Annotated in this window: 436 protein-coding genes, 2 tRNA genes, 1 pseudogene and 1 riboswitch (2 of these 440 running past the window's edge); of the genes and pseudogenes, 240 read left to right on the plus strand and 199 right to left on the minus strand. The window is 59.1% G+C overall.

Annotation, left to right across the window (positions count from 1 at the left end; genetic code table 11):
- From ACYJRZ_RS00565 to ACYJRZ_RS00575, 3 genes are all read right to left on the minus strand, one after another.
- Positions 1-814 carry the 5' portion of an ABC transporter permease gene (locus ACYJRZ_RS00565; RefSeq protein WP_459455096.1) on the minus strand. 80 nt of this gene lie to the left of the window's left edge, so 814 of the gene's 894 nt are visible here — the first part of the coding sequence; it begins with the start codon at positions 812-814; its stop codon lies beyond the left edge, outside the window.
- A complete protein-coding gene (locus ACYJRZ_RS00570) occupies positions 807-1,814 on the minus strand; it encodes an ABC transporter permease (RefSeq protein ID WP_459455097.1) in 1,008 nt (335 codons plus the stop codon). Before ACYJRZ_RS00570 ends, ACYJRZ_RS00565 begins: the two co-directional genes overlap by 8 nt.
- A gap of 208 nt (positions 1,815-2,022) precedes the next feature.
- Positions 2,023-3,558 (minus strand): ABC transporter substrate-binding protein, encoded by a 1,536-nt coding sequence (locus ACYJRZ_RS00575; RefSeq protein WP_459455098.1) that lies wholly within the window; start codon positions 3,556-3,558, stop codon positions 2,023-2,025.
- 357 nt (positions 3,559-3,915) lie between these two features.
- Between ACYJRZ_RS00575 and ACYJRZ_RS00580 the strand changes: the two genes are divergently transcribed.
- The 3 genes from ACYJRZ_RS00580 to ACYJRZ_RS00590 all read left to right on the plus strand — a co-directional run bounded on the left by ACYJRZ_RS00580 (position 3,916) and on the right by ACYJRZ_RS00590 (position 9,012).
- A complete protein-coding gene (locus ACYJRZ_RS00580; protein WP_459455099.1) occupies positions 3,916-6,069 on the plus strand; it encodes a thiamine pyrophosphate-dependent enzyme in 2,154 nt (717 codons plus the stop codon).
- Positions 6,070-6,078: 9 nt separating this feature from the next.
- Complete coding sequence (locus ACYJRZ_RS00585; RefSeq protein WP_459455100.1) at positions 6,079-7,638, plus strand: indolepyruvate oxidoreductase subunit beta family protein; 1,560 nt, start codon at positions 6,079-6,081, stop codon at positions 7,636-7,638.
- A 63-nt stretch (positions 7,639-7,701) separates the two neighbouring features.
- Positions 7,702-9,012 carry an MFS transporter gene (locus ACYJRZ_RS00590; RefSeq protein WP_459455101.1) on the plus strand — a complete coding sequence of 437 codons (1,311 nt, stop codon included), beginning with the start codon at positions 7,702-7,704 and terminating at the stop codon, positions 9,010-9,012.
- 30 nt (positions 9,013-9,042) lie between these two features.
- Here the strand turns inward: ACYJRZ_RS00590 and ACYJRZ_RS00595 are convergent, their stop codons facing one another.
- From ACYJRZ_RS00595 to ACYJRZ_RS00605, 3 genes are all read right to left on the minus strand, one after another.
- Complete coding sequence (locus ACYJRZ_RS00595) at positions 9,043-9,549, minus strand: MarR family winged helix-turn-helix transcriptional regulator (RefSeq protein ID WP_459455102.1); 507 nt, start codon at positions 9,547-9,549, stop codon at positions 9,043-9,045.
- 24 nt (positions 9,550-9,573) lie between these two features.
- Positions 9,574-11,163, minus strand: coding sequence for a phytoene desaturase family protein (locus ACYJRZ_RS00600; protein WP_459455103.1), 1,590 nt, complete (start codon positions 11,161-11,163; stop codon positions 9,574-9,576).
- Between the two features lie 71 nt (positions 11,164-11,234).
- Positions 11,235-12,017 carry a cyclase family protein gene (locus ACYJRZ_RS00605; RefSeq protein WP_459455104.1) on the minus strand — a complete coding sequence of 261 codons (783 nt, stop codon included), beginning with the start codon at positions 12,015-12,017 and terminating at the stop codon, positions 11,235-11,237.
- A 392-nt stretch (positions 12,018-12,409) separates the two neighbouring features.
- Here ACYJRZ_RS00605 and ACYJRZ_RS00610 point away from each other — a divergent pair, with 392 nt between their 5' ends.
- Positions 12,410-13,981: a phytoene desaturase family protein gene (locus tag ACYJRZ_RS00610; protein WP_459455105.1), complete on the plus strand. Its 1,572-nt coding sequence runs from the start codon at positions 12,410-12,412 to the stop codon at positions 13,979-13,981.
- A 97-nt stretch (positions 13,982-14,078) separates the two neighbouring features.
- Positions 14,079-14,594, plus strand: a complete 516-nt coding sequence (locus tag ACYJRZ_RS00615; protein ID WP_459455106.1) for a MarR family winged helix-turn-helix transcriptional regulator — start codon at positions 14,079-14,081, stop codon at positions 14,592-14,594.
- Here the strand turns inward: ACYJRZ_RS00615 and ACYJRZ_RS00620 are convergent.
- The 7 genes from ACYJRZ_RS00620 to ACYJRZ_RS00650 all read right to left on the minus strand — a co-directional run bounded on the left by ACYJRZ_RS00620 (position 14,591) and on the right by ACYJRZ_RS00650 (position 21,710).
- Complete coding sequence (locus ACYJRZ_RS00620; RefSeq protein WP_459455107.1) at positions 14,591-15,265, minus strand: amino acid ABC transporter permease; 675 nt, start codon at positions 15,263-15,265, stop codon at positions 14,591-14,593. The genes ACYJRZ_RS00615 and ACYJRZ_RS00620 overlap by 4 nt on opposite strands.
- A gap of 93 nt (positions 15,266-15,358) precedes the next feature.
- The gene (locus ACYJRZ_RS00625; protein WP_459455108.1) at positions 15,359-16,156 is read right to left on the minus strand and encodes an ABC transporter substrate-binding protein; all 798 of its coding nucleotides are present in this window, start codon (positions 16,154-16,156) and stop codon (positions 15,359-15,361) included.
- 80 nt (positions 16,157-16,236) lie between these two features.
- Positions 16,237-17,445, minus strand: coding sequence for a pyridoxal phosphate-dependent aminotransferase (locus ACYJRZ_RS00630; RefSeq protein WP_459455109.1), 1,209 nt, complete (start codon positions 17,443-17,445; stop codon positions 16,237-16,239).
- 193 nt (positions 17,446-17,638) lie between these two features.
- A complete protein-coding gene (locus ACYJRZ_RS00635) occupies positions 17,639-18,415 on the minus strand; it encodes an HpcH/HpaI aldolase family protein (RefSeq protein ID WP_459456886.1) in 777 nt (258 codons plus the stop codon).
- Positions 18,416-18,577: 162 nt separating this feature from the next.
- A complete protein-coding gene (locus ACYJRZ_RS00640) occupies positions 18,578-19,858 on the minus strand; it encodes a cysteine desulfurase-like protein (RefSeq protein WP_459455110.1) in 1,281 nt (426 codons plus the stop codon).
- Between the two features lie 100 nt (positions 19,859-19,958).
- On the minus strand, positions 19,959-20,681 hold the full coding sequence (locus tag ACYJRZ_RS00645; protein WP_459455111.1) for a GntR family transcriptional regulator: 723 nt from the start codon (positions 20,679-20,681) through the stop codon (positions 19,959-19,961).
- 81 nt (positions 20,682-20,762) lie between these two features.
- Positions 20,763-21,710 carry a DMT family transporter gene (locus tag ACYJRZ_RS00650; RefSeq protein ID WP_459455112.1) on the minus strand — a complete coding sequence of 316 codons (948 nt, stop codon included), beginning with the start codon at positions 21,708-21,710 and terminating at the stop codon, positions 20,763-20,765.
- Between the two features lie 139 nt (positions 21,711-21,849).
- On the opposite strand from ACYJRZ_RS00650, the gene ACYJRZ_RS00655 reads away from it, so the two are divergent.
- On the plus strand, positions 21,850-22,611 hold the full coding sequence (locus ACYJRZ_RS00655) for an AraC family transcriptional regulator (protein ID WP_459455113.1): 762 nt from the start codon (positions 21,850-21,852) through the stop codon (positions 22,609-22,611).
- Between the two features lie 2 nt (positions 22,612-22,613).
- Here the strand turns inward: ACYJRZ_RS00655 and ACYJRZ_RS00660 are convergent, their stop codons facing one another.
- Complete coding sequence (locus ACYJRZ_RS00660) at positions 22,614-23,498, minus strand: sigma-70 family RNA polymerase sigma factor (protein WP_459455114.1); 885 nt, start codon at positions 23,496-23,498, stop codon at positions 22,614-22,616.
- A 133-nt stretch (positions 23,499-23,631) separates the two neighbouring features.
- Here ACYJRZ_RS00660 and ACYJRZ_RS00665 point away from each other — a divergent pair, with 133 nt between their 5' ends.
- A complete protein-coding gene (locus ACYJRZ_RS00665) occupies positions 23,632-24,090 on the plus strand; it encodes a carboxymuconolactone decarboxylase family protein (protein ID WP_459455115.1) in 459 nt (152 codons plus the stop codon).
- Between the two features lie 55 nt (positions 24,091-24,145).
- On the opposite strand, the gene ACYJRZ_RS00670 is transcribed toward ACYJRZ_RS00665, so the two are convergent.
- Positions 24,146-25,057 (minus strand): LysR family transcriptional regulator, encoded by a 912-nt coding sequence (locus ACYJRZ_RS00670; protein ID WP_069611754.1) that lies wholly within the window; start codon positions 25,055-25,057, stop codon positions 24,146-24,148.
- Positions 25,058-25,291: 234 nt separating this feature from the next.
- On the opposite strand from ACYJRZ_RS00670, the gene ACYJRZ_RS00675 reads away from it, so the two are divergent.
- The 6 genes from ACYJRZ_RS00675 (at position 25,292) to ACYJRZ_RS00700 (ending at position 35,700) form a co-directional block, all read left to right on the plus strand.
- Positions 25,292-26,104, plus strand: coding sequence for an alpha/beta hydrolase fold domain-containing protein (locus ACYJRZ_RS00675; protein ID WP_106998673.1), 813 nt, complete (start codon positions 25,292-25,294; stop codon positions 26,102-26,104).
- Between the two features lie 170 nt (positions 26,105-26,274).
- Complete coding sequence (locus tag ACYJRZ_RS00680; protein ID WP_459455116.1) at positions 26,275-27,465, plus strand: efflux RND transporter periplasmic adaptor subunit; 1,191 nt, start codon at positions 26,275-26,277, stop codon at positions 27,463-27,465.
- A gap of 120 nt (positions 27,466-27,585) precedes the next feature.
- Entirely contained in the window at positions 27,586-30,783 is a 3,198-nt protein-coding gene (locus tag ACYJRZ_RS00685) for an efflux RND transporter permease subunit (RefSeq protein ID WP_459455117.1), read from the plus strand.
- 326 nt (positions 30,784-31,109) lie between these two features.
- The gene (locus tag ACYJRZ_RS00690; RefSeq protein ID WP_459455118.1) at positions 31,110-31,994 is read left to right on the plus strand and encodes an NAD(P)-dependent oxidoreductase; all 885 of its coding nucleotides are present in this window, start codon (positions 31,110-31,112) and stop codon (positions 31,992-31,994) included.
- 7 nt (positions 31,995-32,001) lie between these two features.
- Complete coding sequence (locus ACYJRZ_RS00695) at positions 32,002-33,786, plus strand: IlvD/Edd family dehydratase (protein WP_459456888.1); 1,785 nt, start codon at positions 32,002-32,004, stop codon at positions 33,784-33,786.
- Positions 33,787-33,930: 144 nt separating this feature from the next.
- Entirely contained in the window at positions 33,931-35,700 is a 1,770-nt protein-coding gene (locus tag ACYJRZ_RS00700) for a bifunctional diguanylate cyclase/phosphodiesterase (RefSeq protein ID WP_459455119.1), read from the plus strand.
- Between the two features lie 26 nt (positions 35,701-35,726).
- Here the strand turns inward: ACYJRZ_RS00700 and ACYJRZ_RS00705 are convergent, their stop codons facing one another.
- Entirely contained in the window at positions 35,727-36,749 is a 1,023-nt protein-coding gene (locus ACYJRZ_RS00705) for a YeiH family protein (RefSeq protein ID WP_459455120.1), read from the minus strand.
- A gap of 116 nt (positions 36,750-36,865) precedes the next feature.
- Between ACYJRZ_RS00705 and ACYJRZ_RS00710 the strand changes: the two genes are divergently transcribed.
- Entirely contained in the window at positions 36,866-37,747 is an 882-nt protein-coding gene (locus ACYJRZ_RS00710; protein WP_459455121.1) for a LysR substrate-binding domain-containing protein, read from the plus strand.
- A 15-nt stretch (positions 37,748-37,762) separates the two neighbouring features.
- On the opposite strand, the gene ACYJRZ_RS00715 is transcribed toward ACYJRZ_RS00710, so the two are convergent.
- Positions 37,763-38,572, minus strand: coding sequence for a DeoR/GlpR family DNA-binding transcription regulator (locus tag ACYJRZ_RS00715; RefSeq protein WP_459455122.1), 810 nt, complete (start codon positions 38,570-38,572; stop codon positions 37,763-37,765).
- A 311-nt stretch (positions 38,573-38,883) separates the two neighbouring features.
- On the opposite strand from ACYJRZ_RS00715, the gene ACYJRZ_RS00720 reads away from it, so the two are divergent.
- Both ACYJRZ_RS00720 and ACYJRZ_RS00725 read left to right on the plus strand, forming a co-directional pair.
- Positions 38,884-39,762 carry a phosphotransferase gene (locus tag ACYJRZ_RS00720; RefSeq protein WP_459455123.1) on the plus strand — a complete coding sequence of 293 codons (879 nt, stop codon included), beginning with the start codon at positions 38,884-38,886 and terminating at the stop codon, positions 39,760-39,762.
- Positions 39,763-39,768: 6 nt separating this feature from the next.
- Complete coding sequence (locus tag ACYJRZ_RS00725; RefSeq protein ID WP_459455125.1) at positions 39,769-42,219, plus strand: GcvT family protein; 2,451 nt, start codon at positions 39,769-39,771, stop codon at positions 42,217-42,219.
- A gap of 130 nt (positions 42,220-42,349) precedes the next feature.
- Here ACYJRZ_RS00725 and ACYJRZ_RS00730 read toward each other — a convergent pair whose 3' ends face one another.
- Both ACYJRZ_RS00730 and ACYJRZ_RS00735 read right to left on the minus strand, forming a co-directional pair.
- Positions 42,350-42,703, minus strand: coding sequence for a hypothetical protein (locus tag ACYJRZ_RS00730; protein ID WP_459455127.1), 354 nt, complete (start codon positions 42,701-42,703; stop codon positions 42,350-42,352).
- Positions 42,704-42,833: 130 nt separating this feature from the next.
- Positions 42,834-43,373, minus strand: coding sequence for a P-loop NTPase family protein (locus ACYJRZ_RS00735; protein WP_459455129.1), 540 nt, complete (start codon positions 43,371-43,373; stop codon positions 42,834-42,836).
- 228 nt (positions 43,374-43,601) lie between these two features.
- On the opposite strand from ACYJRZ_RS00735, the gene ung reads away from it, so the two are divergent.
- From ung to ACYJRZ_RS00750, 3 genes are all read left to right on the plus strand, one after another.
- Positions 43,602-44,303, plus strand: coding sequence for a uracil-DNA glycosylase (gene ung / locus ACYJRZ_RS00740; RefSeq protein WP_459455131.1), 702 nt, complete (start codon positions 43,602-43,604; stop codon positions 44,301-44,303).
- A gap of 163 nt (positions 44,304-44,466) precedes the next feature.
- Entirely contained in the window at positions 44,467-45,399 is a 933-nt protein-coding gene (locus ACYJRZ_RS00745; protein ID WP_459455133.1) for a VOC family protein, read from the plus strand.
- Between the two features lie 15 nt (positions 45,400-45,414).
- Entirely contained in the window at positions 45,415-46,026 is a 612-nt protein-coding gene (locus tag ACYJRZ_RS00750; protein ID WP_459455135.1) for an alpha/beta hydrolase, read from the plus strand.
- 50 nt (positions 46,027-46,076) lie between these two features.
- On the opposite strand, the gene ACYJRZ_RS00755 is transcribed toward ACYJRZ_RS00750, so the two are convergent.
- Positions 46,077-46,559, minus strand: a complete 483-nt coding sequence (locus ACYJRZ_RS00755; protein WP_459455137.1) for a hypothetical protein — start codon at positions 46,557-46,559, stop codon at positions 46,077-46,079.
- Between the two features lie 188 nt (positions 46,560-46,747).
- On the opposite strand from ACYJRZ_RS00755, the gene ACYJRZ_RS00760 reads away from it, so the two are divergent.
- The 5 genes from ACYJRZ_RS00760 to ACYJRZ_RS00780 all read left to right on the plus strand — a co-directional run bounded on the left by ACYJRZ_RS00760 (position 46,748) and on the right by ACYJRZ_RS00780 (position 50,178).
- Positions 46,748-47,644, plus strand: a complete 897-nt coding sequence (locus tag ACYJRZ_RS00760; protein WP_459455139.1) for a DMT family transporter — start codon at positions 46,748-46,750, stop codon at positions 47,642-47,644.
- Positions 47,645-47,705: 61 nt separating this feature from the next.
- A complete protein-coding gene (locus tag ACYJRZ_RS00765; protein ID WP_459455141.1) occupies positions 47,706-48,095 on the plus strand; it encodes a RidA family protein in 390 nt (129 codons plus the stop codon).
- Positions 48,095-48,601 (plus strand): VOC family protein, encoded by a 507-nt coding sequence (locus ACYJRZ_RS00770; protein ID WP_459455143.1) that lies wholly within the window; start codon positions 48,095-48,097, stop codon positions 48,599-48,601. Before ACYJRZ_RS00765 ends, ACYJRZ_RS00770 begins: the two co-directional genes overlap by 1 nt.
- A gap of 127 nt (positions 48,602-48,728) precedes the next feature.
- Positions 48,729-49,457, plus strand: coding sequence for a class I SAM-dependent methyltransferase (locus tag ACYJRZ_RS00775; protein WP_459455145.1), 729 nt, complete (start codon positions 48,729-48,731; stop codon positions 49,455-49,457).
- A gap of 181 nt (positions 49,458-49,638) precedes the next feature.
- Positions 49,639-50,178 (plus strand): flavin reductase, encoded by a 540-nt coding sequence (locus ACYJRZ_RS00780; RefSeq protein ID WP_459455147.1) that lies wholly within the window; start codon positions 49,639-49,641, stop codon positions 50,176-50,178.
- A 14-nt stretch (positions 50,179-50,192) separates the two neighbouring features.
- Here the strand turns inward: ACYJRZ_RS00780 and ACYJRZ_RS00785 are convergent, their stop codons facing one another.
- The 3 genes from ACYJRZ_RS00785 to ACYJRZ_RS00795 form a co-directional block, all read right to left on the minus strand.
- Positions 50,193-50,966 (minus strand): alpha/beta fold hydrolase, encoded by a 774-nt coding sequence (locus tag ACYJRZ_RS00785; protein ID WP_459455149.1) that lies wholly within the window; start codon positions 50,964-50,966, stop codon positions 50,193-50,195.
- Positions 50,967-50,971: 5 nt separating this feature from the next.
- Entirely contained in the window at positions 50,972-51,976 is a 1,005-nt protein-coding gene (locus ACYJRZ_RS00790) for an NAD-dependent epimerase (protein ID WP_459455151.1), read from the minus strand.
- Between the two features lie 71 nt (positions 51,977-52,047).
- Positions 52,048-53,370: a UDP-glucose dehydrogenase family protein gene (locus ACYJRZ_RS00795; RefSeq protein WP_459455153.1), complete on the minus strand. Its 1,323-nt coding sequence runs from the start codon at positions 53,368-53,370 to the stop codon at positions 52,048-52,050.
- A 321-nt stretch (positions 53,371-53,691) separates the two neighbouring features.
- Here ACYJRZ_RS00795 and ACYJRZ_RS00800 point away from each other — a divergent pair, with 321 nt between their 5' ends.
- The 3 genes from ACYJRZ_RS00800 (at position 53,692) to ACYJRZ_RS00810 (ending at position 58,558) form a co-directional block, all read left to right on the plus strand.
- Entirely contained in the window at positions 53,692-54,549 is an 858-nt protein-coding gene (locus ACYJRZ_RS00800; protein ID WP_459455155.1) for a GNAT family N-acetyltransferase, read from the plus strand.
- Positions 54,550-54,819: 270 nt separating this feature from the next.
- Positions 54,820-56,115: an adenylosuccinate synthase gene (locus ACYJRZ_RS00805; RefSeq protein ID WP_459455157.1), complete on the plus strand. Its 1,296-nt coding sequence runs from the start codon at positions 54,820-54,822 to the stop codon at positions 56,113-56,115.
- Between the two features lie 61 nt (positions 56,116-56,176).
- On the plus strand, positions 56,177-58,558 hold the full coding sequence (locus tag ACYJRZ_RS00810) for a hypothetical protein (RefSeq protein ID WP_459455159.1): 2,382 nt from the start codon (positions 56,177-56,179) through the stop codon (positions 58,556-58,558).
- A gap of 83 nt (positions 58,559-58,641) precedes the next feature.
- Here the strand turns inward: ACYJRZ_RS00810 and rpoH are convergent, their stop codons facing one another.
- Both rpoH and ACYJRZ_RS00820 read right to left on the minus strand, forming a co-directional pair.
- Positions 58,642-59,550 (minus strand): RNA polymerase sigma factor RpoH, encoded by a 909-nt coding sequence (rpoH, locus tag ACYJRZ_RS00815; RefSeq protein ID WP_459455161.1) that lies wholly within the window; start codon positions 59,548-59,550, stop codon positions 58,642-58,644.
- 366 nt (positions 59,551-59,916) lie between these two features.
- Complete coding sequence (locus ACYJRZ_RS00820; RefSeq protein ID WP_459455163.1) at positions 59,917-60,942, minus strand: RluA family pseudouridine synthase; 1,026 nt, start codon at positions 60,940-60,942, stop codon at positions 59,917-59,919.
- A 49-nt stretch (positions 60,943-60,991) separates the two neighbouring features.
- Here ACYJRZ_RS00820 and ACYJRZ_RS00825 point away from each other — a divergent pair, with 49 nt between their 5' ends.
- Together ACYJRZ_RS00825 and ACYJRZ_RS00830 are read left to right on the plus strand one after the other, a co-directional pair.
- Entirely contained in the window at positions 60,992-61,369 is a 378-nt protein-coding gene (locus ACYJRZ_RS00825; protein ID WP_113330260.1) for a hypothetical protein, read from the plus strand.
- Between the two features lie 10 nt (positions 61,370-61,379).
- Positions 61,380-62,204, plus strand: a complete 825-nt coding sequence (locus ACYJRZ_RS00830; protein ID WP_459455165.1) for a TrmH family RNA methyltransferase — start codon at positions 61,380-61,382, stop codon at positions 62,202-62,204.
- Positions 62,205-62,222: 18 nt separating this feature from the next.
- On the opposite strand, the gene ACYJRZ_RS00835 is transcribed toward ACYJRZ_RS00830, so the two are convergent.
- Positions 62,223-63,434: a hypothetical protein gene (locus ACYJRZ_RS00835; RefSeq protein ID WP_459455167.1), complete on the minus strand. Its 1,212-nt coding sequence runs from the start codon at positions 63,432-63,434 to the stop codon at positions 62,223-62,225.
- A 186-nt stretch (positions 63,435-63,620) separates the two neighbouring features.
- On the minus strand, positions 63,621-64,232 hold the full coding sequence (locus ACYJRZ_RS00840) for a DUF1134 domain-containing protein (protein ID WP_459455169.1): 612 nt from the start codon (positions 64,230-64,232) through the stop codon (positions 63,621-63,623).
- 300 nt (positions 64,233-64,532) lie between these two features.
- Here ACYJRZ_RS00840 and chpT point away from each other — a divergent pair, with 300 nt between their 5' ends.
- Together chpT and ACYJRZ_RS00850 are read left to right on the plus strand one after the other, a co-directional pair.
- Complete coding sequence (gene chpT / locus ACYJRZ_RS00845) at positions 64,533-65,189, plus strand: histidine phosphotransferase ChpT (protein WP_459455171.1); 657 nt, start codon at positions 64,533-64,535, stop codon at positions 65,187-65,189.
- 201 nt (positions 65,190-65,390) lie between these two features.
- On the plus strand, positions 65,391-65,753 hold the full coding sequence (locus ACYJRZ_RS00850) for a response regulator (RefSeq protein ID WP_459455173.1): 363 nt from the start codon (positions 65,391-65,393) through the stop codon (positions 65,751-65,753).
- 136 nt (positions 65,754-65,889) lie between these two features.
- Here ACYJRZ_RS00850 and ctrA read toward each other — a convergent pair whose 3' ends face one another.
- Positions 65,890-66,591: a response regulator transcription factor CtrA gene (gene ctrA, locus ACYJRZ_RS00855; protein WP_069611718.1), complete on the minus strand. Its 702-nt coding sequence runs from the start codon at positions 66,589-66,591 to the stop codon at positions 65,890-65,892.
- Positions 66,592-67,032: 441 nt separating this feature from the next.
- Between ctrA and ACYJRZ_RS00860 the strand changes: the two genes are divergently transcribed.
- Positions 67,033-67,389 (plus strand): flagellar export protein FliJ, encoded by a 357-nt coding sequence (locus tag ACYJRZ_RS00860; RefSeq protein WP_075851407.1) that lies wholly within the window; start codon positions 67,033-67,035, stop codon positions 67,387-67,389.
- A 185-nt stretch (positions 67,390-67,574) separates the two neighbouring features.
- Here ACYJRZ_RS00860 and ACYJRZ_RS00865 read toward each other — a convergent pair whose 3' ends face one another.
- The 3 genes from ACYJRZ_RS00865 to cysQ all read right to left on the minus strand — a co-directional run bounded on the left by ACYJRZ_RS00865 (position 67,575) and on the right by cysQ (position 69,532).
- Positions 67,575-67,856 (minus strand): GNAT family N-acetyltransferase, encoded by a 282-nt coding sequence (locus ACYJRZ_RS00865; protein WP_459455176.1) that lies wholly within the window; start codon positions 67,854-67,856, stop codon positions 67,575-67,577.
- 305 nt (positions 67,857-68,161) lie between these two features.
- The gene (gene sciP / locus ACYJRZ_RS00870) at positions 68,162-68,437 is read right to left on the minus strand and encodes a CtrA inhibitor SciP (protein WP_004107124.1); all 276 of its coding nucleotides are present in this window, start codon (positions 68,435-68,437) and stop codon (positions 68,162-68,164) included.
- Positions 68,438-68,737: 300 nt separating this feature from the next.
- A complete protein-coding gene (gene cysQ / locus ACYJRZ_RS00875; protein ID WP_459456890.1) occupies positions 68,738-69,532 on the minus strand; it encodes a 3'(2'),5'-bisphosphate nucleotidase CysQ in 795 nt (264 codons plus the stop codon).
- 328 nt (positions 69,533-69,860) lie between these two features.
- On the opposite strand from cysQ, the gene ACYJRZ_RS00880 reads away from it, so the two are divergent.
- The 23 genes from ACYJRZ_RS00880 to ureG all read left to right on the plus strand — a co-directional run bounded on the left by ACYJRZ_RS00880 (position 69,861) and on the right by ureG (position 92,493).
- Positions 69,861-71,111 (plus strand): sarcosine oxidase subunit beta family protein, encoded by a 1,251-nt coding sequence (locus tag ACYJRZ_RS00880; protein WP_459455179.1) that lies wholly within the window; start codon positions 69,861-69,863, stop codon positions 71,109-71,111.
- Positions 71,112-71,124: 13 nt separating this feature from the next.
- On the plus strand, positions 71,125-71,400 hold the full coding sequence (locus tag ACYJRZ_RS00885) for a sarcosine oxidase subunit delta (protein ID WP_459455181.1): 276 nt from the start codon (positions 71,125-71,127) through the stop codon (positions 71,398-71,400).
- Positions 71,397-74,354: a sarcosine oxidase subunit alpha family protein gene (locus tag ACYJRZ_RS00890; RefSeq protein WP_459455183.1), complete on the plus strand. Its 2,958-nt coding sequence runs from the start codon at positions 71,397-71,399 to the stop codon at positions 74,352-74,354. Before ACYJRZ_RS00885 ends, ACYJRZ_RS00890 begins: the two co-directional genes overlap by 4 nt.
- 7 nt (positions 74,355-74,361) lie before the next feature.
- A complete protein-coding gene (locus ACYJRZ_RS00895; RefSeq protein ID WP_459455185.1) occupies positions 74,362-74,916 on the plus strand; it encodes a sarcosine oxidase subunit gamma in 555 nt (184 codons plus the stop codon).
- Positions 74,917-75,133: 217 nt separating this feature from the next.
- Complete coding sequence (locus ACYJRZ_RS00900) at positions 75,134-77,560, plus strand: GcvT family protein (RefSeq protein ID WP_459455187.1); 2,427 nt, start codon at positions 75,134-75,136, stop codon at positions 77,558-77,560.
- Between the two features lie 305 nt (positions 77,561-77,865).
- The gene (locus ACYJRZ_RS00905) at positions 77,866-78,768 is read left to right on the plus strand and encodes a branched-chain amino acid ABC transporter permease (RefSeq protein ID WP_132717348.1); all 903 of its coding nucleotides are present in this window, start codon (positions 77,866-77,868) and stop codon (positions 78,766-78,768) included.
- Positions 78,769-78,772: 4 nt separating this feature from the next.
- Positions 78,773-80,197, plus strand: a complete 1,425-nt coding sequence (livM, locus tag ACYJRZ_RS00910; RefSeq protein ID WP_459455189.1) for a high-affinity branched-chain amino acid ABC transporter permease LivM — start codon at positions 78,773-78,775, stop codon at positions 80,195-80,197.
- The gene (locus tag ACYJRZ_RS00915) at positions 80,197-81,069 is read left to right on the plus strand and encodes an ABC transporter ATP-binding protein (protein ID WP_459455191.1); all 873 of its coding nucleotides are present in this window, start codon (positions 80,197-80,199) and stop codon (positions 81,067-81,069) included. The genes livM and ACYJRZ_RS00915 overlap by 1 nt, the downstream gene beginning before the upstream one ends.
- Complete coding sequence (locus ACYJRZ_RS00920) at positions 81,069-81,797, plus strand: ABC transporter ATP-binding protein (RefSeq protein WP_459455193.1); 729 nt, start codon at positions 81,069-81,071, stop codon at positions 81,795-81,797. Before ACYJRZ_RS00915 ends, ACYJRZ_RS00920 begins: the two co-directional genes overlap by 1 nt.
- 24 nt (positions 81,798-81,821) lie before the next feature.
- Complete coding sequence (locus ACYJRZ_RS00925) at positions 81,822-82,175, plus strand: DUF6867 family protein (protein WP_459455195.1); 354 nt, start codon at positions 81,822-81,824, stop codon at positions 82,173-82,175.
- Between the two features lie 184 nt (positions 82,176-82,359).
- Positions 82,360-83,481, plus strand: coding sequence for a branched-chain amino acid ABC transporter substrate-binding protein (locus ACYJRZ_RS00930; protein WP_459455197.1), 1,122 nt, complete (start codon positions 82,360-82,362; stop codon positions 83,479-83,481).
- A gap of 145 nt (positions 83,482-83,626) precedes the next feature.
- Positions 83,627-84,595 carry a 2-hydroxyacid dehydrogenase gene (locus tag ACYJRZ_RS00935; protein ID WP_459455198.1) on the plus strand — a complete coding sequence of 323 codons (969 nt, stop codon included), beginning with the start codon at positions 83,627-83,629 and terminating at the stop codon, positions 84,593-84,595.
- A gap of 218 nt (positions 84,596-84,813) precedes the next feature.
- Positions 84,814-85,635 carry an urease accessory protein UreD gene (locus tag ACYJRZ_RS00940; RefSeq protein WP_459455200.1) on the plus strand — a complete coding sequence of 274 codons (822 nt, stop codon included), beginning with the start codon at positions 84,814-84,816 and terminating at the stop codon, positions 85,633-85,635.
- 31 nt (positions 85,636-85,666) lie between these two features.
- Complete coding sequence (locus ACYJRZ_RS00945) at positions 85,667-85,969, plus strand: urease subunit gamma (RefSeq protein ID WP_015340839.1); 303 nt, start codon at positions 85,667-85,669, stop codon at positions 85,967-85,969.
- Between the two features lie 7 nt (positions 85,970-85,976).
- A complete protein-coding gene (locus ACYJRZ_RS00950) occupies positions 85,977-86,231 on the plus strand; it encodes a DUF1272 domain-containing protein (RefSeq protein WP_459455202.1) in 255 nt (84 codons plus the stop codon).
- Between the two features lie 10 nt (positions 86,232-86,241).
- Positions 86,242-86,547, plus strand: a complete 306-nt coding sequence (locus ACYJRZ_RS00955; RefSeq protein WP_459455204.1) for an urease subunit beta — start codon at positions 86,242-86,244, stop codon at positions 86,545-86,547.
- A 15-nt stretch (positions 86,548-86,562) separates the two neighbouring features.
- Positions 86,563-86,997: a lysozyme inhibitor LprI family protein gene (locus tag ACYJRZ_RS00960; protein WP_459455206.1), complete on the plus strand. Its 435-nt coding sequence runs from the start codon at positions 86,563-86,565 to the stop codon at positions 86,995-86,997.
- A 17-nt stretch (positions 86,998-87,014) separates the two neighbouring features.
- A complete protein-coding gene (locus tag ACYJRZ_RS00965; protein ID WP_459456892.1) occupies positions 87,015-87,638 on the plus strand; it encodes a Urease operon accessory protein in 624 nt (207 codons plus the stop codon).
- 3 nt (positions 87,639-87,641) lie between these two features.
- Positions 87,642-89,354, plus strand: a complete 1,713-nt coding sequence (gene ureC / locus ACYJRZ_RS00970; RefSeq protein WP_459455208.1) for an urease subunit alpha — start codon at positions 87,642-87,644, stop codon at positions 89,352-89,354.
- Positions 89,355-89,627: 273 nt separating this feature from the next.
- Positions 89,628-90,488 (plus strand): GGDEF domain-containing protein, encoded by an 861-nt coding sequence (locus tag ACYJRZ_RS00975; RefSeq protein WP_459455209.1) that lies wholly within the window; start codon positions 89,628-89,630, stop codon positions 90,486-90,488.
- A gap of 78 nt (positions 90,489-90,566) precedes the next feature.
- Complete coding sequence (ureE, locus tag ACYJRZ_RS00980; protein ID WP_459455211.1) at positions 90,567-91,082, plus strand: urease accessory protein UreE; 516 nt, start codon at positions 90,567-90,569, stop codon at positions 91,080-91,082.
- Positions 91,083-91,088: 6 nt separating this feature from the next.
- Positions 91,089-91,775 (plus strand): urease accessory protein UreF, encoded by a 687-nt coding sequence (locus tag ACYJRZ_RS00985; protein ID WP_459455213.1) that lies wholly within the window; start codon positions 91,089-91,091, stop codon positions 91,773-91,775.
- Between the two features lie 106 nt (positions 91,776-91,881).
- Positions 91,882-92,493 (plus strand): urease accessory protein UreG, encoded by a 612-nt coding sequence (gene ureG, locus ACYJRZ_RS00990; protein WP_459455215.1) that lies wholly within the window; start codon positions 91,882-91,884, stop codon positions 92,491-92,493.
- Positions 92,494-92,532: 39 nt separating this feature from the next.
- Here the strand turns inward: ureG and ACYJRZ_RS00995 are convergent, their stop codons facing one another.
- The 7 genes from ACYJRZ_RS00995 to ACYJRZ_RS01025 all read right to left on the minus strand — a co-directional run bounded on the left by ACYJRZ_RS00995 (position 92,533) and on the right by ACYJRZ_RS01025 (position 101,645).
- Positions 92,533-95,868, minus strand: coding sequence for an efflux RND transporter permease subunit (locus ACYJRZ_RS00995; protein ID WP_459455217.1), 3,336 nt, complete (start codon positions 95,866-95,868; stop codon positions 92,533-92,535).
- A 14-nt stretch (positions 95,869-95,882) separates the two neighbouring features.
- Entirely contained in the window at positions 95,883-97,073 is a 1,191-nt protein-coding gene (locus ACYJRZ_RS01000) for an efflux RND transporter periplasmic adaptor subunit (protein ID WP_459455219.1), read from the minus strand.
- A gap of 391 nt (positions 97,074-97,464) precedes the next feature.
- Positions 97,465-98,433 (minus strand): ABC transporter substrate-binding protein, encoded by a 969-nt coding sequence (locus ACYJRZ_RS01005; RefSeq protein ID WP_459455221.1) that lies wholly within the window; start codon positions 98,431-98,433, stop codon positions 97,465-97,467.
- Positions 98,434-98,488: 55 nt separating this feature from the next.
- Complete coding sequence (locus ACYJRZ_RS01010) at positions 98,489-99,622, minus strand: ABC transporter permease (RefSeq protein ID WP_459455223.1); 1,134 nt, start codon at positions 99,620-99,622, stop codon at positions 98,489-98,491.
- Positions 99,619-100,506 (minus strand): ABC transporter permease, encoded by an 888-nt coding sequence (locus ACYJRZ_RS01015; protein WP_459455225.1) that lies wholly within the window; start codon positions 100,504-100,506, stop codon positions 99,619-99,621. The genes ACYJRZ_RS01010 and ACYJRZ_RS01015 overlap by 4 nt, the downstream gene beginning before the upstream one ends.
- Before the next feature lie 2 nt (positions 100,507-100,508).
- Positions 100,509-100,844: a hypothetical protein gene (locus ACYJRZ_RS01020; RefSeq protein WP_459455227.1), complete on the minus strand. Its 336-nt coding sequence runs from the start codon at positions 100,842-100,844 to the stop codon at positions 100,509-100,511.
- Positions 100,845-100,853: 9 nt separating this feature from the next.
- Positions 100,854-101,645, minus strand: a complete 792-nt coding sequence (locus ACYJRZ_RS01025; RefSeq protein WP_459455229.1) for an ABC transporter ATP-binding protein — start codon at positions 101,643-101,645, stop codon at positions 100,854-100,856.
- Positions 101,646-101,769: 124 nt separating this feature from the next.
- Here ACYJRZ_RS01025 and ACYJRZ_RS01030 point away from each other — a divergent pair, with 124 nt between their 5' ends.
- Complete coding sequence (locus tag ACYJRZ_RS01030; RefSeq protein ID WP_459455231.1) at positions 101,770-102,183, plus strand: cupin domain-containing protein; 414 nt, start codon at positions 101,770-101,772, stop codon at positions 102,181-102,183.
- 135 nt (positions 102,184-102,318) lie between these two features.
- Here ACYJRZ_RS01030 and hydA read toward each other — a convergent pair whose 3' ends face one another.
- Both hydA and ACYJRZ_RS01040 read right to left on the minus strand, forming a co-directional pair.
- Positions 102,319-103,773, minus strand: coding sequence for a dihydropyrimidinase (hydA, locus tag ACYJRZ_RS01035; RefSeq protein WP_459455233.1), 1,455 nt, complete (start codon positions 103,771-103,773; stop codon positions 102,319-102,321).
- Positions 103,774-103,821: 48 nt separating this feature from the next.
- Complete coding sequence (locus ACYJRZ_RS01040; RefSeq protein WP_459455235.1) at positions 103,822-105,075, minus strand: Zn-dependent hydrolase; 1,254 nt, start codon at positions 105,073-105,075, stop codon at positions 103,822-103,824.
- 309 nt (positions 105,076-105,384) lie between these two features.
- Here ACYJRZ_RS01040 and ACYJRZ_RS01045 point away from each other — a divergent pair, with 309 nt between their 5' ends.
- A complete protein-coding gene (locus tag ACYJRZ_RS01045; protein ID WP_459455237.1) occupies positions 105,385-106,029 on the plus strand; it encodes a TetR family transcriptional regulator C-terminal domain-containing protein in 645 nt (214 codons plus the stop codon).
- Positions 106,030-106,121: 92 nt separating this feature from the next.
- Here the strand turns inward: ACYJRZ_RS01045 and preA are convergent, their stop codons facing one another.
- The 4 genes from preA to ACYJRZ_RS01065 all read right to left on the minus strand — a co-directional run bounded on the left by preA (position 106,122) and on the right by ACYJRZ_RS01065 (position 111,262).
- Complete coding sequence (gene preA / locus ACYJRZ_RS01050) at positions 106,122-107,435, minus strand: NAD-dependent dihydropyrimidine dehydrogenase subunit PreA (RefSeq protein ID WP_459455239.1); 1,314 nt, start codon at positions 107,433-107,435, stop codon at positions 106,122-106,124.
- A gap of 13 nt (positions 107,436-107,448) precedes the next feature.
- Complete coding sequence (locus ACYJRZ_RS01055) at positions 107,449-108,807, minus strand: NAD(P)-dependent oxidoreductase (RefSeq protein WP_459455241.1); 1,359 nt, start codon at positions 108,805-108,807, stop codon at positions 107,449-107,451.
- 481 nt (positions 108,808-109,288) lie between these two features.
- The gene (locus ACYJRZ_RS01060) at positions 109,289-110,239 is read right to left on the minus strand and encodes a sensor histidine kinase (RefSeq protein WP_459456894.1); all 951 of its coding nucleotides are present in this window, start codon (positions 110,237-110,239) and stop codon (positions 109,289-109,291) included.
- 228 nt (positions 110,240-110,467) lie between these two features.
- Positions 110,468-111,262 carry a response regulator gene (locus tag ACYJRZ_RS01065; RefSeq protein ID WP_459455243.1) on the minus strand — a complete coding sequence of 265 codons (795 nt, stop codon included), beginning with the start codon at positions 111,260-111,262 and terminating at the stop codon, positions 110,468-110,470.
- A 259-nt stretch (positions 111,263-111,521) separates the two neighbouring features.
- On the opposite strand from ACYJRZ_RS01065, the gene ACYJRZ_RS01070 reads away from it, so the two are divergent.
- Positions 111,522-111,728 carry a NepR family anti-sigma factor gene (locus ACYJRZ_RS01070; protein ID WP_459455245.1) on the plus strand — a complete coding sequence of 69 codons (207 nt, stop codon included), beginning with the start codon at positions 111,522-111,524 and terminating at the stop codon, positions 111,726-111,728.
- A 12-nt stretch (positions 111,729-111,740) separates the two neighbouring features.
- Complete coding sequence (locus ACYJRZ_RS01075; protein WP_004107036.1) at positions 111,741-112,292, plus strand: RNA polymerase sigma factor; 552 nt, start codon at positions 111,741-111,743, stop codon at positions 112,290-112,292.
- 139 nt (positions 112,293-112,431) lie between these two features.
- Here ACYJRZ_RS01075 and ACYJRZ_RS01080 read toward each other — a convergent pair whose 3' ends face one another.
- The 7 genes from ACYJRZ_RS01080 to hemP form a co-directional block, all read right to left on the minus strand.
- Positions 112,432-112,836, minus strand: a complete 405-nt coding sequence (locus tag ACYJRZ_RS01080; RefSeq protein ID WP_459455248.1) for a hypothetical protein — start codon at positions 112,834-112,836, stop codon at positions 112,432-112,434.
- 9 nt (positions 112,837-112,845) lie between these two features.
- Positions 112,846-113,196: a glycine zipper domain-containing protein gene (locus ACYJRZ_RS01085; protein ID WP_459455250.1), complete on the minus strand. Its 351-nt coding sequence runs from the start codon at positions 113,194-113,196 to the stop codon at positions 112,846-112,848.
- A 170-nt stretch (positions 113,197-113,366) separates the two neighbouring features.
- Positions 113,367-114,158, minus strand: a complete 792-nt coding sequence (locus tag ACYJRZ_RS01090; protein ID WP_459455252.1) for a heme ABC transporter ATP-binding protein — start codon at positions 114,156-114,158, stop codon at positions 113,367-113,369.
- Between the two features lie 7 nt (positions 114,159-114,165).
- Positions 114,166-115,257, minus strand: coding sequence for a FecCD family ABC transporter permease (locus tag ACYJRZ_RS01095; protein ID WP_459456896.1), 1,092 nt, complete (start codon positions 115,255-115,257; stop codon positions 114,166-114,168).
- A 19-nt stretch (positions 115,258-115,276) separates the two neighbouring features.
- The gene (locus tag ACYJRZ_RS01100; RefSeq protein WP_459455254.1) at positions 115,277-116,212 is read right to left on the minus strand and encodes a heme/hemin ABC transporter substrate-binding protein; all 936 of its coding nucleotides are present in this window, start codon (positions 116,210-116,212) and stop codon (positions 115,277-115,279) included.
- 10 nt (positions 116,213-116,222) lie between these two features.
- A complete protein-coding gene (locus tag ACYJRZ_RS01105; RefSeq protein ID WP_459455256.1) occupies positions 116,223-117,278 on the minus strand; it encodes a hemin-degrading factor in 1,056 nt (351 codons plus the stop codon).
- A gap of 9 nt (positions 117,279-117,287) precedes the next feature.
- Positions 117,288-117,461 carry a hemin uptake protein HemP gene (gene hemP, locus ACYJRZ_RS01110; RefSeq protein ID WP_459456898.1) on the minus strand — a complete coding sequence of 58 codons (174 nt, stop codon included), beginning with the start codon at positions 117,459-117,461 and terminating at the stop codon, positions 117,288-117,290.
- A gap of 193 nt (positions 117,462-117,654) precedes the next feature.
- Between hemP and ACYJRZ_RS01115 the strand changes: the two genes are divergently transcribed.
- From ACYJRZ_RS01115 to ACYJRZ_RS01135, 5 genes are all read left to right on the plus strand, one after another.
- Positions 117,655-118,107: a hypothetical protein gene (locus ACYJRZ_RS01115; protein WP_459455258.1), complete on the plus strand. Its 453-nt coding sequence runs from the start codon at positions 117,655-117,657 to the stop codon at positions 118,105-118,107.
- 4 nt (positions 118,108-118,111) lie between these two features.
- Positions 118,112-119,365: a cell envelope integrity TolA family protein gene (locus ACYJRZ_RS01120; protein ID WP_459455260.1), complete on the plus strand. Its 1,254-nt coding sequence runs from the start codon at positions 118,112-118,114 to the stop codon at positions 119,363-119,365.
- A gap of 133 nt (positions 119,366-119,498) precedes the next feature.
- The gene (locus tag ACYJRZ_RS01125) at positions 119,499-119,897 is read left to right on the plus strand and encodes a DUF2325 domain-containing protein (RefSeq protein ID WP_459455262.1); all 399 of its coding nucleotides are present in this window, start codon (positions 119,499-119,501) and stop codon (positions 119,895-119,897) included.
- Positions 119,894-120,172 (plus strand): hypothetical protein, encoded by a 279-nt coding sequence (locus ACYJRZ_RS01130; RefSeq protein WP_459455264.1) that lies wholly within the window; start codon positions 119,894-119,896, stop codon positions 120,170-120,172. Before ACYJRZ_RS01125 ends, ACYJRZ_RS01130 begins: the two co-directional genes overlap by 4 nt.
- A gap of 18 nt (positions 120,173-120,190) precedes the next feature.
- Positions 120,191-120,505 carry an antibiotic biosynthesis monooxygenase family protein gene (locus ACYJRZ_RS01135; protein WP_459455266.1) on the plus strand — a complete coding sequence of 105 codons (315 nt, stop codon included), beginning with the start codon at positions 120,191-120,193 and terminating at the stop codon, positions 120,503-120,505.
- 35 nt (positions 120,506-120,540) lie between these two features.
- Here ACYJRZ_RS01135 and ACYJRZ_RS01140 read toward each other — a convergent pair whose 3' ends face one another.
- The 3 genes from ACYJRZ_RS01140 to ACYJRZ_RS01150 all read right to left on the minus strand — a co-directional run bounded on the left by ACYJRZ_RS01140 (position 120,541) and on the right by ACYJRZ_RS01150 (position 122,448).
- Positions 120,541-120,918 carry a DUF423 domain-containing protein gene (locus ACYJRZ_RS01140; protein WP_459455268.1) on the minus strand — a complete coding sequence of 126 codons (378 nt, stop codon included), beginning with the start codon at positions 120,916-120,918 and terminating at the stop codon, positions 120,541-120,543.
- Between the two features lie 7 nt (positions 120,919-120,925).
- Positions 120,926-121,315 carry a group II truncated hemoglobin gene (locus ACYJRZ_RS01145; RefSeq protein WP_459455270.1) on the minus strand — a complete coding sequence of 130 codons (390 nt, stop codon included), beginning with the start codon at positions 121,313-121,315 and terminating at the stop codon, positions 120,926-120,928.
- 89 nt (positions 121,316-121,404) lie between these two features.
- Positions 121,405-122,448 carry a substrate-binding domain-containing protein gene (locus tag ACYJRZ_RS01150; protein WP_459455273.1) on the minus strand — a complete coding sequence of 348 codons (1,044 nt, stop codon included), beginning with the start codon at positions 122,446-122,448 and terminating at the stop codon, positions 121,405-121,407.
- Between the two features lie 135 nt (positions 122,449-122,583).
- Between ACYJRZ_RS01150 and ACYJRZ_RS01155 the strand changes: the two genes are divergently transcribed.
- The 13 genes from ACYJRZ_RS01155 (at position 122,584) to olsC (ending at position 135,895) form a co-directional block, all read left to right on the plus strand.
- On the plus strand, positions 122,584-123,624 hold the full coding sequence (locus tag ACYJRZ_RS01155; RefSeq protein ID WP_459455275.1) for a Gfo/Idh/MocA family protein: 1,041 nt from the start codon (positions 122,584-122,586) through the stop codon (positions 123,622-123,624).
- A 7-nt stretch (positions 123,625-123,631) separates the two neighbouring features.
- Positions 123,632-124,525: a sugar phosphate isomerase/epimerase family protein gene (locus ACYJRZ_RS01160; protein ID WP_112334879.1), complete on the plus strand. Its 894-nt coding sequence runs from the start codon at positions 123,632-123,634 to the stop codon at positions 124,523-124,525.
- A gap of 237 nt (positions 124,526-124,762) precedes the next feature.
- Positions 124,763-126,031 carry an ABC transporter substrate-binding protein gene (locus tag ACYJRZ_RS01165; protein WP_459455277.1) on the plus strand — a complete coding sequence of 423 codons (1,269 nt, stop codon included), beginning with the start codon at positions 124,763-124,765 and terminating at the stop codon, positions 126,029-126,031.
- A 71-nt stretch (positions 126,032-126,102) separates the two neighbouring features.
- On the plus strand, positions 126,103-127,008 hold the full coding sequence (locus ACYJRZ_RS01170) for a carbohydrate ABC transporter permease (RefSeq protein WP_459455279.1): 906 nt from the start codon (positions 126,103-126,105) through the stop codon (positions 127,006-127,008).
- Between the two features lies 1 nt (position 127,009).
- Positions 127,010-127,885 carry a carbohydrate ABC transporter permease gene (locus tag ACYJRZ_RS01175; protein WP_459455281.1) on the plus strand — a complete coding sequence of 292 codons (876 nt, stop codon included), beginning with the start codon at positions 127,010-127,012 and terminating at the stop codon, positions 127,883-127,885.
- A gap of 91 nt (positions 127,886-127,976) precedes the next feature.
- Positions 127,977-129,065 carry an ABC transporter ATP-binding protein gene (locus ACYJRZ_RS01180; protein ID WP_459455283.1) on the plus strand — a complete coding sequence of 363 codons (1,089 nt, stop codon included), beginning with the start codon at positions 127,977-127,979 and terminating at the stop codon, positions 129,063-129,065.
- Between the two features lie 96 nt (positions 129,066-129,161).
- A complete protein-coding gene (locus tag ACYJRZ_RS01185) occupies positions 129,162-129,725 on the plus strand; it encodes a TetR/AcrR family transcriptional regulator (RefSeq protein ID WP_459455285.1) in 564 nt (187 codons plus the stop codon).
- 19 nt (positions 129,726-129,744) lie between these two features.
- Positions 129,745-130,086, plus strand: coding sequence for a DMT family transporter (locus ACYJRZ_RS01190; protein WP_285173182.1), 342 nt, complete (start codon positions 129,745-129,747; stop codon positions 130,084-130,086).
- A gap of 164 nt (positions 130,087-130,250) precedes the next feature.
- Positions 130,251-131,036 (plus strand): ThuA domain-containing protein, encoded by a 786-nt coding sequence (locus tag ACYJRZ_RS01195; protein WP_459455287.1) that lies wholly within the window; start codon positions 130,251-130,253, stop codon positions 131,034-131,036.
- Between the two features lie 8 nt (positions 131,037-131,044).
- Positions 131,045-132,088: a Gfo/Idh/MocA family protein gene (locus ACYJRZ_RS01200; protein WP_459455289.1), complete on the plus strand. Its 1,044-nt coding sequence runs from the start codon at positions 131,045-131,047 to the stop codon at positions 132,086-132,088.
- A 62-nt stretch (positions 132,089-132,150) separates the two neighbouring features.
- Positions 132,151-132,981: a class I SAM-dependent methyltransferase gene (locus ACYJRZ_RS01205; RefSeq protein ID WP_459455291.1), complete on the plus strand. Its 831-nt coding sequence runs from the start codon at positions 132,151-132,153 to the stop codon at positions 132,979-132,981.
- A 43-nt stretch (positions 132,982-133,024) separates the two neighbouring features.
- Positions 133,025-133,113: riboswitch (Fluoride riboswitch) on the plus strand.
- A 115-nt stretch (positions 133,114-133,228) separates the two neighbouring features.
- A complete protein-coding gene (locus ACYJRZ_RS01210) occupies positions 133,229-134,599 on the plus strand; it encodes a voltage-gated chloride channel family protein (RefSeq protein ID WP_459455293.1) in 1,371 nt (456 codons plus the stop codon).
- A 450-nt stretch (positions 134,600-135,049) separates the two neighbouring features.
- On the plus strand, positions 135,050-135,895 hold the full coding sequence (olsC, locus tag ACYJRZ_RS01215; RefSeq protein ID WP_459455295.1) for an ornithine lipid ester-linked acyl 2-hydroxylase OlsC: 846 nt from the start codon (positions 135,050-135,052) through the stop codon (positions 135,893-135,895).
- A 128-nt stretch (positions 135,896-136,023) separates the two neighbouring features.
- On the opposite strand, the gene ACYJRZ_RS01220 is transcribed toward olsC, so the two are convergent.
- Positions 136,024-139,347 carry a thiamine pyrophosphate-dependent enzyme gene (locus ACYJRZ_RS01220; RefSeq protein WP_459455297.1) on the minus strand — a complete coding sequence of 1,108 codons (3,324 nt, stop codon included), beginning with the start codon at positions 139,345-139,347 and terminating at the stop codon, positions 136,024-136,026.
- A gap of 223 nt (positions 139,348-139,570) precedes the next feature.
- On the minus strand, positions 139,571-140,566 hold the full coding sequence (olsE, locus tag ACYJRZ_RS01225; protein WP_459455299.1) for an ornithine lipid hydroxylase OlsE: 996 nt from the start codon (positions 140,564-140,566) through the stop codon (positions 139,571-139,573).
- Between the two features lie 131 nt (positions 140,567-140,697).
- Here olsE and aac(6') point away from each other — a divergent pair, with 131 nt between their 5' ends.
- On the plus strand, positions 140,698-141,138 hold the full coding sequence (aac(6'), locus tag ACYJRZ_RS01230) for an aminoglycoside 6'-N-acetyltransferase (RefSeq protein ID WP_459455301.1): 441 nt from the start codon (positions 140,698-140,700) through the stop codon (positions 141,136-141,138).
- 21 nt (positions 141,139-141,159) lie between these two features.
- On the opposite strand, the gene ACYJRZ_RS01235 is transcribed toward aac(6'), so the two are convergent.
- Complete coding sequence (locus ACYJRZ_RS01235; protein WP_459455303.1) at positions 141,160-141,822, minus strand: GNAT family N-acetyltransferase; 663 nt, start codon at positions 141,820-141,822, stop codon at positions 141,160-141,162.
- Between the two features lie 29 nt (positions 141,823-141,851).
- Positions 141,852-142,535 (minus strand): pyridoxamine 5'-phosphate oxidase family protein, encoded by a 684-nt coding sequence (locus ACYJRZ_RS01240; RefSeq protein WP_459455305.1) that lies wholly within the window; start codon positions 142,533-142,535, stop codon positions 141,852-141,854.
- 95 nt (positions 142,536-142,630) lie between these two features.
- Here ACYJRZ_RS01240 and pdxR point away from each other — a divergent pair, with 95 nt between their 5' ends.
- Positions 142,631-144,055, plus strand: coding sequence for a MocR-like pyridoxine biosynthesis transcription factor PdxR (pdxR, locus tag ACYJRZ_RS01245; RefSeq protein ID WP_459455307.1), 1,425 nt, complete (start codon positions 142,631-142,633; stop codon positions 144,053-144,055).
- Here pdxR and ACYJRZ_RS01250 read toward each other — a convergent pair.
- Positions 144,045-144,908, minus strand: a complete 864-nt coding sequence (locus ACYJRZ_RS01250) for a helix-turn-helix domain-containing protein (protein ID WP_459455309.1) — start codon at positions 144,906-144,908, stop codon at positions 144,045-144,047. The genes pdxR and ACYJRZ_RS01250 overlap by 11 nt on opposite strands.
- 132 nt (positions 144,909-145,040) lie before the next feature.
- Between ACYJRZ_RS01250 and ACYJRZ_RS01255 the strand changes: the two genes are divergently transcribed.
- A complete protein-coding gene (locus ACYJRZ_RS01255) occupies positions 145,041-145,976 on the plus strand; it encodes a phytanoyl-CoA dioxygenase family protein (protein WP_459455311.1) in 936 nt (311 codons plus the stop codon).
- A gap of 89 nt (positions 145,977-146,065) precedes the next feature.
- Here ACYJRZ_RS01255 and ACYJRZ_RS01260 read toward each other — a convergent pair whose 3' ends face one another.
- From ACYJRZ_RS01260 to ACYJRZ_RS01280, 5 genes are all read right to left on the minus strand, one after another.
- Positions 146,066-146,647 (minus strand): histidine phosphatase family protein, encoded by a 582-nt coding sequence (locus tag ACYJRZ_RS01260; RefSeq protein WP_459455313.1) that lies wholly within the window; start codon positions 146,645-146,647, stop codon positions 146,066-146,068.
- Positions 146,648-146,778: 131 nt separating this feature from the next.
- Entirely contained in the window at positions 146,779-146,985 is a 207-nt protein-coding gene (locus ACYJRZ_RS01265) for a hypothetical protein (RefSeq protein WP_459455315.1), read from the minus strand.
- The gene (locus tag ACYJRZ_RS01270) at positions 146,982-147,728 is read right to left on the minus strand and encodes a COG4280 domain-containing protein (protein ID WP_459455317.1); all 747 of its coding nucleotides are present in this window, start codon (positions 147,726-147,728) and stop codon (positions 146,982-146,984) included. Before ACYJRZ_RS01270 ends, ACYJRZ_RS01265 begins: the two co-directional genes overlap by 4 nt.
- Before the next feature lie 132 nt (positions 147,729-147,860).
- Positions 147,861-148,757 (minus strand): MurR/RpiR family transcriptional regulator, encoded by an 897-nt coding sequence (locus ACYJRZ_RS01275; protein WP_459455319.1) that lies wholly within the window; start codon positions 148,755-148,757, stop codon positions 147,861-147,863.
- Positions 148,758-148,908: 151 nt separating this feature from the next.
- A complete protein-coding gene (locus ACYJRZ_RS01280; RefSeq protein ID WP_459455320.1) occupies positions 148,909-149,946 on the minus strand; it encodes an LLM class flavin-dependent oxidoreductase in 1,038 nt (345 codons plus the stop codon).
- Positions 149,947-150,166: 220 nt separating this feature from the next.
- Here ACYJRZ_RS01280 and ACYJRZ_RS01285 point away from each other — a divergent pair, with 220 nt between their 5' ends.
- Positions 150,167-150,526 carry a cupin domain-containing protein gene (locus ACYJRZ_RS01285; protein WP_459455322.1) on the plus strand — a complete coding sequence of 120 codons (360 nt, stop codon included), beginning with the start codon at positions 150,167-150,169 and terminating at the stop codon, positions 150,524-150,526.
- Positions 150,527-150,584: 58 nt separating this feature from the next.
- Here ACYJRZ_RS01285 and ACYJRZ_RS01290 read toward each other — a convergent pair whose 3' ends face one another.
- Positions 150,585-152,246, minus strand: coding sequence for a phosphoethanolamine transferase (locus ACYJRZ_RS01290; protein WP_459455324.1), 1,662 nt, complete (start codon positions 152,244-152,246; stop codon positions 150,585-150,587).
- Positions 152,247-152,490: 244 nt separating this feature from the next.
- On the opposite strand from ACYJRZ_RS01290, the gene ACYJRZ_RS01295 reads away from it, so the two are divergent.
- Positions 152,491-152,877 (plus strand): response regulator, encoded by a 387-nt coding sequence (locus ACYJRZ_RS01295; RefSeq protein ID WP_459455326.1) that lies wholly within the window; start codon positions 152,491-152,493, stop codon positions 152,875-152,877.
- Positions 152,878-152,895: 18 nt separating this feature from the next.
- On the opposite strand, the gene ACYJRZ_RS01300 is transcribed toward ACYJRZ_RS01295, so the two are convergent.
- Positions 152,896-153,597 carry a phosphatase PAP2 family protein gene (locus ACYJRZ_RS01300; RefSeq protein ID WP_459455328.1) on the minus strand — a complete coding sequence of 234 codons (702 nt, stop codon included), beginning with the start codon at positions 153,595-153,597 and terminating at the stop codon, positions 152,896-152,898.
- Positions 153,598-153,872: 275 nt separating this feature from the next.
- Positions 153,873-154,250 carry a VOC family protein gene (locus ACYJRZ_RS01305; protein WP_015340769.1) on the minus strand — a complete coding sequence of 126 codons (378 nt, stop codon included), beginning with the start codon at positions 154,248-154,250 and terminating at the stop codon, positions 153,873-153,875.
- A gap of 355 nt (positions 154,251-154,605) precedes the next feature.
- On the opposite strand from ACYJRZ_RS01305, the gene ACYJRZ_RS01310 reads away from it, so the two are divergent.
- Together ACYJRZ_RS01310 and ACYJRZ_RS01315 are read left to right on the plus strand one after the other, a co-directional pair.
- A complete protein-coding gene (locus ACYJRZ_RS01310; protein ID WP_459455330.1) occupies positions 154,606-154,998 on the plus strand; it encodes a YciI family protein in 393 nt (130 codons plus the stop codon).
- 31 nt (positions 154,999-155,029) lie between these two features.
- The gene (locus ACYJRZ_RS01315) at positions 155,030-156,301 is read left to right on the plus strand and encodes an RNA polymerase sigma factor (RefSeq protein ID WP_459455332.1); all 1,272 of its coding nucleotides are present in this window, start codon (positions 155,030-155,032) and stop codon (positions 156,299-156,301) included.
- 32 nt (positions 156,302-156,333) lie between these two features.
- Here the strand turns inward: ACYJRZ_RS01315 and ACYJRZ_RS01320 are convergent, their stop codons facing one another.
- Positions 156,334-157,734, minus strand: coding sequence for an MFS transporter (locus ACYJRZ_RS01320; RefSeq protein WP_459455334.1), 1,401 nt, complete (start codon positions 157,732-157,734; stop codon positions 156,334-156,336).
- Between the two features lie 120 nt (positions 157,735-157,854).
- Here ACYJRZ_RS01320 and ACYJRZ_RS01325 point away from each other — a divergent pair, with 120 nt between their 5' ends.
- Positions 157,855-158,850, plus strand: a complete 996-nt coding sequence (locus ACYJRZ_RS01325) for a LysR family transcriptional regulator (protein ID WP_459455336.1) — start codon at positions 157,855-157,857, stop codon at positions 158,848-158,850.
- 19 nt (positions 158,851-158,869) lie between these two features.
- Positions 158,870-159,388 carry a GNAT family N-acetyltransferase gene (locus tag ACYJRZ_RS01330; RefSeq protein ID WP_459455338.1) on the plus strand — a complete coding sequence of 173 codons (519 nt, stop codon included), beginning with the start codon at positions 158,870-158,872 and terminating at the stop codon, positions 159,386-159,388.
- On the opposite strand, the gene ACYJRZ_RS01335 is transcribed toward ACYJRZ_RS01330, so the two are convergent.
- The gene (locus ACYJRZ_RS01335; RefSeq protein ID WP_459455340.1) at positions 159,385-159,846 is read right to left on the minus strand and encodes a cupin domain-containing protein; all 462 of its coding nucleotides are present in this window, start codon (positions 159,844-159,846) and stop codon (positions 159,385-159,387) included. The two genes, ACYJRZ_RS01330 and ACYJRZ_RS01335, sit on opposite strands and share 4 nt — an antisense overlap.
- Before the next feature lie 373 nt (positions 159,847-160,219).
- Here ACYJRZ_RS01335 and ACYJRZ_RS01340 point away from each other — a divergent pair, with 373 nt between their 5' ends.
- The 5 genes from ACYJRZ_RS01340 (at position 160,220) to ACYJRZ_RS01360 (ending at position 165,931) form a co-directional block, all read left to right on the plus strand.
- Complete coding sequence (locus tag ACYJRZ_RS01340) at positions 160,220-161,320, plus strand: porin (RefSeq protein ID WP_459455342.1); 1,101 nt, start codon at positions 160,220-160,222, stop codon at positions 161,318-161,320.
- 291 nt (positions 161,321-161,611) lie between these two features.
- Positions 161,612-161,923, plus strand: coding sequence for a hypothetical protein (locus ACYJRZ_RS01345; RefSeq protein ID WP_459455344.1), 312 nt, complete (start codon positions 161,612-161,614; stop codon positions 161,921-161,923).
- A gap of 618 nt (positions 161,924-162,541) precedes the next feature.
- A complete protein-coding gene (locus ACYJRZ_RS01350; RefSeq protein WP_459455346.1) occupies positions 162,542-163,777 on the plus strand; it encodes a tyrosine-type recombinase/integrase in 1,236 nt (411 codons plus the stop codon).
- Positions 163,778-163,968: 191 nt separating this feature from the next.
- Positions 163,969-164,973, plus strand: a complete 1,005-nt coding sequence (locus tag ACYJRZ_RS01355) for a DGQHR domain-containing protein (protein ID WP_459455348.1) — start codon at positions 163,969-163,971, stop codon at positions 164,971-164,973.
- 4 nt (positions 164,974-164,977) lie between these two features.
- Positions 164,978-165,931, plus strand: coding sequence for a hypothetical protein (locus tag ACYJRZ_RS01360; RefSeq protein WP_459455350.1), 954 nt, complete (start codon positions 164,978-164,980; stop codon positions 165,929-165,931).
- Between the two features lie 88 nt (positions 165,932-166,019).
- Here the strand turns inward: ACYJRZ_RS01360 and ACYJRZ_RS01365 are convergent, their stop codons facing one another.
- The 5 genes from ACYJRZ_RS01365 to ACYJRZ_RS01385 form a co-directional block, all read right to left on the minus strand.
- Entirely contained in the window at positions 166,020-166,280 is a 261-nt protein-coding gene (locus ACYJRZ_RS01365; RefSeq protein WP_459455352.1) for a hypothetical protein, read from the minus strand.
- Position 166,281: 1 nt separating this feature from the next.
- Positions 166,282-166,461, minus strand: coding sequence for a hypothetical protein (locus tag ACYJRZ_RS01370; protein WP_459455354.1), 180 nt, complete (start codon positions 166,459-166,461; stop codon positions 166,282-166,284).
- A gap of 6 nt (positions 166,462-166,467) precedes the next feature.
- Positions 166,468-166,806: a hypothetical protein gene (locus ACYJRZ_RS01375; protein ID WP_459455356.1), complete on the minus strand. Its 339-nt coding sequence runs from the start codon at positions 166,804-166,806 to the stop codon at positions 166,468-166,470.
- Positions 166,807-166,818: 12 nt separating this feature from the next.
- On the minus strand, positions 166,819-166,959 hold the full coding sequence (locus ACYJRZ_RS01380; protein ID WP_459455358.1) for a hypothetical protein: 141 nt from the start codon (positions 166,957-166,959) through the stop codon (positions 166,819-166,821).
- Between the two features lie 66 nt (positions 166,960-167,025).
- Positions 167,026-167,190, minus strand: coding sequence for a hypothetical protein (locus ACYJRZ_RS01385; protein ID WP_162718388.1), 165 nt, complete (start codon positions 167,188-167,190; stop codon positions 167,026-167,028).
- A gap of 299 nt (positions 167,191-167,489) precedes the next feature.
- Between ACYJRZ_RS01385 and ACYJRZ_RS01390 the strand changes: the two genes are divergently transcribed.
- The gene (locus ACYJRZ_RS01390) at positions 167,490-167,756 is read left to right on the plus strand and encodes a hypothetical protein (RefSeq protein ID WP_459455359.1); all 267 of its coding nucleotides are present in this window, start codon (positions 167,490-167,492) and stop codon (positions 167,754-167,756) included.
- Here ACYJRZ_RS01390 and ACYJRZ_RS01395 read toward each other — a convergent pair.
- Positions 167,741-168,481: a S24 family peptidase gene (locus ACYJRZ_RS01395; RefSeq protein ID WP_459455361.1), complete on the minus strand. Its 741-nt coding sequence runs from the start codon at positions 168,479-168,481 to the stop codon at positions 167,741-167,743. The genes ACYJRZ_RS01390 and ACYJRZ_RS01395 overlap by 16 nt on opposite strands.
- Between ACYJRZ_RS01395 and ACYJRZ_RS01400 the strand changes: the two genes are divergently transcribed.
- From ACYJRZ_RS01400 to ACYJRZ_RS01465, 14 genes are all read left to right on the plus strand, one after another.
- Positions 168,467-168,817 (plus strand): hypothetical protein, encoded by a 351-nt coding sequence (locus ACYJRZ_RS01400; protein ID WP_459455363.1) that lies wholly within the window; start codon positions 168,467-168,469, stop codon positions 168,815-168,817. The genes ACYJRZ_RS01395 and ACYJRZ_RS01400 overlap by 15 nt on opposite strands.
- A gap of 209 nt (positions 168,818-169,026) precedes the next feature.
- A complete protein-coding gene (locus ACYJRZ_RS01405) occupies positions 169,027-169,524 on the plus strand; it encodes a hypothetical protein (RefSeq protein ID WP_459455365.1) in 498 nt (165 codons plus the stop codon).
- Positions 169,521-169,769, plus strand: a complete 249-nt coding sequence (locus ACYJRZ_RS01410) for a hypothetical protein (RefSeq protein ID WP_459455367.1) — start codon at positions 169,521-169,523, stop codon at positions 169,767-169,769. The genes ACYJRZ_RS01405 and ACYJRZ_RS01410 overlap by 4 nt, the downstream gene beginning before the upstream one ends.
- Entirely contained in the window at positions 169,769-171,166 is a 1,398-nt protein-coding gene (locus tag ACYJRZ_RS01415; RefSeq protein WP_459455369.1) for an SAM-dependent methyltransferase, read from the plus strand. The genes ACYJRZ_RS01410 and ACYJRZ_RS01415 overlap by 1 nt, the downstream gene beginning before the upstream one ends.
- Before the next feature lie 50 nt (positions 171,167-171,216).
- The gene (locus ACYJRZ_RS01420; protein ID WP_459455371.1) at positions 171,217-171,711 is read left to right on the plus strand and encodes a hypothetical protein; all 495 of its coding nucleotides are present in this window, start codon (positions 171,217-171,219) and stop codon (positions 171,709-171,711) included.
- Entirely contained in the window at positions 171,708-172,001 is a 294-nt protein-coding gene (locus ACYJRZ_RS01425; RefSeq protein WP_459455372.1) for a hypothetical protein, read from the plus strand. Before ACYJRZ_RS01420 ends, ACYJRZ_RS01425 begins: the two co-directional genes overlap by 4 nt.
- Entirely contained in the window at positions 171,998-173,212 is a 1,215-nt protein-coding gene (locus tag ACYJRZ_RS01430; RefSeq protein WP_459455374.1) for a helix-turn-helix domain-containing protein, read from the plus strand. Before ACYJRZ_RS01425 ends, ACYJRZ_RS01430 begins: the two co-directional genes overlap by 4 nt.
- Positions 173,202-173,879 carry a transcription termination/antitermination protein NusG gene (gene nusG, locus ACYJRZ_RS01435; RefSeq protein WP_459455376.1) on the plus strand — a complete coding sequence of 226 codons (678 nt, stop codon included), beginning with the start codon at positions 173,202-173,204 and terminating at the stop codon, positions 173,877-173,879. The genes ACYJRZ_RS01430 and nusG overlap by 11 nt, the downstream gene beginning before the upstream one ends.
- A 227-nt stretch (positions 173,880-174,106) precedes the next feature.
- Positions 174,107-174,676: a hypothetical protein gene (locus ACYJRZ_RS01440; protein ID WP_459455378.1), complete on the plus strand. Its 570-nt coding sequence runs from the start codon at positions 174,107-174,109 to the stop codon at positions 174,674-174,676.
- A gap of 195 nt (positions 174,677-174,871) precedes the next feature.
- A complete protein-coding gene (locus tag ACYJRZ_RS01445; protein WP_459455380.1) occupies positions 174,872-175,576 on the plus strand; it encodes a MerR family transcriptional regulator in 705 nt (234 codons plus the stop codon).
- Complete coding sequence (locus ACYJRZ_RS01450) at positions 175,491-177,269, plus strand: phage terminase large subunit family protein (protein WP_459455381.1); 1,779 nt, start codon at positions 175,491-175,493, stop codon at positions 177,267-177,269. Before ACYJRZ_RS01445 ends, ACYJRZ_RS01450 begins: the two co-directional genes overlap by 86 nt.
- A 2-nt stretch (positions 177,270-177,271) precedes the next feature.
- Positions 177,272-177,466, plus strand: a complete 195-nt coding sequence (locus tag ACYJRZ_RS01455; protein WP_459455383.1) for a phage head-tail joining protein — start codon at positions 177,272-177,274, stop codon at positions 177,464-177,466.
- Entirely contained in the window at positions 177,466-179,004 is a 1,539-nt protein-coding gene (locus ACYJRZ_RS01460) for a phage portal protein (protein WP_459455385.1), read from the plus strand. Before ACYJRZ_RS01455 ends, ACYJRZ_RS01460 begins: the two co-directional genes overlap by 1 nt.
- Positions 178,991-179,641 carry an HK97 family phage prohead protease gene (locus ACYJRZ_RS01465; protein WP_459455387.1) on the plus strand — a complete coding sequence of 217 codons (651 nt, stop codon included), beginning with the start codon at positions 178,991-178,993 and terminating at the stop codon, positions 179,639-179,641. The genes ACYJRZ_RS01460 and ACYJRZ_RS01465 overlap by 14 nt, the downstream gene beginning before the upstream one ends.
- Positions 179,642-179,654: 13 nt before the next feature.
- Here ACYJRZ_RS01465 and ACYJRZ_RS01470 read toward each other — a convergent pair whose 3' ends face one another.
- On the minus strand, positions 179,655-180,086 hold the full coding sequence (locus ACYJRZ_RS01470) for a cupin domain-containing protein (protein WP_459455389.1): 432 nt from the start codon (positions 180,084-180,086) through the stop codon (positions 179,655-179,657).
- A gap of 224 nt (positions 180,087-180,310) precedes the next feature.
- Here ACYJRZ_RS01470 and ACYJRZ_RS01475 point away from each other — a divergent pair, with 224 nt between their 5' ends.
- The 5 genes from ACYJRZ_RS01475 (at position 180,311) to ACYJRZ_RS01495 (ending at position 184,045) form a co-directional block, all read left to right on the plus strand.
- Positions 180,311-181,963: a phage major capsid protein gene (locus ACYJRZ_RS01475; protein ID WP_459455390.1), complete on the plus strand. Its 1,653-nt coding sequence runs from the start codon at positions 180,311-180,313 to the stop codon at positions 181,961-181,963.
- 72 nt (positions 181,964-182,035) lie between these two features.
- Positions 182,036-182,356, plus strand: a complete 321-nt coding sequence (locus tag ACYJRZ_RS01480; RefSeq protein ID WP_459455392.1) for a DUF2190 family protein — start codon at positions 182,036-182,038, stop codon at positions 182,354-182,356.
- Position 182,357: 1 nt separating this feature from the next.
- Positions 182,358-182,735 carry a hypothetical protein gene (locus ACYJRZ_RS01485; protein WP_459455394.1) on the plus strand — a complete coding sequence of 126 codons (378 nt, stop codon included), beginning with the start codon at positions 182,358-182,360 and terminating at the stop codon, positions 182,733-182,735.
- Positions 182,736-182,744: 9 nt separating this feature from the next.
- A complete protein-coding gene (locus tag ACYJRZ_RS01490; protein ID WP_459455396.1) occupies positions 182,745-183,497 on the plus strand; it encodes a hypothetical protein in 753 nt (250 codons plus the stop codon).
- Positions 183,494-184,045, plus strand: coding sequence for a phage baseplate assembly protein V (locus ACYJRZ_RS01495; protein WP_459455398.1), 552 nt, complete (start codon positions 183,494-183,496; stop codon positions 184,043-184,045). Before ACYJRZ_RS01490 ends, ACYJRZ_RS01495 begins: the two co-directional genes overlap by 4 nt.
- 14 nt (positions 184,046-184,059) lie before the next feature.
- Here the strand turns inward: ACYJRZ_RS01495 and ACYJRZ_RS01500 are convergent, their stop codons facing one another.
- Positions 184,060-184,428, minus strand: a complete 369-nt coding sequence (locus ACYJRZ_RS01500) for a hypothetical protein (protein ID WP_459455400.1) — start codon at positions 184,426-184,428, stop codon at positions 184,060-184,062.
- A gap of 469 nt (positions 184,429-184,897) precedes the next feature.
- On the opposite strand from ACYJRZ_RS01500, the gene ACYJRZ_RS01505 reads away from it, so the two are divergent.
- From ACYJRZ_RS01505 to ACYJRZ_RS01555, 11 genes are all read left to right on the plus strand, one after another.
- Positions 184,898-185,275: a GPW/gp25 family protein gene (locus ACYJRZ_RS01505; RefSeq protein WP_459455402.1), complete on the plus strand. Its 378-nt coding sequence runs from the start codon at positions 184,898-184,900 to the stop codon at positions 185,273-185,275.
- 2 nt (positions 185,276-185,277) lie between these two features.
- Positions 185,278-186,168 carry a baseplate J/gp47 family protein gene (locus tag ACYJRZ_RS01510; protein WP_459455404.1) on the plus strand — a complete coding sequence of 297 codons (891 nt, stop codon included), beginning with the start codon at positions 185,278-185,280 and terminating at the stop codon, positions 186,166-186,168.
- A complete protein-coding gene (locus ACYJRZ_RS01515; RefSeq protein ID WP_459455406.1) occupies positions 186,165-187,379 on the plus strand; it encodes a phage tail protein I in 1,215 nt (404 codons plus the stop codon). The genes ACYJRZ_RS01510 and ACYJRZ_RS01515 overlap by 4 nt, the downstream gene beginning before the upstream one ends.
- A gap of 2 nt (positions 187,380-187,381) precedes the next feature.
- Positions 187,382-189,673, plus strand: coding sequence for a hypothetical protein (locus ACYJRZ_RS01520; protein WP_459455408.1), 2,292 nt, complete (start codon positions 187,382-187,384; stop codon positions 189,671-189,673).
- Positions 189,674-189,691: 18 nt separating this feature from the next.
- Positions 189,692-189,877, plus strand: coding sequence for a hypothetical protein (locus ACYJRZ_RS01525; protein WP_459455410.1), 186 nt, complete (start codon positions 189,692-189,694; stop codon positions 189,875-189,877).
- Between the two features lie 6 nt (positions 189,878-189,883).
- On the plus strand, positions 189,884-192,649 hold the full coding sequence (locus ACYJRZ_RS01530) for a phage tail fiber repeat family protein (protein ID WP_459455412.1): 2,766 nt from the start codon (positions 189,884-189,886) through the stop codon (positions 192,647-192,649).
- Between the two features lie 8 nt (positions 192,650-192,657).
- Positions 192,658-193,254, plus strand: a complete 597-nt coding sequence (locus ACYJRZ_RS01535) for a hypothetical protein (protein WP_459455414.1) — start codon at positions 192,658-192,660, stop codon at positions 193,252-193,254.
- A gap of 149 nt (positions 193,255-193,403) precedes the next feature.
- Positions 193,404-194,870, plus strand: coding sequence for a phage tail sheath protein (locus tag ACYJRZ_RS01540; protein WP_459455416.1), 1,467 nt, complete (start codon positions 193,404-193,406; stop codon positions 194,868-194,870).
- Positions 194,871-194,886: 16 nt separating this feature from the next.
- Positions 194,887-195,399: a phage major tail tube protein gene (locus tag ACYJRZ_RS01545; protein WP_459455418.1), complete on the plus strand. Its 513-nt coding sequence runs from the start codon at positions 194,887-194,889 to the stop codon at positions 195,397-195,399.
- A gap of 79 nt (positions 195,400-195,478) precedes the next feature.
- Positions 195,479-195,751: a phage tail assembly protein gene (locus ACYJRZ_RS01550; protein ID WP_459455420.1), complete on the plus strand. Its 273-nt coding sequence runs from the start codon at positions 195,479-195,481 to the stop codon at positions 195,749-195,751.
- 124 nt (positions 195,752-195,875) lie between these two features.
- A complete protein-coding gene (locus ACYJRZ_RS01555) occupies positions 195,876-198,044 on the plus strand; it encodes a phage tail tape measure protein (protein WP_459455422.1) in 2,169 nt (722 codons plus the stop codon).
- Between the two features lie 49 nt (positions 198,045-198,093).
- Here ACYJRZ_RS01555 and ACYJRZ_RS01560 read toward each other — a convergent pair whose 3' ends face one another.
- A complete protein-coding gene (locus tag ACYJRZ_RS01560) occupies positions 198,094-199,350 on the minus strand; it encodes an MFS transporter (RefSeq protein ID WP_459455424.1) in 1,257 nt (418 codons plus the stop codon).
- A gap of 72 nt (positions 199,351-199,422) precedes the next feature.
- Positions 199,423-199,806 (minus strand): hypothetical protein, encoded by a 384-nt coding sequence (locus ACYJRZ_RS01565; RefSeq protein WP_459455426.1) that lies wholly within the window; start codon positions 199,804-199,806, stop codon positions 199,423-199,425.
- Between the two features lie 33 nt (positions 199,807-199,839).
- Here ACYJRZ_RS01565 and ACYJRZ_RS01570 point away from each other — a divergent pair, with 33 nt between their 5' ends.
- From ACYJRZ_RS01570 to ACYJRZ_RS01580, 3 genes are read left to right on the plus strand one after another with little or no spacing between them, the layout of a single operon-like run.
- Positions 199,840-200,304 (plus strand): phage tail protein, encoded by a 465-nt coding sequence (locus ACYJRZ_RS01570; protein WP_459455428.1) that lies wholly within the window; start codon positions 199,840-199,842, stop codon positions 200,302-200,304.
- Between the two features lie 4 nt (positions 200,305-200,308).
- Positions 200,309-200,521 (plus strand): tail protein X, encoded by a 213-nt coding sequence (locus ACYJRZ_RS01575; RefSeq protein WP_459455429.1) that lies wholly within the window; start codon positions 200,309-200,311, stop codon positions 200,519-200,521.
- 2 nt (positions 200,522-200,523) lie between these two features.
- Entirely contained in the window at positions 200,524-201,690 is a 1,167-nt protein-coding gene (locus tag ACYJRZ_RS01580) for a phage late control D family protein (RefSeq protein ID WP_459455431.1), read from the plus strand.
- A 49-nt stretch (positions 201,691-201,739) separates the two neighbouring features.
- On the opposite strand, the gene ACYJRZ_RS01585 is transcribed toward ACYJRZ_RS01580, so the two are convergent.
- The 3 genes from ACYJRZ_RS01585 to ACYJRZ_RS01595 all read right to left on the minus strand — a co-directional run bounded on the left by ACYJRZ_RS01585 (position 201,740) and on the right by ACYJRZ_RS01595 (position 203,561).
- A complete protein-coding gene (locus ACYJRZ_RS01585) occupies positions 201,740-202,702 on the minus strand; it encodes a hypothetical protein (protein ID WP_459455433.1) in 963 nt (320 codons plus the stop codon).
- A 121-nt stretch (positions 202,703-202,823) separates the two neighbouring features.
- Positions 202,824-203,303, minus strand: coding sequence for a helix-turn-helix domain-containing protein (locus tag ACYJRZ_RS01590; RefSeq protein WP_459455435.1), 480 nt, complete (start codon positions 203,301-203,303; stop codon positions 202,824-202,826).
- A 15-nt stretch (positions 203,304-203,318) separates the two neighbouring features.
- Positions 203,319-203,561: a DUF4160 domain-containing protein gene (locus ACYJRZ_RS01595; protein ID WP_015340497.1), complete on the minus strand. Its 243-nt coding sequence runs from the start codon at positions 203,559-203,561 to the stop codon at positions 203,319-203,321.
- A gap of 94 nt (positions 203,562-203,655) precedes the next feature.
- Between ACYJRZ_RS01595 and ACYJRZ_RS01600 the strand changes: the two genes are divergently transcribed.
- The 3 genes from ACYJRZ_RS01600 to ACYJRZ_RS01610 are packed head-to-tail and all read left to right on the plus strand — an operon-like array spanning position 203,656 to position 204,937.
- Positions 203,656-204,288, plus strand: a complete 633-nt coding sequence (locus tag ACYJRZ_RS01600) for a hypothetical protein (RefSeq protein WP_459455438.1) — start codon at positions 203,656-203,658, stop codon at positions 204,286-204,288.
- A 60-nt stretch (positions 204,289-204,348) separates the two neighbouring features.
- Positions 204,349-204,600: a hypothetical protein gene (locus ACYJRZ_RS01605; RefSeq protein WP_459455440.1), complete on the plus strand. Its 252-nt coding sequence runs from the start codon at positions 204,349-204,351 to the stop codon at positions 204,598-204,600.
- Between the two features lie 13 nt (positions 204,601-204,613).
- On the plus strand, positions 204,614-204,937 hold the full coding sequence (locus tag ACYJRZ_RS01610) for a phage holin family protein (protein ID WP_459455442.1): 324 nt from the start codon (positions 204,614-204,616) through the stop codon (positions 204,935-204,937).
- Positions 204,938-205,005: 68 nt separating this feature from the next.
- On the opposite strand, the gene ACYJRZ_RS01615 is transcribed toward ACYJRZ_RS01610, so the two are convergent.
- Positions 205,006-205,485 carry a YfbU family protein gene (locus ACYJRZ_RS01615; protein WP_459455444.1) on the minus strand — a complete coding sequence of 160 codons (480 nt, stop codon included), beginning with the start codon at positions 205,483-205,485 and terminating at the stop codon, positions 205,006-205,008.
- Positions 205,486-205,706: 221 nt separating this feature from the next.
- On the opposite strand from ACYJRZ_RS01615, the gene ACYJRZ_RS01620 reads away from it, so the two are divergent.
- Positions 205,707-207,077, plus strand: coding sequence for a PIN-like domain-containing protein (locus tag ACYJRZ_RS01620; RefSeq protein WP_459455446.1), 1,371 nt, complete (start codon positions 205,707-205,709; stop codon positions 207,075-207,077).
- Between the two features lie 162 nt (positions 207,078-207,239).
- Here the strand turns inward: ACYJRZ_RS01620 and ACYJRZ_RS01625 are convergent.
- From ACYJRZ_RS01625 to xylF, 4 genes are all read right to left on the minus strand, one after another.
- A tRNA-Arg gene (locus ACYJRZ_RS01625) sits at positions 207,240-207,316 on the minus strand.
- A gap of 161 nt (positions 207,317-207,477) precedes the next feature.
- The gene (locus ACYJRZ_RS01630; RefSeq protein WP_459455448.1) at positions 207,478-208,260 is read right to left on the minus strand and encodes an ATP-binding cassette domain-containing protein; all 783 of its coding nucleotides are present in this window, start codon (positions 208,258-208,260) and stop codon (positions 207,478-207,480) included.
- 15 nt (positions 208,261-208,275) lie between these two features.
- Positions 208,276-209,589, minus strand: coding sequence for a sugar ABC transporter permease (locus ACYJRZ_RS01635; RefSeq protein ID WP_459455450.1), 1,314 nt, complete (start codon positions 209,587-209,589; stop codon positions 208,276-208,278).
- Between the two features lie 291 nt (positions 209,590-209,880).
- Positions 209,881-210,921 (minus strand): D-xylose ABC transporter substrate-binding protein, encoded by a 1,041-nt coding sequence (gene xylF / locus ACYJRZ_RS01640; RefSeq protein WP_459455452.1) that lies wholly within the window; start codon positions 210,919-210,921, stop codon positions 209,881-209,883.
- A 223-nt stretch (positions 210,922-211,144) separates the two neighbouring features.
- Here xylF and ACYJRZ_RS01645 point away from each other — a divergent pair, with 223 nt between their 5' ends.
- A complete protein-coding gene (locus ACYJRZ_RS01645) occupies positions 211,145-212,386 on the plus strand; it encodes an ROK family protein (protein ID WP_459455454.1) in 1,242 nt (413 codons plus the stop codon).
- Positions 212,387-212,443: 57 nt separating this feature from the next.
- On the opposite strand, the gene ACYJRZ_RS01650 is transcribed toward ACYJRZ_RS01645, so the two are convergent.
- The 4 genes from ACYJRZ_RS01650 to iolG all read right to left on the minus strand — a co-directional run bounded on the left by ACYJRZ_RS01650 (position 212,444) and on the right by iolG (position 214,926).
- The gene (locus ACYJRZ_RS01650; protein WP_459455456.1) at positions 212,444-213,067 is read right to left on the minus strand and encodes an ATP-dependent Clp protease proteolytic subunit; all 624 of its coding nucleotides are present in this window, start codon (positions 213,065-213,067) and stop codon (positions 212,444-212,446) included.
- Positions 213,068-213,112: 45 nt separating this feature from the next.
- Positions 213,113-213,472, minus strand: coding sequence for an SRPBCC family protein (locus ACYJRZ_RS01655; RefSeq protein WP_459455458.1), 360 nt, complete (start codon positions 213,470-213,472; stop codon positions 213,113-213,115).
- Entirely contained in the window at positions 213,469-213,783 is a 315-nt protein-coding gene (locus ACYJRZ_RS01660) for an ArsR/SmtB family transcription factor (RefSeq protein ID WP_113230052.1), read from the minus strand. Before ACYJRZ_RS01660 ends, ACYJRZ_RS01655 begins: the two co-directional genes overlap by 4 nt.
- Positions 213,784-213,933: 150 nt before the next feature.
- The gene (gene iolG, locus ACYJRZ_RS01665; RefSeq protein ID WP_459455460.1) at positions 213,934-214,926 is read right to left on the minus strand and encodes an inositol 2-dehydrogenase; all 993 of its coding nucleotides are present in this window, start codon (positions 214,924-214,926) and stop codon (positions 213,934-213,936) included.
- Positions 214,927-215,157: 231 nt separating this feature from the next.
- Here iolG and ACYJRZ_RS01670 point away from each other — a divergent pair, with 231 nt between their 5' ends.
- A complete protein-coding gene (locus ACYJRZ_RS01670; protein ID WP_459455462.1) occupies positions 215,158-215,424 on the plus strand; it encodes a hypothetical protein in 267 nt (88 codons plus the stop codon).
- Here ACYJRZ_RS01670 and ACYJRZ_RS01675 read toward each other — a convergent pair whose 3' ends face one another.
- Together ACYJRZ_RS01675 and ACYJRZ_RS01680 are read right to left on the minus strand one after the other, a co-directional pair.
- A complete protein-coding gene (locus ACYJRZ_RS01675; RefSeq protein WP_459455464.1) occupies positions 215,425-215,892 on the minus strand; it encodes a hypothetical protein in 468 nt (155 codons plus the stop codon).
- A gap of 71 nt (positions 215,893-215,963) precedes the next feature.
- The gene (locus ACYJRZ_RS01680) at positions 215,964-216,971 is read right to left on the minus strand and encodes a LysR family transcriptional regulator (RefSeq protein WP_459455466.1); all 1,008 of its coding nucleotides are present in this window, start codon (positions 216,969-216,971) and stop codon (positions 215,964-215,966) included.
- 275 nt (positions 216,972-217,246) lie between these two features.
- Here ACYJRZ_RS01680 and chvE point away from each other — a divergent pair, with 275 nt between their 5' ends.
- The 8 genes from chvE (at position 217,247) to ACYJRZ_RS01720 (ending at position 226,366) form a co-directional block, all read left to right on the plus strand.
- Positions 217,247-218,311 carry a multiple monosaccharide ABC transporter substrate-binding protein gene (gene chvE / locus ACYJRZ_RS01685; protein WP_069612777.1) on the plus strand — a complete coding sequence of 355 codons (1,065 nt, stop codon included), beginning with the start codon at positions 217,247-217,249 and terminating at the stop codon, positions 218,309-218,311.
- A gap of 104 nt (positions 218,312-218,415) precedes the next feature.
- Complete coding sequence (mmsA, locus tag ACYJRZ_RS01690) at positions 218,416-219,954, plus strand: multiple monosaccharide ABC transporter ATP-binding protein (RefSeq protein WP_459455468.1); 1,539 nt, start codon at positions 218,416-218,418, stop codon at positions 219,952-219,954.
- Entirely contained in the window at positions 219,951-221,159 is a 1,209-nt protein-coding gene (gene mmsB, locus ACYJRZ_RS01695; RefSeq protein WP_459455470.1) for a multiple monosaccharide ABC transporter permease, read from the plus strand. The genes mmsA and mmsB overlap by 4 nt, the downstream gene beginning before the upstream one ends.
- Before the next feature lie 116 nt (positions 221,160-221,275).
- A complete protein-coding gene (araD1, locus tag ACYJRZ_RS01700) occupies positions 221,276-222,274 on the plus strand; it encodes an AraD1 family protein (RefSeq protein ID WP_459456900.1) in 999 nt (332 codons plus the stop codon).
- Between the two features lie 66 nt (positions 222,275-222,340).
- Entirely contained in the window at positions 222,341-223,774 is a 1,434-nt protein-coding gene (locus ACYJRZ_RS01705) for an aldehyde dehydrogenase family protein (protein WP_459455472.1), read from the plus strand.
- 62 nt (positions 223,775-223,836) lie between these two features.
- Entirely contained in the window at positions 223,837-225,582 is a 1,746-nt protein-coding gene (gene araD, locus ACYJRZ_RS01710; protein WP_112340591.1) for an L-arabinonate dehydratase, read from the plus strand.
- Between the two features lie 131 nt (positions 225,583-225,713).
- Positions 225,714-225,959 carry a type II toxin-antitoxin system Phd/YefM family antitoxin gene (locus ACYJRZ_RS01715; RefSeq protein ID WP_459455474.1) on the plus strand — a complete coding sequence of 82 codons (246 nt, stop codon included), beginning with the start codon at positions 225,714-225,716 and terminating at the stop codon, positions 225,957-225,959.
- Complete coding sequence (locus ACYJRZ_RS01720; protein ID WP_459455478.1) at positions 225,956-226,366, plus strand: type II toxin-antitoxin system VapC family toxin; 411 nt, start codon at positions 225,956-225,958, stop codon at positions 226,364-226,366. Before ACYJRZ_RS01715 ends, ACYJRZ_RS01720 begins: the two co-directional genes overlap by 4 nt.
- A 10-nt stretch (positions 226,367-226,376) precedes the next feature.
- Here the strand turns inward: ACYJRZ_RS01720 and ACYJRZ_RS01725 are convergent, their stop codons facing one another.
- Genes ACYJRZ_RS01725 through ACYJRZ_RS01735 form a run of 3 tightly spaced genes read right to left on the minus strand, consistent with a single transcriptional unit; the run spans position 226,377 to position 229,565 of the window.
- Positions 226,377-227,195 (minus strand): transglutaminase family protein, encoded by an 819-nt coding sequence (locus tag ACYJRZ_RS01725; protein WP_459455480.1) that lies wholly within the window; start codon positions 227,193-227,195, stop codon positions 226,377-226,379.
- 12 nt (positions 227,196-227,207) lie between these two features.
- A complete protein-coding gene (locus tag ACYJRZ_RS01730; protein ID WP_459455482.1) occupies positions 227,208-228,149 on the minus strand; it encodes an alpha-E domain-containing protein in 942 nt (313 codons plus the stop codon).
- A 6-nt stretch (positions 228,150-228,155) separates the two neighbouring features.
- A complete protein-coding gene (locus ACYJRZ_RS01735) occupies positions 228,156-229,565 on the minus strand; it encodes a circularly permuted type 2 ATP-grasp protein (RefSeq protein ID WP_459455484.1) in 1,410 nt (469 codons plus the stop codon).
- Positions 229,566-229,963: 398 nt separating this feature from the next.
- Here ACYJRZ_RS01735 and ACYJRZ_RS01740 point away from each other — a divergent pair, with 398 nt between their 5' ends.
- A complete protein-coding gene (locus ACYJRZ_RS01740) occupies positions 229,964-230,857 on the plus strand; it encodes a DMT family transporter (RefSeq protein ID WP_459455486.1) in 894 nt (297 codons plus the stop codon).
- A 3-nt stretch (positions 230,858-230,860) separates the two neighbouring features.
- Here the strand turns inward: ACYJRZ_RS01740 and ACYJRZ_RS01745 are convergent, their stop codons facing one another.
- The 4 genes from ACYJRZ_RS01745 to ACYJRZ_RS01760 all read right to left on the minus strand — a co-directional run bounded on the left by ACYJRZ_RS01745 (position 230,861) and on the right by ACYJRZ_RS01760 (position 236,087).
- The gene (locus ACYJRZ_RS01745; RefSeq protein WP_459456902.1) at positions 230,861-231,769 is read right to left on the minus strand and encodes a DMT family transporter; all 909 of its coding nucleotides are present in this window, start codon (positions 231,767-231,769) and stop codon (positions 230,861-230,863) included.
- A 234-nt stretch (positions 231,770-232,003) separates the two neighbouring features.
- A complete protein-coding gene (locus ACYJRZ_RS01750; protein ID WP_459455488.1) occupies positions 232,004-233,656 on the minus strand; it encodes a DEAD/DEAH box helicase in 1,653 nt (550 codons plus the stop codon).
- A gap of 375 nt (positions 233,657-234,031) precedes the next feature.
- Complete coding sequence (locus tag ACYJRZ_RS01755) at positions 234,032-234,355, minus strand: hypothetical protein (RefSeq protein ID WP_459455490.1); 324 nt, start codon at positions 234,353-234,355, stop codon at positions 234,032-234,034.
- A 145-nt stretch (positions 234,356-234,500) separates the two neighbouring features.
- The gene (locus tag ACYJRZ_RS01760) at positions 234,501-236,087 is read right to left on the minus strand and encodes a trimethylamine methyltransferase family protein (protein ID WP_459455492.1); all 1,587 of its coding nucleotides are present in this window, start codon (positions 236,085-236,087) and stop codon (positions 234,501-234,503) included.
- Between the two features lie 216 nt (positions 236,088-236,303).
- On the opposite strand from ACYJRZ_RS01760, the gene ACYJRZ_RS01765 reads away from it, so the two are divergent.
- Complete coding sequence (locus tag ACYJRZ_RS01765; protein ID WP_459455494.1) at positions 236,304-239,117, plus strand: response regulator; 2,814 nt, start codon at positions 236,304-236,306, stop codon at positions 239,115-239,117.
- Positions 239,118-239,182: 65 nt separating this feature from the next.
- Here the strand turns inward: ACYJRZ_RS01765 and ACYJRZ_RS01770 are convergent, their stop codons facing one another.
- Positions 239,183-240,010, minus strand: coding sequence for an oxidoreductase (locus ACYJRZ_RS01770; protein WP_459455496.1), 828 nt, complete (start codon positions 240,008-240,010; stop codon positions 239,183-239,185).
- A 77-nt stretch (positions 240,011-240,087) separates the two neighbouring features.
- Here ACYJRZ_RS01770 and ACYJRZ_RS01775 point away from each other — a divergent pair, with 77 nt between their 5' ends.
- Positions 240,088-241,023, plus strand: coding sequence for an AraC family transcriptional regulator (locus tag ACYJRZ_RS01775; protein WP_459455498.1), 936 nt, complete (start codon positions 240,088-240,090; stop codon positions 241,021-241,023).
- Between the two features lie 43 nt (positions 241,024-241,066).
- Here the strand turns inward: ACYJRZ_RS01775 and mnmD are convergent, their stop codons facing one another.
- The gene (gene mnmD / locus ACYJRZ_RS01780) at positions 241,067-241,801 is read right to left on the minus strand and encodes a tRNA (5-methylaminomethyl-2-thiouridine)(34)-methyltransferase MnmD (RefSeq protein ID WP_459455500.1); all 735 of its coding nucleotides are present in this window, start codon (positions 241,799-241,801) and stop codon (positions 241,067-241,069) included.
- Here mnmD and ACYJRZ_RS01785 point away from each other — a divergent pair.
- From ACYJRZ_RS01785 to ACYJRZ_RS01820, 8 genes are all read left to right on the plus strand, one after another.
- Entirely contained in the window at positions 241,800-242,984 is a 1,185-nt protein-coding gene (locus ACYJRZ_RS01785; RefSeq protein WP_459455502.1) for an NAD(P)/FAD-dependent oxidoreductase, read from the plus strand. The two genes, mnmD and ACYJRZ_RS01785, sit on opposite strands and share 2 nt — an antisense overlap.
- Positions 242,985-243,087: 103 nt before the next feature.
- Positions 243,088-243,795: a DUF1045 domain-containing protein gene (locus tag ACYJRZ_RS01790; protein WP_459455504.1), complete on the plus strand. Its 708-nt coding sequence runs from the start codon at positions 243,088-243,090 to the stop codon at positions 243,793-243,795.
- A gap of 117 nt (positions 243,796-243,912) precedes the next feature.
- Entirely contained in the window at positions 243,913-244,836 is a 924-nt protein-coding gene (gene puuE / locus ACYJRZ_RS01795) for an allantoinase PuuE (RefSeq protein WP_459455506.1), read from the plus strand.
- 1 nt (position 244,837) lies between these two features.
- Positions 244,838-245,335: a 2-oxo-4-hydroxy-4-carboxy-5-ureidoimidazoline decarboxylase gene (uraD, locus tag ACYJRZ_RS01800; protein ID WP_459455508.1), complete on the plus strand. Its 498-nt coding sequence runs from the start codon at positions 244,838-244,840 to the stop codon at positions 245,333-245,335.
- 229 nt (positions 245,336-245,564) lie between these two features.
- Entirely contained in the window at positions 245,565-245,927 is a 363-nt protein-coding gene (locus tag ACYJRZ_RS01805; protein ID WP_459455510.1) for a HepT-like ribonuclease domain-containing protein, read from the plus strand.
- A gap of 7 nt (positions 245,928-245,934) precedes the next feature.
- Positions 245,935-246,435 (plus strand): ureidoglycolate lyase, encoded by a 501-nt coding sequence (locus ACYJRZ_RS01810; protein WP_459455512.1) that lies wholly within the window; start codon positions 245,935-245,937, stop codon positions 246,433-246,435.
- The gene (uraH, locus tag ACYJRZ_RS01815) at positions 246,432-246,788 is read left to right on the plus strand and encodes a hydroxyisourate hydrolase (protein WP_459455514.1); all 357 of its coding nucleotides are present in this window, start codon (positions 246,432-246,434) and stop codon (positions 246,786-246,788) included. The genes ACYJRZ_RS01810 and uraH overlap by 4 nt, the downstream gene beginning before the upstream one ends.
- A 3-nt stretch (positions 246,789-246,791) precedes the next feature.
- Positions 246,792-247,532: a metallophosphoesterase family protein gene (locus ACYJRZ_RS01820; protein WP_459455516.1), complete on the plus strand. Its 741-nt coding sequence runs from the start codon at positions 246,792-246,794 to the stop codon at positions 247,530-247,532.
- Here ACYJRZ_RS01820 and ACYJRZ_RS01825 read toward each other — a convergent pair.
- The 3 genes from ACYJRZ_RS01825 to puuD are packed head-to-tail and all read right to left on the minus strand — an operon-like array spanning position 247,529 to position 251,258.
- A complete protein-coding gene (locus tag ACYJRZ_RS01825) occupies positions 247,529-248,668 on the minus strand; it encodes an alpha-hydroxy acid oxidase (RefSeq protein ID WP_459455518.1) in 1,140 nt (379 codons plus the stop codon). The two genes, ACYJRZ_RS01820 and ACYJRZ_RS01825, sit on opposite strands and share 4 nt — an antisense overlap.
- A 47-nt stretch (positions 248,669-248,715) precedes the next feature.
- The gene (guaD, locus tag ACYJRZ_RS01830; RefSeq protein ID WP_459455520.1) at positions 248,716-250,023 is read right to left on the minus strand and encodes a guanine deaminase; all 1,308 of its coding nucleotides are present in this window, start codon (positions 250,021-250,023) and stop codon (positions 248,716-248,718) included.
- Positions 250,020-251,258 carry a urate hydroxylase PuuD gene (gene puuD / locus ACYJRZ_RS01835; RefSeq protein WP_459455522.1) on the minus strand — a complete coding sequence of 413 codons (1,239 nt, stop codon included), beginning with the start codon at positions 251,256-251,258 and terminating at the stop codon, positions 250,020-250,022. The genes guaD and puuD overlap by 4 nt, the downstream gene beginning before the upstream one ends.
- A 215-nt stretch (positions 251,259-251,473) precedes the next feature.
- Between puuD and ACYJRZ_RS01840 the strand changes: the two genes are divergently transcribed.
- Complete coding sequence (locus ACYJRZ_RS01840; RefSeq protein ID WP_459455524.1) at positions 251,474-251,809, plus strand: hypothetical protein; 336 nt, start codon at positions 251,474-251,476, stop codon at positions 251,807-251,809.
- 3 nt (positions 251,810-251,812) lie between these two features.
- On the opposite strand, the gene ACYJRZ_RS01845 is transcribed toward ACYJRZ_RS01840, so the two are convergent.
- The 4 genes from ACYJRZ_RS01845 to ACYJRZ_RS01860 form a co-directional block, all read right to left on the minus strand.
- A complete protein-coding gene (locus ACYJRZ_RS01845; RefSeq protein WP_459455526.1) occupies positions 251,813-252,709 on the minus strand; it encodes a LysR substrate-binding domain-containing protein in 897 nt (298 codons plus the stop codon).
- 338 nt (positions 252,710-253,047) lie between these two features.
- Entirely contained in the window at positions 253,048-255,387 is a 2,340-nt protein-coding gene (gene xdhB, locus ACYJRZ_RS01850; protein ID WP_459455528.1) for a xanthine dehydrogenase molybdopterin binding subunit, read from the minus strand.
- 3 nt (positions 255,388-255,390) lie between these two features.
- On the minus strand, positions 255,391-256,860 hold the full coding sequence (xdhA, locus tag ACYJRZ_RS01855; RefSeq protein ID WP_459455530.1) for a xanthine dehydrogenase small subunit: 1,470 nt from the start codon (positions 256,858-256,860) through the stop codon (positions 255,391-255,393).
- A gap of 65 nt (positions 256,861-256,925) precedes the next feature.
- Positions 256,926-257,702 carry a 3-hydroxybutyrate dehydrogenase gene (locus tag ACYJRZ_RS01860; protein WP_112334243.1) on the minus strand — a complete coding sequence of 259 codons (777 nt, stop codon included), beginning with the start codon at positions 257,700-257,702 and terminating at the stop codon, positions 256,926-256,928.
- Positions 257,703-257,924: 222 nt separating this feature from the next.
- Here ACYJRZ_RS01860 and glpK point away from each other — a divergent pair, with 222 nt between their 5' ends.
- The 10 genes from glpK to map all read left to right on the plus strand — a co-directional run bounded on the left by glpK (position 257,925) and on the right by map (position 265,623).
- A complete protein-coding gene (gene glpK, locus ACYJRZ_RS01865; RefSeq protein WP_459455533.1) occupies positions 257,925-259,427 on the plus strand; it encodes a glycerol kinase GlpK in 1,503 nt (500 codons plus the stop codon).
- 177 nt (positions 259,428-259,604) lie between these two features.
- On the plus strand, positions 259,605-260,408 hold the full coding sequence (locus tag ACYJRZ_RS01870) for a membrane-anchored protein (protein ID WP_459455535.1): 804 nt from the start codon (positions 259,605-259,607) through the stop codon (positions 260,406-260,408).
- Between the two features lie 98 nt (positions 260,409-260,506).
- A complete protein-coding gene (locus tag ACYJRZ_RS01875; protein WP_459455536.1) occupies positions 260,507-261,265 on the plus strand; it encodes a S66 peptidase family protein in 759 nt (252 codons plus the stop codon).
- Positions 261,262-261,423, plus strand: a complete 162-nt coding sequence (locus tag ACYJRZ_RS01880; RefSeq protein WP_459455538.1) for a hypothetical protein — start codon at positions 261,262-261,264, stop codon at positions 261,421-261,423. Before ACYJRZ_RS01875 ends, ACYJRZ_RS01880 begins: the two co-directional genes overlap by 4 nt.
- A gap of 79 nt (positions 261,424-261,502) precedes the next feature.
- On the plus strand, positions 261,503-261,877 hold the full coding sequence (locus ACYJRZ_RS01885) for a YciI family protein (protein WP_015340707.1): 375 nt from the start codon (positions 261,503-261,505) through the stop codon (positions 261,875-261,877).
- Complete coding sequence (locus ACYJRZ_RS01890; RefSeq protein WP_459455541.1) at positions 261,874-263,130, plus strand: RNA polymerase sigma factor; 1,257 nt, start codon at positions 261,874-261,876, stop codon at positions 263,128-263,130. Before ACYJRZ_RS01885 ends, ACYJRZ_RS01890 begins: the two co-directional genes overlap by 4 nt.
- 98 nt (positions 263,131-263,228) lie before the next feature.
- On the plus strand, positions 263,229-263,699 hold the full coding sequence (locus ACYJRZ_RS01895) for an SRPBCC family protein (RefSeq protein WP_459455543.1): 471 nt from the start codon (positions 263,229-263,231) through the stop codon (positions 263,697-263,699).
- Positions 263,700-263,728: 29 nt separating this feature from the next.
- The gene (locus tag ACYJRZ_RS01900; protein WP_459455545.1) at positions 263,729-264,157 is read left to right on the plus strand and encodes a DoxX family protein; all 429 of its coding nucleotides are present in this window, start codon (positions 263,729-263,731) and stop codon (positions 264,155-264,157) included.
- A gap of 51 nt (positions 264,158-264,208) precedes the next feature.
- On the plus strand, positions 264,209-264,721 hold the full coding sequence (locus tag ACYJRZ_RS01905) for a GNAT family N-acetyltransferase (protein ID WP_459455547.1): 513 nt from the start codon (positions 264,209-264,211) through the stop codon (positions 264,719-264,721).
- Between the two features lie 149 nt (positions 264,722-264,870).
- On the plus strand, positions 264,871-265,623 hold the full coding sequence (map, locus tag ACYJRZ_RS01910) for a type I methionyl aminopeptidase (protein WP_459455549.1): 753 nt from the start codon (positions 264,871-264,873) through the stop codon (positions 265,621-265,623).
- Positions 265,624-265,632: 9 nt separating this feature from the next.
- On the opposite strand, the gene ACYJRZ_RS01915 is transcribed toward map, so the two are convergent.
- The gene (locus ACYJRZ_RS01915; protein WP_459455551.1) at positions 265,633-266,217 is read right to left on the minus strand and encodes a PadR family transcriptional regulator; all 585 of its coding nucleotides are present in this window, start codon (positions 266,215-266,217) and stop codon (positions 265,633-265,635) included.
- A 425-nt stretch (positions 266,218-266,642) separates the two neighbouring features.
- Between ACYJRZ_RS01915 and sbmA the strand changes: the two genes are divergently transcribed.
- Positions 266,643-267,908, plus strand: coding sequence for a peptide antibiotic transporter SbmA (gene sbmA / locus ACYJRZ_RS01920; RefSeq protein WP_459455553.1), 1,266 nt, complete (start codon positions 266,643-266,645; stop codon positions 267,906-267,908).
- 194 nt (positions 267,909-268,102) lie between these two features.
- Here the strand turns inward: sbmA and ACYJRZ_RS01925 are convergent, their stop codons facing one another.
- Positions 268,103-269,083 carry a polysaccharide deacetylase family protein gene (locus ACYJRZ_RS01925; protein ID WP_459456904.1) on the minus strand — a complete coding sequence of 327 codons (981 nt, stop codon included), beginning with the start codon at positions 269,081-269,083 and terminating at the stop codon, positions 268,103-268,105.
- Positions 269,084-269,261: 178 nt separating this feature from the next.
- Between ACYJRZ_RS01925 and ACYJRZ_RS01930 the strand changes: the two genes are divergently transcribed.
- The 3 genes from ACYJRZ_RS01930 to der all read left to right on the plus strand — a co-directional run bounded on the left by ACYJRZ_RS01930 (position 269,262) and on the right by der (position 272,070).
- Positions 269,262-269,843 (plus strand): NnrU family protein, encoded by a 582-nt coding sequence (locus ACYJRZ_RS01930; protein WP_459455555.1) that lies wholly within the window; start codon positions 269,262-269,264, stop codon positions 269,841-269,843.
- A 101-nt stretch (positions 269,844-269,944) separates the two neighbouring features.
- On the plus strand, positions 269,945-270,628 hold the full coding sequence (locus ACYJRZ_RS01935; RefSeq protein WP_183812829.1) for a tetratricopeptide repeat protein: 684 nt from the start codon (positions 269,945-269,947) through the stop codon (positions 270,626-270,628).
- A gap of 11 nt (positions 270,629-270,639) precedes the next feature.
- Positions 270,640-272,070, plus strand: coding sequence for a ribosome biogenesis GTPase Der (gene der, locus ACYJRZ_RS01940; protein ID WP_459455558.1), 1,431 nt, complete (start codon positions 270,640-270,642; stop codon positions 272,068-272,070).
- Positions 272,071-272,110: 40 nt separating this feature from the next.
- Here der and ACYJRZ_RS01945 read toward each other — a convergent pair whose 3' ends face one another.
- The 8 genes from ACYJRZ_RS01945 to ACYJRZ_RS01980 all read right to left on the minus strand — a co-directional run bounded on the left by ACYJRZ_RS01945 (position 272,111) and on the right by ACYJRZ_RS01980 (position 280,494).
- Positions 272,111-272,551 (minus strand): MarR family winged helix-turn-helix transcriptional regulator, encoded by a 441-nt coding sequence (locus ACYJRZ_RS01945; protein WP_459455560.1) that lies wholly within the window; start codon positions 272,549-272,551, stop codon positions 272,111-272,113.
- 258 nt (positions 272,552-272,809) lie between these two features.
- Positions 272,810-273,910 (minus strand): glycosyltransferase family 4 protein, encoded by a 1,101-nt coding sequence (locus ACYJRZ_RS01950; protein WP_459455562.1) that lies wholly within the window; start codon positions 273,908-273,910, stop codon positions 272,810-272,812.
- A gap of 123 nt (positions 273,911-274,033) precedes the next feature.
- A complete protein-coding gene (locus tag ACYJRZ_RS01955) occupies positions 274,034-274,951 on the minus strand; it encodes a sugar kinase (protein ID WP_459455564.1) in 918 nt (305 codons plus the stop codon).
- Between the two features lie 99 nt (positions 274,952-275,050).
- The gene (locus ACYJRZ_RS01960; protein WP_459455566.1) at positions 275,051-276,037 is read right to left on the minus strand and encodes an ABC transporter ATP-binding protein; all 987 of its coding nucleotides are present in this window, start codon (positions 276,035-276,037) and stop codon (positions 275,051-275,053) included.
- Positions 276,030-277,025, minus strand: coding sequence for an ABC transporter ATP-binding protein (locus ACYJRZ_RS01965; RefSeq protein WP_459455568.1), 996 nt, complete (start codon positions 277,023-277,025; stop codon positions 276,030-276,032). Before ACYJRZ_RS01965 ends, ACYJRZ_RS01960 begins: the two co-directional genes overlap by 8 nt.
- Before the next feature lies 1 nt (position 277,026).
- Positions 277,027-277,944: an ABC transporter permease gene (locus ACYJRZ_RS01970; protein ID WP_459455570.1), complete on the minus strand. Its 918-nt coding sequence runs from the start codon at positions 277,942-277,944 to the stop codon at positions 277,027-277,029.
- Positions 277,941-278,864 carry an ABC transporter permease subunit gene (locus tag ACYJRZ_RS01975; protein WP_459455572.1) on the minus strand — a complete coding sequence of 308 codons (924 nt, stop codon included), beginning with the start codon at positions 278,862-278,864 and terminating at the stop codon, positions 277,941-277,943. The genes ACYJRZ_RS01970 and ACYJRZ_RS01975 overlap by 4 nt, the downstream gene beginning before the upstream one ends.
- Before the next feature lie 49 nt (positions 278,865-278,913).
- Entirely contained in the window at positions 278,914-280,494 is a 1,581-nt protein-coding gene (locus tag ACYJRZ_RS01980) for a peptide ABC transporter substrate-binding protein (RefSeq protein ID WP_459455574.1), read from the minus strand.
- A 291-nt stretch (positions 280,495-280,785) separates the two neighbouring features.
- Between ACYJRZ_RS01980 and bglA the strand changes: the two genes are divergently transcribed.
- Positions 280,786-282,432 (plus strand): beta-galactosidase BglA, encoded by a 1,647-nt coding sequence (bglA, locus tag ACYJRZ_RS01985; RefSeq protein ID WP_459455576.1) that lies wholly within the window; start codon positions 280,786-280,788, stop codon positions 282,430-282,432.
- Here the strand turns inward: bglA and ade are convergent, their stop codons facing one another.
- The 7 genes and pseudogenes from ade to ACYJRZ_RS02020 form a co-directional block, all read right to left on the minus strand.
- Positions 282,433-284,130: an adenine deaminase gene (gene ade, locus ACYJRZ_RS01990; protein ID WP_459455578.1), complete on the minus strand. Its 1,698-nt coding sequence runs from the start codon at positions 284,128-284,130 to the stop codon at positions 282,433-282,435. It lies immediately after the preceding gene.
- A 91-nt stretch (positions 284,131-284,221) separates the two neighbouring features.
- Positions 284,222-285,550: an omega-aminotransferase AptA gene (aptA, locus tag ACYJRZ_RS01995; RefSeq protein ID WP_459455580.1), complete on the minus strand. Its 1,329-nt coding sequence runs from the start codon at positions 285,548-285,550 to the stop codon at positions 284,222-284,224.
- 331 nt (positions 285,551-285,881) lie between these two features.
- Positions 285,882-286,199 (minus strand): ArsR/SmtB family transcription factor, encoded by a 318-nt coding sequence (locus ACYJRZ_RS02000; RefSeq protein WP_015340680.1) that lies wholly within the window; start codon positions 286,197-286,199, stop codon positions 285,882-285,884.
- Positions 286,200-286,571: 372 nt separating this feature from the next.
- Positions 286,572-287,057: pseudogene (locus tag ACYJRZ_RS02005) on the minus strand (HugZ family pyridoxamine 5'-phosphate oxidase); the annotation flags it as partial.
- A 36-nt stretch (positions 287,058-287,093) separates the two neighbouring features.
- Positions 287,094-288,143, minus strand: a complete 1,050-nt coding sequence (choV, locus tag ACYJRZ_RS02010) for a choline ABC transporter ATP-binding protein (RefSeq protein WP_459455583.1) — start codon at positions 288,141-288,143, stop codon at positions 287,094-287,096.
- The gene (choW, locus tag ACYJRZ_RS02015; RefSeq protein ID WP_459455585.1) at positions 288,140-288,985 is read right to left on the minus strand and encodes a choline ABC transporter permease subunit; all 846 of its coding nucleotides are present in this window, start codon (positions 288,983-288,985) and stop codon (positions 288,140-288,142) included. Before choW ends, choV begins: the two co-directional genes overlap by 4 nt.
- A 184-nt stretch (positions 288,986-289,169) precedes the next feature.
- Positions 289,170-290,129, minus strand: coding sequence for a choline ABC transporter substrate-binding protein (locus tag ACYJRZ_RS02020; RefSeq protein WP_459455587.1), 960 nt, complete (start codon positions 290,127-290,129; stop codon positions 289,170-289,172).
- Positions 290,130-290,363: 234 nt separating this feature from the next.
- Here ACYJRZ_RS02020 and ACYJRZ_RS02025 point away from each other — a divergent pair, with 234 nt between their 5' ends.
- The 4 genes from ACYJRZ_RS02025 to ACYJRZ_RS02040 all read left to right on the plus strand — a co-directional run bounded on the left by ACYJRZ_RS02025 (position 290,364) and on the right by ACYJRZ_RS02040 (position 293,844).
- On the plus strand, positions 290,364-290,945 hold the full coding sequence (locus ACYJRZ_RS02025; RefSeq protein WP_459455589.1) for a thymidine kinase: 582 nt from the start codon (positions 290,364-290,366) through the stop codon (positions 290,943-290,945).
- Between the two features lie 83 nt (positions 290,946-291,028).
- Positions 291,029-291,415, plus strand: coding sequence for a c-type cytochrome (locus tag ACYJRZ_RS02030; protein WP_459455591.1), 387 nt, complete (start codon positions 291,029-291,031; stop codon positions 291,413-291,415).
- Positions 291,416-291,484: 69 nt separating this feature from the next.
- The gene (locus tag ACYJRZ_RS02035; RefSeq protein WP_459455593.1) at positions 291,485-292,507 is read left to right on the plus strand and encodes a hypothetical protein; all 1,023 of its coding nucleotides are present in this window, start codon (positions 291,485-291,487) and stop codon (positions 292,505-292,507) included.
- 197 nt (positions 292,508-292,704) lie between these two features.
- Positions 292,705-293,844, plus strand: coding sequence for a DUF2333 family protein (locus tag ACYJRZ_RS02040; protein ID WP_459455595.1), 1,140 nt, complete (start codon positions 292,705-292,707; stop codon positions 293,842-293,844).
- A gap of 51 nt (positions 293,845-293,895) precedes the next feature.
- On the opposite strand, the gene ACYJRZ_RS02045 is transcribed toward ACYJRZ_RS02040, so the two are convergent.
- Positions 293,896-294,627 (minus strand): helix-turn-helix transcriptional regulator, encoded by a 732-nt coding sequence (locus ACYJRZ_RS02045; RefSeq protein ID WP_459455597.1) that lies wholly within the window; start codon positions 294,625-294,627, stop codon positions 293,896-293,898.
- Between the two features lie 471 nt (positions 294,628-295,098).
- On the opposite strand from ACYJRZ_RS02045, the gene ACYJRZ_RS02050 reads away from it, so the two are divergent.
- A complete protein-coding gene (locus ACYJRZ_RS02050) occupies positions 295,099-296,064 on the plus strand; it encodes a COG3904 family protein (RefSeq protein WP_459455599.1) in 966 nt (321 codons plus the stop codon).
- Between the two features lie 13 nt (positions 296,065-296,077).
- On the opposite strand, the gene ACYJRZ_RS02055 is transcribed toward ACYJRZ_RS02050, so the two are convergent.
- On the minus strand, positions 296,078-296,587 hold the full coding sequence (locus tag ACYJRZ_RS02055; protein WP_459455601.1) for a TIGR00645 family protein: 510 nt from the start codon (positions 296,585-296,587) through the stop codon (positions 296,078-296,080).
- Between the two features lie 166 nt (positions 296,588-296,753).
- Between ACYJRZ_RS02055 and ACYJRZ_RS02060 the strand changes: the two genes are divergently transcribed.
- Together ACYJRZ_RS02060 and ACYJRZ_RS02065 are read left to right on the plus strand one after the other, a co-directional pair.
- Positions 296,754-298,436 (plus strand): formate--tetrahydrofolate ligase, encoded by a 1,683-nt coding sequence (locus tag ACYJRZ_RS02060; protein ID WP_459455603.1) that lies wholly within the window; start codon positions 296,754-296,756, stop codon positions 298,434-298,436.
- A gap of 159 nt (positions 298,437-298,595) precedes the next feature.
- On the plus strand, positions 298,596-299,441 hold the full coding sequence (locus ACYJRZ_RS02065; RefSeq protein ID WP_459455605.1) for a protein-L-isoaspartate O-methyltransferase family protein: 846 nt from the start codon (positions 298,596-298,598) through the stop codon (positions 299,439-299,441).
- Positions 299,442-299,484: 43 nt separating this feature from the next.
- On the opposite strand, the gene ACYJRZ_RS02070 is transcribed toward ACYJRZ_RS02065, so the two are convergent.
- Positions 299,485-300,282: an extensin family protein gene (locus tag ACYJRZ_RS02070; protein WP_459455607.1), complete on the minus strand. Its 798-nt coding sequence runs from the start codon at positions 300,280-300,282 to the stop codon at positions 299,485-299,487.
- 317 nt (positions 300,283-300,599) lie between these two features.
- Here ACYJRZ_RS02070 and ACYJRZ_RS02075 point away from each other — a divergent pair, with 317 nt between their 5' ends.
- The gene (locus tag ACYJRZ_RS02075) at positions 300,600-302,855 is read left to right on the plus strand and encodes a TonB-dependent hemoglobin/transferrin/lactoferrin family receptor (RefSeq protein ID WP_459455609.1); all 2,256 of its coding nucleotides are present in this window, start codon (positions 300,600-300,602) and stop codon (positions 302,853-302,855) included.
- 433 nt (positions 302,856-303,288) lie between these two features.
- On the plus strand, positions 303,289-304,812 hold the full coding sequence (locus tag ACYJRZ_RS02080) for an ABC-F family ATP-binding cassette domain-containing protein (protein ID WP_459455611.1): 1,524 nt from the start codon (positions 303,289-303,291) through the stop codon (positions 304,810-304,812).
- 15 nt (positions 304,813-304,827) lie between these two features.
- On the opposite strand, the gene ACYJRZ_RS02085 is transcribed toward ACYJRZ_RS02080, so the two are convergent.
- Positions 304,828-305,727, minus strand: a complete 900-nt coding sequence (locus ACYJRZ_RS02085; protein ID WP_459455613.1) for a LysR family transcriptional regulator — start codon at positions 305,725-305,727, stop codon at positions 304,828-304,830.
- A gap of 123 nt (positions 305,728-305,850) precedes the next feature.
- On the opposite strand from ACYJRZ_RS02085, the gene ACYJRZ_RS02090 reads away from it, so the two are divergent.
- The 4 genes from ACYJRZ_RS02090 to ACYJRZ_RS02105 all read left to right on the plus strand — a co-directional run bounded on the left by ACYJRZ_RS02090 (position 305,851) and on the right by ACYJRZ_RS02105 (position 310,267).
- Complete coding sequence (locus tag ACYJRZ_RS02090; protein ID WP_459455615.1) at positions 305,851-306,216, plus strand: antibiotic biosynthesis monooxygenase; 366 nt, start codon at positions 305,851-305,853, stop codon at positions 306,214-306,216.
- A 266-nt stretch (positions 306,217-306,482) separates the two neighbouring features.
- Positions 306,483-308,672, plus strand: a complete 2,190-nt coding sequence (locus ACYJRZ_RS02095; protein WP_459455617.1) for an anthranilate synthase — start codon at positions 306,483-306,485, stop codon at positions 308,670-308,672.
- A 130-nt stretch (positions 308,673-308,802) separates the two neighbouring features.
- Positions 308,803-309,513 carry a TIGR02117 family protein gene (locus ACYJRZ_RS02100; RefSeq protein WP_459455619.1) on the plus strand — a complete coding sequence of 237 codons (711 nt, stop codon included), beginning with the start codon at positions 308,803-308,805 and terminating at the stop codon, positions 309,511-309,513.
- 118 nt (positions 309,514-309,631) lie between these two features.
- The gene (locus ACYJRZ_RS02105; RefSeq protein ID WP_459455621.1) at positions 309,632-310,267 is read left to right on the plus strand and encodes a glyoxalase superfamily protein; all 636 of its coding nucleotides are present in this window, start codon (positions 309,632-309,634) and stop codon (positions 310,265-310,267) included.
- Positions 310,268-310,305: 38 nt separating this feature from the next.
- Here the strand turns inward: ACYJRZ_RS02105 and bluB are convergent, their stop codons facing one another.
- Complete coding sequence (gene bluB / locus ACYJRZ_RS02110; protein WP_459455623.1) at positions 310,306-311,052, minus strand: 5,6-dimethylbenzimidazole synthase; 747 nt, start codon at positions 311,050-311,052, stop codon at positions 310,306-310,308.
- 404 nt (positions 311,053-311,456) lie between these two features.
- On the opposite strand from bluB, the gene ACYJRZ_RS02115 reads away from it, so the two are divergent.
- Positions 311,457-312,371, plus strand: a complete 915-nt coding sequence (locus tag ACYJRZ_RS02115; RefSeq protein ID WP_459455625.1) for a cation diffusion facilitator family transporter — start codon at positions 311,457-311,459, stop codon at positions 312,369-312,371.
- Between the two features lies 1 nt (position 312,372).
- Positions 312,373-312,837 (plus strand): preQ(1) synthase, encoded by a 465-nt coding sequence (gene queF, locus ACYJRZ_RS02120; protein ID WP_015340658.1) that lies wholly within the window; start codon positions 312,373-312,375, stop codon positions 312,835-312,837.
- A gap of 59 nt (positions 312,838-312,896) precedes the next feature.
- Here queF and ACYJRZ_RS02125 read toward each other — a convergent pair whose 3' ends face one another.
- Entirely contained in the window at positions 312,897-313,709 is an 813-nt protein-coding gene (locus ACYJRZ_RS02125; protein ID WP_459455628.1) for a DUF2076 domain-containing protein, read from the minus strand.
- Positions 313,710-313,940: 231 nt separating this feature from the next.
- Here ACYJRZ_RS02125 and ACYJRZ_RS02130 point away from each other — a divergent pair, with 231 nt between their 5' ends.
- The gene (locus tag ACYJRZ_RS02130; RefSeq protein WP_112340662.1) at positions 313,941-314,528 is read left to right on the plus strand and encodes an ATP-dependent Clp protease proteolytic subunit; all 588 of its coding nucleotides are present in this window, start codon (positions 313,941-313,943) and stop codon (positions 314,526-314,528) included.
- 222 nt (positions 314,529-314,750) lie between these two features.
- Here the strand turns inward: ACYJRZ_RS02130 and ACYJRZ_RS02135 are convergent, their stop codons facing one another.
- From ACYJRZ_RS02135 to ACYJRZ_RS02145, 3 genes are read right to left on the minus strand one after another with little or no spacing between them, the layout of a single operon-like run.
- A complete protein-coding gene (locus tag ACYJRZ_RS02135; protein ID WP_459455630.1) occupies positions 314,751-315,134 on the minus strand; it encodes a VOC family protein in 384 nt (127 codons plus the stop codon).
- Positions 315,100-316,284, minus strand: coding sequence for an MFS transporter (locus ACYJRZ_RS02140; protein ID WP_459455632.1), 1,185 nt, complete (start codon positions 316,282-316,284; stop codon positions 315,100-315,102). Before ACYJRZ_RS02140 ends, ACYJRZ_RS02135 begins: the two co-directional genes overlap by 35 nt.
- Before the next feature lie 22 nt (positions 316,285-316,306).
- A complete protein-coding gene (locus ACYJRZ_RS02145) occupies positions 316,307-317,092 on the minus strand; it encodes a DeoR/GlpR family DNA-binding transcription regulator (RefSeq protein WP_459455634.1) in 786 nt (261 codons plus the stop codon).
- 199 nt (positions 317,093-317,291) lie between these two features.
- On the opposite strand from ACYJRZ_RS02145, the gene ACYJRZ_RS02150 reads away from it, so the two are divergent.
- A complete protein-coding gene (locus ACYJRZ_RS02150; protein ID WP_459455636.1) occupies positions 317,292-318,476 on the plus strand; it encodes a benzoate/H(+) symporter BenE family transporter in 1,185 nt (394 codons plus the stop codon).
- Between the two features lie 328 nt (positions 318,477-318,804).
- Positions 318,805-320,511 carry a 2-isopropylmalate synthase gene (gene leuA / locus ACYJRZ_RS02155; RefSeq protein WP_459455638.1) on the plus strand — a complete coding sequence of 569 codons (1,707 nt, stop codon included), beginning with the start codon at positions 318,805-318,807 and terminating at the stop codon, positions 320,509-320,511.
- A 67-nt stretch (positions 320,512-320,578) separates the two neighbouring features.
- Here the strand turns inward: leuA and ACYJRZ_RS02160 are convergent, their stop codons facing one another.
- From ACYJRZ_RS02160 to ACYJRZ_RS02180, 5 genes are all read right to left on the minus strand, one after another.
- The gene (locus ACYJRZ_RS02160) at positions 320,579-322,423 is read right to left on the minus strand and encodes an ABC transporter ATP-binding protein (RefSeq protein ID WP_459455640.1); all 1,845 of its coding nucleotides are present in this window, start codon (positions 322,421-322,423) and stop codon (positions 320,579-320,581) included.
- Positions 322,424-322,660: 237 nt separating this feature from the next.
- Positions 322,661-322,864: a hypothetical protein gene (locus ACYJRZ_RS02165; protein ID WP_459455642.1), complete on the minus strand. Its 204-nt coding sequence runs from the start codon at positions 322,862-322,864 to the stop codon at positions 322,661-322,663.
- Positions 322,865-322,963: 99 nt separating this feature from the next.
- A complete protein-coding gene (locus ACYJRZ_RS02170; protein ID WP_459455644.1) occupies positions 322,964-323,803 on the minus strand; it encodes an anti-sigma factor in 840 nt (279 codons plus the stop codon).
- 3 nt (positions 323,804-323,806) lie between these two features.
- Entirely contained in the window at positions 323,807-324,319 is a 513-nt protein-coding gene (locus tag ACYJRZ_RS02175; protein ID WP_459455646.1) for an RNA polymerase sigma factor, read from the minus strand.
- 389 nt (positions 324,320-324,708) lie between these two features.
- Positions 324,709-325,647, minus strand: a complete 939-nt coding sequence (locus ACYJRZ_RS02180) for a metallophosphoesterase family protein (protein WP_459455648.1) — start codon at positions 325,645-325,647, stop codon at positions 324,709-324,711.
- A 50-nt stretch (positions 325,648-325,697) separates the two neighbouring features.
- Between ACYJRZ_RS02180 and ACYJRZ_RS02185 the strand changes: the two genes are divergently transcribed.
- Positions 325,698-326,189 carry an NUDIX domain-containing protein gene (locus ACYJRZ_RS02185; protein WP_459455650.1) on the plus strand — a complete coding sequence of 164 codons (492 nt, stop codon included), beginning with the start codon at positions 325,698-325,700 and terminating at the stop codon, positions 326,187-326,189.
- Positions 326,190-326,204: 15 nt separating this feature from the next.
- Here the strand turns inward: ACYJRZ_RS02185 and ACYJRZ_RS02190 are convergent, their stop codons facing one another.
- Positions 326,205-327,194, minus strand: coding sequence for a glutathione S-transferase family protein (locus ACYJRZ_RS02190; RefSeq protein WP_459455652.1), 990 nt, complete (start codon positions 327,192-327,194; stop codon positions 326,205-326,207).
- A gap of 348 nt (positions 327,195-327,542) precedes the next feature.
- On the opposite strand from ACYJRZ_RS02190, the gene ACYJRZ_RS02195 reads away from it, so the two are divergent.
- On the plus strand, positions 327,543-328,118 hold the full coding sequence (locus ACYJRZ_RS02195) for a GNAT family N-acetyltransferase (RefSeq protein WP_459455654.1): 576 nt from the start codon (positions 327,543-327,545) through the stop codon (positions 328,116-328,118).
- 33 nt (positions 328,119-328,151) lie between these two features.
- Here the strand turns inward: ACYJRZ_RS02195 and ACYJRZ_RS02200 are convergent, their stop codons facing one another.
- Genes ACYJRZ_RS02200 through ACYJRZ_RS02220 form a run of 5 tightly spaced genes read right to left on the minus strand, consistent with a single transcriptional unit; the run spans position 328,152 to position 335,433 of the window.
- The gene (locus ACYJRZ_RS02200) at positions 328,152-328,574 is read right to left on the minus strand and encodes a GNAT family N-acetyltransferase (protein WP_459455656.1); all 423 of its coding nucleotides are present in this window, start codon (positions 328,572-328,574) and stop codon (positions 328,152-328,154) included.
- A 2-nt stretch (positions 328,575-328,576) separates the two neighbouring features.
- On the minus strand, positions 328,577-330,649 hold the full coding sequence (locus tag ACYJRZ_RS02205) for a hypothetical protein (protein WP_459455657.1): 2,073 nt from the start codon (positions 330,647-330,649) through the stop codon (positions 328,577-328,579).
- A gap of 1 nt (position 330,650) precedes the next feature.
- Complete coding sequence (locus ACYJRZ_RS02210) at positions 330,651-333,476, minus strand: DUF4159 domain-containing protein (protein ID WP_459455658.1); 2,826 nt, start codon at positions 333,474-333,476, stop codon at positions 330,651-330,653.
- Complete coding sequence (locus ACYJRZ_RS02215) at positions 333,473-334,393, minus strand: DUF58 domain-containing protein (protein WP_459455659.1); 921 nt, start codon at positions 334,391-334,393, stop codon at positions 333,473-333,475. The genes ACYJRZ_RS02210 and ACYJRZ_RS02215 overlap by 4 nt, the downstream gene beginning before the upstream one ends.
- A gap of 26 nt (positions 334,394-334,419) precedes the next feature.
- On the minus strand, positions 334,420-335,433 hold the full coding sequence (locus ACYJRZ_RS02220; RefSeq protein WP_459455660.1) for an AAA family ATPase: 1,014 nt from the start codon (positions 335,431-335,433) through the stop codon (positions 334,420-334,422).
- 167 nt (positions 335,434-335,600) lie between these two features.
- Here ACYJRZ_RS02220 and ACYJRZ_RS02225 point away from each other — a divergent pair, with 167 nt between their 5' ends.
- The 3 genes from ACYJRZ_RS02225 to ACYJRZ_RS02235 are packed head-to-tail and all read left to right on the plus strand — an operon-like array spanning position 335,601 to position 338,109.
- Entirely contained in the window at positions 335,601-336,224 is a 624-nt protein-coding gene (locus ACYJRZ_RS02225) for a DUF1285 domain-containing protein (RefSeq protein ID WP_459455662.1), read from the plus strand.
- Entirely contained in the window at positions 336,221-336,856 is a 636-nt protein-coding gene (locus tag ACYJRZ_RS02230; RefSeq protein ID WP_459455664.1) for a CoA pyrophosphatase, read from the plus strand. Before ACYJRZ_RS02225 ends, ACYJRZ_RS02230 begins: the two co-directional genes overlap by 4 nt.
- Positions 336,853-338,109, plus strand: coding sequence for a CCA tRNA nucleotidyltransferase (locus ACYJRZ_RS02235; RefSeq protein ID WP_459455666.1), 1,257 nt, complete (start codon positions 336,853-336,855; stop codon positions 338,107-338,109). The genes ACYJRZ_RS02230 and ACYJRZ_RS02235 overlap by 4 nt, the downstream gene beginning before the upstream one ends.
- 42 nt (positions 338,110-338,151) lie before the next feature.
- Here ACYJRZ_RS02235 and ACYJRZ_RS02240 read toward each other — a convergent pair whose 3' ends face one another.
- From ACYJRZ_RS02240 to hemF, 3 genes are all read right to left on the minus strand, one after another.
- Positions 338,152-338,337: a DUF1059 domain-containing protein gene (locus ACYJRZ_RS02240; RefSeq protein ID WP_075851104.1), complete on the minus strand. Its 186-nt coding sequence runs from the start codon at positions 338,335-338,337 to the stop codon at positions 338,152-338,154.
- A gap of 123 nt (positions 338,338-338,460) precedes the next feature.
- Positions 338,461-338,739 (minus strand): hypothetical protein, encoded by a 279-nt coding sequence (locus tag ACYJRZ_RS02245; protein ID WP_459455669.1) that lies wholly within the window; start codon positions 338,737-338,739, stop codon positions 338,461-338,463.
- Between the two features lie 185 nt (positions 338,740-338,924).
- Positions 338,925-339,836, minus strand: coding sequence for an oxygen-dependent coproporphyrinogen oxidase (hemF, locus tag ACYJRZ_RS02250; RefSeq protein WP_459455671.1), 912 nt, complete (start codon positions 339,834-339,836; stop codon positions 338,925-338,927).
- 171 nt (positions 339,837-340,007) lie between these two features.
- On the opposite strand from hemF, the gene ACYJRZ_RS02255 reads away from it, so the two are divergent.
- Positions 340,008-340,268: a hypothetical protein gene (locus ACYJRZ_RS02255; RefSeq protein ID WP_459456906.1), complete on the plus strand. Its 261-nt coding sequence runs from the start codon at positions 340,008-340,010 to the stop codon at positions 340,266-340,268.
- Positions 340,269-340,321: 53 nt separating this feature from the next.
- On the opposite strand, the gene ACYJRZ_RS02260 is transcribed toward ACYJRZ_RS02255, so the two are convergent.
- Together ACYJRZ_RS02260 and ACYJRZ_RS02265 are read right to left on the minus strand one after the other, a co-directional pair.
- Entirely contained in the window at positions 340,322-341,476 is a 1,155-nt protein-coding gene (locus tag ACYJRZ_RS02260; RefSeq protein ID WP_459455673.1) for a hypothetical protein, read from the minus strand.
- 77 nt (positions 341,477-341,553) lie between these two features.
- The gene (locus ACYJRZ_RS02265) at positions 341,554-342,042 is read right to left on the minus strand and encodes a tRNA (cytidine(34)-2'-O)-methyltransferase (RefSeq protein WP_459455675.1); all 489 of its coding nucleotides are present in this window, start codon (positions 342,040-342,042) and stop codon (positions 341,554-341,556) included.
- Between the two features lie 394 nt (positions 342,043-342,436).
- On the opposite strand from ACYJRZ_RS02265, the gene ACYJRZ_RS02270 reads away from it, so the two are divergent.
- On the plus strand, positions 342,437-344,290 hold the full coding sequence (locus ACYJRZ_RS02270) for an ABC transporter ATP-binding protein (protein WP_459455677.1): 1,854 nt from the start codon (positions 342,437-342,439) through the stop codon (positions 344,288-344,290).
- Positions 344,291-344,395: 105 nt separating this feature from the next.
- Here the strand turns inward: ACYJRZ_RS02270 and ACYJRZ_RS02275 are convergent, their stop codons facing one another.
- Entirely contained in the window at positions 344,396-345,007 is a 612-nt protein-coding gene (locus ACYJRZ_RS02275) for a LysE family translocator (RefSeq protein ID WP_459455679.1), read from the minus strand.
- Between the two features lie 835 nt (positions 345,008-345,842).
- Between ACYJRZ_RS02275 and petA the strand changes: the two genes are divergently transcribed.
- From petA to ACYJRZ_RS02295, 4 genes are all read left to right on the plus strand, one after another.
- A complete protein-coding gene (gene petA, locus ACYJRZ_RS02280; protein WP_459455681.1) occupies positions 345,843-346,421 on the plus strand; it encodes a ubiquinol-cytochrome c reductase iron-sulfur subunit in 579 nt (192 codons plus the stop codon).
- 14 nt (positions 346,422-346,435) lie between these two features.
- Positions 346,436-347,716 carry a cytochrome b gene (locus ACYJRZ_RS02285; RefSeq protein WP_015340625.1) on the plus strand — a complete coding sequence of 427 codons (1,281 nt, stop codon included), beginning with the start codon at positions 346,436-346,438 and terminating at the stop codon, positions 347,714-347,716.
- Between the two features lie 21 nt (positions 347,717-347,737).
- Positions 347,738-348,604 (plus strand): cytochrome c1, encoded by an 867-nt coding sequence (locus ACYJRZ_RS02290; protein ID WP_459455684.1) that lies wholly within the window; start codon positions 347,738-347,740, stop codon positions 348,602-348,604.
- Between the two features lie 116 nt (positions 348,605-348,720).
- A complete protein-coding gene (locus ACYJRZ_RS02295; protein WP_459455686.1) occupies positions 348,721-349,263 on the plus strand; it encodes an adenine phosphoribosyltransferase in 543 nt (180 codons plus the stop codon).
- 47 nt (positions 349,264-349,310) lie between these two features.
- Here ACYJRZ_RS02295 and ACYJRZ_RS02300 read toward each other — a convergent pair whose 3' ends face one another.
- Both ACYJRZ_RS02300 and ACYJRZ_RS02305 read right to left on the minus strand, forming a co-directional pair.
- Entirely contained in the window at positions 349,311-349,778 is a 468-nt protein-coding gene (locus ACYJRZ_RS02300) for a MaoC family dehydratase (protein ID WP_459455688.1), read from the minus strand.
- Positions 349,775-350,239 carry a MaoC family dehydratase gene (locus ACYJRZ_RS02305; RefSeq protein ID WP_459455689.1) on the minus strand — a complete coding sequence of 155 codons (465 nt, stop codon included), beginning with the start codon at positions 350,237-350,239 and terminating at the stop codon, positions 349,775-349,777. The genes ACYJRZ_RS02300 and ACYJRZ_RS02305 overlap by 4 nt, the downstream gene beginning before the upstream one ends.
- A 185-nt stretch (positions 350,240-350,424) precedes the next feature.
- Here ACYJRZ_RS02305 and ACYJRZ_RS02310 point away from each other — a divergent pair, with 185 nt between their 5' ends.
- The gene (locus ACYJRZ_RS02310; protein WP_459455691.1) at positions 350,425-351,549 is read left to right on the plus strand and encodes a hypothetical protein; all 1,125 of its coding nucleotides are present in this window, start codon (positions 350,425-350,427) and stop codon (positions 351,547-351,549) included.
- 122 nt (positions 351,550-351,671) lie between these two features.
- On the opposite strand, the gene ychF is transcribed toward ACYJRZ_RS02310, so the two are convergent.
- From ychF to ACYJRZ_RS02325, 3 genes are all read right to left on the minus strand, one after another.
- Positions 351,672-352,775: a redox-regulated ATPase YchF gene (ychF, locus tag ACYJRZ_RS02315; RefSeq protein WP_459455693.1), complete on the minus strand. Its 1,104-nt coding sequence runs from the start codon at positions 352,773-352,775 to the stop codon at positions 351,672-351,674.
- A gap of 156 nt (positions 352,776-352,931) precedes the next feature.
- Positions 352,932-353,549, minus strand: coding sequence for a peptide chain release factor H (prfH, locus tag ACYJRZ_RS02320; RefSeq protein WP_459455695.1), 618 nt, complete (start codon positions 353,547-353,549; stop codon positions 352,932-352,934).
- The gene (locus ACYJRZ_RS02325; protein ID WP_459455697.1) at positions 353,542-354,762 is read right to left on the minus strand and encodes an RNA ligase RtcB family protein; all 1,221 of its coding nucleotides are present in this window, start codon (positions 354,760-354,762) and stop codon (positions 353,542-353,544) included. The genes prfH and ACYJRZ_RS02325 overlap by 8 nt, the downstream gene beginning before the upstream one ends.
- Before the next feature lie 317 nt (positions 354,763-355,079).
- Here ACYJRZ_RS02325 and clpS point away from each other — a divergent pair, with 317 nt between their 5' ends.
- Complete coding sequence (gene clpS / locus ACYJRZ_RS02330) at positions 355,080-355,391, plus strand: ATP-dependent Clp protease adapter ClpS (protein WP_459455699.1); 312 nt, start codon at positions 355,080-355,082, stop codon at positions 355,389-355,391.
- A gap of 15 nt (positions 355,392-355,406) precedes the next feature.
- Here clpS and ACYJRZ_RS02335 read toward each other — a convergent pair whose 3' ends face one another.
- From ACYJRZ_RS02335 to ACYJRZ_RS02355, 5 genes are all read right to left on the minus strand, one after another.
- Complete coding sequence (locus ACYJRZ_RS02335) at positions 355,407-355,868, minus strand: GNAT family N-acetyltransferase (protein ID WP_459455701.1); 462 nt, start codon at positions 355,866-355,868, stop codon at positions 355,407-355,409.
- 1 nt (position 355,869) lies between these two features.
- Positions 355,870-356,589, minus strand: a complete 720-nt coding sequence (pth, locus tag ACYJRZ_RS02340) for an aminoacyl-tRNA hydrolase (protein WP_459455703.1) — start codon at positions 356,587-356,589, stop codon at positions 355,870-355,872.
- Positions 356,590-356,662: 73 nt separating this feature from the next.
- Positions 356,663-357,394 carry a substrate-binding periplasmic protein gene (locus ACYJRZ_RS02345; protein ID WP_459455705.1) on the minus strand — a complete coding sequence of 244 codons (732 nt, stop codon included), beginning with the start codon at positions 357,392-357,394 and terminating at the stop codon, positions 356,663-356,665.
- Positions 357,395-357,408: 14 nt separating this feature from the next.
- Positions 357,409-359,775, minus strand: a complete 2,367-nt coding sequence (locus ACYJRZ_RS02350; RefSeq protein ID WP_459455707.1) for an EAL domain-containing protein — start codon at positions 359,773-359,775, stop codon at positions 357,409-357,411.
- A 243-nt stretch (positions 359,776-360,018) separates the two neighbouring features.
- Positions 360,019-360,636, minus strand: coding sequence for a 50S ribosomal protein L25/general stress protein Ctc (locus ACYJRZ_RS02355; protein ID WP_459455709.1), 618 nt, complete (start codon positions 360,634-360,636; stop codon positions 360,019-360,021).
- Positions 360,637-360,934: 298 nt separating this feature from the next.
- Between ACYJRZ_RS02355 and ACYJRZ_RS02360 the strand changes: the two genes are divergently transcribed.
- From ACYJRZ_RS02360 to ACYJRZ_RS02370, 3 genes are all read left to right on the plus strand, one after another.
- Positions 360,935-362,377, plus strand: coding sequence for a hypothetical protein (locus tag ACYJRZ_RS02360; protein ID WP_459455711.1), 1,443 nt, complete (start codon positions 360,935-360,937; stop codon positions 362,375-362,377).
- 110 nt (positions 362,378-362,487) lie between these two features.
- Positions 362,488-363,948 carry a hypothetical protein gene (locus ACYJRZ_RS02365; protein WP_459455713.1) on the plus strand — a complete coding sequence of 487 codons (1,461 nt, stop codon included), beginning with the start codon at positions 362,488-362,490 and terminating at the stop codon, positions 363,946-363,948.
- 25 nt (positions 363,949-363,973) lie between these two features.
- Positions 363,974-365,209, plus strand: a complete 1,236-nt coding sequence (locus ACYJRZ_RS02370; RefSeq protein ID WP_459455715.1) for an MFS transporter — start codon at positions 363,974-363,976, stop codon at positions 365,207-365,209.
- 14 nt (positions 365,210-365,223) lie between these two features.
- Here ACYJRZ_RS02370 and ACYJRZ_RS02375 read toward each other — a convergent pair whose 3' ends face one another.
- The 6 genes from ACYJRZ_RS02375 to lgt all read right to left on the minus strand — a co-directional run bounded on the left by ACYJRZ_RS02375 (position 365,224) and on the right by lgt (position 371,329).
- The gene (locus tag ACYJRZ_RS02375) at positions 365,224-366,156 is read right to left on the minus strand and encodes a ribose-phosphate pyrophosphokinase (protein ID WP_459455717.1); all 933 of its coding nucleotides are present in this window, start codon (positions 366,154-366,156) and stop codon (positions 365,224-365,226) included.
- Between the two features lie 104 nt (positions 366,157-366,260).
- Positions 366,261-367,142 (minus strand): hypothetical protein, encoded by an 882-nt coding sequence (locus tag ACYJRZ_RS02380; RefSeq protein WP_459455719.1) that lies wholly within the window; start codon positions 367,140-367,142, stop codon positions 366,261-366,263.
- Positions 367,143-367,197: 55 nt separating this feature from the next.
- Complete coding sequence (locus tag ACYJRZ_RS02385) at positions 367,198-368,349, minus strand: M24 family metallopeptidase (protein WP_459455721.1); 1,152 nt, start codon at positions 368,347-368,349, stop codon at positions 367,198-367,200.
- Between the two features lies 1 nt (position 368,350).
- A complete protein-coding gene (gene pgeF / locus ACYJRZ_RS02390; protein ID WP_459455723.1) occupies positions 368,351-369,178 on the minus strand; it encodes a peptidoglycan editing factor PgeF in 828 nt (275 codons plus the stop codon).
- 88 nt (positions 369,179-369,266) lie between these two features.
- Positions 369,267-370,364 carry a class I SAM-dependent methyltransferase gene (locus tag ACYJRZ_RS02395; RefSeq protein ID WP_459455725.1) on the minus strand — a complete coding sequence of 366 codons (1,098 nt, stop codon included), beginning with the start codon at positions 370,362-370,364 and terminating at the stop codon, positions 369,267-369,269.
- A 77-nt stretch (positions 370,365-370,441) separates the two neighbouring features.
- On the minus strand, positions 370,442-371,329 hold the full coding sequence (lgt, locus tag ACYJRZ_RS02400; protein WP_459456908.1) for a prolipoprotein diacylglyceryl transferase: 888 nt from the start codon (positions 371,327-371,329) through the stop codon (positions 370,442-370,444).
- Positions 371,330-371,585: 256 nt separating this feature from the next.
- On the opposite strand from lgt, the gene ACYJRZ_RS02405 reads away from it, so the two are divergent.
- From ACYJRZ_RS02405 to ACYJRZ_RS02420, 4 genes are all read left to right on the plus strand, one after another.
- A complete protein-coding gene (locus ACYJRZ_RS02405) occupies positions 371,586-371,846 on the plus strand; it encodes an accessory factor UbiK family protein (RefSeq protein ID WP_459455727.1) in 261 nt (86 codons plus the stop codon).
- Positions 371,847-372,234: 388 nt separating this feature from the next.
- Complete coding sequence (locus tag ACYJRZ_RS02410; RefSeq protein WP_041677603.1) at positions 372,235-372,735, plus strand: type III secretion system chaperone family protein; 501 nt, start codon at positions 372,235-372,237, stop codon at positions 372,733-372,735.
- Between the two features lies 1 nt (position 372,736).
- Positions 372,737-373,576 (plus strand): pyrroline-5-carboxylate reductase, encoded by an 840-nt coding sequence (gene proC / locus ACYJRZ_RS02415; protein WP_459455730.1) that lies wholly within the window; start codon positions 372,737-372,739, stop codon positions 373,574-373,576.
- A 15-nt stretch (positions 373,577-373,591) separates the two neighbouring features.
- Positions 373,592-373,933: a tRNA-binding protein gene (locus ACYJRZ_RS02420; protein ID WP_459455732.1), complete on the plus strand. Its 342-nt coding sequence runs from the start codon at positions 373,592-373,594 to the stop codon at positions 373,931-373,933.
- A gap of 36 nt (positions 373,934-373,969) precedes the next feature.
- Here ACYJRZ_RS02420 and ACYJRZ_RS02425 read toward each other — a convergent pair whose 3' ends face one another.
- The 6 genes from ACYJRZ_RS02425 to ACYJRZ_RS02450 form a co-directional block, all read right to left on the minus strand.
- A complete protein-coding gene (locus ACYJRZ_RS02425; protein ID WP_459455734.1) occupies positions 373,970-374,551 on the minus strand; it encodes a DUF1349 domain-containing protein in 582 nt (193 codons plus the stop codon).
- A gap of 12 nt (positions 374,552-374,563) precedes the next feature.
- Positions 374,564-375,946 carry an ATP-binding protein gene (locus ACYJRZ_RS02430; RefSeq protein ID WP_459455736.1) on the minus strand — a complete coding sequence of 461 codons (1,383 nt, stop codon included), beginning with the start codon at positions 375,944-375,946 and terminating at the stop codon, positions 374,564-374,566.
- Between the two features lie 22 nt (positions 375,947-375,968).
- Positions 375,969-376,670 carry a response regulator gene (locus ACYJRZ_RS02435; RefSeq protein WP_459455738.1) on the minus strand — a complete coding sequence of 234 codons (702 nt, stop codon included), beginning with the start codon at positions 376,668-376,670 and terminating at the stop codon, positions 375,969-375,971.
- A 76-nt stretch (positions 376,671-376,746) separates the two neighbouring features.
- On the minus strand, positions 376,747-377,217 hold the full coding sequence (locus ACYJRZ_RS02440) for a MarR family winged helix-turn-helix transcriptional regulator (protein WP_459455740.1): 471 nt from the start codon (positions 377,215-377,217) through the stop codon (positions 376,747-376,749).
- A 456-nt stretch (positions 377,218-377,673) separates the two neighbouring features.
- Positions 377,674-377,937: a hypothetical protein gene (locus tag ACYJRZ_RS02445; RefSeq protein ID WP_015340595.1), complete on the minus strand. Its 264-nt coding sequence runs from the start codon at positions 377,935-377,937 to the stop codon at positions 377,674-377,676.
- Positions 377,938-378,182: 245 nt separating this feature from the next.
- Entirely contained in the window at positions 378,183-378,821 is a 639-nt protein-coding gene (locus ACYJRZ_RS02450) for a DUF1236 domain-containing protein (RefSeq protein WP_459455742.1), read from the minus strand.
- Positions 378,822-379,068: 247 nt separating this feature from the next.
- On the opposite strand from ACYJRZ_RS02450, the gene ACYJRZ_RS02455 reads away from it, so the two are divergent.
- Entirely contained in the window at positions 379,069-379,713 is a 645-nt protein-coding gene (locus tag ACYJRZ_RS02455) for an MBL fold metallo-hydrolase (RefSeq protein WP_459456910.1), read from the plus strand.
- An 11-nt stretch (positions 379,714-379,724) separates the two neighbouring features.
- Here ACYJRZ_RS02455 and ACYJRZ_RS02460 read toward each other — a convergent pair whose 3' ends face one another.
- The 5 genes from ACYJRZ_RS02460 to ACYJRZ_RS02480 form a co-directional block, all read right to left on the minus strand.
- Positions 379,725-380,270 carry a DEAD/DEAH box helicase family protein gene (locus ACYJRZ_RS02460; protein ID WP_459455744.1) on the minus strand — a complete coding sequence of 182 codons (546 nt, stop codon included), beginning with the start codon at positions 380,268-380,270 and terminating at the stop codon, positions 379,725-379,727.
- 239 nt (positions 380,271-380,509) lie between these two features.
- The gene (locus ACYJRZ_RS02465) at positions 380,510-380,947 is read right to left on the minus strand and encodes a BA14K family protein (protein WP_459455746.1); all 438 of its coding nucleotides are present in this window, start codon (positions 380,945-380,947) and stop codon (positions 380,510-380,512) included.
- A 145-nt stretch (positions 380,948-381,092) separates the two neighbouring features.
- The gene (locus tag ACYJRZ_RS02470; protein ID WP_004116423.1) at positions 381,093-381,308 is read right to left on the minus strand and encodes a cold-shock protein; all 216 of its coding nucleotides are present in this window, start codon (positions 381,306-381,308) and stop codon (positions 381,093-381,095) included.
- 498 nt (positions 381,309-381,806) lie between these two features.
- Positions 381,807-382,697 (minus strand): DMT family transporter, encoded by an 891-nt coding sequence (locus tag ACYJRZ_RS02475; RefSeq protein ID WP_459455750.1) that lies wholly within the window; start codon positions 382,695-382,697, stop codon positions 381,807-381,809.
- 96 nt (positions 382,698-382,793) lie between these two features.
- Positions 382,794-383,951 (minus strand): PQQ-dependent sugar dehydrogenase, encoded by a 1,158-nt coding sequence (locus tag ACYJRZ_RS02480; RefSeq protein ID WP_459455752.1) that lies wholly within the window; start codon positions 383,949-383,951, stop codon positions 382,794-382,796.
- A gap of 515 nt (positions 383,952-384,466) precedes the next feature.
- Here ACYJRZ_RS02480 and ACYJRZ_RS02485 point away from each other — a divergent pair.
- Positions 384,467-385,669 carry a pyridoxal phosphate-dependent aminotransferase gene (locus ACYJRZ_RS02485; protein WP_459455754.1) on the plus strand — a complete coding sequence of 401 codons (1,203 nt, stop codon included), beginning with the start codon at positions 384,467-384,469 and terminating at the stop codon, positions 385,667-385,669.
- A gap of 142 nt (positions 385,670-385,811) precedes the next feature.
- Here ACYJRZ_RS02485 and ACYJRZ_RS02490 read toward each other — a convergent pair whose 3' ends face one another.
- Positions 385,812-386,915, minus strand: coding sequence for a calcium:cation antiporter (locus ACYJRZ_RS02490; protein ID WP_459455756.1), 1,104 nt, complete (start codon positions 386,913-386,915; stop codon positions 385,812-385,814).
- Between the two features lie 228 nt (positions 386,916-387,143).
- On the opposite strand from ACYJRZ_RS02490, the gene ACYJRZ_RS02495 reads away from it, so the two are divergent.
- Positions 387,144-387,425: a DUF2188 domain-containing protein gene (locus ACYJRZ_RS02495; RefSeq protein WP_069612638.1), complete on the plus strand. Its 282-nt coding sequence runs from the start codon at positions 387,144-387,146 to the stop codon at positions 387,423-387,425.
- A 74-nt stretch (positions 387,426-387,499) separates the two neighbouring features.
- Here the strand turns inward: ACYJRZ_RS02495 and ACYJRZ_RS02500 are convergent, their stop codons facing one another.
- Entirely contained in the window at positions 387,500-388,450 is a 951-nt protein-coding gene (locus ACYJRZ_RS02500) for a LysR family transcriptional regulator (RefSeq protein WP_459455759.1), read from the minus strand.
- A gap of 80 nt (positions 388,451-388,530) precedes the next feature.
- Between ACYJRZ_RS02500 and ACYJRZ_RS02505 the strand changes: the two genes are divergently transcribed.
- Entirely contained in the window at positions 388,531-389,520 is a 990-nt protein-coding gene (locus ACYJRZ_RS02505; RefSeq protein ID WP_459455761.1) for an SDR family oxidoreductase, read from the plus strand.
- Positions 389,521-389,661: 141 nt separating this feature from the next.
- On the opposite strand, the gene ACYJRZ_RS02510 is transcribed toward ACYJRZ_RS02505, so the two are convergent.
- The 4 genes from ACYJRZ_RS02510 to trxB all read right to left on the minus strand — a co-directional run bounded on the left by ACYJRZ_RS02510 (position 389,662) and on the right by trxB (position 393,677).
- Positions 389,662-390,774 (minus strand): alkene reductase, encoded by a 1,113-nt coding sequence (locus ACYJRZ_RS02510; protein WP_459455763.1) that lies wholly within the window; start codon positions 390,772-390,774, stop codon positions 389,662-389,664.
- A 150-nt stretch (positions 390,775-390,924) separates the two neighbouring features.
- Complete coding sequence (locus tag ACYJRZ_RS02515) at positions 390,925-391,218, minus strand: ArsR/SmtB family transcription factor (protein ID WP_459455765.1); 294 nt, start codon at positions 391,216-391,218, stop codon at positions 390,925-390,927.
- Positions 391,219-391,782: 564 nt separating this feature from the next.
- Positions 391,783-392,679, minus strand: a complete 897-nt coding sequence (locus ACYJRZ_RS02520) for a LysR family transcriptional regulator VtlR (RefSeq protein WP_113230315.1) — start codon at positions 392,677-392,679, stop codon at positions 391,783-391,785.
- A gap of 23 nt (positions 392,680-392,702) precedes the next feature.
- Positions 392,703-393,677: a thioredoxin-disulfide reductase gene (gene trxB / locus ACYJRZ_RS02525; protein WP_459455768.1), complete on the minus strand. Its 975-nt coding sequence runs from the start codon at positions 393,675-393,677 to the stop codon at positions 392,703-392,705.
- A gap of 237 nt (positions 393,678-393,914) precedes the next feature.
- Here trxB and ACYJRZ_RS02530 point away from each other — a divergent pair, with 237 nt between their 5' ends.
- The 3 genes from ACYJRZ_RS02530 to ACYJRZ_RS02540 are packed head-to-tail and all read left to right on the plus strand — an operon-like array spanning position 393,915 to position 396,265.
- On the plus strand, positions 393,915-394,382 hold the full coding sequence (locus ACYJRZ_RS02530) for an Lrp/AsnC family transcriptional regulator (protein ID WP_459455770.1): 468 nt from the start codon (positions 393,915-393,917) through the stop codon (positions 394,380-394,382).
- A gap of 4 nt (positions 394,383-394,386) precedes the next feature.
- Positions 394,387-395,295 carry a glycosyl transferase gene (locus ACYJRZ_RS02535; protein ID WP_459455772.1) on the plus strand — a complete coding sequence of 303 codons (909 nt, stop codon included), beginning with the start codon at positions 394,387-394,389 and terminating at the stop codon, positions 395,293-395,295.
- 55 nt (positions 395,296-395,350) lie between these two features.
- Positions 395,351-396,265 (plus strand): glycosyltransferase family 92 protein, encoded by a 915-nt coding sequence (locus ACYJRZ_RS02540; RefSeq protein ID WP_459456912.1) that lies wholly within the window; start codon positions 395,351-395,353, stop codon positions 396,263-396,265.
- Between the two features lie 9 nt (positions 396,266-396,274).
- Here ACYJRZ_RS02540 and ACYJRZ_RS02545 read toward each other — a convergent pair whose 3' ends face one another.
- The 6 genes from ACYJRZ_RS02545 to ACYJRZ_RS02570 all read right to left on the minus strand — a co-directional run bounded on the left by ACYJRZ_RS02545 (position 396,275) and on the right by ACYJRZ_RS02570 (position 404,710).
- Positions 396,275-397,354, minus strand: a complete 1,080-nt coding sequence (locus tag ACYJRZ_RS02545; RefSeq protein WP_459455774.1) for a glycosyltransferase family 4 protein — start codon at positions 397,352-397,354, stop codon at positions 396,275-396,277.
- Positions 397,355-397,360: 6 nt separating this feature from the next.
- Complete coding sequence (gene greA / locus ACYJRZ_RS02550) at positions 397,361-397,837, minus strand: transcription elongation factor GreA (protein WP_069612629.1); 477 nt, start codon at positions 397,835-397,837, stop codon at positions 397,361-397,363.
- A gap of 254 nt (positions 397,838-398,091) precedes the next feature.
- Positions 398,092-401,577: a carbamoyl-phosphate synthase large subunit gene (carB, locus tag ACYJRZ_RS02555; RefSeq protein ID WP_459455776.1), complete on the minus strand. Its 3,486-nt coding sequence runs from the start codon at positions 401,575-401,577 to the stop codon at positions 398,092-398,094.
- A 221-nt stretch (positions 401,578-401,798) separates the two neighbouring features.
- The gene (locus tag ACYJRZ_RS02560) at positions 401,799-402,968 is read right to left on the minus strand and encodes a glutathionylspermidine synthase family protein (protein WP_459455778.1); all 1,170 of its coding nucleotides are present in this window, start codon (positions 402,966-402,968) and stop codon (positions 401,799-401,801) included.
- Positions 402,969-402,979: 11 nt separating this feature from the next.
- Positions 402,980-403,792 carry a DUF1190 domain-containing protein gene (locus tag ACYJRZ_RS02565; protein WP_459455780.1) on the minus strand — a complete coding sequence of 271 codons (813 nt, stop codon included), beginning with the start codon at positions 403,790-403,792 and terminating at the stop codon, positions 402,980-402,982.
- Between the two features lie 96 nt (positions 403,793-403,888).
- Entirely contained in the window at positions 403,889-404,710 is an 822-nt protein-coding gene (locus ACYJRZ_RS02570) for a LytTR family DNA-binding domain-containing protein (RefSeq protein ID WP_459455782.1), read from the minus strand.
- A gap of 86 nt (positions 404,711-404,796) precedes the next feature.
- Here ACYJRZ_RS02570 and ACYJRZ_RS02575 point away from each other — a divergent pair, with 86 nt between their 5' ends.
- Positions 404,797-405,288: a DUF2306 domain-containing protein gene (locus tag ACYJRZ_RS02575; protein ID WP_459455784.1), complete on the plus strand. Its 492-nt coding sequence runs from the start codon at positions 404,797-404,799 to the stop codon at positions 405,286-405,288.
- Positions 405,289-405,381: 93 nt separating this feature from the next.
- The gene (ypfJ, locus tag ACYJRZ_RS02580) at positions 405,382-406,302 is read left to right on the plus strand and encodes a KPN_02809 family neutral zinc metallopeptidase (protein WP_459455786.1); all 921 of its coding nucleotides are present in this window, start codon (positions 405,382-405,384) and stop codon (positions 406,300-406,302) included.
- Positions 406,303-406,352: 50 nt separating this feature from the next.
- On the opposite strand, the gene ACYJRZ_RS02585 is transcribed toward ypfJ, so the two are convergent.
- Positions 406,353-407,345, minus strand: a complete 993-nt coding sequence (locus ACYJRZ_RS02585) for an aldo/keto reductase (RefSeq protein ID WP_459455788.1) — start codon at positions 407,343-407,345, stop codon at positions 406,353-406,355.
- Between the two features lie 121 nt (positions 407,346-407,466).
- Between ACYJRZ_RS02585 and ACYJRZ_RS02590 the strand changes: the two genes are divergently transcribed.
- From ACYJRZ_RS02590 to ACYJRZ_RS02605, 4 genes are all read left to right on the plus strand, one after another.
- Complete coding sequence (locus ACYJRZ_RS02590; RefSeq protein WP_459455790.1) at positions 407,467-408,378, plus strand: LysR family transcriptional regulator; 912 nt, start codon at positions 407,467-407,469, stop codon at positions 408,376-408,378.
- A 160-nt stretch (positions 408,379-408,538) separates the two neighbouring features.
- Entirely contained in the window at positions 408,539-409,795 is a 1,257-nt protein-coding gene (locus ACYJRZ_RS02595; RefSeq protein WP_459455792.1) for a TCR/Tet family MFS transporter, read from the plus strand.
- Positions 409,796-409,943: 148 nt separating this feature from the next.
- Positions 409,944-411,341 carry an MATE family efflux transporter gene (locus tag ACYJRZ_RS02600; RefSeq protein ID WP_459455794.1) on the plus strand — a complete coding sequence of 466 codons (1,398 nt, stop codon included), beginning with the start codon at positions 409,944-409,946 and terminating at the stop codon, positions 411,339-411,341.
- A gap of 93 nt (positions 411,342-411,434) precedes the next feature.
- Positions 411,435-412,007 carry an EVE domain-containing protein gene (locus ACYJRZ_RS02605; protein WP_459455796.1) on the plus strand — a complete coding sequence of 191 codons (573 nt, stop codon included), beginning with the start codon at positions 411,435-411,437 and terminating at the stop codon, positions 412,005-412,007.
- Positions 412,008-412,124: 117 nt separating this feature from the next.
- On the opposite strand, the gene carA is transcribed toward ACYJRZ_RS02605, so the two are convergent.
- Entirely contained in the window at positions 412,125-413,333 is a 1,209-nt protein-coding gene (gene carA, locus ACYJRZ_RS02610) for a glutamine-hydrolyzing carbamoyl-phosphate synthase small subunit (RefSeq protein WP_459456914.1), read from the minus strand.
- A 297-nt stretch (positions 413,334-413,630) separates the two neighbouring features.
- On the opposite strand from carA, the gene ACYJRZ_RS02615 reads away from it, so the two are divergent.
- Entirely contained in the window at positions 413,631-414,083 is a 453-nt protein-coding gene (locus ACYJRZ_RS02615) for a GatB/YqeY domain-containing protein (RefSeq protein ID WP_459455798.1), read from the plus strand.
- On the opposite strand, the gene ACYJRZ_RS02620 is transcribed toward ACYJRZ_RS02615, so the two are convergent.
- The gene (locus tag ACYJRZ_RS02620; protein ID WP_459455800.1) at positions 414,058-414,966 is read right to left on the minus strand and encodes a hypothetical protein; all 909 of its coding nucleotides are present in this window, start codon (positions 414,964-414,966) and stop codon (positions 414,058-414,060) included. The two genes, ACYJRZ_RS02615 and ACYJRZ_RS02620, sit on opposite strands and share 26 nt — an antisense overlap.
- A 349-nt stretch (positions 414,967-415,315) precedes the next feature.
- Positions 415,316-415,549 carry a hypothetical protein gene (locus ACYJRZ_RS02625; RefSeq protein WP_459455802.1) on the minus strand — a complete coding sequence of 78 codons (234 nt, stop codon included), beginning with the start codon at positions 415,547-415,549 and terminating at the stop codon, positions 415,316-415,318.
- A 558-nt stretch (positions 415,550-416,107) separates the two neighbouring features.
- Here ACYJRZ_RS02625 and dnaG point away from each other — a divergent pair.
- Together dnaG and recQ are read left to right on the plus strand one after the other, a co-directional pair.
- The gene (gene dnaG / locus ACYJRZ_RS02630) at positions 416,108-418,093 is read left to right on the plus strand and encodes a DNA primase (protein WP_459455804.1); all 1,986 of its coding nucleotides are present in this window, start codon (positions 416,108-416,110) and stop codon (positions 418,091-418,093) included.
- 7 nt (positions 418,094-418,100) lie between these two features.
- Complete coding sequence (gene recQ, locus ACYJRZ_RS02635) at positions 418,101-419,981, plus strand: DNA helicase RecQ (protein WP_459455806.1); 1,881 nt, start codon at positions 418,101-418,103, stop codon at positions 419,979-419,981.
- Between the two features lie 39 nt (positions 419,982-420,020).
- Here recQ and ACYJRZ_RS02640 read toward each other — a convergent pair whose 3' ends face one another.
- Positions 420,021-420,791 carry an SDR family oxidoreductase gene (locus ACYJRZ_RS02640; RefSeq protein WP_459455808.1) on the minus strand — a complete coding sequence of 257 codons (771 nt, stop codon included), beginning with the start codon at positions 420,789-420,791 and terminating at the stop codon, positions 420,021-420,023.
- Between the two features lie 262 nt (positions 420,792-421,053).
- On the opposite strand from ACYJRZ_RS02640, the gene ACYJRZ_RS02645 reads away from it, so the two are divergent.
- From ACYJRZ_RS02645 to ACYJRZ_RS02690, 10 genes are all read left to right on the plus strand, one after another.
- Positions 421,054-422,241: a glycine C-acetyltransferase gene (locus ACYJRZ_RS02645; protein ID WP_459455810.1), complete on the plus strand. Its 1,188-nt coding sequence runs from the start codon at positions 421,054-421,056 to the stop codon at positions 422,239-422,241.
- Between the two features lie 21 nt (positions 422,242-422,262).
- Positions 422,263-423,300 carry an L-threonine 3-dehydrogenase gene (gene tdh / locus ACYJRZ_RS02650; RefSeq protein ID WP_459455812.1) on the plus strand — a complete coding sequence of 346 codons (1,038 nt, stop codon included), beginning with the start codon at positions 422,263-422,265 and terminating at the stop codon, positions 423,298-423,300.
- A gap of 449 nt (positions 423,301-423,749) precedes the next feature.
- Positions 423,750-425,810 carry an RNA polymerase sigma factor RpoD gene (rpoD, locus tag ACYJRZ_RS02655; RefSeq protein WP_095435359.1) on the plus strand — a complete coding sequence of 687 codons (2,061 nt, stop codon included), beginning with the start codon at positions 423,750-423,752 and terminating at the stop codon, positions 425,808-425,810.
- 101 nt (positions 425,811-425,911) lie between these two features.
- A complete protein-coding gene (locus ACYJRZ_RS02660; RefSeq protein WP_459455815.1) occupies positions 425,912-426,712 on the plus strand; it encodes an APH(3')-II family aminoglycoside O-phosphotransferase in 801 nt (266 codons plus the stop codon).
- Between the two features lie 234 nt (positions 426,713-426,946).
- Entirely contained in the window at positions 426,947-428,371 is a 1,425-nt protein-coding gene (locus ACYJRZ_RS02665) for a DUF930 domain-containing protein (RefSeq protein WP_459455817.1), read from the plus strand.
- Positions 428,372-428,517: 146 nt separating this feature from the next.
- A complete protein-coding gene (locus ACYJRZ_RS02670) occupies positions 428,518-429,498 on the plus strand; it encodes a DMT family transporter (RefSeq protein ID WP_459455819.1) in 981 nt (326 codons plus the stop codon).
- Between the two features lie 89 nt (positions 429,499-429,587).
- Positions 429,588-430,394 carry an AraC family transcriptional regulator gene (locus ACYJRZ_RS02675; RefSeq protein ID WP_459455821.1) on the plus strand — a complete coding sequence of 269 codons (807 nt, stop codon included), beginning with the start codon at positions 429,588-429,590 and terminating at the stop codon, positions 430,392-430,394.
- A gap of 81 nt (positions 430,395-430,475) precedes the next feature.
- Positions 430,476-431,192, plus strand: coding sequence for a B3/B4 domain-containing protein (locus tag ACYJRZ_RS02680; protein WP_459455823.1), 717 nt, complete (start codon positions 430,476-430,478; stop codon positions 431,190-431,192).
- Positions 431,193-431,302: 110 nt separating this feature from the next.
- Complete coding sequence (locus tag ACYJRZ_RS02685) at positions 431,303-432,532, plus strand: MFS transporter (protein ID WP_459455825.1); 1,230 nt, start codon at positions 431,303-431,305, stop codon at positions 432,530-432,532.
- Between the two features lie 288 nt (positions 432,533-432,820).
- The gene (locus tag ACYJRZ_RS02690; RefSeq protein ID WP_459455827.1) at positions 432,821-433,747 is read left to right on the plus strand and encodes a LysR substrate-binding domain-containing protein; all 927 of its coding nucleotides are present in this window, start codon (positions 432,821-432,823) and stop codon (positions 433,745-433,747) included.
- Between the two features lie 13 nt (positions 433,748-433,760).
- On the opposite strand, the gene ACYJRZ_RS02695 is transcribed toward ACYJRZ_RS02690, so the two are convergent.
- Positions 433,761-434,153, minus strand: coding sequence for a GNAT family N-acetyltransferase (locus ACYJRZ_RS02695; protein ID WP_459455829.1), 393 nt, complete (start codon positions 434,151-434,153; stop codon positions 433,761-433,763).
- 137 nt (positions 434,154-434,290) lie between these two features.
- Between ACYJRZ_RS02695 and ACYJRZ_RS02700 the strand changes: the two genes are divergently transcribed.
- The 4 genes from ACYJRZ_RS02700 to ACYJRZ_RS02715 all read left to right on the plus strand — a co-directional run bounded on the left by ACYJRZ_RS02700 (position 434,291) and on the right by ACYJRZ_RS02715 (position 436,219).
- A complete protein-coding gene (locus ACYJRZ_RS02700; protein WP_459455831.1) occupies positions 434,291-434,644 on the plus strand; it encodes a DUF1428 domain-containing protein in 354 nt (117 codons plus the stop codon).
- Positions 434,645-434,724: 80 nt separating this feature from the next.
- Positions 434,725-435,150 (plus strand): secondary thiamine-phosphate synthase enzyme YjbQ, encoded by a 426-nt coding sequence (locus ACYJRZ_RS02705; protein WP_459455833.1) that lies wholly within the window; start codon positions 434,725-434,727, stop codon positions 435,148-435,150.
- Positions 435,151-435,328: 178 nt separating this feature from the next.
- Positions 435,329-435,634, plus strand: coding sequence for a hypothetical protein (locus tag ACYJRZ_RS02710; RefSeq protein ID WP_459455835.1), 306 nt, complete (start codon positions 435,329-435,331; stop codon positions 435,632-435,634).
- Between the two features lie 246 nt (positions 435,635-435,880).
- Positions 435,881-436,219 (plus strand): hypothetical protein, encoded by a 339-nt coding sequence (locus ACYJRZ_RS02715; protein WP_459455837.1) that lies wholly within the window; start codon positions 435,881-435,883, stop codon positions 436,217-436,219.
- A 124-nt stretch (positions 436,220-436,343) separates the two neighbouring features.
- Here the strand turns inward: ACYJRZ_RS02715 and ACYJRZ_RS02720 are convergent, their stop codons facing one another.
- Complete coding sequence (locus tag ACYJRZ_RS02720; protein WP_459455839.1) at positions 436,344-437,087, minus strand: SIMPL domain-containing protein; 744 nt, start codon at positions 437,085-437,087, stop codon at positions 436,344-436,346.
- 163 nt (positions 437,088-437,250) lie between these two features.
- Between ACYJRZ_RS02720 and ACYJRZ_RS02725 the strand changes: the two genes are divergently transcribed.
- Positions 437,251-437,326, plus strand: a tRNA-Ile gene (locus ACYJRZ_RS02725).
- Positions 437,327-437,374: 48 nt separating this feature from the next.
- Here ACYJRZ_RS02725 and ACYJRZ_RS02730 read toward each other — a convergent pair.
- Entirely contained in the window at positions 437,375-439,156 is a 1,782-nt protein-coding gene (locus ACYJRZ_RS02730) for a hypothetical protein (protein WP_459455841.1), read from the minus strand.
- Positions 439,157-439,927: 771 nt separating this feature from the next.
- On the opposite strand from ACYJRZ_RS02730, the gene ACYJRZ_RS02735 reads away from it, so the two are divergent.
- The 5 genes from ACYJRZ_RS02735 to ACYJRZ_RS02755 all read left to right on the plus strand — a co-directional run.
- On the plus strand, positions 439,928-440,158 hold the full coding sequence (locus ACYJRZ_RS02735; RefSeq protein WP_459455843.1) for a hypothetical protein: 231 nt from the start codon (positions 439,928-439,930) through the stop codon (positions 440,156-440,158).
- Positions 440,159-440,249: 91 nt separating this feature from the next.
- The gene (locus ACYJRZ_RS02740; RefSeq protein WP_459455845.1) at positions 440,250-442,010 is read left to right on the plus strand and encodes an ABC transporter permease; all 1,761 of its coding nucleotides are present in this window, start codon (positions 440,250-440,252) and stop codon (positions 442,008-442,010) included.
- A gap of 21 nt (positions 442,011-442,031) precedes the next feature.
- The gene (locus ACYJRZ_RS02745; protein WP_459455847.1) at positions 442,032-443,363 is read left to right on the plus strand and encodes an ABC transporter ATP-binding protein; all 1,332 of its coding nucleotides are present in this window, start codon (positions 442,032-442,034) and stop codon (positions 443,361-443,363) included.
- A 513-nt stretch (positions 443,364-443,876) separates the two neighbouring features.
- Positions 443,877-444,581 carry an MgtC/SapB family protein gene (locus ACYJRZ_RS02750; protein ID WP_459456916.1) on the plus strand — a complete coding sequence of 235 codons (705 nt, stop codon included), beginning with the start codon at positions 443,877-443,879 and terminating at the stop codon, positions 444,579-444,581.
- Between the two features lie 118 nt (positions 444,582-444,699).
- Positions 444,700-445,378 carry the 5' portion of a sensor histidine kinase gene (locus tag ACYJRZ_RS02755; RefSeq protein ID WP_459455849.1) on the plus strand. It continues 386 nt past the right edge of the window, so only the first 679 of its 1,065 coding nucleotides appear in the window; the start codon lies at positions 444,700-444,702; the stop codon falls past the right edge of the window.

Here is a 445,378-nt window from a genome sequence, read left to right on the forward strand (position 1 = left end):
CGATCAGGGGCACCACGAGCACCCACCAGCCTTGGTAGATCATTTGCCGCCCTTCGGCGATCATGCCGCCCCAGGTCGGCGTGTCGGAGGCAACAGACAGGCCAACGAAGGACAGAATGGCTTCGACGATGACAGCAATGCCCATTTCGAGGCTGACAAGGGCGATCAGCACCGGTGTCACATTGGGCACGATTTCGCTGAAGAGGATTCTCACGCGTGAAAAGCCGATGGTGTGAGCTGCCGTCACATAATCCATCCGCGCCTGCGCTTGCGTTTCCGAGCGCACGACGCGACAGAAGCGCGTCCAGTCGATGATGACGATGGCCGCGATGACCGAGTGCACGCCGGAGCCGAAGACGGCGACGAGCAGGATCGACAGAAGGACTGGCGGGAAGGCCATCCAGATATCGACGAGACGCGAGATCACCTTGTCGATCCAGCCGCCATACCAGCCGGCGAGAAGGCCGAGCAATGTGCCGATGAGTGCCGCCAATCCTGCCGCGACGAAGGCGACCGTCAGCGCGATGCGCGTGCCGAAGATGGCGCGGGACAGCACGTCGCGGCCGAGATCGTCCGTGCCCAGCAGGAAGCCTGGATCGGATCCTTCGATCCATGCTGGCGGCAGGGTGCCGGACATCAGATCCTGCTCCAGCGGATCCTTCGGCGCGATGTAAGGCGCGAAGATCGCAAGGATGATGAGGATAAGAATGAAGCCACCGCCGAAGATCACCTTTGGTTCGGCGAGCAATGCGCGCAGGCGTTTCGCCATTCTGGAAGGCGAGCGCGACATGGCGGGCGAGGTGACGTCAGCCATGGGCGAGCCTCGGATTGAAGGCCGCGACCAGGAGATCGACTGCCAGATTGACGAGAATGAAGAGAGCGCCGAAAACCAGCACCAATCCTTGAATCAGCGGCAGGTCGCGATTGATGACGGCATCGATCGCCATATTGCCGATGCCGGGATAGGCGAAGATGCGCTCGACGATGACGGTGCCGCCGATTAGGAAGGTGAATTGCACGCCGGTCAGCGCGATCGTCGGGCCGACAGCATTGCGTAGCGCCTCCTGCAGCACCAGCCGCAACTCGGACATGCCTTTCAGCTTGGCGAGCAGAATATAGTCCTGCACCATGGCCTCGGAGAGTGTGGCTTTCAGCACGCGGGCGATGATGGCGGCGAGCGGCAGGCCGAGCGCCAGGACCGGCATGATTATGTGGGCGCAAATGTCTGTGAAGATCGCGAAGCGGAACGTTACGAGACTTTCGAGGAGATAGAAGGGGGTGGCGAACTGTACGTCCGTCCTTGGATCGATGCGGCCGGAAAGCGGGAAAAGCGGGAAGAGAACGCCGAGCACAAGAACCAGCGCGAGAGCCCACACGAAATCCGGCACTGCCAGGAAAAGGCCGTTCAGGCTGTCAATGACTGGTTCGAAAATCGTGCGGCGGGCGAGCGTGCCGACGATGGCGACCGTGCCACCGAGAAGAGCGGCCTGCACCAGCGCGGCGAAAGCGAGTTCTAGCGTTGCGGGGAGGCGTTCGCCGAGCAGGGAGAGTACATCGCGCTTCAGGGAGATCGATGTCCCGAAATCGCCCGTCAGAACCGCTTTGAGCCAGAGCCAGAATTGCGTGGTCAGGCTCGCATCGAGGCCGTAATGGGCGCGCAGCGCTGCGATATCGGCAGGGCTTGCGCCCGGCGAGATCATCATGGCGATCGGATCGCCCGGCACGACGCGTAGCAGGACGAAGACGATCACCGCCACCCCGAAGAGGGTGATCGCGGCCATGATCAGCCGGTTGAGAATGGAGACTGCTATCATGCGTTATGAGTTCCGATGGCACGGCTATGGCGGTCCTAAGCCCCTCATCCGCCCTGTAGGGGCCTCTCTCCCTGCTGTGGCGGGGAGAGAGGGAAAGAGGCACCGGCAACCTACCCCTAACAACCTGTTCCCGCGAGGATACAAAGGTTGTTCCCTCTCCCCGCTTGCCAGGAGAGGGCTAGGGTGGGGCAAGGCTACAAGAGCGAGATCAAGCCTTCGACATCAGCGTCGGCTGCAGGGCGCCGGAGACGTTCGGCGTGACCTTCAGGCTCGCTTTGTAGACGATCGGCTGGGCATATTGCAGCAGCGGGATTACATAGCCCTGCTCGGCTATGTATTTGATCGCCGCTTTCCAGCCGGCAATACGCTTTGCCTCGTCCTTTTCCACCCAGAGCGGCCCCAGCATGTCGTCGACATCCTTGGTCTTCCAGGCGGAGTGCGGCGAAGGCCCGAACATGGCGAAGCCGGTTGAGGTCGTCGGATCGCCGATGGCGTTGCCCCAGTTGTAGAAGGCGGCCGGTCCGAGCTGATGGGCTGCGCGCAGCTCATAATGTTTGGCGATTTCATAGACTTCGATGTCAGCCTCGATGCCGACCTTACGCCACATGCCGACGATCGCCTGGATCATCTCGTAATCCTTCGGCTTGAAGCCGCGGGTCGTCTTGATGGTAAATTTCACAGGCTTTTCCGGCGAATAGCCGCTGGCCGCCAGAAGTTTCTTCGCCTGTTCCGGATCGTAAGGAGTTTTGACTGACGCGTCGTAGGCCTCATATTCCGGCGCTTCGAGCGTCGACAGAGGCTTGCCGTAGCCGCGCAGCAGCCGCTTGATGATCGCTTCCTTGTCGATCGCCATATTGGCAGCGAGGCGAACGTTCTTGTCGAGCATCGGATCGACATTGCTGATGAAGATCATGCCGATGTCGGAGATCGGGGTGGCGACGCCAGCAAGACCGGACTTCTTCTTCAGCCGGTCGAAATCCTCATAGGGGATTTCCAGCGTCACGTCGGAAGAGCCGGATTCGATTTCGGCCACGCGGCTGGTCGTATCAGGCACGAACTTGAAGATAACGGTATCGAAGGCCGGCTTGCCGCCGAAATAGTTCGGGTTCGCCTTCAGGCGCAGATAGGAATTGCCCTCGTAGGCATCGACCATATAGGGGCCGGTGCCGATCGGCTTCTTTTCGAAGCCCTGCGCGCCCACCTTGGTATAATAATCTTTCGGCAGGACATAGCCTGTCAGGAAGGCCATCCATTTGAAATAGGTCGGCTCGAAACGGACGACATCGCCGGTGATGCGGTTGCCTTCCACCTTGTAATTGTTGGCGGTCGACCAGATGAACTGTATCGGATTGCCGGTGTCCTGCTTGGCGGCGCGCTCCAGCGACCAGACGATATCGTCAGGCGTCAACTTGGAGCCGTCGTGCCAGGTCACGCCTTCGCGCACGTCCATCCAGACCTTGGTCTTGTCGTCGTTCCAGCCCCAGGCCGTCAGAAGTCCCGGTTGAAACTTTAAGTCCGGTCCTTGGCCAATATACTGGTCGAAGATCGACCGATAGATCGCCTGGATCGTCGGGTTGACGGCGGACGGGCCGGTCGTCGGATCGAAAGAGGGCAAATTGACGTTGAAGGCGATGGCCAGCGTGCCGGCTTCGGCTGCTTCTACAGGCGTTCTGCCGGCTAAAATCCCAGTCAAAAATGCGGCTGCGCCGAGGCTCAGGGCCTCGCGCCGAGTAAGCGTTGTCATGGTCACTCCGTTCCCCTGTTAAGCGGCAGAAAAGCATGACGCCCAACTGCCGCTGGCGATTTATTGTCGGAATGTTTTAATCTTAAAATACGTATTTCGGAGCGGCAAGCGCTTTCTCTGGTGCCTTCAAAGAATCCCGCATCTATTTTGCGCCTAAATTCTATGCATGCGCATATATCTATGCTGCTGGCTGTCGTTCGAAACTTTTGATCTTGGAAAATGGATGCGCTGGCATCATTGTGTATCGGCGATCCATTCAGCTGCATCTCATATTTGTTCGTTGACAGCTCAAGGAAGTTCAAAATATGATTTTGCAAATGATTTAAAACAAGCCCGCATGGGCAAAGGGGTAACGTCATGGCCGAGCGATCGTTTGCGCGCGAGGTCGAGGATCTGAAGCTCGGGGAAGGCGATATCTTCCGCGGCGAAGGTATTCTCGCGATCACTAAGGCACTTCTGCAATCCGGTGTTTCCTATGTCGGCGGCTATCAGGGATCGCCGATTTCCCATCTCATGGACGTTCTGGCCGACGCCAAGGATGTGATGCAGGATCTGGGCGTTCATTTCGAGACATCAGCCTCGGAAGCGGCCGCCGCCGCCATGCTATCTGCCTCCGTCATGTATCCGGTGCGCGGCGCCGTCACCTGGAAATCGACGGCCGGCACCAACGTCGCCTCCGATGCGCTTTCCAACCTGTCCTCCGGCGGGGTCACTGGCGGCGCGCTGATCATCATCGGTGAAGATTACGGCGAAGGTTCCTCCATCATGCAGGAGCGCAGCCATGCCTATGCGATGAAATCGCAGATGTGGTTGCTCAACCCCCGTCCGAACCTGCCGTCGATCGTGCAGGCGGTGGAAGAGGGCTTCGAGCTTTCGGAAGTGTCGAACACGCCTGTCATGCTGCAGGTCGGCATCCGAAGCTGTCATGTCCACGGCCAGTTCGTCGCCAAGGATAACAAGCGGCCGGCCTATACGCTGAAGCAGGCGCTGGAAAATCCGGTTCGCGACGTCAACCGTATCGTGCTGCCGCCGGCCTCCTTCCTACATGAGAAGGAGAAGCTGGAGAAGCGCTGGCCAGCCGCTGTCGATTTTATCAAGAAACGCCAGCTCAACGAGTATTTCGGACCCTCTGAAGGCGATGTCGGCATCATCCTGCTTGGCGGTATGTATAATGGCGTGATGCGTGCGCTGCAGCAGCTCGGACTTGCCGATGTCTACGGCAATTCCGCCGTGCCGCTCTATGTCTTGAATGTCGCCTACCCGCTTGTCGATGACCAGATCGCTGAGTTCTGCGCTAGCAAGAAGGCAGTGCTAATGGTCGAGGAGGGGACGCCCGAATATATCGAGCAATCCCTGAATACGATCCTGCGCCGCCGCGATATCCAGACCAAGGTCGCAGGCAAGGATGTCCTTCCCATGGGTGGCGAATATACCGCGCCCGTATTGATGAAGGGCATCAAGAACTTTCTGGAAGTTCACCAGCGTGTGCTGCTCGGCAACCAGCCACCGCTGCCGGATCCAACGCCTGTTCTCAACGATCCAAAGATCAAGGCGCTAGCCGAAGTCGTGCCGCCGCGGCCGCCCGGTTTCTGCATCGGCTGTCCGGAGCGGCCGATCTTCGCCGCGATGAAGATGGTCGAGAGCGAACTCGGCCAGCATCACATATCAGGCGATATCGGCTGCCACCTCTTCTCGATCCTGCCGCCCTTCAATATCGGCAGTACGACCATGGGCTACGGGCTGGGACCGGCCGCGGCCTCGGCCTTCAATGTCGAAGCCGACAAGCGCGTGATCTCCGTTATGGGCGATGGCGGCTTCTGGCACAACGGGCTTGCGACGTCGGTCGGCAACGCCGTCTTCAACAAACAGGATGGCGTCATCCTCGTCGTCGACAACTATTACTCGGCGGCGACCGGCGGGCAGGACATACCGTCCTCGCGTGCCCTCAATCCGCGCCGCAAGACTAACAATTCCATTGTCAATGCTGTCAAGGGCATCGGCGCGACCTGGGTGCGCCAGATCGACCGGACCTACGATGTCGCCAAGATGCGCGACACGCTGCGCGAGGCTTTGACCTCGAAGGAGCCGGGGCCGAAGATCATCGTTGCCTCCTCGGAATGCATGCTCAACAAGCAGCGCCGCGTGAAGCCGCAATTCGCCAAGGCTGTCAAGGACGGCAAGCGCATGGTCAAGGAGCGCTTCGGCGTGGACGAGGATGTCTGCACCGGCGATCACGCCTGCATCCGTCTTTCCGGCTGTCCCTCGCTGTCGGTCAAGCACACCGACGATCCGCTGAAGGACGATCCGGTGGCGGCGATAGACAATAATTGCGTGGGATGCGGCAATTGCGGTGAAGTTTCGGAGGCGGCGGTGCTCTGTCCCTCCTTCTATCGGGCCGATATCATCCACAATCCAACGAGTTGGGATCGTTTCGTCGCCCGTATGCGCTCCAGCATAATCGGCTGGCTGCAGGCGCGTCGTCGCGCCAGACGCATCGTCTTCGCAGATTGAGAGGGCGATATGAACGAGCATGTGAGCATGGATGATCTCGGCGCTGCCAGGCTTTCGACGGATAAGCCGCTGTCGCTTGCCATCCTCGCCATGGGCGGGCAGGGCGGCGGTGTCCTGGCCGACTGGATCGTCGGCCTTGCCGAAGCCGAAGGCTGGATGGCGCAGACGACGTCCGTGCCGGGCGTTGCCCAGCGGACGGGCGCGACGATCTACTATATCGAGATGCTACCGGCCCGCGACGGGCACGAGCCGATCTTCTCGCTGATGCCGACGCCGGGCGATGTCGATGTCGTCATGGCGGCGGAGCTGATGGAAGCCGGCCGCTCCGTGCTGCGCGGCTTGGTCACGCCAGACAAGACGCTGCTGATCGCCTCGACGCACCGCTCCTTTGCAGTTGCGGAAAAGGAGAAGCCGGGCGATGGCATCGGCAATGCCGAGGTGGTGGTGGATGCCACGGATTTCGCCGCCAAGCGCACCATCGCCTTCGACATGGAAACGATGGCCGTTAGGAACGGCAGCGTGATTTCGGCCTCCATGTTCGGCGCTTTGGCGGGTTCGGGGGCGCTACCGTTCGGCAAGCAGGCTTTCGAAACGATGATCCGCGCGGGCGGCAAGGGCATCGAGCCTAGCCTGAAGGCCTTCAATGCCGCTTTCGATCGTGTCAAGGAGAAGCCGCGCGATGCGGTTTCAGCAACGCCGCCGAAGCACTTCGACGCGCTGCCGGAGACGGCCGGCCACCTGGCACTGGACCGTCTGGTCAATCGCATCCGCGCCGAATTTCCGGAAATTGCCTGGCCGTTGCTGTTTGCCGGCGTCAAGAAGCTGACTGATTATCAGGACCCGGCCTATGCCGATGAATATCTGAGCCGTGTCGCGGCGCTTCATGCGCTGGATCGCAAGGCCGGCGGCGCAAGCAAGGATTTCGCCTTCACCGTGCAGGCGGCGAAATATGTCGCAATCGCCATGACATATGACGATGTTATCCGCGTTGCCGATCTGAAGGTGCGTGGCTCGCGCTTCGAGCGCGTGCGCAAGGAAGTCGGCGCCAAGGACGATCAGATCGTCTATATGACCGAATATATGCATCCGCGCATGGAGGAGGTCTGTGGCACTATGCCGAAGGCAATGGGTCTCTGGATCGAAGGCCGGCCGCGCCTGTTTGCCCGGCTCGACCGCTTCATCAACAAGGGACGCCGCGTTCAGACCGGCACGCTGTTCTGGTTCCTCGGCCTTTACATGGTCTCGGCGCTGCGCCGTATCCGCCGGGGAACGCTGCGGCATGCCCGCGAGGTGGAGCATCGCGAGGCCTGGCTCGCGGCAGCATCCAATCTGCTGGCCGAGAATTACGATCTCGCCGTCGAGGTGCTCGGTAACCGCCGCCTGGTCAAAGGTTATTCCGATACGCATGCGCGCGGTCTTTCCAAGTTCGATCGCGTCATGTCGGCGCTGCCGCTCCTGCGCGAGCGCGAGGATGGAGCCGCCTGGATGCGGCGGCTGCGACAGGCCGCGCTTCTGGACGAAAAGGGTACGGCGCTCGACGGAGCGCTCAAAACGGTCGGGACACTCTGACACGACCACGCCGGGCGCAAATAATATCGACCAAGACCGACAATTCCAAAAGGAAACAGTCGCATGGACACTCTTCGAAATGGCGCTGCGAAGGACCTTTCAAGTCCTCGCGGCGGTGAGATCTCGCATGCCAGAAGCCTCGTCGTCGTGCTCATTTGCTGGCTGGCGATCTTTGCGGAGGGCTACGATGTCGGCGTCCTCGGCGCCATTCTGCCGGCGCTGTCCACCGACAATGTCTGGCACCTCACGCCACTCCAGCTTGGGGCGATGGGCAGCTATACCGTCTTCGGCATGCTTATTGGTGGCATTGTCGTCGGCACGCTCAGCGATCTCTATGGCCGCAAGCCGATGTTTCTCGCCTGCCTCTTGCTATTCGCCTTCTGCACGGCTGTCACCGCCTGGTCTCCGACCCCGACATGGTTCGGCGCCAGCCGTTTTGCCGCCGGTCTTGGCCTCGGCGGCATCATTCCTCTGGCGGCCGCGCTGACCATCGAATATTCGCCGACCGCGAAGAAGAATCTCAATTATGGCATCATGTATTCCGGCTATTCGCTGGGCCTGTTTGCCGCTGCGCTTGTCGGTAGATGGCTGTTGCCGGATTATGGATGGCGGCCGGTCGTTCTTGTCGGCGCGCTGCCGATATTGTTCGTGCCCATTATGGCATGGTTGCTGCCCGAGTCGCTTGATTTCCTGGTTGCGAAGGGGCGAGGTGAGAACGCGAGGCGGCTTGCTGCCCGACTTGGCGTTCCCGTCCCTGCGGGAAGCGCGCCCAGGGAAACCGGCCTCGGCTGGCGCGCAGTGTTGGGCGAGATCTTTTCGCCGAGAAACGCCTTCGCCACCGCCTGCTTCTGGATCGCACTGTTCATGGGGTTGCTACTCGTCTACGGGCTGGCCCAGTGGCTGCCGCAGATCATGCGCAAGAGCGGCTATGATCTGGGTGACAGCCTGCTGTTTCTGGCCGTCTTCAGCTTCACGTCAGCAATTGGCGGCATCGTGCTTGGTCAATGGGCGGATCGCTTCGGTGTACGGCTAACCGTGACGCTATCCTATCTGCTTGGAGCCGTCGGTATAGCGCTTCTCGCCATCAAGGGATCCATCTGGCTGAACTACACGGTCGTCGCCATTGCCGGTTTCGGCACGGTTTCGGCATCGCTGATCCTCACCGGCTATCTTGCTGCTTACCTGCAGCCTTTCGTTCGGGCGGCCGGCACCGGCTGGGCCCTGAGCTTTTCGCGCATCGGCGCGCTTTCCGGCCCCTTGATGGGCGGATACATCGGCAGTCTGAATGTCGGCCCGGAATGGAATTTCTATATTTTCGCCATTGTTGCCGCCATCGCGGCATTGGCAACGGCGCTGATACCGAACAGGCGGTGATGCAATCTCGAGCGGTCCGGCGTCGGCCGCTCAGATCTCGTGCTTACGGATATTATGCAGCACCTTGTGCAGGGTCGAGATGAAGGTGCGATATTCGGCTTCGTCGACGCCGTCGAACATCTGCAGGAACAGGTCGTACATGGTCGGCCAGACCTTTTCGAAGGCGGCGCGGCCCTCCTCGGTGATGGAGACATCGCGGATGCGCATGTCTTCGGCGCGGGGCTGACGGCGGATGTAGCCCTGCTGTTCAAGCGAATCCAGGGTGCGGCTCATCGTCGATTGCTCGGTCACGGCGAAGACGGAGAGCTCGTTGATCGTGAGGCTGGAAGAGACGCTAAGAACGGCGAGCGTCCGCATCTTCGCAGTCGTCATATCGTATTCGCGCAGCTCTTCCAGCAGGTTGGCGTTCCAGCGCGCCATCAGCCGGTTCATCAGATAGGGCGCGAAGTGATTGAGGCCGATTTCGCCCATGGTCGGGCGTTTTGCGTTCTCATCCCGATTGCGCCGCAAAACGGTGCCTGAAAACCGCTCCTCCATCGACGATGTTCCTCCGGAAACTTGTTATTTCAGCGATGATGCGAGCAGGAAGCCGGAGCCCCCACCAAGGCCTGGACCGGGATGCGCGGAAGCGCCGATGTGGTATAGGCCTGATACGTGGGTGCGGTGGTTAACAGATGACTTGAAGGGACGCCAGATGAAAAACTGGTCGAGGCCGCAATAGCCTCCATAGGGGTCGCCGCCGACGAGGTTCCTGTTCATCGCTTCCAGATCAGCCGGAGAATAGGCGCGGCGTGCGAGCTTAATGCTTGCAAAATCCTCGATATGGCTCGCAAGCACAGCTTCGATGCGGTCGGCGTAGCGCTCGCGCACCTCATCTGTCCAGCGGCCGTCCTCAGGCGCTTCGATTTTGCCCGCGGCATCGCCCTTGATGCGACGCGGCGCTTCGGGAAGCTGCAGCCAGAGGATCGATTTGCCCTCTGGCGCGCGGCTGGGGTCGAGTGCGACGGGCTGGCCAACGCAGACGGTGGGTTCGGCGGGCAGAAGTCCGCGTTCGCATTCGTTGGCTGCGCGCGAGACGCCGTCGAGGCCCGGCGTCAGGTGCAGCAGCGCCACCTTACCGAGCTCGGCACCGGCTTTCCAGCGCGGCGGCTCGGACAGAGCATAGTGGATCTGCATGTCGCCCTTGCCGTAGCGGTAGCTGGCAACGCCCGTTTTGACCTCAGGCGGCAGCGGATCCGGCCAATCCTTCATCAGCCGCTCATAGAGCTGGTTCGGCGTCACCGAGCAGATTACGCCGGCCTTCGCCTTCAACGTTTCGCCATTTGCAAGACGTACGCCATCAGCGCTGCGATTGTGGTCCGGAATGATGGCGGCGACGTCGGCGCTCACACGAATTTCACCGCCATGATCAGTGATCAACCGTTCGAAGGCCGTGAGCAGCTTTTCAGCGCCGCCCTTGACGATCGGTGCGCCGCCGAGTTCCAGCGCGAAACCGATTACCTTCAACATCTCGGCGGAATAGGCGCTTTCGGGGCCGAGGCCGCAGTGAAGTACCCAAGGCGCCCAGAGCGCATGGATATCCTCGGACCTGTAACTTGTTTCGAGATAGCCGCGCGCCGGGGTCAGGGCCTCACCAAACCAAGCCGCCAGCTTCCGCAATCCGCGGCTCCAACCTTGCTTTGCGACGGTCTTCAGGGTCGATCCTGACCATAGCGCGCCGCCAAGCAGGGAAAACAGGAATGGCGCGTCGGCGGCAAGGGCCTCCATCTCGCGGGAGAAGGTCTGCCCGTCGCCGGGCGACAGTTTGTCGAAAGCGGCGATATTGCGCTGCCTATCCTTTGAGAAGATGACATGCGAGCCATCGGGACGGAGCACACCTGTGGGAAGGTCGGCATGGGCAAATTCCAGGCCTCGCGCTTCAAGATCCCTGCCGATGGCGCCATAGGCCGGCGAGGTGAGGAAAAGCACCATGGTCGTTGCCATGACATCGTGGATGAAGCCGGGCTCGGTGATCTCCTCGGTGCGCAGGCAACCCCCGATGCGGTCATTGCGCTCGAGGATAAGTACCTTGTAGCCCTTTTTGCCGAGCATTGCGGCTGCGACAAGCGCGTTTATGCCGCTGCCGACAATGATGTAATCATGATCGCCCATTGCCACCGCCCCTTATTGACAAGATGAACGGAAGGAGGAGCCTGCCCTCAAGGCTCCTCTTTTCCAGCCAATCATGCAATCAATGCCAATGCGCGAACCGGCGAGCCGGTGCCCTTGACGAACTTCAGCGGGGCAGCGATCAGCACGGCGCCCTTGGCTGGCAGCTGATCGAGGTTCGAGAGGCTGGCGAGGCCATAGCGGTTGGCCTTGTGCATGAGGTTGTGCGCCGGGAAGGGCGGGTTCATACCGCCGGCGGAGCCGGCATCGGTGCCGATCGTTTCCGAACCCCAGCCGATGATACCTTTGGTGAGCAGATATTCGATCGCCTCGGCCGTCGGGCCGGGAGAATGCGGGCCGTTTTCATCGGCATTCAGGAAGGTTTCCGTCGAGCCGTTGCGCTTGTACCAGTCAGTGCGAAGCAGCACCCAGCTGCCGGCCTCGATCGCGCCATGCTGGGCTTCCCATTCCTTGATGCTCTCGACCGTGAGCAGGTAATCCGGATCGGCGGCGGCTTCCTTGGAGCGGTCGATGACATTGACCGGCGCCACGAAGTTCTGCGGCGGAATGGTGTCTGTCGTGTTGTTCGGGTTATCCTTGCCGGTGATCCAATGGCAGGGTGCATCGAAATGCGTGCCGGTATGTTCGCCGAGCTCCAGCCAGTTCCATGCCCAGAACGGGCCGTCCTGATTGTATTCGGAGATCGTGTGAACCTTGACCTTGGGCGTGTTCTTGCCGAACTGTGGCGGCAGGTAGAGCACCGGTGTATCCGGGCCGAGCGGTGCGGTAAGATCGACGACCTTGATGGAGCCCGAAAGCAGGGCCGAGGCTAGGCTGGCAAGTGTGGTGGCTGTCATATTTTGCGTTCCCCTTGTTGTTGCGTGATCCATGCAAAGAGCCTTTTTGTGGGTCTTTTGTTCAGGATCAGGCATGAAATAGGTATCGCCAGGCGCGGGGTGCCTTTCCTCCTGGCACCGTGTCCGCGGGCGGCGGAATAGCGGGAGCCTATGTCACAATATATGATATTGCAAGCATTCCGCTGGGGTTCACGGAGCCAATTTTGACCTAAAATCGGCAGCGGTCATGAGTTTGTAAGCTGCTGAAGTAAAACAGCATTCGTCGAGTTAATTCGATGAAATGCTATCAATGGTTGCTTTTGCTTCCTGCGGTTCGCGCCGACAGATACTTGAAGCTTAAAACTCAAAATGTATGCATGTGATAATAATAATCACAAACCAAAAAGGGGCAGATGATGAGCTATGATGCGATCATAGTCGGGGCCGGTCACAATGGCTTGGCGGCGGCGGTGCATTTGGCCGCCAAAGGCTGGAAGGTCGCCGTCATCGAGGGAAATGCGGAGCCCGGCGGTGCGGTCAAGACGCGCGAGGTGACACTGCCCGGCTTCCGGCATGACCTCTGTGCCATGAATCTCTCCATGTTCGCCGGCTCGGCCTTTTTTGCGCAGTACAAGAACGAGCTGTTGGCCGAAGGTCTGGGCTTCGTGCCTGCCTCGGATTGCTTCGCAAGCGTCTTCCGCGACCATACCTATCTCGGCGTCAGCACCGATCTTGAGAAGACCGCAGGCGCCATCGCTGACATCTCGCCGCAGGATGCCGCCGCCTGGCGCAATATGCTCTCTGAGTTCGGGACGGATGCCCCGCATATTTTCGGTCTGCTCGGCTCGCCCATGCCATCCATGGCCGCGGCCAAGGTCGTCTGGAAGGCTTGGCGCGAAAAGGGAATGGGCTGGATTTATGACACCGCGCGCATGCTCGTCGCGTCGCCGCGGGATTTTCTTGATGCCCGTTTCCAGAATACCAAGCTCAAGGCGATGATGGCCGCCTGGGGTCTGCATCTCGACTTTGCGCCCGATGTCGCCGGCGGCGCGCTGTTTCCCTATCTCGAATCCATGGCCAATCAGGCATTCGGCATGGTGATCGGCAAGGGCGGTGCGGATACGATCATCAAGGCGATGGCGGCCGTGCTGAAGGGCAAGGGCGGCGAGCTGATGCTCGGCACGCGCGTGGACAAGATCACGACCTCTGGCGGCAAAGCGACGGGTGTCGTTCTTGCCGATGGACGTCGTTATGAGGCGAAGCGCGCCGTCATCGCCAATGTCCATCCGCAGATCCTGTTCGGCAAGCTTCTGGATCAGGATCCGTCACGGCAGGAATTCGACAGCAAGGTCAAGCGCTTCCGCGCCGGACCGGGCACGATGATGATCCATCTGGCGCTGTCTGGCCTTCCGGATTGGATGGCGGGCAAGGCGCTTCAGAATTTTGCCTATGTGCACATCGCGCCGGATCTCGAAATGATGTCCCGTGTCTATGCCGAGGCCATGGGTGGACTGCTGCCGGCTGAACCTGCCCTGGTGGTCGGACAGCCGACGGCCATCGATCCGTCGCGCGCGCCCGATGGGCAGCATGTGCTTTGGATACAGGTGCGTGTCCTGCCAGCGGAATTCCATGGTGATGCCGCCGGTCAAATCAGCGGCGCGGGCTGGGATGAGATCAAGGATAGTTATACCGAGCGCGTGCTCGATATAGTCGAACGTTATGCGCCCGGCTTGCGCGGCAAGATATTGGGGCGCTCGGTCTTTTCACCCGTCGACCTGGAGCGCGAGAACCCGAATCTCATCGGCGGCGATAATCTCTCCGGCAGCCATCATCTCGACCAGAATTTCCTGTTTCGCCCCGTTGCCGGCTATTCGCGATACAAGACGCCCGTGGCATCGCTCTACATGTGCGGGGCCTCGACATGGCCTGGTGCGGGAACGGGTGCAGGTTCCGGTTTCATGCTGGGGAAAATGCTCGCCAAGTGAAGGCCTTATGACTTGACGTTGAAACCTTTGACATTTCAAATATCGTCCCCTAGATCGCTTGGATTGGTGATGCGGAACGATAGGCCGAGGCGACGTTATGACAGAGTCCGAGAGTGCAAGCGTTGATCTGGAGATCATCGTTCAGGGCGCGCAGGAAGGCAAGAAGCTCGAACTGCGGCTCTGGCTGCGCATGCTGTCGACGACCAAGCTGATTTCGCAGGAAATCCGCCGACGGCTGCGTAACGAGTTCGGCGCGACGTTGCCGCAATTCGACCTGATGGCGCAGCTTTATCGCGAGCGGGAAGGTTTGCGGCTCGGGGAGCTTTCGAAGCGCACCATGGTCACCAACGGCAATGTCACCGGTCTTGTCGAGCGGTTGGAGGCGGATGGCCTTGTGCAGCGCGTGACGCCCGATGGCGACCGGCGCGTGACGGTCGCCAAGCTCACGGCGAAGGGCGAGACCCAATTCAGCGCCATGGCTGCCGCTCATGAAGGCTGGCTGCGCGACATGATGGCAGATGTGGAGCCCGCAATCGTTAGCGAGCTGTGGCGGGATATCGGTGCGGTGAAGTCATCCGTCAGCAATCATCTTTCGGGTGCCGACTTCGATTAACGGGCCCGCTCGTCCTTGAACTTCTTCTCAAGCACGCTAACGAGGCGGACCATCGGCCAGAGCAGGATGATATAGATCAGCGCGGCCATGATCAGCGGCGATGGGTTGGCGTAGAAGCCTTGGGCGTTCTGCCCTTCTTTCAGAAGTTCCGGCAAAGCCACGGTCGAAGCAAGCGACGTATCCTTGAACATCGAGACGCAATTGCTCGTGGTCGGCGGGATGACGATGCGGACGGCCTGCGGCAGCACGACCTTGTAGAGCGTGATCAGGAAGGGGATGCCGAGGGCGGCAGCCGCCTCGAACTGGCCGCGTGGCACGCTTTCGATGCCTGAGCGGAAGACTTCGGCCGAATAGGCGGCAAGCACGATCGAGAAGCCGAGGATCGCAGACCACCAGGCAGAAAAGCTGATGCCGACGAAGGGTAACGCGTAGTAAATCAGGATCAGTACGACCAGCATGGGCATGGCGCGCATGATGTCGATATAGGCGATCGTCAGGAGCTGCAAAGGCTTGGGGGCATAGAGGCGGATCAGGCTGACGACGAGACCGCCGGTTACGCCGATGAGGATGCTGACCACGCCGAGCGCGACGGTCATCCAAAGCCCGCGCAACAGCTGCGGGAAAGCCGAGATCATGACGTCGGAATTGAAGAAAGTATCGACGAAAGACATTGGTACTCCCGCGTGCGAAACGAAGACGAGGTTTCCTGCATCCGCGCCGGTCGTTGCGACCGGCGCAGTTTCATTTCAATAATGATCTTTTGATCACGCCTTGGGGATAGGCAATTCGGTTACGGTGGAGGAGCCTGCAGGCGCCTTGCTGCCGAACCACTTCTCGTGGATCTTTTCCAGCGTGCCATCCTTCTTCATCGCCGTGATCGCATCGTTGATCTTGGCGACGAGCGGCGAATCCTTGGTCATCATCAGGCCGTATTGTTCGCCGGTCTTAATGCGATCCTTGATGGCGAAGCCCTTGGTCTTGACGAAGAGATACTGCATGCCGGGAATGTCGCTGACGACAGCATCGATGCGGCCGGCGCCGAGATCAAGGAACATGTCCTGCTGCGAATTGTAGCCCTTGACGTCGGCAAAGCCCTGCGCGGCCTTGTTGTCGTTGGCCCATTTTTCACCCGTCGAACCCGAAAGCACGCCGATAGTTTTGCCCGTGAGATCGGCAAGCGCCTTGATCGCGCTGCCGTCCTTGGCGGCGACGCCCATATCGGAGTCGTAGTAGGGCTGGGTGAAAGACTGCGATTTCAGGCGTTCCGGCGTAATCGTGATGGACGAGATTGCCACGTCGATGCGCTTGGAGCTGGTTGCCGCAAAAAGGGCCTGAAAGCCATAGTCTGCGATATTGGTCGTCATGCCCGCGCGCTTGGCCGCTTCGTTGACGATATCGACCTCGAAGCCTTCGAAGCCGCCATTTGCGGTCTTATATTCGAAGGGCGGGTTGTTGGGATAGGAGCCGACGTTCAGCACATCGGCGGCATAGGCAAAATGACTTCCGCCGGCCAAGCCGACGGCGGTCGCGAGGACCAGCAGACTGCGACGAGTCATGGACATTCTTTAGTCTCCCTCTGGTTATGGCCGCGGGCTTTTCCTCTCACCCGCGGTATTCCCCGTCCGCCCGATCGGCGGCCGTCTTATGTCATCGCGTTGACCATGCGGTCGAGCGCGATACGCATCTGTTCGGTTTCGCGGAACGTGCACATGCGCAGGAATGCGCGTGATGCCTCGCCGAAGTGATATCCAGGCGCCAGGCCGACGCGGGCCGTTTCAAGAATGCGCTCGCACAGCGCCGTTGCGTCAGGCTCGCCCTGCAGCGCAAAGAAGGCATACATGCCGCCACGCGGCTTTTCAGGCAGGATAATGCCGGGTATTTTCGGCAGCTTCTCATAGGCCAGATCGAGGCCCGCCTTGATGCGTCCGCGGATTTCTGAAACCAGCGGCTCGCCTTCGCGCAGAGCGGCTGCCGCACCGGCCTGAACCATGGCCGAGGTGCCGCTATTGATATACTGCGTCATGGCGCCAAGCTGGTCGGCCACGGCCGATGGGTGCGTCAGCCAGCCGACGCGCCAGCCGGTCATCGCCCAGGCTTTCGAGAAGCTGTTGATCGCGATGACGCGATCACCGTCCTCGGCTACCTGCAGGATCGAAGGTGCTATGTCACCATCGAAATAGAGGCGGGCATAGACCTCGTCGGAAATGATCCAAATGCCGGTGCGGCGGCTGAAATCCAATAGCGCCTGCATTTCCTCGCGCGACGCTGTCCAGCCGGTCGGGTTGGAGGGCGTCGACAGGAAGATGGCGCGGGTACGGGCATCGCAGCGGGCGAAAAGCTTTTCGAGATCGAGGCGCCAGTCGGTGTCGAAATCGAGCGACACGGCGCGCGGTTCGCCGCCGATCAGATGGATGGCGTTATGGATGTTCGGCCATTGCGGGGCGACATAGACGACATTGGTGCCGACATCGACAAGCAGTTCGAGCGCCATGTAGAGTGCCTGCATGCCCCCGGGAGCGACCGTCGTGCGTTCGATCGGGATCGGACGGCCATGCCACTGCGTCTGATAGTCCGACAGGGCTTCGTTCAGTGTCGCCAACCCGCGCATGTTCGGAACATAGAAGGTTGCGCCATCATCAAGCGCTTTCTTCGCAGCATCCCGGATGAACTCCGGCGTCACGATATCGCCTTCGCCGAACCAGAGCGGAATGACGCCACCGAGTTCGCGTGCGCGCTTGGCGAGCACGGCGATATTGTCGGTGCGCATGTCGCGGATCTGGGCGCGAATGCCTTCCAGGGCATCGCGGCCCATCATCACGTTCGGCAGGTTATGCTGCGGTAGAAGAGACAAGAAATTTCCCCTGGGAATTCTGCATTGGAGGGTTCAAACGGCTGCGGGAACTTTCGCTTTTGCAGCCCCTCAATGTCGAATGGTTATCCAAAAACAACTGCATTTCAAGGACAAATTTTAAGCTTAAAAAGTCTGCCTTCCTGCTCCGTTTCATATTGCTTTCCATGCAGTAACTATCTGATAGACATCAGCTTTATTTCTTATCGGCGGCGTTCTTTCCCGCTCGCGCGGCATCGACGCCCGCAGCCAGGCCGGCACCCAGAAACATCGTGTCGCCCGCGAGAATGAAGAAGCTGATACCGGCCTCCGACCATGCGCCGATATCATCGGGCGAGGGGCGGAAGATGCCGACCGCGCGGCTGGTGGACAGAGCGGTTTCGGTGATGGTTCTGATCGCCGCCTCGAGCTTGTCCTTGCCGGCTAGTCCCATCGCATCAATCGAAACGGAGAGATCGCCGGGGCCGATGAAGATGAGATCGACGCCATCAACGGCGGCGATCTCTGTGATATTGGCAAGCCCCTCGGCCGTTTCCACCTGGATCGCAAGCAGCAGTTCTTCATTGGCTTTCGCGAGATAGTCCGGAATGCGGTAGCCATAGGCGGCTGCCCGACCCGGGCCGACACCTCGCGCGCCGAGCGGGGGATAGCGGGTGGCCTGCACGGCAGCGCGAGCCTGCTCCGCTGTCGAAACACGCGGCACGAGAACGCCTGCGGCACCAGCATCCAGCACAGCTGCAATATCCTCCGCCGCATGGCCGGGCACGCGAACCATGGCAGGAACGCGATGGACATCGGCGGAGCGGATCAGGTCTTCGATACGCTCGCGGCTGATCTGCGAATGCTCCCAGTCGATGCAGAGGAAATCGATGCCTGAGGCCGCCGTGACTTCGATGGCGACTGGGTGTGGAATCGCCGCAAACGTACCAATCAGCAGCTTCTGCTCGATACAGTTTCGGCGGAAATCGCTCATCATCATCCTCATTTAGCGGTCCCTTAGGGTGAGACCGAAAGATACAATTGCGAAACGGCAATCTGCTCTGCGTTCAAAACAGTTTCCTGTGCCATCAAGCGCGGCATGGGGGCATTGCGGTGGCGGAGTTGTTCGGGCGCCGCCACCGCTCACAGGCGCGGCTTACTTGCGCCGCGCCATGATCTCGGTCAGGACCGCGTCGAACCGCGCGATCTCTTCGACCTTGTTATAATGCACCAGCGACACGCGGATGGCACCCGTTTCCATGGATAAGCCAAGGCGTTTCATCAGGCGTGGTGCGAACATGTGGCCGTCACGCAGGCCGATGCGCTGCTTGCCCATCTCGTCTGCGAACTCCTGTGGAGTGATGCCTGGTATGTTGAAGCAGATCGTGGGAACGCGTTGCTCCAGGCGGTTCTCGTCGGAGATGCCGTAGATGGTGGCGCCGTGGCGCTTCAGAACAGCGATCATCTCGCGCGAAAGCATCAGTTCGTATTGGCGGATTGCGCCCATGGCGGCGGCAAGCGCCTCGCGGCGGCTATGGTCACCGGTCGGCAGGAAACGGCGGCCAAGGCCTTCGAGATATTTGACCGCGGCATTCATGCCGGCGACGTTCTCATAAGTGAAGGTGCCGACTTCGATCTTGTAGGGCGGCACGTCCGGAATGAAGTCTTCCTTGAATGTCGGCAACTTGATCAGCGCGTCGTAACGGCCCCAGAGGAAGCCCATATGCGGCGAGAAATTCTTGTAACCGGAGCAGACGAGGTAGTCGCAGCCCCAGGCCTGCACGTCGATCAGGCCATGCGGGCCGTAATGGACGCAATCGAGGAAGGTTTCGGCGCCGGCAGCTTGCGCCAGTTTGCAGACGCTGGCGACATCGACGATCGTGCCGATGGAATGCGCGGTGACGGTGCAGGCGACGAGGCGCGTCTTGTCGTTCAGCAGGGGCTTCAGATCTTCCACATGCAGTGTGCCGTCTTCGCGCATGCGCCACCAGACGATCTTTGCTCCGTCTGCCTCCAGCGCCATCCAGGTCGCGATGTTTGCATCATGATCCATGTCGGTGACGACGATCTCGTTGCGCTCTCCGAGCAGCTTTGCAATGCCGAGGCTCACAAGCCGGATGAAAGAGGTGGCGTTCTGGCCGAAGGAGATTTCCTCCGGGCGATAGGCGTTGACCAGCATGGCGACGCTTTCGCGGGCTTCTTCCAGATTGCGGTCGACGCCTTGGCTGTGCTGGTATTTCGCCATGCGCTGGACGTTGAAATCGATGAGATGATTGGCAACCGCATCGACGACCGTCTGCGGTACCTGTGCACCGCCCGCATTGTCGAGGAAGACGAAATCGCCGGCCTTCCGGATGGCGGGGAACATGGCGCGGATCTCGTCGACCGGGAAACTGTTATGGCCGGCAAATTGCGATGCGGAAGGGGCGGAGCTCATGGGGATCTCGCTCTGAATATGGGTCAAAATCTGAGTTCTGATCATTTGATCACAAAATACTTTAAGGTTCAACCAAATTCCTTGGTCTCTTTCTGAAGAACTAGCGGCGGCCGGAGCTCGAGCCCTTGCGGGGCTCGTCCTGCGTGGCCGGGCAATAATCCCGCAGGATTTCGTGGGTGCGCCTGATATCCGCGACGACGCCGTCGCGAGCTGCGGCGAAGTCTCCCGCCTTCAACGCCCTGACGATGGCGACATGTTCGCCGGCGGGATCGAGTTCGCCGCTGCGCATCAAAGGCTCTACCGATGCGGAGAGCATGCGCATATAAGGGCCGAAACGCAGCCACAGCGTCTCAATGAGCTGGAGCAGCACCTCGGAGCCGGAGGCGCGATAGATGGTAAAATGGAATTGCTGGTTCTTGGCCATCAGGTCGTAAACATTGGCTGCGCGGCCGATGACATGCTGCTCCCCGGCGATGCGATCGAGTGCTTCAATGTCTGTGGAGGTGAGGTTGGGCATGCCGAGCTCCGCGGCCAAACCCTCTACGGCGATGCGGGCGCGGCATAGATCGTCCAAGCGGGCGAGCGTGACGATCGGGATGCGGGCCGAGCCGTTGGCTGCGACCTCAAGCGCATTTTCGGCCGCCAGACGGCGCAGCGCCTCGCGCACGGGCATATTGCTGGTTCCGAAGGTTTCTGCGAGCGAGGCAATGGTCAGCGTCTGGCCGGGATCGAAATTGCCGGCCATAAGCGCATTTCGCAGCTGCTGATAGACGCTCTCCTGGATCGTCGTTCTGGAGGACACCGGTTCCAGGGCTATGCGCACGCTTGTTTCCTCTCCGCTTCTCGAGACTCGTTCATGGTAGAACGAAGGGCGGGAGAAAGGAAAGGGCTCTCGGAGCGGCCGTCAGGCTTCCTCGGTTTCCCAGCGTTCATCATCGGCCAGATCATTCTTCGCTCGAGGCTTGTGTAAGCCGAGCCCAACACCGATGAGGGCGAGGGCGCCGCCGATGGCGTGGTAGGAATGCAGCTGTTCTCCAAGCAACGCCCAGGCCAGTGCTGCAACGATGATCGGCAGGAGATTGATCAGCAAGGACGTCCGGCCAGCTCCGAGCCTCTGAATGCCGATCATCCAGCAGAGCGGCGCGAGGAGAGAGGTCGGGATCGCGGCATAGAGGATCAGCGGCAGGTTGGCTGTTGTGATCGGCGAGATATTGTCCATCAGGAAAATCGGGATCAGCAACAGGGTCGAAAAGCCGATCTGCCAGAAAAGCTGCTGCCACATGGGAATCGGCATCGCCCAGCGTCTCAGCATGACCCCATAGAGCGCATTTGAGAGAACGGCGATGATCATCAGCCCATCGCCGATATGAAAGCCACCATTCACAAGGCGCATCGGATCACCCTGCGATGTCAAATAGACGAGCCCGATCAATGAAAGGACGCCGCCCATAAGGCTTGTCGCAGTCAGCTTTTCAGAGGCCAGGAGGCTTGCGAAAAACGTCGACAGCAACGGCATCAGCGCAACAATGACGCCCATGTTGATGGCGGAGGTGGTCTTGGCTGCCTCATAGGCGAGGCTCTGGTAGATCACCATGCCAAGAGCTCCGAGAATAGCGAGTTTCAGCCAGTGCTGCCGTAGTAGGGAACGATTGTGCCATGCCGCGCGGCCGACAAAGGGCAGAAGCACGAGAAAGGCCAACAGCCAGCGGTAGAAGGAAATCGAGCCTGGCGAAATCACGCCTGCGGATGCCTTGGTGACGACGGTGTTGCCGGACCAGATCAGCACCGTCAGCAAGGGCGCAAGGCCGGCCGCGCTGACGATGGATGCGGAAGCGTTCGGCTGGGTGCTCATGTGAATAGTCTCTCGTCGTCTAGTGGTTTGGGGCGAAACGAAGGAGGGCGGATTGGGTTCGCCATCCCGAAGCTTGTCTACCGCTTGTCCGAATTTTGGTATATAACGAGATTAAGACAAGCGGTAGTGAAATGAGGACATGTCCAGCAGGCCTCCACGCATAGAAGGCGATCCGCCGAACCCGGTTTCCTTTCGAACCGAGAATTATAGGGCGGGTACAGTTTTCCCCAAAAAGAGCCAGCCCTGGGGTGAGCTCAATTATGCGATTACCGGCGTTTGCGAGTTCGATATCGAAGGCATGCGCTATCTCTCGCCGCCACATTACGCCATCTGGCTGCCGCCGCAGACGATGCACGGCGCCGCGATCCAGCACGATCTACGCTATGTGACCGTCTATATCGAACGCGCCCTTTGCGCTGAGCTACCCGACACGCCGTCGACGCTAAGCATCAGTCCGCTGCTTAAGGCAATCCTGGCGGATTTCGCTGCGCGGGACGTTACGGTGCCGGAAACGGCTTCGGACTTACGGCTTGCACAGGTTCTTGTCGATCAGATTCGCCTGGCACCACGCTGCGAGAGTTATCTGCCGCTTTCCGACGATCCACTGCTCGGTCCAGTCCTGAGCGCATTACAAGCCGACCCCGGCGACCGGCATTCCCTAGCGGAATGGGCGCGCCGGATGGGGACGACCGAGCGTACGCTGTCGCGCCGGTGCCAGGAGGATCTAGGCCTCTCCTTCAAGGAGTGGCGGCAGCGATTGAAGCTCGTCGCGGCGCTTTCGCTGATCGAAGCCGGCGAGCCTGTGCAGCGCATTGCAACGCAGTTGGGTTACAGCAATGCATCGGCCTTCATCGCCATGTTCCGCAGGCTGACTGGCACAAGCCCGAGCCAGATGCGCTAATTTCAGGTTTCAATTAAAACGATCTCCAGCTTGCGCAGCTCTTCCGGATCGGCCATCGCGTCGATGACGTTAATCTTGCCATCCGCATTGAAGGCGCAACGAAGGGCGATGTGCAGCTGTCCGTCGATGACGACGATGGCACCGACCGCGCCGTTGATGACCGCGAGCCGAGCTCCCCGCGCACGGCCTTGGAAGGTCTTCGCGACATCCACGCGTCCGTGGATTTCGCCTGTCGTGCCCATGCGGGCGGCAACGGCATCCGGCCGGAAGATGGCTTGGGGATCGAGGACGGCGAGCAGCGCCTGCAGGTCGCCGTCACGCGAAGCGGCGAAGAAGGCGTCGATCACATGGCGCTGACGGGTGAGATCGGCCTCCGTCGTTGACGGCGTATCCTGCACGCGGCGGCGGGCACGGCTCGCAAGCTGGCGTGTCGCGACCGTCGTGCGTCCCAGAATCGGGGCGATATCGTCGAAAGAGACGTCGAACATATCGTGCAGGACGAAGGCAAGCCGTTCGGCCGGGTTCAGTTTTTCCAATACGACCAGAAGAGCGAGGCCGACGGAGTCCGCCAGCAAGGCATCTTGTTCCGGGTCGGTGCCGTTGCCAGCCTCATGCACCACCATCGGTTCGGGAATGTGAATGGTCAGCGGCTCCTCGCGCCGGGATTTGCGTGACCGCAGCAGATCGAGACAGATGCGTGCTGTCACCGTCGTCAGCCAGCCGCTGAGATTTTCAATCTCCGAGGTATCGCTGCGGATAAGGCGCAGCCATGTCTCCTGCATTGCATCTTCGGCCTCCGTACGCGAGCCGAGCATGCGGTAGGCGACGGCGCGCAGATGCGGCCGGTTCGCTTCGAATTTCTCCGCCTGCCACTTTTTTTCGTCCATCGGTCACATCTCCTCGTCCTCATCCGTCAAACCCATGACGAACGAAATCCGGCCGGTGTGACATCGGATCGGCGGGAAAGTGCATCGTCGGAAGATGAGCCGCAACAGGCTCTGACAAATAGAGGAAAGAATTATGCAAGCTCGTATGAAGAACCCTGTCCTCGTCCTGCCCGAAACGCTGCAGGCGCTTCTGGCCGTCAGCAATTCGATTAAGGATCGTGGCCTTTCGGAAAACACCATGGATCTCGTGCATCTGCGTGTCAGCCAGATCAACGGCTGCAGCGTCTGCACCGACATGGGCTTTCGCAAGCTGGAGAAGGCGGGCGAGGCGATGGCGCGCATTGTCGGCGTCTCTGCCTGGCGGGAAATGCCTTACTTTTCCGATGCCGAGCGCGCCGCTTTGGCACTTGGGGAAGCCGTCACCCGCCTTGCTGACCGCCCGGATGCTGTCACCGACGAGATCTGGAACGAAGCAGCAAAACACTACGATGAAAAGGCACTCTCTGCCCTCATCGTTGCGATTGCGATCGACAATGTCTGGAATCGCTTGAACTCGACAGTCCGCCAGCAGGCGGGAGCCTCCTGGAATTGATTGTTCGCAATCGGCACCACCTTCCTCCCACATGGAGAAGAAGGTGGTTTGTTTCTCAAGCTTCGCCGACCCGTGAGCTTGTCAGCAGCTTCGCCAGCCAATCGACGAAAACGCGCACCTTGTTGCTCAGGTGCCGGTTTGGCGGATAGACGATGTGCATGGGTAGCGTCGGCCTTGTCCAATTGGAAAGGACAGGCACAAGCTCACCTTTGGCAAGAGCATCACGCGCCATGAAGCTCGGCACCTGCGCAATGCCTAGGCCCATAAGTGCCGCCTGAACGTAGCTGCGACTGTCGTTCACCGAAAGGATATAGCGCGGGCTGATTTCCAGCGACTCATTGCCTCGTTCGAACATGAAAGGAATCGTCCGGCCGGTTTGCGCGCGGAAATAGCTGACCGCATAGTGGCTGGTCTCCAGATCTTCCGGCCGTTCCGGCATCCCATGCTTCTCGATATAAAGAGGGGCCGCACAGGTGATGAGGTGGATCTCGCCGACGCGGCGGGCGATCAGCGATTGGTCGCTCGGCATGCCGGCGCGCAGTGCGCAATCGACGTTTTCGGCGAGATAGTCGACCAGCCGATCGCCGACGCCGAGATCGATGTGGATGTCGGGATAGCGCTGATGGAAATCGCAAAGCGCCGGCATGACGATCTTCTCGGCGAAGGCGCCTGCCATTTCCACGCGCAGGCGGCCGCTCGGCAGGCTCTGCGAATTGCTGATGCTGCCATCCAGCTCCTCAATTTCGGAGAGGATCTGAATGGCGCGCTCGTAGTACAATGCGCCATCGGTCGTCACCATGACGCGCCGTGTCGTGCGATTCAGAAGTTTTGCGTGCAGATGTGCCTCAAGCGACTGGATGAGCGTCGTCACCGTCGCCTTCGGCATGGAGAGGGCTGCTGCGGCGCGGGTAAAGTTACCCGTCTCCACCACGCGCGCGAATGCCCGCATTGCTGACAACTGGTCCATTTCATGATGCCCTTCGGCCGTAAAAGAAAGAGGCCGATTGTTTGTTATCCTGAATAGTCTTATCGAATGTAGGCTACTTATTCTAAGAGCGGAATAACAATATGTTGTTTCGTAAGTTGTTGCAATGCGGCATGGGGGCGCCAAAGACCGCATTTCGAGAATATGGTCGCAAAGCGTAGTAAACCGCTTTTTGGATTGGGACATATTCGCTCGAGCAGACAGGGATTTGGGTCGATGAGTGCGCCGTGGAAAGATGTTGTGCTGGAAAACGTGCCTACGGGGCCGGTGGCAGCTCGGATCTACAACGGTGATGGTTTGAAGAAAGCGGCGCCGCTGGTGCTTTATCTGCACGGGGGAGCCTTTCTCGATACCGACCACGCGACCAACAGACCGGTGGCGGCAAGCCTTGCCGAGGCCGGCGCCATCGTGGTTGCAGCGGATTATACCAGCTGCAATCAAAATGCTTTTCCGAAGGTGCTGGAATGCGCCTACGGGCTTCTCGCCTATCTCAGCAACAAGCGGAACATGCTTGCGCTGGGCGGGGCGAAAAAATCGCTGCTATTTGTCGCCGGAGAGGAATCGGGTGGCAATGTTGCAGCGGGTGTCGCTTTAAAGGCGCGCGATCAGATACCCGGTTCGTTGGACGGACAGGTGCTGATATCGCCTTTGCTTGATCCCTTCATGGGGTCGAAATCTTTCCTCCAGGCGGAGGAAAGCGGCATGCGCGAGCGCTGGACGGAGGGTTGGAACCGGTACCTGGGTTTCCTGGGCGGTGTCTGCCACCCCTATGCAGCGCCTCGATACTGTTCGCGGCTTTCGGGCCTCGCGCCGGCATTGGTGCTCACGGCCGAGGACGACCCGCTCCGCGACGAGAGCATGGAATACGGCAGTCGGCTGAAAGCGGCTGGCGTCCGTGTTCGCCAGCAAGTCCTCCCCGCCGGGACAGGCTGGCCCACCCTCTATGGCGGGCAGTCGAAGGACAGGCCTTCATGGCAGCAGGATATCTGTTGTTGTTTCAAGGGGTTTGTCGAAGACGTGCAGGCTTGATCGACTAGGAGATCCCGTCCGCGAGGGATGAGCGCGGATTGGATTAATGTCGAAGGCATGAGACCGGAGCGATGGTCACGCGGATGCGCGGTGCTTCGGCCCCTGATTTTATTGAGACGATAGGAATTTGCGGTCCCGTATCCCAAGACGGGGCCAAAGGAGAGACTGACATGAAGTCCAACGATAAGCGCTGGGCCCTGTGGGGCGCCGGCATGGGTGTTGCTGCGGCTGTTGCGGGTGCGGCCTTCTATCTGGAGCTGCCGCGCGGTGCCCAGGCGACCGAGGCCGCAAGCCAGGCTGCGAAGCCGGCGATCCCCGTTACGGTTGCCGCTGTCGAGCAGCGCGACGTAACCTCCTGGCAGGAATTTTCCGGCCGGCTCGAAGCCATCGACCGGGTTGAAATCCGGCCGCGTGTTGCCGGTGCAATCCAGTCCGTGCATTTCCGCGAAGGCGCCTTGGTCAAGCAGGGCGACCTGCTTGTCACGATCGATCCCGCACCCTATGAGGCGGCCGTCGCCCAGGCTCAGGCTCAGGTCGGAGCGGCAAAAGCCAAGCTCGATCTCGCCAAGGTCGAAGTCGATCGCGGCCGGAAGCTCTTCGACAATAAGACGATTTCGCAGAGCGACATGGATACCCGCACCAGCAACGCTGCCGAGGCAGAGGCCAATTTGAAGGCGGCGCAAGCGGCCCTTCAGACCGCGCAGCTGAACCTCGACTATACGCAGGTTCGCGCTCCCATCGCCGGCCGCGTCGGCAAGATTGCCGTCACCGTCGGCAATCTCGTGGCCGCCGGTTCTTCTTCGCCGGCACTCACGACGCTCGTTTCGGTCGATCCGATCTATGCGAGCTTTAGCGCCAACGAACAGACCGTCACCCAGGCTCTGGCCGAACTGCCTACCAACAATGGCGTATCTCCGCCGGTCGAGCAGATCCCGGTTCAGATTGGCACGGCAGGCGACAACGGCACACCGATCAAGGGCAAATTGCAGCTGATCGACAACGAAGTCGATGCGGCGAGTGGCACCGTCAGCGTTCGCGCCGTATTCGATAATCCGGGCGGTCGTCTCATCCCAGGCCAGTTCGTGCGGGTCCGCATGGGGCAGCCGAAGGCCGAGAACAAGGTCGTCATCGACGACCGGGCAGTCGGCACCGACCAGGACAAGAAGTTCGTCTTCGTCGTGGATGGCGAGAACAAGGTCAATTACCGGCAGGTCCAGCTCGGGTCGCTGTCCGACGGCCAGCGAGTGATCGAGGGCGGCCTGAAAGCCGGCGAAAAGATCGTCGTCAACGGGCTGCAGCGTATCCGTCCCGGTGCAGTCGTCGCACCGCAGTTGGCGGAGAAGGTCGCGACCGCTCAGTAAGACTTCGCCTTCTGCCCGTGGGCAGAAGGCCGACATTCCGAAATCACATGATCCGCCGGCGGCTCTCAAATCGTCGGATAGGAATTTTGCATCCGTTCTTACCCCAGAGGGGGCTTTGATATGAACATCTCAAGATTCTTTGTCGACCGTCCGGTCTTTGCCGGTGTTCTTTCGGTCCTCATCGTGGTCGCCGGCCTGATCGGTCTTAGAGCGCTGCCGATCTCCGAATATCCGGAGGTCGTGCCTCCCTCGATTGTCGTGCACGCCACCTATCCCGGCGCCAACCCGACCGTCATCGCCGAAACGGTGGCGACGCCGCTCGAAGAGCAGATCAATGGCGTCGAGGGCATGCTCTACATGTCCAGCCAGGCGACATCAGACGGCGCTCTCAACGTGACGGTCACCTTCAAGCTCGGCACTGATCCGGACAAGGCGCAGCAGCTCGTGCAGAACCGCGTTTCGCAGGCCGAGCCGCGCCTGCCCGCGGAAGTCCGTGCCCTCGGCATTACGACCATCAAGAGCTCGCCCAACTTCATCGTGGTCGTAAATCTCGTCTCGGACGGAGCCGACCACGACATCACTTATCTGCGAAACTATGCGACCCTGAATATCAAGGATCGACTTGCTCGGATCGAAGGCGTGGGGCAGGTGCAGGTCTTCGGCGCCGGCGACTATTCCATGCGCGTATGGATCGATCCGCAGAAGGCCGCCGAGCATAATCTTGCGGCCAGCGACATCAGCAATGCAATCAGCTCCCAGAACGTCCAGGCTGCGGCTGGCATCATCGGTGCCTCACCCAGCCGGCCGGGCGTGGATCTGCAGCTTAACGTCAATGCCCAGGGCCGCCTGCGCACACCTGAGGAGTTCGGCAACATCATCGTCAAGACGGGCGCCAATGGCGAAATCACCCGCCTTCGCGACGTCGCCCGCGTCGAGCTCGGCGCGGAAGACTATACGCTGCGTTCGCTGCTCGACGGCAAGCCGGCCGTCGCGGTCGCCGTTCTCCAGGCGCCTGGTTCGAACGCCATCGAGATCGCGAACAACGTGCGCTCGACCATGGACGTGCTGCAGCAGGCCATGCCTGCGGGCGTTAAGTACGAGATCGTCTACGACACGACAAAATTCGTCCGCGCCTCGATCGAAAAGGTGATCGACACACTGCTCGAAGCCATCGCACTCGTCGTCCTCGTCGTCATCCTGTTCCTGCAGACATGGCGTGCCTCGATCATCCCGCTGATTGCCGTTCCCGTGTCGATCATCGGCACCTTTGCGGTGATGTATGTCTTCGGCTTCTCGATCAACGCGCTTAGTCTGTTCGGCCTGGTGCTGGCGATCGGTATCGTCGTGGACGACGCGATCGTGGTGGTCGAGAACGTCGAACGCAATATCGAGAACGGGCTCAATCCGCGAGACGCCACCTACAAGGCCATGAAGGAAGTCTCCGGTCCGATCATCGCGATCGCGCTGGTCCTCGTCGCGGTCTTTGTGCCTCTCGCCTTCATCTCCGGCCTGTCCGGCCAGTTCTACCGCCAGTTCGCGCTGACGATCGCCATCTCGACCGTCATCTCGGCCTTCAACTCGCTCACCCTGTCTCCGGCACTGGCATCCCTGCTCCTGAAGGGTCATCATGCGCCGAAGGATGGATTGACGCGGATCATGGACGCGGTCTTCGGCTGGTTCTTCCGCGGCTTCAACCGGGCGTTCGGAGCCGGTTCGAAATACTACGGCAAGGGTGTCGGCGGCCTGCTGTCGCGCAAGAGCATCGTCATGGTGGTCTATCTCGCACTGGTGGGAGCGACCTATAGCCTGTTTACAACTGTTCCCGGCGGTTTCGTGCCATCGCAGGACAAGCAGTATCTGATCGGCTTCGCACAGTTGCCGGATGCCGCAAGCCTCGACCGTACGGAAGACGTGATTAAGCGCATGACGGACATTGCGCTGAAGCAGCCGGGCGTCGCCAATGCGATCGCCTTCCCGGGCCTGTCGATCAACGGCTTCACCAATTCCTCGAATGCCGGTATCGTTTTCGTGACGCTGAAGGACTTCGACGAGCGCAAGACGCCGGATCTTTCGGGCGGGGCGATCGCCATGGCACTGAACCAGAAGTTCGGCGCCATCCAGGATGCCTTCATCGCCATGTTCCCGCCGCCGCCGGTCAACGGTCTCGGTACGACAGGCGGCTTCAAGCTGCAGATCGAAGATCGCGCCGGTCTTGGCAACCATGCGCTCGACCAGGCGGCCAAGGCGGTGATCGGCAAAGCCTACCAGACACCAGAACTCACCGGCATCTTCTCGAGCTTCCAGATCAACGTGCCGCAGCTCTTTGCCGATCTCGACCGCGCCAAGGCCGAGCAGCTCGGAGTCTCCGTTACCGATGTCTTTCAGACGCTGCAGATCTATCTCGGTTCGCTCTATGTGAACGACTTCAACGCCTTCGGCCGCACCTACAGCGTCCGCGTGCAGGCTGATGCCAAGTTCCGCGCTCAGCCGGAAGATATCGGCCAGTTGAAGGTTCGTTCGGCATCGGGCCAGATGATCCCGCTTTCAGCCCTGCTGAAGGTGGATGCCACGACCGGTCCGGAGCGCACGAACCGTTATAACGGCTTCCTGGCAGCTGACATCAATGGTGGCCCAGCGCCCGGTTTCTCGTCGGGCCAGGCGCAGGCGGCGATCGAGAAGATCCTGCACGAGACGTTGCCCCCAGGCATCGACTTCGAATGGACTGATTTGACCTATCAGCAGATCCTGGCCGGCAATTCCAGCGTCGTCGTCTTCCCGCTGGCGCTGCTCCTGGTCTTCCTCGTGCTGGCCGCCCAATACGAGAGCCTGACCTTGCCGCTCGCCATTGTCATGATCGTGCCGATGGGCGTCTTGGCGGCGCTGACCGGCGTCTGGCTCACGGGTGGAGACAACAACATCTTCACCCAGATCGGCCTGGTGGTGCTTGTCGGTCTATCGGCAAAGAACGCGATCCTGATCGTGGAATTCGCCCGCGAGCTGGAATTCGAGGGCCGCACGCCGGTTCAGGCTGCGATCGAGGCCAGCCGCCTGCGTTTGCGTCCGATCCTGATGACCTCCATGGCCTTCATCATGGGTGTCGTGCCGCTGGTCACCTCGACCGGTGCCGGTTCCGAAATGCGTGCGGCCATGGGTATCGCGGTGTTCTCGGGCATGATTGGCGTCACCTTCTTCGGCATCTTCATGACGCCGGTCTTCTACGTGCTGATCCGCAGGCTGACGGGCAACCGTCCGCTCAAGCAGCATCACCACAACGACAACGAACATTCGGCGGAGGTACTCCCGATCGCCGCCGAATAGGGGCCGTGCCGAGACTAAACTCCAGTACTCGACATGCCGGGCGGGGCCGAAAGGTCCCGCTTTTTCTATATTTATATTTTCGTCCTAGCTAATTTACCCTTATTTCGAAGAATTTGCTGCGTAGTCCGCTGATTTCCTTTGCATGATGGCACCAGAGGTTTATCAAGCTTTTGGAAGAGTTGATTGACGTACATCGGGCGTGGAGGCGCTCGTGGAATTTGGGAGCTGAGGCACCGCAGCCGGAAGACTGTCGCCGCATTCGCACGACGAAAAGGCTCCGTTATTCTGTTTCGGTGTCCGATGCGTACCAATTCGGAGGATAGTTTATGCAAGGCAGGAAGATCGCTTTTCTCGGAACGGGATTGATGGGCGCGCCGATGGCGCGCCGGCTGCTTGCCGCCGGTTTTGCCGTAACCGTCTGGAATCGCGACCGGAGCAAGGCCGAGCCTCTGGCTGCCGATGGCGCGACTGTCGCCGATACTGCAGTCGAGGCTGCGAGGGGAGTGTCCATTCTTTTCACAATGCTGACGAATGGTGGCGCCGTTGGCGAAGTCCTGTTCGGCAGTGGTGTCGCCGATGTGCTGGAGGTTGGGACGATCGTAATCGACAACAGCTCGATATCGCCAGCCGTTGCCCGCGAACACGCCTTCAAACTCGCCGAACGCGGCATCAGGCATATCGATGCGCCGGTCTCCGGTGGTGTGGTCGGGGCGGCTGCGGGAACGCTGGCGATCATGGCCGGCGGCGATGCCGCGGTCATCGATAGTGTTCGTGATGTCATGGCGCCGCTGGGACGCGTGACCCGTGTCGGCCCCAGCGGGACGGGACAGCTTGCAAAGCTCGGAAATCAACAGATCGTTGCCGTGACCATCGGTGCCGTCGCGGAAGCGATGCTGCTTGTGGAGGCCGGCGGCGGTTCGCGCGAGGCGTTTCGGGATGCCATTCGCGGCGGCTTTGCCGAAAGCCGGATTCTGGAACTGCACGGCCAGCGTATGGTCGAGCGCAACTTCGAGCCGGGCGGCACCGCCCGCAATCAATTGAAGGATCTCGATACGGCGCTGGCGGCTGCGCAGAATCTGTCGCTTCACCTGCCGCTGACCGAGGCCGTCCGTGCCGAGTTTGCTGAATTCGTCGAGAATGGCGGCGGCGAGCAGGATCACAGTGGTTTGCTGCAGCATCTGGAAGACAAGAATGCCCGAGGAAAGGCTTGAGGAAGAGATGAGTGATAAGGGTGCATCCAAGCGTCGTCTGCGTTCGCAGGACTGGTTCGACAATCCCGATCATATCGACATGACGGCGCTCTATCTCGAGCGTTTCATGAATTACGGCATCACGCCGGAGGAGTTGCGCTCCGGCAAGCCGATCATCGGCATTGCCCAGAGCGGCAGCGATCTTACGCCCTGCAATCGTCATCACCTCGATCTTGCCAAGCGTGTCCGCGATGGTATTCGCGATGCAGGCGGCATTCCGATCGAGTTTCCGACACATCCGATCTTCGAGAACTGCAAGCGCCCGACGGCAGCGCTCGACCGTAATCTCGCCTATCTCGGTCTCGTCGAAGTGCTCTATGGTTATCCGCTTGATGGCGTCGTGCTGACGACCGGTTGCGACAAGACTACGCCGTCGGCGCTGATGGCGGCTTCGACCGTCAATATTCCGGCGATCGTTCTTTCCGGTGGCCCGATGCTCGATGGCTGGCATGAGGGCGAGCTTGCCGGCTCCGGCACGGTGATCTGGCGCTCCCGCCGCAAGCTAGCGGCGGGCGAGATCGACGAGGAAGAGTTTATGGAGGCATCGCTCGCCTCTGCGCCCTCGATCGGTCATTGCAACACCATGGGAACAGCCTCGACCATGAATGCCATGGCGGAAGCGCTCGGCATGTCGCTGACGGGCTGTGCCGCCATTCCCGGCGCCTATCGCGAGCGCGGCCAGATGGCCTATCGCACCGGTCGGCGGGCGGTGGAGCTGGTGCTGGAGGATATCAAGCCTTCGGACGTGCTAACGCGCGAGGCCTTCCTCAATGCCATCCGCGTCAATTCCGCCATTGGCGGCTCGACCAATGCACAGCCGCATCTTGCCGCCATGGCCAAGCATGCCGGTGTCGAGCTTTATCCTGACGACTGGCAGGTGCATGGTTTCGACATTCCACTGCTCGCCAATGTGCAGCCGGCAGGAGCCTATCTCGGCGAGCGCTTCCATCGCGCCGGCGGTGTTCCGGCTGTCATGTGGGAGTTGTTGCAGGCCGGCAAGCTCGATGGCAGCTGTCCGACGGTTACGGGCCGAACGATGGCTGAGAATCTGAAGGGCCGCGAGGCGAGCGATCGTGATGTCATCCGTCCTTTCGCCGAGCCGCTGAAGGAGCGCGCCGGCTTCCTGGTCCTCAAGGGCAATCTCTTCGACTTCGCCATCATGAAGATGAGCGTCGTGTCGGAAGAGTTCCGCAGTCGCTACCTGCGGGAGCCGGGCCATGAGGGCGTATTCGCGGGGCGGGCCGTCGTCTTCGACGGATCGGAGGATTATCACAAGCGCATCAACGATCCTGATCTCGGTATCGACGAAAAGACCATTCTCGTCATTCGCGGTGCCGGGCCGATCGGCTGGCCCGGATCGGCCGAAGTCGTCAACATGCAGCCGCCCGATGCGCTCTTGAAGCGGGGTATCCGCAGCCTGCCGACGATCGGCGACGGACGTCAATCGGGTACCGCCGACAGCCCTTCGATTCTCAACGCTTCGCCGGAAAGTGCGGCCGGCGGCGGTCTCGCCTGGCTCAGGACCGGCGACATCGTCCGCATCGATTTCAATCAAGGGCGCTGCGACATGCTGGTGGATGAGGCGGAGATTGCGCGCCGCAAGGGCGATGGCATTCCGCCGGTGCCGCCGGATGCGACGCCGTGGCAGCGCATCTATCGTCGTTCGGTCACGCAGCTTTCCGATGGAGCGGTGCTCGAAGGGGCCGCCGATTTCCGCGACATCGCCGCCAATCCGCCGCGGCATAATCATTGACGGGGTATGGCGGCGGTAGGGATTGAAGCGCTGCTGTTAATTTGGGTAGCTTGCGCAGCCATTAAAGTTCGCGAAAGGGAGTAGTGCGACTATCATTGGCTGCGGTTGGCTAGTCTCTTCAGTTTCCGAAGGGGGTGGAGCTCTTTGGCAGAGACGACATCAGGGCGAAGCGAAGAAGAGTTCCAGGACCTTTTGAGAAGGCTGGAGCTGGCGCTGGAGGCGTCTCAAATCGGCGTTTGGCAGCATAATGTCAACGAGCAGGAACTGCTCTGGGACCAGCAGATGCACAGGCTCTACGGGACCGGGCTCCAAGAGCGCAGGGTTTCCTCCGAGGTCTGGATGAACGCGTTGCATCCGGAGGATGTCGAAAGGGCCATCCAAGACTTCGATGCAGCGTTGGCGACGAAGGGTTTCTACAATTCCCAGTTCCGGATCATCCTGCCGGGGGGCGAGGTACGCTATCTGCGTTCGCGCGCGCATTACTATGAGGATGCCGAGGGGGCGCCTTCCTTCATCGGCGCGGAATGGGACGTCACTGCCGACGTGCTGCTCAATCGTGAATTGTCGGATCAAAAGGCTATTGCCGAAGCGCGCGCCGTCGCGTTGGAGCACAGTCGCGCGCGAATAGAGCATGCCGCCGATCACGATTATCTCACGGGTCTTCCGAACCGCCGCTATTTCGACCGGCGTCTGGCCGAGCTGCGCAAAGATACCTCGATCGAAACCTTGGCGATACTTCATATCGATCTCGATGGGTTCAAGGAGATCAATGACAAATGGGGCCATGCGGCCGGTGATGCTACGCTGCAAAGCGCTGCAGCCCGCATTTCCGGTGCGATCACCGCCAATGACATCGTTGCCCGCATCGGGGGTGACGAGTTCGTTGCCGTGCTGGTCAATATCGGCAGTATTGAACGGATCCAGGCGATTGCCGACGATATTTTATCGCGCTTACGTCGGGAAGTTCGTTTCGGCAACGAGATGCTGCGGATTGGCGCATCCATCGGCGTGGCGGTCGGTCAGACGAGCGGCACCGGCAATCTTCTTGCTGCATCCGATGTTGCCCTCTTTCAGGCCAAGAAACTCGGCCGAAACCGGGTGGAGTTTTTCACGCCGCAACTCCAGTCCGATCTGCATGCGGAACGCCGTCTGGCCGACGAGCTGCGATTGGCGCCGATGCTGCGGCAGATCGAGCCCTTCTATCAGATTCAAGTGAATGCGCAGACCCGCCGCATCGTCGGACTGGAGGCACTGGCGCGCTGGCGCCACCCGGTAAGGGGATTGCTTATGCCAGTCGCCTTCCTCAAGGTCGCCGACGAATATGGGGTCACGGCGGAGATCGACGCGGCCGTGTTGAAGCGGGCGCTGGCGGATCGGGACGCCTGGGTTTCTCGGGGGCTTTCGCCGCCTCGCATTGCCGTCAATATCTCCGGCCGTCGCCTTGCCGATCCAGACCTGATCGATGGATTGCGTGCGCTCAGAATACCGCGCGGCACTATCGCCTTCGAGCTGGTGGAGACCATCTTTCTGGACGAGCCGGACGAGGTGGTGCTTGCCAATATCTCTGCTATCAAGGCGATGGGGATCGATATCGAGATCGATGATTTCGGCTCGGGTCATGCTTCATTGATCGGGCTCGTCAAGCTGAAGCCGAAGCGGTTGAAGATAGATCGGCAACTGGTGACCGCCGTAACGGTATCCGAAGAGCAGCGGCGCCTTGTCGGCTCGATCGTTGAAATCGCACGCGCTTTGAATGTCGAGGTGGTCGCCGAAGGGGTCGAGACCGAGGATCACGCGCGCGTTCTGGCTGAGGTCGGCTGCGACGAACTTCAGGGCTATGCCATCGGCTATCCTTCTTGTGAAAGCGAGACTGCGGCTTTGCTGAAATCAGCCGAAGCATCGAGGCCGAGCTGATGCTTGGCCGGTGGTTGCATCCTGTGCTACTGAATCTGCAGGGCCGCGATCAGACCGTAGCTAATTGCGCCAAGTGTCAAAAGCGATAGCGTCGCCGCAGAGATCACTCGGCCGCCGGCATGGGTGACCGCGCGGATGTTTACCGACAGGCCAAGAGCTGCCATGGCGATGACGGTCAGGACGCCGGAAACTGTTTGCATCGGTGTCACCAGCGCATCCGGAATAAGTCCGAACGAACGAAGCGCCGTCAGTCCAAGAAAGCCCCAGATGAACCAGGGAACAAGCGAATGGTGCTGGCCGCTGCCTCCGTCAGTTCCTGTGGCTTCGGCCTTGGTGATGATGCCGAGCAGAAAGATGACCGGGCCAAGCATCAGGACACGGACGAGCTTGACGAGTGTGCCGGTTTGCACGGCAAGCAGGCCGACAGGGGTGGTCGCCGCCAGCACCTGCGGTACAGCATAGACGGTCAGACCGGCGAGGGTTCCGTATTGCGGCACGCTCATGCCGAAGCGGAAATAGAAAAGCGGCAGCAGGAAGACGGCGGTAATGCCGAGCACGGCGGTGAAGGCCAGTGCGGCGGCGATCTCCTCGGAGTCAGCCTCGATCACTGGCGCCACTGCGACAATGGCGGAATTGCCGCAGATCGAGTTGCCGCAGGCGATCAAGGTCGCTAGCTTCGGCGGCAGGCCGAGCGCCCGGCCAATGAGATAGGTGGCGGCGATCGACAGCACAACGACGATGGCGATGCCGGCGATCAGCCAGACGCCGGCGCCGCGGATCGCCGAAAGGCTGATGGACCCGCCGAGAAGGACGATGGCGATTTCCAGAAGGAACTTGGCGCTGAAATCGATGCCGGGTTTCATGACCGGCTTCAACGGCTTGATGGTGCAGACGGCGATGCCGAGGGCAATGGCAAGCACTAGGCTTTCGATCCATCGGACGCCGAGGAGGCCCACCTCAAAATGCTCCGCAGCATAGGCCAGAAGGGCGACGGCGGCAGTGAGTGCGAGGCCGGGAAGGATGGTGCTTGCGCGTTGAGCAATGGACATGGCGTGCCGTCATTCGTTTGTTATGCTTTGGTGACGGCTAGAAAGTCTCATCTGTCGATGTCGACATCCATCGAATATTATCCTATATATCGTTCGATAAATTAGAATGATTTCCCATGACTTTCGAACAGCTCGCAATCTTCGTCGCCGTCGCCGAGCGAGAGCATCTGACTCATGCCGCAGAAGCCATCAACCTGACGCCTTCCGCCGTCAGCTCTGCGATCAAGAACCTTGAGGTCTATTACGGCGTGGAGCTGTTTCATCGCGTCGGTCGCCGGATCGAGCTGACGGAGACGGGACGATCCTTCCTCGGCGAAGCCAAGGCGACGCTCGCACGCGTACATTCGGCGGAACTGATGCTGTCCGAACTTGGCGGGTTGCAGCGCGGCAGGCTCAGTCTCTGCGCAAGCCAGACCATCGCTAGCTATTGGCTGCCGCCCTTGCTGATGCGGTTTCGTCGCGAATATCCCGGCATCGAGCTGGACCTTACGATCGGCAATACCCGTACCGTCACCGAGGCGGTTATCGACGGTGCGGCTGAACTGGGTTTTATTGAAGGTGAAGTGGATGCACCCGCGCTGTCGATGAAGATCGTTGCGCAGGATGCGCTTGTGATCGTCGTGCCGCCACACCATCCCTGGGCGGATGGGCGGCAGCTCACCGCCGCCGACTTCGTAAGCGGCACGTCCTGGGTGATGCGCGAGGAAGGATCGGGCACGCGTTCCGAATTCGAGAATGCGGTTGCTAGTCTCGGCGCTTCGCCGCGCGATCTCGACGTGACGCTGGTGCTGCCCTCGAATGAGGCAGTGCTCTCCGCAGTCTGCGCGGGGCAAAGCGCTGCCGCCATTTCGAGTGCTGCGGCCAAAGCCTATCTCGGGCAGGGATTGCTGGTTCAGGCGACGTTCGACCTCCCCGCCCGCAGCTTTCGGTTGCTGCGCCATAAGGAGCGCCATGCGAGCAAAGCTGCACAGATGCTGGAGGCAATGTGCAAGGGTTGAATACCCGCGAAACCGCTATCGCCGCTCATCCCGTTGCCGGTTGGCGATGACGAGTTCGATCTCGTTGCGCTCCAGCATGGCGCGAATGTCCGCTGGCGGTGGTTCGTCCGTGACCAGAACATCGAAGGCGGCCGGTTCGCTCAGAACGATCGGCGCGCTGCGGCCGAACTTGGCGCTGTCGGCGACGACGATGCGGTTTTCGGCGCGGCTGGCCGCCTCTTGTGAATATTCCGCTTCTTCAAGATCGTGCAGCATGAAGCCCGAGGCGGCATTGATAGCGCCGACGGAAAGGATGGCGTGGCGCACATTGAAACGGCGCAGGAAATTGGCCGCTTCCATACCGAAGGTGCCCCCGTCGTGACCGCGCAGTTCTCCCCCTGCAAAGAAGACGCGGTTGCCGTTGCGGGTGGCAAGCGCATGGGCAACCGCGACGGCATTGGTGACGACGAAGAGATTCTGATGTTTCTGCAGTGCGGCGGCGATGAAGGCGGTAGTCGAACCGACATCGAGGAAGAGCGCATCGCCATCCTCGATCATGGCGGCGACCGAGGCCGCGATCATGCGTTTGGCTTCGGCATTCTCGTTCATCCGCAGATGCAGTGGAGGCTCGATCATCGAGTCCTTGATATGGACTCCGCCATGCACCTTGGTCACAAGGCCGTTGGCTTCCAGGCTGCGGATATTGCGTCGGATGGTTTCTTCGGAAACGCCGAGCCGTTCGGCCAGGAACTGGATGCGGCTCGCGCCGCCGGCCAAGCGCAGCTCCTCCAGAATCTCGCGCTCGCGATGGTTGGAGTGCAGCGGTGGCTGGGATGTGCCCGGCATGGTTCCTGATCCTATTGAGGGTATTGATCCCAAACTTACTTGGCTTTCAACTGGCTTGTTCCGTTGCTGCCGGAGGCCTTAATGCTCGCAGCCTTTATCCGGTCGCTTCGTGCCTGAGTTTTTAAGACAAATCTCACCTACGGTGAAGCGTAGTCTTTAGGATATCCATAGCTCATCCGATTGAAGATGGCGTTCAAATTCCACAAAAAGCCAAATATTCGTTTCATTTTGTGGGTCGCTTCTTGACAGTCTTGGTTTTGTGAGGAACTTTTCAGATCGGAAAGATGCTCAGCAGCAGGACCGGAGGGGGAATGACTGCGACGGCGGAAGACAGGATACATTCTCTCAGCATTTGGCGCGGGCCGATCGACATCGAACCGCTTGTCGGCGGCATTACCAATCGCAACTATCTGGTCGGCAATGATGGTCGCCGCTTCGTCGTGCGGCTTGGATCGGACATTCCCGTTCATCACATCAGCCGCGCAAATGAGGTGGCGGCGAGTAGGGCTGCCCATGCCGCCGGTCTTTCGCCTGCTGTGATCCACCATGAGCCCGGCATACTGGTGCTGGACTATATCGACGCAAGGCCACTATCGGCCGATGATATAAGAAATCCTGCTATAATGAGCCGAGTCGTGCCGCTTGTCCGGTCCTGTCATCGGGATGTCGCCAGGTATTTTCGCGGACCGGCGGCGATCTTCTGGGTCTTTCATGTGGTCAGAGACTATGCAGCCGTTCTGGAGACGGGCGGCAGTCGCTACAAGCCGCGGCTGCATTCCTTTCTGGAGATCGCCGAGCGGCTCGAGCGCGAAGCCGGTCCTTTCGAGATTGCCTTCGGTCACAACGATCTGCTGGCGGCAAATTTCCTTGATGACGGCAGGCGGCTCTGGCTGATCGATTGGGATTATGCCGGTTTCAACACGCCGCTGTTCGATCTCGGCGGCCTTGCCTCCAACAATGAATTCTCCGAGGCGCAGGAGGAGGCGATGCTGGAGGCCTATTTCGAGGCTCCCGTCAGCGGCGATCTGCGCCAGCGTTATCAGGCGATGAAATGCGCCTCACTCCTGCGCGAGACGATGTGGAGCATGGTTTCGGAAATCCATTCCGACATCGAATTCGATTATTCTTCCTATACAGCTGAAAATCTCAGGCGCTTCGAGAGCGCCTGGCAGGATTTTCGCAATTCTTGAGGTGACATGATGAAGGAACTGCCGGCTACAGCAAAGACCGTCGTCATCGGCGGCGGCATCATCGGCTGCTCGACGGCCTATCATCTCGGCAAGCTCGGCTTCACCGATACCGTGCTGCTGGAGCGCAAGAAGCTGACCTCGGGCACGACGTTCCATGCTGCCGGTCTTGTCGGCCAGCTACGCACAAGCGCCAACATCACGCAGATGCTCGGCTATTCCGTCGATCTCTACAAGAAGCTCGAGGCGGAGACGGGGCTTGCCACCGGCTGGAAGATGAATGGCGGGTTGCGCCTTGCCTGCAACGAGGAGCGCTGGACGGAGGTGAAGCGGCAGGCGACGACGGCACAGTCCTTCGGGCTGCAGATGCACCTGCTGACGCCGCAGGAGGCGCGCGATCTCTGGCCGCTGATGGATGTCGATGATCTCGTCGGCGCCGCCTTCCTGCCGACCGACGGACAGGCCAATCCCTCCGACATCACCCAGGCGCTGGCGAAGGGTGCTCGCATGAGCGGTGTGTCGATTTTCGAGGATACCGAAGTTCTCGATCTGGAGATCGACAATGGCCGGATTCGCGCCGTCGTCACCGAGAAAGGCCGCATCGAATGCGAGCGCGTCGTCGTCTGTGCCGGGCAGTGGACGCGGACTTTTGCCGCCCGCTTCAGCGTCAACGTGCCTCTCGTCTCGGTCGAGCACCAATATCTCATTACCGAATCCTTCGGCGTGCCGTCCAACTTGCCGACGCTGCGCGATCCGGATCGGCTGACCTACTATAAGGAAGAAGTCGGCGGGCTTGTCATGGGCGGCTATGAGCCCAATCCCATTCCCTGGGCACTCGACGGCATTCCGAAGGATTTCCATTACACACTGCTCGACAGCAATTTCGATCATTTCGAGCAGATCATGGAGCAGGCGCTGGTGCGTGTGCCAGCGCTGCAGACGGCCGGCGTCAAACAGCTGCTGTGCGGGCCGGAGAGCTTTACCCCGGACGGCAATTTCATTCTCGGCGAGGCGCCGGAGCTGAGGAATTTCTTCGTCGGCGCCGGCTTCAATGCCTTCGGCATCGCATCCGCCGGCGGGGCGGGCATGGCGCTTGCCGAATGGGTCGCCAAGGGCGAGCCGCCTTACGATCTCTGGCCTGTCGACATCAGGCGCTTCGGCCGCCCGCATTTCGACACCGACTGGGTGCGCACCCGCACGCTGGAGGCCTACGGCAAGCACTACACCATGGCCTGGCCCTTCGAGGAGCATTCCAGCGGCCGGCCCTGCCGCAAGTCGCCGCTTTACGACCGGCTGAAGGCGCAGGGCGCCTGTTTCGGCGAAAAGCTCGGATGGGAGCGGCCGAACTGGTTTGCCGATCTATTTGCGGGCGAGGAGCCGAAGGACGAGTACACGTATGGACGGCAGAACTGGTTCGATGCCGTCGGCCGCGAACATAAGGCTGTACGCGAGGCGGCCGTGATCTTCGATCAGACCTCCTTTGCGAAATTTGTGCTGAAGGGCAGGGATGCCGAGGCGGCAATCTCATGGATCGCTTCCAACGACGTCGCCAAGCCTGTCGGCGCCCTGACCTATACCCAGATGCTCAATGACCGCGGCGGCATCGAATGCGATGTCACCGTTGCCCGCATCGCCGAGAATGAATTCTACATCACGACGGGAACCGGCTTTGCCACCCATGACTTCGATTGGGTCGCCCGCAACATTCCGGCGGAGATGCATGCGGAGCTGGTGGACGTTACCTCCGCCTATTCCGTACTGTCGCTGATGGGGCCGAGGTCGCGCGCGATATTGCAGGCGGTGACCTCGGCCGACGTTTCGAACACCGCATTCCCCTTCGGCAGGGTGAAGACCGTCGGTATCGCCGGCTGCCCGGTACGGGCACTGCGCATCACCTATGTCGGCGAACTCGGCTATGAGCTGCATGTCCCGGTGGAATATGCCACTGCCGTCTATGACGTGCTGATGGCCGCCGGCCGTGAATACGGGCTTATCAACGCCGGCTATCGCGCTATCGAGAGCTGCCGATTGGAGAAGGGCTATCGCGCCTGGGGCTCCGACATCGGGCCGGATCATACGCCGATCGAAGCCGGGCTTGCCTGGGCGGTGAAGACGAAGAAGGACGTGGCATTTCGCGGCAGAGAGGCGATCGAGCGGCAGCTGGAATCGGGAGTAAAGAAGATGCTCGCCTGCTTCGTGCCCGACGATCCAGAGATCGTGCTTCTCGGCCGCGAGACGATCTATCGCAACGGCCAGCGCGTCGGCTGGCTGTCGAGCGGCGGCTACGGCTACACGATCGGCAAGGCGATCGGCTACGGCTATGTCCGCGATCCCGGCGGCGTGACCGAGGATTTCGTGCTTTCCGGACGCTATGAGCTCGATGTCGCGCAGCAACGCGTCCCATGCCAGGTGTCGCTGAAGCCGCTTTACGATCCGCAGATGGCGCGGATCAAGGGGTGATTGTGGAAGTCGGGGTTGTATTCCTGACAGGATAAGGAGCCCGATGCGGGAATATCGCGCGCTCGGAATGCGCCGATTTCGGCTGGGCCGACCCACATCTCATGGTTTTCATCGAGACCACACTTCGCGATCAGTTCGGAGAATGGCCCGTGTTTTGGCCGTCATCCTTGTTGACCCAGTAATGGTCAGATATCCTCTGATTGTTATCGATGATCCTTGCGGCGATATCAGGATTCCCGCCCATGAACGCTTCAGGATCGGCGCCACATAGAAGAAGGAAAAGCTTCTGGTGGGCAACAGCCGCAAAGTATTCGTATGCCGGTGGTTGCTCCTGTGATCCAACCGATTTCAGCTCGTTGGCTGCCTGTCTGCTGGCATGCTCGAGCGCTTGATAGATTGTTGCAAGCATGGCCTGTTCGGCCCGCCTCTGAATATCTCCGTACTGTTTCTGATCCGGCGTCGGAATAGGGCAGCTCCCGCTCATTGCATGTATCTCCTGGCTGAATGTTTCATTTGTAAAGATCGGCAATTGCCACCAGATCGCGCCTGCTTTGGCCGGCGGAGAAAAGTTTTGCCGAGCCGGGTTGTCAGGTGCTGATCTCCGCAATCATCCCCTATCGCCGAGCAGGTAAATCCCAAACCCGATAAAGATCGTTGAGCGCCTCGGCTGTACGGCATTCCACTATCGGCAAGTTGGCTTCTTGCAGGATTTTTGCGTATTTGGCGCCGCTGTTACGGGTCCTCACGAGTATCCAGTGAATCATCTCCCATTTAACGCTGTCCTTGGCGCCTTCGAGATGCCCCGCTCGATCTGAGCGGTTGATCAGGGTCCGCTTGAGATAGCGGGAAAAGCGCAGCCAATGATTGGAGGTGATGAGGATGGCGCCGGTCGCGCGGGCCAAACGTTGCGGCATCAGACGCGTATAATTGCCTTCCATGATCCATTGTTCGCCTAGAATGGCCGCGTCGTGAAGAGCGGCGAATTCCGCTTCAGGGCGTTGTTGCCAATCGGTATGGGGCAGGTGATGAAGCTGATCGAGATGTACAGCCGGAAACCCCAACTTTTTGGAAAGGGCGACCGCCAGGGTTGATTTGCCGGCATTGGAGGGGCCGAGCACGACGATGCGCTCGCCAAGGGAATGCAAGGGAAGCATGAGACACCGGTCGGAAAATTGGGATGGCTTCCAATGACCGAAGCGAAGGGCGTTGTCAACGTTTGCGTGTCCTGCTTCTATTATACGTCATTTACGAGATAAGCCCGGAGGCAGGCTGCGCTATCTCCAAAACCTGTGATCTCCCCATCCCATCCCCAGCCATTTTCTTGACACGTCGGCTCTTTCATCCTCAATCGACATGCTGACAACAGATGGAGGCCAGAGACGATGGCTGAGGCGAACATCAAGCTTGAGGAGAGCTGGAAAGAGGCGCTGTTGCAGGAGTTCGAAAGCCCCTATATGCAGCAGCTCAAATCTTTCCTTGTCGAGGAAAAGCAGCGCGGCAAGGTGATCTTTCCCCGTGGCAGCGAGTATTTCCGGGCGCTGGATCTGACCCCGCTTGACGAGGTGCAGGTGGTCATTCTCGGGCAGGATCCGTATCACGGCTTCGGTCAGGCGCATGGGCTCTGCTTCAGCGTCCGCCCCGGCGTGCGCATTCCGCCGTCGCTGGTCAATATCTACAAGGAACTGGAAACCGATCTTGGCATTCCGCCGGCCCGCCATGGCTTTCTGGAAAGCTGGGCGAAGCAGGGTGTGCTCCTGCTCAACAGCGTGCTGACGGTGGAGGAATCCCAGGCCGCCTCGCATCAGGGCAAGGGCTGGGAGCGCTTTACGGATGCGGTGATCCGCAGGGTCAACGACGAATGCGATGGCGTCGTCTTCATGCTCTGGGGCTCCTATGCGCAGAAGAAGGCGGCCTTCGTCGATACCGAGCGCCACCTGGTGCTGAAGGCGGCACATCCGTCGCCGCTCTCGGCCCATAACGGCTTCCTCGGCTGCCGGCATTTCTCCAAGGCCAATGCCTATCTGGTCGCGCATGGCCGGGATCCGATCGACTGGGCGCTGCCGAGCAATCCGGATGCTCAGTAAGGCGCTGCTTTCTGGACCGCTACATCAGTGAACGATCCGAATTTATCGTTCACTCATTGAAGACAATCCGTTTGGCTATTCGGGGCTATCGAAACGCGGCCGACAAGACCATCTTCTGCCCATGAGAAACGCCTGCCGGTGCAGGCGAGCAAAGGGGTTAGAGATGCTCAACCAGATCAAAGGTCTTCACCACGTTACCTCGATGGCGGAAGACGCCCGGACTAACAACAAGTTCTTCACTGATACGCTCGGCCTTCGCCGCGTCAAGAAGACCGTGAATTTCGACGCTCCCGATGTCTATCACCTCTACTATGGTGACGAGATCGGCACGCCCGGCACGATCATGACCTACTTCCCGTTCCCGAAGATGGCGCGTGGTCGCCCGGGTACCGGTGAAGTCGGTAATACTGTATATTCTGTTCCCGAAGGTTCCATCGGCTACTGGACCGAACGGCTTGGCCAGAGCGGTGTCGAGGGCCTGAAGACTGACGAATCCTTCGGCCAGAAGCGCCTGCATTTTGCCGGACCAGATGGCGATGGCTTCGCGCTTGTCGAAGTCAAGGACGACAAGCGTCAGCCCTGGACTCATGGCGGCGTCGATGCCGAGCATGCCATTCGAGGTTTCCACTCCGTCGCCATGCGGCTCAGGGACGACGGTGCCACGGCCGAGTTGTTGAAGTACATGGGTTACGAGGTGGTCGATACGCATGACGGCATCAAGCGGCTTGCCATTCCCGGCGGCAACGGTGCCGATTATGTCGACCTCGAAACTATGCCGAACATCAACCGGGCGCTGCCGGGCGCCGGCTCCGTCCACCATGTCGCCTTCGCGGTCGAAAACCGTGCAAAGCAGCTCGAAGTGCGCAAGGCGCTGATGGATACGGGTTATCAGGTGACGCCGGTTATCGACCGTGATTACTTCTGGGCAATCTACTTCCGCACACCGGGCGGCGTGCTGTTCGAAGTCGCCACCAATGAACCCGGCTTCGATCGTGACGAGGATACGGCCCATCTCGGCGAAGCGCTGAAGCTGCCGGAACAGCATGCGCATCTGCGTGGGTTGATCGAGCAGCATCTCGAACCGCTGGAAGGCTAATCCAGGAGAAAGATCATGATGGATACGACTTACGTGCACCGGCTGAAGGCCGGTGCACCCGGAAAGCCTATTTTCTTTACCTTCCATGGCACAGGCGGCGACGAAAACCAGTTCTTCGATTTCGCCACCCGCCTACTGCCGGACGCAACCATCGTCTCGCCGCGCGGCGATGTCTCGGAATATGGCGCGGCGCGTTTCTTCCGCCGCACGGGCGAGGGCGTCTATGACATGGCTGACCTTGCCAGGGCGACGGAAAAGATGGCGACCTATGTCTCGGAGCTCGCGGCTGAGCACGGCGCATCGCAGGTGCTTGGCCTCGGCTTTTCCAACGGTGCGAATATCCTAGCCAATGTTCTGATCGAGCATGGCAATCTTTTCGACGCGGCCGTGCTGATGCATCCGCTGATCCCATTCCAGCCAAAGGACAATGCAAGGCTGGAGGGCAAGCGCGTGCTGATTACAGCAGGCGAGCGCGATCCGATCGCACCCGCTCCAGTCACCAAGGCGCTTGCCGATTACTTTACGCGGCAGAATGCCGAGGTCACTCTGGACTGGCATCCAGGCGGCCACGATATCAGGCCTAACGAAATCGAGGCAATCCGCAGTTTCCTGACGCCCTATGCTTAGAAACTGCCAAAAACACCGGCTGCGCGGTAGAGACTATGCTGCGCAGTCCGCTATTTGCCGATCAGGCGCATCATTGCCTTCGCTTGAGAGGCCGCCGCGAGTTTTCCCTTCTGGTCGATATACTCCGTTCCGCAGAAGCGGTTGAGATTGGCAAAATCCATGCTGTCCGGTTGGGCATGCCTTGTTTCGGCAATGAACATGCGCCAGGCACAGCCGAGCATCTTGTCGGGTTGGATTGCCTGGTCGCAGCCTGTGCTGAGGCATAGAGCGACATGTTTCTGCGCCCGATATCCGCCCGCGATCGCCTCCTCATAATCAGCTTTCCAGCTATCGCGCGTATGTTCGCAGCGGGCCGGATCGCTGCTATGGCTGCATTGGACCGTTTTGTCGACATAGGTTTGCGCCGGCGGCCATAGCGGGCCGTCGACTAGGCTGACGCAGCCGCACGCAAATAAGGTGGCCGACAGCAGGCGCAATTTGATTCTCCTTCGACAAGGTCGCCAGAATCGTAGAACGATCGTGAAGATGTGCAAGATCGATATGATCCTACCAATACGAATGGGTAGGTAGATGTCTTTCGATTACGCCGGAGCGTGTGGCGTGACCTTCCTGCCACCAGTGCCATCTTCCCAGTGCCCGCGACACGCAACGGCGCAAGCTTTGCTTGTAGGCATCGTTGCCGCCCGCTAATGCTCTGCCGCTATAGGACGGAGGATTCCACGTGACGCTGGCGGAACAGCAGCAATACAGGCTGGGCGTGGCCTATGTGGCGCTTTCGGCGCTCGCCTGGTCGACGTCCGGGCTGTTCGTTCGAGCGATCCATGCCGATCTCATGACCATTTTGTTCTGCCGCGGAATCGTCTCCGGCCTCGGCGTCTTCGCGTTGTTTTTCTATATCGAGCGCCGTAATGCCTTTCGCATACTGTGTTCCATGCGCGGCCCGTCGCTGGCGGCGACGATCTTTTCCACCGCCTCCATGATCAGCGGTATCGGCTCGATTTATTATACATCGGTTGCGGACGCCATGGTCATCTATGCGACAGTGCCCTTTGTCACCGCGGGCGTCGCTTTCGTTTTCATCCGCGAGCGTCCGAATTTGAGGACACTGATTGCGAGTGGCATTGCCTTCATCGGCGTACTCGTCATGCTTTCCGGCCATGCGAGCGATGGCGGCAGCTGGCTCGGCAAGGGGCTTGCTGCCATCATGACGTTGACGGTCGCCGCTCTTGCGGTGGTCATGCGTCAGCATCGCAATGTGCCGATGCTACCGGCCATGGCGCTTTCCGCCTGGCTGTGTTCCTTCGTTACCTTCTGGTTCGCTTCGCCGCTTTCGATCTCCGGCCAGGATCTTGGCCTGATCATCGCCTTCGGCATCATCCAGAACGCCATGGGCCTCAGCCTCTACACCTTTGGCTCGCGGCTGGTGCCGGCCTCGGATGCAGCGCTGCTGACGGCGCTTGAGGTGCCGCTGACGCCACTCTGGGTCTGGATGATGTTCGCCGAGCGTCCTTTGACGGCGACACTCATCGGCGGGCCGATCGTGCTTGCGGCACTTTTCGGACATATCCTGTTGGAAATACGGCGGAATCGAGCGGTGACATTGCCTCAAGCCCACTGACCGACTTGCCCCTTTCATCTCAAAATGCTGAAATCGGCTCAGTCATCAGGAGTCGGAATCGATGAAAAAGGTCTTCAATCCCGCATCCGTTCGCCGCCCTTTCGGCAATTACAATCACGGCCTGCTGGTGCCGCCCGGCGCCAGTCTGCTGGTCACGTCCGGCCAGCTCGGCATTGGTGCCGACGATCGCATTCCGCCTGACGTCACCGGTCAGGCCGAACTGTGTTTCAAGGCGATCGGCGCTATCCTCGAGGAGGCCGGCATGGGGTTTGCCGACGTCATCCGCATCGGTGGTTTCGTGACCACGCGCGAGGATTTTCCCGCCTACATGGCTGTGCGCGATCGCTATGTCCAGACTCCCGCGCCAGTCTCCACGCTGCTGATCGTCGGCGGATTTACACGGTCCGAGTTTCTGGTCGAGGTCGAGGTCACGGCGGCGAAGGTGATGTGATGTCGATCAGCGATCCGGAGCGATCGGCCAACCTCGTGATGCCGCGCATTTTGGGGCTCTACGAGACGCATCTGACGGTCGCCAATCTTCAGCGCTCTATCGCCTTCTATCGCGACGTCCTGCAGCTCGAGGTCGGCACGGTCATCGAGAGCAGGAAGGTTGCCTTCCTGTGGATCGACGATAAACGGATGGGCATGCTCGGCCTTTGGGAAACCGGCAGCTCCCCTCTCAAGATGCGCCTCCATATTGCCTTCAGAACCTCTCTCGCCGATGTAGTCGGCTCCGCCGCCGCATTGAAGGCTCATGGCGTTCAGCCGAAGGGTTTCAATGGCGAGCCGCTCGATGAGCCGGTCGTTCTCGGTTGGATGCCAGCCGTCTCACAATATTTTTCGGATCCCGACGGGCATTCGATCGAGTTTATCCATGTGCTTGAAGAGGCGGCCGATCCGGATTTCGGTGTGAAGCCCTATTCGCAGTGGCTATCGCGGCCAAAGCCGGCTGCTTGACCGGCACCGGCCGGCCCTCCTTTTCAATCGGCTTTTCGTCGGTTTGCTTATGGTCTAAGCGAAAAGGATCCGAGCTATACCTCTGATACGACCAGTTCCAAGGCAAGCAGAAGCATGGAAGACCAACATGACGCAGAATATCTACGACGATCCAGCCTTCTTCGAAGGCTATAGCCGCCTGCAGAGATCTATCGACGGGCTGGCGGGTGCCGCCGAGTGGCCGGCGATCCGTTCCTTGATGCCTGACCTCAAGGGTCTCGATGCCGTCGATCTCGGCTGCGGTTTCGGCTGGTTCTGCCGTTGGGCCGCCGAGCAGGATGCAGCCAGTGTCCTTGGGCTGGATGTCTCCGCGAACATGCTGGAACGTGCGCGGGCGGAGACGACGGATGCGCGGGTTCGCTATGATCGCGCCGATCTCGAGAAACTTCAGCTTCCCAAGGCGAGCTTCGATCTCGTCTATAGCTCGCTCGCCTTCCATTATGTTGAAGGCTTTGCCGGTCTGCTGACGACGATCCGTCAGGCGTTGAAGCCGGGCGGTCGACTGATCTTTTCGATCGAGCATCCGATCTATATGGCGCCCCGGCGGCCGGAATGGCTTGACGATGCCGAGGGCGGCAAGATCTGGCCGCTCAATGCCTATCAGATCGAAGGGCCGCGGCTGACGAACTGGCTCGCCGAAGGCGTCGTCAAGCAGCATCGCACGATGGGAACGACGCTCAACCTCTTGATCAACTCCGGTTTCATCATTGCCCATGTCGAAGAATGGTCGCCGAGCGATGAGGATCTTGCAGCCCATCCGGAGTGGGCAATCGAGCGCGAGCGGCCGATGTTTCTGCTGATTTCCACCCGGACCTGAGGCAGGCTTCAGCATACCGTGGCAGCGCAGAACGCTGAGGCGATCTGTTTTTCTTTTTGTTGATAGATTTTATAGAAAATTAATTGCTCGCGAAGGGCTACTTCCGCAAAATGTCGTTTCTTGAGGCGCATGCTGCCCATCGATAATGTGAGGCTGTCGGCGCGATTTAGGGAAGAGTGCGATGAACATGAAAACTTCCGTGGCAATCGAGAAGGCGGTGCCTGTCGCCGATCCCGATATTGCGCGCACCGAGTTCCGCAACGCCATGGCGCGGATGGCGGCGGCAGTGAACATTGTCACAACCAACGGCCCCGCGGGTATCGCCGGCTTTGCCGCGACCGCCGTCTGCAGCGTAACCGACAGCCCGCCGACCCTGCTCGTCTGCCTCAATCGCGGCGCTTCCGTTCATCCCGCCGTCACGCAAAACGGGGTGCTCTGCGTCAATGTGCTATCGGAAGCGCATCAGGACCTGTCGCGGCTATTCGGCGGCAAGACCCCGGTTGCCGAACGCTTCGCTGGTGCCTCCTGGTCGGAGCTATCGACAGGCGCGCCGGTGCTTGAGGATGCTCTTGTCTCGTTCGATTGCCGCATCGTCCGTCAGGCCGACGGCGGCACGCATGACATCCTGCTCTGCGAAGTCGATGCCATCCGTCAACGTGACGAGGGGCAGGGGCTTATCTATTTCGACCGGGCCTATCATCCTGCGGGTTCGGCCGAGTAAGCCGGCTTTTTCATTCATGCCAGGAAATTTTCGATCGCCAGTAACACTTGGGCAGGGCGTTCGCGATGCGGCACATGCCCGGTATCCGGCATGAAATAGACCGAGCCACGTCCGGCCGCGATGTGATGCGGATGGGCTTCAGAGCCATATTCGTCACGCTCGCCATGTATGGCAAGCACCGGGCAATGGAGCTTTTCAAGGGCCGGATCGAGCGACCAGCCGGCGCGTTCGGGAGCAAGCCACGTATCGATCCATGCATGCAGTACCCAATCGGTCTTGCTGCCGTGATATTTCACGAGTTTGGCAAACGTCTCGGCCGATCTGAATTCCTGCTGCGCGATCCTGATGCCTTGCAGGGTTCTCTCTTCCACGAAAGCCTGCGCGGCTATGGTGATGACGGCCTGGCAGCGCTCGCCAAAGCGCGCTCCCGTCTCCACGGCCATGCCGCCGCCTACGCTATGCCCGCAGGCGACGAACTCTTGGATGGAGAACTGCTCGCATAGCAACGGCACAGCCTGCTCGGCCTCAAGGGCCATGAAGTTCTGTTGCAAAATATCTGTGCGGGCATCGGATCGGCCGAAGCCCAGCCGATCATAGGCGATCACTTGACGGCCGGAGGATTGGGCAAGCTGTTGCGGAAAATCTCTCCAGAGTGCAATGCATCCGAGGGAATCGTGAAACAGGATGATGGGTGGCCGGAAGATCCCGGTATCCGGTCTCCAGGATTTGGCGTAAAGCCGCCCGGCGGAGCTCGCGATCCAGTGTTCCGTTTCGACGATGTTGGCCATTTTACTCAATAGTTTTCTTGATACCATTCGACGAAGCGCTTCACGCCTTCATCGACTTCGACCTGCGGCTTGAAGCCTGTCAGCGCTATCAAGAGGTCCGGCACTGCATATGTGTTGTGAACGTCTCCGGGCTGCATGGGCAGCATCTTGCGGATCGCCTTCTTGCCGAGCATCGTCTCGATGGTTTCGACGAAACTCATCAGGCCGACGGGCTGGCCGCCGCCGATGTTCACGACGCGGAAGGGAGCATTCTTCGACAGCGTATCGATGACCGTTTCCGATACGACGCGGTTTTCCTCCGACGGCACGACGCCTATGAGGCGTACGATGCCTTCGACGAGATCGTCGATATAGGTGAAATCGCGGCTCATCTTGCCTTCGCCGTAGATCTCGATCGGCCTGTCGTTCTTGATGGCATCGACAAACTTGAACAGCGCCATGTCCGGGCGGCCCCAGGGACCATAGACAGTGAAGAAGCGGAAAGCGGTTGTGGGCACATTGAAGAGATGGGCGTAGCTGTGCGCCATCAGCTCCATGCTCTTCTTGGTCGCCGCATAGATCGTCATCTGCTCGTCAGCCTTGTCGCTTTCGGCAAAGGGGATCTTTTCGTTGGCGCCGTAGACGGAAGAGGTCGATGCCAACAGCAGGTGCTTCGGCTGCAGGTTTCTTGCCAATTCCAGAATGTTGAACGAACCGACAAGGTTGGAATCGACGTAGGAGCGCGGATTTTCGAGGCTATAGCGGACGCCTGCCTGGGCGGCGAGATGGACGATCACGTCAGGTTCGGCGAGTTCGGCGGCATGATCCAGCGCGGCCTTGTCTTCGAGCATGCCCGTTACGGCCTTGAAGCCGTTGGAGCGGGCGAGGATGGCTGTGCGCTTTTCCTTGAGCTTGACGTCGTAATAGGGCGTCATGCCATCGAAACCGACGACGAAATGACCCTCGTCAAGCAGACGCCTGGCAAGGTGGAATCCGATAAACCCGGCTGTGCCGGTGATGAGATAGCGCATTGATCGGCCTTTGCTTAAAGCATTTCGAGGAAAGGTGCGTAGCGGTTTTCCGTTCGGAATGCGTAAACGCTCTAAAGTGTGGCGTCGCTTGAGGGTCTGCCGACACTTGTATAGGCAAAGCCGTGCTTTGTGACCTCGTCATGGCGATAGATGTTTCTGAGGTCGACCAGGACCGGAGCCTTCATGACGGATTTGAGCCGGGTGAAATCCAGCGCACGGAACTGGTTCCATTCCGTCACGATGACGAGCGCATCGGCGCCGCGCGCAGCGCTGTAAGCATCGTCCGCATAGGTGATGTTGTCGATGACAAGCCGTGCATTCTCCATCCCTTCGGGATCGTAGCCGGTCACCGTTGCGCCGGCATCCTGCAGTGTCTGGATGATCGAGATTGCCGGGCTGTCGCGCATGTCGTCGGTATTCGGCTTGAAGGTCAGGCCGAGGACGGCGACCGACTTGCCTCTGATATCGCCGCCCATGGCGGTGACGACCTTACGGCCCATGGCGCGCTTGCGGTTGTCGTTGATCGATACGGTCGTTTCGATCAGGCGCACGGGGCTGTCGTAATCCTGGGCGGTCTTGGCGAGCGCCAGCGTATCCTTTGGGAAGCAGGAGCCGCCATAGCCCGGGCCGGCATGCAGGAATTTCGAGCCGATTCGGCCATCGAGACCAATGCCGCGGGAGACTTCCTGCACGTTGGCGCCGACCTTCTCGCAGAGATCGGCCATCTCGTTGATGAAGGTGATCTTCATGGCGAGGAAGGCGTTGGCCGCGTATTTGATCAATTCCGACGTGCGGCGGGAGGTGAAGAGAAGCGGCGCCTGGTTGAGATAAAGCGGGCGATAGACTTCGGTCATGACACCGCGCGCCCGCTCGTCGTTGAGGCCGATGACGATGCGATCGGGACGCTTGAAATCCTCGATGGCCGCACCTTCGCGCAGGAATTCCGGATTGGAGACGACGGCGACATCGGCTTGCGGATTGGTTTCGCGCACGATGCGCTCCACTTCGTCGCCGGTGCCGACAGGGACCGTGGATTTGGTGACGATGACGGTGAAGCCCTTCACGTGCTCGGCAATCTCGCGAGCAGCGGCATAGACATAGGAGAGGTCGGCATGGCCGTCGCCGCGCCGGGAAGGGGTGCCGACCGCGATGAAGACGACATCGCTGGCGGCAACGCTTGCCTTCACATCTGTTTCAAAGGAGAGGCGGCCGGCGCGCACGTTGTCGGCGACGACTTGTTCCAGACCCGGTTCGAAGATCGGTATCTCGCCGCGCCGCAGAGCCTCGATCTTGCTCGTATCCTTGTCGACGCAAATGACATCGTGGCCAAAATCGGCAAAGCAAACACCCGACACAAGCCCCACATAACCCGAGCCGATCATCGTGATGCGCATGAAATTTCAATCCTTTTGCTAGCGCTGGATCTTGCGCCGAGACGCAAACCCGGCATGGGCGATCATCCGCGTTTATACACAGGATCGCAGGCAACGCCTATATGCCTATACCGGTTTTAGGAAGGTTGCAGCGGAAGTATCACCGAAGCTTCGTCGATCCTCTGCCTGCGCGATCATCTTGTTTTTCAAGTGAAACGAAGCCTTTGCACTTTAAGTCTATGATAGCCTATTGCTTGTGATTGGCAGTGTGTTGTCACATGATGAATTGGGTGCGGTCGCTCCGCAGGGGCGGCGGTATAATGGGCGGTTCGGGACTTTTGCATGAAATCGACTTTCGCCGTGCGGATGATGCGGGCTGGCGAGCTGGAGCTCGCTTTGGAATGGGCTCGGCAAGAAGGCTGGAATCCCGGTATTGACGACGCGCACGCCTTCTGGGAGGCGGATCCCTCCGGCTTTCTGATCGGCGCCATCGGCGAGGTCCCAGTCGGCTGCATATCCGTCGTCCGTTATGGCGAGGCTTTCGCTTTTCTTGGCCTCTATATGCTTCATCCGGAGTTTCGTGGGCGGGGATATGGCAAGCAGCTTTGGAACAAGGGCATGGCGCTTGCCGGCAATCGTGTCGTCGGGCTGGATGGGGTCGTCGCGCAGCAGGAAAACTACCGACGGCACGGTTTCGAGATGGCCTATCGGACGCTCCGCTATGGCGGTATTCCCAAAATACTTGAGGTGGATGAAGCGCAGGCGAGGCAGGTGGTGCCGGTCGCGGACGGCAAGCTCGAAGCGCTGGTGCACTATGATGCGGAAATTTTCCCCGGCTTGCGTCACTCCTTCATTCGGGCCTGGTGCGGCGCTCCCCAAAGGCGGGCATCCTTCATCGTCGGCGGCGGTAGCAGGGTTCGCGGCTACGGCACGATCCGCCGCTGTTTCGAGGGTTACAAGATCGGTCCATTATTCGCCAACAAGCCGGAGGTCGCGCTGGCATTGATGAGCAAGCTGCTCGCCAAAACCAATGGAGCGCCTGTCTATCTTGACGTGCCGGTCGATAATATCCAGGCGATCCGCCTTGCTGAAGAGTGCGGGCTGTCTCCGGTGTTCGAAACGGCGCGCATGTATCGCGGCAAGGCGCCGGAAATCCCGCTCGATCGCGTCTTCGGTGTCACCACGCTCGAACTTGGTTAGCTTTTCTTGATCCAGTGCCGCATGGGCCTGACGATGGCGTTGCGCCGGCGGTCAAGCCGGGTTTTTGAGGGGCGAGGATCGCCACCGGAGAGGGTTGTTGAAAGGCCCTCGGAACTGCGACAGGGGAAAAATCCTGTTGGAGGCGCTGATTCGTCATGCAAAAAGCCGAATCTCCTGAGACAACAGGGTCGCTTTCCCAAAAACAAAGCTTTATAGATGCGCGGGTTTGAGCAAGGCGCGCTGCCGCGCGCAGGAAGCGGGAATGGATAAATGACGAATGTTGTAGTGATCGGCTCGCAATGGGGTGACGAAGGCAAGGGCAAGATTGTCGACTGGCTTTCGGAACGCGCTGATGTGATTGTACGCTTTCAGGGCGGTCATAATGCCGGTCACACGCTTGTCGTCGATGGCGTCAGCTACAAGCTTGCGCTTTTGCCTTCCGGCCTCGTGCGCGGCAAACTCAGCGTCATCGGCAATGGCGTCGTCGTCGACCCCCATCATTTCGTCGCCGAAGTGGAAAAGCTGCGGGCCCAGGGCGTAGCCGTTACTCCTGATGTGCTGCGCATTGCCGAGAACGCGCCCTTGATCCTGTCGCTGCACCGCGATCTGGACGCCATGCGCGAAGATGCCGCTTCCAACAGCGGCACGAAGATCGGTACGACGCGTCGCGGTATCGGACCGGCCTATGAAGACAAGGTCGGCCGCCGCGCCATTCGTGTCATCGACCTCGCCGAGCCGGAAACCCTGCCTGCCAAGATCGACCGGCTTCTGACGCATCACAACGCGCTACGCCGCGGTATGGGCGTCGACGAAATCTCCTTCGACGCCCTGCATGAGGAGCTGAGCTCTGTTGCAGAACATATTCTTCCCTATATCGACCAGGTCTGGCGGTTGCTCGACGAGCAGCGCAAGGCCGGTGCCCGCATCCTTTTCGAAGGGGCACAAGGCGCTCTCCTGGACAACGACCACGGCACCTATCCGTTCGTCACCTCGTCCAACACGGTTGCCGGTCAGGCCGCAGCCGGCTCGGGCCTTGGCCCGACGGCGCTTGGCTATGTGCTCGGCATCGCAAAGGCCTATACGACTCGCGTCGGTGAGGGACCGTTCCCCTGCGAATTGCATGACGAGATCGGCAAGCATCTGTCGACCGTCGGCCGCGAGGTGGGCGTCAATACCGGTCGCCCGCGCCGCTGCGGCTGGTTCGACGCCGTACTGGTGCGCCAGACCGTGAAGACTTCTGGTATTACCGGCATCGCGCTCACCAAGCTCGACGTGCTCGACGGCCTGGACGAACTGAAGATCTGCGTCGGTTACAAGCTCGACGGCAAGGAAATCGATTATCTGCCGGCAAGCCAGGCGGCGCAGGCCCGAGTCGAGCCGGTCTACATCACGCTCGAGGGCTGGAAGGAATCGACCGTCGGCGCCCGCAAATGGGCCGATCTGCCGGCGCAGGCGATCAAATATGTGCGTCAGGTGGAAGAGCTGATCGGTGCGCCCGTGGCGCTGCTTTCGACCAGTCCGGAGCGCGAGGACACCATACTTGTGACCGACCCCTTTGAGGGCTAAAGTTGCGTATCTATGACGAATCCCGGCCCGGCTGCACACCGGGCATCATGAGAAAGTACTGATGGCGGATTTTGTAGCAGTTATTCGACGGGCCGTTGACGGCCTGACGGACAATACTCCCGAGATGCGGGTCAAGGTTTACGATCGAGCTCGTGGTGCCGTGCAACGGCAGCTTGAGAGCATGAAGCCGCGCCCGCCAGAGGAAATGCTGCGTCGCCAGCTCGACAAGCTTGAGGCAGCGATCGTCGAGGTTGAAGCCGAACATGCCGAGGCCTTACCGGGCAGCGAAGAGCAGCCCGTTGCGGAAGCGCCCGCGCCGCATGAAGAGATCGCTCAGGACCATCCTGAGCCTCAGGAAGTCCATGCCCAGCCGCATGAGGAAGAGCCTGCGCCAGAGCCGGCCGAGGTCCATGTCCATGAGGAGCCGGCCGCAGCTGCGTCGGTCGAGAACGAGCAGGCTTATGAGGAGCCGGCCGCGCATGTCGAAGAGGGTCATGCGCAAGAGCACCAGCCTGTTGAGGAGTGGAGCGAGCCGCATCCGGCGGACGAGCCTTTTGCTCCGGCTGCAGAGCATGCCAGTATCGATCATCATGCCGAGGCTCACGAAGAACCGGCCCTTGAGCCGGTTTACCATGAAGAGCCGCAGAGACACTGGGAAGAACCGCAACAGCATGCGGAGCCTCACCATGTGGAAGAGGCGCCGGCAGCCGCTGCAGCAATCGCGCCGCCTGTGCCGCCACGGCCAGTCGATGACGTCATAAGCCAGGTCGAACAGATCTGGGCCGAGGTGGATGCGCCAGCCTCCCGCGCTGCGCCTGAACCTGCCGCCGCGCGCCACAACGAACCGGTCATGCCGGCCGCAGCTTTCACTGAAGCACCCTTTGGCCAACCGGCCGAAGGGCCGGTCAATTCCAAGGCACCTGCCGTCAACACGGGCTTTGCCTGGGACGCAGATGTCTTCGAGGAAATGCAGCCTGCACCCGCGGCCTCCAAGCCCGTGCAGCAGCCAGCTCGACAAATGCCGGAAAATGCCTTTGACGATGTCGATCTTTTCGCGGATGTGCATCCGTCGAAGAAAGCGGCGTCCGAAGCCGATGCCAACAATGACGGCTGGCGCGAACTCAAGGAGCTTGCCGGTTTCGACAAGCGCGCCGAAGACGACCGCCGCGGAGGTTCTGCCGTTCCGCCCGATCTCGATCAGGCGATGGCGGCGAAGCTGCAGGGCCGCAGCTTCCGCATGGAGCCGAAGCGTCGCCGGATCAATGTCACAGGTATCATCGTCACGCTCGTCGGCCTTGCGGTCGTTGGAGGCGGTGGCTACGCAGCCTGGCTGAACCGCGACGCGCTCAACAATATGGTGACGAAGCTCGTCAGCTCTGCGCCGAAGAAGGCGACGGCACCCGCGACGTCTGATACTGCGGGCAGCAATCCTAGCAACGGTAATGCCGCAGCTCCCGCCCAGCAGGCGGCTACGCCACAGCAGACAAATACGGCCGCCCAGCAGCCAGCGGGTGCAGGTGCCGGCAAAACTGATACCGCAGCACTGCCCACCGATCCGAATACGGTCAATACGAAATTCACGCAGCGTCTTCTGGCGAATGGCACCGAAGAGGACGAAGGCCCTGCTCCAAACGGGCAACCCGGCGTCGTTGAAGGCAAATCCGTAGCCGAGCAGAATGTTGCCTCTGCTGCACCCGCCGCCGCGGCGACGCCGCCGGTCGCCAACAATGCCGGCGCGGCTCAGAGCCAAGCTCCCGCGACCGCCGCACCGAACACGCCGGCTGCTTCGACGGACCAGCAGGCGCCTGCCGCCAATCAGCAGCAACAGGCTACCGCCAACCAACCGCCACCCGTGACGCAGCAGACCGCTCCGGCAACCAACGGACAGAAGGTTTTTCTCTATGAGGAGCGCCTGGGCCAGACATCGCCAACGGCCTTCCAGGGTACGGTCAGCTGGTCGCTGCAGGAAGGTAAGGGGCCTGACGGCCGTCCGGAGCCTTCGGTGCAGGGGCTCATTACCGTGCCGGATCGCGGCCTAACTGCGACGATCACGGTTTCGCGGAACTCGGATTCCTCGCTGCCAGCCAGCCATCTGATCGAGCTTGCCTTCCAGGTGCCGCCGAATTTCGAGGGCGGGGCGATCGACAACGTTCAGCGTGTAGCCTTGAAGGCGACCGAGCAGGATCGCGGCGATGCGCTGATCGCGGTTCCGGCCAAGGTCACTGACGATGTCTATATGGTCGCGCTCAACGATTTCCCGGATGCGCGCAAGACCAATCTCGACCTTTTGAAGAGCCGCAACTGGATCGATATTCCGGTGGTCTATCGTAACGGCCGCCGCGCTTTGCTGACCATGGAAAAGGGTCCGACCGGCACCGATGCCTTTAACAAGGCGATTGCGGAATGGCAGGCGCTTGGCGGCGTTGCCTCAAGCGGCCAGTAAGCTTTTCCTAAATCGATGGATATGGAAAAGGCGGGTTTTTGGCCCGCCTTTCTTTTTTCTTTAAGCCTGCCAAGCAGGAAATGCTAGGCGGTCGCTTCGACAACGCGCAGAGCTTTGGCGCGCTCGAGCGCGTCCTTCTGGACGGCTTCCTGTACCTTCTCGAAGGCGCGGACCTCGATCTGGCGCACGCGTTCGCGGCTGATGTCGAACTCGGTCGACAGGTCTTCCAGCGTCACCGGCTCCTCGGCGAGACGGCGTGCCTCGAAGATGCGGCGTTCGCGGTCGTTCAGGACGCTCATGGCGCGCGCCAGCATGCGGCGGCGGGTATCGAGCTCGTCCTGTTCAATCAGCACGTCTTCCTGGCTGTCGTGGTCATCGACAAGCCAATCCTGCCACTGGCCGGAATCGCCTTCGGAAGCCTTGATCGGCGCATTCAGCGAAGCGTCGCCGGAGAGGCGGCGGTTCATCGAAACGACCTCTTCTTCCGAGACGTTCAGCTTGGTGGCGATCTCGGTAACATGCTCCGGCTTCAAATCGCCGTCATCGATGGCCTGGATACGGCCCTTCAGGCGGCGCAGGTTGAAGAACAGGCGTTTCTGGTTAGCCGTCGTGCCCATCTTCACGAGCGACCACGAGCGCAGGATGTATTCCTGGATCGAGGCCTTGATCCACCACATGGCATATGTTGCTAAACGGAAACCGCGTTCCGGGTCGAACTTCTTCACGGCCTGCATCAGGCCGACATTGCCTTCCGATACGACTTCGCCGATCGGCAGGCCATAGCCGCGATAGCCCATGGCGATCTTCGCCACGAGACGCAGATGGCTGGTGACGAGCTTATGCGCAGCCTGACGGTCTGCATGTTCCGCATAGCGCTTGGCGAGCATATACTCTTCCTGCGGCTCCAGCATCGGGAACTTGCGTATCTCGTCGAGATAACGATTGAGGCCGGCTTCCCCGGCGGCAATAGACGGTAAGGTATTACGGGCCATGATCTTGCACCCTCCTATTCGAGATTTGGTTCCTTCTGGGGGCGTATTTTGCGCGCCTTCTGCGAAGCGGACCAAGGCGTACGGGTCCTGCGACCCCGCACTTAACCAATGTAAAGATAAGTACGGCGAAACGGTGATTCAAGGATGCGGTCACGCAAGTGTTATCTCGGCGTGACCGCAGGTCTCGCCGGAATATCGCCCTTGGGATTATCCTCCCGAATTGTCCGGTGCCATGTAGCGTGACTACACCGGCCTCCCAAACGCGGTCGCGTTTTCGGCCAGCACAGGAGCTCGGACATCGGTCCTTCATACGCGATATTATAGGGCAGGAGGTGCCGGTCGTCCAGTTATTGTGATGTTCGGCGCCTATTCCCTGAGCGCCGCCGCCAGTTCTTCCATATCCTCAGGCAAAGGCGCCTCGAAACGCATGACTTCGCCGGTACGAGGATGCTCAAACTGCAGCATGTAGGCGTGGAGCGCCTGGCGCGTGAAGCGATGGACGGCCTGTTTTGCGGCTTCCGGCAGGAGATTGGCCTTGGTCTTGAAGCCGCCACCGTAAACGGCGTCGCCGAGCAGCGGGTGACCGATATGGGCCATATGCACGCGGATCTGGTGCGTTCGGCCGGTTTCCAGATGGCACTCGATCAGGGAGGCAAGCGCGGTCGCGTCCGGGGTCTCGTGAAAGCGCTCCAGCACCTCGTAATGGGTGATCGCCTCGTCGGCATCCTGCGAATCCGGGCGTTTGACGGCACGGCGCGTGCGGTCGCTGCTCGACCGCCCCAGGGGTGCATCGATGGTGCCGACGAGCTGGCGGGGGCGCCCCCAGACGATTGCCTGATAGGCACGCTCGAGCGAAGTCGTGCGGCCGTGATCGGCAAATTGTAAAGAGAGATGCCGGTGGGCCACGTCGTTTTTGGCGACGACCATGACGCCTGTCGTATCCTTGTCCAGCCGATGGACGATCCCCGGGCGGCGGACTCCGCCAATGCCGGAAAGGCTGTTGCCGCAATGATGGATCAGGGCGTTGACCAGGGTTCCCGTCCAATTGCCGGCGGCGGGATGGACAACCAGCCCGGCCGGCTTAGAGATGACGATGACATCGTCGTCCTCGTAAAGCACGTCGAGCGGAATATCCTCGCCCTGCGGTGTCGGATCTTCCGGGTCGGGCAGCGTGATCTCGTAGACGTCGCCGGGGCGCACCTTGCGCTTGGCGTCTGTTACCGCTGCGCCCTTGAGCGTAACGGCGCCGTCCTTGATGAGTCCTTGCACGCGGCTGCGGGAAAATTCCTCGCCGATCTCGGCTGTGAGCCATGAATCCAGCCGTCCTTCGGCATTTTCATCGGCGGTTAGGACTTTTCTATTGTCCGCGGCTTCTTTAAAGGGATCGCTCAAACATATTCTCCGGCGCACGAAGCGCTCTACTGGAAGCAAGGACGCATCGATGACGAATCTCGAGCCAGACGATCAAGAGGAAAAGCCCCTCGATCCGGCCCTGGAGAAAGTCCGACGCAAGATGATCCGCCTGCAGATCGTCTCCGCGGCCGTCATGGTGGTGAGCCTTATGGCCGTCTTCGGCGCCGTTGTCTACAAGACGATGAAGCCGGCGGCCAAGCCCGTGGGGCAGGCGGCGTCCGGCATCCCGTCCGATGCCCCGGTTGCGGTGACGGCGTTACTGCCCGCGGGCTTTACGGTGCAGTCCACGGCGCTGTCGGGCAATCAGGTGCTGTTCTATGGCACGCTTGCCGGCGGCCAGCGTCAGGCCATAGTCTTCGACTACGGTATCGGCCGCATCGTGGCGACCATATCGCTGTCCAACTGACGGTCTGACGATGACGCGGCTCATCGAGATTACGCATCCCGACGATCCGCGTATCGCCGAATTTCGCAATATCCGCGAACGCGATCTGACAGGTCGAGAGAGCCGCTTCATAGCCGAAGGAACCGTCGTGCTGCGGCTTCTTGCCGGCGTGCATGCTGCAGCTGGCGAGTTCCTTGCTGAGAAAGTGCTACTGCTTAAGAACCGCGTGGCCGGCTTGAGCGACATCATCGATACCTTCTCATCGGATGTCCCGATCTATGTCGCCGAAGCCGAGGTGCTTGACGGCATTGTCGGCTTCCATCTCCATCGCGGCGTTCTGGCATTGGGGCGTAGAATAGCTGAAGAAGGGATGAGCGGCCTTCTCGACGGCCTTCCGAAGCAAGCGCTCGTGCTCATCGGCTGCGGCATTTCCAATCATGACAATATAGGCTCGATGTTCCGCAATGCCGCAGCCTTCGGCGCGGCTGCGGTGCTGCTGGATGAAAGCTGCTGCGATCCGCTCTATCGCAAGGCCTTGCGGGTTTCGGTCGGCTCGATCCTGACCGTGCCTTATCGCCGGCAGCTAAGCGCGGCCGAATTGCTTGCGGCGCTCACCGCGCGTGGTTTTGCGATCTGGAGCCTGTCGCCGCGCGGCTCCTTGGATATTCGCGATGTTCCTGCTTCTGAGCGCATGGCGCTCGTGGTGGGCACGGAAGGGGATGGTTTGCCCGAAAGCATTCTTTCCGCCTTCGGCAGCGTGCGGATTCCGCAGGTTCCCGGATTGGATAGCCTCAATGTCGCGACGGCGAGCGGTATCGCTCTTTTCGAGATGGCCGCAAAGAACGGGCGCATCTAAGCGAGCCCGTCCTGGCGCTCAGGAGTGCTTCGGCAGTATGGCGGCGACGCGGTCGGCGAGGCTGATGCGGGCGCCGGGTTCAGCGAGCTCCCGATCCTTCGGCAGCAGATCGAAGATCGGCGAACCATCACCTTCCTTGAGCGCCGTCAGGGCGACCATGTTGGCGGCAATCTTGGCGATTTCTTCGCGCATGGCATCGTCATGGGCCGGCGTGCGGGCTTTCAGCAGACGGTCCGACAGGGCGGCTGCTCGGTTGCGAACCTCTTCTGTCATCTGAGCGATTTCGTGTTCCACAGTTCGTTCCGGTTCTATTACCTGCGGCGGCTCGCTTATGGCGCCCTGCTCATCGGCGTTACCTCCGATTATCGATGCGGCGGCGAGTTTCGGCGTTTTTGCCGTTCTCTTCGGCGGCCTGAGGCCGGCGGCGCGCAGCGCCTTGCCGGCTTCCTTTGATTCGTTGATGGCCCCCTCCAGCCGTTCCCTGAGGCGGAGGACATCCTGGGCGTGACGTTCGATCGCGGTTTCCTTGTCGGCATTGCCGGCGATCTCCCGATTGAGCCGTTCTTCGAGCCGCTTGTTCTTGTCACTTTCCTGACGCAGCGATTGTTCGGCATCCGCAGCGCGCAGGTTTGCCGTGTTCAGCTCCTGGCGCAGTGTATCGCGTTCGTCGCGTAATGTATTGATGCGCAGCTTCAGGCTCTCGATTTCGGTTTCGCGGGCTGCCAGATCGATCCTGAGATTATCGGCATCGGCACCCATTTTCGTCATCCGTTTGCGCAAGCTGTCGATGTCTGCCTCTTTCTCGGCGCTGGCCTGCTCGGCGGCATGGATGCTCGACTTCAGCTGGCTGATATAGCTCTCTTCGTGACGCAGGCGCGAGCGCAGTTCGCCTGCTTCCACCTCCAGGTCGTCGATGCGTGTCTGCAGCTCCGCGCTTGCAGCAGAAAGACGGCTTGCTTCCTGCTGAAGCTTGCCGTTGTGGATCTGCAGCGCAACGGTCTTGTCGCGTTCCTGCGTCAAAGCATGTTCCGTCCGCGCGTTTTCAGCCGCAAAGAGCGCGCGTGCCATATCCTTCTGCGCGCGCACTTCCTGCGGGCTCAAGGGCATGGTCGCCTTCAGGCGCTTCTCGGTGAACCAGACGATACGACGATGGATTGCCGGCGCGATGAGAAAGACCAATAGAGCGGCCGTCAGAAAGCCCAATCCGAACAAGAGAGCAAATTGAATCACGACGCAGCCAGTATCCTGGAGTTATGTTCGAGGTCTATAAAATGATTAATCATGGGTTAGCCATGCGGGCAAGCGTTTAACGCGGATATGGTTTATCGGCGCAAAGCCCGATTTATGGAAAGAAAAGGCCCGCAAATGAGGCGGGCCGAGGCTGTGCTGCTTGGGAGATCGTATCGAAAGATAGCTTCAGAAGGGATTCCAGGTTGGGTTCGGCGTGACCTTCAGATAGCCCATATTGATGCCGAGGCGGGCGCCAAGCCCCGTGCGGATCGGAACGAGCACGATATTGTTGTTTTTCAGGACCGTCATGCCAAAGCCGGCAACCACGAAGGCCTGGCCGCTGACGCCGCCGAAGCGCGTATAGACGCTGTCGATGCTCGGCAGATCGTAGACCAGCATCATGACGCGGGTACCCTGGCCGCCATAGTCGAAGCCGAGCGATGGTCCCTGCCAGTAGAGCGGATGCTCGCCGGCATTCTTGGTGTTGAGCTGGCCTTCGCCATAGGTCAGGCCTGCCAGGAACGCGCCGGAGCCTTCCTGGCCGAGGATGTAGCCATTCGGCAGGCCATATTGCTGGAAGGCACGCTCGACCACCTTGGCAAGACCGCCGCTGGTGGAGCCGAAAAAGGAGTGGCCGGCATCGACGATTTCCTGGGCCGAATATTGATTAGTCGGCGCGGCAGCGGCCTGACGGACCGGCAATGCGAAACTCACTAATGCGACAATGGCCAGAATCAGGCCGAGACCGAGCGTTCTAGTGCCGAAGCTTGGTATTCTCTTCAGGAATTCATAGCGCATGGAAGTCTTCCGTTCATCATGTCGGTGCAACAGGGGCGAATAGGCAACGCATTCGTCAGAATGCGCCACGCATGGCGCGCCCCCATTTTCAGACCATTCCGCCCAACTATCGCAGGCCGAATCGCGTGCGAAAAAGTCTGATGGTGATGAATGCATTTTGCGTCGATGGTCTTAATAATCGGTTTACCAAATATGGTGTCATTATGGCGCGCGGTACACTGGCTGCGAAACCCTCGAGCAACCTTACCGTGGCAAACCGGACCTATTCGCTTTGCCCTGTCAGCATTCAGGAGACAATGAATGTCGAAAAATCCCAATCTCACTCTGACCGGACCGGATCTGGCCGCGCTGCTGTGCAGCCGCGTCTGCCATGACGTGATCTCGCCGGTGGGGGCGATCAATAATGGCCTGGAGCTGCTCGACGAGGGTGGTGCCGACGCCGACGCGATGGATTTGATCCGCACCAGTGCGCTCAACGCGTCCGTCCGGCTGAAATTCGCGCGTCTGGCCTTCGGCGCCTCCGGTTCGGTCGGCGCATCAATCGATACCGGTGAAGCGGAGCGGGCCGCCAAGGATTTCGCCGCTGCGGAGAAAAAGACCGAGGTCAACTGGCTCGGTCCGCGCGCGATCATTGCCAAGAACCGCGTGAAGCTGCTGCTCAATCTCTTCCTTGTTGCCTATGGTGCCATTCCACGTGGCGGCAATATCGAGGTAACACTCGAAAATCCCGAATTCGAGGCAAAATTCACGATCACCGCCAAGGGCCGGCTGATGCGCATACCGCCGAAGTTCGCCGAGATTTGCTCCGGCACGCTGGAGGAAGCCATCGACGCTCACTCGATCCAGCCCTATTACACGGTGCTGCTCGCCGATGAGAGTGGCATGGAGCTCTCCTACAATGCTACGCCGGAGGAGTTAACCTTCGTAGCGACCATGGCTGCCCAAGCCGCGGAATAAGCGAGTCGATCCATCGATGTTTTCGCCCGCAGTCGGTCATCGGCTGCGGGCTTATCTTTTCGTGTATCGAAAATTCTGTGCAATCTTGGGGTTGTCCGCTCAATTGATAATGTAGCGGTAACGAATCCTTAGCTTGCTGCTCCTATCGTTTCAATTTGAAGCCGATATCGATGATGGCGGCTGATGCCAGGGAGCTCACACATGCAGCGGTTCATGATAACGGATACATCGGATGTCGTACGCAAGGTCGGCAAACGAATCCTGTCCGAACTGGATTTTCTCGTGAGCGAGGCCGGAGATTCGCGTGAAGCACTCATGCGTTGCCAGGCCGAAATGCCTGATTATCTGATCGTTGATGCCGGCATGGAAGGGGCGCTTGAGCTCATCGCCAGCATCAGAGCCATGCCCAATGGTAAGGACGTGAAGATCTATTACTGCGTCATCGAGGCTGATCTCCGCAAGCTGATGGCCGGCAAGCGCGCGGGCGCGACGGATTTTCTGCTAAAGCCCTTCGATCGCAAAATTCTTACGGCCATCTTCGGCAATCGTGCCGCTGCCGCCTGATTTCAGCGGAAGACATCGAAACAAGGATGGCCGCCCTTCGAGGCGGCTATTAATTTGGCGCTGCGTTGACGCCAACAAAAAATCCCGCCTCGAAAGACGGGATTTCTGTGTGTCGGCGGTAAAGGCGGGAGGCGGCTTAGGCGCTTTCGGCGAAATCGCTGCTGTCGGGCTCGCGCAGCACATAGCCGCGGCCCCAGACCGTTTCGATATAGTTGGCACCGCCGGCGGCGTTTGCGAGCTTCTTGCGGAGCTTGCAGATGAAGACGTCGATGATCTTCAGTTCCGGCTCGTCCATGCCGCCATAGAGATGGTTGAGGAACATTTCCTTGGTGAGCGTCGTACCCTTGCGCAGCGAGAGCAGTTCCAGCATCTGATATTCCTTGCCGGTCAGATGCACGCGCTGGCCGCCGACTTCGACGGTCTTGGCGTCGAGGTTGACGATCAGTTCGCCGGTCATGATCACCGACTGGGCATGGCCCTTGGAACGGCGCACGATGGCATGAATGCGGGCGACCAGCTCATCCTTGTGGAAAGGCTTGGTCATGTAGTCGTCGGCGCCGAAGCCGAGGCCGCGAACCTTGTCCTCGATGCCGGCCATGCCGGAGAGGATGAGGATCGGGGTCTTGACCTTCGAAAGGCGCAGCGTGCGCAGCACTTCGTAGCCAGACATGTCGGGAAGGTTAAGATCGAGAAGGATGATGTCGTAGTCGTAGAGCTTTCCGAGATCCACGCCTTCCTCACCGAGATCGGTGGTATAGACGTTGAAACTTTCGGATTTGAGCATCAGCTCGATGCTCTGCGCTGTCGCGCTATCGTCTTCAATGAGTAGAACCCGCATAATTGTCCCCTTTACCGCCGCCGAAAGGTCGTCAGCCCCTTAACGCGATACCGATCAAATCACTGCTTGATTTGGAAGCTGCCATGTAATGGTTAACAAATTCTGATTCACTCTGGCAAGTCGTATCGAATTTATTAAATAATTTTTCCATTCCACTGTTTTCCAAAGACAATCAGTAAAATCGACTCCTAAAGTATTGCATTAACAACCAACGCCAAGTGATTCATCCGACTCGCCAATGCCGATATGCCGAATTCCGACCACACCATTTACCGAGCCTTAAATCATTACGCCTATCATTAACGATGCCCGTAAACGAAAGGTTACCAGCGGTAGGCTTTTATTAAGATCGCTGGAAATTTTTTTAACCAAGCCGTCTCAAAGCGGTTCGGCGAACGGGAATATCGAGAGCCGGGGTCTCGCATCACGGGAGTAATGCGTATGAAGTCACGTGAGAGCCTTGTTCGCCTGAAAGAGTTTCAGGTGAACGAAAAACGCCGTCAGCTGCAGCAGCTGCAGATGATGATGGCGGAGTTTGACCGCATGACGAAGGAGCTGGAAAGCCAGATCGTCGTCGAGGAGAAGAAGTCCGGCATTTCCGATCCGAGCCACTTTGCCTACCCGACCTTTGCAAAGGCTGCCCGCCAGCGTGCGGACAATTTGCAGGTGTCGATCCGCGAGCTGCAGGTTCAGGAAGAGGCGCTGGAAAATTCGCTTGAGGAAATGCAGGCCGAATATGCCAAGGCCGCAGCGCTCGAAGAGCGTGATGGTTCGGGTCCGGCGCGGGCACGCGCCTGAGATCGCAGTTCCCTCGCTCCTTCGGATCAAACGTTGCAGTGTTGCGATGGAGGTCATTTTAGGAAAGCGCGGGTATCGCGGCGATACTGAAGGCTGCGCATGACTGGCCGTGTCGGGGCCGGCCATGCGCAGCTTTTGCCTTTTGGGGAGCAATCCGACCGAGCGGACGGATTATTGCTTACGCGTCAGAGATTGACGACGTCATGCCAGTCGTCGTGGCGCTGCGCCTGAGCCTTGAAGAAGGGGCAGAGCGGGATGATTTTCCAGCCGCCACGGCGTGCCTCTTCGACGGCGTGAAGCGAAAGTGCCTGGCCAACCCCCTTACCACGTAGAGAGTCCGGCACGCCGGTGTGATCGATAATGATCAGCTTGGGAGAAGTGCGGGAAAAGGTCATCTCCGCCTCATGGCCTTCGACCGTCGCGACATAACGGCCGCCGGATGCTTTGTTTTCGTTGCGGATATCCATGATTTTTCTTCCTTGTTGCGTCTGATGCAAGGAGGATTGCATGTGCTCCGGCGTCTGCCAACCATCGAGATCGTTAACGGATCGTCTCCGTTTAAGCTGGTGCCAGAAATACGGACCCGCCAAGCCTTTACTGGTAGATGGCTGGGCGCTGAGAACGCCCTGGACTTGCGCCAGTAAGTCCGTCCTTTGAAATGTCGTCGGAGTGTGGCGTCTCGCTTCGAGCTGCTGCTTCAAATGTTTCGGGCCTCTTTCGTGATAAAAGAGGCCCGAACACAAATGGAATAAAGGCGGTGCTGTCGCTGCTGTCAGTGGCGATACTGCTGTATGCGGGTCGTCCGGAGCCCAGCGAGGCCATGGGTATTGATGGACGACTGCCAGGAGAGGAACTCTTCGACGGTCAACGTATAACGTTCGCAGGCTTCTTCCAAGCTGAGCAAACCACCACGCACGGCGGCGACAACCTCTGCCTTACGACGAATAACCCAGCGGCGCGTATTCGGCGGCGGAAGGTCTGCTATCGTTAGCGGGCTGCCATCGGGGCCGATGACATACTTCACTCGGGGACGTATCATTTCGGTCATTGGACTCTCTACACACACTCAAGACCACGTGTGGCACTCTAGCTTGCCACATTTAAAAATTGCCTAAGCACATGGTAAGACTTTGCTAATAATTTTAATCAATGTGGCGGAGAGGTGATTTGCGTAGGTTTTGCCTGAGAAAAATGCCTGAAAGTCCCTGTTATTTCAGGGAAAATCGCATTCATTCTATGATTTTTCGTCAGTGAAAACTTACGCTTTTGGGCAAAACCTCGGCAGCCGACCTACTGCTCTCCGGCTCGAAAGCAGGCGCAGGAGTTGTTTTTATTTGCAAAAATAAACTTACGCCAAGACGCTGTGCTTTTGTCCGCCCCAGCAGATGAAGTGCGGATTGGCGAAATCGGCATCCTCGCTCTGGTCAGTCTTGCCATAGGTCAGAAGGCTGCCCTCGATCGTGACCGTCTTGCCGCCGGCTGCCCGCAACACGGCATCGCCGGCTGCCGTATCCCATTCCATGGTCCGGCCGAAGCGTGGATAGACATCGGCCTTGCCCTCTGCGAGCAGACAGAATTTCAGCGACGAACCGATCGACGTGCAGCCGGAAACCGCATTGTCGGTGAGGAAACCTTCTGTCTTGGCGTTGCTGTTGCAGCGGCTGGCAAGCGCCGTCAGCTTGGCCGGCGGTTCGCGCACGGCGATGGTCTGGCGGTCGGCTATGGAAAATTGCTCGTCGACGATCAGCTTGCGGGCTCTGCCAGGCTCACCGGTAAAGGCGACGCCGAGCGCCGGTGCATAGACGATGCCGATGAGGGGAACGCCGTTCTCGACATAGGCGATATTGACGGTGAATTCGTCACGATGTTCGATGAATTCCCGGGTGCCATCGAGCGGGTCGACGAGAAAGAAGGCGCGGCCGCGCACATCAGGAATCTTGCCGGCTGAAACCTGCTCTTCGGCAATGGCGGGGATATGGGGAAAATCGCTTTCGAGGTGTCTGAGAATGATGCTTTCGGCGCGTTCGTCGGCAAGCGTCACGGGGCTCATGTCCGGCTTCAAGGCAACCGAATAGCCGGCACGATAGACCTCCAGAATGGCCTTTCCTGCTTCGAGGGCCGCCTTTTCGAATGTTGCAAGCATGTGCATCGTCGTCTTCCGCGCGCTGTCCGCGCCTGAACTCTCCGGACATTATATATAGGAAGTTGCGATTGCGAAGTTCAGACTTCCGATGCCCTAGCTTTTTTCGCCTTAACGCGTGGGCGAGAGTTTAGCAACAAGGCTCCGTCCGGCTTTCTGAGCGAATGGGTTTTCGGCAGGTCGGCGATGGAATCTTCCGAGAGCAAATGCTGTTTGTCGCTGCGCATTCGGAAAAGATCATGTTCTGTTTGCGAAGCTTTTTCGCTCTTTCGGGACTTGTCGTTTTTATTGCATATGCGAATGTGCCGCCGGGTAGTATCGGGATGAAGGCATGCGTTATTCGGCATATCAGCTTCTAAAACAGGCATTTTCCGGCAATCGCCATTGGCAGCCAGTGTGGCGGACGCCGGAGCCGAAGCCGCATTATGACGTCATTATCGTCGGCGGCGGCGGGCATGGGCTGGCAACGGCCTATTACCTCGCCAAGGAATTCGGCATTACCAACGTCGCAGTGCTGGAAAAGAGCTATATCGGCTCCGGCAATGTCGGGCGTAACACGACGATTATCCGCTCCAACTATCTGTTGCCCGGCAACGAGCCTTTCTATGAATTCTCGATGAAGCTCTGGGAAGGGCTTGAGCAGGACTTCAACTACAATGCCATGGTGTCCCAGCGCGGCATCATCAATCTGTTCCATTCCGATGGCCAGCGCGATGCCTATGCCCGGCGTGGCAACGCCATGCGCATGCATGGCGTCGATGCGGAACTACTCAACCGCGAGCAGGTCCGCCGGATGATGCCCTATCTGAATTTCGATCATGCGCGCTTCCCGATCCTCGGCGGCCTCCTGCAGCGACGCGGCGGCACGGCGCGGCACGATGCGGTCGCCTGGGGTTATGCGCGTGGCGCCGACAGCCGCGGCGTCGATCTCATCCAGCAATGCGAGGTGATCGGCATCCGCCGCGAAAACGGCATCGTCACCGGCGTCGAGACCAATCGCGGCTTTATCGGCTGCAACAAGCTGGCGCTTGCGGCCGCCGGCCATACATCTATCCTTGGCAAGATGGCTGATCTGGAACTGCCGATCGAAACGCATGTACTTCAGGCTTTCGTTTCCGAGGGGCTGAAGCCTGTTATCGACAATGTCATCACCTATGGTGCGGGACACTTCTATATCTCGCAGTCCGACAAGGGCGGCTTGGTCTTCGGCGCCGATATCGACTACTACAGCTCCTATGCGCAGCGCGGCAATCTTGCGACCGTCGAGCATACGATGGAGGAGGGGGTGTCACTCATCCCCGGTCTGTCGCGTGTCCGTGTGCTGCGCACCTGGGGCGGCGTCATGGATATGAGCATGGACGGCTCGCCGATCATCGATCGCACGCCCATCGAAAATCTTTATCTGAACTGCGGCTGGAATTATGGCGGCTTCAAAGCGACGCCGGCCTCGGGCTTCTGCTTTGCGCATCTGATTGCCAAGGGCGAGAGCCACGATGTCAGCCGCCTTCTGCGTCTCGACCGCTTCGAGCGCGGCTTTGCGATCGACGAAGGCGGCAAGGGTCCGCAGCCGAACCTGCATTGAGGGCACGATACCAATGGCAAGCTTGATCAACTGCCCGCATTGCGGCGTGCGACCCAAGGAAGAATTTTCCATTCGCGGCGGGTCCGTCGTCCGACCGGCGCCGACCGCACCGGATGAGGACTGGAACCGCTACGTCTTCATCCGCGACAATGAGCGCGGCCGGATTGAGGAATATTGGCACCATAGCGCGGGATGCCGCCGCTGGCTGGTCGTCGACCGCAGCAATGTCACCCACGAGGTGTTTTCGGTCGTCGATGCCGAGGACAAGGCGAGGGAGGCGGCACGATGACGGCTTATCGTCTGTCGACCGGTGGCCTCGTCAATCGCAGCCGCCCGCTTTCCTTCCAGTTCGACGGCAAGGAAATGAGGGGGCTGGAAGGCGACACACTCGCCGCCGCTTTGCTTGCCAACGACCAGCTGCTGGTTGGCCGCAGCTTCAAGTATCATCGGCCGCGCGGCATTCTGACCGCGGGCTCGGCCGAGCCGAATGCGCTCGTCACCATCGGCAAGGACGGGCGTACTGAGCCAAATACGCGCGCCACTGTCGCCGAGCTTTATCAGGGCATGAGTGCGGTGAGCCAGAACCGCTGGCCGTCGCTGAAGTATGATTTCGGTTCGGTCAATAGCCTGATTTCTCCCTTCCTCGGCGCTGGTTTCTACTACAAGACCTTCATGTGGCCCGCTGCCTTCTGGGAGAAGGTCTATGAGCCACTGATCCGGCGCGCTGCCGGCCTCGGCAAGGCGGTCATGCAGGCCGATCCGGATCGCTACGAGAAGGTCTGGGCGCATTGCGATCTGCTTGTGATCGGCTCCGGTCCCGCGGGGCTCATGGCGGCTCTGACCGCTGCCCGCGCAGGCCTGCGTGTCGTATTGGCCGACGAAGGTTTTCGACTTGGCGGCTCGCTACTGTCGGAAAAGCTGACGATCGGCAACGCTTCCGCTGATGTTTTCGTGCAGGCAACACTTGAGGAGCTGCAAAGCTTCGAAAGCGTAACCTTGATGCCGCGTACCACCGTGTTCGGCTGGTATGACGGCAATGTCTTCGGCGCTGTCGAGAAGGTGCAGAAGCATGTGGCGATGCCATCGCCCGATCTGCCGGTCGAGCGTCTCTGGCGCATTGCCGCCCGACGCGCCATTCTCGCCTCCGGCGCCGAAGAACGGCCGCTGGTGTTCGGCGGCAATGATCGCCCTGGCGTGATGGTGGCGGGCGCCATGCGGAGCTACCTCAACCGCTATGGCGTGGTTGCCGGGCAGAAGGTGGCTGTCTTCACCAATGGCGGCTCTGGCTATCGAACTGCCGCCGATCTCGCCGCTGCAGGCGTGGAGATTTCGGCAATCCTCGACACGCGTGCTGCATCGGCCGATGTCGCTCCGCAAGGCGTGCGGGTGGTTCATGCGGCAAGCATCCACGCGACCAAAGGCAAGTATCGCATCAGCGGCGTCATTGCAGACCGCGGTGGGCTGGATGAGCTGATCGCCTGCGATGCGTTGGCCATGTCGGGCGGCTGGTCACCGATCATCCATCTTGCCTGTCAGCGCGGCGCCAGGCCGGTCTGGTCGGACGAGAAGCAGGCCTTTATGGCGCCGATCGTCGGCGGCGAGCTGGAAATCGCCGGCTCGGCTGCCGGTATCGAGAGTGTCTCCGGTTGCCTGGCTGACGGTGCTGCAAAGGCGCGGCTGGTCGTCGAAAGCCTTGGCCGCAAAGCTCATTCTCCTGATCTGCCCGAAGTCGTGGGAGACTATGATCCGTCCTTTGCAGCGATCTGGCATGTGCCGGGCGCCAAGGACAAGGCATTCGTCGACTTCCAGAACGACGTCCATGCCAAGGATCTCGGCCTCGCTTTGCGTGAGGGCTTCGGCCATGTCGAGCATGCCAAGCGCTATACGACAAGCGGCATGGCGACGGATCAGGGCAAGCTCGGCAATGTCAACGCCGCCGGCATCATCGCCGGCATGCGCGGCGTCAGCCCGGCCGCCGTCGGTACCACGACATTCCGGCCATTCTATACGCCGGTCTCCTTCGGCGCGCTGGCGGGCACGGCGCGCGACAAGCATGCGCAGCCGGTCAGGGAGTCGCCACTGCATGGTTGGGCCAAGAAGAATGGCGCGAGCTTCGTCGAAGCCGGTCTCTGGTATCGCTCGTCATGGTTTGCGCGGCCGGGCGAGAAGGGCTGGCGCGACAGCGTGGACCGCGAGGTGCTGAACGTCCGCAACAATGTCGGGATATGCGACGTGTCAACGCTCGGCAAGATCGAGATTTTCGGCAAGGATGCGGCGGAATTTCTCAATCGCGTCTATTCCAACGCTTTCCTGAAGCTGCCGATCGGTAAGGCGCGCTACGGCCTCATGTTGCGTGAAGACGGCATGGTCTTCGATGACGGCACTACGAGTCGGCTGACGCCCGACCATTTCTTCATGACGACCACGACGGCGATGGCCGGCGAGGTGATGACGCATATGGAATTCGCAGCCCAGACGCTCTGGCCGCAGCTCGACGTTCGCTTCGTCTCATCTTCCGATCAATGGGCGCAGATGGCGATTGCCGGTCCGAAGGCGCGGCTGGTGCTGGAGCAGATCGTGGAAGACGATATTTCCGATGCGTTCTTCCCCTTCCTTGCTGCTGCCGAAATCATGCTGAAAGGTGGGTTGAGGGCACGCCTGTTCCGTATCTCCTTCTCGGGCGAACTTGCCTACGAACTCGCGGTGCCGGCCGGCTACGGCGAGGCGGTGGCCGATGCTATCATGGAGGCAGGCAGGGCGCATGGCATCTGCCCCTATGGTGTCGAAGCACTCAACGTGCTGCGCATCGAGAAGGGGCATGTCACCCATAACGAACTCGATGGCCGCACCACGCCTGACGATGTTGGGCTTGGCCGCATGATGTCGACGCAGAAGCCGGATTTCATCGGCAAGCGGCTTTCGACCCGCTTCGGTCTGACCGCCGCCGACCGCGGCCAGCTTGTGGGCCTGAAGCCGATCGATACGGCGAAGGAAATTCACGCCGGCGCACATATTTTGAAGGAGGGCGCGAGACCTTCGACCGTGAACGATCAGGGGCATGTTTCCTCGGCTTGTTTCTCGCCGACACTCGGTCATTCCATCGCGCTCGCTTTCCTGAAGTCGGGCAGGGAGCGCATCGGCGAGCGTGTGATCGTCTGGGATGGATTGCGGGGCGAGGAAGTGGCGGCGGCAGTCTGCAGTCCGGTCTTCGTCGATCCTGATAACAAGAAGCTTTTGGGGTAATGGATCGATGAGCGTCGCGTTTCAGAACAGACATGTGCTGGAAGATCATATCTCCGGCTTCGAGGCTGCCGCAAATCCGAATCATCTCGCCGTCGTGCGTCGTCCGGCCATCTTCTCCGTGCTCGCGAAGGCCGGCGCTCAGGATGACGTTCTGGAGAGCCTGAAGGTGCTGAAGGATGTATCGGTTCGCGATGTCGGGCCGAGGGAATGGTTCGTGGTGTCGGAGACCCTCAGTGCGGATAGCGTGGCGCGGGACCTCTTCACGCTCGATCCGGCCAAGGCCTCCTTTTTCGAGCAGAGCGACGGCCGCGTGGTGCTGCGCGTTTCAGGCCCCAGCGTCCGCCGCATCCTAGCAAAATGCGTGGCTGTCGATCTGCATCCGCAGGTCTTTGCCGAGGGGCGGTCAGCCAACATGCTGTGCTGCCATGTTAGTGCCAATGTTGCCCGCACCGGTCCGGATCATTTCGAAATCATTGTGCCGCGCTCCTATGCCGGCAGTGTCTTCGAAGAGATCATGGAGATGGGGCGGGAGTTTGCATTGACGGCCGGTTTTGCCGATTGAGAATCCTTATATCGCCCGACGTGGAATGGCTTGCAGCGGGATTTTTTTGCCAATAGCAGATGGCGCGATCCGAACAATTGCGATGGCGCAAACAGACATGTCAGTTTCGCAGTTTGGGCTATTTGGCCCATCGGATAGTCTCTAGGTTTCCTTTCAAATACGGCCGGTCGCGCGGGAAGACACCCGGCGGCTTCGCGCCGAAAACAGGGGATTCCCAATGAAAAGCCATGCCAAGGTCGTCGTCATCGGTGGCGGTGTCGTCGGATGTTCGGTGCTTTATCACCTGACGAAATTCGGCTGGACGGATGTCGTGCTGCTCGAGCGCTCCGAGCTGACATCCGGCTCGACCTGGCATGCTGCCGGCGGCATGCATACGATCAACGGCGATCCGAACGTTGCCAAGCTGCAGAAATATACGGTCGAGCTCTATAAGGAGATCGAGGAATATTCGGGCCAGGATATCGGTCTGCACCTCACCTCCGGCCTGATGCTGGCGGCAACGCCGCAGCGCTTCGACTGGCTGAAATCCATTCTCGCCAAGGGCCGCTACAATGGTCTGGAAGCGACGCTGCTGACGCCAAAGGAAGCGCATGCGATGATGCCGCTTCTCGATCCCGATCAGTTCGTCGGCGCACTTTACGACCCCGTCGAAGGTCATCTCGACCCTTATGGCACGACGCATGCCTATGCTCGCTCGGCCAAGAAGAACGGTGCGGAAATCTACCTTCATACCAAGGTGGAAGAGCTGGTGCAGCGTGAGGACGGCTCCTGGCGCGTCATCACCAACCAGGGCGAGATCATCGCCGAGCACGTCGTCAACGCCGCCGGTCTCTGGGCGCGCGAAGTCGGCCGTATGGTGGGGCTGGAGCTGCCGGTGCTCGCCATGGAGCATATGTATCTCATCACCGAGGACATGCCCGAGGTAGTCGACTTCAACAAGACCACGGGCAAGGAGCTGATGCACTGCGTTGACTTCGACGGCGAGATCTATCTGCGCCAGGAGCGGCAGGGCATGCTAATGGGCACCTATGAAAAGGCATGTCGCCCATGGTCGCCGGTGACGACGCCCTGGGATTTCGGCCACGAGTTGCTGGCCGAGGATATCGAGCGCATCACGCCGGAACTGGAAGTCGGCTTCCGCCATTTCCCAGCCTTCAACAATGCCGGCATCAAAAAGATCATCAACGGTCCCTTCACCTTCTCGCCGGATGGCAATCCGCTTGTCGGCCCGGTGCGCGGCCTTCGCAATTATTGGTCGGCCTGCGCCGTCATGGCCGGCTTCAGCCAGGGCGGCGGCGTGGGGCTCGCACTTGCGAACTGGATGATCTACGGCGATCCGGGCTTCGATGTCTTTGCCATGGACGTTTCCCGCTATGGCGACTACGCGACGCTCGCCTATACCAATGCCAAGGTGCGCGAGAACTATACCCGCCGCTTCTCGATCCGCTATCCGAACGAGGAGCTGCCGGCCGCACGCCCACTGTTGACGACGCCGATCTACGATAAGCTGAAGCAGGCCGGCGGTGTCTTCGGCGCTTACTATGGCCTTGAACAGGCGCTGTGGTTTGCTCCGCAAGGCGAAGCAGACCAATTCTCCTGGCATCGTTCCAACGATTTCGATGTCGTCGGTACCGAAGCGAAGGCGGTACGTGAGAGCGTCGGCCTGATGGAGACCTCGGGCTTTGCCAAATATTCAGTCAAGGGGCAGGGAGCGGAAGCTTTCCTCGATACGCTGCTGACCTGCCGCATTCCCACCGTGGGCCGCATGACGCTGGCGCCGATGCTGAAGCATGATGGCAAGCTGATCGGCGATTTCACGCTTGCCAAGCTCGGCGAGGAAGATTTCCTTCTCATCGGCTCCGGCATCGCCGAAGCCTACCACATGCGCTGGTTCGAAAGCCTGCTGCCGAAGGACGGTTCGGTCGAGCTGCAGGCACTCGGCCTTTCGCTTCTCGGCCTCTCGATCGCCGGCCCGAATGCCCGCAAGCTGCTGCAGAAGCTGACCCATCAGGATCTCTCGACTGCCGCTTTCCCCTTCATGTCGATCCGCCGCATGGATATCGGTATGGCGCCCGCGATCGTCGGACGCGTCTCCTATACAGGAGATCTCGGCTATGAGATCTGGATGAAGCCGGAGTACCAGCGCTACATTTTCGATCTTCTGATGCAGGAGGGTGCCGAATTCAGCATTCGGCTCTTTGGGTTGAGAGCGCTGAATGCGCTGCGTCTCGACAAGTCTTACGGCAGTTGGGCACGTGAATACCGTCCGCTTTACGGTCCATTCGAGGCCGGGCTCAACCGGTTCGTCGCGCTCTCCAAGGAGGCTAATTTCATTGGCAAGGCGGCCGCTGCCAAGGAAAAGACAGAAGGCGGCACCTTGCGGCTGCGCACGTTCATTCTGAGCGCAAAGGATGCCGACGTCATCGGCGACGAGCCCATTTATCACAAGGGCGCCGTCTGCGGCTGGGTGACCTCCGGCGGATATGCGCACGCTTCCGGTCTTTCCGTTGCAGTCGGCTATGTGCCGAAGGAAATTGCCGATGAGGCGCAGGGCTGGGCGATCGAATTGCTCGGCGAGCTTCTGCCGGCAAGGCTTCAGGTCGAGCCGCTGTTCGATGCGGACGGTGCCCGTATGCGCGCCTGAAGAGCGCCATCTACATCTCAGGGGCGGGTCGTGGCTGAGCTGCCGCTGACGAGAGCTTTTCAGTAGAGCGGCGGCAGGCGGCGGCTTTGGCTAATTTTGAGCCATGGACTGCCGCTTTCGTGTCATTTTTGGTCGAATTCGCATCAGCGCACTGAGATTTGAAAAGAATTTGTCAATTTCTTGCCTTTTTGGCTTCACATTTCTTTCGAAACCAGTATGGAATCGCGGCCATAGGCCTCCAGAAGGAACCTAAAAAAGCAATAAGAGATGCGGTCGTATGACGCCGCATCCAGGGGAAATGATATATGGATTATTTTATCCAGCAGCTCTTAAACGGGCTGACTCTCGGGTCGATCTACGGCCTGATCGCCATCGGTTACACCATGGTCTACGGCATCATCGGCATGATCAATTTTGCCCACGGTGATGTGTTCATGCTTGGCGGCTTCGCAGCTCTTATCACCTATCTCGTTCTCATTTCGCTCTTTGCCGGCCTGCCGGTTGCCATCTTGCTTTTGGTGATGCTGATCGTCGCCATGCTGATGACGAGCCTCTGGAACTGGGTGATTGAGCGCGTCGCCTATCGGCCATTGCGCGGATCATTCCGCCTAGCGCCGCTGATCACGGCAATCGGCATGTCGATCGTTCTGTCGAACTTCATCCAGGTCGCGCAAGGCCCGCGTAACAAGCCGATCCCGACGCTGGTGGGCGATGTCTACAATTTCGGCGGCGTTTCGCTGTCGCTGAAGCAGATCATCATCTTCATCATCACCGTCGTACTGCTGGCCGCCTTCTGGTACATCGTCAACAAGACGGCGCTTGGGCGTGCTCAGCGTGCCACCGAGCAGGATCGCAAGATGGCGGCGCTGCTCGGCATCAACGTCGACCGGACCATCTCCATCACCTTCATCATGGGTGCGGCGCTCGCTGCCGTCGCCGGCACGATGTATCTGATGTATTATGGCGTCGCGAACTTCACGGATGGCTTCGTGCCGGGCGTCAAGGCCTTCACCGCGGCGGTTCTGGGCGGCATCGGCTCGCTGCCGGGCGCTGTTCTCGGCGGTCTGATGATCGGCTTCATCGAGTCGTTCTGGTCGGGCAATTTTCCCATCGCGTATAAGGATGTCGCGACATACGGTATCCTGGCCTACGTGCTGATCTTCAAGCCGACGGGTATTCTCGGCCGGCCGGAAGTCGAAAAGGTATAACGCCATGGCAAATTCAAACTTCGTTGCAGGCAAGACCGCACCCGGCCTTGTCCAGAAGGGGATTACGGACGCCCTCTGGACAGCTGTCATATCCTTCGGCATGTTCGTCCTTTATATCGGTCTCAAGACCGATCAGAATATGGACAACAAGCTGATCATCGTGCAGCGCTGGGGTCTTCTGGCGATCATCGTCGCGATCGCTACCGTCGGCCGCTTCATCATGACGGTCTTCGTCCAGCCTTATCTGGCAGCACGAAAGGCAGCCAAGGCCAAGGTCGTGCAGGTAGAAGGCGAACAAAGTTTCGTCTCCAAGCATTTCAACAAGATCGCCCTTGTGTTTCTGCTGATCTATCCGATAGCGGCGGTGGCAATCCTCGGCCCGCAAGGGGCGCTGACCTATGTTGACAATTTCGGCATCCAGATCCTCATCTATGTGATGCTTGCCTGGGGTCTGAACATCGTCGTCGGCCTCGCCGGTCTGCTCGACCTGGGATATGTCGCCTTCTATGCGGTCGGCGCCTATTCCTATGCACTGTTGTCGATGCATTTCGGCTTGTCCTTCTGGCTGCTTCTGCCGATTTCGGGCCTTCTGGCGGCGCTTTGGGGGATGGTCCTGGGCTTTCCGGTGCTGCGCCTCAGGGGTGATTACCTGGCGATCGTGACACTTGCCTTCGGTGAAATTATCCGCATCGTGCTGACCAACTGGACGGATGTGACGCAGGGAAGCTTCGGCATCTCCAACATCACAAAGGCATCGCTTTTTGGCCTCTATACCTTCGATATGAAGGACCCGCACAACTTCGTCCGCAGTTTCGGTCTGCCGATCTCGTCGGCCTGGTACAAGGTTTTCCTGTTCTACGTGATCCTGCTGCTCTGCATGTTGACCGCCTATGTCACCATCAGGCTGCGCCGCATGCCGATCGGACGTGCGTGGGAAGCGTTGCGTGAGGATGAAATCGCCTGCCGTTCCCTTGGCATCAATACGGTGACGACGAAGCTGACGGCTTTTGCCACCGGTGCCATGTTTGGCGGCTTTGCCGGCTCCTTCTTCGCGGCGCGTCAAGGCTTCGTCTCGCCGGAGTCCTTCGTGTTCCTCGAATCCGCTGTGATCCTTGCTATTGTCGTTCTCGGCGGCATGGGGTCGCTGAAGGGTATCGCGATTGCCGCGATCGCGATGGTCGGCGGCACCGAATTGCTGCGCAACATGAGCTTCCTCAAGACCGGGCTGGTCTTTGGTGATACGACGATCATTCCCGGTTTCGGTCCCGACTTCACACCCGAACTCTACCGCATGCTGATCTTCGGCCTCGCTATGGTGGTCGTTATGATCTTCAAGCCACGCGGCTTTGTCGGCACGCGCGAGCCGACCGCCTTTCTCAAAGAGCGAAAAGCGGTCTCAGGCAGCTTTACCAAGGAGGGCCACGGCTGATGAACGCTGTGACCGCAAACCCCAGCGACGTCCTCTTGAAAGTCGACCACCTGTCGATGAAATTCGGCGGCCTGATGGCGATCAACGACTTTTCGTTCGAGGCCAAGCGCGGCGATATCACCGCGCTGATCGGGCCTAACGGCGCTGGCAAGACCACCGTGTTCAACTGCATCACCGGCTTCTACAAGCCGACGATGGGCATGCTTACGCTGCAGCAGAAGAGCGGCAAGGAATATCTCCTGGAACGGCTGCCGGATTTCCGGATCACGCGCGAGGCCAAGGTGGCGCGCACCTTCCAGAATATCCGTCTGTTTTCAGGCCTCACCGTGCTCGAAAACCTGCTGGTGGCGCAGCACAACAAGCTGATGCGCGCCTCCGGCTATACGATCCTTGGCCTGCTGGGCATCGGTCCCTATCGTTCCGAGGCCAAGAATGCGATCGAACTTGCGCGTTTCTGGCTCGAAAAGGCCGATCTCATCGATCGCGCCGACGATCCGGCCGGCGATCTTCCTTACGGCGCGCAACGCCGCCTGGAAATCGCACGCGCGATGTGCACGGGTCCAGAGCTGCTTTGCCTGGACGAGCCGGCCGCCGGTCTCAACCCTCGCGAATCCCTGGTTCTCAACGAATTCCTGCGGAGTATCCGCAAGGATACCGGCACGTCCATCTTGCTGATCGAGCACGATATGTCCGTGGTCATGGAAATTTCCGACCATGTCATCGTACTCGAATATGGGCAGAAGATTGCCGATGGCACGCCGGATGAGGTCAAGAACGATCCTCGCGTGATCGCTGCCTATCTGGGCGTTGAGGATGAGGAAGTGGAAGAGGTGATTGCCGAAGTCGAACACCTCCAGGAAGGTGAACATTGATGACGGGGCAGCCACTTCTCAAAGTTGCGGGTGTGGAAACCTATTATGGCAATATCCGCGCCCTTGCCGGGGTCGACATCGAAGTAAACCGTGGCGAGATCGTCAGCCTGATCGGCGCCAACGGCGCCGGCAAGTCGACGCTGATGATGACAATATGCGGCAGTCCGCAGGCACGCAACGGCTCGGTTACTTTCGACGGCCAGGATATTACGCGCATGCCGACGCACGAGATCGCGCGGCTTCGCATCGCGCAATCGCCGGAGGGGCGGCGCATCTTTCCCCGTATGACCGTCTATGAAAACCTGCAGATGGGTGCGAGCCTCGACAAGCTCAAATACTTCAATGAGGATGTCGAGAAGATCTTCACGCTCTTCCCGCGCCTGAAGGAGCGCCAGTCGCAGCGCGGCGGCACACTTTCCGGCGGGGAGCAGCAGATGCTGTCGATCGGTCGCGCACTGATGGCACGCCCGAAACTGCTGCTGCTGGACGAGCCCTCACTTGGCTTGGCACCGCTGATCGTCAAGGGCATCTTCGAAGCGATCAAGGTTCTGAACCAGACCCAAGGGCTCACCGTGTTCCTCGTCGAACAGAATGCCTTTGCGGCGCTGAAGCTTTCCGACCGCGCCTATGTGATGGTCAACGGCCGGGTGACGATGAGCGGTTCGGGCAAGGACTTGCTCGCTAATCCGGAAGTGCGCGCCGCCTATCTCGAAGGCGGACATCATTGAGTTTCATTTCGCGGAGAATTTGAGATGCAGGGACTTCTCTTCGACAGCGATACCGGCGGCCGCATGGTTATCCGCGCCGTTATCGTCATCCTGGGTTTCTGGACCGCGTGGCGCGCAGGCCGCGCTGTCGCTTCCAGCTGGGAAACCTATCCGCTCGTGGTCATCTACAGCTTTCTGATCGGCCTTGGTCTGCAGTTTCTGCACCATGCGCTGTTCAACGGCCTGGTATTTGACGTCACCATCTACATTATCGATGTCGTGCTTCTGCTTGTTTTTGCAACTGCGGGATATCGGTATCGGCGTACCGATCAGATGGTGAATAACTACTACTGGCTTTATGAAAAGACCTCGGCCTTTTCTTGGAAGAAGAAGAATTGACACCGGCCCTAAACTAGGCACAGTCTGCGTACAACCAAGAGCGTCACCCAGCCCACAAAAACAGACGGGAACGGGCTGGGTCATGCTTCCAGAGTTCGGAATGAAAGCGTTACCGGCGTGATGATTGGTGGGTATCGCGCAGGGCACATTAAACGGAACCCGCTCAAAAATTGGGAGTAATAATATGAAGAAGTATCTTCTGTCGGCGGTGGCTTTGTCGGCGATGATCGCTTTCGGTGGCGTTGCGAAGGCCGACATCATTGTTGGCGTTGGCGGTCCGTTGACGGGCCCGAATGCTGCGTTTGGCGCGCAGCTTCAGAAGGGTGCGGAACAGGCAGCAGCTGACATCAATGCTGCAGGCGGCATCAATGGGGAAAAGATCAAGATCGAACTCGGCGACGACGTCTCCGACGCCAAGCAGGGTGTTTCGGTCGCCAACAAGTTCGTTGCTGACGGCGTGAAGTTCGTCGTCGGTCACTTCAACTCGGGCGTTTCCATTCCGGCTTCGGAAGTGTACGCTGAAAACGGCATCCTGCAGATCACCCCCGCTTCGACGAACCCGAAGTTCACCGAACGCGGCCTCTGGAACACGTTCCGTACTTGCGGCCGTGACGACCAGCAGGGCGAAGTTGCCGGCAAGTACATCGCCGACAATTTCAAGGGCGCCAAGGTTGCCGTCGTTCACGACAAGACCCCGTACGGTCAGGGCCTAGCCGACGAAACCAAGAAGAACCTCAACGCCGCCGGCGTGACGGAAGTTCTTTATGAAGGCATCACGCCCGGCGACAAGGACTACTCGGCCCTGATCGCGAAGATGAAGCAGGCTGGCGTCGACTTCGTCTACTATGGCGGTCTGCATACGGAAGCTGGCCTCATCATGCGCCAAATGGCCGACCAGGGCGTGAAGGCTCACTTCATGTCGGGTGACGGTATCGTCTCGAACGAGCTGGCATCGATCGCCGGCGACGCCGTCGACGGCACGCTGATGACCTTCGCGCCGGATCCGCGCAAGAACCCGGCTTCCAAGGATCTGGTCGCCAAGTTCCGCGCTGCAGGCTACGAGCCGGAAGGCTACACGCTCTACTCCTACTCGGCTCTGCAGGTTATCGCCGCAGCCGCCAAGGCTGCCGGTTCCAACGATCCGATGGCAGTTGCCGATGCGCTGAAGGCAAAGGGTCCGTTCAAGACCGCTATCGGCGACCTGGGCTTCAATGCCAAGGGCGACATCACCCGTCCGGACTATGTCATGTACAAGTGGTCCAAGGGTTCCGACGGCAAGTACAACTACGACGAAATTTCGAAGTAAACTTTTCGATGCCGGTTTCCGGCATTAGCAAGATCTGGGAAGCCCGGCCATGCGCCGGGCTTTTTTATGCCCGCAATATCGGTTCGCCATTTCCTTCATGTCGGGTCTGTTTTAGATCTTCCCATATCGGCAGGAGGATGACAGCATGAGCAAACCCCGTATTCTCGTGACCCGGCGCTGGCCGTCGGCGGTCGAGGCGGTGCTTTCGGAGCGTTTCGACACCACTTTGAACAGGGATGACGCAGCACTCGATGCGGGGCAGTTGCGCGAGGCGCTGCTCACCTATGACGCCGTCCTGCCGACCGTTTCCGACAAGCTTCCCGCCGCGCTTTTCGAGGGAGCGATCCGCTCAAAGATCGTCGGTAATTTCGGTGTCGGCTTCAACCACATCGATATCGCTGCTGCAAAGCAGAAGGGCGTAGTGGTCACCAACACGCCCGGTGTGCTGACCGATTGCACGGCTGATATCGCCATGCTCCTGCTTCTTTCAGTCGCGCGACGGGGCGGCGAAGGCGAGCGCGAGGTCAGGGCCGGTGCCTGGACCGGCTGGCGGCCGACGCATCTCGTTGGCACCAAAGTGACGGGTAAGACCGTCGGCATCATCGGCTTTGGCCGCATCGGCCGCGCCTTCGCGCAGCGCTGCCATTTCGGCTTCGGCATGGATGTCGTCTTCTATAATCGTTCCGCCGTCGATCCGATGGAGGCAGCTCGCTATGGTGCTGTCCAGTTACAAACCGTAGAAGATGTTCTGGAAGTCTCGGATTTCGTCTCGCTGCACTGCCCAGGCGGCGCCGAGAACCGCCATCTGATGAACGCGGCCCGTTTCGGGGCCATGAAGCCCGGCTCTTTTCTGATAAACACCGCAAGGGGCGATGTTGTCGACGAGGCGGCGCTGATATCGGCATTGGAGCAGGGAACGATCCGCGGTGCCGGTCTCGACGTTTACGAGGCTGAACCGCATATTCCCGAGCGGTTGAGAGCGATGGACAATGTCGTGCTTTTCCCGCATCTCGGCAGCGCGACGGAGGAGACACGCACGGCCATGGGGATGAAGGTGGTGGACAATATCACCGCCTTCTTTGCCGGACGCGAGCCACCGGATCGTGTGGTCTAGGCTGACATGCCTGGCCTCCAGCGGCGGCGACGAAGCCGATCTGTTTAAGATGGAGGTACTTGCCTTTCTTTTGGGCGCTTGATGAAAAATCTAGCTCTTATGACTGCTAGAGCGCCGATATCGCGCTGCATCTGATAAGGCACAGGAATTGCTTGCATTTATTCCTTGCCGGGCTTCAATGGCCGGGCTTTGGCATGATGTGATGTGTGGAGAGGCTGATGGCAATGATGGCGGCGGGCACGAGACCGCAGAGGGCGCGGGGTCGCGGCCATCTTGCGGCGAAGTCGCTTGGCGGCCGCACGCGCCTTTCCGAGCTCTTCCAGGAAGGGGCAGCAAAGATCCGGCTGCCGGAAACGTTCGATCATTCGATGGAGGCCGTCATTATCAATACGGCCGGCGGCCTGACCGGCGGCGACCGGATGGATTGGAGCATTTCCGCCGCGCCGGGTACACGCATCGATGTGACGACGCAGGCCTGCGAAAAAATCTACAAGGCTTCGGCCGGAACGGCAGAGGTCGAAACCTCCATCAAGGTTGGCCGCGGCGCCCGGGTCGATTGGCTGCCGCAGGAGACTATCCTGTTCGACCGCGCCTCGCTTTCGCGTGCGTTGAATGTGGAGCTCGACGATGCGGCCGAATTCCTCGCGGTCGAGGCGATCCTGCTTGGGCGTAAAGCCATGGGCGAGGCGATGGAGCAGGGGCTCTTTCGGGATCGCTGGCGTATTCGCCGTTGCGGGCGGCTGGTCCATGCCGAGGAGTTGCAGTTGAATGGCGACGTGGCAGCATTAACGGCGAAGATGGCCGTGCTTGACGGTCAGGTCGCCTTCGCGACTTTGCTTTATGTCGGCCCTCTGGCCGAGACCTATCTCGGCCGTATCAGGCCGCTCCTCGAAACCCATATGGGAGGCGCCAGCCACTGGGGCGAAAAGCTCATCGTGCGGCTCGCCGCCGCCGATGGCTTCGCGCTCAGAAAAATCCTCATCCCGATCATTTCCGCCTTGCGCGACGGGGCGCCTGTGCCGAAAGTCTGGAATCTGTAAATTGAGCAAACAGCAATCACATAGGTAGGCGATGAACCTCACTCCGAGAGAAAAAGACAAGCTGCTGATTTCGATGGCGGCGATGGTGGCGCGGCGGCGGCTGGAGCGCGGCGTCAAGCTCAATCATCCCGAAGCCATTGCGCTGATTACCGATTTCGTGGTCGAAGGCGCACGCGACGGCCGCCCAGTCGCTGAATTGATGGAAACCGGCGCCCATGTCATCACGCGCGATCAGGTGATGGAAGGTGTTGCCGAGATGATCCATGACGTTCAGGTCGAAGCGACGTTCCCCGACGGCACCAAGCTTGTGACCGTCCACGAACCCATCAGGTGAGGTTGCGATGCTGGAGCTGAGGCCCAATTGCGAATGCTGCGACAGGGATCTGCCGCCTGACAGCCGGGAGGCGATGATCTGCACGTTCGAGTGCACCTTCTGTGTTGAGTGCGCCGATATTGTGTTGGGCGGCGCCTGTCCGAATTGCGGCGGCGACTTCGCGCAGCGCCCTATCCGTCCGGCAGCCTTGCTCGTCAAATATCCTGCTTCCACGAAGCGTGTTCTGAAAGCAGAGGGATGCGCGCCCGTCCGCGCCGCATGAGGAGAGAACCATGATCCCAGGTGAAGTTATTGCCGCAAGCGGCGACATCGAACTCAATGCCGGAGCGCCGACCGTGACGCTTGAGGTTTCCAACACCGGGGACCGGCCGGTCCAGGTTGGCAGCCATTATCATTTTGGCGAAACCAATGCCGGACTTTCCTTCGACCGCGACAAGGCAAGGGGAATGCGGCTCGATATTCCAGCCGGCACTGCCGTGCGCTTCGAGCCGGGCCAGACACGCTCGGTCACCCTGATCCCGCTGTCGGGCAAGCGCGAGGTCTACGGCTTCCGTCAGCAGGTCATGGGCAAGCTCTAGTTCTTGGAGATGTCGATGAGATTGCCTGCGCCCGCTGCCGTAGCTCTTGTTGCAGCCCTGATCTGCGGCTCTGCCTTTGGGCAGAACAATCCGGACGAGCCGAAGATCGATTGTGCCAAAGCCGAGGCGCAGACGGATCTCAATATCTGCGCCGCTCTCGACTTCGACACGGCCGACAAGGCGTTGAACGCGCAATACAAGAAGACGCGTGCTGCAATGGTGGCCATAGACGCGGATCTCGACAACGACATGAAGGGCGCCGAAAAGGCACTGGTAAAGGCGCAGCGAGCCTGGGTGGATTATCGTGACGGTGAATGCGAGGCGCAAGGGTTTCAAGCCCGCGGCGGCTCGATGGAGCCGATGCTCGTTTCCGGCTGCAAGGCGGACCTGACCAAGAAACGGACCAAGGAATTGAAGGATCTCGCGGATGGACCGGAGGGTGGTCAGTGAACCCCAGGCGCCAGGTGATGATCGTCGGTAACGGTGAGATTGCGGCCGGTGGAGCCGTCGTCATCGACGCCGCCGATCTCGTGATCCGTTTCAACGATTGCCGATCGATGGGGACCGGCGGCAGCCGGACCGACGTCGTTGCCGTGTGCAACACAGGCCGGCCTGCGCGTGCCATGCTCGGCTCGGCGGAGTGGCGTAAGAGCCCTGCGGTTGCCGCCGCATCGGAAATCTGGAGCGTGCGTGATCCAGGCAAATTCGCCGAGCTGCGCGCGCCTCTGGCGATCTCGCATCCTGAGCTTGATGATTTTTGCGACGATTATACCGATCAGTTCACTGCCTTCTGCCAGGCCACGGGCAAGCGGCATGTGGTGATAGACCGGGACGTTCATGAAGGCGTCGATACGGCGTTGGCGGATTACGATCCCGGCTCCTACGTTGTACCGAGCAGCGGCATGATCGTGATCGCCGAAGCAATGGCACGCCATCCCGACGACGATATTGCCATTACCGGCTTCAGCCACACGGGCTGGGAGGAACATCCTTTTGCCGCCGAGAAACGGCTTGTGGATACCTATGTTTCCCTCGGCCGCCTCAGGCGCCTTGCCGCCACGAACCACATCTCTGCCTCCCAAGGAGACTGACTTATGCCCTACAAGATTTCCCGTGCCGCCTATGCCAACATGTTCGGACCGACCGTTGGCGACAAGGTTCGTTTGGCAGACACCGAATTGTTCATTGAAGTGGAGAAGGATTTCACCACCTATGGCGAGGAGGTGAAGTTCGGCGGCGGTAAAGTCATCCGTGACGGCATGGGACAGAGCCAGGTGACGCGGGCTGGCGGAGCTGTCGATACCGTGATTACCAATGCGCTGATCCTTGATCACTGGGGGATCGCGAAAGCGGATGTCGGGTTGAAGGACGGCCGTATCGTCGCGATCGGCAAGGCCGGCAATCCGGATACCCAGCCCAATGTCAATATCATCGTCGGCCCCGGCACGGAGGCGATTGCGGGCGAGGGGAAGATCCTCACCCCCGGCGGCATGGACAGCCATATTCATTTCATCTGCCCGCAGCAGATCGAGGAAGCCCTGATGTCGGGCGTCACCACTATGCTTGGCGGCGGCACCGGGCCTGCGCACGGAACGCTGGCAACGACCTGCACGCCAGGACCGTGGCATCTGGCACGGATGATCGAATCCTTCGATGCCTTTCCGATGAATATCGGCCTTTCGGCCAAGGGCAATGCCTCCGTTCCCGCCGCCTTGGAGGAAATGGTGCTTGGCGGAGCCTGTGCGCTCAAGCTGCATGAGGATTGGGGCACCACGCCGGCGGCGATCGACTGCTGCCTCAGCGTTGCCGACGAATACGATGTGCAGGTGATGATCCACACGGATACGTTGAATGAAAGCGGCTTCGTGGAGGATACGATCGGTGCCATCAAGGGGCGCACCATCCACGCATTCCACACGGAAGGCGCGGGCGGCGGCCATGCGCCCGATATCATCAAGATCTGCGGGCAGTCGAACGTCATCCCGTCTTCGACCAATCCGACGCGGCCCTATACGGTTAATACGATTGCCGAGCATCTGGACATGCTGATGGTCTGTCATCACCTGTCGCCGTCGATTCCCGAGGACATTGCTTTCGCGGAGAGCCGCATCCGCAAGGAGACGATCGCCGCCGAGGATATTCTCCACGATATCGGCGCCTTCTCGATCATCTCCTCCGACAGCCAGGCCATGGGCCGCGTCGGCGAAGTGGCGATCCGCACCTGGCAGACCGCCGACAAGATGAAGCGCCAGCGCGGCCGCCTGGCGCAGGAGATCGGCGACAACGATAATTTCCGCGCGAAGCGCTACATTGCCAAATATACGATCAATCCGGCGATCGCGCATGGCGTCAGCCATGAAGTCGGCTCGATCGAGGTCGGCAAGCGCGCCGATCTGGTACTCTGGAACCCGGCTTTCTTTGGCGTGAAGCCGGAGATGGTGCTGATCGGCGGTTCGATCGCCGCAGCACCCATGGGCGACCCGAATGCCTCCATTCCGACGCCGCAGCCGATGCACTACCGGCCGATGTTTGGCGCCTATGGCAAGAATCGCACGAATTCGTCGGTGACGTTTGTTTCCCAGGCAGCGTTCGACGCGGGGCTTGCCGGCAAGCTCGGTATCGCCAAAAAGCTGCTGCCCGTCCGGAACACGCGAGGCGGCATTTCCAAGGCATCGATGATCCACAACAGCTTGACGCCGCACATCGAAGTTGATCCGGAAACTTATGAAGTGCGCGCCGATGGCGAGCTTCTGACCTGCGAGCCGGCAACTGTGCTGCCGATGGCGCAGCGCTATTTCCTTTTCTGAGGATATTTCGGACGGCTATCAATGGCAGATATGAAAGCCCCGGTTTCCCGGGGTTTCCTTATGCGGCCTACAGGGCACAGCAATATCAATGACATGACGTGGTGGCGCTGCCATCGCGCATTTCCTTCGGCAAACTGGATTTTGCGGCGGTAGCCTCCCGGTTGTTCACAACTTGGGAAATGCACCGCATTTTAATTATTCCATTAAAGACCTGGAAGCGTCTTCACCCCTAACTCACATGATTGAAACAGTGGGCTGAGGAAGGTGAATCGCATGAAGCAATGGATTTCGCTGCAGGCCGAACTCTGTAACTTTCAGCAGCGACGTGCGATTTTTATTTTCGCGCTTAAGATGAGTTTCGTTGCGGTCATCATGTCGCTTGCCATTATCTTGATGCTGATTTTGGTGATGCAATGGCTTGATCTTCTGCCATTGCCGATCTTCGAGGCGATGAGTTTTGGCGTTTTTCTGGCATGGATCATCGGGGGCACCGTGTCCGGCGCGCTTGCGGTGCTGGCAGGCTTTTCCATCCACAGGCTTGCGGTCTCTCGTGCCGAATTCGAGCGGTTGAGCCGCACCGACATGTTGTCCGGCCTACTCAACCGCCGTGCTTTCACCGAGGCGTTGGATACGGTTGCAGACGGCGCTTCGCTGGCTATCTTCGATCTCGACCGTTTCAAGGCAATCAACGATCGTTTCGGGCATGCATCCGGTGATGCGGTGATCGTTGCGGTGTCGCGGCTATTTTCCAATGCTTTCACCGGAGATGACGTGATTGCACGGCTTGGCGGTGAGGAGTTCGGCGTCATCATCCATGGCGGCGATCCGGCCGAGCGGATCGCGCGCGTGGAGGAGATCAAGGAACAGATCGCCGAACAGTCGATCGCCGTTGACGGGGGATCGGTAAAGGTCACCATTTCAGCCGGGATTGCAGACATCGGCGGGGATCGCAAGACGGAGGCAGTCTACGCCGCCGCCGATAAGGCGCTTTATCTTGCCAAGACACTTGGTCGTAACCGTGTCATGCACGAGCGCGAGCGTCTATCGCAGGTCTGGCATCGCTGCGCCACGGAGCAGGAACAGGAAGCAACGACAGATGTCAGGGAACTGCAACGCTATGTGCAACAAATGTGACGCTTCCACACGTCATTGATGCTTGCGCGGGCGGCGACAATTTTGCATGGTCGGACAAAGTATTGAACTGGAACAGTCATGCTACGCGTCACTTCCTACCTGCCGGCCGGCACCCCTTCCTCCAATCCGATCGATCGTGTCGTCCTGCCGCATGATCTCAGGCATCTGCGCCGCAAGCTCCTGCATCTTGAAAATGGCGAAATGGTCATGCTCGACCTCAAGGAGCCGGTGCTGTTTGCCAGCGGCGATCTGCTGGTGCGCGAAGACGGCGAGTTGATCGAGATCGTCGCCGCCGACGAAAAGCTTTTTGAGATCCGCCCGCGCGATCGCAGGCATCTGATCGAGCTTGCCTGGCATCTCGGCAACCGGCATCTTTCCGCGCAGATCGAGGAGGAGCGTATCCTGATCCTACGCGATCACGTGATCCGGTCCATGCTCGAGGGGCTGGGGGCGGTCGTGACCGAGGTCAGCGAGCCCTTCCAGCCGGCGCGCGGCGCGTATCACGCCCATGGAGGCCATTCGCATGGCCACGACCATCATCATAATCACCAGCATGACCACGGACACGATCATCACAACCATTCGCACGATTGAACCGTGATGACCAATACTGCGGCTTCGGATGACGGCGATCTGCAGGCGCTTCTGCGGCTGATGGCATGGCTCTCGCCGGCGTTTCCTGTGGGATCATTCGCCTATTCCGGCGGTCTAGAGCGTGCGGTGCATGATGGCCTAGTGCGCGATAGTACCGGCCTCAGCGATTGGATTTCTACACTCATCGAGCATGGTTCCGCGTGGAACGATGCGGTGCTGCTGGTCGAGGCGCATCGGGCTGACGTGGATGGGCCGCGGCTTGCGGCCGTTGCAGAGCTTGCCGAGGCGCTCGCCGGCTCGAAGGAGCGGCACAACGAGACCATGCTGCTTGGAGATGCCTTTCTCTCGGCGGCGGCCGCCTGGCCGCATGCGATCTTTTCCATGCTGCCGGCAAGGACGGCCTATCCGGTTGCGATTGGCGCCGTCGCAGGTGCGCATGGCATTGCCGCCGAGAAGGCGGTTGCCGCCTTCCTGCATGCGCTGGCCTCGCAGATGGTATCAGCCGGCATTCGCCTTGGCGTGAGCGGCCAGAAAGATGGTGTTGCTATTCTGGCGCGGCTGGAAAGCCTCTTTGCAGATGTTGCGCGCCGCGCCGCCCAATCCAGCCTCGACGATCTTGGCGCTGCTGCGGTACAGGCCGATATTGCGAGCCTGCGGCACGAAACCCAAAGCACGCGGCTCTTTCGGTCATAATGAACGTCACCAGGAAAATACTGAAATTGAGGCATCGCCTACGTCATTCGCCGCTGTGCGGCCGCCCGACGCTTAGCTATGCTATTACTTTATCGGAGTTGCGAGCATGAAATCGAGACATGGACCATTGCGTGTCGGGATCGGCGGCCCGGTCGGTTCGGGTAAGACGGCGCTGACGGAGAAACTGTGCAAGGCGATGCGCGAGGACTATTCCGTCGCCGTCGTTACCAACGACATCTATACGACCGAGGATGCGGAAGCGCTGGTGCGTATGCAGGCGCTGCCATCTGACCGTATCGTCGGCGTCGAAACGGGCGGCTGCCCGCACACGGCGATCCGCGAGGATGCGACGATCAATCTGCAAGCCATCGCCAGCTTGAACGAGCGCCTCCCCGACCTTGATGTCGTCTTCATCGAATCCGGCGGTGACAATCTGGCCGCAACCTTTTCGCCCGATCTTGCCGATATCACCATCTATGTGATCTCGGTATGCCAGGGTGAGGAAATCCCGCGCAAGGGTGGCCCCGGCATCACCAAATCGGACCTTCTCGTCATCAACAAGAAGGATCTGGCGCCCTTCGTCGAGGTGGATCTTGATGTGATGGATCGCGATGCGACCCGGATGCGGCAGGCTCGCCCCTTCGTGTTTTCCGACATGAAGCGTGGTGACGGCGTCAGCAAAATCGTCGATTTCCTGAAGGAACAGGGCGGCCTTTGAGCCGCCCCGTCCTTGTTTCCGATATCCAGCGAGATTGTTTTATTCTGCCGCAAAGGGCGGCAGCTTTAGGACGTTCGTGCCCACGGACCGGTTTCTTCCATCCTTGTTTTCGATGGCCTCCAGCCGCTCTTCCAGATTGGTGAGCGACTGGCGGTTTTCGTTGACGGCCACGGCCAGACCTTCCTTGGTCACGACTTCGTCGTCCGCATCCTTCTTGCCGACAAGCCTGCCGAAGAGGTAGCCGAGCAGGCGGGAAAGGTCGTCCATAATGAGGAAGAAGGACGGCACGACCACCAGGCTGAGCACCGTCGAGACTATGATGCCGCCGATCACCGCAATCGCCATCGGTGCGCGGAAGGAGCCGCCTTCGCCGACGCCGAGAGCGGATGGCAACATGCCGGCCGACATGGCGATCGACGTCATGATGATCGGGCGGGCACGCTTGCGGCCGGCTTCGACGACCGCTTCCAGCCGCGGCATGCCCTGGTGCATCATCTCGATGGCAAAATCGACGAGCAGGATGGCGTTCTTCGTCACGATACCCATCAGCATCAGAATGCCGATCATGACGGGCATGGACAGCGCATTGCCTGTCATGATCAAGGCCAGCGCCACGCCGCCGATCGCTAGGGGCAGCGAGAGCAGAATGGTGAAGGGCTGGATCACATCCTTGAACAGCAGGATCAGCACGGTCAGAACAAGCATGAGGCCGAGAAGCATGGCATTGCCGAAGCTCTGCTGCATTTCCTTCTGGACCTTGGTATCGCCGCTTTCCGCCAGATGCACGGTTGCCGGGATCTTGGCGTTGTTGACGATATTGAGGAAGTGTTCCGATGCCGTATCCAGCGCCACGCCCTGCGGCAGGTCAGCACCGATCGCGACGACGCGGAAACGGTTGTTGCGCTTGATGGAGGAGAGGCCTTCCGAATAATCGATGTCTGCCACACTCGACAGCGGCACGGTGGTCGCCTGTCCGGTGGTGCCCATCGATGTCTTGATGCGCAACGCACGGATCGCTGCGAGATCCCGGCGCATGCCGAGCGAGGCCTGAACGCGGATCGGGATCTGGCGATCATCGAGCGAGATCTTCGCAAGCGACGCGTCGATATCGCCAATGGTGGCTACGCGGACCGTATCCGAAATCATCTGTGGCGTGATACCGAGGCGTGCCGCCTCGTCCTTGCGCGGAAATATCTGCAGCTCGGGCCGAGGCAGGGCGCCGTCGGCGCTGACATTGGCGAGCGCCGGATCGGTACGCAGCTTGGCTTCCAGAATGCCGACCGCCTGATTGAGATCCTTCTCATTGCGCGAGAGGAAGTTGTAGGTCAGGTCGCGATCACCACGATCGTTCAGCTTGGTGATGCGAACGTCGGGGATCGATCGGAGCTTGGCAAATACTTCCTTTTCGATGTCCCATTGCGGGCGTACGCGCCCATGGACGGTGACTTTCGGCAGATGGGGGCCGACGACCGGGATCGAGCCCAGTACATCGTTCACCAGCTTCTTGATCAGCGACTGGTCGAGCTTGCCCAGCGTCAGAGTCACGGTTGCGCGGCGCAGTTCCAGATCGCCCTTCGGCGAGGCACCACCGAGTACGAAGACGCTTTCAACGCCATCTATGCCCTTGACGCGGCGATAAATCTCGTTAGTTGCCTGCTCGGTATCATCGAGCCGTGCGTTCGGCGGCAGTTCTGCCGACAAAACGATGCGCGAGGCGTCTTCCGGCGGGATGAAGCTGCCGGGGACAAACATGATGAGGGCGAAAACAGAAGCGATCGAGAAGGCGAAGGCGGCAAGCAGCGTCGGATAACGCGTGTACCACTCCTTTGTCGTCAGCCGTACCAGCCAGCTGTAGCCGCGCATGAAGCGACCGTCATTGTCATGATGGTCATCGACGCCATCTTCGGCGCGCATCAGATAGGCGGCCATCATCGGCGTTATCAGACGCGCCACCAGCAGCGAGAAGAATACCGAGAAGGCGACGGTCAGGCCGAACTGGATGAAGTATTGGCCCGGTATACCCGGCATGAAGGAGACGGGCACGAAGACCGCGATGATGGTGAAGGTCGTCGCGATCACGGCCAGACCGATTTCGTCCGCGGCGTCAATGGCGGCGCGATAGGGCGTCTTGCCCATCTTGATGTGGCGGGCAATGTTCTCGATCTCGACGATGGCGTCATCAACGAGGATGCCGGTGGCCAGCGTCAGCGCCAGGAAGCTGACGAGGTTCAGCGAGAAGCCGATCTGGTTCATGATCCAGAATGTCGGGATAGCAGAGAGTGGCAGAGCGATCGCAGATATCAGTGTCGCGCGCCAATTGCGCAAGAACAGGAAAACGACGATGACCGCCAGTATGGCGCCCTCGATGAGCGTGTGCATCGCAGATTCGTAGTTGCCATAGGTGTAGTAGACGGCGTCGTCGATCATCTCGATCGACACGTTCGGGTTTTCAGCGCGGACCTTGCCGAGCGTGTCGGCCACCAGCTGCGCCACGGTCACTTCGCTGGCTCCCTTAGCGCGGAATACGCCGAAGGTGACAACGGGCGCGCTGTTGAATCGCGAGAAGGATTTCGGCTCTTGATAGGTATCCTTGATCGCACCGAGATCAGAGAGTTTGACGAAGCGGCCATTGGTCAGCGCGATCGTCGTATCGGCGAGCTGCGCGACATTGCGGGCATCGCCAAGTACGCGGATTGCCTGCTCGCTGCCGGCCACCTGGCCTCGGCCGGAGCCGAGGTCGATGTTTGTGCTGCGTAGCTGCTGGCTCACCGATAGCGCTGTTATGCCATAGGCGTTCAGCTTGTTCGGGTCGAGCTCGATGCGCACTTCGCGATCGGCGCCGCCGTAGCGGTCAACACGGCCGATGCCCGCCTTGCCCTGCAGGGCGCGCTTGACCGTATCGTCCACGAACCATGACAGCTCTTCCAGCGACATGTTCGGCGAGGAAACGGCAAAACTCTGGATAGCCTGGCCAACGACATCGACCTTGGAGACGATCGGCTCGTCGATGGTGGAAGGCAGGTTGCCGCGGATACGGTCGATGGCGTCCTTTGTATCCTGAACCGCTTGCGCGGTTGGCACTTCCAGGCGGAAGACCACAACGGTCTGCGATTGGCCATCCGTGACGGTCGACTGTATCTCGTCGATGTCGTTGATGCTGGCGACGGCATCTTCGATCTCCTTCGTCACCTGCATTTCGAGCTCGGCCGGCGAGGCGCCGCTCTGCGTCACGGTGACGTTGACAACAGGCACGTCGATGTTCGGGAAGCGGGTGATGGGCAGATTGAAGAAGGCGTGGGCACCCACCACCATCAGCAGGAAGAAGCCGAGGAGTGGGGCGACCGGATTTCGGATGGACCAGGCGGAGAAATTCATCTTGCCGTTCTCGCTCAGTTGGAGGCTTGCGACGCGTCACGGACGGGCGTGATGTGGTCGCCGTCGCGAACATAAGCACCGGCCTTGGCGACGACGTCATCACCCGCTTTCAGGCCCTTGACGATCTCGACATAGCCACCGTCCTGAATGCCGGTTTCGACGGCCACGAATTTGACCACGCCGTTTTCGACCTTACGGACTGAAGAGCCGTTTTCCTCGCTGTTGACTGCCGTCAATGGCAGGGCAACGCCGTCTTCCTGGCGAATGATGATCTCGGCGCTGCCATACATGCCGGCGCGCGCCTTCTCACCATCGTCGATCGTGATATGCACCGCACCGAGGCGGGTGACGGCATCGACGATCGGGGCGACGAGGCGCACGGTTCCGGCAAGCTTTTCGCGGCTGCCGGAAAGCGCAATGAACGCCTTCTGGCCGATCTTGATCTTGGTAATATCACTCTCGGACACATCGACCACCAGTTCGAGCTGGCTGTCGCGGATGATGGTGAAGAGCGGATCGCCATTGCCGTTTGCAATAGCCCCGACACGGGCATTGCGCGATGCGACGGTGCCTGCCACCGGGGTCTTGATGCCGGTGCGGGCCAGTTTCAGATCCGTATCGGCGATCTGGCTATCCGTGACCTTGAGATCGGCCTCGGCAACGGCGATGGCCTGTTCGGCGGAAACCACGCGTGCCTTGTTGGCGGCAGCCGAAGCATTGGCCTGTTCCACCGAGGAGGTCGACATGGTGCCCTTGGCGCCCATGGCGACGGCGCGCACGCGCTGCAATTCGGCCTCTTCGGCATTGGCGCGGGCTTCGGTGAGCTGTGCGTGCAATTGCGCCAGACTTGCCTCGCCCTTCGCCCGCGTCGCCTGCATCTGGCTCTTCTGCAAAATCAGCGCGTCGTCGTTCAGCGTGGCTAGCGTGCTGTTCGCCGTCACCTTATCACCGACATCTGCGTTGAGGGAACGGATCGAGAGGCCATCCACCTGCGGCTGGATGTAGACCTCTTCGACGGCCTTCACCGTGCCGGTCGCGACGACCTTGTCGGTCAGGTGGCGCATTGCGGTTGTGGTGATGACGATTGCGGGCAGGTTCTGCTTCGGCGCGGTAACGGCAGCCTGCTCTGCCAGGGCGGCAGGAGCGGCCAGCAGGGAAAGTAGAATGGCAGTCGTGCTCAGAAGTCTAAACGGCGTGAAGGCCATGCGTCTGGTTCCAGTTCGGCATTGGTCAAAAGGGATTTCGCTGTCTTCCGTCGCGAACACGGGGAGCACTGCATGCGAGCCGGCTTCCGCCGGCAGATCAATATCCGTCCTTCATGCCTGCAGGTCCCTCATCCTAAAATCGCCCCTGTAGATGGGAGCGGTTTTCGATTCTCGCAAGATCACGAGAAAATGATTTCGCGGGTATTTCTATCGTTTGCAACCATCCGAAGCAATCACGGCATTGTGATGTCGGCATTCGAATAATTGATAGCCGAAGGCTTTTCCGCCAAGTTTTACCGGAAAGCCAGCCTTTTGTTGTTGCTGTTACAAAATGAAAAAAACGCGCGGGGCCGAAACCCCGCGCGTTTTAATCTCCGTAAGTACTCCGAGCCTATTTCAGAGCGGCATCCGTTATTTCGTGCGTAAAGGCGCCGGCCGGCTTCTTGTTGATGATCTTTTGGTCCAGCAGGGCTTCGACCGTACGATCATAGGTCTTCATGTCGAGCTTGCCATTGCCGATCAGCTTGGCGACTTCGCCCGCCATACGCTTTTGGTGGTTTTCATCCTGGCCGCCATTGTCCATGACCATTTCGGCGGCTTCGTCCGGATGCTCGACGGCATATTTCCAGCCCTTCATCGACGCGCGGACGAATTTCACCATATCGGCCTTGAACTTTGCATCCTTCAGCTTGTCTTCCTTGACGTAGAGACCGTCTTCCAGAAGGTCGTTGCCGAGCTTGGTGTAGTTAAAGACGGTCAGATCTTCGGCCTTGAAGCCGGCGTCGATCGCCTGCCAGTACTCGTTATAGGTCATGACGGAGATGCAGTCGGCCTGCTTCTGGACGAGAGGCTGCACGTCGAAGCTCTGCTTGAGAACGTTGACGCCATCCTTGCCGCCGTCGGTCTTTAGGCCGAGTTTGTGCATCCAGGCGAAGAAGGGATATTCGTTGCCGTAGAACCAAACGCCGAGGGTGTGTCCCTTGAAATCCTTCTCCGTCTTGACCGGGCCGTCCTTCGGGCAGATCAGCTCCAGACCGGATTTTTCGAAGGGTTGTGCGATATTGATGAGCGGCACGCCCTTTTCGCGGGCAACCAGGGCGCCGCCCATCCAGTCGACGATGACATCGGCGCCGCCGCCGGCGATCACCTGCTCTGGAGCGATATCGGGCCCGCCCGCCTTGATATCGACATCGAGGCCTTCGTCCTTATAGAAGCCCTTGTCCTTGGCAACGAAGTAGCCGCCGAACTGTGCCTGGGCGACCCATTTCAGCTGCAGCGTCAATTTATCCGCCGCCATCGCGCCCTGGGTGGCTGCAAGCGTCATGGCACTTGCCATCAATGCAAACATTATTTTTTTCATGTCTTCACCCTTTCCCTCTGAAGTTATGCCTCGATCCCTTGGAAGGGATCCTGGATTACGTCTGTCCACCACGGATAGACGGATGCCAGAACGTCACCATTCGTTCGATGATGGCGACGATACCGTAAAAGACCGAGCCGGCGATCGCGGCAATTGCGATTTCCGCCCAGACCATATCGAGGTTCAACCGCCCATTTTCGGTTGAAATGCGAAAGCCCATGCCGGACATGGGCGTGCCGAAAAACTCGGCCACGATGGCACCAATCAGAGCCAGGGTCGAGTTGATCTTCAGCGCGTTGAAAATAAAAGGCGCGGCAGCTGGCAAGCGCAGCTTGAAGAGCGTCTGCCAGTAGCTCGATGCGTAAGTGCGCATCAAATCGCGTTCCATATTGCCGGCGGCGGCAAGGCCTGTCACCGTATTCACCAGCATCGGAAAGAAGGTCATGACCACGACCACGGCTGCCTTGGACTGCCAGTCGAAGCCGAACCACATGACCATGATCGGTGCGATGCCGATGATCGGGAGGGCCGAGACCAGGTTGCCGATCGGCAGCAGACCGCGGCGCAGGAAGGCAAAGCGGTCTGCGAGAATGGCGACGACGAAGCCGCTGGCGCAGCCGATGATGTAGCCTATCAGGACCGATCGGAAGATGGTCTGCTGAACATCGATCCAAAGCGTCGAGACGGAACCGGCAATGCGTGCGCCGATTGCGCTTGGCGGTGGCAAGAGAATGAATGGGATGCCGGCGCCGCGCGTCACCGCCTCCCAGACAATGATGATCCAAGCGCCGAAAATCGCAGGGATCAGCAATCGCAGCGTATAGCTGCCAGCAGACGAATGCACGGGAATGCCAGAGAGAATGGCGACGCAACGCCACGCCATTAGCCAAGCTGCGGCAAGTAGAATGAAAAACGCTGCTTCCGCATTGCCTTCGTTGCCCGATAGTCCGGCGAGCAGCAGCCATGCGGCGGCGTGCGCGGCAAAGAGGAGGACCGCGGCACCAAACTCCGCCGACAAATTCGTCAATGAAATAGCGGCTGCACCGGCGATGAGAATGAAAATGACGAAGGTCGTGCCGCTACTGACGGGGGCTGCGGTATCGGCTGAAAACAGCGGCAGTGTCGCGATCGCTGCAAGACAAAGCAGCAATGCGAGGGTGCATTGCCAGGAGAGATGGAAGGTTTTCATGCTGGCCGGCCTCCCATGGCACGATCGACGATCCGCGCAACAATGCTGACCATGGCGATCAACACGGCGGCAAGGATGGAGCCGGCAACGAGTGCCGCCCATATATCGATCGTCAAGCTCTGGTAGGAGCCGGCGAGCAACTTCGCTCCGACGCCTGCAACCGCGCCTGTCGGCAGCTCGCCGACGATCGTTCCGGTCAGGCTGGCCGCGATCGCAACTTTCATCGAGGTGAAGAGGAATGGGACGGACGCGGGGACGCGCAACTTCCAGAAAGTCTGCATGGCGCTGGCATTATAGGTGCGCATCAGATCGAGATGCATGACCTCAGGCGAACGCAATCCCTTCACCATGCCGACGGCGACGGGAAAGAAGGACAGGTAGGTCGAGACCAGTGCCTTTGGGATAAGGCCGGTCACACCGATCGAGCCCAATACGACGACGACCATGGGCGCGATGGCAAGGATCGGGATCGTCTGTGACGCGATGATCCACGGCATGAGGCTGCGATCGAGGGCGACGACATGGACGATGCCGACCGCGATCAGAATACCGAGGATCGTGCCGAACGCAAAGCCGACAGCCGTGGAGGACAGGGTCACCCAGGCATTGTAAACGAGGCTTCGATTGCTGGTCAGGGCGCGAAGAAAGGTGTTTTCGAAGACGTTCTGCGCCACCTGATGCGGGGCCGGCAGGATTGGCTTTGGCTGGGCGAGGGTCTTGACGATGAATTCCATCGTCGTTGGCGTAACGTTGCCGCGCCGGTCCAGATCGCGCTGGAACGGTGCATTGAGAGCGATGGCGAAGATATACCAGAGTAGGATGATCGCTAGGACGATCGTCGTGACCGGCAGGAACTTGTGCTTGAAGAATCGTTCCTTTTCCATGCTTATGCCCTTCCTTGCGCGGGAAGCAGCATGAGGATCATGGCGATTATGCCAAGACCCACGCCGGCAAGCTGCTGCAGGCTCAGCCGTTCGCCGAAGACGATGAAGGCGATGACATTGACGACGACGAGCTGGGCGATGGAAGAGGCCGAGATCGCCAAGCCAAGCCCGCCCTCGCGCATTAGCCGCACCATCATCAGATTGCCGACGCAATAGAGCGCCAGCGACAGGATAAGCACCAACATGTTGTTATTGGCGATATAGGCGCGCGAGGCGGTTGCACCGCTGATGAAGATCGCCATCGCGCCGACGAGCCAAAGAAGGAATTGCGGGTTCATGGCTTGATCCTATTCCTCGTAGCTATGTCCGGCCCGCAAGCCTTCCCGGACACGGTGGGCAATTTCCAGGAATTCCGGCGTTTCGCGGATGTCGAGCGGCCGTTCTGCCGGAAGCGTCGACTCTATGACATCGGTGACGCGGCCCGGGCGCGGCGACATGACGACGATCTTCGTCGAGAGATAGACAGCTTCCGGAATGGAGTGTGTGACGAAGCAAATGGTCTTGTTCGTCTGCTTCCATAGCTTCAGAAGCTGTTCATTCAAATGATCGCGGACGATTTCGTCCAGCGCGCCGAAGGGTTCATCCATCAGCAGCAGATCGGCATCGAAGGCCAGTGCACGGGCGATCGAAGCACGCTGCTGCATGCCACCGGAGAGCTGCCAGGGAAATTTATGTTCGAAGCCTTTGAGGTTCACCAGTTCCAGCGTTCGGGTGATACGCTTAGCCTGCTCCCGCTTGTCATAGCCCATGATCTCAAGCGGTAAGGCGATGTTCTTCTCGATCGTACGCCAGGGGTAGAGGGCTGCGGCCTGGAAGACATAGCCATAAGCACGGGCCTTGCGGGCATCTTCCGGCGACATGCCGTTGACGCTGATATCGCCTGATGTCTTTCGCTCGAGATCGGCAATCACCCGCAGGAAAGTGGTTTTACCGCAGCCGGACGGGCCGATGAAGGAGACGAAATCGCCCTTGCGAACATCGAGATCGACATTGCTCAGCGCATGCACCGGCCCGTCATTCGTATTGTAGGTGAGACAGAGATTCCGCGCGGATACGACGGAGGAAGCGGATGACGTCATTAACAGCTACCAGTCCTGTTTTCGCCGCATGTTTGAGGCGGATTGCGTGTTATCCTGTTTGGCATTGCTGCAGTCCGGATAGGCGAGAAGGCCAAGCGGCTGCTGGATAGAGGGGAGCAATGCCATGAGTGTCTCATCGAAGCCTACCTGCCATATCGTGAGGCCCGGCAGCACCTATGCCGGAAAACAGGGCTTCAGCTATTTCGAAGGGATTGCCGCCGAGACAGTGGGTTCGACGGGGATTTGCATGCATCTTTTGACCATCCCGCCAGGTGCCCGCGCCAAGGCGCATCTTCACGCCTCGCATGAGACGGCGATCTACGCGATTTCCGGCGAGACGCATTGCTGGTTTGGCGATCGGCTGGAAGAGCATGTCATCGTGCGCGAGGGCGAGATGTTCTATATTCCGGCAGGCGTTCCGCATCTTCCCGCCAATCTCGGCGACCGGCCGGCGACAGCGGTCATCGCCCGCACCGACCCGAACGAGCAGGAAAGCGTCATCCTGCTGCCGGACCTGGAGCGGTATGTGCCGTGCTAGGGTCTTCTCGCTTTTCTTCGAATCGCGAGAATGCTCCATCTCCCTGTTTTTACGCAATTCCGGACGGAAAACCGTTACGCACTTTTCCTGGAATTGCTCTAGGCGGCCGATGAGCCGAAGTGCTGTGCCCAAGCGTCATACCCCGCTTGCGGGGATGCCGCTGCGCTGCACCTTGCGCGGTGCGGTGATTTCTTTCCAGGTGGAAAGCGCACGGTTGACGGCGGTGAAGGGATCGCGCCTGACAAACTCGCCGTGGCCTTCTCGGGTCTTGACCGCACCTTCCTCGATGGCGACGACGCCGCGCGTCAGCGTATAGCGCGGCAGGCCGGTGACTTCCTTGCCTTCGAAGACGTTGTAGTCGATCGCCGATTGCTGGGTCTTGGCGGTGATGGTTTTCGAGCGCTTAGGGTCCCACACGACGATGTCGGCATCGGCGCCCACGAGGATCGCGCCCTTCTTCGGATAGACGTTGAGGATCTTGGCGATGTTGGTGGACGTGACGGCGACAAACTCGTTCATCGTCAGCCGGCCGGTGTTGACGCCGTAGGTCCAGAGCATGGGCATACGATCCTCAAGCCCGCCGGTACCGTTAGGGATCTTCGTGAAGTCGTTGAGGCCAAAGCGTTTCTGCTCGGTTGTAAAGGCGCAATGGTCGGTCGCGACCACCTGCAGCGAGCCGGAGGAGAGGCCGGCCCAGAGGCTGTCTTGGTGCTGTTTGTTGCGGAAGGGCGGCGACATGACGCGGCGGGCGGCGTGGTCCCAGTCCGGATTGGCGTATTCGCTTTCGTCGAGCGTCAGATGCTGGATCAGCGGCTCGCCATAGACGCGCATGCCTTTCTGACGCGCGCGGCGGATGGCTTCATGCGCCTGTTCGCAGGAGGTGTGGACGATGTAGACGGGCGAACCGGCCATGTCGGCGATCATGATGGCCCGGTTCGTTGCCTCGCCCTCGACTTCCGCCGGGCGGGAATAGGCATGCGCTTCCGGGCCGTTATTGCCTTCGGCCAGCAGCTTTGCCTGCATCTGCGCCACAACATCGCCGTTCTCGGCATGAACGAGCGGCAGAGCGCCGAGCTCGGCGCAGCGCTGGAAGGACGAAAACATCTCGTCGTCATCCACCATCAGCGCGCCCTTATAGGCCATGAAGTGCTTGAAGGTGTTGATGCCCTTATCGCGGACGATGGCTTCCATCTCGTTGAAGACCTGTTCGCCCCACCAGGTAATCGCCATGTGGAAGGAATAGTCACAGGTCGCGCGGGTAGACTTGTTGTCCCACATAGTCAGCGCCTCGAGTAGCGACTGGCCGGGTGAGGGGAGCGCAAAATCCACCACCATCGTCGTGCCGCCGGCAAGGGCCGCGCGGGTGCCGCTCTCGAAATCGTCGGAGGAATAGGTGCCCATGAACGGCATTTCGAGATGCGTGTGCGGATCGATGCCGCCGGGCATGACATAACAGCCGGACGCATCCAGCACTTCGCTGCCGGAGAGGTTCTGCCCGATTTCGACGATCTTGCCGCCTTCGATCTTCACATCCGCCTTATAGGTCAGGTCGGCCGTGACAATGGTTCCACCCTTGATGACTGTGCTCATGGTGCATGCTCCAGATGTGTTAGGTTCCGATGCCGGGAGCTGTGGCCGTCAAGCCACAATCTCCGCCGTCTCGACGACTGCGTGGAACAGCACATCCGCGCCGGCGGCCGCCCATTCCTTGGAGATTTCTTCGGCCTCGTTGTGGGAGAGGCCGCCGACGCAGGGGCACATGACCATGGTGGCGGGGGCGACCTTGGCAGCCCAGCAGGCATCGTGACCTGCCCCGGAGATGATGTTCATGTGGCTGTAGCCGAGTTTTTCAGCGGCGTTGCGCACTGACGTGACGAGCTTGGGATCGAAAGTCACTGGTTCGAAATGCCCGATGGCTTCGACCGAGCAGCCCACACCGAGGGCATCGGCGATCTTCTTGCCTTCGGTTTCGATCTTGGTGCGCATACGATCGAGCTTTTCCTTGTCTGGCGTGCGGATGTCGACGGTGAAAACCACCTTGCCGGGCAGGACGTTGCGCGAATTCGGCGAGAAGAAAACCTGGCCGACACCGCCGACGGCGCCCGGCTGGTTTTCCATGGCGACGCTCTGCACCATCTCAATGATCCGCGACATGGCCAAGCCGGCATTGACACGCATGGCCATCGGCGTCGAGCCGGTATGCGCTTCCTTGCCGGTCAGCGTGAATTCCAGCCACCAAAGGCCCTGACAGTGCGTGACGACGCCGATTGTCTTGTTCTCGGCCTCCAGGATCGGGCCCTGTTCGATATGATATTCGAAGTAGGCATGCATCCTGCGAGCACCGACCTCTTCGTCGCCGAGCCAGCCGATGCGCTTCAGCTCCTCGCCATAAGTCTTGCCGTCCGGATCCTTGCGGCCATAGGCATAATCAAGTGTGTGCACGCCGGCAAAGACGCCGGAGGCGAGCATGGCAGGTGCGAAGCGCGCGCCTTCCTCGTTGGCCCAATTGGTGACGACGATCGGGTGTTTGGTCTTGATGCCGAGGTCGTTCATTGTACGGACGACTTCGAGCGCTGCGAGCACACCGAGGACGCCGTCATACTTGCCGCCGGTCGGTTGGGTATCGAGATGCGAGCCGACATAGACGGGCAGCGCATCCGGATCGGTGCCGGCGCGGGTCGCGAACATCGTGCCCATCTTGTCGACGCCGACGGTCATGCCGGCGTTGTCGCACCAGGTCTTGAAAAGGCTGCGTCCTTCGGCGTCGGCATCGGTCAGCGTTTGGCGATTGTTGCCGCCGGCAATGCCGGGGCCGATCTTCGCCATGTCCATCAGCGTATCCCAAAGGCGCTCGCCATTGATACGCATGTTTTCTCCTGGCGCTGCCACCATGATGCAATCCTCACCTGTTTGTCCTGGGGCATGCAAGGCGCATACCCAAAATTGTTCCCGTTGGTCTTATTTCAAATTCCGGAGCGCCGTCTTGTTTTTCTTGCCCGGAAAATCGCCAGTTGCCTTTAAGAAGCATCTGGCGGATAATTTGACCGATTGGTAAACATTACAACTTCCGTGGCGCGGCTCAAGACGAAAAGCACGAAAATTTCCGATAAAATTTCAGGCGACTGCCTAATTCCGATGCATCGACAGGATGAATGAGGGAACGGCCGAAAGGCTTGGATTTCAAGGAGAAACAGAGCAGATATGGCCATTCCCAGAGCCGCCAGGACGCAGCGCCGCACCCGAATCCAGGAAGAGAAAGAGGAAATCATATTGGAGGCCGCGCTGGACGTATTTTCCGTCAGCGGCTTTCGTGGCTCGACCATCGATCAGATCGCCGAAGTCGCCGGCATGTCGAAGCCCAATCTGCTTTACTATTTCCGCACCAAGGAGGCCATGCACCGGGCCTTGATCGACCGCGTGCTGTTTACCTGGTTGGAGCCGCTGCGCGCTTTCGATGCCAATGGCAACCCTGAAAGCGAGATTCGTTCCTATATCCGCCGCAAGCTCGAGATGGCCCGTGATTTTCCTCGCGAAAGCCGGCTTTTTGCCAATGAAATGCTGCAGGGCGCGCCGCATGTGGAGGACGAGCTGCGTGGGCCGCTGAAGGCGCTCGTGGACGAGAAGGCCGAGGTCATCCGCGCCTGGGCGAAGGCCGGCAAGATCGCTAAATGCGATCCCTATCACCTGATTTTCTCGATCTGGTCAACCACGCAGCATTATGCGGATTTCGACGTGCAGGTGCGCGCCGTGCTTGGCGAAGAGCATTCGGGCGAGGGGCGTTTCGAGGATGCCGCACGCTATCTGGAGCAGCTTTTCGTCGACGGGCTTCGGATTCGTCACAGCTGAGCGACGGCACGATCCTTAAAAATTGTGCCTAAGATAAAAGGCGGCCGCAGCGAGTTGCGGCCGCCTTTTAAATGCTTGCGGATTTTACCTTGTTACTCCGCCGCCTGACGCGCCATCGGATTGTTCGGATGCGTCGTCCAGTTGGCGTAGTTCGGGTCGACGATCTTGCCGGTGCGCTTGTCGAGCGAACCTGCCGGCAGTTCTTCCATGGTGATGCAGTTCTCGACAGGGCAGACGTTGACGCAGAGATTGCAGCCGACGCATTCCTCTTCCATCACTTCAAAGCGCCTGACGCCATCGACCATGTTGGTGATCGCCTGGTGCGAGGTGTCCTCGCAGGCGATGTGACAGCGGCCGCACTTGATGCAGGCATCCTGGTCGATCTTCGCTTTGGCGATATAGTTGAGGTTCAGATACTGCCAGTCGGAGACGTTTGGCACGGCGCGGGCGATAACATCGTCCAGAGTGCGGTGCCCCTTCTCGTCCATCCAGTCGGAAAGGCCCGTGATCATCTCTTCGACGATCTTGAAGCCGTAAGTCATGGCTGCCGTGCAGACCTGCACGTTGCCGGCGCCGAGTGCGAGGAATTCCGCCGCGTCGCGCCAGGTGGTGATGCCACCGATGCCCGATATCGGCAGGCCATAGGTTTCCGGATCGCGGGCGATCTCTGCCACCATGTTGAGTGCGATCGGCTTCACCGCCGGCCCGCAATAGCCGCCATGACTGCCCTTGCCGCCGACAGTCGGGTTCGGAGCGAAATTGTCGAGATCGACCGAGACGATCGAGTTGATCGTGTTGATCAGCGAGACCGCGTCGGTGCCGCCGGCCCTAGCGGCGCGGGCAGGCTTGCGGATGTCGGTGATATTGGGCGTCAGCTTGGTGATGACCGGCATGCGCGTGTACTGCTTGCACCAGCGCACCACCATCTCGATATATTCCGGCACCTGTCCGACTGCGGAGCCCATGCCGCGCTCGGACATGCCGTGGGGACAGCCGAAGTTGAGTTCGATGCCGTCGGCTTCCGTTTCCTCGACCAGGGGCAGGATCGCCTTCCAGGCATCCTCGACGCAAGGGACCATGATCGAAGCGATCAAAGCGCGATCCGGCCAGTTCTTCTTCACCTGCTTCATTTCGCGAAGGTTGGTGTAGAGGTCGCGGTCGGTGATCAGTTCGATGTTGTTAAGACCGAGCAGGCGGCGGTCGGCACCCCAGATGGCGCCGTAGCGCGGGCCGTTGACGTTGACGACCGGTGGGCCTTCTTCGCCGAGTGTCTTCCAGACCACGCCACCCCAGCCTGCCTTGAAGGCGCGCTCGACGTTGTAGGCCTTGTCGGTCGGCGGCGCGGAGGCCAGCCAGAACGGGTTCGGAGACTTGATGCCAACAAAATTATTGCGGAGATCAGCCATGTCGGTTCTCCTTTCAGGCGACTGCAGCGGCCGATGTGGCGGCAGCGAGCGCACGGTTGATGGATTCGGCCGCGTCGCGACCCTGTGCCACGGCCGAGACCGTCAGGTCGTCGCCGCCAAGCACGCAGTCGCCGCCGGCCCATACGCCTTCGATCGAGGTGCGGCCTTCGCCATCGATGGCGATACGGCCGGATTCCATGCGCAGCGCGCCGAGGCCTGAAGCCTCGAACGTCTGACCGATTGCCTTGAAGATCTGGTCGGCTGCGATGACGCCGACATCGCCGGTGCCAACGAGCTTGCCGTCGCGCAGTTCGGTATATTCGACCTCGATCCCGGCGACCTTGCCGTCCTTGTCGAGGATGCGCTTCGGGGCGAGCCAATGACGGATAATGACGCCCTTGGAGGCGGCTAGATCCTGCTCGAATTCCGAGGCGTTCATGTGCTCCTTGCCGCGGCGATAGCAGATGGTCACCTCTTCGGCGCCGAGCAGTTTTGCCTGCACGGCTGCGTCGATTGCGGTCATGCCACCGCCGAGAACGACGACGCGGCGGCCGATGGCGATATCGGCCTTGTTACCGGCCTGGCGTAGCTCGGCGATGTAAGCAACGGCATCAGCGACGCCCTCGAGGTCCTCGCCTTCTGCCCGCAGCGCGTTGACGCCTGCAAGGCCGAGGCCGAGGAAGACGGCGTCATATTGCTGAGAAAGGTCGGCTAGGCTGAAATCGTGGCCCAGCACCTGACCGTTCTTCACCTCGATGCCGCCGATGGCGAGCACGTAGTCTACTTCCTTCTGGGCGAAGTCGTCGACCGCCTTGTAGGTGGCAATGCCGTATTCATTCAGGCCGCCGGCCTTTTCACGGGCATCGAAGATAGTGACGTCGTGACCCTTGACGGCGAGGCGATGCGCGCAGGCAAGACCGGCCGGACCGGCGCCGATGACGGCGATCTTCTTGCCGGTGGATTCGGCGCGCGTATAGAACTGCTTGTTTTCCGCCATGGCCACGTCGGTTGCATAGCGCTGCAGACGACCGATCTCGACCGGGCGCTCTTCGGCAGTGTTGCGCACGCAAGCCTGCTCGCAGAGCTGTTCGGTGGGACAGACGCGAGCGCACATGCCGCCGAGGATGTTCTGATCGAAGATCGTCTTGGCCGAGCCGATCGGATTGCCCGTCGAGATCTGGCGGATGAACATCGGAATGTCGATGGAGGTGGGACAGGCCGTCATGCACGGCGCGTCGTAGCAGAAATAGCAGCGGTCGGCTGCGACCAGTGCCTCATGTTTGGTGAGGCGCGGGTGAAGATCGGAAAAGTTCGCATCATATTCGGCGGGCGTGAGCCTGCCTTTATGAATCCCAGTTTCCAGTCGTCCCATTGAAGTTCCCTCTTATAGTAAACGGCTAGTACTGGAACGGTAACTCAGCTAAAAAAATTTATCAAACGGTAAAATTTTTATCGCAAAGCCTGCCACGCAGTACGCGTGAACTATGAAATGCTCGCTTCAGGCAGTTCCGGACCGTATGTATCAAGTATTTGATTTTAATTGATGTTCTTCATTCGAAGGGCGCACTTTCGAAATGCTTGAGAGGCGATGATGATGACGAGCACCACCTATCCGCCGATAAGCGTCATGCCTGCGTTTGCGCTGAAATGTGAAAGACTGATGAAATTTTTTGGGTCGGCGTGGAACCAAGGCTTGGCAGCATCGTTATGTAGATGTCCTGACGACGATCGCATCTCCCGATGCACGCCCAATACGTCTCGGGACTTCTACTCACGGTCCCCTCCCGATGAGTGCAAAGCAGCCAGTGCGCCGCCCTCGCACTGGCTGTTTTATTTTGTCGCCGTTTTCAGTCTTAGCGGCGTCTCAGGATTTCATATTCAGTTTCGGGAATGGTGATCCGGTAGCCAATGCTGCCGTCGTCAATGGCAAAGTCGGCGCGGCCGTTCATGGACGTCGGCACGACGCGCTCGAGCACCGTACGGCTGAAGCTGTTGTCTTCGAACTCGTGATCGGAGGGCGCGTAGAATCGCTCCGACCAGGCGACTTCGATCGCCTTCCTGCCGTCGAGTTCAGCTTCCCGGCAGTTCAGCGTGATACTAGTTGCGCCGGTCGAGATGGCGCCGTGCGACGCGGAATTGACGATGAGCTCGTGCAGGGCAAGGCCCAGATGCACGGCGGCATTGGGCGTGAGATGGGCATTGATGCCGTATATCGGCATGGGGACGCCGGCATCGGGCCAATAGGGTGCGAACTGCTTTTCCGCCAGTTCGAAGAGATAGGCACCTCGCCAGCTGGAATCGGTAATGAGGTCTTGCGAATTCGACAGGGATTGCAGGCGGCCGCGGAACTTGACGAGGAAATTGTCCACGGAAAGCGTATGTCGTGCGGTTTGCGTGGCGATACCCTGAATGATCGCGAGCAGGTTCTTGGAACGGTGCGACAGTTCGCGCAGCAGCGACTTCAGCACTTTTTCGCGGTGGCGGCTTTCGGTGATTTCCGAGATGACAGACAGCACGCCTTGCGGCTTGCGCCCGCCGACGCGCTCCATTTTCAGTTCATAGATGCGTATGCCGTCGCCGCTGGCGATCTCAACCTCAGCGGTTGCCGGCTTGCCGCTGTCGAGCACGCCGCGCTTCAATCGGGAAAGGTGCTCGCCGTCCTTTTCGCCAAAGAGATGCGAGTCATTGCCTCCCATCACGACGGAGGGCTGCAGATGATCCGGCAGATTGTCGGCATAACGGATCGAAAGATTTACATCCTGAAAAAGGATGGACACACTGGCGCTCGCGAGCGCCCGCTCCATCAGAGCGGCCTTGCCTTCCAAGCTCAAAGGCGCGCCGGGTAATGGTTCAGACGTATTCACCGGCTTGCCTTTCACACGCAATTTGAGAACCCCGCCGATAGGGCATTCCCACTCGTAACAACTTGAGCCGACCTATAGAATCATCTCGTATAACAGTCGGTAAACCGGCCGTTCCGCACCCAAACACCCGGTCATGGTCTTTGTTCCGCCCTAAGGTTTTCACTTGAATCAGGCAGCCACCTTTGTGGTTTCGTTAAAGAACAGTGCCTGGCTGATGAGCGCCTTTACCATATCCGGATTGAAAGGCTTGGTCACAAGGAAAGTCGGCTCCGGCCGTTCGCCCGTCAACAACCGTTCCGGGAAGGCAGTGATAAAGATCACCGGGATGCTGGCAGTCTTGAGGATATCGTTGACGGCATCGATGCCGGAGCTACCGTCGGCAAGCTGGATATCGGCAAGCACCATGCTCGGTTTCGTCGCATTGTAAAGCGCGACCGCTTCGGCATGCGTACGGGCGATGCCGGTGACGCGATGGCCAAGGCTTTCCACCATCTGCTCGATGTCCATCGCGATCAGCGGTTCGTCCTCGATGATCATGATGTCGGTCGCCACCTGGCGGGAGATTTCCTGGGAGGCAGTGTCAAGCAGGTGCATTGCGTCGCTTTCCGAAACGTCGAGGATATCGGCGATCTCGCCGAGGCGGAAACTTTCGACAGAGGCAAGCAGGAATGCCTGTCGAGCGAGCGGCGAAACTTTGGAGAGGTTCACAGTGGCACGCTGTTCCCAGGCAAAGGGAGAGGTCGGTTCAGCAATCTGAAGTGTTACGGAACCGAACAGCTTGGTGAACAGTTTATACAGTGCAACGCGGTCGCTGTCTGTATCCGGAAAGATGGATATGTCGGCGATGATGGCTTCCAAAACCGCAGCAACATAGGCGTCCCCCGACGTCTGCGTTCCGGTCAAAGCACGTGAATAACGCCGCAAGTAAGGAAGATGCGGCGCAATGCGTGTGGAAAGTGTCATCAATGGCTCCCGCCTTTTATAACATTCTAATTAAATACAGCTCGATGGCCGCAACAACTAAGAAAACGTCAGTTGAGTAAAAAAGTTCCTCTTTGTCGGAACTTTTTTTAGGCAGTCGCATTACAATGCTTACAATCACTGGACCTCAACCTTTACGATTCGTTAGGCATTGTTTTGAATGGGGTCCATCGGTCTTCCGGACGGAAGGCAAGGGCGTCTTATCCATGAACGCGAGAAAAATGAAAAGCGAGCGGGTTAAATGACTATCCAGAATCACGAGGACGCAGACAACAAGACATCGGACCTGCGTGCGATGGATATCCTCGATCCCAACAATCAGATCGGCAACCGGTTGCGTTCGTTCTACGCGGCCGCGCAGGACGAGGCCATTCCCGACCGCTTTCTCGATCTTTTGGAAAAGCTCGACCAGGCTGAGCGTTTGGCCTCCGCAAAGGTCTCCGAATAGGAGGTGGATGCGATGGAAACGCAAACGAGCTTCAAGCGCGAACTTCTCGCAGCTCTCCCGAGCCTTCGTGCCTTCGCCATTTCGCTGACCGGCCGTCACGACCGGGCCGATGACCTTGTCCAGGATACGATCATGAAGGCCTGGGCCAAACAGGATCATTTCGAGATGGGCACGAATATGAAGGCCTGGCTCTTCACCATCCTGCGCAACGAGCTTTATAGCCAGATGCGCAAGAGCGGCCGTGAGGTGCAGGACAGTGACGGCGTCTTCACGGAATCGATGGCAACGCATCCCTCGCAATACGGCGCTGTCGACCTGCAGGACTTCCGCAAAGCCCTGGATCAGCTACCGCCGGACCAGCGCGAAGCGATCATCCTCGTGGGTGCTTCGGGCTTTTCCTATGAGGAAGCCGCGGAGATTTGCGGTTGCGCAGTCGGCACCATCAAGAGCCGCGTCAACCGTGCGCGCCAGCGGCTGCAGGAACTGCTGGATATTTCCGGCGAGGCGGATTTCGGTCCGGACGCCACGTCCGCGCCGCTGACGTCCAAAGCATTCGCTTTCTAAGAAAAGGCCCGGTGCTCTCGACCGGGCCTTTTCTCCTTCCGACTGATTTCTACGGTTTTCACACCTTTCGCGGCAGCCCGTCGGTGAAGAGCAGATTTAATTCCGCCATGTCGGTTCTTTTACGCTCATGAATGCCGGTTCACTCGTCTTCGTCGCGCGTGCCGAACAGGTTGCCGAAAAGAAGAGCGGCGGCAATGGCCGCAGTCATAAGCGGTTGCTTGCGCACGAGGCCGAGCGCTGCCGCCGCGACCGATTCCATCGCCAGCATACGTTCCCGGGCCCGCCGTTTCTCCTGCTGGTTGATGATGGCCATAATGACGAGGACGATCAGCCCGAGCAGAAGGGTGCCTGCGGCAATCAGCAGCGCAGAAACCGCCGCGCCATAGATCGTCGCCAGCCAGATGGCTGCCGCTATAAGCGCGAAGGCATAGGCCGTCAGTAGGAGAAGGGCCGCGATTGCGATGAAAATACCGTTGCGCTTGGTTCGCGCAACGGTGCGGTTGAGTGTGCCTGACAGTAGCAGGCCGAGGATTGAGGCGATCATCCCGCCACCCTAGCGGCGAGACAGAAGCAGAGCGACAGCAAGACCGAATGCAGCCGCTGCGCCGATCGTGGCGACGGGATGCTGGCGCACGGTCCGGCGCACTTCGCGCGAACCTCTTACATAGCCGCGCTGCAGATCGCGCAGCAACTCCTCTCCGCGAGCTGTCAGATCGTCAAAATTGGACTCGGCGCTTGCGCGCAATTTCTCACCATGCCTCGCGCCGCTCTCACCAATCAGCTTGGCGAAGGCTGCAACTTCTTCGCGAAGCGATTCGATCTGATCTTCGATGCTTGCCTCGACCTCCTCCAGGCTGCTGCCATTGCGCCTGCGACGCACCGAATGGAGAATGGATGTAGCCATGTTCAGCTCCCTTTCGCTTTGCTTTCGCGCCTCGAGGCGCCTGTTATCCGCTTTCGTCGGAGATTATCCGGCACAATACGCCGTCTTCCGTTCGAAACATTGATTTCGATCACCTCCTCTCAACGCGCGGATGCAACAAAAAGTTCCGGAGCGTGCGGGGCGGGAGATGGTCAGTCGCTCAGTGCGCTATGGGCGAGAACGAAAGGGGCGCCATCGGCGGGGACGCGGTTGACCCTGAGATTGCAGCCGAACACGTCCTGAAGATGCCGGTCCGTCAGCACGTCCTTGACCGACCCCTCCGCCTGCAGCCGGCCGCCTTTGAGTAGGATCATCCGATCGGCGAAGAGCGCGGTCAGGTTGAGATCGTGCATGACCGCAATGACACCGCCGCCGCGTCGGGCGAATTGCCGGGCAAGCGTCATGATGCCGAGCTGGTGGCTGATGTCGAGGCTGGAGACCGGTTCGTCGAGAAGCAGCCAGCACGGCCTGCCATCGGTGACAGGTTCTGAAATCTGGCACAATATCCGGGCGAGCTGCACACGTTGCTGTTCGCCACCGGAAAGCTCCTGATAGAAGCGGCCCTCGAAGCCGCCGAGATCGACGGCGGCAAGCGCCTCCGTCGCGGTGCGGTCAGCCTGCTCCGGGTGGCGATTGCGGCCGCTTGTCAGCCCCATGCGCACGATCTCGCGGACGGTGAAGGGAAAGGATATCGAGCTTGCCTGCGGCAGGACGCCGCGCATTTCAGCAAGCTGCCATGGCTCCAGGGCCTTGATGTCAAAGCCGTTCATATGGACGCTGCCGCTATGGGCGAGCTCGCCTGAGATGGCTTTCATCGTGGTGGTCTTGCCGGAGCCGTTCGGCCCGCAAATGGCGGTCAGCGTGCCGGCCTCGGCAGTGAAGGATATATCCTGCACGACCGGTTTGCCGGTCAGCCGGACGCTCAAATTGGAGACATCGATCATCGCGAACTCACAGGCTGAGGCGCGAGCGCTGCCTGAGCAGCATCCACAGGAAGAAGGGACCACCGACGCCGGCCGTCAGAATGCCGATCGGCAGCTCGGCCGGGGAAACGATGGTGCGGGCAACCACATCGGCAACGACCAGCAACGAGCCGCCCAGCAGCGCTGATGCGGGCAACAGGAAACGATGGTCGGGGCCGATGACCATGCGCAGGATATGCGGGACGATGATACCGACGAAGCCTATACCGCCGCTGACGGCGACGGAGGCGCCGACCGCCGCGGCCACGCTGACGATGGCGATATTCTTCAGCCGCTGCACTGATATCCCCATGTGGAAAGCGGCCGCTTCGCCGAGCGTCAGCGCATTCAACCCGCGCGCCATGAAGGGGAGCGGCAGAAGCGAAAGGACGATGATCGGGCCGGCACTTGCGACCTTGCTCCATGTCGAGCCCGCCAGCGATCCCATGCTCCAGAAGGTCAAGTCGCGCAGCTGCCGGTCGTCGGCCATGTAGATGAGGATTCCGGTTGCCGCCAGTGCAAGCGAACCGAGCGCGATGCCGGCGAGCAGCATGGTTGCGATGGAGGTCTGTCCGTACCGGGTCGCGACCTTATAAAGCAATATCGTCGTTACCAGGCCGCTGATGAAGGCGGCGATGGGAAGAGCGAAGACGCCGAGGATATGTGCGACGGGAGCAAACACGCCGCCACCGAGGACGATCATGGCGACCGCACCGAGGCTGGAACCGGCAGATACGCCGATCAGGCCGGGATCGGCGAGCGGATTGCGGAAGAGGCCCTGCATGACAGCGCCCGAAACCGCCAACCCGCCACCGATCAGGAAGCCGAGGACGGCGCGGGGCAGGCGAATGTCGAAAATGACGATGCGGTCGCGGATGCTAAGCGTGCTTTCCGTGCTGCCGGTCAGCATGCCCGTTACGACATCGATGACCGACGCATTCGACGCGCCCGTTGTGATGGAGAAAAGAAAGGCAGCGGCGGAAATCACGAGGAGGCCGGCGATGACGAGGATCGCAAGAGCGGTGCGATCCCCTTCGCGTCGGCTTGCCGTGGTTTGCGACATCCGCTTCAGCCCCGCCATGGCATCGTTGAATGCCACGTCAGCCTCCGTAGATCGCTGCGTTCAGCTCGCGAATGGCGCTGGCCGTGCGTGGTCCGAAGCCGAGCAGATGCAGGCCGTCCATGCGCACGATCGCCTTGCGGCTCGCGGCCGGCGTCAGCGAAATGGCCGGCTGCTTCAGGAGGTCCTCGTTCGACATCGACAGTGGCCCCTCGCGATCCATGATCAGGATGACGTCCGGCTTGGCTTCGATGATCGCTTCATCCGTCACCGACTTGTACCCGCTGAAGCCGCCGATCGCGTTGGTGGCGCCTGTCAGCTTGATGATGCCGTCGGCGGCCGTATTGGTGCCCGAAGCCATGATCTTGCCGTTCTGGTTGCTGAGCACGAAGAGCACGCGCTTGCGCTCGGCCTCCGGGCGCTTGGCGGACTCATTGATCGCAGCATCGAGATCAGTGGCGACCTTATCTTCTAAAACCTTTGCCTTGTCGGGCACGCCAAGCAGCGCGCCAACGACTTCGATCTTTTTCAAAATGCCGTCGCGATCGTAGTGTTGCGGTACGGTCTCGAAGGGCAGGCTCGCATTGCGCAGTACGGCCAAAGCTTCCGGCGGGCCGGAGCCCTCGACGGCGATGATGGCGGTCGGATTGACGGCCAGAATGCCTTCCGGAGACAGGGCACGCATGTAGCCCACATCAGGAAGCTTGGCCGCCTCTTTCGGATAAAGGCTGGTGGAATCGCGGGCGATGAGCCGCTTCTCCTCGCCGAGCGCATAGACGATCTCGGTGACATCGCCGCCGATGGAGACGAGGCGTGACGTATTGATCTTCGATGCCGCCTCCGCAGCGTGGGCGTGCCGCACGAAGCTGCCAAGGCCGGCGATCGGATTGGCCGGCGCGAGCGGCAGGGCCATCACCACCATGGTCAAGGCGATTTCCCATGGCCGGATGCGCTTCAAATTCTTAAACATTGTCATGGATCGCCTTTCACGCGGCGACGCTGGTGCCTGATCTCGTCAGGCTTTCCAGGATAGCGCGCCAATCCGGGCGTTCATCGAAGCCTTCCTTCCTCTTGCCGAAGAATTGGATGATCATTTCGCCTTTGGCGTTGTAGGCCTCGAGCGAGGTGACGTGGCCGTCCTTGGTCGGCTTGCGCACGGCCCAGGTCTCGGCGATGTGATCCAGCCGCAGATGGAGATGGAAGGTCGGGTCCATGACGTTGATCCAGGGACCCATGGTCTGCACGTTATGGATCGGCCCGGAGTGGATCTGCACAGTGCCTTCGTTGGCGACGAAGCACATGATCGGCAGGCCCTCGCGCACGCAGGCGTGCATCATTTCCGCGACCGCGCCGCCATCGAGCTTCCACGCATAATCGTCGCCGACGCTGCGGATCGCATCCTGGCGGCCGATCTTCAGCTTCTTCAGCATGCCGAAGAATTCGTGCGTATCGGTCATGCGGCTCCAATGGTCGCGCAGCTCGTCGCGGCTGACATCGCCATCCGTCGCCCCATTGTCGTAACCGGAACGATCCTCGGCGAATTCCTGCGATTGGTCTTCGATGCGCAGTTCAGAGACCATGGCGTGATAGGCTTCGACATTCGAATCGGGGCGCAGATGCACCTTGTGGACGGCATCGCCGGCCTTGTCGAAGAACTGCAGGCTGAGCCTCTTCTGATCACCATCGGTCTTGGTGACGGCAAAGCCATGCACCCAGCGCTTCGGGAAGATGCGTAGGTCGATATTTTCGCCGAGTACGATCGCCGCTTGAGCACCGAATTTCATGTTCTCATAGACGCCGATTTTCTCATGCACGGCGCTTTCATTGCGCGACAGCGCCATGATCTCGCCAAGCGAGGCAATCCGCTCCAGGAAGCGATCGACGCTGGCATCGATGCGGATGGCCGAAATGCCGACTTCGGCCGCGACGAGCGCCGCTTCGGAAATCTCGAGGCGGGCGGCGATATCGCGCTCGCGCATCTTCGGGTTCTCGGCGCGGAAAGCGCGAATTTCGGCGGGGGTCGGACGGGTCGTCTTAGTCATCTGTCATGCCTATTTGTTGAGTATCAGCTTGCCTTGGCGCGTAATCTTCATGCGGTAGATGACGCCCTCGTGCTTGATCATGATTTCGGTCTGGCCCCGGAAAATATCCGTGCTCTCGACAATTCGTATCTGTGGTGCGGCCATGCATTGCACCGGCGGCGTAGGGCTCTTCTCAGCAATCATCCTGTTTAGTTTTGCCTGAAAATTCATCGGGGGCTGCACCGTCGTGCGGCCAAATTTATCTTGACTCTCTTACTCATGGTTTCATAAACACACAATAGGATACCTGTAGAGTCAAGTTTAAAATTTGCGGCGATACACGCAGTGGCCGCGCTGGTCGGTCGAGCGCCGTCAAACATATTTGGGAGATATGCCGATGCTGACGAAAACGATCTTGGCGCTCGCTGTCTCGGGGCTGTTTGCTGCGGCGTCTTCTGTTTCCGCTTTCGCTCAAGATGCGAATGCCGCGGTACCCGCATCGGCTGCGCACAGGCTCACTGTCGAGCTGAATGCATTGGCTCCCTCTCAGAAGGGATGTATGATGACCTTCGTTGCCGAAAACGATATGGCAACACCGATCAACAAGATCTCTTTCGAGCTCGCCTTCTTTAACGAGAAGAATGCTGTCGACCGTGTTTCCGTGCTTGATTTCCGCGACCTGCCGCTCAGCAAGAAGCGCGTCCGGCAATTCGATATGTCCGGCGTTAAATGCGAAACGGTCTCCCGCATCATCATTAATGATACGCCGGTCTGCGACGGCCCGGCCGCCGGCGAATGCAAGGCGGCGCTGACGACCCGCTCTCAGACTTCAGTTCCCTTCGAAGGCTGAAGCGATGGCAATGCGCTCGGCGAAAGTTTCCATGGTGCGCCGCGCCAACAGCGGCTTGAATGACAACTATCCGAGCGTGCTGCCCGGCCACGAACTGACCGGCCTTGAGGGCGTGCCACGACCGCCGGCGGGCGAGGCTGTGGTGCATTACAGTCGATTTACTGAGATCAGTTCCTTTCCGGATCATCCAGGCGAAGCCGCGCCCGTCGAGACAGCGGAACATCTGCCGATGGACGCGCTGCCTGATAAGGCGCGAGAGACGGTTGTCGAGCGCAAGACATCGCTGCTCTTCTCCGGCGTGGGATCCTGCCTTTTCCATGCCGTTATCGTTGTTGTGCTGCTATTTACCTTCGTCGCCACGCCTGAAGAAGCACAGGAAGAGGCGGGCGATACCGTCAGCGTCATCATGATTGGCAATTCCGATGCGGATCAGATGGCCGCCGGCGAGGAAAACCCGCAGACGGAGCCGGAGCAAGTGACCGCCGACGCTGTGCAGTCGCAGACGGTGCAACCGAACGAAGTCACGCCCGAACAGATGCAACCGCCGCAACCGGATGTCGTTCAGCCGCAGACAGTGGAGACGCAGCAGGTGCAAGTGGCCGAGCCCGTTCAGCCCGTGGAGCGGACCCAGCCTATGGTGGTCGCACCCGAGCAGCCGCAGATTTTGGCGACGCAGGCGCCGGCCGAGACGGCAGTCATCCAGCCCACCGAACCGGTGCAGCCTGTCGATAGTGAAGCTGCCGAAGCTCAGCCAACAGAGCCTCCGCCTCAGGTCGTGACGCCGGTGGAGAAGCCGAAGCCAGTTGAACGGCCGAAGGAAGTGAAGAAACCGGCCACGAAAGTCGCAAAGGCGAAGTCGGGATCGCGCGGTGAGAGCGAGCAGGATTCCAAGCGGGGGTCCGCCGATGGCTCCGAGGCAGCGCAATCCGATCAAAATTCTCAGGTGAATGCACGTAAGACAGGCTCGGGCGATGCAGCAATTGCGAATTATACCGGCAAAGTACAGGCCCGTATCAAGCGCTACGTGCAACGCGTACCGTCGAAGTATGAAAAGGGCCTGACACTCGTCGTGCGTTTGACGATCGGTTCGAACGGCGAGCTCCGGTCTCTCTCTGTTGCGCGCAGTTCCGGAGATTCCGGCTTGGATCAAGCTGTGATCGAGCAAGTGCGGAAGGCCGCTCCATTTCCCTCGCTGCCTCCCGAATGGGGTAAACCGACTTGGCCGTTCACTCAGGCAGTTCAAGTCGGAGGGCGATAACAGCCGCTTCATTTGCCTTAAAATATGATGAAAATTCTCAACTTTATACTTTACTCTAAAACTCATGTTTACTAAGGTCGTCTCACGCTCGCTGGATTCGAGCGTGGAAGAGCAACCAGCAAACGGGTGATGCATGGCGCGTAAGGGGAAGAGGGATTTTGGCCGCGAGAGCCGTGAGACGCAGACAACAGCGCAGGTTTCCGGAAAATCCACTCTCGATGGACGCAGCTTCCTCTATGTGGGCGGGCGCGATTGCCAGGTGGCGCATCTGCGCCAGATCGCCAGCAACTTCGGTGCTGAACTGATCCACCATGACGGCGGTCTTCGCGAGGCGGTCTCTCGCATCGACACCGTGCTGCCATCGGTCGACTGTGTGTTCTGCCCGATCGATTGCATCAGCCATGATGCCTGCCTGCGGGTGAAGACGGGCTGTAAGAAGTTTGGCAAAGCCTTCATTCCCTTGCGCAACGGCAGCAAATCCAGCCTCGAACGAGCGCTGCAGACCATGAAAGAACGAGACGCATCAAGATGATCGATGACGGCCCTGATGGGTTTATGCTGATCGGCCTGCACAAGCTGGCCGCGCAGAACCGCGATGGGTTGGTGCCTGAACTCTATGAATTGCTGATGCGCCGCGCCGAGGAACAATGGCGGGCCGCCAATGTCGCGACATTTCCAGCCTGGAGGACGCGGCAGCCGGGAGAGGCGCCGGAGCAGCCGCTCGATGAAGCGAGCCGCAATGGCGCAAATGTCGTTGCCTTTGCGCCTGCCGTGGATAAGACTGTTGCCCATCGCAAGAAGGTCTGATCGTCGAACGAGGTTGCCATGTACATCGCCATGAACCGCTTCAAGGTCGTCATCGGTCTGGAGGGTGAATTCGAGGAGGTTTGGCGCGGGCGCGATTCCCACCTATCGGAAGTCCCAGGTTTTCTCGAGTTTCGCCTTCTGCGCGGAAAGTCGAGCGTGGAAGAGGGCTATACGCTGTTTTCCTCGCACACGACCTGGCATAGCGAAGACGCTTTCCTGAATTGGACGAAATCCGAACATTTTCGCATGGCGCATCGCAATGCGGCCGATAACAAGCGGCTCTATTGGGGGCCGCCGCAATTCGAAGGCTTTGCCGTCGTCCCGGGGATTTGAGGCAGCATCACCTACCTCGGCAACATAGCCTTCTCTCAGGCCTTGGTCGCATGGGTTCTGAAGAAAGCGCCGAGCGCTATCGCCGTCCAACCGGCGATCATGCCCATTCCTCCTGTTGGGGCAGCCATTGGAAAGAGCGAGCTGCCGCCGAAATGCCTGTTGATCAGGTCGCCTGCGAAGATCAACGTTCCCAATCCCAGCAAGATAGCCGCGATCGGCGCGGTGCGGATACGGTCGTAACCGGCATAAAGCGCCAGGAGGGCAGGGGCGTTAGCAAGGCTCATGGTCGAGGCTGCCCCGAGGAAATGCGTGTCGCCGCCATGAGTGGCAGCTGCGGCAAGCGCCACACCGCCGCCACCGAGGATGCCGGCGATAAACAGGGTGGCTGGACGGATTATGGCGCCGATGCTCATGTTTTCCTCATTCCCTGTTCTGCATGTGGAAAGCCAGACGCTCGACCGGCTCCCAGATGATCGCCCGCAGCTTTTCATTCTCGATGGTTTCATCCATGGCGCGGCGGAAACATAGCAGCCATTCATCGCGCTCCTTCGGGCCGATGGCGGCGACAAAATGCCGGCTGCGCAGGCGAGGATGGCCGCGCTTTTCGATGTAGAGCTGCGGCCCGCCGAGATAGCCGGTCAGATATTCGTAGAATTTCTCCTGCGAGCCTTTGAGGCTCGGCGGATGCACGGCGCGGCAATTGGCTGCCTCCGGCAGCGTATCCATCAGTTCGTAAAAGCGCGCAGTCAGCGCCCGCACGGTTCGGTCGCCGCCGATCGCTTCGTAAAGTGTGATGGTTTCTTCGCTCAAGCCCAGGCCTCTGTTTGCAATGTCCTAGATGGCAACTCAGAGACGCTGCCGCAACTGTGGAAGCGGTCGGTGCGGCGTTTCGGCGCTGGTTATTTTGCTGTTGTCAGCTGGAACGCGTCGCTTTCGCCGGGAATGAGTTCGAGCGGCCACACCGTCTGGCGAGTCTTCCAGGGGTATTCCTGGCTATAGGCGGGCATGCTGGAAAGCAGGATTTCCGCCAGCTCGACGCCAAGATCGTGCACCGAGGTGCGAAAGCACGTCAGCGCCGGCTGCAGGAATTTTGCGCGCGGCGCCTCGCGGAAGCTGACGACGGCAATGTCGCGGCCCGGAACGATGCCGGCTTCCATGAGGCGACGATAGAGGCCGATCGCCATCAATTCGTAGATCAGGATCACTGCGGTCGGCCTGTCTTGCAGCTTCAGCAGTTCGTCGCCAACCTGGTAACCACCCTGTTCGCTCGATTTGGCGCGAAGGACCAGTGCGGGATCGTAAGCGATGCCGTGCCGCTCCAGTGCTCCGCGATAGCCTTCCACGAAGATGAAGCCGAGATTGATATCGCTTGCCGGCGCGCTGATGGCAATGCGGCGATGTCCGTGTGCGACGAGCCGGTCGACGGCGGCATTGGCGACGCCGGCAAAATCGAGGTCGGCCCAGGCATGCTGCACGCCGGAAAGACTGCGGCCAAGCGCTGCAAACGGGATTTTTGCCTTGGCGAGCAGATCGAAGCGCTTGTCGACGCGCTGCGTCTCCGAAATGATCATCGCATCGGCAATACGCCGCGCAACCATACGTTTCAGATATTCATAAGGGTCTTCGTCGTGCGGACAGGGGAGCATGATCAAATCGAGGTTATGCCGCGAGAAGACGCTCTGCAGCCCGCCCGTCACGGTCAGGAAGAAATTGTCGCTGTTTTCAACCGTTTCCCGGCTGGACTGGATCATCAGGCCGATGACGTTGGTGGTGCCCTGTCGCAGGCTGCGTCCCGATTGGTTGGCCACGTAACCGAGTTGCTCGGCGGCGGCGAGAACGCGCTTGCGGGTTTCCTCGTTGACATCGGGCTTGCCGTTCAATGCGCGTGATACCGTGCCGATCGAGATATCGAGATGCTCGGCAAGCTGACGAATTCCCTTCATCGGCCGCAGTTTTCCTCCATGCGCCATTTTCCAGAGTCCTCCTCTATTGACACAGGAAAATCTTTTCGCATAGTATCGTAAACGTTTACGGAGCGCGTGTCATGAGGGGTAATGCACGGCCCGCAGGAGGACATCGTGAAATTTAATGCCATTTTGTGCGGGTGCGGAGCTATGTCCAAGGGCTGGCTCAGGGCCATCGCCTCGACACCGGCGCTTGCCGAATCCATTCAGATCGTCGGTCTGGTCGATCTCAATCGAGCGACCGCGGAAAATCTTGCGAAAGAATTCTCTCTCGAAGGCGCCGTCATCGGCTCCGATCTCGCCGAGGTCATCGCTGCGACCAAGGCGGATCTGGTCTTCGATATTGTCATTCCGGCTGCGCGTTTCGGCGTGGTTTCAATGGCGTTGAAGGCTGGCTGCCATGTGTTGAGCGAAAAGCCGATGGCGACGTCGCTCGCCGAGGGCGCGGCGCTGATCGATCTCGCCGCTGAAGTTGGCAAGGTCCACGCCATCATCCAGAATCGCCGCTTTATCTCCGGCATCCGTCGTATGCGACGCTTGGTAGAGGAGGGTGCGATCGGCGAGCTAACGGGCGTCCATTGTGATTTCTTCCTGGGACCCCATTTCGGCGGCTTCCGCGAGGAAATGGACAATGTTCTGTTGCTCGACATGGCGATCCACACCTTCGATGCCGCCCGCTTCGTCTCCGGCAAGGTGCCGCTTTCGGTCTATTGCCTTGAAAAGAACCCGGTCGGCTCCTGGTACAAGCATGGCGCATCGGCCCATGCGCTCTTCGATTTTTCCGATGATGTCGTCTTTAGCTATCGTGGCTCCTGGTGCGCCGAGGGTCGTCGCACGAGCTGGGAGAGCCAATGGCGGCTCACCGGCAGCAAGGGCATGTTGACCTGGGACGGCGAAGAGAATTTCGAGGCTGCTGTCGCCGGCGACGAGCCGGGTTTGCTGCATGGCTTCACGCCGATCAAGGTTCCCGGACCGAAGCATGAGGAGGAGACGCATGGCCATGCCAGCGTTATCGCCTCTTTCATCGAAGCGATCAAAACGGGCAAGCCACCGGAAACGGCGAGTTCTGACAACATTCGCAGCCTGGCGATGGTCTTAGGCGCGATCGAGAGCGCCAAGACCGGCCGGCGCGTCGACATTTCAGCACAAGGATAATGACATCATGACAAATCCGGCAAAGGCCATCCGCATCGGCACGATGATCAGGGCGACGAACGAGGATGCCGCTCAGAACATCGCCAAGATCGCCGATCTAGGCTTCGAAAGCTTCGAGCCCTTCTTCTGGCAGAGCACCAACGGTCAGAACCTTGCGGAACTCGGCAAGCGCTGCCGCGAGGCCATCGGCGACCGCGACATCACGATCTCGACCCTCGGCATGTTCGGCAATCCACTCGAAGAGCGCGAGATGGACCTGCAGACGCTTCAGGGTTGGAAGGATTGCATCGACAACGCCCATCATTTTGGCGCAACCTGCGTTGCCGGCTTCACCGGCCGTATCCGCAATCAGCCGCTCACCGACAGCCTGCCGCGCTATAAGCAGATCTGGAGCGAACTTGCCAAGCGTGCCGCCGACAAGGGCATCAAGATCGCCTTCGAAAACTGCGCCATGGACGGCAACTGGGCGACCGGCGATTGGAACATCGCGCATAACCCGGATGCCTGGGAGCTGATGTTCAACGAGACCCCGGATGACAATCTCGGCCTGGAGTGGGAGCCGTGCCATCAGATGGTCTATCTGATCGAGCCGCTGCCGCAGATCCGTAAGTGGGCGAAAAAGATTTTTCACGTCCACGGCAAGGATGCGACCATCCGCTGGGATGTCATCAAGGAGCACGGCATCTTCGGCAAGGAGAAGTTCGTCTTCATGCGCACGCCCGGCTTCGGCGACAGCAACTGGACCGACATCATCTCCGAGCTGCGCTTGGCCGGCTGGTCCGGTTCCATCGATATCGAGGGCTGGCATGACCCGGTGTATCGCGATGCGCTCGAAATGACTGGCCAGGTGCATGGCCTGAACTATCTCAAGGCAAGCCGGGGTGGGGACTTCGTCGAGTAATGCATGCATCTGCAAAACTGCATCGATTTAAGAGGCAAGTTGTGCGTTAATGAAATGTCCTGAGTGATCGACGCTTAGGGCATGACGGGATACCCCAACGGAGGAACTGCCGAGCGTCCGCACCTTGTCCCATAGGACTGGCGGGCGCTTGGTGCAGGTGAGAGGAAAACGCCGATGGCAGCGCGGGCCATGTCATCGGACAGATACCGTCACGGTTCGCATGGTGGAGGAGAATGTATGAATATTTTTTCGAAGCTGGCGATCTCCGCCGGCATGTCGCTTCTGCTGGCCGCCGGTGTGGCGCAAGCGCAGGGTAAGACATTTAACGTCTGGTGGTTCGAACTGCCGGATACTTCGCAGGCCAAGGCATGGACCAAGGCGCTCGAAGAGCTGAAAGCAAAGCATCCCGACGTCACGATCAATTTCGAACAGAAGACTTTCGAGCAATTGCAGAAGGCAGGCAGCCTCATCCTCAATTCGGATCAGGCGCCCGATGTGCTCGAATACAACAAGGGCAATGCCACGGCAGGCCTCGTCGCTTCGCAGGGCCTGCTGACGCCGCTCGACGATCAATTCAAATCGCGCGGCTGGGACAAGATCCTCAACGAAACCAATAGCCAGCTCAGCAAATACGATGGCAACGGCATCTACGGTTCCGGCCCGATTATCGGCATCCCGGTCTATGGCGAATTCGTTTCAGTTTTCTACAATATCGACATGTTCCAGGCCAACGGCGTGAAAGTGCCGACCACGCTGGACGAGTTCGAAGCTGCGCTGGACACGTTCAAGAAGAAGGGCATTACGCCGCTTGCCTATGGTACGGTGGATTCCAACGCACAGCACCTAGTCTATACGCTTGCTCTGACACAGGCCGACGACACCTGGGTCAAGAACTATCAGGGGCTGAAGGCACCGCTTGATACCAAACCCTTCCTGTTTGCCGCCCAGAAGATCGCCGACTGGGTGAGCAAGGGCTACATTTCGAAGGATTCGACCGGCCTGAAGGGTACCGGCGGCGCCGACAATCTCTTCTCGTCGGGCACAGCTCCGATGTTCGTCAGCGGCACCTGGAACAACGGCAACTTCGCGAGTTCGATCAAGAACTTCAAATGGAGCCAGTTCATCTTCCCGACTCCGAAGTACAGCGTAGGTTCGACTGGAAATCTGTTCATGGTGCCCAAGAGCGCCAAGAACAAGGATCTCTCCTACGAGTTCATCGATCTCGTCCTGAGCAAGGAAAACCAGAACATACAGGCCAATCTCGGTGGCGTTGCCATTGCCGCCGATCCGGCCTCGGTCACCGATGAGGTCGGCAAGCGTAATGTCGAGCTCTTTAACCAGATCTCCAGCAAGGGCGGCCTCGGCTTCTACCCGGACTGGCCGGTGCCTGGCTACTACGAACTCCTGATCCAGGCGACCACGGGTCTGGTCAACGGTTCGACCACGCCTGATCAGTTCGCGGAGCGTCTGAAGAAGGCCTATGACGACGTGCAGGCCGCGCAGTAACACCATCGGCGACAATCACAACGGCAAGACGGCTTTCATGCCGCCTTGCCGTATCGGACTGGAGGATTTCGATGGATAAGTCGAAGAGCGCCGGCAGGGCGGGGTACTATCTCTACATGATCCCCGGCGTGCTGGGGTTTGTTCTTGTCGTGCTCGTTCCGCTGATTGCCAATTTCGCCATCAGCTTCACGACATGGAAGGGCGGCGTCATTCCGCCTCGATACGTTGGCTTTGAGAATTATCAACGGCTGCTTCACGATGCGGCTTTCTGGGGCTCCATTCAGCATACGCTGCTGTTCATAATCTCGATGACGATCGTGCCCATCATACTGGGGCTGGTGCTGGCGGCGGTGCTGTTCGACTATATTAGTGCTCAATTCAGCCAGACATGGTCGAGCTTCTTTCGCGCAGGCTTCTACCTGCCGCAGATCCTGCCGCTGACCGCAGCTGGCGTGTTGTGGGCGTGGATTCTCAACCCTATCGGCATCATCAATGCGGTGCTCAAGGCAATCGGCCTCGATTTCATGGCGAAGAACTGGCTGGGGGATGCCACCTATGCGCTGTGGGCGGTTTCGGCCGTCATCGTATGGGTTCAGGTGGGCTATTGCCTGGTCGTGTTCATGTCCGGATTGGCACGCGTCGATCCTTCCCTCTACGAGGCGGCCGAGCTCGACAATGCGAGCTGGTTCGCACGCTTCCGCGCCATCACAATCCCGATGCTGATGCCTGAAATTTTCGTCGTCGCGTTGACGACGCTGATTGCGGCGCTCAAGGTCTTCGCGCCGATCTATGTTCTGACGTCAGGCGGACCGGACAATGCGACGACGGTACCATCCTACCTGTCTTACTATCATTTCTTCACGACGAACCGCGTCGGATATGCGGCGGCCATCGCGACGCTGCAGACGGTCATGACCATCATACTCGGCATCCTCTTCCTGCGTATGCAGTCGAAGCAGGCCGAAGGAGGGCATTGAGATGGCAACGGCATCCTCGATTTCCACACACATCGTTTCGACCGAACATCGCGCAAGAAGGGGCTTCGGCCGCTGGGTCGTTCTAGGCATTCTGCTGGTTTTCCTTGCAGGCACGCTGTTTCCATTCTTTCTCGCGGCAGTCAACGCCATCAAGACGCCCTCCGACTATGCCGCCAATGGTCCGCTTGCTCTTCCGCACAGCTTCGATCTGACGGCACTCAAGAACTTCTGGGCGACCGTCGATTTCCCTCGGAAGCTCTTCAACAGTATTCTCATCAGCGGATGCACCGCCATTCTGGCCGTCGTCCTCAGTCTCCTGAATGCCTATGCCATCGGCATAGGACGCGTTAGAGGCGGCCAAGGGCTTCTCGTCCTGCTGCTGATTTCAATCATGGCGCCGCAGGAGGCTTTGGTCTATCCGCTCTACTATATGTCAAAGCAGGTTGGCCTGTTCGACTCGATGCTCTCGGTTATCCTGATTATCGGCGTGCTGCATACCGCATTTGGGACCTACCTTCTGTCTTCGGTGTTGGCGACCTTCCCGCGCGAGATCATCGAGGCAGCGCAGATCGACAATGCGACGCGGTGGCAGATTCTCTGGATGGTCATCGTGCCGGTGCTGCGCCCGACGCTCGCGGTGCTGGCGACCTTCTTCTTCATCTGGACGTGGAACGAATTTCTGATCCCGCTCGTGTTTCTGGTTTCCAACAACAACCAAACCATCTCGGTTGCCATGGGTGTGCTGACAGGCGCCAATACGCAAGATCCGACCGCAATTGCGGCGGCTTCTCTGCTCGGCATAACGCCGACGATCATCTTCTTTCTTATTTTCCAACGGACCCTGACGCGCGGTGTCGCGGTCGGTGCCGTCAAATAACCAATGCGGAAGCCCCGTTCGGCGACAGCCGCCGGGCGGGGTACAACGAATGGCAAGTTCGATAAATTCGATTTTCCGCGGGAGGCGTAAAGTGGCAGGAATCAATATCAAATCCCTCACCAAGCATTTCGGTGCCGTGCAGGTTCTGAACGACATCGATCTGACGATAGAGCGTGGCGAATTCGTCGTCTTTCTCGGCGGCTCGGGCTGCGGCAAGTCGACCTTGCTGCGCATGATCGCTGGTCTCGAGACGATCACCAGCGGCGAGATATGGATCGGCGGAAAGCGGGTCGACCAGCTGCCGCCGGGCGAGCGCGGCGTATCGATGGTCTTTCAGTCCTACGCGCTCTATCCGCACATGACCGTTCGCGACAACATGTCCTTCGGCTTGAAAAATATCAAAACGCCCAAGCATGAGATCGCAAGACGCATCGAAGAAGCGGCAAAGATCCTGGAAATGCCGCACCTTCTCGATCGCAAGCCCTCGGCACTCTCCGGCGGCCAGCGCCAGCGTGTCGCGATCGGCCGCGCCATCGTGCGCGAGCCGGATGTCTTCCTTTTCGATGAGCCGCTCTCCAACCTCGATGCCGGCCTGCGTACCCGTACGCGCGTGGAACTGGCGCAATTGCATGAGCGGCTGGGCGCAACGATGGTTTTCGTCACCCACGACCAGGTAGAGGCGATGACGCTTGCCGACCGTATCGTGCTGCTCAACAACAAGAAGATCGAACAGGTGGCGACTCCTGTCGAGATCTACACGCGGCCGGCTACGCGCTATGTCGCCCAGTTCGTCGGCTCACCCGGCATGAACTTCATCAACATAGCTGATGTTGGCGAGGCGGGCGGATTGGCGACGGCAACGCTGCCGGATGGTTCGGTCATCAAGACGGCGATCGCGCTCAATGGCCTTGCGAATTCCGGACTGACGCTCGGCATCCGTCCGGAGCATCTGGTCGTGACGACGGCGGGGAAGGGCGATATTGGTGGTCAGGTCGAGACCATCGAACGCCTGGGCGACCGTTCGCTCGTTCACGTCCGGCTCAAGGATGGCTCGAAGATTATCGGCACGGATCCCGGCATGACGACAATCACAACCGGCTCGCCGATCGCCTTCACAGTCGATGCAACAAAGGTCAGCATCTTCGATGAGAACGATGCTGCTCATCATTCCGTAAACTAAGGAGGGAGGGACACAAAGATCAGCTACATTCGATAAGCTTTAGAGGCGATCAAGTAGATCGTTGACGAAACCGTCCAACTGGTATGTTATGTCGCCATGTCCACCGCGCACCACAGAAAGAAGCAGCCCATGTTCGTACGCCAGCAGTTGCTGGAGGTGGCGGCGCGCCTTGCTTCCGAAAAAGGGATGACGGCGGTGACGCTGGATGCCGTTTCCGGCGCCTCCGGTGTCAGCAAAGGTGGATTGCTGCATCACTTCCCCAGCAAGCACATGCTGCTGGAGGCGCTGTTCGACAGCCTGCTGGAGCGGCTGGACGCTGCGATCGAGGAAGCAATGCGCGCCGACCCGTTGCCGCATGGCCGCTTTACCCGCGCTTATCTGCATGCCTGTCTGGCGCTGCGAGACCAACCGCAGGGCACCAAGGATTGGGCGCAGGTGACGATGGTGCTGCTCACCGAACCGCAATTGCGGCAGCGTTGGCATGAGTGGGTGCGCGAGCGCAGCGAGGAATATGTCGGTACGGATTCCTCGGTGGATGCGGCGATCGTCAGATTGGCGGCCGATGGGATATGGCTTGCCGACCTGCTCGGCAGCCACGAGTTGGACGAGAGCGCCCGTCAAAAGCTGATCGACCGGTTGATCGAGCTGACGCAGCTCTAACCTTATCGGAGACAATGGAATGGCGAACGCATCCGTCTATGCAATGCTGCTGGTCGCGATCGTGCTGGAAGTGATCGGCACCACGGCATTGCAGATGTCGCAGCAGTTCACCCGCCTTGGCCCGACAGTGGTTCTGGTGATCTGCTATACGGCCGCCTTCTATTGTCTTTCGGTGACGTTGCGCGTCATCCCGGTGGGCATCGCCTATGCCATCTGGAGCGCGCTCGGCATCGTGCTGATTTCGATGGTGGGGGTCGTGCTTTTCCGTCAGAAACTCGATCTGGCAGCGATCATCGGCCTCGCTCTCATTATCGCCGGCGTGCTCGTCGTCAACCTCTTTTCAAAATCCGTGTCACACTGAAAACAGAGGTGTTGTTCATGTTGGTTTTTGCCTTTGTCAAATCGCTTTGAACCCTTTATGTCTTGGGTCGAACGGGCTGACGAAGGCTTGAAATGCGGCGCTTTCCCAAAGCGCTTTGGATCGCATAACCTATTCAATCTCAATGGTATTAGAGGAGTGCCGTAATGACTATTCGGGCCGTCGTTTGGGGGGAGAACATTCATGAGCAGACAAACAAGGTCGTCGCCGAGATCTATCCGGAAGGCATGCATAACACCATCGCCAAGGCACTGAATGTCGATGCCGGCATTAAGGCGACCACGGCAACGCTGCAGGAGCCGGAACATGGCCTCAGTGAAGCGCGTCTTAAGGATACCGACGTCCTTCTGTGGTGGGGGCACAAGGACCATGGCGCCGTCAAGGACGAAATCGTCGAGCGCGTGGCAAAGCGGGTGTGGGAAGGCATGGGCCTCATCGTCCTGCATTCGGGCCATTTCTCCAAGGTCTTCAAGCGCCTGATGGGGACGCCCTGCGCGCTGAAATGGCGCGAAGCCGGTGAGCGCGAGCGCCTCTGGGTCATCAATCCCCGCCACCCGATCGCCGCCGGGCTCGGCGAGCATTTCGAGCTTGAGAACGAGGAAATGTATGGTGAGCAGTTCTCCGTTCCAGAGCCGCTGGAAACCGTGTTCATCTCATGGTTCCAGGGTGGCGAAGTCTTCCGTTCGGGCATGACCTGGCGTCGCGGCGCCGGCAACATCTTCTATTTCCGTCCTGGCCATGAGACCTATCCGACCTATCACAACGGCACCGTTCAAAAGGTCCTGATCAATTCCGTGAAATGGGCCCACAACCCGCTCGGGATCCAGGCCAACATCCATGATGCGCCGAATGTGCCGGTTGAAAAGGCACTGGAGCCGATCGTCGAACGCGGCCCGAAACTACACCAGGCCGGCGAAGCCGGTTATCGCTGAGGTATCATATGCGTCTTATAGTAGTTGGCACGGGCGGCATGGCAAAGAACCATGTGGAGCATTTCGCCCGCATTCCTGGCGTCGAAATCGTCGGCGCCGTCGATACGGATGCGACGAGGCTCACCGCCTTTTGCGATACGTTCGATATTAAGAAGCGCTTCTCATCGCTGGACGAGGCGCTGGCCTGGGGCGAGTTCGATTCGGTGACTAACGTCACGCCGGACAAGGCTCACAATCCGACGACGCTTCCGCTGCTCGCCGCCGGCAAGCATGTTCTCTGCGAGAAGCCTCTCGCGGAGAATTATGAAAAGGCGCTCGAGATGACGGAAGCTGCCGAAAGGGCAGGGGTCGTCAACATGGTCAACCTGACCTACCGCAATGTCGCACAGCTACAGAAGGCGCGCGAGATGGTGATTTCGGGCGAGATCGGCACCGTCAAGCATGTGGAGGCGTCCTACCTCCAGAGCTGGCTCGTCTCCAAGGCCTGGGGCGACTGGCGCAGCGAGTCCAAGTGGCTTTGGCGGCTGTCGACGGGGCATGGCTCGAACGGCGTTCTCGGCGATATCGGCATCCATATCCTCGACTTCGCCGCCTATGGCGCCGCGACCGATATCGATCACGTCTTTGCCCGTCTCAAAACCTTCGCCAAGGCTCCCGGCGAGCGCATCGGCGAATATACGCTCGATGCGAATGACAGCTTCTCGATGTCGGTCGATTTCGCCAACGGCGCGCTCGGCGTCGTGCATGCGAGCCGCTGGGCGACGGGGCACTTGAATGAGCTGAAGCTTCGCATCTATGGCGAGCGCGGCGGCCTGGAGGTGTCGCATAGCCCCAATGGTTCTGAACTGCGCGGTTGCCTTGGCGAAGATACCGAAACCGCGACCTGGAAGGTTATCGAGGTGCCGCCGGTCCTGACCAACTACCAGCGTTTCGCCGAGGCTGTGATGACCGGCAGCAGCCAGGATCCGAGCTTCCGCCATGCCGCCAACTTGCAGCGCGTGCTGGATCTTGCCATGGTGACGGAAGTTGAACGGCGCGAGCTGAAGGTCTGATGGCGCTGCAGTCGTTTAATATGCAATAGGCCACCTTCGGGCCAAGCCTTGGGAGTGCATGCATGTCCACCGAGGAAAAGGTTGCCAGCCACTACACGCATGGATCGCTAGAAACGGCGATCCTGCAAACTCTTGCGGCCGACGGCAAGGATATCGACAATCTTCGCATCCGCGATCTGGCTGATATCGATGAGTTCCATCTGGGGCGACATGCGGCGACGGTGGATTTCGCGAGGGATCTCGATCTTTCCGCAGGCTTACGGCTTGCCGACATCGGGTCGGGGCTGGGCGGGCCTGCCCGCCACTTTGCCGATTCCTATGGATGCATCGTATCGGGTATCGATCTCACCGAAGAATTCGTTCAGGTCGCCAATTCACTGACGGCTCGGTGTGGTCTGGCGGACCAAGCCTCCTTCCGGCAGGGGAGCGCCTTGGCGCTGCCTTTCGAGAGCGGCAGCTTCGACCGCGCGACGCTCATCCATGTCGGCATGAATATCGAGGACAAGGCGAGACTGTTCGGGGAGATCAGGCGCATTCTCAAGCCGGGCGGTCGTTTCGGTCTCTATGAAATCATGCAGATGCGTGACGGCACACTCCCCTTTCCCATGCCCTGGGCTATGGAGCAGGGGACGAGCTTCGTCCGCAGCCCCGATGTCTATCGTCATCTGCTTGACGAAGCCGGTTTCGCGGTTGAGCTCGAGCAGGATCGCAGTGCTCTCGTAATTCGGCTGGCGCATGAAGCGCGCGCAAGGGCCGCCGCGGCTGGCGAGGTGCGAGACCAGGGTGTCCGTACGCTGATGGGTCCGCGGGCTGGCGAGCGCATGAGCAATGTCAGCGTGTCGGTCGAGGGCGGCCTGCTTGCGCCGATCGAGATGATTGCCCGGGCGGTGTGACGGCTGCTGCCCGTTGACAGCGGCGGGCCTGTTTCTGTATGGAAAATATAATGGTAATGGATTTCTGCCGGGCCATGGTGGCCGAACCGCTGCTCTGATTTCTCCAGGGAAGCTGATGACTCCTACTCAACACGCCTGAAAGGCGAAGGAGTAGAGTCGTGTCCGTTAACCTACCGTTATCCCGCTCCTGCTTCCTGTTCACTGTCCCCGGAAGACCATGCATCGGTTTCGCGGGAGGGGCAAACTGATGTCCGTATCCGCTTATTTTCATCATCGTTTTCAGCAATTTCGCAGCCTGTTCAAATGGATCGTTCTCGTGGTGCCGATGGCTGTGGTCGTCGGCTCGCTCTGCGCACTGTTTCTCTGGAGCCTCGACAAGGCAACAGCTGCGCGCTTCGATCATCCCTGGCTTATCTTTCTTATGCCCGTTGCCGGTTTCCTGATGGTGCTGGTCTACCAGCATTTCGGCCGGGGTTCGGAGGGCGGCAACAATCTGATCGTCGATCAGATCCACGAGCCCGGCGGCGGCGTGCCGCTGCGCATGGCGCCCTTCATCCTGGTTTCGACGGTTCTGACGCATCTGGTCGGCGGTTCTGCGGGTCGGGAAGGGACGGCGGTGCAGCTTGGCGGCAGCATTGCCAGCGCCTTTGCAAGAGTTTTCCGGCTTAGCCATGCCGAGGTCCGCATTCTCCTTATGGCCGGCATCGCCGCCGGCTTCGGTGCGGTCTTCGGCACGCCGATCGCCGGCGCCGTCTTCGCTCTCGAAGTTTTGACGATCGGGCGGATGCAATATGAGGCACTGATCCCGAGCCTTGCGGCAGCGATCACAGCCGACTGGACGTGCCATGCCTGGGGCATCGAGCATATCCAATACAACATCGGCTACCTTGCCGGCACGCCGGCCGGCATGTTCCATCTCGATGCGCTGCTACTCATCAAGGTCGGCATCGCCGGCGTGGTCTTTGGCCTGATGGCGCGCTCATTCAGCGAGGTTTCGCATCGGGCGTCCACGGCATTCAAGCGGCTCTGCGCCTACGCGCCGCTCAGGCCTGTCATCGCCAGTGCGATCTTGATCGGTCTCGTCTATCTGCTCGGCACGCGGCAATATCTCGGGCTTGGCGTCTGGTCGCCCAATCCAAGCGATGCCACGATCCTCGGTTTCTTCGATGCTGCCCGTGTCAATTACTGGAGCTGGTTTTGGAAGGCAGTCTTTACCATCGTAACGCTGAGCGCCGGTTTCAAGGGCGGGGAGGTGACGCCTTTGTTCTTCATCGGTGCGGCACTCGGCAATGCGCTTGCCGCCATTCTCGGTGCGCCGGCCGATCTTTTTGCCGCGTTGGGCTTTGTCGCCGTCTTTGCCGGTGCCACCAATACGCCGCTTGCCTGCATGATCATGGGTATCGAGCTTTTTGGCGCGACGCATACAGTCTATCTCGCCGTCGCATGCTTCCTTGCCTATATCTGCAGCGGGCATACCAGCATCTATCTGTCGCAGCGGCTCGGCATCGCCAAAAGCGCTGCTTTCGATAACATCCCAGCCGAAACGCCGCTTCGCCATATTCGCGAGCGCGGCTTGAAGACGCGGCGGGAAAATGCCCATAAGGTCGGAAAGGTCTGACGCAAGGACGGCTGGAAAGCGTCACTCTTTTGGGGGGCAGCCAATGGATGCCGGCCATCGCCTATGTCAGCTTGTCGGTTTTCCTGTCGATCGGGGCTTTGATGGCAAGACTTGCAATTGTCCGGCTAATAATTCAGGTTCAAACGGCATAGTGATTGGAGATCGGCAGATTTCGCCGCATTTTTGCCGATTCCGAGGTGAAACCCTCTCGAGAATCGCGGAGATTCCACGACAAACCACAGCTCGTTGCGAACGGACTCTCTTGCGAAATTCGACTAATCAACTCATATAATCGCCTATTAAGATCACCGCATAACACAAGGAGTCGGGCGTCGATCAGGATAAGCACCGGCAAAGCATTCCCAATGACAAGCCTGTTCTCGCTCCGGGATTCGCATGCGGATTCCCCGGGCAACTTCCTCCCGGACCGCACCGCCCCAAAAGACAGACATGACGGAGAGTCCCTTGAGCGCACCTGCTCCCACTTCCAACCAATCTCCTGCTCCGGAACAGACTTTCGGTACCGCCGGTATCGCGCCGATGGACCGACCGAGCGCCATGACCCGCTTTTTCATGGGCATCGTTGCTTGGGCTGAAAGCCTCAATCTGAAATATGCCAAGCTCGGCAATCCGCCGGTCTATGACACCGCGACCTTCCCTTGGGCGGCCGAGATCGAAAAGGACTTTCCCGCCATTCGTGCTGAACTTGAGAAGGTGTTGCTGCGCCAGAGCGAGCTGCCGACCTTCCAGGATATCTCCACCGACGTGAAGACCATCTCCACCGACACCCGCTGGAAAACCTTTTTCCTTCTCGGTTTCGGCGTGAAGTCCGAACAGAACATCAAGGCATGCCCGAATACCTGGGCGGCCGTGCAGAAGATCCCCGGCCTGACGACAGCGATGTTCTCGATCTTCGAGCCGGGTAAGCACCTTCCCGCGCATCGCGGCCCCTACAATGGCGTGCTTCGCCTGCATCTCGGCCTTATCGTGCCCGAGCCGAATGACAAGCTCGCCATCCGCGTCGACAAGCAGGTTTGCCACTGGCAGGAAGGCAAGGCGCTGATCTTCGATGACGCCTATGAGCACGAAGCCTGGAACCATACCGACAAGACCCGCGTGGTACTTTTTGTCGATTTCGTCAAGCCGCTGAAATTCCCGGCCCGCTTCATCAACTGGGCTCTGATGAACCTGGCGATCTTCACGCCGTTCATCAAGGAAGGCCTCGACAATCACAAGGAATGGGAAAAGAAGTTTTACGCTGAAGCAGAGGCATTCAGAAACCGCCCTAAGCCCTGATTGCATCGCTTCGCAGATCTTACGAAAAAACCTCGGAATCCTGAAGGATTCCGAGGTTTTTCTTTAAGCGTTCAAACGCGCTGTTAATCAGGCTTATGCGTCGCCTTGGTGTGGTTGCAGCCTTCTTTTTACTTCACTGTTCTGACGATAGCCGCACCCGCCGTCATGCCACCGCCGAAAGCCACGAGACCTAGGTTGAGTGGTTCGGAACGCTCATGGGCGACATGCAGCATGGCGAGCGGAATGCTCGACGAGCTGGTGTTGCCATAAGTTTCGATGACGCTGAGGGCCGGGCGGCCGCTGCGCTTGGCAATCGTGTCGATAATGCGCTGGTTGGCCTGGTGCGGCACGAGCAGATCGAGATTGGCAAGCTCGATGCCGGCATCGACGCAGGCGTTTTCGATCGAGCGCGTCATCGAATGCACGGCCTCGGTGAATACCGAGCGGCCGTTCATCGCGATAACGCCATCGTCCGGCAGCGGAACGTAGAGTAGATCGCCCGGTTCCGGCCGGCCGCTGACGATCGGGCGGCTTGCGGTGAAGAGCGGATTGCGCGCCATGTCGCGGCTGGTCACGAGGCTGGCGGTCGCGGCATCGCCGAAGAGGATCGCGGTAGAGAAATCATTCATGTCGAGCAGCGGCGACAGAACTTCCGAGGTGATGATGAGCACCTTGGCGTCGTTCTGCTGGGCAATGAAATCATAGGCTTGCTGCAGAGCGTAGAGATAGCCGGAGCAGGCGGCACCCATGTCGTAGGCGGCCAGCGACGGCCGCACGCCATCCTCGGCGACGGCAACTGCGACGCGGCTTGCGAGCGACGGCGTGGCGATGTCGGGCGTTCCGGTGGCGGCGATCACCAGATCGACATCGTGGATCGACATCTGGTTCTGCTTGAGGAGATCGCGGGCGGCCTTCGTCGCAAGGCTCAGTGTACCTTCCTCAGGCCCGACCCAGAAGCGGCTCTTGATGCCCGTCAGCGCCAGGATTTCGTCAGCGCGGCGGTTCGGCCAATTATGGATGATCTCTTCGTTGGTGACGCGGCGGGCGCCGGTGGCGATGCCAATGCCGTTGATGACGACTTCCGAGAAGCTGCCGGTGTGGCGGCGCAGCGTCGGGATGACATGCGACTTCAGCCGGCGCAGCACGAACTTGTTCTGGATCTCGGAGGCGAGCGCAAAATTCTGTTCGCTGAGATCACGGTTGGCATCGACGGTCAGAAGCGGGCTGTCGGTGGCGATCTGGTCGCCGATCTTGGCGAAGACCTCCTGCACGACGCCTCCGATATTGGCACAGATTTCGACCGAGGCCTTCGTCGCCTCGACGACGGCAACAAGCTGGCCGACTTCGATCTTGTCGCCGGGCTTGACGAACAGATCGGTTACGAGGACGTTCTCGTCTGCCGGGCCGGAGCCGATCGCCTTGATCGCCGCCGTCGGGCCGCTGTCATCCTCTTCGTGCCAGGTAACCTCGCATTCCAGGACTTCGGCCATCAGATCGACCAGCTTGCGATAGGAGGGCAGCGTTTCGAGCTGGTTGCGGAAATTAAAGGGAATATGGGCGTCCGAGCGAGCAAGCCGACGCACAACGACCGGTACATCGGTCTTTTCGGTGACGGTCGCTATGATTTCCGCGCCCATTCCGACGGTGCGATTGTCTTCATGAACAACGATCAGGCGGCGGGTGCGCCGTGCGCTCGCCAGCACTTCCTTTTCATCCCATGGCGAGATCGAACGCAGATCGATCACCTCGACGGAGAAGCCCTGGGCCTCGAAGGCGCTGGCGGCATTGGCGCAGAGCGAAACCGTGTTGCCGTAGCTGACGAGCGTGATGTCGCGGCCGCGTGCAACATGGCGTGACAGGCCGGGATGGACGAAATGCTTGTCGATATCCTCGGAGGTGCGGCCGTCGGAATTGTTGAGGACGGCCTTCGGGTAGAGGAAAACGGTTGGGCGTCGCGACTCGAAGGCGGCATTCAGCAGACCGGCGGCATCGCCGGCACTGGAGGGCATGACGACGTCGATGCCTGGTGTATGCGCCAGCATCCCCTCGAAGCTTTGGGCGTGGAACGGGCCGAGGCCGGGCTTGTAGCCGCCGCAACTCACCATCAGGATGACGGGTGCTTCCCAGGCGCCATTGCTGCGCCAGAACATGCTGCCCATTTCAGAGACGATCTGATTATAGGCAAGCGGCAGGAAATCGGCAAACTGCAGGAAGGCGACGGGACGCTGTCCGGCCAGCGCTCGGCCGACGGCGGTGCCGACGATTGTCGATTCGGTGAGGGCGGCATTGCGCACGCGGTCGGGATATTTCGTGCTCAGGCCGCGGGTGACGCCGAAAACATCGCCTTTCGGATCTTCAATATCCTGCCCGAATAGGACGACTTCGGGATTGGCGGCCAGCTGCTTGTCCAGAACGACATTCAGCGCCTCGCGCATCGTCAGCGTCGAGGCGGTCTCATTACCGCGATATTCTGCCTTCTTGTCGAAGGAAGCAGGGTAAGGAGCTTTGGCTTCCGGCTCGACCTTGGGGGCGTCTTCCTTGCGGGCAAGGGCGGCCTCCGCCTGCACTTCCGCAATCAATTCCCTCTCGATCTCTCGCAGAGCATTGGCGTCGACACCGGCTTTGTGCAGCATTGCCCGCAGGTTCGGCAGCGGGTCGCGCGAGGAGCCGGCCTCGATTTCGAGCAGGGTGCGATAGGTCTTCTGATCGTCGGCATTGGTGTGGTCGGAAAGACGCTCGACATTCAGAAGCACGATGCTTGGCGTGCGGTTGTTGCGGCTGTGACGGATGGCCTTGCGGAAGGCGTCGCGCGATGCGGTGAGATCGTCGCCATCCGTGCGGATGATATCGATGCCGTAGAAAGAAGAGGCGGGGCCAGCAGGTAGGTCGAAGAAGGTCTGCTTGCCCGTGCGTGTAGAAATCGAGAAGCTGTTATCCTCGATAATGAAGACGACGGGATACTGGCTGCGCACGGCCTCGGCGACGGCTTCGAGGAATTCGCCTTGCTGCGTAGTGCCGTCGCCGACGCAACAGATGGCAATCGGCATTCCGGGCTTGTGCTTCAGGGAAGCCGCGACGCCGACCGCATGCAGAGCATTGTTGCCGACCGGTCCGACGATCGATGTGATGTTGAGGGCGCGGGAGGAAAGATGCGCGCTCATCTGACGGCCGGCGGAATGGGAATTGGCTGTTGCAAGCAAGCTGGAGAAGAACTCACGAATGGGCATGCCGCGCGCCAGCATCAGGGCTTTGTCGCGATAATGCAGATGCAGCCAGTCGTCGTCCTGAAGGAATTCGTTGAGCAGCGCCGTAGACTCGTGTCCGGCGCCGGAAACATGAAAATGTGCTATGCCTTGCTTAATGAATTCTCTCTCAAGGCGATCTATTTCTCGAGAAATGAAAAATATTCTATGAAGTTGCTTAAGGTATTCTGTGGCAAACCTCCCTTCCATCTCAATGATTTTCCTGATCTTTCATCTAAATCAACTGCAGGGACCTAGGTAGACCCCTGGACTGCCTTTTTCAATACACGTTAAATGACAATATCTTCCCGGTTTGAAACCGAAATACGTGAATTGCCGGGCGGAAATTTTCGCGATGTTTCTATCCACAGGCATGCGTCGATAAACGCAACCGTCCATACGATGAGCATCGTTGCATTTTTTTGAAGCGATCTTAGCCAGATTTGCGGACCGTGGTGCTGCTGTTTCGCCTTGCAGCAGCGGCCTTTGCAGCCTGTTCTTCCTGCAGGATCAATTCCTTCGGCTTCTTGCCAATGATCTCCTTGCGGCCCTTTTTCGAGAAGGGCTGAACGAGCTGGGCGAGGAAGCCCTTGGCGACCTTGCCGGTGATGCCGATATCGGTGGAGGAAGGCCGCGGCGGATTGTAGAAGGTGCCGAGAAGCTGATCCCAGATCACGAGGTTTTCCCCATAATTCGTATTTCCCTCGGCCAGAATCTTGGAATGATGCCAGCGATGCAGGCGGGGAGTGGAGAATATGAGGTCCAGTGGGCCGGTGCGCATATCGACATTGCAATGGGTCAAGAGGCCGATGAAGGCCGTGACCGCGCCGATCCAGAGGAAGACCGGCAGCGGCGCGCCGAGGAGATAAAGCGGAATCTGACCGAGCGCGATCTTGAACAGCGTGTCGATGACGTGAAAGCGGCCGGTATTGATAACCCAGAGGCGCTCGACGCTGTGATGCAGGGCATGGAACCGCCACAGCGACAGATGCTCATGCGCCAGGCGATGCGCCATATAGAGGCCGAATTCGGCGATGACGAGACCAAGCACGACCTGGAAGGCCATAGGCCATTGATCGGGCCAGAAATGCGAATGGTAGCTCAGCGCCGGCTGTGCGACGGTTGCAACGGCCATGGGGAAGGACGTGCCGATCGCAGCGGCGATCTGCACACCGCCCTTGTTCAGCAGAGTGTGGGCGATATCGTTAAAGGTCTCGCCATCGCGTTTCTGCCAAGTCTTCTCGTAGGGCATCAACCGCTCGAAGAGAGCAATGACGGCTACCGTCGAAAGATAGACGACATTGAACCAGAGAAGATGCATATCCGACTGGAAGGCGAAATAGGCTGCCGTTAGTCCACCGCAGAGGATGGCAGGCCACAAAAGGGAGGAAACAGCAGCGTAAAGACGCGAACTGCTTTGAAATGTCATTCCATCAACCTCAGATTCTGATCGGCGAAATAGCGCGTGAATATGCGCGATATGTAGCGCGATGATTGTGGAGTCGAAAGCGAAATTTTTCCGTTGGCCAGCAAGAGGCCGTTGGATAGGAGATCAAGATAATGCGCATAGAACGGGCGGCAGACGAACATCTGGAGGCGTGGGCGCGGTTGCGCGTCGAACTTTGGCCCCATAGTTCGCTCGAACATCATCACGCGGAACTGGCGCAAATTCGCGCTGATGAAAATGCCGCTGCGTTTGTTGCAATCGATTCTGCCGGTCATGTCGTCGGTTTTGCCGAAGCGACATTGCGGCACGATTACGTCAATGGCTGCGAGACTTCGCCGGTCCTGTTTCTGGAGGGCATCTATATGCGTCCCGAAGATCGGCGCGGAGGGACGGCGCGGGCGCTTTGCGAGGCTGTCGCCGCATGGGGGCGGCAAGCCGGCTGCACGGAGTTTGCCTCGGATGCATTGATCGACAACCTTGCAAGCCACGCCTTCCATGCCGCGCTTGGTTTCGTCGAAACCAGGCGCGTGGTCTATTTCCGAAAGCTGCTTTAGGCCGGAGCTACAGGACTGTGCCTAGGCGAATGTCAATTTCGTTTTCTGCTGGCCAGCCTCATCGAAATTCTCCCGATTCAGCCAGCGCTCGTAGCCGGCCTTCAGGCGCGGCCAGTCGGCGTCGATCATGGCAAACCAGGCGGTGTCGCGGTTCTGGCCCTTGGCGACCATGTGCTGGCGGAAAATTCCTTCGAAGGTGAAACCAAAGCGTTCGGCTGCCCGCTTCGAGGGTTCGTTGAGGTTGTTGCACTTCCACTCGAAGCGGCGATAGCCGAGCCTGTCGAAGACGTAGGATGCGAACAGATAGAGCGTCTCCGTGGTCACCCGGCTGCGGGCGATGACAGGTCCCCAGAGGATGCTGCCGATCTCGATGACGCCATGCGTGCTGTCGATGCGCATCAATGCCTGCCGGCCTTCGGCCCGCCCTGTACGCTTGTCGATCGTCGTGAAGAAGAGTGGATCGGTGGTGGACGCGGCTTTCTCGAGCCAGGGCGAAAAGGCGGCGCGATCGGCCGGCGCATCCTCGAAGAGATAGCGGAAACGATCTTCCGCTCCGGGGGCGCGGGCCGAGGCAAAGAGATCGTCGCCATGGCGGGCCGCGTCGAGCGGCTCGATCCGGGCGTAGCGGCCTTCAAGAGTAATACGCTCGGGGCGGGCGACGCCCTTCCAATTCGTCAGGTCCATGTCGAAGTCCTTTGGTCATCAAATGCAGTTCAGCGAAGCCGGCCGGATTGTATCAGCTCCGCCAGGGATTGTGGCAGTTCCATTCCGTCGGGCAAGCCGGGGGCGGGCTGTGGCGATACCAGGCGGCTTTCGATGGGCAGAACGCCAGCCCAGACGGGATGATCCGCCTCGTCCATATCGCCCGGCGGCCCGTTGCGGACCTTGGCGGAGGCCTCGTCGATTTTCATCCGCATGACCGTGGTCGCCTTGACCTCCTGCTGGGTCATCGGTCTGAGGCTATTCCAGCGGCCGGGAAACAGGTTTTCGATCAGGCAGCGCAGCGCATTGGTCTTCGCGTCGGGATCATCGACCAGCCGCGCCGTACCGAAGACCATGACCGAACGATAGTTGACCGAGTGATTGAAGGCGGAACGGGCCATCACATAGCCGTCCATGATGCTGCAGGTCAGGCAGACCGGCATATCCTCGGCGGCGCGCAGGAAGCGGCTGGCGGACGAGCCGTGCCAGTAGACATACTCACCCTCGCGCCAATGCAGGGTCGGCGTCACATAGGGCGCACCGTCGATGACATAACCGACATGACAGAGCGGGGCTGCATCCAGAATGGCGTGGACATCTGCATGGGCGTGGCTGCCGCGCTTCGGGCTGCGCCGCACGCGGGTACGCTCGGTGGTCTGATAGGTCTTGGTATCGGGCGCGCTAAGATCGGCCATATCTTTCCTCATTGATTGAGCGTTGATCTCTGGCAGCAAAGAGGTAGGCTACAAACGGCCAGTTTCTTGATTCTTAGCAGACCAGTTGAGGTTTCATGGCATCGGTGGCGCAATGGCCGGCACTCGACCGGGGCTCGGGTGACCTAGAGGGGCAAGTCTATCGCCTGATGCGCGATCGTATCCTGCATGGGCAGATGACGGCGGGGCAGCGCGTGCCGTCGACGCGGATGATGGCGCTCTCGCTCGGCGTTGCGCGTTCGACAGTGGTCAATGCCTATGATCGTCTGAAGGCAGAGGGCTACTTACAATCGGCGACCGGTGCTGCAACGCGCGTTGCAGCCTTTCCCTCGGCACCCTTGTCCGGTCAGGCTGCTGCGCCATTGCCGAACCAGCCGCGCGTTACCGAGTTCAAAACCGGAGGATTGTACGAGCCGGGTGTCCCGGATGTATCAGCCTTTCCGCATGCTGCCTGGGCGCGTTGTCTTGCTGCCCGCGGCCGCTCGTTGCGGGTACACGACCTTGGCTATAGTGATCACGGTGGTATCCGCCAACTGCGCGAAGCTATCCTCGACCATATCGCTGCGACGCGTGGCGTTATTGCCCGGCCCGAACAGGTGGTGGTCGTCCCGTCCACCGGTGCCGCCGTCGGGTTGCTAGCGAGCGTGTTGCTTCAGCCCGATTATCCGGGCGACATCGCCTGGATGGAGGACCCGGGCTATGCCAGCGCGCAAGCGATCCTGCAGATGGCTGGGGCCAGCCTGGTGCCGGTACCTTGCGATGCCGACGGCATCGATATCGCGCAAGGGGCCGGGCCGTCGCCGCGGTTGATCTACGTTACCCCTTCGCATCAGTATCCGACCGGCGTCACCATGAGCCTGCAGCGCCGTCTCGCCTTGCTGGAATTCGCCCGGGCCAATGGTGCGATCGTGCTGGAAGACGATTACGACAGCGAGTTCCAATATGCCTCGCGGCCGATCGCCGCCTTGCAAGGTATCGATCGCAGCGAAGTGGTCGCCTATATCGGGACCTTCTCGAAGACGCTCGCGCCCGGCCTGCGCGTTGCCTATGCTGTCGTGCCGTCCAGGCTGGTGGCGGCGGCCGAGGCGGCGCAGCGGCTCCGAGGCACCGTCGTGCCTGTTCATATCCAGGCTGCCCTTGCCGATTTCATGCGCGAGGGGCGGTTTCGTGCGCATCTGAGGCAGATGAACGCCATTTATGCGGAGCGCATGGCGGCGACTGTCGAAGCACTCAATCGTCACTGCGGCAACTGGTTGGAGGTCGGAGCGGGTGGCGGCGGGTTGCAGCTGGCAAGCTGGTTCCGCGATACAAAGACCGATGATGTCGCCGTCGCGCGGATGATCAACGCCAATGGCTTCGCAGTGCGGCCGATCTCCGCGCTGTATCTTGGGGTTGCGCGACCCGGACTGCTGCTTGGCATCGCCCGCATGGAAGCTCAAGCTGCAGATGCTGCAGCGGCAAGGATTGCCCGGCTGCTTGCGACAATGCCCTTCAACGCCTGAGGAACATCGCCCGATATTCGCGCGGCGTCATGCCTTTCAGCGCCCTGAACTGCCTGTTGAAATTGGCAAGCGAGGCATAGCCGACGGCATCGCTGATGTGGTGCACGGCTTGATCCGTGGAGGAGAGGCGGGCGCAGGCGTCGCCGATGCGCATGCGCATGAGATAGTTCGATATCGTTCCGCCGGTATGGCGGCGAAACATGCGGTGCAGGCCGGAGACGCTGAGAGCCGCGATATCGGCCAGCTCATCGAGGCTGATCGCGCGGGCATAGTGCAGATGCATATGGGTCAGGACGCGGTCGATGCGCTCGCGGCTCTCCTTGAGATCCGGAGCCTGCGCCGGAGCGCCGGCGAGGGGCGTCGCGTACCGGTCTTCCGCGACCCTCACCAGAATGCTGAGCAAAGCCAGAAGGCGCTCCACGGGAGGCTTATCGAAAATGGTTTCGAAGGCGGAGCGCACTGCAGCGGAGGTTGCCTCCGAAAAGCGTAAGCCTTTGTCACCACGCTGCAGCATCGTTTCGATCGATCGGAATTCGACGGCACCGCCCGTTATCTGCAAAAGCCAGTCGCGATTGAACCACAGCACCAGTGCGATATGCGGCTTTTCTTCCTCGATCTTGGCGCGCGAAACCCAACTGTGCGGGAGATTGGGGCCGACGAGAACGAGATCGACGTCACCATAGTCGTCACTGTGATCGCCGATGAAGCGCTGGCCGATGGAATTCAGCGTCAGTGTCAGCTCGAATTCCGGATGGTGGTGCCATTGGAACGGAATGCAGTCGTCAAGCCTGCGGTTCAGCATGCTCCAGGATGCTTCCGGCGAACGGGGTAGGACTTCGAGATAGGGCCTCATGGGGCGTCCATAATATGGTGGATGCCAGAATAGTATCAGGGCTGGCCAGAACCGGGCAACATCGAAACCCCAGTTGAAGCTACAAGTTTTCCGTCACCCGAAACCAAAGGGTCAGTGAGATGGAGGAAACTTATGCAGCCTGCCTTGAAACGAGACGCGCACCCGACTGCATCAGCGGTTACGACGCAACTGAAGGATATCCGGAAGACATTGCCGCTCAGGGTGCTGTCGAAGGACGATTGGCAGCATTGGGTCACGAAGGGCTATGTGATCGTGCGGCAGGCTGTGCCGGCTTCGAATGTCGAGCGGCTTGTCGAGCTTTTGTGGCGTTTTGACGAGAAGGATCCGAACGATCCCTCCACCTGGTATGCGCCGCAGCGGCGCGAGCACAAGATGAAGGAGCTCAACAATACCGGCATGCTGGAGATTTATAATCACCAGTACCTTTGGGACAACCGTATGGAAAAGCGGATCTACGATGTCTTCGTCGATATATGGGATCGCGAGGATTTGTGGGTCACCATCGATCGCGCCAATCTCAATCCGCCGAAGAAGGTGAAGGGCAACCCGAACGGCTTCATTCATTGGGACGTCGATACTTCTATCCGGCCGCTGCCGATCGGCGTGCAAGGTGTTCTCAGCCTGAAGAAGCAGGATGGCGATGTCGGTGGATTCCAGTGCGTGCCGGAACTCTTCGAGCATTTCGAAGAATGGGAAAAGACGCAGCCCGCGGATCGTGATCCCATGCATCCCGATATGACGGGTCTCTCGGTCGTCAATATCGACATGGAGCCGGGCGACCTGATGATCTTCAACTCACTGCTGGCCCACGGCGTTCGTCCCAACCATTCCGACAATCGCGTTCGCATGGCGCAATATATCTCCATGCATCCAGCAGAATACGACAATATCGCCGAGCGCGAGGAACGGATCCGTCTGTGGCGGGAACTGGATTCCCCGAAGCGCGACGCCTTTCCCGGCGATCCCCGCGAATGGGAAAAGCACAATGCGACGACGGCCGAACTGACGCCGCTCGGCGAGAAGCTGCTGGGTCTAAAGGCCTGGTAGCGGCGGGAGGCCGACTTCCAGAAAAACATCGAGCGGCCCTGAGGTCGCTCGAAACGTTTGTGGCGATTTGACGGAAAGGCGCAGGACCGTCAGATTTCATTCCAGCGGCGGATGACCGGTTCGGTCAGGTCATGCTCATAGCCGAGCACGCTGATGCTCGTGGTATCGAGAACCAGATGCTCACCGCCTTGCGGTGGCAAGCCGACCCAGCGGGCGGCGAAGACGCGCAGGAAATGGGCACTGGAGAAGATCAGGACGGAGCCGTTGATACCGCGAAGTTCACCGATGATCCGGTCTGCGCGAGTGCCTACGTCGGCTGCAGATTCGCCATTTGGGCAGCCATCGCGAAAGACCTGCCAGCCGGGACGTTCGGCAAGGATCGCCTTCGTGGTGATGCCCTCATAGGCACCGTAATCCCACTCCGCCAGATCCTCTTTGACGACGCGGCGGTCACCGAAGCCAGCCAGCGCGCAGGTGTTTTGTGCGCGCTGCGACGGGCTGGACCAGACGGCGGCGAAATCGATCTGGGGTAGGCGAGCGGCGAGCTTGCGGGCAGCTTCTTCGCCGGCAGCGGTGAGCGGAATATCGGTGCGGCCGGTATGCCGGCCGGAGAGGCTCCACTCCGTCTGTCCGTGGCGTACCAGATAGACTTCGGGATAGGCGCTGCTCATGCCGTTTCTCCTTTGCATTTGCCGTGCAAAATTCTTCGCATCTGCGAAAGCGTCTGTCGAGAGCTAGAGCGGATTTCCACCTGACCTGATAACCTTCTGTCAATCCAAGCTCTTGCAGGGAGTTGTGAATCTCATCGTTTCACGGCGCGGCGGACGCTGTAGAGCAGAATGGCGAGGCAGCCGATCAGCAGAAGAAGGCCGCCCGCAAGCGGTGGCAAGGCGAGAAACTCCACCGCTCCGGCAATCAAGAGGATAAGAATGAGGCAGAGCGTGGCGAGGCTGCCATCATCGATGAACATGCTGACCAGCTCGGAAAGGGCAATACGCAGGACGGTCATTGGGCTGCCTTTGCTGTTGCGTTGCCGCGCATGGCGCGAATGATGGCGTAGGAGGCAAGCGAGACGATCGCGAAGATGCCGATCAAGGCGAGATCCTCTCCCGGCCAACGGGCGCCGATGCCTTCGCCGGTCCAGAAGATGCCGAAGCTTGTCAGCATCAGGCCGACGACGAATTTAAGGGTGTTTTCCGGTACGCTGGCAAGCGGACGATGCACCAGCAGCCCGATCAGCATCACAAGTATGAAAGCGGCCAGCGCGCCCAGGCCGGCATAGAGCGTAAGTCCATGTGCCCCACCGACGGCGATGACGATGAATACGACTTCGACACCTTCCAGCAGCACTGCCTTAAAGGCGGCGAGGCCGGCTAGATAATCGGCGTGACGGTCTGAAGATTGTGCCTTTAGTACCGCCGTCTCCTTCGAAAAAGCCGCTTCCTCGTCATGCAGGGCGATGACGCCGAGCGAACGGAGGATTGCTTTGCGCAGCCAGCGCATGCCGAACAGGATCAGCAGAACGCCGACGAAGAACTGCAGTATTGCGATCGGGATCAGCGCGAGCAGCGGTCCGAAGATGAGAACGAGCGCCGCCAGCACGGCTAGCGCAAGCGCGGCGCCGGTCAATGCCGGGCGCCAGCTTCGCGTGACGCCAACGGCAAGAACGATGGTGAAGGCTTCCACGACTTCGACAAACGAGCCGAGGAAAGATGCCGTCACGGTGGAGAGAATGGGCGTGAGGCTGTTCATGAATTGATTCCCGAATGACGGTTAGGGCATTGAATGTGAATGGTATTTTCCGGACGATTACTCTTCATGTCTTGGATGAGCGGAGGCTTGGCCAAATGTCGGTACTGTGTGTGCGCTGCACTTTGGCGTCGTTCACTTGTGTTTCCTCGTGCCGCGTTTGCTCCATGATTTATCGAGCGCGCCACGCAGCTGGCTGAGTTGATCGAGGCTGTCGATGGCGGTATCCTTGGCTTTGGCGGCTAGCGCGACAATCAAGGATTCAATCAGTACCATCGTGCCCGCATGCATGGCGAGATGGCCGGCATTGCCGCGCGGAACGGGGAGGACTTCAGCCACCTTGTCGGCAATCTGTAAGCCGAGATCATCGCTGATCAGGATGACCGGCACATCATGCTTGCCGGCCTGCTCAAGCAGTACTTTGGCTTCGCGGTAGAGCGGCGCATAGGCGATCATCAGCACCACGTCATCCTTGCCGATCCAAAGCAGGCGATCGGCGAGCGCTATGCCGGAGGCCGAGAGCGCACTGCTCGGCAGGCCGATGCGATTGAACTGAAGACTGGCATAGTCCGCAACGGCGCCCGAAGGGCCGATGCCGAAGATGTGACGTCGCGCTGCGCTCGCCAGAATATCGACACAGCGTTCGAAGCTTACGGCAAACTCCTCGCGTCGCAGAACATCCAAAGCTTGCTCGTGTATCCCGATGACATAGTGAAGCGCATCGCTGGCCCGGCTGCCCGTTTCAGCCAGCGTGCGTTGCATCCTCGTTCCGGGGGATGGCGTTCCGGTCAGCTCCTCAAGCAGAGCGGCCCGCAGCGTCGGCAGGTTTTCGAAACCGAGGGCACGGGCGGTGCGGACGACGGTCGCGTCGCTGGTGCCGGCGAGCTGTGCGATCTGGGCTGCTGAATTCAACAGGGCTGTCTGCTTCTGTTCGATGAAGAAGCGGGCGATGCGTTGCTCGGCCGGTGTCAGCGTTTCGATCGCGGCGATGACGCGGTCTTCGAAAGTGTGAGGTCTTGTCTGCTCGGTCATGGGAAATCGTCATTCTGTAGTAGTTGCTACTGAATTTATTATTTGTAGCATTTACTGCAGAAAAATGACAGCGCAAAACAATAGGCGCCTCGCCGTTTAGCGAAGCGCCCTTTTGCGTGCATCGAAAGGTCGGCGCGGGAGCTGGCTGCGACTATTCCGCCAGGGCAGCGCGCACGGCCGGGATCACCTTCTGGCCGTAGAGTTCGATACAGCGCAGCATCTTGTCATGGCCGAGTGCGCCGGCACTGTACTTCAGCTGGAAGCGGTCGATGCCGAGCGTCTTGACCACCGGGGCGAGCTTGGCGGCGACCGTTTCCGGCGACCCGACATAGAGCGATCCCTTTTCAATCTCGTTGTCGAACTCAGCGCGCGTCATGGGCGGCCAGCCACGCTCGCGGCCGATGCGGTCTCGCATCGCCTTGAAGCAGGGCCAAAGTTCCTCACGCGCCTGCTCGTCCGTTTCGGCGATATAGCCCGGCGAATGGATGCCGATCGGCTTGACGGGTTTGCCGAGCTGCTCGTAGGCGCGATGATAGAGATCGACATAGGGCTGGAAACGATAAGGACTGCCGCCGATGATTGCCAGCATCAGCGGCAGATCATAATGAGCGGCGCGCACCACCGATTCCGGGCTGCCGCCGACGCCGATCCAGGTCTTCAACTGACCGCTCTCGATCGTCGGAAAGACCTTCTGATTGTGCAGTGGCGGGCGGATGCTGCCTTGCCAGTTCACCGGCTCATTCTTGAGCAGGGCCGCGAACAGATCCAGCTTTTCCTCGAATAGCTGCTCGTACTGCGACAGCTCGAAGCCAAACAGCGGGAAGGATTCCGTAAACGAGCCGCGGCCGAGGATGACCTCGGCGCGGCCATTCGAAACCGCGTTTAGGCTGGAGAAGCGCTGAAACACGCGGATCGGATCGTCCGAGCTCAGCACCGTCACGGCGGATCCCAAGTGGATTTTCGATGTACGGCTGGCGATGGCGGCCAGGATCGTTTCGGGCGAGGAGACCGCAAAATCCTCGCGATGATGCTCGCCTATGCCGAAGAAGTCGATGCCAAGCCGATCGGCAAGGACACCTTCTTCGACGACATTGCGCAACACCTGCGCATGCGGCAGGGGCGCGCCCGTGTCGTCAAAGGTCACGTCGCCGAAAGTATCCAGGCCGAATTCGACATTGCTTGTCGTCATGATTTTTCCTGTCATGTGTCGAATGATAATGTTGGGACAGCATGTAGTGTCGCTTTCGATCATCCACTACCCGGAAAGTTTCGGCTGAAATCTTCGAAGAATTCGATATGCCGATGGCAACGGCGATGCTGGCGTTGCGATCGGTAGTATTCACGCCAATATTAGCTCCGAAGTGAGCGCAGTTGGATCAAGGAGGAAACACATTGCCGCACTGAAAAAGGTGAACCTTACCAAAGCTTTTGCAGCCTTCGATGAGACATGGAGCCCACGCGTCGGCGGCGATATCAATGATTTTCAGATCAAGCTCACCAAGCTGGAAGGTGCATTCCATTGGCACCATCATGAGGAAGAGGATGAGCTCTTCCTCGTCGTCAAAGGCACGCTGCGCATGAAGCTGCGTGAGGAAAACGGCGGCGATATCGTCCTTGGCCCTGGCGAATACATCATCGTTCCGCATGGGGTGGAGCATTGCCCGGTCGCCGAGCCGACCTGCGAAGTCGTGCTGTTCGAGCGCAATACGACGCTCAATACCGGCAATGTCGAAAACGAGCGGACGATCCGCGAACCGAAACGCCTTTAGGTGCAGCAATCGTCCGGCGGCTCCGTCGGAAAGAAGTCGCCGGACATCGTCTAGCCTGTCATTTCAATGCCAGCTTGTTCGATGGGGTGCGGCAGCTGGCGAACACGTCGAGGCTCGGATCATAGACCTTCGTCGAGACGTCCATCATGCCGAGAACGCTGTGGAAGATGTTGTCGTGAGAGTAGGTACCTTCGGTGGCGTGCTTTGCAAGGCAGGCCATATCGAAACCGGCGGCCTTGGCGAGATCATCGGCCATCCATACCAGCATCGGCACATGCGTCTGCTGTGAAGGGGCGATGAAATAGGGCGTGCCGTGTAGATAGATGCCGTTTTCACCGAGCGACTCGCCGTGATCGGAGAAATAGAGCACGGAGCCAGATATCGAGTTCGAGCGCTGCTTCAGCTTGTCGATGACCATGGCGACGATGTGATCCGTATAGAGGATCGTATTGTCATAGGCGTTGGTGATTTCCTCCTGTGAGCAGGAGCTGAAGTCGTTGGAGCGGCAATCCGGCCGGAAACGACGGAATTCTTCCGGGTAGCGCTGATAGTAGGCGGGGCCGTGACTGCCGAGCTGGTGCAGCACCAGCACGCTGTCGCCCTTCACCTTGTCCAGCCAGCCGTCGATCTTGTCGACGAGGATCTCGTCCTTGCATTCGCCGTCCTGGCAGAAGCGCGGATCGGCAGAGTGTGGCAGAAAGGTGTATGAAACGCGATTGGTGACGTCGTAGCTGCCCGTGTCATTGTCGAGCCAGGTCACGTCGACCTTGGCGTGGGTCAGGACATCGAGCAGGTTTTCCGTCTCCAATCCCTTGCGATGGCTGTATTGTTCGCGCGTGTAGACCGAGAAGAGGCAAGGTATGGAGGTTGCTGTCGCCGTACCGCAGCTGCTCGTATCCGGAAAATAGACAACATTGCGCTTTGCCAGTTCCGGATTGGTCATCTTGGCATAACCGCCGAGCGAGAAATTCTGCGCGCGCGCGGTTTCGCCCGCAACAATGATCGTCACGCGCGGTTTGCCTTTGTCGACGGCGCCGACCCTGCGGGCATCAGTGCCCAATGGCTCAGCCACGACGTTTGCATTCCTTTGCGCATCGATGACGTACCGCACGGCGCTTGTGATCGGCATCACGGGATTGAGCGTATCCATCATATCCCGGTGAGCGCGGCCGATGCCGGCATAGGTCTTGTAGAACGTCGTTCCTGCGGCGACGAAGATCGCCGAACAGGCGAGGATGACTGCGGTATTGTAGGCGAGCTTCTTGAGGATCGGACGATGGACGATCCGAATCCACACGATGGCTAGGGACGGCAAGACGCCTGTCAGCAAGACATAGGTGATGAAGCGCGTCGTGATCAGATGGCCGCTTTCCGCCCCTGTCGACACGGCCGCGTTGCGGATCATCTCCTTGTCGATGATGACGCCGAACTGGTCGTTGAACCAGGAAGACACTGAAGCAACCAGCACGAAGAAGATAAGAACTGGCTTCGTCACGTATTTGGCGGAGAAGAACGTGAAGAGCGCCATGATCGCCGCAGAGATACCAACGACGAAAGCGGCGAATGCGGCCGGCTCGGCGGTGAAATAACCGTAGGCCTTTGTCCAGAACATCCGGTTTGTCACAAGGAGTACATAAAGCGTCGTTACAAGGCATAGCGTGATGCTGCCGATCGCTGGCGCGAACTTTTGTCGGCCAGATGCTGCTTTTTCGTTGGTCAATGATCATCTCCGAGGCATGGGCTGGCGGCTGACGCAGAAAAGCCCATAGCTGCAGGTGCGCTTTGGCTAAAGCCGGGCAACATGGTGATCAATCCTGACATTTACCTGAACGGCGAGTTGTTGCGCGGCGCCATTTCGGCGCAAATTCTCACCGTTTTTCCTTTTTGCCGATGCCACATCGAAAGTTCAGGTTGTCGTCAGAAATACGTCTCATAGGTTTCCGATTGCAATTGGGAATGCAATCGTGCGGCTTCTTTTGGTCGAAGACAACACTCACATAGGCAATGCCGTACAGGATCACCTGAATGCGGACGGCTGGTCGGTCGACTGGTCCGTGGATCTGGAATCCGCCAAGCTGGCAATGGCGGCCGAAGCCCACGATGTGATGCTTCTCGATCTTCGATTGCCCGATGGCAGCGGGCTCGATCTGCTCAAGCTCCTGGACGCGCAGGGGGATGCGACCCCGGTCATTGTCATGTCGGCCTATGATCAGTTGTCGGATCAGATGACGGCCATGGATATCGGCGCCGTCGATTATCTGGTGAAGCCCTTTGCGCTGAGTGAAATGGCGGTTCGTGTCCGTAAGGCGGCAAAGCGCAGCCGTCTGATTCGCATGCGCAATGCCGGCTGAGCCGGGATAGCTTCAGGATTAGGCCCGCGTCGCCGACCGCAGGAAATCGATCGCGGCTATGGCTGCGGCAAAGACCACCAGAGACAAAAGCCAGCCAAGTACTGCATCCGATAGGTAATGAGCTCCCGTCATCACGCGCATGGTCGGCATCATGATCGAGATGACGGCAAGTGGGATACCTGCGGAGAGGCGCAAGCGCGGCGGCAGAAGCAGCACGAGACAAAGCAGCCAGCCGCCGGATGATGCCTCGCCAGACACGAAGGAACAGTTTGCAAGACACCGACCGGCGAAGGAGCCTGCCTGAACGAAATCCAGCGAGCCGCCGAAGAGATCCGTGCTGCGCGGCCGCGGTCTGCCGCCATATGCTTTAAGCAGCGCGTTCACGATGAGGCCGCAGCCTATGGCAAGCGATATCAGTGCGGCGATATAGCGGTCCGTTTTCACTGTCTGCCAGCCAGCGCCGTATTTCCACCAGGATGAAATCAGGGCGGCGAATAAGACAAGAATGGCAATGTATGGCAGGGCAAGCGTCACCTCCCGCACGATCCTGAGGAGAGGGTTCTTGGCGAGGGTAAAGCTACCGCAGACGTTACCGACGGAGGTCGCTGATGCACAAGGCTCCGCCGTGAAGACGCTTCTTGCAACGGCAATATCGATGCCTGGAAATCGATAGAAGACAAACAGCAGCGCCCACCAGAGAACGAACAGCGCGAGAGACACAAAAAAGTATCTGCTTACCGGCGCGTTCCGTTTTGTGGAAGCAATGGAGTTGTCGCACATCTAAAGGCTAGCCGCTGTCTATACACGTTCAAAATGAATGCCCGTCCGCATTGCGAAGGCGTCAGGAAACCGCAATCGGCGACTATTATGACAGAAGCCTTAAGGCAGTCTGAAGGTCAATGATCGGCAAAGTCTGGCGTGGCCCTCCGACCGCGGGATCGTTTGCTGCCCCGCAGCACAAAGTGTTCGCGTTTCCCTTTGTCCCGCGCGGCGGTCTATTCGCCTGTCTTGAAATAAGCTTCGAGCCGGTAGCCGTCGGGATCGATGACGAAGGCGGCGTAGTAGAATTGGCTATAGTCCGGCCTTATGCCCGGCTTACCGTTATCTTCGCCGCCATTGGCGATGCCTGCAGCATAGAAGGCGTCGACGGCTGCCTGACTCGGGGCTACGAAACAGAAATGCAGCCCGGAGCCGCGATCGGCCGGTACGGGTCGTTCCACTTCGCTTACCCAGAATTGCGCTCGCTCCGCGCCATATCCGACCGTGCCATCGAAGTTGGTGACGCGCTCATAGCCAAGAGGAGAAAGCGCCGCATCATAAAATTTCTGCGCCCGCGCCAGATCTTTGACGCCGATCGAAATATGGTCGAACATGAAAACAAGCTCCTGCCGTGTTGTCTGCGCAACCTGCGAGAGGCCCGCCCCTGGAGAAGCGCCGGCTTTCGGAAGTCCGCGGATCGATTTCGTCTCACCTTCTTGCAACGATCATGGGAAGTCAACAAAACGAGGGGAGGTATCCGCTGGTCGCCTGATCCGGCTGATTCATTTATAAAGCGGTCGGGTGCTACCGCTGAGGTAAACGGATCGGGTGTCGAATTTACCGCTGTGCGGCTGCGATCTGAATTTTTTAGGAACGACTGTCGATTTCCAAAGAGCTGCTTCGTCGTCAATATGAGCGGGTTTGTTGAGCGGCAATGGTGCCGGCCCTCGCTTTCGGAGGACACTTCTCATGCGTTTTATGTCTATCGTCACCTCTAGCGACCACATGCATCCGACGCCGGAGCTGTTAGAAGCCATGAACAAGCTCGCCGATCGGGAAATCAAGGCCGGCCGCATGATCGATACGGCAGGGCTGATGCCGCTTGCGACTGGCGCTCGCGTCACGATCAAGGATGGCAAATTGAGCGTGGTCGACGGTCCCTTCGTCGAGGCCAAAGAGGTCGTCGGCGGTTATGCCATCTTCGAACTGCAGAGCAAGGAAGAGGCAGTGGCGCTGGCGGTCGAGTTCATGCAATTGCACAAGGATTTCATGCCCGGCTGGGAAGGCACATGTGAGGTGCGCGCCTACTTCGAGCCAAATGCCGAGGGTGTGTGCGACCCGCTCGCCGAAGCAAGGGCATGATGCTTGCGATCTGTCATCGAGGCAGGCGGTCTTGACGGCCGCCGGCGCCTATCAAGCGATCCTGGCCGTGTGGCGGATCGAGCAGCCGCGGCTGATCACCAGCCTTGCGCGGTTGCTGCGCGACGTGCCGCTGGCTGAAGATCTGACCCAGGAGGCGTTGATCGTCGCTTTGGAGCGATGGCCGATGACGGGCATCCCCGAGCGGCCCGGCGCATGGCTTATGACCACGGCTAAGCGCCGGGCGCTGGACCACTTGCGGCGGCGTCGGATGCTGGACCAGAAACACGAGATGATCGTTCGAGAGATGGAGGAGGACGAGCAGATCATGCCCGATCTAGACACTGCTCTCGATGACGATATCGGCGATGAGATGTTACGCTTGATCTTCACAGCATGCCATCCGCTGATCTCGCGCGAGGCGCGGGTGGCTCTTGCCCTGCGGATGATTTGCGGCCTGACGACCGAGGAAATCGCCAGGGCGTTTCTGGTGTCGGAGGCAACGATCGCCCAGCGCATCGTCCGCGCCAAGAAGACCTTGTCGCACTCCGGGCTTTGCTATGAGACACCGCATGGCGAGGAGCTGTCCCAGCGCCTCGCCTCGGTGCTGGAGGTGGTCTATCTGATCTTCAACGAGGGATATACGGCCGCGCGCGGCGAGAATTGGATGCGGCTGCAATTGTGCAGTGAGGCGTTGCGGCTCGGGCGAATATTGACGTCCGTGGCACCGCAGGAGCCGGAGGCACATGCATTGCTGGCCCTGATGGAGCTGAACGGATCTCGTGCGGCGGCCAGGACGGATGCCGACGGCAATCCGATTCTGCTGCTCGAGCAAAATCGCGGCCGCTGGGATCGGCTGCAGATCCAACGCGGCCTGAAAGCGCTGATGCGGGTGCACGAACTCGGCGGTGCCGGTGGAGTTTATGCCTTGCAAGCCGCGATCGTCGCCTGTCACGCGAGAGCGAGAGCGGCCGATGAAACCGATTGGAGGCGGATTGCCGATCTCTACGCGGAGCTTGCCTTGCTTGTTCCTTCCCCGATCATCGAACTCAATCGCGCCGTCGCCGTCGGCATGGCCGTAGGTCCCGGCGCGGCGCTTGATATTATCGAAGGCCTCCGCAATGAGCCTGCATTGAAGGATTATCACCTTCTGCCGAGCGTTCGCGGCGATCTTCTTTACAAGCTTGGCCGATATGATGAAGCGCGGCAAGCCTTCGAGACGGCAGCCGCGCTTGCTGAAAATCAGAGGGAGCGTGAGCTCCTGCTGCGCCGCGGCGCCGAAGCTACCGGTGCGCAGAGGGAGTGACCCGCCGATCAAGCGGGCCATCTTGCTTCGAATTATTCCGCCGCCTGATAATTTGCGGCTCTGGCGGCGGACGAACGCGGGCCAACGGCCGCGAGCAGCGTGATCACTGCAGCGAGGATCGTCACGAAACCTATACCGGCAATATAGGGATTCCAGCCGAAGCTCGGAGCCGCGCTGAAGACGGCTGATGCCGCCGCCAAAATGATGCCGCCGCCGATCTGGAAGGAGGCAAACAGCATGCCCGAAGCCAGACCGGATTCATCGTCGCCGACGTCGGAGAGGGCCGCGACTTGGATCGACGGATAGGTCATGGCGTAGCCGACGCCGAGCAGCAACTGCGAGATGGCGACAAGCACCATCGTATCGATATGCCCGGCCGACAGCACCCAGAAGAGATAGCTGATCGCCTGCAATCCCACGCCGAAGGTCATCAGTAGGGTCGTACCACGGTTCTGGCCTATCGTTGCAAAGCGCGGCGCGAGGAACATGACGCAGGTGCCGCCGATGGCGAAGGCGAAGCCGGTGGCAAAGGCCGACCAGCCCACGACGGTTTGGTAGTAGAGCGTCGCAATGAACTGGAAGCCGACATAGGCTCCCTGGTACAGCGCGGCGACGGCATTGGCATGGCTGAGCTTGGTGCGGCGGAACATGGCAAGCGGCACCATCGGATCGTGATGGCGCGATTCCACGATCAGGAACAGCACGACCAGGATCAGTGCGGCGAGGAGCGATCCCCATGTCGCGAAGGCCTGCCAGCCATCGGCGGCGGCATTGGTGACGCCGAAGACGAAGAGTAGCAGGCCGGGGGTGATCGTCAGGGCGCCGACCCAGTCGAAGCGGGCGCGAGGGCCGCTCCGCTTGTGGTCCGCTGGCAGGACGAGCGGGGCGACGATCAGCGCCAGGATGGCGATGGGAGCACCCATGACGAGGGTCGCGCGCCAGCTGATGAGGGTTGCCGCTCCACCCAGCACCATGCCGAGCACGAAGCCGGCAGCACCGGTGGAGGAGAAGACGCCAAGCGCCTTGGCGCGGGCGTTGCCTTCTCCAAAGACGGAGAGAAGAAGGGCCAGCGCCGCCGGCGCGGTGAAGGCGGCGGCAATGCCCTTGATCAGGCGGGCGGCGATCAGGGTCGGGGCGCTATCGACAAAACCGCCGGCGATGCTGGCGGCGGCGAAGACGCCGAGCGACCAAAGGAAGACGCGGCGGTGGCCGAAGAGATCAGCAACACGCCCGCCGAGCAGCAGGAAGCCGCCATAGCCGAGCACATAGGCGCTGACGGCCCATTGCAGAGAGGTCGCCTGCATGCCGAGCTCTTTCTGGATTGCGGGCAGGGCCACGCCGATGGTGGAGACGTCCATGGCGTCGAGGAAATTGGCGGCGCATAGCAGCAGCAACGCCAATCCCGCCCCGGTTCGGGTTTGGGAAGAAGTCATCGGGATCGTTCCTTTCTAGGCTGCCATTTCTTGGGAGGTTGAAAGCGGCAGGGAACGAGAAAATGTACATCTTCAAACCCTATTGCAAATTGATAGTAACCATGTCAGGTATTACTCATAATGATGAATGATGCCACGCTTCGAAAGATCGATCTCAATCTGCTGCTCGCCTTCTCCGTGCTGATGCAGGAGCGGAATGTGAGCCGCGCGGCCGAGCGGCTGCTGCTTGGTCAGCCTGGTCTTTCTGCTGCGCTGCGCCGCCTGCGCGAGACGCTGGATGATGAATTGTTCGTGCGCGTCGGGCGTGGCTTGCAGCCCACGCCGCGGGCGCTGGCGATTGCGCCGGCAATCGAGGATGCGCTCTCCGGCATCGAGCGCGCCATCCGCCCTCCGGCAGCCTTCGATCCGGAAAACTGGCATGGCGAGTTCCGCATCGGGCTCTGCGACAACCTTGAATCCTCATTCTTCGGGCCGCTGGCAGCGCGGCTGCGCCGGCTCGCGCCGAATGCCCGGCTGACCAGCATTGCCTTCGACCGGCGGGATGCCGTGCGCCTGTTGGACGAGGGCGCCATTGAATTCAGCATCTCCGTGCATGACGAACCGGCCTCCTGGCATATTCGCGCGCCGCTGTTCCAACAGGCGTCGCTCTGCATCTACGATGGCCGGCATCTCAAATGCGCGACGCCGCTGAGCCTGAAGCAATTCGCCAGCGCGCCGCACGTGACCGTTTCTGTTGAGGGCGCCATATCCACGGGCGTCGACGTCGCTCTCGCGCGCCTCGGCCATCGCCGGCAAGTGGTGGCGACCGTTCCCCGCTTTTCTGCCTTGCCGGCGACGCTGCAAGCCATCCCAGCCATTGCGACGGTTCCCGAGGCGATTGCCCGCTGCATGGCGCAATTGCACGACCTGACGATTTCGAAGCCGCCGTTCGAGCTGCCGGCCGATCCGGTGACGATGCTCTATCGCCGCGTCGATCAGGCCGATAGCCGTTCGGTATGGTTCCGCCGCCTTTTCGTCGAGGTTGTCAAGGAAGCGCTCGAGGCCAGCGGGTGCCGCATGGGCGTTTCCATGGATGCCTGCTGCTACGATCCGCCTGAACTCGCGGAAGCTGTTTGACCCTTCGAGCGGAGGCACCATGATCCGGCACACCTCTCGCCTTTCCCTGCGCATGCCGGAAGAGCGGGACATTGGCTTCCTCACAGCCCTGTTCTTGCGGCCCGAATTGGTCGCCCATAGGCCTGATCCCAGACCGGATTCTCCCCAAGAGAGTGTTCGGCGTCTGGCTCGTGACAAGGCACATTGGCGGCTGCATGGTTTCGGGCGTTGGGCAATCGAAGCGCAGGGACGGCTGATCGGTTTCGGGGGCGTTACCGTTTCCACCGAATTCGAGGGGCTCAATCTCTCCTATCATCTACATCCTGATCATTGGGGAAACGGCTATGCGACCGAGTTGGTGAGGGAGGCGCTGGCTTTCGCCCATAACGATCTGCAGGCGAAGCGCGTTATTGGGCTTGTACGCCCCGTCAATCTCGCCTCCCGGCGCGTGCTGGAAAAATGTGGATTCCATTTCGAGCGTGAAGTCATGCTGCACGGAGCGCCGACGCATCTCCTGTCCTATAGGCTGGCCGCGGCTAATATCGACGAGCCGACTTAGCCATCCGGATAGGGCATGCCGTCCTTGTGCACGAAGCGTCCGTCGGTGCTGGAGCTCATCATATCGACATCGGAGCAGGTGATGAGGTCGGTCGGAGAGCGCGTTCCGGCCTCGAGATAAACAGCTGTCGTAGCGGATTTGTTGATCATATGATGGCCGTTTCCCGAGCCTTTCGGGAAGGCGGCGCAATCGCCAGCGCGTAAGACGGTTTCACCATCATCCTCGATCAGCGTCAGTTCGCCCTCCAGCACATAGACGAACTCATCCTCCTCCGAATGCCAGTGCCGCTGGCTCGACCAATTGCCCGGTGGCAGGCGCATAAGGTTGATGCCGAAATCCTTGAGGCCGCCTGCATCACCCAGCCGCCGGCGTATGCGCTCGGCGCAGGGTTCGTTGAACGGAGCGGGATAACGCGTGCCCTTGATTTCAGGTATGGCTGCAATATCGATCTTCGGCATGACGATCCTGCCTGCGATTTGCGATGAATGTATGTGCTGCTTGTCGTTTGAAGTCTAGCAAGACTTATTGCTGTCAGTCCAGCGATGTGTCTCGCGGCAGCGTGGTAGTTGAGGCTTAGCTGCCCGACTTTGTCACCTAGTTGTCACTTGGTTGTCATCCTTCATGCGCGAGTGCGTCGTTTGAGCAACACGCCATAGGTAGCTGCTGTCACATATGTCGGGGGCCTGCTTAAATCCTTGTCATGGCGAAATAGTAAATGCAGCTTACTAATTGGAAGCGAAGCCTTGCGCTTCGAATTTGGCACTGGAACTTGATGTCGAGCGACCCCCAGGTTCGTCCATCGCGCAAGTTCATCTGACGGATGGAGTTACCATGAACATCAAGAGCTTGCTTATCGGTTCTGCCGCTGCCCTCTGCATCGTATCCGGCGCACATGCGGCCGATGCTATCGTTGCTGCGGAACCGGAGCCACTGGAATATGTCCGCATCTGCGACGCGTTCGGTGCGGGCTACTTCTTCATACCTGGCACGGAGACATGCTTGCGCGTCGGCGGCAAGGTCCGCACGGAAGGTCAGTGGAAGGATCCCTATAATCGTGCCAGCAACTTCGGCACCAAGTGGCATACCCGCGCCGAACTCAACCTCAATACCGCAACCGACACCGAATACGGTCCGTTGAAGACCGAGACCATCGTGCGTTGGGACTGGAACGATGGCGGCTCGACCGGCACCAACTTGCTTTGGGCTTATATTACTCTCGGCGGTTTCACTGTCGGTAAAACCGATTCTCAGTATAACCAGTTCATCGGCTACGCCGGCGACGTGATCCAGGACGACGTCATCTATGACGGTCCGTATGAACTGAACCAGCTCACCTACAACTACGACAGCGGCACTGGCTTCACGGGCGTCATCTCGCTCGAAGACAGCAATTCGGGAACGACGACCAGCGCCTATGGCGGTAGCTGGCAGCTCTCCAAGAGCGACCACTACGCTCCGAACGTTGTTGCCGGTCTCGGCTATAAAGCCGGCGCCTGGCAGTTCCGCGTGGTCGGCGGTTATGACTCCATCGTCGAAGAAGGTGCCATCAAGGCGCGTATCGATGCCGATTTCGGCGTCTTCTCTGCCTTCCTGATGGGCGGGTGGAATACCGACGGCGACAAGCTCAACCAATATGCCGGCTCGAACCAGAACGTCTCGGCCTGCACGACCTCCGACGGCGTCGTTCACGGCGCGGATTGCGGCTGGGGCGACTGGGCGGTCTGGGGCGGCGTCGGCGTTCCGATCAATGACAAGCTGAAGTGGAACGTTCAGCTCGCCTATACCGATTCCAAGATCTTCGAAGCGACCACGAACGTCAAATTCAACCCGGTCAAGAACCTTCTCGTCGAGCCGGAGTTTACTTACGTTCATTATGACCTACCGGGCGACGATACCTACTCGGGTATCCTGCGTTTCGAACGGACCTTCTGAGGTCTCTGGTCCAGGCTGATCTTCGCAGAAATGAGGCCCGGTTTTCACGTCGGGCCCCATCTGTCGTGACGGACGATTTCCAAGTCTCCGTTCGCGCCGCATCCTGCCGACAGGCACCATGCGGCGCATAGTGACCTCCAGCGCAATCGTACCCAAACGGGCGCCTGGGTCGCTCCTGGCAGTGGTCATACAGCCGATAAAGGGAAGTCGGCTCGCTGTCATAAATCCAATGCTAATCAACGACTATCTCATTTTCGATAGCGCCCTTTCAGCGCGACCAAAGGAAGCCCCATGAAGACGATCATGATACTTGCCGCAATTGGAATGTTTTCCACGAACGCGATGGCCATGTCGGCCTATAACTCCAAGTCGATGACCTGCGCAGCCGTGCATGAAAAGATGGCTCAGGAAGGGTCGATCGTGCTGAGATATCCCTCACACCATCCGGGCCTGATGATGTACAACCGAACCGTTTCGAATTCGATGGCCTGCCTGGGGCAAGGCGCCATGGTCAACGCCAGCGTGCCCACGAGCGACGACCCCAGCTGCAAGATCAAGACCTGCAGCTTCGCGACCGGCAAGGGGCCGAACAAGAACCATTGAGCCGGCATCGCAGAGCAATCAGCTCCTAAAGGAGCATCGCTGCGGTGGGGATTCCTGCTGCCGCAGCGCGATTGTGGTGTCCACTATTTTCCATGCCATCTGGTGCCGGGCCGCTCGATTTTCCGCTATTCCCAGGGCCACGTGGAAGTCGAAGTTTTCGATTCCGTCGCAGATAAATTGTTCTCGCATCGAGATTTTGATTTTGTCCTTCCAAATTCTTTCAATGTTTTTAGCCGAGAGAATCTAGCGTAGCTTCTCCGCGCGGATGTTGAAGCGCAGAGATCTCATTGGTTGAGCAGAGGAGATTGCTGTCAGGCCAGTGCAAGAACGACGTTATTGACGAGATCGGTGATGACGTCGTCGGCCTGAGATTGCTGGATAGTAAGTGGCAACCGTGAGAAAATGGCGCACCCGACAGGATTCGAACCTGTGACCTTTGGAATCGGAAGGCAAGCGTGAATGAATTTCTGCTGCTTCCTCTTGTTTTCTCCATTCTGATTTTGCTATCCAGATCAAGCGGTAAGCAGTTTCCGCAATTACAACGGTCTGGATCAAATTTTCCCTGATTTGCTTCCTGCTGCTTCCTATATGCTTCCTGTAACGGGTGGGGTTGCCAGCTTGGCGAAACTGACGAAGAGAAAGATAGACGCCCTTGAGGCGCGCGACAAAGACTATTTTGAGTGGGATGACGAGTTGTCGGGCTTCGGCGTGCGAGTCTGGCCGAGCGGTCGCAAGACGTATGTTGCGCAATATCGAGCGGGCAAGCAGACGCGCCGCTTCAAGATCGGCATCCACGGTCCATTGACCGTTGAGGAGGCTCGCAAGGAAGCAAAGGGTGTTTTAGGTGATGTCGCTCGTGGCGATGACCCGCAGCTTGACCGTTCGACGCGGCGCAAGGCACTAACGGTCAAAGAACTTTGCGAAATGTACTTCATGGCGGCTGATAAAGGGCTTGTGTTCGGCAAGCGCGGGAAGCCGAAAAAGTCGTCAACCTTGTATGTCGATAAGGGAAGGGCGAGCCGCCACGTTATCCCGCTCATTGGCAACCGGCTCGTGCAAGAACTGACAACGGCCGATGTTGTCAAAATGATGCGAGATGTGACGATGGGCAAGACTGCGGTAGATGAGAAAACGGGAAAGCTGCGGGGAAGGGCGGTTGTTAAAGGCGGGGCGGGAACCGCTTCGCAAGCGGTTACGCTTCTCAGCGCAATCCTCACCTATGCTGTTTCTGAGGGGATCATACCGACCAATCCTGCGCGTGGTATTAAAAAGCCTGCTGTCGGAAAGCGCACCCGCCGACTTAGCCCGAAGGATTATCGTGCGCTCGGCAAAGTCCTGGAAGCTGCGGATGATGAACTTTGGCAAGGCGTTGTCGGCACAAAACTGTTTCTGCTCACTGGATTCCGCTTGAGCGAAATTGCAGGATTGATGTGGTCTGAGGTTGATAGGGCCGGAAGTTGTTTCAGGCTTGATGATTCCAAAGAAGATGCTTCTATTCGTCCGGTTGGAACCGTCGTCTTTGATGTGCTTGAGGGTGTTTCGCGGCAAGGCGAAAATCCCTACGTGTTGCCTGGGCCGCGTAGCGAGAAGGGCTACTACACCGCCTTAGACGATGCGCTTGACCGACTGACAGCAAGAGCGGGTCTAGAAGGCGTGACATCGCACACGTTGCGACATTCTTATGCCAGCGTGGCGGGCGATCTCGGATTTACTGAGATCACTATTTCGGCGCTCCTGGGCCACGCCGCAGGCAACGTCACACAAAGATATGTGCATCACCTCGATAGTGTCTTGATCGCGGCGGCAGACACGGTTTCTGGCGAGGTTTTCAGAATGATGACAACCGATACTTGATGAAAGAATTCGTTCGTGCCCAGGGCCAGCATGCTTGTGCGATGCTCACCTAAACATATGGCACTACTAGTGGTCGTCAGAAGTTATGATAATGTTGCTTGAGTGTGATTTGCTTTCGTCTAAATACCCGCTACCGAAGTGGTCTATATCGACGAATTTCGAAGTGCAGCGTGTTTTAGGAGTAACTTATAGTGTCAGATGCGCCAAAAGTGGAAAAGGCCGATTTGGCTAATAAAAACCGCCTTCGGTATAGTGTCAGCCTTGTCACTCAAGGTAAACATCAATTCTATACTCTTACTGTTCCCAGTGCTGTTTTGGCTGCAACCTGCGCCGTGACGACGCGCAAAGAAGATCCGAAACTGGGATTTCAGCGAGAGTTGGATGAAAAGCGTGCACTGGAAATTGCCAACTACATAGATAATGATCTTGGAACAATTCCAAACTCGATAGTTTTGTCGGCTCAGCCCGCTGCCGATCTGAAGGTAGTCGGACGAGGGAAGACTATAGAATTTAATGATGTCCCAGGCGCTTTTCTTATTCTCGATGGACAACATCGCGTTTATGGCTTCTCAAAAGCCAATACATCTTTGCGAGTTCCCGTTGTTGTGTACAACGGCCTTTCCCGAAAGGATGAAACGCGTCTGTTTATTGATATAAATACAAAGCAACGTCCAGTGCCTGCGCAGCTGCTTCTGTCAATTAAACAGCTTGCTGAAATTGAAACGGAATCTGAAGAGGTGCTGCGGGATGTTTTTGACCATTTCGATCAGAACATCGATAGCAGCTTAGCGGGTTATATGTCGGCGGCGGAGGCCGCTCGTAATAAGATTACAAGAGTGACGTTCAATGCGGCCGTAAAGCCACTATTACCAATTTTTTCGGGCCGAGACGCCGACGATATATACCGGATATTGAATGCATATATTTCTGCAGTTTCGACTGAGCTTGCAAAGAAGACTGCGGCTCCATTACTAGCAAAGCCGGTGGTATTTCGAGCGTTTATGGGAATTTTTAGGTCGATCGCGCAGCGCGTTGTGGATCGTTACGACGCCCAATACTCCGCCGCGAATTTCCAGTCTTTGATTTCCCCACTCTTTATGAATCTGCCAATGAGGAAGCTCGAAGCTCCCGGCACTAGCTGGACTGCGCTACGCGATTATCTCGACAATCGACTGATTAGCAAGCTTACGCTGTAATCCAATGGCGGAACTGTTGCCTAGTCTTACAAGTGAGGCGCTTCCGCGACTCGGTCAGGAGCCGGCGGCATTAGGTGGCATAAAGTCGTATCTCGAATCGGCAGTTTATCAGATAGGGTTCCCGAGTTCTGCTGCGGGAGAGATTGAAATATATAATTTCAATAATTCCCAACTTGTGAAGTATATATCTTTTGATTTCGAAAGATTTTCGTTAGCTAGTCTTGAAACATTCCGTATTTACTCTATTGAATACAAGAACGTGAATCTTATTGGGTGGCCATTACTTAAGCTATATTACGCCGCCTTTTTCTCTGCCCATGCGATTATGAGATCGCAGGGCGCGGGTGTCGTAAACTTTGATGCGGATGACCTTCGAAACATCAATCGACTTATCCAAATTCATAATGTTAGCCACCCTGGCCTAACGGCAGGCACCTACGTTTACGAAATTGAACGCATCCCCAGACCGAAGCTCATCATTAAGCCGATGGCGGAAAAGGGTGGCGTGCACGAGGCGTTCTGGAAATGCTTCGCCAAATACCTCGAAGCAGCAGCAGGGGCCGCCGTCGCGCAAGGAAAGCCAGATGCCGCGCAATTCGTGGCCGGGGCGAAGGAGGTCGCTGATGCAATTCGAGTCGGCAGCAAGAGTTCTGTTTGGCTGTCCGCCATGCGAAATGAGATCAATTATCAACATAAACATGGCGTGTGGTACCCCATTAAAAAGGGAGACTACATACTAAAGACGCTGGGCGACTTTGGATTAGTTAGCTCGTCGAGCGTCCGCTTTGATTATTCAAAAGTGAATGAGCCATTAAACGCATTTGCCAGTACATCTAGATACCTCTCATGCTTGAATTATGAGATTGGAAACTACCTAGCCCAGCGATCGACATCGTCGCAGGGTTTCGGTGGCAAATGGCGGCGTATTAATGCTGCGATCGGCGGAAATGCAGCGTGATTGATTTCGGGCGGAGAGAGCTTTCAACGCGCATCTCGCTCCCATAAAGGACGGGATAGATGCGTGATGAGAGCTCGGATTCCGGCGTTCAATCCCGTTCCGACGTGGAGCGGACGGCTTTCGATAGGCGCTCCTCAACCCACTTGTCCAAGTCATGAATATGGTAAAGTGGAATTCGCCCACTGTATTGCATGGCCGGTCCGCCGCCTATAGTTGCCATTTTGGCAAGGGTAGAAACGGCAATGTCGATGCCATGTTTGGAGGCGAGATAATTCGGTACGTCGCTGCGGCGCAGACGCGGGCGTTGTGCGGGCATCGGATTACTGCTGTTTTTCTCGGTGGGCATCATTTTAGCGGTTTCCTTTTACAAAGCGGACGGTTTCGATGAAGCCAGGGCGCTGGCGACGAGCTCTCTGCTCGGCTTGCAGGGCGTTGGCGGCGGTGGTTGTGACGGTCGCGCCGCCGTAGAAGCGGACGCGAAAGAGTGAAGTTTTCCGGGTCGGGGTTTGATTGGCCTTCGGCAACGTCATTGCTGCTTAGGTCCCGCTCGTTCTGGGCGAAAAGAAACGACATGCGGTCGCTGTGGCCGGAATAGTTCGTTTCGCCTTATTGATGATTGGTTTGTTGCAGAGCGCATCCTTGCGCTGGCCGGGGCGGCTCCTGTGGCGCGCGGTAAAAGTGCCCGGTTCGATGGCGATGAGCTGGGTTTCGCCATTGACTTTCGCTTTCCTCCAAGCGTGCCAGAAAGTACATTGCCCACAGGTCGCGCCGCTCGGTCCCGTGCCCGCGATGTGGGCTTGTCCGATGTGCGTTGCGGCTATCGCCGTATGAGTGCCGTCGTCTTTGAGCTTTGGTGAAACCTCTATCGTGACCATGCTTCGCCTCGATCAAATCGGCAGAGCGATCGCCAGAACGGCGAGCGTCGTGGCTGCTGTGATGAGACCGATCGCAGCGCAGAGAACGCGCGTTTCCCGGGCAAGCGGGGGCAGGCTCGCGGGCGTCTCTGTCATTGGGGAAATGCGGAACATGATGTGATCTCCGTTCATCCGTTCGGGAAACCGGCCCGAAGGCCGGAAACCGGAGCGGATGTGAGATCAGGCGGCGCGCGCGGTTTCTGCGGCGCGCAGCATTTCCGCGGCCTCAGTCGCGTGTTTCGCGATTTCATCTTTTGTGAAACCCTCGGCTCGCAACTCGGCCTCGGTCATGCCGACGCCGCGTTCGCGTGCCAGATCAGCCATCTCTCTCGGAATATTGCGCATTGTTTTCTCCATCCGTGTTGTTGGTGCCCGAGCGGAGTGAACTCGCGTGAGAGTGCAGCCTTGCCCGGTTTTAATTACCGAGCCCGCATCCATCAGTCTCGGATGCGTTGAAATTCGCGATAAACGCAAAAAATGTCAAGCGCAGAATTAGCGATAATCGCGATTTTAGATTTTTGTCGGTGCGGCACGGATCGCGATTTCGCGCTTTCCGCACGAATTGCGAATCAAAAAGCGACTCGACATTGCCACCATAAGGTGCTTTGTTGGCGAGAACGGAATAAGAACAAACAGGAGAGAAAATGAAGAAGCCGCCGGTTAATCACCCCGATGCGATGCGGTTGATTATCGAGCTGTCGAGCCTCTATGTGGCGTGCGACGACTGCGGCCATTCTCGAAATCTCGGGCTGGAAAGCTTAAGGAAGGCGGCTGATTTAGGCGTGCACAACTACATGCAACTGTGTCGCAAGATCAGATGTAGCGAGTGCCCGAAGAGCCTTCCTGCCTTCCGCAATCTCACCATTCGGCCAACGTGGCGATGCGACGAGCTGCGTCACAGCATCGCGTGAAAAACAACCTTGTGGATGCTGAAAACCTTATCTATGGGAAATTCCAGCTCATGCGGTTCATCTGGAGCAGGGTTGTACTGGTAAAGTCTCAGGACGTGGGAGTTCTGGCTTTCGTATCGCTTGATGTAGCTGAACACCTCGCCGCTCTCATCGTCGCCAAGAATCTGCACAATTACGTCATCGCCTTTGCGGTAACGGGCGTTCGGGTTAACCCACGCCGTTTCGCCGTGAAAGAATCGTGGTTCGCCGGACGTGCCTTGCACCTGAACTGCATAAGCTCCCTCGACGCCTTCGAGGCCGGGTGGGCAGAAAACGCGCGCAATGTCCTGGCCATTCATTATGAACCGGCCATTTGCTCCCGCCGAAATCTGCCCGCGCAGAGGAATTGATGTGTCTCCGGGGAACGCATGCCACCGGGGCGGGAAGCTAGCGTTCGGCGAGGGGCGGGATTGAGCCGCAATCGTTGTTGATTGTCCCGCTGTGTCGGAAATCCAGCTTGCCATTTCCTCATAGCCGGGCGGCAATTCGTTGAAGAATTTTGCAATGCCTTGAAGCTCTTCTATTGCAATCCTGCGAGGTTCTTTTCCAGCCTCCAAATTTTTCATCCGCGTGACTTGTGTCGGACTGACGCCCAACGCGCGTGCGAGCGCCGTCGCAGTCCCATGGGGCGCGGCATCGAGCTTATTAGTCAACCAGAGTTTGATTTCATATTGGGGATCAAGCATGATTTAACTTTCGCGCAATCCGCAAAAAAGTCCATCGCGAAAAACGCCACGCAACGGTTGACAAAATATCGCGATAATCGCAAATATCGCGATATGAGCGAGAAGCATCTAGATCCGGCGAGGTCCGTCATAGCCAAAATTGGGATTGGCGAAGTGTCTGCCGTTACTGGCAAGCACATTTCGCGTGTTTACCGCTGGATGTATCCAAAGGATCGCGGCGGCACTGGTGGAATTATTCCGCAGCCCGATGCGTTGCGATTGCTCTCCCATGCGAGAGCCAACGGCCTCGATCTCAAGCCGGACGACTTCTTTTCGTTTACGGAGGTCGCAGAATGACCGGCCCTTTTTACCGTTCGCGCGGCCAATCCTCCCGGCCTGCTGCACCCCGCGCCGTGGCGCATTCTCAGCTGCCGCCCGGCGCGGGGATATCTCATTTTGCATGTGGGCCTCCGTAGCTTTGTAACGCCCTGAATTTCTCACCTTCGATCAATTCCCACCACGGGAAAAACGCTGGGATTTTCCCGGCGCGGGAAAGGCTTTGTCTCATGGTTTCAAGTGCATGGTTTCATCGCATAAAGGCGGCACAACGCGATCTTATACGGCTTGTCGGCGGTATCGAGCGTTCTGCGGAAATCTCCTCGATCTCGAAAAGTCACATCGGGCGGATGAACAACGCGACCGACCCAGAATTGATGCCGCTGCATGCTGTCTACGCCCTGGAATCCGAATGCGGCGTGCCCGTGGTTACGTCGGCGATGGCCGAACTTAGCGGGAAACGGCTCGTGGACCCGGAAAGCGAGCGCGGGGCCGATCATTGCCTTATCGCAGCCTACTCCGAGACCGTGCGCAAGGCAGGCGATCTCATTTCCGGCGGCGCGGTTGCGATTGCCGATTTGGTTGTAACGCCTGCGGAGGCGTCCAAGATGGACCGCGATGCGGCGGAATTGGAGCAGGGGCTTGCTGTTCTTCGGCAAGCTCTTGCTGCCATCAAGGCGCGCGGCGGACATAAGGTCGGCTTGCAGGTGGTCGGACGCGGACAATGAAGCCTCGCACCGATCCCGCCATTGATGAATTGATGACCCGCCCCTTGTCCGAACGTGCAAGGGGTTTTCTGCGCGAGGTGCAGCATTCCGGCGGGCGCGCCAATGTCGCGCATGATGCCATTCGCCAGCGGCTCGCGCAGGAATGCCGCCGCTGCGGTTATCTCCATATCTGCGCAGACGAGCGAACCGTAAAGCTGACTGGCCTCGGGCAAGCCTATCTCGACCGTTTGATGAGGGCGAACTGATGGCCGGCTATAGTTCAGTCAAACTCCCTAAGCCCGGCCCGAACGCCCTCGCACTCATCACGACGGCGGTTAGCGATGGCTCCGTGAAGGCAACTGAGCCAAGGCATGTGACTGCGGCGAACAATGCCGTTGGCAACCGCTACCTGACCCGCGATAAGAAAGATGCGAAGACCTACTATCCGACCGACCGCGCCCGTGAACTGCTGGCGATGTTGCAAGGCATGGCGGAACCGGGCGACCTGCCGCCTTCTGCGGATATACAGAAAAATATTCCGGATATCCCGCCCGCTGCCGATGCCTCCGGGCTGGTCGAGACTGTCGAGCGCGCCCGTACACTGCTGGACGAAGGCGATATCGTCAACGCCCGCATCGTCGCATCGGTCGCCTATGCGCAGGCCAAGACGGCTGCGCAGTTTGCCGAGCAGATCGGCGCGACGGAAAAGCTGATCGCCAAGGCGCGGAGGATGCAGGCAGACGCGTTGCTGATCGAAGCCCGCGCCAAAATCCTGATCGCCGACAAATGGGACGAGGCGCAAGCCGCTGGCAAAGTTTCCAAGGGCGGAAGGCCGAAACCCGTTTCCGATGGAAACGGGTTAACTGCTGCGGATACGGGCCTTTCCCGCAAGGAAATTCACGAAGCCCGCAAATTGGCGGCGGCGGAACATCGCGAGCCGGGCATAGTCGAGCGCGCAATTCAGGCGCGGCTATCCGCCGGACTTGGGCCGACGCGCGCCAATCTTCGCGCGGCTGTCGGAACGGCAAGCGCCACAAAAGCGGAGCGCGGCCAAAACCTCTACGAAACGCCGCCGGAAGCGATGCATACGCTGCTGGCACTCGAAGATTTTTCCACGACCGTTCTCGAGCCGGCATGCGGACGCGGCGCGATTTCTCGCATGTTGGAAGCCGCCGGCTACGGTGTCGTTCTCGCCGATCTGGTCGATTACGGCACGGCGGACCAACACGGCGAATTGCAGGGGGTGCAAGACTTCCTGATTTCGCAGCCAGGGAACGCCGGCTCTTACGATATCGTGACGAACCCGCCCTATGGCGACGTTCTTAACGCCTTTGTCGCGCATGCGCTGCGGGTCTTCCGACCGCGCAAGATGGCGCTCCTTCTCAATCTGAATTTCCTTTGCGGCTTCGCGGACGACGACCGCAATTTTGTCATGGATGATTGCCCGCCGGCTCGCGTCTACGTCTTCAAACGGCGGTTGCCGATGATGCATCGCGACGGATGGGATGGCGAAAAGGCAAGCAGCCGTATGAATACCGCGTGGTTTGTGTGGGAGCTGCGCGAAGACGGCACATACGGCGATTGCACCGTTGCACGCCGTGTTGACTGGAAGGATTTCTTGCCGGCGGGAACCGCCACCACGACGGAAAGCGAGGCGGCATGACGACGCCTGCGCAAGCCGCTCGCGAACGCGAGAAAGCGCGTGTTTCTCGATTGACCGGCATCGCCGAGCTTTGCCGAGGCGACCGATGGTCAATCGATACCGATGGCGCAGATACCCGTATCGTTGTCCGGCGCACGACGGGTGAACACGCCGTGCTTTGCACCATGCACGCCGATGCTCTTCCTGAAGATATCGAGCTTATCAGCGGCGCTCTGGAGAATGTGGTGCTTTTCCTTGAGCTGCGTCGTCGTGCCGTCATCGCGTTGCGACAGGGCCGGACCCGAGAGCCTACGCCGAGCCGACTACGTGCTGGTGATTTTGCCGCGAACGCGGCCATGCTTTGCGCGGAACCGCTGTTTCATCGCTTCCTTGAGCGTCGGGATAGCAGCCGGGCCATCCATAACAAGGACCATGCCGATACCGTCCTAAAAACGCTGCTCGGCATTTCCAGCAAAACGCAACTGAACAGCGAAGAGCGTGCACAGGTCGCCTTTCTCGACCTGCGCGCCGACTTCGACGTGTGGAAACAGGGGAGGGGTCGTTGAGCCACGTACTACCCATTATCGAAGAGCTTTGCGACTGCGAGACCGACGCGCAACGCGCCGACTGGCTTTTGCGCGTGCCGGCAGGCGTCATCTATCGTGATTGCGCGACGATCCGCCGTGTCCTGATGGAAGCGCAATTCCGCTGCGGATTGGACGCGTTGGACGTGGAGTTCGCTGCGATCAATGCCACGCGTCTGCCGGACGGCGGATTGCCGCAAACGGTCGTACTCGCCGTCCAAGCTGCTCGCTCGTTTCTTCGCGACATCGTGCGCAAAGGCGGTGCCCAGTGAGCGGCGAGGCTACCATTCGGCGCGGTGCGCGAAATGCCCGCTACGCCGCTATTCCCAATCACGTGTTCGAGGATGACCGCCTTTCCATGGAGGCGCGTTGGCTGCTCGGCTATCTCCTATCGAAGCCGGATAACTGGACCGTCGTCGTGGGCGATATCGTCAAGAAAGGCGGCTGCGGACGTGACAAGGCCCGCAAGATGATCGCGGAGCTTGTCGAGTTTGGTTATGCCGAGCGCGAGCAGTCGCGCGCGGACGGCAAGTTCGGTGCATCCAATCTCGTGATTTTTGACGAACCGCGTTCGCCGGAAGATGCTCAATCGGAGCCGTCCGATAGTGTGGCATTTTTACCGCAGACTGAAATGCCGGCGCCGGCAAAACCGTCGCCGGTAAAACCGGCGCCGGCAAAATCGGCACATAGTAATAACTTAGAATCTAGCAATACTGATTATCAGCAAGAGAGAGATGCGCGCGACGAAGGCTCGGAAGAGAAGCCGGAAGCGGTCGAGCGTGCCTTTCGCCGCTGGTATGCCAAATGGCCGACGCGGGACAAGGATAGCGAATATGCTGCCCGTAAGGCTTGGCAGAAGCTATCGCCAGAGCAGCGCGCCGAATGCATCGCCAAATCTCCGACCTACATCGAGCGCGCCGAGAAAGCGAAGATCTCGGTTCCTTGGGGCGGAGCGTATCTTTCCGGTCGTGATTGGGAAAAGCTCGAAGACCCGAAGTCCGACGTCGCGCTGCCTATCGTCCACGGGGCTTACACGAGGGCGTGGCATGCAGGGCGGTGCGCCGAGCTGCTGAAACCCGCCTCCGCCACCATGCCGGCATTGCCGCCTCTCCTGCGGTCCCTTGTGGCCGAAGGCGGCGAAAAGGCCGAAGCGATCTTGCGAGAGCGCCGCATCAAGCATGGTTGGCCGAAGGTCAACACCATGGATGAGCGTGCCCAAGACCATAAGGGCATGACCGTTACGCCGAACATTTTCCGTATCTCGGAAGGCTTCACCAATACCCGTCGGAATAGCGAGCTGTGCGCGGCTTGGGAGCGATATTTCGCGCGTACTGGTTTGCCATGGGTGCCGGCTCCGGTCGGCGTCGAGTGGTTCTTTTTCCCGCCGATTGCTGCCGACGCCACCGATTTAGACGCGGCTGTCGGCGAGGCATGGGCAGCATTTGAACAGCAGGTTAACGAGGGACATTCCAATGATGCATAACGTGAAAATCTACGCCACCAGCAGACCGGTCAATCCGGAGGTTTACGACCTGACACGCTTTGCATCGCTGTTCGATCAGATGCGCGACCGCAAGCGAATCAAGGCCACGATGCTCTCCATGGCGGCGAGCGATCAACCGGGGAACCGCGAGTGGTTCGTGGTCGAGACGAAGCACAAGCAGGAAATTTCTGTTGAACATGCCCTAAGCAAAGCCGGCGTGAAAACTTTTTTGCCGCTCGAAAATGTCGGCCAGCAGGTTGTTCGCGGCAAACTGATGCACGATGTGATGCGCCCGCTGATGCCTGGATACGTGCTGGTCAACATGGTGTATTCGGCGGCTGCGGTATGCGGTATCTGCCGGGTTGAAGGCGTGGCCGGCTTCGTCGGCGGCATGGTATCGCCGCATCGTGTATCCGAGCAGGAAGTGCAAAGATTCAAGGCGTTCGATGAAGCGCCCGATGCGCAGCACTGCATGGCGTTCAAGCGCGGGATGACCGTCCGATTTATCTTCGGACCCTTCGCAAGGTTCAACGGTGTCATCTGCAAGATGCGCAAGGATCGCACCATAGACGGCCAGCGCGTGCCGACCGGGGCAGTGGTCAAGGTTGAGCTTTTCGGCAAGGAACATCTCATAGAGGCCCCTCTTGCGTTCTTGGAAAAGTTGTGAGAGTCAAAGGGCAGGATGATCTACCGTCCATGTGCAAGCGCGCCCCCTTTGGGACCGGCGAGCGGAGCGAAAAGCTTCCACGCTGTTAAGCCGGGTAGACCCTGCCTTGTCCCTCTCGATTGAGAGCAGCGACTCAAGGCCGGTGCTACTGCATTGCCGAAATCACCATCGTATCGAAGGCGGTCCAACGGATCGCCTTTTCTGTATTCAATAGGTAGGGCACGCCAATGACCGCGATATCCATGCGATGGGTTGACCGCAACCTTTTGGAATACGGCAAGCGCATCGGGGAGCTGAAAGACCGCTTTCCGAAGGTCTTGCCGCGTATCGTCAATCAGGTCGGCAATCGCGCCAAGACCGTTGTCATTCGCGAGCTGACGAAACAGACAGGCTTGCCGCGCGCGACCGTCGTCAAGGCGATAGGAACGCCATCGGCGGCGCATCCCGGCAAGCTGCACTACGATATGGTGACGCGAGGCGGAAACATCCGTCTGAAATATCTTCGCCCAAAGGAAACTCCGGCGGGCGTGGTGGCGAGGCCATTCGGAAAGCCGACGCTCTATCCGGGGTCGTTCATGCGCGGCGGCTTGTTTCCCGACCGCATAAACGTGCCTCACTTCAACGGACACGTTTTCTATCGGTTGAACCGATCCGGCTCAAAGATCACCTTTGCCCGCTCGGGCGTGTTTATCCCACGGGAGATGACCACGGGCGCGACCTCTGCTGCCTTCCATCGGGTCGCCGCACCGCTGCTCAAAGAGCGGGTCGAGGCGACGTTGGCCAAGCTGGTGCCTTGACGACCTCCCCATCGGCCCCGTCGTCGTCGCCGGCCCGGGCCTCCCCCTCGGTCGGGTCCTTCCCCCGAAAGAGGCCGATTAGCGGGTGCGCGCGACTGCGGGATTTCGCTCTGTCAGAAAAATTATAGGGGGATTCCGCCGCTCTTTCGGTGGAATCGGAATCACATGGCAAAGAGCTATCCGGAAGAACTTCGTTTGCAGGTCATCGCCTACATGGATGAGGGCCATTCCGTGCGCGCTGCGGCGGAAAAATTCGATGTTAGCCCAAGCTATGCGGCCAAGGCGCACAAGAAACAGGCAGCGGCGGACCAAACCACGCTGTTGGAGCAGCCGGAAGTATCAGAAGGCGAGACGACAGACGCCGGCGATGGCGAAATCACCGCTTTGGAGTTGGCTGATTTGCTTGGTGTTTCAAAGCGAGCGATCTCCGATTTTGTCGAGCGTGGAATCGTAGCGAAGACAGAACGGAATCGCTTCGACATGGTTCGATCGGTCCAGCTCTATTGCGAGCATCTTCGGATGATCGCAGCCGGAAGGACCGGCGACGGTTCCGATGTGTTGACAGCGGAGCGTACGCGTCTGGCTAGAGAGCAGGCCGACCAAACCGCGTTGAAGAACGCGGCGCTTCGTCGGGAGCTGATTGCGATTGCCGACGTGCGGCATGAATGGACTTCGCTCGGTCGTCGCATCCGCAACGGCATGCTTTCAGTTCCTTCTCGCTGCCGCCAGCTCCTTCCACACCTCACCACTTACGACGTTGACCTGATCGACCGCGAGATCAGATCGGCGCTTACCGGACTCGGCGACGAAGACAATGGAATCAGCTCTGACGACATTGCGGCGGGCGCTGTGGGACAGTCTGCTACCGCCTCCCAAGCTGCGGCTGTCGGAGTGGATTGAAAAGACCGTTTATCTGCCCGAGGGCGTGTCATCGCTCACCGGCATGGTCCGGCTTTGGCCGCCGCAGGTTGAGATTGCGGATGCAATCGGCAGCGCTGCCATTGAACGCGTCACCTTGGTTAAGCCGGTTCGCGTTGGCTTCACCACCTTGTTGACGAGTGCTCTTGCAAGCTTCTGCTACAACGACCCGTCGCCCATCCTATCGCTTCTGCCAACGGAAGCCGACTGCCGCGACTATATGGTTTCCGATGTCGAGCCGATCTTTGACGCATCACCCTCGCTGCGGGGTTTGCTAACCGGTGATGCGGACGAGGGCGGGCGCAATACGCTTCTGGCCCGGCGCTTTCCCGGCGGCTTCCTCAAAGTCATTGCGGCAAAGGCACCGCGTAATCTTCGTCGTCACAATGTCCGCATCCTCTTTATTGACGAGGCGGACGGCATGGATGCGACCAAAGAAGGTTCGCCGATCCTGCTTGCCGAACGACGTACGCTTTCGTTTGCAGACCGCAAGATCGTGATGGGGTCCACGCCGGTCTATAAGGCGACAAGTCATGTTTTGCGCGCTTACGAGCAATCGGACAAGCGCATTTACGAACTGCCTTGCCCTGAGTGCGGCCACTTTCACGAACTGAAATGGAGCGACATTCATTGGCCGGAAGGCGAGCCGGAAAAGGCTTACTATGTGTGTCCGGAGTGCGGTTGCGCCATAGACGAGCGGCATAAGCCGGCGATGGTCGCCGCCGGACGGTGGCGAGCATTGCGACCGGAAGTCAAGGACCATGCCGGCTTTCGGATGAACGCCCTGATTTCGCTTCTGCCAAATGCGTCCTGGGGGCGCTTGGCGCGAGAGTTTGTCACCGTCAAGAACGACCCTTCGACGTTGCAAACGTTCGTGAATACGATCCTCGCCGAAGGATGGGAGGATGAAAGCGACGAACTGGACGATATCGAGCTTGCGACACGGGCCGAAGATTTTGGACTTGAGGCTATCCCTCTCGACGTTCTCATTATCACCGTCGGCGTTGACGTGCAGGATGATCGACTAGAAGCGACCTTCGTGGGTTGGGATAAAGCGGGCATTCCCTACATTCTCGGGCATACCGTGATCTGGGGCCGCTATGACGATCATTCGACATGGACCGAACTCGACCTTGCGCTGTCCGCCCGGTGGAAGCACCCGCTCGGCGGCGTAATTAAGGTTGATGCCGTCTGCGTGGACAGTTCGGACGGCGAGACCATGGAAACGGTCTATCGCTATGCGTTCCCGCGTTTCAATCGTCGCGTCTTCGCCATCAAGGGAGCTGCGGGAAACCGGCCTTGGATCGAGCGGTCAAAGACGACGGTAAAGGGCGGGCGTCTTTTCATTGTTGGCGTCGAGAGCATCAAGAGCAACATATTTGGTCGCCTCGCTCGCCCCAAGTCCATGCGCTTTTCCAAGGACTTGCCGGACGTTTGGTATGAGCAGGTCACGGGCGAGCAGATGGTTGTTCGCTATGTGCGCGGGCAATCGAGCCGTCAATTCGTACCGGTGCCCGGTCGCCGCCATGAGGCGCTTGACTGCACCGTCTATGCCTTTGCCGCTCGGCAAATGGTCAATCCCAATTGGGCGCATCGTGAGGGCGAGCTATCCACGCCGCCGCAAGCGCCTTCACCCTCACAGGTACAGAAAATAGCAACATCGGAGTGGTTATAGCGATGGCTACGAAAGACGATCAGATCACCGCCCTCGAAGACGCCATTGCGATGGGCGCGAGGAAGGTGGTTTTTCACTCCGGCGGCACCCGCCGTGAAGTGGAGTATCACTCTTTGAAAGAGATGCGGGAAGCCCTCTCGGCATTGAAGGCCAGTCGCTCGACCCGTGCACCGATCATTCGCGCGGCGCTCGACTGATGAGTGTTGCCAATCTGATCGACCGGACCATTGGCTATTTTGCGCCGGAAGCTGGCCTTCGGCGCATCAAGCATCGTGCCGCGATGGACATCATGTCACGCGGCTATGCCGCAGCCGACACAAGCCGCCTGAAATCCGGCAGGCGGGCACGCTCGACATCGGCGGACGCGGAAATATCCCGCGCCGGTCGGACGCTTCGGGACCGCATGCGCGATCTCGTGCGGAATAATCCTTACGCGGCACATGCTGTCGCGCAACTTGTCTCCCATGCGATTGGCGACGGGATTGTGCCGCGCTCTAAAGACAAAAAAGTCAACGAGCTTTTTGACGAATGGAGCAAGGTTTGCGATGCGGATGGCGACCTAGATTTCTACGGCCTCCAATCGCTAGCCGTGCGCGGCATGTTCGAGTCGGGCGATGGTTTGGTGCGCCGCCGCCGTCGCCGGCTTGAGGATGGCTTGACGGTTCCCCTGCAATTGCAGGTCATAGAAACCGACCTGATCGACACCACGAAGGAAGGCATTCTTGCCGGTGGCGGCAAGGTTATCCAGGGGCTTGAGTTTGACGCCATCGGCCGCAAGCGAGCCTATTGGATGTTCGGTTCGCATCCCGGCAATAGCTTCTTCGACCCGCTGTCGTCAGTGGTATCGAAGCCGGTTCCCGCCTCGGAAATCGCCCATGTCTTCGAAAAGCAACGGACGCAGGTTCGCGGTACGCCTTGGGGCGTGCCGGCGATGGACGATATGCACGACCTCGCCAAGTACGAGGAATCGGAGCTTGTTCGAAAGCGCCTTGAATCTTGCCTTGTCGGCGTGATGAGCGGCGGCGAAGAGCAAGACACGCTCGGCACGCCGATGGATGACGGCACGGGCAAGGCGTTGCAGCCGGGCGTCTACAATGCGCGTGGCGAGCGTGTCGAAAAGTTCGAGCCGGGAACATTTTACAATGCGGTGGGTGGCAGGCGGCTCGACTTTTCGCAGCCTGCGGCAACTGGCGGATACGACCCTTACAAGGTGTCGATGCTGCACACCATCGCAGCCGGTTGGCGCATGCCTTACTTCATCCTGACGGGCCGACTGGACAAGGTAAATTATTCGTCGGGCAAGATCGGCATTGAGACCTTCAAGCGAATTATCTCAGAGCTGCAATGGAAGTTCATCATTCCGATGCTGTTGCAGCCAATTTGGGATTGGTTTTGCGAAGCGGCCTATCTCGCTGGCCTGATCAAGTCGCCGAAGGTCCCGGTGAAATGGTCGCCGCCTCGGTTCTATTCGGCTGACCCGCTGAAAGACACCAACGCAAAGGTGAAAGAAGTGCGTGCCGGTTTCCGGTCGCACGCTTCCGTCATTGCCGAGTCTGGCGAAGACCCCGACGAGGTGATTGCCGAGATAGCAGAATTCCAGCGGAAAATAGACAAGCTCGGGCTTGTTTTTGACACGGATGCCCGCCGCGTTTCGCAGGCCGGGCAGTTGCAACAGGGATGGGATGATGATCCGCCCGACAAGACGGAAGAGAGCCAAGACGATGACGAGACTTGAAGTCCGAAAGGCACCTACTAGCCTGCCGATGCAGTTTCGCGGCGAGGCGCTTAACAGCTCTATCGATGCCGAAGCGCGCACGGTGACGCTTGCGTTTACGACGGGGGCGGCTGTCCGCCGCCTCCGTTACACGGGATGGGATACCGCCGTGCCGTTTGATGAAATTCTTGTGGTCAGCGAAAGAGCACTCGATCTCTCTCGCATGAATGCCGGCGCTCCCGTTCTCGACAGTCATTCCCGTTGGTCAACCTTTTCGCAGGTTGCCGTCGTGGAGCGGGCTTGGGTCGAAGGCAATGAGGGCATGTGCACCATACGCTTTCCGAAACCGGGCATTGATGCCGCCGCTGATCGCATGTTCGGTCTGGTCTCCGACAAGATCATCAAGAATGTGTCTGTAGGCTATTCGATCGACAAAATCCGTATCGAGGAAGCGCAGAAGAAGGGCGACGTTGAAAAGATTTTCGTAGAGCGCTGGACGCCGAACGAAGTTTCTTTTGTGACGGTGCCCGCCGATCCCGGCGCGCAGGTTCGCGCAAGCGAGGCAACCTTTCCCTTGCTTGTCGGTGAGCCGGATAGCCATCTAATCCGCGCTACCCGCATGCGCATGGCCGAAGCCGCGCTTCGATGCTCAAACTGAACCTCTGAATCGGCTACTTGTGTATCGGCCCAAAGGTCTCGTCCGGGTAATGGATCGTTTCTTCGCCTGGTTTTCGAGAGCCAACAGCCAGAAAGGTGCCCGGTTGATCGGAGCGATTTTGGATGTGATGACCATTGCATTCGCCCGCTGGAAAACCGGCGAACATGCCGGCGGTCAGCTCATGGGGACCGTTTTCATCACATAATGTCAGCGTGCCTTCGAGCACATAGATGAATTCGTCCTCGGCGGCATGCCAGTGTCGGAGTGACGACCACGCACCCGGTTCAAGCCGCACATGGTTGACGCCAAACTGCGTCAGCGAGAGCGGCTTTGCTAATCTCAGCTCGGTCATACCGGCGAAACGCTCTGGCTTGATCTGACCTTCATAGGCTGCACTTGGCGTGCAGCGTGCGATTGCGAGGCTGCTGATGCGGCTCTCAGGCATAGCTCAAGTCTCCGGCGGTGGAATGGTAGACATTAGCTAATATGGCCAACAGTCGGATCAAAAGTCCACTCGGACCGAAATTGCCAGATCCGCGCCGTGATGTGTGGGCAAAGGGACCAATCCGAATTTCAACATTCAATTAAAAGTTCGCCGCCTGCGCTCCGCCGGGACGCAGGGCGACGGCGCTTGTTTTGCCCGGTACTATTCAAAAGGAACCGCACGCCATGAAAAAGGCTGCATATATTTTCGCGACCGTCGCCGCATTTCTTTGCTTCGGCCTCGCCTTTGCTATCATCTCCGCCGACCCTTCCCACGCCTCGACGCTGATTGGTCACGACAGCTTTCTGTCGGCTGGCGGCATCAACCACATGCTGCAAGCATCGCCTGCGCTATTCGCCCTGCGCGGCAAGTTGACTGACCTTTCCACCCGTGCCGAGAAAAAGCGCGGCGAGTTGGTGGACGGTTTGTCGCCCGATGCCGCGCGTGCAATCGAGCAGGAGCATGCCGGCATCCTCGCTGAAATCGAGCAGGTTCGTGGCGAGATTACCACGCTCGAAAACGCTAGCCGCGCCGCGCCGGTCACGCCGCCGCTCAACAATGCCGACGCCGAACAGCAGGGCATTCTCGCCGAGCGCACCCGATCCGCCACGATTGACGAACTTGCTGCACGTGCGGGGGTCGCTGACTTCGGTCGTGAGCATATCCGGGCCGGCACGACAGTTGATGCGTTCCGCTCGGCGCTGTTTGAAAAGCTGTTTGATAAGGACCAGTCGGTCAAAACTGATAGCCATGTGCGAGCGCAGTTCGGGCAGGATGAAACCGAAACGCTCCGCTCCGCACGTATCGAAGCGCTCGCCTACGGCCTCGGTGCGCCGATGCCCAAGGATGGTCCATCTGCTGCTGCCCGCCAATACACGGGGCAGGGGCTGATTGACGTTGCCGCCGATAGTGTCAACTTCCGTGGTCGCCGTATGCTGAATGCCCGCGACATCGACGAGATTTTTACGCGTGCGTCACATGCCACGTCCGATTTTCCGGCGATCTTCGAAGGCGCTGTGAACCGTACGCTTGAGCAGCGCTATGCACTCGCGCAGCCGACGTTCCGCAGGTTCGCCCGGAAGAAAAACTTCCGCGACTTCCGCCCGGATACAATTGTCCGCGTCGGCGATTTCCCGATGCTGAAAAAGGTACTGGAAAACGGCGAAATCAAATACGGCACCTTCGGCGAGGGCAAGGAATCGGTGCAGGCATTTAGCTATGCCATCGCCCTGAACATCAGCCGCCACATGCTCATCAATGATGATCTCGGCGCGATTTCCGATTTGCTAACCAGCTACGGCGCATCGGTGGCGCTGTTCGAAGAAGTCACTTTCTATGCCGGCGCCTACAATGGCTCGCTTGCTGACGGTAAGCCCGTTTTCCATGGCGATCACAAGAACCTTGGCGCTGCCTCTGCGATCACCGTCGATAGCGTCGGCGACGGTCGCAAAGCCATGAGCAAGCAGCGGACTATTGACGACAAGCCGATGTTGGCGAATCCGGCCCGTATCATGCTCGTTGGTCCCGACCAGCTTACGAACGCGGAAAAATTCCTGGCCTCCATCACGCCCGCCACGGTTTCGAGCGTGAATATCTTCTCCGGCAAGTTCGAGCTTATCGAAACGTCGCAGATCGATGGCCCATCGTGGGACTTGTTCGCGGACCCTTCGACCGGTTCGAACTACCGATGGGGTTATCTGGACGGTTACGAAGCGCCACGCGTTCGCATGGACGAACCGTTCGGCCGGCAGGGGTTCAGCATGTCGGTAGAACATGACTTTGGCTGCGGCGCGACCGACTTCCGCTTTGGCTACCATAACCCCGGCAAGCTGGCTTAACCCGGCACCACGAAACAAGGGCGGTCCTTCCGGTCCGCCTCACGTCTTCGTTGTTCATAAGGAACGATCACCATGAAAAACTATATCCAGCCCGGCGACACGCTCCCATTGACCGCGCCCGCCGATGTGAAGTCCGGCGAGGGCGTGCTTGTCGGCAAGCTCTTCGGCGTTGCAGCACATTCCGCCTTGAAGGACGAGCAGGTCAATCTTGCTCGCAAAGGCGTCTTCGAACTTCCCAAGGTCGAAGCCCAGGCGTGGGCCGAAGGGGTGCCGCTCTATTGGGACGCTGGTCTTGTCACCACCGATAGCACGGGCGGCAAAGTCAAGATCGGCTATTCCGCCGGCATCGCCGCCAATCCGTCCGCTTTTGGCGACGTGCTGTTGCATCAGTAACATGGTGGATTGGCGAAATCTGGAAGCCGCCGTTGATCGCAAGATTGGCGGCGCTTTTGGCGAGCGAGTGCGGCTTTCCTTCATGAAGGGAGGAAAGTCGGACCCGGAGCGCCCGCAGATCATCGTTCGCTGCGAAGCTCTTTGTGAAGGTGGCGACGATTCTAAGCCGATAGGCGTCGGGCAGACCGGAGCGTTTCGCAGCCGGCTTGCGGCGGGGGAGGCGGAGCTTTTCCTAGATCGCAGCTCCTACGACGGCCCAAGACTTCAACCCGGCGATGCTGTTCGAGCAATAGACCGCAACGGCGAACCCGTTTGGGAAATCAGCGCCATCAGCGACCGCTACAGCAATCTGGTCGTCGCTGTTCTTCGCGAAAAGTGAGTGTGACGCATGTCTCTTGCCTGTATAGCAATCCGCATTGCCGCCGTCCAAGCTCTCAAAGGGCGAACGATGGTCGGTGAAAATGTGCTCGATAGCGAGATTGGCACGCTTGACGTTGGCGCTGACGGCGGGTTGCGTACGCCAAAGGAAAAGCCGTTTGTCTCCATTTATGTCGGGGCATCCAAGGCGACCGATGGGCTAGACCTGCGCGCGCTCAATAAGAATGGGAGCGTCGATATCATCTTTGAGGCCGGCATAGCCTCGCCCCACGTAGCGACAGACCCGGAGACGGACGAAAGCGTGATTTATGAGGGGCTGCCCGCGACGGACGCGAATTTCGAGTTTCAGCTTGATATCACGATGCGGCAGATTAGCGACGTTCTTGCGGACCCTGATAACGAATGGTCGGAACTGTTCCGGTCCTTCAGTCTTCGCCTCGTTTCTGCGGAACGAGACCGCATCAGCGCCGATGCAAACGGTACGCGGCTGGCTGCTCACAGAATGAAGCTGACCGCCGAAGTGATCGCCGACCCCATTCGCGGTATGCCTCTCGCTCCAGCTTCCCCCTTGGCGCGATTCTTCGCCAAGTGCGAGGCCGACCTTATTCCCAGCGCGCCGGACATGGCAAAGAACATCGCTCTTATGCGCGCGCAAGTTTCTGGTGAGACGGACGAGTTGCGGGCGGCAATTCGCCGGTACGGCATGATCCGCAGCGAAGCCGATGCCATGTTGATGACGCCAGCTTTCGAGGTGTCGCCATGACTTCTCTAGTCGATCAGCTCGCCGACATGATGTACCGCATAGCCGAGCTTGAGCGGCGGAACCGCAATCGCCGCAGGAAAGGCACGGTCGCCGAAATCAGCGATGACAAGAGCAAGTACCGGGTGAAGCTGTCCGACCAAAACGGCAAGCCCTATCTCACTCCATGGATAAGAGCGCGCACGCTCGCGGCGGGTGGCGTCAAGGTGGACGTGTTGTATCAGAAGGGCGAGCAAGTCGATGTCGTGTCCGAAAGTGGAGATATGGCAGACGCGCAGATAGATTTCTCGACCTACAGCGATGCCAACGCTCGTGCGAATAAGGATATGCCGTTTCACCTTAAGATCGGCGATACGGTGGTCGAAGCCTCGCCCGATCTGGTCAAGGTAACGGGCGCAAAGGTCATCGTTGAATCGCCGAATGTACAGCTCGGCGGCGAGGGCGGGAAAAAGATCGCCCGGATCGGCGACAAGGTGGAGGTTGGAGCCGGATCGTCTAAGGGTCTTTGGCCGATTGTTGAAGGCTCGTCCCGCGTCTTCGCCAAGGATTAGTAGGCGCTACCCCGTTAGGCGGAGTTTGCTGCGCTAGGCCGTCGCATCGCCCTAACAGTATCTGCCGTTGTTTCATCGTATTGGGGCGAGGGGACTTTAACGCCTAGCATAAACAGCCATAGGCTTGCTGGTGAGACGTTGGAATACCCTAGTTCCATCAGCCGAAGCGCCAGCCGATAATGATCAACTCCAATAGCCAAGCGGCCGTTTTCATCCACTTGGCGCAATATTTGCAGCATCGCCGCGTGCGTCTTAAAGCCAAAGGAAGCAGCTAAAGCTTCATCTGCGTGTGAGGAACCAACTTCGGGAAATTCGCTCCGCAGAGCTTTTTTCAAGGCAGCGATATTCGCAGATGAAAATATGAAGGTGGGATTTAAGAACATGAGACGATCCGTCGTGCATGGTCGAAGTCTGCCGATTACGCATCGACCTTGTTGAACACGGTCGTCTTCATCTTTCAAAATTCACCCTTCAACCCGGCAGCAGGTTAGGTAAGGCACCCGACTTTCGAGGATAACTGCGAGTATTGGAGTTATCAAGCTGGCTGCATGTTTGGTGCTGGGAGGGCGGGAGCAACCCATCTACTCCTTTCGGAGTCCCAGCTTTTCCCCTCGCCAAGTCTAACCTCCCGGCTTGGCTAAGAGCATTTCACTCTTATCAACGCAGCTAATGGCTGTGCAAGCTAAGGTCCCACATCCATGCAAAAATTCAAAGTTCGCACCGGCTGCGAGATTGCCGGGCAATGGCGCGCGTGCGGCGAAATCATCCCTCTGACTGTCGAGCAGGCGAGGGAGCTTGCTCCGCCGTTTGGCAATGTCGTGTCACCTGTCAAAGAAGAATGAGGTTCGGACCATGCCGGATTCGACGGGCGTAAGCGTCACAAGCGGCAAGCCTCTCAGTAATTGGGGCCATGTCCAACAGTCGATTTGCAAAATCTTGACCACGCCGAAGCGGTCGCGGGTCATGCGGCGCAACTTCGGGAGCGACGTGCCGGACCTGATCGACGGCAAGATGACCCGACGTAACATTCTCGCGGTCTATTCAGCGGCGGCAAGCGCAATTCTCGAATGGGAGCCGCGCTATCGCATGTCGGCGGGCAGGGTCACTCGGGCGGAAGCGAACGGCTCGATTACCCTCGAAATCTTCGGAACCTATTACCCACGCGGCCATCGCGGCGACTACTCCGTTTCGGAGAGCGCAAGCATACGCGTCATCTATAGCGGGGCCTGACCATGGCAATTCACACGCCTGATATCATCGACGTTTCCCGCCTGCCGAAACCCGATGCTATCGAAACGCTCGATTTTGAAACCATCCTTACCAGCCGCATGACGGACTTCGGCGAGCGGGCCGAGCAGGCCGGCTTTGACTACGATGTCGGCGAGCTTGAGACCGACCCTATCAAGATCGATCAAGAGGTGCATGCCCTTCGCGAAGTGCTGATGCGTTCTCGCGTGAACGATGGCATCCGGTCGGTCTTGCCTGCATTTGCGCAGGGTGCCGATCTGGAGAATGCGGTTTCGCGTGCGAACGTTGTCCGCATCGTCACCCTGGACGAGCGCGGCAAGGTGATCTTTCGGGAAGACGACGACGCGCTGTTGCGCCGCTATCTGGCAAGCTTCGATGCGCCGGCTGCGGGCTCGGAAGACGGTTATCTTGCCGCCGCTTTGAAGGCTTGGCCGCAGGCGCATGACATACGGGTTGTCAATGGCGGTGCCGGCAAGGTTTTGGTCTATCTGCTTGGCGCGGATGGCGTTGCGGCTCCTTTGGATGCGGTCTTTGCCGTCGCTAAGGCGCTCGATGCAAAACACATAAGACCGCTGACCGATGACGTGACCGTCTCGGCGGCGGCTATCGACCGATATTCCTTGACCGGAAAGCTGATTGTGCCGCGAGGCCCGGACCCGGCGCAAGTGCTTGAAGCTGCAATTAAGAGCGTCAAGGCGTTCGGTGTTGGCCGCTATCATATCGGGGCAGAAATTCCGCGCGATGCGTTGTTGTCGGCGGCTTATGTGCCGAATGTCATTCGCATTGAAGATGTCGCGTTTTCCGACCTTCCGGCCCGCGCCAACGTCGCGCCTTTTCTTGCCGCGGTTAATCTGACGTTCGGAGTGCAATCATGATCCCGGCGGAAACGCATCTGCTGCCGCAAAGCTCGCTGCCGATGGAAAAGGCGCTTGCGGCGGTCGGGGAACGAACCGACGCAATCGGTATTGATTGGCAAGCCTATCTCGACCCGCTGCGTGCGCCGGTTCATTTCCTGCCGGTTCTCGCGCATGCGCATTCGGTCGATATCTGGAATCCTAAATGGCCGGTGCACCATCAGCGCCGGGTGATTGCCGACGCCATTTATCATCATCGGATCAAGGGCACGCTCGCCGGTCTCGAAGCCTATGCGGGCATCGTCGGCAGTGAGATTGTTCGCACGATCCGGCCACCCGGCACATTCTTTCTGTCGGGCGGAATGTCGGAAGAGCAGCGGGCGGCACTCGCCGACCGAATGCCGCAAATCCGTATCTACACCCGTGCGGTGCGGTCGAGCGCCGGAAAGCGGCTTTTCCTGTCGGCGCGATCCTATTCGACCTTGGGGGCATCCTTCGTCGCAGACAGCAAGGCGGCAGAGCGCATGCGCCCGCGCATTACATTCTTCGAGGCGGGACTAGAACAGCCGATCAACGTCGAAGAGGTGACGGACATTATTCCCGGCCTCGGCTATGCCCTGTATGAGCGGGCATTGCTGCGGCGGAAGCGTCGGCGTTCCGTTACCTATCTCGGCGGCGTGCCGCGCTTTCTGGTAACGCTCGACCATAACCGCTCTGTCGCGGCATACCGGCGCGCGGACGGTGCGCCTTCGGTCATTCGCTACGGAATGCGCCCGGCGACGGTCCAGCCCGAAGCGCAATATGGCAGGTCGAATGCGGGCAGGGCCGCATTCTTCGGGCGACCGTTGCACCGCCGGTACTGGTCGAACATGCGGTCTGAAACACGCGTCTATGAGCGCATCGTGATTTGGGACCCGCAAATGGTGCCGCGCCGCAGGGGCGCTTCCTATTTGGGTGTCAGCCGGTTCGGTGTTGCGCCATTCACTGCGGAATTGGTGGTGCACGCGCCATCGATCAGACCACGCCGGGCATTCGCCATTGGCGGCTATTTCGGGAAGTTTTTCGCCGCCTCGGATGGCGAGAAGTATCGGGAAACCCTGCGTGCACTTCGCGCCGCGAAATCGGCGCGAGATACCATCCTCATCAACACCAAAACATTTCGAAGCCCGCAGGCGGGTCAGCTCATCGTTGCTGGCACGCCCTTTGTTGCTGGCCGTCTACTCAGGAGCTGACCATGCTTAAAACAGTGCCGTTTCAAGATCGCATGGAGGCGCGTCATAGCGACCTCAACAATATCCAGTCCTCGGGCCGCGCCACTTTCGACACGCTCGTAAAGGATGCCGTGACGGCGGACGCGCCGGGCTATGCCGGCTTCATTGTCACCAAGAACAGCGCCACGGAATTGCAGGTCGCCGCAGGCCGCATCTATCGGCCCGATGGCGCGGTCTTCGAAATGGAGCAGGCATCTACCCGCAATATCGTCTCGATTTTGCCGTCTGCAACGAAACGGCTCGTTGCCGTTATCGCCTATGGACAGGAGGAAGATAGCCGAACCGAGACGCGCGACTTCCTCGTTGACCTGGAAAGCGACACCACGGAACCCCGCATGCTCGTGGTCGAGCGCCGCCGGGCTGCAAAGCTCGACCTTGTGCCGGGGCAGGAGAGTGCGACCTTGCCGCGCCCGGTTGTCGATCAGTCGCTTATCGTTATTGCATGGGTGACGCTCAACACGACGGGTATCGAGGCGATTGCGATGGAAGCCGCCAATGCGCTGCCGTCCGTCACACGCAATGACAAGCGCATTCGCTCGCTTGAAGTCTGGCGCGATCAGATTGAACCGCGCATCAACACCATTGCCAGCGATATCACCGCGCTCAAAAAGGGCATGGCGGGCATGGCCGGCTCGGGCGAGCTGATCAATGTCATGCGCGACATCGCGCGACTGAAAGAGAAGCTGGAAATACCGGACGACGCATCGGATTGGGCGTCGGATCGCTTTTTGACCGCCAACGAGACGGACAACGAGAACATCGATCTGCTTTGCCTTGTCGAAGAGGGCGTGCGCTTTGCCCATGAGGCACGGAACGAAACACAGATTTCGCTCTATAATCCTCTCGATCTCAGTGCCTACCTGCCGGGCAACGGCTTGTTGCTGCCGGCGATTTCGGGGCGGGAAATCCGTCTGGCATCGTCGGCGGGCGCGATTGATGGCTCCGTTGCCATCGCGCAGTACGGTTTCCAGACCCACGAGATGAAGCAGCTATCGGTCGCCCGTTCGCGCATGCGCTACGGCCCGGCCTATAACGTTTGCAACAATTCGCAGTGGTGGGCCGATGGCGTCTACGACAGCGCAACCAACACATTCAAAAAGAACGGAGAAACGTTCCTCGTTACCGGAACGCAGATCCTCGATAACGTCTATGGTCAATCGTGGTGGGACCCGCTCAATGCGCACACCCTCCTTCGTGTCCAACAATTCTGGGAAGATACGTGGGAAGACAATTATTGGGTTGCGCAGGTCACAGACAGAACGGTATCCGGCGCGCAGATCGCACAGACCGTCCTCAATTCGCAGGATGGTTGGCTTTCGGGCCTGAAGCTCCGCTTCACGGAAAAGGGCGCGGATGGCGACGTACATATTTCCATCGGCTACACGACCGCCAGCGGCTCGCCCGATCCGGAGCATCTCGTGACGCATGTCACGATCCCTTATGCCAGCATCAAGGTCGCGCCGAATGATACCTACGTCGCCATTCCGCCCGTGTTTCTCGAAGCCGGCCAGCGCTATTCCATCATCATTACCACGCTTGGCAACCACAAGGTCGCGGTGGTCGATAGCAATAAGTACGCGCAAGGCACGCTCTTCTACTCCACGGACGGCGCATATTATCAGGGCGATCTCACGCGCGACCTTTATTTCCAGATGGAATATCTGGTCTTCAAGGCGTCCCGCGTCGAAATCGAATTGGCGGCGCTGACGCTCTCGGGTGGTATCGCTTCAATCGATATCCTTGCCGGAACGATCAAGCCGAAGTCGTGCGCCATTGAACATCAGGTGATGATTAATGGGGCATGGAAGCCGTTGAACGTGCTGACGCCTAATCTACTGGTCGGCTTGCCGCCGCTCTTGCGTCATCGCGTCGTCATGACCGGCACGAACGCGGTTGCGCCTGCTTTGGAGATACCGAGCAGCCGCATTCGCATCTGGCGTCAGCGGACCACGTTCAAGCATATTTCGACGCGCCGGACGCTGGCGACATCGGCAACCACGATCACGGTTCAGCTCATTGTCGCCAAGTTCGAAGCCGACCGGCACACGATGAAGGTCAGTCTTCGCAAGGATGACAATACGCTGATCGCGAGCAGCGGTTTCGTTGACGAGCCAATTGAACCCGGTCGCTTCCGCCGCACCTACAGTTTTACCGCAACGCCGGCAATCAACGCTTACAAAATCCAGATCGAGGGCACGACCAACAATGCCCTGGTGCCCTTCCATGTCGAAGAGCGCGTTGACGTAGCGCTCTAAATTTCCCGGAGACGAAACATGCCTGTCAAATCTACGCCGGCCTTCAAGCCGGACGCGGACTATCGCGTCCAAGTCGCAACTGTCGTGAAAGTGGCCGGGCTGACAATCCGACCCAGCCAGGGCGGCACCATCAAGGGAGCGCTCGCCGAGCAGATCAAGAGCGAGATTACCTCGTCCGAGGAAATTACCGAAACGCAGGAGTGACCGGTCATGCGCCGACTGGATCAATATCAAATCAAGGTCGGCGATGATCTCGGCGACCCGGATTTCTGGAATCGTCGCTACGAAGACCTTGACCTGCGTCTGCATGGGCAAGAGGAAATCGAAAAGGATTGGAGAGCGGCAGTCCGCGAACTGCAAGAAAACGGGTTGAAGCGGATCGATGAAGCCGTTTCACCGCTCATCGCGCAGTTGCAGGAGGACTTGCAGCTCGGGGCCGTCTTTATCGCGGAGAGCAAGTCGGCGGTGGAGGTGAAGACCGGTCCTATGACGATCGGCATCAGCTCCGCGAACAAGCGTCGCTATTCGCCTGCCGCCTATCTGGCCTTGGTAACGCGTGATGCGCCTTATGGCGTCATGTTGGGCCGGCTGATCTCCTACAACCGCGACACAGGAACGCTTGCGGTCGATATCGAGCGGACCTTTGGTGCGGGTGACCCGATCCGCACCAATTGGATTATCTCGGCGACCTCGCATATCGACTATCAGGCCGACCGCGTTTTCCGTGAGGCTGGCGGTGGTCTTATATCCACCACAGTTGAAGACGCCTTGCGTGAGCTTCTGTCGTTGACCGTTCCCAAGACCCGTTCCGTCACGGCTGGAATGGGGTTGAAGGGCGGCGGCGAATTGAGCGGCGACATTTCGGTATCGCTCGACCTCGCCTATAGCGATGTCCGTTATGTCCGCGCGCAGGAATACGATACCCATCGGCATCCTTGGTCGGAAATTGACGACAAGCCGACCACCCTTGCCGGCTACGGCATCGGAGATGCCCACACGAAAGCCGAAAACTTCCGCCTTTTGGACGGCAAGCAGGACAAGCTTTCGTATGTGGCGGAAGACAAGGCCAGCAAGGGAAAGCCGGACGGCTATGCGCCGCTCGGTCCCGATGGCAAGATTTCCGGTGCCTTCCTTCCCGTCGATGGCAGCTTTCTTGGCGTCTACAATGCTGAGATAAATTCGCCTGCGATCACTTCGGGGTCGGGAAATCAGGGCGACTTTTGGGTTGTCGCCGTGGCCGGCTATGTTGCCGCTGATGATATCGGCGATGTTGCTGCCGGCGATCAGTTGCGGCGCGGGCCGGAGAAGTGGGAACGCGTTCCGACCTTCAACGCTGTTTCGTCGGTCGCCGGAAAGACCGGGGTTATCACCCTCAATGCCAGCGATCTTTCCGATAGTGGGGCAACCGGTCGCGCGCTTGTAAAGGCCGGCGATGCGGAGGCTGCGAAGTCAGCCTTGCAGCTCCTTGCTGCCGATCTGTCGGATTTCTCGACCGCGTGGACGGCTGCTTATCAGGGCGTGACATCGACCTATGGGCGATCTTTCGTCGCCGCCGTCGATGCCGCCGCTGCGCGCACTCTGCTTCAGCTCGGCTCTGCCGCCTTGCAGGCATCGACGGCGTTCGCCGCTGCCGCGCATGTTGGGGCTGCTGGTGTTGGCGCACACCCGGACGCGACGGCCACGGCGAGCGGGTTCATGTCCGCTGCCGACAAGAGCAAGCTGAACGGCATTGCGACGGGTGCCAACAACTATGTCCACCCGACCGGCGACGGCAACTTGCATGTGCCGTCAACCGGTATCGGCAGCTCCAAAAAAGTGCTGACTGCCGGCGGGGCGGCGGGGTCAATGACGTGGAGCTTTGTGGATTTTGCCGACATTGCCGGCAAACCGGGGAGCCTCGCAGGCTATGGCATCACGGATGCCTATTCATCCTCCACCATGGACGCCCTCTTGGCAGGAAAGCAGGCAAGTCTTGGTTTTACGCCGGAAAACATTGCCAACAAGGGGGCGGCGAACGGTTACGCTTCGCTCGACGGGGCCGGTAAAATTCCAACCTCGCAACTGCCGGCTTCTGCAATCACCGACACCTTTGTTGTCGCTTCGCATGCAGCCATGCTCGCTCTCACGGTGCAAAAGGGCGACGTTGCCATCCGAACCGATGTCAACAAGAGCTTCATCCTGCAAGCCGAGCCGGCTTCCGCGCTGGCGAATTGGCAGGAGCTGCGAACGCCGACCGACGTTGTACAGTCCGTGGCGGGGCGGCAGGGTGCGGTAACGTTGACTTCGGCGGACTTGACAGATGCGAGCACCGTCGGGCGTGCATTGTTGACCGCCGCGAACGCGACTGCCCAAGTTGCCGCTCTCGGTCTCGGGAACGTCAACAATACCTCGGATGCGGCAAAGCCGATTTCGAACGCCACGCAAGCGGCACTGAATCAAAAGTCGGATACCGGGCACAAGCATGTCATCGCTGACATCGCGAACCTGCAAACGACCCTGGATACAAAGCAGGCGGCTTTAGGTTACGCGCCGGTCAATCGCGCCGGCGATCAGATGACCGGTGCACTCGAAATCAGGATGGGCGATGCGTGTGTCTGGTTTCACCATCCGAATGTGAAACGCGCCCGATGGGTACTCGATAGCTACGGCACCTTAGTTTGGCAGGATCAAGGAGGGCAAAATCACTTCTGGATCGGCAACGCTGGGCAGGTTTGGACGCAACAGCTCGGCGACCTCGCTACGCGGATTGAGGACCGTTCCTATTATTGGGGCCAAGCTCACGTCAACAACGCCGTCACGAACTCGCAGATGGCCGGTTACGTCGAAGTCCTGATGGCCAATGGCTCTGTCATCAACAATGGCGGCTACGTGCTGACGATGGCGCAGCGCGTCGACCGCGACCAATACAGGTTCGGCTCTCGTCAGCCGCAGCTCTTCATTCCAAATCGCGGCTGGTTTGCCGCTTTCCCCTTCTGAGGAACGCTATGCACGATTTCGGAAAACTCACTCCACGGGTCGAAACCGTGGAGCTTACCGGCGGTCGGGAAACGCAAATCTATGTCTTCTACGATGCCGGCGATACCGAGTGGCACGATCTCTATAGGTCGCTGCCACCCTTTGATTTCTATGTGGCGCTCGATGACGGCGACCGTGTGGTTTCAATGGAGCCGAATCCCGAACACTCGCAGATCGCGGGCCATCGGATCATCGGTATCAGCCGGGAGGAAGCTGGTGATTTCACGCGTGGTCCCGGCGGTAGCGTCTACGGCATGAAATGGAGCGGCAGTCGGATCGTGAATCCAGCCGATCACATGACCGTTGAAGAGAAGCGCGCCGCAATGCCGGTTCTAACACCACGTCAGTTTCGTGACGCACTGATCGACAACGATATCATGCCGGATCAGGTGACGGCGGCAATCAATGGGATTGCCGACGCAAAGGCACGCGCCAAGGCGCTTAATGCTTGGGAATATCCCACGATGTTTTCGCGAACCGACCAATTGCTTGAGCAGATCGGCGCATCCTTTGATCTCACGCCAGAGGCAATTGATGCCATGTGGGCGGCGGCTGCGCAGCAATAGGCGCGGCGGGCGCGCTTCTTCCATCTCAAAGCTGCTACCATCCAATTATGCAGCCCGCCGCTCTTCGGCGGGCTGTTTCTCTTTGCCGGCCTGAAAGCGCAGGCGGCACGACCTCACCCGATCCACTGTCATTTCTAATGGAGACCTTTATGGCCGACCTGTCCTATGCGCATGGCGTGACACTTACGGAAAGTGCGGAAACGCCGTCGCTCCTGCGTGTCCAGCGCAACGGCATCACTTTCGTCAACGGCACGGCACCCAATGCCGACCCTGCAGCTTTCCCCTTGAACTATCCCACTCTGATTACCTCCGAACGGGCGGCGGCAGCGCTCGGCGCTGCGGGCACGCTTTTGGAAGACGTGACTTCCGTTTTCGGTGAAGGCGGCTCTTGGTGCATCGTCAACCGCGTGCCCGACAGCGCCGACCCGGCGACACAGCAAGCCAATCTTCTCGGCGATGCCGTTGCTCGAACCGGCCTTTATGCGGCGCTGCGTGCCAAGGCGATTACCGGCTATCAGCCGCGCGTTGTCATCACGGCGGGCAATACCGGCGCTTGGATCGAGGCGGGCGTTGTTTCCGTCTCGATGTCCGAACAGGGGGCGAAACTGACGGAAGCGCCCGTTGTCGAGGCGTCCGGTGGCGGCAACGATCCCGGCAAGGTCTTGCCCAAGCTTGAGGCAATCATGGGCACGGGCATCGCCGATGCCGGCAAGGTGGTTGCGGTGCGGGTGGTCGAGCCGGGCAGGGAGCTTTCGGAGCCGCCGAAGATCACCTTTACCGGCGGCGGCAACGAGGCGGGCAAGGTGATGCCTGCGGCGACAGCGAATGTTGGCGACGTTGCCAATCCGTTTATCTCCGCCTTGAACGTCATAACCCCGAAAATCCGGGCGAGGGCTTACATCTCCGGGCCGAACACCACGAACGCGGAAGCCGTTCGCTTCCGTCGTACGGTCAACGGCGGTCGCATTCTCATCATCGACCCGAAGACCATCAAGAACGTCAACGGCGTGCCCGTGACAAAGCCGGTCGCCGCTGTCTTTGCCGGCGTTCGCGCTCGCGTCGTCGCATCTTCCGAAGGCGTGTCCGGCTCGGTTTCGAACAAGATCATCCGCACGATTGACGGCATTGCCCGCACGATCTCCTATCCGGACGACAGCAACTATCTCAACGAAAAGCAGGTTGCCACGATCATCAACGAGCGCGGCGGCTTCCGAACGTGGGGCAGCCGCCTCGCAATCGATGACCCGCTTTGGCAGTTCGATAGTGTGCGCGCCACCGCCGACATGGTGAACGAGGCTCTTGAAGACCTCTATTTCCTCTACGTGGACCGCAAGTTCACGAAGGCCAATCTCAAGATGCTGGTCGAAGACGGCAACGCCGCCCTTCGTGTGTTCAAGAACAATGACGATATTCTCGGCGGGCGTGTCTGGCTCTCGAATATCAACGAACCGACCACCCTTGCCGATGGCAAGCTCTTCCTCGACGTGGAGTTTGAGCCGGTGGGCCTCATGGAACAAATCCACGTCACCACCCATCGCAACATTCTCTACTACCGGCTTCTGCTGGACGAGGTGAATGGCGCAATCGAAACCGGCCCGCTCTCGCTCGCCGCTTGATCAAGGAAAGCCCGACATGGCAGAAAAGACCCTACCTAGCCGCATCCTGCGCGATTGCATGATGTGGGCCGACCGTACGAGCAAGCTCGGGCAGATCGGCGATATCACCGTGCCCGTGCCGGAAGCCAAGCGCGAAGACGTGCGCAACGCCGGCATGATCAAAGCCCGCAAGGTCCATCTCGGCTACGAGGCTCCGGAATTCAAGTTTAAGATGCCGGGTCTCGACCCGCAGATTTTGAAGCTCTTCGGTCTCAAGCCGGGCGTCGATACCCCGTTCATGATTACCGGTGCGCATGTCGATGAAGACGGCACAACGCATAGTGCGGTGCTGACCATTCGCGGCAAGATATACAAGCCCGATCATGGCACATGGAAGACCGGCGATCTTGCCGAAAACGACTACGCCGTTGACGTGAACTACTACAAGCTCGAAATCGACGGGGAAGAAATCTACGAGATGGACGACTTTGATTTCAAGGTCGGCGGCGTCTCGCAATACGGCGATATCCGCAACGCCTTGCTGCTCTAGCGGCTAGCCACATTCTCCTGCTCACATCATCCCATCCAATCCGGCCCGCTTCGCGCGGGCCGTCTTTATCGAGGCTATCATGACCGAATTTGTCACCCACACCCTTCTTTCGCCGGTAAAACATGGCGAGCTGACTATTACCGAATTGACGTTCCGCGAAGCCGAAGTTGGCGACTTCATGGCGGCAGATCACATCAAAGGCGAGTTTTCCGGCAACGTCGCCGTGCTGGCATCGATCTCGGATACTCCGCTGCCCGCCTTCAAAAAGATCAAGGCTAAGGATTTCAGCATCATCCTTGCCAAAACCAAGGACCTCTTGGGAAACGAAGCCAAGAACACGACTGGCGAATAATCGCTGTCTTCGTTGCCCGCTACACCCATACATCGCTCGACGTAATCGAGCGGTGGCGCCCCGAAAAACTGTTGGCCTACTTTGAGACAGCGCGAACCTTGCGGGACGCGTTGAAGGAACCGTTATGACGACACAGCAAAGCACCCTGCGCGTTTCATTGCTTGATGATGTTACCGCTCGCGCCAAGCACATCACGCGGGCGCTCGACGGACTTCGCTCCCAGCAGATGACGGCATTCGCTCCTATGCGTGGGATGATCGGGCAGGCCATCGCTTTGGGGGCTGGCTATCTCGGCGTGAGGGAGGGTTTGAGCGCGACGGCAGGAAGCGCCATCAAATTCGAGTCTGCCTTTGCCGATGTCAAAAAGGTTGTCGAAGCGACGGACGAGCAGTTCGAGAACATGCGCCGCAACATCAGGCGTATGTCGGGCGAAATCCCCATGTCGGCAAACAATATCGCGGCTCTGTTCGCCGCTGCCGGCGAATCCGGTATCGCAACGGAGGATTTGCAGGGCTTTGCCGAAATGGCCTCGCGCGTTGGCATCGCCTTTGACATCACGGCGGAAAAGGCCGGCTCTAGCCTGGCTAAACTGAAAACGCAGTTCGGTTTGACGGTTGCCGAGACCGGCGACCTCGCCGATGTCATGAATCACCTGTCGAACAACATGGCGAGCAAAGCGTCCGAAATCACCGATTTCATGCTGCGCGTCGGCGCGCTCGGCAAGATTGCCGGATTTACCAAAGAGCAGGTTGCCGGCATCGGCAGCGCCATGATTGCAGCCGGCGCGGAGCCGGAAGTTGCCGCGACCGCGATGCAGAATGTGACGAAGGCGCTCACGCGCGGCGCATCGGCCAAGAAAAGCCAACGTGACGCGGCGGCGAGGCTCGGGCTTGATTTGCCGCAGATCGCCAAGCAGATGCAGAAGGATGCACCGGGCGCTTTGAAAAAGGTTCTCGCCGCTATCGCCAAGGCACCGAAGGACCAACAGATTTCCATCGTGTCGGATTTCTTTGGTGACGAGGCGAAAGCGTTCATTCCATTGCTCGGCAACGTCAAGCTTCTGGACGACGCGCTCGCCAGCGTCAGCGACCGGACGAAGTACGCCGGCTCTGCCATGAATGAATACAAGCAGCGAGCCAGCACCACGAGCAACGCGCTCGAGCTTTTGGGCAACAAGGTATCGAATATCTTTTGGGAAGTCGGCGACAGCATGTTGCCCTCGATCAGGGAGGGCGCGCAGGCTATCAGCGACGTGCTCGATACGCTCGGAAGCCGGGCAACAATCTTCGATCAGATCAAGGTTGGTGCGCAGGGCTTCGCAAAAGGCTTTGGCTATGACGGCGGTATTCGCGAGCTGGTCAACGATATCAGCGACCTTATGCTTGGTCCGGTCGATCCCAATGCCGGCGAAAATCTTGGCCGCTTCTTCATGAAGGCCAAGGAGTGGGGCGCATCCATTCGGGAGTTGACGGACGCAATTCGAGAAAACCCGATTGCCAAGTTCTTTGCGGAGATGGCTGGCCATGGCTTCAAGCTCATGCTGTGGGGCGCTGGCATCGCCTTTCTTGCTGGCACGGTTCGCAAGCTGGCGAGTGCGATGTTTTTGCTGTCGGGCGCGAGTACCTTGATAGGTGCCCTTAAAACCGTGGGAGCTATCGCTGCGCTCGTAGGTGGGGGAACAGCGACGGGCAGCGGAGCGGCGGCAACTGCCGCAACCGGCGCTGCGGCGGGCGGTGCGGCTAGCGGCTTGCTTGCCGGCTGGTCGGCGATGCTAAAGGGGTTTGCGCGGCTCGGCATCTATGGGATGGCGGGAGCGGGCGCTTGGGAGTTTGGAAAGCAAAGCTATACTGGCGATACCTTTTACAATCAGCGAAAGGCTTGGTTGCCGGGTCCAGAAGACGCATTGCATGCCCTTGGGTCCTATCTGAAGACGTTTGTCACCTCCGAGAACGGCCCCGCTCCGACTGGCGTCTATGCGCAATCTGCCATGGATAATGCCCGCGCAGCCCATGCCGCTGGCTTCGGTGGATCAACCACGGAAACGCTGCCCGGAAAGACGGCGGACGACCTTGGTCTGATAACCGCCCGTATCGATGCGTCATCCATTGCCGAGATGGTGAGGCCGAGCGGGACGCAAGATGTTCGCGTGGTAAATCAGCAGCCGCCTAACGTGACAGTTCACGCGCCAATCTCTGTTACCGGTGTTTCTGATCCGCAGGCGGCGGCAAGGGCTGTTGTTGGGCAATTGGGAGCGGCTATCAAGAGCGCTGCGGATGCACAATTCAGTGACTGAAGGGAATGAGGGCCGGTCCGTAAATTAGGTAGACTTAAAGCCGACCCGGTTAATTGGCGCCAGCGTCTTTACCTTTCGCTCCGATCCGCCGTCTTGCAATGAGCAACGAACATGCCAGAAAGGCCGTGGCATAGCCGCTGATCAAATATGGAGCGGATATTCCTGCAAATTCCGCCAGTGCGGCTCCAAGCGGAGGAGCAGTCATCATCGCTGCCGCACTGAGTCCCTCGCCCACAGCGGTAACGCGTCCCAAAAGCTCAAGCGGTGTCTCCTTCTGTAGCACCACCCGGTAAGGGACAAAAAAGCCTGCGCTGGCCAAACCCGTTGCAAAGAGGAGTCCGCAAAAACTTACCGCAGACATCTCTATATCGCCGCGTCCGAGGTGTCCCATCAAGGCAATTAACAGTCCCCCAACAAGGCCTGAACCGATCATCAGCTGTAAAGGGTCGCGGTGGCCGAAGAACTGTCCCAAAAGTAAAGCGCCGATCACACCGCCGGCTCCTGCGGACGCAACGGAGGCTCCGAGCAAGGCACTCGAAAGGCCGATTTCCTTGACCAAGAGCGCAATCAATCCGTCGTATAGGAAGATTAGAAAATAGCCGAGAGCCATAGCCATAATGGCGGTAGCTAGGACAGGCTTACGGCGAATGTGTCTGAGACCGTCGACAAACTCTTGGCCGAATTTTCCTTTATCGGCCCCACTGCGATCTGCGCGCAAACCGCTAGGTAAACCAAAGAGAATCACAGCTGCTACCAGCGACAGGACAGCATTCAGCAAGAAAATCTGCTGCAGGTCGAGAAATACAGTCAAAACCCCACCCAAGGCCGGACCGACAATCTTGGTCAACTGATTGATGACGTGGCTGAGGCTATTCGCCGCCAACAAGCGATCAGGGGGCGTAAGAAGTGGAATTGCCGCTTGCTTTGCTGGCGTGAACAAAGCGTCGGCGCTGGATTTGATGACGACGCATACAAGGAGCACAACGAGATTTGGCGCGAGAACAAATGCCGCCGTTGAAATGGCTCGTATGATATTGCTCGCCACCAGCAGCGTTCGTTGATCGGCACGATCCACCAGAACGCCAATAACTGGGGTTAGGACGACATAGGGTAACGCTAGCGCCAAGGTTAAACTTGCAACCCCTATAGGTCCAAGCTGCCACTGAAATGCCACCAGTGCACTTAGCGCCACAAAATCCAACCAATCGGCTAGATCGGAAGGGATCTGTGCGAGGAGCAGTCGTCGCAGTTTCGGCAAGGTGACCGGCGCGAGGCTCTCAGGCAACCGATACAATGCGACCACCATTAAAAACGAGCTTCATCATAGAGCCCTTCCATGAAAACTGAAGTTGGTGTCATAGTCGGCCCTCCGTATTTGCTAAAATATGCCGAGAGGTTTCGTCTCATATTTTATCCACCACTGCCCGCCATCCTCGTACGCTCGATAGGTGATTGGGGCCTTCTGCGCAGTTGAGAGCATGGCGGTGCCCCCGCACTCGATGTGATTGTCAGTCTTTGAGACTAGTTTTGCGTCGATGATGCCGATCACTTTCGGCAGCAGCGGCGAGCCGTTCTTGTCCGAGATTTGCACCACCTGCGGGACAATGTTCGTGCAGGTATAAGCGGACGCTCCGAAAAGTTGGACCGAAACCGAATCCCAATTTTGATAGGCATATATGCCGGCAGCGACCGCGATCCCCATCGCAATTCGCTGCGGCCACGCGCTTTTCGGTTTCTCTTCAACCGGCGCACTCTCTGACATTCACAACCCCCAACACTCAATTTTAGGTAGATCATGACGGGTGTAACATCGATGATGCTCGGGGGCTACGCCTTCGAGGCGCTGGGTTTCGGCTATCAGGGTATCAAGCGCAAGGTGAATACGCCTTGGGTGGAAATACCTGTTGGCCAAACCCTCAATCCGCAGCAATGGACCGGGCCAACGTCCGATGAAGTGACGATTCAAGGCGTCTTATTTCCCGAAGAATTCGGCGGGCAATCACAGCTCGACGGCATCATCGCAGCGCAATTGGCCGGCACGGAAATGATGCTCGTCAGCGGGGATGCTATGCAGGGCGTCATTCGCGGCATGTTCACGGTCCAATCTGTCGAGGAAGATCAATCATTCCACGATGCGAGCGGTGTCGCTCGGCGGAATGCTTACGTGATCTCGCTCAAGCGTAGCCGGGCGGAGGCGGCGGCAAATGCCGGCGGCGTGATGGACCGCGCAAGCTCTTTCCTCTCCGAACTTTTTAGGTGATGGCATGGCGAGCATTTACACGACCCGGCAGGGCGAGACGATCGATCTCGCTTGCCTCTTTCACTATGGCCGGACGGCGAGGGTTGTCGAAGCAGTGCTTGACGTCAATCCGGGGCTTGCAGCCCTCGGCGCGATCCTGCCGCTCGGAACGCAAATCGTGATGCCCGACATTCCAAGCATAAGCGTGGAACGTCCATTGATTAGCCTATGGGATTGACCATGCAACCGCGTGTCGAAGTTACAGTTGATGGCGTGCCGATGGCGGGCCATTTCTATGAACGGCTGATTTCCGTGACCGTGACGGATGAAGAGGGATTGAAGTCGGATACGGTCGATATTGAGCTGAACGACGGCCCTCCGAACTTCCTCGCCCTGCCGCGCAAGGGTGCCATTATCTCGGTCAAAATGGGATATGGCAGCAACCTCGTGCCGAAAGGCCAGTTTACGGCGGACAAAATCAGCCTCGATTGCCTGCCCTATAAGATGTCGATATCGGGCAAAGCGGCGGACCTGCGCAGCGGCAAGCTGAAAGAGCGGCAAGAGCGGGCATGGGATAAGGCCACCCTCGGCGACATCATCGCCGACATTGCCAGAGAGAGCGGATTGACGCCTGCGGTGGATGCCGAATTGGCGGAGCATCGCTATGAGTGGTTAGGCCAGCAGGACGAAACCAATATTCATTTCCTGCGGCGGCTCGCAGATCGGCATAACGCCCTGTTTGCGGTCAAGCAAAAGCGGTTGCTGTTTGCCCGTCGCGGCTCTGGTCTTTCAGCTTCCGGCGCTTCGCTCGGTTCGATCATCCTGACACCTGCGCAAATTAAAACCGGCACGCTGAAGGTCGATATCAACGACCGGACCAAATACAGCAAGGTTGTGTCCTACTATCAGGATGCCGATAAAGCCCAGCGGGTCGAGATTGAAGCGCAAGCGGACGCCGATGGCGACAGCATCTATCGCATTCCGGAAGCCTTTTCTTCGCCAGCCGAAGCCGACAAAGCGGCACGCGCCAAGGCGAAAGAGTTGGCGCGAGGCGAGGGGACTGTTTCGGTGACGGCGCTCGGCGACCCGACAATTGAGGCGGGCTTACCTTTGCTCTTTGCCGATGTTCGCCCTGGACTGGACGGCGTGCCTTACATCATCAAAACGGCACGTTCCAAATACACGAAAACTTCGGGCTTCGAGGTTGACGTGTCGGGGCGGCTCTATGATGGCAAGTCGGCCACCGAAGGCGCGGGCAAGGCCGATGCGGGAAGCGGCGAAACCGGCGGCTCGCCCAGCTCTTCCGAGGGCGGCGGGAAAGTTGCGCCGAATAGCGCGCCGGGGACGCCTGCCACGCCTTCGGCGTTTCTCACGCCACGGCGGTTCGGACGAATCGATGAGAACTAGGCGACGGCTGGCTACGAAGCGAGCCTATTCGCCCTTCTGTCCCGAGCTATCAGCCGCTTGTCTTCTGTGAGCTCACAAATTTCAGACGTCTAGTAGTCAAGGAACCTGCACGAGCACTGGTGACTAACTCGACAACTGCATGGTTCTCGCTGTTTACGACAAGTCTATTAAATATCGCAGGGAATTTCTGATGGCTGAACATGATCCTAGGAAGCCTTATGTCGGCCAGAGTCCCTGCTATCAGGTCTGGCAGGCGGATTAGTTCTGCGTATTCTTTTTTGCCGTCCATACCGGGTGCGCCGAACCGAAAAAGTGGCCTGCTTAAGTCAACTACCGTGTTTTGATCCAGCCGCATCACTTGGTATATTGTCCATGCAATATCGAAGGTGGCTCCGCCATGTCGGTCAAAGATTGCATCGCGATCAGTAATCCAGGTAATCGCAAGGGGCGACTTTTCATCGAGCATTCTGAAGACGAACGCTGCGAACGTCGCGGTCAGGAACATTTTGCGCAAAAGGCCGAGTGGCGGACTCTTGCTTTCAAGCTCTTTGGCGAGCTGAGCAAATCTATTATCAGTCTCTCGATAATATTCAGCATTGGAGGGCTCGGCGTCTGCCTTCTCCGCCAGAGTCTGCCTCATCCCGATAACGTGATCAATCATAGCTTCTTGCGTCACGTGCTCGCGCAGGAAGTTGCTTTTCCGCTCCACCACGAACGATAGGCTGAAGGCCACCGGCAAACTCAAATAGTCCATCAAGCCATTGGATGCCGAGCGAGTAGATTTGATATCTTTTGGCGCGACGGACCGGATATATGAGGCAATGTTCTCTTCAGTGTCGTGATTTACAACGACCACAAAAGAAAATGCGTCGTTGTTCTTCTCGGGATGGCCAAGACTGTAGTCCGATATGATCCGCCAAGACGCTGCGGCAGGTACTTGAGAGAACCACGACCGAAAATCTTCCTTTATACTGCCGGCGCTCTTGCCGATGAGCTGAAATATAGAAAGCATGCGGGCCTCAAAAAATGGGCGATGTTTAGCCGAGAATATAGCAGAACGCGAAACGCGACAGTGTGCCGTACAAGCAACCATGGCTTGTTGGTCGGGATTGCCAACGATCCGTTCTGGAAGGCTAGGCGGCTTTCGGCCTGCCGTTCTGGCGTGGTCGGTAGTGGGCATGCATCAAGAGTGGGTCGCGCTGGCTTGCGCGTAACAGCATCTTGACGGCGTGGCTGACCGGAGCGCCCGCGCGGTAGTTTTTCCACGTGCGGAGCGTGACCCCAAGGAAGTCTGCCGCCTCGTTATTGGAAAGCCCTATTTCTTCCTGCCACTTCCGCAGATCATCAACGTTAAAATCGCGTTGGTCTTCGGCGATCTGGAAAAGGTGATAGGCATCGATCGCCAAATCTTCTCCGGCCCATTCGACCGTTGCGCCATAGTCCGTCACTTCGGCTGTTTTCCAGACGTCGGGAGACTTGAGGGGGGCGAGCAATTCGCCGCCGGTCGCAATCCAGCCGACGAGATTTGCGGAAGTCTCAGCGCCCCCCTTCCACTCGATTGCCAGCGTCATGTTTGACGTTGGCGTTACGCTTTCAATTCGCGGCATATCCATGTCTGTTTCCCTTCCTCAAGCGATTGGAAAGCGGGGATTGGTCCGGTTCCACTCGGCGGCGATGGCCGCCTTGTTCTTTGCTGCCCATTCGAGGGCAGTGTCTTGTGCCTTGCGCGCGAGCTTACCACGCAGGATTTCCAGTGTCGCGATTTCCACCAATGCATCCCCATCAGGGGTGATGATGTGGAAGTGCGGGGGCAGATGATCGTTCGCATAGACTCGAATGATGATGTTTCCGATTTGAACCAGTTTGCCCATGTACCCCTCACGTCGATGAAATAAACATAGGGCATTTTATGCACCATGTAAAGATAGTTGGTGCAAATTTTACCCCAAAATATGGAGAGAAGTTATGGATCACGCGAAGTTCTTCGCGGCGGTACGCTCGTCGTTGTTCGGCGGGCGGCTATCGGCAAATCAGGTCAAGGGCATGGAAGCCATACTTGTCGCATGGCGCGCCGCGCCATTCGATACGCGTTGGCTCGCCTATATGCTGGCGACGGCTTATCACGAAACGGACAAAGCCATGTGCGCCGTTTCCGAAAATCTGAATTACCCGGCGTCGGGGTTGCTTGCGACCTTCCCAAAATACTTCACGATCTCCCAAGCCGCTGCCTATGCACGGCAGCCGCAGCGCATCGCCAACCGCGCCTATGCGAACCGCATGGGCAATCGCAACGAGGCCAGCGGCGACGGATGGCGCTATCGCGGTCGCGGCTTGGTGCAGATCACAGGCCGGGACAACTATGCGAAGTACGGCATTGCCAACGACCCGGACAAGGCGCTTGACCCAGTAAAGACCGTCGAAATTCTATTCGATGGCATGATCAACGGGCGGTTCACCGGCAAACAGCTTGCCGACTACTTCAGCGCCACAGGGAGCGACTGGAACGGGGCACGCAAGATCATCAACGGCACCGACCGCGCCTCCGACATTGCCGGCTACGCCAAGAAGTTTGCAGCGGCAATTGAAGCCTCTCGCTGAACGCAACGGGTTCATTTAACCCCATCCGACCCCACTCCCGCGCAACACAAAGGGCAAAACATGCTGAATACCAACGCGCTTCACAATGCACTGAACATCCTTATCAGCCTCTCGGGGCTGCTTGTCGCCATCCTGCTGGCCAGCGGCTGCGCGCAGCTCGCAACCGGTACACTGGAATGCTCGCAGTCTTCCATTAGCCCGAAGCTCACCGCCTATGCGATTGCTGGGCTCAGCGCACTGAAAGTCCTCGTCAACATCGGTCGCGATGGTCTGTCCGGCCTGATCAAGCCGCAGCCTCCAGTCCAGAAATAGAAGGGGCGGATTCATGTCCGACAAATACAACTCGCTTTATGAGCTGCTGAATGCCTGGGGTGGCGGCGCGCTTTCGACTATCGTCGGCGCAATGGTCGGCCGGGCTATGTGGCACACCAACGAGGCGCGCAAGGGTCGCCGGAAATTTCTCGGGCTCGAACTGCTTTGGGAGGTCCCGGTTGCTCTCGGCATGGCGTTCATCGGGGAGGGTATTGCCTCTTATTTGAATGTAGGGCAACCGGCAACGACGGGCCTCATAGCGGGCCTCGCCTATCTAGGGCCACGCGGAACGGAAGTGCTGTTCCAGAAATGGTTTTCGCGGAAAATCGCGGGCTAATGGATTTTGATCCAATTTAAGCCGCCCGGCGTATGCCGGGCGGTTTTTTGCAGTCAACCGCTCAGATATCAGGCCGCGATAATTGCGTCAGCCTGAGCGTGGCTGAGTGGGTGCGGCTTGCCCGTACGACCCCATTCAATAACCATTCGGCGGTATTTTGTCAGTGCGCTCGACGTGTGAGAATTTTTGTTCGGAGCGGATTCTGAATAAAGCCCCATCTGGTCGAGTAGTAATGCAGCAAAATGATAGTGGTCGTCATTGTTCGCGTCAAAGCCCCGAAATTTACTGTCAGCCGGATTGCTGGGCATCCAGCCATGCAACCGGGCATTATCAAGTGCTCTGAACATATCAAGAATCTCGAAAACCTCGTCTTGCATATCGTCGGACGCTTCGTTTTCGCCTATTGGTCGCAATACGTTATCGTATAGCTTAGTGTATCCACCTTCTAATATAGCCTGATTATTCGCAATGTCTTGTTTGTTGCCGTGGCCAAGGTTCTTCTGGATTTCAAGCTGGTTCCAGATAATAAAGCGAGTCGCGCGATCCATGTTTTGCCCCAAATAAGTGCCCGATTCATGCAATGTATGATTGTCATAGGCCGTATAGAATTAAAAGCGCGATATTGGTGAGCAGGCGGGCAATTTCCGGTAACCGATCGATGCAAGCTACTCAATCGTCCGCCGCGCCGAAGCAGCGGAAAATTGAAGTAGATATTTTCTCCTAATTGCGCGTAAAACTTTTAGCTGTAGATACGCGGGAGCAATCTTAGGTGCGCAACAAATTTCCTGGCTATTACAAGCTGACAGACTTCGGTTTGCTTTGGAAAGAGGCAGTGTTCGTTCTGGATACGAGCGTGCTATTGAACCTCTATCGCTATCCTAAAGCGGCAAGAGAGCAAACACTTGCCGCTCTGGAGAAATTAAAAGATCGCCTTTGGATACCATATCATGTTGCTTTGGAGTTTCAGAGAAACAGATTGAATGTAATCCACGAGCAGAATTCAGAGTTTGACGCCGTATTGCAAAAGATTGGTGGAGCTTACTCAAGTATTAAATCGCTCGCGGGGCTTAAAGATCGGCATTCTCTTATAGATCCGACTTCATTTATTCAGTCCATACGCGAAGCTGAAACAAACTTTAGAACGGAACTAGAGCAATTGAGGAGTGAGCAGGCTCAAGTTAATGAGGATGACCCAACACGCGCGAAAATTGATGATTTGCTAGATGGAAAGGTAGGAGAAAAACCATCCCAAGAGGCTGTCGCCGCTTGGCAGGACAGCGGGAAGAAGCGCTATTCGGCTAAAATCCCACCCGGATACATGGATCTTGATAAGGAAAAAGAAAATGAAAAAGACTCTTCAATATATACTTATGGAGGGATTGAGTATCATAGAATTTATGGCGATCTTATTATTTGGAACCAGATAATAGATCACTGCAAGGTCAATAATATTAAGAAGGTAATATTCGTAACTAACGATAATAAGGCGGACTGGTGGCTGGAGGTAGGAGGCAAAACTATTGGGCCTCGACCGGAGCTTGTGGAGGAAATCGGTCGCTTGGCTGGCGTAACACATTTTCATATGTATAGGCCCGACGCTTTTTTGACGAACGCTAACGAGTACATTGGTGCGGAGATTACCGCCGAAACCATCGGCCAAGTTAGAGATATATCGCGCGTAAGAAGTCTCTTGTCCCGACTGCACGCCGTTCTGCATGATCCGCAACTTTTCAATGCGATCAGCGTATGGTTAACGGTCTACTCTCCAGGTAGCGAGCTCATACGATTCGGTGATTCCGGCCGTTATTTGGTTAGAAGGAACGGAATAGACTTTCCTACCGAAATCATCGATCTGAGACATTTGGACTCTAGTGCTGCGAAAAACTTGACATTCGACAAGATTAATTACGCAGCCAGCGTGCTTAACATTGATCGTTGGAGCCCGCTATTGTTCTTCGTGGTTGTTGAGCACGCTGATGAAATAGCTTCATTGCAGCGCGACGTCGAGAGCTTGCTTGAAGCAACATCGGCTTCGGTCACGGTATACTTCGCGGTTTTCGCGGCTCACGGCCAAAGCGAATTGCGTGTGCCCTCTATAGCTTCCAATCTGCAAGAATCCAATGCGGAGCCGGCACCATAGTCAACAGGCATTCGCGCGGATATGCTTTCAGTCTGCGTCAAAGGTCGCATCGCACAAGATCAGCGCAGGACGCAGCAATGCGCAAAACTTTATGCTGCTTCCTATGTGCTTCCTGTGAACGCTCTGCAAACGAGCAAGTTGTCCGTAAATGCATGAATTTATTGGCGCACCCGACAGGATTCGAACCTGTGACCTTTGGAATCGGAATCCAACACTCTATCCAGCTGAGCTACGGGTGCATGCCGTGGCGGTTTGAATCGCCTGTCCGATGGCTGGTTCTTAGCCCAGGAAAGGCTTGGCTTCAATGCGGAAAATTCAGGAAAGCGTGAGATCGGACGTTTTGTTGGGATAAGGCCGCGGGCTTTGGGCGCGCGGCCTTGGTGTCATCGGCCGTTCCGGCTCATTCCTTCATCGCGCCGGGGCCGGGGATGGCTTTGGGCGGCACCTTGCCGAGGATGATCATGCCGAGGACTTCGTCTTTGGTGACGTCTTCAGTGCGGGCATGGCCGACGACCTGGCCGTTCTTCATGACCGAGACGCGGTCGGCAAGGTCGAAGACGTCATGGATGTCATGGCTGATGAGGAAGATGCCGATGCCTTCCTTCTTCAGCTGCTTGATCAGCTCGCCGACCTGCGCCGTTTCCTGCGGGCCGAGGGCCGCCGTCGGCTCGTCCATGATCAGGATGCGGGCGTTGAAGAGGATGGCGCGGGCGATCGCGACCGACTGGCGCTGGCCGCCGGAAAGAGCCTTCACCGGCTCCTTGAAGCGCTTGAAGTTGGGGTTGAGGCGCCCCATGACTTCGCGGGCCTTGGCTTCCATCGCGACATCGTCGAGCGTGCCCCAGCGCGTCTGCAGCTCGCGGCCCAGATAGAGATTGGCGGCAGCATCGACATTGTCGGCGACGGCGAGCGTCTGGTAGATCGTCTCGATTCCGTATTTCTTGGCGTCGCGCGGGGTGCGGATATCGGCGGGCTCGCCGTTGATCAGGATATCGCCGCTGTCGCGCTTGTAGGCGCCGGAGAGAATCTTGATCAGCGTCGATTTGCCGGCGCCGTTATGGCCGAGAAGAGCGACGACTTCGCCGGGGTAAAGGTCCACCGAGGCGTTGTCGACCGCGTGAATGCCGCCGAAGGAGATGGAAATGTTCTTCATTTCCACAAGCGGAGTGGTTTGATCCGTCATGGTTCAGAATTCCTTTTACTTGGCGCGCGAGCGGTAGACGATGTCGAGCCAGACGGCGATCACCAGGACGACGCCGACGACGACGTTCTGGATCGGCGTATCGACATTGGCGAGCCCCATGCCCGATTGCAGCGATTGCATGACCAGGGCGCCGAGCATGGCGCCGGCGATCGTGCCGCTGCCGCCGGCCAGCGACGTGCCGCCGATGACGGCCGCGGCAATGGTGAAAAGCTCATAGGTCGTGCCCTGCGAATTGGCGGCGGCGTTGAGGCGGGCGGTGGAGATAGCCGCGGCGACCGCCGCAAGCAAGCCCATTAGCGCGAAGATGCGCACTGTTACCCAGCGCGTCTTGATGCCGGCGAGTTCCGCTGCTTCCGGGTTGCCGCCGATCGCGAAGACGTAACGCCCGAAGCGCAGGCGGGTGGCGATGAATGTCATGATAATGCCGATGCCGACGGCGATCAGCACAGGCACGGCGATACCGTAGGGGATATCGAGCCCCGTTTCCGGCCAGGGGATGTTATGCTCGGTCGCGTATTTCTTCGCGATGCCGGTTGGCCAGTAATAGATGTTGAAGACGTAGATCGTGACGAGGACGAGAGCGGAGCCGAGGATGGCGAGGAAATATTCCGCCCAGAGCGGCCGGCGCGGGAAGTTGAAGCGCTTGCGCTGATGGCGTCCGCCGATAATGCCGAGAACGATGAATACGCAGGCGAGTACGCCGAGGATCCAGCTCCATGTCGCGCCGATCGAACCTTCGGCGCCGCCGCCCATGATGCGGAAGGTGGCGTTGAGCGGGGCGACCGTCTGACCGCTGGTGACGTACCAGGCAAGGCCGCGCCAGGCGAGAAGACCGCCAAGGGTGACGATGAAGGAGGGAACATTCAGAAAAGCGATGATGACGCCCTGGAAGGTGCCGAGCAGCGTACCGATGACGAGGCCGCAGATCAGCGTAATGACCCAGGTCCAGGAACTGTCGAAGCCGAGATAGGTGGGCAGGTATTTTGCCTGGATGACGCCCATGATCATGGCGATGAAGCCGAGCATGGAACCGACGGAAAGGTCGATATTGCGGGTGACGATGACCAGCACCATGCCCGTCGCCAGCACGGCGATCTCGCAGGTCTGAACGGAAAGGTTCCAGAGGTTTCTGGGGGTCAGGAAGAGGCCGCCGGTATAGACGTCGAAGCCGATCCAGATGATCAGCAGTGCGCCGATCATGCCAAGCAGGCGCGTATCGATTTCAGTCGCGCGCAGGAAGCGTGTAAACGCACCTTCCTCTGCCTTGCGCGGACCGCTCGATGTTGTGGAATGTGTCATGTCGGCCATCGCTTTGCCGTTCTCCCACTTGTTGGGCGCAGGCCCGCGAATGCTCTTTCTTGATCGCTGGGCAGTATCCGCGCTGGTCACACTAGACGTCATCGCTCGCCCATCCGGTTGTCCCGGTTCCACGACCGCCGTCCGGCAGGCCGATCGGATATGCGATGACGCAACACATGCGGGAGGCCTTCATCTCCATTCTGTGTGGAGTTGCGGACCTCTTATCCGCACTCGACGCCGCAATGGGAAGCCCTTTGCGGCGTCGGCATTATTTTCGGGTCAACCCGTCAAGCCGGGTGCTTATTTGCAGGCAGCGACGCTGCCGGCCTTAACGCCCTGGCAGGCTTCGGCCTTGGAGATCCAGCCTGCGTCGATGACGACGTTCAGGTTGTCCTTGGTGATAGGGATCGGGGTCAGGAAGACCGACTTCATGGCGACATGCTTCGGGCCGCCGTTGAAGGTCTGGACGCCTTCGATCTGGTCCTGGGTCTTGCCGCCGGCAAGAGCGAGGGCGATTTCAGCGGCGCGCTTGCCGAGTTCACGCGAGTCCTTCCAGACCGAAACGGTCTGCGTTCCGAGCGCGATGCGGTTCAGAGCGGCCTTGTCGGCGTCCTGACCGGAAACCGGCACGGAGCCTGCGAGACCCTGAGCGTCGAGAGCGGCAACTGCGCCGCCGGCGGTGCCGTCGTTGGAGGCGACAACCGCGTCAACCTTGTTGTTGTTGGCGGTCAGGAACTGCTCCATGTTGCGCTGCGCGTTCTGCGGTAGCCAGCCGTCCGTATAGGCTTCGCCGACGTTCTTAATCTTGCCGGCGTCGATGGCGGACTTCAGCACTTCGATCTGGCCGGAGAACAGGAAGTCGGCGTTCGGATCGGACGACGAGCCCTTGATGAAGACGTAGTTGCCAGCCGGCTTCGCCTTCAGGACTTCGCGGGCCTGCATGCGGCCTACTTCCTTATTGTCGAAGGTGATGTAGAAGGCGGCCGGATTCTCGATCAGGCGGTCGTAACCGACAACCGGGATGCCTTCATCGGCGGCCTTTTCGACGGCCGGGCCGATGGCATCGGAATCCTGAGCGAGAATGATGAGGGCGTTGGCACCCTGCGAAATCAGCGACTCGACGTCGGTCAGCTGCTTGGAAGCGGACGACTGGGCGTCTGCAGAAATATACTTGGCGCCAGCGGCTGCCAGAGCCTTCTTGATGGCTGCTTCATCCGTCTTCCAACGTTCTTCCTGGAAATTCGACCAGGAAACGCCGACGACGAGGTCCTTGGCGAAGGCGGCCGTCTGCATGGTCAAAACGATGGCCGCGCCCGCAGCCAGCTTGATGAAAGCTTTCATGTGATCCTCCCGAGTGAATGCGACCGCACGTATCCTGAACTCCCGTCGGCCGCGGCGAAAATGCTGACAAGAAAAGCTTTGGACTTTTTTCTCGACAGTCGAGAAATTTAGTGTCAGAGATTTTTTCAGCTGTCAACACCCGCGCCGCCAGGTTTCATCGGTCGTCCGAAAAAGCTATCAGGGGCTGCGGAGGAGGAGGGTTGAATGAGCAGGGAGTTTGCAGATGCTGGCCAAATCGAGCACCGAATTGGTCCGTCAAAAGAACAGCGCCTTGGTCTTGTCGGCGCTGCGCCGGCACGGCCCGCTTGCCCATACCGAGCTCTCTGATTTCACCAGGCTCTCTTCTGCGACCGTATCGGTCATCACCGCCGATCTCGAGCGGGCGCAGGTCATCGAAAAGGCTGAGCAGCAGGCGGCCAGCGGCCGCGGGCGCCCGCGCGTTTTGTTTTCGCAGCGGCGTGACTGCGGCTATCTGATCGTCGTCGTCATCTCGTCGGATGCCGTGCAATATTCTCTGGTCGATTATACCGGCCGCTTGATCGACCGCTTTACCGAGGACAGGCAGCAGAACGTTACGGGCGTCGAGCGGTTCGTAGTCGCGTTGCGCGATGCCTTGAACCGTATTGTCGCCCGATCACAATTGCCGCGCGACAAGGTGCTGATGATCTCGATCAGTAGCAAGGGGCTTGTCGATACCTCGGAGCCAGTGCTGCGCTGGTCGCCGATCTTCGGACGTGAGGAAATCGATTTCGCCGCCGTGCTTCGCGACGAATGGTCGGCGCAAATCATTCTCGGCAACGAAACCCTGCTTGTGGCTGCGGCCCTTGGGCGACAGGAAGAAATCAGCACGCGCGGCGATTTCCGCTCGCTGGCGGCGCTATCGCTTGGCCACAGTATCGGGCTCGGCATCGTGCGCCGGGGACACGAAAGCGACCATCATATATCGGCGCCCAATTTCGGGCATATGATGCATGTGCCGGGCGGGGCTCTTTGTCGCTGCGGCGCGCGGGGATGCATCGAGGCCTATGCCGGTTTCTACGCCATACTGCGGACGGCCTTTGACGTGCCGCTCGACACCATCCCAGCGAAGTTCGTGCCGATTGCCGAGCTCGACAAGATCGCTGCGAGCGCGCGCCACGGCGGACGCCGCAATGTGTTGGCCTTCCGTCAGGCCGGCCTGGCGCTCGGCAACGGCCTTTCGCGGGTGTTGAGCCTGCACGAGCGGATGCCGATAGTCATCACCGGTCCGGGGGTGCGTTACTATGATCTGCTGATCGAAGGCATAATCGAAGGCCTGGCGGAATCGCATGTCGTGCGAATGGAGGGCATGCCCGAGCTGCGGGTCATCGCCGACGAGCCGACGCTTGTCTTCGAAGGACATCTGAATCGCGCATTTTCGATCATCGACAATGACATCGTGAAGAGGGGAGCCTCGGTTGTCGAGTTGCGCGACCAAGCGGGTTGAGAGGTGAGGGCGGCGCAAGGTGTGGGCATGCGTTTGGCCGCAGGATTGTCATCTCAATCAATCTGCCAGGCCTAAAGGCTGTTCGTCGTCGCGAACCTGGAGAATACGGTCGATCAGCCCCCATTCCAGAGCCTCCTCCGCCGTCATGAAGTGATCGCGGTCCATAGCGCGTTCGAATTCTTCGTAGGAGCGGCCGCAATGCTCGGCGTAAAGCCGCGTCATGCGATGCTTTGTTCGCCTCATTTCTTCCGCATGGATAAAGATGTCCGATGCCTGCCCTTGGAAACCACCCAATGGTTGGTGAATATGGATGCTCGCATTTGGAAGCGCGGTGCGCTCACCCGGCTGGCCGGACATCAAGAGGAAGGAGCCCATCGAACGAGCGGTTCCCATGCATAGCGTATGCACCGGCGCGCGGATGTAATGCATAGTGTCGTACATTGCGAGACCGCTGGTTACGACACCGCCGGGCGAGTTGATGTAGAGATGGATCGGCCTCTTGGGATTTTCGGCTTCGAGAAACAGCAGTTGCGCGCAGACGAGGGCCGAGACGTCATCGTTCACCTCGCCATTCAGGAAGATGATTCTCTCGCGCAGCAGGCGGGAATAAATGTCGAAAGACCGCTCTCCCCTGCTGGATTGTTCCACGACCATAGGGACGAGTTGCATTGCTTCGCGCATCGGCGAACTCCAATATTCTTGAAATTTTAGGGGTGATGGAAGCCGTCAGGCAGCGAGCATGGCGGTCAGGCGGTTGTTGTTTGCCGCAGCCATTTCCGTTTCGCGAAGCCAAACGTCATCGAGCTCGTGGATGATCCGCAGGCTGGTGCCGCCGTTTGCATTCGCAAATATTCTGAAAGTCACGGTGCTTTCGAGGAAGGGCGGTGCATCGTCCCGTAGCCTGTAGCTGACTTCTTTGCCCTGCGTGACCGATATCGCCTCGGGATTTGCCAAGGCCTCCTGCGGCAACCAGTTTTGGCGAAGCTCGGGGATGCTGATTGCACGCCAGACTTTTTGTGGCGGCTCGTCGAGCTGGTATTCGAGCTCGATACCATTCTTTCGCTCAGGGATCTTGAGATTGTTCATTGATCCATATCCTTCAGCAACACCTTGAGAGCTTCGATGCGAGCGGGCCAGTATGCGCGGTATTTCGCCAGCCATTGGGCGATGAGGGCAAGTCCTTCCGGATCGACTTCGTAATTCACGAAACGCCCCTGTCGTTCTTCCCTGACCAGCCCGGCACTCCGCAGAACCGCAAGATGCTGGGACATGGCCGGCTGGCTGATGTCGATACCTTCGCGCAGGGCGCTGGCATTCATGCCGCCTGTCGCCAGCTTCTCGAAGATGGCGCGGCGGGTCGGATCGGCCAAAGCCCGGAATATCTCATTCTCTATCATGGCGACAGATAAGCACGGACTTATGTGATTCGCAAGAGGTTTCGTCAGCGTCTCTTCGGGAGTTCCGGGTCGCGCCAAAGAAAAAATCCGCCGCGAAGCGATTCGCGGCGGACTTTGGGAGGATCACATTCCTTGAGGAATGGAGAGGACTTAGTCGATCTTTACTAGGCGGCCTTCCTTGACCGACTGGAGCGCGGCATCCGCCAGCTTCAGTGCGGCAAGGCCATCGGCGCCCGATGGTGTAATGGGAGTGCCCTTTTCGATCGCGGCGATGAAGCTTGCGATCTCGTTGGCATAGGCTTCGGTGTAGCGTGTCATGAAGAAATCATGCAGCGGCGGGCGGGTATAGCCATCGCCGTTGGCGACTTCGATGGAGAAGGGGCGCTGGTTTTCAGCGGAAACCAGGCCCTTTGAGCCATGGATTTCGATGCGCTGATCGTAGCCGTAGGTGGCGCGGCGCGAATTGGAGATGATCGCCTGCTTGCCCGATGCCGTCTGGAGGATGACGGAAACGCTGTCGTAATCGCCAGCTTCGCCGATCGCCTTGTCGACGAGGACTGCGGCGGTGGCAGTGACGGCAACCGGCTCTTCGCCGAGCAGGAAGCGCGCCATGTCGAAGTCATGGATCGTCATGTCGCGGAAGATGCCGCCGGAGCGCTTGATGTAATCGACCGGCGGGGCGCCCGGATCGCGCGAGGTGATCGTCACCATTTCGACGGTGCCGATGCGGCCTTCGTCGATGGCCTTCTTGACAGCCATAAAATGCGGGTCGAAGCGGCGGTTGAAGCCGACCATCAGCTTGCCCTTGGTCTCATTGACGACCTTGATGCAGGCTTGGACACGGGCAACGTCGAGATCGACAGGCTTTTCGCAGAAGATGGCCTTGCCGGCGCGGGAGAAGCGCTCAATCAGATCGGCGTGGGTATCGGTCGGCGTGCAGATGACGACGGCGTCGATATCCTTGGCGGCCTCGATCGCCTCGATGGTACGCACTTCGCAGCCATAGGCGGCTGAAATGGCTTCCGCAGCCGCCGGAAAGGCATCCGCGACGGCGACGAGCTTGGCATTGGCATCGCCGCTTACGGCTTTCGCATGCACCTTGCCGATGCGGCCAGCACCGAGCAGACCAAATCTGACAGTCATTATTACCTCCCTGAATTCGGAATAAATGGACCGAATATCAATTACTATGGAATTTTCATTCCATTTTCCGGCGGCGACGTCAAGACGCCAGGACTTCACAATTCTGAAAATTCCGCTCCGATATCGGCTTAGCCGAAATCCGGATGCAAAACCTTATTTTATGCAGGCGACTTCACAATTTTCCTGAGGATGCGCTAAAGACATGTCTTCTTAAATAGGCAAAAGAGACCCATGCAATTGATCGATCCTAGCCACCCCATCTACAAGCCGCTTTGGGTGCGTGTTCTCATCGTGGCTGTCTGCTTCGGCTGGGCAGCGGTCGAAACGCTTGGCTCACAGCCATTCTGGGCAATGCTGTCGGGCGCGCTCGGCGCCTATTCGGCGTGGATGCTGCTCTTGAATTTCAAGCCGCAACCGCCTGCATCGGCAACCAGCGATGCGCCTGCGCAGGACGATGCTGCCGAGGACGGCGAGCCGCCCTCGGAGGGCAAGCAATAATCATCGTCTGAGGCGGCGTATGGCTTCGTCGATCAGCTGATTGGCGAGCGTCATGCGGATCGTCGCCTGTTCGCGGAAGAGGGCGGTGACGCTATCCGGATGATTGGCCTTGGCGAAGCTGCGGCGTTTTTCCTGCAGGCCTTCGCGTGTGAGGTCGGAGGTAATTGCGAGCTCGGCGGCGACCTCTTCCCGTGTCGTTCTGCTGAGATGTTCGGGCATGGCCGGCAATGCCGGTTCTTCCGGAAAGGGTTCGGGCTGCGGCTCTGGCGAAATGATGGGGTCGCCGAGGTTGTCGCGATAGGCTTCGTCTGGCCGATGCGCGTCCGGCGTCTCGCCGCCCGGCACCGTTGCGGCAAAGCTGACGTTCAGGCCGCGGATGCGATGCGGGGCCTCTTCCTCTTCCGCAGGCTCCTCTTCGCTATCGAGGCGATCGAGCACGGATTGAAACAATGATTGCTTGAACAGCATGCGTGGTCTCCACGCCAAGCTTCATAGGAGCGCAAGTTGGCGTGGAGCTTATGGCGGCAACGGTTCTTCTTTCATGCCGGCGAGAGATGCCGGCTCTCTTCCAGGATCATGTCGTGCAGCAGCCGCGCGCTCGGCGGCATGGCGCGTTCGCGGGCGGTAATGAGGCTGTAGGGCCTCACATCGATATCGAAATCGATCGGCAGGATGGAGGATTCGCCCGCCTTGGACGTTTGCCCGCAGATGAATTGCGCCATGTCGAGGGCAACCGGCGCGATCGCATCCGTCTTGCAGACCACCGCCAGCGTCAGCAGCAACGACGAGGTGTTGACGATGTTTTCGGGCAGGGGTACGCCGGCGGCGAGAAAAATATCTTCCACCTTGCGGCGAAGCAATGTGCCCGGCGGTTGGAATACCCAGTCGTAACCGGCCAGATCGAGCAGGCTGGCGATCCCTTTTTCAAGCAGCGGGTGGTCGTTGCGAACCACCAGGCAGGCTTTTTCGACGCCGATCTCATGGGCGGTGAATAGGCGGGGATCGAGATCGTCCGGGATGCGGCTGATGATGAAATCGTGGCGAGCCGCCAGCAGCTCGCGCGCGAGCACATTGCTGTTTTCGACCTCGATATTGATCTCTATTCCGGGATAGGTACGTGTCACCCGCTGGATCGCCGGAACGACAAGGCTGATCGCCGGTGCGGTCACCGCCCCCAGAAAGACCGAGCCGCCCTTGCCCGTTCGCAAGGCACCCAGCTCCCGGCCTGCCTCGCGCAGCTCCAGCAGGATCTTGCGTGCCCGCTTGGCTAGAGCGAGCCCGAAGGGGGTCAGGACGACGCCTCTTGCGACACGCTCGTAAAGCGGGCTTTTGACAATCGACTCCATTTCTGAGAGCATCCGTGAAGCCGCAGGTTGTGACATGTTCATGGACTCAGCAGCTGCAGAAATTTGCCCGTGATCCTCGATCGTGACGATCATGCGCAGGTGATTGAGCTTCAAACCGGCTTTCAACAACGCATCGTCGCGAAAATTGTCGGAATGAATCTCAATGCCGTCGCTCAAATAATCGTTATATATTTTCTCCATAACGGCCAATTTTCCTCTTCGTCGGCAAAAAAGTACTATTTTTTAACATTATACCAAACTTGGTATATGTTTTGCCAGTTATTCTATTTGACAGTTATACGAAATCGTACGAGTTTGCCGATCGTGCGCTGGGTACAGCTCACAAACCGTGAGAGCGTGGAGGAGACCTACTTCGTTTCTCACAATTAGAAGTAAATCATTCCTTCTACGGAACCTGCCGCAGTTTCGGGCGGGCATTTTTTGTCCGCCGCATTAATTCAACAAGGGAGAGAGTAATGAAATCCATTATCTCATTGATGGCCGGCGCTGCGTTCGGCGTCGCTACGCTGGTGGTACCTGCCTTCGCGGCGGACAAGGGCACGGTAGGCATCGCCATGCCGACCAAGGCTTCGGCTCGCTGGATCGATGACGGCAACAACATCGTTAAGCAGCTCCAGGCCGCCGGTTACGGCACCGACCTTCAGTATGGCGACGACGACATTCCGAACCAGCTCTCGCAGATCGAGAACATGGTCACCAAGGGCGACAAGGTCCTCGTTATCGCTTCGATCGACGGCACGACGCTGTCCGACGTTCTGCAGAAGGCTCACGATGCCGGCATCAAGGTCATCGCCTATGACCGCCTGATCCGCAACAGCCCGAATGTCGACTATTATGCGACCTTCGACAACTTCAAAGTCGGCGTCCTGCAGGCAAACTCGATCGTCGACGCTCTCGGCCTCAAGGATGGCAAGGGCCCGTTCAACATCGAGCTGTTCGGCGGCTCTCCGGACGACAACAACGCCTTCTTCTTCTATGACGGCGCAATGTCGGTCCTGAAGCCGTACATCGACAGCGGTAAGCTCGTCGTAAAGTCCGGCCAGATGGGCATGGACAAGGTCGGCACGCTGCGTTGGGATCCGGCAACAGCCCAGGCCCGCATGGACAACCTGCTGTCGGCCTACTACACCGACGCTCATGTCGATGCCGTTCTGTCTCCGTATGACGGCCTGTCGATCGGTATCCTCTCCGCGCTCAAGGGTGTCGGCTACGGTTCCGGCGGCGTGAAGCTGCCGATCGTGACCGGTCAGGACTCCGAAATCCCGTCGGTCAAGTCGATCATTGCTGGCGAGCAGCACTCCACGATCTTCAAGGACACCCGTGACCTCGCCAAGGTCACCGTCAACATGGTCAACGCTCTGATGGAAGGCAAGACGCCTGAAGTCAACGACACGAAGACCTACGACAACGGTGTCAAGGTTGTTCCGTCCTACCTGCTGACCCCGGTCGCAGTCGACAAGACCAACTACGAGAAGGTTCTCGTCGAGGGCGGTTACTACAAGGCCGATCAGCTGAAGTAATTTTCCGACATAGCGGTCAGGGCTCGCTCAATGCGAGCCCTGGCTTTGATATTTAAGACGATCGCGCGGTCTGCTATGTTCGATCGCGGCGTTGGATACGGACAATGGACAATACCATTCTCGAAATGCGGAACATAACCAAGTCGTTCCCCGGTGTGAACGCCTTGGAAAATGTCAATTTGAAAGTCCGTCAGGGCGAGATTCATGCTTTGGTTGGCGAAAACGGAGCCGGCAAATCTACCCTCATGAAGGTGCTATCGGGTGTCTATCCGGCCGGCACGTACGACGGCGATATCTATTACGATGGGGCAGTCCGTCAGTTCAAAACCATCAGGGACTCCGAAGATATCGGCATCATCATCATTCATCAGGAGCTGGCGCTCGTTCCGCTTCTGTCGATTGCCGAAAATATCTTCCTCGGCAATGAAGTTGTCGCCAATGGCATGATCAATTGGCAGGAAACCTTCAGCCGGACCAAACAGCTTCTTTCCAAAGTGGGCCTCAAGGAATCTCCGAATACGCTCGTGACCGACATCGGTGTCGGTAAGCAGCAGCTCGTCGAGATCGCCAAGGCCCTGTCGAAGAGCGTCAAGCTGCTCATTCTCGACGAGCCGACGGCATCGCTGAATGAAAACGACTCCGATGCTCTCCTCAATCTCCTCATGGAGTTCCGCAACCAAGGCATCACGTCGATCATCATCACGCACAAGCTCAACGAAGTGCGCAAGGTGGCCGACCAGATCACCGTGTTGCGCGACGGCATGACGGTGAAGGCGCTCGACTGTCATGAGGAAGAGATCAGCGAAGACATCATCATCCGCAACATGGTCGGCCGTGAGCTGGCGGATCGCTATCCGCCGCGTTCGGTTCCGATCGGCGAAACGATCTTCGAAGTGAAGAACTGGAACGCCTTCCATCAGCAGCATCGCGATCGCCAAGTCCTGCACGATATCAACATCAATGTACGCAAGGGCGAAGTGGTCGGCATTGCCGGCCTGATGGGAGCGGGGCGTACCGAATTCGCCATGAGCGTCTTCGGTAAATCCTATGGCCACAAGATCAGTGGCGAAGTCTTCCTTGACGGCAAGCTGGTCGATACCAGCACGGTGCGCAAGGCGATCGATGCCGGTCTTGCCTACGTGACGGAAGACCGCAAGCAGCTCGGCCTGGTTCTGACCAACAGCATCCTGCACAACACGACGCTTGCCAATCTGCTTGGCGTTTCCAAGGCAACTGTCATCGATGACGTGCGCGAGCTGCAGGTGGCGACGAACTATCGTTCCAAGCTTCGCATCCGTTCGTCCGGCGTCTTCCAGGAAGCGGGCAACCTCTCCGGCGGCAACCAGCAGAAGGTGGTGCTGTCGAAATGGCTGTTCTCGAACCCGGACGTTCTGATCCTCGATGAGCCCACACGAGGCATCGACGTCGGCGCCAAATACGAAATCTATTCCATCATCAACCAGCTTGCCGCCGACGGAAAGGGCGTTCTGATGATCTCATCGGAAATGCCGGAGCTTCTCGGCACTTGCGACCGCATCTACGTCATGAACGAAGGCCGCATCGTTGCCGAATTGCCGAAGGCAGAGGCAAGCCAGGAGAGCATCATGCGCGCTATCATGCGCTCAGGGGAGAAACAACAATGAGTTCGGCCAACCCAGCCACAGAAAGCAGCCACGTCGTTTCCATCGGCGACCACATCCGCAACAACATCCGTGAATACGGCATGTTGATCGCGCTCGTCGTCATCATGCTGCTGTTTCAGTACTTGACGAACGGCGTTCTCTTCAGGCCGCAGAACCTGACCAACATCGTGCTGCAGAATTCCTTCATCGTCATCATGGCGCTCGGCATGCTGCTTGTCATCGTGGCCGGCCATATCGACCTTTCCGTCGGCTCCGTCGTCGGCTTCGTCGGGGCCGTCGCCGGCGTTTTGGTCGTGCAGATGCATATGAATCTTGCGCTCGCGACGGTCATTTGTCTGCTGATGGGTGCCGCGGTCGGCGCGTGGCATGGCTATTTCATCGCCTATCACCGTATTCCGTCGTTCATCGTGACGCTGTCCGGCATGCTGGTTTTCCGCGGCCTGACCTATACGATCATCAACACGACCGGTAACGGCAGCAGTATCGGTCCGTTCCCGCCGGCATTCCAGATCGTTGCAACGGGCTTCATTCCCGATTTCACCGATATGGGCGGCATCCATTCGACCTCGATCTTGCTGACCGTCGCCATCCCGATCGTCATGTTCCTGCTGTCATGGCGCCGCCGCACCGTCAACGAGAAGCACGGTATCGATGTCGAGCCGTTCAGCTTCTTCCTTGCCCAGAATCTGGTGGTTGCCGCTGCGACCATCTTCATCGGCTATCAGATCTCCTCCTACAGAGGCTTGCCGAACGTTCTGGTTCTCATGCTGCTTTTGATCGCTCTCTACAGCTTCGCAACACAGCGCACGACGATCGGCCGCCGCATCTATGCCATGGGCGGCAATGAAAAGGCGACGAAGCTCTCGGGTATCGATACCCGCCGCCTGACCTTCTACACCTTCATCAACATGGGTATCCTGGCGAGCATTGCCGGCATCATCATCGCGACGCGCCTGAATTCGGCAACCGCAAAAGGCGGTGACGGCCTCGAACTCGACGTCATCGCAGCCTGCTTCATCGGCGGCGCTTCAGCTTCCGGCGGCGTCGGCAAGGTGACGGGTGCCGTCATCGGCGCCTTGATCATGGGTGTCTTGAACCAGGGGATGTCGATCCTCGGCTACCAGACGGACTCCCAGAAGATGATCAAGGGTGCGGTGCTTCTCGCTGCCGTGTTCATCGACGTCTACAACAAGAACAAGGGTTGATCGTTTAGCGATCAACCCAGCTTTTAAAACCAAATCCATGACAGAGTCCGGCTCTCGCTGAGAGCCGGAACGGGAAACTGCATCCAATCTCTGTCTGTTAGGAAAGGATGAAAGACATGCTCATCTCGCAGATCAAGGGTTCGAACGGCGAGATCGTCGTTGCCGTCCGCAATGGACCCGGCGAAGCCGCCAAAACAGTCGTCAATGGCGGCAGCGTCTACGCTCTGGCGATGGAAGCCGCCGACAGCGGCAAATCGCTGGTATCGGTGATCGAGGCTCACGGTCTTGGCGAGGCGATCGACCTTGAAAAAGCCTATGCCGACGGCCGTTTCCTGCCGCCGATCACGCACCCCGACGCAGCTCACCTGCACTTGACCGGCACGGGCCTGACGCATCTGGGTTCCGCTGCCACGCGTGATTCCATGCACAAGAAAACGACGGAAGCCGCTGAGGAGACGCTGACCGACTCCATGAAGATGTTCAAGATGGGCATCGAGGGCGGCAAGCCGAAGGCTGGCGAGAAGGGCGTTCAGCCCGAATGGTTCTACAAGGGCAACGGCTATGGCGCTGCGGCCCCGGGTGCGGCACTCGTATCTCCATCCTTCGCGCTTGATGGCGGCGAGGAGCCCGAAATGGCCGGCATCTATGTAATTGCCAAGGACGGCACGCCGTTCCGCATCGGCTTTGCGCTGTCGAACGAATTTTCCGATCACGTCACCGAGCGGATCAACTATCTTTATCTCGCCCATTCCAAGCTGCGTCCGGCAAGTTTCGGCCCGGAAATCCGCATCGGAGTGGCTCCTGAGGATATTCGCGGTACCTCCCGCATCAAGCGCGGCGACAAGGTGATTTTCGAAAAGCCGTTCCTGTCCGGCGAGGCGAACATGTCGCACACCTTTGCAAACCTTGAATATCACCATTTCAAGTACGGCATCTTCCGTGTTCCCGGCGATGTGCATGTGCACATGTTCGGCACGGCGACGCTTTCCTTCGCGGAAGGCATCAAGCCCGAAGTCGGCGACGTCTTCGAAATCGAAGTTGGCGAATTTGGCCTGCCGCTGCGCAATCCGCTGGCGGTCGATGCCGAGGAAGAGGTGGCTGTTCGCCAGCTGTAATGTATCGAGCCCGGCCGCAAGGGATCGGCCGGGCGTTTTCAATACGATCCAGGAAGGCATGACGCCATGACCATTCATCAGAACTTGATTGCCGGGGAGTGGACGGGGACGAACGGCACCGAGAACATCAACCCGTCGGATACAAACGAGGTCGTCGGCCTCTATGCGAGCGCAAGCGCGCAGGATGTCACGGATGCGATCGCTGCCGCCAAGGCCGCTTTTCCAGCCTGGTCGCGTTCTGGCATTCTGGAGCGTCACACGATCCTGAAGAAGGCCGGCGAGGAGATCCTGGCCCGCAAGGATGAGCTTGGTGCGCTGCTCGCCCGCGAAGAGGGCAAGACATTGCCCGAGGCGATCGGCGAGACCATCCGAGCCGCGCAGATCTTCGAATTCTTCGCCGGAGAGGCGCTGCGCCTTGCAGGCGAGGTCGTGCCTTCTGTGCGTCCGAACATCGGTGTCGAGATCACCCGCGAGCCGCTCGGCGTCATCGGCGTCATCACGCCCTGGAACTTCCCGATCGCCATTCCCGCATGGAAGATCGCGCCGGCGCTCTGCTATGGCAACACCGTCGTCTTCAAACCGGCCGATCTCGTGCCTGGCTGCTCTTGGGCGATCGTCGATATCCTCCATCGCGCCGGTCTGCCGAAGGGTGTGCTGAACCTCGTCATGGGCAAGGGCTCGGTCGTCGGTCAGGCGATGCTGGACAGCCCGGTTCTTTCCGGCATCACCTTCACCGGCTCGGTCGGCACCGGCAAGCGCGTGGCGCTTTCCTCCGTCGAGCATGGCCGCAAGTACCAGCTCGAAATGGGCGGCAAGAACCCGATGGTCGTGCTTGATGATGCCGATCTGACTGTGGCCGTCGAGGCGGCCGCCAATTCCGCCTTCTTCTCGACCGGCCAGCGCTGCACGGCTTCGTCGCGTCTGATCGTCACGGAAGGCATTCACGACAGGTTCGTGGCGGCGCTGACGGAGAAGTTGAAGACACTTAACGTCGACAATGCCATGAAGTCGGGCACGCATATCGGCCCGGTCGTTGATGCCAAGCAACTGAAGACGGATACGGATTATATCGAAATCGGCCGCCAAGAGGGCGCCAAGCTTGCCTTCGGCGGCGAGCTCGTCAAGCGCGACACCCCCGGCTTCTATCTGCAGCCGACGCTCTTCACGGAAGCGACGAACCAGATGCGCATCAGCCGCGAGGAGATCTTCGGGCCGGTCGCTTCGGTCATTCGGGTGAAGGATTATGAAGAAGCCTTGGCCACGGCCAACGATACGCCGTTCGGCCTGTCCTCGGGCATTGCCACGACGAGCCTGAAGCATGCGACGCATTTCAAGCGCAATGCGGAAGCGGGCATGGTGATGGTCAACCTGCCGACGGCGGGCGTTGATTTCCACGTGCCGTTCGGTGGCCGCAAGGGCTCGTCCTTCGGTCCGCGCGAGCAGGGCAAATACGCTGCCGAATTCTTCACCACCGTCAAGACGGCTTACACGCTCGCCTGACCACCGAATTCAAAGCCTGGGAGCGAACGAGGCGGCCCGGGCGACACAAAGGTAGAGAGACTATGAAAAAGAAAGCTGAATGGCCGCGCAAGCTGCGCTCCTATGATTGGTTTGGCGGCACAGGCAAGAACGCAATCATGCACCGCTCCTGGATGAAGAATCAGGGCCTGCCGGCCGATACGTTCGACGGCCGTCCGATCATCGGCATCTGTAACACCTGGTCGGAGCTGACGCCCTGCAACGCGCACCTGCGCGATCTTGCAGAGCGCGTGAAGCGCGGTGTCTACGAAGCCGGCGGTTTCCCCGTCGAATTCCCGGTCTTCTCCGTCGGCGAAAGCACGCTGCGCCCGACGGCCATGATGTTCCGCAACCTCGCTGCCATGGACGTGGAAGAAGCGATCCGCGGCAATCCGGTCGATGGCGTCGTGCTGCTCGGCGGCTGCGACAAGACCACGCCGAGCTTGCTGATGGGCGCGGCTTCCGTCGATATCCCGGTCATCCTCGTTTCCGGCGGCCCGATGCTGAACGGCAAGTGGCGCGGCAAGGATGTCGGTTCCGGCACGGCAATCTGGCAGTTCTCGGAAATGGTGAAATCCGGCGAGATGTCGCTGGATGAATTCATGGATGCGGAGCAGGGCATGGCCCGCTCAGCCGGCAGCTGCATGACCATGGGCACGGCCTCGACGATGGCGTCGATGGCCGAAGCGCTCGGCATGACCTTGCCCGGCAATGCCGCGATCCCCGCGGTCGATGCACGTCGCCGCGTCATCTCGCAGCTGTCAGGCCGCCGCATCGTCGACATGGTCAAGGAAGACCTGAAACCATCAGACATTCTGACCAAGGAAGCTTTCGAAAATGCCATCCGCGTCAATGGCGCCGTCGGCGGTTCGACCAATGCCGTTCTGCACCTTTTGGCACTTGCCGGCCGCGTCGGCGTCGATCTGTCACTGGACGATTGGGATCGTCTCGGCCGCGAAGTGCCGACGATCGTCAACCTGCAGCCATCGGGCAAGCACCTGATGGAAGAGTTCTACTATGCCGGCGGTCTGCCCGTCGTCATCAAGGCGGTTGGTGAGATGGGCCTGCTGCACAAGGACGCCATCACGGTGACCGGCGACACGATCTGGGCCGGCGTGAAGGATGTGGTCAACTACAATGACGACGTTATCGTTCCGAAGGAAAAGGCACTGACGCAGTCGGGCGGTATTGCCGTTCTGCGCGGCAACCTTGCTCCGAAGGGTGCCGTTCTGAAGCCATCCGCCGCTTCGCCGCATCTGATGCAGCACAAGGGCCGCGCCGTCGTCTTCGAAAGCATCGAGGACTACCACGCCCGCATCAACCGCGACGATCTCGATATCGACGAGAACTGCATCATGGTGCTGAAGTACTGCGGCCCGAAGGGTTATCCGGGCATGGCCGAAGTCGGCAATATGGGCCTGCCGCCGAAGGTGCTGAAAAAAGGCATCACCGACATGATCCGCATCTCCGATGCGCGCATGTCCGGTACGGCCTACGGCACGGTCATCCTGCATACGGCTCCGGAAGCCGCTGATGGCGGCCCGCTGGCGCTGGTTCAGAACGGCGACATCATCGCCGTCGACGTTCCCGCCCGCACCATCCAGCTCGAAGTGTCGGATGAGGAACTGGCAAAGCGCCGCGCCGCCTGGGTTTCCCCGGTCAAGCCGCTCACCGGTGGTTACGGCGGTCTCTATGTGAAGTCGGTCATGCAGGCCGACACCGGCGCCGACCTGGACTTCCTCGTCGGCCCGCGCGGCTCGGAAATCCCGAACAATCGCGACAGCCACTAAGATCGGTGCGCTTGGAATTGGAAAAAGGGCGGGGCGAGAGTTCCGCCCTTTTTCATTGCCACACTTTAGCGTATTGACCATCTCACATTGAATGACCATATTTGATGTACATCTGTACGAGAATAGTGGTCATGTCTATCAAATCTGTCGGTGCCGCCGAATTCAAGGCAAAATGCCTTCATCTGATCGATCAAATGGGTAGTGACGGAGAGCCCATCGTCATTACAAAGCGTGGAAAGCCGGTCGCTTTGCTGACACCCGCGCCGGAGAAATCGGACCGCCCCAGCATCATCGGCGCGATGAAGGGCAGTGTTCTACAATATGACGATCCGTTTCTGCCTGCTGTCGATGCTGAAGAATGGGATGCGACGCGTTGATCGTCATCGATACGCATATTTTGATCTGGGCTATGCATGACGATTCGCGGCTGAGTGCGCGGGCTCGTGAGCTTATCGATGAAACGACGGTGCGCAGTCGCATTTTGATCTCAGCGATCACTCCTTGGGAAGTCGCCATGCTCGCGGAAAAGGGGCGCATCGCACTTGGTGATGACGTTGGCCGTTGGCTCGCCATGGCACTGGCTTTGCCTGGTTTGCAGCTGGCGCCCATAGAGCCACAGATCGCGGTGGATAGCGTTCGCCTGCCGGGAGAGTTTCATCCCGATCCGGCTGACCGCATTATTGTGGCGACCGCACGCTTCCACCGTATCCCGCTGCTGACGGCCGATCGAGCAATCCTCAGCTATGGCGACAAAGGCCATGTCGAGGTTTTTCCGGCAGGATGAGTGCTGCCTGCTAGCTCTGGCTCTGACTTTGCCCCTGGGTCGCGACTGTTACCTTGACCATAAGAGTTTCGCCTGGCGTGCCGATCCGCATGCCGGAGACCGGGGCGGCGTCACGATAGCAGAGGCCCGTCGCGATGCGGACGTAGCGGGCGTCGGGGCAAACATCGTTGGCCGGATCGAATCCTACCCAGCCGAGGCCGGGGATATGTGCCTCGGCCCAGGCGTGGGTTGCTGCCTGCTCGTTCTTGCCTTCCATCATCAGATAGCCGGAGACGTAACGGGCAGGGATCTGCAATGCACGGGCGCCGGCGAGGAAGATATGGGCGTGGTCCTGGCAGACGCCGCTCTTTGCCTCTAGTGCCTGCTCCGCCGTTGTCTCCGTATTGCTGGTGCCCGGTTTGTATTCCACGGTCTCGTGGATCGCTTTCATCAGTGCATGCATCTTGCCGAGCTCGTTGTCGCCGGAAACGCCGCGCAACAGCTCCTTGGTCAGCCTGCCTGCCTCGGTGCGCGGCGACTCCCGCAGGAAAAGCCAGAGCGGGCTGAAGCCCTGGTGCAGCCCGACAACGCCGTTGAGGTCCTGCGTCTCGACTTCGCCTGAGGCAATGATCTTCGTTGCGTCCTGCTGCCCATCTAGGGACACCAGCGTGGCGCGATTGCCGAACTGGTCGTCATATTCCACCTCGGGCTTAGCGCCTTCGACCGAGAGCTTCCAGTCGATGACCGTCTGTCCCACGCCGGTCAGCGGCGTCAGGTGCAGCCGCTGCAGCGAGAATTGCGCCGGCTCGTCGTAGCGATATTCCGTGATATGGCTGATCGTCAGTCTCATAATATCGCCCGCCTATTCGTAGAACCGGTAGCCGTCGGATATTTCGGCGCCCAACTGGTTGTTGCGGGCGACGAAATCCTCGAGGAACTCATGCAGGCCCTGGTCCATGATCTGCTTGATCGTCAGCTTTTGCAGCGACTTACGGATGGCTACCGCCGTATCGTGCGCCGGCAGCTTTTTTTCATATTCGGCGCTGAGATAGCCGATATTGCTGACGATCTTTTCATAGCAATAGGCGAGCGAACGCGGCATCTGTCCGTTCAGGATTAGGAAGTCAGCGATATTGGCCGGCTTGTATTCGGGATCGTAGGCCCATTTATAGGCCCGATGCGCCGAGACTGACCGCAGGATCGATTCCCATTGCGCATTGTCGAGCGAGGAGCCGACATGCGAGACGGATGGCAGCAGGACGTAATATTTCACGTCGAGAATGCGGGCCGTGTTGTCAGCGCGCTCGATGAAGGTGCCGATGCGGGCGAAATTATAGAGTTCGTTGCGCAGCATCGAGCCGTGGAAGGCGCCGCGGATCAGGCCGGCGCGCTGCTTGATGACGTCGATCATCTCGGGCAGTTCCGCGGTTTTCAGCCGCTTGCCGAGCAGCGACTTCAGCTCGATCCAGCATTCGTTGGTCGCTTCCCAGGTGTCGCGGGTTAGCGCCGTGCGCACCATGCGGGCATTGTTGCGGCCATATTCGATGCAGGACATGACGCTTGACGGATTGGAGCGGTCGCGCATCAGGTAGTCGATCGCGTCGCTCCCAGTCAGCTTGTTATGCACCTCATCGTAGGCTTCACGTACGCCGGCGCTTTGCAGGACCCCATCCCAATCGTCATCGACGGCGTCGCTGCGGGTCAGCGACATGCGCTGGCCGGCATCGACGAGGCGGGCTATGTTTTCGGCACGCTCGATGTAACGGAACATCCAGTAGAGGCCGTTCGCGGTTCTTCCCAGCATGTCCGATCAGTCCTCCAGAACCCAGGTGTCTTTGGTGCCGCCGCCCTGGCTGGAGTTGACCACCAGCGAGCCTTCCTTCAGCGCCACGCGGGTCAGCCCGCCGGGGATGATCCGCACCTTGTCGGAGACGAGGACATAGGGCCGCAGATCGACGTGCCGCGGCGCAATACCCTTGTTGACCAGGATAGGCACCGTCGAGAGCGAAAGCGTCGGCTGCGCGATGTAGTTGTTCGGCTTGCTTTTGAGCTTCTCGGCAAAGGTTGCCCGCTCCTTCTTCGTGGCCGTCGGCCCCACAAGCATGCCGTAGCCGCCGGAGCCGTGGACTTCCTTGACGACGAGATCGGCGAGATTATCGAGCACATATTGCAGGCTGTTTGGCTCCGAACAGCGCCAGGTCGGCACGTTTTCGAGGATCGGCTTGCGGCCGGTATAGAATTCGACGATCTCGGGCATGTAGGAATAGATCGCCTTGTCGTCGGAAATGCCGGTGCCAGGCGCATTGGCGATGGTGATATTGCCGGCGCGGTAGACATCCATGATGCCGGGAATGCCCAGTGCGGAATCCGGGCGAAAGGTGAGTGGATCGAGGAAATCGTCGTCGACGCGGCGGTAGAGCACGTCGATCGCCTCATAGCCGCGCGTCGTGCGCATCTTCACCTTGCCGTCGATGACACGCAGATCGGAGCCTTCCACCAGCTCCACACCCATCATGTCGGCCAGGAAGGAATGCTCGTAATAGGCGGAATTGTAGATGCCGGGTGTAAGCACGGCGACGCGCGGCTTGCCGGTGCAGCCGGGAGGCGCGAGCGATGCCAGGCTCTGGCGCAGCAGCAGTGGATAGTCCTCGACGCGCTGCACCTTGTTCTGGTGAAACAGCTCGGGGAACATCTGCATCATCGTTTCGCGGTTTTCCAGCATGTAGCTGACGCCGGAAGGGGTGCGGGCATTGTCCTCGAGCACATAGAACTGGTCTTCGCCCGTGCGGACGATGTCGGTACCGACGATATGGGTGTAAACGCCGCCCGGCGGACGGAAGCCGATCATTTCAGGCAGGAAGGCGTCGTTCTTCTCGATCAGTTCGCGCGGGATGCGGCCGGCGCGGATGATTTCCTGCTTGTGATAGATGTCGTCAAGGAAGGCGTTCAGGGCGATGACCCGCTGTTCGATACCCTGGGCAAGCTTGCGCCATTCGCGGCCTGATATGATGCGGGGGATGATGTCGAAGGGGATGAGCTTTTCGGAGGAGTCTGCGTGTCCGTAGACCGCGAAGGTAATACCCGTCTTTCGGAAGATGGTTTCCGCATCGCGGGATTTGGCAATGAGGTGGCCCCTGTCCTGGCCTGAGTACCACTCGAAGTATTTCTCGTAAGGCGCGCGCGGACTTTCATCCGCAGTAATCATTTCATCAAATGCCAAAGGTGCGGTCCCCGTGTTTTTACCCATTTGAATACAACGGTTTTTACAATGCAAGAACTATGCGCAGTTGCCATCGCGAATTTCTGAATGTCGAAAAATGCCGGATTTACAGGCATTTAGGATCAACAAGGGTGTTGCTTGCCAGCTCTAGTCGCAATGTTCGGATCAAAATTTGGGCATCTGCTTCTTTTGCGAACTGAGCGTTTGGGTAGTGGTTAAGGTTTCTGAAACCGGCGCGGTGGTTCGCCTGATGTGAAGAAAAATTGATTGCTGTTTTCAGCAGATCGATTTTGACCGCACAGCCGCCATCGGCTATCAGCCTTCAACCCCTCCGCGCGACACCCCGAGTCGACCAGGATTCCGGATTCCCAAGCGCCACATATATCGGTCCGATTCCCATGTCCCTCGATAGGCTTGCGCCCGCGATTTTTGTCCTTCTCTGGTCCACCGGCTGGATCGTCGCCAAATATGCTTCGCTGCATGCGGGTCCCTTTACCTTCCTGATGATCCGCTACAGCCTGTCGGCGCTTGCATTCGTGCTGCTCTGTTCGATCGTCGGTGCCCGGTGGCCGCGCGACTGGACGAGCGTGTTTCGCGCCATCTATTCCGGCATTTTCCTGCACGGCCTCTATCTGGCTGGTCTCTGGTGGGCAATTGCCGAGGGCGTGCCGGCCGGCATTTCCGGCATCATTGCGGCGCTGCAGCCGCTAATGACTGCCATGGCCGCACCGCTTCTCGTCGGCGAGCGGCTGCGGCCGATTCAGAAGGCCGGCCTGCTGCTTGGTTTCATCGGTATTGCCATCGCGATCTCGCCGAAGCTTCTGGCGACGGATACGGCCAATCTCTGGCAATCTGCCGTCCCGCTGGTCGTCAATTTGTTGGCAATGGTCTCGGTGACCTACGGCACGCTTTACCAGAAGCGGCACCTGCAGACCGGCGATCTCAGAACCATCGCGACCTTGCAATATGTCGGCGCGCTGATCGTCACCGTGCCGCTGGCCTTCATCTTCGAGGGATTACGTTTCGACAGCACGCAGACGGCGATCCTGTCTATGCTCTGGTCGGTCTTCGGCCTGTCCATGGGCGCTGTCGGTCTGCTGCTCTATCTCATCCGCCGCGGGCAGGTATCGCGCGCGGCATCGCTGATCTACCTGATGCCGCCGGCTGTCGCCATCGAGGCGGCCATCGCCTTCGGCGAGCCGCTGACGCTGCCGATCATCATCGGCACGGTGATTGTGGTGATCGGTGTTTACCTCACCAACCGGCGTCAGGCGGAAGTCGTGCCGGAATAGGCTCTACGACTTCTTCTGGGCATCGATCCGTCGCCGCCATCGTAAGAGTCTGCCATCGACAACCACCAGGCTGGAGACGATCAGGGCCAATCCGAGGAATTCGTAAGTTTCCAGACGCTCTCCAAGGAATGCTGTACTCAAGATGATCGCGCTTGCAGGCACGAGCAGCGTCACCAGCGAGGCATTTGTCGCCCCGGCAGAGGCGATGAGATTGAAATAGAGAATGAAGGCGAAGGCAGTCGTTACGATTGCGAGAGTGCCAATGGCCAGCCAGATCGAGATATTCGCGCTTACGATGTCGCGCGGATCATAGAGAAGAAGGACGATCGGTATCATAAAGATGGTGGAGGCGGTCAGTTGGCCAGCCGCGACGACGACGGGCTTAATATCCCGAAATCGTTTCGCGAAAACGGCCGCGAATGCATAGGAAATTGCCGCTCCGATGATCGCAAGCTTTGCCCATGTCGGTCCGCCCAAATTGGCGAAGAGCCCTGGGCCGATCATGGTGGCAGCGCCGCCAATCCCCAAAGCCACGCCCGCAAGCTTACCGGCGGAAAGCTTTTCGTCTGATGTCAGCAGATTTGCGACCAGGACTGTCCACAGGGGTGTCGTCGCGTAGAGCACCGAGGCAAGGCCTGCTCCGATCTCTGTTTGGCCGCTAAATATCAGAGAAAATGGGATAACGTTGTTGAGCAGAGCGAGACCCAGGAACGAAGCTGATCTGGCAATAGCGGGCGCAAAGGAAATATTGCGCAGGCGCAACCAGACATGCAGGACAAGCGCGGCAATCGAAACCCGATAGAGCACCAGCGCCAGCGGCGGGATTTCTGCCACTGCTATACGGGCGAAGAAGAATGATCCGCCCCACAGCGCGCCGAGAAGCAGGAGCTGCCCCCAGTCGCTCGCCGACATCGGCCGCGTTGCCGTCTTTTGCAATGCACTGCCTCCCAAGCCTCCAAACATGCTCCAAGCTATGCCGGGAAGTATCTGCAGGGAGGAAACAGTCATCCAAACATTGGCCGCCAAGCGAAATGGAATGTCAGCTAGCTTCGAAGTTTCGAATTTACTCTCATGACCAAATCGGTAGTCACTGCGTAGACGGGTGAGGCGTCAAAAAAAAGGGGGCCAATGGGCCCCCTTACTTTATCAAGCGCGTTCGCGGCGCTGGCCGCCGTTGCCGGGGCCACGACGCTTCATGCGGCCGTTGCCTCCGTTGCGCTGCTCGCCCTGAGCGCTGCGCTCTTCATTGTGGCGGCCTGCGGGGCGGCCAGGGGAATGGCGCTGGCCGCGATGGGCTCCGCCCTCATGCGCGGCACCGTTGCCGTTGGACTGGCCGTTGTGCTGCTTGCGAGCGGGACGGAAGTCCGAGGTCGAGGCGAGATCGTTGTCGGGTTCCGGACGAGGCGTCGGTTCGTTGCGACGCTGGCCACGGAAATCGGCATTGCGATTGTTTTCGCGCTGCGGACGATCGTTGCGCGGGCGGCGTTCCTGCCGCTCGCCAGCCTCACCACGAGCCTCGCCGTTTTCCTTATCGAAGAACGGACGGCGGGCCGGACGTTGCGGGCGGCTTTCGCCACGCTCGCGTCCCTGACCGTTCTGGCCTCTGCCCTGGCCGCCATTGTTCTGACCGCCGCGACCCTTGCCGCGAACGGGGCGGCCGCGATCGGCCGGGGCTTCGCCACTGGCAACGGCGATCTCGATACCCATCAGGCGTTCGATGTCACGCAGCAGGCGGATTTCATCAGGAGCGCAGAAGGCGATGGCGATGCCGTCGCGACCGGCGCGCGCGGTGCGGCCAATGCGGTGGACATAGGCATCCGGTACTTCCGGCAGGTCGAAGTTATAGACATGCGAAACGCCGGGGATGTCGATGCCGCGGGCGGCGACGTCGGTTGCGACGAGAACGCGGACATCGCCGTCGCGGAAGCCCTTGAGGGCGCGCTCGCGTTGGCCCTGGCTCTTGTTGCCGTGGATGGAGGCGGCGGCGAAACCGACGTGGTCGAGATGCTTCATCAGCTTCTCGGCGCCGTGCTTGGTGCGCAGGAAGACGATGGCGCGACCATCCGGATTGGCGGAGATGGTTTCCTTGAGAATCTCGGTCTTGTGGTTCTGGCCGGCAACGAAGTGGACATACTGCTCCACCTTGTCGGCTGCCTTGCCCGGAGGCGAGACCTCGACCTTGACCGGATTGGTCAGATAGTCGGAAGCGAGGTCGGCGATCGCCTTCGGCATGGTGGCCGAGAACAGCAGAGTCTGGCGCTTGGCTGGGACAAGCTTGGCGATCTTGCGCAAGTCGTGGATGAAGCCGAGATCGAGCATCTGATCGGCTTCGTCGAGGACGAGGTGGGTGACATGGCCGAGCGACAGGGCGCGGCGGTTGATGAGGTCGAGGAGGCGGCCGGGCGTTGCGACCAGAATATCGGTGCCGCGCTCGAGTTGAAGCTGCTGCTTGTTGATCGACGCGCCGCCGACCACGAGGTTGATGCGCAGCGGCGACTTGCGCACGAAGAGCTTCAAATTGTCTGCGATCTGGTTCACCAGCTCGCGGGTCGGGGCGAGGATCAGCGTGCGGACGGTGCGGTTGTCGGGACGCTTGGCTTCCTTCAGCAGCATCTCGATGATCGGGAGGCCGAAAGCGGCCGTTTTGCCGGTGCCGGTCTGGGCGAGGCCGATGAGATCACGGCCTTGGAGAACGAGCGGGATGGCCTGAGCCTGGATGGGCGTTGGCGTCGCGAAGTTGTTTTGCGACAGTGTATCGACGATCTGCTTGGAGAGACCAAGCGAGTGAAAATCGGTCAATTCAATACCTTTCGGGGCGCCAAAGCAAATAGGCCGGATCGCACCATGCGGTCCGGTCTGTCTCTGGCGTCAAGAACCCCGCGTGAAGTGGGAACTTGTAAGTTGGAAATAGCTTTCCCAGCGCATTGGCCACAGCGCTTGGCGCGGCCTCATTCATAAAAGCGCTTTTATCCTTCTCTTGCGTACAGATTGTCCCGCAGGGCACGCTCACGCGGCGGCCGGAAGGTGAAAGCTGAGGCGCATTTGGTCTTAAAAGCGAGGAATGTCAAGAGGTATAGGCGAAAGCTTTTCATCAGGCTTACAAAAATGCCGCCGAAAACCGGCGGCGTGAGAGATCTGGCAAGGGGGCATGCGCTCAGTCAGCGGTTGCTGATCCTAGCGGCAAACCTCGACGCGATATGGACGGCCCCAGCCGTCGTGACGCCATGCCCAATAGCAGCTGGGGTAGGGGCGCACATACACGCGTTCGTAGACTGGGCCGTCATAGTAGGCCGGATATGCAGGATAGGCTGGATAATAAGCCGGATAGGCGGGCCGCGCAGCCCCGGCTATCAAGGCGCCGCCGACGACACCGGCGGCAAGGCCGCCGAAGAAGGCGCCGCGGCCGGACGCGTTGGCGGTAGTGGCGGTTGCGGTGGCGGCGCTGCCAAGCGTCAGCGCGATCAAACCGGCCGTCGTTAATGTGCGAAGCACAGACATTGACATCCCTTTCCCAAAAACATGAGGCTTCCAGCCGAAGCCGAGTTTGACGTTGCGCAGGAAAGGGGGCGAAGTCGCGGCTAAAAAGAAGTTCGCGACATTAAATTTCGTTCATGATCTGAGGCGTAAAGCCTTTGATATTCAATCAGAAATCCGTAGGGACGCCGCCCTCTGCCTTGCGTCTCGCGACAAAGGCGTCGAGCTCCTCCTCGATTGCCGGATCGAGCGGGGGTCGTTCATAACGCTCGAGCGTTTCCTTATAGACGCGATTGGCATGATCGTAAGTCGTGGGCCTTCCGGCTTCCGTCCATGTCTCGTTGTTTCGCCAGTCCGACAGGATCGGCGAATAGAAGGCGGTTTCATAGCGGGCGAGTGTATGGGCCGTGCCGAAATAATGGCCGCCAGGGCCGACATCGCGCACGGCATCCAGCGCCAGAGCATCGGCGCTGACATCAAGCGGCTTGAGGAATTCCGCGACCATCTGCAGCATGTCGACGTCGAGGATGAATTTTTCGAAGGAGGCGGTTAGCCCGCCCTCGCTCCAGCCGGCCGCATGCAGCACGAAATTGCCGCCGCCTTGGGTGAGTGCCCATAATGACAGCGCCGATTCATAGGCGGCCTGCGCATCGAGCGTATTGGAAGCGTTCGTGTTGGAGGTGCGGTAGGGGATGCCGTAGCGGCGGGCGAGCTGCCCGCCCGCGATGACCGCCTTCATATATTCCGGCGTGCCGAAGGCGGGTGCGCCCGTCTTCATGTCGACGTTCGAGGTGAAACCGCCATACATGACCGGCGCGCCCTTGCGCACCATCTGCGTGAAGGCGAGGCCGCAGAGCGCTTCGGCATTCTGCTGCACCAGCGCGCCGGCGATCGTCACCGGCGCCATGGCGCCCGCCAGCGTGAACGGCGTCACCACCACCACCTGACCGCGCGAGGACATTTCGATGATCCCCTGCAGCATCGGCCCGTCGAGACGGAGCGGCGAGGAAGAGTTGATGATGGTGAAGAGCGAGGGCTCGCGCTCCATCTGCTCCATGCTGATGCCGCGGCCGATGCGGGCGATCTCGATGGCGTCGAGATTGCGCTGCTTGCCGAGCGAATAGCAATGGAAGGCCTTGTCGGTGAGCTTGACGATATCGGAAAGGCAGTCGAGGTGGCGCACCGAGGCATGGATGTCGATGGGTTCGACCGGATAGCCGCCGGTCATATGGATGACGTCGAAGGATTGAGCGAGCTTGATAAGCTTGCGGAAGTCCTCCTGATTGCCGGCTCTCCTGCCGCCTTCGCGGTCCGCGACGAAGGGGGCGGAGGCAACTTGCGCGAAGACAAGATTGCGGCCGCCGATCTCAACGTTTCTAAGGGGATTGCGGGCGTGCAGCGTGAACTTCGAGGGGATCGAAGCGATCAGCTCCATGATCATGTTGCGATCGAATCGGACGCGTTCCTTGCCCGGCATTACGTCCGCTCCGGCAGCCTTCATGCGCTCGCGCGCTTCCGGCAGGATGATGTCCATGCCGATCTCTTCGAGGATGGTCAGCGATGCCTCGTGAATGTCGTCAAGCGCTTCGGGCGACAGGAGTTCCGTGTGAGTGAGATTGTTGACGAGGTTGAGATATTTCGTGCCGCTCGGCTTGCGGCTGCGTTCGGCGCCACGCCCTCCGGTCCGCCGCCGCCGTTCGCCCGTCGTCGTTGCGATGTGCGCTTCGTTCAAGGTCAGGCTTTCTTCGTCGCTCATGGCGCTCGCTCCCAATGATCCGTTGACGGATTCTTGGCAGAGTTTCCCTCGATGTGCCGCCGTCGTTTGCGACCAAGGCATGACCGTTATAGAACAGTGCGTAGCCTGAACGCGACGTCGGCGCGATGGTTAAACATGGTTAACGCCTTGTTAAAGGCATTTATGTTAGAGCGTCGTTTCATGAACTATCATGCGCGGTGAAAAGAGAGGCTCCGTTTGACCTTGGACGGTGAACTGCTCGACATAGCGTGCCGTCGGATCGCCAGTCTGGACAGGCCCGCCTACATCAAGAACAGCGAGCTTCGTTACGTTGCCGTCAATGATGCCTATGCGCGGTTTTTCGGGCGCGATATTTCCGATTTCATCGGCAATCGCAGTCACGATCTTCTCGATGCGGGCGAGAGCGCCGACAGAGAAGACAGGGAGCGCCGTGCGCTGGTCTTCGGCTCCGAAGAGGTGGCGCTGTGCTTCGACGGATCGGGTCGTCAACGCTCGCGCATTCAGATCGAGAGTTTTTCCCCTTCGGAAGACCGCGTTTATATTTTTGGTGTGTTTCTGGAAGCGCCTGCCAAGGGATTGCATCAGGATCTCGACAATATTCTTCGCTCGATGCCGATCGGTGTCTTGATCTACGACAGCGACTACATTGTCGAATATGTGAACCACGCCTTCTATGACATTTTCGAATTCTCGAAAGATGAGCGCTTCGAGGGCCGCCCCTATCGAGACCTCATCGCCAAACATTATGATCTGGCGCGCTTCGACACCGACGGCCGCAGCATAGACGACATCTATCAGGCACGCCTGGCGGCACTGCGCAAGGCGGGCGAGCATCTGCAGACGGAAGTGAATTTTACCGACGGCAAATCCGTCATCATCGATGCCCGCCGCATTGCCAACGGGCGGACGCTGATGTCCTACACGGACATCTCGGCCGTCAAGCAGCAATTCCGTGAGATCACCGAGGCCCGGCTGGCGTTGGAACGCCTCGGTGAGCTGATGGCCGATGCCATGCAAGCCATGTCCCAAGGCCTGCTGATCGTTCAAGACGGTACGATCATCCTGGCCAACGACCGGCTGAAGGATATGCTGAAGCTGCCGGCCGAACTCCTCGAGGTCGGTAGAAACTGGGCTGCGGCGTTCGATTATTGTGCGCAACGCGGAGACTTCGGCGAGGACGCCGAGGCTATGCGGGCATCTTGGGGAGAAAGCGTCGCCGCCGGCAAGCCGATCTCTTGTGTGTTCCAGATTGAAGGCGATCGTTGGATGCAGCTCGAAGCCGCGCTCGGCGAGCATCGCCGCTGGACGGTGGTGCTGACCGACGTTACCGAGATGAAGGAGCGCGAGGCGGATTTGCAGCTGCTCCTAGCCCGCAGCAATGCCGCGGATCGGGCGAAATCCGAATTCCTCACTCATATGAGCCATGAAATCCGCACGCCGATGAATGGCGTTCTCGGTATGGCGGAACTGCTTGGCAAGACCGATCTCGATGCGCGGCAGAAGACCTTCGTCGACATCATCGTCAAGTCGGGCAATGCGCTGCTGACCATCATCAACGACATTCTCGATTTTTCCCGCATCGATACCGGCGAAATGCATCTACGCAAGATGGCATTCGATCCCGCCGAGGCCGTCGAGGATATCGCGACCTTGTTGGCTGCCGCCGCATCGGAAAAGAATATCGAGTTGATGGTGCGCATCGCTCCCGGCGTACCGGCGGCGATCCTCGGCGATGCCGGTCGTTTTCGGCAGATCGTGACCAATCTCGTCGGCAATGCGATCAAGTTTACCGAGCGCGGTCACGTGCTGGTCGAACTCGATGGCCAGCCGGCATCGGATGACAATATATTGCTCATGCTGCGTGTCGAAGACACCGGGATTGGCATTCCGAAAGAAAAGATCGATACGATCTTCGACAAATTCTCACTGGCGGATTCGTCCTTTGCGCGGCGGCTCGAGGGCTCGGGGCTTGGTCTCGCCATTACTGCCGGTCTCGTCGATCTTTTCGGCGGCTCGCTGTCGGTGGAGAGCGAATGGGGCAAGGGATCCGTCTTCACGGTCCTTCTTCCTGCGCCGCTGGTTGCCGCGCGCGGCAAAGTCGCCGAGCTGCCGGCCAATGTGAGAGATGCCCGCGTCCTGATCGTGGAAGACGACGCGATCCATCGGCGCATCTTGACCGAACAGTTGGCGCAATGGGGCTTCGACGGGTATGCCGCCGAGGATGGCAGGACCGCGCTCGCCATTCTGGATGCTGCCTTCGATATGGGCGTGTCGGTCGATGCTGTTATCGTCGACTACAGCATGCCCGGCATGAATGGCTATCAGATCGCGAGCGCGTTGCGCGCCGATCGGCGTTTCGACACGCTGCCGATCGTGTTCCTAACGTCGGTGGGTGTTGCCGGTTACGACAAGGAATTTGCTGCCGTCAACGGCCAAGCGCATCTGATGAAGCCTGTGCGGGCCAATGTGCTGCGCAACACGATCATCGATGTCGTGCGCGCGTCGCAGCGGAAGAAATTGGGCGAGCGATTGGCTCCCGTTGAACGTCGATTGCCACTGGAGGCGGAAGCCGCTGCCGCGATCGAGGCCACCGATCGGATGACCTCGGCCAAATCAAGCAATGCGATCGACGTCCTCGTGGCGGAGGACAACGAGGTGAACCAGATCGTCTTCACGCAGATCCTGCAGGCGACCGGGCTGCGGTTTCTCGTCGTGGAGAACGGCCAGGCTGCCGTGGACGCATGGCGTCAGCTGCGGCCGTCGCTAATCCTCATGGATGTGTCCATGCCGGTCATGAATGGTCATCAGGCAACCCGCATGATCCGGCAGCTCGAGACACAGGCCGGGCATGGATGGCATGTGCCCATCGTCGGGGTGACTGCGCAGGCACTGGATGTCGATCGCATCATGTGCATGCAGTCGGGCATGGACGATTGCATGTCCAAGCCGATCAGCCCCGAACTTCTCGAGACGAAGATCCAGCGCTATTTGGGCGATACTGCTCTCGGGGCCGATCGGTCCAAGAACTAGGGTTCATCTCTAGACTGGACGCATGGCTGGATGCCGTCTTCCCGCCAGCGTAACCGTCGCGGCCATCAGCCATCGGTGGAAACGGTAACGGCTTTCCAGGCTTCGATCTCCTGTTTGAGGCGCTCGATCCTATCCGACACAAGTGCAAGGGCATCGCTGCCGAGCAGGAGCTGTGGCGGAGGGGCGTCGGATTCGATCAGGTCCAGGACGGCTGTGGCGAGCTTGTCTGGGTCGCCGAGCTGCTTGCCACTTTTGGATTGCCGCGCCTGGCGGATCGGATCGAACAATGCGTCATAATCCGCGATTGATCGTTCGGTACGGACCATAGAGCGCCCGGCCCAGTCTGTCCGAAAGGAGCCAGGGCAGAGGGCGGTGACCCGAACGCCGAATGGGGCCATCTCCGCTCGCATGACTTCGGAAATGCCTTGAAGCGCGAATTTGCTTCCGCAGTAATAGGCGATGCCGGGCATGGTGATCATGCCGCCCATGGAGGTGACGTTGACGATGAAGCCGCTACGCCTTTCGCGGAAGCGCGGCAGGAAGGCCTTGGCGACCGCAACGGCGCCGAAGACGTTCACGTCGAACTGGCGCCGCATCTCCTCGAGAGATGACTCTTCAAGAATTCCCTCGTGACCGTAGCCGGCATTGTTGATCAGTACGTCGACCGGTCCATTGTCTTCTTCCGCCTGTCGAACGACGTCAGCTATGCGGTCGAACTCCGTTACATCGCACAGGATGGGTCGCACTGCCGGCAAGCGCTCCGCCAGGGCCGTCCGCGACCGTTCCGAGCGGATGGTGCCGATAACCTTGTGGCCATTCCGGATCGCGGCGGCTGCGATTGCGAAACCGAAGCCGGAATTCGCTCCGGTGATGAAGAAGGTCTTCTGTGACATGATAGATGTTCTCTTCTTGATTGATCGATGCTCATGACTGATAATCTTCAAAATCATCGTCTTCGATTGCAAAAACTATGAATGTCTTGCCAAATCCTATGAAGCAGAACGATCGGGGTTCAAAGCGCCGGGAGTTGGTGGAGCTGGCGGGCCTTCTTGCTCCCAGCCAGGGATACAATCCAACCGCACTTGCCGGTGTTCGGATTCTCAGGACCGAGGCGGTTCTTCATGATGTCCCGGTGCTCTATAAGCCCGGTGCGGTATTCGTCCTGCAAGGCAGAAAGCAGGGCGTGCTGGAAGGCGAGGTCTATCTCTACGATGAGGAGCATTATCTGGCCGTGTCGGTGCCCGTTCCGTTTCGGATGGAATCGTCAGCCAGCGCAGAACGCCCTTTGCTTGCTGTCTATGTCGAGTTCGACATGCTTCTGGCTGCCGAGATCGCCTCGGAGCTGGGGGCGAGACGGTCCGAACCAGCGGCCGGCAAGGTGAGAAGCCTTATATCGAGCAAGATGGAGCCGGTGATCGAGGATGTCGTGCTGCGTTTGCTGCTGGCGCTCAGCGATCCCGTCGAGCTTGCGGTGCTGGGAGCAGGCATCATGCGCGAGCTGCACTACCGGGTTCTCGTCGGCCCGCAAGGCGGAGCGATGATCTCAGCCCTTCAGCAGCAGGGCATTTCCGGGAAGATCGTGCGAAGCCTGGCCAGATTGCGTGAAACCTACAATTCGGAGATTTCGGTCGTGGCGCTGGCGCGTGAGGTGGGAATGAGCGTTCCCTCCTACCACGTCCATTTCAAAACCCTGACGGGCAGCAGTCCGATACAATATCTGAAGGCGATGCGGCTCCACGAGGCGCGGTTGATGATCGCGCGTCAAGGTGGGACGATTGCGGAGGTGGCGGCATCGGTCGGCTATGCCAGTGCTGCGCAGTTCAGCCGGGATTTCAAACGGCACTTCCGGCGGACGGCCTCGGAAGAGGCCAAGTGGGTTCGCCAGCATCTTGGCGAGCTCATCTGAGCCCTCGGGATGGTTGCCGCCTGGCCCGGCATCGGCCCCGGCATCAGGCGGGCTTGATGCCGCAGAGCATTTCGCGCTTGCCGGCGAAGCCCTTGCGCCGCTCTACGATAAATCCGGCCGCCTGCAGGTTTCGCCTCACGAAACCGGCGGCCGCATAGGTGGCGAAGGTGCCGTTCGGAACCGTCTTGTCATGAAGCGCTTGCATCAATTCCGGCGACCACATGTCGGCATTACGCGAGGGTGCGAAACCGTCGAGATACCAGGCATCAAAACCCAGTTCGGCGCGGCTGACGCCTTCGAGAGCCGGGCCGCAGACGACGCTAAGGCGCGTATTTGCATCTAGCCTCAGCGACACGACACCCTGCGGGTGGTCCGGCCACGCGGCGGCAAGAGCCTGGCGCTCCCTATCGATTTCCGGCCAGTGCGACAGCGCGCGATCGATTTCTTCGGTGCGCATGGGGTAGAGTTCGAAGGACATGAAGTGCAGGTTCGAACCGGGGATGGCCTGCTGCCGCCATTGGCGCCAGGTTTCGCAGAAGTTCAGGCCCGTGCCGAAGCCGAGTTCTCCGATAAGGAAATCCTGCCGTCCCTGCCAGCGGTCAGGCAGGCCATTGCCGGCCAGGAAGACATGGCCGCATTCCAGCCTGCCGTCGGTCTGGCAATAAAAATGGTCGCCAAATGCGGCCGAATAGGGCATATCGCCGTCGCGCCATTCGAGCTCCGGGCTTGCCGCATTGGTTTCGGACGCCTTGGTCCGATCGGAAACTGGATCTGTCATGGAAAGAGCCGATAATCCTCCAAGACCTGCCGGTCAATCGTCCGTCGACCTGCTGATCGTGGGTGGCGGGATCATGGGGCAATGGGCCGCCGTGCATGCCGAGCGTCTTGGCATCCAGACGTTGCTTGTCGAAGCCGGCCGTTTCGGGCAGGGGGCAAGCGGCGGTCCGCTGGGCGCGCTGATGCCGCACATGCCGGACAAATGGTCCGACAAGAAGCAGTTTCAGTTCGATGCGCTTGTCGCGCTGGAGGAGGAAATTGCAGCCCTGGAAGCGGAGACCGGGCTTTCGGCTGGCTATCGCCGCGCCGGACGCTTGATTCCGCTGCCGAAGCCGCATCTAAGGCAGATTGCGCTTGGCCATTCCCGAGATGCGGAGATGCATTGGCACAATGGGGAGCGCCGGTTTCACTGGCAGGTGCTGAATGCCGCGCCCGTCGAGGGCTGGATCGAACCTTCAGCCGGCGAAAGCGGTTTTGTCCACGATACACTGGCGGCCCGCGTCGCGCCGCGCGCGTTTCTGAAGGTCCTACAGAGGTTCCTGGCGACGGCACGATATGTCCGGCTTTGCGAGGGCGTTACCGTCGAGAGTTTCGATCCAGAGCGGGGCCTTGCGCGTTCAAGCGATGGCGACATTCGCTTCGAGCGCTGTATCCTTTCTGCCGGTTACCGCTCGTTTCCGATCCTTGATGAATTGACGGAAAGACGCAAAGCCTCGCTCGGCCAACCGGTCAAAGGGCAGGCGGCGATGCTGAAGGCCGATGTCGACGGCGGCATGCCGGTTATCTTCCGCGATGGCCTCTACATCGTTCCGCATGAGAATGGGTTGGTCGCAGTTGGCAGCACGAGTGAGAACCGATTTGATAATCCCTTATCGACAGACGAGCAGCTTGACGATCTTCTTGCAGCGGCGCGTGCCATGGCGCCGGTACTTGCTGGCGCCGAAGTCGTCGAGCGTTGGGCAGGCCTGCGTCCGAAGGCCGTGGATCGTGACCCGATGGTGGGTGCGCATCCCGATCATCCCGCGTTGATTGCCCTGACCGGTGGCTTCAAGGTGAGCTTCGGGTTGGCGCATAGGCTGGCGGAGGTGGCGGTGCGTGAGGCGGTGGGCGCGCCCGGTCGCTTCAACTTGCCGCAGAGTTTCACTTTAGCGAGTCATATTTCAGTCATATCACATAAAACGTGAATTCACGCCTCTTTCGGGTCGTCAATCTGTCACGCAAATCACCTATCTCCTTGGCCATCGGTGCCGGTTCGGTCTGCCTGACGTTACGCCCTGGAGGAATTTTATGCGGTATGCCATTTGCTTCACGCCGTCTGCGAGCGATCCGCTGACGCTTGTGGCGGCGAATTGGCTCGGCCGCAACGTCTATTCCGGCGAGATGGTCGATCCGCCGGCAGTCCGCGGGCTCGGCATTCACGAAATAGCTTTCTATACCGCCGTTCCGCGCCGCTATGGTTTCATGGGAATTCTAAAGGCGCCGTTCAGGCTAGCAGAGGATATGTCCGAAGCCGGGCTGCTGCGCGATCTGATGCGGTTTTCCGGCACGGTGGCGCCCTTCGAAATCCCGAGGCTCGAGGTCGCGCGGCTCGGCGGCGCGCTGGGCCTTGTTCCCGCCGCACCAAGCCAGCAGATGCATTTCCTCGCAGCATCGCTGGTGCAGACCTTCGATCAGTATCGGGCTCCTTTGAGCGAAGCCGAGATCGAACGGATCGATCCGGATGGGCTTTCTGCGACCCAGTTCGCCAATCTGCATCGCTGGGGGCATCCGCATGTCATGGACGAGTTCCGCTTCCAGATGATGCTGACGGGCACCGTGAGCCCTGCCGATATGGCGCGCATCGAGCGTGCGCTGCGCGATTTCTTCGAGCCTGCCCTGGCTGCGCCTATCCCCGTTTCCAACATTGCGCTCATGATGGAAGAAGGCGCTGGCGGTCCCTTCCGGGTACACTCGCTGCATCCGATGGGAAAGGTCAGCGCCCGCAAGATCGCCTAGATTGGCGGATGGCGTTCACGCCAATACCTCGCATTGAAGCGAAAGTGATTTTCCCACTTTTCGTCTCGACTTTCGTGGCATGGATGCTACCGTTCCGCGATCAGAGAAGGTGCTTCAATGTCGGAAATCTATCCCCGTAATCTCATCGGCTACGGCCGCAACACACCGGATCCGAAATGGCCGGGTGACGCCCGCATCGCGGTGCAGTTCGTGATCAACTATGAGGAGGGCGGGGAAAGCTGCATTCTCGACGGTGATCCGGGATCGGAAAACCTGCTCTCCGAGATCGTCGGCGCAGCTTCCTGGCCGAATCAGCGCAATCTCAACATGGAATCGATCTATGAATATGGTTCGCGCGCCGGCTTCTGGCGGCTGTGGCGCATGTTCACCGAGCTCAAGGTTCAGGCGACCGTCTATGGGGTGACGCTTGCCATGGCGCGCAATCCGGAAGCCGTTGCCGCCATGAAGGAAGCTGGCTGGGAGATTGCGAGCCACGGCTATCGCTGGCTGGAATACAAGGATTTCTCCGAGGATCTGGAGCGCAAGCACATTCTCGAAGCCGTGCGGCTGCACGCCGAGCTCACCGGCGAGCGACCCTACGGCATGTATCAGGGCAAGCCGTCCGACAATACGCTGCGGCTCGTCATGGAGGAGGGCGGCTTCCTCTATTCCTCCGATTCTTATGCCGACGATCTGCCTTTTTGGATCGACGGTTTGAACGGCAAGCCGTTCCTGATCATCCCCTATACGCTTGAGACCAACGACATGCGCTTTGCGACGCCGCAGGGCTTCAATTCCGGCGATCAGTTCTTCACCTATCTGAAGGATGCCTTCGACACGCTCTATGAAGAGGGCAAGCATGGCAGCCCGAAGATGATGTCTGTCGGTCTGCATTGCCGTCTGGTCGGCCGCCCTGGCCGCGCCGCCGCGTTGCGGCGGTTCATCGAATATGTGCAGAAGCACGACAAGGTCTGGATCCCCAAGCGCATCGAGATCGCTAACCACTGGTATGAAAATCACCTTCCCGGGGGCACGCGCTGATATGATCTCGCGGGACGATTTTGTCGGCCGCTTCGGCGGTGTCTTCGAGCATTCGCCTTTCGTTGCCGAGCGTGCCTACGATCAGGGTGCCATTGCCGAGCCATTGACCTCCGGCGGCGTGCATGCCGCGCTGGTGCGGGTCTTCCGCGCTGCCAGCGAGGCGGAGCGACTTGGCGTGCTGCGGGCACATCCGGATCTCGCCGGCCGGCTGGCGATTGCCGGCCAGCTAACCGAGGATAGCCGCAAGGAGCAGGCCGGCGCAGGGCTCGATCGACTGAGTCCCGAGGAGCACGCCCGGTTTACCGAACTCAATGCCGCCTATGTGACGAAATTCGGCTTCCCCTTCATCATTGCGGTCAAGGGGCTCGGCAAGGACGATATACTTGCCGCCTTCGAGACGCGGATAAACAATGGCAGGGATGCCGAGTTTGCGACGGCGGCGGCGCAGGTCGAAAAGATCGCCCTGCTGCGTCTGCAATCCATGCTGCCTGAAGCTTGACGCTTGGTCTCAGGACCGCGATCCTTCCTGATCATGTCTCTGGGCTAATTTCCCATTGATGCGCGCGCTGTTTTTCGGTCTACTCACGGCTTAGTATCCGCTTAGCAGGATACTAAGCGATGGGGCCATGGAAAGCATTGGACAGAGATAGAAGCGGACAGATGAGCGGCGCCGCCAAAGGGCGCGTCTTCATGAAGACATCGGGCATCGCCGGCGAAAGGAAGCCGGTATGAGCCTGGATCGCCTGATTACCTACCTCGAACGCATGCAGCAGGCTGCATCCGAAACCGGCCATTTCCTCCGGGAAACCGATCAAGCGGCATTCTCCACGAATGTCGAGAAACAGCGCGCTGTCGGCATGAATCTTCTGCTGCTCGGCGAGGTTGCCGCGCGCATTGCCGAGGACTATCCGGAGTTTGTCGTTGACCATCCCGAACTGCCTTGGCATGTGATGGGCGACTTCTGGAATCGGATCACACAAGGGTACTTCGACATCGAGCCGACGATCCTGTGGGATATCGCTCATACATCTCTTCCGGAGTTGCTCCTGCAACTGGACTCCGTTCGCCACTGGCGAGCGGAAGGCGAATAATCACTCAATGACACAGCATCTCGATATCAATCCTTTGACAAAGGCCGCATTCGCACCGTTCGGCGATGTCATCGAGGCCGATCCGGCGACCATGCGGTATATCAATGGCGGCACAACAGAGCGCTTCCATGCTTTATCCAGCGCCGAGGCCATCGGCGAGGGCGCGCGGGTTATCCTGAGCCTTTTTCGTGGTCAACCGCGTGCCTTTCCCTTCTCGATCGACATGATGGAGCGCCATCCGTTCGGCAGCCAATGTTTCGTGCCGCTGAACGGCCGTCCGTTCCTCGTCGTCGTGGCAGAAGATGAGAGTGGCAAACCCGGCCGGCCGCAAGTTTTCCTGGCACGCGGCAATCAGGGCGTGAATTACCGGGTCAACGTCTGGCATTATCCTTTGATGGCACTCGACGAGCCGAGCGATTTCCTTATCGTGGATCGCGATGGGCCTGGAAACAATTTGGAAGAGTACTTCTTCGACACGCCTTTCATCATCGGAGCACCGACGCTATGACCGGACTGACCACCCATGTGCTCGATACCGCTCTCGGCAAGCCTGCCGAAGGCTTGGTGATCGATCTCTTCAGGATCGAGGGCGATGCCCGCAGGCATGTGAAGACGGTAACGACCAATGCCGACGGACGCGTGGATGGTGGTCCAATCCTGATCGGCGACAGCTTCGTTGCAGGCACCTACGAACTGCTGTTTCGCGCCGGAGACTATCTGCGTGCCGCTGGCGCCACGTTGCCGGAGCCGGCTTTCCTTGATCTCGTACCCATCCGCTTCGGCATCGCCGATACGACGGCGCATTATCATGTGCCGCTGCTGATCTCGCCCTACGGCTATTCCACCTATCGCGGGAGCTGAGACATGTGCTTCGCTGCCGTCGCAGACATCCACGGTAATCACCTCGCGCTTGAGGCGGTGCTTGCCGATATCCGCAGGCAGGGCATCACCGACATCGTCAATCTCGGCGATTGCTTCAGTGGGCCGCTTACGGCAAGCAAGACGGCGGATATGCTGCTGGAACTGAATGCGCCGACGGTGCGCGGCAATCACGATCGCTATCTGATCGAACTGGCGCCCGAGGCGATGCACGCTTCAGATCGGGCCGCGTATTCCGAACTGACGGAACGCCATCTCGAATGGCTGCGCGCCTTGCCCACCAGTACAGTTTATCTGGATGAGGCCTATCTTTGCCATGCGACCCCGGCTGATGATAATGTCTATTGGCTGGAATCCGTTTCGCCGGAAGGCCAAGTCTACCTGAAGCCTCTGGAAGAAATAGAGGCGCTGGCCGCTGGCATCGATTTTCCGCTGATCCTGGGCGGGCATAGCCATATTCCGCGTGTCGTCAGACTTTCCGACGGGCGCCTGATCGTCAATCCCGGCAGCGTCGGCTGCCCTGCCTATGACGACGATCTGCCCTATTATCACAAAGTAGAAACCGGCCATCCCTTTGCCTCCTATGCCATTTTGGAAAAGGCTGGTGATCATTGGCTGCCGGTCTTCCGGCAGGTCGCCTACGACCATATGGAAATGGCGAAACTTGCAGCGCAAAATGGCCGCGAGGAGTGGGCGAGCGGGCTGGCGACAGGCTGGCTACGCTAGAAATCAGCCAGAATCGACCGATCCACCGTCCTGATATCCCGCTTGCCGCAGAGCGCCATGGAAATATCCAGCTCCTTGCGGATGATTTCGAGCGCGAGCGTCACCCCTTCCTTGCCCATGGCGCCGAGGCCATAGAGGAAGGGGCGACCGATGAAGGTGCCTGTGGCGCCGAGCGCCACGGCTTTCAGCACGTCCTGGCCGGAGCGGATGCCGCCGTCCATATGTACTTCGATCCTGTCGCCGACGGCATCAACGATCCGCGGCAGCATGCTGATGGAGGAATGGGCGCCGTCGAGCTGCCGGCCGCCGTGATTTGAGACGATGATGGCGTCGGCACCGACATCGACGGCCGCCTTCGCATCCTCGACGTCAAGAATGCCCTTGATGATCAGCGGGCCGCCCCATTGTTCCTTGATCCAGGCGACGTCGCTCCAGGAGAGCTTGGGGTCGAACTGCGAATGCGTCCAGTGAGACAGCGTCGTCATGTCGGAAATATCCTTGGCATGGCCGACGATGTTGCCGAAGGAGCGGCGCTGCGTCTTCAGCATTTCCATGCACCAGCCTGGCCGCATCGCCATCTGCCAAATGTTCTTCGCCGTCATTTTCGGTGGCGCGGATAGTCCGTTGCGGATGTCGTTATGGCGCTGGCCGAGGATCTGCAGGTCGGCTGTCAGCACCAGCGCCGAGCATTTTGCCGCCTTGGCGCGATGGATCAGGTTCAAGACGAAATCGCGGTCCTTCATTACGTAGAGCTGGAACCAGAAGGGCTGCTTCGTCACCGAAGCGATATCCTCGATCGAGCAGATGCTCATGGTCGAGAGCGTGAAGGGGATGCCGAACTCTTCCGCTGCCCTCGCCGCCAGCATTTCGCCGTCGGCATGCTGCATACCGGTCATCCCCGTCGGCGCCAGCGCCACCGGCATGGAAGCCTTCTGGCCGACCATCGTCGTCGCCAGAGACCGGTCGGACATGTCGACGAGCACGCGCTGACGCAGCTTGATCCTGGCGAAATCCGCCTCGTTCGCCCGATAGGTCGACTCCGTCCACGATCCGGAATCGGCATATTGGAAGAACATTTTCGGCACGCGCCGCTGCGCTAGCGTTTTCAATTCGGCGATGGTCAGCGGCGCGGTCATGGCTCTATGCTCTCTGGATGGTTACATGGAGGTGGGTTGGGATTGCCTCATTGCAGGATGGATTTCATCGGCTTTCCGGCAACATAGGTTTCGACAACCGCACGGTCGTCGCCCATAGTCTGAAGCAGGAATAGCTCTTCGGTGAGGCTCTTCGTGACCTCCATCTTCAGCGCCATGGCCGGCGTCGCGGCGGCGTTGAGGACGATCAGGTCGGCTTCGGTGCCGGCATCGAGCGTGCCGATCTTGTCGACGAGGGAGAGGGACTCGGCATTGCCGCGAGTCATGTAATAATAGCTTTCCAGCGGGTTCAGTCGCTCGCCGAGCAACTGCTGGATCTTGTAGGCCTCGTCCATCGTGCGCAGCATGGAATAGCTGGAGCCGCCGCCGATATCGGTGGCGACGCCGATGCGAACGGGCTTCTCGCGACGGGCGAGTGCCTTCAGCGGGAAGAGGCCGGAGCCGAGGAAGAGGTTCGAGGTCGGGCAATGCACGGCGACCGCGCCGGCTTCGCTCATCGCATCGGATTCGCGTTCGGACAGATGGATCGCATGGCCGAACAGGCTCTTGGGGCCAAGCAGTCCGTAGCGGGCATAGATATCGGTATAGTCGATCGCCTCCGGGTAGAGCTCGCAGGTAAAGGCGATCTCGTCGTGATTCTCGGAAAGATGCGTCTGGATATGCAGATCCGGAAATTCGCGGGCAAGCGCGGCCGTTGCCTCCATCTGCGCCGGCGTAGAGGTGATGGCGAAGCGCGGGGTGATCGCGACATGGTTGCGGCCCTTGCCGTGCCAGTCAGATATCACCTGCCGGGTCTCATCGTAGCCCATTTCGGGCGTATCGAGCAGGCCTTGCGGGGCATGGCGGTCCATCATCACCTTGCCGCCGACCATGCGCATGTTGCGGCGCAGGGCTTCGGCAAAATAGGCATCGGCGGAGGTCTTGTGCACCGAGCAGTAGGCGACGGCCGTCGTCGTGCCGTGGCGGATCATCTCGTCATAGAAATGCCTGGCAATCCGCTCCGCATGTGCGCTTTCGACGAAGCGGCATTCCTCGGGGAATGTATAGGTGTTCAGCCATTCCAGAAGGTTGGCGGCGTAGGAGGCGATCACCTGCATCTGCGGGAAATGCAGGTGCATGTCGATGAACCCGGGCAGGATCAGATGCGGCCGATGGTCGATTTCGGCGACACCTTTCGGGGCCTGTGCCTTGATATCGGCATAGGCGCCTGTCGCGACGATCAAGCCGTTTTCGATCAGCAGGCCGCCATCGCTTTCATAAGCGTAGCTGTCGGTATCATCGAGGCTTTGCGGCAGGCGCTTGAAAGAAAGCAGGCGGCCGCGCAGAAGGGTAGTCATTGGCTCTTTTCTCCGATGGAGCTTTCGAACCAGGCAACCAGCAGCTTGCGTTCCTCCGGCGTGACATCGGTGACGTTACCGGGCGGCATGGCATGGCTACGACCTGCCTGGATATAGATCTCCCGGGCATGCATAGCGATTTCCGCGTCATTTTCCAGCGTTACCCCCTTCGGCGGGCGAACAATTCCCTCATAGACGGGTTCGGCCGCATGACACATGGAACAGCGCGCAGAAACCATTTGCTTGACCGCCGGGAAATGGGCGTCGGAGGCGAACTGCTGGGAGGCGGGGGCGATCGCATTGGCTTCCTTTTCGCCAGTCAACACCTTCGGAACGGTCGAAAGCCACATGATGACGATGAAGAGGACGACCGTGACGATCCAGGTCCAGGTCGGGCGGCCTTTGCGCGCGTGCGTCGTGTTGAACCAGTGACGGATGGTGACGCCCATCAGGAACACCAGGGCTGCGATAATCCAGTTGAACTCCGTGCCGAACGCCAGCGGATAGTGGTTCGACAGCATGAAGAAGATGACGGGCAGCGTCAGGTAGTTGTTGTGGAGTGAGCGCTGCTTGGCGATGCGGCCATATTTCGGGTCCGGCGTGCGGCCGGCGATGAGGTCAGCGACGACGATCTTCTGGTTGGGAATAATGATCATGAAGACGTTGGCCGACATGATCGTCGCGGTGAAGGCGCCGAGATGCAGGAAGGCGGCGCGGCCGGTGAAGAGATGTGTATAGCCCCAGGCCATGAAGACCAGGACGGCATAAAGGACGATCATCAGCCCCCAGGTGTTGTTGCCCAGCGGCGACTTGCAGAGCAGGTCATAGATGATCCAGCCGATGGCGAGCGAGGCGAGCGAAATCAGGATCGCGACGGGAACGCTGACATCGAGCACGTGCCGGTCAATCAGGAAGAGGTTGGCGCCGCCGTAATAGACGATGCACAGCATCAGGAAGCCGGATAGCCAGGTGAAATAGCTCTCATATTTGAACCAGGTCAGGTGCTCCGGCATCTGTGCGGGAGCGACGAGATATTTCTGGATGTGATAGAATCCGCCACCGTGAACCTGCCATTCCTCGCCATAGGCGCCAGGGGGAAGATGCGGGCGCTTCACCAGCCCGAGATCGAGCGCGATGAAGTAGAAAGACGAACCGATCCAGGCAATGGCGGTTATGACGTGGAACCAGCGGGCGGCAAAGGCCAGCCATTCCCACGCTACGGCATATTCATACATTCAGTTCCCCTTTTTCTTCCTCCGACTCGTTACCTTGCAAAATGTTAGCGACGGAGGGAAGGGGAGAGTTTGCTGCGTCAGCAAAAAGCCACGCTCTTGTCTGGCGCCGAGGGCGCATTAGATCAGATTATGGCAGTTTTTTATTAAAATGCCCTTGGCTGCTTGGAGCGGGCCGTGTCCGCGGCAGCCGTCTATTTTTCGACGGAGAATTGCCCATGCGAGGTATTCTGGCGTTCGTATTTTTTCTTCTCCCCGCAGCCTTCGCCCTGGCCCACGAGGCGCCCTCCGGCTGGTCCTACGACCCCTATTGCTGCAACGGTGACAGCAAGACGGGCGATTGCGAGATGATCCCCTCACGTACCGTCACCATCGTACCGGGTGGTTATCGAGTGACGCTCAATCCGGGCGATCATCGCTACATAACCCACGCGCATATCTTCAATCTGCCGCAGCAGAAAACCATGCGTTCGCCGGATGGAGCCTATCATCTATGTCTGTTTCCGGACGAGAACACCCCCCGCTGCTTTTATGCGCCCGATATGGACTATTGAGCGCTATTCGAGCGGCATGCCGAATTCACCAAGGAGCCAATCCCTGAAGGCGCGGATGCGCGGCGTATGACGCCTGTTTTCAGGATAGGCGATCCAGTAATCTGTATTGTCGGACGAAAGAATATCGAAGGGCTGGATCAGCCGGCCGGAAGCCAGATCATCGGCGTAGAATTCCGGGGTCAAGATGGCGACGCCCTGACCGGCCAATGCCGCGCTCGCCTCGAATGACTGGGCACCAAGCCTGCTGCGCGGCCGGCCCTGAAGGCCAGGGTCGGGAACACCGGCTTCCCTAAACCATTGGGCCCACCATGGGTCGCCAGCGTCGATGATGCGGAGCTTCAGCAGATCGGCCGGTTCGTGTACGCCGCCGATCGTGTCCGCAAGCGCCGGAGTCAGCATCGGCGTAAAATAGACCTTCATCAGCAGATGCGCGCGCAGTCCTGGCCACTGGCCACGCCCGGCGCGGATGGCGATGTCGGAGGGCTCCCGGGCGAAGTCGATGATCGAGGCCGAGGTGTCCAGCCGGACGGCGATATTGGGATGCTTGAGCTGAAACGACCCAATATGACGGGCCAGCCATTGCGAGGCGAAGGTGGGGGTCGAATGGATGCGCAGCATCGTTTCGGCATCGCCGCTGATCGAGGCCATGGCTTCCTGCAGCATGGCAAAGGCTTCAGCCACTTTTGGAGCGAGTTGCTCTCCCGCCTCGGTCAAGAGAATCTGCCGCGGACGACGCAGGAATAGCGGCTCTCCAACCGTCTCCTCCAATAGCTTGATCTGATAGCTGACTGCCGTCTGCGTCATGCCAAGCTCCTCACCAGCACGCGTGAAACTGGCCAACCGCGCGGCGGCCTCGAAGACGCGGAGCGCATTCAGCGGGAAGCGTTTTGAGAGCTTCATGGATAAGTTCTCTTTATGTATGCAGACGATTGTTCAATTGGAATTTCAGCACTTTTCGCGTCAGACTGCAATTCACATCATGGATCTGACTGAGGTGTTGTCATGGATTGCTATGTCGTAGAGCAGGTGGAAACCGCAAGGCCAAGGATTCTGGCTCGTCTTCTCGAACCGTTGGCGCAGGCCTTCATCAAGCACGCGGAGCCATCACCGCATCTCGATCTTGATGAGATGCCGGACCGGCTGAAGCGGGACCTTGGATTTCTGGATGGGCGTGAGCCGCGTTATGATGACTGCCGACCGCGGTAGGTGGCAAGGAGCAAAAGCCAAGAGGAGGACAATCACATCCCCTTCAGCCGCTCCACCGCCATCAGCACTCGTTCGGGTGTTGCCGGCGCATCGAGGCGCGGGCAGATGCGATAATCCGCAACGCTGGCGACCGCCATCGATAGTGCCTCCAGTACGGATATGCTGAGCATGAAGGGCGGCTCGCCGACGGCCTTCGAGCGACCGATCGTCGCCTCCGTATTTTCAGACCATTCGGCCAGCCGGACGTTGAAGATCTTTGGACGGTCGGAGGCGAGGGGGATCTTGTAGGTCGATGGCGCGTGCGTGCGCAGCCGGCCTTTCTCATCCCACCAGAGCTCTTCAGTCGTCAGCCAGCCCATGCCCTGCACGAAGGCACCTTCGACCTGGCCAATGTCGATCGCCGGATTGAGAGAGCGACCGACGTCATGAAGGATGTCTGTGCGATCGATCAGATATTCGCCCGTCAGCGTATCGATCGACACTTCCGAGCAGGCGGCGCCGTAGGAGAAATAGTAAAAGGGCGTGCCGCGGCCGGCTTTGCGATCCCAATGGATTTTGGGCGTCTTATAGAAACCGGCGGCCGAGAGCTGCACGCGGGCGAAATAGGCTTGCTTGATGAAATCCGGGAAGGGAATTTCCTCGTCGCCGATGCGCACGCGGTTCGGCAGGAATTGCATTTCTTCGGCGCCGACGCCCCATTTTTCGGCCGCGAAGGCCACCAGCCGCTCCTTGATCTGCCGGGCGGCGTCATAGGCCGCCATGCCGTTCAGGTCGGAGCCTGACGACGCCGCCGTCGCCGATGTATTCGGCACTTTGCCGGTTGTCGTAGCCGTGATTTTCACACGGTCGATATCGACCTGGAAACTGTCGGCCAGAACCTGCGCCACCTTCGTATAGAGGCCCTGGCCCATTTCGGTGCCGCCATGGTTCAGGTGGATGGAGCCATCCTGATAGATGTGCACCAGCGCGCCCGCCTGATTGAAGGCGGTCATGGTGAAGGAAATGCCGAATTTAACCGGCGTCAGCGCAATGCCCTTGCGGATGAAGCGGCTGGAGCGGTTGAACTCGATGATCGCCTTGCGCCGTGCCTGATAGTCGGAGCTCTGTTCGAGCTCGTCGACGACGCGGTTGATGATGTTGTCCGTGACCTCCTGGTAATAAGGGGTCAGGGTCCGGCCTGAACCCGGCTGGCCATAGAAATTGGCGCGTCGGATCTCCAGCGGGTCCTTGCCGAGCGCGTAAGCGATCTCCTCGATCATGCGCTCGCCGCCGACCATGCCCTGCGGGCCTCCGAAGCCGCGGAAGGCGGTGTTGGAAACGGTATGTGTCTTCAGCGGCTTCGAGACCAGATGGACATGCGGGTAGAAATAGCTGGAATCCGCATGGAACAGCGCGCGGTCGGTCACCGGGCCGGAAAGATCGGAGGAGAAGCCGCAGCGGGCGGCATAGGTAGCGTCGACGGCGTGAATGCGGCCTTCGTCGTCGAAACCGACTTCGTAATCCACGAGAAAGTCGTGGCGCTTGCCGGTCGCGCTCATGTCCTCGTCGCGATCAGGCCGGAATTTCACGGCACGGCCGAGTTTCTTGGCGGCGACGGCGGCGAGCGCCGCGAACTGGTTGCCCTGCGTTTCCTTGCCGCCGAAGCCGCCGCCCATGCGGCGCACATTGACGGTGACAGCGTTGGATGGAATGCCGAGGACATGACCGACGACATGCTGGATTTCGCTCGGATGCTGTGTCGATGACCAGACGGCGACTTCGTCGTCCTCGCCGGGGATCGCCATGGCGATGTGACTTTCGAGATAGAAGTGCTCCTGACCGCCGATACGCATCTGCGCCTTGATGCGGTGCTTGGCATTGGCCATCTCGGTTACGGGTTCGCCGCGCTTCAGCGTCATCGGTTCGTAGACGAGCGGTGCGCCATTGGCGAGCGCGCCGTCGATATCGCTCCAATGCGGTAGGTCGCGATAATCGATCTTGGCAAGGCGGGCGGCACGCCGGGCGGCATCTCTGGTTTCGGCGATGACGGCGAAGATCGGCTGCCCGTGGAATTCGACTTTCGTCTCGGCAAGCAGCGGTTCGTCATGCATGCCGTTGGAGCTGGTGTCGTTGACGCCAGGGATATCGGCGCCAGTGAAGACCCAGACGACGCCCGGATAGGCTTTGACGGCCGAGAGATCCATGCCGGCGATTTCGGCATGAGCACGGTCTGAAAGGCCGAGCGCGCCATGCAGCAGGCCGGCCGGTTCGGGAATGTCATCGATATAATCGGCGGCTCCTGTGACGTGCTTATGTGCAGAATCATGGCGTAGCGAGCCATGCATCGAGCCGTTGATGAGGACCTTGGCTTCTTCGAATGTAGACTTGTCCATAGATCAGACCTCCGCCGTCGCGAAACGCTTCAATTCCTGCGGTGCGCCTGATGTCTCAAGATAGAAGCGGATGAGAAGGTTCTTCGCCGTCAGCTGGCGATATTCGGCGGAGGCACGCCAATCGGTGAGCGGCGTGTAGTCGCTGTCAAAAGCATCACGTGCGGCCATGACGGTTACCTCCGTCCACGGCTTGCCGATCAATTCGGCCTCGACAGTGCGAGCGCGCTTCGGCGTACCGGCCATGCCGCCGAAGGCGATACGGATATCTTCGACATTGCCGGCGGCGTCCAGTGACAGATGGAAGGCGCCGCAGGCAGCCGAAATATCCTCGTCGCGGCGCTTGGAGATCTTGTAGACGGCAAAATGCGTACCCTTGGTCGGATAGGGTACGAAGATGCTCTCGACGAATTCACCGGGATGCCGGTCCTGCCTGCCGTAATCGATGAAGAAATCTTCGAGCGGCAGGCTGCGCGTCCCTGCCGTCGAGCGGAGCTTAACTGTCGCGCCGAGAGCGATCAGCGGCGGCGGCGTATCGCCGATCGGCGAGCCGTTGGCGATATTGCCGCCGATGGTGCCCATGTTACGCACCTGCTCGCCGCCGATGCGGTTGATGAGGTTGGCAAAGGCCGGGATCTTTTCGCCGATCACAGCAAAGGCGCGGCTATAGGTGACGCCGGCGCCGATGGTCAGCCCATTGTCTTCGACGACGATTTTCTGCAGATCGGTGAGATGATTAATGAAGACGACCGGGTTCAGCCGGCGCATCTGCTTGGTGACCCATAGGCCGACATCGGTCGAGCCGGCAACGACCGTCGCCGTTGGCTCGTCGGCAAGAACCTGCGCCAATGCGGCGACGGAGCCAGGCACGATGAGGCGATCCTCACCTTCGGTAATCTCGATGGTGTCACCGCCCTGCATGGCCCAGAGGCGGGCAATGATATCGGCCCTGGTCTTTTCCAGCGGGTCGAAGAGAGCGCTCGGCCGCTTCTGGCTGACCTGCTCGGCCGCCTTGACGATCGGCTCATAGCCCGTGCACCGACAGAGATTGCCCTGGAGCGATTTTTCGATCTGCGCCCGGCTCGGCTTTTCCGTCATCAGCCAGAGGCCATAGAGCGACATGACGAAGCCCGGCGTGCAGAAGCCGCATTGCGAGCCGTGGCAGTCGACCAAAGCCTGCTGCACCGGATGAAGCGTGCCGTTCCGAGCGGTAAGATGCTCGACGGTAACGACATGGGTCGCGTGAAGGGAGCCGACGAAGCGGATGCAGGCATTGACGGATTCATAGTGCAGACCGCCATCGATCAGCCGTCCCACAAGCACCGTGCAGGCGCCGCAGTCGCCCTCCGCGCATCCTTCCTTCGTTCCCGTCAGCCGCCGGTTGAGACGCAAGAAGTCAAGCAGCGTCTCTGTAGGGCGCAGGCTGGATAGAGTGATATCCTCGCCGTTGAGGATAAATCGGATGCTGTCGTTCATGTCGTTCCCGTTTATCTGTTGGCCGGGCCAGATGCGCAAACGAATCCGGCCCTAACCGCAAATGGTTATTCCGCGGTCCAGCCACCGTCAATCGAGACATGTGTGCCGGTGACCTGGCGTGCCTCGTCGCTTGCCAGGTAGAGCGACAGGGCGCCGATCTCCTCGGCCTTGACAAACTCGTGCGTCGGTTGGGCCTTGAGGATAACTTCGTTCTTGACCTGCTCCTCGGTCATGCCGCGTGCCTTGGCGGTATCTGGGATCTGCTTTTCGACAAGCGGAGTCAGGACATAGCCAGGGCAAATGGCGTTCACCGTCACGCCGAATTCGGCAAGCTCGAGCGCTGCCGTCTTGGTCAGGCCCAATATACCATGTTTTGCCGCGACATAGGCGGATTTGAAGGGCGAGGCGACCAAGCCGTGCGCCGAGGCGATGTTGATGATGCGCCCGTATTTCTTCGCCTTCATCAGCGGAATGGCGGCGCGAATAGTGTGGAAGGAGCTGGAGAGATTGATCGCGATGATCTGATCCCACTTCTCGATCGGGAAATCCTCGATCTTCTCGACATGCTGGATGCCGGCATTGTTGACGAGAACATCAACGCTGCCAAAGGTGGAGTTGGCGGTCGCGATCAGATCGGCGATCTCGGCAGGCTTGGTCATATCGGCCGGATGATAGATCACCTTGCCGCCGCCGGAGGCTTCGAGCTTCGTCTTGATAGCATCGATTTCCTCGGGTTTTCCGAAGCCGTTGATGACGACGTTATCGCCCTTGGCGGCGAAGGCGGCCGCGATGGCGAGGCCGATACCGCTTGTGGAACCGGTGACGACAACTGTTCTTGCCATGATCATCTCCTTGGACAACGCAGCTTCCTGCTGCAGTGCAAAACGATCTCAGCCTAGTCCCAAACCTCCGGATATGGCAATCGCAATGCTCGCGGCCCTTCGGCCACGATGCTGTGAACCGAAAAGCTTACCCTTCAGCGAAAAAATTTCGTTTTGCTTTCTTTTCACATTCGTTTTGCTCGCGTATCTGTTGTTTCGGGACGCAACAGGCGGGAGGAGTGCATGAGCGGTTATGTCTTGGCGATCGATCAGGGAACGACGTCGACGCGGGCTATCGTTTTCGACGGCAAGATGAAGGTTGCCGGTGTCGGGCAGAAGGAATTCACTCAGCATTATCCGAAGCCGGGTTGGGTCGAGCACGATCCGGAGGAAATCTGGGCGTCCGTTCTCGTTACAGTCCGCAAGGCGATCGAGGCTGCCGGTATCACCGCCAAGGATATTGCAGCCCTCGGCATCACCAATCAGCGCGAGACGGTCGTCGTCTGGGATCGCGAGACCGGCAAGCCGATCCAAAATGCCATCGTCTGGCAGGACCGCCGCACGGCGAGTTATTGCGAGAAACTGAAGCGGCAGAACCTGGAAAAGCTCTTCACGCGCCGCACCGGTCTTCTGCTCGATCCCTATTTTTCCGGCACCAAGCTGTCCTGGCTGCTCTCCAACGTGAAGGGCGCGCGTGCCCTTGCCGCCAAAGGCAGGCTGTGTTTCGGCACCATCGATACCTTCCTGATCTGGCGGCTGACCGAGGGCAAGAGCTTCGTCACCGATGCGACCAATGCCTCGCGGACGCTGATGTACAATATCGGCGCGAACGAATGGGACGAGGAGCTATTGGATATCCTGCGCGTGCCGGCCGCGATGCTGCCTGAAGTGAAGGATTGTGCCGCCGATTTCGGCGTCACGGATGCCACGCATTTCGGCGCGGAAATTCCGATCCTCGGAGTTGCCGGCGATCAGCAGGCGGCGACAATCGGCCAGGCTTGCTTTGAACGCGGCATGATGAAATCCACCTATGGCACCGGCTGCTTCGCGCTGCTCAATACCGGTGCGGACATGGTGCGGTCGAAAAACCGCCTTCTGACCACCATCGCCTACCGGCTGAACGGCGAGACGACCTATGCGCTCGAAGGCTCGATCTTCATCGCGGGCGCTGCGGTCCAATGGCTGCGCGATGGCCTGAAGGCCATCCAGCGCGCTTCGGATTCCGGCGAGCTGGCGGCCAAGGCCGATCCGTTGCAGGAGGTTTATCTGGTGCCAGCCTTTACCGGCCTCGGGGCACCGCATTGGGATCCGGATGCACGCGGCGCGATCTTTGGGCTGACCCGCAATACTGGACCCGAGGAAATCGTCCGGGCGGCGCTGGAAGCCGTCTGCTACCAGTCTCGCGACCTCCTGGATGCCATGCATAGGGATTGGCGCAACGGCAACGGGCAGGAGACGGTACTGCGCGTCGACGGCGGCATGGTCGCTTCCGACTGGACGATGCAGCGGCTTGCCGATCTGCTCGATGCACCGGTGGATCGTCCGACGATCCTCGAAACGACCGCGCTGGGTGCCGCCTGGCTCGCCGGCAGCCGCGCCGGCGTCTGGCCGGATCGCGCCGGTTTTGCCAAGGCCTGGGCACGCGACAGGCGTTTCGAGCCCGGCATGGATGACAAGACCCGAAATGCGAAGCTCAAAGGCTGGAAGAACGCTGTCTCCCGGACCCTGAGTACACGGCAAGGGTGATGGCCATTATCGGTCACTCACCCTAGGTTATATCGTGTAAGATTTCTTTATTTTGCTTATACAAGGGCGCGCAGCGATACTCGTGTTGTTCGTGGCGCGGGGAGGAATCCCGGCCGCATTTCGCCGGACCGCGCCCTTTGAGGGCGGACGCCTTCTCAAGAGACGATAAAGCGAATAATGGCTGCTCAATTTTCTGAACTGAAAAAACATTACTACCGGCAGATCAAATATCATCTGACCCGGCCGAAGCCGCCGATGCTCGCCGAGCGGTTTGATGGGCCTGTTCTGGTCGTTGGCTCGGCGCCCGTCTCGAACAAGCCGGTGGATCTTGATGAAAGCTTTAAGGTCATCACGATCAACGGTTCGCAGACGGTGACGAAGGGCTGGGGGATCACGGCGCCTGATGTGACGCTCGTCCAGTTCAACCAGATCGAAGGCACGAACACCAATGCCGTCGAAGTGCGCCGCGTTCTGAACGGAGAGCGGACCAAGATGCTCTACGTCCTGCTCTGGCGGAAAGAACGTGAGCGGCTGGAGGAAGGGCTACGGAAGTTCAATTATGGCTACGGCAAGCTTGAAATCGTCGATCGCTACAAACGCATGGCGCTCCTTGACCGGGTCGGCGGGGTGAAATGCAGTGAACTCGGCGCCGATGACAAATGCTCGAACGGCATCAACGCCGTGCTCTTCGCTATCTACAATGGCGCGACTGAAGTCATCATCACCGGCATCAATCCAGATTCCGGCGGACACGTCTATAATACGGAAAACCTGGCGCGGCTGCATGTGCGCAAGGACCGGGAGGTTCTCGAGCGACTTTTGGAACGCGGTTATCCGGTGTTCACCACCGATCCGGCCGTGTCGGAATCCATTGGTCTGCCGTTATGGACAGGCAGAGCGAAGGCCGGCCGGACAGCCGAAGCCGATACCAAAGGCAAGCGACCGGCACCGATAACGGCTGAGGCCGTCATCAACCCTTGAGATAAGGGCTCGCCAACGGTCAATCCGCGCTGACGCTTATCGTGATTCCGTGCCAAGATCGCAGCATAGAATCACTCAATTGCGCAGAGGTGAGTCCAATGCTGATGCCGCAGCCACTACGGCCGGGCGACAAGGTGCGCTTTGTATCGCCAGCAAGTTCGCCCGACAGCGATATGGTTCTGAGGCATGCCGAAATCCTGAAAGGCTGGGGGTTGAACGTCGATTTCGGCGAACATGCCTTTGATAAGCGAGACTATCTTGCGGGTACTGACGAGGAACGGCTGGCGGATATCAATGGCGCTTTCCGTGACCCAGATGTTCGGGCGATCTTCACGACACGCGGCGGCAAGGGGTCGTATCGGATTGCCGACAAACTGGATTTTGCCGCTGTGCAGCGCGATCCGAAATTCGTTATCGGCTTCAGCGACATCACCGCATTGCATCTCAGCCTTCTGAGAAACAGCCATCAGATCGGCATTCATGGAGCCTTCTTTTGCGGGCCGAATGACGATGGTGTCAGCCCTTATACGCGCGAGGCATTATGCCGGACGATGATGACCACCGACGATATCGTCATCGAAGCTCGTCCCGATGAACCGACCTTCCGTCTGACGATAGGCGGGACGGCCAGAGGGCTGCTGATCGGTGGCAATCTGGATACGGTTGCGACCTCGGCTGGTTGGGCGCTGCCGGATCTGAATGGCGCGGTTCTTTTGCTCGAAGCCGTTAATATGTATCGCGGTCAGGTGGACCGCCAGATGACCATGCTGCGCAAGGCGGGGCATCTGGATGGTTTGGCAGGGGTCGCCATCGGCCAGTTTACTGACTTCGAGTTCGCGACCGCCCTTATTCGGTGATCGACATCCTGCGTGAACATCTGGCCGAACTAAAGGTGCCGATCCTCGGCGGCTTGCCGCTCGGGCATGGCGATAGCCCGGCAAGTGTTTTTATCGGCGCTGTGGCGGAGCTTGATGCCGAGGCCGGTATCCTGGCGATCCGGCGTGGGAAAGCCTGACGTCTCTTCGATATTTTTTTGACGTAGCCTGTCGGTGCAGGTGATATTCCTTCGTCTTTAAAGGGAGAAGGGAATCTCAATGCTCTACGCGATCCTATGCTACAACGACGAAGATACCGTGTTCGCCTGGTCCAAGGAACAGGAAGACGCGACTATGGCACGGTTGATTGCCGTGCAGGAGCCGCTGGCAAAGGCGGGCAAGCTAGGGCCGGTGGCACGGCTGATGCCGACGACGGCGGCAACGACCCTGCGCAAGGGCAAGAACGAGCCGATCGTGATCGACGGCCCCTTTGCGGAAACGAAGGAGCAGTTGCTCGGTTTCTACGTCGTCGATTTCGAAACTTTAGACGAAGCCATTGGCTTTTCGAAGGAGCTTGCCGCGGCCAATCCCGGCGTCGGCTCCTATGAAATCCGCCCGCTTTATGTCTTCCGGCCAGGAGCCGTTGCAACATGACCGACATTGCCTGGATCGATATCGCGCTTACCAACGCCCGGCCACAGGTAATGGGCGCTCTCTTGCGTTATTTCCGCAACCTCGATACCGCCGAGGAGGCCTTTCAGGAGGCCTGCCTCAGGGCCCTGAAGACCTGGCCCGACAAGGGGCCGCCGCGCGACCCCGTCGCCTGGTTGATCTTCGTCGGCCGCAACAGCGGCATCGATACGGTGCGCAAACAGTCGAAATTGCAGAGCTTGCCGGACGAGGAGGCGATCTCCGATACGGGTGATGTGGAGAGCGATCTGGCCGAGCGGCTCGATGGCTCCGGATATCGCGACGATATTCTCCGGCTGCTCTTCATCTGCTGCCATCCGGATTTGCCGGCAACGCAACAGATCGCGCTGGCGCTACGTATCGTTTCCGGCCTCTCGGTGCAGCAGATCGCCCGCGCCTTCCTGGTCAGCGAGAGCGCAATGGAGCAGCGCATAACCCGCGCGAAGGCGCGGGTGGCAGCCGCTGGCGTTCCTTTCGAAACACCAGGCGCGGTCGAGCGCAGCGAACGTTTGGCGCTCGTCAGCGCCATGATTTACCTCATCTATAACGAAGGCTATTCCGCCGGCGGAACACATCGTGAGACTGCTGCCTTTGCCGACGAGGCGATCCGGCTTGGCCGACTGCTGTTGCGGATCTTTCCGTCCGAGCCCGAGACCATGGCGCTGTTGGCTCTGATGCTCTTGCAGCAATCGCGCAAGGAGGCGCGGTTCGATGCCGATGGACAGATCATCCTTTTGGAAGATCAGGATCGCTCGCTCTGGGATCGCACCTTGATCGACGAAGCGCTGGCGTTGCTCGACAAGGCGATCCGCCACCGCAGGCCCGGTCCCTATCAGGTGCAGGCGGCGATCGCAGCGCTGCATTCAAGGGCGAAGCGCGCCGTCGACACGGATTGGGAGGAGATCGATCTTCTCTACCAGATGCTGGAGCGGCTGACGCCTTCTCCCGTCGTCACGCTTAATCGTTCGGTCGCGCTCTCCAAATTAAAGGGGCCGGCGGCGGCCCTGGCGCTGATCGCGACGCTGGAAGCACCGCTCGACAGCTATTTCTATTTTCATGGCGTGAGAGGTGGTCTGCTTGCGCAGCTCGGCCGCACGCAAGAGGCGCGCATCGCCTTCGACAGAGCCATAGCGCTCGCCCGCTCGCCCGCCGAAGCGGCCCATATCCGTTATCAGCTCGATCGTCTGAGCGCGGATGCTCTTGCCGCTGCAAAATAATCGAAAAAACTGCGTCTGTGGTGTCGGGAAATGACGATCTCGAACGTCATTAGGGTATGGGCCGAGCAGGCCGCGTCAAACAGTAAGAGGAGCAAGACATGACTGAGCAGACCCAGCGCCACGAACTTTCCCTGACCCGCATCATCGATGCGCCGCGCGAGAAGATCTTTCGTTGCTGGACCGAGGTAGAGCTTCTGAAGCAATGGTTCGCGCCGCTGCCATGGACGGTATCGGCAGCGAGTATCGACGTTCGTGCCGGCGGTTTAAGCTCGATCACCATGCATAGCCCCGAGGGGGAAGACTATCCGGGCAATGGCGTCTATCTGGAGGTGATTCCCAATGAGCGCATCGTCTTCACCGATGCCTTCACCAGCGCCTGGGTGCCGTCAGCGAAACCTTTCATGGTGGTGACAATCCAGCTCGACGATCTCGGTGGCGGCAAAACCCGCTATACAGCGACTGTCCTGCATTGGTCGGCTGAGGATCGCGAAGCGCATGAGAAGATGGGCTTCCATCAGGGATGGGCACAGTGCGCCGATCAGCTCGCCGCATTGGCGGCCAAGATCTGAATTTCGATTCAATTCCGGGGGATACGACAATGTCTTACGCAGCCGATTCATCTCTGCCGTCAGTCACACGCGCTCAGCGGGTTGCCGGCATGATCCTCAGTGGGTTGGTCATTGCCTTTCTTGTCTTTGATGGTGTGATCAAGCTCATTCCGCTTTCCGTCGTCACCGAGACTATGGCGGGGCTTGGTTATTCCGCCGATCCGGCACTTGCGCGGCTGCTCGGCATCATCACGCTCAGCTGCGCCATTCTCTATGCAATCCCGAGAACATCGGTTCTCGGTGCCATCCTGCTGACGGGTCTGCTCGGTGGCGCAATCGCGACGCATTTGAGGGTCGGCAGTCCGATCTTCTCGCACCTGCTGTTCGGCGTTTATCTCGGCGTGATCGCCTGGGGCGGACTTTATCTTCGTTATGAAGCGGTTCGGAAAATGATTCCGTTCTTTCAGCGAAGCTTTTGATTTCGGATTCGATTTGCTAAGGCTCGCTCCCGAATAAGGACGGAGCGAGCCATGCCGCAAGTGATCATCGCGCCTGTCAGGCAATCGGATGCGGACGAGCTGATCGCCGCCAATATCGCCAGTCGCGCCCATCATGTGCCCTGGTCCTATCCCTTTCTCGATCGCGACGGTTTCGACGCATGGTTCGGCCAAACGGTGACGGGGCCGAATATCGGACTGGTGGCGCGCGATCCCGGCTCGGGCGGCATCGTCGGCGTCGTCAATATCAGCCAGATGGTGTGGGGCGGGTTTCGCAGCGCCTTCCTCGGCTATCACGGCATGGTTGGTTTTGCCGGCCAGGGCTTTATGACGGAGGCCGTTCGGCTGGCAGTCACCCATGCCTTCGATGCGGTGGGCTTGCATCGGGTGGAAGCCAATATCCAGCCGGGCAATCATCCTTCCATCGCGCTGGTCAAGCGGCTCGGCTTTCGCAAGGAAGGCTTCTCGCCCAAATATCTGAAGATCGGCGGCGTCTGGTGCGATCACGAGCGCTGGGCATTGCTGGCCGACGATCCGCGCTCTTGATCTCTTTAGCAATTCGAAAGTTGCGCTATCTGGCAGAAAGCCTGAGAACGCCTCAGAAAAACATTGACTGCCGGGAGGGAAGGGGCGAAAGCGACCTTGAGCCTCTCGCCAAACCGCTGCTGAGAGACCGGTAGTGCCGGAAGCCGTAAATGATCGTTTCGACCGAAGAAGAACTGACCAAGCTGAAAGAGATCGGCCGCATCTGCGCCAATGCGTTGCAGGCCATGGCCGCGGCGCTGGAGCCGGGCATCACCACGCTGGAGCTGGATGCGATCGGCCGAAAGGTGCTGGAGGATGCCGGCGCGCAATCGGCGCCCGAGCTGGTCTACAAGTTTCCTGGCGCGACCTGCATCAGCGTTAACGAGGAAGTGGCGCATGGCATTCCGGGTCCGCGTGTGATCCAGGCAGGAGATCTGGTCAATCTCGATGTATCGGCCGAGAAGGATGGTTTCTTTTCCGATACCGGCGCGTCCTTTGCCGTGCCGCCCGTCAAGCCGAAGATCGAGCGCCTCTGCCGCGACGGCAGGAGGGCGCTTTGGGTGGGCCTCAATCAGGTGAAAAGCGGCGCGCCACTTGCGAAGATCGGGCAGGCCGTTGGCGCGTTCGCCCAGAAGAACCGCTACACGCTGATCGCCAATCTCGCGAGCCATGGCATCGGTCGCTCCCTGCACGAAGAGCCCGCCGAGGTTTCCACCTGGGCGGACCCTTCCGAGACCCGGATCACGGACGATGGCCTGGTCTTCACCGTCGAGCCGTTTCTTTCTCTAGGCGCGATTTGGGCAGAGGGCGGCGACGATGCCTGGACGCTCTATGCCGATCCGCAGGCTCCCACGGTTCAGTACGAGCACACGATCATTGCCACCCGCAACGGACCTGTCATCCTGACACTGCCGGACAAGTGAGGCTTCAGCTCATTCGTCGACCTTCGGGCTATCCTCAGTCTTTGTTTCGCCGCGGATGATATCGGCGGCAGCGCGCTCGAGGATTGCCGCGATGCGTGCGCCTTCGGGCTTGCTCCAAGGGAACTTCGAGCGAAGTGCGGAGCGGAGCAGGTGGCGGGCGCGATGGACGTCACCGGCGCCATGGCGGTCGAACGGATTGTCGCGGCCATCTTCATCGTCACCGCCGAAAACTTCGCGGACGCGGGCCATTTTCTCGCCGATAGACGTGAGCTTGGCGAGCGTTGCCTCGACCAGATCACGATTATCGTCGACGCGCTTCTGGCCGCTTTCGGTGATGCGGTAGAGTTTCTTCGTGCCGCTTACCTCGACTGCGGCCTGCCCCGTCTCTTCGAGAAAGGTCAGCGCCGGGTAGATGACGCCCGGGCTCGGTACATAAAAGCCGCCGGAGCGCTCCTCGAAGGTCTTGATCAGCTCATAGCCGTGCCGCGGCTGCTCGGAGAGCAAAGCGAGGATGATGAGCTGCAGGTCGGCCGCATCGAACTTGCGGCCGGTGCGAAACCCGCCGCCGAACATGCCACCCTTGAAGCCTCTCATGAAGTCTCTCCTATGCTCGCCGCGCGATTCACGACCTCGGCCATGTCGTAGGATATATGCCTCGACGATGTCAAAGCCATCTCCGAATATGTGGCGATCTCTGAAACCTCTCATATCGTTTCTCCTTGAAGTGTGAGAGCTTATATCGTTAGTCATGTCGTAAGATATATATCGTAAGATAGTCTGCTGCAAGAGGAAGTCGCGAATGTGCCATCGTTTGCGGCTTACCAATCAAAATCGGGAGAAAGTTCATCCCATGGGTGAAAATCCGTTGCTGAACAACTGCATCACGATCATGGGATAAGCGATTACATCTATGTAAGAATACGTCTTCACCGGTTGCCGCTTACGGCGAACTGCCCTAGGCTTTCCATCAATAAACGCCACAGCGGTTCGACAATCCAATCAAGAAAGCTGCGCTTCTCGTGTTTCTGTCATTCTTTCCTAAGCCAAAACCCTTCTTCATCTCCGCCGCTCTCTGGTCACTTGCCGCTATACTTCTTTGGTATTTCGGTGGAGAGAAAGCGGGCGCCTATATCGGCCTACCGCCGCTGGCGGATGGGCAGGAGGCGCCGGTAGGCGTTTCGACTTTTTGGTCTGCACCGTTCATCTGGTTTTACATCTATTACATTGCTGCCGTCGCCCTATTCGCACTTTTCTGGTTCCGCTTCAGCCCGCATCCGTGGCAATATTGGTCGGTGCTCGGCACGGCGCTGATCATCTTCAACACCTACTTCTCGGTACAGGTCAGCGTCGCCGTCAACGCATGGTACGGGCCTTTTTACAATCTGGTTCAAAAGGCACTGACAACCGTTGGCTCCGTGTCCAGTTCCGAGTTTTATATGAACATGCTCGTTTTTGCGGGCATCGCCTTCGTGGCCATCACCGTCGGCGTGTTCAACCTGTTTTTCGTGAGCCACTGGGTGTTTCGCTGGCGCACAGCAATGAACGATTATTACATGGCCAACTGGCAGAAGCTGCGGCATGTCGAAGGTGCTTCACAGCGCGTGCAGGAAGATACGATGCGGTTTTCCCAAACGGTCGAATCTCTCGGTGTGAGCTTCATCGGCTCTATCATGACGCTGATTGCTTTTCTGCCGGTGCTCTTCCGTCTCGGCGCCAACATTACGGAATTACCGCTTATCGGTAATATTCCGCATGCGCTCGTCTGGGCCGCGATCTTCTGGTCGATTTTCGGAACGGTCTTCCTGGCGGCGGTCGGTATCAAGCTGCCTGGGCTCCAATTCATCAACCAGCGCGTAGAGGCTTCCTATCGCAAGGAGCTCGTTTATGGCGAAGACCATGACGATCGCGCCACTCCGCCGACGGTCGCGGAACTCTTCGCCAATGTGCGACGCAACTATTTCCGTATCTATTTCCACTACACCTATTTCAATGTCGCGCGTATCTTCTATTCGCAGGCCGATAATATCTTCAGCTTTGTCGTCCTGGTTCCTTCGATCGTTGCCGGCAAGCTGACGCTCGGCTTGATGACGCAGATCACCAACGTCTTTGACCAGGTGCGCGGTTCCTTCCAATATCTTGTAACCTCATGGACTACGATCATCGAGCTGCTGTCTATCTACAAGCGCTTACGGGCTTTTGAGGCGGCGATCGATGACGAGCCTTTGCCATCGATTGATCAGCGCTACCTGGAGCGTGAGCCGGGGGTTGTTCACGTCGACGGTTGATTAAAAAAGGAGGCTCCGGAAACGGGGCCTTTTTTATGAGACTACGCTAACTGGGAAGCCCATCAGGGGCTCTGCGCTATTGAATGGCCGCTATTGCTGCCGCAGCGGCCCTTCGCTTTGGCATTCTGAGCCCGCCGAAGGGGCCGCGGCAATCGATCATTGGATCGATTGCTCGCGCTTCGTCCGATCGCTCCTCACCCCTGCTGCGGCTTGCCACGCGCCGCAATCAACGGAATCGCCTCGGAATAGCTGACGCAGGCGACATCCTGCTTGTGGCAGACATCGCTGACGAAGCGGTCGAGGGCGCGCCAATAGGCGCCGTCGTTCATTTCGACGAAATGGAAGCCGAGCTGCAGCGGGATGCGCTCGCCGTCATATTGCTTGTTGAAGGCAGCCTCGAAGGCTTCGAAGGCGCGGTCCTCATAGGTCTTGGCGTTGGCCTTGTCCTCGACGCCCTTGGAATGGCGGACATAGAGATTGTAGTCCATGCCGATGACCGGGCGATGCTCAGGACCTTCGGGGATCAATGGCAGGCCGAAGCGATAGATGCCGTCGACCACCTGCGGCAGGGCCGGTCCCTTGGTGACGAGACTTGCATCATATTGGAAGCCCGCTTCCTTTTCCGCCGGCACGAGACCGTCGCTGGTGGAGAGGTAGGGTGCGCGAAAGCCCTTGACGTCGTTCGTGGCGAAGTCTTCCCAACCTTGGGGTTCCTTGTCGGCCAAGCCGACATTCTTCCAGGCGTCGCGAAGCGCAATGCGCGCATTTATGAATTCCTGTTTCCAGTCGGCAGCACTCCAGCCCTTGCCGTCGAAATGGCCGCAGGCATGGCTTGAGATGTCGTGGCCCTCCTGATGGGCCGCCCAGATGTTGGCGATGCGGGTGCGCACATCGTCCTCGCTCTTGGCGAAGCCGACGTTGGATTTGCCAGGCCTCTGCTTCGGCCCTTGATAGGCCTTGGCCTGCGCCTTGTTCATGAGGAAGGTGCAGGACAGAAAGTATGTGAAATGGGCGCCATTGCGCGAAGCGATCTCGCGGCTCTTGGTCCAGAGCGCATTGTCATGAGCACCATCGAAGGAGACCATGACGAGTTGCTTGGGCTTGTCATCGGCCCGGGCGGCGACGGGGAGCCCTAACGAAATGGCGACGGAGAAACAGGTAGCAAAGCGAAACATGGGTACCGAATATTGATTGCGTCGAACAAGGCTTGCCAGGAATCGTCCAGCGATATCGGATAGCGCGCTCAGGTCGCTTCCTTCCTTTCGTGCAATTGCGGCGAAGCTGCGGTGATGCTGGCATTTTTTTACGGCAGCCGATAAGGATGTGACTACAAGACCATAGAGGATTTCATCCATGGCATTGCTCATTCTCGGCATTGTTCTTTTTCTCGGCCTCCACCTGATCCGTGTCGTCGCCCCCGGCCTCAGAAGCTCGATGATTGCGAGTTTGGGCGAGGGCGGCTGGAAAGCTGTCTATTCGATTGCCAGCATCATCGCGCTGATCATCCTTATTTACGGCTTCGGTCAGGCGCGCGACATGACGCCGATCTGGACGCCGCCGTTCTGGATGAGCCACATCACCATTCTGCTGATGCTGTTCGCTCTCATCTCTCTTGTTGCCTCGCTGCTGCCGGCGGGGCATATCGCGGCCAGAACAAAGCATCCGATGGTGCTGTCAGTGAAGATCTGGGCGCTGGCGCATCTTCTGTCGAACGGTGACGGCGCGGCCATGCTACTCTTTGCTGCCTTCCTTGCCTGGGGCGTGATCCTGCGCATTTCGTTCAAACAGCGCGAGCGGGCGGGCGAAATCACCCTGCGTCCCTTCGTCTCGGCGAAATACGATCTTTATGCGATCGTCATCGGTGTGGTCGCCTGGGCCTTGATCATTTGGAAGCTTCATGCGTGGATTATCGGGGTTTCGCCGCTCGTTATGTGACGATTTCTGCCATTCCCCCTTACATCAGCCACAAAATGGAGTAGAAGGCCCAACTAACCCCTAAGCTTGTTGGAATTATTTGGCCTGGGCCGGAGACGAGAATGGCATTCAATGACGATAGCTTCATCCGCGAGGTGAACGAGGAACTGCGCTCGGACCAATTGCGGTTCATATGGCGCCGTTTCGGCAAGCTCATCATCGGTGCTGCCGTGCTCGTCGTCCTTGGTACCGCAGCCTATAGCGGCTATCGCTATTGGGCCGGCAATCAGGCCGGCAGCGGTGGCGATCAGTTCATTGCCGCACTGACGCTTGCCGATCAGAACAAGACGGATGAAGCGCTGGCCGCATTCGCCGCCATCGAAAAGAGCGGCCCCGGTTCCTATCCGGTGCTGGCCCGCCTGCGCGCCGCGACGCTGCAGGCGCAGAAGGGTGACAAGGCCGCGGCCATCGCCACCTTCTCGGCGATCGGCAAGCAGACGGACCTCCCGGTGGTGATCCGCGATGCGGCCCGCCTGCGCGCTGCCTATCTGCTCGTCGATACCGGCACTTACGATCAGGTCGCTGCGGAAGCGCAGGAGCTCGCCGTCCCGGCTGACGCCTTCCGCCATTCGGCGCGCGACGTTCTCGGCCTTGCCGCCTACAAGGCCGGCGATTTCGCCAAGGCGCGGCAATGGTTCCAGGCAATCGTCGACGATCCGCAGAGCCCGCGCAACGTTGCCAATCGTGCCCAGATGCTGCTCGACCTTATCACCGCATCCGGCAAGGCCCCGGTTGCAAAAGGCTGAAGGATCGCTCAATGAGTTTTACGGTCGCGATCGTCGGTCGCCCGAATGTCGGCAAGTCCACGCTGTTCAACCGTCTGGTTGGCAAGAAGCTGGCGCTCGTCGACGATACGCCGGGTGTGACGCGTGACCGCCGCCCGGGCGAAGCCAAGCTGATCGATCTGCGCTTTCGCATCGTCGATACTGCCGGTCTTGAAGAGGCCCAGGATGAATCACTTCAGGGTCGCATGCGCGCCCAGACCGAGGCTGCGATCGACGAGGCCGATCTGACGCTCTTCGTCGTCGATGCTAAGATGGGTCTGACCCATGTCGACAAGACGCTCGCCGAAATGCTGCGCAAGCGCGGCCGGCCGGTCGTGCTCGTTGCTAACAAATCCGAGGCGCGGGGCTCCGATAGCGGCTTTTACGATGCTTATACGCTCGGTCTTGGCGAGCCTTGCCCGATCTCGGCCGAACACGGCCAAGGCATGATGGATCTACGCGACGCGATCGTCGAGGCTATCGGGCCTGAGCGTGCCTTCGGGGACGAGGAAGACGAGGCGGAGACGAATGTCAGTATTCCGCGCTCGGAAGTCGGCGAAGATGGCGAGGAGATCGACGAAGAACCGGCCTATGACGAGACGCGCCCTTTGCGTGTTGCGATCGTCGGCCGCCCGAATGCGGGCAAGTCGACGCTCATCAACCGCTTTCTAGGTGAAGACAGACTGCTGACCGGCCCGGAAGCGGGCATTACCCGGGATTCCATCTCCGTCGACTGGAGCTGGCGCGGCCGTACCGTCAAGATGTTCGATACCGCCGGCATGCGCCGCAAGGCGAAGGTGACCGAGAAACTGGAAAAGCTTTCGGTTGCCGACACGCTGCGCGCCATCCGTTTCGCCGAGATGGTCGTCATCGTCTTCGATGCGACCATTCCCTTCGAGAAGCAGGATCTGCAGATCGTCGATCTCGTGATCCGCGAGGGACGTGCCGCGGTGCTCGCCTTCAACAAGTGGGACATGATCGAAGACCGCCAGGCCGTGCTTGCCGATCTGCGCGAGAAGACGGATCGCCTATTGCCGCAGGCGCGTGGCATTCGCGCCATTCCGATTGCCGGCCAGACGGGCGAGGGACTCGACCGCCTCATGCAAGCAATCGTCGATACCGACAAGGTCTGGAACAAGCGTGTTTCGACCGCGCGCCTCAACCGCTGGCTCGAGACGCAGCAGGTTCAGCATCCGCCACCGGCGGTTTCCGGTCGCCGCATCAAGCTTAAATATATGACTCAGGTGAAGGCGCGGCCTCCGGCCTTCATGATTTCCTGCACACGCTCGGACGCTCTGCCGGAGTCCTATGTTCGCTACCTGATCAATGGTCTGCGCGCCGATTTCGCCATGCCCGGCGTCCCCATCCGCATCCATTTCCGCTCGTCGGAAAATCCTTACGAAAACAAGAAGAAGCGAACCTGAAGTACCCTCTCAGACCGGATGGTCGGGAGGGTGCATCCGGTCAGGCTGCGTTCCTGCTGAGCGCCTGGCGCAAGGTGATGATTTCACTCTTCAAGCGTGTCAGTTCGTCGGGTGTTTGCTCCGTGGCATCGAGAATGCAAGGGGGGACAGTTGCCGCCTTCTTCTTCAGCGCCTTGCCTTCGCCGGTCAGCTGAATCAACACTTGGCGCTCGTCTTCCTTGCTGCGGATGCGCTTGATGAAGCCGGCTGCCTCCAACCGCTTCAAGAGCGGCGTCAGCGTGCTTGATTCCAGGAACAGCTTTTCACCGATACCGCCGACGGTCTGTCCGTCTTCTTCCCATAGGGTCACCATGACGAGATATTGCGGATAGGTGAGATTGAGCGCGTCCAGCATGGGTTTATAGAGCCGGTTCATCGCATGGTTCGCCGAATAGAGCGCGAAGCAGATGAAGTTATCCAGCTTTAACAGGTCGTCAGTCATCTCAAGAACTCCCTGAGAGATCCTATGTAGGTCGTGCGATAAATAATTGTACACCCAAATTTATACCCGGGCTATGGATTTCTTCTTTTTCTGAGGATGCTGTTCACCAGCAGATATGTTCCGGAACTCGCATAGGAGATTTGACACCGGACGCTATGGCGGGATCTCAGGTGCTGCCTTGCGACTAAGGAAGAAATGTTCTTGGTTTCTCGGGCGTCAGGTCACAACATTCAATGCTGAAAGAAGCGGACCGCGAGTTCAGCGGGGATGAGCTCGGCCCCGATGGTTGGCAATGCGGACATTGCCGATGAATTGCGTTGTTGCCGCTTCCCAGGAATAGTTGAGTGCCAAAGAGCGCGCGGCCTCGCGGGAGCATGACAGCGCGGCTAGGCAGGCGGTTGCCAAGTCAGCATCCACGACGCCGGCTGCCCTGCTTCCTCCCAGAATGTCTGCAGGGCCGGTGACGGGGTAGGCGGCGACCGGAACGCCGCTGGCGAGCGCTTCCAGAATAGCGTTGCCGAAGGTGTCGGTCTTGGAGGGGAAGACGAAGACGTCGGCCTGTGAATAGGCGCGCGCCAGTTCCTCTCCGAATTTCGCGCCCAGAAAATGGACATCGGGATAGAGCTTCTGCAGTTCCGCGCGCGCAGGCCCATCGCCGACCACCACTTTCGATCCGGGTAGGTCGAGATCGAGGAAAGCGGGCAGGTTCTTTTCGAGCGCCACGCGACCGACGGTCATGAAGATCGGCCGGGGCAGGCCGAATGGATTGTCGTCAAGCGGTTGGGGACGGAAGAGGTGGGAATCGATCCCACGGCTCCAGGGCAGCAGGTTGCGGATGCCACGCTGCCTGAGTTCGTTTGCCAGGCTTGGCGTTGCTACCATGCAGCCATAGCCCGCATTGTGAAACCACTTGACGAAGGCGTAGAGCCAGCTTTCCGGTATTGGCAAGCGCGCGGCCACATATTCGGGAAAGCGGGTGTGGTAACTGGTCGAAAACGGCATGCCGTTTCTCAAGCACCAGCGTCTGGCCGTAAGCCCAAGAGGACCCTCCGTAGCGATATGGACATAAGTCGGCCGGAGCGCTTTTATTCTTGCGGCGATCTTGCGATAGCTGGCGATCGAGAGTCGGATCTCCGGGTAGGTCGGGCAGGGGATGTTGCGGAAGCCGTCCGGCGTGATCATCGAAACCTCGATGCCCATGCGAGTCAGTTCGCGATTGGTGTTCTCGATGGAACGAACGACACCATTGACCTGTGGATGCCAGGCATCGCTAACAATGAGCAGCCGCTCGGGTACTGCGACAGGTGTCGCCGCCTGCGCCCAGGTGGTTTGATCGATGTCTGACAAGCGTTGCAACATGTCCAAAACAGTCCATCCGCACCGCATCCTCATGATGGCGGTGCCAGCGATTGCGGTGTTTCAAACATGATTCCCGCGCCCACTCTATTGTGGGGGGTGTCCATGATGGAAATATTACAGCGTTTAGTGGATGGATTTCAACTTCTCAGGCGAGACGAGCGCGCCGTATTCCTGAATGACCTTCGCCGCGATCTTGGCCGCGAAGCCAGCGGCGGCAACTGCATCTTTATGGTGGAGATAGTGCGCCAGAAATGCGCCATTGAAGCTGTCGCCGGCGCTGGTAGTGTCGATAACCTTGACGACCTTGACCGCCGAGACGAGCGTCTCCTGAACGCCGTCGCCAATGGTCGCGCCGTCGGGGCCGTTCTTGACGACGACCATGGCGGCTCCGTATTGCCGATAACGGCGGATCGTGGCGGCAATCGAATCGTCACTGAAATGTGCGGCTTCATCGTCGAAGCTTGGCAGGACGAGCGTCGCTGCGCGCGCTCCCTCTGCAATCATCGTATGCATCGCGTCCAGGCTCGACCAGAGGCGAGGGCGCAGGTTGGGATCGAAGGCGACCAGCTTGCCGGCAGCCTTGGCGCGGCGCAGCTCTGCGAGCAAGGTGAAGGCGTCTTCGCGCGACAGGATCGCGAGCGTAATGCCGGAAAAATATAGGACGTCGGAGGCCTCGATCGCCGTGCGCAGGGCATCGCCGTCGGCCGCAAGCTGGCGGGCGGCAGAGCTGTCGCGCCAATAGCTGAAGGAACGTTCGCCATCCTTGAGATTGATCATATAAAGGCCGGGCGTCTTGCCGCGAAGGCGACGGATGCTCTGCGTTCCGATGCCGGCGGCGGCCATGAAGCCGATCATTTCATCCGACATGGCGTCGTCGCCGAGTGCGGTGAAGTAATCGATGGCCCAGTCCTTAGGCAGGCAGGCGCGGGCATACCAGGCCGTGTTGAACGTGTCGCCGGCAAAGCCTTTGCGCAGGTGTCCGTCATCGGCCTGCGACAGTTCCACCATGCATTCGCCGATCGAAAGAAAACGCCCGCCCAAAACTGCCTCCTGCATTTTGTCTTGGTGCTGCATACGCGCAAGCGGCGGCTGGGGCAAGGTGGACGGCGGCTGCCGCCGTCCACTTTTGCTGGACATGATTTACGGTCGATCCATGTGATAGCAGGCAGCCGTCTGGCCCGGACGAACCTGCTCTGTCGGCGGCATCTTCGTGCGGCAGATATCCGTCGCCTTCCAGCAGCGGGGCGAGAAGACACAGCCCGGCGGAGGGTTGAGCGGCGAGGGTGGGTCGCCCTGCAGGCGGATGCGCTCGCGGCCACGCGCCAGCTTCGGGTCAGGGATGGGCGCGGCAGAGAACAGCGCCTGCGTATAGGGATGAGCCGGATGGTCGAAGACCGTCGCAGCTTCACCGGCTTCGACCACCTTGCCGAGATAAAGCACCAGCACGTCGTCCGAGATCAGGCGCACGACCGAGAGATCGTGACTGATGAAGATCAAGGTGAGGCCGAACTCCTTGCGCAGGCGGCGCAGAAGCGTGATGACCTGCCCCTGGATCGAGACGTCGAGCGCCGAAACCGGCTCGTCGCAGATGATGAGCTTCGGCCGAGTGATGACGGCACGGGCGATGCCGATGCGCTGCGCCTGTCCGCCCGAGAACTCATGCGGGTAGCGGTTGATCATCTCAGGAACGAGGCCGACCGCAGCCATGATCTCGCGAACGCGATCCTGGCGCTGGGCGCGGGTCAGTTTCGGTTCAAAGACGGTGAGCGGCTCGGCGATGATGTCGCCGACGGTCATGCGCGGGTCGAGCGAGGCGATCGGGTCCTGGAAGATGATCTGCATGTCGCGGCGGGCGGCACGCATTTCCTCATCGGTCAGATCGAGCAAGTTGCTGCCTTGCCATAGGATGCGGCCCTTCTGGGCCTTGATCAGCCGCAGGATGGAGCGGCCGAGCGTGGACTTGCCGCAGCCGGATTCGCCGACGATGCCGAGCGTGCGGCCCGTCTTCAGCTCGAAACTGACATCGTTGACAGCCGTGAGGATCAGCGGCGGTTTGAAGAGGGATTTCGATGGCAGCTCGAATTCGGTCGTCAAATGCTCGACCTTCAGAAGCGCTTGCTCAGCCATGGACGAGGCTCCGTTCCTGATTAGCCGAAAGGGGATGGAAGCAGGCCGCGCAACGGCGTGCCGCCAGCCGATCGAGCGGAGGTGCAGCGTCGAGGCAGTCGTCCTGCACATGAGCGCAGCGTGGTGAGAAAGAGCAGCCACGCGGCAGGTGCATCAGGTTCGGCGGACGTCCGGGGATGACGGTGAGGTCGTCGACATCCTGGTCCGGCCTCGGGATGGCGGAATGGAGCGCCGCCGTATAGGGATGGGCGGGGTTTTCGAACAGCTCCTCGACCGGCGCTTCCTCGACGATGCGTCCGGCATACATGACGGCAACACGGTCGGCGAGACCGGCAACGACGCCGAGGTCATGGGTGATCATGACGAGCGCCGTATGCATCTCGGCCGTCAGCTCATTGAAGAGATCGAGAATCTGCGCCTGGATCGTCACGTCGAGCGCCGTCGTCGGTTCGTCGGCAATAAGCAGCTTCGGCTTGGTCAGCAGTGCCATGGCGATGACGATGCGCTGACGCATGCCGCCCGAAAGCTCGTGCGGATAGAGGTTGAAGCGGCGCGTCGGGTCAGGGATGCCGACCCGTTTCAGCATGTCGAGCGCTGCTGCTGAGGCGGCACGCGCCGAAAGCCCGCCATGGACCTCGAGCTGTTCCGTCAGCTGCCGCGAGATGCGCAGCGACGGGTTGAGCGCGGTCATTGGATCCTGGAAGACCATGGCCATATCCTTGCCGCGCACATGGTCGAGTTCGCGCGGCTTCAGCGTCAGCAGGTCCTTGCCGTCGAGCAGCGCCTGGCCGCTGGTGCGGCCGTTCTTGGCGAGCAGGCCCATCAGGCCGAGAAAAGTCTGGCTCTTGCCGGAACCGGATTCACCAACGACGGCGATGCGTTCGCCGCGGCCGATCTTGAGGTTCATCTTTGAGACCGCAGCCACTTCGCCTTCAGGCGTGCGGAAGGTGATCGAATAGTCTTTGAGTTCGAGAAGTGTGTCTGTCATGTCAGCGATCCTTCGGATCGAATGCGTCGCGCAGGCCGTCGCCGATGAAAAGCAGGCTCATCAGCAGCGCGACCAGGAAACCGGCCGGGAAGAACAGCAGCCAGGGCGTCGTCTCCATGCCCGCCGAGCCTTCGGCAATCAGTGTGCCGAGAGACGTCAGCGGCTCCTGAACACCGAAGCCGAGATAGGAGAGGAAGCTCTCCGTCGCGATGATTTCCGGGATGGTGAGTGTTGCGTAGATGACGACCGGACCGACGAGGTTCGGCACGATGTGTTTCAGGATGATCTTGAACGACCGCTGGCCGGAAGCGCGTGCGGCTTCGATGAATTCCCGCTGCTTGATCGACAAGGTCTGGCCACGCACGATACGGGCCATGGTGAGCCACTCCAGCGCACCGATCGCCGCAAACAGCAGGTAGACGTTACGGCCGAAGATCACCATCAGCAGGATGACGAAGAGAACATAGGGCAGGGCGTACATGATATCGACGAAGCGCATCATGATCGCATCGACGCGACCGCCGAAATAACCGGCAACGGCGCCATAGAGCACGCCGATGATGACCGAGACGAGGGTTGCGACAAGAGCGACCGTCAGCGAGACGCGGGTGCCGTAGAGCGTGCGCGCCAACAGGTCGCGGCCGTTGCCGTCGGTGCCGAAATAGTGGCCGGCGGCAAAGTCCGGAGCCCCTCGGAAGGACGTCCAGTCCGGATCCTCATAGTTGAAGGGCAGGAAATACGGGCCGAATATGGCGACCAGAACCAGCGCAGCCAGTATGAACAGCGAAAGCGCCGCCGCCTTGTTGCGCAGGAGACGACGCATCGCGTCGCCGGTGAGGGATCGCCCCTTGGGTGCAAGCCCTTCTGCCGAAAGCAATTCCGCTTCCAGCAGTTCTCTCTTAGCGGAATTGAGGATCATCGCATTCTCACTTTCGGGTCGAGCCAAGCATAGGTGATGTCGACCAGCAGGTTGAGAACCACGATCAGCACCATGTAAAAAACGACCGTGCCGAGAACCATGCCGTAATCGCGGTTGAGCGCTGCGCCGACGAAGTAGCGGCCGACACCGGGCAGGCCGAAGATGCTTTCGACAACCAGCGAGCCAGTGAGGAGGTAACTTGCCGCGGGTCCGAGATAGGAGACGACGGGCATCATGGCCGGCTTCAGCGCGTGCCGCATGATTGTCAGCCGCGGGCCGATGCCCTTGGCTTTGGCGGTGCGGATGAAGTTCTGGCCCATGACCTCGATCATCGAGCCGCGCATCAGGCGAGAGATACGAGCCGCATGCGGCAGGGTCAGGACGATGATGGGCAAGATCAGGAACTTGATCGAGCCATCGCCCCAACCGCCGACCGGCAGCCAGCCAAGCGTATTGCCGAAGATGAGCTGAAGGATGGGAGCGATGAGGAAGCTTGGCATGACCAGGCCGATGAGGAGGCCGCCGCCCAGCCAGTAATCGGCCGCGCGGTTTTGATAAAGCGCACCAATACAGCCTATGAAGACGCCGACGACAGTCGCGAGCACGAAGGCAGAGCCGCCGATGGTCAACGTATAGGGGAAGCCGGACATGATCTGCTGGGTGACGGTGAAATCCTGATTGGCGAAGGATGGGCCAAGGTCGCCCTTCATGACGTCGCCGACATAGATCAGGTATTGCTCAACCAAGGGCTTGTCGAGGTTGTAGTGAGCCGCGAGGTTGGCTTTGACTTCCGGCGGCAATGGCCTTTCGCCATCGAAGGGGCCGCCGGGAGCAAGGCGCAGAATGAAAAAGCACACTGTCACGGCAATCCACAAGACGGGGATTGTCGACAGCAAACGACGGAGAGCGTAGCCAAACATGATCTTAAACGGCCCCTCCCGGTTGTGTCCGGGAGGAGCCTGTTCCCAATTATTCTTTGATCGACAGCCAGCGCGTGCGATGGATGTCCTGGATGTTGTCGACGAAGCCCTGGACCTTCGGGGCGACGATGTTCTGGGAAACGTAGTAGTAGATCGGGATAGCCGCGCTGTCGTCGAGGGCCAGCTGCTCGGCCTTCTTGTAGATCTCGGCGCGCTTCTTCAGATCGGTTTCTTCATTGCCCTGCTTGATCAGAGCATCGTAGTCCTTGTTGCTCCAGCGGCCGTAGTTCATTTCGACGCCGGTGGACAGCAGGTTCAGGAAGTTGATCGGATCGTTATAGTCGGCGAGCCAGCCGGCACGGCCGATTTCCACCTGGCCACGCTGCATCTCATCGTAATGCACCTTGGTTTCGGTGTTGTAGAGTTCGATATCGACGCCGAGGGGCTTCCACATGGCGGCGATGGCGACAGCGATGCGCTTGTGGTTGTCGTTGGTGTTGTAGCGCAGCTGTGCCTTCAGCGGATGGTCGGGGCCGAAGCCGGCTTCCTTCAAAAGCTTCTTGGCCTCTTCGACCTTCTGTTTGTAGGGCTCATCCTTCCAGCTGACATACGCCGGTTCTCCGTAATTGGCCGTGCCCGGCGGCACCCAGGAATAGGATGGCAGTTCGCCGGTGCCGAGAATTTTCGGGCCGATGACTTCGCGGTTGACGGCCATGGAGAGAGCCTGGCGCACCCGTTTGTCGTTGAAGGGTGGCTTCGTAGAGTTCAGGACGTAATAGTAGGTGCCGAGGAAGGGCACCACATGCGCCTGGCCGGGCAGGTTCTTCTGGATCCAGTCAAATTGATCGGCCGGGAAGGAGGTCAGGATATCGAATTCGCCGGCGCGATAGCGCTTCAGGGCAGCGGCCTGGTCTTCCAGCGTGTAGTAGTTGACCTTGTCGATCTTGATGTCCTTGGCGTCGTAATACTGGTCACTCTTGACCATGCTGACATGCGAACCAGGTACCCATTCGACCGGCTTGTAAGGGCCGTTGGTGACGATGTTTTCGATCTTGACCCATTGGTCACCCTTGGCTTCCACGACATGTTTCGGCAGCGGATAGGCCGTGTAGTGCATCAGGGCGTTGAGGAAGTACGGAGTGGGATTCTCAAGTGTGATCTCGAGCGTCTTGTCGTCGATCGCCTTGACGCCGAGCTGGGTCGGATCCTTGATCTCGCCCTTGTTGATCTTTTCCGCGTTCAGGATCGTATATTGCAGATAAGCGTACTGGGCGGCAGTCTTCGGATCCATCAGGCGCTGGAAGGCAAAGACGAAATCCTGCGCCGTCACCGGCTGGCCGTCGGACCACTTGATGCCGTCGCGAAGCTTGAAGGTATAGACCTTCTGGTCGGGCGAAATGGTCCAGCTTGCAGCCTGGCCGGGAATTGGGTTGTCCTTGGGATCTTCGGTCACCAGCCCTTCGAAGATATCGCCGTCGATACGGTTTTCCCAATCGCCGGAAATTTTTTGCGGATCGAGCGAAGTCGGGTCGCCGCCGTTGTGGATATTGAGGGTCGCGGCATGCGCGGAAACGCTCAACATCGTGCTGACAAAAGCCGCAGCGATAAATTTTCTGGTGATATGCGCCATATGTTTTCCCACCTTTCTGGAGTTCTTGTCCTTGTTTTACAAGGGTGTTTTTGATCCGCAGGTGACCTTCACGTACAGGTCAATGCGCGAAGTTATCGAAAGCGACGTCGCTTTCAAGTTAAAAAAAGTCGGGCATGCTTAGCGTGTGAACTTTCTTATTGGTAATTCGCTAAAATTGATACAGCGAATTTATCCGCCGATGGTTGAGCTTTTCGGGCCGCCGATTTGCGGCTTGCCCCCTGCGCAGGGGTGTGCAAACTGGGAGGCCTTGTGCGATATCGAGGCGGTTTGATGAAATCGACGAATAAAGCGGCGGGAGCCGAATGGTGGCGCGGGGCGGTGATCTATCAGGTCTATCCGCGGTCGTTTCAGGATACGGATGCCAACGGGCTCGGGGACATCAAGGGAATAACCCGGCGACTGCCTCATATTGCCGCATTGGGGGTCGATGCGATCTGGCTGGCACCGTTCTTCACCTCACCCATGGCCGATATGGGCTATGACGTCGCCGATTATTGCGATGTCGATCCGATTTTCGGTACGCTTGCCGATTTCGACGAGATGATGACGGCAGCACACGACCTCGGACTGAAAGTCATTATCGACCAGGTCATCTCGCACACGTCGGACCGACATCCCTGGTTCGTCGAAAGCCGTGCAAGCCGCGACAATCCCAAGGCGGACTGGTATGTCTGGGCCAATCCGAAGCCGGATGGCACCGCGCCGAACAACTGGCTGTCGATATTCGGCGGGCCGGGTTGGGAGTGGGATGGCGTGCGCCGGCAGTATTATCAGCACAATTTTCTGACCTCGCAACCGGACCTGAACTTCCACAATCCGGAGGTTCAGGATGCGGTACTTTCGGCCGTCAAATTCTGGCTTGATCGTGGCGTGGACGGTTTCCGCCTGGATACGGTCAACTACTATTTCTGCGACAAGGAATTGCGGGACAATCCGGCGGCGCTTGTCGCCACGGCTGGGCTCGATGCGCCCGAAACCAATCCCTATGGGATGCAGAACCATCTTCACGACAAGACGCAGCCTGAAAATATCGATTTCCTGAAACGGCTGCGGGCATTGCTTGATCAATATGAAAATCGTACGACCGTCGGCGAAGTGGGTGACGGCGCACGCTCGCTGGAAACTGTCGCGGCCTATACCAGCGGCGGCGACAAGCTGCATATGTGCTACACGTTCGACCTTTTGGGGCCTGATTTCACCCCGGCGCATTTCCGGCGCTGCATCAGCGATTTCCAGGATAATGTCGTCGACGGCTGGGTTTGCTGGGCCTTTTCCAACCATGATGTCCAGCGTCATGTCAGCCGCTTTGCCAAAAAGGAGGAGGAGCAGCCGCGTGTTGCAAAGCTCGCAATCTCGCTGCTTTCGACCCTGCGTGGTTCGATCTGCCTCTATCAGGGTGAGGAGCTTGGCCTGCCCGAGGCGGAGCTTGCCTTCGAGGATCTACGCGACCCCTACGGCATTCGCTTCTGGCCGGCATTCAAGGGGCGTGACGGATGCCGCACGCCGATGCCCTGGGAAGCGGGTCTTGCTCATGCGGGCTTCACGACGGCCGATAAGTCATGGTTGCCGGTTCCATACCAGCATGCGGCGCTTGCAGTGGACAAGCAGGACGCGGATGAGCACTCCGTGCTGCATCACTATCAGCAGACGCTTGCTTTCCGTGCGGAACATGCGGTCCTGCGCGACGGCGATATGACCTTCCTCGACACGGAGGAGGACGTTCTCGCCTTTACCCGCTCCAAGGGCGGCGAGACGCTGCTGTTTGTCTTCAATCTCTCCCGCAAGCCGGTGAAGGTTGCTTTGCCGGAGGACATCAAACTTGGCAAGACGATCGCCATGCCAGGATTTGGCACCGCCGATGCGGGGGTAACGATCGCGCTTTCGGCACTGGACGTTTATTGCGGCCAGTTCGCCTGATCAGCCGATCAGCATGAACTTGTCGACATCGACCAGGCCCTTGTCCGATATCTTCAGATGCGGGATGACGGGCAGGGGCAGGAAAGCGAGCTGGAGGAAGGGTTCTTCCAGCGTTGCGCCGAGGGCATAGGCCGCTTGGCGCAGATGATGCAGCGTGTCGCGCACGCTTTCATAAGGCTCAAGGCTCATCAGGCCGGCGACCGGCAGGGCGATTTCGCCCGTCACCACGCCATTCTCGACGACGACAAAGCCGCCATTGATATCGCTGAGACGATTGGCGGCAAGCGCCATATCGTCCTCATTGACGCCGACGACACAGATATTGTGGCTGTCGTGGCCGACGGTCGACGCGATCGCGCCTTTCTTCAAGCCAAAGCCTTGGACAAAGCCGTTGGCATGATTACCGTTCTTGCCGTGCCGCTCGATGACGGCGACCTTGATGATGTCGTTGCCGAGGTCGATATCGGTCTGGTTGCCCTTGGTCGGCAAGCGATAGCGGAGATGTCGAGTGATGATCTTGCCAGGCGTTACGCCAATGATGGAGCTTTCGCCTTCCGTCACCGGCACGCCGAAATCGGCGGCGTTGATCGGGCGGGCCTTGACGCTGTCGAGGCCGACCGGCTCGACCGAACCGCGGGTCGCGAAGAGGTCGGGGGTAACGCGGCGCCCTGCGGAGAAGACGATCTTCGCCTTGCAGCTTTCCAGGCTGTCGATCACGACAAGATCAGCGCGCCAGCCAGGCGCCACCAGGCCGCGATCCCGCAGCCCAAAGGCGCGCGCGGCAGAGATCGAGGCGGCGCGGTAGATCGCCAGGGGCTCGACGCCATGGGCGATCGCCGTGCGGATCATATAATCGAGGTGGCCCTGTTCGGCGATGTCGAGCGGATTGCGGTCGTCGGTGCAGAGCGCCAGATGGGGCGACAGGCGCTCGGTTATAATAGGCATCAGCGCGTGCAGATCCTTGGAGACGGAGCCCTCACGCACGAGGATATGCATGCCCTTGCGGATCTTTTCCAGCGCTTCCTCTGATGTCGTCGATTCATGCTCGGTGCGGATGCCGGCTGCGAGGTAGCCGTTGAGGTCATTGCCGCGCAAAAGCGGTGCATGACCGTCGATGTGACCGCCCTGGAAGGCCTCGAGCTTCGCCATGCAGACCGGATCCTTGTGGACCACGCCGGGGAAGTTCATGAATTCTGCGAGGCCGATGACCTTGGGATGATTGCGAAACGGCAGGAGTTTCTCGATCGGCAGATCGGCGCCGGAGGTTTCCAGATGCGTCGCCGGCACGCAGGAAGAGAGCTGGACGCGGATATCCATGATGGTTTCCAGCGAGCAATCCAGGAAATAGCGGATGCCTTCCGTGCCGAGCACATTGGCGATTTCATGCGGATCGCAGATAACGGTGGTTACGCCATAGGGCAGCACGCAGCGGTCGAATTCGAGCGGGGTCACCAACGAGGATTCGATGTGCAGATGCGTGTCGATGAAGCCTGGTACGACGATGCGGCCTGCAATATCGATCTCTTCGCGCCCCTGATAATCGCCGCAGGTGCCGACGATGCGGTCGCCGCAAATGGCGATGTCGGAAGCGACCAGCTCGCCCGTCACCAGATCGAAGAACCGGCCGTTCTTCAGCACGATATCGGCAGATTCCCGGCCGACACCCTGGTCGATATAGCGTTCGAGTTTGGTGGTCATTTCGTCCCTCGCATATGGATCGCCCCTCATGCCGGCTCTCTTGCTCATACAAGAGGAGGCGTGAGGGGCGAAGATTGTTTGAGCTTATGCCTTAGATATTATTCTGCAAGATCTCGCGGAGCTTGCCGAATAGCTCGTCGATGTGATGCTTCTCGATGATCAGCGGCGGCGAGAGTGCGATGATGTCGCCGGTGGTGCGGATCAGGAGGCCCTTTTCATAGGCCTTCAGGAAGGCGGTGAAAGCGCGCTTCGTAGGTTCGCCGGCGATGGGGGCGAGCTCGATGGCGCCGATCAGGCCGGTGTTTCTGATGTCGATGACATTCGGGCAGTCCTTCAGGGAATGCAGGGCATCGGCCCAGTAGTCGGAGAGTTCGGCTGCGCGCGTTAGTAGGCCTTCTTCCTTGTAGGTGTCGAGCGTCGCAAGCGCTGCTGCCGAGGCGATCGGGTTGCCAGAGTAGGTGTAGCCGTGGAAGAACTCGATCATGTGCTCGGGTCCCTGCATGAAGGCATCATGGATTTCCGAGGTCACGAAGACCGCGCCCATCGGAATGACGCCGTTGGTCAGGCCCTTGGCTGTCGTGATGATATCCGGCTTCACATCATAATATTGGGCGGCAAAGGGGGTGCCGAGGCGGCCGAAACCGGTGATGACCTCGTCGAAGATCAGGAGGATACCGTGCTTGGTGCAGATTTCGCGCAGCTTCTGCAGGTAGCCCTTCGGCGGAATGAGGACGCCGGTGGAACCGGCGATAGGCTCGACAATGACGGCTGCGATCGTCGAGGCGTCGTGCAGAGTGACGATGCGTTCCAGTTCGCTGGCGATGTCGCCGCCATGCTCTGGCTCGCCGCGCGTGAAGGAATTCTTGCCAGGAACATGCGTGTGCGGCATATGGTCGACGCCGGTCAGCAACGTGCCGAACATCTTGCGGTTGGTGACGATGCCGCCGACGGAGATGCCGCCGAAATTGACGCCGTGATAGCCGCGCTCACGGCCGATGAGACGGAAGCGCGAGCCATTGCCTTTCACGCGGTGATAGGCAAGCGCGACCTTGAGTGCGGTTTCGACCGATTCCGAACCGGAGTTGGTGTAGAGAACATGATCCATGCCCTCGGGGGCGATATCGACCAGCCGGTTCGCCAGCTCGAAGGCCTTGGGGTGGCCAAGCTGGAAGGCCGGGGCATAGTCGAGTTCGCCGGCCTGCTGGCGGATTGCCTCGGTGATCTTCGGGCGGCAGTGCCCAGCGTTTACGCACCACAGGCCTGCAGTTCCATCAAGTACCTGCCGACCGTCATGGGTGGTGTAATACATATCCTTGGCGCTGACGAAAAGGCGCGGTTCCTTCTTGAACTGGCGATTGGCCGTAAACGGCATCCAGAAGGCGCGCAAATCGTTGGGGGTGGCATTCAAACGGTCCGACATGCTGTTCTCCAATGGCCATTCGGGGGCCATTTCCCGGCAACGGCGGCGCGCCGCGCTATTATATTTACTGCTTGGTCAAATTATCAGCCGCCCTTTTTGCGTCAAGGCAAAGATAGCGGTGATAAGACGGATCGAGCATCGAAGAATGCGGTAGCGAGATGTCGGACAGGGAACCGCGCTACGAAGCATGGTCCCGATATGAAAAAACTGGCAAATCCAAGGATTTGCCAGTTAAAGCAGTAAAACAGCTGGTAATGAAAGCAAGTCGATCTTTCGAGATTATTGTCCCCCAAAAGATCATTCGTCGGCAGGCCAGGAGCTATCTTAGCTCTTAGGCAGCCGATCTACTCTTTTCCGGCTCGCAATAAATGTCTTCCAGCGTTTCGAGAACACGGATCACCGATTCCGATGTGCTGGAGTAGTAAATCGTTTGAGCATCACGACGCGTCTTGACCAGCTTTTGGGCGCGAAGCTTCGAAAGATGCTGGGAAAGTGCTGATTGGCTCAGTCCGACCTGATTGGCAAGAACGCCAACTGGAACTTCGCCTTTAACGAGGCTGCAAAGGATCAAAAGACGCTTCGGGTTCGCCATTGCTGATAATAATGCTGCCGCAACATTAGAGTGTTCGGCCAAATCTCTTGTCTTCATTTTTTAAACTTCCCAATGCGGAGCGTATATCAAAAATTGTGCTACTTCCAACGCGGTCTTTACCGATATCTAACAATACCAAGACCGGTCGAAGATTGTATATACCTAAATTTAAGGTATCGAGTATGCTGTTTTAGATATGTACGTATGATGCTCCGGCGATTATGCCGAGGTCTCCAACCGCCCGCCCAGGAGCTCGACTAGACCAAAATAGGTCGATTTTTATCGTTTCGGAGCAGCAAATATGCCAAATTTGGTCACTGGAGATTTGCAACCTGTCAATATGAGGCATTTCTACTTCGAGCTGTCCGACTACTAATTCTTGCACTATTGTATGACTTATTGCCGGTACGATTTGGTTTCGGTTTAAAGCATCATCAGATCCCGTGAGGACAAGGTATAAGCCCTTCCGAAGCCGCCGTTCAGGCTGGCATCAACAGGAACGAGGCGGAAGAAGCAGAAGTCCGGAAAGTCGATATAGAGCTTGGATTTCGGGTGGCGGTCGAGGAAAAGAGCGCGAATGCGTTCATGTGCCTCATTTTGCCGCTCGACGCGTTCGGCCTTGCATCGCAGGGTGAGGCGAGGATGAGCGAGAGGGTCGCCCTTGCCGGGATCGCCAAACAGCGCCGAAGCGCGGCTGTCCTTCATCAGCGCTTTGGTATGTGAGGAAAGACCGGAAACCAGAATGGCCGGAGCACCGTCGGCATCGATGACGGTCAGGACGCGGCTAACGGAGGGAAAGCCGGTTTCGGGGTCGATGACGGCCAAGGCCGCATGTGCGGCGGTGTGCATGAGGTTGCGCGCCTGAATGCGCGCATCCTCGTCCGTTTCCCTCAGCACCGATGGCTTGTCGTTCATTTCCTGCTCCCCAAATTAAGGAGCAGTTGCGAACGACTACTCCTTTCGCCGATGGCTGGTCAGGCCAGACACCACATCTTGCGCGGAGATCGTTCCGATAATCGTGCCATTGTCAACAACCCCGATATTGCCCGGCTGGCGCGTCAGGGCATCAAGAATATCGACGAGCGGTGTCGTGGCGGTTGCCGTCGCGGTGACGGAACCTGCATTGGCCGAATGTCCGACGCCCTGCTGCATGACGTCCCGAGCTGTCAGCATGCTGATCGGGTTCATGTGCTGCACGAAGTCGGCCACATACTGATCAGCCGGATTCTTGACGATCTCCTGTGGCGTTCCACACTGGATGATACGGCCGCTTTCCATGATGGCGATGCGATTGCCGATGCGGAATGCCTCGTCCAGGTCGTGGCTAACGAACAGGATTGTGCGCTTCAGGCGGCGCTGGAATTCCAGAAGCTCGTCCTGAAGGCGAGTGCGGATCAGTGGGTCGAGCGCGGAGAACGGTTCGTCCATGAGCAGGATCGGCGCTCCGGTCGCGAAGGCACGGGCGAGACCGACGCGCTGCTGCATGCCGCCCGACAGCTCGTTGACCTTGCGATTGGCCCATTGCGTGAGATTGACGAGCTGCAGCTGTTCGTCGACCCGCTTCTTTCGCTCGGCGTCCGGCACGCCGGCAAGCTCGAGCCCGAAGCCGACATTTTCGGCCACCGTCCGCCAGGGCAGCAGCGCGAACTGCTGGAAGACCATCGAGACGGTGTGCATGCGCAGATCGCGCAGGGCCTTGGGGCTGCAAGAATAAGGGCTGACGGCGCCGTTTTTGGTGTTGACGGATACCTCGCCGCGCACCACCGGCGCCAGGCCATTGACGGCACGCAGCAGGGTCGATTTGCCCGAGCCCGAGAGACCCATGAGTACGAGGATTTCGCCTTCCTCGATTTGTAGCGAGGCATTGGCGACGCCGAGTACCATGCCCGTCGACTTGCCGATCTCGTCGCGCGACTTGCCGTCGTCGACGAGTTTCAGAGCGGCATCGGGACGATCGCCGAAGATGATACTGACATTTTTGAAATCAACGGCGACGGTCATGAGCGGTCTCCTTCGCCGGGCGCGCGGAACATACGGTCGAGAATGATCGCCAGGATGACGATGCAGGCGCCGGAATCGAAACTCTTGGCAACGTTGACGCTATTCAGCGCGCGCAGCACGGGCACGCCGAGACCGGGGGCGCCGACGAGGGCGGCGATCGAGACCATGGAGAGCGACAGCATGATGGTTTGCGTCAACCCGGCCATGATCTGCGGTGTGGCAAAGGGCAGCTCGACCTTGCGCAGAACCTGCCGAGGCGTCGCACCGAAGGATTCGGCTGCCTCCACCAGCGAAGGGGGAGTGGAAATGATGCCGAGGCGCGTCATGCGGATCGGTGCGGGAAGGGCAAAGACGACGGTGGCAACCAGGCCCGGGACCATGCCAAGGCCGAGCAGGATCATTGCCGGCACCAGATAGACGAAGGTCGGGATGGTCTGCATGAGATCGAGGATCGGCCGCATGATGGCGTAAAGCCACGGGCGGCGCGCTGTCGCAATGCCGAGGGGAACGCCCACCAGCATACAGACGAAAGTGGAGGCCAATACCAGTGCCAGCGTCTCGGTTGTCTCTTTCCAGTAGCCCTGGTTAATGGTGATCAGCAGGCCGATCAAGGTGAGGACAGTGATCGTGATGCTCCGGCGCATCCAGTAGGCGATTGCCGTGAAGACGACGACGACGAACAGCGGATGCGGTGCCTGCAAGAGGAACAGCAGTCCTTTGATTCCATACGCGACAACGAAGGAAAGGCCGTCGAAGAACCATGTGACATTGCTCGTCAGCCAGTCGACGACGGCTTTGGCCCATGGCCCGATGGGGATGCGGTAATCGGTTAACCAGTTCACGTCTTTGCCCACGATTGGGGGCGGCGTTTCCGATTGTTGCTTACGATGCCGGAGGTGCCGCCGAAGAATAACGGTCTGTCACGCCAGGCGGACCACTGTCCGGGTAATGGCGGGACGCGAAAGCAAGCAGTCCGTTCAAGGAAGAGAAAGGGGCGGTTTGGCCGCCCCTCCATTCATCCTCGTATTATAGGCCGAGCTTGGCCTTGACCGCCGCGAGGCCGTCGCCACCGTTCTTGGTGGTGACGCCCGCGAGCCACGGCGTGATTGCTGCCGGGTTGGCCTTCAGCCATTCCGTCGCTGCGACTTCCGGATCTTTGCCGTCGTTCAGGATCTTGCCCATGATTTCATTTTCCATCGGCAGCGAGAAGACGAGATTTTTGACGAAGGTGCCGACATTCGGGCATTCCTGCAGGTAACCGGCCCGGACGTTGGTATAGACGGTCGCACCACCGAAGTTCGGTCCGAACACGTCGTCTCCGCCGGTAAGATAGGTCATCTTGTAGGTGGTGTTCATCGGATGCGGAGCCCAGCCGAGGAAGATGATCGGCTTGCCTTCCTTATCGGCGCGGGAGACCTGCGCGAGCATGCCCTGCTCAGAGGATTCGACCACTTCAAAGCCCTTGAGGCCGAAGGTGTTCTTGTCGACCATGTCGATCACCAGACGATTGCCGTCATTGCCCGGTTCGATGCCGTAGATCTTACCGTCGAGATCGTCCTTGTGGGCGGCGATGTCCTTGAAGTCCTTGATGCCGAGATCCGCGCCCTTTTGATTGGTCGCCAGTGTGTACTTGGCGCCTTCCAGGTTGGCGCGGACGGTTTCCACCGACTTGTCCGCGGCGAACGGCTTGATGTTCTCGGCCATGGAGGGCATCCAGTTGCCGAGGAAGACATCGATGTCCTTGTTCTTCAGCGACTGGTAGGTCACCGGCACGGCGAGCACCTTGACGTCGGTGTCGTAACCCAGCGCCTTCAGGAGGATGGAGGCGGTTGCCGTAGTGGAGGTGATGTCGGTCCAGCCCACATCGGCAAAATGCACAGTGCCACAGCTTGCCGGTTCGGCTGCGGAGGCCGTGGTGGTGGCTCCCAATGTCAGTGCGGAGAGAGTTGAAGCGAAAGCGAATGCAGTAAGGGTCATTTTTATCATTGCGTGACTCCCAGTCTAACGTTCCCAAGCAACCATCAATAACTGACATTTTCAAGCGACCACAGTGTATTTGCGGCGGTTTGAGGGGGCTGAATGCGACGCCCGTCTTTTTCTGTCCGCTGGTGGCCAAAGCTTTTGGTCCCTCGGCCAAGCATGCCTGAATCCTGTGGTTTTTGCCGGGACTATCTTTCCTTATTGTCGCGCAGCTCCCATGAAGCATTCAAGGAGAATGTCATGGCCAAGCTCTACTTTCATTATTCGACGATGAATGCCGGCAAATCGACGATGCTGCTGCAGGCTGCCTATAATTATCAGGAGCGCGGCATGCGCACCGCAGCCTTCATTGCAGCCCTCGACGATCGCGCCGGTCGCGGCACGATCGCCTCGCGCATCGGCCTGACCATGGATGCCTTGCCGTTCGAAACTAACGACGATCTCTATGCGATGGTCGATGAAATGCATGCAAAGGAGCCGCTTGCCTGCGTCTTCGTTGATGAAGCCCAGTTTCTGACGAGCGAGCAGGTCTGGCAGCTTGCCCATATCGTCGACCGTCTCAATCTTCCGGTCATGACTTACGGGCTGCGCACGGATTTCCATGGACATCTGTTTCCGGGGTCGCAGGAGCTGCTGACCATTGCCGACGAATTGCGGGAGGTGCGCACCATCTGCCATTGCGGGCGCAAGGCGACGATGGTGGTACGGCTCGATGCCGCCGGCAATGTCGTCCGCGAAGGCGCACAGATCGAGATCGGCGGTAGCGACAAATATGTCTCGCTTTGCCGTCGCCATTGGGAAGAGGCGATTACCTGCGAGTGAAACAGCCACTCATACAGGCTTTCGATAGCGGTGCGGGCTATCTTTGGCATGTGATTGCCTATCGAGGCTGATCGGGAGAGACGATGAAATTGCAATGTCTGGCATCGGCAGTCATCCTATTCGCTTCGGCTTCCTCTGTGCTCGCGGATGGAGACGCGGTCGCAGGTGCCGCCGTTTTCAAGAGATGCGGGGCATGTCATACGGCGACCGAGCCTGATAATCGCGTAGGCCCCTCGCTGATGGGGATCGTTGGACGAGCCGTTGCAAGCAAGCCGGATTACGCCTACTCGCCGGCGATGAAGGCATTCGGAGCTGATGGCAAGGTCTGGGACGAAGCGTTGCTGCGGAAATATCTGCCTTCGCCGCAATTCCTTGTGAAAGGCACCCGAATGACGTTCCCAGGGCTGAAAAGCGACAAGGACCTCGACAATCTTATCGCCTATCTGAAGAGCGTGACCGCTGCTCGGTAGTTTTCGAGCATTTCCTTCGCCTCTGGAAGCGGTTAGTCTCGCGCTAAAGGTAGGGGAGGGTATGCTCTCATGATGAGGCCTCATTCCTTCGACGGCATGCTCGATAAGGCGCGCACGACGCTCGATGACGCCATGAATGACGCGAATTCGGCGGTGGCGACGCTCGGCGGTCACGCCAGAGACAGCGAGCGCGTCGCGACCATTAACTTTCCCATCGAAGAAGCACTCGTCCGCGAAGCGGTCGAACTGCTGGAGCGTTGGAAGTCAGCCGCTCTGTCGCTGGTCAAAGAGCTGGATCGTGCGACGGACGAGGCGGATCTGCAGCATCGGCGATTGTTCAACGAGGAGCTCGGCCTTGAAAATGCAGGCTTGCTCCGCCGGGTGCTTGCGCGCAGACCCATGGAGCCGGATGAGATCATCGTCAATGTCGACGCGGCCCTTGCGGCATCGGCCGAACTAGATCTTCTTTTCAAGCAGGCAAAACCCGCATTCTCCCGGTGCTTTCGTGAATGCGAGCTTCAACTCGAGGGCGTAATCGAGCGGCGGCGGAAACTCGATTTTGAGATTGAGGAGGTGCAGCGCCGGGCCGATGCGCTGGCGGAAAAGCTCATGTATCAGCGGCGAAACCGACCATCCTCGCGCTATGCCGATCTGCAGTCCGAAGCCGAGGCGGATTATCGTGCGCTGGTGGCCGAGCAGGACGACATTCGGCGGCAAGAACAGGCGCTTCAATCCCGCCGCACTGCGCGGCAGCGTCTTATAGACATTTATGAAGGGCTGGCGGCTGCCCTGAACAATCAGATCGCCGCCATTGGCGCCATGGCGGCCAAGCTGAGCGTCGATATCGAGCAGCGGATCGCCTTGCTCAAGGCATTGGCGACAGAAGCGGAGCCGACATCGACCACGGTTTCGCGAACGGCGGAGGTCGAGAACCTGATCCAGGCATTCGAGGCGAATGTACTGGCGGGACATGATCTCGCCGCGCGCAAGGCTCATGTCGACGCCGTCTTCAAAAGACGGCTGGAGCCGCATCCGATACCCCTTTCCACCGACCCGAGCGGAGCGGCGGAAGTGGTGCAACCGGAGAGTTGATTGTCGTCCGTCACGGAAAATTCCATGCGGACGGTTGTTGTTTTTCCCAAGAACACATATTTGCTGGAACGTGAATGGCGATAAGGACTTAATGATCCGAGGACCGTGGCGATTTTCGCGGTATCCATTGCGCAGGTTGGTGTGGTGCGTCCTTCGCATGTCGGCAGGATGCGCGGTAGGGTTTAGGAGGCGTGTCCATGCTTGACTCGATCACGGCGTTCTTCAAGCGGATCTGGGCCGCTATCGTGCGCTGGCTGGGATTGGTTTTCGTCGGGCTAAGCTGGCCATTCCTTGCTGCCCATGGCTGGTATCGGCAGCGCAACTGGCTGATCAAGCTACCGCTCGCTGCCTTCGTGGTGCTGTTCGCGCTGCTTTATGTCTATTTCGCTTGGCAAACGCAGGTCTGGACCGGGTTCAATCCCGCCTATCCGGACGTCTACAAATTCTCCGAGCGCAAATATTCCGCCGGGCAGGAACTGCCTGCATCGGACGGCCAGCAGGCCGCGGCAACGACGCCCAAGACCTGCCAAACCTCTGCTGTCGTCGATGTCGCCACCGATCTGATTGATCTCAACGTCAATCAGAATGCCTGGATTTCCTCGATGCTGCTCTACAAGCTCGGCTTCTTCGGCATTTCATGGGATGACACGCCCTTCCTCGACAACAAGGCTTCCTTCCAGCGGGGGATCAATTCCGTTGTTCGCCGCACCTCGGCGGAGCTGGTCGACACGCTCGGCCGTGTGCGCGGGACATCGGGCATCAACAGCGATCTGCAGAAGGCGCGAGGCAACCTGCAGTTCGATGAGTCGAGCTGGTATTTCGGCCTGCATCCCTTTGGACCGAAAACCCCGAGCCCAAGCTATTATCGCACTGCAATGAGCAATCTGCGTAGCTTCAATAGCGATCTCGGCAACTGCAAGGCGATTTTCGACGGGCGTGCCGACAATCTTCTGCAGTTTGTCGACCACATTGCCAACGATCTCGGCAGCACGGCGGATATCTTGGCCAAGAGGGCGGGGGATCACAGTTATGGCTGGTTGGATACGCGAGCTGACGATCGTTTCTGGTTTGCCTATGGGCAGCTTTACGCGAGTTACGGTATCCTCATGGCGGCCCGTTCGGATTTCCAGCAGGTGATCGCCGAGCGTAACGTCAGCGCGCTTTGGGGCGATGTCACGACGCAGCTGCAGGCAGCTTTGCGCATTCAGCCCTTCATCATTTCCAATGGGCCTGAAGACAGCTCCTTCATGCCGAGCCATCTTGCGACCATGGGCTTCCATATTTTGCGGGTGCGCTCGAGCCTCGTGGAAATCCGCACGGTCCTCGGCGGCCGTTAAACGAACGCGGCTGCTGGGTTCAGATTGGAGATCGCTTGAAGGGGAGTTCGGTTAGCTGATCAGCTTCAGTCGGATGGCTTTTGCGACGAGCTGCGTACGGTTGACGCAATCGAGCTTCTTGATCGCGTTCATCATATAGGCGTTGACCGTATGGTCGGAGAGCGAAAGAATCTGGCCGATCTCGACCGAAGTCTTGCCCTGGGCCGTCCAGCGGACCACTTCAAGCTCGCGGGCCGAAAGCGAATGCGGCGCGGCTCCACCGTTGCGCTTGAGGCAATTATAGGAATCGAGCGCCTGCAGCATGATCAGCGTGAGTTCGTTGATTTCACTCTGGCCGAGACTGCTGCGATTGCCCATGAACCAGAAAACGAGGCGCTGACCATCCGGAGCATTGACCGGGATTATGACGCTCATCGGACAATTATAGCTGATCAAGAGTGCGCGAAGCTCACTCGGCAAATCGGCGTCTGGTTCGCCATCTTTTTCCAGCAGATGCCACGCGCGCGGTATTACTGAATCACGCGTGCGCAGCAGCATCGGACAACGGCGAACCAGATGATGCCGATCGAACTCACGCACGAACTGCATAGGCACTGTCCCCTCGATGAGCAGCGGCGTCATCATCGTATCATCGGACACCGGGGCGTTCATCAGAGCCATATGGCTGAAGCCAAAAGCCGATCCTGTCCGCTCCAGAGCCAATGCAAACGCCGCTTGTGTCCGAGCGGCAGCCAACTCGGCAGAAAGCAGCAATTGTCTCTCGGCGGTAATGATATAGGACATATGAGTTAAGGTACCCGCGGCGTGGTATCGATATCAAATACTGGATTTATGAGTGAATGCTAGACGCAAAAATACCACACGGCCAGAAATAATTTTTATTTTCATATATTTTAATATTTAAACATATTATTCCGGAGGCTTCGCCCAAAATGGTCGATAAATGCGAGCGACCGTCTTTTTGTTGGCCGTATCTCGACTCGATCATACATTTTGCGTCGACGCTCGACGTGGCGAAGAGGTCTGATGGCGCTTACCTACTATGTCAAAATTAAGTCGAAAACGACATGCGATCTCACGCTTTGGAGTTGACCGGTAGCCAATTTGGGAAAGCTCAGTTCTTGCATACTGGACTTTCGATGAAGTGGTGAGGAGTTTTGTCAAATGATGCATCGCCGCGCCGGTGCGCCTTGCGAAGGGCCAAAGCGGTTGCTATCGGTCTTGCTAAGGTCATCGCTTGCAGGCGTATAGCTTATGAAATTTCGCTTTTTTCCGCAGCTTGCGGCGCGCTGTTGTCAAATGCTGTTGTGGTTCGTCACCGGAGTTGCGCTTCTGCTGGTTTCGCCTGCGCTTGCCGAAGCGGCCGGCGTTGCCGGAGGCACGCCGATGCAGTTCCTACTCGTTCATGGCGAGATGGGCCAATGCCGAGCCGATAACGCTTGTCCCGACTGGATCTCCGCCGAAGGGCAGATCATGGCGGATACACCGCGGAAGCTGCAGAAAGTCCTAAAGCAGGTGGGCAACCGTAAACTGCCCATCGTCGTCAGTTCACCGGGCGGCGATGTCAAGGCGGCCATGGAGATGGCTCGCATCATTCGCAAGCAGAAGCTTTCGATCGCAGTCGGCCGCACCCGCTCGCGGGCATGCCCCTATGCGGAACCGATCTGCTCAGCAGCCTTTACACAGGACGGCTCGATCACAGGACAGCCATTTTCCGACGGAGCAATCTGCTTTTCGGCTTGCCCGCTGTTTTTTGCAGGCGGCGTTCAGCGCGTTTCCAGCCCCTTTGCGCTGCTTGGCGTTCATCAGATCACCACCACCTACAGCGAAGTGCGTGTCCAGTACCGCACAGAATATGAGATGGTGGACGGGAAGCGCAAGGTCATCTCCAAGAAAGAGATCGGTCGTAAATTTGTCGGCAAATACGATACGACCAAGCTCGACAAGGCGCAGAGAGCAAGGCTAGTCAGCTTCCTCGACAAGATGGGCATAGATCGGGGGCTTGTGGATCTGATGCTTGGAACCGACCCGAACGGCATTCATCTGATTTCGCAGACGGACGCGCTGGGGCTGAGGCTGACGACGGAGCTTGCCGATGCCGACGCCCTGGTCTCGGCGCGCAACTGCAAGGAAAATCAATCGATTTCCGATTGTGCCGCGCCGGCACCGTCGGCGACGGGTGCGCCGATGACCAGCGCATCGGCAATGGCCGGCAAATAGCCGCTCGTCGGCCTCAGCTATCCTTGGCTTTGGCTTTTGCCATGATCTTCTCCAGGAAGCCCAGCAACAGCGCCGAGACTACAAAGGCGAGGTGGATGATCGTGAACCACATCAGCTTGGCATTGTCATATTGCGTGGCATTCAGGAATATCTGCAGCAGGTGGATTGAGGAAATGGCGACGATCGAGGATGCGACCTTGATCTTGAGGCTGCCTGAATCGAGCTTGCCGAGGAAGGAAACCTCACCCTCAGCCTCGTCGAAACGGCTGACGAAATTCTCGTAACCGGAAATCATCACCATGACAATCAGGCTCGCCACCAGGGCGGCGTCGATGAGGCCGAGAATGGCGAGGATCATGTCGGCTTCGTCATAGGCGAAGACATTGATCGCTACCTTGTAGAACTTGTAGGCGAACGAAACGGCATAGACGGCGAGCGAGGCTGCGAGACCGAGATAGAAGATCACCAGAAGCCAGCGACTGGAGAGGATTATGCGCTCGACCAGCAATTCCAGGGACTTCATATCTTATCCTTTTCCTCAGTTTGAATTGGACGCCGAAAATAGGCATGGCCCCGTCATGAGACAAGGCAGCGCGTTTCGATAGGGAGAGGCTTCGCCAACTATTCACACCCGAAACATATTGGTTTATCCCGACAGGGAAATGACCGTATGTTCGGGGGCGAGACTTATGGCGACGACAGTGGCATCCGATATCGAGATTGCGCGCGCGGCGAAGAAACTGCCGATTATGGAGATCGGCGCAAAGCTCGGTATTCCGGCGGAAGATCTCGCACCCTACGGCTACGACAAGGCAAAGATCGGTGCTGCGTTCATTGCAGCGCAGGCCGGCAAGAAGGACGGCAAACTGGTCCTCGTCACGGCGATCAACCCGACGCCTGCGGGCGAGGGCAAGACCACCACGACGGTTGGCCTCGGCGACGGGCTGAACCGCATCGGTAAGAAGGCCGTGGTCTGCGTACGCGAGGCGTCGCTTGGTCCATGCTTCGGCGTGAAGGGTGGGGCGGCCGGCGGCGGCTATGCGCAGGTCATCCCGATGGAAGACATCAACCTTCACTTCACTGGCGATTTTCACGCGATCACATCGGCGCATAATCTGCTCGCCGCGTTGATCGACAATCACATCTACTGGGGCAACGAGCAGAATATCGATATCAGGCGCATCACCTGGCGGCGCGCAATGGACATGAACGATCGCGCGCTACGCGATATCGTCTCCTCGCTCGGCGGCGTAGCGAACGGCTTTCCGCGCGAAGGCGGTTTCGACATCACGGTCGCCTCCGAGGTGATGGCAATCCTCTGTCTGGCATCCGATCTCAAGGATCTGGAAAAGCGGCTCGGCAATATCATCATCGGCTACCGCCGCGACCGCACGCCTGTTTATGCCCGTGACCTGAAGGCCGACGGCGCCATGGCCGTGCTCCTGAAGGACGCCATGCAGCCGAACCTCGTGCAGACGCTGGAGAACAATCCGGCACTGGTGCATGGCGGCCCCTTCGCCAATATCGCCCATGGCTGCAATTCGGTAATCGCGACGCGAACGGCACTGAAGCTTGCCGATTATGTCGTGACGGAAGCCGGCTTCGGCGCCGATCTCGGAGCGGAGAAATTCTTCGATATCAAATGCCGCAAGTCCGGGCTCTCGCCGGATGCCGCCGTCATCGTCGCGACAGTGCGGGCCTTGAAGATGAATGGCGGCGTCAAAAAGGACGATCTTGGCAGGGAGAACGTGGAAGCTCTCGTGAAGGGATGTGCCAATCTCGGCCGACATGTCGCCAATGTCCGCAAGTTCGGCGTGCCTGTCGTCGTCGCCATCAATCATTTTGTTTCGGATACGGAAGCCGAAATCGAGGCACTGAAGAATTATGTCGCACGCCTCGGCGCCGAGGCGATCCTCTGCCGGCACTGGGCCGAGGGTTCGGCCGGCATTACCGACCTCGCACACAAGGTGGTGGAGCTTGCCGAATCCGGTCAGGCGAAGTTCCAGCCGCTCTATCCGGACAATCTGCCGCTCCTGGAGAAGATCGAGATCGTCGCCTCGAAGATCTACCATGCCGGCGAGGTCACGGCCGACAAGGCAGTGCGTGATCAGCTCAGGTCCTGGGAGGATCAAGGTTACGGGCACCTGCCGGTCTGCATGGCGAAGACGCAATATTCCTTTTCGACCGATCCGAATGTCCGGGGAGCGCCCGAGGGGCATATCGTGCCCATCCGTGAAGTGCGGCTTTCCGCCGGGGCTGGCTTCGTTGTCGTCATCACCGGCGAGATCATGACTATGCCCGGCCTGCCGAAATCGCCAGCGGCCGAGAGGATTTTCCTCAATGATCAGGGCTACATCGAAGGACTGTTTTAAGTTCAGAATCAGATTCAACTTGTCAGTCAGTAGGACCGGTTCGGCAACTGCACTCGCAACTGTTGTCATCCGATCCCGCTAAGATATCTAAAGTATTGACCTTGGCGAAGCCCGAAACAAGTCGGTACGATCCAAGCATCGTCAAGATGGAGGCGGATCGTGACTGCTGAGAGCCGTGCAAGTTTGGATCAGATACGGGATTTCCACGCGAAGATGATGGCAGCGGCCAGCAATTCTTCGGATGAAAGGCTGGAGCGAGCCTTTCGCCTCGTCAGGCGTGAGGCGTTCATGGGGCCGGGGCCATGGCAGATCAGGGCCGCTCGCCGCTACCTGGAAACCCCAAACGCCGATCCCACGTTCCTCTATCAGAATGTGCTCGTCGCATTGGACAAGTCCAAGGGCATCAACAATGGTGAGCCCTTTCTCCATGCCGCTTTCCTCGGCGCGGTGGCGCCGCAGCCCGGCGAGACGGTCATTCACATCGGTACCGGAACCGGATATTACACCGCCATCCTGTCGACGCTTGTCATGCCAGATGGCCACGTTCATGCCGTCGAGATTGACGAGGCCTTGGCCGAGCGCACGCGTGACAATCTCATTTCGTTCGACAATGTATCTGTCATCTGTGCGGATGCGACTTCGTTCGAGCTTCCGGAGGCCGATCTGATCTATGTGAATGCCGGTGTCGTGGCGCCGCCGATATCGTGGCTGCAGGCGCTGCGCCCTGGCGGCCGGATCATCATGCCGTGGCAGGCGAACGAAAAGATCGGGCTTGCCGTGGTGATCACACGGCGGGAACAGGGGTTCAGCGCTCGGGCCTTGATGCAAGCCTACTTCATTCCCTGCATCGGGGCTTCCGATCCAGCTCAATCTACGAAAATCCCCAATGGCGGCGAGGCTCGCTCCATTCAGTCGGTTTGGCTTACTCAGGAGCGAGCGCCGGATGAAACGGCGGTGGCGATCTATAGAGACCTATGGTTCTCGAATGCAGGCCTCGGGGTATGACAAGGTTCCAACATCACTGCGGGACCAGGCTCGCGAGGCGTTTCTAGTGACAGTAACGAAAGCCGCCGTTCCTTTCGATGACGTCGAGATGGAAATGCGTTTCATGCGCGGCATCGCTCTCTGGGTCCAGAACGGTCGTGAAATAAAGGCAGGCAGAGGCGCTGGCTGCGCGCTGGAATGCGCCTGTCAGCGTCGGATCTTCGCGGCGCGGTTCGATCGCGATGGTCTTGCCGTTTTCGAAGGTGAAGCTCGCGACATCGATGGCGTTGCCACGGGCATGTTCCGAGATCTTGCCGGTCGAGGCATTGTTGCGTAGGCGGCAGATATAGGTCGAGGCCTGATTGATGGCGACGATCTTGCCGTTGTCCAATGCGGCGGCTGATGGGAGCACGCTCTCCTTCATCCATTGGGCCAGTGCCAATGCCGCTTCGCAGCGCATCGTTCCTTGAGGTTTGAACTCGATCCCCGGCAGCGGCGAAGCAAGCGAGATCGGCTTGTCGATGCCGCAGCCGTTGCCGTCGTCAATGTGGGGAATTTCCTTGAAGATTGCTCCCATCGCGGTCAGTTCCTTCAGGCACGCCTGGTGTTCCTCGTCCGGCTCGGAGGCGACGGTCGGGGGCGGGCGAGGGGGACCTTGCATCCCGCCTGTTGTCTGCTCCTCGGGCGGAGTTGCCGGCTTGTTCTCTGGTTGGACATCCGGCTTTTCCGGCGGAACGATAGATTTGTCAGAAGATATTGCCGGCTTCTCTGCCGGGATCGGCGGCGTGCCGCTCGGCTGAGCCTGTTGCTGATCTGGCTTTTGTTCTGGGATCGGGCCGGTCTGGGGAAGAGAAGCGGCCATAAGTAAAATGACGGCGGAGGTTAGTGAAATGGTTCTAAACAACATCAAGTAATTCAGCCAATTCTAATGATGATGTCATTAGAACGCTTGATGTCGCCATTTCGTTGCAATTCAGCAACGTTCATCTCTTGTCTTAAAAGATGATAATTTTATTCATGATTATGCGCTTCGAATATATTGACAATAATACTCATGTTTTTTATGCGACAGAAAGAAGGCGGATATTTCCGCCCATTAACAAGATAACCTAGCCAGCCCCTTGCCTGCTTCGACGCAGCAACCAGCCAGCCCGGTGAAGCAATTCGAAAGGAATGGTTATGGTTGTCCGGCGCTCACGCTCGGCCCTTTTGGCATGCACTGCGTTTCTGGCTCTCGGGCTGGCGACGACATCTTTTGCGCAGACCGCAGCTCAAAATGATGGGGCGACGGGCGAGGCCGCCAAGGGCGATCGTGTTACCAACCTGAAACCGATCGTGGTGACGGGGAAGGGTAAGGCGAACAAGGATGTACTTGCCGACTCTCCGACCACAAGCGAGACGACGGCCAAGGACGTCGACGACAAGCAAATCACACGTATCGAGGACCTCGGCCGCAGCACCGAAGTCGGCGTCGGCTTCAACCGCGCTACCGGCGGCGTCAATATTCGTGGTCTAGGTGACGACCGCGTTTTGACCACGGTCGACGGTATCCAAATTCCTTTCCTTCTTGATGCTTCGCGCGGCAACGCTAGCGGCGCCAATAATGGTGGCAATGGTGGCGTCAACAGCTTCGATTTCAATGCGCTTTCCAGCGTCGATATCGTGCGCGGCGCCGATTCAAGCCGTGCCGGCTCAGGCGCTCTTGGTGGTGCCTTCGTGCTGCGTACGCTGGAGCCGGAAGATCTGATCATGGCCGGCTCCACCTGGGGCGGTGTCTTCAAGTTCGGCTATAATGGCGACGACCGGAGCATCGGCGGTGCTGCCGCCGTTGCCAAGCGCATTGACAACACTGCCGTTCTCTTCCAGGGCGGCTACACGCATGGTCACGAGCTGGAGAACAACGGCGATGTCGGCGGCTATTCGACCAAGCGTACCGAGGCTAACCCGGCCGACTACAATCAGAGAAGCGGCCTGTTCAAGATCCGTCAATATACCGACATCGGCACATTCGGCATTACGGCCGAGCACTACAACAAGGATAAAACCACCGATCTGATGACCCTGCAGAGCCCGACCGGAAACTTCCGGCCTGGCAATTACAACGGGACAGACAATGTCGAGCGTAATCGCGTGTCGCTCGATTACAAATATGAAGCCGAGAGTGCCGATTCGCTCCTCGATACCGCCAACGCCGTTTTCTACTGGCAGAATCTTCTGCGTGAAGGCGGTGTGGAAGGCTATCGCTATACATCCGTCATTGGCGACTATTGGCGCCGTAATGAAATGGAAGACCGCAGCATCGGCTTCGCCGGCAATGCATCGAAGTCTTTCGATACCGGCAGCCTGCATCACCAGGTCACTTTCGGTCTCGATGTCGCTTTCGACAAGGTTCACCAGTACTCGGCCGGCAAGGATAGCTGCGCACTTCCTCGTTGGCGTGCTTCTTGCGCCTTCCTGCACACCAACCAGTCCGATATGCCCGATGTCGATGGCAAGCGCGTCGGCGTTTTCATCGACGACAAGATCGAATTGGGCTCCAGCAATTTCTATTTGACGCCGGGTCTTCGCTTCGACTGGTATGATTATTCGCCGAAGAACACGGCCGCCTATCGCGACAGCGCCAACTATAATGGCCTGCCCTCAGGGCAATCCGACAGCCGCTTCTCGCCGAAGCTGCGCGCCTCCTATCGGCCGCAGGACAATGTCGAGCTGTATGCACAGTGGGCGATGGCCTTCCGTGCGCCCAGTGTCAGCGAACTCTACGTCAACTACGGCGTGCCCGGTGGTTATGTCACCTACGGCAATCCGGACCTGAAGCCTGAAACCAGCAACGGCATCGAAATCGGCACCAATCTCGGCGATGACGATTTCGGCGGCCATATTGGCGCCTTCTATAACAAGTACAAGAACTTCATCGATACGCTGAACTATCGCGATCCCACAGGCATCTATCCGCTCGGGATCACCGAATACTTCAATCGCGCCAACGTTCGCATGTTCGGTGTCGAGGTCAACGCACACAAGACGTTCGACAACGGCATCCACATCAAGGGCGCGCTCGCCTATGTGAACGGCAAGGACTCCGATACCGGTCAATGGATCAATTCCGTCGCTCCGGCCAAGGCCGCCTTCACCGTCGGCTATGCGACCGACGTCTGGGGAACGGACCTGACCTTCATCACCGCGGCGCGCGAGGCGAAGAAGACGGGCGACACGCTGCAGACCCCCGCCTACGGCATCTTCGATCTGACTGCGTGGTGGGAACCGGAGCAGGTGAAGGGGCTCAGCATCCGCGGCGGCGTCTATAATATCTTCAACAAGACCTATTACGACGCGCTCAACACGCCGTCCTATAGCGGCACGCTGACCCAGCCTGCTTCCTATTATTCCGAGCCCGGCCGGACCTTCAAGCTGGCGCTGACACAACGGTTCTGAGCCGTTACATCGATGCAGCAAACTTGGATGCAGCAAACTTGGGCGATGCTTCGGCATCGCCTCTTTTTGCTCTCTCGCGTGGCATCGGGCGGTCTGCGCAATTGTAAATGGCAGCGTTCGATGCTATTCGTGCCTCGTAGTCTTTAACCGTCGAGAAAAAAGAGAGGAGGACCGTATGACCAAGATTGTCTGGCATATTCGCCAGTTCGGTCCGACTCGTGCCCTGCAGATGCGTTTGCAGGGCTGATCAGAGGCTGTTTCTCACTCATTCCTCCTGGTCTGCCCTCGGGGCGACGTGAGCCTGCGCATCCGCGCGGCTGCGTCATGACATGTTTTCGAGCATTGGCCCGCTTGGGCCATCGGCATCGGCGTAGTGCGGCAAAAGGAGCCGCCGGCGATGTCTTGAGATGCTCGATCGAGACCGGAAAAGACCATGACTCTGATCAATCTCCGCAATCTGGGCGTCACCATGAGTGCGCCGTTGTTTTCCAATCTCAACTTTACCGTGGATGCCGGTGATCGCGTCGGCATCGTTGCTGCGAATGGACGCGGGAAGACCACGCTGCTCAACTGCATTACGGGCAGGCAGGAGCCGACCACGGGCGAGATCACCCGCGCTCGGGGCTTGCGCGTCGGCTATGTCGAACAGAACGTACCGGCGAACCTGCTGGCTATCTCCTTCTATGACGCGGTCTTGCGCGCTTTGCCCAAGGAGCAGGCCGCGAGCGAGGGCTGGCGTGTCGACGTCACTCTCGATTCACTCGATGTGCCTGATGCGATGCGGGAGAGGGCGTTGGCTCAGCTCAGCGGCGGCTGGCAGCGGCTTGCCATGCTTGCCCGCGTTTGGGTGACGGAGCCCGATGTGCTGCTGCTGGACGAGCCGACCAACCATCTCGATCTCGCCAAGATCGCGCTGTTGGAGGATTGGCTGAATGCCTTGCCACGCGACGTGCCCGTCATCATCGCCAGCCACGACCGCGCCTTCCTCGATGCCGTTTGTAATCGCACTCTGTTCCTGCGTCAGGACCAGTCGCAGGCCTACGCGCTGCCGTATAGCAGGGCGCGTGCGGCGCTGGACGAGGTCGATGCCTCGGATGAGCGGCGTTACCAGAAGGAGATGAAGACGGCGCAGCAGCTGCGCAAGCAGGCGGCCAAGCTCTATAATCTCGGTGTCAATTCTGGCAGTGATCTGCTGACGGTCAAGACAAAGCAGCTGAAGGCGCGAGCCGAAAAGCTGGAGGACAGCGCGAGACCGGGCTACCGCGAGCGCTCTTCCGGCTCGATCAAGCTCGCCAATCGCGGCATCCACGCCAAGGTACTGCTGACGCTGGAGGATGCGATCGTCACGACGCCTGATGGCACCTTGCTGTTCAAGACGGGACAGCAGTGGATTTGCCAGGGCGACCGCATCGTGCTGCTCGGGCAGAATGGCGCCGGCAAGACGCGGTTCGTGGAGATGATCCGAAGGGCAATAGCCGATCAGGCCGCCGGCGGTGCGATCAAGCCGACGCCATCCATCGTGCTCGGTTACAGCGACCAGGCGCTCTCCAATCTCGGCCAGAAGGACACGCCGCTCGGCATGATCACGCGCTTGTTCGAACTTGGAGAGCAGCGTGCCCGCACGTTGCTGGTCGGCGTAGGGATCAACATCGACATGCAGGGCAAGGAGATCGGCCGTCTCTCCGGCGGGCAGAAGGCACGGCTCGCCATGCTGGCGCTGCGGCTGACCAATCCCAACTTCTACCTGCTGGACGAGCCGACCAACCATCTGGATATCGACGGCCAGGAGGCGTTGGAGGGCGAACTGACGGCGAATGAGGCAAGCTGCCTTCTTGTCTCGCATGACCGCAGTTTCGTGCGATCGATCGGCAATCGCTTCTGGCTGATTGATCGGAAGCGATTAATCGAGGTGGATGGGCCGGAGGAGTTCTTCGAAGCGGCGAGAGCGCAAGAATAGACGAGGGCGGAATCGTCAGGCGGCCAACCGATCCGAAAACAGATTGGCCGCCATGAAATCCACGAAGACCCGTATTTTTGGGGAGAGATAGCGGCTTGTGGGCCACAATATGCGGAAGATGCTTTTCTTCGCGATATGGTCTTCGAGCAGTGGCACGAGCCGGCCGTCGGCGATTTGCGCGCTGACGGCAAAGGATGGCAAAGATGCTATGCCGAAGCCATTCTCGGCGAGATGGATGAGCGGCTCGATGGTGCTGGCGATCGTCGTTGTCGGTAGGGCGAGCCGCAACTCCTCCCCATTGCGCACCAGAGGCCACGGCTCCAGCTTGCCCGTGCTGGGATAGCGATGATGCAGGCATTTGTGCCGAAGCAGGTCTTCAGGGGCCGATGGCATGCCTTCCGCCCTCAGATAGTCCGGGGCGGCGACAATCTGGAAGCGGAATGTGCCGAGTTTGCGGCTCATCAGCCTCGTATCCCTGACGTCGCCGGTGCGGATGACCGCATCGAACCCTTCCTCGATCACATCCACCAGCCTGTCGGTAAAATCCAGATCCAGCGTAATATCGGGATAGGCGCGCATGAAGGCCGATATCGCCGGCATCAACAGCATTCCGGCCAGAGGGAGGCTGACGCGAAGATGACCGCGAGTTGCTGCATGCGATTTCGAAAGTTCCGCCTGAGCCGTATCGAGTTCGGACAAGATCCGCCGGCAGGTATCGAGAAAGAAACTGCCTTCCTCGGTCAGCGTCATGCTGCGGGTGGAGCGATGGAAGAGGCGGACCCCCATCTCTTGTTCCAGACGGGCGATCGCTTTGCCGACCGCGGAGCCGGAGAGGCCAAGCCGTCGCGCGCCTGCAACGAAGCTGCCGCCCTCCGCCGTCTGCACAAAGATGCCGAGCGTTCCAAGCTTGTCCATCGCAACTCCGATTACGGAATATAATTCCGATCTTATGAGAATACCGGATTGTTTATCCGCTATCTCCGCCGCGATATCCAGTGCCGGCGCGGCAATAACGCCGCTTTTCCATAGGGAACCGCAATGGATACGAACTCCGCACATTTCATCGCCCAGCCGCAGCCGACCACCTTCATCGTCAATGTCATCCACGTTCATCCCGGCAAGCAGGAAGAAGCCTTCCGGGTGATCCAGGATGTCGTTCACTATGTCGCCGAGCGGAAACAAGGATTCCTCTGGAGCAACCTTGCCAAGAGCACGGACGGTCTGACGGTTGTGAATATCGAAGCCATCAAGGGCGCCGGCAATGTCGATGAATTCTTCTCCGATCCAGTCTTTGTCGAGAAATTCCGCAGGCTTGACGAGGTTTCGACAAGCGAATTCCACACCTACACCGTTGGCGATCTGGTTTTGCCGAAGCTCGGTCATTTCGAAAGTCGTCGTGTCTAACGGACCTTGATCGATCGCGGGCGGAAGCTGCTATCCAATACCGGAAACTTTCCTTCCATCTTCCGCTTGCGTATCCCCTCATCTCACGCTAACAATTCCCGCCATGAACACGTCCTTGAACAACATTGCAGTTTGGTGGTGGGCACGCTGAGGCGGCCTCGACCAATCGTGTTCAAAGACGACGAGTGAGCCGCCCGAGATTTCGAGGCGGCTTTTTTGTTATATTGGCCGCCTGTCATCTGGGCCTGACAACGGAGTGAGGAACAATGGTAACGATCCTTCGGGATGATGGTGCGGAAATCTACGAGACGAAGGGCGGCATCACCGTCACCCGGCAGCGCCGGCCGACGCCCTATGCGGATGCTGTATCGTCCTATATCGACAAGCTCGACGAGCGCCGCGGCGCCGTCTTCTCCTCCAACTACGAATATCCCGGCCGTTATACGCGTTGGGATACCGCCATCGTCGACCCACCGCTCGGCCTGTCTTGCAATGGGCGCGATGTTTGGATCGAAGCCTATAACGAGCGCGGCGAAGTTATTCTCGGCTTCATCGGGGAGAAGCTGAAGACCGTTTCTGAAGTCGTGCTTGGCGCTTCGTCGCCGCGTCGGCTTGATCTCACGGTCAAGGCGCCCGATCGTGTCTTTACCGAGGAAGAGCGTTCGAAGATGCCGACGGTCTTCACCGTCTTGCGCGCCGTAACCGATCTCTTCTATTCGCAGGCCGATGCTAGCATCGGTTTCTACGGCGCCTTTGGCTACGATCTCGCCTTCCAGTTCGACGCGATCGATCTGAAGCTCAAGCGCCCGGACGATCAGCGCGACATGGTGCTTTACCTGCCGGACGAAATTCTGGTGGTCGACAACTACTCCGCCAAAGCCTGGATCGATCGCTACGATTTCGCCAAGGGCGGCGTATCGACGGAAGGCAAGTCGGGCGAGATCGTGCCCGAGCCGTTCCGCCACACCGATGCCATCCCGCCGAAGAGCGATCATCGCCCCGGCGAATATGCGGAGCTGGTGGTCAAGGCGAAGGAGAGCTTCCGCAAGGGCGACCTCTTCGAAGTGGTGCCCGGCCAGAAATTCATGGAGCGCTGTGAGAGCAAGCCATCCGATATTTCCAAGCGCTTGAAGGCCATCAATCCGTCGCCCTATTCTTTCTTCATCAATCTCGGCAATCAGGAATATCTCGTCGGCGCTTCGCCTGAAATGTTCGTGCGTGTGTCCGGCCGCCGCATCGAAACCTGCCCGATTTCCGGCACGATCAAGCGCGGCGACGATCCGATCGCCGACAGCGAGCAGATCCTGAAGCTCTTGAATTCCAAGAAGGACGAGTCCGAGTTGACGATGTGCTCCGACGTCGACCGCAACGACAAGAGCCGCGTCTGCGAGCCGGGTTCGGTCAAGGTCATCGGCCGCCGGCAGATCGAGATGTATTCGCGCCTCATCCACACGGTCGACCATATCGAGGGCCGCCTGCGCGACGATATGGACGCCTTCGACGGCTTCCTGAGCCACGCCTGGGCTGTTACCGTCACCGGTGCGCCGAAGCTCTGGGCCATGCGCTTCATCGAGAATCATGAGAAGAGCCCGCGCGCCTGGTATGGCGGCGCGATCGGCATGGTCGGCTTTAATGGCGACATGAATACCGGCCTGACGCTGCGGACCGTCCGTATCAAGGATGGCATTGCCGAGGTGCGCGCCGGCGCGACGCTGCTCAACGACTCGATCCCCGAGGAAGAAGAAGCAGAAACCGAACTGAAGGCCTCCGCCATGCTTTCCGCCATCCGTGTTGCCAAGACCGGCAATTCCGGCAAACAGCAACGCGACGTTGCTTCCGTCGGCAAGGGCGTGAAGATCCTGCTCGTCGACCACGAGGACAGCTTCGTCCACACGCTTGCCAACTACTTCCGCCAGACGGGCGCGACGGTGTCTACCGTACGCACGCCGGTGCCGGAAGAGGTCTTCGACCGGCTCGATCCGGACCTCGTCGTGCTGTCGCCCGGTCCCGGCAATCCGAAGGATTTCGATTGCAAGGCGACCATCAAGAAGGCGAGGGCGCGCAACCTGCCGATCTTCGGCGTCTGCCTAGGCCTGCAGGCGCTTGCCGAAGCCTATGGCGGTGAGTTGCGTCATCTGGCGATCCCGATGCACGGCAAGCCTTCGCGCATCCGCGTGCTGGAACCCGGCTTGGTCTTCTCCGGTCTGGGCCGCGAGGTCACTGTTGGTCGCTATCACTCGATCTTCGCCGATCCATCGAGCCTGCCGCGCGACTTCATGATCACGGCCGAAAGCGAAGACGGCACGATCATGGGCATCGAGCATGTGAAGGAGCCGATCGCGGCCGTGCAGTTCCACCCGGAATCGATCATGACGCTCGGTGGCGATGCCGGCATGCGGATGATCGAGAATGTCGTGGCGCATCTGGCGCGGCGGGTGAAGACGAAGGCCGCCTGAGGCGAGAGTTTTTAGTTCCGCAAGTTTGATGGCCCCATGCACTCGGAAAAAGTGCATGGGGCCATTTTTATGCCTTGAAAGAGCCGACAAACCGCTGAAGAGATTGATGTGTGGTGGGGGCTTTCAGTCGGTGATCTCAAAGATAGTCAAGGGCGTTTTCTTCGCCGTTCTCGCCGTCGTGCTCCTCGTCGGCCTCGGCATCGTCGTGCCACGTCCGCTGTGGCAGGAGGCACAGGCTGCGCTCAGCGAGCGTTCACAACAAATCCTCATGCTCAGTAACCCCATACATACGGATATTGCCATTCCCGTTGATGGCGATCTTCTCACGCGTTTCGCTTTCCTGCGGACAGCCGGGCTGGATATCGACAATCCCAACCTGCGCTATCTCATTTTCGGCTGGGGCGGTCGGAGCTTCTATACAGAGACGCGCACATGGGCCGATTTGAAGGCGAGGCCCGTCTTGAAGAGCTTTGCGCTCGACCGGTCCGTCATTCATGCGGAGCTGGCGGGCGATATCCCGCTGGATGCTCCGGCTGTGACAGTCATCGACATCGATGCCGAAGGTCTTGAGCGGCTCAAGCAATTCGTTCTCGCCAGCTTTGATCGCTCCGACAGTGGTCCGATACCTCTGCCTGGCAGCAACTATGGGCCGAACGACGCGTTCTTCGAAGCGCGGGGTTTTTTCAACGCGCTGATGGGATGCAATACCTGGACGGCAGCTGCGTTGAGGCAGGCGGGATTGACCTCCGGCCTCTGGACGTCATTGCCCTGGATGCTGCGAATGTCCTTGCGGCTGCATAATGACGATGAACGCTTTGTGGCGGGCCATACCTTGCCTTGAGGCGGTTTGACTTGCTTCAGGTTGTACCCTAACCTTTGCGTCGTTCCTGTGGGGCACATCGGCATCGGGCCGAAAGGGCTAGGCCTGCCCGCTGACATCACTCAGCAGGAGTCTGCCCATGCCAACCCTCGATACCTATCGTAAACAAGCCAAGCTGTTGATGCGCTGGCACCGAGAGTGCGACTATTCCATTGGCGGAAGAGTGCGAATGCTCGATCGTTTCAAGGCGCTGACGGATCGCGAGATCCTGGCGATGAAGTTCCCCCTAACGCTGGCGCAGGAGATCGTTGCGGTGGAAGCGGGCCACAGGAGCTGGGCGGAATTGAAGTCCGTCGCAGCGGACGCGCCGAAGATGCCGGCCGTTACAGCGGAGCCGCCGGTTTTCAAGAGCATCGTTCCCATCCTTTTCGTGCGGGATGTGGTTGCGAGTGCGGCCTTCTTCAGGGAGAAGCTCGGTTTCGCCGAGGATTTCCTGCATGGGTCGCCGCCGTTCTATGGGGCGATGTCGCGCGACGGTATCTGCATCCACCTGCGGCTCGTCTATGAGCCCTATTTTGCCGCCGCTGCAGCGAAGGAGAAATCGCTCATCCTCGTCTCTATCGAGGTCTCGAATGTCCAGGGATTGTTCGAGGAGTTCAAGCAGAGGGGTGCTGAGTTCGCACAGCCGCTGATGAAGCAAGCCTGGGGCGGCACCGATTTCCATGTGCGCGATCCGGATGGCAATGTGATCTCGTTTGTCACGTTCAGATCATAACTCTTTGATCCACCGAGGTTGCTGCCGAGGGATGACCCTCACAGATCCTCGCAGTTTTGCCAGGCTTCTTCGAAAATGAGCTTGTCTAGCGGCAGGCGGTCGCGCCATCCCTTCACGGCGAGTTCCGGCATGTCATAGAGTTCGTCGACATAGCCGACGCAGAGCCAGGCGACGATCTTCACATGCTCGGGTATGCCGAGGATCGCCTTGATGGCGTCCTCGTGGAAGATGCTGACCCAGCCGATGCCGACGCCTTCGGCCCTTGCCGCAAGCCAGAGGTTCTGCACGGCGCAGACGGTCGAATAAACATCGGTATCCGGATTGTGCGTGCGGCCGAGCACGACCGGTCCGCCACGCTTTGTGTCGCAGGTGATGCAGATGCTGAGCGGCGCCTTGCGGATGCCTTCCAGTTTCAGCCGCTGGTACTGCGTGCGGCGATCACCCTCGAACATCGCGCAAGCTTCCTCATTGGCCTGATGGAAGGCCTGCCACACGCGCTCGCGCGTTTCTGGCTGACGGATCAGGATGAAGTTCCATGGCTGCATGAATCCAACCGACGGTGCCGAATGGGCAGCCTCGAGCAAGCGCCGGACGAGATCGTCGGGAAGGGGATCGGGCCGGAACTGGTCGCGGACGTCGCGGCGCGTCTCGATGGCGCGATAGACGGCGCTGCGTTCCACATCTGAAAATGCGCCGGCTGCGACCAGATGATCCGACACACCCGCGGGGACGTCGGCGATGGAAGGTGTAGCTTCGGCAGTCTTTTCAGGAGCGGGCATGTTCAACCGTGATTTTTATTAGGAGTCGGCGGCGCATCGGCCGCTATCGCCGACCCTTGCACATCAGGCTGAAGCGCAGCTTAGTGCTGGATGGCAAGCCAAACTACCAGCACGATTTTCCACAGGCGTGCGCATTATCGGCTTCCAATTGTCGCGGAACGGCGATTTAGGAAACGTCTTCCTCATGTTCCGCGAATGGACTGGCCAGACGGCGCTCCCTTCAATTCGCACATCGGCAACGAATTGTCGTGTGAAAAGGGTGTCTGCCTTTGACAAACGCTAAGTCCTGGCCCATATGAGCCGTCAATGAGCCGCCTGCGCGAAAATTCGCGCGGGCGGTTTTGCATTTCAATGGCGCCTTTTTTGCAATTCATTCGCATAAGCAGGCGTGGGGACATTTGGAGACGGGCATGAACAGTCAAGGAAACGATACGATCAGGCGGCTTGCCCTTTGGGGCATTCCGCTGTCGCTCGGCGTTATGGGGCTGAAGATGCTGGCTTGGTGGTTGACGGGCTCGGTGGCGCTTCTGTCCGATGGATTAGAATCACTGGTCAATGTCGTTGCCGCCTTCATTGCCTTCTTTGTCATCCGTTACGCGCAGAAGCCGGCCGATCACGATCATCCCTTCGGTCATCACAAGGCGGAATATCTTTCCGCCGTTACCGAAGGCGTGATGATCGTCGTTGCAGCGCTGATGATCGTGCAGGAAGCGGTCGGCCATCTCGCCAATCCGCAGCCCATGCAGGCACCGGTACTCGGTCTCGCCATCAACTTTGTCGCCGGTGTCATCAACGGTGTGTGGGCCTTGACGCTGATCCGGGCCGGACGGATGCATCGCTCTCCGGCATTGACGGCGGACGGCCAGCACATCATGTCGGATGTCTATACCTCGATCGGCGTGCTGATCGGCCTGTTGCTGGCGCTTGGCACCGGCCATCCGATCTTCGACCCCGTGCTGGCTATTCTCGTTGCCATCAACATTCTCTACCAGGGCTGGAAAGTCATCTCCGCTTCGATCGATGGACTTATGGATAAGGCCGTTCTGCCGGACGAGGAGAATGTCATCAAGGATGCGATCGCCAGAAATGCCGAGGGTTCTCTCGGTGTGCATGATCTGAAGACGCGCAGGGCAGGGGCCGTGACCTTCGTCGATTTCCATATGGTCGTGCCCGCGGCCATGCCGGTGCGAGAGGCACATCGAATCTGCGACCGCCTTGAAGATGCCATACGGGCGATCCATGCGGGCGCCGAAATAACCATTCATGTGGAGCCGGAGGGTGAAAAAGCCCATGGTATCCGCGTCAAAGTGATCAAGGAGACCTGAGATGCCAAAGACCGATGTGTCCGGCCTGTCGATGCTCGGCAACCAGACGGAGACCGCCAGCAATCCGGAAGAGGCCGTTCTGGAGAAGGTGCCGTCCGGCCATGCCGGCACCGATTATGTCGTGCGCTTCACCGCGCCTGAATTCACCTCGCTATGCCCGATGACGGGACAGCCGGATTTTGCCCATATCGTCATCGACTACATTCCGAACGAATGGCTGGTGGAATCGAAGTCGCTGAAGCTCTTCCTGCATTCCTTCCGCAATCATGGCGCATTCCACGAGGATTGCTCGATCTATATCGCCAAGCGCCTGGTGGATCTGCTGCAGCCGAAGTGGCTGCGCATCGGCGCCTATTGGTATCCGCGCGGCGGCATTCCCATCGATGTCTTCTGGCAGACCGGCAAGCCGCCGGAAGGTGTGTGGCTGCCGGATCAGGGTGTGCAGCCCTATCGCGGCCGAGGCTGAATGAAAAAGCCGCCATCCGGGGATGGCGGCTTTTCTGATGGATTCGATGAGATTGCGGCTCAGGCGAATGAGTTGTCGTCGCCATCGTCATAGGACGAGTCGTCATAATCATCGTCCTGAGCGTCTTGGGCAGCGTCCTGGGCGTAATCGGCCGCCCTCTGATCACTTTGATCGCTATTGTCGTCGTTGCCGAAATAGTTGTTGTTGATGATCGTTTCCTGCACCGGCTGTTCGGCCGCGTTGGCTGCCGTGCCTCCGAAAAGGCCGCTACCGGCATTGCCGCCGAAAAGGCCGCCGCCAGTTCCGCCCAGATGCGGGCTGAAGAGGCTGGAGAGCGATTCTGCCAGCATCACACCACCAGCGACGCCGGCCGCGGTGCCAAGCGCGCCGCGCAGGAAGCTGCCGCCAGCTGAAGGAGCGGCTGCCTGCTGGCTCCACGGGCCTGACGGCTGTGGTTGCGGCTGGCCAGCCCAAGGGCCGGGTTGAGGCGCATTGCGGGCATAGTCGTCATAGAGACGACCTTGCTGTTGCGGGCTGGTCGCCTGCGGCGCTGGCACACGCTGCTGCTGACCGCCGCCGAAGAGCGAGCCGATCCCGCCGAGGAAACCGCCGCTCTGCCCTTGCTGGTGATTGTCGGCGCTCTGCTGCTCGAGCTCGTGCACACGGGCCTCGAGTTGCTGGATACGATCGGCAGCCGCCTTCATGCCCTGTTCCTGCATGATGACGGCCTGCGCCAGGAAATAGGGCGCATAGGGCTGGTCGCGAACCGCCTGGTTGATGAAGGCCTCCGCATCAGCGTCGCGTTGCGTGCTGGAGGCACCGCGCACGCGATCGAAGAGAGAAGCAAGCAATTGACGTTCTTCTGGCGACATGATGGCCTCCTTGGCTATCCGTGCTGTAAATTCGGGGCGCGGTCTCTAACCGCGCTGACCTGACGTAGGATCAAATCTCGGCTTTTCAAAGCCATTCAAGTTACATTTCGGTAATCCCCAATCATAACACCATGTTGTCAGTCGCTATTCCCGCCTTGTCTTTTTCCGGCATTGTTTTACGCATTGAGTCGCACTATGTGCGGTGAACGACGCATCATGCTGGAGAGTTGAATGAACGACGAAGACGAACAGGAAGACAAGAAGACCGAGCAGCCCTTGGGCAAGGACGCGGAGGCGAATCTTTTCAAGTCGCGTTCGATCTTCATATATGGCGGCATCACGCAGGAATTGGCGCAGAAGGTCTGCTCGCAACTCGTGGCGCTTTCCGCCGCCAGTGACGACGATATCCGCATTTATGTGAACTCGCCCGGCGGTCACGTCGAGTCAGGCGATTCCATCCACGACATGATCAAGTTCATCAAGCCGAAGGTCTGGATGATCGGCACAGGCTGGGTGGCCTCCGCCGGAGCGCTGATCTATGTCTCTGCTCCGAAGGAGCGCCGCATCTGCCTGCCGAACACGCGCTTCCTGCTGCACCAACCGTCTGGCGGCACGCGCGGCATGGCCTCCGACATCGAGATCCAGGCACGCGAAATCATCAAGATGAACGAGCGCCTGAACAAGATCTTCTCGGAAGCCACCGGCCAGCCGATCGAAAAGATCGCCAAGGACACGGACCGCGACTACTGGCTCTCTGCCGAGGAAGCCAAGGCTTATGGCCTGGTCTCGCGCATCGTGACCTCGCAGGCAGAAATCTGATCTAGCGGGTTTTGCTCGATTGAAGTCAGCGCCCTCGCTTGCCGAAAGGCAGGCGGGGGCTTTGTTTTGAGGTGACGGGATTGCGTTCGCTTCGACCGAAGGGAAAGGGCTGACGGCGAGAGAGCCGCCGCCAGCCTTCGCCACCAGGAGATTGCAACGTTTCCAGGGGCGGCGAATTGGAGTGCTTGAGCTGTGAACGCTGCGGAATTGGCCGAGCACTGCCTAAGCGGTGATCTCGACCGGCGTTCCGTCCGGCATCGTGATGACGGCCTCGTAGAAGCCGTCTCCTGTCATGCGGGACTCGGATTTCAGACAGCCGTCCGTCCGGCATCGCTCGGCCAATGCATCGACGGCAGCTTTGCTGCCGAGCGATATGGCAATGTGGTCCCAGCCGATGCGTTCACCGTGCGGGTCGGGAAAAAGCCAGGGGCCGGTCATCAGTTCGATCTCGTCGTCGCTTCCAGGCAAGGAAACGAAGCGGGAAATGAAGCCGGGGCGGCGGCTGCCTCGATATGCTTCGCCGACGGTCGCACCGAAATAGGTCTTCCAGAAATCGGCTGCCGTATCGAGATCATGCGTCCACAGAGCGGTATGAGCGATGCGCATCGGCCTCTCCCTGTTCTCGATTACGGGTAACGATGCCGGCACAGAGAGGGGCGGCGCTGAGCAGCAGAGCGAGCATCCAGAAGGCGCCAGGCAGGCCGAGATGATCCGCCGCAAAACCGACGCCGGCGGGGCCGACGAGCACGCCGGCATATCCCGTCATGGTGATGGCTGCGACGGCCAGGCCTGCAGGCACGGCCTTCTGCGAACCGCCCTTACGGAAGAGCACCGGAACGATGTTGGAGGCGCCAAGGCCGATCAGCAGGAAACCACCCATGGCGAGGATCGCGATCGGGCTGAGGAGGAGGACGCCAAAGCCCACTACCGCGACGATGCCGCCCCATAACATGACTGCCCTGTCCCCGACCCTTGCGATGATGGCGTCGCCGCTCAGACGGCCCACCGTCATCGCTATGGCAAACAGCATATAGCCGAGGCCGCCATGGCTAGTATCGACCAGGCCCTGCGTCGTGAGAAGTAGAGCGCTCCAATCGAGGATCGCGCCTTCGACGAGAAAGGTGATTGCTGCCAGTGCGGCCAGCAGCAGCACGAAGCCGCGTGGCATGACGAAAAGCGGCGCGTCCTCCACTGGGAGGGTCCGCAGCAGCCGTGGCCATGCGACGATCATGGCGACGACCATGACTGCCGAGCTGAGAAGCGTGGCGGCGAGGGGACCGGCCTTCACGGACAGGAGCAGGGTGACGAGCAGGGAGCCGATGAAGCCGCCGATGCTGAACAGCGCATGGAAGCCGGACATTAGTGGCCGGTCCGCGCCTTTCTCCACTTCGACAGCGTGGATGTTCATGGCAACGTCGAGCGATCCAAGGCAGGCGCCGAAAGCCGCCAGCGCAAGGCCAAGCGTGAAGGACGTGCTGGCCACGGCCAAGGTCGGCAAGAGAAGTGCGAGGCCGAGACCGCCCGCAATGATGATCGGTTTGCTGCCATATCGCGCGCTCAACATGCCGGTCGCAAGCATTGCCGCTACCGAGCCCAGGCCGAGGCAGAGTAGTAGCATGCCCAGCACGCCATCATCGACGCCGAGGCGATTCTTGGCAAAGGGGACGAGGGGAGCCCAGCAGGCGAGGGCAAAGCCTCCGACCAGAAAAGCAAGTCGTGTTGCCAGCCGGGTTTCCGGCCGATCTGTGGATTGCATGGTCATTTCTTGTCTTTCGAAATCAGGAGGACGATGTGACGTCGTTTGCTTTTACGAGCGAGAAACCGGCCTCAGCGGCTGCCTTTTCGTCTGCGGCGGGCAGGTCATCCTCGACAACGAGCCAATCGATATCGCCAGCGCCGCCGATGCGATGCGGCGCGCGTTCGTGAAACTTCTCCGAAGTAATCAATGCGATGCGGGCAGTGCTTCTCTTCAGTAGCGTCCGTTTGAAGATCGCATCTGCATGTTCGTACACGCTGATGCCGTTTCTCGCCGAAACGGCGCAGACACCCAAAAAGCAACGATCGATGTTCATGGCTTCGATGGCTGCTACCGCGGATGCATCGACGCTGCCGCCGACAACGGGATCGACCGCGCCACCGATCAGGACAAGCGGAATATCGCCGCGCTTCATGATTGCGCTGGCGATATCGATGGAGTTCGTCGCGATCGTCACGTCCAGGTTCTTCGGCAGAAGATCGACCATTGCGAGATTGGTGCTGCCGCTGTCGAAAAACAGGAATTCGCCCGGTTCGATCATTGCGACGGCCGCCTTGGCCAGGCCTCTCTTGCGGCCGGATTCCTGGCCGACACGTACGGCCATCGGCTCCGACGGCGTCAGGAGAGGGAGAGCGCCGCCATAGACGCGGCGGCACTTGCCCTCTGCCGCAAGTGCCCGCAGATCGCGGCGCACGGCGTCCTCGGACACGTTGAACTCGGCGGCCAGAGATGCGGCGATGATCTGCCGGCCTTCTGCAAGCCGTGCTTCGATGACATCCCGGCGGGACAATGGGAGTGAATTGCTCATAAATTTGCATTAACGTGCATAAATAAGGGAGTCAATATGCACGTTCCTACACGATATGACTCGACGACGATATATTCCGCGAGCGATTTTGCTTTGCTACACTGTCATTTCGCGCGAAAACAGCACTTGCACGCCCGATGCTTGTGATGCTCCATGCGCATTCAATCGATCCCAATGCGCTCCTCGAGTCTCCATCGTCATGCTCAAAGATTTTTCCGTTCAAAGCCTGTTTATGGGATGCCTCACGGCCTTCGTCGGCTTTGCCAGTTCCTTCGCCGTCGTCTTTCATGGCCTGCAGGTGGTCGGCGCCTCGGATGCGCAGGCGGCGTCCGGTCTGACGGCGCTTTCGGTTGCGATGGGACTCTGCGCCATCGTGCTCAGCGTGGCGACGAGGCTGCCGATCAGTATTGCCTGGTCGACACCAGGAGCCGCGCTGCTGGCGAGCGCCGGAGCGATCGAGGGCGGCTTCCCGGCGGCAGTCGGTGCATTTTTCATTTGCGGCATATTGATCGTCATCGCCGGGCTTTTTCGGCCTTTTGGCCGGGCGGTCGCCTCGATCCCGGCGCCGCTGGCCAATGCCATGCTGGCCGGCGTGCTGCTCGGCCTCTGCTTCGCGCCCGTGAAGGCGATCGCCTTCAATCCTGCCTTCGGCTTGCCAATCATCCTTGCCTGGATCGTTGTCGGCTCGTTCAAGCGGCTTTGGGCCGTTCCGGCGGCACTTGCCGCCTTTGCGCTGGTGCTGGCCTTTGACGTGAAGATATCGGATGGCGCCTTTGCCTCGCTGGAACATTCGTTGTTGCCTACCGTCGAATTCGTGAAGCCGGTCTTTACGCTTGCCGGTATCGTGTCCATCGCGCTGCCGCTGTTCATCGTGACCATGGCGTCACAGAACATTCCCGGCATCGCCGTGTTGAAGGTGCAAGATTACGAGCCGAAGCCCGGCCCGCTGTTTGCCGTGAGCGGCGTGTTTTCACTGCTTGCCGTTCCTTTCGGCGGCCATGCCGTCAATCTTGCGGCAATCACCGCGGCGATGTGTGCCGGGCAGGACGCTCATGCCGATCCACGGAGGCGCTACTGGGCGGCGATTGTCGCCGGGATCGGCTATGTGATCCTCGGATTGCTGGCGAGTGCCGTGACGGCTTTCGTGGCGCTGGCGCCGCCGATTCTCATCGAGGCGGTGGCCGGCCTGGCGTTAGTCGGCGCGCTCGCCAATTCCGCCTTGAACGCCTTCCAGCAGCCGGAATCGCGCGAGGCCGCCGCCATCACGTTTCTGGTGACGGCATCGGGCGTTTCCTTCGGCGGCATTTCCGGCGCCTTCTGGGGGCTGATCGCTGGCGGGCTGATGTTGGCGCTGTCGCGCTGCGTGCAAATGCTGAAGAAGTAGGCGAGGGCTTGCTTCTTTCTTGTCCGGCGGCTATAAGCGCGGCCATGAAGCTGACCGGCGCAAAGATTTCCGAACAGATTGCACGTGGGCGCGTTGCCCTGCGTGACAATACGCGCGCCCTTACTTCGCTTCTCCTCCTCGGCCTTACGCGCGGTTGCCGGGTCCTTTGAGGAGCGCCCGGCGGCCGAAAAGCCCGCTGGCCATCGCTCCTCGCGACTTACCCTAAAATCGACAGCTTACCCGCAAAGGGTCCGCATTTTTCATCGCCAAGCCGCATTCGATCGGCTAAGAGGCGGGATAAAATGACGGGAAAGGAAGAGACGAGACCATGGACGCGAACAGCCATTCCCCCAAAGGCATGCCCGAAGCAGCGGTGAAATACCGCGCCTATCCCCAGATCAACATTCCCGACCGGACCTGGCCGTCCAAGACCATCACCAAGGCGCCGATCTGGTGCTCGGTCGATCTGCGCGACGGTAACCAGGCGCTTGTCGATCCGATGGGTCACGACCGCAAGGCGCGCATGTTCCAGCTGTTGCTCGACATGGGCTTCAAGGAAATCGAAATCGGCTTCCCCTCGGCTTCGCAGACCGATTTTGATTTCGCCCGCTGGTGCATCGAACAGGGCAATGTGCCTGCCGACGTATCGCTGCAGGTTCTCGTCCAGTGCCGCCCGGAACTGATCACCCGCACCTTCGAGGCGCTGGAAGGCGCCAACAAGCCGATCGTGCATTTCTACAATTCCACCAGCGAATTGCAGCGCCGCGTGGTGTTTGCCAAGGACGTGCAGGGCATCAAGCAGATCGCCGTCGATGCGGCCAAGATGATCACCGACATGGCGGCCAAGGCCGGCGGCGGCTATCGCTTCGAATATTCGCCGGAGAGCTTCACCGGCACCGAGCTGGATGTGGCGCTGGAAATCTGCAACGCCGTCATCGATGTCGTGAAACCGACGCCTGATAACAAGCTGATCATCAATCTGCCGTCGACCGTTGAAATGGCGACGCCGAACATCTATGCCGACCAGATCGAGTGGATGTGCCGCAACCTCGACAACAGAGAAAACCTGATCATTTCGCTGCATCCACATAATGACCGCGGGACAGGCATAGCCGCCGCCGAGCTGGCATTGATGGCCGGCGCCGATCGCGTCGAAGGCACGCTGTTCGGCAATGGCGAACGCACCGGCAATGTCGATGTCGTCACCATGGCGTTGAACATGTTCACGCAGGGCGTCGATCCGGAGCTGGATTGCTCGAATATAGAGCGCATGAAGGAAGTCTTCGAATATTCCAACCAGATGGCCATCGGCGAGCGTCACCCTTACGTCGGCGAGTTGGTCTATACGGCCTTCTCCGGCTCGCATCAGGATGCGATCAACAAGGGCATGAAGGCCGCCAAGGTCGCCAACGATCCGGTTTGGGAAGTGCCTTACCTGCCGATCGACCCGCAGGATGTCGGCCGTACCTATGAGGCGATCATCCGCATCAACTCGCAGTCGGGCAAGGGCGGCATCGCCTATATCATGCAGCAGGACTACGGCTTGAACCTGCCGCGCAATCTCCAGGTGGAATATCGCGAGGAAATTCAGCGCATCACCGATGAAGAAGGCAAGGAACTGCCGGCGAAGCGCATCTACGATCATTTCATCGAGCGTTACGTGACGCAGCCCGAAGCACGGCTCCGCTTCGTTGACCATCACACCTTCGCTGATCCCGAACACAAAGGACAGCGCATCGTAGCGGCTGAGATCACCGACAAGGGCGAGGTGAAGCGCATCGAGGGCAGAGGCAACGGCCCGATCGACGGCTTCATCAATGCGCTCTCGATCTATCTCGGCATCCCGATGTCCGTCGAGGATTACTCCGAGCACTCATTACAGCACGGCTCCAATGCTGCGGCGATCTCATATGTCGAGATCTCCTATCCGGGCGGCAAGCTTTTCGGTGCCGGTATCAACACCAATATCGTTGCCGCGTCTCTCGAGGCGATCGTATCGGCGGCCAACCGCGTGCTCGCTATCAAGGCGATGTAAGGCTCCGGCTGGATTACAGCTGATTTGAGAAGCCCCCTCGATTGTGGAGGGGGCTTTTTGTTGCGTATCAGGTGGCAGCCGGCTCGTCGCCTTCGATGAAGCCGCCGGATTGGTGCGACCACAGCGTTGCGTAGATGCCATTTTGGGCGATCAGCTCCGCATGCGTGCCGTCCTCGACGATACGGCCGTGGTCGAGCACGACAATGCGGTCCATGCGCGCGATGGTCGACAGGCGATGGGCGATGGCGATAACGGTTTTATCTTCCATGATGCCGTAGAGCGTATCCTGGATTTCGGCTTCGACTTCGGAATCGAGGGCGGAGGTTGCTTCATCGAGCACCAGGATCGGAGCATCCTTCAGGATCGCGCGGGCTATCGCGACGCGCTGCCGTTGACCGCCGGAGAGCTGGACACCGCGTTCGCCGGCGTGCGCGTCGAAGCCGGTTCTTCCTTCCTGATCTCGCAGGCCCGCGATGAAATCGCTGGCAGAAGCCTTCTCGGCGGCAGCGAGAACCGCATCCTCCGAAAAGCGGGGATTGCCATGGGCGATGTTGTCGCGAATGGAGCGGTGAAGAAGCGATGCCTCCTGGCCGACCACGGCAATCTGCCGGCGCAGGCTATCCTGAGTCACCTGCCGGATATCCTGTCCATCGATTTCAATGATGCCGGCTTCCGGATCGAAGAAGCGCAGCAGCAGGTTGACCAGGGTCGATTTGCCGGTGCCGGAGCGGCCGACAAGGCCGACCTTCTGTCCTGCCGCAATTCGAAGCGAAACACCATCCAGCCCGCCATCTTTCTTGCCGTAGTGATGCGTGACCTGCCGGAAGACGATCTCGCCCTTGGTGACGGCAAGCGGCTTGGCGTCCGGCGCGTCGGTAATCGCAAGGGGTTGCGAGACGGTAACCAGTGACTGCCGCATGGCGCCGAGATGGGCAAAGAGCGAGGAAACGGCATCCAGCATCCATTCGGCCATGCCGGTTATGCGGAAGCTCAAGGCGAGCGATGCCGCGATCAGTCCTAGCGGCGCGCCGCCGGACTGCCAGAGGGCGACCGCATAGCCGACAAGCGCGACGATGAGGAAGCTGCCGAGGAACAGCATGCTCGAATTGACCAGCACCTCGAGCCTCTGCACCCGGACGAATGTCTCGCGGGCTTGCGAGAAACGACAGCGGGCTTCCTTGTCTTCCGCCCTGGCATCGGCAAACAGCTTGATGAGGTCGATATTGGCATAGCTGTCCACGAGTCCGCCCGTCAGCTCGGCATAGGCTCCCTGGTATTGCGCGGAGGCCTTCTGCAGGCGAGGGGTGACATAGGCCATCAGTCCGAGATAGCAGAGGAGCCAGACCGCCAGGGGCCAGATCAGGCGCGGGTCGATCGAGGCCATCAGCCAGAGCGAGCCAGCCACATAGATCAAGACAAACGAGAGCGTGTGCAGGACCTGATAGGCTGCGCCCGTTGCTGCCGTGCCAATATCGCGCACCTGACTGGCGATACGTCCGGAAAAATCCTGACGAAACCAGCCGACCGATTGACGAAGGACATGCCGATGGGCGCGCCAACGAAACAGGGTCTCGGCATTCGGCCGGAATGCGATATCATCCAGGCTTTCGCGAAGATAGCCGGCAAGCGGCCGTCCGATCAACACAAGTGCGGCCGCAGCAAGCAGGCCCCACCCTTCGGACGTCCAGAAATCCTCCCGGCGAGCGGCGGCCAGATTGTCCACCAGCCGGCTGGAATAGCCGATGAGCCAGATCTCGATGACAGCGCCGGTCACGGTCAGGCCGAGGCTCATCGCCATGACTGTGCGAAACGGACGAAGGTTGGTTAGGAGATAGCGCCAGGCATTGGGTGATAGTTGCGGCTCGTCATGATCCTGGAACGGATCGACAAGCTCTTCGAAGCGACGAAACATGAGGGCCCTCCACGGGCGAACATCTGATGGTCGAGCCGATAAAGCGGCCCTTCACGGCACTGCTTTTCAGCGGTGGTTTCCTGTGCCGTGATTTTTCATCAGAGTGCTCTCCTCATTGATCGCTACAACCTACATAGCGCGTATTGGCACCGATGTCAGTAGCAATTGTATCATGATAGCTCGACATGGCTCGCGTCGAAGTCGTCGGAGGATATGTGCTTCAATGTCGAATTTTGCTCAGGCGTTGCCCTTGGCAAGCAGATCGCGCTGCTTTGTCAGACGCTCGAGCTCTTCTTCCTGTTCGGCTATCCGCTCCGAAGTCCGCTCTTCGTCGGCAGCGCCGGAAAAGGCTGCCGCTTGCTCGATCAATTCGCGAAGATTTTCCCTGATCGCCGCGATACGCCGATCGATTTCAGGAATGGTCAGCAGAACGTCGGACATGTCGAAACTCCCGCAAGACTATCGAACCCATACGATTACCGCTCCCATTATCCATCGACCAGCTGGTAGCCGCAAGCAGCAAAACGGATGGGATATCAATCAGATTTCCGAGGATACCCGATTAGCGATCTGATCGAGCATCGCATTGGAGGAAGGGCCGACGATCGCATAGGTCGTACCGTTGCGGTGCCACAATACAATGCTGATATCGTCCTTGATGGTTTCGTTGAAGTCATCGTCCGCAACGCCGTCCGTCTTCGTAAAACAGATGGCGACGACATCGCCGTCGAGGTTCTTGTAGATCAGCTGGCCGACGGGCTTGCCGGCGGCGATTGACATGCGTGCGCCCTGGAAGACGAGACCATCGGCAGCGAGATCCGGAAAGTTGAATTTGACGCCGACCGTGCTTGCCAGCCATTTGGCGATCTCATCCAGCTGGCTCGCCTGCAGTTCGACCATATGCTGCGGCTGGCGCGAATAGATGCGATGATAGGCGGCAATATCGTCTAGCCAGTTGCGAGTCACAAGCTGTGTCGGGGTCGGCGGAGTGCCTGCGGGAACATCCGTTGGCTGCATGCCGAAAAGATAGCCGATGCCGCCACCGACAGCGAACAGGATAAGGGCCGCGGCCAATGATTGCCTGCCCGTCGGTGCCAGTTTCAGCGAATGCCTGGTAATACGCGGGGACGGCTCTCTGGTCTTCGGAGGCTGAGTGCTCTTGATGGAGCGAACGAGCGCCAGCGGTACCGGCTCCTTCAAAACCTCGTCAAAAGCCTTGCGACCGACATCGGAGCCGTGCTTCAGCTCATCGAAAATACGCCGGGCGTCTGCGTCTGAGGCAATGAGCTTTTCCAGCTCTTCTTTTTCTTCGCGGCTCATCTCGCCATCCATGAAGGCGGACAAGCGGACTTCGAGCGGCGTTTTCTTCATGTCCTGCAATGCTTAAAACCTTCGAGGCGAGCGGCTATGACCCTGGGAGGCGAGGTAAAGGCGTGCGCTGGAGAGCCTTGATGTCACCGCCGACAACGGGATGCCAAGAACATCGGCCGCCTGCTTGTAGCTGTGTCCTTCGACATCGACCAGCAGGAAGACACTGGCAAGTCCTTCTGGCAAAGATGTGACGAGGCGATGCGCTTCACCGGCTTCCACCGGATTTAAGTGCGTGCCGGAAGCCGGTTCGCCCTGTTCCAGCGCGTTGCCTTTGGCGGCGGGGCGGAGCTTATGGCGCCGCGCTTCATCCACCCATTGGTGCCGGGCCATGGTGTAGAGCCAGCTTTCCAGCCTGCCGCCGCTGTTCCACAGATGGAATTTGGCTATGCCGCGCTGACAGACATTCTGGACAAGCTCGTCCGCCTCGGCGAGGTCGCCGGTCAGCGTCACCGCAAAGCGGCGAAGCTTCGGAAGAAGACCGACCAAATCGCGTCTGATATCGATGGCTGCTAACGGCGTTGGCATGATCGTTCCAGGAAGGCGTTGGAGGTTGTCAGATCGGCTTTTTGCTTCCGCGGTCGACGGCCTCTCCCGTAAGAAAGGTGATACGAGCGGAATAATCGTTCTGTGCTGGTATGAACCATTTTCCTGCCGTTTCGCAAGTCTTCAAAAGTATCCGCGCGTTTGACTCTCATACTTACTGTGGTAGTCCACAATGTGCCGACCTGTACTGTCCCCGATGCTGGCCCAAGCGCTGCAAGAAGCAGCAACCTCGTCGGATACAGGCTCCGAAAGCTGGCATGCGGCGCTCCTCACAACGCACCCCATATTTCGGAATTTCGATGCTTCGATTGTAGCTCCGTATCTTAGAAAACGCTACCGAAACGATGCCTACGGCGACGCAAAAAGGCTTATCATGCCGACAGAATATCGAAGCCTTCGGGATCGACGCTGCTGCCATTGTCGCTGAGGCTGTAGCGTTCCGCTTTCAGTTCCCAGGCGCCGGGACGGCCGTCGATGGTGAAGAGATTATAGGCAGCGCGCGGCTTCAATCCGCCGATCCCTTGCGATGCGGAGGCGATTCCGACGACGGGGACGGGACCCATGTGCCCGCGCAGCCAGTGCAGCGTGTTGAGATGTGTATGGCCGTGCAAGACGAGTTCGGCGCCGCCGGTGGAGATGACGGCTGCGAAACGGCGAATGCCGATCATCCGCTTATAGAAACTGGTCGCGCCGCGAATCGGCGGATGATGGATCATGACGACACGAAAGAGCCCGGCATCTCCGGCTGCGCGCAGTATATTCACCGTCTCGCGGGCCTGGCGTGAGGAGTAGAAGCCGCTGGCGGCAAAGGGTGGGGTGGCGACGGCTGTGGAACATCCCACAATAGCGACCTGACCGCGGATACGCAGATAAGGGAAAATGCGCTTGTCTTCCTGCCATTCCGCGGGAGCATCGTCGCCCCTGACATAGGGATACCAGGAGCGCATGGCTTTTTCGTAGGCACCGGGCACATAGGCATCGTGGTTGCCGGGGACGACGGATGTGTGAAAGGGATCGCCGACAGTCTTAAGCCATGCAGCCGCTGTCTGGATTTCAATACCGCTTGCCAGATTGACGAGATCGCCGGTTACGGCGAGATGATCGGCCTGCTTCGCCTTGATGTCGTCAAGAAGGAGATCGAGCGTATCGCCAAAAAGATGCTTGCGCCGGTTCCGATGCCAGTTCACAAATCCGGTAATGCGTTTGGAGGCGAGTTCCCTGATCGAAAGGCGTGGCAGTGGACCAAGATGAACATCGGAAATATGCGCGAGCTTGAACATGGGATGAGACATAGCCCACTCTATTGTCAAAACAAATACATCCCTCGTCCGATTGCAGATCGGAATGCCGAGGCCCGGGCATGAGCGAAGACCAGCGACGAGACGAAAGACAGGGTTTTGCGGTGCGTTTGTTCGGCCGTGCCCTGCATGTCTATTTCGCGCTGACCCGCAGCATGACCCTTGGTGTGCGTGCCGCTTGCTTCGATCGCGAGGGGCGGATTTTCCTGGTGCGTCACTCCTATATTGCCGGCTGGCACATGCCCGGCGGCGGCGTCGAACGCCATGAGACTGTGGAGCAGGCGCTTGAGAAGGAGCTGCGCGAGGAAGGCAATCTGGTAATCTCGGGCAAGCCGCAGCTCTTCCACGTCTATTTCAACAATCACACCAGCAAACGCGACCACGTCATCTTCTACCGGGTTGAGGTCACTCAGACCACGCCGCGCAGGCCGGATCGCGAAATCGTCGAAAGCGGCTTCTTTCCCATTGATGCGCTGCCGCCAGGCACGACCAAGGCCACCTATCGCCGGCTGAAGGAGCTGGAAGGGGCATCGGCTCCCTCCAGCTATTGGTAGTCTCCGATACTTGGATCAGGCAACCTTTGCGAGCCGTTCGCGCTCATGCGGGCGATCGAAATCCAGTTCCGGCCCGATCGGTACGATACCTGTGGGATTGATGGTCTTGTGACTGCGATAATAGTGATTCTTGATGTGTGCGATGTTCACGGTCTCCGCAACGCCAGAGACCTGGTAGAGATCCCGGAGATAGGCCGAGAGGTTTCTATAGTCGGCGATCCGGCGGATGTTGCATTTGAAATGCCCGACATAAACGGCGTCGAAACGAACAAGTGTCGTGAACAGCCGCCAGTCGGCCTCCGTCAAGCGATCGCCGAATAGATAGCGCTGTGTCGCCAGCCGCTCATCGAGCATATCGAGGGTTTCGAAGAGGCGGAGCGCGTTTTCCTGATAGGCCTCCTGCGTTGTCGCAAAGCCGGCCTTGTAGACGCCGTTGTTGACGGTATCGTAGACGCGCTCGTTCAATGCATCGATATCGGCCTGTAGATCAGTGGGATAGAAATCCGCCGTGGAGCCGGTCAGGCCATCGAAGGCCGTATTGAACATGCGGATGATTTCGGCCGATTCGTTATTGACGATCGTGCCGGTCTGCTTGTCCCAGAGAACGGGAACGGTCACCCGGCCGGAATAATGCGGATCGGCCTTCACATAGATCTCCCAGAGCTTCGTCGCGCCGAAGAGATGGTCGGCAGTGCCGCCATCCTGTCCTTTGAATTCCCAGCCGTTCTCAACCATCAATGGATCGACGATGGAGACGGAAATCAGCTCCTCCAGCTTCTTCAGCTTGCGGAAGATCAGGGTTCGATGTGCCCAAGGGCAGGCGAGTGACACGTAAAGATGATAGCGTCCGGCCTCTGCCTTGAAGCCGCCGGTGCCGGTTGGGCCGGCGCTGCCATCTGCGGTCACCCAGTTTCGAAACTGCGACGCGGCGCGCTTGAAATGGCCCTTCGTCTCTTTGGTATCGTACCAGACGTCATGCCAGACGCCGTCCACCAACATGCCCATTGCTTAATCCTTTCGGGAACCTGCCGAAACTATATAACTAGAGATATGGGATGCACACCGGATTTCGAGACGGCAAATGATGAACACTGCGTCATAGGTGCTGTCGGCGGGTTCATGTGGTGACGTGGAGCTCCAGAAAAAATACGATGCCGGCACGATCGTGCATGAATGAACGGCGGGATGCATTTTGCATTGGACGCGCCGAATATTTCCTGCTATCCGGCTTTTCACACTTTAAGGACCCTTGTCATGAAGGTAACCAGAAGCCTGCGACGACGCCGATGATCTTGAACGCTCCATGAGCGCTTTCGGGAACAATATTGTCCGTCTATCTGGTTTTCTGGGCTAATGTACAAGCACGATCTGGTCTACCTCACTGAGGATGCGTCGCACGACGCTGCTATCGAAGTCATCAACGAAGAAGCTTTCGGTCCGGGGCGGTTTACCCGCGCTGCTGCTCGCATTCGCGAGCAGGGGCCTCATGACCGGTTGCTGTCCTTCATCTGCGCCGATGACGGCGAGACGATTGCCTCGGTGAGGATGACGCCGGTGCTGGCAGGATCGGTCAAGGGACATCTGCTCGGCCCGCTTGCCGTGCGTCCTTCGCACAAAAACAAGGGGATCGGCCGCGAACTCGTGCGGATTGCAGTGGCCGCTGCTCAGCGCAAGGGATCGGAAGCTGTTATCCTGATCGGCGATCCGCCCTATTATTGCCCGCTCGGTTTCGAGAAGGTCGCCTATAACGCACTGACCTTCCCGGGGCCTGTCGATCCCAACCGGGTGCTGGTCGTGCCGATCGCCGCGGACACGCATGCGCGGCTTCACGGCATGATTGCCTGGCGTGATGATTCCGTTGCGGCTATGGAAACCGAAGCCGCAGACTATCTGGATGATGTCGTACAGTTCACGGCGATCGCTGTCTAAGGCGTTATCGACAAAAAATCGCCCTGCTTGATGTCAGCGGGGCGATAACGTCTTTTTCAGAAAGAATCGGCTGCGACCGGCCGGGAAATCCGGCAGTTCGCCGAAGATGGCGTAGCCCTGGCGCTGGTAGGCTTTCAGCGCCTGTGGATTGAAGGTATCGATCCATGCGCCGAAGCAACCGCGCGCGCTTGCTTCCGCTTCCGCCGCTTCCAGCAGCTTTCCGGCCATGCCCTGGCCGCGCAGACTTTCCGGCACGAAGAGCCATTGCGTGAACAGCCATCCCCAGGCGGTATAGCCGGAGATGCCGCCGATGGTCTTGCCGGCATCGTCGTGGATCAGAACGGCCAGGGATTGCCGGCCGGACGGCCCGACATCCGCGGTGTTGAAAGCCGTCAATCCCTCGCTGATGGCCGCAAGGTCGCTTTCCGATGGCGTATCGGTCACGTCGATCTTCATAGTCACCGTCCTTCGCGCCACCATGTGGCGGAGAAAGCAAAGAGGAGGGCGGCGAGACCGGCGAAGCCTGCAAAGAGCGGCAGTGTATTGATCCCCTTCAGCACGGTTTCGTCGGTCATGCGGATGGTCAGGCGCTGGCCGTCGGCTACACGAACGGCACCACGCACCGGCAGCACCTGCGGCACCGTCACGCCACCATTTGCGCTGGCGACGCGGGTAACGAGACCCTTGGTTTTCTGTGCCAGCGGTTTCAGTGTTTCAGTTGTCGAGATCATCGCCTTGAATTCCGGGGCGTCTACGGCGCCGATATGAACCAGCGTCGACAGATTGCCGCTGGCGATCTGATAGAGGCCGATCTCGCCCATATGCTTCTCCGCCTGATAAAGGCCTGGTTGCGTCTGCTTCAGCGGCAGGGTGTCCGTCTTGCCCGATGGCGTTTTGATGGTGGCGGGGCCGGGATCGTTGCCGATCGTCTGGCGCGTTACCTGCAGCGTGCGTCCGGCGGCGTTTGCCGTCAGCGCTTCCTCTTCCAGCGCCGGCTCTTTGAGCAGCCAATGGGCAATGCGGCGGTAGAGCGACACATGCGGGCCGCCACCCTCGAAACCGCGCGCCCAGAGCCAGCCTTCGTCGGAGAGCAGCATGGCGACACGCCCCTGGCCGACACGGTTCAGCACCAGCAAGGGACTATTGTCAGCGCCTACCATTACGGTCTGGCCTTGTGGCCTCTCCACATCGACGCTGCGGAACCAGCGGCCCCAATGCGGGGGCTCGGTTTCGGAGCCATCCAGCCCGCGCGTCACGGGGTGTTTTTTGCCCTGGTCCGAGAGACGCGGATAGAAGGCTTTCTCTATCATCTGGCCCGTCGGCTCGGCCGGGAGCACCGAGGCAAGCGGTGTCAGCGCAATAGAACTGCCGCCGGCATGTTCGGGACCGGCCGCGACGAGCAGCGCGCCGCCATTTTCGACATATTGCGCCATGTAATCGTAATAGATCGTCGGCAGCACATTCTGGCGGTCCTGATAGCGGTCAAAGATGATCAAATCGAAAGAGTTGATCTTGTCGACGAAAAGCTCGCGGGTCGGGAAGGCGATCAGCGACAATTCGTTGATCGGCGTGCCGTCCTGCTTGTCCGGCGGACGCAGGATGGTGAAATGCACGAGATCGACCGACGCATCCGATTTCAACAGGTTGCGCCAGGCGCGCTCGCCAGCATGCGGTTCACCCGAGACAAGGAGAACGCGCATGTTCTGGCGGATGCCTTCGATCAGCTGGACCGTCTGATTGTTGATGCCGGTGACTTCGCCAGGCACTTCGGCGACTGCAAATTCGAGGACATTGTTGCCTGCGCGCGGCACCTTGAAGCTGAAAGGCGTGTCCTGGCCGGGTGTGGCCTGCAGCGTGGCGATCTCGTCGCCATTCATCTTGATCGTGACTGCCGCGGTGCCGCCGGGGCTCTTGCCATCGTCGACAACCCGGAAGACAAGCTGCTGCTCTTCGTTGACAAGACCGAAGCGAGGGGCGCGCACGATCTCGATGCGGCGATCGAATTCGTCCGGTTTGCCCGTGATCAGCCCGTGGACGGGCGCATCAAAGCCGAGCTGCTGATTGGCGCCGGGGATATCGTGAATCTGGCCGTCTGTCAGGAAGATGGCGCCCCCGATGCGGGCCGGGGGCACGTCGGCGATGGATGAGGACAGGGCGGAGAAAAGCCGTGTCGAGGGCGATTCCGATTCCGCCGGATCGCGGAATTCGACGATGCGAGGCTCGATGCGTGGGAATTGCGCCAGCCGATCCTTGAGCATCGCCAGAGCTTCGTCCGTCATCTTCGTACGTTCCGGCGTCTGTTGGCTCAGGCTGCGGTCGACGACGACGGGAACGATCGTCGTCAGCTGATCTCGATCCTCCTGCATCAGCACCGGATTGGCGAGTGCCGCAAGCAGGGCGATGCCAGCTAAGGCACGAATCCAGCTGCCGCGCAGGCGCCTGTAGATCGCCAGCGCCGCGATGGCCAGCGTCAGCACCGCCAAAGCGGCAAGCACAGGCCAGGGGAGGAAGGGGGCAAAACCGATATTCATACTATTGCCCCAAGCGCTGCAGGATATCGGGAACGTGGACCTGATCGGACTTATAATTTCCGGTCAGCATGTACATCATGATATTGACGCCGGTTCGGTAGGCATATTCACGCTGGGTTTCGTCCGAAGGCACGGTCGGCAGCAGCGGCGAACCATTGTCGGCCACGGCCCACGCGCCGGCAAAATCATTGCCCGTGATCATGATTGGCGTCACCCCGTCGGAGGTCGCGACCGCGTTTGCATCGCGACGCGCATCCTGACGCGCTTCCACCCAGAGCGGGCTGTCGGCATAGCGCCCCGGGAAGCTCGATAGCAGGTAGAAGGATTTGGTCAGCACATGGCCGGCAGGCACGGGCTCCAGGGGAGGGATGTCGAGATTGGCGAGAATCTGCTGCAGCCGCTGTCCGTTCGGGCTCGGCGACGAAGTATCGCCCATCGTGTCGATCGCGTCGCGGGTGTCGAAGAGCACGGTGCCGCCGTTGCGCATATAGGCGTCGATACGATTGATGGCATCGTTGGACGGCATCGGCGCCGTCGCAGAAACCGGCCAGTAGATCAGCGGATAAAAGGCGAGTTCATCCTTTGCAGGATCCACACCGACCGGCGGGCCAGGTTCGAGCGTGGTGCGATAGGTGAGATAGTCGGAAAGGCCTGCAAGCCCGCGCTCCGAAATGTGATCAACGTCGGTTTCGCCTGTCACGACATAGGCGAGATGCGTCTTGTCCAGCCGCGAGAAGATGGTGTCGTCGCCCGGTTTGGAATCGTCAGCGAGCGCACCTGTCGGATGCAGGAACACGGCGAGCGAGACGGCCAGCAGCAACATCGCCGCGCCGCCCGCGATCGTCTTGCCCGATCTGCCCAGGCGCGGGAAGGCGCCGTTCATGAACAGCACGATGATGCTGTCGGCCAGCATGATGAGGAAGGCGAGGGTGAAGAGGATCGGCTTTGCCGACCATGCTTCGCCGCCGATAAGGCCCTCGTGCGCGACCGCACCGGCTGCCGAGGTATCCAGCGGCTTGAGCACTGCGCCGCTCGGCAGCGTATTGAGCGCACTGAAGCCCTCTTCGGAACCATATAGGCCGGGCGGGTTGTCGAAACTTGCGACTGGAGCTCCCTTGCTGCTTGGCTCCAATGGGCGAGCGCTGCCGATCTCGCTGGTCAGCACGCCCTTGGCAGTCAGGAGCCGGTAGGGTGGCATTGCTTCGCTTGACTTGGAGGCAGCTCCCTGCTCAGGCGCGACGCCGCCGGCGCGCGACAGCTGGACGATACGGCGCAGCATCTCGACGAAATCGCCCGATATCGGCAGATCGGACCATTGCGGCTCGGCACTGACGTGGAAGAGCACGATGCGGCCGGCCCGCATCTGTTTTTCGGTCACCAGCGGCGTGCCGTCGGCAAGGCTTGCCCAGGTGCGTTCGGCCAAATCCGGTGTCGGCTCGGCCAGAACCTGCCGCTTGATCAGGACATTGTTCGGCTTCGGCATGCCGGCGAAGGGACCGAAGGAGGGGAAATCTGCAAGCGGCTGGGGCTCGGCCCAGGAAAGAGCGCCGCCAAATGTACGTTCGCCCTGGCGCAAGGTGACGGGAACGAGCGGATCGTCGGCGGGTGCCGCGGCAAGCCGTGGCCCGGCAAAGCGGACGAGCGTGCCGCCATTTTCGATCCATTTTTGCAGCGGCGCATAGGTTTCCTGCGGCAGGCGGCCGACATCGGCCATGATAATGACGGAGGGATTGCCCGCGAGTAATTGAGGGATCGACTTTGCCAGATCGGCGCTGTTGGGCTGAGTCAGATCGGCATAGGGCTGGAGGGCGCGCTGGATATAATAGAGCGGCGACAGGATGGGCTGGAATTCGTCGGCGGCCTGACCGGAGAGGAGCGCCACGCGGCGGCGGCGAAAACTGTCATCCAGCAGATAAACGCTGCCGGCACTTGCCTGACGATCGATGCTGATGCGGGCGAAATCATTGCGCATTTCGAAGGGCGCGGTGATGGAACCGGTAGCGACCGTTTGTCCGCCTGCGAAATCAAGTGAACCGGCGGCGATCGGCCGTCCTTGGTTGTCTTGTGCGGTGAGCGCAAGGCGCATCGGGCCGCTACCGTTCAGCCGTGTGGCCGTGACAGTCATGTTGCTGGCGGTATTGGCTGCGCCCGTGAGCGCCATGATATCGCGGCCCTCGCCCTCGATAAGCCGCAGTTCGCTCGGCTGCAAGGCCGCAAGGCGGCTGACGAAATCGTCCTTGTCCTTGCTCTCGATACCGTCGGAAATGAAGGCGATAGTGCCGGGCTTGCTGCGATTGAGCGCCGCCTTCACGGCATCGGTGGCGCGCTGCCGATCCGGAACCAGCGGTCTGGGGTTCCTCGCATGCAGCTTGTCGCGGGCAGCTGTTGCCGCACCCGGCGTGGCGTCGTTGCCCTGCTCGGCGGTAAAGGCGATCGAAACGGGGATGCCCTTGGCGTCGGCATCGTCGATCAGCGCATCAGCCGTGCGCACGCGGCGCTCCCAATCCGAAACGCTCGCCCAGCTATTGTCGATCATCAGCACCAGCGGGCCGCTACTCGAGAGCGTGTTGGTGCGCGGATTGAACATCGGATTGGCGATGGCGAGGATGACGAGGGTGGCCAGCAGCATTCGCAGCAGCGTCAGCCACCACGGGCTGCGCGCAGGGGTTTCCTCGCGCTTGAGGATAGCAGCCAGAATGCGGAGCGGCGGGAACACTTCGGTTCTCGGCTGCGGTGGGGTCAGGCGCAGCAGCCACCAGATCGCAGGAAGTAGAATGAGCGCTGCCAGGATGGCCGGCGAAGCGAATGCAAAGGAGAGACCGCTCATGGCTGGCCTCCAGACGCGATCCTCGCGGGCATGCCTGAGAGATACATATGCACGGCGACCAGGGCTTCGGAGGCCAGCCGGTCGGTGCGGTGGCTGACGAAGGTCCAGCCGAGCTGACGCAGCCACTGGCCGAGATTTTCGCGACGCGCAAGATAGGCGCGCTGATAATCGTCACGCAGGTTTTCCGCGCGGCCGGCGATCAGCTTCGAACCCGTTTCTGGATCGCTGAACTCGGTGCGTCCGCTATAGGGAAAGAGTTCTTCGGCGGGGTCGGCAACCTCGATTACATGACCGCGCAAGCCGCGGCGGGCCAAGGGTCCGATCCTGCCCATGACGCTATCGGCATCGTCGAGAAAATCGCCGATCAGCACGATATCGCTCCACCCGCGGATCATCGTCGTCTGCGGCAGGCCGCCTTCGAGCGGGGTATGCATCAGCGCTGCAGCAAGACGCTCGGCGGCGTTGCGGGTCGAAACCGGTTCCATGATGCCGGGGCAGCCGATGCGCTCGCCGGAGCGGGACAGGATTTCCGCCAGCGCCAGCATGATGACGAGCGCGCGGCCTTCCTTGGACACATGGCCATAGATGGACTTATACATCATGGATGGCGACAGATCCGCCCACAGCCAGATCGTATGAGCGGCTTCCCATTCATGATCGCGGATATAGGTATGATCGTCGCGCGCCGAGCGTCGCCAGTCGATGCGCGACAGGCTTTCGCCTTCCGTATAGGGGCGGAACTGCCAGAAATTCTCGCCGATGCCGCGCTTGCGCCGGCCGTGCCAGCCGGCGATGACCGTGTTGGCGATGCGCTTGGCTTCGACCAGGCAATCCGGCACGAGGGCGGCACGGCTGCGGGCTCGGGAGAGGGCATCATTGCCTGAGGTCGGTCTGACGGTCTGTCCGATGGATGCCACGCGCTATACTCTCCTCGACATCCGGGTCACGACTTCGACTGCTTGACCAGCCCTGAAATGACATCGCGTACAGACATGCCTTCGGCGCGGGCTGCGAAGGTCAGCGCCATGCGGTGTTCCAATACTGGCTCGGCGAGCGCATGAATGTCGTCGATCGATGGTGCAAGCCGGCCTTCGTAAAGGGCGCGGGCACGGGCGCAAAGCATCATCGCCTGGCCGGCACGAGGGCCTGGGCCCCAGGCTACGTGCTTGTCGGTCGAGGCATTGCCCTGGCCCGGGCGGGCCGAACGCACCAGTGACAGGATCGCATCGACGACGCCGTCGCTGACTGGCATCTGACGGATGAGCTGCTGGATCTCCAGCAGGCGCTCGGCATCGATGACCGCCTGCGGTGTTGCTTCGATCAAGCCTGTGGTTTCGAGCAGGATGCGGCGTTCATCCGCAAGCTCGGGATAATCGACATCGACCTGCAGCAGAAAGCGATCGAGCTGGGCTTCCGGCAGCGGGTAGGTGCCTTCCTGCTCCAAAGGATTCTGCGTGGCGAGAACGTGGAAGGGAGCGGGAAGGTCATAACGCTGGCCGGCGATGGTGACGTGATATTCCTGCATGGACTGCAGCAAGGCGGACTGCGTGCGCGGCGAAGCGCGGTTGATTTCGTCGGCCATCAGCAATTGCGCGAAGACCGGGCCCTTGACGAAACGGAAGGAGCGGCGGCCGGTTTCGTCCTGGTCCATGACTTCGGAGCCGAGAATATCCGAGGGCATCAGATCCGGCGTGAACTGCACGCGGCTGGAGGCAAGACCGAGGACGGCGCCGAGCGTCGTCACGAGCTTCGTCTTGGCAAGACCCGGCACGCCCACCAGCAGGGCATGACCGCCGGCGAGTACGGCGAGCAGCGTGTTTTCCACGACGCTTTCCTGGCCGAAAATGACCTTCGAGACCTCTTCGCGGACGCGGGCGATATCGCCAAGCGCCTTTTCGGCTGAGGCGATGATGGCCTGCTCATCGAGGCTCGTTTCGGTCGATTTGATCATGCCCATTTGCGTCTCCAATGGCAGAAAAACGGTGCGCGCGATTCGCAGACGTTACACATTTGCCTCATAATCAATACAACTTATCGCCAGCAAGATAGCTGACAAGCACGTTTCAAATGACTATCTCGTGAGAACTGTCATATTCTTGACTAACGACCAACCGGGACAGAAGAATGGCAACCGAGGAAATCAGGACAACGGGCGATGCCGCAAGCCTCGCGGCGCTGATTTCGCGCGCGGCCGGCGATAGCGGCGGCTCCAAGAAGGGTTTGCCACCCGTCGATCGTTGGAATCCGCCATTCTGTGGCGATATCGACATGGAGATCCGCGCCGACGGCACCTGGTTCTATCTCGGCACGCCGATCGGCCGAGCGCCGCTGGTGCGGCTGTTTTCCACAGTTCTGCGCAAGGACGAGGACGGGAAGACCTATCTGGTCACGCCTGTGGAAAAGGTGGGTATTCGCGTGGTCGACGCGCCGTTCGTGGCCGTCGAGATGAGCGTGACGGAGCGTGAGGGCAGACGGGTGCTGACCTTCCGCACCAATGTCGGCGATGTCGTCGAGGCGGGTAGGGATCATCCGATCCGTTTCGTCATTGGTGGCAAAAATGACGAGCTGAAGCCTTATCTGCATGTCCGCGGGCGGCTGGAGGCTCTGGTGACGCGTGCGGTCATGTACGATCTCATCGAGCTTGGAGAGCCGGTCGTGATTGCCGGGCGAGAGATCTTCTGCGTGCGTTCCGGCAACTCGACATTTCCCGTCATGCCGGTTGCCGAACTGGATGCGCTCACTCGATGAATGAATTTCCCCTTTATTCCGCGGATGAATTCCGCCGTCGCGCCCTCAATCAGAGCGGCGGCCCGATTGACCTCGCCTGGCGTGATCATGGCGATCATCTGCTTAATCCCGAGACCATAGCGCAAGTCGCGGACCTGAAGCTGAAGGATGCCGCCGTGCTCGTGCCCGTCGTCGACAGCGGCGACGATGCCAAGGTCATCTTTACACTCAGGACCTCGACGCTGCGCAAGCATTCCGGCCAGATCGCCTTTCCGGGCGGCGCCATCGATCCGGAGGACGCCTCGCCGGAAATGGCGGCGGTGCGCGAAGCGGGCGAGGAAATCGGGCTGGCTGACATCTTCATCGAGCCGGTGGCGCGGCTGCCGCATTATCTTGCAGCGACGGGCTTTCGCATCACGCCTGTTCTTGCCGTGGTGAAGCCAGGCTTTCATCTGGCTCTCAATCCGACCGAAGTGGAGGATGCCTTCGAGGTGCCGCTCTCTTTCCTGATGGACCCCGACCACCACGTGACCGATACGATGCTTTGGCAGGGGACGGAACGCCATTTCTATCGCATGCCCTATGGACAGCGCATGATCTGGGGCATTACCGCGGGCATCGTCCGCACGCTTTATGAAAGGCTTTATACATGACGTCCGTTGCCGATGAGGCCTGGTTTCGCGATGAGGCATTGCAGCGTGTGCTGGCGTTGCTCGATGCCGATGGCGGTGAGGGTCGCGTGGTCGGTGGTGCCGTCCGCAACAGCCTGATGGGGCTGCCCGTAGCCGACATCGATATAGCCACAACTCTTTTGCCGGAAACGGTTGTGGAGAGAGCGGAGGCGGCGGGGATCAAGGCGGTACCAACAGGGATCGCGCATGGCACGGTCACCTTGGTCATCGATGGAAAGCCGTTCGAAGTCACCACCTTGCGGCATGATGTTGAAACGGACGGGCGCCGTGCCGTAGTGGCCTTCAGCCAGGATTGGCAGGCCGATGCCGAGCGGCGGGACCTGACGATCAATGCGCTCTATGCATCCACCGATGGCGAGGTCGTGGATCTCGTCGGCGGGCTTGCTGATCTGGAGCGCCGTAACATTCGCTTCATCGGTGATGCGGCGACGCGGATTGCCGAGGATCACTTACGCATCCTCCGGTTCTTCCGCTTCTTCGCCTATTATGGCAATGGCCGCCCGGATGCGGACGGCTTGCGCGCCTGTGCCGCTGCAAAATCAAAGATTTCAACGCTTTCGGTCGAACGCATCTGGTCCGAGATGAAGAAGCTCCTGGCAGCTCCGGACCCGGGCAGGGCGCTGCTCTGGATGCGCCAGATCGGCATTTTGACGGAAGTGCTGCCGGAAACCGAGAAGTGGGGGATTGATGCCATTCCAGGGCTGATCACCGCCGAACAGGCTCTCGGTTGGCCGCCGGAGCCTCTACTTCGTCTTGCGGCCATTGTGCCGCCCGATGCGGCAAGGCTTGCCAAGCTTGCCGAGCGGCTGCGCCTCTCGAAAGCGGAAGGCTCTTATCTGCAGGCCTGGGCGAATGCGCCCATCGTCAAGGACGATATTTCGGAAGCGGCCTTCGATCGCCTACTTTATCGCCATGATCCAGTGGGGATTGTGGTTCGCTTAAAGCTGGCGTTTTCCGTTGCGCGGAGCAGGGCGGAAGGCGATTTCGAAGAGATGGGACGTGTCGCGCGGCTCGGGAAATTGCTGGAACGGACGGCAAAATGGAAGAAGCCGGCTTTTCCGCTCAACGGCGCGGATGCGCTTGCCGCGGGCGTCAATGCGGGACCGCGCGTGGGCGAGCTTCTTGGCAAACTCGAGCAGGAGTGGCTCGATGGTAATTTTGCGATGAACCGGGCGAGCCTTCTCGCCCGACTCAAGGACTTGGCTAATGGCTGATAATGAGACCTGCATAGCGGGACTGACCGGCCAGCCTGCCGATCAGGCCGCGTTTGCCTCGTCGCGAATTCGGGCCTTGATATTGTCGACCATGTTTTCGCGGATGATGGTTTCGCCATGCGCTTCGCGCATGTGCTCGACCGCGCGGCGAACCACCTCGGCGTCATCCTTGGCGCGGGTGTGCCAGGCGCAACCGGGCACGAGCGTACCACATTCGAACAGTCGCATATCTTCCTCCTCATCTTTCAACGGCTTCTCGCCCTACAAAGGACCTGAAGGCCTAAACGCAACGAACGAGAAAAGGTTTCTGCCGTCCGGCAAGTCTCCAGCTTGCCGGCGGCCCTCCGGACATTAATCCGGCATCGCCCAGGATTTGAAGCAATCCGACGATTGATAGCGGGTGATAGGCGCTTGCTTGGCCGAACGATCGGCCGCGAAGCGGGCGATGTCATTTGGAGATTTGCCCGCCAGCTGCATCCTCACCTGCTCTATGAAGCAGGAAAGGGGTAGATCGGATCCACTGCGAATCCGCATATCCTCTGCCAGTCGGATGATGAACTCCGGACTATCGACTGTGCGCGACAGTTTCCGTTCTTTCGACGCTTCCGTGACTTGTTTCTCTGCTGCCATTACAACCTCCTCCGATTGAACGAGCATTAGGTCACTTAGGCACTCCTCCCGCTGATTTCAGGGCGTTGTCCGATCATTTAACGTTGAACGGTTCAAGCGCATCGCGATCTTTCAATCGTTTGCTGCGCTTGAGGCTTCCCGCATGCCGCGATCGCAAAATTGCTGCCCAGCTTACGCGACACGCTTTACGGCCAACGCACCACCGGCGGCAGAGACGATAGGATCGACTCGACGTTACCGCCTGTCTTCAACCCGAATATTGTACCCCTGTCATAGAGCAAATTGAACTCCACATAACGTCCGCGGCGAATTAATTGCTCGTCGCGGTCTTCTTCCGTCCATGTTTCGTTGAAATTGGAGCGGACGATGCGCGGATAGACCATCGCAAAGGCACGTCCGACGTCGCGGGTGAAGGCAAAATCGGCATTCCAGCCGCCGGCCTCCTCCGTCGAATGCAGCCAGTCGAAGAAGATGCCGCCGATGCCACGCGGCTCGTTGCGGTGCTTTAGGAAGAAATATTCATCGCACCAGCTTTTGTAGCGCTGATAATCGGCGACGGCATGGCGATCGCAGACGATCTGCATGGCGCGGTGGAAGAGGGCGCTGTCCGGATCCTCCTGCGTGCGCCGTCGATCGAGCACCGGCGTCAAGTCGGCGCCGCCGCCGAACCACTGGCTCGTCGTCACCACCATGCGAGTGTTCATATGCACGGCCGGCACGTTAGGATTGACGGGGTGGGCGATCAGCGACAGACCCGAAGCCCAAAAGCGGGGATCTTCCTCGGCGCCCGGAATCTGGCTGCGAAAGTCGGGAGAGAATTCGCCATAGACGGTCGAGGTGTGGACGCCGACCTTTTCGAAGACGCGGCCCTCCATCATCGACATGCGACCACCGCCGCCCTGACCCTTGTCTCTTTGCCAGTCCTTGGCGACGAAGCGGCCGGGCTCCTGGTCGGAAAGGGGGCCGGTCAGCTCGCTTTCCAGCTGCTCGAATTCCGCGCAGATCGTGTCGCGCAGGCCTTCGAACCAGTGCCGTGCTGCCTCTTTCTTTTCTTCAATATCCTCGGGTAATCCCTTGGGAAGATTGGGTCGTTCCATTCACGCTCTCCGACGGTGCGAGCAGCCGGCGGCCCGCGATTCGCACCGTATGTATCGTGATTTGGAATATCAGCAAGATTGCGGCGCAGCCAGTGCAGCTACGCCGCAGGAAAATCGACTCGCAAATTTCACACTGCGGTATTATGTTCCCTCTCTCAAAGGCGAGGTTTTATCATGAAGATACCCGGACCGCCGCCCCTGGATGGGTTGAGAAACAGAATATTCCGTTATCGGCAGGACCATCCCGCCGGTCGAAAGAGCGAATTCGTTCGCGAGACCTTTTGTCTCAGTCGCCCCGAAGCGCGCGAAAAGGCGCGTGAATGGTTCAACGAGTTCCCGAAAGCTGCCTATTGGACCGAAGTCGAAAGCTGGCGTCAGGTTGACGGCGATCGCATCGAATTTACCATGCGGCGCTTGCCATCAGCGGATTGAACCGGACGCTTAATCGCATGTCCGGACAACCGGCTTGGCGTGCCGTAGCCTGCTCAACGCGGCATGGGTGGCTGTGGATCATCTAATGTGCCGGATGCGGGAAGCTGAACTCCTAGCTTGGCGTCTGCGGAGAAGGCCTTCTTCACCCTCTCGATCGTGACCGTGTCGCCGCCGCCCAGTCCCGCAGGCGTGAGGCGCTTCGTCTCTCGTGTTGTCGGCGGCTCGGTCGCGATCTCAAGGTTTGCCGCTTGGTGTTCTTCAGCCTTCTGATCTGCAGCGATTGGCGATCCCGCCAAGATCTCCATCAGCGTGGTTGTCACTGGCAGGTGGCCGCCCAAGTCGGTGTTCGTATGATGCCACGCTTGGGGAATGCGCCGATCGGCATGAATGAATGCTCGGGAGTTGATCTCGCCGAACCAGTCCCATTCGCCCATGACATCAACAACATCGGTGAAGGCAGGCGGCATGGCGATGCGCGTGCCGATCGTCACGATCTTCGCACGCCGCGCCAAATCGGCGACCCGCCCTTCGTCCTCTTTCCAGAGGTTATGCAGTGCAGCTGACAGAACGAGATTGCCCTTGGAGTGGCCAGTGAGCAGGCGGAAGGAGAGGCGGCGGTCGGCAAGAAGCGCTTGCACGGTTCTGGTGTCGAGGCTGGTGCGCGCCGCCGTGTCGGTCTGCACTCCGACCTTGGGCCGGCCGGCAAGATCATCGAGGCTTTCGAGGAGCGGCCGCAAGCCTCTGAGATGGCCGAAGAAAAACAATCTGCCGAAGGTCTCGGTGATGACATCGGCGAGACCATAGCCCGAAACCACGACCGCGACCGGTGCGTCCACCGCATCGGCCACGTTGCGGGCGAAGGCGGCAGCCCCAAGTGCCGAACCGCCGATGCCGGCGACTGCGAGCGCCCGTGCCTCGGTGCCGCCGCGCAGGACGAATTCATCGATGGTTTCGCATAGGGTGAGTGTGCCAAGGCCGCTCGGCGGCACGAGCAGGATCGCGCCTTCAGCAGCGAGCGAGTCGCTGATGTAGAAGGCTTCCTCGGGTGTGATGACTTTGACGTCGTAGAAGAGGGCGTCGAGGGCGAGATTGCGCTGGCGCAGGCCTTCGAGAGCGAGGTTGCGTGCCGGTGAATGCTGCAGCCGTTCGGGTAGACTCAGCGTGCGTGCGAATTGCGTCAGGGAAAGCGTGAATGCCGTCTGGAACATGGGTCACCTCGCCAAGGTCGCCTGAGTTAGAGCATTCCAAGGCGAAGCTTCTCACACTTTATCCGGCGTGCCAACGGCTATTCGGGTGCGACATTCAGGCCCGGTACAGACCATTGTGTCTGCCGTAGCGCTTCCCCCGATATCATGGCCGCGGACATGGCAACATTGATCGAGCGCTGGCCCTCGACCATGGGGATCAGGATGCGGCCGTCAGCTCTCTCGTGCACGTGCTCCGGCACCCCGGCGCTTTCGCGGCCGAAGAGGAGAATATCGTCGTCGCAATAGGCAAAGTCGGTATAGCGCTGTGCCGCTTTCGTCGAAGCGAGCACCAGCCGACGTCCGCATTCCTGCCTCCATGTCTCGAAGCGTTCCCAATTGACATGCCTGGTCAGGGTGACGGCGGCAAGATAATCCATGCCAGCGCGCTTCAGATTGCGGTCGGATATGTCGAAGCCGGCTGGCTCGATGATGTCCACGCCGAGGCCGAGGCAGGCAGCAAGGCGCAGGATCGTGCCGGTGTTGCCGGGAATGTCGGGTTGGTAAAGGGCGATGCGGAGCTTGGTCATATGCTGCAACTAGCGAAATCGCCCCGATTTGTCTCCGGTTTTTCCTGGATCCCTTTATTCCGGTGATGTCTCCCATCAGCAGAATTGAAGGATTTAGCCCATTTTTCAGGCATATTTCGCTTTTCAAATAGGAAAAGTCGCGCTAAAAGACGGGCGCTCTACAACTTGCGAAAGAAGGAGGCTCAGATGGATATCTTGTTTATGATGCTGCGCCTCGGTGCCGTGAACCCGCGGATTTGAAGAGCGCCAAAAGGCGCATATTCGCAAGTATCCCCCTTCCTTAAGTCATTGCGCGGCCAGCATGGCCTCGTCGTTTTACCGCCCGACCACCATATGAATCTGCGATCTATGCGAGCAGTGGGTGGTCGAAGGGTCGAGTCTTTGGAGCATTTCAATGTTTAGCTGGTTCGAACGCCGACTAAATCCATTTCCGAGCGAGGTGCCGGATACGCCGCCGCGCGGCCTTTTCGCCTTCTGCTGGCATTATTCCAAGCCGGCTCTGCCATGGCTGATCGCCATGAGCATCCTCACCATGTCGATCGCGATCGGTGAGGTGGCGCTGTTCCAGTTCCTCGGCGATATCGTCGACTGGCTGACACATGCGGATAAGGCGACCTTCCTGCAGACGGAATGGCACAAGCTGTTCTGGATGGGCGCCATGGTGTTGATCGGCTTGCCGGCTGCGGCGATCCTCGACAGCTTCATCATGCACCAGGTGCTGCTCGGCAACTATCCGATGATTGCGCGCTGGCAGATGCACCGCTTCCTGCTGCGCCACAGCATGACCTTTTTCGCCAATGAGTTCGCCGGCCGCGTCGCCACCAAGGTGATGCAGACCTCGCTTGCCGTGCGCGAGACGGTCATGAAGATCCTCGACGTCTTCGTCTACGTGTTCACGTACTTCCTGTCGATGATCCTCGTCATCGCGGCGGCTGACTGGCGGCTGATGATTCCGATCCTGGTCTGGCTTGGCGTCTATGTCGCCATCGTGGCCTATTTCGTGCCGGTACTGCGCAAGATCGCCGCGCAGCAGGCGGATGCGCGTTCGATGATGACGGGCCGTGTTGTCGACAGCTATACCAACATCGCCACGGTGAAGCTGTTCTCGCATGCGGGCCGCGAAGAGACGTATGCAAGGGCCGGCATGGAGGAATTCCTCGATACCGTGCACAAGCAGATGCGCAAGGTGACGCTGTTCCACGCCTCAGTTTATTTCAACAACTGCGCGGCGCTGTTCATCGTCTCGGCTCTGTCGATCTGGTTCTGGCTCAGCGGCTCGATCTCCGTCGGCTCCATCGCCATTGCCATCGGCCTTGCCATGCGCGTCAACGGCATGTCGCAATGGGTGATGTGGGAAGTCTCGGCGCTCTTCGAAAACATCGGCACCGTCTATGACGGCATGGAGATGATGACGAAGCCGCACGATATCGTCGACAAGCCGGCGGCGCCGCCAATTGTTGCCCAGCAGGGTGCGATCCGCTTCGATCACATTCGTTTCCATTACGGCAAGGCGAAGGGTGTCATGGAGGATCTGACCCTCGATATTCGCGCCGGCGAAAAGGTCGGCCTTGTCGGACGCTCCGGTGCCGGCAAGACGACGCTGATGAACCTGCTGTTGCGCTTCTACGATCTGGAGGGCGGCCGCATCACCATCGACGGCCACGATATCGCGGGTGTCACGCAGGACAGCCTTCGCTCGATGATCGGCGTGGTGACGCAGGACACGTCGCTGCTGCACCGCTCGATCCGCGACAACATCGCCTATGGTCGTCCGGACGCGACCGATGAGGAAATCATTCAGGCGGCCAAGCGTGCCAATGCCTGGGACTTCATCGAGGGGCTGGTCGATATGCATGGTCGCAGAGGACTCGACGCGCAGGTCGGCGAGCGGGGTGTGAAGCTCTCCGGCGGCCAGCGCCAGCGTATCGCGATCGCCCGCGTCTTCCTGAAGGATGCGCCGATCCTGGTGCTCGACGAGGCAACCTCGGCGCTCGATTCCGAAGTGGAAGCAGCGATCCAGGAAAACCTCTTCGCGCTGATGCACGGCAAGACGGTGATTGCAATCGCCCATCGCCTGTCGACGCTGACCGAGATGGACCGCCTCGTCGTTCTCGACAAAGGCCGGATCATCGAGATGGGCACACATCAGGCGCTGGTCCAGCAGGGCGGCATCTACGCCGAGCTCTGGAGCCGTCAATCCGGCGGCTTCCTCGCCGACCACGAAGAGGTCGAGGCGGCAGCCCAATAATGGAATGGACGCTGGGGCGCCTAAGTGCCCCAGCTGTCGTTTCCCTGATTGCCTGTTTTTCAGAAATCCAAAACGTAACGAAAAGCTGGAAGACGCCGCTGCGAACTAACGGCTCGCAAGCGCCAGCTGCACTGCGAGCATTCCGAACGCGGTTGCGAAGCTTCGGCGCATCCAGGACTGAACGGTTGGATTCGAGACGACATGGTGGCGCAAGTAGGCCGCGAACACACCGTAAGCCGCGAAAATGATGAAGGTGAGCGCCATGAAGACAAGGCTGAGTTTCAGCATCAGCATGATCGGGCTTGTCTGATCCGGCGTCACGAATTGAGGCAGGAAGGCGAAGAAGAAGATCGACAATTTGGGATTAAGCAAATTGATCAGGATTGCCGAGCCAATCACCTGCCGCGCGCTCTTGTCTGTCGGTGTGCTGTCAATGCGCAAAATACCCTTCTCCAAAAACATCGAGCAGGCCATATAGAGCAGATAGGCCACCCCCAGCCATTTAAGCGCTTGAAACGCCATGGCGCTGGTGTGCAGGAGTGCGGCGAGGCCGCTTATCGCCGCAAGCAGATGCGGGATGATGCCAAGCGTGCAGCCGAATGCCGCGACCATACTCGCCCTTGCGCCGCCTGATAATCCGGCAGCAAGCGTGTAGATCGCGCCGGTGCCGGGAGATGCCACGATGATGAGGGTCGTGATCAGAAACTCGATGTTCATGCAACAGCCCCCACGGAAGAGCGGAATATCGGCGGCAAGGCTTGAGCCGAGGTGTCGGCGGCTGATCCACGCGAGATTTGCTGGTGGGCTTTCAGCGGAGCTTTGTCGACGACGAGAGCCGTCGCCGCACGATTTCGCGCGGTGAAATATTCGGCCCGCGGGTTTGTCGCGGGCAGGGTGCGGATCGACCGGGGATGCTGTCGACACATCGCGTCGGCTTGGGGGAAAATAGGGCGCATGGCTCTCACTCGATAATGGCTTGCGGCAATATCGAGGCATCGCGTTTTCCGGTCTTGAATGAAATTGCAGTGCAACCGGCATTTCGCGCCCGACGCTCAATGCACCGGCTCACGACCGTTGCCAATTCGACTGGTCGATCCAGGTCCTGTTTTAGAGTTCTTGCTGGGTTGCAGGGAATATGGCGTTCACTGATAAATCGCGCACGAAATTCGGGCTGCGTTCAGGTGAGAAAGGAGAGGTTGAGATCGGAATTCCGAGGAGTTTTCATTGTTTTTGTTGCTGTTCGGCATTGTGCTGATCGCTTATTTCGCGTCGCGCCAGAGAAAAACGCTGCAGAATTCCCTAATTTTTCATGCGCTTAACTTCTCTCCCCGGAGAAAGGGAGGATTGAGCTCCAGCCTTGCGACGCATTAACGCAGTTTTGCCGCGACATTGTGCCCTGACCCCTTGCCAAGACTGGACATAATTTGCGATCAAGCTTAGAACGCAGCGGGTTACGGAGGAATCTATGGCGGAATTATGGTCGCATTGATTCGCCGTTCGTGAGAGGGGTACTGCGGCTTTGCCGTGGTTTGCGGGAAGAGGATGTGCAGCTTTGAGCGAGCATAGTACGACAGTTGAGTCCAGTGGCGAGCCGACTCGTCGCGATTTCCTTTATTTGACGACAGGTATGGCCGGTGCGGTGGGCGCAGTTGCCGTCGCGTGGCCGTTTATCGACCAGATGCGTCCGGACGCATCGACACTTGCTCTTGCATCCATCGAAGTCGATGTGTCGAGCCTTGAGCCCGGCATGTCGTTGACGGTGAAGTGGCGCGGTAAACCCGTCTTCATCCGTAACCGCACTCAGAAAGAAATCGACGATGCCAAGGGCGCGCAGCTTTCGGACCTGAAGGATCCGATCGCTCGCAATGCCAATCTTCCGTCCGATGCACAGGCAACCGACGTTGCCCGTTCGGCCGGCGAGGGCAAGGAAAACTGGCTCGTCATGATCGGCGTCTGCACCCATCTCGGCTGCATTCCGCTCGGTCAGGCGGGGGAATATGGCGGGTGGTTCTGTCCCTGCCATGGCTCGGTCTACGACACCGCTGGCCGCATACGCCATGGGCCTGCGCCGATGAATCTTGCGATTCCGCAATATACGTTCACGTCGGAAAAGAAGATCAAGGTCGGTTGAGGGGGAGCTGAATCATGAGTGGTCATTCGTCTTACGAGCCATCGACAGGGCTCGAGAAATGGGTAGACGCGCGGCTTCCGCTGCCGCGCATGGTCTATGACAGTTTTATCGCCTATCCGGTTCCGCGCAACCTGAACTATGCCTATACGTTCGGCGCCATGCTGGCGGTCATGCTGGTCCTGCAGATCCTGACCGGCGTCGTGCTGGCGATGCATTACGCGGCCAACACGGCGATTGCGTTCAACTCGGTCGAAAAGATCGTCCGCGACGTCAATCACGGCTGGCTGCTGCGCTACATGCACGCCAACGGCGCATCTTTCTTCTTCGTGGCCGTCTACCTGCACATTGCCCGCGGCCTCTACTACGGCTCCTACAAGGCGCCGCGCGAAATCCTCTGGATTCTCGGCGTGATCATCTACCTCCTGATGATGGCGACCGCCTTTATGGGTTATGTGCTGCCCTGGGGGCAGATGTCCTTCTGGGGAGCGACCGTCATCACCGGCTTCTTCTCGGCCTTTCCATGGGTCGGCGATTGGATCCAGACCTTCCTGCTCGGCGGCTTCGCCGTCGATGATCCGACTCTCAACCGCTTCTTCTCGCTGCATTACCTGCTGCCGTTCATGATCGCCGGCGTCGTCATCCTGCACATCTGGGCGCTGCATGTGACCGGCCAGACGAACCCGACCGGCGTCGAAGTCAAGCTGAAGACCGACACGGTCGCCTTCACACCCTATGCGACACTGAAGGATGCGCTTGGCGTTTCAGTCTTCCTGCTGGTCTTCGCCTATTTCGTCTTCTACCTGCCGAACTTCCTCGGTCACGCCGATAACTATATCCCGGCCAACCCGCTGAAGACGCCGGCCCACATCGTTCCGGAATGGTACTTCCTGCCGTTCTACGCGATGCTGCGCTCGATCACCTTCAACATCGGCCCGATCGACTCCAAGCTTGGCGGCGTTCTGACGATGTTCGGCGCGATCATCGTCCTGTTCTTCCTGCCCTGGCTCGATACGTCGAAGATCCGTTCGGCCGTCTATCGCCCCTGGTACAAGCTGTTCTTCTGGCTGTTCATCGCCGATGCCATCCTGCTTGGTTGGCTCGGCTCGCAGCCGGCAGAGGGCATCTATACCACGGCTGCGCAGTTCGCGACGCTGTTCTACTTCCTGTTCTTCCTGGTCATCATGCCGATCCTCGGGATCGTCGAGACACCGAAACGCATTCCGAATTCCATTACGGAGGCGGTTCTTGAGAAGCAGGGCGGCAATAAAAAAGACACCGTCGCGATGAGCGCCTGAGCGGTTGGAAGGAAGAAAACGATGAAAAAGATTGTTGCCGGCCTCCTCTCGCTTGCCCTGATCAGTGGTGCGGCCACTGTTTCCGCGATTGCCGCGGAAACGAAGCCTGCCGCGGAAGCCGAGACACCGCATTATCCGTTGAAGGAGCCGCGCGAGCAGCATTGGACCTTCTCCGGCCCGTTCGGCTATTACGACAAGGCACAGCTTCAGCGCGGCCTCAAGGTCTATACGGAAGTCTGTTCCGCCTGCCATTCGATGAAGTTGGTGGCTTACCGCACGCTGGAAGACCTCGGCTATTCGGAAGCCCAGGTGAAGGCCTTTGCCGCCAACTACGAAGTGCAGGACGGGCCGAACCCTCAGGGCGAGATGTTCACCCGCAAGGCGCTTCCGTCTGATCATTTCAACTCGCCGTTCCCGAACGACGAGGCGGCTGCAGCCTCCAATAACGGGGCAGTGCCGCCCGACATGTCGCTGCTTGCCAAGGCACGCGAAATCGAACGCGGCTTCCCACGGTTCATTTTCGATATCTTCACGCAGTATCAGGAAGGCGGGCCGGATTATATCTACTCGCTGCTGACCGGCTACGAAGAGCCGCCGGCCGGTTTCAAGGTGCCGCAGAACTCGCATTACAATCCGTATTTCGATGCGGCTGCGACCTTTGCGATGCCGAAGCCGCTTTCCGACGGCCAGGTGACCTATGACGACGGCTCGCCGCAGACCGTGGACCAATATGCGCGTGACGTGGCGGCATTCCTGATGTGGACCTCCGAACCGCATCTGGAAGATCGAAAGCACCTCGGCTTCATGGTCATGGTGTTCCTGCTGATCTTCTCAATCTTGATCTATCTCACCAAGCGCTCCGTCTATGCCAAGGCAGGCGCTCACTGAGCATTGCGACGTTTCAATGAAAGGGCGGCCCGTCGAGGCCGCCTTTTTTGTTGGTATAGCGCCCCGGTCTTGATAGGGTGCGGCCGGCCCTATCATAGCCTGAGAGTACATATTTCATGAACACTATCGCTTCGGAGCTCGCCGCCAGCATCCGTTCCATTCCGGACTATCCCAAGCCCGGTATTATTTTCCGCGACATTACGACGATGCTTGGCGATGCCCGGGCGTTTCGTCGCGCCGTGGATGCGCTGGTGCATCCCTTTGCTGGCTCCAAGATCGACAAGGTTGCCGGCATGGAAGCGCGCGGTTTCATCCTTGGCGGCGCGGTGGCGCACCAGCTATCGTCCGGCTTCGTGCCGATCCGCAAGAAGGGCAAGCTGCCGCACGATATCGTTCGCATCGCCTACAGCCTGGAATATGGCGTTGATGAAATGGAGATGCATCGCGATGCGGTCAATCCAGGTGAGAAGGTCATCCTGGTGGATGACCTGATCGCGACCGGCGGTACCGCCGTCGGCGCCACCAAGCTCCTGCGCCAGATTGGCGCCGAGGTGGTCGCCGCCTGCTTCGTTATCGATCTGCCTGACCTTGGCGGCCGCAGAAAGCTTGAAGAGCTTGATGTGCCGGTGCATACGTTGGTGGAATTCGCCGGGCACTAAATGGCCGGAAGAAATGACCGGGCCGCTCCGAGCGGCCCTGCAATTTACTATTCAAAAGCCAGCACGCTGCTTTCGAAGCGCAGGGCCGGGGCGCCGTGCTGGTTCACTCCGTCGCAGGCGAGCGTGTAGAGTGTCCAGCCAGGACGCGAAGCCAACGGGCGGCTGCCGAGGATCGTGACGCCATAGCTGATCGTGTCGCCGGCAAAGACAGGCCGCAGCCATTGCAGGTTCTTGAAGCCGGGTGAGGGGCCGAGGTTGGGCGGCGTCTTGCCTTCGGCAATCAACCGGGTCTGTTCGGACTTCCAGAAATCCACGAAGTTACGCATCCACATGGAGCAGCTATGCCAGCCCGAAGCGCAGAGACCTCCGAACAGGGAGTGCCTGGCTGCTTCCGCATCCATATGGAAGATCTGCGGATCGAAGCGCGAGGCAAAATGGACGATACCCTCAGGCGTGAAGGTATGGCTGCCGATATCGATACGTTTGCCGACAGCGTAGAGGTCGCTCATCTTCATGCCGAAACCTCCGCGACGCTGCGCATGCGGATCATAACGGCGTTCTCTCCGAGGCAGACCAGTTCGCCGCGCTGATTCTCGACCTCGTGGCGAAACTTGACAATGCCCATGCCTGGGCGAGAACGCATGGCGCGTATCTCGATGACGATGGACCGGCCAGAGAGTGTATCTCCGGCCAGAACCGGCTTCTTCCACTCCATGAAATCGATGCCGGGCGCGCCCTGGGCATCGGTGGCAAGGAGATAGGAGTCGCACATCATGCGCATGAACATGGACGAGGTGTGCCAGCCGGAAGCGGCAAGGCCGCCGAGAATGCTGGCACGGCCGGCTTCCTCGTCCAGATGCATCGGCTGCGGGTCGAACTCCTTGGCGAATTCGATGATCTCCACCGCCGTTACATGTTTTGGGCCCAGCGGAAATTCCCGCCCCGGCTGGAAATCTTCGTAGACGAATTTCGTCATGTCCTCTGTCGTCCTCCACGTCTCGTTTATCGGCAATCGCATAGCCCGTGGCGGTGGCGCAAGCATTTTCACGGTCAATATAAGGAAGGGACGACGATGACCGTCCATTGGTCGTCGACAGCCCTTGATTGTATGCCTGCGATATGTTGAGGCTTGGGTAGTCGCAAGATGGTATGAGAGCTAGAATGAGCGAACTCAAAGTCGCACTGGAAGAGGCAGCAGGCGCGGGGATTATCTCCTCCAGCCAGGCTGAGAGATTGCTGCCCTATCTGGCTGAGAAGAACATTGGTGCGTTGCCGACTGGGCGAGGGCTCTCGGCACCGCGTTTTCCGGATGATCCCAACCCTCTTGAAGATACGGAAGCGCCGCGTTTCGTTCGAGGCTTTCACGATGTGCTCATCACCATCGGTCTCGTCGTTCTGCTCATCGGGCTATGGGGGCTGGCGAACCGTTATGCGCCCTTGCTGGCAATCGTCGTCCTGGCCGAGATCCTGGTGCGCCGACAGCGGCTGGCGCTTCCGGCCGTGGTCTTGACCGTCGCGCTCGTTGTCTGGGTTCTCTACATGGTGGTCACCTATGTGAGTTCCACACCGACGCTGAGCGATAATTTTACGATCGGCGCAATCGTCCTAGTGGCGCCATTCCCGCTGTCGTTGGCATTGTTTTACTGGCGCTACCGCGTGCCGTTGTCGCTGGCTTTATTCCTGTTCTCGTTATTTGGGCTATTTCTCGCGGCGGTCTTCTATATTGCCGGCACGGTAACTGGCTCCGCGAATGTGCCGGCGGATTACCCCATCCAGACGATGATGATCTTGCTGGTGACCGCTCTAGGCAGCTTTGTGTTGGCAATGCGCTATGATCTCAGCGATCCGCAAAGAGTTACGCGCCGGTCCGACGTGGCCTTCTGGCTGCATCTCGCAACGGCGCCGGCTCTGCTTTATTCGACGATCCTCTTGGCCTTGCGCCTCGAGCTCGCCAGCAGCGGCATCGTCTTCACCAATCTTACCGATGCCCTCTTCGGGGGGTATCTGCAGGCGGTGACCGTCCTCGTGGCGGTGCTGGTGATGATGCTGATCGGGCTTGTCATCGATCGCCGCGCCTTCGTGACCGCCGGCCTCGTATCGCTGGGCTTGGCGACGGCAGCCATCCTCAGGCACAACAATGCCGGACTCGATAAAGTCGGCTTCCTGGTGTTGATGATTGTAGGGCTGGTCGTGCTTGTGATCGGCATCGGCTGGCCCGATCTGCGCCGTCTTATCGTGCGGCGCCTGCCCGCCGGCATGCAAGCGAGATTGCCAGCACTGAGATAGAGCTTTTCCGCTTTTCTTCGAATCGCGAAAACGCTCTATCTCTTTATTTTAACGCAATTCCGGACGGAAAACCGTTCCGCCCTTTTCCTGGAATTGCTTAGGCGCCAGCAAGATAGAAGCCACTAGGTGTTGAAGCGGAAGTGAATGACGTCGCCGTCCTGGACGACATATTCCTTGCCTTCGTCGCGTGCCTTGCCGGCTTCTTTCGCGCCGGTTTCGCCGTTGTAGGCGATGTAATCATCATAGGCGATCGTGTTGGCGCGGATGAAGCCGCGTTCGAAATCCGAATGGATCACGCCGGCCGCCTGCGGCGCCTTCGTGCCCTGTTCGATCGTCCAGGCACGCGTTTCCTTCGGGCCTACGGTGAAATAAGTGATGAGGTGGAGGAGCTTGTAGCCGGCGCGGATCAGGCGGTCGAGACCAGCTTCATCGAGGCCGAGCGCGGAGAGGAATTCCTTTGCCTCTTCGTCGGGCAGCTGCGCCACTTCCGCCTCGATGGCGGCGGAGATGATGACGACTTCCGAATTCTGCTCCTTGGCCATGGCAGCGACTGCCGCCGTATGCTCGTTGCCGTTTGCCGCATCGCCCTCGGCGACGTTGCAGACGTAGAGCACCGGATGCGAGGTCAGCAGGTTCAGGCTCTTGAGGATGCGGATCTCTTCGGCATCAAGCTTCGAGAGGAGAGTGCGAACTGGCTTGCCTTCCTGAAGCAGCTTCAGCGAGGCTTCCATGATCGGCAGCATCGCCATGGATTCCTTGTCCTTGCCGGTGGCGCGCTTGCGCGTCTGCTCGGTGCGGCGCTCAAGGCTCTCAAGATCGGCGAGCATCAGCTCGGTCTCGATCGTCTCGGCATCGGCGACGGGATTAATGCGGCCCTCGACATGGGTGATGTCGCTGTCTTCGAAGCAACGTAGCACATGCACGATGGCATCGACTTCGCGGATGTTGGCGAGGAACTGGTTGCCGAGGCCTTCGCCCTTCGACGCGCCGCGCACGAGGCCGGCAATATCGACGAAAGAGATGCGCGTCGGGATCAGCTCCTTCGACTTGGCGATGTCGGCGAGCTTGCGCATACGCGGATCGGGAACCGCGACTTCGCCCGTGTTCGGCTCGATCGTACAGAACGGATAGTTCGCCGCCTGCGCCGCCGCCGTCTTGGTCAGCGCGTTGAACAGAGTGGACTTGCCGACATTCGGCAGCCCGACGATACCGCATTTGAAACCCATGGCACCTTGTCCATATCTTGAAAATCTTTAGCAGTGCCTATGGGGGAAGGGCCGTTGCGGGTCAAGTCTTGTGCGGAAAGCGAGCCGCTTTTTCGGCGAAAAGGCTTGGTCCGAAGCGGAAAGCGCCCGCCCGGTGGAGACCGGGCGAAACATTTTTCAAAGTCGGAACACCTTCACTTCGTTGCCGCGCTCCAGCTCCTTGTTGGCAAGGAAGAGGGCGGTCTTGGCATTCTGCTTCTGCCGTTCGGCCAGCACTTGCAGTATTGCTTCCAGTCGCCGCACGGCCAGCGCCTTGTTCCGATGCTGGGAGCGCTCATCGCGGCAGGTGACGGTGATGCCGGTTGCGATATGTGTGGCCCTGACGGCGCTATCCGTAGTGTTCTGATGTTGTCCGCCAGGACCACCGGCACGCAATGTCTCGAAACGGATATCCTCCCGTTGGACGGTCGGCATTTCCTGCGTCGTGTCGGGGAGTTCGATCTGCTTTATGCCGACGAACCAGTTTTGCCGCTTGTGTCCGGGTCTGATCCTGCTTTTGAAAATGAAGCGGATCGAGCCGCAATAATCCGAGGCGAGGTTCTTTGCCTGCACCCCGCGCAGCGTGATGATTGCCGAAACCGGGCCGTGTAGATCGGGTGCTCGGGATGCGGCAATCTCGATCTCGCAGCCTTTTTCGCAGGCTTCGCGCTCTAGAATGGACAGCAGGGACTTCAGCGCGACCCGGCATTCCGCCGGGCCGTTGCCTGATGTTGCGAGAAGGTGAATGTCAGGCATTCCAGCGCCTCCCATTTGCTCTGCGGTCTCGTGTGCGATCCTGTTTCGGTTCCTCGTGATCGACGCTGACCTTCTTGTAGGTAATCAGCGGCTTCATCGATGCGAGGGGCCGGATGAGCCCATGTTCGGCCAGATCGGCGATGACCTGGTCGGCATTCTTGTAGGCGCCGGCGGCCTCTTCGATCGCGAGTTTGCGATCGTCGCAGATTGCGATGCCGCCCCACGGGTTGCGCAGCAACGCTTCCCGTTCCGAACGAGTTTTGCCTGTGCGGCCATGCATGTTACGACGGTCGTATTTCCGGCCGGCTCCGTGCGAGATCGCAAAGTGAGCCTTCGATGCCGCCGGAAGCGGTTCGACGACATAGCTGAGGCTAGCCCTGGAGCCGGCAATCGGTGCGATCGCGGAACCCTGAACGGCACCCGCTCCCTTATAATGGACGTAGCCACCTTCGGACGCCCGCACTAGATTGTGCGGGATATCGGCAACCAGCCGGATGTCCGCTCGAAGGACCGCAGCGGCACGCTGCGCGATCATACGGCGATTGAGCGCTGCCCATTCGACGCAAAGATCGTGAAGCATCAGCCATTGCTCGCCGGCGCCGGATAGCGGATCGAGGCCATCGGCCATGCTACCGCTCTCGGCGACCGTTCGGCTGAATACCTTGGCTCCCAGATCGCGTGAGCCGGTATGAACGAGCAGATAGAGCTTCTGCTTGTCCAGCCATTGGCTTGCATCACCGTCAAACAGATCCTCGACTGCCTGCACTTCGCAAAAGTGGTTGCCGCCACCGATGGTGCCCAGCGTTCCCGCGCCGAATTCGAAACCGAACGACGGATCGACGTTCGGCGTGTGTGGAACGTCGAACTCGACGCTTTCCAGATAGCGCAATGCGTCAGCCGCCTTGTCGAGTTTGAACTTGCGCAGCGGCAAGTCGAGTTCGAACAAGCCCATGCCACATCCGATATCCGTGCCGATCAGCTGTGGATAAACCCTTGATGCGAGCGCGGCCATGCCGACCGGTCCGTACTTGCCGGGATGAAGATCGGGAAAGCCGGCGACCGAGCGCATGCCGGGAAGACTTGCGGTCTCCCGGAGCTGTTCCAGCGCGGCCCCTTCGATCCAGGACTTCGATGTAAAGTAATGCATCACCGCGGCAGCTGCCTGACCGCAGAGCATGTCGATGGGACCAGAGGCCCCTATGGAATTGCCCATGAAAATATTCCCAGTATGGGTCGATCTCTCGGCGTCAACGCCGATTGAAAAAGCTCATGGCAGCGCGTCGACGCTGCTTAGGCTTGTGCCCCTAAGGGGCGCGATGAAGCTGTGCTCTTCATTTTTGTGCTCCCGAACCTGAGTAAATAGAAGGCGCTTTTATAAGCGAAACCGAACGAATTGCAAGCGGTGGTTTTGCTGCGCGGTATCGCCTGCCTTGTTCTTCTCCGCACGAGCATGCTTGAACGATGTGGTGCGGCGCACTATAATAAGGGCATTAGCTCAAATCCTTTTACCTGTCGTCAACGGTGATGCCGATGAGTGACAATGATGTTGTCCTTAAACCAAAGACTAAAACGAAGCCGAAGGTCGAGAGGCCGAAGCTGTACAAGGTGATACTCGTCAATGACGATTATACGCCGCGCGAATTCGTGACCATGGTGCTGAAGGCGGTGTTCCGCATGAGCGAGGATGCCGGTCATCGCGTCATGATGACGGCGCACAAGCTCGGTACCTGCGTGGTCATGGTTTCCGCGCGTGATATTGCCGAAACGAAGGCCCAGGAGGCTATCGATCTAGCAAAGCATGCCGGCTTCCCGTTGATGTTTACGACAGAACCGGAAGAATAGTGTGAGACGTTCTCGCTAGCCGGTGCGCCGGATCTGGAAGCCGGTTTTGTCCTTTTTGAACCCGCAATTGGCGTAGAAGCGTAGCGTTGCGGGGTCTTTCGAGCCGGTCAGAAGCATAGCTTTGTAGCAGTTTTTTTCCCAAGCGACCGCCACGGCCTTGCCGATCACCTTTCCAGCAAGGCCGCGCTGGCGGTAATCGGCATGGGTGACCACGTTTTCAATCAGAGCATAGGGCGCGCCGCCGCGTGTCAGATTGGGAATGACCACAAGCGTCACGGATGAGGTGGCTTTTCCACCGTCGAACGCCGCGAAGATGGTCATGGCCGGATGGGCCATAATGTCTGCAAAACGGCTTTCGGCAACCTGCGGGTCCAGGATCGGGTCTTCCGCGTTCAGATGCTGGTAGAGCGCAAGCAATGTCGGCAGGTCAGCTTTCTCGATTGGCCGGATGATTGTTTCGACTGCAGCGTCCGGCATGTCAATTGTCCTTCTTGCCGAACATCCTCTTCAGCATTTCCGCCATGGGTCCCGTTTCCGGGATTTTCGGCTGATTATGGTTCCGCGCCTGGTGGATATGCGACTTGGCGGTCGGCGCCTTCTTTTCCGGCTTCGGCGTGTCGTCTTCCGCCTTGCCGCCGAGGGCAAGCGCGATCTTGTTCATCAGCTGCGAATCCTCGCCGCGCACCAGCATGTCGGCATTGTCGGCGAGCGTGTCGAACAAGGGATCCAGCCAGTCCCTGTCCACTTTGGCGAAATCGCCGAGAACGTGATTGTGCACCAGCTCTTTGGCACCGGGATGACCGATGCCGAGCCGCAGGCGGCGGTATTCCTTGCCGCAATGGGCGTCGATGGATTTGATGCCGTTATGGCCGCCATGGCCTCCGCCCGTCTTCAGCCGTGCCTTGCCGGCGGGCAGATCGAGTTCATCGTAGATGACAACGAGATCGGATGGCTGGAGTTTGTAGAAGCGCATGGCTTCGCCGATGGCTTCGCCTGAGAGGTTCATGAATGTCTGCGGTTTGATGAGCAGCACCTTCTGGCCGCCGAGTTCGCCTTCGGCAATCTCCGCCTTGAATTTCTTCAACCAAGGCGAAAAGCTGTGGCGGCGATAGATCGCATCCACGGCCATGAACCCGATATTATGGCGATTGCCCTGATACTTGGCGCCCGGATTGCCGAGGCCGGCGATGAGAAGCATGAGCTTCACCCCTTGGAAAACACCGATGCCCTTCACCACAGCGATTTGACGCCAAAGTCAAGGTGCCATGAGCTCAGTCACCGAGGCGAAGACCGTACTTCAGGAAAATCTGCCGCTGCGTGCCATTTGCGATCAGCATGTCGAGCGCCGTCTGCATTCTGCCTTGAAGATCGGCGGGAAAATTCTTCTGGCATGCAATACCCATGGGCTGCTGGGAAAGGATCGTCACTTTCTCGATCGCATTGCCTTCCTTACGCAGCTTGTCGAAATAGAATTCCGAGATCGGCATCAGGTCGATACGATCGCTCATCAGCTTCTTAAGCGTCGCTTTGAAATCGCTGCCGATGTCGATCCGCGGGAAATCATTTCGGCGCAGGATCGTTTCCGTATAGTCTTCGCGCCAGGTACCGACGAGATATTTCTTCGCTTCGGCGATGGTCGTTGCGGCAACCTTCGAGCCGCTATGTTTGATGAGAACGTTACGGTCGATCAGCAGCGGCTGTATCCATTTGAAGAGCTTGTCGCGTTCCTCATTATGCGCAGTCACGAATACGCAGGTCATGGGTTCCGCCAGAGCCTGGTTGTAGGCTCTCGCCCAGGGCAAGACATCGATCGTATAGTCGACCCCGATGTCGGCCATAAGCCTTTGTATCTGCTCGGTGGCTGCGCCGACGGGTATCTTGCCTTCGCGATAGTTGAACGGCGGATATTCCTCGGTGGTGAAGTGAACGGTTTCGGCGTGGGCCGGGAAAAGACATGAAAACGAAAGCAGGCTGGCGGCGATTATGAACAGCAGCCCTCGCATCCGGCCCTCCATCGCTATGACGCCTGCGCCACGGGGGAAGAACGGTCTTGCCGCAGGCTTGCCAGCGTCTTCATCAGGTTGTCAGGGTGCAGCGGGCGATAGAAAAGATAGCCTTGGCCATAGTCGATACCCATCGCGCGCAAAGTTGCACATTCCTCTTCCGTTTCCACGCCTTCGGCGATTACCGTACAATTCATCTTGTGTGACAGGGTGGTAATGCTTTCGACGAGCATGCGGCTCTTGGCGCTGACATCGGAGGCGGTATCGTTGATCGCGCGGATGAAGGATTGGTCGATCTTGATGATATCGACCGGGAAGCGATTGATATAGCTCAGCGAGGAATAACCCGTGCCGAAATCATCGAGCGCGATGCGGCAGCCATAGCGGCAGATCTCATTGATGACCATACGCGTCTCGGGATTGTCGTCCATCAGCACGGCCTCGGTGATTTCCACGACGATACGCCGGGGTGCGATTTCGTAGCGTGACAGCAGAGCGGCAATGCGCAGCGGCAATTCGGATTCGAATTGCAGCGGCGAAAAGTTGATGGCGAGATAGGTATCCTGCATGCCTTCGATCCGCGAGAGGCGTGCAAAATCGGCGATGGCCTTCTCCATGATGCGGTTGCCGATGCGAATGATCGAGCCGGTCTCTTCGGCAACCTCGATGATGCGACCAGGGGGCAGGATGCCTTTCTGCGGGTGATGCAGGCGCATCAGCGCCTCGAAGCCAGCGATCGAACGGTCGTCTATATTGACGACGGGCTGCAGGTAGGCTTCGAACCAGTCTTCGCTGAGGCCGGTTTCGATATGGTTCTCCAGTTCGGCGCGGCGGCGGGAATCGTCCAGCATTCCGTTGTCGAAAATCTGCGCGCCGTTCTTGCCATCGCGCTTCTTGGCATACATGGCGATATCGGATTTCAGCAGCAGTTCGGCTGCATTGGCGGCCTGACGGGGGTAAATCGCGATGCCGATGCTGGCGCTGAGGCGCGCATCGCCGATGAAGGGTGTCTCGAAGACCTCGGCGATGAGGGCCGCCATGTCGATTGCTCTTGCTTCCGCATTCTCGGCTAGAAGCAGCATGGCAAATTCGTCGCCGCCGAGGCGGGCGGCAATATCGCCCGGCTTAAGACACGTCTGCAGACGCGATACCAATTCGCGTAGCGCGGCGTCGCCGGCAGCATGGCCCATATTGTCGTTGATCCATTTGAAACGGTCGAGATCGATGAAGAGGCACGCAAGCTCGCGCTTGCGCAGGTCGGCTTCGTTGATCTTGGCATCCAGCGCGCTCTCGAAGCCCTGGCGATTGAGAAGGCCGGTCAGATGGTCGGTAATTGCCTGCCGCAGATTGCGGTCTTCGGACTGCTTGAGCTCCGTCACATCGGTCATGACGGAGAGAGACAGGCCATCCTGGATCGCGGTTGTCTCGAGGATCAGAACATCCATGACCCGCCCATCTCGGCAGAGGAATTTCACGGTCACGTCAATGCGGGCGGCGCTGTGGGTGTTGCCGCGTTTGCGCTCGATATATTGCGCGCGCGAATCCGGCAAAACCAGGCTTGCAAACTCGCGTCCGATCACATCGGCACGATCATAGCCCGTGGTGGCAAGCCAATAGTCGCTGACGGCTGCGATGCGATCGTCCTTGTCGAGCGAAAAGAGCATGGCGGGCGTGAGATTATAGGTGTCGGTCGCCCGGCGATGGGCAAGCTTCAGTTCGTTTTCCTCTCGCTGCAGCTTGCTCTGCATGTCGTTGAAGCTGCTGGCAAGCCGACCCATTTCATCATTCGACTGCCAGTCCACATGATGGCGCGAGCCGAGCCTTCGTGTCGCCTCGATGGCGTGCGTCAGCCGCATCAGCGGCTGGATGACGAAGATGCGGTTACCGATCAGCGCGGCACCGAACACAGTCAGAACGGCGAAGATGAAGATGGAGATGAAGACGATCTCCTCGCTCTTCAGACCGTCGAAAATGCCGAGCTTGGGGTAATAGACCGTGATGGTCCCGAGCCGCTTTGCACCATCGATGCCGTTATAGATGATCGGCCGGTCGATGGACTCCAGATTGCCCTTGTATGATTTCGGAATGGTCGATTGCGTGACGTCGAGCTGGCCGGAAAGATCGCGGACATTGACACGGACGATCGCGCCTTCCGCAACGGTCGTGGCACTGATCTGAGTTACGCTGTCTTCGTCCAGATCCCATAGCGGTTTTGCAAGGGCCTGGGCATTGGCCACGAGAAGAACGGTTATGTGATCCTTGATTTCCTTTTCCGCGCGTTCGGACGACAGAAAAAGGAAAAGCACGAAGAGTGGCGCCACGAAAATCAGTAGCGCACCACAAACGATCGCGAAAAACCTGTTTTCGACCGAATGGCCCATAATTTCGTTAGCTCCCCAGCCATAGACCAGCGGATCTTTGGAGACCGCTTTCTACAACTCTTTCGCGCAGGTTTTCATGAATCGGTTAAATGTTGCTGAAACTGTGGGGTTAATGGAAATCAATCGATAGTATAGATTCCAAGCCTTTATTACTTTTACTTTCTCTAATATTTATTTTTAGGCATAAAAAACCCGCCGTCCCAAAGGGCGGCGGGTCCCAATGCGTAGGCTTGAAGATGCCGATCAGGCGCTGGCTTCTTCGCCGCCTTCAGCTTCGTCTTCAGCAAGGCCGGCAGCCGGGGCAACGATCGTTGCGATCGTGAAGTCGCGGTCGGCGATGACCGGGGTCACGTTCTTCGGGAGCTTGACGGCGGAGATGTGGACGCTGTCGCCGCTCTTCAGACCCGTGAGGTCAACGGTGAAGAATTCCGGGATCGCATCGGCCGGGCAATGAACTTCGACTTCGTGACGAACGATGTTCAGCACGCCGCCAGCCTTGAGGCCAGGCGACTTCTCGTGGTTTTCGAAGTGAACCGGGATTTCGACAGTAACCGCCGTGTTGCCGGAAACGCGCAGGAAGTCGACGTGGAGCGTGAAGTCACGGACCGGATCGAGCTGATAGTCCTTCGGCAAAACCTTGATCTTCTTGCCGTCGACGTCGATCGTTGCGATCGTCGTGAGGAAGCCGCCGGCGTGGATGCGCTTCGTCACCTCATTGGTGTTGAGAGCGATGGAAATGGGGGCCTGCTTGTCACCATAGATGACAGCGGGGATCAGACCATTGCGGCGAAGTTCACGGGCGGACCCCTTACCAACCCGTTCGCGCGCCTCGGCCTTGAGCTCGTAGCTTTCGTGGCTCATAGCTATTCCTTTCGAGGTTATTTGGAGAGTTCATCCGTTCGACCATATGTCGCTTCAGCTGAACTGGAGGAGGGCGTGCCCTGCCTCATCCGCGTTGCCTCCAAGGGTGTCTACGCGGACGCGTGGCGTATAATACAAAGCAGCCGGAGGTGCAAGCACCCTGGAATCACGGCCTTGTGGTGACATTGCAACTGCCGCCGACAAGCCTGCGGCGCTGCTGTATCAACGACTTGACATATATCCCCGGCCCCATCAACAGTCGAATGCAATCGTTCTGGATCAAAAGGAGAGATCGGGCATGCGTTCCAGGGTCATCGCCGCCACGGTTTTTTCCATCGGTCTTGCTGGTGTCTCACACGCGGCCGACATGAACGAGCAAGGCGCCAAGGAGCTCCGCAACGTCCTCACCCATTCGCTTTCGCAGGACCTTGCCCGCAGCGATTTCGTGACCGTCAAGCCGGCGGGTGACCAATATGAGATCACCTATGATCTTGCGAAATTCTTCGACAAGATCAATTCGAGCGCATTTTCGGTGACGGGTTTCAAGCCGCTCTCTCTCTTCGCTCAGCCTATCGAGCAGGGACGGTGGCATGTGACGGGCGACAATAGCCTCGATGTCGCTCTGCATTCACCGACTTTGGATATTGCTTATTCGGTTGCATCCGACTCTTTCGACGGCATTTTCGACCCTACCATCGAAATGATGCGGTCGATGGGCATCAAGAGCAACGGCTTTAAGTTCTCGAGCGCTGGCAGCGGTGCGAAAAGCGGTCGCAAGATCGATGCGACCATCGACAGCGCCTCATTCGCGCATACGGTTACCGACAGCAGCGAAGCAGGTAAGGTCGACCTTCAATTGCAAGGTACGCTGCAGCGCTTGCATGAGCAGGTCACGGTGCGGCCGGATGCGGCGCCCGTCACTTTCAACGCCGATAGCATCGATACCAACCTTACTGCCACAAGCCTGCCGGTGAAGGAACTGCGTGCGCTTATCCGGTTCTTCGTTCAACACGTCAAAGCCAAGCAGCTTTCGCAAAGCGGCAGCGAAAAGTTCGAGCAGCTGGTACATCAAGCCCTGCCGGTTTTCGGTTCGCTCGGCAAGACCGTGACCGTGAACAATGTGCTAGTAGCAACGGAGAAGGGTAAGGTCGGCGTCAAGCGCATCGACTACAGTTTCAAGATGGACGGTCTGACCAAGGCTTCGAACGTCAACCTGGAGCTTAAGGCCGAGCAGTTCACGCCCGACGAGGGTCTAGTGCCGGCTGCCTTCATGCCCTTCCTGCCCGCGATGGTGGATGTTCAGCTCGGCGTGCCAAATATCAATTTTGCCGGTCTCATCGATGCCGGTCTCGATTCAATCGTCGCAAGGGAGGCGCCGGTATCCGGCGAGACTCTGAAACGCACCATGTTCCCAAGCGGCTATGGAACGCTGGAGTTCCCGAAGGTCAGTGCAAAGTCTGACGTCTACGATGTCGAGGTTTCCGGTGAGCTGAAGGGCTCAACCAAACCGCATTCCGGCATTTCGCTGCAGGCGACGATTTTGGCGCGGGACTTCGACAAGACGGTCGTCGCCATGCAGGAGGCCGCCAAGACTCTGCCTCGCTTGAATAGCGTTTCCTTCAGCCTGATAGCTGCAAAAGGTTTTGCAAAGACCGACACGGACGGCCGCCTGCGCTGGGACGTCACCATGGATGAAGACCGGACGGTGACGATCAACGGCCAGGTGATGAAGAAGCCTTGAAGTTTGGAGGCAAGCCCATGTATCAGGGCGGTGATAGAGTTCCATGCAAAAGGCCGATTGGCGTTTTCCAGGTTTCCACGTTTCTTTTCCATTATATTTGGGGGTGAATTATGCGTTTCAAAGCGGTTGCCGCGGCGGCTGTTCTCGCTGCCGGCGTGGCCGGCCTTGTGCAGGCAGCTAACGTCAGCGAGCAAGGTGCCAAGGATCTCTACGGCAATCTGACCTATTTTCTGCCGGATGATATTGCCAAGAGCGGTGCGATTTCGGTCAAGCCGGTCAGCACGCACTATGAAGTCACCTATGATGTGCAGAAGCTGCTCGACAAGTTGAACGTGAGCGATTTCGCCATCAGCGGCCTCAAGCCATTGATGATGCTAGCGACGCCGCTCGATAGCGGCCTCTGGAACATCGAAGGCAACAATGCCTTCGATATCACGGCGAAATCCAAGCCTGGCAGCGGCCCCGACAGCGAATTTCGCTATGCCTTGGCGTCATCGACCTTCCAGGGTGTTTTCGATCCGGCCCTTCATTATCTGCGTTCCATGGATATGAAGGGTACCGGCATCACCTTTACGACGAAGACCACCGACGAAGATAAAAGCGTCCAGAAGAATGACGTCACGGCCGATAGCATCGTCTATACTCTGTCATCGGCTGACAGCGGTGAGCCGGGCAGGCTCGACCTCAAGATGAACGGCAGCCTGCAATCGCTCCACGACAATATCTCGGCCAACGATGCGACGCTTGGGGAAATCAAGATCGCGGCGATCGACTTCAACGCTGGCGCGACTAAGCTGCCATTGAAGGCAGTGAATTCCCTGTTGCAGTTTGTCTCGGAACACAAGGATGAGAAGACGCTTTCCGATGCTGACAGCAAGGCGGTCAAGGCCCTGCTGATGGATGCGATGCCGATTGTCGGCTCCTTCGAGGAGTCTGTCGCGATCAAGGACATTGCGGTCACGACGCCATTCGGCAATGGCGGCCTGCAGAAGATGGGCTATTTCTTCAAGGTAGCCGGGCCGGCCAATGCTATGAACGCCGATTTCGGCCTGAATGCCGAGAAGCTTGCCCTGGAAACGGGCCTGATGCCTGAAGACTATGTCGCCTTCATTCCCGATACGGCCGATATACAGGTACAGGTGCCGAACCTGAATTTCTCCGCTCTGGCGGATGTGTTCCAGCAAGCCGATTTGAAAAACCCGGAGAGCGATAAAGCCCTGGACGAGAAGCTGCAGAAGGCCATGTTCCCCGACGGGACGATGACCATCAACTTCCCAAAGATCAGCGCCGTGTCGGGTCTCTATGATGTCGAGGCGTCAGGCAGTATGCGCGGCTGGCTGACCGAAAAGGACCGCGTCGCCATGAAGATGACGGTTCTTGCCCGAGATCTCGACAAGACGATCGCCGCCATCCAGGAGGCCGCAAAGACCAAGGAGGATCTGTCTCAGCTCTCCTTCGGCCTGATGATGGCCAAGGGCTTTGCCAAGACGGATGCCGATGGACGCTCGCGCTGGGATATCGATCTTTCCGACGACGGTCACGTGACGGTCAACGGTCAGGTCCTGAAGTAAGCCAGTTTGAAATCAGAATGCGATCATGTTTGTCCTGAAGCCGCTGAGCCAGCGCTCGATCTCTCTCTTATGGGCCGGCCAGGTACTGGCGGCTACAGGCTCCGAATTCTACATGGTCGCAGTCGTCTGGATTGCGGCCGACTTCATCGGCCGCGATGCGGGATATGTCTCCGCATTGCAGTCTGGTGGGCTGCTGTTCGGCAGCCTGTTCGGCGGTATCGTCACGGATCGCTGGCGGCATAGCACGACGATGATCACGGCCGATCTGGTGCGTGCGGCTCTATTGCTGGTATTATCGCTGGCGGGAATGCTGCATCTGATGAGCCTGCCGCTGCTGGTCGTGCTTGCCGGAAGCATCGCATTGCTGACGTCGACGTTCGACCCTTCGCTGCAGGCGACGCTGCCGACGATTGCGGTCGACGCCGAAGTCCGGCACGCGACCAACGGCCTGTTCGATGCCACCCGTCGCATGGCGCGCATACTCGGCCCGAGCCTGATCGCACTCGTAAACGGATTCCTACCGAAATCTCAGTTCTTCACGGTCACGGCTGCTACCTTCACATTGTCGGCGCTTGCCGTGTGGCTGGCAGTGGCGAAACTCCCGAGAGTGCCGCGGCGTCGGGATTTCTCCGGGATGGCGGCTGTGGTGGACGGCGTTCTTGGTGGATGGCGTGCAGCGCGGGGCCATGCGGCAATTCTCTATGGCCTCTTCACCAACCTGATGGGAAACGTTGCCTGGGCGATGGGGATACTGCTCGGCATGATCCTCCACCTGCGCGAAACCAGCTCCCACCCGCTCACGGACTACAGCCTGATGATGACGGCTTATGGCGTCGGCAATCTGACGACGAATCTGATCCTCGGCAGCGTCAAGCCGCGCCGGCCGGTGGTCTGGATCATCGCTTCGAAGCTCATTTTCGGATCTGGCGTTTTCCTGCTGCCACTGATGCATGATCGGATAGGCCTTATGATCGTTGCCTGCTTTGCGGCGATTAACGGTCCCTTCGAGAACCTTGCCACGCTGCACCTGTTGCAGACGCGCAGCGAGCCGCATCGCCTGGCGCAGGTCTATCGCCTATTGATGTGTGCGATCTTCACCGGTCTGCTTCTGGCCTATCTGATGTCGCCAACGCTGTTTGCATGGTTCGGCATCGGGCCTTCGATCATGGGATCGGGGGCGGCCGTCTTCATCTCGGGGCTGTTGGGCATTGGCCTTCTGGCATGGAAGCAGTCGCATCCCGTGCGTGCGAAGGCGAGTTGAGGCGGGCCCAAGGCTCAGTCGAACAGGCTTGAAACCGATTCTTCCTGGCTGGTACGGTTGATCGCTTCACCGATGAGGCCAGCCGTCGTGATGACGCGAATATTCGGGGCCGATAGTACCGCGGTCGTCGGCTGGATGGAATCGGTAATGACCAGTTCCTTTAGCTGCGAGTTTGCGACACGGGTCACGGCGCCGCCGGAGAGAACGCCGTGGGTGATATAGGCGGTGACACTTGCCGCGCCGCGTGCGAGCAGAGCATCGGCGGCGTTGCAGAGCGTGCCGCCGGAATCGACGATATCGTCGATCAGGAGGCAATCCTTGCCGGAGACGTCACCGATGACGTTCATGACTTCGGATTCGCCGGGACGATCGCGGCGTTTGTCCACGATCGCCAGCAGACAGTCGAGGCGCTTGGCGAGCGCGCGGGCGCGCACGACGCCGCCGACATCAGGAGAAACGACCATGACATTGCCGATATCGTAGTTCGCCTTGATATCGCGCGTCAGGATCGGCAGTGCGTAAAGATTGTCCGTGGGGATATCGAAGAAGCCCTGGATCTGGCCTGCGTGCAGGTCGAGCGTAAGGACGCGGTCCGCACCTGCTTCGGTTATCAGATTGGCGACGAGCTTTGCCGAGATCGGCGTGCGCCCCGAGGCGCGGCGATCTTGGCGGGCATAACCGAAATAGGGGAGAACCGCGGTTATGCGTCGCGCCGACGATCGGCGCATCGCATCGATCATGATCAGCAGTTCCATAAGATGGTCGTTGGTCGGAAACGACGTCGGCTGTACGAGGAACACATCCTCACCGCGTACGTTTTCCTGGATCTCTACGAAAATCTCCTGGTCGGCGAACCGGCGGACGCTAGCTCTTCCCAAGGGAACGTTGAGATAATTGCAGATCGCTTCGGCAAGCTGCCGGTTCGAATTGCCTGCGAAAACCTTCATTGTGGCCCGCCTATTACCAACCTGATAGCCGCGCTTTTAACCGCCTTGCTCTCGAATGCAAGAGGGAGAGGCATGTTAGCTTCATATTTCTGAAAAGCTTTTAGCTATCCACCGTTGGATTCGCGCCAGGAATTGAAGTCCGACATGGTTTTGGTGGCAATTTTCTGCATGACCGTTGGAGGAACGGCCGACCAAGGGTCGCCACGCTTCAGAGGCGTGCTTTCCGAGCCCTGGATGCGGTGGACGCGGTTGCCATTGCTATCAAGCACGTCCCAGACGTAGGTCACGGAAATCTGCGGGCCGTCTTCAAATGCGGAAAGATAACCCTTGAGAATATAGGCGGCACTGGAATCGCTTGAGCTCTTGATCGTAAGGCCAGCCGAGCGGGCTTCGGCACCAAGCTGGCGCGACAGTGGCGTGACGGCTTCCACCGGAGCGCCGATGATCGGCAAAAAGCGGACGCTATTGCCGCCCGTAGCGGCCGCCGGAGGCAGGGAGGCCTGTTGCCGATCCGGCTGCTGTTGTTCCGGCTGAGGATCGTCGGCAGTCTGCTGTTGCGGCTGCAGCGGTGGATCGTCCGACAGGCGGCGGTCGACCTCACGCTGCTCGTCGGCCTCCGAAAACTGATTGCTGGCCGGAGCGATGGAGGCGGTGCGGGAGCCGTCGAGTGGGCGGGAGGCATATGGATTGCTGCCGCTTGACCTCAGTGCCGAGGCCTGGTCGTCGAGCGTACCGCTGCCGCCGTAGTTTTGCGGTTGATAGGCCTGCTGGGAGGTCTGCTGTTGATAGCCGTAGCTCTGCTGGGCGCTTTGATAGGTTTGGCGGCGCTGGGGTGTCGAAGCCATGCGCTCGACATCGCGCTGCGTGACCGGGCTGGAGTCGACATCACCGATCGCTTCGGGCGGGGTCAGCGCGTCCGTGGTGTTGCAGGCGGAGAGCGCGAGGCAAAAGCCGGCGACAGTCAACGTTATCCTGGTCACTCCCATTGACGCGATCCTTTCTCCCGACGGTCTGACCATCCAGGATCGCTATCTTACGCCCTTAACGGTTAAGAAATTCGAGAGGGTGGCGGGAAAGGGCTTTCGGCGCTTGCGAGGTCGTTAGATAGGTCTGCCCGAGGGTCATGGCGGTGCCGCTGTCGGAATCCATGATAATCATGTGCACGAAGAGCGACATGTTCTCCTGGATCTCAAGCGGATTGCCCATGTGGAACATTTCGTGCTCCATCCATGACGGCGAGAAGCGGGCGCCCATAGAATAGCCGCAGGCGTTCAGCCGATGGCGGGCAAGGCCGCGCTCGTCCATGATCTTCGAATGCATATCGAATACGTCGCCGAAGTTATGCCCGGGCATCAGGATTGTCTCGATGGCCTGCAGGGTTTCAAGGCAGGCGCTGTAAAGCTCGCGATGGCGATGACTGGGAGTGCCGATGACGATCGTGCGCATCATGGCTGCGTGATAATGGGCATCGACACCGGCCCATTCGAGCGTCAGCTGGTCATCCGCGTCAAGCTTGCGACGGCCGGACTTATAGCGGCAGAGCAGGGCTTCCGCACCCGAGCCGATGATGAATGCATTGGCCGGATAATCGCCGCCGCCGGCAAAGACGGCGCCCTGCATGGCTTCGAGAATGTCCGACTCATCCACGCCGGCCTTAACCAGAGACAGGGCAGCGTCCAAGGCATCGTCGGCCAATGCAGCAGCGCGTTCGATATGAGCGATCTCGGCCGGGCTCTTCGTCAGACGCAGGCGGCTGATGAGATAGGAGGCATCGACGATCTGGCCGAAGCTCGCCAGTTGCTGGTCAAGCAACCGGGCGATGCTGCCCGTCATGCCGTGGGTGTCATATTCGATGCCGATACGGGCACCGAGCAGATCCAGATCAGACAATAGTTCCTTGAGATCGAGCGTCGGATCCGCGTTGACGCGATCAACCCATATGCGGATATCGGTGATGACGGAGGTCAGCTGCGCTTGGCGCAGATCGGCCGAGCGTGTCATCAGCGTTAGAGATCCATCCGCTTTGACGACCAGCGTCTGGAAAAAGCAAAAGCCGAACGTATCGTAGCCAGTGAGCCAATACATGCTCTCCTGTGCAAAGAGCAGCATGGCATCGAGTTTTTCCTCCTGCATTCTCGCCAGCAGCCGTGCCAGACGAGCATCGAATTCGCTGCGTTCGAAATGCAGGGCCATATTAGCTTGCCTCCTCGATAGCGATGGCGGAAATCTGGCGCCCGTAATCCGGCTCCTTCGCGTGCGTCGTGCGGCGATAGGAGAAGAAACGCTCCGGGTCCGGATAGGTGCACAGGTTCAGGCTTTCAGCAGTGATACCAGCCTTGCGCAGACGATCTATCGTGAGCGATGGGAGATCGAACATTGCATGACCTTCGCGCTCTGAAGGGGCGAAGTATCTGGCATAATCGGGATCGTGAGCAACAAAGCGCTCGACGAATTCGGGACCGACCTCGTAGCTCGCCTGACTGATCGATGGGCCAAGGCAGGCAATGATGGCTTCGCGCCTTGCACCGAGCGCCACCATAGCATCGATGGTATTTTCCAGCACGCCGGTCAGCGCGCCCTTCCAGCCGGCATGGGCGGCGCCGATGACCCGGTTTTCGGGATCGGCAAACAAGATGGGGCCGCAATCAGCAGCGAGCACACCGATTGCGATGCCCGGCGTTGCCGTTACCATCGCATCGGCCTGCGGCCGGCTGCCGTCGTAATGCGCACCGATGGTCACGACATCGGGCGAATGGACCTGATGCACGGTAGCGAGCTTCTCGACGGGCAGACCGAACCAGTTGGCGACGCGGCGGCGGTTTTCCTGAACGCGCTCGCGATCGTCATGCGAACCCAAGCCCACGTTCAGCCCGCGATAAAGGCCTTCCGATACGCCGCCGGCGCGGGTGAAATAGCCGTGGCGAATGCCCGCAGCCTCGGCGGCGCTCAGCAATGTGCTTGCAAGTGGTGTCGGCAACGGGATGTCCCTTGATAATCTTGATTGGCCTGTCGTGCTTGACATAACGCAGCCGCGGCGAAGCAGTTCGATCGTTGGGGAATCTTGGCCCAGCCCGCCGCGCGCTGTCAATCGCAGGATTGGTGGTCAAACCTCAGCTGACGGGACGAAAGGGCAGGAGGTCGAGCGCTGGGCTGGAGACTGCCAGCACCTTGAAAAGCTCCCCCATCTTGCCTTCGCCGGCGCCGGCAAGCCGCTCTACGGCGACGCTGATATTCTCCTGCATTGCCACATCCTGGTCGCGGCCGAGAGCGGCTGCGCGCTCGAGCAGACCGAGCCCGACAAGAAAATCGCCCTGATGACAGCAGCCATTTATATGCAGGCCGGAGGCGAGCGCCGTCTGGGCCAGATGCTGGAAATCGACATGGCTGGTCAGGTCGGCTTCGCCGGGGTGCTCCAGCGGCGGATCGTATTCGTGCATGCGCACGGCCTGCAGCGTATCGCCGAAGCTTGTCGCCATATGGCCGTAATCGATGGCAAGCGCCGTGCCGCCATGAGCAGCGAGCCTGTCGCAGATTGTCGTCATGACTGCCTGCCGGGCGGGAGCAATCTCAAAGATCGTGCCAATCGGCGGCAGGCCACCATCGGGAAGGAGCGAGGGGTCGAGCGTCGCAACACCTGTCGTGAAGGTGAGCTCGTCACTGACGTCGAGACCGACCATGCGCTCGCGAAAACCGTTGACGGTGCGCACGAACTGGCGGATCGGAATGGCGTCGAAAAGCTCGTTGGCGGCGAGCAGGGTAAAACCTTCGGGTACCTCGCCGAAATCCGTGTGCCAGGAAATTTTGGCGCCATGCGCCTCCAGAGTCTGGCGCTGGAAGCCCTGCAGGCGCTCGCTAGTTTCGACGAGATGGACTGTCACGGAATCGTAGAGCGGCTGCGCCAGCTTGCCGATGACGCGCAGCATATCCGACATCATCGTGCCGCGGCCGGGGCCGATTTCGACAAGGCGCACCTCGGCCGGCGTTCCATGCCGCTGCCAGGCATGCACCATGAAGACGCCGATCATTTCGCCGAACAGCTGGCTGATCTCGGGTGCGGTGACGAAGTCGCCGGATTGGCCGAAGGGCTCACGCGTCTTGTAGTAACCATGCACGGGATCGGCGAGACACAACGAAAAATAATCCGTAATGCTCAATGGTCCGTTGGTGCGGATGATGGCTTTGATTTTTTCCCCGAGCGCCGTCGTCATTCTTTGCTTTCGCTAGTGCGTGGCCCAAACAGACTGGGAGCGTCTTTCAAGAAGACCACGCGATATTGAATTTCACCTCAAGCCGTCTGCCTCGCCGCTGCCTGCCGGGCGCGGATGACAGCCCATAGGCCGATGGCGACCATCGGAAGCGACAGCACCATGCCCATTGTCAGCCAATTCGTGCCGAGCAGATAGCCGAGCTGCTCGTCAGGCTGACGGAAGAATTCGACAAAAATACGCGAGAAGGCATAGCCGATGACAAAAATACCGCTGACTGTACCCGGCTTTTTCAATGCCAGTGCCCAGCGGGTCAAAATGAAGAGCAGCAGGAAGAGAATAATGCCTTCGATGCCTGCCTCGTATAGCTGGCTGGGGTGCCGCGGATCGGGACCGGCGGGGCAGGCGCCGTTATGGGCGGCGATCACATGCGGACTGCAGAAGACCATCGCCCACGGAACGTCGCTGACCCGGCCCCAAAGCTCGCCGTTGATGAAATTGGCGATGCGGCCGAAGAATAGGCCGATCGGCGCGACGGCGGCAACGATATCGAACAGGCTCCAGACTGGAATCTTGTTTCGCCTTGCGAACAAAATCATGGCGATGGTCGTGCCTATTAATCCGCCATGGAAGGACATGCCGCCATTCCAGACCTCGATGGCGCGGATCGGATTGGCAAGCACCGGATCGAGATCGTAGAAGAGGATATACCCTATACGGCCGCCGAGAACGATGCCGAAGGCGACCCAGAGAATGAAGTCATCCAGATGCTGGCGCGTCATCGGTGCGGTATCGTTCAGCCAGAGCTTGCCATTGTCGACCAGCCGCCTTGCATAGAACCAGCCGAGCAGGATGCCGGCGACATAGGCAAGCCCGTACCAGTGAACCGAAATCGGGCCGAGGGAGACGGCGATGGGATTGATGTCCGGAAACGGCAGGATGGCGGCGAGATTGGCGGATGTCAGCAAGATCGTCAGGCCCGTTTCAGCATGATCCCCGTTCCAGTCCGGAACGGGGATCATGCTATATAGCTAAATGTGCGCGGAACATGGCGTTCGCTGTCGAAACGGTCAAGTCGATTGTTGATCCGCCCGCTATCGCGGCTGCGCTTGTCCAGTCCTATCTCAATTTGCTTGCATCGGCCCCTTGGAAATCCTACCTCAGGACTATCTGGCCCATATCGATGCCTGACCGTTGAGGGCCGACGGCCGCAAGGAGATTGCCATGAGCACTGGACCGAACCGAATCTTGGATGAATTCGCCAAGCTGATGACCGATGCCGCCGGTGCTGCCCAAGGCGTGCGCCGCGAAATCGAGACCGCCTTCAATGCCCATGCCGAGCGCTGGCTGAACAGCATGGATATCGTCAAGCGCGAGGAATTCGAAGTCGTCCGCGAAATGGCGATCAAGGCACGCGACGAAAACGAGGCGTTGCTTGCGAGAATCGAAGCGCTCGAAGCCAAGCTTACTTCCAAGGGCAAATAACCTGGACTTCTATTGCCGATCGGCACGGCACCCGTTTGCCGTGCCTTTTTCCTCTGAAAATTTCCGTCCGTTTTTCCACTTGTGGACATAAGCAAAAAAGCCAATCGCCAGAGTCGGTTATGACTCCCTTCTGAATAGGCGTCGGAAGAGCTTTCCACAGTGCCGTTTCCAAAATCACCGTTCAGGGGCTGGCATGCCGGGCATGCCGCTATACACTGATTTTAAATGATGATTCGAAACGGACTTGGTAAGCCCCGGGCATGGTGGAAGCGTTAGTCTGGCAGCCGTTCAACATCATCCCGAGGATGTTTCCGGAGTAAAATTGTTTGCGTTCTTTCAGTGTCGAGCCACGGGAAAACTGCAACCGATCCGGTCAAGAAGGTGCTGCATGAGCCTTATGGAAATGGAAGCCGAACGACAATCGAATCCGGTCGATATGATCGAATTCGTCGCTGCCAATAACGACTGGTCGTTCGAACGGTCCGGCGAGGACGAGCTCGCCATGACCGTCGAGGGACGATGGACCGACTATCATGTCTCTTTCTCCTGGATGGAGGAGTTCGAGGCATTGCACATAGCCTGCGCGTTCGACGTCAAGGTGCCGGATCCGCGGGTCAACGAAGTGATCAAGCTTCTGTCCTGCATCAATGGGCAGGTGCTGATGGGGCATTTCGATCTGTGGCGGCAGGAAGACATCGTCATCTTCCGCCAATCGCTTCTCTTGTCGGGTGGGGCGGAACCTACGAACCGTCAGGTGGAAGTGCTGCTTTCCAACGCGCTTGACACCTGCGAAGCTTACTATCAGGCTTTCCAATTCGTCGTATGGTCCGGGCTCGATGCAAACCGCGCCATGGAAGCCGTACTTTTCGAAACGGTAGGCGAAGCGTGACATGACAGGCGAACAATCCGCCAATGCATTTGCATTCTCCGGACCGATAATCCTGATCGGCGCTGGCAATATGGGTGGCGCATTGTTGACGGGGTGGCTGAAAAACGGCGTGCCGGGATCATCCGTCATCGTTGTCGATCCCAATCCGGCCGAAGCGATGCGCGAAATGATCGCGGATGCCTGTGCAAGCCATGTCACCGAAGTTCCGAAAGGTGTGACGGCGGGAGTTCTCTTCATCGCCGTCAAACCGCAGGTCATGGATGCGGTTCTGCCGCCCTTCAAATCCGTCATGGGCGAGGGAACCGTCGTCGTTTCCATTGCGGCCGGCAAGACGCTCTCCTCGCTTGAAGCGAATCTGGGGGAAGCGGCGATGGTGCGTGCCATGCCGAACACGCCCGCCATGGTCGGGCGCGGTGTGACGGGCGCTTTTGCCAATGCGCGCGTGAGTGATCGTCAGCGGCAACTGGTGCAGAATCTCTTGAAAGTATCCGGTCCGGTCGAATGGGTGCCCGGCGAAGCCGATATCGACTCGGTAACCGCCGTTTCCGGCAGCGGCCCGGCCTATGTTTTCTATCTCGTGGAATGCATGGCGGAGGCGGGCCGAAAGCTCGGCCTGCAGGCGGACCTCGCCATGCGGCTTGCACGGGAAACCGTCGCGGGGGCTGGTGAATTGCTGCACCAGTCTCCCGACGACGCTTCGCGCCTGCGCCAGAATGTGACCTCTCCTGGCGGTACGACCGCTGCGGCATTGAGCGTCCTGATGGCTGAGGATGGCATGCAGCCCCTGTTCGATGCGGCCCTGGAAGCGGCGCGAAAACGGGCGCAGGAACTGGCCGGCTGAATTTAAAGGCAAGACATGGCGGAAGAGATCACTTACGGCGACTTCGAGCGGGTGGATATTCGTGTTGGCACGATCATCGAAGCGGAGACTTTTCCGGAAGCGCGCAAACCCGCTTACAAGCTCAGGATCGATTTCGGACCGGAGATCGGCATCAAGCGCTCCTCCGCGCAAATCACCGTGCACTATACGCCGGAAACTCTTGTCGGCCGGCAAGTCCTGGCGGTGATCAATTTTCCGCCGCGGCAGATCGGGCCGGTGCGTTCCGAGGTGCTGACCCTCGGCTTCGAAGACGAATCCGGCGCGATTGTTTTGGCCGCTGTGACCCATCCGGTGCCGAACGGCAAGAAGATGATGTGAGCCCTGTCCCTTTTTCTCAAGAGGAGAAGGCAGAGATCAGTGAATATCCCGCGACACCGGATCGGTCAGGCTGAAGTCGAGGAATTCCGCTTCAAAGCCTTCGCGTTGCGGTGAGCAGAAAGCCGGGCCGACCAATACTTCCTCCAGCGTCGGATCGAACCAGGCAAGCCTTGCCATGCGCCACTCGCTCATGCGGTCGGTGCGATACTGGATGAAGAGGGCATCGCCGTTGCGGGTGACCCGCGCCGACATGGCATCGAACTCGTGATCGAGGCGGAAGGCGGACCAATCGGAATTGCCATTGGTGACGACGACACTGAAATGCCTGGCGCCGTCGGTATATTCGATCCCGCATTTCATCCAGTGCCTGGCATCATGGCGCACCATCAGGCCGGCCTGATCGTAAAGCTCGCGATAATGCCCGACGAAGGTGACTTCGGCGGTGAAATCGCCGCGGCGGGACCTTCCAAGGAAGTGGCCGTCGTCGCGGTGGAAGCCGTAATAGGTTTCTTGCCAGAAATCGGTCTTGTTGCCGGATTGAACGAATAGGCGCTCCCGGTTCACTTCCCACATCGGCGGCGTGTTCAACCAGTGCATACCATCGATATCGATCGGCATATGCTCTCTCCCTCAGGCAGGAATGCGGATGGTGGCACGCAAGCCTCCCAGCGGGCTGTCGCCGAGCGTGACGTTGCCGCCATGGCTGCGGGCAATGTCGCGTGCGATGGCAAGACCAAGGCCGGTGCCCGACTTATCGAGATTGCGCGCCGAATCCAGCCGGAAGAAGGGTTTGAAGACGTCGTCTCGCGCCGCGACCGGGATACCGGGGCCATCATCATCGAAGACAATCGTCAGCCATTTGGCGCTGTGCCTTGCTTCGATGCGAAGGCTGTTGGCATAGCGCCGGGCATTGGTGGCAAGATTGGTCACCAGGCGGGTAAAGGCATTCGGCCGGACGGAGATCTGATCGTCGCCTTCGATGGAGAAGCTCATGGATTTGCCATGGAGGGCGAAGTCCTGCTGGATCTTTTCGAGGATATCGCTGAGCTTGAACTGCCCAACATCTTCTTCCGCCTCGCCGCGTGCGAAGGCCATGTAGCCCTCGAGCATGCTTTGCATGTCCTCCACATCTTCACTGAGACCGGCAAGATCCGGATTGTCGCCGACAAGGGCGAGCTGCAGCTTGAAGCGGGTAAGAACGGTGCGCAGATCATGGCTGACGCCGGAGAGCATCGCCGTGCGCTGCTCGATCTGCCGCTCGATACGTTCGCGCATTAGGATGAAGGCAAGGCCTGCGCGGCGTATTTCGTCGGCGCCCCGAGGGGAATAGTTTTCCAGCCGCTGTCCTTTGCCGAAGCTTTCGGCGGCCTGCGCAAGCGCCAGGATCGGGCGGATCTGGCCTCGCAGAAATAGGACGGCGATGCCGATCAGTACCAGCGAGGTGCCAACCATCCAAAGGATGAAGATATGGGTGTTCGACGCATAGGTCTGACTGCGTTTGGCGAAGACCCGCAGCACCTTGTCGGGCAATTTGATGCGAATCTCGACCAGGCTGGAATTGCCGACCGTGTCAATCCAGAAGGGCAGGTTGATCTGATCGCGGATCTCATCGCTCAGAATGCCATCCAGGATCGAGAAGAACGGTTTTTCGCCGGGCCGCGGCAGTTCGCCACCCGGTTCGATCGAAATCGCAAGATCGAGCTTCTGGCGCGCCATTTGGGTGATGGCGGTATAGTCGGCATCCTGTGGATAGGTCTGGATAATGCTGATGATCGCGGCGATGTCGCGCGTGGTCGCCATCGACAGGCGCTGTGTCACCATCTGCCAGTGGCGCTCCATGAAGACGACGGTGACAACAGCTTGCAGGATGATCATCGGCAGGATGAAGATCAGCAATGACCGGGCATAGAGGCCAGTCGGCAGAATATAGCGACGCATCCAGCGCGAAAGCCACCGCAATCCGTTGGATGGCGTGTGATCCTGGTCGCGTCTGATGGAATCGAATGTCACCATAATCTGGTCCCGCGGGCCGATTTCAGTCTATGCTCAGGCGATAGCCGATACCACGCACCGTCTGCAGCCAGATAGGGTTGGCAGGGTCATCTTCAATCTTGCGGCGCAGCCGGTTGATCTGCACGTCGATCGTCCGCTCTCCCACTTCGGCATCGCTGCCGATGAGTTCATGGCGCGGGATCGTCTCGCCGGCGCGCTTGGCAAAGAGCAGCATGATTTCCTGCTCGCGGTCGGTGAGGCGAATGAGTTCGGCCGCCTTCTTGAGCTCTTTGCGGGTGAGCGAAAACGTATAGGGCCCGAACATCACGAGTTCGATCTTCGGAGCATCGGCGGGCGCATTGCGACGCAGAATATTGTTGATGCGCAGCACCAACTCGCGCGGGTCGAAGGGTTTCGGCAGATAGTCGTCCGCCCCGGCCTCGAGGCCGGCTATGCGGGAATCGGCTTCGGCCAGTGCCGTCAGCATGATGATGGGAATATTCTTGATGGCGCGCAGGCTCGACGTCAGTGCAATACCGGATTCGCCGGGCATCATCACGTCCATGATGATGAGATCGAAATCGAGCCCTTCCAGCTTGCGGCGCGCTTCGGCGCCATCGGCAGCAGCCGTGACGCGGAAGCCCTTCTCCATCAGGTACCGGTTGAGGAGCGCGCGGATACGGGTATCGTCGTCCACCACCAGAAGATGTGCTGCGTCGTCCGAAATTGCTGCTTTTGTCGTCATTCGATCAATCTCGATCCTGTCCTACCCGTCGGTTACATTGACGCATTCCATCCCGGCCCCGCGGGCTGGAGTGTCGTCATTTTTCAGTCTGCATTCCTCTCAGGAAACGCTTCACGCTTTCGCGCGTCGCTTCCGACGCGCCTTCGAATGCCCTTTCAATGCGGCGCGATTGCGGCTCGGCCAGCGCCAGCGCCAAGTCTCTGCCGGCTTGCGTCGGGTACAGCTTGCGCTGCCGTCGATCCTCCGGACCTGCGACTTGGCGAATATAACCCGAATCGATCAATTGTTTGAGAACCCGCGCCAAACTCTGTTTTGTGATCTGCAATGTTTCCAGAAGGTCCGCAACGGTCATGCCGGGTTCGCGGTTAACAAAATGGACGACGCGATGATGGGCCCGGCCGAAGCCGCTCTTGAGCAGAATCTGGTCTGGATCGGAAACGAAATCGCGGTAAGCGAAGAAAAGCAGCTCAATGATCTCGAAATCAATGCTTCCCGCATTCTGCAGCGGCGTTGCCAGCAGCTCCGTCTTTGCCGCATTCTGGCTCATCTGTCGTGGCACCCTGGCATTTCCTTTCCTATTATGGAGCATTCGGGAAACTTCCGAAAAAATACGTCAGGCCTGTTGACGCATTTTTACGTTGCCATCCGGCTTCGCACAATGCCATGCGGCTCGAATGGCGCTGCTTCATTAGGAAATTAAGCGCGGCCCCACGAAAACGCCAACATATCCTGTATTTTCGCTTGCTGCCATCGGCGCTGAGACGCAGCGATCGACTGCACGGCGAAGTGGCGGATCGTCCGGGACAGGTGGAGACGAGAGAGCGCGTAGGGCTGGGAATTCCCGCGCATATGCGATCGGCAAAGGCCGCGAAAACCATGGAGATGGCATATTCTTTCGCTCCGCTCCGCTCGAAGCACGGCGGCGGCCTGTTCGCAATTAGAATTGCCCATTGATCTGCACAAGCCGGGTCATTGCCGGGCCCGGCCTGTGCGATCCCATTATTTACGACTTGCGGCCAAGAACCGCACCGACAATCGCGGAGAGTACGCCGCCGGCAACCAACGAGGATATGCCCTGCGCGATAAGGCCGGTAAGAGCCTCGCTGCCGATGAGGTTCAGGATCAAGCCGCCCCCAAGGCCGCCGACTGCCCCGGCGATCGTTCTCGCGACGAGATTGATCCCGTCCTGTTTCAAAACGGCGCTCGCAGCGTTGCCACCGATCGCACCGGCAATCAATTGCGTAATGATAGGCCCTAGACTTTCCATGACTGCCCTTCTCCCATAATTCCGGAGACGCTTCCGGATGCCCTGTCGCGGCAGCCCGGATCGATGCCAGGCAGCGGCGATAATCCCTACTGATATTAGGATTACATCATGCACGGATCGCTGGAAATAGAAGGGCAACCCCGACGGGAGAAATCTGCAATTATTCAGGGGAAATCTGCTGTTTGGGCATGCGGCTCGATAGCCGCATGCCAAATTCGTCATCCGGTGAGGTGCCGCAGGGCGAATCAGCGGTAGACGTAGACGATCCTGCGCGTGCCGGGATCGACCAGCACCGGCTGATGGTTCACCTCGACGTAGCTATATTGATAATCCGGAATGCGGTGCACCTCCACGCTTTGCGGGACGGTGGCGCCGACTGACAAATCTCCGCGCAACTGCACCGTATCGACCGGATTGTCATCAATATAGGTCCGAACTTCCTCAGGCGGCGTGACGGCAACCACATCTGTGCCGTTTTCATCGACTGGACCCAATAATTGATCATTCGGACTCGGCTGAACGCGCTGTACGCTGCCCGTCTGGACTGGGTCTGTCTGTTCATAGGTAATGGTAGGAATGCCCAGGTCATCCCGGTGGTCCTGAACGACGACCGAGGTGCCATTCTGTTCCACGCTTAGATATTGCGCATAGACCCAGCCCCGCATGCCGTTGACATCGACCCGGCACCAGCGGCTGCCCTCGACGCAGCCATCCAGAGTGGCTTCAGATCCTCGTGTGGCGACGCCGACTGTTGGGAATTCCGCTCCAGGCCCGGAACGAACTTCGATATCGGTGGCGGTTGTTGCGGCCATCTCGGCCTGGGCGAGACCCGCACTGCCGAGAAGGACAAAGCCGGTCAGCAACAGATTTCTTTTCAAGGACATTGGTTTTCTCCTTCTGTCTTGAAAGACTTCTCTTCAACGCTTCGGATGCTTCGGTGTTCCGATTGGCTGCACGAGAGCATCTGACGATCGGTCGAAAATAAGAACAAGCATATGAAATCACGTGCCATTCCCAAATTTCGTCAGGACGGTCTTCGTTGCCCGCGCCACTTTGCAGTTGGCAGGGGCTGTTTTGCCGGGAATTTGCCGCTATACCGGCGACAAGACGATCAAACAGACGAGGCGCTCCATGGGCATGCTCCAGGCCGGCATCATTCCGGTGACCCCTTTCGAACAGAACTGCACCATCCTGTTCGATCCGGAGACGAAGGAGGGCGTGGTGGTCGATCCCGGCGGCGATGTCGATATCATCCTGCAGACGGTGCGCGAGAACGGCATCACCTTGAAGGCCATCTGGCTGACCCATGGCCATATCGATCATGCCGGCGGTGCCGACGAGGTGCGCGAAAAGCTCGGTATCGATGTGATCGGCCCGCATGAGGATGATCGCTTCCTGCTCGAGGATATCGAAGCCAAGGGCAAGATGTTCAACATCAGCGGCGTACGCAACGTCACGCCGGACCGCTTCCTCAAGGAGGGTGACAAGGTCTCCTTCGGCGAACATGAGTTCGAGGTTTTCCATTGCCCTGGCCATGCACCGGGCCACGTCATTTATTTCAACCGGAAGCAGGGCTTTGCCCATCTCGGAGACGTGCTGTTCAACGGCTCGATCGGCAGAACCGATCTGCCCGGCGGCAATCACCAACAGCTTTTGGAATCGATCCGCGACAAGGTCTTCCCGCTGGGTGATGAGGTCGGTTTTATCTGCGGTCACGGGCCGGGGAGCAAGATCGGCGACGAGCGTCGCACCAATCCGTTCCTGCGCGGACTATAGACGAAGCGTAACTAGCGGACCTTTTGCCCTGCATTTTCGTGGCATCTGGAAAGAATATCGTCGACAACGCCGGCGAGGGACGCTGTCGCATCGATGCTTATTGCGTTCTTCGGAATGTCCTCCTGCGTCGCGTGCAATCGCAGGATGATCTCTCGCTCGGCAGGCTTGCCACCAAACTCATCTTCCGGTCTGGCGGCAAGCCGGCGGTTTAGTGTGTCCAGATCGACGTTGAGAACGAAGACCCTATCGAACAAATCAATAAAGCGATGGAAATTCCTGGAGCCGCCGCAGAAGAAGGAGATCGGATGGCTTTGATCGGTGACCAGGGATTTGACCTTGCCGACATCCCAAAGGTGATGTCTATGCCCGAATGCTACATCAGCAATGTGTTCGTGAAGGGAGGCGGCATCCAGCGGTTCACCCGTTTCCGGATCGCCCTGATAGGCCAACTCCCGATCGCCGTGGATGACATGGTAGCCGCGCCGCTGCAGTTCGGTGGCGACAGAGGTCTTGTCGGTTCCTGAAACGCCTTCGATCAAACAGTTCGTGATGCCCATTCTCAGTCCCTTGAAATCTTCCTTACGCAGCCAAAATGATGGTAACGCGTGAAAATGCCGACGTGATAACGGCAAGATATTATCACAGAGGGTCTGGATGAGAGCTTCGAGCGCGATAATGTGGCCACAAGATCCTGCGGAAACACGAACGCTTCCTGACAGGATATATTCCGTATGAATCAGGCGCCCCTCGAAAGCGGCGCCTTCCTCGCATTCTCATTCGGCGTATGGGTTTGAAATCAATTGGCCGTGCAGAAATGGCGCATGCCGTCATAGCCGACATAGGTGCCGGAGCGGCTGTCGAAGCTTCTGTAACGGTCGTAACAATAACGCATCCATGCCTGCGACCAGGGACGCAGGCCATATGCCGGCGGCGGCGCGTCGTAGCTAACCTCACGCTCGACATAAACACGGCGCGGCGGCGGGCGATAGTAATAGGCCGGGGGAGGGGCATCGTAGTCCGGATCGACATAGGCCGGGCCGGGCTCCACGTAGCGCGGCTGGCTGGCGATGGCGGAGCCGACGATCAGGCCGGTTGCAAGCCCGGCAGCGCCGAACGCCCAACCCTCGCGGTTGTGATGGCGCCAATATTCACCGGCGGAAGCAGCGCTCATGGAAGTGACCGTCAATGCCGCGGTGACGGCGGACATGACGAGCGTTTTGCCAAGTATGGTCATTGGCCTATCCTCTAACCGAGGCGGGCAAGTCATTCCCGCTCTTTCATGGAGGGCAAACTATACGTGGCAAAGTGAATGCAGACTGAATGACAAAACCCGGCATTGCTGCCGGGCCTCAACTCGAATTTGATAGCCGTAAGGCGTCTCAGCCAGCAATCTGCAGATTGACGGCCTTCGGCCCCTTGCCGCGGCGATCCGGTTCCGTGTCGAAGCTTACCTTCTGGTTTTCCGACAATCCTGCCAGGCCAGAAGCCTGAACTGCAGAAATGTGTACAAAGATGTCTGCGCCACCCTTGTCCGGTTTGATGAAACCGAAGCCCTTATCGGTATTGAAAAACTTTACAGTGCCAGTCTCGGCCATGCCTCAGGTCCTTTTCTCTCTGCCCACCATCCACACGGGCAGCATTACTTCAGTTGCCCTTGCGGGCGCTTGCAGGCAGTTCTCGAAATTTGAAGGAAAAGGTCCCCGTAACTCGGCATGGTCGTGATGCGATGTTTGCCACCCCGCTTCTCGACCAAGCTGACCGGAATATTAGCGTTTCCGGCTCGCAATTCTATTAGGACTTCCCATGCTCTAAAAATGCCCGAACACTGTGGAGAGTGCTGTGTTTAGGGGAAATTGGCAAGCAAAAGTTTTTTAACGCGGTACAACCGGCACAATACAGTAATGCGAATATGTTAAGGCGATTCGCAAATTTTCCCACTTCGAAACAAGTTTCTAAGGGTTTTGCATCGCTCGCGATATAGTTTTGACGAAATTTCCCCATATCTGCTGGGCTGAACGGCTATTTTCGATCATTCGAAAAATTTTGCCAACTCATCGCAACAAGCGACTGAAAGCGCGCATTTCCGGCGTTTTTTACGCTGTAGCGTCGCGCCGGCGCGTCAATTCCGGCACCAATTCCACGGCGAGCATTGCTGCAAACATCAAGGCGCAACCGGCATAGCCAAGTGGGCCAATGGTTTCGCCGAGCAGCAAAGCGCCGAGCGAGGCGCCGAACAATGCTTCCGACGACAGGAAGATCGCTGCCTGGGGCGCCGTCGTGTAACGCTGGCCAATGATCTGCAAGGCGAAAGCCAGGCCGGAGGAAAAGATGCCGACATAGAGGATTTCGCCGAATGCGGCACGTATATCGGCGATGCCGATCGGCTCGATTGCCATTGCGACGGTAAGAGAGAGGATGGCGGTGACGGCAAATTGCATGGCGGAAATGCCGAGCGGCCGGCCGGTTTCGTTCACGGCGGAACCCGCAAGTGTGATTTGCGCAGCCCAGAAGAGGGCGCAGATGACGGTCAGGAAATCGCCAATGGTAAGGCGCGAGAAGGAGCCGCCGGAGAGCAGGTAAATGCCGCAGAGCGCCATCAATGCCGCAGGCCAGATGATCCAGTGCGGCGTGCGGCGCAGGAAGATAACGGCGATCAGCGGCACGAAGACCACGTAAAGGCCGGTGATGAAGCTGGAATTCGTCACCGTCGTCGTCAGGAGGCCTAGTTGTTGTGTAGCCGCTCCGCCGAAGAGAGCGAGGCCGATCAGTAGAAAGGACAGCCAGTTACGTGGCGTCAGCGGTTTCGCAGCCTTTCTGTTTTCCATCCGCACAAAGGGCAGGACGACCACAGTGGCGACGGCGAATCTGAGGCCGATGAACCAGAAGGGGCCGATGGACTTCATGGCTGTCGATTGCGCGACGAAGCCGCCACCCCAGATCGCGGCGGCAACCAACAACAATAAATTCGCCTGCATGCGAGACATGTGTATCCTACGGAAGGGAAAAGGAGTGAGGCGACCGTTAGCAGCTGCTTTTGCTTGCGGCAAGGCTGAAAGGCGCCAGAAGCGGAATGCTTCGTGCTAGCTTTCTGCTCTCGAAATCCTCAGAAGCGCTCCGTCGCTTTCATCGGTCGTTATCAGCAACGCACCATCGGGGGCGACCTGTATGTCGCGCATGCGACCGAATCTTCCCTCAAACATGCGTTCCTGTTCGGTGATCTCGCCTTGATGCTCGCTCAGCCGTGAGAGCAACTCGAACTTCAGTGCCGTGACCAGGAAATCGCCATTCCATTCGGGAAACATCTTGCCGCGATAGACGGCAATAGCGCCCGGCGCGATCGAAGGGTCCCAATAGAAGCGGGGCTGCTCCATGCCCGCCTTTGCCGTTCCGATCCCGATCTTCGTGCCGTCATAATTGACGCCATAGGAGATGACCGGCCAGCCGTAGTTCTTACCGGCTTCCGGCGTATTGATCTCATCACCGCCCCGGGCGCCGTGCTCGGCTGTGTAGAGCCTGTTCGTCTCGCTGTCGAAGGTGATGCCTTGTGGATTGCGGTGACCCTTCGACCAGATTTCGGGCAAAGCGCGCTTGCCGTCCTTGAATGGATTGTCGGCGGGAATGCTGCCGTCGGCTTCGATATGGATGATGGAGCCGGCATCGTCGTGGAAGTCCTGTGCACGGTCCTGTTGGCCACGGTCGCCAAGGCTGACGAAGAGGCTGCCGTCGCGAGCGATCGCGATGCGCGAGCCGTACTGAATATTGCCGCGCGAGAGCTTGTTCATCAGGAAGATGCGCTTCACATCCGTCAGCCGAGTTTCGTCCGGCGATAGTCTGGCGCGGAATACGGCCGTACCGCTTCCGCCGTCGCCTGCCACCGAGGCGGTGAAATAAAGGGTGCGGTTGCCGGAGAATTTCGGATCGAGTTCCACATCCAGCAAGCCCCCCTGACCCTGCGCGTAAACCTTGGGGACGCCTGAGATTGGAGCGGAAATCTTGCCATCACGGATGAGCCGCATGCGGCCTGGCCGTTCGGTCACGAGATAGGCACCATCGGGCAGTACGACAACCGCCCAGGGATGTTCCAGCCCGGCCGCGATCGTCTCGACCTTGACGTCGACCTTTTGTGTCTCGATGGTCTGTACAGGTTCGGCAAACACCGATGTTGCTGTCAGCAGGGCACAGACCATCAAGGCGATCGCAAATCGGTTTCCGTCTGATTCCGTTTTTGCGTCACGCATCTGTCTGACCTCCCAGTAGCCTTGCGTTTGCAAGGTGGGACCATTCGGTTGCCATTCAAGGCTGACAGCGGAGCCGATAACGTCTTTGTGTTCTCGCTTTTGACTGATGGATGCTTTTCGGCTCATTCACGCTTGCTAGCGAGGAAGACGTTTTGCACGCGAGAGGCATTCAGTCTGTCTCCTGGGAGGCTGGTGCCGATGGAAGTATTTGATATTAATCAGAAATTTCCGCCATCTTCATAAGCTGATTCAGGCGCTTCGCGTAATGATTCAAGTTCGGAGCGATTGGCGCTATCTGGCTACGATCCGTACGGCTCGGGCGAAACCGGCGAATGCGCGCTCGGCCGGGCTTCTAGCCGGATAAGAAAAGCTTGCGCAGAGTGCGGAAAGCCATGAAATAAAGCCACTGTGACGCCTTTGTGCTTGAAACGTTGGCCCATATTCGACATAGAGCTTAGCGCAGAAATCTGGTCCACAGGCTTTCTGCCATTTTCAACCGAATAGGACCGATCACTATGGCCTTTCTTGCCGACGCTCTTTCCCGTGTAAAGCCTTCTGCCACCATCGCCGTTTCTCAGAAAGCGCGCGAGCTGAAAGCAAAAGGACGCGACGTGATCGGCCTCGGCGCCGGTGAACCGGATTTCGATACGCCCGATAATATCAAGGCAGCCGCGATCGATGCGATCAACCGCGGCGAAACGAAGTACACGCCGATTTCCGGCATCCCGGAACTGCGCAAGGCAATCGCCGCCAAGTTCAAGCGCGAGAATAATCTCGATTACACCTGGGAGCAGACGATCGTCGGCACCGGCGGCAAACAGATCCTGTTCAATGCCTTCATGGCGACGTTGAACCCGGGCGATGAAGTCATCATCCCGACGCCTTACTGGGTTTCCTATCCGGAAATGGTGTCGCTGTGCGGCGGTACACCGGTTTTCGTAGCCACGACGCAGGCCAACAACTTCAAGCTTCAGCCGGCTGACCTCGAAAAGGCGATCACGCCGAAGACCAAATGGTTCATGTTCAACTCACCGTCCAACCCGTCAGGCGCTGCCTATTCGCATGCTGAGCTGAAGGCGCTGACGGACGTGCTGGTCAAGCATCCGCATGTCTGGATCCTGACCGACGACATGTACGAGCACCTGACTTATGGCGACTTCAAGTTCGCCACGCCGGTCGAAGTCGAGCCGAGCCTCTATGACCGCACGCTGACCATGAACGGCGTGTCGAAAGCCTATGCGATGACCGGCTGGCGTATCGGCTATGCTGCCGGCCCGCTGCAGCTCATCAAGGCCATGGACATGATCCAGGGTCAGCAGACCTCGGGTGCAACCTCGATCGCCCAGTGGGCTGCCGTCGAAGCGCTGAATGGCACGCAGGACTTCATCCCGCGCAACAAGAAGATCTTCGAAGGTCGCCGCGATCTCGTGGTGTCGATGCTGAACCAGGCGAAGGGCATTTCCTGCCCGGTTCCGGAGGGCGCTTTCTATGTCTATCCGTCCTGCGCCGGTTTGATCGGCAAGACGGCTCCGACCGGCAAGGTCATCGAGACGGATGAGGATTTCGTCTCCGAGCTGCTGGAGTCGGAAGGCGTTGCCGTCGTGCACGGCTCGGCTTTCGGCCTCGGCCCGAACTTTCGCATCTCCTACGCGACCTCGGAAGAGCTGCTCGAGGAAGCTTGCCGCCGCATCCAGCGTTTCTGCGCCGCCTGCAAGTAAGCGCTCTACGATAGCTTACATGGAAAGCCCGCCAGAGATGGCGGGCTTTTTCGTATTCAGGTTGGCGGTTTCGGCTTCATCAAATGATTCAAGCGCTTCGCAATTTGAATCCGCGTATCGGTGTAAGTCCTTGAAATCGGAATCAAAGGCCGAGTGCCGTCAGCATGATGAAGGTGGCGAAAAGAATGAAATGGGTCATGCCTTCGATGGCGTTGGTTTCGCCATCATTGAGGTTGATGGCGGCGACGATCAGCGTGATCATCACCATGACCGTCTGTACCGGCGACATGGCCATCATGAAGGGCTGGCCTGTGTAGAGCGCGATCGCCTCCATGACAGGTACAGTCAGGATAACCGTCGAAAGCGAGGCGCCTAAGGCGATGTTGACCGTCGCCTGCATGCGGTTTCTGAGCGCTGCCCGCAGAGCGGTTAGAATTTCCGGTGCAGCCGAGATGGCCGCAACGACGATTGCGGCGATGGCGGGCGGTGCGCCCGTGCCCTTTAGGCCGGTATCCATGAAGGCCGACATGAATTCGGCCAACATACCGATTAGGACGACGCCGACCAGGATCGTGACGATCGAAGTTGTCGTGGATTCCTCTTCGTGATGCTCTTCAGCCTCGGCCGCAGCGATCTTCTTTTCCGTGCGCGGATAGCTGTAGCTGAAGAAATAGCTGTGCCGGCCGACCTGCATGCGCAGGAACAGCGCGTAAAGCGCGATCATCGCGACGATGGTGAAGGCCGAATAATAGTGCCATTTCGCATCGGGAATGAATTCCGGCACGATCATCGAAATGCCCATGGCGGTCAGGATCATCACGCCATAGGTTCGGCTGGAATCGTCGTTGTAGGGCTGTTCGCCATGTTTCAGGCCGCCGAGAAGGGCGGCAAGGCCGAGGATGCCGTTGATATCGAGCATGACGGCGGCGTAGATGGTGTCTCGCACCAGCGTCGGCGAACTCTCGCCGCTCATCATGATCGCAAGGATGATGACCTCGACGGCAACGGCCGAAAGAGTAAGGATCATCGTGCCGTAGGGATCGCCGACCTTGACGGCAAGGGTCTCGGCGTGATGGGCAATGCGCATGGAGGCCAGCACAATCGTTGCGATCAACGCCGCAGCGGCGATCATTGATGCCGTTTGTCCCATTTCCAAAATTGGATGCTCGCCAACATAGGCGACAACGGCAACTATCAATGCCACCAGCAGATTTCGTTCCTGCTTAAACCACTTCGCTATGATCACTTTCCCACCTTTGCGCCGATTCACGGTTGCACTCTAAAGCAAGGTGTTCGCACATCAAGCTCGCGAGAAAGAGGGCGAAATTTGCAGTTAGCGCGGTTTAATGGAATACTGCGCGGATAGGTCTGCCCAACCACAACACCGCGGCATCCTCGAATCCGTCTCAGATGCACGCGATCCCGCCGGCAACGTCCGGTTCGAAGGTCTTGGCAGATGAGAAGGAGGATTTGAATGGTCAAGGTCGTTTATGAAATCGTGCCGCATGACGGTGGATGGGCTTACCGCTTCCGTGATGTTTATTCGGAAGCGTTTCCAACACATTCCGAGGCGGTGGAGGCCGCCAGGATCGTGGCAGCGGAACAGCAGATCGGAGGAGATTCAGCCGAAATCAGCTGGCAGGACGAGAGCGGCAAATGGCATGAGGAATATGCCGATGGCGGCGACCGACCGGAAACGGAAGTCATCGACGGCCAGGTGCATTTCCCGCCGGTCGATACTGCCCCTGGCGCTTAGTCTTTCGGCTCGTCTGACGCCTTTTCTATGATTGCATCGACGAAGTGACGCTTTCGGCAGCGTAGCGATCGCCATCATAGCGATGGAGTTCGGCCAGCTCCAGTTTCAGGGCGGCATAGGCGACTGCTATTGTCTTCCTTGATGTAATCCAGCAAACCCGCAACGAGCGCATCAAATGTCACGCGGCAGCGTGGCGATGTCTTCAGGTTTTCATGCATGACGATCCAGGTGTCGATCTCTACCTCTATCTCCGGCAACAGCTGCACGAGGTTTGGATCGCGGTTTGCCAGGGGAATTTGAAGGAAGCCGATGCCGATGCCGGCGCGCAGGGCGTTATGCAGAGCAATGGTGTGATCGGAGCGAAAACTGAAGGAGATGCCTTCGAGCACAGGATAACGCTTCGTCATCATGCGGATATAGGCAGTCTGGCGATCGAAGCCGATGAGCTTATGCCGACGCAATTCCCCGACGGTTTCGGGCTTGCCGTGCCGCTCGATATAGCTGCGATGGGCGAAGAGGCCGAGAGAGATGATGCCGATGTGCCGGGCGAGCAATGCTTCTTGCGCGGGCGCGACCATGCGCACGGCGATATCGGCCTCGCGCTGCAGCAGATCTTCCACCTCATCGGAGGCCGAAAGCTCCACGATCAGATCGGGATATCTAGCCTGCAGCGCGGCAAGGATCGGTGGCAGCACTTCGGCGCCGATGACCTCGCTCGCGCTGATGCGCACCGTGCCGCTGACCTTGTCCTTTGAGCCGGAGGCTGCGCGCAGCAAAGCCGCGGTCGTGCTGGCCAATGTCTCGGCATAGGGTTTCAGAACGAGGGCAGTGTCGGTCGGCAACAGCCCCTGCTGCGAACGCGTGAACAGTTCTGCACCGACCGATTGCTCCAATGCGAGGATATGACGCCCCACAGTCGGCTGTGTCAGGCCGAGTTCGCGGGCAGCGGCGGATAGCGAGCCGTGCTCCAGCACGGCGAGAAAGGTGCGATAGAAATCCCAGCTTGGTTCAGCGGCTCGAGTCATATATTTTTGTATAGCATCTGCAGATTTTTCGGCAATTTCGTTTATCATCGATACTAAGCATAGTCAGCCCATCGAAACCGATGGAGATGGCGATGAGCGACAATAAGCAAAGCAACAAGACGGCCCTGATACTCGGCGCGACCGGCGGCATAGGCGGTGCTGTCGCGGAAAGGCTTGCCCTTCGCGGCTGGCGCATTCGGGCGCTGAACCGCAATGCGCCCGAGGCGGCCCGCCGCCAGCCGGAGTTCGACTGGTTCCAGGGCGATGCGATGCAGGCGGATGATGTTCTGAAGGCGGCGCAAGGCGCCGATATTATCGTGCATGCCGTCAACCCGCCCGGCTATCGTAATTGGGGCAAGGTGGTCCTGCCGATGCTCGACAACACCATTGCCGCCGCCAAGGCGGTCGGTGCGCGGATTGTGCTGCCCGGCACCGTTTATAATTTCGGTCCCGATGTTTTCCCGAATGTGACCGAGGATAGCGCGCAACGGCCGAAGACTCGCAAAGGCGCTATCCGCGTGCAGATGGAGCGGCGTCTGAGAACGGCGGCAGAGCAGGGCGATAGCCCGGTCATCATCGTTCGCGCTGGCGATTTCTTTGGTGGATCTCGTGCCAATAGCTGGTTCTCTCAGGCTATGGTGGCACCGGGCAAGGCGATCACTTCGATGACTTATCCGGGCAGACGCGGTGTCGGCCATCAATGGGCCTATCTGCCCGATGTTGCCGAGACCATGATCCGGTTGATCGAGAAGGGCGATGAGCTGCCGGCCTTCGCCGTCTATCATATGCGTGGTCATTGGGATGGAGACGGCAGACAGATGATCGAAGCCGTGCAGCGCGTCATTGGACGCAAGGTAAAGGTGAAATCGTTTCCCTGGTGGATGGTTCCGCTAGCCTCTCCCTTCGTGACATTCATGCGTGAACTGCGCGAGATGAGCTATCTCTGGGATGTGCCGTTGGAAATGCGGAACGACAAGCTGGTGGCTGTTCTTGGCGAAGAACCGCATACGCCGATTGATGAGGCGGTAAGGGCAAGTCTTGCCTCCATCGGCTGTTTGCCGGCAGCTTGAGCTGCTCCAATCAGGCATTCAGTTCAGCCAGGGCAATGGCAGCGGCGGTAAGTGAAAAGCCCCGCAACATCTCTGTGCGGGGCTCATCGTTAGCTCCATGCCAGCCTTGCCACCGGTGACGAGGCCGGTCCGTCAGGAATTTTAAGCCGCTTCGTCCAGCGCCGGATAGTCGGCGTAACCCTTGGCGCCGCCGCCATAGAGCGTTGCCTGATCCCATTGGGCGAGCGGCGCATTTTCTTTCAGGCGACGGACAAGATCCGGATTCGAAATGAACGGCTTGCCGAAGGCAACGACATCAGCCTTGCCGCTCTCAATGGCCTCGATCGCCATCTCGCGAGTATAGGCATTGTTGACCATCCAGCCGCCCGCGCCACCTGCAGCCTCGTAGGCCGCGTGCAGCGCGTCGTAGTCGAATGGCAGGAAGTCGCGCTTGCCACCCGTCTGGCCTTCGACGACGTGGATGTAGGCAAGGCCATATTTCGCCAGGCCTTCGACGACCTTAGTGAAGAGCTGCTGCGGGGCGGGATCGCTGGCATCGCCAGAGGGCGTAACCGGCGAGATGCGGATTGCCGTGCGGCCAGCGCCCACTTCCTTGGTGACGGCATCGACCACTTCGAACAGGAAGCGGGTGCGGTTTTCAACCGAACCGCCGTACTGGTCTGTGCGGTCATTGATATCGCCGCGAAGGAACTGGTCGATCAGATAGCCGTTGGCCCCATGGATCTCGACGCCGTCGAAACCGGCATCGATCGCAGCGCGGGCGGCCTTGCGATAATCTTCGACGATGCCCGGGATTTCCGATGTTTCCAAGGCGCGGGGTTCGGAAACATCGGCAAAACTGCCGGTGCCGTCGCTATTAACGAGGTAGGTTTTGGAATTTTCAGCGCGCTTGGAGGTCGAGGAGACCGGCTTGCCGCCGTTTGGCTGCAGAGTCGTATGGGAGATACGGCCGACATGCCACATCTGCACGACGATCTTGCCGCCATTGGCATGCACGGCGTCCGTCACCTTCTTCCAACCATCAAGCGCTTCCTTGCTATAGAGGCCGGGAACGTTGGCGTAGCCTTGGCCCTGATGGGTAATCGCCGTTGCTTCGGTAATGATCAGGCCGGCGGTGGCGCGCTGGGCGTAATATTTGACGTTCAGCTCGTTCGGGACGGCATTCGGCGAACGGTTGCGCGTGAGCGGTGCCATCACGATGCGGTTGGCGATGGAGATATCACCAAGCTTCGTCGGTTCGAACAATTTGGTCATGGATAGTCCTTTCTTTTGGGGGAGGGAGAAATCAGGAAGAGGCGGCCGCCAGGCTCGAGGGCCCTATGATGGTTAAGGCAGCGGCCTCTCGGGGAAGACGGCATCGGTCACGACAGGCGTGAGCAAATACAGGGAGCGCAGAGGACATTGTCAGAGTTCTTTCTGCATGGTTGCGAGGAACTCTGCGATGGTCTCCTCGTTTCGCTTGTAGAAAATCCATTGGCCGAGGCGCTTGGTCGTCACCAGGCCGGCGCGGTGAAGCGTGCCGAGATGGGCCGAGACGGTGGACTGCGAGAGACCGCAGCGCTCGAATTGGCTGGCGCAGACACCCAACTCCAGCGGGTGCTCCTGCGTCGGAAAATGCGTTTCCGGATCTTTCAGATGGTTGAGGATTTCGAGCCGGGCCGGATTGGCCAAGGCTTTCAATATCTCGTTCTTATCCATGGTGTTTACCACCCAATATCGAATAATTACGATCTATGTATCGACGATTTTCGATATATCAAGGGCGACGCCGAATAATATTTTTCGGCAAGGCTACCGAGGTGACTGCTTAGAAATTGGGCAAAAAAAGAGGGCCACCGGTATGAACCAGGGCCCTTATAGGTGTGAAGGTCAAAACCTCCAGAGGGGAACAGCCAATGCGGTGGAACTGGGAGGAAAAGCCACCGTGTGCATCAGCTGTGTGCGTTATGATGTTAATTTGTGCAGTGCGCAATGCTTTTTTGTGCATGGCAGTTATGCGTTTGGCGTGCCTGGGACAAAAGAGCAAAAAAAAGGGCCTCCGGAGTGAACCAGGGCCCTATAGGTATGAAGGTCAAAAACCTCCAGAGGGGAACAGCCAATGCGGTGGAACTGGGAGGAAAAGCCACCGTGTGCATCAGCTATGTGCGATATGGTAGTTAAATGTGCAGGCTTCAACTCCCATTTGCGCATATCAGCTATGCATCATATGCGTGACTGGTCTATTGGTCCTAAAAAGATTTGGTTATCAGTGACTTACCTTGGTCAGAAATTCCAGTTGCGCGCTTTCGCGACGATAAAATCACGAAAAACCTTGAGCTTGGCCGCATTCTTCATTTCGTCGGGATAGCAGAAATAGGTGTCGAAGGATGGTACGTCCGCATTGATCGCGAGTTGAATGAGTCCCGGGTCGCGGCCGACGATGTAATCGGGTAGTACCGCGATGCCGATGCCGAGCAGGCAGGCTCGCTTGATCGACGTCTGGCTGTTGATCTGCAGATGCGGAATGCGCTTGTTGTCAGACGAGCGGCCGGCAATCTCCAGCCAGTTGACGTCGAGCAGGTAGTTCGGTGCCGGCTCGCCGAAGCTGATGATGCGATGTTCGTCCAGATCCTCGACCGATTGCGGCTCGCCGTAGCGGTTGATGTAGGAGGGCGCGGCATAGACGTGCATGTGCACGGTGAAGAGCTTGCGCTGGATGAGATCCGACTGCTGCGGCTGACGCAGACGGATGGCACAATCAGCGTGGCGCATGTTCACATCCAGCTCCTCGTTGTCGAGGATGAGCTGGATCGACATGTCAGGATAAAGCTGCAGGAATTCCTGGATCTTGTCGGTGAGCCAGCCTTGGCCGAGGCCGACGGTGGTCGTCACGCGCAGCTTTCCGCTCGGCTTGTCGGTCGTCTCGGTCAATTGCATCTTGACCGTTTCGAGCTTCAGCAAAACGTCATGGGCCGTGCGATATAGCAGCTCACCCTGCTCGGTCAGGATGAGGCCGCGCGCGTGGCGGTGGAAAAGCTTGATGCCAACGTCCTGCTCGAGAGCGCTGACCTGCCGGCTAATGGCGGATTGAGACAAGTGCAACTTGTCGGCCGCATGCGTGAACGAACCCGCTTCGGCAGCCGCGTGAAAGATACGCAGCTTATCCCAATCCAATGGCATGCCGTTTCCCCTCATCGGCTGCATCACTCCGCAGCCACGGCGACGGGCATGTGCCCGGTCAAATAGCGTTCCGCCTCAAGCGCCGCCATGCAGCCCATTCCTGCTGCGGTGATCGCCTGGCGGAACGTGTCGTCGGTCACATCACCGGCGGCATAGATGCCTTCGACGCTGGTCGCAGTCGAATCGGGAGCGGTCCAGAGATAGCCATTGTCCTTGAGCTTCAATTTGCCCTTGAAGAGTTCGGTCGCGGGCGCATGGCCTATGGCAACGAAGACGCCGTCGATCGGCATTTCCGTGATGGCGCCGGTCCGCGCATTGCGCAGGCGCGCACCCGTGACCGATGGCGGCATCGGTGGCTTGGCGGGCGTGCCGGTGATCTCCGAGACCTCAGTGTTCCAGAGGATCTTGACATTTGCCTTGGCGAACAGGCGCTCCTGCAGGATCTTTTCCGAGCGGAAAGTATCGCGGCGATGCACCACGGTTACCGATTTGGCGATGTTCGAGAGATAGAGCGCTTCCTCGACGGCGCTGTTGCCGCCGCCGACCACGATCACGTCCTTGTTGCGATAGAAGAAGCCGTCGCAGGTGGCGCAGGCGGAGACGCCGAATCCCTGGAAATGCTGCTCGCTCTCAATGCCGAGCCACTTCGCCTTGGCGCCGGTGGCAATGATGAGGGTGTCGGCCGTCCAGACCTGGCCGCTGTCGGTATGGGCAACGAAAGGACGCTTGCTAGTATCGACTTCGGTCACGAGGTCGTTGACGATCTCGGCGCCGACATGCTGAGCCTGCTGCAGCATCTGCTCCATCAGCCACGGACCCTGGATCGGATCGGCAAAGCCCGGATAATTCTCGACATCGGTCGTGATCATCAGCTGACCACCCTGTTCGAGACCGGCGATCAGAACGGGCTGCAGCATCGCGCGCGCGGCATAAACCGCTGCGGTGTAACCGGCTGGGCCGGAACCGATGATGAGCACCTTCGTGTGGCGGGCAGGCATAGTCAGTCCTTTCAATTCGGCGATTGCGAAACCGCGGCTTCAAGCGCGCAAAACAGGCGATTTCGCGATCCGCGCTTCATTTATGATTGCCTTATGCATTTATTCAAGGGCAGCCTTGCATTACACACAGAGCAAATCTGCTTTGTGTAAGAATCAACTACGCGGGAGAAACTTTCTTGCGTATTTTCCTGCCTTATATAGAAGCTGGCGAAGGGGAATTAAAGAAAGGCAATAAAAGTGCTTCGCGCTGAGCTCGATGCCATCGATATCAAGATTCTACGGGAACTCCAGCGGGATGGACGCATGACCAACGTCGAGCTCGCAGACAGGGTCGGCATTTCCGCGCCCCCATGCCTGCGCCGGGTGCGAAAATTGGAAGATGCAGGCGTCATCGAAGGCTACCACGCCATGCTGAACAGCCCTAAACTGGGCTTCGATCTCGTGGCATTCTGCATGGTCGGTCTCAAGCATCAGTCGGAAGCGAACCTCAAGGCTTTTGCCAGCGCAACCTCGGCGTGGCCACTGGTCCGGCAGGCATGGATGGTGTCCGGGGACAGCGATTTCCTGCTGCACTGCGTTGCGGAAAATCTCACTCGTTTCCAGGATTTCGTCATCGAGGTTCTGACGGCGAATGAACATGTCGACACCGTGCGCACCATGCTGACCATTCGGCAAGTCAAGAAGCTCGGCCTGGTGGAGCTCTAGGCGAATGGCGGATCGCCCCTGGCATCGGTCGCTGATCAAATCCGGCGTGCGCCTTTTCCTGGGCGGCTCGCGGGCTCATGTGCAGGACTGGTTTCCGGGACTCAGCATCGTCCGAAGCCAGAATGTCAGTGAGGTGCATTACCGGGGCATCAAGGTCGCAAGCCTTGCGGGCATGGACCGTCTGCGCGAACGCTGCGGCGATGCGGTCTACATTGTCGGGTCAGGCCCATCGATTCGCGATAGCGATCTCAGCGGCTTGGAATTCCGCAGTGCCATTCTTTTGAATGGTGCCATCGGCTTGTCTGGAGACTCAATCTCCGAGCCTTTGGCAATAGCAGTCGAGGATGAGCGTTTTGTCTGGCGGCATCTCGACATGCTGCGCGAGAAGGTAGCCCCCGGCTCGCTTTGCCTGTTTTCCGTGGCGGTGCTGCGCGCACTCTGTGAGATCGACAAAAGCTGGCTTGCCGACAAGACTATCATTCTGATCGACGATATTCGCAAGCCCTATGGCGCTCGGCGCCGCTCAATCGAGGATCTCAAAAAGCTGCAATATGTGCGGCTTGATGCCAATGGTTCGGCTGGTTTTTCACTTTCGCCGGACCGTGGGGTTTTCCTGGGCGGATCCGTTGCCGTTTCGGCCCTGCAATTCGCTCTTTACTGCGCCAAGCATCAAGTCGGCTTTCTTGGGATCGATATCTCCAATGCCGGCGAGCCGCGCTTTTATGAGACTACCACCGACAGGGCGTTTTCCGGCATTGCACGCGCCGAAGCTCGCATCATCGAGCATCTGGTGCTTGCACGGCAGATCGCTGCCGAGCGCGGCGTCTCTTTCATCAATTATTCCCGTGTTTCGGCGTTGCTCAAATATGATTTTGGTTACGACGACAGGTTTGCATTGAAGCCGCGGGCGTGATGTTCGCCGGGTTTGGCGAGGCTGCTGTGAAATTAGGGTCGATGGAATGAAGCTTATGCGCTGGCTGAAACCCAAGGCGTCCGACGCCAAGAAGCTGTCCATCGATCCGCCTGAGCCTAGGGCAGGGCGCCATGGCATCGCCATTGCCGCCTGCGTGAAGAACGAAGCCCGTTACATCAAGGAATGGGTGCGCTTCCACCAGGCAGTTGGCATTCGCCACTTCTATATTTATGACAATGGCTCTACGGACGAAACCTGCTCATTTCTTAGAAGCCTGCTCTCCGAAGACGCGCTGACGATTATTCCCTGGGCAGGGCGCATGCGCGATGCGGCCACATCGGCGGTACTGAACGGCCAGGTCATCACCTTCGCCCATGCCATCCTGAATTTCGGTGGCGATTACCGTTGGATGGCGTTCATCGATGTCGATGAATTCCTGCTACCGAAGGAGGCCGCAACGGTCGAGCAGGCGCTGGAGGCTGTCGGCGATTTTCCGAATGTATCGCTGCCCTGGCATATGTTTGCGACGAGCGGCCATGAGACGCCGCCGGACGGACCTTTGACGCTGAATTATATGATGCGCGGCGCCGATCCGATGACATCGAAGGAAAATGTCAGCAACTTCAAATGCATCGTCGATCCCTGTGAAGTAACGGAAGTCAGCGTGCACCAGTTCCGGACGCGGGCTTACGGCGATCTGACGGCCAATGATGCGGGCAAGCGGTTTACGCGGCGTGCGCGGAAGTCTCCCGAGTTCTACTCGAACCGCTTTCTGCAGCTGAACCACTATTATACGAAATCCCGGCAGGAGCTGATGGAAAAGCTGGCGCGGGGATGGACCTATGACGCGAGTGCTACGAAATATCGGGACAAGGTCCTATCCATCGTCAAAAGCATCGAGGAAGACATGGTTGAGGATCGTTCGATGATCGATTTCATCGAGCGCAACCGCATCGATCTCGGCCGCTGAGCGATCCGCCTACCTGTTAGTGATGAGCAGCCGCTTGTAGACGTCGCCGATGGCGGTCGCTTCCTTTTCCAAAGCGAATTCGCTCCGCACATGGCGCACGGCATTTTCGCCTTGGCGAAGTGTTTCCTCCGGATTAGCAAGATAGAAAGCGATCGCTCTGGTGAGAGCGTCGCCATTTCCCGCTGGCACCACGGCGCCCGTTTCGCCCGCTACGATCATCTCGGCGTAGGCGCCGGCATCCGAGGCGACGACGGCGGTACGGGAGGCCATGGCTTCCAGCGGCGTCAGACCGAAACCCTCGTTGCGGGAAGGGGCGACATAGAGGGTGGCGCGGCGATACCAGGGCTTGATATCGTCGACCTCGCCCATGAAGCGGATGCGATCGGTGAGACCTGCATCCGCCACCATCTTTTCCAGCTGCTGGGCAAAACTGCGGTGCTCGGCCGTTACACGGCCGCAGATGACGGCAGTCCAGTCCGGATAGCGCGGCAATAGCTCGATCATAGCTTTGACGAAAAGATCGGTGCCCTTCTGATGGCGGACCCGGCCGAAGCAGCCGATCAGATAGGTGCCGGGCAGGCCGGTTGCCGCCATGCGGTCGTCAGGCTTTTCCGGCGGATGGAAACTGTTGAGGTCGACGCCATGCTGGATGACGGTGTGCGGTACTTCGAGAAAGCTGCCCGAGCGGGTGCTGGTGGCAATCACGGCATCCATGCGGCGGATCAGCCAGCGCGTGTAGCCGGTGTGACGGCGTTGGGCGGCGGAGGTAAAGACGAGCTTGAGGGGCATGCGCAGAACGGAGCGTAGCAGCAAACCCACAAGCATTTCGTTGTTGCGACGGGCATGCCAGACGCGCACGCGATAGCGGCGCGGCTTCACCCACAGACCGGGAAGGCGGAGCCAACCGAGTTTCGGCAGATCTCCCGGCAGGCCAGGTCCGAGTGTGGCGATATGATAGCCGAGCTCGACCTGCTTGGGGACGAGCTGCACGATCGTAGACGTAACGCCGGAAAGCCGGCGTTTGAAATTCGTTGCTATGATTTCGATCTCACGGAGATCGCTCGCATGCGCTGTCTCGCGATCGCGCACGGGCGATCAGCCCCAGGAGACGGAGAGGATTTCGTAGGCCTTGGCGCCGCCGGGTGCATTGACCTCGATGGAATCGCCGACTTCCTTGCCGATCAGGGCGCGGGCAATCGGGGAGGAGATGGAGATGCGGCCTGCCTTCACATCGGCTTCCTGATCGCCGACGATCTGGTAGATCTTCTCTTCTTCGGTGTCTTCGTCGACGAGCTTGACCTTGGCGCCGAACTTGATCTTCGAGCCGGACATCTTGGTGAGATCGATGACTTCGGCGCGCGCCGTCAGATCTTCAAGCTCGGTGATGCGGCCTTCATTGTGGCTTTGGGCTTCCTTGGCTGCATGGTACTCGGCATTTTCGGAGAGGTCGCCGTGGGCGCGCGCTTCTGCAATTGCCTCGATGATTCGCGGGCGCTCTTCCTGCTGACGCCAGCGCAGTTCTTCCTGCAGCTTGACGAACCCGTTCTGCGTCATCGGTACCTTTTCAACCATTTTTCTTGTCCTTCACTCCCTGTGTTGCTCTGCTGCAGACACAAAAGAAAACAGGTCCCGAAGGGGTACTTCGGAACCATCCAGAGCCGTTATTCTGCCATCTATAGCAGATTGCAACAGACGAATGCCAGAAAATTCGAAGGTTTAAGGAAAAGCTCCTATTGAAGCTCCCTCACCATTCAATAGGCTGGCTGGGCCGCAGCGAACGTGAGCCGGCTATCCTGTTCACGCTCCTCGCGGTCGAATCAGCTGCGTCAGAAATAGCTCTGCAGCGGCTGAACTTCGAGGTTTCCGGCTTTCAGCGCCTTGATCGCCATGGCAGCGGCTTCGGCGCCGGCCATGGTCGTGTAGTAGGGCACCTTCTGCATTAGCGTCGCCCGGCGCAGCGACTTCGAATCCGAGATCGCCTTATTGCTGTCGGTCGTATTGATGACGAGCTGGACCTGGCGGTTGCGGATCGCGTCCTCGATATGCGGACGTCCCTCAAGCACCTTGTTGATCTTCGTCGCCTCGATGCCGTTTTCGGCTAGAAAGCGCTGCGTTCCGCCGGTCGCGAGCACCTTGAAACCCTGTTCCGTCAGCATGCGGATGGCGGGCAGCACGCGCGGCTTGTCGTCGTCGCGGACCGAGACGAACACCGTTCCGTCACGTGGCAGTTCCACGCCGGCGCCGAGCTGCGACTTGGCGAAGGCGAGCGCGAAATCCGTATCGAGGCCGATGACTTCGCCGGTCGAGCGCATTTCCGGTCCAAGGAGAGTATCGACGCCCGGGAAGCGTGCGAAGGGGAAGACGGCTTCCTTGACGGCGATATGCTTCAGCTTGCGCGGGTCGGGCTTGTCGCCGTAGGCGGCAAAGGTCGCATCCAGCTTCTCACCGGCCATGACGCGAGCGGCGATCTTAGCGATCGGCGCACCGATGGTCTTGGCGACGAAGGGGACCGTGCGCGAGGCGCGCGGGTTGACTTCGAGCACGTAGACCGTGTCGTCCTTGATGGCGAACTGAACGTTCATCAGGCCACCGACATTCAGAGCCTTGGCCATGGCTTTCGCCTGGCGTTCGAGCTCGTCGATCATGGCCGGGGAGAGCGTGCGAGGGGGCAGCGAGCAGGCGGAGTCGCCCGAATGGATGCCTGCCTCTTCGATGTGTTCCATGATGCCGGCGACATAGACGTCGGTGCCGTCGGAGAGGCAATCGACGTCGACTTCGATGGCGTTGGTCAGATAGCTGTCGAAGAGCAGCGGGTTCTTGCCGAGCAGCGTGTTGATCTGGCCGGTCTTGTCATTGGGGTAGCGCTGCTTGATGTCTTCCGGCACCAGCTCCGGAACAGTATCGAGCAGGTAGCCCTGCAGCTGGCCTTCCGAATGGATGATCTGCATGGCGCGGCCGCCAAGAACGTAGGACGGGCGCACGACCAGCGGGAAGCCGATTTCTGAAGCAATGAGGCGAGCCTGCTCGACGGAGTAGGCAATGCCATTATTCGGCTGATTGAGATCGAGCTTCATCAGGAGCTTCTGGAAGCGGTCGCGATCTTCGGCAAGGTCGATCGCATCAGGAGCGGTGCCGAGGATCGGGATACCGTTCTTTTCCAGCGCTTCGGCGAGCTTGAGCGGAGTCTGGCCACCGAACTGGACGATGACACCGACGACTTCCCCCTTTTCCTGCTCTGCACGCAGGATTTCGATGACGTCTTCCGCCGTCAGCGGCTCGAAATAGAGGCGATCCGATGTGTCGTAGTCGGTCGAAACCGTTTCCGGGTTGCAGTTGATCATGATCGCTTCATAGCCGGCATCCTTCAGCGCGAAGGCGGCATGGCAGCAGCAATAGTCGAATTCGATGCCCTGGCCGATACGGTTCGGGCCGCCGCCGAGGATGACGACCTTCTTACGGTCGGAAACCTGAGCTTCGGAACGAGCGGCGCCGACGAAGGGCGTCTCATAGGTCGAGTACATGTAGGCCGTCGGCGAGGCGAATTCGGCGGCACAGGTATCGATGCGCTTGAAGACCGGGCGGACGTTCAGCGAATTGCGCAGCTCGGCTACTTCCTTCGGGCGCTTGCCGGTCAATGTTGCGAGACGGGCGTCGGAGAAGCCCATGGCCTTCAGCATGCGCAGATTGGCGGCATCCTGCGGCAGGCCGTGCTCGCGGATGCGCTCTTCCATGTCGACGATGTTCTTCAGCTGCTCGAGGAACCAAGGGTCGATCTTGCAGCCTTCATGTACCTCTTCGATGCTCAGCCCCAAGCGCAGCGCCTGGGCGACCATGCGCAGGCGATCGGGTGTCGGCGTGCCGATGGCGGCGCGGATGGCGTTGCGGCTGCCTTCGCCTTCCTCCGTGCCGGGGATTTCGATCTCGTCCAGGCCTGTCAGGCCGGTTTCGAGGCCGCGTAGTGCCTTCTGCAGCGATTCCGCGAAGGTACGGCCGATCGCCATGACTTCGCCGACCGACTTCATGGCCGTGGTTAGAACCGGGGAGGCGCCGGGGAATTTTTCAAAGGCGAAGCGCGGGATCTTAGTAACGACGTAGTCGATCGAAGGCTCGAAGGATGCCGGGGTTGCACCGCCGGTGATATCGTTTTCGAGTTCGTCCAGCGTGTAGCCGACAGCGAGCTTGGCGGCGACCTTGGCGATCGGGAAGCCGGTTGCCTTCGAGGCCAGCGCAGAGGAGCGCGACACGCGCGGGTTCATCTCGATGACGACGAGGCGGCCGTCTTTCGGATTGACGGCGAACTGCACGTTCGAGCCACCGGTCTCGACGCCGATCTCGCGCAAAACCGCGATCGAGGCGTTGCGCATGATTTGGTATTCTTTGTCCGTCAGTGTCAGCGCGGGAGCGACGGTGATGGAGTCGCCGGTGTGGACACCCATCGGATCGATGTTTTCGATCGAGCAGATGATAATGCAGTTGTCCGCCTTGTCGCGGACGACCTCCATCTCATACTCCTTCCAGCCGAGGACCGATTCTTCGATCAGGACTTCGGTGGTCGGCGAGGCGTCGAGGCCGCCGCCTACAATTTCGAAGAATTCCGAGCGGTTATAGGCGATGCCGCCGCCGGTGCCGCCGAGCGTGAAGGACGGACGTATGATGGCGGGCAGGCCGACATGATCGAGCGCCTGCGCGGCAATTGCCATTGCGTGGCTCATATAGCGCTGCTTGCGGTCGCTTTCGCCGAGATTCCACTGGTTTTCCAGTTCGTCGAGCGCCTTGTCGAGCGCAGGACCAGAAAGCGATGCCTTCAGCTTGCTCCGCTCGGCCTCATGCGTCTTGCGGTCGGCATCCTTGATGTCGGTGGCGTTCGCCAGCATGGAGCGCGGCGTTTCGAGGCCGATGCGAGCCATGGCTTCGCGGAACAGGGCGCGGTCTTCGGCCATGTCGATGGCGGCTGGCTTGGCGCCGATCATCTCGACATTGTAGCGGTCGAGCACACCCATGCGCTTCAGCGAAAGCGCGGTGTTGAGCGCAGTCTGGCCGCCCATGGTCGGCAGCAGCGCGTCCGGGCGCTCCTTGGCGATGATCTTGGCGACGACCTCGGGCGTGATCGGTTCGACATAGGTCGCATCCGCCAGGCCCGGATCGGTCATGATCGTTGCCGGGTTGGAGTTGACGAGAATGACGCGGTAGCCTTCCTCTCGCAGCGCCTTGCAGGCCTGCGTGCCCGAATAGTCGAATTCGCAAGCCTGTCCGATAACAATCGGTCCTGCACCGATAATGAGGATCGATTTGATATCTTGGCGCTTCGGCATGGGCTCACATCCGTTTTTTCGTTGCGCCAAAAACCGGCCAGGGTGGGAGGTCACCGGCCGGGGGCGCTATGGGCAATATTTTCAGGCTAGAAGCGGCTTATAGGCAAATGTATTTGCAAACGGAACCCCATAAATGGCGGAATCGACATGAATTCTGCCGAGATCGTCAAAGGGGGGTGAAATGACGGACAGGGGCAGACCGTACTGGCGTTATCTATCGGCTAGCTGTCGATATAATGAGGGACGAAGCGTGAGGTGTCTCGCGTGACGGGAGTATCGTCCTCGCGAATGCCGATACCCGCCGGCTGACCGGCGACGATCCAAGATCCAATGACGGTCCAATCGTCACCAAAGCGGGGAAGAAGGTGCAATGCCTGTCTTATATATCCTTCCTCACCGTAAGGCCCTTCAACCTGATATATGCCAGCACCGGCTTCATGATTGACGAGCGTTACATTCGCACCTTCACGCGATAGCAGCGGCTTGCGGACATATCGCTCGCCGAGATCGCCGATACGCGCATCGTCCTCGAAATAAGCGGGCAGAAGGTTTTCATGACCGGGAAACATTTCCCACAATACCGGCAGCAATCCCTTGTTGGACAGTGTCAGTTTCCACAGCGGTTCGATCACCCGCGTGGGGGTTAGCGGCAGATGGCGGCCGAAAGGCTCGCGCACCATGTCTTCGAGCGGATAGAGCTTGAACAGGCAGTCGATGGGTTCATCTTGAAGATCGATCAGCCTATGGCTGTCGTCAACGCCGATATCGGGCATGGCGATGAGCTTCGCATCGCAACCCGCTTGCGCGGCGCAATCGACAAAGTAGTTCAAGGTCACGAGGTCTTCTTCCGATTCCAGCATGCCGGCGAAATGCATGCGGCCCGAAGGTGCAGCGAGGACGCGGATAGCATCGATCAAGCGTTCATGCAGTGAGTTGAACTGGTCTGCCGAGGAAGGAATTTCGCCACGCCGCTTCATGTCTTCAAGCCATTGCCATTGGAAAACCGCGCTTTCAAACAAGCTGGTCGGTGTATCGGCATTGAATTCGAGAAGCTTTGCCGGACCGTTTCCATCATAGGAAAGGTCGAAACGGCCGTAGAGGTCACGTTCCCGATCGCGCCAGGAGCGCAAAACAGCATCATGATAGGCGGACGGAATGGCCATCCGGTGCATCAATTTATCGTCCGCCGCGATCCTTTCGATTGCCGCGTAGCACATTTCCAGCAATTCGGCGGAGGGAGCCTCGAGCCTCGTCTCGATTTCCTCAAGGGTGAAAACATAGGCATGCCGCTCGTCCCAGTAACGCTCGCCGTACATGGAATGGATCGTAAAGCCGCAGGCTTCAGCGTCGGCCTTCCAATCCGGCCGTTCGTTCATCACCACCCGTTTCATTCGTTCACCCGTCAGCCTGAAAGATGGAAGCCACGAAAGCCCCAGCCGCCACGTTCTACCGTACCGCTCGAGCGCCCGGCACGGTCTGAAGATCTCCCCCAAACGCTACCACCGCCGCCGCCACCGGAAGACGAAGACGCCTGCCCGTTGTCATCCTTTCTTTCCATATTGGCCGCTTTCCCAAGCAGCATACCGTTGGCAAGGCTCCGCCCGGTTGCCGTGCGAAAGTCGCTGCTCCCGCGCGGTTGATAAAGCGCGTTTGTGCCGATCGAGCCGGCGCCATTTCCGGCCAGATAACCGCCCAATACGGGAATGAAGTGACCTACGCCGGACCGATGCAGGCCGGTCGTGGGTTGGCAATTGTTAATGCCATAATCCTTCTCGCAGTTCGCGGCCGTTTCGTAGGCTGGTGCGCTTTGCAAGCGCTCCGTTTGCGCGGCAACATAATCGTATCGGCATTCGTCAGCGGAAACTATATCGGCGGCAATACATGCGTTGATGTCCTTGTATATCTGAACGGTGTCTTCCTTCTCGCCACAGCCGGTCAATGCCGCCGTTCCCATGAGCAGCAGAGACACACTCGTCGATCGTTTCATAGAACCCCCTGCGCAGTGCGCGTTAAGACACCCAGATCGATCATGATCGCCTGACCGCACTACAGTTGTCCGCTTATGTAAGGGATACAACGTAAAGAATATGGGCGCGAAAACTGAGTTAGGTGCAAATCGCTCATGTTTAAAGAACGCTGACGCGAATTCGGCCGATTTTTTTAGATCAATGGTTGTGACAGTAAAGAATATCTTTCCAACGTTCACGAGTTGCATTGACTCCATGCTCTGAGGAGGAGCTGTCTTTACCTCTGGGGCTGCTTCTGCAGAAGCGGTTTTGTGGAATGGAAGGACTCAGCAATCCAGCAGCCATCAGCCGAAACGGCGCCGGACCGTCTCGGCATAGGAACGGCTGACTGGCATCTCCGTACCGTCGCGGGCGACGACGAAAAGCTTGCCGTTGCCGCGTTTCAGGCCGGCAACATGATCCGTCGCAACCCAGTGTGATCGGTGCAGGCGGATACCTTCCGTATTGCCGATTTCCGTCAGGGCATCGCCAAAGCGCAGCAGGATGAGTTCGCGCCCACGACTTGTGACGACCTCGGTGTAGTGATCGCGAACGGTAAGCCTTATCAGGGCTCCCCGATTTTCCGGTTTCAGGCGTAAGAGAATCGGTGGCTGCGATGCCGGCGGTTGATGCTGGGACGCGACGGATCGTGTTTTTGTCTCCTCGAACTCTGTCCCTCCAGCTGCGATCGCTATCTGCCGATGCATGGTCATATAGGCGAGAATACAGAAGAGGGCGCAGAGCGGTATCGATCCGAGGGACTGGTGCAGGCTGCCGACTACTGTGGGCATTGTGCCGAAGAATGCGAGGTCGATGAGCGTGATGCCGAAGCCGATCGGCAATGCTGCAGTGATGGAACCGATCATCATTCTTGCGAACATGCTTGCTATTTGCCCGCGCAGCAGGATTTCGGTGACGATGGAGAAGACGATCGCGATCGACCACGCCATGGCATGAAGAGCAAGCCAATAGCCGAGGCGAGCTCCCGGCATCAGCCGGTCGAGGGTCCCATAGGGGCCCGTCAGAGCAAAGATCAGGACGATCGTGGCGAACGTCGCCCAGAGCCGCGGCGAGCGCCAGGCGACCTGCAATTCACGAAGCGTGGATTGCAATAAGGTGTGATCCACGAAGATGTCTCGTTCTTTCGCGCAATTTCGGTTGAGAGAACAGCACTATCGCGGAAAGGCTCGATAAACTCAACCGGATAGAGATCATGACGTTCGAGCCGCTTCTTGATGCCCCACTTGCGATTCAGATCCATGTTGTGGCGGTCGTTCCGGCCGCCTTGCTCGGAGCCTATCTTCTTGCCAGGCCCAAGGGGACTCCGAGACATCGTCAGCTAGGCAAGATTTGGCTAGTTCTAATGGTCGTAACTGCGCTATCGAGCTTTTTCATCCATCAGATCAACATGTTTTACGGCTTAAGCCCAATCCACCTGCTTTCCGTGCTCGTTCTCTTCGGTTGCTGGGGAGCGATCGCCAATGCGCGTAAGCACAATATTGACGCGCATAAGCGCATCGTCAGAGGCCTTTACTTCGGTGGCATCGTAGGTGCCGGAGCTTTTACCTTTCTTCCTGGGCGGATCATGAACAAGGTTGCCTTCGATGGCGATGAAATGGCGCCGTTTCTAATCGCAGCAGGTATAGTCACCACGCTTTTGTGGCTGATGTCCAAAAAAATATGGCAGCGCCGCCGCTTAAGCTGATGTTCTGTTGATAGCCAACTGGCTTTGTTACACGTCCTGGATATATAAATGCCTCAAGGGACTTTGATTTTAGGCATCGCCAGGAGGTGCACTATGGATTGGAAGGGGCGTCGGCAATCCGACAATATCGAAGACGAGCGCGGCTCATCCCCGATGAGCGGCGGCGGTGGCGGCGGCTTCCGGTTCCCGGGCGGAGGGATTGGTGGCGGCGGATTGAGCTTCCGCACCATCATCGTGCTGATCGTGATCTTCCTGATCCTGAGGGCCATGGGCGTCGATGTCATCGGCCTGCTGCAGCAGAGCGGCATGCTGGAGGGTGGCGGCTCCGGATATCAGCAGAGCACCTCCAATAGCGGTGGCGGCGGGCAGCCAGCCAATGACGAGATGAAGCAGTTCGTCGCAACTGTTCTTGCCGATACGGAAGACACGTGGACCGGCATCTTCAAATCGATGGGCCAGACCTATACGGATCCGAAGCTCGTGCTGTTTTCCGGCAGCTTCCCTTCGGCCTGCGGCCAGGCTTCGGCCGCCACAGGTCCCTTCTATTGCCCGAGCGATCAGAAGGTCTATCTTGACATGGCCTTCTTCCAGCAGATGAAGGATCAGTTTGGCGCGTCCGGCGACTTCGCGCAAGCCTATGTGATCGCACATGAGGTCGGCCACCATGTTCAGGACTTGCTCGGAATCTTGCCGAAATTCAATCAAGCCCGTCGTAACATGAGCGAAGTGGACGCCAACAAGATGTCGGTGCGCATCGAACTGCAGGCGGATTGCTTTGCCGGCATATGGGGCAAGTTCACCCAGCAGAAGGGAATCCTACAGGCGGGTGATCTCGAAGAGGCGCTGAATGCGGCGCAGCAGATCGGCGATGACACGCTGCAAAAGCGCACGCAAGGCTACGTCGTTCCCGACAGCTTCAATCACGGCACTTCGGCGCAGCGCGTCAAGTGGTTCAAGCAAGGCTTCGATTCCGGCAAGCTTTCGGATTGCGATACGCTGAACAATCCGGTCTGATCCTACTTGCCCGCTGCCGTGATGCCGGCGAGCGGGCAAGCCTTTTCACGTTATTTTTCGCTATCGAGATGCGTCAGCTGCGCTTCGGGGTAGCGGCCACCGGCCGCGGCGTCTTTTGGGATCGCGCATTCGATCGCGGCCATATCAGCTTGCGACAGGTCAACCGAGAGCGCCCCCAAGGCCTCCGTCAGGCGATTGCGGCGGCGGGCGCCGATAACGGGCACGATATCCTTGCCCTTGGCTGTGACCCAGGCGATTGCGATCTGCGCGATGCTGGCCCCCTTTGACTCGGAGATCCCACGCAACGCTTCCACCAGTTCCAGGTTCTTTTCGATGTTTCCGGCCTGGAAGCGAGGACTTATCGCGCGGAAATCGCCCTTTTTGACGTTGTCTTTCTGCCAATGGCCGCTGATGAGGCCGCGCGAAAGTACGCCGTAAGCGGTTATACCGATGCCAAGCTCACGGCAGGTCGGCAGGATCTTGTTCTCGATCCCCCGCGAAATCAGCGAATATTCGATCTGAAGGTCGACGATCGGATGGATGGCAGCGGCGCGGCGGATGGTGTCGGCGCCGACTTCCGACAGGCCGATATGCCTGATGTAGCCTGCTTTAATGAGATCTGATATCGCGCCGATCTGGTCTTCGATCGGCACGTTCGGGTCGAGGCGGGCAGGGCGGTAGATGTCGATGTGATCGACGCCGAGCCGCTGCAGCGAATAGGCGACGAAATTCCGGATCGCCACCGGCCGGGCATCGTAGCCGAGCCATGCGCCGGCGGGATCGCGGAGTGCCCCGAATTTGACGCTCAGCAGGAAATCGTCCCGCTTCAATCCCTTTATGGCTTCGCCGATCAGCATCTCGTTGTGGCCCATGCCGTAGAAATCACCGGTATCGAGGAGGTTGATCCCGGCATCGAGCGCGGCATGGATGGTGGCGATGCTCTCAGTGCGATCGGACGGGCCGTACATGCCGGACATGCCCATGCAGCCGAGGCCCAGGGCCGATACCTGCGGGCCGGTCCTACCCAGTTGATTCTTTTCCATCCTGCTTCTCCTTGGCTAAGGCGTGCGTCATCTCACGATGGCTTCCACCGTCATATTTACTCCATCGATCTCTGTGCGATAATCCAGGTAAATCGAAACAGGTTGTTTGGAATTTCGCACAATGGATGACTTGCCACTGGCTGACCTGGTTGCCTTTACTGCGGTTGCCCGCGAGCGCAGTTTCCGCGAGGCTGCGCGCAAGCGCGGCGTTTCCGCCTCGTCGTTGAGCGAAGCGGTCCGGCGGCTGGAGGAGCGGCTGGCGGTCCGCTTGCTCAACCGCACCACTAGGAGCGTCACGCCGACGGAGGCGGGAGAGCGACTGATGGAGCGGCTGACGCCCGCCATGAGCGAGATCTCTTTGGCGCTCGATGACATCAACAGCTTTCGCGACAGCGTCGGCGGGACTTTGCGGCTGAATGTGCCGACCGTTGCTGCCATGGTGGTCATGCCCGACATCATCAGCCGCTTTCTAAAGGAATATCCCGCGATCTCGGTCGAAATCGTCGCCGAAGACAGTTTCATCGATGTCGTGGCGGCCGGTTACGATGCCGGGATTCGCTATGACGAGCGGCTGGAAAAGGACATGATCGCCGTACCGATCGGGCCCCGGCAACAGCATTATATCACAGCCGCGGCGCCGGCCTATCTGGCTGCAAATGGCACGCCACAACATCCGCGCGATATACTCGATCATCGTTGTATTCGTCATCGCTTCCTGAGCGGATCCGTCGTTCCCTGGGAATTCGAAAAAAACGGCGAGACGCTCTTCATTACACCGCCGATGGTCGTCGCGACGAATTCGATCGACATCGAGCGCAGCGCGGCGGTGGCTGGATTGGGCATCGTCAGAACATTCAAAGAGTTCCTTGCGCCGCAGATTGGCAGCGGAGAATTGGTAGCGATCCTGGAAGAATGGGATACAGAGTTTTCCGGTCCGTTTCTCTATTATGCCAGCAAGCGTCACATGCCGGCACCGCTCAGAGCCTTCGTCGACTTTCTCAATCGAGAACAGCGGCGCGGTCGCGACAGATAGTCGCTTTTATGCCAAGGATCAAAAAAAGCGTTCGATAAATCAATAGGATTGAAGCGTTCACGTATTGTTTCCGCCAAAATCTTTATGTATGGGGAACGCTTCGGTTTTTCGTTCACGTTCTGTCTCTTTCGTCGAGGCGGAGCCGCCAGAAGGCACCTCCATGATCGATCAGAAATTTGCCCGTCGAGGCCTGTTCCTCGTCTTCCTTATTCTCTTCCTCGACGTCATCGGCATCGCGATCATCATGCCTGTCATGCCGAAATATCTGGAGGAGTTGACGGGTGCCTCGGTCAGCACGGCGGCTACCGAGGGTGGCTGGTTGCTGCTGGCCTATGCCGGCATGCAGTTTCTGTTTTCACCGTTGATCGGCAATCTGAGCGATCGATATGGCCGCCGGCCGCTGCTGCTGGCCTCCGTGCTGACCTTCGCCATCGACAATTTCATTTGCGCGATTGCCGGCTCCTACTGGATGCTGTTCGTCGGCCGTATCCTCGCTGGCATCAGCGGTGCAAGTTTCTCGACCTGCTCGGCCTATATCGCCGATATCAGCAATGACGAGAACCGTGCGAAGAATTTCGGCTTGATCGGCATGGCTTTCGGTGTCGGCTTCGTGCTCGGTCCTGTCATCGGCGGCTTCCTCGGCGAATTCGGTCCACGCGTGCCCTTCTACGGCGCGGCAGCTCTGGCCTTCCTGAATTTCGTCGGCGCCTATTTCTTACTTCCGGAAACGCTGGATACCAAGCATCGCCGGCCTTTCGAGATCGCGCGCGCCAATCCGTTCGGCGCGCTGAGGCAAATGCGCCGCTATCAAGGCATCGGCTGGGTCTGTGTCGTGATGTTCCTGAACTGGCTGGCGCACGGCGTCTATCCGGCGGTCTGGGCCTTCGTCACCTCCTATCGCTATGACTGGAGCGAAGGGCAGATCGGCCTCTCACTCGCTGTCTATGGGATCGGCGCCGCGATCGCCATGGGTCTGGTGCTGCCGCGGCTGGTGCCTTTGCTCGGCGAGTGGAAGACTGCAGTGCTCGGAATGGTGTTTTCCTGTCTCGGCCTGATTGGTTACGCCTTTTCATGGCAAGGCTGGATGGTTTACGCCGTTATCGTCCTGACGGTCATCGAAAACGTCGCGGATGCGCCGCTTCGCTCCATCGCGGCCAGCAAGGTTCCGCCTTCCGCCCAGGGCGAATTGCAGGGAGCGCTCGGTAGCCTGACGAGTATTACCGCCATTGTGGGGCCGGTGCTGTTTCCATATCTGTTCCAGTACTATACCGCGCCAACCGCACATGTCGTCTTTGCCGGTGCGCCCTTCATCATGAGCGCAATCCTGGTGGTCGCCGGCCTTATGGTACTCGTGGCGAAAGTCCGTAAGACCGAGCCGAAGGCGGTATCCCAATCTCAAGCAGGCGAAGCGGCCTAAAATATCATCAGATATTTTGATGTTCTGATGAATTCTTTAGCATCATGGGCTTGTCTGCTGGCTTTTTAACCTAGGTTGCGTTAATGCGGCAAGCTCGCGCACCCTTGGGTAGGGCGGTTTGCGCGGTTCTAAAGATCGAGTCTTCGCTATGGATATGCCGGCACCGGCGCGCGCTTACGCGCATGACAATGATAATTCGTGGTCTGCACATGTGCGCGCAACGCTTGCGCTGGGCATTCCGCTGATCGGTGCGCAATTGGCGCAACTCGGCATCAACACCACTGACGTGATGATCGTCGGGCGGCTTGGTGCCGAGCAGCTGGCGGCGATGGTGCTTTCCGCGCAGTTTCTGTTCACGATCCTGGTTTTCGGTTCGGGTTTTTCAATCGCGGTCATGCCGTTGGTGGCGCAGGCCTATGGCAGAGGCGACGTTACCTCGGTGCGCCGTGCGCTGCGCATGGGCCTTTGGGTCGTAACGGCCTATTGGCTGTTGGCGCAGCCGGCCTTCTTCTATTCCGAGGAGATTTTGCTCGCAGCCGGACAAAAGCCCGATGTTGCGAAATTGGCGAGTGGTTATATCGACATCGGCCACTTCGCCGTCTTGCCGGGGCTGCTCTACAATGTCATTCGGGCGCTGGTAAGCGCCATCGGCCGCGCCGGCATCATCCTCAAGGTGACCATTGCCATGCTGGTCATGAATGCTGTGCTTGCCTATATCCTCGTGCTCGGCCATTTCGGCCTGCCGGCCATGGGCCTGCAGGGTGCGGCCATTGTCTCGGTCGCCGTGCAGACGGCCGGTTTGCTCTTCATCGTTGGTTACGTGCAAGCCCATCAAGAAACGCGGCGCTACGAGATCTTTGCGCGATTCTGGCGGCCCGACTGGAATGCTTTATGGGATGTCATCCGGCTTGGCTTCCCAATCGGTGTAACGGTTCTGGCTGAGGTCAGCCTCTTCACCGCCGCATCGCTGCTGATGGGGCAGATCGGCACCATCGAGCTTGCCGCGCATGGCATCGCGCTGCAGTGGGCGTCTATTGCCTTCATGATCCCGCTCGGCCTCAGCCAGGCAGCGACGGTGCGTGTCGGTGTTGCCCACGGGCAGGGCGATCATCTCGGTCTCAAGCGCGCGGCCATCGTCGTGCTCGTCGTTTCGAGCTGCATCGCGCTTTGCGGCAGCATCCTGTTCGCGACCATACCATCCTGGCTTGCAAGCTGGTTCCTTGACATCCATTCGGCCGAGGCGCCTGAAGTCCTTGCCTTTGCCGCGCCACTGATCGTTGTAGCCGGCTTCTTCCAGCTCGTCGATGGGCTGCAGGCGATTGCGAGCGGTCTGCTGCGCGGACTGAAGGATGCACGCGTACCGATGATCCTGGCGTTGATCGCCTATTGGCCGATCGGCTTCTTCCTCGCCTGGTTGCTGGCGTTTCCGCTCAGTTTCGGCGGCATCGGTATCTGGTTCGGCTTCTTGCTCGGCCTCGCTTCAGCGGCGGCGATGCTTTGCGCGCGGTTCTACATTCTCGTGCGGACGGAAAAGACTGCCTCTTGATAGCGGCAGGCCATCCTTGCATAGTGAGACTACTGACAAAAATTGACAGCATGATCGTCTATAACTGTTTCACACCAGAGACGGGAGACGACCATGATATTCAAGGCAAGCAATCGTAGTGATGCCGCGCTTTTCCCGCGGGAAGACCAGATTAATCATGGGGCGGCTGTACGCCTTCTGCCACACGCTAACACTTCGTCCCGGCGGTCGGAGCCGGCGCAGAAGTCCTATTGGTTGGCGGTGGCCAGTGCCGAGCATGTGCGCATTGGGCGCGAACATGGATTCATGCAAGTTAATCACGGCAAGCGAGCCCCCTTGAAGCGTATCAAGCCGGGCGACGGCATCGTCTACTACTCCCCATCCGTCAAGATGGGCGAGAGAGACGGCTTTCAGAGTTTCACTGCCATCGGCTTTGTCCGTGAAGGTGAGCCTTACCTTGCCGAGATGGGTTGCGGAAAAGCCTATCGGAAAGATGTGGATTGGCTTGATGCGCCCGAACAGCCGCTTCGTCCGCTCCTGGGCTGGCTCGATTTCACCCAGGATAAGAACTGGGGCTACAAGCTGAGATTCGGTCTGGTTGAATTCGGGCAGTCTGATTTCGAGTTCCTCGAAGAAATCCTGATGAGCGAGCTTGAAGTGGTGAAGCAGCGCCGCATGCAGGCCTGAGCTCCGGCAAGCATGAACATATGTGACGAGAGACCTCCCAAGTGATGCATAAAAAGAAAGCCTCGGATTGGCACCAATCCGAGGCTTTCTTTTTATGCGATTGGAAGGTTGGCTTTATCAGGCGCGTTCGGCCAGGGCCGCTTCGCCCTTCTTTTCGCGCACCAGATTGATGAAGCGGCGGAAGAGATAGTGGCTGTCCTGCGGGCCGGGAGAGGCTTCCGGGTGATGCTGCACGGAGAAGACCGGCTTGCCGGAAACACGAAGACCGCAATTGCTGCCGTCGAAGAGCGAAATGTGAGTCTCTTCAACGCCTTCCGGCAGTGACTTCGAGTCGACCGCGAAGCCGTGGTTCATCGAAACGATCTCGACCTTGCCGGTCGTGTGGTCCTTCACCGGATGATTGGCGCCGTGATGGCCCTGATGCATCTTCGCAGTCTTGGCACCGAGCGCCAGACCGAGCATCTGGTGGCCGAGGCAGATACCGAAGAGCGGGATTTCGGTCTTCAGCAGGTCCTTGATGACGGGCACTGCGTATTCGCCCGTCGCAGCCGGATCGCCGGGGCCATTGGAAAGGAAGATGCCGTCCGGCTTGAGACCGAGCACGTCGTCCGTCGAAGCCGTCGCCGGCAGTACCGTGACCTTGCAATCGAGACCCGCAAACAGGCGCAGGATGTTGCGCTTGACGCCGTAATCAAGGCAGACGACATGGTACTTGGCGTCATCGGCGCCGAGTTCGCCATAGCCTTCGTTCCAGACCCAGGGTGTCTGCGACCATTGTGAAGACTGGCCGGAAGAGGCGATCTTGGCGAGGTCGAGGCCTTCGAGCCCACTCCACGCCTTGGCATCCGCCTTCAGCTGCTCGATGTCGAAGACGCCGTTCGGATCATGAGCGATCACGCCGTTCGGCATGCCGTTCTCGCGAATCCAGGCGGTGAGCGCACGCGTGTCGATGCCGCAGAGCCCGACGATGCCGCGCGCCTTCAGCCATTGGTCGAGGTGTTTGGCGGCGCGGTAGTTCGAGGGGTCGGTGATATCGGCCTTGAAGATGACGCCGACGGCGCCGTGGCGGGCGGCCGGCGTCAGGTCTTCGATGTCTTCATCGTTGGTGCCGACATTGCCGATATGGGGGAAGGTGAAGGTGACGATCTGACCGAGGTAAGAGGGGTCGGTCAGGATCTCTTCATAACCCGTCAGCGCCGTGTTGAAGCAGACTTCGGCCTGGACCTTGCCGGTCGCGCCGATACCCTTGCCTTCGATCACGGTGCCATCCGCGAGGACGAGGAGGGCGGTTGGCTTTTCAGTGGTCCATGGGGCTGTGGCGGTCATAGTCATCCCGTTTCCGGCGTCGGGCGCGGCCTTGAAGAGACCGGCGGTTCCGCCATGTTTGTAGCAAGGTACAGCCGTCGACCGAGGTCGCGGCTTGAGATCTTCCTATCGATCTTATGTGCAGGTGATGGACATAGCTAAACAAGGCGAGCCGGTCAATGCGCGCTTTTGCTTTCCTGATAGGGATTCGGGCTCCCGGGCGCGATTGCGTTGATCGACACTGTTGGTTTAAGAGACATCAACATGACATAAGTGGCCGGGGCGTTCGTCGCCGGCTTGCTTCAAGGAGTTAGAGACATGATCCGCGAAACCCTTTCCAACGCCCAGAAAGACGCCATGAAGGCCAAGGACACAGCGAGGCTTTCGACCGTCCGTCTCATCCTTGCAGCCGTCAAGGACAAGGACATCGCCAATCGCGGTCTTGGCAAGGAGCAGGCGAGCGAAGATGAAATCCTGCAACTGCTCGCCAAGATGATCAAGCAGCGCGAGGAATCGGTGAAGATCTACATCGATGGCGGCCGTCCCGAGCTGGCTGACAAGGAACGCGAGGAAATCACCGTCATCCAGGGCTTTATGCCGGAGCAGCTTTCCGAAGAGAAGGTGCGCGAGATCTGTGTCGCCGTCGTCGCGGAACTTGGCGCGCAGGGCCTGAAGGATATGGGCAAGTGTGTGGCCGCCCTGCGCGAACGCTATGCCGGCCAGATGGATTTTGCCAAGGCTTCGGCTATCTTGAAGGAGCTGCTGAAGTAAAATTCTGTTTGGCGCTCGGCATGCGGATCGGCCGGGCGCCGAGGATATTTTGCCAGGCGGCGTCTATGATGGCGAGTTTACCCGCCTGATAGTTGCAATACTCCTGGATAAAGGCACTTGAGAGCCAAAGCTGGCTCCGCCCCGGCGATCCCGTCCATCCCACGCTTTGCATCTTTATGGCCTTGTTCATGAGTCGCTTTGCGTTTGTTCTAGAGATGAGAAAGCGGTTGCAGATATCGGTAAAGCCCACTGGCCCGATAATCGCTTTCTTGGTCGCCGTGTTGATCGTTCCGATGCGGGAGATCAAATAATCCATGATGATGCCGCCCGAGTTTGCCCAGGTAAACAGGTCGAACGTTTCTCCCGGATTGCGCAGCTCGTCGCTTTCGATGATGCCAACCGAGATCGTGGGCTGCAGCAGGGCAATGAGTTCCGGTTTTTTGCCAAATGAGGCGCTGCGCCTGCCGCCATCCAATCGGTCCAGCACGGAAAGATGGATGCTCAGCCATCGCGCAAGCTGCTTTGCGGCCTCTTCCGTGGGCTGCATCGGCCGAGCGCGCCGATCATTGGCTATGGGCAGGTAGCGCAGGAAACCGCGAGCAAGCATCTCGTGAATGAAGCTCAGTGCGGTGTTGTGGCTGGCGATTTCATGATCGACAATATAGTTGGCGAAACGATTGGCATGGATGCCGGGTGGTTCTCCATCGATGCCGCCGCAATAGAGAGCGAAGCCGGCAAGCGCCATCAGCCAGCGTTGCTGGGAAGCAAAAACGGAGCATACGTTCTGATTCTGATCATAAGTGGATATAATCTCTCGTGTATAATCGAGGATTTCTGCGAGAAATTTCGGGTTTTGTGTAAGTTCCTTTGTGGACAAAGACATGCAATCGTCTCCGATCAACTGAACTAAGTTTCAAATTGTCTGACGAGATAATTAATAAGATCGCATATACGCAGATAATAAAAGATTATCGATCGATATCGTTGCGTCAAGATATTCGCGGCGAGGAACCAAAGATGGTCCGCAGCATAGGCTCAATATTCGTGCTATCGCGAAATGGAGATGGCCAAAATTAGAGAAGGCAGGAGCTGGGGGAGCTCCTGCCTTCTTGCGCTTTGCTGACATTTGATGACGCAGGGTGGGGCCCAAAAATCAAACGTCTTTTGCAAAGGCACTCAGGTGGGGCGGCGCCGGGGGTAGGGATGGTGCCCCACCTGAGTATCTGGTGAACTTAACGGAGAATCCTGATGTGCTGAGGCAAAGCCAAGGCCTGCGACGGCAATCCGGACATTTGAATCTTCACGCCTGCTGTAAGGGCAGGCGCTCTCATATCCGCCGGCAGCTGATATCCTGCACCGGCATAGAGCACGTTCTTGTCGCTGGCGCTGCCGGTCATTGTGGCCGAGCTATAGGTAGCTGTGGCGAAGATGGCTGCTGCTGCCAAGGGTACGATAAGAACACGCATTTTCCTCTCCTAAACTGAAAGCTCGTACCTAGTGGCCTTCGGTTCGTCAGGACGTCTCGGCATGTCGCGTCGCGAAGAAGTTCCCTCGCCGGCTTGTCTCGTCCTGTGAAAAGGACGCTATTGCGGCGCACATCAACAATCAAATTACAAAAAAATAATGTTCGGCTTACAAACCATGCCGCAAATGTGCCGTCAACGGTGTTGCCTGCGGGCGACCGCTTTGCATCCCTTGATTGTCTGATGCATAGATTCTGTTCGTGCTTGTTGTGCCGGAGCCCCTGCAAGCCCTTGCTTTCCTGTGAATTTTTGCGGACGAAATAGTTACTGGGACTAGTATGATGCAGGCGATTTCGGCTGTTTCGAAGGGATGCTGTCGTGCTCTGGCCCGGACAAAACAGCCGTGGATTTCGAGAGGAATGTGCTGCGATGTTCACGGAGTTGTGATCGAAGGGCGAAAATGCAATTGCCGGCAAGGGGCTGTGAATAGCGTGGGAGGCGGCTGGGTCGTCGTGGCAATGCCCCGCATTCCTGTTTATATGGAGCGAGCCAGAGGTAGCCATGCGATTTTCCAATACGTTTCTCGATGAGATTCGCGACCGCGTCTTGATTTCGGACGTGATCGGCCGTCGTGTGACCTGGGATCGGCGCAAGACCAATGTGCCGCGCGGCGATTACTGGGCCTGCTGCCCTTTTCATGGCGAGAAATCACCGAGCTTCCACTGCGAGGACCGCAAGGGGCGTTACCATTGTTTCGGTTGCGGCGTGACGGGGGATCACTTCCGCTTTCTGACCGAGCTGGAGGGCTTGAGCTTTCCGGAAGCAGTGCAGCAGATCGCCGATATGGCCGGCGTTCCGATGCCGGTTGCCGATCCGATGGAGGCGAAGAAAGAGAAGGAGCGCACGTCGCTGCTCGATGTCATGGAGATGGCGACGCAGTTCTTTCAGGATCAGCTTCAGACTGCCAACGGCGCTCGGGCGAGGGCCTACCTGCGCGATCGCGGCCTTAGCGGCCGCACGATCGAAACCTTCCGCCTGGGATATTCCCCCGATAGCCGCAACGCCCTGAAAGAGCATCTCGCCAGTAAGGGCGTGCTGAAGGAGCAGATGGAGGCCTGCGGCCTTGTCGTGCACGAGAATGTGCCGGTCTCCTATGATCGCTTCCGCGACCGCATTATGTTTCCGATCCTGTCGTCGCGTGAGAAGGTGATTGCCTTTGGTGGTCGCGCCATGTCGCCGGATGCGCCGGCGAAGTACCTGAACTCCAACGAGACCGAGCTCTTCCACAAGGGCAATGTGCTTTATAATTTCACGCGTGCGCGTCGTGCTGCTCAGGGTGCCGATGGTGCCGGGACCATTATCGCGGTCGAAGGCTATATGGATGTCATCGCACTGCATCAGGCCGGCGTCGAGAATGCAGTTGCGCCACTCGGTACGGCGCTGACGGAGAGCCAGCTCGATCTCCTCTGGAAGATGACTCCAGAGCCGGTTCTCTGCTTCGATGGCGACGGCGCCGGCATCCGCGCCGCCAATCGTGCCGCCGATTTGGCGCTGCCGCACATCAAACCGAACCGCACCGTGCGCTTTGCGCTATTGCCTGACGGCAAGGACCCCGATGATCTGGTGCGGCAGGATGGTCGCGCGCCGTTCGACAAGGTTCTGGCGCAGGCAAAGCCGCTTGCTGAGCTCATCTGGACGAGGGAGGCCGGTAGCGGCACCTTCGAGACGCCTGAGGCGCGGGCGGAGCTGGAAGCGAGGCTGCGGCGCATCGTTTCGGTCATCGGCGATGAAGATGTGCGCCGGCATTATCAGCAGAATATGCGCGAGCGGCTGAATGGGCTGTTCCAGCCGCAGTTCCAGAGAGGCGGCCAGCAGGGGCGCGGGTTTTCCCGCGACGGTAATGGCCGCAACTTCGCAGGTCGTGGCGGACAGGCACGCGCTGGAGCAGCGGTGGCGACGACCGCATCCGATCGCTTGCAGCGCTCGGCTATGATTAAGGGCCACCAGGATATTCCGAGCCTTCGTGAAAGCGTGCTCGCCTTGACCATCGTCAACCATCCGGCATTGCTGCAGGACGAATATGACGAGATTGCCGCGATCGATTATGACAGCCGTGAGCTGCAGCGACTCTGGTCCGCGGTTCTCGGAGCGGCCGCAACTCTGGTCGGGCCTCAGCTCATCCGCGAGCGATTGATCGAGCAATTGGAAGAACAGGGCTTCGGTGCCTTGCTGAAGAGTCTGGAGCAGCAGGTCCGCAATGCGCGTCTTTGGACGGCAACTGAGGAAGCTGCCATGGAGGATGCTCGTGAAGGCTATCGCCAGGCGCTTGCGCTCCATAAGCGCTCGAAAGCATTGCGCTGGCACAAGATCGAGTTGGAAGGCGCTATTGCCGAGGCGACGGAAGAAGGCGACGGTGAAGCGATCGAGCCGTTGATTCGCGCCTTACAGGAAGTGCAGCTCGAGGCGCTGCGGCTGGAAAATCAGGAAGCGATCATCGATGGCTTCGGCGTGCTCTCCGGCCGCGTCAAAGGTGCCGCTGGAAAATAGGGAATAGATGCCTCAGCCTGAAAGACAAGAGCCGCGATTTTCCGTAGACGACGCATTGTTTGGTGAGGGCACAGGGGCGCCGGCGCCGCTCGATGTGTTGAAACGTGTCTATGGCTATTCCGCCTTTCGCGGCAAGCAGCAGCAGGTGATCGAACATGTCGTCTCCGGCGGCGACGCGGTCGTGCTGTTTCCGACCGGTGCCGGTAAGTCGCTGTGCTTCCAGATCCCCGCGCTCTGCCGCGATGGTATCGGTATCGTTGTCTCGCCGCTGATTGCGCTGATGCGGGATCAGGTGGAGGCGATGAAACAGCTCGGCATCCGGGCTGCCGCCTTGAATTCGTCACTGTCGCGCGAGGAGGCGAGCGATGTCTATCGCGCCATTTCCGCAGGCAAGCTCGATCTGCTTTATGTGACGCCTGAACGCATCGCGACAGAAGGCTTCTGCCAGATGCTCGGGCGGGCAAAGATCGCGCTTTTCGCGATCGACGAGGCGCATTGCGTCTCTCAATGGGGCCATGACTTCCGACCGGAATATCGCGATCTCGGCAGGCTTGCGGAGCTTTTTCCCGGCGTGCCGCGGATCGCGCTAACGGCAACGGCCGATCCGCATACGCGCAACGACATCATCGAACGGCTGGCGCTCGACGACGCCAAGGTCTTCACCACCAGCTTCGACCGTCCGAATATCACTTATGAGATTGTCGAGCGCGACCAGCCGCGACAGCAATTGCTGCGCTTTCTCGACGGGCATCGTGGCGATAGCGGCATCGTCTATTGTCTCTCGCGTGCCAAGGTCGAGGACACGGCGGAGTGGCTGAACGGGCAGGGCATCCGCGCGCTTCCCTATCATGCCGGCATGGATCGGGCGCTTCGTGATGCCAATCAGGATGCCTTCTTGAAAGAGGAGGACCTGTGCCTTGTGGCGACGGTTGCCTTCGGCATGGGCATCGATAAGCCGAATGTGCGCTATGTCGCCCATCTCGATCTGCCGGGATCGGTGGAGGCCTATTATCAGGAGACGGGCCGCGCCGGGCGCGATGGGCTGCCCTCCAATGTCTGGATGGCCTATGGCATGGCCGATGTCATCCAGCGCGGCCGGATGATCGATGAAGGCGGCGCGTCCGAGGAAATCAAGCGCGTCGAGCGGGCGAAGCTCAATGCGCTGCTTGCGATCTGCGAGACGGCCGGCTGCCGGCGGCAGTCCATCCTTTCGCATTTCGGCGAGGCACATGGCGGTGGTTGCGGCAATTGCGATACCTGCTTGAAGCCCGTGGAAACCTGGGATGGAACGGAAGCGGCGATCAAGGCGCTCGCTGCCGTCTATCGCACCGGCGAGCGTTTCGGCACCGGCCATGTCATCGATGTACTGATGGGAACGGTCAACGAGAAGACCGAGCGTTTCGGCCACATCGATATGCCGGTTTTCGGCGCAGGCAAGGATATTCCCTCTCGCACATGGCAATCGATCTTCCGGCAATTATTGGCGAACGGCTTTATCAGCATCGACCACACGGCCTTCGGTGCCATGAAGCTCCAGGAACAGGCGAGGGCCGTTTTCAAGCGCGAGCGGCAGGTGTTTTTCCGCAAGGACCGGCCCGAAACGGGCCGTCGCGGCAAGAAGGCGGGACGACCGGAGAAGCAGGCACACGGGCTTTCCGGCGAGGCACAGGCGCTGTTCGATGCGCTGCGGGCCGAGCGCACCCGGATCGCCAAGGAGTTGGGCGTGCCGCCTTACGTCGTTTTTCCGGATACGACGCTGATTGCCTTTGCGACAGAGCGGCCGAAAAACCATAAGGCGCTTCTCGATATTTCCGGTGTCGGTCAGTCAAAACTCGAACGCTACGGCGATGCGTTCCTTGCTGTCATCTCGGATTTCATCAGTCGTTGATCTCTGGCAGCGGAGCGTGCCGGCCAGACGATTTGACAACTACATGCGCACGGTCATGCCGCCATCGACGGTCAGGACGTGGCCATTGACGAAAGAAGCAGCGTCGCTGGCGAGGAACAGCGCGGCGCCAGCAATCTCGTCCGGACGTCCCCAGCGCTGAACGGGGATGCGCTGGCGCACGACGGGGATCAGATCTTCGTTCGCGACCATGGCCGCATTGGTTTCCGTTGCGAACCAGCCTGGCGCGATGGCATTGCTGGTGATGCCGTGAGGGCCAAATTCCACAGCCATGCTGCGCATGAGGCCCGTCAGTCCCTGCTTGGCGGCGGGATAGACACAGTCACCCGGCATGACGACCTGTCCGCTGATCGAAGTGACCGAGATCAGCCGCCCATGATTATTTCGTTTCATCAGGCGCGCGGCGTCGCGGGAGAGCATGATCGAGGCGGCGAGATCCGTGTTGAGCAGGGCGAGGATCGCCTCGTCGTCGAAGTCGGCCAGTGGGCGCCTGTCGCGGGCACCGACGTTGTTAATCAGTATGTCGAGCCGGCCGTGACTTTTCTCGATGGTGTAGATCGCCGTGCGCCGTGCTTCGCGGTCGGCAATATCGAAGGCTGCGGCTTCCGCCGAGCCGTCTCTTGCTCGGATCGCTTCCACGGCTACATTGAGTGTGGCTGCGGTTCGTCCGTTGATGATGACGTGAGCGCCGGCATCGGCGAGAGCCTGGGCCATCTCGAATCCTAAGCCACGTCCGCCTCCGGTGACGAGGGCAACCCGTCCTGCGAGGGAGAATCTATGGAATATGCTCATGGCTCTCCCTTATTTTCAGAGTAATGCCAATCTGCTGTAAAATATTGGACTGAGTCAAGTAATTTTTGTTATAGGCACCAATGAGGTCTGGCTGGAAAGTTGCGTGATTTCCCTCTGTTTCGACAGATCCTGTCGAAACTGTCGCCTATCGTGCGGACGTCACGGCGTTGCGTATTTTTGCCGCTGCCGGATGCAGCAACAGGCCGGATCCTATGTTATTCCTTGATGAATTAGGCCCTTTGACCAGCATCGGAATGCGACCATGACTTCAGCGTTCATATCCCATTTGCGTAACGAGCTTCTCGGCCTGAAAGAAGCCGGCCTCTATAAGGCCGAGCGCGTTATCACCTCCAAACAGGCTGGCGAAATCGCCGTGCTTGGTGGTGCGCGCGTTCTCAATTTCTGCGCCAACAACTATCTCGGCCTTGCTGACAACGAGGAGCTTGCCGAGGCCGCGAAGGCAGCGCTCGATCGCTATGGCTACGGCATGGCCTCGGTTCGCTTCATCTGCGGCACGCAGGAAGAGCACAAGCAGCTCGAGGCGCGGATTTCGGCTTTCCTCGGCATGGAGGCGACGATCCTCTATTCCTCTTGCTTCGATGCCAATGGTGGATTGTTCGAGACGCTGCTGTCGGAAGAGGATGCCATCATCTCGGATGCCCTGAATCATGCCTCGATCATCGACGGCGTCCGGCTCTCCAAGGCGAAGCGTTTCCGCTATGCCAACAACGACATGGTGGCTTTGGAAGAGGAGTTGAAGAAGGCTGAAGGCAGCCGCTTCAAGCTGATCGCCACCGACGGCGTCTTCTCGATGGACGGCATCATCGCCAATCTCGGCGGCGTCTGCGATCTGGCGGAAAAATATGGCGCCATGGTTATGGTCGATGACAGCCATGCGGTGGGCTTCGTCGGCGAGCATGGCCGGGGATCGGCCGAATATTGTGGCGTCGAAGGCCGTATCGATATCATCACCGGCACGCTCGGCAAGGCGCTCGGTGGAGCATCCGGGGGTTATACGTCTGCTAGAGGCGAGATCGTCGAATGGCTTCGGCAGCGCTCGCGTCCCTATCTCTTCTCGAACACCTTGGCGCCCGTCATCGCGGCAGCCTCGCTAAAGGTCTTCGATCTGATCGAAAACGGCGCCGACCTGCGCGCGCGGCTTCAAGGCAATGCCGAACTCTTCCGCCGTGAGATGACCAAGCTCGGCTTCACGCTTGCTGGCGCCGATCATCCGATCATTCCCGTCATGCTTGGCGACGCAAAGCTCGCTCAGGACATGGCGGCACTCATGCTGCAGAAGGGCGTCTACGTCATCGGCTTTTCCTTCCCCGTGGTGCCGAAAGGCCAGGCGCGCATCCGCACGCAGATGTCGGCCGCCCATTCGAAGGCCGATGTCGAAAAGGCGATCGCAGCCTTTGCCGAAGCCGGAAAAGAACTTGGAATCATTTGAATTGGTTGGAGAGAACCGATCATGTCGAACATGATGAAAGCGTTGGTCAAATCCAAGCCGGAGGTCGGGCTGTGGATGGAACATGTGCCGGTTCCGGAGGTCGGGCCGAACGATGTCCTGATACGGGTCAGAAAGTCGGCGATCTGCGGCACGGATGTCCATATTTGGAACTGGGATCAATGGGCGCAAAAAACCATTCCCGTACCCATGGTGGTCGGCCACGAATTTTGCGGTGAGATCGCCGAGATCGGTTCGGCCGTGACGAAATATCATGTCGGTGAGCGCGTCTCCGGCGAAGGTCATATCGTTTGCGGCAAATGCCGCAACTGCCGAGCGGGCAGGGGCCATCTCTGCCGTAACACGCTCGGCGTCGGCGTCAACCGCCCCGGTTCCTTCGGCGAATTCGTCTGCATTCCCGAATCCAACGTCGTGCCGATTCCCGATGACATCCCGGATGAGATCGCGGCAATTTTCGACCCGTTCGGCAATGCGGTCCACACCGCGCTCTCCTTCGATCTGGTCGGCGAGGATGTGCTGGTGACCGGCGCGGGGCCGATCGGCATCATGGGGGCGATGGTCGCCAAGCGTTGCGGCGCGCGCAAGGTCGTCATCACCGATATCAATCCCACCAGGCTGGAGCTTGCCCGCAAGGTCGGCATTGACCATGTCGTCGACGCATCCAAGGAAAACCTTGCCGATGTGATGAAGTCCATTGGCATGACGGAGGGTTTCGACGTCGGGCTGGAAATGTCGGGCGCGGCTCCCGCCTTTCGCGACATGATCGACAAGATGAACAATGGCGGCAAGATCGCCATTCTCGGCATCGCCCCGGCAGGCTTCGAGATCGACTGGAATAAGGTCATCTTCAAGATGCTGAACCTGAAGGGCATATACGGCCGCGAAATGTTCGAGACCTGGTACAAGATGATCGCCTTCGTGCAAGGTGGTCTCGATGTATCGCCGGTCATCACTCACCGTATCGGCATCGATGATTTTCGCGATGGCTTCGAAGCAATGCGCTCAGGCAATTCCGGCAAGGTCGTTATGGACTGGAATTGATGCCGTTCGGTCACACTTCCGGCCTCGGTAATACCTGCCGATGCTGGAAATGTGAGGCTTTGCTCAGGATGCTCTTGTCATCGCGCGGGGACTTCCTAAATACGGGAAACAATAAATTGCTGCGTGCGGAGCCTGTGGAAAAGGCTTTTTCGCGCATTTAACGGGCTTTTTTGCTGGAAAAGCTTGACGAGAACTAAAATTCTGGGAATCACCGTTTAACTTCGGAAAGAACGGTAAACTGGATCAAGCGGATCACCTAATACCATGGCCGGAAATCCAAGCGCAATCCAGCTTTGTACTCCGGTAGAGGTGATCGTGGTTAATCGGGCATTAAAGGTCATTCCGTTAGGTGTTCGTCGGTGAGTCGCAGCTGGTGCAGGGCGCGCCAGCCAGTGTGATTGTTTCACCGCGTGTAAGTTTGCAGCGTCAGGGAAAGCGACGATATAAAGATGGCAACAAAGGTCAAAGAGAACGAAGAAGCTGAAGTCGAGCGCGACGGCACCTCCGACGGCCCCCTTCTCGATCTTTCCGACGACGCGGTCAAGAAGATGATCAAGGCCGCGAAGAAGCGCGGCTACGTGACGATGGACGAGCTCAACGCCGTTCTGCCGTCCGAGGAAGTGACGTCCGAACAGATCGAAGACACGATGGCCATGCTTTCGGACATGGGCATCAACGTCATTGAAGACGAAGATGTCGAAGAGGCTGGCGCTGCGGCTAGCGACGACGACGATGCCGGCGGCGACGATGACAGTGAAGGCGGCGAACTGGCCCCCTCCACTGGTTCCGCGCTTGCGACCGCAAAGAAGAAAGAGCCGACCGATCGTACGGACGACCCGGTGCGCATGTATCTGCGCGAGATGGGTTCCGTCGAGCTTCTGTCGCGCGAAGGCGAAATCGCGATTGCCAAGCGCATCGAGGCCGGCCGCGAAACTATGATCGGCGGCCTCTGTGAGAGCCCGTTGACGTTCCAGGCGCTGATTATCTGGCGCGACGAACTCAACGAAGGCACCACGCTGCTGCGCGAGATCATCGATCTCGAAACAACCTATTCCGGTCCCGAGGCCAAGGCTGCGCCGCAGTTCCAGAGCCCCGAGAAGATCGAGGCTGACCGTAAGGCAGCCGAAGAGAAGGAAAAGGCACGCCGTGGCCGCTCTCCTTCTGGTGACGACGACATCACCAACGTTGGCGGCGAAGGCCTGCCGATCGAGGAAGAGGAAGAGGACGAAGACGAATCCAACCTCTCTCTCGCCGCGATGGAAGCCGAGCTTCGTCCGCAGGTGATGACTACGCTCGACATCATTGCCGAAACCTACAAGAAGCTGCGCAAGCTGCAGGACCAGCAGGTCGAGCAGCGCCTGTCGGCCTCCGGCACGCTCTCTTCGGCGCAGGAACGCCGCTACAAGGAACTCAAGGATGAGCTGGTCAAGTCGGTTAAGTCTCTGTCGCTGAACCAGAACCGCATTGACGCTCTCGTCGAGCAGCTCTACGACATCAACAAGCGCCTCGTTCAGAACGAAGGCCGCCTGCTGCGTCTTGCCGAATCCTATGGCGTCAAGCGTGACAGCTTCCTGGAGCAGTATCAGGGCGCCGAACTCGACCCGAACTGGATGAAGTCGATCGGCAATCTGGCTGCCCGCGGCTGGAAGGAATTCGCCAAGAGCGAAAATACGACGATCCGCGATATTCGCCAGGAAATCCAGAATCTTGCGACCGAAACCGGTATCTCGATCTCGGAATTCCGCCGTATCGTTCACATGGTTCAGAAGGGCGAGCGCGAAGCCCGCATCGCCAAGAAGGAAATGGTCGAAGCCAACCTGCGCCTCGTCATTTCGATCGCAAAGAAGTACACGAACCGCGGCTTGCAGTTCCTTGACCTCATTCAGGAAGGCAATATCGGCCTGATGAAGGCGGTCGATAAGTTCGAATATCGTCGTGGTTACAAGTTCTCGACTTACGCCACCTGGTGGATTCGTCAGGCGATCACCCGTTCGATCGCCGACCAGGCGCGCACCATCCGTATTCCGGTGCACATGATCGAAACGATCAACAAGATCGTTCGTACCTCGCGCCAGATGTTGCACGAAATCGGTCGCGAGCCGACGCCGGAAGAACTGGCCGAAAAGCTCGCCATGCCGCTCGAAAAAGTGCGCAAGGTTCTGAAGATCGCCAAGGAGCCGATCTCGCTCGAAACCCCGGTGGGTGACGAAGAAGATTCGCATCTCGGTGATTTCATCGAGGACAAGAATGCGCTTCTGCCGATCGACGCCGCCATCCAGGCGAACCTGCGTGAGACGACAACCCGGGTTCTGGCATCGCTGACGCCGCGCGAAGAGCGCGTGCTGCGCATGCGCTTCGGCATCGGCATGAACACCGACCACACGCTCGAAGAAGTCGGCCAGCAGTTCTCGGTGACGCGCGAACGTATCCGCCAGATCGAAGCCAAGGCGCTGCGCAAGCTCAAGCATCCGAGCCGCAGCCGCAAGCTTAGAAGCTTCCTCGACAGCTGAGGTCTGGCGCAAGCCGACATCGGCAGTTTACAGAACAAAGCCCGGTTCGCGAAAGCGAGCCGGGCTTTTCATTGAGGATATCAGGATCAAAGAGGGTGATCATGGCGAGTAAGCCGCAATTCATGGAGATATCCCTTCCTGTCCGACTGCGCGATCTGCTGGCCGGGTACGAATGGCGACAGGATGCGCTCGGGCGTTCTTCGGCCCATGTCTTCCGGCTTGAGGCTGATGGACGCGTGCCTGTTTATCTCAAGACCGAGCCGGTCGATCCGCTGGGTGAATTGGCAGGCGAGGTTGCTAGGCTGCGATGGCTCGCCCCGCAGGGTCTTGCTTGCCCTGGTATCATTGCCCATGAGAAGGAGGGCGAACGCGAATGGCTTTTGATGAGCGCTCTTCCCGGCAGCGATTTCGTCAGCGCCGAGTGGTTACAGCCGCTTGAGAGGGTGCGGCTTTTGGCGGATGCGTTGCGGCGATTGCACGCCATCGATATCGCAGCCTGCCCCTTCGATCATCGGCTGGAGAACAGAATTGCTGCGGCAAAGGCGCGCTTGCTTGCCGGCCGCGTCGATGAGGACGACTTTGATGAGGCCCGGCTTGGAAGGTCGGCGGCGGATCTTTTCCGCGAACTTCAGGCCAAGAGATCGCTGACGGAGGATCTTGTCGTCACCCATGGCGATGCCTGCCTTCCGAATTTCGTAGCCGATGGCGATAGATTCAGTGGCTATATCGATTGCGGCCGTCTCGGCGTGGCTGATCGCCATCAGGATATCGCGCTGGCCTGTGGCAGCATCGAGCACAATTTCGGAGAGGAATTGGTTGGCGAGTTTTTGAAAGCCTATGGCGATTTTGAACCGCAAGCCGAAAAGATGGCCTATTATCGGCTACTGGATGAGTTCTTCTGACGGGGATACGACCGCCTAGGCGAAGCGCAATCACGCAGGTTTGTTTTTGCGCCATTGCGGATCGTGTGCATGCCTGACAAGTTCGATTTCGATGGATGCCTCTTTCGCGGTGCGTGGTCGGGCACCATATGTCAGCGACCGAGAAGTCCTCTGATTATTAGCCGGCAAGGATCGAATGAATCGATGCACTGTTTTCGCCTGATTGCTTTCTCTTCGCGAGCCATCCGCTGAACGATGGAAAAAGTTGCGGAAAAACGGGATAGGGAAATAAGGCCGGGCTTTGTCCTGTCGATCCTTCTGCACGTCCTGTTTGTCGCGCTTTTTTTGCTGCCGCTATTTCCCGCGCCACCCGAGGCGAAGCCCGAGCAGAGCGTCAATGTCGAGCTGGTGCCACAGCAGGAGGAAAAACAGGAACTGGCGACGAAGGAGAATGAAAAGCCCGACCAGCCTCCCAAACCGACGCCAAGACCTGACGAGAAGCCGGAGGGGCAGACGGCTGAAGCTCAACAGGAGCCGCAACAGCCTGAGGGAAAGAAGGCGGACGAACAGCCGCCAAAGCAATCCGATCCCAACGGCAAGAAGCAGGCAGAGAAGCCCGCATCCAAGCCTGACGAGGCCAAGGCTGACAAGCCGGTAGAGCAGGCGAAGTCTGAGCCCAAACCTGATGATCCCGGCGCTGACAAGCCTGTCGAGAAAGCGGAACAGCAGCCTTCTGCGACCGAGACTCCGCTTCCTGATATGAAGGGCGATCAACAGGATCCGACGACCACGCAGCAGGCGGACGCTTCGGAACAGTCGAAAGACAATACACCCCCGACGCCGCCAAACAACAATGCAGCTGAGCAACAGGCTGCTGCGGCTGCGCAAGCCGAAGCTCAGGCCAAGGCTGAAGCCCAAGCCGCCCAACAAGCCCAGCCGCAAGTTGACGCCAAGGATCAGCAAGCAAACGCGGCGCAGCCGCCGGCGAGCGATTCGAACGCCCCGGCTTCGTCTACCGCACCCAATATCCTGGCGACCAACGAGCCTTCGGTGCAACAACCGCAGGTGCCAGCGGTAGATCAGAGTAATCCGCAGGCACAAGCGCCGTCATCCGATCCGCAGCAGCAGGCTCCGGCCGGGCAGGCCAGGGATGAGGCGAAAGACTCGCCGCAGATTGTCGTTCCGGCAGTCAGGCCATCGCCGGCACAGCAGAGTGCTCAAGGCCAGTCTGTTTCCAGTCAAGGCGGTCCGACGAGTGGCACCGCGTTGGTCACCGAGCCACCGCGGCCTAAATCACTTGTGCCGAAGCGAGCCGTTCAGGCGAAGAAGCTTTATTCGGGTGCCGAGATGGCCCGTCTGTCGAAGAGTGACTATGACGCTTGGAAAAAACTGCCACGGCGTGATCGGGTACGATATCTCTGCAATTCTGAGGAGCTGTTGCAGTTTCGTCATGATCTCGGTGCGGTAGGGTATAATAACTCCGCGCTGTCCTCGGCGATGCTCTCTGATGTTAGCTTGTTCGGCGATGGGGTCGCGGTTCAGACGCCCAATGGCTGGCGGAGAGTCGCATTCACCTGTGAAGTGGACGCCGATGCGCTAAAGGTTATCGCTTTTTCCTACACGGACAGGGGGCGCATTTCCCCGAGCCAGATGGATCAAGCACGCTTTTTAAGCAATTGAACCCGGAGAAGCGTACTCGCTCCCCCACGTCGGGCTGAAACAATAGTTTATTCCAGACCCGATCGAAATTCAGTCCATTTCATCATACAATTGCCTGCATCTCACTGATTCAGTGTTCTTCCATCGCACTTTTTCTCCAGATTCCGATGTCCTCGATTACTACAGCCGATTCCAGTTCCGCGGCAGCTGGCCGCTCCGCCCTGCGTGGTGTCCTTGTGGCATTCGCGTCCTATGCCGTCTTCGCCTTCAGCGATGCGTCGATCAAGATCCTTCACGGGACGATCCCTTCCTATCAGGTCGCGTTCATCGGTGCGCTGTTCGGCTTTGCCGCCATACCTTTCTTGAAGAAGCGGGAGGATGGCTGGCTCGATATGGTGCGGACGTCGAACCGTCCCTTGTGGCTGCTGCGCTTCGTCTGCGGCGCGACAGGCGCCATCTGCTCCGTCGTCGCTTTCACCAAGCTGCCGATGGCGGAAGCCTTTGCACTGTTGTTTCTGCTTCCGTCCTTCGTCACCATTCTCTCGGTGATCTTTCTCAAGGAAGATGTGCGCTGGCAGCGCTGGACGGCCGTCATTCTCGGTTTCGTCGGCGTGCTGATCGTCCTGCGGCCGGGTTTTCGCGAGCTTTCGATCGGTCATCTCTGCGCGGCGATCGGCGGTCTTGCCGCGGCGATCTCCATCGTCGTCAACCGCGCGCTGGGCTCGAAGGAGAAGCGCGTCTCGCTCTATGGGGCAGGTCTTTTTGGAACGCTTATCGTCAGCGGTCTCCTCATGTTCTCCGAGGTTACAATGCCGACGCCGACGCAGTGGATATTCCTCGCGAGCTACGGCTTGCTTGGCGCGTGCGGCAGCGTCCTGCTCTTGACCGCTGCGCAGATGGCGCCTGCCAATCTGGTTGCGCCGCCGCAATATAGCCAGATGCTCTGGGCGATCGCCTTCGGTTACCTGCTGTTCAACGACAGCATCGATATGCCGATGGCCGTCGGCATTGTCCTCATCATCTTTTCCGGCCTGCTGACATTGGCGCGGGAGCGCAAGCGCGGCACGCCGCTGCCGACTGCGGTTGCCGGCAATACGCAGGCAGCATTGGTGACGGCGGAGGAAGACAAGGCTGCAGGCGGCGTTTAAGTCTTGTCCCGATTGCGGGTGCGCGACATTACCACTCGTATGGGACGCCTTAGCTGATAGGGCGAATAGGCGGATGAGAGGCGCCAGCGATGAAGTCCGGTGAATTCAGGATATATCGTTCTTGCCTTGCCGGCATCGAGGCAGTTCGGGCCGAAACTGGCCATAGCTTCCCCAAGCATACGCATGACCAATTCGGCATCGGTATCATCGAAGCCGGCGCGCAGAGATCGCTGAGCGGGCGCGGGATGGTGCAGGCAGAGGCCGGAGACGTCATCAGCGTCAATCCGAATGAGGTGCATGATGGCATGCCCGTCGGCGAGAGCCGCGCATGGTCCATGCTCTATTTCGACCCTCAGCTGATCGGCGATCTGTTTCGCGATATCGGTGAGGGCAGGTTCGGTATGATGGAATTTCCGTCGCCTGTCATCCGCGACGGGGAGTTGGCTGGGCATTTCAGAAGCCTGTTTTCGCTTCTGGTCAAGGATGCGGCTGAAAATGTTCTCCTGCGGGATGGCCTGCTGCTGTCGCTCATTGCCGCCGTGATGCGCGAGGGATCCGGGGCCTTGCGTGAAGATGCCATTACAACTGATATCAAAAGGGCGCGCGAGCTGATCGATGACGATCCGGCCGCACCCTTGACCCTCGCCGAATTGGCAGAAGTATGCGGGCTGAGCCACTTTCGTTTCCTGCGTGCCTTCACCAAGGCGATGGGATTGACGCCGCATGCTTACCTCATGCAGCGTCGGATTCATGAAGCGCGCCGGCTGATTGCGGCGGGCACGTCCTTAGCCGAAGCGGCCTTTGCCAGCGGCTTTTCCGATCAGAGCCATATGACCCGCCTCTTCGTCCGCAATTTCGGCGTCTCGCCGGGCGCTTATGCGGCGGCGATCGGCTGAAGCGTCTGCAATTTTATTCAAGACCGGAGGACGGCGACCAGGTTTTCTGCTGTGCCAAGCAGATGCCTATCAGGAGGTGCCATGTTTTTCCGCCATTCGAACGAGATTTGGAGTGAGTTTCCCGAGCTGGTTCCCGGCGTATTGATCGCGGAAGGGGTCACCTCGACCGTCGATGTTGGAGATTGGATTGCCAAGTATCATGCGATTGCCGCAGACCGGCTAAAGCAAGGTCCTGAGGGCGAGATGGCTGAAATCCAGGTCTGGCGTCGTGCTTTCTCCAAAATGGGTTTGAAGCCGACGCAATATCGCTGCGCATCCGAAGCGCTGCTTCGCCGATTTCGTCAGGAAGGGTCGCTGCCGCGGCTGCATCCACTCGTTGATCTCTGCAATGCCATCTCGATCGCTTTCGCAATTCCCGTCGCCGTTTTCGATCTTGCGAAAATCTCTGGCAATCTCGAAGTGCGGCACGCGAGTGGCAGCGAAACCTATTTGACCTTTTCCGGCGAAATGGAGCATCCGGAGGTGAGAGAAGTGATCTTTGCCGATAGCGCGGGGCAGGTGCATGCCCGACGCTGGACCAATCGGCAGAGTGGCTTGTCAGCGGTACGCAACGATACGCGCGCGGTAATGATCGTTGCGGAAGCGCTGCACGAAATCGCAGCCAGTGATATCGCGAAGTTGATCGATGCGGTCGCAGCGGAACTGGCGGCCATCTGGTCGATCGAGGCCAAGCAGGGTCTTCTCAGCCTGTCATCACCGCGATTTGATCTATCGTCCGCGATGAATTTGCAACTGTAGCAAAAACGAGATTGACAGAAGGCGCGTTCAGGCAGAGCAGGGACTGTAGAATTTCCGACTGTCGAAAAGCATGTCTGCAAGCGCCCTGAGCCGGCAGACTAAGAAGGCTCATGGATACCCTGCAGAATCTTGACCGGCCAAGCGTGCTCGGCCACCCCGGCTATCGTTCATTCGCTGCGTCGCGTGTCTTTTCCTCGATAGGCTTTCAGTCTGTCACGGTTGCCATGGGCTGGATGATCTACGATCAGACTCATAGCGCTTTTTTCCTTGGTCTCGTCGGCTTCTGTCAGTTCCTGCCTATGGTCATCCTGACCTTTGTCGTCGGGCATGTCGCCGATCGGTTCGATCGCCGCCGCATCGGCCTTGCCTGCCAGCTGATCGAGGCGCTGACTGCGCTGGTTCTCGCTGTGGCCGTCTGGCAGCATTGGATAGGTCCCGCCGGAATTCTGGCCGCCGTTGCCGTTATGGGTGCAACGACCGCCTTCGAGCGTCCGACCATGGCAGCGCTTTTGCCCAATATCGTACCGTCTTCGCTGCTGCAGGTTGCCATCGCCACCTCCACCTCGATGATGCAGACGGCCTTTATCATCGGGCCGTCGCTGGGCGGCTTGCTTTATGGCGTCAGCCCTGTTGCGCCATTTGCCGTTTCGGCCGCGCTGTACGTCATTGCCAGCGTCAATGTCATCTCGATTCGCCTCGAACAGCGACAAGCTCCATCTCGTGAACCGATGACGCTGAGTTCGGTTTTTGCCGGTGTCTCCTTTATCAAAAGCCGTCCGGTCATGCTGGGCACGATCTCGCTCGATCTTTTTGCGGTGCTGCTTGGCGGCGCCACGGCGCTGCTGCCGATGTTTGCACGCGACATCCTGCATGCCGGACCCTGGGGGCTCGGCCTGTTGCGCGCCGCACCAGCCATTGGCGCGCTCGCCATGTCCATCTGGTTGGCACGCCGGCCGCTGCAGAGCGATGTCGGCAAGAAGATGCTGTTTGCGGTGCTCATCTTTGGGGTCGCCACCATCGTCTTTTCGCTCTCGAGCAACATCATCCTCTCGGTCGCCGCGCTCTTCGTCGTCGGCGCCTCGGATACCGTCAGCGTCGTCGTACGCAGCTCGCTCGTACAGCTCTTGACGCCTGATGCCATGCGTGGCCGCGTCAATGCCGTGAATTCGCTGTTCATCGGCACCTCCAATCAGCTCGGGGAATTCGAGTCCGGCATGCTTGCGAGCGCACTCGGACCTGTCCTGACCGGCATCGTCGGCGGTGTCGGAACCATCGTCGTGGTGCTTCTCTGGATGCGCCTCTTTCCGGATCTGACCAGGGTGAAGACGCTCAGAGGCTAACGATCTCCATCTTTGGATCGCTCTTCCGCGAGGTTGCTTAGGCCGACATCCCGCAACAGATGTTGGTTTGCCTGAGGCAGCATGTCTCGCTTCCGGGTATTTTTCATATACGATCGCCATTCCCTGCCGCGTTGACGGATCAGGAGCCGGACGACGCACGCTCTCCAGCTTATAATATGAAGAATGTTCATCTATCTATGACCTCGAAGTGCTTGGCCAGCCGATAGATGCGCTTGGGATAGAGTGATGTATAATGAATCTCTGCGCTGTAAAGCATGAGGGATTTTCATGGGAAAGAGGCCGTTACCACCGCTTTCGGTGCTTCAGACATTCTGCGCCATCGCTGAGACCGGCGGTTTCAGCCGAGCCGCAGAGCGGATAGGGCAGACGCAGACGGCGGTCAGCCACCAGCTTGCGCAGTTGGAAGGATGGATCGGCGGGCGCTTGTTCGACCGCGGCCGAAATGGGGCACGGCTGACCCCTTTGGGCGCCCGCCTGCATCCTGCAATTTCAGGCACGATCACCGAACTGGAGGCGGCGCTGTATCAGGCACGCGCGAGTGTTGCGATTCGCAGCGTCGCCGTATCCGTCTCGCCGGAGTTTTCCAGCCAGTGGCTCGCCGTGCGACTGCCGGATTTCTGCCAGCGTTATCCGGACGTGGAAGTGAAGCTGGCCGTCGGCTACCAGCGCCCGGATTTTCAGCCTGGAGGCACCGATCTTGCCATCTGGCTCGGCCGTGCCGATGTCGGTCTTACGCATGAAGAACTGCTGACGGACGAAGAGTTCGTCGTCAGTTCGCCAGAACTCTCCAAACGACTGCCGTCGCGCTGGGCCATAAGGGCTGCTCCGCTTCTGCGTTACTCCGGCATGCGGCACACGATTCTGGATTGGCAGCGCTGGCACGAGCAGGTCATTGGCGAGAGCGGCAGCGAGGATGGAATGCATTTCGATATTGCGCGGGCTGTGGAGGAGGCGCCTCTCTTCGACTCCTTTGCTGAGATGCTGGAGGCTTGCCGGCAGGGGCGTGGCTTTGCTCTAGTGCGAAGCTCATTGGTGGCGCGCGATCTCTCCGAGAAAAAGCTGGTCAGGTGCTTCGTCGAGATGCAGCCGGCTGCTGCCAGCTATAATCTGGTCTATCCGCCGACGGCCTTGCTCAATCCGGCTGCGGCCCTGTTCCGCAACTGGCTGCTCGCGCAAAGTCGCGCATCCGGCTAAGACCGGCATTCCGTCAATCTCGCAGACGGATCAGGCCGGCCGCCGTCGAGGCGAAACCAAGTCCTCGATAGAAGCCGGTGAGATGCGGTTCGAAATCGACATGCAGCCATTCGGCTCCGCGCTCGCGAGCCAGGTTTTTCGCCCGTTCGACGAGAGCGCTTGCGATGCCTCTCCGCCGAAATTCCGGATCGACGCAGGTATCGAGAATGAAGGCGTGAATGCCGCCATCCCAGGCGACGTTGACGAAGCCGACCAGTCTTGCGCCAGCGAATGCGCCGACATGGGCGAGGTTTCGGGAAAGGATGGGCTGGAAATCCCGTGGATTGGGACTGTTCCATGCGGCCGCCCACAACGCATTTAGCGCCTCATTTCCCAGATCCGGATCATCCCTGTATTCCATAGCCATTAGCATCCCCTCGCGTGATCCTTCGGCTCATTCGTTCCGACCGCTCGCAAGGCGTGAGGAAAATCACTGCCGGCGATGTCGGATCTTGCCGCCCTCAATCGTCCTTTAATAGCGAACATAGAACAGAGGAGGCAGAAATGTCCTATGTCGATGGTTTCATCGTCGCCGTGCCGAAAGATAATATCGAGATTTACAAGGCTTTAGCGCAAAGGGCCGGGGAGGTCTGGCGGGAATATGGTGCACTCAGCTATGTCGAGGCCATAGGCGACGATGTGCCCTATGGCGAACTTACCTCTTTTCCGCGTGCCGTTCAGGCAACGGAAGATGAGGTCGTGATGTTCTCATGGATCACCTATGAATCACGGGAAAGCCGTGATGCGATATTGGCCAAGGTCATGGCCGATCCCCGGATGAATGACGAGATGAAAAACATGCCCTTTGACGCCAAGCGCATGATCTATGGCGGCTTCAACATCGCCATCGAGCTTTAATCCCCAGCAGTGGCCGGACTTGACATTCCGACCACTCGCCCGACCTGATGCGCATCGCTACCGTCATGTTCGGGGATGCCATGCCGCAAACCGTTGTCACGCTTTCAACCCATGGTCAGGGGCTCTATGAATTTACCGATCAGGCGGCGGAATTCGCCCGCACAGTAGCGGCCGGCGGTGAGGGGCTTCTGACGGTCTTCGTTCGACACACCTCCTGTTCCCTCCTGATTCAGGAAAATGCCGATCCCGACGTGAAGACCGATCTTAAGGCCTTCTTCAGCCGGCTCGTGCCGCCATCCTCAGACCCCTCGATGCGCTGGATCGTGCACACGATGGAGGGGCCGGACGATATGCCGGCGCATATCAAGGCCGCGCTGATGCAGGTCTCCATCGGCATTCCGGTGACGAATGGTCGGTTGGCGCTCGGCACCTGGCAGGGCATCTACCTTTTCGAGCATCGCGACCGGCCGCATCGCCGAGAGATCGTGCTACATTTTTCCACCTGAGTTTCATCCGCCGTTGCGTCAACTGGTTGTTAATCGTCATGAATACAATCTGAACGGCCAGTTCGCGTTCGGTTCAGCTTGGCCGACCTAACGTGGCCCCAATCCCGAGGCACTGCCGATGGTGAGGCCAATAACGGGATTACAACGATCCGCAGCAAGGATTTGAAGGAGAAACACCATGACCAATCTTTTCGCCAAGGCAGGTATTGCAGCTCTCGTGGCATTCGGCGCGATGTCCGCCACTACCATGACGGCATCGGCCAACGACTTCCATCCTGGCATTCAGCAGGCTCGCTATGATCACCCGCGCGGTCGCATGTGCTCGCCCCGTCTCGCCGTCGAAAAAGCACGCGACATGGGCCTGCGCCGCGCCCGCATCGACAATATCACGCCGCGCCGCGTCGTCGTCGAAGGTTTCGGCCGTCGCGGTCCGGATCGCGTTGTGTTCGCCAATGCGCCGGGTTGCCCGTTGATTCGCCGCTGATTGCTGCCTAGTGAGGTTTTCCACATCTATGTGATGAATTTGAAGCCGCCTTCAAAAGAGAGGCGGCTTTATTTTAGGACTATGCTACTATCGGCCCTCTGGTTTCCCCTTAGCGTTCATTGTAGCTGAGTAATGGATGAATGGCTGATTCCGAGCTCATTCAGCATGTAGCCCTTACCTCTCGGGCGCTCGTTCAGCACTTATCGCTGGCATGAGAGGAAGGCTTTCTGCTTCACGGAGAACACAATGAGACAAATGCTGGCAAAGTTGGGGGTCGCTGTCTGTGTCGCAGTGACTGCATTGTCGGGGACTGGGGATTTTGCCTCTGCCCAAGGGGTGGATATTTATGTGAACCCGGGCCGTCATCGCCCACCACCGCCGGATTATGATCGTCCGCCGCCGCGTTTTGATCGCCGTGGCTGCGATCCCCGTCAGGCCGTAGATGTTGCACGCAGTTATGGTCTGCGCCGCGCCCGCGTTGTTGATGTGACGCCGCGCCGTGTTATCGTTGATGGCTTCGGCCGGCGCGGTCCGGATACGATGATCTTTGCCAATGTTCGCGGCTGCCCGCTTCTGGGCCGCTGACAATCAAAACGGACGCATCGAGCGCCCGTTTTTCGTTCTCTGACCTTTTCGCCTTTGGCGGGGGCCGCGGAACCGCCCTTTGCACGATCCGATGGGATCTGAGCGAAGGGCGGTTTTGTTTTGTTTACTGCTGGATCGCGTAGGTGATGCTCACCGATGCATTGTATTCGTTCTCGCCGGTTGCGACGGGTACGGCTTTGTCCATCGGGGCCGCGGCGGCCATGCTGCGCATATAAGGCTGCGGCGGGGCTGCAATGCCACCTTCATGGATCGCGATAACGCGGCCGAGTTTGACACCGGCGGCATCCGTCAGGGTCTTCGCTTTGGCGGCGGCGTCAGCGACGGCCTTCTTGCGCGCTTCTTCGAGCGCGGTATCCGGCTTGTCGTTTGTGAACTGAATATCGCCGCCCTGGTTGATGCCGAGCTTGACCGCCTGGTCAAGCAATCCGCCCAGCTTGGAGAGATCGCGCACGCGAACGGTCAAGCCGTTCGTCACCTGATAGCCGTTCAGAACCGGCGGCTGATTGTGGCCGTCCTTGTCGTTCGGATAGGTGTACTGCGGCTGGATCGAAAAGCCGGAGGTCTGCAAGTCGCGCTCGGCAATGCCGCTTTCCTTCAGCGTTGCCAGCACGGCACCCATGGCTTTGTTGTTCTGATCGAGAGCGTCCTGGGCTGCCTTGGCCTGTTGAACGACCGACAGCGTCACCACTGCCATATCCGGTGCGATCGCCGCATGTCCCTCGCCGGTGACGGTGATGACCGCCTCGCGTGGCTTGCCATCTTCGGCAAAGGCAGCAGCCGCCGGCACGAAAAAAGTGGCGCTGACAAGAGCGGCAAGAGCAAAATCTCTGGTTTTCGTCAGAAGCATGGTTCGTTCCTTGGTTGATAGTCCCTCAAGATGAGCTTTTGCGGATTCATTGTGAAGGTATTACGGCAGTCCCTTGTCGGAAAACAGAAATTGGGTTAGAGCCAAGTCGGCTCCGGAGAACCATTGCTTCGGAACCGCACGCGCAATGTCTTTCATTGCGCCCGGGCCTGTAGCTCAATGGTTAGAGCCGGCGGCTCATAACCGCTTGGTTGGGGGTTCGAGTCCCTCCGGGCCCACCAATCCCCACCTAAGGGATTGAAATTGTTGATTCTAGAAGGATTCGGCGTTCAAAATCCTGCCTTTTTGAGACCTTCCCGATACAGGTCCTTGTGCCATTGCTCTTTCACGGCGACGAGCGACAGCCATTCATCGATATCGAAAGCAGGATTGCTCTCGAGGACGCGCCGAACGAGTGCGCGGGCTTCATCCTGATTGCCGAGCATTGCCCAGCTTGCTGCGGCAAGTCCGTCTGCTTGCTTTGGATCGATCATTCGGCTGATATAATCGAGTGCCGTCTGGAACTGCTTCAGGGCATAATTCGCTCGGGCAGCGATCCAAAGGTAGTAATCCGGATTGATGGGATTGAGATCCATGGCGAGCTGGATCTTTTCGAGAGCCAGACCGGGCCGGGAAAAGTGGACCAGTGTGTCAGCATGGTCGGCAATAATATCGGCGTGATGCGGACTGAGGGTTTCCGCTATTTCCAACGCCTCCAGGCTATTGTCGATAGAACCGAGAAGAAGCTTGGCGATACCAAGTTCGCGGTAGCCGTCCGACAAATCGTTGCGAACGGAGATGGCGCGTTTGGCTAAATCCTCGGCCGATTTCAGCAGTTGGTGGTTACCGCGCGGGGTTAGCAGCCACTCCTTGGAATAGGTGCGGGCAAGGGAACTGAGGGCCGGTACAAAACCGGCGCTCTGCCGCAGGGCGGCTTTCAACTCTTTGCGGGCGCGCGTCAGGTTGGTCAGGGTAGGGCGCTGGAGATATTGCAGCCCGACAAGGTATCGATGATACGCGGCGGAGTTTTGCTCAAAATATATGCGCGTCAATTCATGATGCTTGGCCTCCGCTATGGAAGTGCGCGCGATCTCCTGCGAGATTTTGCGCTTGAAGCGCGCAAGATGCGGCTTACCGAAGGAGAAGCGCTCTGCCCACAGGATCTCTCTGCTTGGCAATGAGATCAGCTGTGTAAAGAGTGTGGGATCTTCCTTCGGCCCCCTTAATCGGGTCTTCAACACGTAATTGATGTCATATCGCTCGAAAAGCGCGGCTTGATCGCCACTCTGGCGGCCGATCTGAGCAGCGGAGTAGGGGGCGATCACACGCAGACCATGCAGCGCGCTGAAGCAAAGGGTGATATCCTCGATCAGGGAAGATGCGAGCATGGTCACCATATCGTCGGGGCGCCCGCCGACGGGCGGTAACAATACGAGACGTGGGATGCGCGAGATCGTCCGCGGAGAGGTGTCCTGGTCGGACATGGCCGTCGAATGCGGCTCAATCGCCGATCTTGATGAGTGAGAGGACGCCTGCAGGATCGCCGGCCATGACGAGGCGAGATCCTTGCGCTGCGTAAATATGCGTTTGAGTTGTTCGAGGCCCCCCTCGGCGTCGAAAGCCTTCAATAATATACGATGAGTTGCAATGTCGTGCGGCTCGGCTTCGAAAAGAAGGAGAGCCAACTCCTTGATGGACGCGACATCGTCGGTCGATATCGGAAGCTTCACCGCAGCGTCCAGCGTTTCCTTCAAGATCGCAAAGTGGCGCCTTCTTTCGCCCTCGCGCCAGTCGATAAAGGTTCTGGTCTGACAATTGGCCCGTTCCATGAACTTCGACTGCAAGGCCTCGCTCAAGCGAGCAAGGCTCTTTGCCGGAGCCTTGGACGGGTCTATGTGGGTCGGGAGGATGTCGCTCTCGAGCGAGCCGGTTGCCAGGTAAATATCCGCATCGTCAAAGATTAGAAATTCGGTGTTCAGTTCCGACTGTCGGCTCTTGATACGGGACACCAGCTTGCGAAGATTTGTCAGCGAATTCGCTAAGTCACCGTCACCCCAGAGAAATCGCGCCATGTTTGTTCTGCTGACCGATTTTCTATCGCTCGTGAGCAGATAGGCGATAATCAGAAGCGCTTTCTTCGGGAACGTTATTTGGTATTCGCCGCCATCCAGAAGAGCGATTTCACCAAAAGTTCTGAGTAAAAATTTCATCGCGCCTTCTGTATTGCTTCGGATATATAATCGCGGCCGTCTTTCGCGCTCCGTCTGGATAAACGGCGAAATGACAGTGGAATCGATTATATATTCCTGATGCAAGGCACGAATATTTGCAAATGAACTGTTCTCGAGCTTCAATTTTGAAAGTTATTGTTGCACAAAAGCTCAGTTTTTCGGCATTCAGTTGATGTCTGGCGAGCTCGTTTGAGATGCCGGTTCGTTAAGAAAACAGTGCTAATCAGCTAAATTCCGTCTTCCTCGCCGCTGAAGTCGTGACTTCAAGTAAGGTCAGGATTTTATTGCCCTATCGGTCCATTCACCAAACAGAGCATACGGCTTATACTTTGGTATAATGGCGGTGCACCATCGCCTGATTGACCGCTCACTACGGCTGTGACACTACGGCCATGTCTTCGCAACGTCAGGCGAAGGCTTACGAAACCAACTGATCAAGAAACCAATGGACAGCTACCCTAGTCGCTGTCCGGTTGCGGCGGTATGCTGCGTCCGGACGGTTCTCGCAACAACCTGGACCGCTGCCGGCATTCGCCGGGTGAGCCTCGGTCGGGCCTAGCCTGTCCGGCTCGCCCTTCGGATCTGTCGTCAGGTGGGTCGAAGAGGTGAGCCATGAACAACATCGTTCTTTTCCGCGGACGCAGGTTCGCACCCAATTTTTCCACTCCAAAAACCTTCGCGGTTTCGATCGGCAGCCATCTGGCTGAGCGTTCCGTATCGCCGCAGCGTCCGCGTCTGATCGCTGTCTGGCACATCAATTCCCATACGGGGAAGCTTGAGTGCTTTTGGACGACCGAGGGCGAGCCCTCCCTCGACGAGGATGGCAGCCGTCGTGCGGCCTAAGCTGTTCCTTCTCAAAGAAGTCCCCGCGGCGTCGTAGTGCGGCGCCTATGTCGTGCCTGGCTAAAAATTCCTGTTTTCAAAGGGTTATTACATGGTTTTCCTTGCTAACGATCAACGCGGGCGTAGTGCCGCTGCTGTGTTGGCGGGTGCGCGTATCCTGCCGAACGGCTATGATCTTGCCGCCTTCGCCTTCATTGCGGCCGCTGCCTACCTCGCGCTTCACGGTATAGCCGAGATGCGCGCGCCGCTGGCCGGTCTCTCCGCGGCACCGCTGTCGCTCGATCCCGCCTATCTGCCCGAATATGCCCTGCGGACGACTTTGCGGATGATGGCGGCCATCGTTGCCTCCCTCATCTTCACCTTCGTCGTCGCAACGCTTGCCGCAAAGAGCCGCCGTGCGGAAAAGATCATCATTCCGGCTCTCGACATTCTGCAATCGGTGCCGGTGCTTGGCTTTCTGACCTTTACAGTCACGTTCTTCATGGGCCTCTTCCCCGGAAGCCAGCTGGGAGCGGAATGTGCTTCGATCTTCGCGATCTTCACCAGTCAGGCATGGAATATGGCCTTCTCCTTCTATCAGTCGCTGCGGACGGTTCCGCGCGATCTCGATGAGGTCAGTCGTGGGTTTCGACTGTCGAGCTGGCAGCGCTTCTGGCGATTGGAGGCTCCTTTTGCCGCACCCGGCCTTGTCTGGAACACGATGATGTCGATGTCCGGCGGCTGGTTCTTCGTGGTCGCATCCGAAGCGATTACGGTCGGCGATACAACCGTGCAGCTTCCCGGATTGGGCTCTTGGCTGGCGGTTGCCATCGACAAGAAGGACTTCGCCGCCGTCAGCTGGGCTGTGCTCGCCATGGCAGTCGTCATCCTTCTTTACGATCAGCTGCTTTTCCGCCCGATCGTCGCGTGGGCAGACAAGTTTCGTTTCGAGCAGACGGCTGGGCAACAGAAGCCGCGCTCCTGGGTCTATTCCGTAATCCGCCGTACGCGCCTCCTGAAATATGCGAGCACGCCTTTTGCCATCATGTGGGGCCGGCTGATGCTTCTGCGGCTGTTACCGGCCTCGCGTGCCGTCGCAAAAGAGCGGGGCGGGCAGCGAGCCATCAGCTGGACTATCGATATCGCCTGGTATGCGCTGATCGCCGTTATCGGTGCCTGGAGCGTCGTGGACGCGGTTTCCTATCTCAGCCAGACGCTCTCCTGGGGCGATGTCTGGATCGCTTTTGCCGGCGGGTTCGCAACGCTCATTCGCGTTGTCGTTCTCATTGCGGTCGCCAGTGTCATCTGGGTTCCGATCGGTGTCTGGATCGGCCTGCGTCCTGCGGTCGCCGAGCGTGTTCAGCCTTTGGCGCAGTTCCTGGCGGCGTTTCCAGCAAACGTGCTGTTTCCCGTTGCGGTGGTTGCCATCGTAGCGACAGGCGCCAGCCCGAATATCTGGCTGTCGCCGCTTATGGTCCTTGGCACACAGTGGTACATCCTGTTCAATGTGATTGCGGGTGCAAGCGCATTTCCCACCGATCTGCGGGAAGCATCGTCGGTCTACCGGCTGCACTCGTGGACATGGTGGCGGCGGGTGATGCTGCCGGGAATATTCCCTTACTACATCACCGGCGCATTGACCGCTTCCGGCGGCTCCTGGAACGCCAGCATCGTCGCCGAACTGGCGAGCTGGGGCAACACGAAACTCGAAGCTTTCGGACTTGGTTCCTACATCGCGAAGGCGACGGCAGCGGGTGATTTTCCGCGAGTGATCCTTGGTATCGTTGTCATGTCGATCTTCGTAACCCTCTTCAACAGAACGCTCTGGCGGCCGCTTTACGTCTTCGCCGAACGCCGCATGCGCCTCGATTAATTCAAGATCGGAGAACCGAATATGGAAAACGCTGTCATCTCCAAAAAGCTCGATATTGTAAAAAATGCACCGCTGGTCTTCGCCAAGCAGGTGTGCCAAGCCTACGACAAGGGAGCTTCCGGGTCGCTCGTTGTGCTCGAGAACGTCGATCTGCAACTTTATCACAATGAAATCGTTGGATTGCTCGGTCGTTCCGGCTCCGGAAAATCAACGCTATTGCGTGCGATTGCCGGCCTAATCCGCCCGAGCAAAGGCGACATCACCTTCGAAGGTCGGCCGGTCGTCGGCCCCAACTCTGATGTTGCCGTGGTCTTCCAGAGCTTTGCGCTGTTTCCCTGGCTGACCGTGCTGCAAAACGTCGAGCTTGGCCTGGAGGCGCAAGGCGTTGCCTCCTCCGAGCGGCGCAAGCGCGCGCTGGCAGCCATCGATCTCATTGGCCTCGATGGTTTCGAAAGCGCCTATCCGAAGGAGCTCTCGGGCGGCATGCGCCAGCGCGTCGGCCTTGCGCGGGCGCTCGTCGTCCGTCCGAAGGTGCTGCTGATGGACGAACCCTTTTCGGCGCTCGACGTGCTCACGGCAGAAACGCTGCGCACGGATCTGCTCGATTTGTGGTGCGAAGGCCGGATGCCGATCGAGTCTGTGCTGATGGTAACCCACAATATCGAGGAGGCCGTGCTGATGTGCGACCGTATCCTGATCTTCGGATCGAATCCCGGCCGTGTGATTGCGGAGATCCATGTCGATCTGCCGCAGCCGCGCAATCGTCTCGATCCGGCCTTCCGCATGCTTGTCGAAGACATCTATGCGCGGATGACGGTAAAGACCGGTGCACCGACGCGCGAAGGTCTTTTCCCCGGCACCGGCATTGCCATGGCCCTGCCACGCGTGTCGACCAATTTGATGTCCGGTCTGATCGAAACGGTCGCCGCTGAGCCCTATCGCGGGCAGGCCGACCTGCCGCCGCTCGCGGCCCATCTGCATCTCGGTATCGATGATCTCTTTCCGGTCGCCGAAACGCTTCAACTCCTGCGTTTCGCCGATCTGGAAGGGGGCGACATCAAGTTAACGGCGCCGGGACTGCGTTTCTTCGACAGCGATGTCGACGAACGCAAGAAACTCTTCGAACAGCATCTGGCAACCTATGTGCCGCTGGCTGCACATATTCGCCGCGTGCTCGACGAGCGGCCGACCCACCGCGCGCCTGCGCGGCGCTTCCGCGATGAGCTGGAGGACTACATGTCCGAGGATTACGCCGACACCACGCTCAAGGCTGTTACGAACTGGGCCCGCTATGCGGAATATTTCGCTTATGACGAAAACGCGGATCTGTTCACGCTGGAGAACCCGAGTTGAAACCTTCAGCTGAAGCGAATGTGAAAGGGTCGCCGCCTGAGGCGACGACCGATCCCCTTATATTTCTGGATTTGACAGGCCGCCACGGCAGAGCTTAGCGCACGAGATCCGGCAGATCGCCAGTTTATGGAGTCTGACGACGCGCAGCCTGTCTGGCTGCGGGACGGATTGACATGCCCAGAGACAACGAAGAACTCGGTAGTTTGCTCGAAGTGCTCAACAGGAACAAGTTAAATGGGTCGGAGAAGGGAAAGCGCCGTCGTCTCCAGACACGCTTCAGCGCACGGATAGCGCGGCTGAAGGATCTTATCGGCCTGGTATATATGATGGCGCTTCTCTGGGGCGCACATTGGCTCATGCGATCGGCCACGCACCTATTCTTTCACGGGTTTCTGTCAGCGAACCGGACGCGCACATTGCTTCGCGAGGCAGCGCGCCTCAACGGGGCGAGCCTTGCCGTTCTCCGACGCCGCCAATACCGGCGTCTCTTCAACCACTCTGCGGGAAACGACAATCATGACCGTCGCACTTGATCAGGTTGCTCTCAATTTGAGTACTGCTTTCGCTTTCGGTGCCGTCATTGGCTTCGAGCGGCAATGGCGGCAGCGTCTTGCTGGCCTGAGGACCAATACACTCGTGGCCTTGGGAGCGGCGATCTTTGTCAACTTTGCGGGTCTCTTCCCTGCAGACGGAAGCCCGACCCGCGTAGCGGCACAAGTGGTTTCCGGTATCGGTTTACTGGGAGCGGGCGTCATCTTCAAGGAAGGGCTTAATGTGCGTGGCCTCAATACTGCTGCGACGCTGTGGTGCTCTGCGGCCGTCGGCCTCATGGCCGGTGCCGGCTACCCACTGCATGCCTTGATAGCGACAGCATTTGTGATTGTGGTCAATCTGGCGCTACGGCCGTTGATCCAGTTCATTGCCCGTCAATCCATAGCGACGACAGAGCTGATCGTGCGATACACTGTGACCGCGATATGCAGAAACGAGGGTGAGGCTCATGTTCGTGCGCTGATGCTTCAAGGCTTAGGTTCCGCCAAGCTGCATCTTCAGCAGCTCGACAGTGTCAACATTGAAGTCAGTGACCGCGTCGAGGTTACCGCAATCGTCACCGCAGAGCATCGCGATGATGCCACACTGGAGCAGATTGTCGGGCGGCTGAGTCTCGAAAGACTGGTGAGCGCGGCGCGCTGGCGTGCCGAAACTCTCATCGAGTGAAATCTGCGCTGAATGAAAGGCATATCGGTGAGGGTGGCGGTTGTCACAGAGGTTCAGGTCAGGCAATTTTCCATCTACGGACGCAATACCGCGAAAAACTGGTGCGGGGATGCAAGGGATGAGGCGCGAGTTTCTGAAATACCTATTTGAAATGCCCTTGCTTTGGCTCGGTATTGCGGTTCTTGCCGGTCTCATTTTCATCGGCGATACGATCACCGATCTGGAGATTGCCTTTGCTGTTTTGTATGTGTCCGTCATCTTGCTGGCCGTCTATTCTGGGCGGACCGGGGCTATCGCGATGGTCGGGATCACATGCGCTGCCCTGACTGTTATCAGCTATTTTCTGACGAGTCATGGCGCTTCGCAGGCCGGGCTGATCAATAGCGCTCTTAGCCTTGTTGCGATAGGCGCAACCACTTATCTGGCAATCAGGATCGAAACGCTTGATGCCAAAGCGAGGCAGGCACAATCGGAGCTTGCGCGCATGTCGCGCCTCATGATCATCGGCGAGCTGGGCATGTCGATAGCGCATGAGGTCAGCCAGCCGATCACCGCGATCGCCGCCAATGGCAATGCCGCGCTTCGATGGCTATCCGCAACACCTGCTGATCACGACGAAGCCCGTCGGGCAATCGAGCGAATTGTTTCGGATGCAGGGCGGGTGGGCGATATTATCGGCCGCGTCCGGGGACTTGTAGCGCGCTCGGCACCGTCCACAGATACGATCGATCTGGTCGATGCGATCAACGATGTGTTGGAGCTCGTTCGCGGCGAGATTCGCAAGAGCCAGATCCTGT

The sequence above is a fragment of the Rhizobium sp. No.120 genome (genome assembly GCF_054558365.1).

Excerpts from the sequence above, each read along its gene's own strand:
- ACYJRZ_RS01590 (WP_459455435.1), bottom strand. The coding sequence starts at position 203,303 with ATGGATATGCCGCGAATTGAAAGCGTAACGCCAACGTCAAACATGACG.
- mmsA (WP_459455468.1), top strand. The coding sequence starts at position 218,416 with ATGGACAATACCATTCTCGAAATGCGGAACATAACCAAGTCGTTCCCC.
- ACYJRZ_RS01585 (WP_459455433.1), bottom strand. The coding sequence starts at position 202,702 with ATGCTTTCTATATTTCAGCTCATCGGCAAGAGCGCCGGCAGTATAAAG.
- iolG (WP_459455460.1), bottom strand. The coding sequence starts at position 214,926 with ATGACTGTCAGATTTGGTCTGCTCGGTGCTGGCCGCATCGGCAAGGTG.
- ACYJRZ_RS01715 (WP_459455474.1), top strand. The coding sequence starts at position 225,714 with ATGTCTATCAAATCTGTCGGTGCCGCCGAATTCAAGGCAAAATGCCTT.
- ACYJRZ_RS01025 (WP_459455229.1), bottom strand. The coding sequence starts at position 101,645 with ATGACGTCATCCGCTTCCTCCGTCGTATCCGCGCGGAATCTCTGTCTC.
- ACYJRZ_RS02225 (WP_459455662.1), top strand. The coding sequence starts at position 335,601 with ATGGCAACCGAGGAAATCAGGACAACGGGCGATGCCGCAAGCCTCGCG.
- ACYJRZ_RS01905 (WP_459455547.1), top strand. The coding sequence starts at position 264,209 with ATGCCGCAAGTGATCATCGCGCCTGTCAGGCAATCGGATGCGGACGAG.
- queF (WP_015340658.1), top strand. The coding sequence starts at position 312,373 with ATGCCAAAGACCGATGTGTCCGGCCTGTCGATGCTCGGCAACCAGACG.
- sciP (WP_004107124.1), bottom strand. The coding sequence starts at position 68,437 with ATGACCGAAATGATACGTCCCCGAGTGAAGTATGTCATCGGCCCCGAT.
- ACYJRZ_RS00895 (WP_459455185.1), top strand. The coding sequence starts at position 74,362 with ATGAGCGTCGCGTTTCAGAACAGACATGTGCTGGAAGATCATATCTCC.
- ctrA (WP_069611718.1), bottom strand. The coding sequence starts at position 66,591 with ATGCGGGTTCTACTCATTGAAGACGATAGCGCGACAGCGCAGAGCATC.
- ACYJRZ_RS01395 (WP_459455361.1), bottom strand. The coding sequence starts at position 168,481 with ATGCTTGATCCCCAATATGAAATCAAACTCTGGTTGACTAATAAGCTC.
- ACYJRZ_RS02640 (WP_459455808.1), bottom strand. The coding sequence starts at position 420,791 with ATGAGCATATTCCATAGATTCTCCCTCGCAGGACGGGTTGCCCTCGTC.
- carB (WP_459455776.1), bottom strand. The coding sequence starts at position 401,577 with ATGCCGAAGCGCCAAGATATCAAATCGATCCTCATTATCGGTGCAGGA.
- ACYJRZ_RS02000 (WP_015340680.1), bottom strand. The coding sequence starts at position 286,199 with ATGAAGACAAGAGATTTGGCCGAACACTCTAATGTTGCGGCAGCATTA.
- ACYJRZ_RS02395 (WP_459455725.1), bottom strand. The coding sequence starts at position 370,364 with ATGACGACGGCGCTCGGGGAAAAAATCAAAGCCATCATCCGCACCAAC.
- ACYJRZ_RS01605 (WP_459455440.1), top strand. The coding sequence starts at position 204,349 with ATGCTGAATACCAACGCGCTTCACAATGCACTGAACATCCTTATCAGC.
- ACYJRZ_RS00840 (WP_459455169.1), bottom strand. The coding sequence starts at position 64,232 with ATGCGCTATGAATTCCTGAAGAGAATACCAAGCTTCGGCACTAGAACG.
- ACYJRZ_RS01120 (WP_459455260.1), top strand. The coding sequence starts at position 118,112 with ATGGCAATGCGCTCGGCGAAAGTTTCCATGGTGCGCCGCGCCAACAGC.
- ACYJRZ_RS01100 (WP_459455254.1), bottom strand. The coding sequence starts at position 116,212 with ATGACAATGTTTAAGAATTTGAAGCGCATCCGGCCATGGGAAATCGCC.
- ACYJRZ_RS02090 (WP_459455615.1), top strand. The coding sequence starts at position 305,851 with ATGGATACGAACTCCGCACATTTCATCGCCCAGCCGCAGCCGACCACC.
- ACYJRZ_RS02740 (WP_459455845.1), top strand. The coding sequence starts at position 440,250 with ATGGTTTTCCTTGCTAACGATCAACGCGGGCGTAGTGCCGCTGCTGTG.
- ACYJRZ_RS02230 (WP_459455664.1), top strand. The coding sequence starts at position 336,221 with ATGAATGAATTTCCCCTTTATTCCGCGGATGAATTCCGCCGTCGCGCC.
- ACYJRZ_RS02465 (WP_459455746.1), bottom strand. The coding sequence starts at position 380,947 with ATGACCATACTTGGCAAAACGCTCGTCATGTCCGCCGTCACCGCGGCA.
- ACYJRZ_RS02335 (WP_459455701.1), bottom strand. The coding sequence starts at position 355,868 with ATGCCGGACGCTGCAGTCGAAACAATCATCCGGCCAATCGAGAAAGCT.
- ACYJRZ_RS01930 (WP_459455555.1), top strand. The coding sequence starts at position 269,262 with ATGGCATTGCTCATTCTCGGCATTGTTCTTTTTCTCGGCCTCCACCTG.
- ACYJRZ_RS02200 (WP_459455656.1), bottom strand. The coding sequence starts at position 328,574 with ATGAAGATCGACGTGACCGATACGCCATCGGAAAGCGACCTTGCGGCC.
- ACYJRZ_RS00670 (WP_069611754.1), bottom strand. The coding sequence starts at position 25,057 with ATGGACCAGTTGTCAGCAATGCGGGCATTCGCGCGCGTGGTGGAGACG.
- ACYJRZ_RS00770 (WP_459455143.1), top strand. The coding sequence starts at position 48,095 with ATGTCGATCAGCGATCCGGAGCGATCGGCCAACCTCGTGATGCCGCGC.
- ACYJRZ_RS02510 (WP_459455763.1), bottom strand. The coding sequence starts at position 390,774 with ATGACCAAATTGTTCGAACCGACGAAGCTTGGTGATATCTCCATCGCC.
- ACYJRZ_RS02365 (WP_459455713.1), top strand. The coding sequence starts at position 362,488 with ATGCGTTTCAAAGCGGTTGCCGCGGCGGCTGTTCTCGCTGCCGGCGTG.
- ACYJRZ_RS01770 (WP_459455496.1), bottom strand. The coding sequence starts at position 240,010 with ATGTCACAGAAGACCTTCTTCATCACCGGAGCGAATTCCGGCTTCGGT.
- ACYJRZ_RS02665 (WP_459455817.1), top strand. The coding sequence starts at position 426,947 with ATGGAAAAAGTTGCGGAAAAACGGGATAGGGAAATAAGGCCGGGCTTT.
- ACYJRZ_RS01030 (WP_459455231.1), top strand. The coding sequence starts at position 101,770 with ATGAGTGTCTCATCGAAGCCTACCTGCCATATCGTGAGGCCCGGCAGC.
- ACYJRZ_RS01580 (WP_459455431.1), top strand. The coding sequence starts at position 200,524 with ATGCAACCGCGTGTCGAAGTTACAGTTGATGGCGTGCCGATGGCGGGC.
- ureG (WP_459455215.1), top strand. The coding sequence starts at position 91,882 with ATGAAATCGAGACATGGACCATTGCGTGTCGGGATCGGCGGCCCGGTC.
- ACYJRZ_RS02380 (WP_459455719.1), bottom strand. The coding sequence starts at position 367,142 with ATGGGAGTGACCAGGATAACGTTGACTGTCGCCGGCTTTTGCCTCGCG.
- ACYJRZ_RS00620 (WP_459455107.1), bottom strand. The coding sequence starts at position 15,265 with ATGTCTTTCGTCGATACTTTCTTCAATTCCGACGTCATGATCTCGGCT.
- ACYJRZ_RS01060 (WP_459456894.1), bottom strand. The coding sequence starts at position 110,239 with ATGGAGCGGGCGCTCGCGAGCGCCAGTGTGTCCATCCTTTTTCAGGAT.
- ACYJRZ_RS02105 (WP_459455621.1), top strand. The coding sequence starts at position 309,632 with ATGCCAACCCTCGATACCTATCGTAAACAAGCCAAGCTGTTGATGCGC.
- ACYJRZ_RS02260 (WP_459455673.1), bottom strand. The coding sequence starts at position 341,476 with ATGTTCCAGACGGCATTCACGCTTTCCCTGACGCAATTCGCACGCACG.
- ACYJRZ_RS02305 (WP_459455689.1), bottom strand. The coding sequence starts at position 350,239 with ATGACGAAATTCGTCTACGAAGATTTCCAGCCGGGGCGGGAATTTCCG.
- ACYJRZ_RS00925 (WP_459455195.1), top strand. The coding sequence starts at position 81,822 with ATGCAGGGACTTCTCTTCGACAGCGATACCGGCGGCCGCATGGTTATC.
- ACYJRZ_RS01045 (WP_459455237.1), top strand. The coding sequence starts at position 105,385 with ATGGCCATTCCCAGAGCCGCCAGGACGCAGCGCCGCACCCGAATCCAG.
- ACYJRZ_RS02035 (WP_459455593.1), top strand. The coding sequence starts at position 291,485 with ATGATGAGGCCTCATTCCTTCGACGGCATGCTCGATAAGGCGCGCACG.
- pth (WP_459455703.1), bottom strand. The coding sequence starts at position 356,589 with ATGCTTCTCATCGCCGGCCTCGGCAATCCGGGCGCCAAGTATCAGGGC.
- ACYJRZ_RS01185 (WP_459455285.1), top strand. The coding sequence starts at position 129,162 with ATGTCCACCGCGCACCACAGAAAGAAGCAGCCCATGTTCGTACGCCAG.
- ACYJRZ_RS00960 (WP_459455206.1), top strand. The coding sequence starts at position 86,563 with ATGAGATTGCCTGCGCCCGCTGCCGTAGCTCTTGTTGCAGCCCTGATC.
- ACYJRZ_RS01345 (WP_459455344.1), top strand. The coding sequence starts at position 161,612 with ATGAAGACGATCATGATACTTGCCGCAATTGGAATGTTTTCCACGAAC.
- leuA (WP_459455638.1), top strand. The coding sequence starts at position 318,805 with ATGGACGCGAACAGCCATTCCCCCAAAGGCATGCCCGAAGCAGCGGTG.
- ACYJRZ_RS02515 (WP_459455765.1), bottom strand. The coding sequence starts at position 391,218 with ATGGATAAGAACGAGATATTGAAAGCCTTGGCCAATCCGGCCCGGCTC.
- ACYJRZ_RS01320 (WP_459455334.1), bottom strand. The coding sequence starts at position 157,734 with ATGACTTCTTCCCAAACCCGAACCGGGGCGGGATTGGCGTTGCTGCTG.
- ACYJRZ_RS02500 (WP_459455759.1), bottom strand. The coding sequence starts at position 388,450 with ATGACTCGAGCCGCTGAACCAAGCTGGGATTTCTATCGCACCTTTCTC.
- ACYJRZ_RS00905 (WP_132717348.1), top strand. The coding sequence starts at position 77,866 with ATGGATTATTTTATCCAGCAGCTCTTAAACGGGCTGACTCTCGGGTCG.
- ACYJRZ_RS01270 (WP_459455317.1), bottom strand. The coding sequence starts at position 147,728 with ATGAACAGCCTCACGCCCATTCTCTCCACCGTGACGGCATCTTTCCTC.
- ACYJRZ_RS01080 (WP_459455248.1), bottom strand. The coding sequence starts at position 112,836 with ATGATCGCCTCAATCCTCGGCCTGCTACTGTCAGGCACACTCAACCGC.
- ACYJRZ_RS00920 (WP_459455193.1), top strand. The coding sequence starts at position 81,069 with ATGACGGGGCAGCCACTTCTCAAAGTTGCGGGTGTGGAAACCTATTAT.
- ACYJRZ_RS01070 (WP_459455245.1), top strand. The coding sequence starts at position 111,522 with ATGACTATCCAGAATCACGAGGACGCAGACAACAAGACATCGGACCTG.
- ACYJRZ_RS01160 (WP_112334879.1), top strand. The coding sequence starts at position 123,632 with ATGACAAATCCGGCAAAGGCCATCCGCATCGGCACGATGATCAGGGCG.
- ACYJRZ_RS02475 (WP_459455750.1), bottom strand. The coding sequence starts at position 382,697 with ATGTCTCGCATGCAGGCGAATTTATTGTTGTTGGTTGCCGCCGCGATC.
- ACYJRZ_RS00590 (WP_459455101.1), top strand. The coding sequence starts at position 7,702 with ATGGACACTCTTCGAAATGGCGCTGCGAAGGACCTTTCAAGTCCTCGC.
- ACYJRZ_RS00930 (WP_459455197.1), top strand. The coding sequence starts at position 82,360 with ATGAAGAAGTATCTTCTGTCGGCGGTGGCTTTGTCGGCGATGATCGCT.
- ACYJRZ_RS01020 (WP_459455227.1), bottom strand. The coding sequence starts at position 100,844 with ATGAACCCGCAATTCCTTCTTTGGCTCGTCGGCGCGATGGCGATCTTC.
- ACYJRZ_RS01275 (WP_459455319.1), bottom strand. The coding sequence starts at position 148,757 with ATGACCGAGCAGACAAGACCTCACACTTTCGAAGACCGCGTCATCGCC.
- ACYJRZ_RS01785 (WP_459455502.1), top strand. The coding sequence starts at position 241,800 with ATGGAAAGAGCCGATAATCCTCCAAGACCTGCCGGTCAATCGTCCGTC.
- mnmD (WP_459455500.1), bottom strand. The coding sequence starts at position 241,801 with ATGACAGATCCAGTTTCCGATCGGACCAAGGCGTCCGAAACCAATGCG.
- ACYJRZ_RS01235 (WP_459455303.1), bottom strand. The coding sequence starts at position 141,822 with ATGGACCTGACGAATTGGAAGGGCGTCGCCCGCCCCGAGCGTATTACT.
- ACYJRZ_RS01460 (WP_459455385.1), top strand. The coding sequence starts at position 177,466 with ATGAGTGTTGCCAATCTGATCGACCGGACCATTGGCTATTTTGCGCCG.
- ACYJRZ_RS02590 (WP_459455790.1), top strand. The coding sequence starts at position 407,467 with ATGGATGACTTGCCACTGGCTGACCTGGTTGCCTTTACTGCGGTTGCC.
- ung (WP_459455131.1), top strand. The coding sequence starts at position 43,602 with ATGGCTGAGGCGAACATCAAGCTTGAGGAGAGCTGGAAAGAGGCGCTG.
- ACYJRZ_RS02150 (WP_459455636.1), top strand. The coding sequence starts at position 317,292 with ATGCTCAAAGATTTTTCCGTTCAAAGCCTGTTTATGGGATGCCTCACG.
- ACYJRZ_RS02370 (WP_459455715.1), top strand. The coding sequence starts at position 363,974 with ATGTTTGTCCTGAAGCCGCTGAGCCAGCGCTCGATCTCTCTCTTATGG.
- dnaG (WP_459455804.1), top strand. The coding sequence starts at position 416,108 with ATGCGATTTTCCAATACGTTTCTCGATGAGATTCGCGACCGCGTCTTG.
- ACYJRZ_RS01725 (WP_459455480.1), bottom strand. The coding sequence starts at position 227,195 with ATGAGACTGACGATCAGCCATATCACGGAATATCGCTACGACGAGCCG.
- ACYJRZ_RS00940 (WP_459455200.1), top strand. The coding sequence starts at position 84,814 with ATGGCAATGATGGCGGCGGGCACGAGACCGCAGAGGGCGCGGGGTCGC.
- ACYJRZ_RS02470 (WP_004116423.1), bottom strand. The coding sequence starts at position 381,308 with ATGGCCGAGACTGGCACTGTAAAGTTTTTCAATACCGATAAGGGCTTC.
- ACYJRZ_RS01390 (WP_459455359.1), top strand. The coding sequence starts at position 167,490 with ATGAAGAAGCCGCCGGTTAATCACCCCGATGCGATGCGGTTGATTATC.
- ACYJRZ_RS01570 (WP_459455428.1), top strand. The coding sequence starts at position 199,840 with ATGACGGGTGTAACATCGATGATGCTCGGGGGCTACGCCTTCGAGGCG.
- ACYJRZ_RS02040 (WP_459455595.1), top strand. The coding sequence starts at position 292,705 with ATGCTTGACTCGATCACGGCGTTCTTCAAGCGGATCTGGGCCGCTATC.
- ACYJRZ_RS00975 (WP_459455209.1), top strand. The coding sequence starts at position 89,628 with ATGAAGCAATGGATTTCGCTGCAGGCCGAACTCTGTAACTTTCAGCAG.
- ACYJRZ_RS00985 (WP_459455213.1), top strand. The coding sequence starts at position 91,089 with ATGACCAATACTGCGGCTTCGGATGACGGCGATCTGCAGGCGCTTCTG.
- ACYJRZ_RS02620 (WP_459455800.1), bottom strand. The coding sequence starts at position 414,966 with ATGTCTTTGTCCACAAAGGAACTTACACAAAACCCGAAATTTCTCGCA.
- ACYJRZ_RS01455 (WP_459455383.1), top strand. The coding sequence starts at position 177,272 with ATGGCTACGAAAGACGATCAGATCACCGCCCTCGAAGACGCCATTGCG.
- ACYJRZ_RS01565 (WP_459455426.1), bottom strand. The coding sequence starts at position 199,806 with ATGTCAGAGAGTGCGCCGGTTGAAGAGAAACCGAAAAGCGCGTGGCCG.
- ACYJRZ_RS00605 (WP_459455104.1), bottom strand. The coding sequence starts at position 12,017 with ATGACAGCCACCACACTTGCCAGCCTAGCCTCGGCCCTGCTTTCGGGC.
- ACYJRZ_RS01135 (WP_459455266.1), top strand. The coding sequence starts at position 120,191 with ATGTACATCGCCATGAACCGCTTCAAGGTCGTCATCGGTCTGGAGGGT.
- ACYJRZ_RS02435 (WP_459455738.1), bottom strand. The coding sequence starts at position 376,670 with ATGACGACAAAAGCAGCAATTTCGGACGACGCAGCACATCTTCTGGTG.
- ACYJRZ_RS02460 (WP_459455744.1), bottom strand. The coding sequence starts at position 380,270 with ATGGGCATCACGAACTGTTTGATCGAAGGCGTTTCAGGAACCGACAAG.
- ACYJRZ_RS01330 (WP_459455338.1), top strand. The coding sequence starts at position 158,870 with ATGATCCGGCACACCTCTCGCCTTTCCCTGCGCATGCCGGAAGAGCGG.
- ACYJRZ_RS01095 (WP_459456896.1), bottom strand. The coding sequence starts at position 115,257 with ATGGCGGGGCTGAAGCGGATGTCGCAAACCACGGCAAGCCGACGCGAA.
- ACYJRZ_RS01410 (WP_459455367.1), top strand. The coding sequence starts at position 169,521 with ATGAAGCCTCGCACCGATCCCGCCATTGATGAATTGATGACCCGCCCC.
- ACYJRZ_RS00625 (WP_459455108.1), bottom strand. The coding sequence starts at position 16,156 with ATGTCCATGACTCGTCGCAGTCTGCTGGTCCTCGCGACCGCCGTCGGC.
- ACYJRZ_RS00750 (WP_459455135.1), top strand. The coding sequence starts at position 45,415 with ATGATGGATACGACTTACGTGCACCGGCTGAAGGCCGGTGCACCCGGA.
- ACYJRZ_RS01730 (WP_459455482.1), bottom strand. The coding sequence starts at position 228,149 with ATGCTGGGAAGAACCGCGAACGGCCTCTACTGGATGTTCCGTTACATC.
- ACYJRZ_RS00650 (WP_459455112.1), bottom strand. The coding sequence starts at position 21,710 with ATGAGCACCCAGCCGAACGCTTCCGCATCCATCGTCAGCGCGGCCGGC.
- ACYJRZ_RS02455 (WP_459456910.1), top strand. The coding sequence starts at position 379,069 with ATGGGCATGCTCCAGGCCGGCATCATTCCGGTGACCCCTTTCGAACAG.
- ACYJRZ_RS02345 (WP_459455705.1), bottom strand. The coding sequence starts at position 357,394 with ATGCGAGGGCTGCTGTTCATAATCGCCGCCAGCCTGCTTTCGTTTTCA.
- ACYJRZ_RS02165 (WP_459455642.1), bottom strand. The coding sequence starts at position 322,864 with ATGTCCGACGTTCTGCTGACCATTCCTGAAATCGATCGGCGTATCGCG.
- ACYJRZ_RS02685 (WP_459455825.1), top strand. The coding sequence starts at position 431,303 with ATGGATACCCTGCAGAATCTTGACCGGCCAAGCGTGCTCGGCCACCCC.
- ACYJRZ_RS01560 (WP_459455424.1), bottom strand. The coding sequence starts at position 199,350 with ATGGTGGTCGCATTGTATCGGTTGCCTGAGAGCCTCGCGCCGGTCACC.
- ACYJRZ_RS02430 (WP_459455736.1), bottom strand. The coding sequence starts at position 375,946 with ATGGTGACATTCGATTCCATCAGACGCGACCAGGATCACACGCCATCC.
- ACYJRZ_RS00885 (WP_459455181.1), top strand. The coding sequence starts at position 71,125 with ATGGCAAGCTTGATCAACTGCCCGCATTGCGGCGTGCGACCCAAGGAA.
- ACYJRZ_RS00595 (WP_459455102.1), bottom strand. The coding sequence starts at position 9,549 with ATGGAGGAGCGGTTTTCAGGCACCGTTTTGCGGCGCAATCGGGATGAG.
- ACYJRZ_RS01240 (WP_459455305.1), bottom strand. The coding sequence starts at position 142,535 with ATGGCCGATCTTAGCGCGCCCGATACCAAGACCTATCAGACCACCGAG.
- ACYJRZ_RS02140 (WP_459455632.1), bottom strand. The coding sequence starts at position 316,284 with ATGCAATCCACAGATCGGCCGGAAACCCGGCTGGCAACACGACTTGCT.
- ACYJRZ_RS01525 (WP_459455410.1), top strand. The coding sequence starts at position 189,692 with ATGCCTGTCAAATCTACGCCGGCCTTCAAGCCGGACGCGGACTATCGC.
- ade (WP_459455578.1), bottom strand. The coding sequence starts at position 284,130 with ATGACCACCAAACTCGAACGCTATATCGACCAGGGTGTCGGCCGGGAA.
- ACYJRZ_RS01210 (WP_459455293.1), top strand. The coding sequence starts at position 133,229 with ATGTCCGTATCCGCTTATTTTCATCATCGTTTTCAGCAATTTCGCAGC.
- ACYJRZ_RS02710 (WP_459455835.1), top strand. The coding sequence starts at position 435,329 with ATGACCAATCTTTTCGCCAAGGCAGGTATTGCAGCTCTCGTGGCATTC.
- ACYJRZ_RS02445 (WP_015340595.1), bottom strand. The coding sequence starts at position 377,937 with ATGGAAAGTCTAGGGCCTATCATTACGCAATTGATTGCCGGTGCGATC.
- ACYJRZ_RS01790 (WP_459455504.1), top strand. The coding sequence starts at position 243,088 with ATGCGGTATGCCATTTGCTTCACGCCGTCTGCGAGCGATCCGCTGACG.
- ACYJRZ_RS00585 (WP_459455100.1), top strand. The coding sequence starts at position 6,079 with ATGAACGAGCATGTGAGCATGGATGATCTCGGCGCTGCCAGGCTTTCG.
- ACYJRZ_RS00950 (WP_459455202.1), top strand. The coding sequence starts at position 85,977 with ATGCTGGAGCTGAGGCCCAATTGCGAATGCTGCGACAGGGATCTGCCG.
- proC (WP_459455730.1), top strand. The coding sequence starts at position 372,737 with ATGACAGGCGAACAATCCGCCAATGCATTTGCATTCTCCGGACCGATA.
- trxB (WP_459455768.1), bottom strand. The coding sequence starts at position 393,677 with ATGCCTGCCCGCCACACGAAGGTGCTCATCATCGGTTCCGGCCCAGCC.
- tdh (WP_459455812.1), top strand. The coding sequence starts at position 422,263 with ATGTCGAACATGATGAAAGCGTTGGTCAAATCCAAGCCGGAGGTCGGG.
- ACYJRZ_RS01065 (WP_459455243.1), bottom strand. The coding sequence starts at position 111,262 with ATGACACTTTCCACACGCATTGCGCCGCATCTTCCTTACTTGCGGCGT.
- ACYJRZ_RS00850 (WP_459455173.1), top strand. The coding sequence starts at position 65,391 with ATGCAGCGGTTCATGATAACGGATACATCGGATGTCGTACGCAAGGTC.
- ACYJRZ_RS02300 (WP_459455688.1), bottom strand. The coding sequence starts at position 349,778 with ATGAAGATGAGCGACCTCTACGCTGTCGGCAAACGTATCGATATCGGC.
- ACYJRZ_RS02080 (WP_459455611.1), top strand. The coding sequence starts at position 303,289 with ATGACTCTGATCAATCTCCGCAATCTGGGCGTCACCATGAGTGCGCCG.
- ACYJRZ_RS01450 (WP_459455381.1), top strand. The coding sequence starts at position 175,491 with ATGGAATCAGCTCTGACGACATTGCGGCGGGCGCTGTGGGACAGTCTG.
- ACYJRZ_RS01670 (WP_459455462.1), top strand. The coding sequence starts at position 215,158 with ATGCAATTGATCGATCCTAGCCACCCCATCTACAAGCCGCTTTGGGTG.
- ACYJRZ_RS02055 (WP_459455601.1), bottom strand. The coding sequence starts at position 296,587 with ATGAAGTCCCTGGAATTGCTGGTCGAGCGCATAATCCTCTCCAGTCGC.
- ACYJRZ_RS01195 (WP_459455287.1), top strand. The coding sequence starts at position 130,251 with ATGACTATTCGGGCCGTCGTTTGGGGGGAGAACATTCATGAGCAGACA.
- ACYJRZ_RS02025 (WP_459455589.1), top strand. The coding sequence starts at position 290,364 with ATGGCCAAGCTCTACTTTCATTATTCGACGATGAATGCCGGCAAATCG.
- ACYJRZ_RS01945 (WP_459455560.1), bottom strand. The coding sequence starts at position 272,551 with ATGACTGACGACCTGTTAAAGCTGGATAACTTCATCTGCTTCGCGCTC.
- ACYJRZ_RS00965 (WP_459456892.1), top strand. The coding sequence starts at position 87,015 with ATGATCGTCGGTAACGGTGAGATTGCGGCCGGTGGAGCCGTCGTCATC.
- ACYJRZ_RS02020 (WP_459455587.1), bottom strand. The coding sequence starts at position 290,129 with ATGATAAAAATGACCCTTACTGCATTCGCTTTCGCTTCAACTCTCTCC.
- ACYJRZ_RS02695 (WP_459455829.1), bottom strand. The coding sequence starts at position 434,153 with ATGGCTATGGAATACAGGGATGATCCGGATCTGGGAAATGAGGCGCTA.
- ACYJRZ_RS00575 (WP_459455098.1), bottom strand. The coding sequence starts at position 3,558 with ATGACAACGCTTACTCGGCGCGAGGCCCTGAGCCTCGGCGCAGCCGCA.
- ACYJRZ_RS02595 (WP_459455792.1), top strand. The coding sequence starts at position 408,539 with ATGATCGATCAGAAATTTGCCCGTCGAGGCCTGTTCCTCGTCTTCCTT.
- ACYJRZ_RS02675 (WP_459455821.1), top strand. The coding sequence starts at position 429,588 with ATGAAGTCCGGTGAATTCAGGATATATCGTTCTTGCCTTGCCGGCATC.
- ACYJRZ_RS01520 (WP_459455408.1), top strand. The coding sequence starts at position 187,382 with ATGCTTAAAACAGTGCCGTTTCAAGATCGCATGGAGGCGCGTCATAGC.
- ACYJRZ_RS01960 (WP_459455566.1), bottom strand. The coding sequence starts at position 276,037 with ATGGCTGAGCAAGCGCTTCTGAAGGTCGAGCATTTGACGACCGAATTC.
- ACYJRZ_RS02690 (WP_459455827.1), top strand. The coding sequence starts at position 432,821 with ATGGGAAAGAGGCCGTTACCACCGCTTTCGGTGCTTCAGACATTCTGC.
- ACYJRZ_RS01150 (WP_459455273.1), bottom strand. The coding sequence starts at position 122,448 with ATGAAGGGAATTCGTCAGCTTGCCGAGCATCTCGATATCTCGATCGGC.
- ACYJRZ_RS01190 (WP_285173182.1), top strand. The coding sequence starts at position 129,745 with ATGGCGAACGCATCCGTCTATGCAATGCTGCTGGTCGCGATCGTGCTG.
- ACYJRZ_RS00600 (WP_459455103.1), bottom strand. The coding sequence starts at position 11,163 with ATGGGCGATCATGATTACATCATTGTCGGCAGCGGCATAAACGCGCTT.
- ACYJRZ_RS00735 (WP_459455129.1), bottom strand. The coding sequence starts at position 43,373 with ATGCTTCCCTTGCATTCCCTTGGCGAGCGCATCGTCGTGCTCGGCCCC.
- ACYJRZ_RS02600 (WP_459455794.1), top strand. The coding sequence starts at position 409,944 with ATGGATATGCCGGCACCGGCGCGCGCTTACGCGCATGACAATGATAAT.
- ACYJRZ_RS01900 (WP_459455545.1), top strand. The coding sequence starts at position 263,729 with ATGTCTTACGCAGCCGATTCATCTCTGCCGTCAGTCACACGCGCTCAG.
- ACYJRZ_RS02485 (WP_459455754.1), top strand. The coding sequence starts at position 384,467 with ATGGCCTTTCTTGCCGACGCTCTTTCCCGTGTAAAGCCTTCTGCCACC.
- xdhB (WP_459455528.1), bottom strand. The coding sequence starts at position 255,387 with ATGGACAAGTCTACATTCGAAGAAGCCAAGGTCCTCATCAACGGCTCG.
- ACYJRZ_RS02540 (WP_459456912.1), top strand. The coding sequence starts at position 395,351 with ATGCGCTGGCTGAAACCCAAGGCGTCCGACGCCAAGAAGCTGTCCATC.
- ACYJRZ_RS01085 (WP_459455250.1), bottom strand. The coding sequence starts at position 113,196 with ATGGCTACATCCATTCTCCATTCGGTGCGTCGCAGGCGCAATGGCAGC.
- ACYJRZ_RS01440 (WP_459455378.1), top strand. The coding sequence starts at position 174,107 with ATGACCGCGATATCCATGCGATGGGTTGACCGCAACCTTTTGGAATAC.
- ACYJRZ_RS01040 (WP_459455235.1), bottom strand. The coding sequence starts at position 105,075 with ATGGTGGCAGCGCCAGGAGAAAACATGCGTATCAATGGCGAGCGCCTT.
- ACYJRZ_RS01745 (WP_459456902.1), bottom strand. The coding sequence starts at position 231,769 with ATGTCGGCGAGCGACTGGGGGCAGCTCCTGCTTCTCGGCGCGCTGTGG.
- ACYJRZ_RS01170 (WP_459455279.1), top strand. The coding sequence starts at position 126,103 with ATGGATAAGTCGAAGAGCGCCGGCAGGGCGGGGTACTATCTCTACATG.
- pgeF (WP_459455723.1), bottom strand. The coding sequence starts at position 369,178 with ATGTCAAGCACGACAGGCCAATCAAGATTATCAAGGGACATCCCGTTG.
- ychF (WP_459455693.1), bottom strand. The coding sequence starts at position 352,775 with ATGGGTTTCAAATGCGGTATCGTCGGGCTGCCGAATGTCGGCAAGTCC.
- ACYJRZ_RS00790 (WP_459455151.1), bottom strand. The coding sequence starts at position 51,976 with ATGCGCTATCTCATCACCGGCACAGCCGGGTTTATCGGATTCCACCTT.
- ACYJRZ_RS01555 (WP_459455422.1), top strand. The coding sequence starts at position 195,876 with ATGACGACACAGCAAAGCACCCTGCGCGTTTCATTGCTTGATGATGTT.
- ACYJRZ_RS01075 (WP_004107036.1), top strand. The coding sequence starts at position 111,741 with ATGGAAACGCAAACGAGCTTCAAGCGCGAACTTCTCGCAGCTCTCCCG.
- hydA (WP_459455233.1), bottom strand. The coding sequence starts at position 103,773 with ATGAGCACAGTCATCAAGGGTGGAACCATTGTCACGGCCGACCTGACC.
- ACYJRZ_RS02410 (WP_041677603.1), top strand. The coding sequence starts at position 372,235 with ATGAGCCTTATGGAAATGGAAGCCGAACGACAATCGAATCCGGTCGAT.
- ACYJRZ_RS01575 (WP_459455429.1), top strand. The coding sequence starts at position 200,309 with ATGGCGAGCATTTACACGACCCGGCAGGGCGAGACGATCGATCTCGCT.
- ACYJRZ_RS01975 (WP_459455572.1), bottom strand. The coding sequence starts at position 278,864 with ATGTTTGGCTACGCTCTCCGTCGTTTGCTGTCGACAATCCCCGTCTTG.
- choV (WP_459455583.1), bottom strand. The coding sequence starts at position 288,143 with ATGACCGTCGCCGTTGATTTCAAAAATGTCAGTATCATCTTCGGCGAT.
- ACYJRZ_RS02190 (WP_459455652.1), bottom strand. The coding sequence starts at position 327,194 with ATGGGCATGTTGGTGGACGGCGTCTGGCATGACGTCTGGTACGATACC.
- ACYJRZ_RS01810 (WP_459455512.1), top strand. The coding sequence starts at position 245,935 with ATGACACAGCATCTCGATATCAATCCTTTGACAAAGGCCGCATTCGCA.
- ACYJRZ_RS02385 (WP_459455721.1), bottom strand. The coding sequence starts at position 368,349 with ATGGCCCTGCATTTCGAACGCAGCGAATTCGATGCTCGTCTGGCACGG.
- ypfJ (WP_459455786.1), top strand. The coding sequence starts at position 405,382 with ATGGATTGGAAGGGGCGTCGGCAATCCGACAATATCGAAGACGAGCGC.
- ACYJRZ_RS02175 (WP_459455646.1), bottom strand. The coding sequence starts at position 324,319 with ATGCCAACGCCGTTAGCAGCCATCGATATCAGACGCGATTTGGTCGGT.
- ACYJRZ_RS02185 (WP_459455650.1), top strand. The coding sequence starts at position 325,698 with ATGAGCGAAGACCAGCGACGAGACGAAAGACAGGGTTTTGCGGTGCGT.
- ACYJRZ_RS01140 (WP_459455268.1), bottom strand. The coding sequence starts at position 120,918 with ATGAGCATCGGCGCCATAATCCGTCCAGCCACCCTGTTTATCGCCGGC.
- ACYJRZ_RS00725 (WP_459455125.1), top strand. The coding sequence starts at position 39,769 with ATGATGAAGGAACTGCCGGCTACAGCAAAGACCGTCGTCATCGGCGGC.
- ACYJRZ_RS01660 (WP_113230052.1), bottom strand. The coding sequence starts at position 213,783 with ATGATAGAGAATGAGATATTCCGGGCTTTGGCCGATCCGACCCGCCGC.
- ACYJRZ_RS01115 (WP_459455258.1), top strand. The coding sequence starts at position 117,655 with ATGCTGACGAAAACGATCTTGGCGCTCGCTGTCTCGGGGCTGTTTGCT.
- ACYJRZ_RS02565 (WP_459455780.1), bottom strand. The coding sequence starts at position 403,792 with ATGCAACTCGTGAACGTTGGAAAGATATTCTTTACTGTCACAACCATT.
- ACYJRZ_RS01505 (WP_459455402.1), top strand. The coding sequence starts at position 184,898 with ATGCCGGATTCGACGGGCGTAAGCGTCACAAGCGGCAAGCCTCTCAGT.
- ACYJRZ_RS02075 (WP_459455609.1), top strand. The coding sequence starts at position 300,600 with ATGGTTGTCCGGCGCTCACGCTCGGCCCTTTTGGCATGCACTGCGTTT.
- ACYJRZ_RS01090 (WP_459455252.1), bottom strand. The coding sequence starts at position 114,158 with ATGATCGATGTCTCCAATTTGAGCGTCCGGCTGACCGGCAAACCGGTC.
- ACYJRZ_RS01885 (WP_015340707.1), top strand. The coding sequence starts at position 261,503 with ATGCTCTACGCGATCCTATGCTACAACGACGAAGATACCGTGTTCGCC.
- ACYJRZ_RS00610 (WP_459455105.1), top strand. The coding sequence starts at position 12,410 with ATGATGAGCTATGATGCGATCATAGTCGGGGCCGGTCACAATGGCTTG.
- ACYJRZ_RS02235 (WP_459455666.1), top strand. The coding sequence starts at position 336,853 with ATGACGTCCGTTGCCGATGAGGCCTGGTTTCGCGATGAGGCATTGCAG.
- ACYJRZ_RS02290 (WP_459455684.1), top strand. The coding sequence starts at position 347,738 with ATGAAAAAGATTGTTGCCGGCCTCCTCTCGCTTGCCCTGATCAGTGGT.
- ACYJRZ_RS01200 (WP_459455289.1), top strand. The coding sequence starts at position 131,045 with ATGCGTCTTATAGTAGTTGGCACGGGCGGCATGGCAAAGAACCATGTG.
- ACYJRZ_RS02520 (WP_113230315.1), bottom strand. The coding sequence starts at position 392,679 with ATGCCATTGGATTGGGATAAGCTGCGTATCTTTCACGCGGCTGCCGAA.
- ACYJRZ_RS02160 (WP_459455640.1), bottom strand. The coding sequence starts at position 322,423 with ATGTTTCGTCGCTTCGAAGAGCTTGTCGATCCGTTCCAGGATCATGAC.
- ACYJRZ_RS01055 (WP_459455241.1), bottom strand. The coding sequence starts at position 108,807 with ATGGGACGACTGGAAACTGGGATTCATAAAGGCAGGCTCACGCCCGCC.
- ACYJRZ_RS01645 (WP_459455454.1), top strand. The coding sequence starts at position 211,145 with ATGCTGGCCAAATCGAGCACCGAATTGGTCCGTCAAAAGAACAGCGCC.
- ACYJRZ_RS01340 (WP_459455342.1), top strand. The coding sequence starts at position 160,220 with ATGAACATCAAGAGCTTGCTTATCGGTTCTGCCGCTGCCCTCTGCATC.
- ACYJRZ_RS01380 (WP_459455358.1), bottom strand. The coding sequence starts at position 166,959 with ATGTTCCGCATTTCCCCAATGACAGAGACGCCCGCGAGCCTGCCCCCG.
- ACYJRZ_RS02245 (WP_459455669.1), bottom strand. The coding sequence starts at position 338,739 with ATGGCAGCAGAGAAACAAGTCACGGAAGCGTCGAAAGAACGGAAACTG.
- ACYJRZ_RS00640 (WP_459455110.1), bottom strand. The coding sequence starts at position 19,858 with ATGAGCTCCGCCCCTTCCGCATCGCAATTTGCCGGCCATAACAGTTTC.
- ACYJRZ_RS02730 (WP_459455841.1), bottom strand. The coding sequence starts at position 439,156 with ATGGCGCGATTTCTCTGGGGTGACGGTGACTTAGCGAATTCGCTGACA.
- ACYJRZ_RS01490 (WP_459455396.1), top strand. The coding sequence starts at position 182,745 with ATGTCTCTTGCCTGTATAGCAATCCGCATTGCCGCCGTCCAAGCTCTC.
- puuD (WP_459455522.1), bottom strand. The coding sequence starts at position 251,258 with ATGTATGAATATGCCGTAGCGTGGGAATGGCTGGCCTTTGCCGCCCGC.
- ACYJRZ_RS00675 (WP_106998673.1), top strand. The coding sequence starts at position 25,292 with ATGAGTGCGCCGTGGAAAGATGTTGTGCTGGAAAACGTGCCTACGGGG.
- ACYJRZ_RS01105 (WP_459455256.1), bottom strand. The coding sequence starts at position 117,278 with ATGACTAAGACGACCCGTCCGACCCCCGCCGAAATTCGCGCTTTCCGC.
- ACYJRZ_RS02535 (WP_459455772.1), top strand. The coding sequence starts at position 394,387 with ATGGCGGATCGCCCCTGGCATCGGTCGCTGATCAAATCCGGCGTGCGC.
- ACYJRZ_RS02045 (WP_459455597.1), bottom strand. The coding sequence starts at position 294,627 with ATGTCCTATATCATTACCGCCGAGAGACAATTGCTGCTTTCTGCCGAG.
- ACYJRZ_RS02145 (WP_459455634.1), bottom strand. The coding sequence starts at position 317,092 with ATGAGCAATTCACTCCCATTGTCCCGCCGGGATGTCATCGAAGCACGG.
- ACYJRZ_RS01015 (WP_459455225.1), bottom strand. The coding sequence starts at position 100,506 with ATGGAAAAGGAACGATTCTTCAAGCACAAGTTCCTGCCGGTCACGACG.
- ACYJRZ_RS00800 (WP_459455155.1), top strand. The coding sequence starts at position 53,692 with ATGAAATCGACTTTCGCCGTGCGGATGATGCGGGCTGGCGAGCTGGAG.
- bglA (WP_459455576.1), top strand. The coding sequence starts at position 280,786 with ATGAAATCGACGAATAAAGCGGCGGGAGCCGAATGGTGGCGCGGGGCG.
- ACYJRZ_RS01465 (WP_459455387.1), top strand. The coding sequence starts at position 178,991 with ATGACGAGACTTGAAGTCCGAAAGGCACCTACTAGCCTGCCGATGCAG.
- ACYJRZ_RS01655 (WP_459455458.1), bottom strand. The coding sequence starts at position 213,472 with ATGAACAATCTCAAGATCCCTGAGCGAAAGAATGGTATCGAGCTCGAA.
- ACYJRZ_RS01615 (WP_459455444.1), bottom strand. The coding sequence starts at position 205,485 with ATGGATCGCGCGACTCGCTTTATTATCTGGAACCAGCTTGAAATCCAG.
- ACYJRZ_RS01870 (WP_459455535.1), top strand. The coding sequence starts at position 259,605 with ATGGCTGCTCAATTTTCTGAACTGAAAAAACATTACTACCGGCAGATC.
- ACYJRZ_RS01305 (WP_015340769.1), bottom strand. The coding sequence starts at position 154,250 with ATGTTCGACCATATTTCGATCGGCGTCAAAGATCTGGCGCGGGCGCAG.
- nusG (WP_459455376.1), top strand. The coding sequence starts at position 173,202 with ATGATGCATAACGTGAAAATCTACGCCACCAGCAGACCGGTCAATCCG.
- rpoH (WP_459455161.1), bottom strand. The coding sequence starts at position 59,550 with ATGGCCCGTAATACCTTACCGTCTATTGCCGCCGGGGAAGCCGGCCTC.
- araD1 (WP_459456900.1), top strand. The coding sequence starts at position 221,276 with ATGCTCATCTCGCAGATCAAGGGTTCGAACGGCGAGATCGTCGTTGCC.
- ACYJRZ_RS01535 (WP_459455414.1), top strand. The coding sequence starts at position 192,658 with ATGCACGATTTCGGAAAACTCACTCCACGGGTCGAAACCGTGGAGCTT.
- ACYJRZ_RS02585 (WP_459455788.1), bottom strand. The coding sequence starts at position 407,345 with ATGGAAAAGAATCAACTGGGTAGGACCGGCCCGCAGGTATCGGCCCTG.
- ACYJRZ_RS01950 (WP_459455562.1), bottom strand. The coding sequence starts at position 273,910 with ATGTTGCAACGCTTGTCAGACATCGATCAAACCACCTGGGCGCAGGCG.
- ACYJRZ_RS02575 (WP_459455784.1), top strand. The coding sequence starts at position 404,797 with ATGACGTTCGAGCCGCTTCTTGATGCCCCACTTGCGATTCAGATCCAT.
- ACYJRZ_RS01260 (WP_459455313.1), bottom strand. The coding sequence starts at position 146,647 with ATGAGCAGCGCCTATCCCGAAGTCTATCTGGTACGCCACGGACAGACG.
- ACYJRZ_RS00705 (WP_459455120.1), bottom strand. The coding sequence starts at position 36,749 with ATGTCCATTGCTCAACGCGCAAGCACCATCCTTCCCGGCCTCGCACTC.
- ACYJRZ_RS01600 (WP_459455438.1), top strand. The coding sequence starts at position 203,656 with ATGGATCACGCGAAGTTCTTCGCGGCGGTACGCTCGTCGTTGTTCGGC.
- ACYJRZ_RS01130 (WP_459455264.1), top strand. The coding sequence starts at position 119,894 with ATGATCGATGACGGCCCTGATGGGTTTATGCTGATCGGCCTGCACAAG.
- chpT (WP_459455171.1), top strand. The coding sequence starts at position 64,533 with ATGTCGAAAAATCCCAATCTCACTCTGACCGGACCGGATCTGGCCGCG.
- ACYJRZ_RS00900 (WP_459455187.1), top strand. The coding sequence starts at position 75,134 with ATGAAAAGCCATGCCAAGGTCGTCGTCATCGGTGGCGGTGTCGTCGGA.
- ACYJRZ_RS01265 (WP_459455315.1), bottom strand. The coding sequence starts at position 146,985 with ATGACCGTCCTGCGTATTGCCCTTTCCGAGCTGGTCAGCATGTTCATC.
- ACYJRZ_RS01220 (WP_459455297.1), bottom strand. The coding sequence starts at position 139,347 with ATGGAAGGGAGGTTTGCCACAGAATACCTTAAGCAACTTCATAGAATA.
- glpK (WP_459455533.1), top strand. The coding sequence starts at position 257,925 with ATGAGCGGTTATGTCTTGGCGATCGATCAGGGAACGACGTCGACGCGG.
- ACYJRZ_RS00880 (WP_459455179.1), top strand. The coding sequence starts at position 69,861 with ATGCGTTATTCGGCATATCAGCTTCTAAAACAGGCATTTTCCGGCAAT.
- ACYJRZ_RS02450 (WP_459455742.1), bottom strand. The coding sequence starts at position 378,821 with ATGTCCTTGAAAAGAAATCTGTTGCTGACCGGCTTTGTCCTTCTCGGC.
- ACYJRZ_RS00765 (WP_459455141.1), top strand. The coding sequence starts at position 47,706 with ATGAAAAAGGTCTTCAATCCCGCATCCGTTCGCCGCCCTTTCGGCAAT.
- uraH (WP_459455514.1), top strand. The coding sequence starts at position 246,432 with ATGACCGGACTGACCACCCATGTGCTCGATACCGCTCTCGGCAAGCCT.
- ACYJRZ_RS01875 (WP_459455536.1), top strand. The coding sequence starts at position 260,507 with ATGCTGATGCCGCAGCCACTACGGCCGGGCGACAAGGTGCGCTTTGTA.
- ACYJRZ_RS00785 (WP_459455149.1), bottom strand. The coding sequence starts at position 50,966 with ATGGCCAACATCGTCGAAACGGAACACTGGATCGCGAGCTCCGCCGGG.
- chvE (WP_069612777.1), top strand. The coding sequence starts at position 217,247 with ATGAAATCCATTATCTCATTGATGGCCGGCGCTGCGTTCGGCGTCGCT.
- ACYJRZ_RS01250 (WP_459455309.1), bottom strand. The coding sequence starts at position 144,908 with ATGAGGCCCTATCTCGAAGTCCTACCCCGTTCGCCGGAAGCATCCTGG.
- ACYJRZ_RS02220 (WP_459455660.1), bottom strand. The coding sequence starts at position 335,433 with ATGGGCATGATCAAATCGACCGAAACGAGCCTCGATGAGCAGGCCATC.
- ACYJRZ_RS01895 (WP_459455543.1), top strand. The coding sequence starts at position 263,229 with ATGACTGAGCAGACCCAGCGCCACGAACTTTCCCTGACCCGCATCATC.
- ACYJRZ_RS02270 (WP_459455677.1), top strand. The coding sequence starts at position 342,437 with ATGTTTAGCTGGTTCGAACGCCGACTAAATCCATTTCCGAGCGAGGTG.
- ACYJRZ_RS01280 (WP_459455320.1), bottom strand. The coding sequence starts at position 149,946 with ATGACGACAAGCAATGTCGAATTCGGCCTGGATACTTTCGGCGACGTG.
- ACYJRZ_RS01255 (WP_459455311.1), top strand. The coding sequence starts at position 145,041 with ATGCAGCCTGCCTTGAAACGAGACGCGCACCCGACTGCATCAGCGGTT.
- ACYJRZ_RS01485 (WP_459455394.1), top strand. The coding sequence starts at position 182,358 with ATGGTGGATTGGCGAAATCTGGAAGCCGCCGTTGATCGCAAGATTGGC.
- ACYJRZ_RS01980 (WP_459455574.1), bottom strand. The coding sequence starts at position 280,494 with ATGGCGCATATCACCAGAAAATTTATCGCTGCGGCTTTTGTCAGCACG.
- ACYJRZ_RS01470 (WP_459455389.1), bottom strand. The coding sequence starts at position 180,086 with ATGCCTGAGAGCCGCATCAGCAGCCTCGCAATCGCACGCTGCACGCCA.
- ACYJRZ_RS02060 (WP_459455603.1), top strand. The coding sequence starts at position 296,754 with ATGGCGACGACAGTGGCATCCGATATCGAGATTGCGCGCGCGGCGAAG.
- ACYJRZ_RS02095 (WP_459455617.1), top strand. The coding sequence starts at position 306,483 with ATGGTAACGATCCTTCGGGATGATGGTGCGGAAATCTACGAGACGAAG.
- ACYJRZ_RS01360 (WP_459455350.1), top strand. The coding sequence starts at position 164,978 with ATGGCGGAACTGTTGCCTAGTCTTACAAGTGAGGCGCTTCCGCGACTC.
- ureE (WP_459455211.1), top strand. The coding sequence starts at position 90,567 with ATGCTACGCGTCACTTCCTACCTGCCGGCCGGCACCCCTTCCTCCAAT.
- ACYJRZ_RS00860 (WP_075851407.1), top strand. The coding sequence starts at position 67,033 with ATGAAGTCACGTGAGAGCCTTGTTCGCCTGAAAGAGTTTCAGGTGAAC.
- ACYJRZ_RS01510 (WP_459455404.1), top strand. The coding sequence starts at position 185,278 with ATGGCAATTCACACGCCTGATATCATCGACGTTTCCCGCCTGCCGAAA.
- ACYJRZ_RS01375 (WP_459455356.1), bottom strand. The coding sequence starts at position 166,806 with ATGGTCACGATAGAGGTTTCACCAAAGCTCAAAGACGACGGCACTCAT.
- ACYJRZ_RS02325 (WP_459455697.1), bottom strand. The coding sequence starts at position 354,762 with ATGGGCAATTCCATAGGGGCCTCTGGTCCCATCGACATGCTCTGCGGT.
- ACYJRZ_RS00685 (WP_459455117.1), top strand. The coding sequence starts at position 27,586 with ATGAACATCTCAAGATTCTTTGTCGACCGTCCGGTCTTTGCCGGTGTT.
- ACYJRZ_RS01820 (WP_459455516.1), top strand. The coding sequence starts at position 246,792 with ATGTGCTTCGCTGCCGTCGCAGACATCCACGGTAATCACCTCGCGCTT.
- ACYJRZ_RS00715 (WP_459455122.1), bottom strand. The coding sequence starts at position 38,572 with ATGCCGGGCACATCCCAGCCACCGCTGCACTCCAACCATCGCGAGCGC.
- ACYJRZ_RS00580 (WP_459455099.1), top strand. The coding sequence starts at position 3,916 with ATGGCCGAGCGATCGTTTGCGCGCGAGGTCGAGGATCTGAAGCTCGGG.
- ACYJRZ_RS02715 (WP_459455837.1), top strand. The coding sequence starts at position 435,881 with ATGAGACAAATGCTGGCAAAGTTGGGGGTCGCTGTCTGTGTCGCAGTG.
- map (WP_459455549.1), top strand. The coding sequence starts at position 264,871 with ATGATCGTTTCGACCGAAGAAGAACTGACCAAGCTGAAAGAGATCGGC.
- ACYJRZ_RS02420 (WP_459455732.1), top strand. The coding sequence starts at position 373,592 with ATGGCGGAAGAGATCACTTACGGCGACTTCGAGCGGGTGGATATTCGT.
- ACYJRZ_RS02705 (WP_459455833.1), top strand. The coding sequence starts at position 434,725 with ATGCCGCAAACCGTTGTCACGCTTTCAACCCATGGTCAGGGGCTCTAT.
- ACYJRZ_RS02350 (WP_459455707.1), bottom strand. The coding sequence starts at position 359,775 with ATGGGCCATTCGGTCGAAAACAGGTTTTTCGCGATCGTTTGTGGTGCG.
- ACYJRZ_RS01610 (WP_459455442.1), top strand. The coding sequence starts at position 204,614 with ATGTCCGACAAATACAACTCGCTTTATGAGCTGCTGAATGCCTGGGGT.
- ACYJRZ_RS01740 (WP_459455486.1), top strand. The coding sequence starts at position 229,964 with ATGTCCCTCGATAGGCTTGCGCCCGCGATTTTTGTCCTTCTCTGGTCC.
- ACYJRZ_RS01915 (WP_459455551.1), bottom strand. The coding sequence starts at position 266,217 with ATGAGAGGCTTCAAGGGTGGCATGTTCGGCGGCGGGTTTCGCACCGGC.
- ACYJRZ_RS01415 (WP_459455369.1), top strand. The coding sequence starts at position 169,769 with ATGGCCGGCTATAGTTCAGTCAAACTCCCTAAGCCCGGCCCGAACGCC.
- ACYJRZ_RS02605 (WP_459455796.1), top strand. The coding sequence starts at position 411,435 with ATGATATTCAAGGCAAGCAATCGTAGTGATGCCGCGCTTTTCCCGCGG.
- ACYJRZ_RS01385 (WP_162718388.1), bottom strand. The coding sequence starts at position 167,190 with ATGCGCAATATTCCGAGAGAGATGGCTGATCTGGCACGCGAACGCGGC.
- ACYJRZ_RS01480 (WP_459455392.1), top strand. The coding sequence starts at position 182,036 with ATGAAAAACTATATCCAGCCCGGCGACACGCTCCCATTGACCGCGCCC.
- ACYJRZ_RS00680 (WP_459455116.1), top strand. The coding sequence starts at position 26,275 with ATGAAGTCCAACGATAAGCGCTGGGCCCTGTGGGGCGCCGGCATGGGT.
- ACYJRZ_RS01760 (WP_459455492.1), bottom strand. The coding sequence starts at position 236,087 with ATGAGCGACGAAGAAAGCCTGACCTTGAACGAAGCGCACATCGCAACG.
- ACYJRZ_RS01475 (WP_459455390.1), top strand. The coding sequence starts at position 180,311 with ATGAAAAAGGCTGCATATATTTTCGCGACCGTCGCCGCATTTCTTTGC.
- ACYJRZ_RS00635 (WP_459456886.1), bottom strand. The coding sequence starts at position 18,415 with ATGAGCGATTTCCGCCGAAACTGTATCGAGCAGAAGCTGCTGATTGGT.
- ACYJRZ_RS02265 (WP_459455675.1), bottom strand. The coding sequence starts at position 342,042 with ATGACCAAGCTCCGCATCGCCCTTTACCAACCCGACATTCCCGGCAAC.
- ACYJRZ_RS02440 (WP_459455740.1), bottom strand. The coding sequence starts at position 377,217 with ATGAGCCAGAATGCGGCAAAGACGGAGCTGCTGGCAACGCCGCTGCAG.
- ACYJRZ_RS02295 (WP_459455686.1), top strand. The coding sequence starts at position 348,721 with ATGAACACTATCGCTTCGGAGCTCGCCGCCAGCATCCGTTCCATTCCG.
- ACYJRZ_RS00935 (WP_459455198.1), top strand. The coding sequence starts at position 83,627 with ATGAGCAAACCCCGTATTCTCGTGACCCGGCGCTGGCCGTCGGCGGTC.
- olsC (WP_459455295.1), top strand. The coding sequence starts at position 135,050 with ATGACGGAGAGTCCCTTGAGCGCACCTGCTCCCACTTCCAACCAATCT.
- ACYJRZ_RS00745 (WP_459455133.1), top strand. The coding sequence starts at position 44,467 with ATGCTCAACCAGATCAAAGGTCTTCACCACGTTACCTCGATGGCGGAA.
- ACYJRZ_RS01165 (WP_459455277.1), top strand. The coding sequence starts at position 124,763 with ATGAATATTTTTTCGAAGCTGGCGATCTCCGCCGGCATGTCGCTTCTG.
- ACYJRZ_RS01805 (WP_459455510.1), top strand. The coding sequence starts at position 245,565 with ATGAGCCTGGATCGCCTGATTACCTACCTCGAACGCATGCAGCAGGCT.
- ACYJRZ_RS02375 (WP_459455717.1), bottom strand. The coding sequence starts at position 366,156 with ATGAAGGTTTTCGCAGGCAATTCGAACCGGCAGCTTGCCGAAGCGATC.
- ACYJRZ_RS02030 (WP_459455591.1), top strand. The coding sequence starts at position 291,029 with ATGAAATTGCAATGTCTGGCATCGGCAGTCATCCTATTCGCTTCGGCT.
- puuE (WP_459455506.1), top strand. The coding sequence starts at position 243,913 with ATGTCGGAAATCTATCCCCGTAATCTCATCGGCTACGGCCGCAACACA.
- ACYJRZ_RS02130 (WP_112340662.1), top strand. The coding sequence starts at position 313,941 with ATGAACGACGAAGACGAACAGGAAGACAAGAAGACCGAGCAGCCCTTG.
- ACYJRZ_RS02660 (WP_459455815.1), top strand. The coding sequence starts at position 425,912 with ATGGCGAGTAAGCCGCAATTCATGGAGATATCCCTTCCTGTCCGACTG.
- ACYJRZ_RS02645 (WP_459455810.1), top strand. The coding sequence starts at position 421,054 with ATGACTTCAGCGTTCATATCCCATTTGCGTAACGAGCTTCTCGGCCTG.
- araD (WP_112340591.1), top strand. The coding sequence starts at position 223,837 with ATGAAAAAGAAAGCTGAATGGCCGCGCAAGCTGCGCTCCTATGATTGG.
- ACYJRZ_RS01540 (WP_459455416.1), top strand. The coding sequence starts at position 193,404 with ATGGCCGACCTGTCCTATGCGCATGGCGTGACACTTACGGAAAGTGCG.
- ACYJRZ_RS02310 (WP_459455691.1), top strand. The coding sequence starts at position 350,425 with ATGAGCGAACTCAAAGTCGCACTGGAAGAGGCAGCAGGCGCGGGGATT.
- ACYJRZ_RS00695 (WP_459456888.1), top strand. The coding sequence starts at position 32,002 with ATGAGTGATAAGGGTGCATCCAAGCGTCGTCTGCGTTCGCAGGACTGG.
- ACYJRZ_RS01970 (WP_459455570.1), bottom strand. The coding sequence starts at position 277,944 with ATGATCCTCAATTCCGCTAAGAGAGAACTGCTGGAAGCGGAATTGCTT.
- ACYJRZ_RS00655 (WP_459455113.1), top strand. The coding sequence starts at position 21,850 with ATGTCCAGCAGGCCTCCACGCATAGAAGGCGATCCGCCGAACCCGGTT.
- ACYJRZ_RS01635 (WP_459455450.1), bottom strand. The coding sequence starts at position 209,589 with ATGGCCGACATGACACATTCCACAACATCGAGCGGTCCGCGCAAGGCA.
- carA (WP_459456914.1), bottom strand. The coding sequence starts at position 413,333 with ATGACCGCCACAGCCCCATGGACCACTGAAAAGCCAACCGCCCTCCTC.
- ACYJRZ_RS01965 (WP_459455568.1), bottom strand. The coding sequence starts at position 277,025 with ATGACAGACACACTTCTCGAACTCAAAGACTATTCGATCACCTTCCGC.
- ACYJRZ_RS01775 (WP_459455498.1), top strand. The coding sequence starts at position 240,088 with ATGAATGTCTTGCCAAATCCTATGAAGCAGAACGATCGGGGTTCAAAG.
- ACYJRZ_RS02495 (WP_069612638.1), top strand. The coding sequence starts at position 387,144 with ATGGTCAAGGTCGTTTATGAAATCGTGCCGCATGACGGTGGATGGGCT.
- ureC (WP_459455208.1), top strand. The coding sequence starts at position 87,642 with ATGCCCTACAAGATTTCCCGTGCCGCCTATGCCAACATGTTCGGACCG.
- ACYJRZ_RS02050 (WP_459455599.1), top strand. The coding sequence starts at position 295,099 with ATGAAATTTCGCTTTTTTCCGCAGCTTGCGGCGCGCTGTTGTCAAATG.
- ACYJRZ_RS00955 (WP_459455204.1), top strand. The coding sequence starts at position 86,242 with ATGATCCCAGGTGAAGTTATTGCCGCAAGCGGCGACATCGAACTCAAT.
- ACYJRZ_RS02680 (WP_459455823.1), top strand. The coding sequence starts at position 430,476 with ATGTTTTTCCGCCATTCGAACGAGATTTGGAGTGAGTTTCCCGAGCTG.
- ACYJRZ_RS02505 (WP_459455761.1), top strand. The coding sequence starts at position 388,531 with ATGGAGATGGCGATGAGCGACAATAAGCAAAGCAACAAGACGGCCCTG.
- uraD (WP_459455508.1), top strand. The coding sequence starts at position 244,838 with ATGATCTCGCGGGACGATTTTGTCGGCCGCTTCGGCGGTGTCTTCGAG.
- ACYJRZ_RS01125 (WP_459455262.1), top strand. The coding sequence starts at position 119,499 with ATGGCGCGTAAGGGGAAGAGGGATTTTGGCCGCGAGAGCCGTGAGACG.
- ACYJRZ_RS00830 (WP_459455165.1), top strand. The coding sequence starts at position 61,380 with ATGACGCGGCTCATCGAGATTACGCATCCCGACGATCCGCGTATCGCC.
- ACYJRZ_RS02720 (WP_459455839.1), bottom strand. The coding sequence starts at position 437,087 with ATGCTTCTGACGAAAACCAGAGATTTTGCTCTTGCCGCTCTTGTCAGC.
- ACYJRZ_RS01000 (WP_459455219.1), bottom strand. The coding sequence starts at position 97,073 with ATGGCCTTCACGCCGTTTAGACTTCTGAGCACGACTGCCATTCTACTT.
- ACYJRZ_RS00810 (WP_459455159.1), top strand. The coding sequence starts at position 56,177 with ATGGCGGATTTTGTAGCAGTTATTCGACGGGCCGTTGACGGCCTGACG.
- ACYJRZ_RS01550 (WP_459455420.1), top strand. The coding sequence starts at position 195,479 with ATGACCGAATTTGTCACCCACACCCTTCTTTCGCCGGTAAAACATGGC.
- ACYJRZ_RS01365 (WP_459455352.1), bottom strand. The coding sequence starts at position 166,280 with ATGATGCCCACCGAGAAAAACAGCAGTAATCCGATGCCCGCACAACGC.
- xylF (WP_459455452.1), bottom strand. The coding sequence starts at position 210,921 with ATGAAAGCTTTCATCAAGCTGGCTGCGGGCGCGGCCATCGTTTTGACC.
- ACYJRZ_RS01515 (WP_459455406.1), top strand. The coding sequence starts at position 186,165 with ATGATCCCGGCGGAAACGCATCTGCTGCCGCAAAGCTCGCTGCCGATG.
- ACYJRZ_RS00780 (WP_459455147.1), top strand. The coding sequence starts at position 49,639 with ATGAACATGAAAACTTCCGTGGCAATCGAGAAGGCGGTGCCTGTCGCC.
- ACYJRZ_RS01370 (WP_459455354.1), bottom strand. The coding sequence starts at position 166,461 with ATGACGTTGCCGAAGGCCAATCAAACCCCGACCCGGAAAACTTCACTC.
- ACYJRZ_RS02700 (WP_459455831.1), top strand. The coding sequence starts at position 434,291 with ATGTCCTATGTCGATGGTTTCATCGTCGCCGTGCCGAAAGATAATATC.
- der (WP_459455558.1), top strand. The coding sequence starts at position 270,640 with ATGAGTTTTACGGTCGCGATCGTCGGTCGCCCGAATGTCGGCAAGTCC.
- ACYJRZ_RS02205 (WP_459455657.1), bottom strand. The coding sequence starts at position 330,649 with ATGAATATCGGTTTTGCCCCCTTCCTCCCCTGGCCTGTGCTTGCCGCT.
- ACYJRZ_RS02480 (WP_459455752.1), bottom strand. The coding sequence starts at position 383,951 with ATGCGTGACGCAAAAACGGAATCAGACGGAAACCGATTTGCGATCGCC.
- ACYJRZ_RS00775 (WP_459455145.1), top strand. The coding sequence starts at position 48,729 with ATGACGCAGAATATCTACGACGATCCAGCCTTCTTCGAAGGCTATAGC.
- ACYJRZ_RS01500 (WP_459455400.1), bottom strand. The coding sequence starts at position 184,428 with ATGTTCTTAAATCCCACCTTCATATTTTCATCTGCGAATATCGCTGCC.
- ACYJRZ_RS00915 (WP_459455191.1), top strand. The coding sequence starts at position 80,197 with ATGAACGCTGTGACCGCAAACCCCAGCGACGTCCTCTTGAAAGTCGAC.
- pdxR (WP_459455307.1), top strand. The coding sequence starts at position 142,631 with ATGGCATCGGTGGCGCAATGGCCGGCACTCGACCGGGGCTCGGGTGAC.
- ACYJRZ_RS02240 (WP_075851104.1), bottom strand. The coding sequence starts at position 338,337 with ATGCGACTGTTCGAATGTGGTACGCTCGTGCCCGGTTGCGCCTGGCAC.
- ACYJRZ_RS00570 (WP_459455097.1), bottom strand. The coding sequence starts at position 1,814 with ATGATAGCAGTCTCCATTCTCAACCGGCTGATCATGGCCGCGATCACC.
- ACYJRZ_RS02615 (WP_459455798.1), top strand. The coding sequence starts at position 413,631 with ATGATCCGCGAAACCCTTTCCAACGCCCAGAAAGACGCCATGAAGGCC.
- ACYJRZ_RS01675 (WP_459455464.1), bottom strand. The coding sequence starts at position 215,892 with ATGCTGTTCAAGCAATCATTGTTTCAATCCGTGCTCGATCGCCTCGAT.
- ACYJRZ_RS00890 (WP_459455183.1), top strand. The coding sequence starts at position 71,397 with ATGACGGCTTATCGTCTGTCGACCGGTGGCCTCGTCAATCGCAGCCGC.
- livM (WP_459455189.1), top strand. The coding sequence starts at position 78,773 with ATGGCAAATTCAAACTTCGTTGCAGGCAAGACCGCACCCGGCCTTGTC.
- ACYJRZ_RS02210 (WP_459455658.1), bottom strand. The coding sequence starts at position 333,476 with ATGAGCGGTCTCTCCTTTGCATTCGCTTCGCCGGCCATCCTGGCAGCG.
- ACYJRZ_RS02360 (WP_459455711.1), top strand. The coding sequence starts at position 360,935 with ATGCGTTCCAGGGTCATCGCCGCCACGGTTTTTTCCATCGGTCTTGCT.
- ACYJRZ_RS02560 (WP_459455778.1), bottom strand. The coding sequence starts at position 402,968 with ATGAAACGGGTGGTGATGAACGAACGGCCGGATTGGAAGGCCGACGCT.
- greA (WP_069612629.1), bottom strand. The coding sequence starts at position 397,837 with ATGGTTGAAAAGGTACCGATGACGCAGAACGGGTTCGTCAAGCTGCAG.
- ACYJRZ_RS01650 (WP_459455456.1), bottom strand. The coding sequence starts at position 213,067 with ATGCGCGAAGCAATGCAACTCGTCCCTATGGTCGTGGAACAATCCAGC.
- ACYJRZ_RS02625 (WP_459455802.1), bottom strand. The coding sequence starts at position 415,549 with ATGCGTGTTCTTATCGTACCCTTGGCAGCAGCAGCCATCTTCGCCACA.
- ACYJRZ_RS00805 (WP_459455157.1), top strand. The coding sequence starts at position 54,820 with ATGACGAATGTTGTAGTGATCGGCTCGCAATGGGGTGACGAAGGCAAG.
- ACYJRZ_RS02195 (WP_459455654.1), top strand. The coding sequence starts at position 327,543 with ATGTACAAGCACGATCTGGTCTACCTCACTGAGGATGCGTCGCACGAC.
- ACYJRZ_RS01495 (WP_459455398.1), top strand. The coding sequence starts at position 183,494 with ATGACTTCTCTAGTCGATCAGCTCGCCGACATGATGTACCGCATAGCC.
- ACYJRZ_RS01705 (WP_459455472.1), top strand. The coding sequence starts at position 222,341 with ATGACCATTCATCAGAACTTGATTGCCGGGGAGTGGACGGGGACGAAC.
- ACYJRZ_RS00615 (WP_459455106.1), top strand. The coding sequence starts at position 14,079 with ATGACAGAGTCCGAGAGTGCAAGCGTTGATCTGGAGATCATCGTTCAG.
- ACYJRZ_RS01595 (WP_015340497.1), bottom strand. The coding sequence starts at position 203,561 with ATGGGCAAACTGGTTCAAATCGGAAACATCATCATTCGAGTCTATGCG.
- ACYJRZ_RS02355 (WP_459455709.1), bottom strand. The coding sequence starts at position 360,636 with ATGAGCCACGAAAGCTACGAGCTCAAGGCCGAGGCGCGCGAACGGGTT.
- ACYJRZ_RS00795 (WP_459455153.1), bottom strand. The coding sequence starts at position 53,370 with ATGCGCATCACGATGATCGGCTCGGGTTATGTGGGGCTTGTGTCGGGT.
- ACYJRZ_RS01005 (WP_459455221.1), bottom strand. The coding sequence starts at position 98,433 with ATGAAAAAAATAATGTTTGCATTGATGGCAAGTGCCATGACGCTTGCA.
- recQ (WP_459455806.1), top strand. The coding sequence starts at position 418,101 with ATGCCTCAGCCTGAAAGACAAGAGCCGCGATTTTCCGTAGACGACGCA.
- ACYJRZ_RS01325 (WP_459455336.1), top strand. The coding sequence starts at position 157,855 with ATGATGAATGATGCCACGCTTCGAAAGATCGATCTCAATCTGCTGCTC.
- hemP (WP_459456898.1), bottom strand. The coding sequence starts at position 117,461 with ATGATTGCTGAGAAGAGCCCTACGCCGCCGGTGCAATGCATGGCCGCA.
- cysQ (WP_459456890.1), bottom strand. The coding sequence starts at position 69,532 with ATGCTTGCAACATTCGAAAAGGCGGCCCTCGAAGCAGGAAAGGCCATT.
- ACYJRZ_RS01530 (WP_459455412.1), top strand. The coding sequence starts at position 189,884 with ATGCGCCGACTGGATCAATATCAAATCAAGGTCGGCGATGATCTCGGC.
- ACYJRZ_RS01175 (WP_459455281.1), top strand. The coding sequence starts at position 127,010 with ATGGCAACGGCATCCTCGATTTCCACACACATCGTTTCGACCGAACAT.
- ACYJRZ_RS00720 (WP_459455123.1), top strand. The coding sequence starts at position 38,884 with ATGACTGCGACGGCGGAAGACAGGATACATTCTCTCAGCATTTGGCGC.
- ACYJRZ_RS01825 (WP_459455518.1), bottom strand. The coding sequence starts at position 248,668 with ATGACCGCGCCGCTGACCATCGCCGAATTGAAAACGCTAGCGCAGCGG.
- ACYJRZ_RS00865 (WP_459455176.1), bottom strand. The coding sequence starts at position 67,856 with ATGGATATCCGCAACGAAAACAAAGCATCCGGCGGCCGTTATGTCGCG.
- mmsB (WP_459455470.1), top strand. The coding sequence starts at position 219,951 with ATGAGTTCGGCCAACCCAGCCACAGAAAGCAGCCACGTCGTTTCCATC.
- rpoD (WP_095435359.1), top strand. The coding sequence starts at position 423,750 with ATGGCAACAAAGGTCAAAGAGAACGAAGAAGCTGAAGTCGAGCGCGAC.
- ACYJRZ_RS01310 (WP_459455330.1), top strand. The coding sequence starts at position 154,606 with ATGCGTTTTATGTCTATCGTCACCTCTAGCGACCACATGCATCCGACG.
- ACYJRZ_RS00660 (WP_459455114.1), bottom strand. The coding sequence starts at position 23,498 with ATGGACGAAAAAAAGTGGCAGGCGGAGAAATTCGAAGCGAACCGGCCG.
- ACYJRZ_RS01335 (WP_459455340.1), bottom strand. The coding sequence starts at position 159,846 with ATGCCGAAGATCGATATTGCAGCCATACCTGAAATCAAGGGCACGCGT.
- ACYJRZ_RS02285 (WP_015340625.1), top strand. The coding sequence starts at position 346,436 with ATGAGTGGTCATTCGTCTTACGAGCCATCGACAGGGCTCGAGAAATGG.
- ACYJRZ_RS01405 (WP_459455365.1), top strand. The coding sequence starts at position 169,027 with ATGGTTTCAAGTGCATGGTTTCATCGCATAAAGGCGGCACAACGCGAT.
- ACYJRZ_RS02135 (WP_459455630.1), bottom strand. The coding sequence starts at position 315,134 with ATGCGCATCGCTCATACCGCTCTGTGGACGCATGATCTCGATACGGCA.
- ACYJRZ_RS02670 (WP_459455819.1), top strand. The coding sequence starts at position 428,518 with ATGTCCTCGATTACTACAGCCGATTCCAGTTCCGCGGCAGCTGGCCGC.
- preA (WP_459455239.1), bottom strand. The coding sequence starts at position 107,435 with ATGGCTGATCTCCGCAATAATTTTGTTGGCATCAAGTCTCCGAACCCG.
- xdhA (WP_459455530.1), bottom strand. The coding sequence starts at position 256,860 with ATGAACGACAGCATCCGATTTATCCTCAACGGCGAGGATATCACTCTA.
- ACYJRZ_RS01010 (WP_459455223.1), bottom strand. The coding sequence starts at position 99,622 with ATGAAAACCTTCCATCTCTCCTGGCAATGCACCCTCGCATTGCTGCTT.
- ACYJRZ_RS02085 (WP_459455613.1), bottom strand. The coding sequence starts at position 305,727 with ATGGACAAGCTTGGAACGCTCGGCATCTTTGTGCAGACGGCGGAGGGC.
- ACYJRZ_RS01935 (WP_183812829.1), top strand. The coding sequence starts at position 269,945 with ATGGCATTCAATGACGATAGCTTCATCCGCGAGGTGAACGAGGAACTG.
- ACYJRZ_RS01845 (WP_459455526.1), bottom strand. The coding sequence starts at position 252,709 with ATGAAGCTCTCAAAACGCTTCCCGCTGAATGCGCTCCGCGTCTTCGAG.
- ACYJRZ_RS02425 (WP_459455734.1), bottom strand. The coding sequence starts at position 374,551 with ATGCCGATCGATATCGATGGTATGCACTGGTTGAACACGCCGCCGATG.
- ACYJRZ_RS02125 (WP_459455628.1), bottom strand. The coding sequence starts at position 313,709 with ATGTCGCCAGAAGAACGTCAATTGCTTGCTTCTCTCTTCGATCGCGTG.
- ACYJRZ_RS00995 (WP_459455217.1), bottom strand. The coding sequence starts at position 95,868 with ATGAATTTCTCCGCCTGGTCCATCCGAAATCCGGTCGCCCCACTCCTC.
- ACYJRZ_RS02275 (WP_459455679.1), bottom strand. The coding sequence starts at position 345,007 with ATGAACATCGAGTTTCTGATCACGACCCTCATCATCGTGGCATCTCCC.
- ACYJRZ_RS00690 (WP_459455118.1), top strand. The coding sequence starts at position 31,110 with ATGCAAGGCAGGAAGATCGCTTTTCTCGGAACGGGATTGATGGGCGCG.
- ACYJRZ_RS00730 (WP_459455127.1), bottom strand. The coding sequence starts at position 42,703 with ATGAGCGGGAGCTGCCCTATTCCGACGCCGGATCAGAAACAGTACGGA.
- ACYJRZ_RS02070 (WP_459455607.1), bottom strand. The coding sequence starts at position 300,282 with ATGGCCGCTTCTCTTCCCCAGACCGGCCCGATCCCAGAACAAAAGCCA.
- ACYJRZ_RS02745 (WP_459455847.1), top strand. The coding sequence starts at position 442,032 with ATGGAAAACGCTGTCATCTCCAAAAAGCTCGATATTGTAAAAAATGCA.
- ACYJRZ_RS01755 (WP_459455490.1), bottom strand. The coding sequence starts at position 234,355 with ATGTCTGTGCTTCGCACATTAACGACGGCCGGTTTGATCGCGCTGACG.
- ACYJRZ_RS01545 (WP_459455418.1), top strand. The coding sequence starts at position 194,887 with ATGGCAGAAAAGACCCTACCTAGCCGCATCCTGCGCGATTGCATGATG.
- ACYJRZ_RS02115 (WP_459455625.1), top strand. The coding sequence starts at position 311,457 with ATGAACAGTCAAGGAAACGATACGATCAGGCGGCTTGCCCTTTGGGGC.
- ACYJRZ_RS00710 (WP_459455121.1), top strand. The coding sequence starts at position 36,866 with ATGACTTTCGAACAGCTCGCAATCTTCGTCGCCGTCGCCGAGCGAGAG.
- hemF (WP_459455671.1), bottom strand. The coding sequence starts at position 339,836 with ATGGAACGACCCAATCTTCCCAAGGGATTACCCGAGGATATTGAAGAA.
- ACYJRZ_RS02405 (WP_459455727.1), top strand. The coding sequence starts at position 371,586 with ATGAGCACTGGACCGAACCGAATCTTGGATGAATTCGCCAAGCTGATG.
- guaD (WP_459455520.1), bottom strand. The coding sequence starts at position 250,023 with ATGACTACCCTTCTGCGCGGCCGCCTGCTTTCTTTCAAGCGCCTGCCG.
- aptA (WP_459455580.1), bottom strand. The coding sequence starts at position 285,550 with ATGTCGGACCGTTTGAATGCCACCCCCAACGATTTGCGCGCCTTCTGG.
- ACYJRZ_RS01840 (WP_459455524.1), top strand. The coding sequence starts at position 251,474 with ATGCGAGGTATTCTGGCGTTCGTATTTTTTCTTCTCCCCGCAGCCTTC.
- prfH (WP_459455695.1), bottom strand. The coding sequence starts at position 353,549 with ATGCCTGACATTCACCTTCTCGCAACATCAGGCAACGGCCCGGCGGAA.
- ACYJRZ_RS00665 (WP_459455115.1), top strand. The coding sequence starts at position 23,632 with ATGCAAGCTCGTATGAAGAACCCTGTCCTCGTCCTGCCCGAAACGCTG.
- ACYJRZ_RS01860 (WP_112334243.1), bottom strand. The coding sequence starts at position 257,702 with ATGGCAAGAACAGTTGTCGTCACCGGTTCCACAAGCGGTATCGGCCTC.
- ACYJRZ_RS01630 (WP_459455448.1), bottom strand. The coding sequence starts at position 208,260 with ATGACGGATCAAACCACTCCGCTTGTGGAAATGAAGAACATTTCCATC.
- ACYJRZ_RS00825 (WP_113330260.1), top strand. The coding sequence starts at position 60,992 with ATGACGAATCTCGAGCCAGACGATCAAGAGGAAAAGCCCCTCGATCCG.
- ACYJRZ_RS01205 (WP_459455291.1), top strand. The coding sequence starts at position 132,151 with ATGTCCACCGAGGAAAAGGTTGCCAGCCACTACACGCATGGATCGCTA.
- ACYJRZ_RS01925 (WP_459456904.1), bottom strand. The coding sequence starts at position 269,083 with ATGTTTCGCTTTGCTACCTGTTTCTCCGTCGCCATTTCGTTAGGGCTC.
- ACYJRZ_RS02735 (WP_459455843.1), top strand. The coding sequence starts at position 439,928 with ATGAACAACATCGTTCTTTTCCGCGGACGCAGGTTCGCACCCAATTTT.
- ACYJRZ_RS01890 (WP_459455541.1), top strand. The coding sequence starts at position 261,874 with ATGACCGACATTGCCTGGATCGATATCGCGCTTACCAACGCCCGGCCA.
- ACYJRZ_RS00945 (WP_015340839.1), top strand. The coding sequence starts at position 85,667 with ATGAACCTCACTCCGAGAGAAAAAGACAAGCTGCTGATTTCGATGGCG.
- ACYJRZ_RS01680 (WP_459455466.1), bottom strand. The coding sequence starts at position 216,971 with ATGGAGAAAATATATAACGATTATTTGAGCGACGGCATTGAGATTCAT.
- olsE (WP_459455299.1), bottom strand. The coding sequence starts at position 140,566 with ATGACATTTCAAAGCAGTTCGCGTCTTTACGCTGCTGTTTCCTCCCTT.
- clpS (WP_459455699.1), top strand. The coding sequence starts at position 355,080 with ATGAGTGACAATGATGTTGTCCTTAAACCAAAGACTAAAACGAAGCCG.